Origin of the sequence: Streptomyces sp. NBC_01314 (assembly GCF_041435215.1) — a bacterium.
Lineage (GTDB): Bacteria > Actinomycetota > Actinomycetes > Streptomycetales > Streptomycetaceae > Streptomyces.
Genome location: NZ_CP108394.1, coordinates 9,937,472 through 10,396,578, shown reverse-complemented (window position 1 = coordinate 10,396,578; position 459,107 = coordinate 9,937,472). Strand labels below are relative to the sequence as shown.

The window sequence follows — 459,107 nt, the reverse complement described above, 5'->3', positions numbered from 1 at the left end:
GATCGTCGACCTCGACCCGTTCCGCTACACCGCCGGACCGGAGATGGCCGCCTGGATGGATCATCTGGCCCGCTTGGAAGGGCACTTGCGGCTTCTGAACGACACCAAGGGAATGCTGACCGGAGATGACATGCCCGAGTACTTGTTCGACCGCACCGGCGGCGTGGTCGGCGTACTGGAGAAGCTCATCCAGCACGGCTGCCGACGGGCCATCGAGGACAAGAGCGAGCGGCTGACGAAGGAGCTGTTCAACCAGTTCACCGTCACCCCCGGCGACATGCCCGACTTGGACGCGGAGTCCGGCGAGCAGCCCAAGATCCCGCCGCACAAGCCCACCCCAGGGAAGAAGAAGCCGAAGGGCCGCAACACCGTCTTCGACGATGACGGCCCCGCCGCGGCCGGCGAGACGGGCTGACCGAGATGACACCCCGGCCGCTGACCCGCAGCCTCGCGCCCCTACCAAAAGAGCCATTCCCCGGCTACCTCCTCCACCTCGCCTACCGCCTGAACCGCTCACCGGGCAGGATCGCGGAACCGTGCGGGATCAACGGCGGTGGACAGCAGCGCATCCCGGCCGCCACCGTGCACCGCTCCGCCAGCACGGCGCCTGCCCGGATCACCTGCACCGCTGGACCAATCACCCGCCGCCGGAGAACCTCATATTCGGTACTGTCCCAACGACTGGAGCGCTATGCGGACTTGATGGCACGGGCCTGTGATGAGGGCCGTGATGCTGATATCCCCGTCCCGTGTGAAACTCATGTCGGGCCATGCGACAGGCACCAGTTGACCGCGGCTCGATGACCGTCCGCCCGCTGGCCCGCGCCCTCAGTCCGCTCCCCGAGGAATCACTGCCGGGCCTGCTCCTGCGGCTGGCCTACCGCATGGAGCGCTCGCCCGCCAGGGCTGCACGCCTGTGCGGACTGATCCATCGTCAAAATCGGCTCCCAGGCGAGTACCTGATCTCCCTGCCCGCCGAGCGGATCGGGCCCTTCGCCGCGGCCGCCCGCTTGAACGTGGAGGAGGCCAACGCACTGACGCTGTCGTCCTTTGCTGCCGTCTACCCGCCCCTGGCATCCGTTCGGATCGACGGCAGCCGCAACACCACGGCCGCGCGGAAGTCGTGGGCTGCCAGCATTTCCAGTCGATACTGCGCCACCTGTCTCTCAGGGAACGGAAGTCCCGTCCAGTCGCTTTATGGCGGTCCCTGGAAACTGCGCTGGCATCTTCCCGTCTCGTACGCCTGCGTCATGCACCGCACCTTGCTCTCCCATACGTGCCCGCGCTGTGGGGGTACGCCGAATCGGCCGACGAATACAGAGCGCCAAGGGCTGATCACGCACCGCACCACGAGCGGGCTGCACCCGGCCCATTGTCGGCGCCTTGTGCCTGATGTGCACGGCACTCCGGCCGCTCCCTGCGCTGCCCGCCTGGACCACGACCACCAGGCCGCGCGCGTGCCCGATGCCGATCTGTCCATTCTGCTTGCTCTGCAGCACCGCATTGATCAGCGTCTGATGTGTGGTCAATCCACCGCCGATGAAAGCCAGTCGGCCTCGGATCGCTATTTCTTTGCCGATCTCATCGTCGCTGCACATCTGATCCGGCTCAGCTGGCCAGACGGTGCGCGATACGCTTCCTCGACGTCGCTCGCTGACCTGATCGACCGCCACGTTTCCTCCGCTGCCGCTCGCCGCCACACCCCTAAACCCGACGGACGCATGCCCATCGCCTGGGATGCCCCCGAGGACCCAGCCGAGTGCGCGGCGGTGCTCGTTGCCGCCGACAGCCTCCTCGGTCACGTGGAACGCGATGACGCCGGGATGACCGATCGCGTCCGGCCGCTCGCTGCGTCGGCGTTCAGCCGTAATCCGCCCAACGTCGGCGCCTCTTTGCGACGCATGGACGTCTCCCCTGCGATGGCACGTGCCCTGCTATGCCATACCCAGGGGTTCTACCGTGCCGGTGGCCACCGGCACGCGCGGCAGCGCCTTCCCTCACGCCAGAGCCGCTTCCGAATCGAGCATGTGCCTGCTCTCCTGCCGCTAGAGTGGCTCTCCGCCCACTTCGACGACCTGTTGTCCCACTGGGCGCACCACACCGACTGGAAGGTGCGGCACCTGCGGCGCGTTTCAGCGCTCAAGCTCGCGGAGATGAGTGGCGGTGGCACCTGGCCCGATTGCGCGAAGACTCTCCGCATCCCGTGGAACACCGCGCAGCAGTCCCTCAAAGTCATCCGGCAGGAGTTGAATTCACGGGAACTGTGGTCGGACTTTGAGAGGTCCGTCGAAAGTGTGGCCAGCCAATTGGACTGGGACACGGATCGTGTTCACTACGGGCGACGCCGGGAGCTTCTTTCGTCCTGGCAGGTTCCAGTTGGCGACTGGGCCGGACTGTGCCGCGATCTCGAGCAGTTCGGCCAAGGGGCCACCTCCCCCACCCGTGACACCGCGACCGTGCTGATCTGGACTCATGTCACCCAAGGCGATCACCTTCACAGCCCCGTGCTCGGCGCCCTGAGGGAGTCGGGCTGCAGCACCCAGCGCCTGGTCGCGTCGATCAGCCAACTCCGCACCCCAGCCAACCGCAAGGGCAGCAAACGCGAGCTCCTGCGCCGTCTCGAAACCTACTCCGACCTCCTCGCCACTGCCTGCGACCGGGCCGTTGCCTGGTTACAGACTGCCAGCCTCGAAATCAAGGTAACCGCTGCACACCTGCGCGAGGTCAAGTCCCCTTAGGGGCGGGGCACGTACGCCGCCGGCGCCCCGGGGCGAACGGCGATTACGTCCTCGCACGGTCTCGTGTCCCGCTTGTCACGCAGGCAGCAGCGTCCGATCCGCCGTCCAGCTTCTCTCCTGGCTGCACGAGCACGACACCGAACTCGGGCTCTGCAGCCAGGTTCACCTGGACGAGTGGGCGTGGTCAAGTCCGCCCGCCCCACCGCCGCCCTGCGCCTGGGGCCGGAGAACTTTGCCGACATCTTGGCCGAACGGCCCGGCGGTGCATGCGAACAGATCAAGACGACCGACAAACTTATCGCCGAAAAGCACCCCGACTCTGCGGACATCCCGCACGACCTGCCCCAGCGCGGCATGGTCATCACCAGAGCCGTTCCACCTGATCAACACTGTGGAACTCCGGGCCAAGTTTCCCGAGGGTCGGAATCCCCGTCACGGTGGCCTCGATCCACGAGCTGGAGCAAGCTGTCACCATCACCGACGTTACCTTGGCCGACCTGCTCCTCAGCGACTCCCAACAGCAGAAGACATTGTCCCTTCAACAACTACTCACCGGGCATAAGTGCCTGGAGCACAACCCAATCCTGGAGCAGGCATGGGAGGCCATGCCCCTACCTCGGAACCACCACACCGGTAGCTGGAGCCTCAGTGCCGTTCAGACCACGAGATTGAGGCAGCCTTGGTGAGGTCAACCCAGTCCGGTGCCCCCTGGTGGCCAGGGGGCCGAGGAGTAATCGTCAAGACCTGTGGATCAGTTGATTGATTCAGGCTGCGTGGACTTCGGGACGTTCGACGAGGTGGCCGCGTTCGAAGCGGGCGCCTGCTCGAACGAGGGCGACGAGGTGGGGCGCGTTCACGGCTCGCCAGCGGGCCTGGGCGGACTCGACGAGCTTGAAGACCATCGCCAGGGCGGCGGCTCGGGAGCCGGCGCCCTTGGTGACCTTGGTTCGCAGGCGGACGGTCGCGAAGGTCGACTCGATCGGGTTCGTGGTGCGCAAGTGGATCCAGTGCTCGGCGGGGAAGTCGTAGAACGCCAGCAGCTCGTCCTCGTCATCGACGATCTTCTTGACGGCCTTGGGGAACTTCGCGCTGTACTGTTTGGCGAACGCGGCGACAGCCTTGGCCGCATGCTCCTTGTCTTCGGCGTTGTAGATGTCCTGGATGGCCTTCTTCGCCGCGGGCTGGGCCGACTTCGGGAGACTGTCGAGGCAGTTGGCCGTTTTGTGAACCCAGCACCTTTGGTGGCGGGTTTCGGGGAAGACCTCGTTGACCGCGTTCCAGAAGCCGAGGGCGCCGTCGCCGACGGCGAGGACGGGAGCGCGCATGCCGCGGCGCTGGCAGTCCCGCAGCAGACTCGCCCAGGACTCCGACGACTCGCGGTAGCCGTCCGCCATCGCGATCAGCTCCTTGGTGCCATCCGCCCGAACGCCCATGACGACCAGGACCGCGGCTTTCGCCTCCTCCAGACGTATCCGCAGGTGAATGCCGTCGGCCCAGACATAGACGTAGTCCGTGGCGGACAGATTACGCTCGCCGAACGCCTTGTGGTCGCCCTGCCACTGCTGCGTGAGCCGGGTCACCGTGGCCGCAGACAGGCCGGCCGAGGAACCGAGGAACTGCTCCAGCGCGGGCACGAAGTCCCCCGACGACAGGCCGTGGAGGTAGAGCAGTGGCAGCACCTCGCCGATCTTTGGAGACTTGCGGGCCCAGTACTCCAGTCGCACTTCGTGATCTGACGGACTGTCGGGATTGTCAGCCTCGGGATGCGCCCTTACTAGGTCCACGGTCGTAGGACTCCGGCCGAAGGACACGGGCCCCGCGACCGATGCTGCAAGAACGCCTCGTGCCTACGCTGACCGAAACGGTCCACCGCTGAAGGTGTCGTGACCATTCGCCGCCGAGCGCGCCACTACGAAGGGGAAGCCCATGCCCGCCAACGGTCAGAGCCACATCCGCGTCGCCCGCCCGTCGCGCGACCTCGTGGCGGCGGAGGACTTCTGGATCGGGGGCCTCGGGCTGAGCGTGCTGTACCGAACCGAGGGCGGCGATGCGCCCGGAGAGCACGACCTGCTGATGGTCGGCTGGCCCGACGCCTCCTGGCACCTCGAACTCGTCCACGAGGCGGTTGGGCCCGTCGAGCCGCGACCCACCACTGAGGACCTGCTCGTGATCTACCTCGACGAGCAGGTACCCGGGGAGCTGGTGACGCGCCTCGAGGCACACGGTGGCAAGCGCGTGCCGTCACATAACCCGTACTGGGACAAGTGGGGCATCACCGTCGAGGACCCGGACGGCTACCGGCTCGTGCTCTGCACGCGCGCATGGTCCAACTCCTGAGCCCGTGCTGTCGGGTTGCGAGGTTCAGTCGAGGTCGGTGAGGCGTCGCTTGTAGTGATGCCAGCGGGCGCGTGCTCGGTGGCGTCGTCGCCAGGTGGACCACTGCAGGTGGAAGGTCATGCGGCTGGTGGCGAGGCCGGTGGGTAGGTCCCGCAGGAGGTTGGCGAACAGCTGGAACAGACGGCGGGCCTCGGTGACAGTCAGGGCGATCTGCCCGAAGTCCGCGGGTGGTTCGGCGGTGGGGCTGGTCGGCAGGATGGGGGCGGGATGATCTCGCCGGTCCAGGCTGGCGATCACGGAGAGCAGGGCGAGGGCGGCCATCGCGAGAACGATATGGCGTCGCCAGGAGCGGTAGCGGCGGGCCTGGGTGTGATCCAGTCCGACGGCGTCCTTGCCGTTGGCGAAGTCCTCCTCAACTGTCCATCTGATCCCGGCGATCGCCACGAGGTCGGCCAGCGCCATCGAACGGCCTGGGGGTGCGTAGGCGTAGAAGTAGGACCGATCGGTGGGGTCGGCAATGCTGCGGCGGACCAGCAGGTGGTGGCGAGGGTTGGCGGTGGCGACCAGGGCCCAGTCGTAGACACGCGGCCCCTTGGCGCCTTGTCCGCACGAGAGCCGGTTCCAGGCCCGCTTGGGGACCTTCTTCGCCGCCAGGACATCGGCGCGGATCGGTCCGACGCCGGAGGGCACGGCGAAGTTGACGCCGACGGCGAAGACGTAGCCGATGCCGTGCTCCTCGAAGAAGCTGCGCAGCTTCGCGCTGCGGCCGTAGACCTCATCGCCCGCCGCCCAGTCCACCGCGACGCCGGCCGCGACGGCCCGTCGGGCCTGGTCCAGGGCAATGGCGGTCTTGGTGCGGAAAGTGAAGTCCCGGCCCAGTCCGGCCCGCTCGCACCGCTCGGGGTCCTTGGTCCAGTGTTCCTGGACGTAGAGGTCGCCGTCGATCAGGCAGTGTCCGAGCGGGCTGGCGTAGGTGCAGTACACCGCGACGACGGCGTTGCTGACCTGCCCGGTGGTGCCGGTGTACTGCCGTCCGACACCGGCGGTGGCCTCGCCCTTCTTCTCCTGGCCGGTCTCGTCGAAGACCAGCACCGCACCGGGCGCGGCCAGGTGGCGTACGGCGAAGCCGCACACCGCATCCAGCGCGGCGTCCTGGTTCCAGACCGCCTGGCAGAGCAGGCGCTGCAGCCCGAAGGCCCGCGTCTTCCCAGCGTGCTCGGCCATCGTCCAGCAGTTCTTCCGCGGCAGGTCGGCGAGCAGGCCGCGCAGGTAGTCCAGGGCATGCGCCCGGGGCTCACGGCGAACGAAGAGTGGGGCGAGACCGGCCGCGAGCTCGTCGAACTTCTCCTGGAACAGCAAGGGATCTATGCCGACGGTCGAGGCCACCTGATCTTCATGATGCGTCACAACACCATGATCAACAGGTGGCCTCACCCCTGCCCCGGCGCCCCCCACGGCACCTGCCGCTCCGTCAGATCACGAAGTGCGACTGGAGTACTGGGCCCGCCGACCCCCTCGGCGCCAGCTTTCCATCATCATGAAGGAGCGTGCTCAGCGACAGGTACTCAGCACCGCCGCCGCCCTCCCCACCCCGGTCCATTGGGGTTGGAAATTCGGACCCTTCTGTCAGCAGCAGGGCTGCCGGAAGCGGACACCGACGACCGCTACCGCGCACACGGTGTCGTCGTGACTGATCACGGTGAATGGGTTGGCGTGGAATGGTTCGTCTCGCGAAGTCTGCGTCGCGTTGCCGCTGACGAGCAGCTGCGAGGCTTGCCCATGGCCACTGCGGACCGTGCGCACGAGGCCGCGCGACGTCACGTGCACGCGGCCTTGTTCGGCATCCTGTCGGAAGTCGGATACCTGGTGGAGGCCGGTCCGGCCGACGCTCTGGGCGCTCTGACCGTCCGAGCCGGACGGATTTCCACGCCCACAACGTTGACGGCGGACATCAAGCGGATCCTTGCCGACCTCCACGACAACCCGGAGGGTCCGAGAGTCCCTGGCCTGTCGCCATGACTCCGACCAAGCCCTCACAACCCCACCCCGGTACGCCCGGTCCGACCGTACGTTGAAGCGTCCGCGCACCAGAGGTTCCGTGCGACGGATTCGACGCGCCCGAGAGTTGAATTGCGCGACACAGCGTGTCCCCACACCCTAAGGTGGTGTGTACTTGCACCAGCATGGCCGTGTGCGGCGACTCGCGCGGCGCGGAGGGACGGGCCCCATGGGGACGTGGGATCATCTCGGCATGCCCCGGAGCAACAACGATCAACTGCCTGCGACCTATGTCGCGTCCGGCAGTTGGCCGTACGCCCGGCTCGTCGAGGATGCCCCTGTCAGCGCCTACTACGGCCAGGCGTTCGCGAGGAACCTGGCCCAGGCGATGGCGACCGCCGAGATCGGACTGAGGGCCCTGGGCGACAGAGCGGGGGTCTCGCACGCCACGATCAGCCGACTGCTGCGGGGGATGGTCCTGCCCGACATGGGAACCCTTGCCCGCCTCGAAGCGGCAATGGGTACGAGCTTGTGGCCCGATCTGACGGTCTGGACGGACCGCGACTGCGGCTGAGACCGGACAAGTTCAGCGTGTGGATGGGCCAATTGCGCTCCGCCGCACACGCCCTCGCCAAAACCGACATGCAGCCGCGCCAGCTCATGCAGGCCCTCGACGCGGTCGTCGCCGACCTCGACGTACCCGACCAACTCGTCACCTGCCGCCACCTGGTCATCGCGCCGGACGCCGGGTCCGTGACGGTCTGCTCCGCCGGCCATCTGCCGGTTCTCGTCGTCGGCCCCGGCAACGGCGTCCACGGCCTGCCCACGCCCGGCAACGCACCGGTCCGCATCTCGGCATCCTCTACGAGCAGTCCTGCGAGGTCGTCCCGCCCGGCGCGACCCTGATCCGCGCCGTCCGGGCCAGGCTGCGAACAGCAGTCAGTCGCTTCGCGCGTGCAGGCGGAACACCAGTCGGGCGTCGGCGGTCGACTCGGGCCGCCTGTGGGACGGCGCCCCCGTCATCACGGGCTCCGGCATCCGCGGCGCCATCGCCCACCGCACTGCGGCCGCGAGGGCGTCGCGCTGATCCGGCAGCGACGCGCCCCTACCCCTCACCCTCCGCTACCGGTACTCGCCACACCAAGGCAGTGCCTCCGCTCGCCGGAATGCTCAACTCCATCTCGCCGCCCAGCTGTTGTGCCCGCTCTGCCATGTTGCGAAGCCCGCTGCGGCGACCGTCGGGCGGGATGCCCACGCCGTTGTCGGTCACCGTCAGCCGTACCTCGCGGCCGTCGGTCTCCAGAGCGACCCCGACCCGTTCGGCACGGGCGTGACGGGCGACGTTGGTCAGCGCCTCGGAGAGGACCGCCACCACGTGCTCGGCGGTCTCCTTGGGCACGTGGGTGTCGAGCAGGCCGTCCATGCGCAGGCCGGGTGCGAAGCCCAGGACGGGTGCGGCCTCGCCGACCGCGCGCACCACCCGGGCGCGCAGGCCCGGTCCGGGAGCTCCGTCGCGGGCCTGAAGTCCGAAGATCGTCGACCTGATGATCTTGATGGTCTCGTCCAGGTCGTCCACCGCCCGCAGCACCCGCTCGGAGGCCTCCGCGTGGTCGATGAAGCGGCCCGCGCTCTGCAGCGTCATGCCGGTGGCGAACAGCCGCTGGATCGCGAGGTCGTGGAGGTCGCGGGCGATCCGGTCGCGGTCCTGGAGCACGGCGATCTGCGCCGCGTCGGCGCGGTGTTCCGCCAGTTCCATCGCGATCGCGGCCTGTGCGGCGAAGCCCTGGAGCGGTTCGGTCTCCTTCTCGGTGAAGATGGTGCGGCCCGCCTCGCGGACCAGCAGGACGATGCCTCGTACCCCGCCGGTGGTGCCGATGGGCACGGCGACGGCCGGGCCGAGCCCGGTGAAACGCGCGGGACCACCGGCCGGGACACCCCCCGGGCCCTCGGTGCCCGCCGCGCTCTCGGCGTCTTCGCTCGGTGGGGCGCCCTGCTCGCCGCGCTCGTCACGGGAAACGTCCGGGCTGGTGACGGGGGCTGCGCCGGAGAAGGCCTGGCCGATCAGGCTGTCGTCCACAGGCAGGACCAGCCCGCGGTGCGCCTCCGCCTCCTCGCCGATGGCCAGTTCCACGGTGAGGGAGTCGGTGCCCTCCATCGGTACCGCGACCACCGCGAGGGCGGCGCCGGTGATCTCCCTGGCCCGTTCGGCGATGAGGGCGAGGACCTCGCCGCGGTCACTGCCCGACATCAGGGTGTGGGTGATCTCGGCGTTCGCCCGCAGCCAGCGCTCACGCAGCCTCGACTCCTCGTACAGGCGAGCGTTGTCGATAGCCACGCCGGCCGCGACGGCCAGCGTCGACAGGACCGACTCGTCCTCCTCGTCGAACTGTGCGCCGTCGCGTTTCTCGGTCAGGTAGAGGTTGCCGAAGACCTGGTCCCGCACCCGGATCGGCACGCCCACGAAGGAGTTCATCGGCGGATGGTGGGGCGGGAAGCCGTAGGAGTTGGCGTGTTCGGAGATCTTCGTCAGGCGCAGGGGCTCGGGATGGCGGATCACCTCGCCCAGGATGCCGTGGCCCTCCGGGTAGGGACCGATCTCCGCGATCTGCTGCTCGGTGAAGCCGACGGTCAGGAACTCCGACAGCCGTCTGCCGTCCGGTCCGATCACGCCCAGGGCCGCGTACTGGGCCTCGACCAGCACCGCCGCGGCCTCCGCGATGGAGCGCAGCGCCTGTTCGAGGTCCAGTTCGCGGCCGACCGAGAGCACCGCCTCCAGCAGGCTGTGCACCCGGTCGCGGGTACCACGGGCCGCGTCCAGCCGGGCCTGGAGTTCCTCCAGCAGTTCGTCCAGCCTCAACTGGGGGAGCTTGACGCGGGCTTCCCTGGGGTGCTTGGGGCTTGCCACCGACGTTCCTCCAGGTCCCCTACGACGCACCGGCAAGCAGCCGTAGCGCTCTGGGTGCCACGCTATCGGTCCGTCGGAGGGGGCGGTACTGGATCACGCACGGCAGTTAGGGCCAAGGCTGCCGTCGGCGTCACCGCTGGGGAAGCCGGGCCACCACGTACTCGGTGAGGTCGAGGAGCCGGTTGGTGTAGCCCCACTCGTTGTCGTACCAGCCGAACACCTTCACGAGGTTCCCGTGCGCCTGGGTGAGCGGGGCGTCGAAGACACAGGAGGCGGGGTCGCCGACGACGTCGCGGGAGACGATCGGGGCGTCGGACACCCGCAGGATGCCCTTGAGCGGCCCGTCGGCGGCCGTCCGGAAGGCGTCGTTGATCTCGTCGGCGGTCACCTCCCGGCCCAGTACGAGGGTCAGGTCGGTCAGCGAGCCGTCCTCGACAGGGACACGGACCGCGAGGCCGTCGAGGGTGCCGGCCAGCTCCGGCAGGACCAGGCCCACGGCGCGGGCCGCTCCGGTGCTGGTCGGGATGATGTTCACGGCGGCGGTGCGGCCTCGCCGGAGGTCCTTGTGCGGGCCGTCCAGGACGACCTGGTCGTTGGTGTAGCCGTGGATGGTGGTCATCAGGCCCTTATCGATGCCGAAGGCGTCGTCGAGGACCTTCACCATCGGCGCCACGCAGTTGGTGGTGCACGAGGCGTTCGAGACGACGTGGTCTGTCTCCGGGTTGTACGTGCCCTCGTTGACGCCCATCACGATCGTGGCGTCAACTCCCTTGCCCGGTACGGACAGCAGCACCTTTCGGGCCCCGCCCTTCAGGTGCAGCCCGGCGTCCTCGCGGCCGCGGAAGCGCCCGGTGGACTCGATGACGACGTCCACGCCGAGGCCGGCCCAGTCCAGGGCGGCGGGGTCACGTTCGGCGGTCACGGCGATGCGGTGGCCGTCGACCGTGATCGAGGTGTCGTCGTGGCCGACCGTGCGGTGCAGCCTGCCGTACGTCGAGTCGTACTCCAGCAGATGGGCGAGTGCGGCCGGGGAGGTGAGGTCGTTGACCGCCACCACCTCGACCGGGGTGCCAGCCGCTGTCTCCGCGCGCTCCAGCACACAGCGCAGGTAGTTGCGCCCGATGCGCCCGAAGCCGTTGATTCCCACGCGCACGGTCGTGTCAGCCATGTCCGTCGTCCTCCCGATCGGTGCCCGGTGAAGTCCGGGGTGCGCTGCCAGCCTGTCGGCCGGGGACGCGATCGGGCTTGGGCCCTACGGGGGCGAGCCGAGGGACGTTCGGCCCCACAGCTCGTACGCCGGTCCCGGCGGCCTCAGTGGCCTTCGTGCCTGAGCCGGTCCTGGGCCTGGGTGGCGATGACGGCGGCCTGGATGCGCCGCTCCACTCCGAGCTTCGCCAGCAGGCGGGAGATGTGGTTCTTCACCGTCTTCTCGGCGAGGAACAGCCGCTGGCCGATCTGACGGTTGGTCAGCCCCTCGCCGATCAGGGCCAGGATCTCCCGCTCCCGGTCGGTCAGACCCGGCAGCGCCTCCGACTCCTCCGCCGGCTGCTGACCCGCGCGGAGACGGGCCATCAGCTTGGTGGTGGCGCTCGCGTCGAGCAGGGACTGGCCCCGGGCCACCGTGCGCACGGCCGACACCAGGTCGGAGCCCTGGATCTGCTTCAGTACGTACCCGGACGCCCCCGCCATGATCGAGTCGAGCAGGGCCTCCTCGTCGTCGAACGAGGTCAGCATCAGGCAGGCCAGGTCCGGCATGCGCGAGCGCAGCTCCCGGCAGACGGTCACCCCGTCGCCGTCGGGCAGTCGGACGTCCAGGACGGCCACCTGCGGGCGCAGCGCGGGGACCCGCACCAGGGCCTGCTCGACATTTCCCGCCTCGCCGACCACGGTGATGTCCGGCTCGTCGTTCAGCAGGTCACGCACTCCGCGACGTACCACCTCGTGGTCGTCCAGCAGGAAGACCCGGATCTCGCCGTCAGTACCGGGCTGCTCGCTGTCCGCCATCAGTCGCTCCTCGTCGCGCGTCCGTACCGATGTCCGCCCGTGCGCGAAATCGGCCTCCACACCGAGATCCTTCTCGCCCCGGGGCCGAAAGACCAGGGCCGGTCGGCCCTGATTCCCGCCCGGGTCGGGACTGCCGGCACCTGTCGTCCGGTCGGCGCCCGGCCGACGCTGGAACGGGCGGGAAGCCCACGCAGCCATCGTACGAAGCTGAGGAGCACGGCGTCATGGTCCGATACGTGTACGACTTCCACGAGGGCGGCCGTGACCTGGCCGGCCTGCTCGGCGGCAAGGGCGCGAACCTGGCCGAGATGACCCGGATGGGCCTGCCCGTTCCGCCGGGTTTCGTCATCTCCACCGAGGCCTGCCGTACCTTCCTGACCACCGGTACGGAGCCGGACGGCCTGGCCCAGGAGGTCTCCCGGCATCTCACCGGCCTGGAGACCGCCGCCGGGCGGCTGCTGGGGCAGCCCGACAACCCGCTGCTGCTCTCCGTCCGCTCCGGCGCCCGGTTCTCCATGCCCGGGATGATGGAGACGATCCTCGACATAGGACTGAACGACGAATCCGTCCTGGGCCTGGCCAAGGTCTCCGGGAACGAACGCTTCGCCTGGGACTCCTACCGTCGCCTCGTGCAAATGTTCGGCAGCACGGTAATGGGCGTCGACTCCGCTCTGTTCGAGCGGGCCATGGGCCTGCTGAAGGAGATCCGTGGCGTCACGGACGACCTGCGCCTGGACGCGGGCGACCTCGCCGAACTCGTCGAGGTCTACAAGAACCTCATCCTCGACGAGACGGGCGAGACCTTCCCGCAGTCCCCCGCCGAACAGCTGCGCCGCGCCGTCCTCGCCGTCTTCGACTCCTGGAACGGCGAACGGGCCCGCCTCTACCGCCGCCGCGAGCACATCCCCGACGATCTGGGCACCGCGGTCACCGTGCAGCGCATGGTCTTCGGCAACCTCGGCCACGAATCCGGCAGCGGCGTCGCCTTCACCCGGGACCCGGCCACCGGACGGCCCGGCCTGTACGGCGACTACCTGGCCGACGCGCAGGGTGAGGACGTCGTCGCCGGCATCCGCAACACCGTGCCCCTGGCCGAACTGGAGCGGCTGGACCCGACGTCGTACGGGCGGCTGCGCGAGCACATGGAGACCCTGGAACGGCACTACCGGGACCTGTGCGACATCGAGTTCACCATCGAGCGCGGCACCCTGTGGATGCTCCAGACCCGGGTCGGCAAGCGCACCGCCGAGGCCGCGTTCGCCATCGCCGCCGAGCTGACCGACGAAGGGATCCTCACCCCGGACGAGGCCCTGGCGCGGGTGAGCGGGGAGCAGCTGGCCCGGCTGATGTTCCCCCGCTTCGACGCCTCCGCGACCGGCGACGCGCTCGCCCATGGCCTGCCGGCCTCGCCCGGTGCCGCGGTCGGCGCGGCCGTCTTCGACTCCGCCGAGGCCGTACGGCGTGCCGCGTCCGGCGAGAAGGTGGTCCTGGTCCGCCAGGAGACCACCCCCGACGATCTGCCCGGCATGGTCGCCGCCCAGGCCGTGCTGACCAGCCGCGGCGGCAAGACCAGCCACGCGGCCGTCGTCGCCCGCGGCATGGGCAAGGTCTGCGTCTGCGGCGTCGAGGAACTCACCGTCGACACCGACACCCGCCGCTTCACCACCCGCGACGGCACCGTCGTCGAGGAGGGCACGGTCATCTCGGTGGACGGCTCCGCCGGTGCCGTGTACGCCGGTGCGGCACCGCTGGTCGACTCCGCGGTCATCCGCCACCTGGAGACCGGCGGGCGCGGGGAGCACTCCGCCCGCGTGGTCGACGTGGTGGCCCGCGCTCTCCAACAGGCCGACGGTGTACGGCGGTTGGATGTGCGCGCCAACGCGGACACTCCCGAGGACGCCGCGCGGGCCCGGCGGTTCGGCGCGCAGGGCATCGGCCTGTGCCGGACCGAGCACATGTTCCTCGGCGAGCGCCGCAAGCTGGTCGAGGAGATGATCCTGGCCGACACGGACGCCGCCCGGGAGCGTGCGCTGGATGCCCTGCTCCCGCTCCAGCGCCAGGACTTCACCGGGATCCTGGAGGCGATGGACGGCCTGCCCGTCACCATCCGGCTCATCGACCCACCCCTGCACGAGTTCCTGCCCGACCGCACCGACCTCGCGGTCCGCGTCGCCACCGCCGGGGCCCGGGGTGCCGCGCCCGACCCGCACGACACCGAACTCCTCGCAGCCGTCAGCCGTATGCACGAGGAGAACCCGATGCTCGGCCTGCGCGGCGTACGCCTCGGCCTCGTGATCCCCGGCCTGGTGGCCATGCAGGTACGGGCCATCGCCGAAGCGGTCGTCGAACGCACCCGGGCCGGCGGCCACCCCCAGGCCGAGATCATGGTGCCGCTGGTCGGCGCCGTCGAGGAACTGCGCATCGAACGCGCGGAAGTAGAACGGGTCCTGGCCGAGGTGAGCGAGGAGACCGGCGTCCCCGTGCGCTGCCCGGTCGGCACCATGATCGAGCTGCCCCGGGCCGCCCTCACCGCCGGCCGGATCGCCGAGGAGGCGGAGTTCTTCTCCTTCGGCACCAACGACCTCACCCAGACCACCTGGGGCTTCTCCCGCGACGACGTCGAGGCCGCGTTCTTCTCCGCCTACCTCGACAAGGGCATCTTCGCCACCTCCCCCTTCGAGACGATCGACCGCGCGGGCGTCGGCCGCCTCGTCGGGATCGCCGTCGCCGAGGGCCGCGCCGCACGCCCCGGCCTGAAGATCGGCGTCTGCGGCGAACACGGCGGGGATCCGGACTCCGTCCACTTCTTCCACGCGGCCGGACTGGACTATGTCTCCTGCTCGCCGTTCCGCGTCCCGGTCGCCCGTCTGGAAGCGGGACGGGCCGCGCTCCCCGAGTTGGGGACGAGCGACAGCCGGTGAGGCCGGCCCACCCGGCCCCGCTCCGGGGGCCGGCCGGCCCTGGGCCGGGGCGGGCGCACACAGCAGTCTGGAGCCGCACCCAACGATCAGCTGTTCAGAAGGAGTTGAGCACATTGACTGCCAGGGACACCGGAACCCACGTCACCACCGACACGGTGCGTGTACGGGCCGAGGGCGACGTGGACGAGGAAGCCCTCGCCTACGTCCGAGCCAAGGTCGACGCGGCTCTGGGCCGGCCGGGCCTGCCGGCCGTCAGCGGCGAGGTGCGGATCACCAGGGCCCCGGCGCACCACGCCGAGCAGCCGTGGTCCGCCGGGGCCGAGATCACCGTGGGGAGCACCCTCGTGGTGGTGCACGCCCGGGAGGCGAGCGCGCACGAGCTCGCAGACCGGCTGCACGAGCGGCTGCGCGGCCAGGCCTACCAGGTCGCGCACCGCGCAGACGCGGCCCGCAGGTCGGCCACACCGCCGCCGTGGCGGGGCGGGCCGCCCGTCGGGCCAGCACAGAACGAAGCGACGGACGGCTGAAGAGGCCGGGGCGGAATCGAGCCCGGATGCGCCGGACGTGTACGGGCGAAGCCCCGTCACCCGGCGGCACCCCGGAATGGCTCCGCCCCTTCTCTCGCCGGTGAAGGAGGAAGACACCGTGAAGATCCACACTGTGGGCGACGTGATGACCGACGAGGTCGTCCAGGCGCACCGGGAGACTCCGTTCAAGGACGTGGTCCGGCTGCTGGACGCCCATGGGATCAGCGGGGTGCCGGTCGTCGACCACGACGACAAGGTGGTCGGGGTGGTCTCCGGGACCGATCTGGTGCGCGGTCAGGCGGCCCGGGCCGGTGGGCGCCGGGACCGCAGGTACCGGCTGCCGCGCCTGCGGCGTCCGGGGCACCGAGCGGCTGCCGGGGTGCCTGCCACCACCGCCGGCGAACTGATGTCCACGCCCGCGATCACGGTGCATCCGGAGCAACCCGTGCCGGACGCCGCGCGGGTGATGGAGCGTCACGGAATCGAGCGGCTTCCCGTGGTGGACGAGGAGGACCGGCTCATCGGTATCGCCACTCGCCGGGACCTGCTGCGGGTCTTCCTGCGCACGGACGAGGACATCCGCCGGGAGGTGACCGACGAGATCCTGGTCGCCGCTCCCGGCCTGCCGCCCGACGCCGTCGTCGTCTCGGTCCACGACGGTCTGGTGACACTCGAAGGGCGCCTGGAACACCGTACCGACATCGCTCACGCCGTCCGGTCGACCTGGCAGGTGGACGGAGTCGTCGGGGTGTTCAGCAACCTGACCTTCCGCCTTGACGACCGCCCGGCCGAGAAGGGCCCCTCCCGGGGGATCACCGGGCAGTGACGCGCACCGGCCCGCCGTACAACCAGTGGTCCGGGCGGACCGCTCGGCCCGCCCGGACCGGGGCCGGTCAGGCCCCGACGGGGGACCTTCGGCACAAGAGGCGGACTGCCGCGCGGACAAGAGTGGGGACAGGAGCGGCCGCGGTCCCCGCGGTGCCGCTCCCACCAGAAGCCGCCGGTCAGCCTCGGCGGCCCTCGACAACGGAGGCGCACTCATGACCCGTCACGACGTCGGAACCGAGGCCGCGGCAGGCGCCGGTGCGCCGTCCGACATCGCAGTCGCGGTGGACCGGCTGGTGACGGCCGGCCTGAAGTCGCTCGCCGACTACGAGTCGCTGACCCAGGAACAGGTCGACCACATCGTCAAGAAGGCGTCGGTCGCCGCCCTGGACCAGCACACCGCGCTGGCACGGCTCGCGGTGGAGGAGACGGGGCGCGGTGTCTTCGAGGACAAGGCCGCGAAGAACATGTTCGCGTGCGAGCACGTCACGCACAGCATGGGCGCGATGAAGACGGTCGGTGTCATCGCCCGCGACGACATCGAGGACATCGTCGAGATCGCGGAGCCGGTGGGTGTGGTGTGCGCGGTCACGCCGGTCACCAACCCGACCTCCACCACGATCTTCAAAGCGCTCATGGCACTGAAGACCCGCAACCCGGTCGTGTTCGCCTTCCACCCCTCCGCCCAGCGGTGCAGCGCGGAAGCTGCCCGCATCGTGCGCAACGCGGCCGTCGCCGCGGGTGCGCCGGAGCACTGTGTGCAGTGGATCGAGACCCCGTCCGTCGAGGCGACCCGTACGCTCATGCACCACCCCGGCGTCTCACTGATCCTCGCCACCGGCGGCAACGCCATGGTCAAGGCCGCGTACTCGGCCGGCAAGCCCGCGCTCGGCGTCGGCGCCGGCAACGTCCCCGCCTACGTGCACAAGAGCGCCAAGCTGCGCCGGGCCGTCAACGACCTGGTGCTGTCCAAGACGTTCGACAACGGCATGATCTGCGCCTCCGAACAGGCCGTCGTCCTCGACGACGAGATCTACGACGCCGCCCTCGCCGAATTCCGCACCCTGCACGCCCATCTGGCCACCGCCGAGGAGAAGGCGAAGCTGGAGACGTTCCTCTTCCCGACCGGCAAGGCCGCGGGCGCCGGCTGCGAGCCAAAGGTCAACTCCGCGGCCGTCGGGCAGAGTTCGGCGTGGATCGCCGAGCAGGCCGGTTTCACTGTGCCCGCCGACACCTCGCTCATCCTGGTCGAGGCCGAGCGGGTGGGCCCGGACGAGCCGCTGACCCGCGAGAAGCTGTGCCCGGTGCTCACCGTGCTCCGCGCGGGGTCTTCGGCCCAGGGCTTCGACCTCGCCGCCGACATGGTCGCCTTCCACGGGCAGGGGCACAGCGCCGTCATCCACACCGAGGACCGGGAACTCGCCGAGGCATACGGGCGACGCATGAAGACCGTACGGATCATCGTCAACGCACCGTCCTCGCAGGGCGCGATCGGCGGCATCTACAACAACCTGCTGCCCTCGCTCACCCTGGGCTGCGGCTCCTGGGGCAGTACCTCGGTGTCCAACAACGTCTCCGCCGCCCAGTTGCTGAACGTCAAGCGGGTCACTTCGCGCCGCAACAACCTGCAGTGGTTCAAGGTCCCGCCGAAGATCTACTTCGAGCCGCAGGCCATCCGCTATCTGGCGTCCATGCCGGACGTGCACCGCGTCACGATCGTCACCGACGCGACCATGACCCGCCTCGGCTTCGTCGACCGGGTGAGCCGGGTCCTCCAGCGCCGTCACGAACCGGTGACCCTCCAGATCATCGACAACGTCGAACCTGAGCCGAGCATCGACTCCGTGCGGCGCGGCGCCCGCCTCATGGGCGATTTCCGCCCCGACACGATCATCGCGCTGGGCGGCGGCTCCCCCATGGACGCGGCCAAGGTGATGTGGCTGCTGTACGAGCAGCAGGCCGAGGGCAAGGACATCGACTTCGCCGACATGCGGCACAAGTTCTCCGACATCCGCAAGCGCGCCTTCCGCTTCCCCGTCCTCGGCAGGCTCGCCCGCCTGGTGTGCGTCCCCACCACCTCCGGCACCGGCGCCGAGGTCACACCCTTCGCGGTCATCTCCGACCCCGCCAGCGGCAAGAAGTACCCGCTCGCGGACTACGCCCTCACCCCCAGCGTGGCCATCGTCGACCCGCTCCTCACCACCGAACTGCCCCCGGCCCTGGCCGCCGACAGCGGCTTCGACGCCCTCACCCACGCCATAGAGGCGTACGTCTCCGTCTACGCCAACGACTTCACCGACGGGCCCGCCCTGCACGCGATCCGCCTGGTCTTCGACCACCTCGAAGCGGCGGTGAACGACCGTGCGAACAGCCCGGAGGCCCGGGAGAAGATGCACAACGCGGGCACCATCGCGGGCATGGCCTTCGGCAACGCCTTCCTCGGCATCGTGCACGCCATGTCCCACACGCTCGGTGCCACCTTCCACATCGCGCACGGCCGCACCAACGCGGTCCTGCTGCCGCACGTCATCCGCTACAACGGCACCGTCCCCACAAAGCTCACGGGCTGGCCCAAGTACGAGAACTACCGTGCCCCGGAACGCTTCCAGGACATCGCCCGCACCCTCGGCCTGCCCGCCGCGACCCCGCAGGAGGGCGTGGAGTCGCTCGCCGCCGCGGTGGAACGTCTGCGCGACGCCGTGGGCATCGAACCGACCTTCCGGTCCCTCGGCGTCGACGAGCGCGCCTTCCTCGACGCCCTGCCCCAGCAGGCCATGAACGCCTACGAGGACCAGTGCGCACCCGCGAACCCCCGTATGCCCATGCTCGACGACATGCGGGAACTCATGCGCACCGCCTACTACGGCCGTGAGCGCCGTGAACAGGGCCACCGTCCGGACGCCCAGGGGGCGGATCAGCCGTAGTCCGCACACCCACGTGGCCGGCGTCCGCCGGATCCGATGAAGCCGAGCGGCACCGAACTCCCCGACAGCGTCGCCGTGTTTCAGCGCGGTCCGTGCCCCTCGATGGCAGAGGGGCACGGACAACGGCTCAGCGCCCAGGGTTCCCACTCGACACCTCTGCCACAAGGCCTTGGGACCCGCAACAAGTCCGCGGTGAGAACACGCCCTGCCGATGGCTGTCCACCGACCGGGCCACCGTCGAGTCCCGATCCGAGGGCCGTCCGGACCTACGAGGTGACCAACGGCCCACATACAGGGCCCCGGTCCACAGGAAACCGTGGGATACGCAGTTCCGATCGACAGGCGAGAGCAAGGAGTTGTGTGATGGCGAAGGCATATCTGGTGGGCAGCGGCATCGCGGCACTGGCCGCGGCGACGTTCCTGATCCGCGACGGCGGCTTCGAGGGAAGCGACATCCACCTCTTCGAGGAGCAGCGGACCCTCGGCGGCAGCCTGGACGCGGGCGGCACGGCCGACGCCGGCTACACCATGCGCGGCGGGCGGATGTTCGAGGCCGAGTTCCGCTGCACGTACGACCTGCTGTCCGGTATCCCCACCCTCGACGACCCCGCCGTCTCCGTGACCGAGGAGATCCTGGCCGGGCACGAGGACTTCGCCTGGGACGACATCGCGCGTCTCGTCGACGGGGACGGCAAGATCGTCGACACCGCCTCGATGGGGTTCTCCGAACGCGACCGGCTGGAACTGGTCCGCTGTCTGGCCACCCCCGAGGGCCATCTGGACGGCAAACGGATCACCGACTGCTTCGGCGAACACTTCTTCACCACCAACTTCTGGTTCATGTGGTGCACCACGTTCGCTTTCCAGCCCTGGCACAGCGCGATCGAGTTCCGCCGCTATCTGAGGCGCTTCATCCACCTGTTCTCCGAGTTCGCCTCCATGTCAGGCATCCACCGGACCCGCTACAACCAGTACGACTCCATCGTCCGGCCCCTGACAGCCTGGCTGCGCGAGCGCGGCGTCACGGTCCACACCGCCTGTCACGTCACCGACCTCGGGTTCGCCCCGGGCGCCGGGCGCGGCAGGGTCCAGATCATCTACATGAACCGGGGCGGCGTCGACGAGGAGGTCACCGTCGCGCCCGAGGACCTGGTCCTCGTCACCAACGGTTCCATGACGGACGCCTCCAGCCTCGGCTCGCACACCTCCGCGCCTCCGCCGGCCCCCCACCGCTCGGACGCCTGGCTGCTGTGGCACCGACTGGCCCGCGGACGTGACGACTTCGGCGACCCCGGCGTCTTCGACAAGCACGTCAAGGAGTCCCGCTGGGAGTCGTTCACGGTCACCACGAAGGACCCCGCCTTCCTGGAGGCGCTCAAGGAGTTCAGTGGTCGCGAGACCGGCAAGGGCGGGCTGATGACCTTCACCGAATCCAACTGGCTGCTCACCATCGTCGCCAACCGGCAGCCCGTCTACCGCGACCAGCCTGAGGACGTGTCCGTCTGGTGGGGCTACGGCCTGTTCCCTGGCCGGGCCGGCAACCACACGCCCAAGCCGATGACGATGTGCTCCGGCCGCGAGATCCTCGAAGAGGTCCTGCACCACCTCCCGTTCGACGAGCGGACCAAGGCCCGGATCCTGGAGACCTCCATCGTCGTGCCCTGCGTGATGCCGTACATCACCAGCCAGTTCCTGGCCCGCCGACGCGACGACCGGCCACGGGTGGTGCCCGAGGGATCGGTGAACCTCGCCTTCATCGGCCAGTTCGCGGAGGTGCCCGACGATGTCGTCTTCACCGTCGAGTACTCCGTGCGCACGGCCTTCACGGCGGTGGCGCAGCTCCTGAAGCTGCGCAGGCACCCGCCGGAGGTCTACAAAGGCCACCACGACCCCCACGTGCTTGCCTCCGCACTGGAGACCATGCACCGCCGGTAGACCACCCGGTTCGAGGGACGACCGGCCCCCGGGTCGGGGACCATCGGTCTCCGGCCGAGGCCGAACGGCCCTGGCGCGACATACTCCCGCGCGGTTCGAATGGCCTGATCAGGCCCACGCGTGGCTCCGGGAGACAGTGAACTGTGAGTGACCCAACGATACGGAAACCTGCCATGGCCGGCGACGACACATCGGACTCCTCAGGAGCGCACACGAGTGTCGAGCTGGACAGGGCCGAAGCGCTGCGACTGCTGGGCAGTGTGTCCTTGGGGCGGGTCGTCTTCACCCGGCACGCGCTGCCGACCGTCCGCCCGGTCAACCACATGCTGGTCGACGGCGACATCGTCATCCGTACCCACGGTGACGCCGCGCTGACCCGGTACACCCGGCAGGCCGGAGGCGCGGGGGCCGTCGTCGCCTATGAGGCCGACGACATCGACCCCGACACGCACACTGGGTGGAGTGTGGTCGTCACGGGCTATGCGTGGCTGGTCACCGATCCGCGGGAACTGGCCCGCTACCGGGCCTTGTTGCGCCCCTGGGTGATGCAGCGGATGGATCACGCCATCCGCATCCACCCTGATCTGATCACCGGACTCCGTCTCACGGACCACGCCCCGCCCCCGTTCGCCTGAGCGCCGTCAGTCGTGCGGCACCACCGCGACCGGTGCGACCGCGTGCTGGAGGACCGTGTGGGCCACCGGGCCGATGTGCGAGCCGAGCGAGCCAGCGCGGTTGCGGCGCCCGACGACGATCAGCGAGGCATCACGCGCGGCGTCCACCAGGTGCGCACCGGCGTCTCCGACCACCGCTTCCTCCGTCACCTCGACGCCCGGGAACTTGTCCTGCCAGGGGCGGAGCACGCCGTCCGGCGTCTGCCCGTCCTGGGCCAGGCCAGCGTCACCCGCAGGAGCGGAGGGGGAGGTCTCGGCGCCCCAGCCGTGGATCACACGCAGCCTGGTGGCGCGCCTGGACGCGGCGTCGAAGGCGAATTCCAGGACGTGGCTGTCAGGAGCGCGCAGGTCCAATCCCAGCACCACATCGCGGTACGGGGTGGTGGTGCCGTCGGACTCCTCGAAACCCTCCGGTCGGTGCTCCTGCCCGGTGTCCTCCACGGCGCGGACCAGGACGACAGGCCGCTCGGCCCGGGCGACCACGGCCAGGGCCACGGAGCCGAGCAGGGCTCCCGTCACCTTGCCGAGGCCCCGCGATCCGAGGACCAGGACTTCGGCCTCCCGCGCGGCGGCGATCAGCGCAGGCACCGGTCGGCCGGCGATCTGCTCGGCGCTCACTCGTACACCGGAGTGGCGGTGGGCCAGCCGGGCCTGCGCCTCGGCCAGCAGGCGGGCGGACCGGTCGGCTCCCGGCGGGGGAATCTGCTCGCCCGCGAACGGCACATACTCGTGGGGCTGTTGCTCCCCCGCGTGCACGACACGGAGGGGAATCTCGTACAGCGCGGCCTCACGCGCGGCCCATTCGGCCGCGGCGAGGCTTTCGTTCGAGCCGTCCAGACCAACGGTGACGGTACGGGACATGAATGGGCCTCCTTCGGGAATGTGCTCCCACTCTCGTGGCCCCCGCGCCTGGGGCACGAGGGACCGTAGGTCCCTGAGTGCGGACCAGCCGGTCCCTGGGGCGGAAGAGTTCCGTGCCTCGGATCACTCATGTCCTGCGGTTCGCGTGTTTGTCGTTCCTGTTCGTCGCCGGGGGCGCCGGACGGCCCGGTCGCTCCCCCCTTCCTGGCCTTCAGCCGCCCGTGAGTTCCGGGCGGATCAGCGTGCCCGACCGGCCGTGCACGATCTCGTACGCCGCGTCCAGGGCGCCGATGGCGGCGAGCCCTCCGGTCCGTTCGACGAACCGGGCGGCAGCCTCGGCCTTCGGCCCCATGGAGCCCTCCGGGAAGCCTTTGCGGCGCAGCTCGGCGGGGGTGGCGTCGAGGACGGGCCGCTGAGCGGCGGTCCCGTAGTCCTCGTACACGCACGGGACGTCGGTGAGGATGAGCAGGAAGTCGGCCTTCAGGTCTTCGGCCAGCAGGGCGGCCGTGAGGTCCTTGTCGATGACGGCCTCCATGCCCGTCAGCGCGCTGGTGTCGTTGTCCGTGGTGACGGGGACGCCCCCGCCGCCCGCGCAGATCACCAACGTGCCGCTGTTCAGCAGCTCATGGACGGTGTCGGTCTCCACGATGCGTTCCGGTACCGGTGCGGGGACGACTCGGCGCCAGCCGGTGGTGTCCTGCGCGATGTGCCAGCCGCGTTTGTGGGCGAGAGAGCGGGCGGCCTCGCGGGAGTAGACCTGGCCGACGAACTTGGTGGGCCGGGCGAACGCGGGATCGTCGGCCCTGACGAGGGTGTGGGTGACGAGGGTGGCGATGCGGCGGCCCGGCAGGGCGTCGTGCAGGGTGCAGGCCAGCAGCGACCCGATCATGCCCTGGGTCTGGGCACCGAGCAGGTACAGCGGGTAGGGGACGCTGAGGGCGGGATCGGCCGCGCTCTCCACGGCGAGCAGGCCGATCTGGGGGCCGTTGCCGTGGGTGATGACGACCTCGTGCTCATGGGCCAGGGCGGCCAGTGCGGTGGCGACACGGTCGATGTTGGCCTGCTGGACGGCGGCGTCGGGACGTTCACCCCTGTGGAGCAGGGCGTTGCCGCCGAGCGCGACGACTATGCGCATGGCTTCAGTCCTCCAGGGTGGCGACGAGTACGGCCTTGATGGTGTGCAGCCGGTTCTCCGCCTGGTCGAAGACCACCGAGGCGGGTGAGGCGAACACGTCGTCGGTGACTTCGAGTCCGTCCAGGCCGTAGGTGTCGAAGAGGTCCTGGCCCAGGCGGGTACGGCGGTCGTGCAGAGCCGGCAGGCAGTGCATGAACCGGACGTCCGGGTTGCCGGTGGCTGCCAGCGTCTTGTCGTTGACCTGGTACGGCAGCAGCAGCTCGATCCGCTCCCGCCAGGTGTCGGCGGGCTCGCCCATCGACACCCAGACGTCGGTGTGCAGGAAATCGGCACCGCGTACGGCGGTCTCGACGTCCTCGGTGACCGTGATCCGGGCTCCGCTGCGCTCGGCCAGTTCCCGGCAGGTGGTGACCAGTTCGGGGTCGGGCCACAGCCGGGCGGGGGCCGCGATGCGCACGTCCATGCCGAGCAGGGCGCCCATGGACAGCAGGGAGTTGCCCATGTTGTTGCGGGCGTCTCCGAGGTAGCAGTAGGCGATGTCGGGCAGCGGCTTGCGGATGTGTTCGCGCATGGTGAGGACGTCGCACAGGCTCTGGGTGGGGTGCGCGGTGTCGGTCAGGCCGTTGTAGACGGGTATGCCGGAGTAGGCGGCGAGATCGGTGACCAGCGACTGGGCCGAGCCTCGGTACTCGATGGCGTCGAACATGCGGCCGAGCACGCGGGCGGTGTCGGCGATGGACTCCTTGGCGCCGATGTGGGTGTCGCCGGGGCCCAGGTAGGTGGTGGCGGCGCCCTGGTCGGCGGCGGCGACCTCGAAGGCGCAGCGGGTGCGGGTGGAGGTCTTCTCGAAGATCAGCGCGAGGTTGCGGCCGGTCAGCCGGGGCCGCTCGGTGCCTGCGCGCTTGGCTGCCTTGAGGGCGGCCGCCAGGTCGAGGAGGTGATGGATCTCGGCTGCGGTGAAGTCGAGTTCGCTCAGGTAGGAGCGGCCTCGCAGGTCGACGGTCATGATGGTTCCCCTTGCCGGGTCGGGCGGTCAGGTGGCCGGGTCGCGCTCGATGGGGCAGCTCATGCAGCGTGGGCCGCCGCGTCCACGGCCGAGTTCGGCGCCGGCGATGGTGACGATCTCGATGCCCTGCTTGCGGAGGTAGGTGTTGGTGGTGACGTTGCGCTCGTAGCCGACGACGACACCCGGGGCGACGGCGAGGAAGTTGCTTCCGTCGTCCCACTGTTCGCGCTCGGCGCCCCGGATGTCCTGCGGTGCGGACAGCATCCGCACCTTGTCCAGGTCCAGGGCCTCGGCCAGGGCCGTCGCCAGGTCTGAGTCGGGAGTGACGTCGAAGCCGGTCTCGCGGGCCGTGCTGGGCAGCAGCGTCCACGAGCGCAGGGAGTCGGCGAGGCCGGGATAGATGGTGAAGGCGTCCCGGTCGACCATGGTCAGCACCGTGTCGAGGTGCATGTAGGCACGGGTGGCGGGCAGTTGGACGGCGATGAGCCGCTGTGCCGTGCCCGTGGCGAACAGCCGGGAGGCCAGGTTCTCCACCGCCTGCGCGGTGGTGCGCTCGCCCATGCCGACCATGACGGCGCCGTTGCCCAGAACGTGCACGTCACCGCCTTCGAGGGTGCCCACCGCACCGTCGAGGAGGGGTTCCACGGCGGCATCGGCGAACATCGGGTGGAAGCGGTAGATGGCCTCGGCGTGCAGGCTCTCGCGTCGGCGTGCGGGTTTGGCCATCGGGTTGACCGACAGACGGTCGTACACCCAGCAGGAGTTGTCGCGCGGGAAGAGGTGGTTGGGCAGCGGGGCGAGGGCGAAGTCGTCGGCGTCCAGCGCGTTCCAGACCAGGCTGTGCGGGGTGGCGAGCGGCAGGTCGCTCTTGAGGAGTCCGCCGATGAGGTGGCCGGCGAGGGTCTCCCCGTCCAGTTGGGCGCAGAGTGCGCGCACCGGGTCGATCAGGGCCGGTCCGACGGTGGCCGGGGTGATCACCCGGTCGAGCAGCCAGTCGCGGGCTTCGTCGCCGTCGAGGGTCTGGGCGAGCAGGTCGGCGAAGTAGTGGACACGGGTGCCGTGGTCGCGCAGCACCTGGGCGAAGGCGTCGTGTTCCTCACGGGCGCGCTTGGCCCACAGGATGTCGTCGAAGAGGAGGGCGTCGACGTTGCGCGGGGTGAGGCGGGAGAGTTCGATGCCGGGGCGGTGCAGGATCACCTGGCGCAGGCGGCCCACTTCGGAGTCCACGTGGAACGTGTTCATGGCGTTGCTTCCTCTGCGTGAGGTCGACGGTGTCAGTCCTGGTGGCGGTGGGCGTCGCGCTTGTGCGGGCCGTCGGCGCGCTTGGTGCCCGGTCCGCGCGTCAGCCGCTTGGGCGGCACCGGCGTCTCGGGGGCGCGCTCCTCAAGCGGGGCACCCGCGGCGTGGACCACCGTGCTCGCGTCGCCGTACTCGCCCTGGCCCCGCTTCAGCCAGACGTAGACCGGCACGCCGAGCAGCAGCACGAACAGCCCGTAGTAGACGGTCTGGTAGCCGCTGCCCTGGATCGACCAGTAGGAGAAGGCCAGCGCCAGAGCGGCGACGGTGACATCGCGGGCCAGGCGCCGTCGGCTGAGGCTCTCCCGGCCGCGCACCAGCAGCCAGTACAGCTGGGCGGCGGCGGAGAACAGGTAGGGGATCACCGCGGTGAACACGCTCAGCAGCACGATCTTCGTGAAGACGTCCTCGAAGCGCGTGTAGCTGAACACGGTGATCAGAGAAGCCAGCACGGTGGAGGCGATGATGCCGAAGGACGGGACTCCGCTCTTCCCCCGCAGTTTGGCGAAGGCGTCGGGGAAGAGCCCGTCGCGAGCGGCGGCGTACGGCATCTCGGCGCACAGCATGGTCCAGCCGTTGAGGGCGCCGATGCCCGAGATGATCGCGGCAACGGCCACGACGTCTCCTGCCCAGCTGCCGCCGACGATGTTGTTCGCGGCGTCGGTGAACGGCGCGACGGTGTCGCCCAGCGCCCCGTGCGAGACGGTCCCGAACACCGCGAGGGTGCCCAGGATGTAGATGACGGCGCACAGGAGCGTGCCGTAGACGGTGGCACGCGGCACGTTGCGCTCCGGATCGCGCACCCGGCCGGCGACCACCGAGGCGGCCTCCAGGCCGAGGTAGCTGAACAGCGCGATGGCGGCCGCGGCCGAGATGGCGCCCAGCGCCGACTGGCCACTGGAGTTGAAGGCGCCGAAGTTGTCCGGGTCGATGAACAGCAGCCCGATGGTGGCCATGAAGACGAGCGGCACGAACTTCAGCACCGTGGTGATCACCTGGAACGCGCCCATGTTGCGGACGCCGGTGAGGTTGATCGCGGCGGCTGTCCAGAGCCCGCCGAGGGCGATGGTCATGGAGATCCACGTCTTGTGGCCCGTGTTGACGAACACCTCGACGTAGCCGACCCAGGCCACGGCGATCGCCGCGTTGCCGGCCCACGCGGTGATCCAGTACGACCACGCGTTGAGGAATCCGGCGAACTCGCCGAACGCCTCCCGGGCGTAGACGTACGGCCCGCCGCTCGTCGGCACCCGCTTCGACAGCGCCCCGAAGGTCAACGCGAGCGCCAGCGCGCCGAATGTCACGACGACGAAGGCGACCAGGGAGACGGGCCCGTACGGGGCGAGGGCCGACGGAAGGGCGAAGATTCCTGTCCCGATGATGGTGCCGATCACGAGCGAGGACGCGGCGGGCAGACCGAGAGTGGCCTTGGGCGCCGCTCGCTCCCCACTCGTTGTGGTCCTGGGCATGGTTGTGCTCCTTGTGCGGTTCGGTACGGAGGGTGCGATCCGCCAGCAATGCTTCTGCGCCACGCCGGGTCAGGGGCAGCGGCCACACGGCCCGTAGAGATGCCGAAGGTCCCGGTCCGGGAGGTCCGAGCAGCCTGGCCGCTAAGGAATGATCTTGGACAGCAGAGGACCCCGGCCACGTGGCCGGGGTCCTCTGCGTGCGCAGGTGCCGGTTCAGCCGTCGCAGTCGCAGCCGGGGCGGCAGCCGCACGCGTCCGTCTCGGTGCCGGCGGAGGGGACCGCCGCGGCAACAGGTGTCGCGCAGCAGCCCTTGCCCTGCCAGGCTTCGCGGCCTTCCTTGACGGCGATGGCGGCGATGACCAGGGCGGCGACAGGGTCGGCCCAGGACCAGCCGAGGGTGGCGTTGAGGACCAGGCCGACCAGGAGGACGGCGGAGAGGTACGTGCACAGCAGGGTCTGCTTGGAGTCGGCGACCGCGCTGGCGGAGCCGAGTTCGCGGCCGGCCTCACGCTGCGCGGCGGACAGGAACGGCATCACCGCGAGCGAGAGAGCGGCGATGACGATGCCGGGGATGGACCGTTCAGCCTCGCCGGCGCCGGTCAGCGCGCGGACGGCGTCGAAGGTGACGTACGCGGCGAGCGCGAGGAACGACACCGCGATGATCCTCAGCGTAGCCTTCTCCCGCGCCTCGCGTACCGCGTGGTCGCGGGCCGAGAATTGCCAGGCGACCGCGGTGGCGGAGGAGACCTCGATGACCGAGTCCAGGCCGAAGCCGATCAGCGCGGTGGAGGAGGCGATCGTCCCGGCGGTGATCGCGACGATGGCCTCGATGACGTTGTAGGTGATGGTGGCGGCGACCAGTAGTCGTATCCGTTTGGCGAGGACGTCACGGCGGGCCGGGGCCGGGGCCATGCCGATGGGTATCTCGGCGGTCATCAGCAGCAGCCCTTCTCGTCCGCGTCCACACAGGTCTTGTCGGCCTCGACCGCGACCACGGCGGTGCGCAGGTCGTCCAGTGCGTGTCCGAGGCGTTCGTCGGCCAACTCGTAGCGGGTGCGACGGCCGACCGGTACCGCAACGACCAGGCCGCAGTCGCGCAGGCACGCCAGGTGGTTCGACAGCCGCGTGCGGGAGATCTCCAGGGTGTCGGCGAGGTCGGCGGGGTGGGCCGGGGCCTCGCGCAGGGCGAGGAGGATCCGGCAGCGGATCGGATCGGCGAGGGCGCGACCGAACCGCGCCAGCACCTCGATGTCAGCAGCGAGAGTCAGCACCACACCGACAGTACACGGAATCCTGAATTCACAGAACCCTGCATCCATGATGGTTGTCCTCTTCTCCGGTACGGAGCATGGGCCGCAGGTCCCCCACCGGGGCCGGGTGGCCCTCGCCGGCCGCAGGCGGGGGCCACCCGGCCCGGGGGTCGTGGCGTCAGTCGTGCGGAACCAGGACGACCGGGCGGTCGACGTGGTGGATCAGCGCGTGGGCGACCGGGCCGGTGTGCGAACCGACCGCGGCACGACGCCTGCGGCGGCCCACCACCAGCAGGCCCGCCCCGTTCGCGGCCCGCACGAGGACATGGGCCGGGCGTCCCTCGTAGAGCGCTTCCCGGACGAGGACGGAGGGGTACTTGTCCCGCCACGGCTGTAGGAGCGCCGTGAGTTCCTGTTCCGCCGCACCCCTCAGGCGGGCATGTTCCTCGTCCCCAGGAATGCCGTGGCCGAGCGGTACGTGCCAGGCGTGCACGGCCCGCAGCGGTGCGTCGCGCAGATCGGCGGCGCGGAACGCGAACTCCAGTACCTCGTCGCACGATCCGCCGGTGTCGACGGCGACCGCGACATCGCGGTGCGGCTCACGGACGGACGGCTTTCCGGAGGAGTCCGGCAGGTGCTCGTCCGCGGCGGTGAAGCCGGCCCGTACGAGGACGACGGGTTGCTGGACATGGGCCACCGTGGCCAGCGCGACGGAGCCCGAGAAGAATCCGCCGACGCCGCTGGGCCCCTGGCTCCCGATGACCAGGAGTTCGGCGTTCTCCGCCTCGGCGAGCAGTGCGGGGCCGGGCTGCCTGCGCACCTGTTCGGCGGCGATGTACAGCTGCGGGTACCGCTCGTTCAGTTGTTCAAGCGCGGTGCGCAGCACACGGCGTGCGTGGTACTGCGGTGCCCGCAGTTCGGGCAGGGCCGCCTCGGTCCCCTCGTCCGGCAGGCCCTCCCAGGCGTGCACCAGACGGAGCGGGAGTCCTCGGCGCAGGGCTTCCCTGGCCGCCCAGTCGGCCGCGGCGATGCTCTCGCGCGAACCGTCCAGGCCGGCCACAACCGGCCTCGTCATGACCGTCACCTCTCTCGTTGCCGTGTGCTCTCGCTGGTCTCGGCGATGTCCGTGCGGCACGTACCGCACGGCTCGGTGTCATGTGTGGGGTACGACGGCCACCGGGCAGCCGACGTGGTGGATCACCTCGTGGGTGACGGGTCCGGTGCGCGGGCCCACCAGCCGCTCGGTCAGCCGGTGCCCGACGACGAGGAGGCTCGCTCCGGACGCGGCCCCGACAAGCGCGTCCGTCGCCCTGCCCTCGACGACCTGCTCCAGGACCTCCACGTCGGGATACTTGTCGCGCCACGGCTGAAGCAGGGCGGACAGGAAGCCCAGCCACTCGTCGGCCTGTTGGGGATCTCCGACGAGTCCGACCTCTCCGGGTCCGAGGCCGAGCGCGGAGGGGGCGTGCCAGGCGTGGACGGCCCTCAGCCGGGCGTGGCGCAGTTGTGCCGCCCGGAAGGCGAACTCGATGACGTCGTCGCACGAGTCCCCGACATCGACGCCGAGCACCACGTCCCGGTGGGCGGTACGCGTGGACGCGGCCCCGTCGTGCGCGGAAAGGTGTTCGTCCGTAGATTCCTCGCCGGCCCCTACGAGGACGACGGGACGCGTGGCCCTGGCGACCACGCCGAGGGAGACCGATCCGACGAGGAGGCCGGTGAGGGCGCTGAGTCCGCGTGATCCCAGCACCAGCAGGTCTGCTCCTTCCCCGGCCGCCAGCATGGCCGCAGTCGCGGGGCCCTCGACCTGCTCGTCGTAGAGGCGGACATCGGGGCACGTGGCGCGGACATGCTTCTCCGCCTGCCGCAGAACGCGGCGCGCCAGATGCCTCTGCGCGGCGTTCGCCGACTCGCCTTCCCCCTGGCGGGGGTGCCAGTTCGAGGCGTGCACCAGGCGCAGCGGTCGCTCGCGGCGCGCGGCCTCGTGGGCGGCCCACACGGCGGCGGCCAGGCTCTCGGCCGATCCGTCGACCCCCACGACAACAGGCGACAACATGACGCGCACCTCCAGTGCTCGATCCGCTCCGCAGTACCAGCGTCGCGCCGTGGCACCCGCGCGGGGAGAGGCCGCCAGGTCCCCACCGAGGTCCGTTCGGCCCATGCCCAGGGGCGGCAACGCCGCGCCACGGTGAGAAGGGGAGAGAGACCCTCCCGCGCGCTCGGGGCCACCGTGCTCACGACGCGTCGACGGTCCACGCCCCCGGGAGGTGATCCGTCATGGAGCGAGTGGTCGTGGCCGGTGTCGACCGGTCGGCGCACAGTCGTCTCGCGGCCGACTGGGCGGCGCACGAGGCACTGTGGCGCGGTCTGCCGCTGAGGGTGGTCCACGTGACGCCCTTGGACAGTCTGGACGCCCCGGAGCTGTGGCCGTACCGCCCGGAGGCCGTGGCCCCGCGCGTGGCGGCCGAACTCGCGGCCTGTCACCCGGCGTTGCGCGTCAAGAGCTTACGGCTCGCGGGGGCGGCGGTGCGGGCGCTGCTCTTCCAGGGCGGGGACGCGGAGATGATCGTCCTGGGTGTGCGGGGCGAAGGGGGCTGGGCCGGCCTGTCGCTGGGTTCAGCGGCGCTGGCCGTCGCCGGGGCCGCGGCCTGCCCGGTCGTGCTCGTACCGAGCGGACTCGCCGGTACTGGTCTGGGACACCGGCCCGACAAGGTGACGCTGGCCGTCGACGCCCGCGACCCGGCCGACGGCGCCATCGGCTTCGCCTTCGACACAGCACGCCGACGCGGACTGCGGCTGCACGTACTGCACGCCGGGCCGCCTCCCGCCGCCGAGACCGGACCGTCACCGTATTCGCCCTCGGCACCGGCGGCCCACGCCGCCCGCGCGGAGCAGGAAATGGCGCTGCTGGCCGAGGCGTTGCGGCCCTGGCGCGACAAGTACCCGCATGTGCGCGTTCTGGAGGACGTCGTCCTCTTCGACCCCGCCCGAGCCCTCGTCCGGACGTCGGGCAACGCCGCGCTGTTGGTGGTGGGGCGTGGGATCGGCGGCGGGATCGGCCGCGTCGCGTACACCGTCGCGCGGCACACCAGGTGCCCGCTCGCCGTTGTCCCGGCGTGAGGGTGAGGGTCAGTCCGGAAGCACCAGTCGGCACGTCTCCCCCGGCTGGACGGACACCGCGCGGTCCGGCAGCCGGACGTCGATCGGGTCACGGTCGGACGACGGCACCGCGATCTCCAGCCGCTCCCGTTCCAGCCGCAGCCGCACTCCCCAGTGGCCGTGGTAGCGGATGGCGAACCCGTACGAGGACAGTTCCGGCAGCGGCACAGGGGCGAGCCACAGGGCCCCGCCGCGGGTCTCCAGTCCGGTCAGTCCGCGTTGGACCAGATCGAGGGTGCCCGCCATGGCGCCCAGATGGATGCCCTCACCCGTGGTGCCGCCTTGCAGGTCGGCGATGTCGCCGCGCAGGGCCTCCTGGCAGAACGTCCATGCCTCGGCGCGCCGGGCCCGGGCCAGGACCCAGCCGTGGACCAGACCGCTCAGCGTCGAGCCGTGGCTGGTCCGGTCCAGGTAGTGGTCGACGGTGCGCCGCCAGGTGTCCTCGTCGAGCCGGTACCCCAAGCGGCCGAAAAGCGCCCGGAGTTCGGCCGGCGCGAAGAGGTAACCGAGCATCAGCACGTCGGCCTGCTTGGACGCCCGGTAGCGGTTAACGGTGTCGCCCTCCGCCTCCAGGATCCGATCCAGGCGCCGGATGTCGTCGTACTGCTTCCGGTAACCCTCCCAGTCGAGTTCGGCGAGGTCGCCGTAGCCCTCGAACTGGCTGATCACCCCGTCGTGGAAGGGCACGTGGAGGGTGCGGGAGATGTCCTCCCACTGTTCGAGTTCGCCGCCGTCCAGGCCGGTGCGCTCCAGGAGTTCGCGGCGGCGGGGTTCGGGCAGGCCCCGCAGTACCTCCAGTGTGCGGGTGAGCACCCAGGCGGCGGTGACGTTGGTGTAGGCGTTGTCGTCGAGGCCGGGTTCGGACGCGTCGGGGTAGGCGTCGTGGTACTCGTCGGGGCCGACCACGCCGCGGATGCGGTGCCGTCCGAGGCCTTCGTCGTACACGGCCGAGTCCGCCCAGAAGCGGGCGATCTGCAGCAGCATCTCGGCGCCCTTGGTGTGCAGGAACTCGGTGTCGCCGCTCGCCTCGCAGTACTGCCACACGTTGTAGGCGATCGCCGAGCCGACGTGGTGCTGGAGCCGCGAGCGGTCCGGCAGCCAGCGCCCCGAGCGCGGGTTGAGGTGCAGTTCCTGTGTCTCCTCCCGGCCGTCGCTGCCGCTCTGCCACGGATACATGGCGCCGCGCCGGCCGGCCGCCCGCGCCGCGGCGAGGGCCGCGTCCAGGCGCCGGTGGCGGTAGGTGAGCAGCGCGCGGGACACCTCGGGGAAGTGCAGGTTGAGGTACGGCAGCACGAACAGCTCGTCCCAGAAGACGTGTCCCCGGTACGCCTCGCCGTGCAGTCCCCTGGCCGGCACGCCCACGTCCAGGTCGGCGGTGTGCGGGGAGAGGGTCTGCAGGACGTGGAAGAGGTGCAGCCGCAGGATGCGGCCCGGCTCCCCGGGGACTTCGAGGTCGGCTCGGCGCCACAGTTGGTCCCAGGCCGTGAGGTGGCCTTCCAGGAGTTCTTCGAAGCCGGGGGCCGCGCCCACCCGGGAGACGGCTGCCGCCAGCGGGTCGCTGATCGCGGGGTCGCGTGAGGTGTGCAGGGCAACGGTCTTGTCGACGGCGATTGTGCGGCCCGGGGTGAGGTGCAGGAGCACCCGCTGGACGGCACGTGTCGCGTCGGGCGGGTCCGAGACCGGCGAGACGGTGGTCAGGCGGGCCGCCATGCCGATCCGGATGTCCGAGGTACGGGTCCGGCAGCGCAGCCACACCGTGTCGGGCCCGGCGCTGCCGGTGTGCACGTGGGTCAGGTGACGGCCGTCCAGGTCGCGGTAGCGCGCGACCCCGGCGTTGGTGACGCCGCCGTCGAGCGCGGCCTCGACCTCCAGCTCGCCGGCGAAGCCCTCGGCGGTGAACTCGGTGCGCAGGGCCGCCAGATGAGGGTCCCCCATGTGCACGAGCCGCTGCTGCCGCACGAACAGCGCCTGCCCTTCCCCGAGCGCGTACCGCGTCCGGCGCTCCAGCAGCCCGGAGGACAGGTGCAGCACCTGACGGTGGTCGAGCACCGTCGCGGTGTCCGGCGTGATCCACTCCCCGCCGGCCGGGCGGAAGCGCAGCGGCAGCCAGTTCGGCAGGTTGACCATGTCCTCGTTCTCGACCCGGTGCCCCGCGACGTCCGAGGTGAGCCGGTTGTAGCAGCCGGCCGCGTAGGTACCCGGGTAGTGCACGTCGTCGGCGACGCATTCGGGCAGCGCGCCGCGAGTCGCGAAGTAGCCGTTGCCGAGCGCGCACAGCGATTCCCTGAGGCGCTCGTCCGCGGGTGCGTAACCGTCGTACTCCCAGCTCCAGCCCGTTGCCGCCGTCTCCGCGTCCTCTGCCGTCACTGCGGTACCCCTCCCACGAGCAGCTCTCCCAGGTCTCGTACGACGATGTCGGCGCCGTGCCGCAGCAGCCTCGCCGCGGTGTCCGCACCGGCGGCCCGGTCCACACCGACGACGACGGCGAACGCACCGCGCCGGCCCGCCTCGACACCGGCCAGCGCGTCCTCCACGACGGCGGCGTGCCCGGCGGGGACGCCGAGCCGGCGCACCGCCTCCAGGAAGAGGTCCGGCTCCGGCTTGCCCGCCAGCCCCAGCCTGGCCGCCTCGCCACCGTCGACCAGAGCGTCGAAGAGGTCCAACACCCCGGCCCGGGTGAGGAGTTCACCCGCGTGCCGGGACGCCGACGCCGCGGCCACGGGCACCCCCGCCCGGCGCAGGGAACGCACCAGCCGTACCGTCCCCGGATACGCGTCCACGCCGTGCTGTCGCAGCCGCTCGGTGAACAGCCGCTCCTTGTCGGCGGCCACGGCACGCACCGTGTCCGCCGAGTCGTCGAGGCCGCGCGAGGCGAGGAAGGCGGCGGCGCCGTCGAGGCGGGACTTCCCGTCCACGTACCGCAGATAGTCGTCGCGTACGTCGAACGGGCGCCGCGCGCGGGGATCTTCGGGCGGGTGTGCGCGCAGGAAGGCGTCGAATGCGGTCCGCCACGCGGCGGCGTGCACCCGGGCCGAGTCGGTGATCACCCCGTCGGTGTCGAGGACGACGGCCCGGACGTCCCGCAGCGCGGGGACGAGCTCGGTGCGGGACTGCACGGTCACGAGCAACTCCTTTCCCATTTCCCAGGTGAACGAGTAGAGCTCGACCTGTCCTCACGCCGGCTGCGGGACGACCGCCACCGGGCAGTCCGCGTGATGCAGCAGCGCATGGCTCACCAGGCCGAGCTGGAGGCCGAAGTGGCCCTGCCTGCGCCGCGCCCCGATGATCACGAGGTCGGCGGCGGCCGAGCGGCTCAGGAGCACCTTGCGGGCCGGTCCCTCGACCGTCGCGCGGCGCACCCGGACACCCGGGTGGTCGGCCATCGCGTCGTGGAGCACCGCGTCGAGCAGGGCGGAGGCCCGCTCCTCGTGGTGGCGCTCCAGGTCCTCGACCACGGTCTGAGGACTCTCGGAGATGTCGTACGCGGGGCAGCGCCAGGCGCGTACGACATCGAGGGTGCACGCGCGTGCCTCGGCCTCGCGGAAGGCGAACCGTACGGCCTCGCCGCTCGTGGCCGGGTCCCCGGCGGCGAGCAGGATCCGCTCGTGGGTGCCGGCCAGGGCCGCCTTGTCACCGCGGACCACGATCACCGGGCAGTGCGCGCGGGCCGCCACGGCCAGGCCGACCGAGCCCAGGAGCAGCCCCTTCAGCTCACCGTGGCCACGCGATCCCGTGACCAGGGCGGAGGCGTTGTTGCCTTCGCGCAGGAGGGCGTCGGTTGCTTCCTCGGCGACGATCGAGGTGAAGACCTTCACCTCCGGGTTGCGTTGTGCGGCACGCTCGGCCGCGGAGGCGACGATGTGTTCCGCCAGCGCCCGCTCGAACGGCTGCTCGACGCCGGTCCAGGGCGTGGCACCCTCGTAGCGCTCCCAGAGGGAGGCGTGCACCAGCCGCAGCGGAACACCGCGCCGGGCTGCCTCGTCCACCGCCCAGTCGACCGCCGGAAGGCTCGCATCCGATCCGTCGACACCTACGACCAGAGGAAGCTCCATCTCGCCCACCCACCCTTCGTCGGAGTGCCCAGTGGTGCGGCACGAGGTTCTTCCTCACCGTCCCACCGGCTGCCGGGCGGCACGAGGGGCGGTTCGGCCTCTGTCCGGGACCTTCGGCCCATGCCGTTGCGCGTCGGCCGGAGTCCGGATGATCACGTAGCCCGAAGCGAGGGAGACAAAGTGACCGGCCCGCGTCGCCGCTCAGAGCGGTGGTGCCGACGGGGCCGCTGCCGAGGAGGGGAGTCGCGTAGACGGGCGCGCGTGTCCGGGCACGCCGCCGCCGGACCGACGCAGTGGTGCTCGACGCCGGTCCGGCGGAACCTGTGCACGGTGCACCCGGCGGTTCCCTCTGGCCGGGTCCCTTCAACTGTGGACGGAAGGCCGGTGCCCGGCGTGCTCGGGCCGGTACGACGTGGGCGTCGGCGGCTTGTGCGCGCGACGGCTCAGCAGGCGGACGGCCAGCTCGTCCAACGCTGCGGTCAGGACGACGGTCACGCCGATGGCCGCGACGAGCAGGACGGCGAACAGCTGCCAGAACTCCGGTGTCAGACTCGTACCCACTGTTCTCGCTCCCCTTCGAGTCGGAGTCGCTCTCCTTGCTTCCAGCCAACTCCGGTGCCGGCCGTTGCGCATGAGCCGACCGGTCCGGGCGAGGGTGCTGAACGGCCCTTGAGCAGGTGGTGCGGAAGTGCCCCTGGGCCGACCGGCCCAGGGCGCCGGTCGGCATGGCCCACGACGAGGGCCGGTCGCCTCATGGCCGCACCGCCGATCGCGGACAAGGCTGTGGTGCACGGGGAGCCGGAGCGACCGGCAGACTCGCGGAGCACCGTCCAGAAGGTGACGACCATGAAGCGGATACAGGTGGCCAGGCGTCCCCGGACACCGCGCGAACCGGAGCCCCCCGCCCTCCGGACGCCCTCCGGACGGCCCCTTCCCTACTGAGGGCGTGGCCCTTGTCACGCCCTTACCGGACGAGCACATGTTCGCCCGAGCGCGGTACGACGGCAGTCCAGCCCAGCGTCCGGTCGACGCGGTCGCGCAGGGCGGCCGCCGCATCGGGCTCGCCGTGCACCAGGTAGGTGGTGGTCGGGGCGGGGGCACCGCGCAGCCATTCGATGATCTGGGCGGCGTCGGCGTGGGCCGAGAAGTGCGGTACGTCGGCGACCATGGCGCGCACGGGGACGTACTCGCCGAACATCTTGAGCACCTTGGCACCGTCGACGAGATCGCGGGCCCGGGTCCCCCGCGCCGCGAAGCCCACGACGACGACGGCGTTGCGCGGGTCGGGCAGCAAACGCCGCAGGTGGTGCAGGACGCGGCCCCCGGTGGCCATGCCGGACGCCGAGACGATGACGGCGGGTCCGCCCGTGCGGCTGATGTCGACGGACTCCTCGACGGACCGTACGGCGAGGAACGGTTCGGGGTTCAGCGCGGCCGTGCCCGCCGCCGTGACCTCGGGGCGCAGTTCGGGTGCCCGGCCGAGAACGGCGTCCCGGTAGACGTCGAGGGCGGCCAGCGCCATCGGGCTGTCGACGTACACCGGCACCGCGGCCGGGAGGCGGCCCTCACGGCGGAGTTCGGCGAGCTCGTGCAGAACGACCTCGGTGCGGTCGAGCGCGAAGGCCGGGATGACGACACTGCCACCGCGCGCGAGCGTACGGGTCAGCACGTCCGCGAAATGGGTCCGCCCGGCCTGTTCCTCGTGGCGCCGGTCGCCGTACGTCGACTCCAACAGCAGCACGTCCGCCCCGGAGAACGGCTCGGGCGGGCGCAGGAGCGGGTGCCCGGGGCGGCCGAGGTCACCGCTGACGGCCAGCGTGTGCCCGTCCTCCAGGGTGAGCCGTGCCCAGGCCGACCCGAGGATGTGGCCGGCCGGGTGCAGGGTGAGCGTGGTGCCGGTGGCCAGGTCGGTCGTGGTGCCGGTCGGCACGGCGTCCACCAGCTTCATGGTGCGGTCGACGTCGGAGTCGTCGTACAGCGGCCGCGCGGGCCGGTGCTTGGACCAGCCGTGGTCGTTGGCGTGCCGGGCGGCCTCGGTCTGCAGCTTGGCACTGTCCCGCAGCACGATCTCCATGAGCCGGGCGGTGTTCTCGGTGGTCACGATCCTGCCCCGGAACCCGTGACGGATCAGCCGGGGCAGGTATCCGCAGTGGTCGAGGTGGGCGTGGGTGACCACCACCGCCTCGATGTCCGAGGCGTCGCAGGGCAGCCGCCGCCAGTTTGCGCCTTCGCAGGTCGGCGAGGCCCTGGAAGAGGCCGCAGTCGACGAGTACGCGGGCGTGGTCGCTCTCGACGAGGAACTTGCTGCCGGTGACCGTGCCCACGCCGCCCAGGAAGGTGAGCAGCGCGGGCCGGGGACGCGCCCGCGGGCGCTCCAAGCGGGCGTGCTTCCGCTGTTGTCATGACGTCGGTCTCCTCGGGAATCGGGGCCGGTCGGCCCTGTTGGCCTCGCGGCCCCTGTGGTGTGCTGGAGGTGGTGGGAAGGACCCGTAGGAGGCGCGGAGAAGCGGCCGGCGGCCGTGCACCGCGCAATCAGGATCCGCGAGAAGCGGGTGGCGTCCTTCCCGCCCTGTCGTACCCCGGCCCCGCCGAGAGAGCGCGAACCCACTGGGTACCTCCAGCCTGCGAGGGCACGAGCGGGACGGCATGGGCCGAAAGACCCTCGATCGGGTCCGGGCGGCCCGTGGTGCCGCACGCCGCCGGGGCACAGGCTGGGATCAGCAGCCCCACGGCATTCCGGAGGGGAGCGATGGCAGGCATCCGCACGAGCACCGTCCTCCACAGGGACGGGACCGACGCTCCGGTCAAGGAACGTCCGGTGCGGCCGTCGTACGCCTTCCTCTGCGATCTGCGCGCCCAGCTGCGGCCCCGGGAACACGAGGCGCGGCAGGAACAAAGGGAGACGAAACAATGAACTCTGCCCCGACCATGGCCGCGGCCCTTCCCACCGAGTACCGGGAGCGGCTCATGCGGATCGCTTCTGAGGCCTCCTTCGAAACGGGCACCCGTCTCTTCGAGGAGGGCAGGCGCGCCGACCGGTTCTGGATCGTTCGGACCGGTGTCGTCGCCCTGGACCTGCACGTGCCGGGCCGCCGGGCGGCCGTCATCGAGTCGCTGGGACACGGCGAACTGGTCGGCTGCTCCTGGCACTTCGCGCCCTATGCGTGGCAGCTGGGCGCTGAGGCCCTGCATCCGGTACGGGCCTGGGAATACGACGCGGTGGCGGTCCGTGCGATGTGCGCGGAGGACCCCGAGTTCGGCCGGGCGATCGCGGTCTGGGTCGGCCGCGTGATCGCCCACCGGCTGCACGCGGCCCGCACCCGGCTCCTCGACGTGTACGCCCCCTACGGCAGCGGCAGCCCGTCATGACCGACATCCCCCTGCAGAAGGAAGGTACGGACACCATGAGCAGCAGCCCGCGCAGCGTGAGCGACGTGATGACGCACACCGTCGTCGCCGTCGGACGCGACGCCTCGTTCAAGGACATCGTCAAGCTCATGGAGGAGTGGAAGGTCAGCGCCCTCCCCGTCCTGGAGGGCGAGGGTCGGGTGATCGGCGTCGTCTCCGAGGCCGATCTGCTGCCCAAGGAGGAGTTCCGCGACAGCGACCCCGACCGGTTCACCCAACTGAGCCGCCTCTCCGACCTGGCCAAGGCGGGCGGGCTGACCGCGGCGGACCTGATGAACGCCCCGGCCATCACCGTCCACGCCGATGCCACCCTCGCCCAAGCCGCCCGCATCATGGCGCAGCGCAAGGTCAAGCGGCTGCCCGTCGTCAACGCCGAGGGCCTGCTCGAAGGCGTCGTCAGCCGGGCCGATCTCCTGAAGGTCTTCCTGCGGGACGACGACGACATCGCCGAGGAGGTCCGCCGAGAGATCGTCACATCCCTGTTCCCGGCCCCCGTCGAGCCCATCCGGGTCGAGGTCGCCGAGGGAGTCGTCACGCTCACCGGGCGGATCAGGGACACCTCGCTCGTACCGGTGGCCGCCCGCCTCGTACGCACCGTCGAGGGCGTGGTCGACGTCCAGTGCGACCTGTCCGCCGGCCTGCCACGGAGTGAGCCGCGGTGAGTACCTCGACGAGTACCGCGACCCTGCGCTCGGCCGCCGCCTGATGATCCACGGCCCCGGCTGTCCGGTGTGCTTCACCCCGTTGGAGACACTGGACCGGGCGAGGGCGATCGCCGAACGGCCCGAAGTGGCCTGCACCGGCTTCGGCGAGATGCTGCGGGGGTCCGGCTCGCCGACCGGTCTGCTGTCACTGCGGGCGCCGGGCGCCGAGGTACGACTCCCTCTGTCCGAACTCCGGCTGCTGCGCCGTTCCCCGGGAAAGGCCGCCCGCGCCGCCGAGACTCCGGTCGCGACCGGTGACACCCCGGCGACGCCGGCCCGCTCTCGGGCCTGACCGGGCTGCACGGTACGTGGTGGACCTGCCGCTGGGCGAGCAACTGCCGTACATCTGCTGACCGTTGGACCATGCGGCGGACGGACACGAAGGTGCGCGGCCGGCTGGGGTGTGCCGGCCGCGCACGGGGGTGCGGCTGTTCAGCCGTGCCGCACCGGGATGGTCCTGGTCCCCGCCTTCTCCTCCGGGACCGGGACCGTGATGGTCAGGACACCGTCCTTGTACTCCGCGGTCGCCTCGTCGCCCTTCGCTCCGGCGGGCAGCCGGACGGAGCGGGCGAAGGTGCCAAGCACTTTTTCTTCCTCACTTCCAGCGTGCCGCGCGGCGGCCGGACATGCGTGGGCCGACCGGCCCTGTACGGGATCCGGTCGGCCACTGTCAGCCGAGCATCCGCTTCCTCCAGCCGGGGCCGACCCGCTCCCACTCCACCTCCCACTCGGCCAGGCGCCGCCGCTCCAGGAGCGCCCGCGGGAGGCGGCCCGCGACCAGTACCCCGGCTCCCGCGCCGAGCGCGACCAGTACGCCGCCCACGGCCGCCTGAAGCCTCGCCTCGCTCGGGGCGACCGGCTCGGACACCAGCTCGTCCTCGCGGTTCACCCACACCGTGACCGTGGTGCCCTCCGTGGCTTCGGCGTCGGCCTTCGTCCGGTCGGTGTGCGAGCCGCCGTTCGCATCGGTCCAGCGCACCTTCACCCACACCGTGCCGAGGGCGGACTCTGTGCCGGACTCCGTCGCGTCCTGCGTGAGCACGGCCGGCACGGCGCGCGTCCGGGCGCGGTTCTCGGCCATGCCCCGCTCCATCGCGTCGGCCGTGGCGACGCCCGCGAGGACGGCGCCCAGCAGCGCGAGGAGCCACGTGCCGAGCATGATCCAGGCTTCGGCACGGTCGCTGCGGCGCCGGAGCGGGGAGCGGCGCCAGCGCCACAGCCACACCCTGGTGACCTTCGCACGAGACGTCCCCGCCATCGGTCAGCACCTCCTCCTGCCTCAGGACGTGCTTCCGGTTCCGGAAGTCCGTCGGGTCGCGTCGCCGTCCGGGAGATCAGGGTCGAGATCCGGATGCCTGGGCGGTCCGGCCAGTGCGAAGTCGACGTCCACCACGCCCTCGACAGCCCGCACCAGGCGGGCGGCGACAGGCACGAGTGTGGTGTCGCGGATACGGCCCGTGAGCGTGACGACTCCGTCGCGGACCTCCACCCGGATCGGCTCGACGGGGGCGGGGAACAGCTGGTCGACGACCTCACGGCGTACCTCGCCGGCGATGTTCTCGTCGTCCCGCAGGAACACTTTGAGCAGGTCGGAGCGGCTGACGACGCCCTTCAGCACGCCTCGGTCGTCAACGACCGGCAGACGCTTGACCCTGCTCCGGGCCATGACGCGCGCGGCCTGGGCGAGGGTGGCGTCGGGATGGACGGTGATGGCCGGTGCGGTCATCAGCTCCTGTGCCGTCACGGCGCCCGCCTTGACGAGGTCGGACAGCCGGTGAAGCTGCGTGTACCGGCCGGGGTCACTGTCGCGGAACCCCTCCTTGGGCAGCAGATCGGCCTCGGAGACGACCCCGATGACGCGTTCCTCACCGTCCAGGACGGGAAGGGCGCTGACCTTCCACTGCTGCATGGTCTTCACGATGTCCTTGAACAGCGCACCGCCGCCGAGGGCGACGACGGTGCTGGTCATGACATCGCTCACGATGTGCGGTGTGCCGTGCATGACGTCCTCCAGGCCTGCCGGAGCGTTGGACCCATGCATTCAGCGTGAATCACGGCGCCGCCGTGCGCATGGGCCAGGTGGCCCTGTCCGAGGTCCCGATGGTCTCCGAAACGGAATGAGCCCCCGCACCGGACGCTGGTGCGGAGGCTCACCGCGCGGGTCAGACGACGAACTCGCCGACCGCGGCCTTGAGCTGGGTCAGTCCCTTCTTCGCGTCGGTGAAGAACATCCCGGTCTTCGGGTCGGTGTAGAGCTCGTTGTCGATGCCCGCGTAGCCGTGGCCCATCGACCGCTTGATCACGACGACGCTCTTCGCCTTGTCGACGTCCAGGATCGGCATCCCGGAGATCGCGTTGCCGGGGCGGCGGGCGATCGGGTTGGTCACGTCGTTGGCGCCGATGACGAGGGCCACGTCGGCCTGCGGGAACTCGGCGTTGACGTCGTCCATCTCCTTCAGCTGGGTGTACGGCACGTTGGCCTCGGCCAGGAGCACGTTCATGTGGCCCGGCATACGGCCCGCGACCGGGTGGACGGCGTAGCTGACGTCCACGCCGTGGTCGGTCAGCAGCTTGGCCAGGTCGCCGAGTTCGTGCTGCGCCTGGGCTGCGGCCAGACCGTATCCCGGTACGAAGACGACCTTGCGGGCGTACGCCAGCTGGATCGCCACGTCGTCCACGGACACCGCCCGCACCTGGGTGGGCGCCCCGTCCGCGCCGGCCTCGGGCGGAGCGCTGTCGCCGGTGCCGAAGCCGCCGACGACGATGTTGGTGATGGACCGGTTCATGGCGTCGGCCATCAGCTTGGTGAGGATGCCGCCCGATGCGCTGACGAGCATGCCCGCGATGATGAGTGCCGTCTGGTCGAGCACGAAGCCCGCCATCGCGACCGCCGACCCGGTGAAGGCGTTCAGCAGGGCGATGACGACGGGCATGTCGGCGCCGCCGATGGGTAGCACCATCGTCACGCCGAAGATCAGCGCCACGACCACGAGCCCGTACAGGGCGACCGGGTTGTCGGGCGCCAGCACCAGCCAGACCGTGCCGACGGCGAACGAGGCCGGCAGCAGCACGTTGAGCAGCCGCGCCCCCGGGAACACCACGGGCGACCCGGAGACGATGCCCTGCAGCTTGCCCGCCGCGACCAGCGATCCGGAGAAGGTGACCGCGCCGATGACGATGTCCAGCCCGGCCGGGAGGGATACGCGGGCTCCCAGTCCGGCCGCGTTCTCCGTCTGGACGAGTTCGCCCACGGCGATGAGCGCCGCCGCGCCGCCGCCGACCGCGTTGAAGAGACTGACCAGTTGCGGCATCGCGGTCATCTTGACCTCGCGTGCGGCCCACAGGCCGAGCACGGCGCCGACTGCCCCGCCGGAGACGAGCACGAGCCAGCCGGTCCGGCTGATGACGCCCTCGTCCCCCACGAGCCACACGGTGGCGCCGATGGCGACGGTCATCGCCCCGGCGGAGAGGGTGTTGCCACGACGGGCCGTGCGCGGGTGGTTCATCAGGTGCAGGCCCAGGACGAAGCAGGCCGCGGCGGCCAGGAGGACGTACTGGACGGTGTTGGAGACGGTGTCCATGACGGTCACACCTCCGCCTTCTCGCTCGGTTCCGCGGCGGGCTTGTCGGCTGATGGCTTCTCGGCCACCGGCTTCTCCGCGGCCGGCCTGGCCTTGAACATCTCCAGCATCCGGTCGGTGACGACGTATCCGCCGACGACGTTCATCGCGCCGAACACCATGGCGGCGAAGGCGAGGACGTATCCGAGCCAGGTGTGGGACTCGGCCGCGATCAGCATCGCGCCGATGACGACGATGCCGTGCACGGAGTTGGAGCCGGACATCAGCGGTGTGTGCAGGGTCGCGGGGACCTTGCTGATCACCTCGATGCCGACCAGGACGCTCAGTACGAACACGGTGATCGCGGTGAGGAGATCGAGGTTGTTCATGAGGACGCGCCTCCCTTCAGTGCGGCTCCCTCGGTCAGCGCGGCCGTGATCTCGTCGGCCGGGTCGAGGACGATGTGCCCGTCGCGCAGGAGATGGCGCAGCAGCGCGACGAGATTGCGGGCGTACGCCGTGGACGCGGCGGTCGCCATCGCGGACGGCAGGTGTCCGGCGCCGATGACGGTGACGCCGTTGTCCAGGACGTCGGTCTTGTCGGGCTCGGATCCCTCGACGTTGCCGCCGAGTTCGCTCGCCGCCAGGTCGACGACGACCGACCCTGACGCCATCCGCTCGACGGCCGCCGCGGTCACGAGCAACGGCGGCCTGCGCCCGGGCACCTGGGCCGTGGTGATCACGACGTCGGTCCGGGCGATGTGCATGTTGAGCGCCTCCCGCTGGGCCCGCTGTTCCTGCTCGCTCAACTCCCTTGCGTAGCCGCCCCGTCCGGCGCCCGGTTCCGTTTCCGGCGGGTGCGGGATATCGAGGAACCGGGCGCCGAGCGACTCCACCTCCCCTCGGGACTCGGGGCGTACGTCGTACGCCGTGACGACGGCGCCGAGGCGGCGGGCGGTGGCGATCGCCTGGAGCCCGGCCACTCCGGCACCGAGGACGAGGACCTGCGCCGGGCGCATGGTGCCCGCCGCGGTGGTCAGCATCGGGAAGAACCGGTCGTAGGCGTCGGCGGCCACGAGCACCGCCTTGTAGCCGGCGACGTTGGCCTGGGAGGTCAGCGCGTCCATGGACTGGGCGCGGCTGAGGGTACGGGGCAGCAGGTCGAGGCTCACCGTGCGCACGGCGCGCTCGGACAGCTCCTGTGCCAGGGCGGGGTGTCGGCCCAGTTCGAGCAGGCCGATCAGGGTCTGCCCGGATCGCAGTGTCCGCGCGGTCTCCTCGTCGGGCGGGCCGACGCACAGGACGGCGTCCGCCCGTGCGCGCAGTTCGTCCGGTGCTACGACGGTCGCGCCGACGGCGGTGTAGTCGGCGTCCGTGAACCAGGCGCCGGAGCCGGCTCCGGTCTCGACGAGGACGTCGGCTCCGGCCTTGCGCAGGTGGGTCACGGTCTCGGGGACGAGGGCGACACGGCGTTCGCCGGGCGCCCGCTCCCGTACGACTCCCACGGTGACGGTTCCCATGATCTGCTGCCTCTCCCTGTGGCCCGGTGTGTGCCGGGCCACAGCACTCTCAGAACTCGAAGACGAGGCGCGCTTCGGCCCGTCCGCCGAGGACCTCGTCGAAGGAGTCGTTGACGTCCGCCAGGCGCCGCGGTTCGGCGATCACCTGGGTGCGTCCGGCCGCGTGCAGGGCGAACACCTCGGCAAGGTCCTGCCGGGTGCCGACGATGGAACCGATGACGGAGATCCCGCCGAGGACGGTCTCGAAGATCGGTACGTCGATCGACGCGTTGTCGGCGGGCAGGCCGACCATCACCAGGCGCCCGCCGCGGTTCAGCGACCGGTAGGCCTGCTCGAACGCCTTGGGCGAGGCGGCCAGGACGACGGCCACGTCCGCGCCGCCGGCCTTCTTGATTTCCTCGACCGGGTCGTGCGTACGGGCGTTGACGGTCTGGTCGGCGCCGAGGCGGTGGGCGAGGCCCAGCTTGTCGGGTTCGAGGTCGACGGCGGTGACGAACGCGCCCACGAGACGGGCGTACTGGACGGCCAGGTGGCCGAGTCCGCCGACGCCGAAGACGGCGACCCGTTCGGCCGGGACGACGTGGGCGACCTTGATCGCCTTGTACGTGGTGACGCCCGCGCAGGTCAGCGGTGCCGCGTCGAAGGACGACACGCCCTCGGGCACCTCGACGACCGAGCCCGCGTGGGCGACGGCGTACTCGGCGTAGCAACCGTCCACGGAGTAACCGGAGTTGACCTGGGCCGGGCACAGTGTCTCCCAGCCGGAGACGCAGTAGCGGCAGGTGCCGCAGGACGAGCCGAGCCACGGGATCGCAACCCGCTTGCCGAGCAGGTCCTCCGAGACACCCGCGCCGACGGCCTGGACCGGGCCGACGCCCTCGTGGCCGGGGACGAACGGCGGCTGCGGCTTGACCGGCCAGTCACCGTGGGCCGCGTGGATGTCGGTGTGGCACACGCCGGAGGCCTCCATACGGACGAGGACCTGGCCCGGGCCTGGCTCGGGGACGGGAAGGTCCTGGATCTCCAGGGGCTTCCCGAAGTCGGTGACGACCGCTGCCTTCATGATCTGCTCCTCAGCTCGACCGGCCGTGTGCCGGGATGCGTTGATCAACTGGCCCTGTGCTGGGGTTCCCTGACCCGGGTGACGAACCGCAGCCCGTCCCCCGCCGCCAGCGAGAAGCCGCCCGGTGTACCGGTCTCGACGTCCAGGACGAAGCGCGGGCGGCCGAGCGCCTCGTACAGGTCGGCGTCGATGTGGAAGGTGCAGCCGTCCAGGACGCCGAGCAGCATGTCGCCCTCGCCGAGGGCGAATTCGCCGCCTGGGAAGCACATCGGATCGCTGCCGTCGCAGCAGCCGCCCGACTGGACGAACATCACCGGCCCCCCGTGGGCGGCGCGCAGGGCCGCGATGGCCCGGTGCGCCGCCCCGGTGGCGGTGACGCGCCCGGCGTTGCCGTTCTCCACGTGCGCAGGCATGTCACTGCCCTCCTTGGGCAGGCTCGTCCCTAGAACAGTCCGAGCGGCTTGGTGCCGTAGCTGACCAGGAGGTTCTTGGTCTGGCTGTAATGGTCGAGCATCATCTTGTGGTTCTCGCGGCCGATGCCGGAAACCTTGTAGCCACCGAACGCGGCACCCGCGGGGTACTGGTGGTAGCAGTTCGTCCAGACGCGGCCGGCCTTGATGGCGCGGCCCATCCGGTAGGTGCGGTTGGTGTCGCGGCTCCACACGCCGGCCCCGAGGCCGTAGAGCGTGTCGTTGGCGATCTCCAGTGCCTCGGCCTCGTCCTTGAAGGTGGTGACGGCGAGGACGGGTCCGAAGATCTCCTCCTGGAAGACCCGCATCTTGTTGTGGCCCTTGAGGACGGTCGGCTCGTAGAAGTAGCCGTCCGCGAACTCCCCACCGATCGTGGGCCGGTGGCCGCCGACGAGCAGTTCCGCGCCCTCCTTCAGCCCGATCTCGACGTACGAGGCGATCTTCTCGACCTGCTGCCTGGAGACCTGCGGGCCGACCATGGTCTCGGTGTCCAGCGGGTTGCCCTGCTTGATGGCGCGGATGCGCTCCAGGCAGCGGCCCATGAACTCCTCGTAGATGTCCTCCTGGATCAGTGCGCGCGAGGGGCAGGTGCAGACCTCGCCCTTGTTGAACGCGTACAGGACGAGTCCTTCGACGGCCTTGTCCAGGAAGTCGTCGTCGTGGGCGGCCACGTCGTTGAAGAAGATGTTCGGCGACTTGCCGCCCAGCTCCAGCGTGACCGGGATGATGTTCTGGGCCGCGTACTGCATGATCAGGCGGCCGGTGGTGGTCTCGCCGGTGAAGGCGACCTTGGCGATGCGCTTGTTGGTGGCGAGCGCCTTGCCGATCTCGGCGCCGGGGCCGTTGACGACGTTGAGGACGCCCGGGGGCAGCCGGTCGCCGATGACCTCCATCAGCTTCAGGATCGACCACGGGGTGGGCGACGCGGGCTTGAGGACCGTGGCGTTGCCGGCGGCAAGCGCGGGAGCGAGCTTCCACGCCGCCATCAGGATCGGGAAGTTGAACGGGATGATCTGCCCGACGACACCCAACGGCTCGCGGAAGTGGTAGGCGATCGTCTCCTTGTCGATCTCGGTGATCGAGCTGTCCTCGGCGCGGATGGCGGCCGCGAAGTAGCGGAAGTGGTCGGCGGCGAGCGGGATGTCGGCGGCCAGGGTCTCGCGGACCGGCTTGCCGTTCTCCCAGCTCTCGGCGACGGCGAGTTCCTCGCGGTGGGCGTCGATGGCGTCGGCGACCGCATTCAGCGCCGCCGCCCGCTGGGTGGTGGACGCCTCGCCCCACTTGGCCTGCGCCGAGTGCGCGGCGTCCAGGGCGAGTTCGATGTCCTCGGCGCCGGACCTGGGGATCTCGCAGATCGGCTTGGCGGTGGCGGGACACAGGTTGGTCGCGTACTGGCCGGTCGTGGGTGCCTGCCACTTGCCGCCGATGAAGTTCTCGTACCGGGGTGCCACATCCACTGGACTTCCGGGCTTGCCCGGAGGCTCGTACCTCATGATCGTCCCCTTTCCGGACACGATGTTCGGGGTGATGCTCAACACGTTAGGAACGGGCACGCTGCAACACCGCTGCATGCCGTGCGACCTGCGGCGGGACGGTCCCCGCCGGGGCCAGTGCGTGGGCGCGTGCCGCCGCGGCAGCGCGTTGGGCCGAGCCGCCGGGCAGGCGGTGCGCGAGCGCCAGCCAGGCGGCGGAGTCGTCGGCTCCCCAGGGCGCGGTCACCCAGCGGCGCAGCAGCCCGGCGTCACCGACGGCCAGGACGGCACCGCGCAACTGCTGTTCCAGGGACCGCCGGTGCTCAACCAAGAACGGCGCCTCGGAACGCGGCAGCAGCGGGCCCCGGTAGCGCTCCAGCGCCTCGCCGACCCGCCCCTCTGCAAGCAGCGCCGCGATGTTGGCGAAGTCGGCGTGGACCGGGCACAGCAGTGCGTAGGGACGTGATCCGAGGACACTGGGCCCGAGCACAGCGCGCAGCCTGGTCAGCTCGGCCCGCAGCGTCGAAGGAGGCACCTCCCGCTCCGACAGGTCCACGGCGAGCCGGTCGCCGGGAACACCTCGTCCCTCCAGGGCGAGAGCCACCACGATCTCGCTGTGGCGCGGACTCAGCCGGTGGACACGTCCCGCGTATTCCAACAGGGCGCTGTCGCGGCCCAGCGCGGACAGCCGTGCGCCACCGGTCTGTCCGCGGGCACCCGGGCACAGCCCCTGTCCGTCGGGGCCGAGCAGGGGCCCCGACGGGGCCACTGCCCTGGCGAGCACCGCCTCGGCCACCAGCGCCGCCGCCCGTACGGCGGCCAGGGCGGGTGGTGTGGCGATGGTGGCGCCGCCGGAGAGGTCGACCACGCCGAGCACACGGCCGGACCGGGGGTCGCGTACGGGGGCCGCGGCGCACGACCAGCCGTGCGCGGCGGAGCTGTAGTGCTCCCCGGTCACGACCTGGACGGGGCGTCCCACCTCCAGCGCGGTTCCGGGCGCGTTCGTCCCGGCCTGTGCCTCGGACCACACGGCGCCCTCGACGAAGTGCATCCGCTCGGCCCGGCGCACGGCAGCGGCGTCGCCCTCGATCCACAGCAGGGTCCCGTCGGCGTCGCCGACCGCGAAGACATGCCCGTCGTCGGCGGCGCCGGCGCCGAGCAGGTCCCGGAACAGGGGCAGCACCTCGGCCAGCGGATGCGTACGCCGGTACGGGGACAGCTCCTCGGGGGCCTTGCGCAGGGGTGGCAGCCGACTGCCGTCCGGGGATACGCCGGACGCGGCGCACCTGCGCCACGAGTCGGTCACCAGACTCCGCAGCCCCGGCGGCACGCCCGGCCCGGTCACGAACCGCTCGTGCGCGGCCCGCAGCGCGTCCGCCGAAACGGCGGTGGAAGCGTCCATGGCACGTCCCTCGTCTCTTTCTCCCGGCCGATCCGGTCGCATCAGCCTCAGCCGTGCACGGGTTCCGGCCACAGAGGCCGAACGGCCCCGGTACCAGGGCCCCTCGGACCCCACCGAGGGTCGTGAGCGGACGGTGGGACCGCGCCGGAAATCCTCTTCCCGGCGGCCCTCGCCCTGCCTCCTCCCTCCCGGAGGCACTGCTCCTCGGCGTGGCCCGGCAGCACCCGCACAGGGCTGAGCGGGCCGGGCCGGCCCGATGACGGGCGGCAGCTGCTGCCGGGAGGCGCACGGCCGATCCCGGAACGGGCACGAGGCCTGACCCGACCGCACCGGCGTCGCCGTCCGCATCGCGGGCGCCCGGGTCGCCGCCGCCCGGTCATCCGGGCACGACGACCACGGGGCAGTGGGACCGGTGCAACAGGGTGTGCGCGACCGGTCCCAAACGCGTTCCCGATCCGCTGTGCCGGTGCGCGCCGATGACGACGACCGCGGTCTCCCGCGTGGCCTCCAGCAGCGAATGCGCCGCGCCGGTGCGAACCGTACGGGTCTCGACGTCGACGGCCGGGTGCTGCTCCCGCAACCGGGTCAGGGAGAAGCGCGGTACGGCCTCCTCGGCACGGCCGTGCCGGGCGAGCCGCTCCTGTCCCGGGCTCGTCGCGGGCACGAGCGACGGCAGTTCGGGGGCGACCTGCTGGTGGGTCCAGGAGTGCAGGACACGCAGCCGGGCACCGCGCCGCTCGGCCTCCTGGAAGGCGTAGGCGGCCGCATCCGCGTCCGCGTCGCTCTCCAGGCCGAGCAGCACATCCCTGCCGTCGTCGCACGGATGATCCCCGCGTACGACCAGCAGCGGGCCCCGCACCTGCGCGGCCAGCCGCAGGCTCACCGAGCCGAACAACAGGCCGGTGAGCCCGCCCAAGCCGCGTGTGCCCACAACGGTCAGGACCGCGTGTTCGCTCTCACCTACCAGCGCCCGCATGGTGCCGCCCTCCGCGGCCGCTGTCACGACCGGCAGACCCGGGTGCCGCTCGCTCACCCGTGACGCCGCGGCCCTCAGAACGGGTCCGGCCTCGTCCCGGTCCTGCACGGCGTACACGACGCGCAGGCCGACTCCGCGGCGAACCGCCTCGTCCGCGGCCCAGTCCAACGCCCGTACGGCGACCAGCGAACCGTCCGTTCCTACGACCACATGTTGGAGAGTCATGACTCCTGCTTCCCTTCGGGTGTCGCGGCGGCTTCGCAGTCCACACTCGCCCTCCACGGACGCTCGGAGCAGGGCCCGCCAGGACCCGACGCAACGCCGAACGGCCCCTCGTCGAGGGGCCGTTCGACTCCATCCCGGTGACGGTCCGTCAAGACGCTGGAAGAACCACGCCGTACAGGGTGATCCCGCCGACCAACTCCCGCCCGGTCACCAGTTCGGGCTCGATGCGGACGAAGACCTCCTCGGGCGAGGGCACCCAGGAGCGCGGACCGGTCCGGGCCAGCCGCTCCTGCTCGGCGGGGTCGGTCACCACGGCGGCCGAGCCGGTGACGACGACGCTCCAGCCGGAGTGGGTGGCCGCGTCGACCTCGTCGGCCTCGAAGGCGACCACCGTCCCGTCGATCGCCCGCACCAGCTCCGAGACCGCCGAGGTACGCAACAACACCGAACCGTCTTCGTCCAGACCGAAGTTGACCGGCAGAACCGCGGGCAGGGCCTGGCGCGTGTGGACGACACGGCCGACGGGTACCTTCGCCAGCAGCCGCAGGCACTCCTGCCGTTCGAGTTCCCTGAATCCGTCGTTGGCGTACATGAGGAACAACCCCCGTCACGCCGTGATCCGGCGCCCGGTGAGGGCGAGCGGGTCGATGCGCACCCACACGTCACGTTCGCCGCCGGCCCAGGGCAGGCTGTACGCGCGCTCCGTCAGACGCCGTACGTCGTCGGGATCCGTCACGGTCCGCGCGTGGCCGCGCACCAGAACGCTCCATCCCTGGCTGAACGCCTCGTCGATGCGGTCGACCTCGAAAGCGACGTGGCAGCCGGCCGCCTGCGCGGGCGTGGTGCCGTCCGCGGTACGGAAGACGACCGCGCCCTCGACCACGCTGTAGTTGACGGGGACGATGACCGGCCCCGACACGGTGGGCACCGCGACCCGGCCCACGCCGTGCGTGGCGAGCAGGGTCCGGCACTCCTGTGTGCTCAGCTCGGTGAACTCGGGGTGCGGGCTCGCCCGTCCGGGGCCCGGCGGCAGATCGACGGCGCCGCCGGTCAGATCCCGCACGGTGGTGTGCAGGGCCCCGGCCAGCCTGAGGAGGGCGCTCATGCCCGGTGCCGTGGCGGGCTGTTCCTCCAGGTACTGGAGATAGCCGGGTGCCATGCCCGCTCGTTCGGCCGTTTCCCCTCGGGACAGCCCGAGTTCCTCACGTCGCCGGGTGAGGCGACGTCCGAGGTCACTCTTCGGGTGTCCCTCCACCCCGCTCGGTTCCACCTGCTCGACCATGGCCCATCGCTTCCTCTCGTCAGGCCGCACGGACGGCGACCTCGTGCTGCGGCCCGCCGAGCACCACCTTGAGCGCGCCGGTGTCGGCGGCCCGGGAGAAGACGTCGTACGCCTCCTCCATGCGCTCCAGCGGGAAGGTGTGGGTGACCATCTCCGCAGTGGGCAGCCGGCCGGCCGCCGCCATCCGCAACAGCGTGGGCGTCGAGTACGTGTCGACAAGCCCGGTCGTGATGGTCACGTTCTTGATCCACAGGTCTTCGAGGTGCAGGGTCGCGGGCTTGCCGTGCACGCCCACGTTGGCCACATGTCCTCCGGGGCGCACCATGCGTGTGCACAGTTCGAAGCTCTCCGGCACGCCCACCGCCTCGATGACGACATCCGCGCCGAGTCCGTCCGTGAGGTCGGCGATCAGCTGCTCCGGGGCTTCACGGGCGTCGGCCACGGCATCGGCGCCGAGCCGCTTGGCCGCCTCCAGCCGGGTGGCGGCCAGGTCGACGGCGACGATCCGCTCGGGCGAGAACAGCCGGGCCGTGGCGATCGCCGCCAGTCCGATGGGGCCGGCGCCGACGACGGCGACGGTGTCTCCGGGCCGTACCCGCCCGTTGAGCACACCCACCTCGTAGGAGGTCGGGAAGATGTCGGCAAGCAGTACGGCGTCCTTGCTGTCCACCGCGCTGGGCAGTGCGTGCACGGACAGATCGGCGTAGGGGACCCGGACGTACTCGGCCTGGGTGCCGTCGATCAGGTGGCCGAGGATCCAGCCTCCGCCGCCCCGGCACTGCCCGTACATGCTCTCCCGGCAGTAGCGGCACCGCCCACAGGCGCTGATGCAGGAGACCAGGACCCGGTCTCCCGGCCGCACGGTGCGCACGTCGCTGCCGGCCTCGACGATCTCGCCGACCGCCTCGTGCCCGAGGACCGTGCCCGGGCGTACCTCGGGTACGTCGCCCTTGAGGATGTGGAGGTCCGTCCCGCAGATGGTGACGGTGTCGACCCGCACGATCACGTCGGTGGGTTCCTTGATGCCGGGATCCGGAACCTCCTCCCAGGCGGACTGTCCGGGGCCGTGGAAGACGAAGCCCTTCATGACGCACCTCTCCCTCGTGTTCTCCTGCGGGTCTCGGGTCCCGGCGGTTCGGCGACAGTCGGTAGGGCCGAGCGTCGCGCGACGGACGCCGGGATTGCCCCGCAGGTCCAGCTTGTTCCACACCCGTGTGCCTCGCTTGGGCCGGTCGGTACCCATCACCCGGCCGTTCGGGGTCGTCGCCCGGCCAGGAACGGGCCTCGAAACGCCGTTCGGGCCGGGGCCACAGGGGCCGATCGGCCCTTCCGTTCGTGTCGCCGAACGCGCTTTTCTCTCACCATGTCCAAGTCCCGCATGGAGTCCGTACCGCACCTCGCGGAACTACCCGCCCTCGGGGCGACCGTCCTGGAACTGCGTGGCGAGGTCGACCTCGCCACGGTGCCGTCTCTTTCGGCACGCCTCGACACACTGACCGCACACGGCCAACCCGATCTGATACTCGATCTCCGCCACGTGTCCTTCATCGACTGTGCCGGCCTGGGCGTGCTGTGCCGGGCGCGGAACCGGATCCTGGCACGCCAGGGCCGGCTGCGGCTGATCACCGACAGCAGCAGTTTCCTGCGGGTGCTCCACCATGCCGGCCTGTCCAGCTTCTTCGAAGTGCACCCTCACCTGCCCGAGGGGCGGACGCTCACGACAGCGACGGGCTGACCGGGCCTACCCCTTCGGCCGCTCCTCCCCGAACACCGGACCCGGGGCGCTCCGAGGGGTGACGGCGCCCTGCGGACCGTGTCCGAAACGCATGAGCAGCTGCGCGTGACCGGTCCGGTCGGGCACAGGGCTCAGCGATTCGCGCAGGTCGGGCCACTCCAGCGCCTGATGCAGCAGAGACACGCGCAGGCCGTGGGCCGTCGCGAGGAGCCAGACGTGCTGGAGCGCCTGCCCGGCGCGCAGCCAGTCGGCACGGCGGTCGTGCTCGGTGGCCAGCACGGCGATGACCGGGTCCTTCTCGAAGGGCTGGGCGATGAGCCGCTCGGGATGGCGTTGGGCGGTGAAGTCACGCACGGGGAGGTGTTCGCGGGCGTCCTGCGGGCCGAGTGCCTTCCGCGGCACGCCCACATCGCGGGCCGGGTCCAGCTCGTGGTTCACCCAGCGGCGGCCTTCCGTCGCACGGTCGGCGTCGAGACGGTTGCGCTGCTCGGCCTCCGCGGTCAGCCGAAGGAGACGGTCCGCCTCAGTGGCCTCGGCGAAGGTGAGCCGTGCGCCCTCCGCACGGGCCGCCGCGCCGAGTTCCGCGCGCAGGTCGGGGAGAACCGGCATGCCGCAGAAGGGGAACCGGCTGCTGTGCCTGCGCCAGATGGCCGCGTAGAGGTCGAGGCTCCGCCGCCCCTGATGCGGGTCACCGGGCTCCGTCGGACGAACGGTGGCGAACAGACCGGGGTTCTCCGGGCAGGGCAGCAGCCGCGTCACGGGCGCCCAGCCGAAATGGGTCAGCGCGACCCGCAGGTTGAAGACACATGCCCCCGCCGACAGGTACAGCGCCCGGCCTGTCGGATCGGTGTGCCTCAGGCCTCGCTCGGGAGCGGCGAACACCTGGAAGGTGACCGTGGCGGGATCCAGCCGAAACCGCCACGGCTGCGTGTTGTGGATCGAAGGCGCGGCGACCGCCGCCGAGACGCAGGTCTCCAGGATCGCGGCGTCCAGGAATGTGCTCGTCATGACGCCCTCCTCGCGCACCGGATCCGAACGGCCGATGCTGTCCTCCGAGCGTGGACCCACCCACCCGGGCAGGGTCAGGGCCGATGGTCCCGCGCCCGGGGCCAGGAAGCCTCCGGAACCCCGACCCGACCGGGTCCGTGACAGCCTCCCGGCCTTGAGGCACCCACCCGCCCTCTCGGTTCAGGGCTGAACGTCCCTTCTTCGACGGCGAGTTGACCCCGACCGGCCCACCGGCTCCGCCCGATGGGCCCATGTCCCGTCCCTCCTCCGGCTGTCACCTTCGGGAATGTCACGAACTTCAGGAGGAGGTGCGGACCGATGCACGGCAGCAGGTGTACGAGGAAGCGGTTCTGGCGGTGGCGGAGCAACCCGTTGCGACGGCACGACGACATCGTCGAAGCCTGGATCGTGCTGGCCGTGTGGGCGGTCATCGCGATAGGGGGCGCGGTCGCCGGCCTGGTGACGGCCCACGCCGCCGACGAGGTGTTCGCCGGACAGCGCGCCGAGCGCCGTTCCGTCCGAGCCGTGCTGCTCGCCGACGTCCCCCCAGCCGTTTCGGCGGTCAGGGGAGCGAGCGGACAGTCGGTGGCGAAGGTCAGCTGGACGGCCCCCGACGGCGCCACCCGCACCGGCGAGACACTGGTGCGCGCGGGGCTGACGGCCGGATCCGGGGTCGTCGTCTGGCAGGACGACCGCGGCGAACTCGCCACCGAGCCGATACCTCCCACGGACGCGGCCGTCGAGCCGGGCATCCTGGGTGCGGCGGCGGCACTGGCCCTCTCCGGGATCGCCTTCGGCGCCGGGGCCGCCGCACGATGGCGGCTCGACCGGCGGCGTATCGACCGGTGGGGCAGGGAGTGGGACCACGTCGGCCCGCGCTGGAGCCACAAGACCGGCTGACGCCCGGAATTCCGTTCACCCACGGTCGCGTTCAGGGAATCGCTCGACGACCCCGCTCATGAGGCGGGGCGCCGGCCGTTCCGCGGTCCCTGCCCTGCCCGCAGTCTTGCTCAGAGGCCGAACGGACCGGACGGACAAGCCACTTGGCCCTCGTGCCCGCCCCCTCACCACGCTGTACTCGAAAGTGAGCACCCAACCGTCGTGCTCCAGACAGGGCAGGAGAGTTCCATGACCACGACCCGCGCGCTCCGCCGCCTCGCACCGGGCGCCACGGTACCGGCTCCCAGGCAACCCGCCTCGGCCATACCGCCCGGCACCCCTTCCGAGGCTGCCGTGCCGACCCGCGAGGGCAGCCCACAGTCCGTCGTCGGCCACGTCGCCGACTTCTACGGCGCGTACACGGACGCCCTACACGACCTCGGTCGCGGACAGTTGGCCCACGCGCTCCGCCACCACTACCTCACCACCGAGCTGTGCGCCGGCCTGATCCGCTGGGAGGCCGCTCACCGAGGGGACGGCGTGCTGCGCGCCAAGGGTGTTCCCATCAGGTGGAGCGTCGCCTACAACGACAGCGGCATGGGCCATTGCTGGAGCCGTGTCACCCTCACCTGGGACGACCCCGGGCACGAGATCCACCACACGCGCCTGCTGGTCCGCTCCGACCTCGCCTCACGGCGTATCTCGGATATCTGGACCGACGAGTGACCGACGCGCTGTTCCCGCCGGGCACCCTGCGTGCGGGTCACACCGAATGCCCGAACGCCCCTGCACCAGGGCCGGTCGTCACCCATGGGGGACGACCGGCCCATCTCCGTCAGCGGGATGTCGCCGGACGATGAGAGTACGAAGATGCGGGCTCCTTGAGCCGAGCAGTCCGCGACAACCGCAGGAGGTGCGGTGATGAACAAAACCTCGCCCGCCCACGACTCACAGGTCCCGCGCCGCGGCCGAGCCGTCGCGCGGCCACCCGGACGCGTGGAGGTCACCCAGCTCAGGAACCAGGCGTTCGCGGTCTTCGTACGCGACCACGAACTCACCGTCGACCAGCCGGCCGAGGCCGGCGGCGACAACGAAGGGCCCACCCCGGTAGAGCTCTTCGTCGCCTCCCTGGCGTCCTGCGTGGCCTACTACGCGGGGCGCTTCCTCCAGCGCCACCACCTGCCGTACGAACGTCTTCGGGTCAAGGCCGACTTCACCATGGCCGACGACCGGCCCGCCCGGGTCGCGTCCGTACGCATGCGCGTCCTGCTGCCGGTGGAGCTGAATCCGGACCAACAGCAGGCGCTGCGCGCGGTGGTCGGCCACTGCACCGTGCACAACACGCTGCGGCAGCCTCCCGAAGTCACGGTCGAGCTCGGCTGACCTGCGAGACGGCATCTCTCCTGATGCCGGAGAGGCGGACGTCATGGACCGGACGATCGTTGCCCGTATCGACCGATCGGATCACGAGGGTGTGGTGGCCGGCTGGGCCGCCCATGAGGCACGACTGCGTGGACTGCCGCTTCTGACTGTCGACCATCTGCGAGCCAGCATCCTGGGCCAGGCGAAGATGGTCGTCCTCGGCATGCCCGGAGAGGGCCGTGCCGCCGGTCCCACACGGGAATCGGCCGCTCTCGCCGTCGTCGGAGCGTCCTCCTGTCCCGTCGTGCTGGTGCCGGACGATCCCGGCCTCGGAGCCCTGCCGCACCGCCGACACGAGGTCGTGCTCGGCGTGGACGCTCGTGAACCGGCGGCGGCAGCCATCGACTTCGCCTTCGAAACCGCTCTGACGACGCACGTACGTCTGCGCGCCGTGCATGCCTGGAGCCTCCCCTCCTGTGCCGCCGAACTGCCCTTCGGCATACCGGAGGAGGACCGGGGCGCCTGGGAGGATCACGAGGTGCAGCTGCTCGCCGACGTGCTGCGGCCGTGGCGCGCGACGTACCCCGGGGTGCGGGTGCTCGAAGACGTCGTCCTGTTCGCCCCGGCGCATGCCCTGATCCGCAACTCGGCGAGTGCCGCGCTCATGGTGGTCGGACGACGTGCCGGCAGCGGGTCGGCAGGCATCACACGGGCCCTGCTACGGGATGCCGAGTGCCCTGTCGCCGTGGTGCCCTGGTAAGCCTCATGCCCGAATGCGAACCCGAATGCGAACAAAGGCCGGGACCGCGCCGACCGATCGGCGCGGGCCCGGCAGCACCGTCCCTTCTACGCTCGTGCCAACTCACCCGCGATGCGCTTCGCCCACGCCTCGATCTCGGTGAAGTCCCGGAAGTCGCCGCCCTTGCCGGAGGAAATGATCTTCCGGGCGATGAATCCCTTCGCGCCCTCTTCGAGGCAGCCCCCGAAGGTGACGTGTTCCCTGGCGTCGAGCCGGACCATGGCCCTCTTCACGCCGGGCACCGGCGGGATGTCCCGTTCCGAGGCCGAGGCGTCGAGCGGGCCGCTGCTGAACATCCACAGCGGGCGTCCGGCCAGTGCGCGACGGTGACGGCGGAGGAAGCGGCGGGCGTCCTTCTGCCAGCGCCCGGCGTACACACCTCCTCCGACCACCACGGCCTCGTACGACGCCACACTCGCCACGGACTCGGCGGGCAGCACGTCGACCGTCAGCCCGTCCTCGCGCAGAACCTTGGCCACGGCCTCGGCGATCTCCGCGGTGGATCCGTTCGTCGTTCCGTAGGCGACCAACACGCTGCTGGGCATGGCGATCCCTCCTCTCACATCAGAGCTTGCGAAGCCAGTCGTCGGCCACGCCGTGCACGGCCGGCTCGTCGGGGCGCAGATGCGCGTCGTCCAGCCGGTAGGTGAGCTGGTCGACCACGCCGACCACTCCGTCGATCTGCCGGGTCATGGAGACAGCGATCTCGGTCTCGGTCCTGCGCTCCATGTGGCCGGCCAGCGTGACGACGCCTTCCGTGACGGAGACGTCGACGCCGCTCGGCGCCAGCCACAGCGTGCGAACCAGCACTTCGTCGATCACCTCGGTGCGGATCTCCGCGTCGGGCCGCAGGAAGACCTGAAGCAGGTCGCGCCGGGTGACGATGCCGACCAGCCGGTTCTCCTCGTCCAGCACCGGCAGCCGTTCCACGCGCCGCTGTGCCATGGTCCGGGCGGCCTGGACGATGGTGTCCTCGGCGTGCGCGACGACAGGCGGCTCGGTCATCAGGTGTCCTGCGGTACGGGCCTTCGCCTTCACGGCCTGCCGCCTGGCACCGCGCGTCAGACCGGCGAGCCCGAAGCGGTGCCTCGGCGGTTCGTACGGGTCCGGGGTCGCCGCCTGCCGGACCATCAGATCCGTTTCGGAGATGACTCCGATGACGTGGTCGTCCTCGTCGACGACGGGCAGTCCGCTGATGCGGTGGTCGGCGAGAAGCCGCGCCACCTCCTTGAACGGGGTGCCGTACTCGGCCCGGACGACCTCCGTCGTCATCACGGAGCCGACCTTGTTGTGCTTCATGTCCGTTCCTTCCTCACCGAAGTCGGCGCAGATAGGGGTCCTGGGGCCTGCGGGGCAACAGGCGCAGCCGTGCGTCGAGCACGCTGACTCCGCCCGGTGTCGCGAGCACGGGGTTGAAGTCGGCCTCGGCCAGCTGCGGCAGGTCGCTCGCCATGCGGGACAGCCGCAGCAGCAGCTGTTCGAGGCCGTCGAGATCGACCGGTCCGCTGCCGCGCGCGCCGAACAGCAGAGGGGCACAGCGCGGGGCGGTGATCAGGTCGCGTACGTCATGGTCCGTAAGGGGGGCGAGCCGGGCGGCATGGTCGGCCAGTACCTCGGTGGCGGTCCCGCCGAGCCCGAACAGGACGAGCGGGCCGAAGACCTCGTCCTGGACGACGCCCGCGAACAGCTCGGTGCCGCGCGCGGCCAGCGGCTGGACGACCACTCCGGTCATCAGCCCCGCGAACCGTGTCTCGAAGTCCCGGAAGGCGGCGCGTACTTGGGAGTCGCCCTGGAGGTCGAGGTGGACGGCGTGCTGCTCGCTCTTGTGCACCAGTCCCGGCCAGTGGGCCTTCATGACGACCCGTCCGTCGGTGCCGCGCAGCCGGTCGGCGGCGGTGACGGCATCGTCCTCGGTCTCGGCCCAGGCCCAGGGCAGTTGGGGGATGCCGTAGCAGGACAGGAGGTCGGCGCAAGTGCGCGGGTCGAGCCAGCCGCCGTCGGTGTTCGCGGCGAGGTAGTCGTCGACGACCGTGTGGGCTCGCTCGGTGTCGACGCCTTGGAGGTCCGGGATCGTTCCGGCGGGGCGGCTCAGCCAGGCCGCGCGCTGTGCGGCATGGGCCAATGCCCGTGCTGCCGCCTGCGGTTCGGCGTACGAGGGAATCGTGCCGCCGTCGGGGGTGGGCAGCAACCGGACCGGCTCACCCTGTTCCAGACGTATCGCGGCGACCGGTCGCGCCCGGCGTGCCGGGGCACGGGTCAGGGCCCGAATCAGGTCGTCGCCGGTCGCCTCTGCGACCGCGGTGGGAACGAGGGCCAGCAGGACGGCGTCGATGCCCGGGTACCCCAGGATCCGGTCCACGCACTCGCTGAGCTGCTCTTCCGTCACCGCCGCGGTGGCGTCCACGGGGTTGCCGACGGCGGCCCCGTCGGGCAGTACGGCGAGCAGGTCGTCGACGGCCTCCGGGGTGAACGGAGGGAGCGCGAGCCCGGCCTCCGCGCAGGCGTCGGCCGCGAGGACACCGGCGCCGCCCGCGTTGGTGACGATGGCGACGCGGGTGCCCGTCGGGAGCGGCTGGGAGTGCAACAGGGCAGCGGTTTCGAGGAGTTCGCCGACCGAGCGGGTCGCGGTGATGCCGGCCTGGGTGAACAGTGCCTGCCGGGTCATGGTCCGGGTGGCGGCGGCAGCGGTGTGCGAGGCCGCCGCGCGCCGCCCCGCGCCGGTGCGGCCCGCGTCGACCGTCAGCACGGGGAAACGGCGGGTCGCCCGGCGGGCGGTACGGGAGAAGGCCCGCGGATTGCCGAACGACTCCAGGTGCAGCAACGCGATCTCGGTGCGGCCGTCGCTCTCCCACCACTGGAGCATGTCGTTGCCGCTGACGTCGTACTTGTCGCCGAGGGAGGCGAAGGTCGAGACGCCGATGCCGAGACGGGAGAGCCCGTCGAGCAGCGCGATGCCGACGCCACCGGACTGCACGGCGACACCCGCCGTGCCCGGGCGCGGATGCTCGGCGGCAAAGGTCGCGTCGAGCCGCAGTCCGGGTTCGGTGTTGGAGATGCCCAGGCAGTTGGGGCCGACGAGACGCATGCCGTACATCCGGCAGGCCGCCAGCAACGCCCCGGCCTGGACGCTGTCCAGTCCCGCGGAGACGACGAGCAGCGCCCGCACTCCGGCCTTGCCGCACTCCTCTGCGGTGACCGCGACGGCCGCAGCGGGCACCGCCACGATCACGAGATCGGGGGTTTTGGGCAGCGCGCCGACGGAGGGATGGGACGGCACACCGAGGATCGAGGTGACACGCGGATTCACCGCGAACAGACGCCCGGTGAATCCGCCCGCGTGCAGATGGTGCAGAACCGCCCGGCCCACCGACCCCGGCCTGCGTCCCGCTCCGACGACGGCGACCGTGTGCGGGCGCAGCAACGGCTCCAGGCTGGCCACGTCGGCGGTCCGGCCGCGCGCCTCGACGGCCGAGAGGTAGGTCTCGTCCTCGTCGAGCGCGATGGCACAGCTCGTCTCCGGGCCGTCGAAGCGCCGGTCGATGTGCAGGCCGAGGTCGGTGAAGAGCCGGAGCACCTCGTGGTTCTCGCGCAGCGCGTCGGCCGTGAAAGTGCGGATACCCTCCGCCCGGGCCGCCGAGACCAGGTGCTCGACAAGCAGTGTGCCGACCCCGCGGTGGTGCAGTCCGTCGGCGACGGCGATGGAGATCTCGGCCGAGTCGTCCGCGCCGACGGCGTCGTACTCGGCGAGACCGACCACCTGCCCCGTCACCTCGGCCAGCAGGGCCCGGTATCCGGTTCGTGCCGGTGCGCAGGCCCGGTCGGCGGCCATGACGGCCGACCGCCGGCTCGCCGCGAAGAACCGCAGACGCAGGTTCTCCGGGGACATCTCCTCGTAGAGCCCCTGCAGCTGATCGTGGTCTCCCGGTGTCACGGGACGTATGCACACGGTGGTGCCGTCCGACAGCAGGGCGTGGACAGGGGGGCGGCTGAGTACGTCGTGCGTCATCGCGGGTCTCCTCCAGGCCTCTCGACACCTTGAGCATCCAGCGGATCGGCGGGTGATCCCATGGGCTGTCCGGGGCTCGACCGGGGGCCGGTCGGCCCTAAATCCTGCTGGTCCCCGGTCACGGCGATCGACGGTTCGGAGCGCAAGGATTCGGAGCGCAAAGAGCGGTACGGCCGTCCCCACGAGCCGCGGGGCACAGCCGTACCGCTGTTTGTGCGTCTCAGGCGTTCCAGGTCCAGTCGGCGACCTCGGGCAGGTCGGTGCCGTGTTCGCGGCTCCAGGCGTGGTGGCGGGTGCGGGCGTCGGCCATCGTCTGGCGTACGGCGGCGGCGCGCACGGCGAGGCCGGGGACGCGGTCGATGACGTCCATGACGAGGCGGTAGCGGTCGAGGTCGTTGCGGACCACCATGTCGAAGGGTGTGGTCGTGGTGCCGGACTCCTTGTAGCCGCGTACGTGCAGGTTGTGGTGGCCGGTGCGGCGGTAGGCGAGGCGGTGGATCAGCCAGGGGTAGCCGTGGTAGGCGAAGATCACCGGTTTGTCGGTCGTGAACAGGCCGTCTTACTCGAAGTCGCTCATCCCGTGCGGGTTCCTCGCGCGGTAGCAGCCGGGCCAGGTCGACGACGTTCACGACCCGGACGGCCAGTTCAGGCAGGTGACGGCACAACAGCTGTGCGGCGGCGAGGACTTCCTGTGTCGGGACGTCACCGGCGCAGCCCAGCACGACATCCGGTTCGCCGCCGTTCTCGGTGCCCGCCCAGTCCCAGATCCCGGCGCCGCGGGCGCAGTGGGCGCGGGCCTGGTCCAGGGACAGCCAGTCGAAGCAGGGCTGTTTGCCCGCGACGATCACGTTGACGTAGTCGCGGCTGCGCAGGGCGTGATCGGCCACCGACAGCAGGGTGTTGGCGTCCGGCGGCAGGTACACCCGGACGACCTCGGGGCTCTTGTTGAGGACGTGGTCAACGAAGCCGGGGTCCTGGTGCGAGAAGCCGTTGTGGTCCTGGCGCCAGACATGGGACGTCAGCAGGTAGTTGAGGGAGGCGATCGGGGCCCGCCACGCCAACTCCCTTGATGTGCGCAGCCACTTGATGTGCTGGTTGACCATCGAGTCGACGATGTGGACGAAGGCTTCGTAGCAGGAGAAACAGTCCGTGCCGGCCGGTGAGGAGATAGCCCTCCAGCCAGCCCTGGCAGGTGTGTTCGGAGAGGATCTCCATCACCCGGCCGTGCCGGTCCAGGTGCTCGTCGACCGGCAGGTGTTCGGCCTGCCAGGCCTTGCCGCTCGCGTTGAAGACGGCCTGCAGCCGGTTGGAGGCCGTCTCGTCGGGGCCCACGACACGGAAGTCGCGCCGTTCCGCCGTGTCGTGCATGACCTGTTCGAGGAAGTCGCCGAGGATCCGGGTGGGCTCGTGCAGGGTGACGCCCGGTTTGTCGACGGGGACGGCGAAGCGGTCGAGGGACGGGATCGGCAGCTCGCGGACGAGCAGCCCGCCGTTGGCGTAGGACGTGGAGCCCAGGCGCTTGGCGCCCTCCGGGACGCACGCGAGGACGTCGGCGGTGGGCCGCCCGTCGGCGTCGAAGAGTTCCTCGGGGCGGTACGAGCGCAGCCAGGCCTCCAACTGCCGCAGGTGGCCGGGGTTTTCGCGCACTCCGGACAGCGGCACCTGGTGCGCCCGCCAGGTGCCTTCGACCGGGACCCCGTCGACCTCGGCGGGCCCGGTCCAGCCCTTGGGTGTACGCAGCAAGATCACCGGCCAGTGCACGCGCTCGGTCACGCCATCCTCGCGGGCCGACGCCTGGAGCAGTGCGATGTGCTCCAGCGCCTGGTCGAAGGCGGCGGCCATCGCACGGTGGACCTGCATCGGGTCGTCGCCGGTGACATGGATGGGAACGTGTCCGTACCCGCGCAGCAGCTGGTCGAGTTCGCTCTCCGGGAGGCGGGACAGCACGGTCGGGTTGGCGATCTTGTAGCCGTTCAGGTGCAGGATCGGCAGGACCGCACCGTCGTGGAGGGGATCGAGGAACTTGTTGGAATGCCAGGCGGCGGCCAGCGGCCCGGTCTCCGCCTCCCCGTCACCGATCACGCAGGCGACCAGCAGATCCGGGTTGTCGAACGCGGCACCGTACGCGTGCGCGAGCGAGTAGCCGAGCTCGCCGCCCTCGTGGATCGAGCCGGGTGTCTCCGGTGCGACATGGCTGGGCACGCCGCCGGGGAACGAGAACTGCCTGAAGAGCCGGTCCATGCCCGTCGCGTCGCGCGAGACGTCCGGGTAAGTCTCGCTGTAGCTGCCCTCCAGCCAGGAACCCGCGAGCACCGCCGGCCCGCCGTGACCCGGCCCCCATACGCACAGCGCGTCGAGACCGCGCGCCTTGATCACCCGGTTGAGATGCGTGTACACGAGGTTGAGGCCGGGCGAGGTGCCCCAATGGCCCAGCAGCCGCGGCTTGATGTGCTCGGGCCTGAGGGGCTCGGTCAGCAGGGGGTTGGACATGAGGTAGATCTGGCCGGCGGCGAGATAGTTGGCGGCCCGCCAGTGGGCGTGCAGGGTGCGCAGTTCGTCGTCGGTCAGTACGGTGCTGCTGTCCTGGTGTTCGACGCTGGGCATCGTGGCTCCCTGAGTCATCGACGTGGGTCTCGGACGGTGTAGGCGGCATGGCCGGCAAGAAGGCGGCGACCCTGCCGCGCAAGGTGTACGAGCCGGAGCTGCTGCGGCTGCAGACGGAGCTGGTGAAGCTTCAGGAGTGAGTCCGGGCGGAGGGCGCCCGGCTGGTGGTCGTGTTCGAGGGCCGGGACGCGGCGGGCAAGGGCGGCACCATCAAGCGTGTCGCGGAACATCTCAATCCGCGAGTGGCCCGGATCGCCGCACTGCCGAAGCCGACCGAGCGCCAGCGCACGCAGTGGTACTTCCAGCGGTACGTCGAGCAGCTGCTGGCGGCCGGGGAGATCGTGCTGTTCGACCGCTCCTGGTACAACCGGGCCGGTGTCGAGCACGTGATGGGCTTCTGTACGAAGGAGGAGTACCAGCTCTTCCTCCGCCAGTGCCCGATCTTCGAGCGGATGCTGATCGAGGCGGGCATCGTACTGCGCAAGTACTGGTTCTCGGTGAGCGACGAGGTCCAGCAGGAGCGGTTCCGCCAGCGTCTCAAGGACCCGACCCGGCGCTGGAAGCTCTCCCCGATGGACCTGGAGTCGATCACCCGCTGGGAGGCGTACTCCCGCGCCAAGGACGAGATGCTGGTCCACACGGACATCTCCGAGGCGCCCTGGTACGTCGTCGAGAGCGACGACAAGCGCCGGGCGCGCCTCAGCATGATCGCCCACCTGCTGAGCACGGTCCCCTACCACGAGGTCCCGCCGCCGGTGCTTGAGCTGCCGGACCGGCCGCCGTCGACCGGGTACATGCGCCCGCCGCGTGATCTGCAGACGTACGTCCCCGATCACGCGGCGGGCCTCTGACCCGGCCACAGTCCTCACGCCCGCTGGGGCACGACGGCGACGGGGCAGGCGGAGTGGTGCAGGGCCGCGTGGGCGGCCCTGCCGAGCTGGAGCCCGTGATGCCCGTGCCGTCGGCGGGCGCCGACGACCAGGAGATCGGCGGTGGCCGAGGCCTCCACCAGCACTCTACGGGCGGGTCCTTCGACGGTCTGCCGGCGTACCCGCACCGACGGATGCGCCGCGGCGGCGGCGCGCAGCGCCTCCTCCAGGACCTCCGCGGCCTGCTGCTCGTGCAGGTGGGCGGGCTCTCCGGCGAGCAGGGGATGGTCGACGGTCTCGTGTGCCGGGCACCGCCAGGCCCGTACGGCGCGCAGCGTCGCGTCCCGGTCGGCCGCCGCCCGGAAGGCGAAGTCCACGGCGGCCGGGTTCGGCTCGGCGCCGACGCCGAGCACGACGCGCTGCTCGGTCCGGATCCTGGGCCGACGCTCGGGGCCGCAGCCGACCACGATCACCGGGCACTCGGCGCGGCCGGCGACCGCGAGGCTCACCGAGCCGAGCAGCAGCTCGGTGACACCGCTGCGACCACGCGTGCCCAGCACGAGCGCCGAGGCGTCGCGTCCCTCGCGCAGCAGCACGGTCACGGGCCCCTCGGGCAGCACCTCGGTGGTGACCTTCACGTCCGGCTGACGGCGGTGAGCGCGCTCGGCCGCGGCCTCGACGATCGTGTCGGCCAGTATCTGCTCGGTGGTCCTGCCGAGGCCGTGGGCCAGGGCGCCGCCCTCGTACCGCTCCCACAGCGAGGCGTACACCAGCCGCAGCGGCACTCCGCGCAGGGCGGCCTCGTCCGCCGCCCAGTCCACGGCCCCGTAGCTCTGCTCGGAGCCGTCGACGCCCACGACCAGGGGCAGCTCCGTCACGGTCATCCTCGTCACTTCCCAGAGCCGAGGTCGAAGACGATGCGGGCCTTGACCGTGCCGCGCAGGACGTCCTCCATGGACTCGTTGACGGTCGCGAGGGGGCGCGTCTCGTAGATGACCTTCGTGCGGCCGGCCGCGTGCAGCTGAAAGACCTCCGCGAGGTCCTGCCGGGTGCCGACGATCGACCCGATGACCGAGGTGCCGCGCAGAACGGTGTCGAAGATCGGGACCTGGATCGTGCCGTGCGCCGGAAGAGCCACCATGACGAGCTTTCCGCCGCGCCGCAGCCCGGAATTGGCCGCCGCGAACGCCGCCTCGTTCACCGCGAGCGCGATGGCCGCGTGCGCCCCGCCGTGCCGCTGGAGCACCTCGCCGACGTCCTCCTTGCGGGCGTCGATGACGATGTCGGCGCCGAGTTCCGTCGCGAGCCGGAGCTTCTCGTCGCTGACGTCGATGGCCGCCACGGTCGCCCCGGCGATCTTCGCGTACTGCACGGCGAGGTGTCCGAGCCCGCCGATGCCGGAGACTGCGACGAGCTGCGAGGGCTTGACCTCGGCGACCTTGAGCGCCTTGTAGGTGGTGACGCCGGCGCAGGTCAGCGGGGCGGCTTCGAGGGCGCTGATGCCGTCGGACACCGGCTGGGCGTAGTCGGCCCACGCGAGCATCTTCTCGGCGTATCCGCCGTCGCAGCCGTACCCGGTGTTGATCTGCTGCTCGCACAGCGTCTCCCAGCCGGACAGACAGTGCTCGCACCGCCCGCACGCCCTGCCCAGCCAGGGCACGGCGACCCGCTGCCCCACGGCGAGGTGGGTGACGCCGTCACCGAGCTTCTCGACGAGGCCGACGCCCTCGTGGCCGGGCACGAACGGCGGGTTCGGCTTGACCGGCCAGTCGCCGTGGGCCGCGTGGATGTCGGTGTGGCACAGCCCGGAGGCCTCCACCCGGACCCGGACCTGGCCGGGGCCGGGCTCGGGGTCGGGGCGTTCCTCGATGACCAGGGGCTCACCGAACGCCCGTACGACCGCTGCCTTCATGATGTCTGCTCCTCGGGGTGGGTCAGCCGTGCGCGACGACGGCGACGGGGGCGGTGGAATGGTGCAGGACGGAGTGGGTGACGGGGCCGATGTGGACGCCGAAGGGATTGCGGCGGACACGGCGGCCCACGACGACGAGGGATGCCTCGTGGGAGGCGTCGACCAGGTGGTTGGCGGCCTGGCCGAAGCGGGACTCCTCGGTGACGATGACGGCGGGGAACTTCTGCCGCCACGGGAGCAGTACCTCGGCCAGGGTCTCGGCCTGCTGCCTGCCGAGTTCGGCACGGAGGCCGGGGTCGGCGGAGAGGCCGTAGACGTAGTAGGGCGGCGGGTTCCAGCCGTGAACGACCCGCAGGGAGGTGTATCGGCGGGCGGCCTCGGCGAAGGCGAACTCGATGACGGAATCATCGGGGCCGTCGGTGTCCAGGCCGAGGACGACGGGCCGGAAGGGAGCGGCGGCGGACGGGATGCCCGCCGGGTCCAACTCGTGCTCGTCGGCGGCCTGTTCACCGGCCCGGACGAGGACCACGGGCTGAGTGGCGTGTGCCACGACGATCATGGCGACGGAGCCGACCATGAAGCCCCCGATCCCGCTCATGCCGCGTGAGCCCAGGACGAGCAGTTCGGTGTCCTCCGGCAGCCGCGAGAGAACCTCACTGGCGCCGCCGGGAATCTGCTCGGCGGTGATCTCGACCCCGGGGTGGCGCAGACGCAGCCCCTCGGCGGACTCACGCGGAACGCGTTCACTCCAGTGCTGCTGTGTCTCAGGGCCGAGGAGTGGGGCCTGCGCCATGGGCGCCGGGACCGGCTCCCAGACGTGGACGATCTTCAGCGGCAGTCCGCGCAGCGCGGCTTCACGGGCCGCCCATTCGGCGGCGGCACGGCTTTCGGGCGAGCCGTCGAGGCCGACGGTGATGGTGCGGGGCATGGTCTCCAACTCCCGGATCGAGGAGGCCGCCCGAATCGGGGGCCTGATTCCAGCGTCGTGGCGAGAGGGTGCGAGGGGCAGGGGCCGCAGGTCCCCTGCCGGGGCCGACCGGCCCTACGGGCCTGCGGGGCGGCAGAGGACGGCGGGGCCCGTGAGGACCCCGCCGCCCCTCCCGCGGTCAGTGCAGCCAGTGGTTGCGGCTGACGAACGGGAGCTTGGCCCACTGCTTGCCGAGGCCCCAGGTGACACCGGCACCGGCCGCCGCGAGGGCGATGAGGACGACGGCGTAGATGAGGTGGTAGTCGGCGAACGGGTTGGTCGACATGCTCAGCGACCCGTCGGACAGGTGCTTGGCCGGCGGCCACTCGGCGATCCACAGCAACGCCATCATCACGGTGCCCGCGACGGCGGCGAGCCGCAGCGCGATGCCGCTGACCAGGGCGATGCCGATGCCCAGCAGACCGAGCATGAACAGCCAGTTCGCCCAGGCGTCCCCGGCCCAGGAGTGGAACGTGGACTCCATCGGCCCGACGGCCACGTTGCCCAGGAAGCCCATGGTGGGCGAGCCTCCGTCGATCCAGCCCTTGCCGGACGGGGTCGCGTAGCCGAAGCCGAAGGTCTTGTCGAGGAACGCCCACAGGAAGACGAACCCGGTGAGCAGGCGCAGGGAGGCGAGGACGTACGCCTGCACGGTGTGCGTGTCGGTGCGTGCCGACACGGCGGACTCGGAGGCGGAGGCGGTCCGGTTCCTGCGCGGGGACGGCAGGTGGAAGCCCGGGCGCCGGTGAGGGTGCTCGTGCACGGCCATGATGGTGATCCCTTCGGGGACGGTCGGGGCGGTGCCTGACACCACTTACTCTCGCGGCGTGGAGCGTGCGTCGCCTGATGCCGAAGGTCCGGGACCGGAGGGCTGAACGGCCCGGTTCCGAGGGCCTGTTGGGCGGCGGGACGCGGGCCCGGATGTCCCTCGGAACGGCCCGGCTCCTCGCGGTCGGCCGTCCATGCGTGGATCATGAGGTCCTTCGGCAGAAGGAGGCCCATGTCCAACAGCTCGGGCAGACCTGTTCCGGTGTGGCGCCGGCTGACGCCGGGGCTCGGCGTGCTTCTCGGCTACCGGCGCGCCTGGCTGCGCGGCGACCTGCTGGCCGGGGTGACGGTGGCTGCGTCTCGTGCCGCAGGTGATGGCGTACGCGGGTGTGGCCGGTCTGCCGCCGGTCGCCGGGCTGTGGGCGATCCTGCCCGCGCTCGTCCTGTACGCGGTGCTCGGTTCCTCGCGGTTGCTGTCGGTGGGGCCCGAGTCCACGACGGCGCTGATGACGGCGACAGTGATCGCCCCACTCGCAGCCGGTGACCCGAGCCGGTACGCCGTACTGGCCGCCACGCTCGCGGTCACGGTCGGGCTGCTGTGCGTCGCGGCCCGGGCGGTGCGGCTCGGCTTCGTCGCGGACCTGCTCTCGCGCTCGGTCCTGGTCGGCTACCTGGCGGGCGTGGCACTGATCATGATCGTGGACCAGCTGCCCAAGCTCACCGGGGTACGGACGACCGGCCCGGCGTTCTTCCCCCAACTGTGATCCTTCGTACGGAACTTGTCGCAGACCGACCTGCCCACGCTGCTCTTCGCCGCAGCTGTGCTCGCCTTCGTCTTCACAGTGGCCCGCCTCTTCCCCGCCGTCCCCGGCCCCCTGCTGGCGGTGATCCTCGCCACGGCAGCCGTGGCTGGCCTGCCCGGCTTCTCCGCGCACGGATCCTCACCGCACGGGCCTTCACCGACCGCCCCGGGCTCGACGCCAACCAGGAACTGCTCGCCCTGGGCGCGGCCAACCTCGGCGCCGGCGCGATGCACGGCTTCCCGGTGAGCAACAGTGCCAGCCGCACCGCGCTCACCTCCTCGGCGGGCGCCCGCTCCCAGGCGTACTCCCGACGACTACCCCGAGGCCGTACGATCCCCGGGCTGCTGGTCTACCGCTACAACTCCCCACTCTTCTTCGCCAACGCGGACAACTTCCACCGCCGGGCCCTGGCCGCCGTCGACGCCCTGCGCCTCGAACTGACCGGCCGCGGCATCGTCTTCGCCCTCGCCCGCGTGAAGCAGGATCTGCGGGAGGATCTGGACGCGTACGGCCTGACGGAGTCCGTCGGAGCCGACGTGATCTTCCCCACGGGAATTCTGTTCATGAAAGCCGGCCTGGACGCCTGTAGGAATCTGAGGTACTTGAGCACTCCGACCTGGAGCGTTGCGGTAGTCGAGCACAACCCGTCCGCCCGGCGGCGCCGGTACTCGAACAGAGGCTCAGACTGAGGGCGCCCGGATTCCAAGCCCTCGGATTCCATCCCTGCTGGTCATGACAGCGGCCATCGGATGTTCCCTGTGGACGGCCAGTCCCAAAGTGACGTTCTGTAGCGGGTAGGGCTCTCGGGCGATCGGGTGTCGCCTTGATGCCCGCCTGGTGGACGCGCTGCGCTGCCAGGGTTCCTCCCCCGGCGGTGTCGTATTGGCCTCAGGTCTGATGGCCAGGCGGGATGCGTGATCGCGTCGGCCTGGTGGGGTGTCTGGCAGCGTGCCGGCTCGTTCTTGCTGGGGTGGCGGTCGCACGGATCGCCGATCACGGAAAGACCGGTCGTTGAAGACGCAGCCTGTTCGTGTCGTGTTCCGCTCCGCGCTGCGGACTCCGCCTGCTCCTGGCGAGGGGCTGAGGGTGGCCCTGTACCAGGGCCAGGGGCCGGTCGGAAGCCCTGAGGCGGTACGACAGAACCTGGAGCGGCTGGCCGAGGTCACCGCACTCGCTGCGGACTACGGCTGCCAGGTGGTGGTGTTCCCGGAGAAGTACACCACCGGCTACGCCATCGGCCCCGATCAGTGCCGGGAACTGGCAGAACACCGCGAGGGTCCTTCGGTCGAGCGGGCCCGGCTGGCGGCCAAGGAGAACGGTCTCGCAGTACTCCTGCCCTACCCCGAGCGCGACGGCACCAGTTTCTACGACTCCATCAGCGTCATCGCTTCCGACGGTCAAGTAGTGGCGAACTATCGCAAGACCCACCTGTAGGGGGCAGCTGAGCGGCGCAACTACTCCTTCGGTCAGGAACTGCCGCCCGTCGTCTCGTTGAACGATGTCAAGGTGGGCGTCCTCAACTGCTACGAGTGCGAGTTCCCGCCGCTCTACCAGTACCTTGCCGAGCGGGGAGCGAAGATCGTACTCGGCCCCACAGCGGCCGATGGCCACTTCCGCCTGAGCGACGGGACGATGAGCCAGGTGCCCTACCAGGACGCCACCCGCCACATCATCCCCGCCATGGCCAGCATCTGGCGGCTGTTCGTCGCCTACGCCAACCGCCGCGGCTGGGAACAGGTTCCGGCAGGCTGCTGGCAGTACCAGGGGAACTCCGGTATCTGGGGCCCCGACGGCGAGCCCCTGGTCGCCGCCGACCCCGAAGACCGCCAACACGACTGCCTCCTGATCGCCGACTGCCTCTCCGCCTCCGTCCCGCCTTTCAGCCCCGAAGGCCACCACCCCACCGACAACCGCCTCGCCCTCGCCCCGGCCCTGCGCCCCGCACACTGAGAACGGGCTCGATTACTGAAGTGGATCGGTCCCCTACAACGCCTTCTCGCCGACCGAGCCATCCGGCAAGGCCGAACTGGTCCTCCGCACTCTGCAGTCCGCGCACCGTCAGGTAGCCGATGCGGACTTTGACGCCCGTAAGGCACTGCATGCGTTTGTCCGCCTGGTCACGTTGAAGGCGGCCCCGCACGATCAGGACGAATCACGTGGAACCCCGTATTGGCAGCTTCGCGAGGCCCTTCGAGCTGACGGCTTCGATCTGTCCCGGAGCATGAGACGACCAAGGGCGCGTGGGGCGAACCCGTGGAATGCCTCGTAGATGTCAGGCTGCTGCCGCTGGACGAACCTCGTGTCCCACTGAGCAAGGAGATCACGGCACTGGAGAACGACTTCGACCGCCTCAGCCTGACCGTCGCCAAGAACTGCTACCGCCAGGCTGTGGACAACCTCGTCGAGCAGCGTTTCGAAGCGGTGAACGGCCAGTTGCGTGCCATGTTCGAGGCCGTCGTCGTCCACATAGGCCGCCATGAAAGGCTTCTCCACCAGCCGCCAGGGCGCGAGAGGAGCCGCGATCAGCTACCTCGTCAACCAGGGGCTGCTGCCGCCCGACGACGGCGGGGACTTCGTGCGCGGGCTCTGGCAGATCACCCACACCAACGGACCGCACCCGGGCACGTCCGACGCCGGAGAGGCACGTTTTCGTCTGCAGGCCGTGACCAGTGCTGTCCGCTATCTGCTCGACCGTTTCCCGTAGGACGACCGAGCCGCTCAGCAGGCGCGCAGTCCCCGTGCACGGAACTGTTGTCGTACCCGCTGGACCAGTTCGGGCTCAGGGCTCGGGCTGTCACGCAGCGGGAAGGGGATGCCTAGGGCCTCGTACTTCGCGGCGCCCAGCTTGTGGAACGGCAGGACGTCCACCCGGTCGACGTGCCCGAGACCGGCGGCGAACCGGGCGAGCCCGTCGACGGCTGCCGGGTCGTCGGTCCAGCCGGGGACCAGGACGTAACGGACCCACATCGGGATGCCCAGCCGGTCTAGGCGGGTGGCGAAGGACAGGGTGGGGGCGAGCCGGCCGCCGGTGAGTTTCCGGTAGGTGGTGACGTCGAAGGACTTGATGTCGATCAGGACCAGGTCGGTGTCGGCGAGGAGTTCGTCGGTGGCGCGGGAGCCCAGGAACCCCGAGGTGTCCAGGGCGGTGTGCAGCCCCGCCTCCTTGCAGCGGCGCAGGATCTCGCCGGTGAAGGCGGACTGGAGCAGCGGCTCTCCGCCGGTGAGCGTCACCCCGCCGCCGGCCGTGGTGATGAAGGCGCGGTACTTCTCGATCTCCGTCATCACCTCGTCGACCGTGGCCTCCCGGCCGTCGCGCATGTGCCAGGTGTCGGGGTTGGCGCAGTACAGGCAGCGCAGTGGGCAGCCGCTGACGAACAGGACGAACCGGGTACCGGGGCCGTCCACGCCGGTGGACAGGTCCCAGGAGTGGATCCGGCCCGTCACCGGCCTGGTCACGGTGTTCACAACGCTCCGTGGAAGGTGCGGCTGATCACGTCGAGCTGCTGCTCACGGGTCAGGCGGACGAAGTTGACGGCGTATCCGGAGACCCGGATGGTCAACTCCGGGTATTTCTCCGGCTGTTCCATCGCGTCCTCAAGTGTGGCGCGGTCGAGGACGTTGACATTCATGTGGAAGCCGCCCGAGGCCGTGTAGGCGTCGAGGATGCCGACCAGGTGGCCGGCGCGCTCGGCTGGCACGTGTCCCAGGCCCTCCGGTGTGATCGTCGTGGTCAGCGAGATGCCGTCGCGGGCCTGCTCGTACGGCAGTTTGGCGACCGAGAGCGCGGACGCGGCGACCCCGTGGCGGTCGCGGCCGTTCATGGGGTTGGCGCCGGGGGCGAAGGGCTGTCCGGCGCGGCGGCCGTCGGGGGTGTTGCCGGTGTGCTTGCCGTAGACGACGTTGGAAGTGATGGTCAGCACAGACTGGGTGTGCTCGGCATCCCGGTAGGCGGGGTGCTCACGCACCTTCGCCATGAATGCCTCGACCAGACCGACGGCGATGCTGTCGGCACGGTCGTCGTTGTTGCCGTAGGCCGGGAAGTAGCCCTCGGTGCGGAAGTCGACGGCGAGGCCGCCCGCGTCGCGGAACACCTTCACCCGCGCGTACTTGACGGCGGACAGGCTGTCGGCGGCGACCGAGAGTCCGGCGATCCCACACGCCATGAAACGGTGCACCGGATGGTCGTGCAGGGCCATCTCGATACGCTCGTAGGCGTACTTGTCGTGCATGTAGTGGATGACGTTGAGGGTGTTGACGTACGTCGCCGCCAGCCAGTCCAGGACACGGTCGTAGGCCGCCGACAACTCCTCGTAGTCCAGGTACTCGCCGCTCAGCGCGGGCGCCTCGGGAGCGATCTGCTCGCCGGTCATCTCGTCCCGGCCACCGTTGACCGCGTACAAGAGCGCCTTGGCGAGATTGACCCGGGCGCCGAAGAACTGCATCTGCTTGCCGACAGCCATCGCGGAGACACAGCAGGCGATCGCGGTGTCGTCCCCGGTGCACGGCCGCAGCAGTTCGTCGGACTCGTACTGGACCGCGCTGGTGTCGATGGACACCTGGGCGCAGAACTCCTTGAAGCCAAATGGCAGTTGGGGCGACCAGAGCACGGTGAGGTTCGGTTCCGGGGCGGGTCCCAAGTTGTACAGGGTCTGCAGGAAACGGAAGGAGGTACGGGTGACCAGCGGGCGCCCGTCGCTTCCGATGCCGCCGATAGACTCCGTCACCCAGGTCGGGTCGCCGGAGAACAGGGCGTCGTACTCGGGGGTGCGCAGGAACCGTACGATCCGCAGCTTGATCACGAAGTCGTCGATCAGCTCCTGAGCTCGGGACTCGTCGAGGATCCCCTCGTCCAGGTCCCGTTGGAGGTAGACGTCCAGGAAGGTGGAGGTGCGGCCCAGCGACATCGCGGCGCCGTTCTGCTCCTTCACCGCGGCGAGATAGCCGAGGTAGAGCCACTGCACGGCCTCGTGGGCGGTGGTGGCGGGGCGGGCGACGTCACAGCCGTAGGTGGCCGCCATCCGCGTCAGCTCGCCCAACGCCCGGATCTGCTCGGCGAGTTCCTCTCGGTCACGGATGACGTCCTGGTGCGACGGCTCGGTGTCCAGCCGGGCACGCTCCGCGCGCTTGTCCTCCACCAGGCGGTCGGTGCCGTACAGCGCGACGCGCCGGTAGTCACCGATGATCCGGCCCCGGCCGTAGGCGTCCGGCAGACCGGTGATGATCCCGGCCTTGCGGGCGGCCTTCATCTCGGCGGTGTAAGCGTCGAACACACCGTCGTTGTGGGTCTTGCGGTAGGTCCCGAACACCCGTGTCACGAACGGGTCGGGCTCGTACCCGTACGCCTTCAGCCCGTTCTCCACCATCCGCAGGCCGCCGTTGGGCATGATCGCGCGCTTGAGAGGGGCGTCGGTCTGCAGACCGACGATCAGCTCACGCTCACGGTCGATGTATCCGGGCGCGTGCGAGGTGATCGTCGACGGAGTAGCGGCGTCGACGTCGAGGATGCCCCGGCTCCGCTCCACCGGGAACAGCGCACTTACCGTCTCCCACACGGTGCGCGTACGGTCGGTGGGACCGGCGAGGAAGGCCGAACCACCCTCGTACGGCGTGTAGTTGGCCTGGATGAAGTCGCGTACGTCGATCCGCTTGCGCCAGGCCGCGCCGGCGAAGCCACGCCATGCCTCGGTTGCCCGGGTTCCGGCCGTCGTCGTTGCTGTCATCGCCGGTTCTCTCCCTCGCTTCGCACGGGAATGCCTTGCTTTCGATACTCGTGAGGAGCGACGGCCGCCGGGAGGGCCGGGCAGCGCACCGGACCTCGCCGTCCGTCCCTGCCCGTGGGGCCATTCGGCCCATGTCAGCGCGCATCTGCCCACGTGGGGGAGGGCGTGGTGCTCTCCTGCCCGGCGGTAACCACCAGCACCGGGCAGTGGGCCCGATTCAGCAACGTGCGGGCCAAGGAACCGAGGTGGCGCCCTTGGCCGCCCGGACCAGGTCGGCAGCCGATGACGACGAGGTCGACCGTACGGGTGGCCTCCAGCAGGGCCTGTGCCGAAGCGGGTGCGGAGTCCTGGATCTCCCTGTGGACGTGCGGGTGCCACTCGCCCTGTCCCACCAGCACATCGCCGGCCGGGACGACATGTGAGGCGGCGGCTTCGTTTCGGCGGCGCGGTACCGGCGCCGAAGCCGGGTGGCGATACGCCGGGGACCGGAGGATGCGCAGCCCGGCGCTGCGGAGTCCCGCTTCGTGGATGGCGTACGCGGCCGTATCGATGTCGGCGTCGAGGACGAGCAGTACCTCGTTGTGCAGGTGCGGCGGGGAATCGCCCCGTACGACCAGCAGCGGGCCGTGAGCGTGCACGGCCAGGCGCCGGCTCACCGAGCCCAGCACCGTGCCCGCGAGCCCGCCTGGGCTCCGGCGGCCGACGACGGTCAGCGCGGCCTCACGTCCGCGTTCCGCCAGTACGGCCGCCGGGTGCCCCTCGGCGGGGAGGGTGACGACCGGCAGGCCCGGATGGCGGTAGGCCACCCGAGCGACGGCAGACGCCAGCACCGGCCAGGCCTCGTCGAGGTCGGGCACGGCGTACACGATCTCCAGAGTGGTGGCGCGCAGGGCCGCCTCGTCGGCGGCCAGGTCCAGTGCTCGTACGGCGGCGACCGAGCCGTCCACACCGACGATGACGTGACGCGTGGTCATGACTTCCCTCCCTGGGGCCGCCGGTGCCCGGAGCACCGTCGCGGCGTGCGTTCAGTCGTGTGGGACGACGGCCACCGGGCAGCCGACGTGGTGCAGCACCGCGTGGGTGACGGCGCCGACGTGCGGGCCGAGGCGGCTGTCCCGTGGCCTGCGCCCCACCACGACGAGGGACGCTCCGGCCGACGCCCGCACCAGCGCGGTCGCGGCCCGTCCCTCGGAGACGGTCTCGGTCACCCGGACCTCGGGATACTTCTCGCACCACGGGCGCAGCACCGCGACCACGGAGTGTTCCTGGGCGGCGAGCAGTTCGGGGCCGGTGGGCGGGACCGGGCCGCCGTCGGCGACGTGGAAGGGCGGGGCGCTGAAGGCGTGGATCACGTGCAGCGCGGCGTTGCGGCGCCGGGCGGACGTGAAGGCGAAGTCGATCAGTTCGTCGCAGGGGTGTTGGGTATCCAGTCCCAGGACGACATCGCGGTACGGGGTCTCAGGTATCTCGTCCGGCGCGACTCCGTCCGAAACCGACAGGTGTTCATCGGCGGAGGAATCGCCCGCCCGTACGAGCACGACCGGGCGGGTGGACCTGGCGATGACCCGCTGGGACACCGAGCCGGTCATGAATCCCGCGACGCCGCCGAGACCTCGGGACCCGAGGACCAGCAGTTCCGTCTCCTCGGCCTCCGTGAGAAGGGCGTCCACCGCGGAGTCGCGCACCAGCCGCTCGACGATCCGCAGCCCGGGGTGCGCGGCACGGATGCTGCCCGCCGCCCGGTGCAGGGTCTCCTCTGCCCAGCCGCGCTCGCTCCGGTCCGCGGGGACGAAGGGTGCGGGGCGCGGGTGCAGCGTCCAGGCGTGCACGAGGTTCAGCGCGACGCCGCGACGCACCGCCTCACGGGCCGCCCAGTGCGCGGCGGCGAGGCTCTCGGCGGATCCGTCGATTCCCGTGGTGATGTGCCGAAGCATGGTGGGCTCCTCCTGTGGCTGCCGGGCCTACTCGGTCTGACCGGTCTCCTGCCGAGCCTCGTGCAGGGACACCCGTGCGACCAGGGGCCGCCCAGCCCCTTCGAGGGACCCTTCGGCCCAACGCCTGCCGGTCATGCGCCGAAGCCCACCCGCCGACCGCGGCTCATCGGCCGCGAAAACGTGAAGCACTGTTCCCGGCCCTGCCGCTGTCGTGCCGACATGTCGTACTACCGCCGCCTGGCAACACTGCTCGGCGCAGACCCCGCCCAGGCCACGGCCGACGACGTGCGGAAGTTGCTGAACAACCCCCTCGCCGCCGAGGGCCAGGACCTCGACCACAAGCTCGAACCGCACGCCAATGGCACGGAGGGTGGAGGCGAACTGGCCAAGGACATCGCCGCGTTCGCGAACTCCACCGGCGGGGTCCTCGTCCTCGGGCTCCAGGACGACCGGAAGACCTCGATCCCCGTCCACGCGTCCCCGATCCAGCTCACCGACGGACTGCGCCGCCGCTACAGCGAGACCCTGGCCTCACGGACGGCGCCGATCCTCGAGGTCGACATCCACTTCGCCAAAGAGACACACACGCCCAACGGCCAAGTACCGCTGGGCTTCGCCCTGGTGATGGTGCCGCCCAGCCCACGCTCCCCGCACGCCGTACTGGGCCTCACCGATCTCCGGGACGGCTGCCTGCGATTCCCCGTACGGTCCGGTTCGCGCACCCGGTTCATGAATCCGACCGAGGTGGAGACGGCCTTCCTCGACAAACAGAACCGCCACGCACAGCGTGAACTGCGCCACGACCAGCTGCTGGACGCCATCGAGGAGCAGAAGGTCTTCAGCCCCGTCCGTACGTCGGCACCGGTGCCGGCCAAACCGGATCTCACCGTGACCCTGGTGCCGCACGCTCCCGGAGCGGTGCCCTGGGACAGGTCGGCCTTCGAGCGCTACCAGCGTCAACTCCGCACGGAGATCACCCTGCTGGAGGAGCCGCACACCACGTTCAACGAGGTGGAGCCTGTGGCGGACGGTTTCGTCGCACGCCAGGACCCGGGCTCCCCTCGACAGGTGATCGCCGTCTTCGCGGACGACGGCAGTGCCGGTGTGGCGTATCCGTTGTCGCCCCGAGCCGACCACGGCTGGTACGGGGACGACAACGAAGTGCCGGGCAGTCCGCGGCTGTTGACGCTCAGCACGGGTGAGCTGACCGAGGTGGTGGTGTCGGCGCTCGGTCTGCTGGGGCGGCACGCGGTGGACCGCGCGGGTGCCCTTGGCGGGTGCGCGATCCGTATCACCCTGAGCGGCCCCCTGCCCGAGGGCCTCGAAGGTGTCGTCTCCCGGGCGCCTGTGCCGGTCCGGCTGACGTCCGGCAGCAGGCCGGCCGGGTACGCCTCGGCCGAGATCGGCGCCTTCGTTGAGGACTTTCCCCAGCCGGGACCGGCTCTGTTCCGGGCCACCGACCTGCTGCTGACCCGGCTGGGACGCCGTTTCGGCCAGGTCGAGTCGGTGTACACCACCCGCGAGGGTGACCTGGTCAGAGACCAGAGGACGCCGTACTTCCCGGGCGCCCTGTACCGGTGGGCTGAGCGCCTGGGCATCGCTGTGCAGGATCACGACAATCGTCGGCCCTGAAGTATGGGGCAGGTGATTCCCGCTACGGCGGCGTCGCCTTGTTCTCCGGCTCAGTGACGCACCGGAGTCCGGCCGGACCGGTGGGCAACGTCGGTCGCCCGCGTGCCCGGCGACCGGCCGTGCGCGGCACGGCGGCGCAGCATCCGCAACGCCAGCGCGTCGAGCACGGCACTGACCACGAAGGTCACCGCCATGGCGATCACCAGGAGGACGGCGAACAGCCTCCAGAAGTCCGGCGTCAGTGTCGTACCCACGGTGCTCACTCCCTTCGACCGGGCTGCCTCACGTGTGTCACGTCTTCATCGAACATCGGGGCAGGCGGCGGCACAGGGTGCCGAAGGGTTCTCGTGCGGTGCCGGATGGCCCGGCCGTGGGACCGGGTGGCCCATGGTTCGCGCCGGAGTACGGGCGCACGCTGGACATGGCAGGTGCGTACGCCCGTCCTGGAGGCCGTCATGAACGCTTCGCCCACTCCCAGCATGCTGCGGGCGCTGCCCGCCGAGCACCGGCACCGGCTGATGCGTATCGCCCGTGAGGTGTCGTTCCCGCAGGGATTCCGGCTCTTCGAGGAGGGCGGACGCGCCGACCGGTTCTGGATCATCCGCACCGGCACGATCGACCTCGACATGCGAGTGCCCGGCCGCCGGGCCGCCGTCATCGAGAGCCTCGGACACAACGAACTCGTCGGCTGGTCCTGGCTGTTCGCACCGCACGCCTGGCACCTGGGCGCCGAGACCACGACGCCTGTACGGGCGTACGAGTTCGACGCCGTGGCCGTACGCGCGATGTGCCAGGACGACCCCGCTCTGGGACACGCGGTCACCCAGTGGGTGGGCGACATCCTCGCCCACCGGCTGCGCCCCGCCCGCACCCGGCTGCTGGACCTGTACGCCCCGTACGGCAGCGGCAGCACCCTGTGACCACGGCTGGGAATCGGCACGAACAGTCCGACGCGGCCAGGGAACCACGGGCCCTGGCGGACGGTGAAGCGGCTCATGGTCAGCGGTAGCCGGCGATCAGGTCGTCCACAGCTCGCCGAAGGCGTACCGGCCACCTGCGTGCGGCCTGACGGCGAGCGTCACGCGCCTGTTCAGCAGCGTGATGCCGGCGCGTGACGGACACGGGGGTGTGATCGCCGAGAGCGCGGAGCCGACCATGGTAGGGGCATTCCGGCGCGCAGCCTTCGAGGCGGCGGTCGATGCTGCCGGTGGTCAGGTGGTACAGGTGTGCGCCGGTGTCGGCGATGCCGCCCGGTGCGGTGGTCATGGTGAGGAACTGGTTGAGCTGCGCGGCTGCGGCGTTCGCGGAGAAGATGAAGACGTTCTCCTTGCGGCGCAGCGGATGGTCGGCCGCCAGGCCCTTGATGTAGGTGGGGTCGTCAAGCAGTCCGTCGCGTTCCACGGCGACGTGGGCGGGGTCGTACTGGCCGAGGCATTCCATGCAGGCGCGGCCGGGTGCGGCGACGTGGGCGCGCCATTCGGCGCCGTTCATGCGTCCGCCGCGGGCATCGACGGCGATGCCGCCGTCGACGACGGGGATGAGGTGGGCGTAGGCGAGAAGGTTGAGGGCGGCGCGGGGCCAGGGCCGGTCGACGCAGGAGAAGAGCACGTCGCAGTCGGTGGCGGCGGCGTAGCCGTCCGGCTCCACCACGCTCGTCTCGTACGTCGTGACGCGGACGTCGGTGGCGGTGGCGGCTCGGTGGGCGGCGCGCTCGGCCAGGTCCACCTTGGCCCGGTGCAGCCGTACGTCCTGGGGAGTGGCGTGCAGGAGCCGGTCGAGGTTGACGTCCTCGACGGTGTCGAAGTCGAAGAGGCTCAGGTTCTGGATGCCGGTACGGGCCAGCGCCTCGACGACGATCATGCCGACCGAGCCGGTGCCGACGACGCCGACATGGAGCCTTGCCAGGTCGTTCTGGGCGTCCCGCCCCCAGGCGGAGACGGTGCGCAACTGCCGGTTCGTGGCCTTGGGTACGGGGACGAGGCGGTCGTTGAAGGTGACCGCGAAACGTCCACCGACGACACGGACGTTCTCCGCTTCGGTGGGAACGTAGGTGCGGGGTGCGTGCTGCTGCCAGATGCGGGCACCGTATCCGGCGTCCGCGCCGGCGAAGGTCAGGCCGACCAGGGGGAGGCCGGTGATGGCCAGGGGCTGGGCGGCAAAGGATTCCTCGGCCGCGTGGTCGATGGCGTTCAGGCGCTGCCATCGGCGGCCTCGTGGGTGGGAGTGGATGAACCCGAGGCCGCAGCCGCGCTCGGTGGCGATGCCGGCGGCGCGCAGGAAGTAGGCGCTGGTGAAGTCCACGGTGCCGTGCACGATCCGCTCGCCGTCCTCGGGCAGGACGAGGTCGACGATCAGTGCGGTGGTACGGCGGGAGCCGGTGCTCGGCCGCCACAGGACGAAACAGCAGTCCTCCTGGCCGTCCGCGCGGCGCAGATGTTCCGTGAGGCGCAGGGCGACATCGGTGGTCGTGGCGACCGAGAAACGGGTGATCATGCCGGAGGCTCCAGTTGCGAGAACAGGGTGCGCAGGTGCCGGAGGTAGCCCCGCACCGTGCGGTCGGCCGGCCAGTCGGCGGCCGGTCGGCTCCAGTACTCCCATCCCTCTCCCTCTCTTTCGAGCGGGGAAGGATGTACGGCGCCGTGCGGGTGACCGAAGCACGGGCTGACGTGCGGGCCGGGCGGCGGGGACAACGGCCAGTCCTGCACCAGGGCCAGGCCGATCCGTACGGTCTCGCCGGTGCGCGGGCCGACCTCGATCGTGTAGTCGAAGACGGCGAACCCGTCCCGCTGGCGGACCGTGTAGCCGACTGCGGCCAGGCCCGCGAGCATGCCCGCGGGCCCGGCTTCCGACAGGGGCGTGGTCACGAGGTCGGGGTCGGCCCGGTCGACACCGACACGAACGTCTCCCGCTCGTGCACGGTGATCTGCCTGTCGCCCTGGCCGTTGAACGGCTCCTGGTGCCGCCCGTTGACACGGACCAGGTAGTGCGTGGCCGGGTCGATCCCGGCCAGGCGCAGGATCTCGTTCGGGGTCGTGTGCCGGGGCACACCCTCGACCGGCTCACCGTCCACGGTGACCGTCACCGTCTTGTGTGCGGGGTCCTTGTGCTGTGCGTCCGTCGTCATGACGGCCACCTCCTTCCCGGCCCGCAGGACGGGCCGGTATCGATCACGGCGGGCTGTTCTCCCGTACGGGACTACTCTTCTTGGCCTTCGCGGAGACCTGTTCGTTCACGGTCGTGGCCGGGCTGCGGCGCACCGCGGACTGCTTCACGAAGCGGCCCGTGATCGCACTGCGCCCACGCTTGCCGTCGCTGGAACCGCTGGAGGTGCTGCGCTTTGCCGTCATGTGATGCCTCCTTCTCGGGATACAGATCCCATTGACCTGCGGGAACACATCAGTAGATCCAAAAATGAATGCACCCGTCAGGTTAAGTAAACTTCTCTTGATCGAGAGAGTAGCATGGAGCCAGCAGGTATACGCAAGTGGATTCTGGGGCTGCTGGTGGACATCGCCTTCGACGACGCGGAGCTGGCCCGCGTCTGCAACAGCGACGCGGCCCGCCGGGCCCGCTTCGGGCCGGAGGCCGCCGCGACGCTCCACAGACGCCTCGGCCAGATGGCCGCCGCCGCCCATCTGGCCGACCTGCGCCATCTCGCCGCCGCGTGCCTGCGTCCGGGCCCACCCGGGGACCGCCTCGCCCGGCTGATCTCGCTCGGGGTGCACGGCGACCTCCTCGTGCACCCCCGCGACGCCCCGCACGCCTTGGGCCGCGACGGAACACTGGACGAACACGCCGTACGAGCCCTGATAATCACGGCGATCACCCTCAGCCGCTGACCGCCCGCCTCCGCCCCTCCGCCTCGCCGACCTCAGAGAGGCTCTCGTGACCCCGCCGCCCATCCCGTTCGCCTACGACCCCGACTCCGTCAGGCCACCCGGCGAGACCCTCAAGGAACAGCTCGACGCGCTGGGCATCCCGCAGGCCGACCTGGCCCGGCGTACCGGTCTGTCGACCAAGCACATCAACCAGATCGTCCAGGGCACCGCGGTCCTTACCCCCGAAACCGCGCTCCTGCTCGAACGCACCACGAAGATCCCGGCCTCCATGTGGAACCAGCTGGAAGCCGCCTGGCGTACCCACATCACCCGCGACCAGGAACTCCAGCAGCTGGGCAAGCTCGTCGACTGGCTGGACAAGTTCTCGCTGTCCGAGCTCGTCAAGCGCAAGATCCTGCCGAACAAGGAGAAAAGCGCAGAGAATCTCCAGCGCCTGCTGGCGTTCTTCGGCGTCGCCGATCCCGAGGTCGCCGAAGACCTGTGGCGCGGCTACCGCACCGCGTTCCGCCGCTCGACCGTCCTGGAGACGAACGACTACGCCACCGCGATCTGGCTGCGCCAGGCAGAACTACGGGCCCGCGACGTACCCTGCGAACCGTTCGATCGCGCGGTACTCACCGCCCTCCTGCCGCGCCTGCGCGCTCTCACCCTGGAAAAGCCTGAGACGTGGCCCGGTCAGATCTCCGACCTGTGCGCCCAGGCCGGCGTGGCCGTCGTCTTCATCCCCGCCCCACCTCACTCGCACGTGTCAGGGGCCACCCGCTGGCTCACACCCGACAAGGTCGGCATCGCCCTCAGCGACAGGTTCAAGAAGGACGACCACTTCTGGTTCACCGTGTTCCACGAGATCGGACACGTCCTCCTGCACGGGAAGCGGCTGACCTTCCTCGACAACACGGACCGCAAGGACGAACGGACGCCTGAAGGAGACCGCAGCGAGGAAGAAGCCAACGCCTTCGCCGCCGAGACGCTGATCCCGCCCGAACACAGCGCGGCCTACCGCCGCCTCGCCATCAGGCCCATGCCCTTCACCAACATCGAGGCCTTCGCCCGGCAAGCCGGCCTCGCTCCCGGCATCGTCGTCGGGCGTCTCCAGCACGATGACGCCCTCGACTGGACCCACGGCAACAAGTACAAGCGCACCGTCCACCTCGGCCTCACCGACAGCGGAATCTCGTGAGACGGCCTCAACCGCCTCGGCCCCAGCACGGTCCCTGGCCGTCCGATCTCTGGCGGGACTCCCGGCGCGGCAGTCTCGTCGGAACGCAACCGGTGAATTGAAGCAGGCTGACCCGATCCCTTCCGTGCACATCCGTCACGGCCGCAATGGGGGAACACTCCTCGTGCCTCCGAGACTCAACTGGCCCTGCGCCCCCGCTCCTCACCCCGCCGCGCGGTCGCCCGACGCTCGACACTCAGACGCACCGAGAGTCCACCCCCAAGAATCAGGAAGCATCCGGCCATGGCGACCTCCGCACCGGCCAGCGCCACACGTGCCGTCGCCTCTGCCTGGCTGACGGGCGCGGACACCCCACGTCCCTGCCCGTCGGTCCACACCGTCACCCCGGTGCCTGCCCTGGCGCCGGGCATCACTCCGGCCTTGGCCGCGTGGGCGGCCCCGTCACCGTCCACCCAGCGCACCTTCGCCTTCACACGGTCGTAGTTGATGCCGGTGGCCACATCCCGCACCACGGTCGGCGGGACCTCCGGCAATACGGCGACGAACCAGGACGCCGCGCTGGATGCGGTGTGCGGCTTCGCCGTACGCCACCTGGCCGCGCCCGGTGCGGTGCTGGTCTTCGACGAGACCGGCCAGGAGAAGAAGGGCGAGGCCACCGCCGGTGTCGGACGGCAGTACACCGGCACCACCGGGCAGGTCAGCAACGCCGTCGTCGCGGTGTACTGCACCTACGCCAGCCCGCTCGGACACTGCCTGATCGACGGCGACCTCTACGTCCAGGAACACTGGACCAAGGACCCCGAGCGGTGCGAGCGGGCCGGACTGGGCCGGGACTTCACTTTCCGCACCAAGACCGCCATTGCCCTGGACCAGGCCCGACGGGCCGTCGCGGCCGGCGTCGCGGTGGACTGGGCGGCGGGCGATGAGGTCTACGGCCGCAGCGCGAAGCTGCGCAGCTTCTTCGAGGAGCACGGCATCGGCTACGTCTTCGCCGTCGGCGTCAACTTCGCCGTGCCCTCCGGCGTCGGACCGATCCGCGCCGATGTCCTGGCGGCGAAGAAGGTCCCCAAGCGGGCCTGGAACCGGCTCTCGTGCGGACAAGGCGCCAAGGGGCCGCGTGTCTACGACTGGGCCCTGGTCGCCACCGCCAACCCTCGCCACCACCTGCTGGTCCGCCGCAGCATTGCCGACCCCACCGATCGGTCCTACTTCTACGCCTACGCACCCCCAGGCCGTTCGATGGCGCTGGCCGACCTCGTGGCGATCGCCGGGATCAGATGGACAGTTGAGGAGGACTTCGCCAACGGCAAGGACGCCGTCGGACTGGATCACACCCAGGCCCGCCGCTACCGCTCCTGGCGACGCCATATCGTTCTCGCGATGGCCGCCCTCGCCCTGCTCTCCGTGATCGCCAGCCTGGACCGGCGAGATCATCCCGCCCCCATCCTGCCGACCAGCCCCACCGCCGAACCACCCGCGGACTTCGGGCAGATCGCCCTGACTGTCACCGAGGCCCGCCGTCTGTTCCAGCTGTTCGCCAACCTCCTGCGGGACCTACCCACCGGCCTCGCCACCAGCCGCATGACCTTCCACCTGCAGTGGTCCACCTGGCGACGACGCCACCGAGCACGCGCCCGCTGGCATCACTACAAGCGACGCCTCACCGACCTCGACTGAACCTCGCAACCCGACAGCACGGGCTCAGGAGTTGGACCATGCGCGCGTGCAGAGCACGAGCCGGTAGCCGTCCGGGTCCTCGACGGTGATGCCCCACTTGTCCCAGTACGGGTTATGTGACGGCACGCGCTTGCCACCGTGTGCCTCGAGGCGCGTCACCAGCTCCCCGGGTACCTGCTCGTCGAGGTAGATCACGAGCAGGTCCTCAGTGGTGGGTCGCGGCTCGACGGGCCCAACCGCCTCGTGGACGAGTTCGAGGTGCCAGGAGGCGTCGGGCCAGCCGACCATCAGCAGGTCGTGCTCTCCGGGCGCATCGCCGCCCTCGGTTCGGTACAGCACGCTCAGCCCGAGGCCCCCGATCCAGAAGTCCTCCGCCGCCACGAGGTCGCGCGACGGGCGGGCGACGCGGATGTGGCTCTGACCGTTGGCGGGCATGGGCTTCCCCTTCGTAGTGGCGCGCTCGGCGGCGAATGGTCACGACACCTTCAGCGGTGGACCGTTTCGGTCAGCGTAGGCACGAGGCGTTCTTGCAGCATCGGTCGCGGGGCCCGTGTCCTTCGGCCGGAGTCCTACGACCGTGGACCTAGTAAGGGCGCATCCCGAGGCTGACAATCCCGACAGTCCGTCAGATCACGAAGTGCGACTGGAGTACTGGGCCCGGATATCCGGAGTCATCCTGTGAATTGCGTGATCACTCGACAAGGGTGATGACCCCATCGGGAATCCAGCCCTCCAGATATCCACGTAGAAAGAGGCCGAGCTCGCGTGGATACACGTCGAATTCCTCGCCCTCCACATCGGAGAGCGGATGCCAGGCGTAGTCGGCATCCGGAAACGGGTGGGTGCGGCAGCGAAGACTGATCGGGCGCATCCTGTCGCGACGGACAACGAAGATACGTGTCAGCCCAGCCTGTCCCCCTCGCTCTGGCAGGGGGCGAAACCTGCCGATTACCGGAGTAGCGGAAAGGAACCAGTGAGAAAAGAGCGGGTCAAGCACACGAATGACCGAATGTCGAGATGGCCAGACAGGGATCACTCTCGCCTTGACCGGCCGCCAGGGGGACTCGCCGTGAATTCGGCATAGAAGTACCCGTTCTTGGTGGTCAATCACGGTCAGCACAGTATTGATCCGAAACTCAATCGGTTTTATTCGAGGGTGTAGCGGACGTGTGGGCCGCCGAAGTAGCCGCGGACGATGTGTGGCTGCCGTTGGCGGCGGTGGAAGAACCGGCGGGTCTCGGCGGCGGGTTGGGCCTGGTCGCGGGCCCGGCTGTGCATGGGCAGGCTTCGTTTGAGGTCGGCGTTGACCAGTTCGTCGGGGTTCAGCTCCGGCGAGTACGACGGCAGGAAGTGCAGTTCGATGCGGTCCGGGTGATTGGCGAGCCATGCGCGGACCTTGCGGGAGCGGTGCGCGGAGTGACCATCCACCACGAGGTGGATCTTGCGGTCGAAGTGGTCTGCGAGCCGGTCCGGGAAGCGGCACATGGCGTCGGCGTCGAAGGTCTCGGTGAAGACCATGAAGTGCATGCGGCCCTTGGTGCTGATCGCGGACATCGCGTTGACCGGGAACCGGTTGCCCGAGCGGCGGACGACCGGGGTGCTTCCTTTGGCGCCCCGGGTGCGCCGGTGACCTGGTCGGAACGGATGCCGACCTGGTCGGCGAAGAGCACCTCGCCGCCCTCGGCCTTCGCCCTGGCCCGGATCGCCGGCCAGGTCTCCTCCCGCCAGACGCGGACCGCTTCCGGGTTCTGCTCGACGGCCCGCTTGTCCGGGCGCTGGAAGGACAGCCCCCAGCGGCGCAGGTACTTGCCCACCCCTTGCTCGGTCAGCCGCACCCGGTACAGCTTCGCGATCGGATCCCCGACCCCGGCCCGCGTCCACAGCTGCCCCGCCGGCCCCAGGTCACAGGGGCGGTGATCCAGAACCGCCTGCCGGACCGCCTGCTGCTCGACCGCACCGAGAACCTGATGCTCGCCGACCCGGCGTCCACGCGGCTGGGCCACCAGCGCTTCGCGCCCGCCGGCCGGCCACTTCGCCCACCAGTTGTCCACGGCCTTGAGCGAGACCTGGAAGACCGCCGCGACATCCTCGCGAGTCCGGCCCGCCACCAGTGCGGCCACCGCCCGCAGCCGAAGGGCCTCCTGCGCCGACGGCGACAACTGCCGTGCATCCCCCACGAGTTCGCTCACGCAGGGGCCAACGACCCAGAACACCTACCGTTTCGGATCAATAGACCTCATTCCGCAGGTTCGAATAGCCGCGTCACCGATACCGGACATCGACCTCGCCCCCGCTCTTGCGGAACTGCGGCGCCGCCTGGCCGTGTTCACCCGGCGACGGATCGACGCGGGGCTCTTCACCCCGCTGCCCCCTCTCGCATGCCTGACCGCGGTGCAGCCGGACAAGCGCCCGGTGCTCCCGATCGTGAAGCTCCTCCAAATCCGTTATCTCGCTGATCGGCCTCTCGATGCGCTGCGATGCATGTCCCAGACCCGCCGGGGTATCCGCTGCCCCCACCCGGTCCTGGACCCGGCTGCCCCGAGCGGCGTCTGGACCTTGACCACCGTCTCGTCGGACAAGGGTCAACTCACCCTGTCCGCAGAGCACTTGGTCCTGTACAACCTGAACCGTGCACCGTACGCGGAGCAGCTGCGGTGGCGAGCGCAGCGCTGCCCACCCACATTCTCGTCCCGTTCGCCCGCAAGGCGTGGCGGGATCTTCGGTACGTCGACGAAGGCGTAGTCCGCTTCGACCACGACCACTACCTCAAGATCTGGGCCCTCACCCAGCCACGAATCGAGGCCGACTTCCTCCTCCGCACGACCTGCAGGAATACGCCGCGTACGACCCCAACGGCCGCGATCTGCATCCCTTCGTCGACCTCGTGGACACCCACGGCCCCGACGCCATCCTGGCAGCCGTCGCCCGCCTCGTGCCCGAGGACGCCGCCCAGGTGACGGTGTCGACCGCAAGGCCAAGGGGAGGGGAATGGGCCTCAGTGAGGATCGGCAACGACTTCGAACCCCCGTCTGCCGACGAAGCCAAACCCGGCAATACCCAGTCGACCACGCCCACGATCAACGAGAGCGAGGCCCGCCTGGCATACGTTGCCGTGACCCGAACCCGCCAACGCCTCGACCTCGGCGGGCTGTCGTGGGTCAGCGACCAGGCGGGCAAGAACAATCGGCAGCAGGACTGAATGGCGTCCGATGCCGGGGCCTCTCGGGCCTTCACCAGGTCAAGGCCCCTCCGGCGGTCGGGCACTCCAACGCCCTGGAGAACTCCAGAACGAGTGAATTCAGGGCATTGAGATCACGCTCGACCCATCCCCACACTACGCTCCGCAAAGACCCGCACCCACAGCGCCGAGGTTGCCACCGTGACCGACGTACGCGACCGGCATCGCCGACTCGCCCGAAGCCTCGCCCCGTTACCGGAGGAGTCCCTGCCGGGCTTCCTCCTGCGCCTTTCCCACCGGTTGGGTTGCTCTCCCACCCGCGTCGCAGAGTTGGGCGGATTGAGCGGTCATAGGCGGCATGTTCCTGCTCGCCACCTCTTGGGCCTGCCAGAAGATCTGGCACTGCAATTCGCCAGGGTGGCTCGGCTCAGCACCCATGAGATCAAGTCACTCACGCTGCAGCACTTCGCAGCGGCTGTTCCCGTATTGCGCTCGCATCCGCATTCGGCGACTCGCACCAACACGCTGATCTCCGTGGACTGGGGCATGAACGCGGCGAGCCGGTATTGCCCCGCATGTCTGCGCGGCGACGGCAGCCCCATTCAGCAGGAATTCGGTGGAGCTTGGAAACTGAGATGGCACCTGCCGCTCTCCTTCGCCTGTACCAGGCACGATCGCTTGCTCTCCGACGTATGCCCCAGCTGCCATCAACCGCTCAACGGTCTGGCTGACCGGCGTTTGAGCTTGCTCCAACGACCTCGAGTCCCTGGCGCACATCCAGCCGCGTGCCGCAATGCGGCCGTCACCAGGGACAGCTCCTACCGCGGCCGCTTTCCCGCCCTTTGCGGAACTCGTCTGGACGCCAGGACCGAACCCGCTCCACCAAGCCTCACCTCGACCGAACGAGCGCTCTTAATCGATCTACAGCGACGGCTGGACGCCGACCTCGACTCCGACGGCAGCACAGCCATCGCGGACCTGCTGCTCGTCACCCACCTCATCAAGTTGAGCTGGCCGCTCGGCACCTCGCTGCTTCCGACCGCCCGTCTCACCGAACTGCTGGACAGGCACCTCTCGCCCATCACTCAACTGCTTCACGAACAACCCGGCCCCGCCCCTGCCGGCTCCAAGAGGCTCACGGGAGTACGAACACCACCCACAGATCCCGGCGAATGCGCCGCATTCCTGCTGGCGGCCGACACAGCCCTTGCCGACCGCGATCTGTCCTCGCTACGCGAGCGCCTCCGCCCACTGGCGCAGGAGGCGCACCAGCGCGCTCCGAGCTACATCGGCAATATCGTCCGCGCCAGCGAGCACGTCTCGCCTGACCTGCTGCGGGCCATCGCGTGGCGAGCACACGGATATCAACGACACTCAAGGCTGCGGCAGCAGAAAGCGAGCCACCGCTACACGATCGAAGAGATCCCCTCGTTTTTGCCCAAGGAATGGTTCGACCCCAACTTCGCGGAGTTAATGCATCGAATGAACGGCCCCGATACCCGGCTCGCCTATTCCTTGAGACGGGCTTCATCTCTGCAGCTCACCCAGTTCATCACCGGAGAAACGTGGCCTTCTTGTGCACCGCAGATCGGAATCCCACCCGGCTACGCCGCAAAACTCCTCGCTTCCATTGGAAAACGACTCAACAGGGCAGGCCTCTGGCTGGAGTTCGAAAACCGCATCAGAGCAGTCGCCTGTCAACTGGATTCCAGTAGAACCCGAATCAACTATGCCCGCAGGCGGCAGAGGATGGCCGACTGGCATCTCCCCGAGCAACACTGGGATGCCATCTGCCGTGACATTCCACGCTTCCGATCCGCGCACTACGGACATAACCCACACATTGGAGAAATCCTCGTGTGGTGCAACGTCACCCAGGGAGAACGCGCCCTCAGCCCTTTGGTACGGATGCTCCGCGAGGACAACAAATCCATGGCCGAGTACGTCGTCGCCCAGGCAGGGGTCTTCCACGGTCCGCTACACACACCTCGTCGACTCTTGCGCCTCCGTCTCGATCGTTACGCCTCCTTGCTGTCCCAGGCTTGCGACCTGCAGAGACCTTTGAACATCGACATCGACGAGATCACCGCCACTCCAGCCACATCGATGTCTCAGGTGCTTCAGGGTCCGACGCCGCTCCCCTGAACGCGACCCCTCACCTCCCGTACAAGCGCGCAACACGAAGCTCACCTCCGCCATAACCGCCCGTTCTGCCGCTGTCGACGTCTGAACCCCTACGCGACGCATGTGATGAAAACCTGCGACCAAGACACGGAGCTTCCGCTCGACATAGCCGTCGCAGCCCCGGAGGAAACGGCCATCCGTTCCTCAAACACTGCAGCCTCGCCCCGACATAACAGCAGTTCAAAGCCCTGTCAGCATCTTCACTGAGGGATCTATACCGCCACCGCCGAACGTTGAGCTCAGTGCCAACTATCCCGCTTTTGTGCCAACTAAAAAGCTTCGTCACACACAGCTAACGCCGCACCCGGGGCATTCCGAGGCCGATCCACGAGATGATCTCGCGCTGGATCTCGTTGTTGCCGCCGCCGAAGGTGAAGATGACGGCCGAGCGGTAGCCGCGTTCGAGTTCGCCGTGGAGGACCGTGCCCGCGGAGCCCTCCTTGAGAGCGCCGGCGGTGGCGACGATCTCCATGAGCCAGGCGTAGGCGTCGCGGCGGGCCTCGGAGCCGTAGACCTTGACGGCGGAGGCGTCCTGCGGGGTGAGGGTGCCCTCCTGGAGGGCGCTGACCATGCGCCAGTTGAGGAGTTTGAGGGCGTCGAGTCTGGTGTGGGTCTGGGCGAGGCGGCGGCGGACCCAGGGCAGGTCGATGACGCGGCGGCCGTCGGCGAGCTTGGTCTCCATGGCCCAGCGCTGCACGTTGTGCAGCGAGCGGATGGCCATGGTGCCGTGGGCGGCGAGGGTGACGCGCTCGTGGTTGAGCTGGTTGGTGATCAGCCGCCAGCCCTTGTTCTCCTCGCCGACACGGCGGGAGACCGGGACACGGATGTTCTCGTAGTAGCTGGCGGTGGTGTCGTGCGAGGCGAGGGTGTTGATGAGGGTGCAGGAGTAGCCGGGTTCCGTGGTCGGGACGAGGAGCATCGTGATGCCCTTGTGGGGCGGGGCGTCGGGGTCCGTGCGGACCGCGAGCCACACCCAGTCGGCCGTGTCTCCGTTGGTCGTCCAGATCTTCTGCCCGTTGACGACGTATTCGTCGCCGTCCCTGACCGCGCGGGTCTTCAGCGAGGCCAGGTCCGTGCCGGCGTCGGGTTCGCTGTAGCCGATCGCGAAGTCGAGTTCGCCGGAGAGGACGCGGGGCAGGAAGTACGACTTCTGCTCCTCGGTGCCGAACTGCATGATCGTCGGACCGACGGTGTTGAGCGCCATCAGCGGCAGCGGGACGCCGGCCTGGGCGGCCTCGTCGAAGAAGATGAACTGTTCGATGGCGGTCAGGCCGCGCCCACCGTACTCCTTGGGCCAGCCCACGCCGAGCCAGCCGTCCTCGCCGAGGCGGCGGATGGTCTCGCGGTAGAACCGCTTCTGCGCCGCCGGGTCGGCATGGCGGGTGTAGGCGCCCTCCGGGACCAACTCGGCGAAGTAGGCGCGCAGTTCGGTGCGCAACCGCTGCTGCTCGGGCGTGTGTTCGAGGTGCACGGCGCCTCCAGGCTCCCCAAGGCCGACCTGACGGCGCACACGCTAGAACGTGTTCCAGTAATTGGGAACAGCCGGGAGCCGCGACCTTTCCCGGCATCCCGGGATCAGCGAAGGGTGGCGAGGAAGTCCGTGCAGGCCTGGGCGCACTCACGGCAGGCCTCGGCGCCGCTCTCGGCGCCGGGGGAATCATCGAAGACGCGCGCGCATTCCAGGGCGACGGTGCGGCACCACTCCACCTGGAGGCGAATGCCGGCCTCGTCCAGGTTGACCTCCTCGGAGAGCGCCCTGCAGGTGGCGTCGCACACCTCCGCGCACAGGATGCCCTTGCGACGCGTCTTCTCCTGGCCCTCGGGCCCGTCCGGATCGGCGAGGCTCGCCCGCAGCGCGCACGCCCGCGCACATTCGCTGCATGCCTGCGCACAGGCGAAGCGGTCCTCAAGGAATTGGATGAGTTCCTGCTGGGATGTCGTCGTCGAGGTCACCACGGACGGGTAGCCGGAGCCGATCCGGCCAAACACAGCGGACGGAATCCACGCCGTACATGGTCCAACGAGCCGCCCCACACGGCTCGACGGGTTCCGTTTTCGAGACGCGGCGCAGGGCACCCGCGCCCGAGCCGTTCGAAGAGGGCCGATTCACTCGACATATTGGGGGTATTCATCCCTTATGAACATGGAATGGACTGATATAGCCGCAGAACGAAGCGTACTGGGCGGTATCGCACCGTTCCTGGCAGGCGTCGTGGTGGTGGCCATGCTGATCGGCGCCCTCTGGCTGGGCGCCCGCGTACGGGCCCGTGAGCCGCGCCGGCCGCGCCCCGACGAGCATCCCCGGATCCCCGAGGGCGGTCCTGTCCGTGAAGAACAGTTGAACCGCGAACCGGACGAGATCCCCAAGAGCGACCTCCGGCTGACACCGTACGAGGTGCACGGCAACCAGGGGACCCGACCGAGCCCGGAGAAGAAGCGACCGCGCTGGAGCGGGAAGAGCAGCGGCGGCTTCGGCAGCGGCGGCCTGGGCGCGCACTGACATCCCGCACCGCACGTATGACCCGCACCGCACGTACGAGGGGCGCGCGTCGAACTGATCCGTTCGACGCGCGGCTCTCTGCGTTCTGCGACCGTGCGGCCCGGCGACGCCCACTGCCGGGCACTCGTGGCACTCGTCCCCGTCCCGGTCAGGAATCCGTCTCCAGCGGCAGCCCCGTGTAGTTCTCCGCGAGTTCGGCCGCCGCGTGACGCGAGGTGGCGACACGGTCGAGCTGGGAGAGCTGGAGCCGGGTCTCGAACGGGGACTGGTCCGGGTCCGCGTGGAGGGTCGTGGTCATGAAGTAGGAGAAGTGCTCGGCCCGCCAGACCCGGCGCAGGCAGGTGTCGGAGTAGGTGTCGAGCAGCTCGGTCGAGCCGGTCTCCTTGAGCCGGGTGAAGGCGCGGGCCAGCACGATGACGTCGGTGGCGGCCAGGTTGAGCCCCTTCGCGCCGGTGGGCGGCACGATGTGGGCCGCGTCGCCGGCCAGGAAGACCCGGCCGTAGCGCATCGGCTCGGTGACATGGCTGCGCATCGGCAGGACGGCCTTGGAGGTGACGGGCCCACGCTTGAGCCGCCAGCCGGGGTTCGCGGTGAGCGCGAAGCGGGCGTCCAGCTCGTCCCAGATCCGCTCGTCGGACCAGTCGCCCGGGTCGGTGCCGTTCGGGACCTGGAGGTAGAGGCGGCTCACGGACGGCGACCGCATGCTCGCCAGCGCGAAGCCGCGCTCGGAGTGTGCGTAGATCAGCTCGTCGTAGACCGGCGGGGCGTCGGCGAGGATGCCCAGCCAGGAGTAGGGGTACGTCCGCTCGTACGTCGTCCGCACACCGTCCGGGACTGCGTCGCGGGCCACGCCGTGGAAGCCGTCACAGCCGACCACGTAGTCACAGGTCAGGGTCTGCTCGCGGCCCTCGTGGCTGTACCGGATCAGCGGGCGGTCGCTGTCGGCGCCCTCCACCGCGTGCACCTCGGCCTCGAACAGCAGGGGTCCGCCGTCGGCGAGCTGGAGGGCGATGAGGTCCTTGACGACCTCGGTCTGGGCGTAGACCCACACCCGGCGTCCGCCGGTCAGCCCGGGGAAGTCGACGCGGTGGGCGCGGCCGTCGAAGCGCAGCTCGATGCCGTCGTGGGGGATGCCCTCGGCGTCCAGCCGGGTGCCCGCGCCGGCGGAGCGCAGGACGTCGACGGTGGCCTGCTCCAGGATTCCGGCGCGCTGGCGCTGCTCGACGTAGACGCGGTCCTTGCGTTCCAGAACCACACTGTCGATTCCCGCGTTGTGCAGCAGACGGGCCAGCAGCAGCCCCGCCGGACCGCCGCCGATGATGCCGACAGTGGTGTGCATTGAGTACTCCTCGTCGTTGAGGACGCGCCGCGTCCCGTCCCCGGGTGCCGACTCTGTTCGTCAGGTGAAAATCACTTCACTATCTTGTACGCAGGAGTCTGCTCCCGGCCTGCCCGCCCTGTCAACGGTCACACTCCCCCAGAGGGGTCGGGCGGGCGGTCGGTTCCGTCGGGGAGCGAAGCAGACGGTCGGTCGAGGAAACGGACGGGTGTCAGTCGAGGAAGTGGAAACCGGGGCGGGGGTGCATCAGGAAGTCGTGGTGCGAGATGTTCCAGGCGTACGCGCCCGCGAGGGCGAAGACCACCCGGTCCCCCGCCCGCAGCCCCGGCGCGTGGGAGTCGCGCGCCAGCAGGTCCTTCGGCGTGCACAGCTGTCCGGTGAGGGTGACGTACTCGCCCTCGGCCGCCGGGCGCGGCCACGGGTGCGGCCACTCCTGCACCGCCAGCACCGAGCACGGCTGGTCGTGGCCCTTGGTCGCCGGGGTGCGCAGATGGTGGGTGCCGCCCCGGACCACGGCGAACTCCTCGCCGTGGCTGCGCTTCACGTCCAGCACCTCGGTGGCGTACCAGCCGCAGTACGCGGTGAGCGCCCGTCCGGGTTCGATGCGCAGCGTCAGTCGCGGGTGGGCGTCGGCGAGCCGGGCGAGGCCGTCGCCGTACGCCTTCCAGTCGAAGCGGCTCTCGGGGTGGGCGTAGTCGACGGCCATGCCGCCGCCGACGTTCACCTCGGCGAGCGGTACGCCGAGCCCCGTCGCCCACTCCACGATCGAGCGGGCGACGGAGATCTGTTCGGGTGCGTCGAGTCCGCTCGCCAGATGGGCGTGGACGCCGAGCAGTTCGAGGTGTGGGTACGTGCCGTCCGTGAGGGGGCGGAGCACGTCCGGCGCCTGCCCGGGGTCCAGGCCGAACGGGGTGGGCCGTCCGCCCATCGCGAGCGAGCTGCCCGCCAGAGCACCGTCGGCCACCGCGAGGTTGAAGCGGAGCAGTACCCCGACCGGCGTGGCCGGTGCCACCAGGCGTGCCAGCTCGGCGAGCATCCGCAGGTCGTGCTCGCTCTCGACGTGGAAGCGCTCGACTCCCTGCTCCAGGGCGGCCCGGATCTCGTCCGGGGTCTTGCCGGGGCCGCCGAAGGCCAGCGGTCTGCCCGGAACGGCCCGGGCCACGTGGGCGAGTTCGCCGCCGGAGGACACCTCGTAGCCGTCGACGTACGGGCCGAGCGCGGCCAGGATCTCCGGCTCGGGGTTGGCCTTGGCCGCGTAGTACAGCTCGACCTGTTCGGGGAGAGCCGCGCGTACGTGTGCGGCGTGTGCGCGCAGAGCCGTCATGTCGTACACGTATGCGGGGAGTCGGGTGGGAGGCAGGGACAGGACGCGGTCGCGTACGGCGGGGGTGGGGAGGGTCATCGACTGCTCCTGGTTCGTCAAATGCGCCTGGTTCATGAAGTGCTCGCGGCTCATCGAGGGCTCGCGGCTCATCGAGGGCTCCAGCGGAGGACGTCCTCGGCGAGGGGTGAGGGCAGGCGGACGTAGCCGGCCTCGCGGTCGGCCTTGCGTTCCCAGCGGGTGAGCAGATTGGTCTTGGCGGGCAGCGGCACCCCGGCGAGCAGGGCGGAGAGGCGGGGCGGGCAGCCCTCCTCCCCGGCGTACGTCCTGATGGTCGCGCGGACCGCCGCCCACAGGTCGGCCTCGGTCTCCGGGTACAGGTCGGCGAGGGCGGCGAGCAGCTCGGCGACGTGGTTGACGAGGAGGCAGTACACGACACGGTCCCAGCCGCGCCGGGCGTCGTACGACATCGGGCCGGCGACCTCCGGCGGGAGGGAGGCGAGGATGCCGGCGTGGTGGTCGGGGAGGAGCTTGGTGCCCTCCAGGTCGCGGAAGAGGACCTGGGCGGGCAGGCCGTCGGCGTCGACGCAGATGAGGACGTTCTGGAGATGGGGTTCCAGGACGAGGCCGTGGTCGAAGTAGGCGGAGAGGACGGGCGGGACCAGGAGACGGAGGTAGGCCTTCCACCAGTTCAGGGCCGTCTCGGGGCCCGCGCCGTCGAGGAGGCGGGAGATGTGGGCGGCGCTGGTCGGGTACTCGTCGGCGACGGCGGCCGCGAGCAGCGGGGTCGTGCCGGGCAGCAGCCGACGGGAGAGGCCCTCGCGGACGATCACGCCGAAGCCTTCGAGGAGTGTCCGGTCGGGGGTGCCGTCGGGGCCGGGGAGGGCAAGGCTGCGGTAGGCGGGTTCGCGGAGCATCGCGCTGCCGGGGAAGCGGGCCTCCAGGTCGGTGAGGACCGGGGCGAGGACGCGGGTGAGGGCGACGGCGCCGGACAGTTCGTAACTGGCGTTCTTGCGCAGGCAGTTGGTGATGCGGACGTTGAGGCTGAACTTCAGGAAGGCGTCGCCGTCGAAGAGGGTGCGGACGGAGGCGGTGGCCGCGTACTCCCGGCCGCCGGGACCGAGGTCGAGGATGTCATTGCGGCCGAGCGCCTCGCGCAACAGCCGGTGTTCGCGCAGCATCTCGTACTGCCAGGGGTGGGCGGGCAGCAGCCGGTAGCCGTCGGGGACGTCGCCGCGTGCCCGGTCGAGCACGGCGGTGGCTCCGGCCTCCGCGCTCTCCTCGGCGATCAGGTGGTCGCGGACGGCGAGGTGCCGCAGTGGAAAGGAGGCGCCGGTCTCGGGGGCGTACGACCGCCAGGCGTCCGCGTCGCCCGTACGGGCCTTGGGGGTGGGGTGGAAGCGGTGGCCGAAGAGGAGGGACTGCTCGGAGGCGAGGTAGTCCGGGAGCCCGTGCGGGGCGGGCGCGCCGGTCTCGCGAGCGGTCAGCGCGGAGGCGAGGGTGCGGTGGCTGGAGTCGATCTGGTGCAGGAACTCGTCGTTGCGGACGCCGGTGCGCAGCGACAGTTCGTCGTGGGTGTACTCGGCGAGGCGGCGCCAGTCGAGTTCGCTCCAGCCCGTGTCGGACTGCTCGTGGACGGGACCGGTGAAGCGGTGGGCGCCCAGCATGGACCTACGGCGCAGCGCCACACGGAGGAGGAGGCCGCGGCGGGGCAGGCGGAGCAGGAGGTGTCCGTCTGTGACGGCGATCTGGTGTTCGGGGCCGGACACCTCGCGCAGCAGGCAGTTGAGGAGGGTGTGGGCGACGGCGTCGTCGGCGGTGGGGAGGTGGGTGGTACCGAGCGAGTCGGTGAGCGGGGGCATTCAGTGGCTCCAGCGGGTACGCGGATGTGGGGGCAGGAGGGTGAGGTACGGCGGCAGCCCCAGTGCGGCGAACGACGCCACGAAGTAGCAGGCGGCCACGGCACGCACCTGTCGGCGGCCGATCGTGGAACGTGCCGGAAGCGTCTCGGCGGTCATGCCGAACCACCCTCCGGGAGAAGGTAGTTGGGCCCGGTGGTGTAGTGCTTGTTGATGTCGGCGGCGCCCGTCCGCTCCTTGCTCATCAGGGTTCCGGCGCTCACCATGGCCTTCACCGGCAGCTCGGGCGCGTTCAGCACCCGCTCGCGCAGGACGGCCGCCGCGTCACCGCCGAGACGGTCGACGGCCTCGCTGAGCCGGTCCCGTACGAGGTTCAGCAGCTCCGGCAGCGGGGCGCGGCCGTGCCGGGCGAGGCCGAACGCGTAGGCGCCGGCGCACAGATGGACGGTGATGGTGGTGAAGACGTCGGCCACCGCGCGGTCGTCGGTGGTGAAGGTGCGGGTGTCGTCGAAGCCCCAGGTGCCGCCGACTTCCCCTTCATTTACCCCTCCGCTTCCGCTTCCGCTTCCGCTGTCGCCGAGCTTGGCGGCCAGGCGGGCGCCGTTGATGCGTGGCCCGTCGTTGTCCTTCAGCAGCAGACGCAGGTCGCCGGGGTCGGGGCCGAACACCAGGGAGACGTTCTGCTGGTGCGACTCCAGCGCGATGCCGTACCCGAAGAGCGTGGTCTGCCAGTCGAACAGCAAGGTGAGCACGGCGTCGAGCAGAGCGGTCGGGTCACCGCCGTGGAAGCGGTCCGCGAGGTGGTCGACGACCAGTCCTCCGCCGGGTGCCTGGGCGAGGAGGGCGGCCATGGGGACGACGACCGAGTCGTCGAGGCCGGTCGGGTAGCGGCGGCACAGTACGGCGAGCAGTTCGTGACCGGCGTGCGCGTACACCGTCTCGTCGGCGTGCAGCACACGGCCCTGGAAGCGGGGCTCGCGGTCGATCACCGCCGTCAGCAGTCGCTGTCCGGCGGCGCCGTCGACGAGGGTGCCGGGCTTGATCGACCGCTTGTTGCGCAGACCCAGCGTGGCGGTCGCCAGGGGCAGTTTGAGATGAAGCGAGGGGGCCGCGGCCGGCGCGACCGTACGCATCGACAGCGTGGGTAGGACGGAGAGGTACGCCCGGTCGGCGAGCACGGCCCCGTCCGCGAGCCCTGCCTCACGCAGCGCCGTGCCGAGGGACGCGCCGGCGGTCAACGGGTGGACGGGCAGCACGACATGCGTGCGGTCGAGATCCGCGAGGCCGAGCCCGGACGGGGTGGGCCAGCCGTCCGGGAGGTCCCCGGTCACGGTGACGGACTCCCGGGGGAGGGCGAGCCACCGAAGGGCGAACTCCGGGTGGAACTCCGGTGCGTAGGCCCGCAGTTGGATCTCATCGAGGCCCGAGCGGCCGCGTGCGGTCGGGTAGACCGGGTGATCGAGGCGTGCGGCGAGTGTCTCGTACGCGAGGCCGCCGCGCAGGCCGGTCCAGTCGGCGAGGTCGGCGCCATACAGGTCGGTGAGCCCGTCGGTGATCTCCTCCCCCGTCGCCTCGTGCAGCCGCATCGTCGCGAGGGTCTGGCGGCATTCCTCGGCGAAGGCGTCGAAGCCGTCATGGTCGACGGGCTCGGCGAGGGCACGCAGCTCGGCGAGGACGGTGTCACAGGTGGTGAGGTGCGCGCTGTCCGACTCCCTTACGAGCAAGGGAAGTCGGGCGGCGTACGGGTGCTGGAAGCCGTCCTCGGCGACGGGGAGGAGGAGGGCGTCGTCACCGTCGGCGGCGGGAAGGCGGAGCCAGGGGCCGTCGGAGCCGTCGAGGTCGTCGGAGCCGTGGACGAGGGTGCTGCGGGTGCGCAGGCCGGCGACGTCCTCGCGGAGCAGGGCGCCGAGCACGCGGGTGAGGAGTTCGGCTTCGGCAGTGTCGGGGGGCGCGGGTGCGCCGGTGGTGGCGGGTGCGCCGGTGGTGGCGACGGCGGACACGGCGGCCTCTTCGGAAGCGGCGTAAGCGGCGGAAGCAGCGCAAGCGCAGTCAGCGGAAGCGCAGGCGGTCATGGCTGGATCTCCCAGCGCTGCGCGGCGAGGAAGTCGGCCACCACCCGGTCGACGGTCTCCAGTGCGGTGCCGGTGGCGCGGAGCACGCCGAGGTAGTCGCGGTTCGTCCGGTACAGCTCGTGGCGTTCTCCCGGCTTCCGCAGCGGACGGTACGTCAGATGCACGCCGTCGACGACGAGTTCGGTCGCGTCGGGGGCGGCGACGAGAGTGCCCGCCCGGTCGGCGCAGGGGTACTCCAGGCGGGCCGCGCCGTCGCGCCGGGTGTCCAGGTCGGCGGGCAGCGGCTCGCCGAGGTGGGTGCGGAGGATGTGCTCGAAGAGGGGGAGGTCGAGGAGCTGGGCGAGCAGCAGGTCGCACTGGTCGCCGATGGCCCGGTAGTTGACCTCGATGATGCGGGCCCGGCCCTCGTGCACGACGAACTCGGCGTGGCAGGCCCCGAACCCGACGCCCAGCGCGTCGAGTTGGGCGAGGATCTGGGCGACGACCGGCTCGGGGTGGGCCGGTACGAACGTCATGCGCTTCTCGACGAAGTACGGCGGCGGGGACAGCTCGGTGTGGAAGCCGCCGAGGACGTGCCGGACGTGGCCGTCGCCGAGGGTCTCCAGGGTGTACAGCTCGCCGGGCAGATACTCCTCGACGACCAGGGTGAGGCCCGGGCGCCGGGTCAGGATCTCCTTGCCGCGGGCCGCGAGGTCCTCGGCGGTGTCGACGAGTACGACGTCCTCGCTGGCTACGCCTTCGCGGGGCTTGACCACGCAGGGGTACGGAGCGTCGGCGACGAGGGGGCCGGTGAGGTCGGCCGGGTCTGCGATCTCGACGGACCAGACGGTGTCCACCGCGGCGGCGGCCAGATGGCGGCGCATCTCGCCCTTGTCCTTGCCGCGCAGGGCGGCCCTCCAGTCCTTTCCGGGGAGCTCGAAGTAGTGGGCGGCGAGGGCGGCCTGGGTCTGGAGGTGGTCGCTGTTGGTGAAGACCGCGTCCGGGCGGTGGTGGGTGGAGATCCGGGTGACCACGGCACGGAAGTCACGTACGTCGCAGTCGAGGATCTCGATCGCCTGGTGATGTGAATATGCGTCGCGGTGGCCGTCGGGCTGGTCGGTGAGGATCGTGACGTCCAGGCCGAGCCGGACGGCGGCGGGCAGGAAGCCCTCGGTGACGGAGTCGGTGGGGTTGAGCGCGAGCAGGTACAGACGCATGGGGTGGTGCACAACTTCCGCTAGCGGGTGGGAGGTCGGCAGAGCGGGCCCTTCTCGTGGTGGGGCCCGCCCCGGGGAACCGCGGGAGTTACCGCTTGGGGAGCACCTCGCCGACGCCCTTCGCGATGTCGGCGAGCGACGCCACGACTGCTTCACACCCCGCCTGGTCATCAGCACGCGATCTTGCAGTTAAGGTAAGGCTTACCTCCCCTGACTGCCAAAACCTCTTCACGCTCTGGAGTTACCGATGACCGCGGCCCACCTGGAAAACGCCCAGGCCGACACCGCCACACAGGTCCCGGAACTCCTCGCCGCCGTCTACCGCCGCCTGGACGCGGTGTGCGAGGCGCTGTCCGTACGCGTGGCGGAACCCGGCCGCCCGACCGACCGGCAGCCGCCGTCCCACGGCGCGCGGCCACCGCAAGTGGCCACGCGTACCATCGGCTTGCTCGACGGTCAGGAGAGTGTGCGGGCCTTCGTCGAGGCGGAGGCCGTCCGCATCCAGGACCGCTACGACCACTCCGCGCCCCGGCATGTCGCCGCCTCCCGCGCCCTGCACGACTACGCCTGGTCGGTCGGCCTGCTGATGAGCGGCGCCTGGTACCTGGAGCGGCGCGTGCCCCGCATCGCCCCCGACGACATACGGGTCGATCTCGCGACGGGCGTGTTCGAGATCCGGCCCGGCTCCGACCTCGCCTGTCTGCCGGACGACCCCGCGACGGCCCTGCCCGGCACCCGGGCCGTCGCCCATCAGGAGTCCCTGCGGGCCGAGTTGAGGGCCGCCGTCGCGGACCACATGGGCCCGGTGCTGGACGCGATCGGCCCGTACGTCCGCCGGGGTTCGCGCGCGCTGTGGGGTCTGGTCTCCGACGACCTGGTCTCCGGTCTCTGGTACCTGGGCCGTATGCGGGGCGACGAGGCCGCCGGTGTCCGGGCCGCCTCCGCGGTACTCCCGACCGCCCACGCGCCCTTCCCCGGCGGCGCCGACTTCCGTTCCCTCCGCACGAGCGACGGCCGCGAACACCCGACCCGCACCCGCAAGGGCTGCTGCCTCTACTACACGATCCGCCCGGCCGAGGCCTGCGCCACCTGCCCCCGCACCTGCGACGCGGAACGGCTGCGCCGGCTGGAGGGCTGACCGTGCGGTCGGCCGGTGGCCTCTGCTCCCCTACTCCCGCTACTCCCGCTACTCCCGCTACTCCACGGAGTTGATCGCGTCGACAGCGTCCGTCTGCCGGGAGTTGACGGTGTGGGTGGCGCCCAGCCGCTTCGCGGTGTCGAGCTTCCGCCCGTCGATGTCCACCGCGATGATCCGTGCCGCCCCGGCGACCCGGGCGCCCATGACGGCGGCGCCGCCGACCCCGCCGACACCGATCAAGTCCACGGTGTCGCCGCGCCCCACCTGGCCGGTGTTGATGGCTGCGCCGATGCCGGCCATCACCCCGCATCCCAGCAGTCCGGCCGCCGCCGGTGAGGCCTCGGGATCCACCTTGGTGCACTGCCCGGCCGCCACCAGCGTCTACTCGGCGAAAACGCCGATGCCCAGGGCGGGCGAGAGTTCGGTGCATCCGTCGTCATGCCGGAGTCCTCCGTTCCGAATCGGTGGCCCGTGCCAGATGGCCGCGCAGGCTGAAGCCGGGTTCGGCGACATCGTCGAAGGTGACCTCGATGTCCGCGGCCAGGAGGCGTCGGGCCGCCATGTGGTCGGCGGGGCGGTTGACGGACTCGACCGCGATCAGGGCGGAGTCGCGGAAGCAGAGCACCGAGAAGCCCTTGCCCTTGTCGTCGCCCAGCACGGCCGTCCGGTCGTGGCCGGTCGACAGGCCGGCGATCTGGAGCCTCAGGTCGCCCTGGTAGCTCCAGAACCAGGGCAGCGCGTCGTACGGACGCGGCGCGCCGGTCAGCCGGGCGGCCAGGCAGCGGGCCTGGTCGGCGGCGTTCTGTACGGACTCCAACCGGATCCGCCGTCCCCCGGCATCGGGGGCGCCGTGCGGGGCTCCTTGCGGGGCGTTTCGCAGGTCGCCGTGCGGGGCGGGGAAGGCCGCGCAGTCACCGATCGCCGAGATGTGCGGGTCCGCGGTGGCGAGGCGGTCGTCGACGACGATGCCGTTTTCGCTCTCCAGGCCCGCCAGGGTGGCGAGTTCGACGTTGGGGAGGACGCCGATGCCGGTGACGACCAGGTCGGCGGGGATCGTCACCCCGTCCGCCGTGCGGACGCCGGTCACCCGGCGGTCCAGGCCGATCAGTTCGACGGGCGCGGTGCCCATCAGGAGCCGGGTGCCCAGTTCCTGGTGCCGCTGCGCGAAGTGGGCGGCGGTGGGCGCGGAGACCGCACGGCCCATCACCTGCTCGGCGATGTCGAGAACGACCGGGCTCAGCCCCACGGCTCGGCAGGCGGCGGCGAACTCCAGGCCGATGAACCCGGCGCCGATCACCACCACGTTCCGCGCCTCGCCCAGCCGCCGCCGCAGCTCGTCGGCCTCGGCACGGGTCCGCAGGCTGATCACCCCGGCGAGACCGCACCCCGGCAGCGGCAGCGAACGGGGCCGCGTGCCGGTGGCCAACACCAGGTGTGAATAAGGGAGTTCGCTGTCGTCGTCGAGTGTCACCCGGCGCCGCGCCCTGTCCAGTCCCACCACCCGGCGCCCGACGATCAGGTCGATGTCACGGTCGGCGTAGAACCGGTCGGCGCGGAGGGCGAGTTCGCCGTAGGGCAGTTTTCCGGCGAGGTACTCCTTCGACAACGGAGGTCGCTGGTACGGGAGTTCGGGTTCGTCTCCGATGATCGTGAGGGGCCCGGTGAAGCCCGCGTCGCGCAGTGACTCGGCGGCCTGGACGCCCGCCTGGCCCGCGCCGACGATCACGATTCCGGGTTCCCTGGTCGTCATGTCTGGGCTCCCGGCACGTGTATCGACAGGTCGCGCGTCAGGTCGGTGAGGGTCAGTCGGCAGCTGAGTCGGCTGTCGTCCCGCCGGGGCTCGGCCGTGCAGTCGAGGAGTTCGTCCTCGTCGGCGGTCGGCTCCGGGAAGAGGGCGGCTTCGGCGGCGTAGACGTGGCAGGTCGCGCACATCAGGTTGCCGCCGCACTCGGCGACGATGCCCCGGACGCCGGCCGCGACCGCACCGCGCATGACGGTGGTGCCGGGCGGCAGGTCGAGCACGGTCTCCGTGCCGTCCTGTTGCACGTAGGTCACCTTGGGCATGGTGAGGTCTTCCTCTCGTTCCTGTCGGGGTGGTGCGTTCCGCCTCGGTGGGACGACAGCCGTACTGGTCAGGCCGTCGCCACCGGACTGACGACGAAGTTGCTGAAACCGCCGTTGCGCTCGGCCGTGCCGCTGATCGCGTCGTTGACCCGCTCCAGCGGGAACACCTGGTGTTCGAGCGGACTGAGGTCGAGCAGCCCGGCGGCGACCAGGTCGGCCATCGCCTGCCCCTCTCCCGAGGTGAACCAGGCCGAGCCGATCAGCCGGAGCTGCTGGTCCATCATGCGGTGGACGTCGACCGGGACATCACCGGCGATGGCGCCGATGTTGACCGCGACACCGCCGCGCGCCAGGGCCCGCATACCCGCGCGGAACGTCTCGTGCGGGGCGCCCGGTCCGAGCGCGTCGATGTAGATGTCCGCGCCGTAGCCCCCGGTCTCCGCGCGGACCCAGTCGTCTAGCGGGCCGTCGTCGAGGGAGTGCAGGTGGAAGCGGCCGGGAGCGAGCTTGTCGACCTGCTCCAGGAGGTTTCGGTCGCGGCCGGTGCCGTAGACGTGGGTCAGTCCGAGGGCGGGCGCGAGCAGGGCGGCAGCGATGCCGAGGGTGCCGCTGATGCCGTTGATCAGGATGGTCTTGCCGGGGCCGGCGCCGGCCTTGCGCAGCGCCGAGTACATGGTGCCGATGTAGCCGAAGCGGGCGGCGGCGTCGAAGGAGAGCTGTTCGGGCAGTTTCACCAGGGCGTAGGCGGGGGCGACCATGTACTCGGCGAGGCCGCCCTGGTAGCGGTCGAGGAGTCCGAGGGCCGACTCGGAGAAGCCGAAGTAGCCGGCGAAGGCGTAACTGGCGCAGTTGATCGAGTCGTTGTTGCGGCAGGACCGGCAGGAGCCGCAGCTGCGGCCCGGGTTGACGTACACCCGGTCGCCGACCTCGAAGCCCTCCACGCCCTCGCCGACCGCGTCGATGACTCCGGCCGGGTCCAGGCCGAAGATCGCCGGGAGGGTCGGGAGCGGGCTGTGCGGGAACCAGGTCGTCCACATCGTCAGGATGTTGGCGAGGTTGGGCACGATGTTGACGGCGTGCACGGCCACCCGTACGTCACCGGGTCCCGGCACGGGGACGGGGACCCGCTCGATCCGCATGGCCTCGCCGACATCGTGCATACGTGCTGCCCGCATGGTCTCCGTCACGGTCTCTCCTGGGTGTGCGGCTCTGATGTGGTGGTGTCGCCGGTCGTCGTGGGGTCGCTGGTGGGGGTGCCACCACCGGCCGGGAGCCGGTCGGCGGACAGTGCGGTGAGGTCGCCCAGCGCTTTGCGCCGGAGTTTTCCGGTGGCCCCTCGGGGCAGTGCCGGGACGACGCAGAGCCGTCGCGGCCACTTGTGCCGGGCGAGCCGGCCTTCGAGGTGGCCGCGGACGTCGTCGAGCGTCGGCTCGGGCGCGCTCGCCACGACGTACGCGGTGACGAGCTCGCCCCACACGGGGTCCGGGGTGCCGCCGACGGCGACTTCGAGGACGCGCGGGAGGTCGGCGAGGGCGTTCTCGACCTCCGCCGGGTCGACGTTCTCGCCGCCGGTGATGATCAGCTCCTTGGCGCGTCCGACGACTTCGAGCCGCCCCCGCTCGTCGTACCGGCCGCGATCCCCGGTGTGGAACCAGCCGTCGGCGTCGGTCACGGGCAGCGGTCCCGTGCTCGTCCGGTACGAGGACGCCACGGACGGTCCGCGCAGCCAGATCTCGCCGACACCGTCGACGGGTGCGGCCGCGCCCTTGTCGTCCACGACGATCAGTTCGACGTGCGGCACGGGAGGCCCGGCGGAGGTCGGCCGGTCGGCCACCTCGTCGAGTACGGCGTAGGTGACGCCGGCGCTGGACTCCGTCAGGCCGTACGAGTTGACGACCCGGACGCCGCGTTCGAGGAGCCGGGTGGTCGTCGACGACATCGCGGGCGAGCCGCCCGCCAGGACCCAGCGCAGCGAGTCGAGGTCGGGGCCGTCGAAGCGGGCGTGCCGGGTGAGGAGGGACAGCATGGCCGGTACGGCGAAGGCGGCGGTCACCCTGTGGTCCCGCACCAGGTCGACGAAGAGGCCGCCGTCGAACTTCGGTGCCAGGACGACGGTCCCGCGCTCGGCCCAGGTGTACTGCGGCAGCCCGCCGAGGACGGCCACATGGGCCAGCGGTGTGGCCACCAGGACGACGTCGTCCTCGGTCACGGGCAGCCGGGCCATCCCGTTGACCATGCTCCAGTGGAGGTTGTCATGGGTGAGCTGGGCGCCCTTGGGCCGTCCCGAGGTCCCGGAGGTGAACGCGATGATCGCGATGTCGGAACCCGCGGGCGGCGCGTCGGCCTCCACCGGGGGCGTGTCGGGGGCGCTGATCTCCTCCCACGTCAGGCGGAGTTCCGTCCCCGGCGCCAGCGTCTCCAGGAAGGCTCCGTCGGCGACGATCGCGCGCGGCTCGGTCTCCTCGCGGACGACGTCCAGCTCCCGCCCCGTCATCTGGGGGTGGACGGGGACGAGGACCGCGCCCATCCGCGTCACGGCGAACATCGTGGCGATGGCCTCGGGCCGGGCCTCGCCCCGCATCACCACGCGGTCGCCCCTGCGTACGCCCCGCTCGGCGAGGCGGCCGAGGGCGCGGCGGACCGAGAGGTCCAGTTCCGCGTAGGTCCAGGTCCGGTCCTCGAAGACGAGGGCGACGCGGGAGCCGGCCGCGGCCGCGTTGGCGGGGAGCCGGGCGCCGAACCAGGTGCCCGGCGGGGTGCCGGCGTCCGCGGCGCTGATGTTCTCGGACAACGTCGCTCCTAGTGGTTCTGGCCTAGTGGTTCTGGCGTTTCCAGCGGACGGGCAGGTTCAGCAGTCCTCGGAAGACCCATCCTCCGAGCTCCACGATGCGGTCCGGGTCGAGTTCGAGGCCGGGCAACCGCCGGAACAGGGTGGGCCAGGCGATCTCGCCGACCTCGTGGCGGGCGACCCAGGTGCCCATGCAGAAGTGGGGGCCGCCACCGAAGGCGAGGTGGCCCCGCTGCTCACGGTCGATGTCGAAGCGGTCGGGGGCGGGGAAGACGGCCTCGTCCCGGTTGGCCGCGCCTATCACCAGGGCGACCCGTGAGCCGGCCGGGATGCGGACCCCGGACAGCTCGATGTCGTCGGTGGTCTGGCGGGGGTACATGCCGATCGGGGAGATCCAGCGGACGGTCTCCTCGAAGACGTGCCGCCACCTGGCCGGGTCGGCCTCGACGGTTGCGCGCTGCTCGGGGTGGGTGAGCAGCGCCCAGACTCCGGCGGTCAGCACATCGCGGGGTTCGTTGATGCCGCCGCCGATGATGACCTTGATGTTGTTCTTGATCTGCTGGAGGGTGGGCGGGTCCTCGGCGTGCAGCATCGAGGAGATCACCGAGCCGTCGGGCTCGTCCCGCAGCCCTCGTACGGCTTCGTCGACGGCCTCCTCGACGGCGCCGGCCGCCGCGAGGGCGCGGTCCCAGACCTCGGGGACGTCGGCGTAGTTGCTGTTGCCGTCCATCATGTCCTGCGACCAGCGGATCATGTCCGCGGCCGGGACCCGCGCAATCCCCAGCAGGTGCGCCAGGTTGGTGGCGGCGAAGGGGCCGGCGAAGTCGGCGAACAGGTCGGCCTCGCCCTGGTCGGCGAAGGAGTCGATCAGCTCGTCGGCGGTGCGCTGGAAGATCGGGCTCCAGTCCGTCTTCACCCGGCGGGGGCGGGCCGGCGGCTCGGCGGCGGCCCGCAGCCTGCGGTGCTCGGGGTCGTCCTCGCGGAGCATGTTGGCGCCCATGACCTTCAGGACGAGGGAGTCCTTCTCGCGGGAGCTGAACAGTTCCGGGTGCTGTTCGGCGAAGACGACGTCCTCGTGCCGGGTGATCAGATAGCGGCCGGCGGCGGGGACCCAGGCCACGGGGGCCTCGTCGTGGAGCCTGCGGTAGATGGGGTAGGGGTCGTCCCAGAGGTCTTCGAGACGGATTCCCCGGGCGAAGTCGTCGGCAAGGTGGTTCGTCCGGTCCTGCTCCTGGTGCGCGTGTGTCGTCACGACGCTCCTCCCGTGGTGTCGTACGTGGTCCCCCGGACGGGCCGACCCTCGGTTGCGGCCCGCCCGGGGTGCTCAGGGTGCTCTCCGGCGGGTGCTGGTGGTGCTGGGCGGGACGTGCGCGACACGCCGTGGGCCTAGCGGTAGGCCGCGAGGCCCGTGACGGACTCTCCGACGACGAGGGTGTGGATCTCCTCGGTGCCTTCGTAGGTGAGGACCGTCTCCAGGTTGTTGGCGTGGCGGAGCACCGGGTACTCGGTGGTGATGCCGTTGGCGCCGAGGACGGTGCGGGCCGAGCGGGCGATGTCGAGCGCGGCGCGCACATTGGCGAGCTTGCCGAGGCTCACCTGCTCGGGGCGGAGCTTCCCGGCGTCCTTGAGCTTGCTCAGACGCAGGGCGAGGAGCTGGGAGCGGACGAGCTCGACCTGCATGTGGGCGAGCTTGCCCTGGGTGAGCTGGAAGCCGCCGATCCGCCGTCCGAACTGCTCGCGGGTGGTGGAGTACTCCAGGGCGGAGAGGTAGCAGGTGCGGGCGGCGCCGACGACTCCGCAGAGGATGCCGAAGCGGGCCTCGGACAGACAGGACAGCGGTCCGCGCAGCCCGGTGACGCCCGGAAGCACCGCGTCGGCGGGCAGTCGTACGTCCTCCAGGTGCAGTTCGGCGGTGACCGAGGCGCGCAGGGAGAGCTTGCGGTGGATCTCGCTGGTGGTGAAGCCGGGGGTGTCCTTGGGGACGAGGAAGCCGCGGATGCCTTCCTCGGTGCGGGCCCAGACGACCGCGATGTCGGCGATGGAACCGTTGGTGATCCACATCTTGGTGCCGTTGAGGACCCAGTCGTCGCCGTGGCGCCTGGCCTGGGTGCGCATACCGGCGGGGTCGGAGCCCTGGTCGGGTTCGGTGAGCCCGAAGCAGCCGATCGCCTCGCCGGAGGCGAGCCGGGGCAGCCACTCCTGCTTCTGCTCCTCGGAGCCGTAGCGGTGGATGGGGAACATCACCAGGGAGCCCTGGACGGAGACGAAGCTGCGCAGCCCCGAGTCGGCGGCCTCCAGTTCGCGGCAGGCGACCCCGTACGCGGTGGCACTGGCGCCGGCACAGCCGTAGCCCTCCAGGTGCATGCCCAGCAGGCCCAACTTGCCGATCTCCGGGCCGAGTTCGGCGGTCGGGAAGGTACCCGCCTCGAACCAGTCGGCGACGTGGTCGGTGACCTTGTCCTTGACGAAGGCGCTGACGGTGTCCCGGATGAGCCGTTCGACCTCGTCGAGTTCGGCGTCGAGGTCCAGGGCGTCGGTGGGGTCGAGGTGCGGCATCAGGAGTTCCTCCGGGCGCCGATGAGGACGAAGAGCGCGACGGCGGGGGTGTCGGAGCGGTTGCGCCAGGCGTGGCGGGTGCCGTTCTGGATGACGATGTCGCCCGGGGCGAGGGTGGTCTCGTTGCCCGCGTCGAGTTCGAGGACGATCTCGCCCTGGAGGAGGACGCCGTAGTCGACGGTGTCGGTGGTGTGCATGCCGGGCGCGTCCGGCTCGAACAGCTCGGCCAGGCCGGGGCTGGTCTCCAGGCGCTCGGCGGCGGACGCGGCGAAGTCGAAGCCCTCGGTCAGATAGACGGAGTCCGGCGGGATGACGAGGTGGATGAGCCGGGTCTCGCCGGGCGCGGGCAAGTAGGAGGCGACGGCGGGGGTCGGGTCGTTGCCGTCGAAGGGTACGACCGGCTCGGCGGGTGTCGACCACACCAGGGAGTTGGCGAAGCCCGGCGTGTGCTTCAGCTCGTAGGTCCGCGGGGCGGGGCCGTCCTGGACGACGGCGGCCTGTCCGTTCTCGTTCGGACCGGTGACGATTCTGCGGGGCATGGTCGTACTCCTCGTTGGGCGTGCGGGCGGGGCGAAGGGGAGTCGGGTCGCGCGGGATGGGGCGGAGCGAGGGGGACTCGGGCGGCTCGGCCTCGGTTCACGGGCCGAGGGAATCGGGCGGGGTGTGGGCCCGATGGGGCGGGCGAGCTGGGACCGGAAGGATCGGGCCGAGTCGGGATCGGAAGGATCGGGCCGAGCTGGGACCGGAAGGGTCGGGCCGAGTCGGGAGCGGCTGTGCGGTTGTCGGCGCGGCTTCCCACATCCCTCGCAGCGTGGGGCGCGTGCCCGGGAAGCGTCAGGGGCGCGGGGAGCCGCGCGACCAGCCCCCACCAGCCCGCACCCGCCGACGCACCGAACCCCCGAGCTGTGGCGCGGCCGGAACCAGAGACGCGCGGCCGGAACCAAGGACGCGGGGCCGGCTTCAGAGACCCGTGGCCGCCGCGAAGGCGCGCAGCTCGCGGACGATGTCCGGCCCCGCGGGCTGGTACGCGACCGTGGTGGCGCCGGACGCCTCCAACTGCTGGAGACGGTGCCGGATCTCCTCCGGCGTGCCCGTGGCGGTCGCCGCCTCGATGACCTTCGGGGTGATGAAGGGCCGCTCCTCGGGGGTCACGCCGATCAGGTGTTCCCGGTGGGTCTCTATGTGGCGGCGCTCCGCCGGGACCGTGGCGAGCCAGGCCTGGTAGCCGCGCACCTCGTCCGTGCCGGCGAGCGGCCCGAAGTCGCCGAGGTGCAGGGCCAGTGCCGCGCCGGGTCCGGCGGCGTCGACGACGCGCGCGTCGGACAACTCCTCGCCGTCGTCGAGGATCGTGCCGTACGCGGTCACCACGACCCGGCCCTCGAAGGGAATCGGTTCGGAGCTGTGGCTCGGGTTGGTGACGACCCCGTCGGCGACCCGGCCGGCCACGGCGAAGCCCTTGGGTCCGTGTGCGGCGGCGAGGACGGGTACGTCCCTGACCGGGGCGAGTCCCGAGTGGCCGGGGAACGTCAGGGTGATCCTGGCGCCCTCCCAGTCGATCTCCTCGCCGGCCATCAGGGCGCGCAGCGCCACGATGTACTCCTCGACCTCCGCCCAGCGGGCGCCCCGGCGGCCGAGCAGCGCGGCGCTGGTGAAGCCGGCGCCGACCACGACGTCCACCCGGCCCGGAGCGAGAGCCGCGAGGGTCACCGCGGCGGCGGCGTTGTCGACGAGGTGGCGCAGTTCGGGGGTGACCACCGCGACACCGAGGCGGATCCGGGAGGTGCGGTCCGCCGTGCGGCCCAGGGTCATCCAGGCGTCCGCGAACAGGGACGGCGAGTCGTACACGTAGGCGTAGGTGAAGCCGAGTCGCTCGGCCTCCGCGATGTGGTCCGGGGTGGCGGTGGTTGGCGCGAACAGACAGCCGATGTCCATCGTTCCTCGCAGCGGGTGCGGGGCGTCATTGCCCAGGAAGCGGAACAGGGTGGGAAGAACCGGTGGAACGTGTGGAGAACGTAAGCGTCAGAGTTCTAATCGTCAAGGGTCTTACGACTTTGCGGGAGAGGTCTCCCGAGTGTGACCCGAGGGGTGCCCGTGGCCGGCGGCAAACCACCGGCCGGGAGCGTGTGAGCGATCCGGAAGCCGCCGAACGGCGGACTACGCCGGATGTTCCTGGTTCACCATCTTGCCCAGCAGGGTGACCAGCTGGGAGATCTCCTGATCCTCCAGGACCCCCATCCAGGCGTGCTCCCGCTCGGTCTGCCCCTCGATGGCCTTGTGCAGCATCGTGAGGCCGGACTCGGTGAGCGAGACCCGGACGAGCCGCCGGTCGCCCTGCTCACGGCGGCGCTCGACCAGGCCTCGCTCTTCGAGGGTGTTGATGGCGCTGGAGACGCTGGCGCGCGAGGTGCCGGAGATACGGGCGATCTCCCGCTGCTCCATGTCCCCGAAGACCCAGAGGGTGTTCATGATCCGGAAGCCGGCCCAGGTCATCCCGAGCGGCCGGTGCACGGATGCCTCGAAGTCCTGCACGAGGCGCGCGACGAGCCGGGTGAGCTGGGTGACCAGCGCGACCCCGTCCAGCTGACGGTCCGTATGGCCCATCTCCTGGTGGCGGGTCCGCACCTTGTCGAAGAACTCGCGGGAGCGCGGATGGTCGACGGCGTCGACGGATTCACCTACGTGATCGTCCGACACGTGAGGGCTCCCTTCGTCCGGACCGCTCGCATCGTAACAGCGCGTGCCGATCTCACCGGCTGATCGGATTGCGCATCGTACCCACACCCGGAAGCTCGGTGGTCAGCGTCATCCCGGGCTCCAGGTACAGGCGCGGAACGCGCCGGACGCCGCAGCCGGCCGGGGTGCCGGTGAAGACCAGGTCGCCGGGTTCCAGGGTCACATGCCGGGAGAGCCAGGAGACCAACTCGGGGATGGGGAAGATGAGGTCGGAGGTACGGCCGCGCTGGACCTCCAGGTCGTCGACGTGCCCGACGATCTCGATGTCGTCGGGGTCCTCGAACTCGTCGACGGTCGCCATCAGCGGGCCGGTCGGGCTGTAGGTGTCGTAGGACTTGGCGAGGGTGAACTGGTTCAGCGGCTTGCGCCACTGCTCCCGGCGGTCGGTGACGTCCTGCCCGGCGGTCACACCGGCGATGCCGTCCCAGACCACGCCCGGTTCCACCGAGCGCATGGTCCTGCCGATGACGATCACGACCTCGGCCTCGAAATCGCACTTGTCGATGCCCTCGGCCACGATCACCGGGTCGTACGGCCCGGTCAGGGAGCTGCTGAACTTGCCGAAGACCGTAGGCTGTTCGGGGATCGGCAGGTCCGACTCCTCGGCGTGGCCCCGGTAGTTGAGCGCCACGGCGAGGATCTTCGGGGCGCGCGGGGAGACCGGGCCGAGCAGCTTCTCGTCGTACTCGGCGAGGTCGGCGTCGCCCGCCGCCCCGGCGAGCCGGCGCAGCTCCTCGTGGTTCGCGAGGTCGTAGAGCACGGCGGGGTCGGGGCCGAGCGCCCCGTTGCTGGCCTTCTCCACGTCGAGGGCGCGAGCGCCGACGACGATGGTGGCCCGGCCGGCGAGGTTGGCGAGCTTCATGGGGTCTTCTCTCCTACGAGGACAGGGAGGGGCTGGGAGGCGGTGGGCGCGGGCAGCGGGAGTTCGGCGCGGAGCGCGGCGATGTCCGGCTCCGGCCGGATACGGAAGGCGTTGATCGCCATCGCCACTGTCTGGTACTGGCCGACCGTGTAGACGAGGTCGATCAGCTGCTCGGTGGCGAGCCGGTCCCGCAGTCGCTTCCAGGTGGCGTCGTCGAGGTCCGCCACGCCGACGAGCTGATCGGTCGCGAGCAGCAGGATCTGTTCGGTGTCGTCGAAGCCGGCCGGCTCCGTGGTGCCGAGCGCCCGGATCTCGTCGTCGGAGACCCCGGCCCGGCGGGCGATGCGGACATGCTGCAGCCACTCGTACTCGGCCCGGGTGAGCCAGGCGACCCGCAGGATCACCAGCTCGCGGGCCCGGACGGACAGCGTGTTCTTGCCCAGGACGTGATTGCCGAAGACGAGGAAGCGGCGCAGCGCGTCCGGGTGCGCGGCGAGCGTCGTCCAGATCGCGTAGATGTCACCGCCGGCCTCGGCGTTGCGGTACGGCTCCAAAGCCGTCAGCGCCTTCTCCGGGATGTCCTTCTCCGCCACGGGGAACAGGCGCGGCTCAGATACAGGCATGGGGTCGCCCTTCGTGACGGCCGGCGCCGCGATGACGGGCGGCCGACGTCGTCGTGACGGCCGTCGAGCCGTCGTCGGATGCCCCGACCGTAGATAGATAGAACTCTAACAGTCAAGGGTCATGCGAACCTTCCGTCGGAATTCGTCAAGGGCTTGATAATAAGAACTCTGACAACTAGCTTCGAGCGGCGGGCGGCCCATCGCGCTTTCACCGGCGGGGCCCCGACCAGTGGAGGTTTCGATGAGTGTTCGCAGCCTGGGTTATCTCGGCATCGGTACGCCCGACCCGGACGGCTGGGTCGCGTACGCCAGTGACGTGATCGGCACCATGCCCGCCGGCCCGTCCGGCTCCCCGGGGCAACGGCTGCTGCGCCTGGACGAGCACCCCTACCGGTTCAGTGTCGAGGCCGCCGGGACCGGCGGTGTCACGTACATCGGCTGGGAGGTCGGCGACCGGGTGGGGCTCGACCGCGTGGTCGAGCGCCTGCTCGCGCACGGCGTCGAGGTCCACGAGGGTACGGCCGGGGAGTGCGCCGAGCGGCAGGTGGACCGCATGCGATGGTTCGACGGGCCGTGCTCGGTGCGCACCGAGCTCTTCGTCGGGCGCCGGGTCGCCGCGACGCCGTTCGTCTCCCCGCTCGGGGTCACCTTCGTGACCGGCGATCAGGGCATGGGGCATGTGGTCCTCAAGTCCCCGCAGGCGCTGGAGGCGGTGGACTTCTACCGGGACGTCATGGGCTTCCGGCTCAGCGATGTGACCCATCTGCCGCTGGGCGGGACCTTCTACTTCATGGGCTGCAACCCGCGCCACCACAGCATCGCGTTCGTCGCGTCCCGCAAACGCGAGGGCACGCACCACGTGCTGTGCGAGGTGTCGGGCACGGACGAGGTCGGGCGGGCCCACGACCGGGCCCGTGAGCACAAGGTGCCGCTGATGGCGACGCTGGGACGGCACTCCAACGACGGGATGTTCTCCTTCTACATGCGCTCCCCCGCCGGTTTCGGCATCGAGGTGGGAGCCGAGGGCCGCCAGGTCGACGACGAGACCTGGGTGAGCCGCGTCTACACGGCCGACATCTGGGGCCACCACGCCGTCGCGGACGGCGACGACGGATACGCCGGGACGATCGCGGCCGTCCGGACACCTGCGACGGACGGGACGACACGATGAGCGCGCTGCGCAGCTACGTACAGGACCGGTGGCACACCCCCACCGAGGAAGGCACACCCGTCCACGACGCCGTCACCGGCGAGGTGGTCGCCCATGTCTCCTCCGCCGGTGTCGACATGGCCGCCGCACTCCACCACGCCCGCTCGGTCGGCGGCCCGGAACTCCGCGCCCTCTCCTTCCACCGGCGTGCCGCACTCCTGGCCGACATCGCGACGTATCTGCGGGGCCACCGCGAGGAGTTGTACGCGCTGTCCGCCACCACGGGCGCCACCCTCTTCGACTCGAAGTACGACATCGACGGCGGCATCCGGGTCGTGCAGTACTACGCGGCCCTGGGGAAGCGTGAACTGCCCGGCGGTGACGAGGGGCTGGTCCACGTCGAGGGCGAGCGGGAGAGCCTGAGCCGTGACGGCAGCTTCCTCGGCGGTCACATCGCCACCCCGCTGCGCGGCGCGGCCGTCCAGATCAACGCCTACAACTTCCCCGTCTGGGCACCCCTGGAGAAGCTCGCCCCGGCGGTGCTGGCCGGTGTGCCGAGCCTGATCAAGCCCGCCACGCAGACCTGCCCGCTCACCAGCCGGATGATCGAACTCGTCGTGGAGTCCGGCCTGTTGCCGCCGGGCAGCCTGCAGTTCGTGTGCGGCAGCGCGGGCGACCTCCTCGACCATGTCACCGAACAGGACCTGGTGTCGTTCACCGGATCGGCGGCCACGGCGGAACGGCTGCGGACCCATCCGGCGGTCGTCCGGCAGGCCGTGCGGTTCAACGCCGAGGCCGACTCGGTCAACTGCTCGGTCCTCGGCCCGGACGCCACGCCCGGAACCCCCGAATTCGAGCTGTACATCGACCAGTTGGTCACCGAGATGACCGTGAAGGCCGGGCAGAAGTGCACGGCGATCCGCCGCGCCCTCGTCCCGGCCGAACTGCTGGACGCGGTGAGCGAGGCGGCCGCCGCCCGGCTGGCCGAGGTCGTCGTGGGCGACCCGGCCGACCCTGCCGTGAGCATGGGCGCGCTGGCGAGCCTCGGACAGCGCGAGGAGGTGCGGCGCTGTGTGAAGACGCTGCTCGACTCGGCACGGCTCGTGTCGGGCGACCCGGACCGGGTGGACTTCGTCGGTGCCGACGGGGAGCGCGGAGCCTTCCTCGCTCCCCTGCTGCTGCGCTGCGACGACCCGGGCGCCACCGCTCCGCACGAGGTGGAGGCGTTCGGCCCGGTCAGCACGTTGATTCCGTACACCTCGCCCGATCACGCCGTCTTCCTGGCAGCCCGCGGGCGGGGCAGCCTCGCCGCGTCCGTGGTCACCGGTGACGCGGACTTCGCCCGCCGGACGGTCGTCGGCCTCGCCCCGTGGCACGGCAGGGTCCTCGTCCTGGACACCGAGTCCGCCAAGTCCTCCACCGGCCACGGCGCCCCGCTGCCCGCGCTGATCCACGGCGGCCCCGGGCGCGCCGGCGGCGGTGAGGAGATGGGCGGCCTGCGCGGTGTCCTCCACCACATGCGGCGCACGGCCGTGCAGGGAGGTCCCGTGATGCTGACGGCGCTCACCGGGCGCGCGTAGCCGCACCACGCGGAGGCGCACCGCGTGCGAACGGACGGAAACCCGCAACGCCGTACACCGCTTGAGAGACGGAGAGCGTTCCCATGACCTTTTCCCTGGCCACCCTGCGCGTCGACGGGCGCCCCACCCCGGTCCTGTCGATCGAGGACCGCTCCTGGGCGCTGGCGGACGTCGCCCCCGAGGCCCTGCGGCCGGAGCCGGCGCGCGGACTGATGAACGTCTTCGACCACTGGGAGCGGACCGAGCCGGTCCTCGTCGCGGCGGCCGAGCGGCTCGCCGACGGCACCGACACCACGGCACCGCTGCCCGCCCCGGCCACGCTGGAGGACACCCTCACACCGCTCCAGCACCCCCGCAAGGTCGTCATGACCGGCGCCAACTACTACGACCACATGGAGAAGGACGGCGGTCACACCGACTGGGAGAAGGACACGAAGATCCCCCTGTTCTTCTTCAAGCCGCCGACCACCTCGCTCGTCGGGCCGGGCAAGACCGTGCGGTATCCGGAGCAGACGGAGAAGTTCGACTACGAGCTGGAACTCGCCGTCGTCATCGGGAAGCGAGGGCGTCGCCTGACGCCGGAGAACGCGATGGAGCACGTCGCCGGCTACACGATCGCCATCGACCTGTCCGCCCGCGACTGGCAGCGGCACCCCGGGCACCTGGTCGGATTCGACCTGTTCGGCGGCAAGGCCTTCGACGACAGCTGCCCGCTCGGCCCGGCGATCGTCCCGGCCCGATACGTCGACGAGAACGACCTGCGCCTGCGGTTCTGGCTCAACGGTGAGCCCAGGCAGGACGCCAACACCCGCGACATGATCTGGTCCATCCCCGAGCAGCTCGTCAAGATCACCGAGCACCTGACGCTGGAGCCGGGCGACGTGGTGTCCACCGGCACCCCGGCCGGCGTCGGCCTCGGCACCGGGCAGTGGATGAAGCCCGGGGATCTGCTGGAGGGCGAGATCACCGGACTCGGCCGCCTCACCGTCGAGATCGTCGAGGCGAGCGCCTAGTCCGCGCCTCGTCCCGCACCCCACTCCGTCGGCAGCGATCAAGGGGGAACGACGTGCCTCCGCGCTCCCGTCGCCACACTCCACCCACCCGCGCCGGCACCGAAACCGGGGTGCCGAAGCCCACGATGCCGGTGCTCGCCCTGGCCTACGCGGTGGCGCCGCCGGCCACGGACAGGTATCTGTCGGCCTTCCCCCCGATGATCGACGACCTGGACACCGGGGCCAGTGGTGTCACGTCTACGGCCTCTCCACCGGCATGTACGCGAGGTGGCCGGCGGTCGACTCCTCCGGTTCCACCTCCACCGGCGCCGTCGACCGCGGGATCGTCGGCAGGTTCGACCCCCGGGCTCCGCTGCGCACCGGACCGACCTCCATGGCCGTGTGCTGTGCCCTGCTGTGCGCACCGGCGGCGGCCGGCCTCCAGCAGTGCCTCCGCGCTGCTGGGCGCGCCGCAGTTCGGGGCGGCGGCTCTCGTCGCACCACTCGTGGGTCCGGGCGGCGAGGGGACGGCTCTGCCCATTACGGCGTCCATGATCGCCTCGGCCTGTGCGGCGTGTCCGGGCGGTCTGCCGCTCCCCCGAGGCGACCGCGACCTGCGCGAAAGCACTGTCGCCGAAACTTTCGAACCCGCCCCGGAGCCCCGTGCCGATTGACGCCGCTCGCCGCAGATAGCAACACTCATCGACGGGTTTCCAACAGGAAGCGTCAAAAGGTCGCAGCGCTGGAGGTCGGCTTGCAGGACTACGCCGGATACGTCTTCGTCTACTTCACCGGCGAGGGCAGCCCGGACGGCGAGCAGATCAGGTTCGCGCTCAGCCGGGGCGACGACCCGTTGCGCTGGCGCGAGCTCAACGGCGGTGCGCCGGTGCTCACCTCGGAACTCGGGACCCGGGGCCTGCGCGATCCGTTCGTCGTCCGCGCCCCGGAGGGCGACCGCTTCCACCTGATCGCCACCGACCTCAGGATGCACGGCGAGCGGGACGGCGACTGGGAGCAGGTGCAGCGCACCGGCAGCACCTCCCTCATGGTCTGGGACAGCACCGACCTGGTGCACTGGACCGACCCCCGACTGGTGCGCGTCGCCCCCGACACCGCCGGCAACGTCTGGGCGCCCGAGGCCTGCCACGACCCCGACCTCGGCGCGTACGTCGTCTTCTGGGCGTCGAAGGTGTACGCCGACGACGACCCGGACCACACCGCGGACACCCACAACACGATGCTGTACGCGACCACCCGCGACTTCCGCGTCTTCAGTGAGCCCCGGCTCTGGAACGACCCCGGCCACTCGGTCATCGACTCGACGGTCGTCCGTCACGACGGCACCTACTACCGGTTCACCAAGGACGAGCGCGGCAACTCCCCCGCCGCGCCCGGCGGCAAGTTCATCACCGTCGAGAAGTCGGCCGGGCTGCGCGACACCTCGTACGCCTTCGTGGCCGACCGGATCGGTCACGGGGCCGTCGAGCAGGGCGAGGGGCCGATCGTCTTCCGGTCGAACACCGACGACCACAAGTGGTACCTGTTCATCGACGAGTTCAGCGGGCGCGGCTATGTCCCCTTCGAGACCACCGACCTCGGCTCCGGCGAGTGGACACCCTGCGAGGGTTACGCGCTGCCGCCCGGCGCCCGGCACGGTTCGGTGCTGCCGGTGACGCGGGCCGAGTACGAGCACCTCCTCGCCGCGTACGCGCCGAAGGCGTCCGTCGTCGACGCCACCGTCCCGGGCGGTCCGAAGGCGTACGCGCTCGTCGACGACGCCGCCTCGAAGGTCGTCCTGCCCCTGCACCCGGGCACCCGACTCGACGGTCTCGCACCGGAGTTCGACCTGTCGGCGGACGCCCGCATCGACCCGCCCTCCGGCACCCCCCGCGACTTCCGCACCCCGCGGCCGTACACCGTCACGACGGCCGACGGGACCGGTCGCACCTGGACGGTCGAGGCCGTGCACATGCGCAGCCCGCTGCTGCCGGGGCTGCATGCCGACCCCAACATCCAGGAGTTCGGCGGCCGTTACTACATCTATCCGACGACGGACGGCTTCGAGGGCTGGGGCGGGACACGGTTCAAGGTGTACTCCTCGGACGACCTGGTCGCCTGGGAGGACCACGGAGTCGTTCTCGACCTGGAGTCCGACGTGAGCTGGGCGGACCGCTATGCCTGGGCGCCGGCGGCCGGGGAGCGGGACGGGTCGTACTACTTCTACTTCTGTGCGAACCAGCAGATCGGTGTGGCCGTCGCGGACAGCCCGACCGGCCCCTTCCGAGACGCCCTGGACCGTCCGCTCATCGGGGCCGACGACTACGAGGGCCAGATGATCGACCCCGCCGTCTTCAAGGACGACGACGGCACGGCCTATCTCTACTGGGGCAACTGCGAGGCGTACGGCGTGCCGCTCAACGCGGACATGGTGTCCTTCGACCCGGCGCTGGTACGGCGGTTCACCCCGGACGACTTCCGCGAGGGCGCCTTCGTCATCAAGCGGCGGGGCGTCTACTACTTCATGTGGTCGGAGGACGACACCCGCAGCGAGGACTACCGCGTCGCCTACGCGACCGGGCCCTCGCCGCTCGGCCCGTGGACGAAGAAGGGCGTCATCCTGCGGAAGCGTCCGAAGTACGGAATCCTCGCCACGGGCCACCACACGGTCGTGAACGTCCCCGGCACCGACGACTGGTTCATCTGCTACCACCGGTTCGCGATTCCCGGCCCCGGCACTCCGCGCGGCGACGGCATGCGCCGTGAATCCACCCTGGACCGGCTGGTGTTCGCGGCGGACGGCTCGATCGAGGAGGTCGTGCCGACGCTGGAGTCGATCGGGCCGGTGGTCAGTCCAGGGTGACGCGGGCGGCGACCGGCAGATGGTCGCTGCCGGTGGCGGGCAGGGTGCGGATGTCGGCGACGACCGCCGAGCGGGCCATGACCTGGTCGATCCGGGTCAGCGGAAAGGCGGCGGGGTAGCTGAAGGCGAAGCCCCGCTCCGCCACGTTCATCCGTGCGGTCAGGGGCGCCAGCCCACGGTCGTCGACCGTGCCGTTGAGGTCGCCCAGCAGGATCACCGGGTCCCGCTTCTCGGCGGCGACGGCCCCGCCCAGCAGGCCGGCGCTCTCGTCACGCCGTTGGGAGGCGAGTCCACCCGCCCCGACGCGGACCGAGGGCAGGTGCGCGACGTACACCGCGATCTCGCCGCGCGGCGTACGGACCACCGCCCGCAGCCCGCGGTTCCACTCCTCCGCAATCCCCTTGGGTTTGATGTCCAACAGCCGGGCCTCGCCGAGCGGATGCCTCGACCAGAGTCCGACGGTGCCCCGGACCGCGTGGTACGGGTAGTCCGGGGCGAGGGTCCGCTCGTAGACCGGCAGCGCCGTGGGCAGCAGCTCCTCCAGCGCGATGAGATCGGGCTCGGCGTCGGCCAGGGCGCGGGCCGTACCCGCCGGGTCCGCGTTCTCGTCGCTGACGTTGTGCTGCACCACGACCAGATCGCGCACGCCGGGCTCCGCCCCGGGCAGCAGCAGCCCGCCGAAACCGTACGTCCAGGCCGCCACCGGCAGCAGGAGAGCCAGCAGGGCGACCGCCGACCGGTGCAGCAGCCCCAAACCGAGCAGGGCCACGGCCACCAGGCCGAGCCAGGGCAGGAACGCCTCCAGCAGACTGCCCGCGCGGCCCACGGAGTTGGGAACCGCTCGGGGGAAGAGCAACAGCCCGGCCGTCAGTACCGCGACCACTGTGGCCACCCGTCCTGTCGCGGGGCGGTCCGGCCTCACGCGGTCGCCGTGGTCGTCGACAGGGTCTCGCGCGCGTACTGGGCGAAGGCGCGCGCCCGGCGGGTGGGCGAGACGCTCGCGGCATGGGCGATCACGACTCTGACCTCCTCCAACGGGTCACTGATCGGCACCGACGCCAGGGGAAGACCCTCGAAACTGGTGGCGTCCGGCCAGCGCTGGATCAGCATCGAGTAGCCGAGGCCGCGGGCGACCAGGCTGCGTACGGCCTCGATGCTGGAAGTGCGGTAGCGGATGCTCGGTTTGACGCCGACGCTGTGCATCCAGCGGTCGGCGTTGCCCGGGGCCGGTGGCGCCGCGTAGACGATCAGGGGCTCGTCGGCGAGTTCGGTGAGGGAGACCGCGTCACGGCCGGCCAGGGGGTGGCCGGGCGACAGGATCACGTAGGGCCTGCCCGCCCGGACCGTGGTGCACGACAGGCCCGTCTCGGCGCCGGTCTCGTACAGGAGGGCCAGGTCGCAGGCGCCGTCGAGGAGGGACTGGCGGATCTCCTCCTGGGAGCCGTCGACGAAGTGCAGGTCGACGCCCGGGTGAAGGCGGGTGAAGCCGTCGACGAGGGGCGGGATGAGGAACGGGGAGAGAGTCGCGTAGCAGCCGATCGTCAGCCGTCCCGCGAGCTGCCCCTCCTCCGCCCTGGCGTCGGCCTTGAGGTCCTCGGCGCGGGCGAGGACGGCCTGTGCGTGCTCCAGGACCCGGGTGCCTGCCTCGGTGAGGAAGACGCCCTTGGCCCGCCGCCGCACCAGGAGTTGCACTCCGAGCCGGCGCTCCAGGTCGGCGATCGCGGTGGAGATGCCCGCCTGGGAGGCATGGCACTGCACGGCGGCCGCGCTCATGGAGCCCGTGTTCGCCACGGCCACGAAGTACTCCAGCTGTCTGAGCGAGAAATCAGCGGTCATGGGGTGTCCTCAGTCGTGCGGTGCCTGCCCGCTGACCCGGTGGTCCGCGTGGCTGAGCGCTTCCACGACCAGGCGCCGCAGATGCCCGTCGGCGAGGCTGTAGTGGATGTGACGCCCCTCCCGGCGGGTGTCCACGAGCCCGGCGAGCCGCAGCTTCGCCAGATGCTGGCTGACCGCCGTGCGGGACGCCTCGCAGCGGTCGGCCAGTGAGCCGACGTCCGACTCTCCCTGCGCGAGCAGCCACAGCAGATGCAGCCGGGTGGCGTCGGAGAGCATCGCGAACACTCCGGTCGCCTCGGCGAGCCGCGCGCTGTCGGGGGCGCGCAGATGCGCACCGGACACAGGTGACAGGGCGTGGCGTTCAGGCATGAGCCCAGCGTAGGCGCTCCGCTGGGGGCGCGGGGGTCGACTCTTGCCCGCGGCGCCGTCGTGGCCGGTCGCGCCCACGTGGCGGAGCCGCACATGTCACTGCCCCGCGTCCCTTCAGGGCGCCATCATGTGCACAGGTGCGCACATGATGGTTACACTTGGTCTGTATCGACACTCGACGCCGCGCCGAGGGGAGCCGTTCGTATGCTCGCCGTTCTGCGTCATCGCGCCTACCGACGGCTTTTCGGCGCTCAGGTCGTCGCCCTGGTGGGTACGGGGCTCGCGACCGTCGCTCTCGGGCTGCTGGCCTACGATCTGGCGGGCGCCGACGCCGGTTCCGTTCTCGGTACGGCTCTGGCGATCAAGATGGTGGCGTACGTGGTGATCGCTCCGGCCGTCGGCGCGGTCGCCGACCGGCTGCCGCGCCGGGCGCTCATGGTGACGGCGGACCTGGTGCGCGCCGGGATCGCCGTGTCCCTGCCGTTCGTCGGCGAGGTCTGGCAGGTGTACGTCCTGGTCTTCCTCCTCCAGTCGGCCTCGGCCGCGTTCACACCCACGTTCCAGGCCGTCATCCCCGACGTGCTGCCCGAGGAGCGCGACTACACACGGGCGCTGTCGATGTCACGGCTCGCGTACGACCTGGAGAGCCTCTTCTCCCCCGCGCTCGCGGCCGCCCTCCTGTCCGTCATCACCTACGACCGGCTGTTCACCGGCACCGCCCTGGGTTTCCTCGCCTCGGCCGCGTTGGTGGTCTCGACCGCCCTGCCCGAGCGGGCCGGCGCCACCGTCCCGCGAACGGGTGGCGTGTACACCAGGGCCACGGCCGGGACCCGCCTCTTCCTCGCCGTCCCCGGGCTGCGGGCCCTGCTCGCCCTGAACCTCGCGGTCGCGGCGGCCGGGGCGATGGTGACGGTCAACTCCGTCGTCTACGTCCGCGATGTGCTGGACCTGTCGGCGGGCGCCGTACCGCTGGCGCTCGGGGCGTACGGGGCCGGGTCGATGGCCGTGGCCCTGGTGTTGCCGCGTCTGCTGGACCAGGTGCCGGACCGGGCGGTGATGGTGCCGGGCGCGCTGTCGCTGGCCGTCGTCTTCGCCGGGCTCGGGGGTGTCACGGCCGCTCAGGGCGGGAGTTGGCGGCTGCCCGCGCTGCTCGTGCTCTGGGCCGCGTTCGGTGCCGCGTCCTCGGCGGTGCTCACGCCAGCCGGACGGCTCGTCCGCCGCTCGGTGGCGCCCGGGGAGCGTACGGCCGCGTTCGCCGCGCAGTTCTCCCTCTCGCACGGCTGCTGGCTGCTGACGTATCCGCTGGCCGGGTGGCTGGGAGCGGCGGCGGGGCTCAACTGGGCGGTGCTCGCGCTGGGTTCGATCGCCCTGGGTGCGGCGCTGCTGGCCGTACGGCTGTGGCCGGCGCGGTCGACGGCCGACGCGGCCCCCGCGCCGGCGGCCCATGTGCACGCGGACCTCCCCCTCGGCCACCCCCATCTGGTGGGCGCCCTGCGCGTGCCGGCGGGCTGGCGGCACAGCCACGGCCCCATCACAAACGGGCCGCACGCGCGCTAGGCAGCGGGCGTGGCCCGGCCTGTCAGCGGGAAGCGCCCGCCGCGGGCCTGGTGGACGACGACGTCATCGGCGGAGTCGACGGCTTCCCGGCGGACGACGAGTTCGACGACGAGTTCGTGGGGCGCCGGGCCCCCTCGCCGCCGAGGTCCGGCCGCCGGCCGTTTGCCGGGCCGGGCCCGAGGGCGAAGGCCTCGAAAACGCCGGCGAGCGCGTCGTCGGTCAGGCGGCAGTGCTCCACGGCATTCCTCGACGACCTCACTCGTCAGAGCGCCGCCGCCGACAGGCCGTCAGACGCTGAGCGCCTCCCGGACGGTCTGCTCGGCCCCCGTACCCCCCTCTCCGGAGGAGGTGACCCGGCCCGCCTCCAGCACGTAGTACCGCTGCGCCGCCCGCATGGCGAAGCCCACGTGCTGTTCGACGAGGAGGACGGAGAGACCGCCCCGGCGGGTCAGGGCGAGGATCGTCTCCTCGATCTCGGCGACGACGGAGGGCTGGATGCCCTCGGTCGGCTCGTCGAGCAGGAGGAGTCTCGGGCGGGTGATCAGGGCGCGGGCGAAGGCGAGCTGCTGGCGCTGGCCGCCGGAGAGGAGACCGGCCCGGCGGCCGGACAGCTCCCGCAGGACGGGGAACAGGTCCAGGGCCTCGGCGACCGCCTCCCTGCCGTCCGGGCGGCCGTCGGCGACCAGTTGCAGGTTCTCGGCGGTGGTGAGGTGCGGGAAGGACTGCTGGCCCTGCGGGACGTACGCCATGCCCCTGGCCACCCGCTGGTGCGGGGCGAGGTGGGTGATGTCCTCGCCGTCCAGCAGGACGGTCCCGCTCTTCGGCTTGAGCAGGCCCATGGCGGCGCGCAGCAGGGTGCTCTTGCCGGCGCCGTTGTGGCCGAGGACGGCTCCGACGCCGTCTCTCGGGACGGACACGGTCACGCCGTGCAGCACGGTCGTACGGTCGTAGCCGGCGTGGACGGAGTTGATCTCCAGCATGGGTGTCACGCCTCCTCGGCGACGGGGACGGGAGCGGCGACCGGTTCGGCGGCGGTCACCGACGCGGGCTCGGGTCCGGACCCGGGCTCGGGCTCGGGCTCGGACGCGCGGCCGAGGTAGACCTCCTGGACCTTGGCGTCGGCCTGTACCTCGGTGACGGAGCCCTCGCTGAGGATCCGGCCGGCGTGCAGGACGGTGACGCTGCGGGCGAAGGAGCGCATGAAGTCCATGTCGTGCTCGATGACCACCACCGTGTGGTCCTCACCGACCCGCTGCAACAGCGCGCCCGTGGCCTCGCGTTCGTCGTGGCTCATACCGGCGACCGGCTCGTCGAGCAGCAGCAGCTTCACGTCCTGGACGAGCAGCATGCCGATCTCCAGCCACTGCTTCTGGCCGTGCGCGAGCACACCTGCCGGACGGTCACGCAGTTCCGTGAGACCGGTGGTCTCCAGGGCCCTGGTGACCTCCTCCGGTACGCCCTTGCGCCGCCTGAGCATGGTCAGGGGGCCACGTCCGGCGCCCGCCGCGATGTCGAGGTTCTGCAGGACGGTCAGCTCCTCGAAGACCGTGGCCGTCTGGAAGGTACGCCCGATGCCCCTGCGGGCGATCCGGTGCACCGGTTTCCCGATGAGTTCCTCGCCGCCGAAGCGGACCGATCCGGTGGACTTCACCAGTCCGGTGACGGCGTCGACGAGGGTGGTCTTGCCGGCGCCGTTCGGGCCGATGAGGAAGCGCAGGTCGCCGGGGCGGATGTCGAGGTCCACGCCGTCGACGGCCTTGAAGCCGTCGAACGTCACCCGCAGGTCGCGGACCGTCAGTCCCTCGCCGCTCATGCCGTTCCTCCTGTCGGGGCCGAGGTCGGAGCCGAGGCCGGGGCCGTGATGGGGGTGGTCGTCATGGGGGTACGGCGCCGGCGGACCACGCTCGCCAGGGAGGCAAGGCCGCCGGGCAGGAAGCCGACCGCCAGGACGAACAGCAGGCCCTGGAGGTAGGTCCACGCGGCAGGGAAGGCGTCGGAGAGGGTGCTCTGCGCCCAGGCCACCGCGATGGCACCGAGCACGGCACCCACCAGGGAGGCCCGGCCGCCCACCGCCGCGCCGATGACGAAGCCGATGGACGGGACGATGCCGATCAGGGCCGGCGAGATGATGCCGACCGCCGGGACGAACAGGGCACCCGCGAGGCCCGCCATGCCCGCCGCTACGACGTACGCGACGAGCTTGACGTTGGCGGGGTCGTAGCCGAGGAAGCGGACGCGCTCCTCGGAGTCCCGCACGGCGACGAGGAGTTCGCCGTAGCGGCTGACGAACAGCTGACGGGCGGCGGCCATCAGCAGCAGGAGCACGGCGGCGATGACGAAGTACACCATCCGCTGGTTCACCGGGTCGTCGAGGTCGTACCCGAAGAAGCCGCGCATGTCGGTGAGGCCGTTGGTGCCGCCGGTGGTGGCCTGTTGGCCGACGAGCCAGATGGCGAGGGCGGCGGCCAGTGCCTGGCTGAGGATCGCGAAGTACGCGCCCTTCACCCGGCGACGGAAGACGAAGAAGCCGAGCAGCGCGGCGACCGCCATGGGCAGCAGGACGGTCATGGCGAGGGCGAAGGCAGGGTTGGCGAAGGGCTGCCACCACCAGGGCAGGGTGTCGCCGGTGCCGTACAGCTGCATGAAGTCGGGCAGAGTCTGGCCGGTCTCGGCCGCGTCGGCGAGCTTGAGGTGCATGGCCATGGCGTAGCCGCCGAGGCCGAAGAAGACGCCCTGGCCGAGGACGAGCAGGCCGCCACGCCCCCAAGCAAGGCTCACGCCGACCGCCACGATCGCATAACACAAGTACTTGGCGAGGAGGTTGAGCCGGAAGTCGGAGAGGGCGAGCGGGGCGACCCCGATGAGCAGGACGGCGCCGACGAGGAAGGCGCCGGGGACGCGGAAGCGGTCCAGGAGGGAGCGCGACGGCTCCGCCGCGGGTGCCATCCTCTCGAGGGAGGGCGTGGGCGTCGTCATGCCAGGCTCCGGGTGCGCAGGGTGTACAGGCCCTGGGGTCGCCACTGCAGGAAGGCGACGATCGCCACGAGCACGATGACCTTGGCGACGCTGACCGTCGTCGAGTACTCCAGTACGGACTGCAGGACACCGAGTGCGAAGGCGGTGATGACGGCGCCCTTGAGCTGGGCGACGCCGCCGACGACCACGACCAGGAAGGCGTCGACGATGTAGTTGGTGCCCATGGTCGGGCCGATCGGGCCGACCAGGGTGAGCGCGACACCGGCCACGCCCGCGAGGCCCGAGCCGATGAAGAACGTCGTACGGTCCACGCGCTGGGTCGCGATGCCGGACACCTCCGCGAGGTCCCGGTTCTGCACGACGGCCCGGATGCGGCGGCCCAGCGGGGTCGTGCGCATGATCAGGGTGAGTCCGAGGACGCAGAGCAGAGCGAGCCCGAGGATGAACAGCCGGTTGTTGGCGAAGGTGATGCCGCCGACGGAGATGTTGCCGGTGAGCAGGTCCGGGGCGCGGGTCTGGACGTTCGGGGCGCCGAAGACGTCACGGGCCAGCTGCTGGAGCATCAGGGAGACACCCCAGGTGACCAGCAGGGTGTCCAGGGGTCTCGTGTAGAGACGCCGGATGAGCAGCCATTCGAGCAGCGCGCCCATGGCTCCGGCGACCAGGAAGGCCAGCGGCAGGGCGAGAAGCAGGGAGACGCCGGCGCCGCTGATGGACTTCTGCAGCACGTACGTGGTGTAGGCGCCGGCCATGATGAACTCGCCGTGCGCCATGTTGATCACGCCCATCTGACCGAAGGTCAGGGTCAGGCCGAGCGCGATGAGCAGGAGGACGGCGCCGATGCTGATGCCGGTGAAGGATTGATTGAGGATGACCGTCATGGGGCGGCTCCGGGTCCGGGGCGGGGTTGTTCGGCGGGTGCGGGTCCGGTGGGGGCTGGTCGCGCGGTTCCCCGCGCTCCTGATAAGTCAGGGGCTGCGCCCGTGCTTTTTTCAGGGGCGCGGGGGCCCTTTCTTTCAGGGGCGCGGGAAACCGCGCGAGTAACCCCACTCACCGTCGGATTCAGGACAACCCGGCCGCCCAGTCGTAACCCTTCAAATACGGGTCCGGCTTGATCGGCTTGCCGGAGTTCCAGATCTCCTCGATCAGACCGTCCGAGCCGACCCTTCCGATCCGGGCCGTCTTGTAGACGTGTTGCGTCGCGCCGTCGACCGTGACCTTGCCCTCGGGGGCGTCGAGTTCGATGCCGCCGGAGGCCTTCTTGACCTTCGCCACGTCGAAGGAACCGGCCTTCTCGACCATCTCCTTCCATAGGTAGACGGAGATGTAGGCGGCCTCCATGGGGTCGCTGGTCGGCTTGTCCTTGCCGTAGGCCGCCTGGTAGGCCGCGACGAACTTGGTGTTGGCGGCGCCCGGGGTGGTCTCGTAGTAGTTCCAGGCGGTCAACTGGCCTTCCAGGTACTGGGTGCCGATGCTCTTGACCTCCTCCTCGGCGATCGACACCGAGAGGACCGGCAGGCTCTTCGCGGTCAGCCCGGCGGACTTGTACTCCTTGAAGAAGGCCACGTTGCTGTCGCCGTTGAGGGTGTTGAACACGGCGTCCGCGCCGGCGTCCTTGACCTTGTTGACGATGGTGCTGAACTCGGTGGAGCCGAGCGGCGCGTAGTCCTCGCCGACCACCTTCATGCCCTGGGCCTCCGCGTACGCCTTGATTATCTTGTTGGCGGTGCGCGGGAAGACGTAGTCGCTGCCCACCAGGTACAGCCGCGTCAGGCCCTGCTTCTTGAGGTAGTCGAGGGCGGGGACGATCTGCTGGTTGGTGGTGGCGCCGATGTAGAAGATGTACGGGGACTGCTCCAGGCCCTCGTACTGCACGGGGTAGAAGAGGAGCGACTTGTAGCGTTCGAAGACCGGCTTGACGGCCTTGCGGCTGGCGGAGGTCCAGCAGCCGAAGGTGGCGACCACCCTGTCGTCGGTGATCAGGGCTTCCGCCTTCTCGGCGAAGGTCGGCCAGTCGGAGGCACCGTCCTGGCTGATGGGCTTCAGCTTCTTGCCCAGGACGCCTCCGGCGGCGTTGATCTCCTTCACCGCGAGCAGCAGCGCGTTGTGCACGGTGACCTCGCTGATGGCCATGGTGCCCGAGAGCGAGTTCAGCAGGCCCACCTTGACGGTGTCGCCGGAGGTGTCCGCCTCCGCTCCGGCGGCCGACGACGTGCCGCTGCCCGTCTTGGCGCCGCACGCGCTGAGGGCGGCGGTCGTGCCGAGCGCCGACGCGCTCACGAGGAGACCCCGTCTGCTGATACCGATCCCGGACATCAATACCTCCTAGGTCGCTGAAGTGCGACCACAGCCTGCGAGGCAACTGTTTCCCATGCGTTTCGGCGCAATTGAAGAACAGTTTCTGGAGGAAGTATTTTTTTGAGGCTGCGAAATACTTGTTACTTCTCACAGAAAGGATGCGCTTCTGATCCCTCTGTCAGGAGCGGGGGGCGAGGTTAAGCTTTGGCATCACCGTCGCGGGGGCGGCTGAAGGCGAGTTGAGGAGTGCGATGGCGAGGCGGCCCGAGGAACTGCTCCACCTTCTGACCCGGGCCGAGCGCCTCTCCGTACGCCGAGTCCAGTCCGTGCTCGACGAGTTCGACAGTTCCGTCGAGGCCTGGCGGGTACTCGATCTGCTCTCCGACGGGCAGGGTCACAACATGACGGCTCTCGCCGAACACGCCTTCCTGCCGGCGCCGAGCCTGACCAAGCTGATCGACCAACTCGTCGACCAGAACCTGGTCTTCCGCCGCGTCGATCCCGTGGACCGGCGCCGCGTCCTCGCCCACCTCACCCCGCGCGGCCTGGAGCGATGGCAACTGCTCGCCCGCGAAGTGCGCGCCGACTGGGCCGAGTCGGAGCCGCTGACCGACGAGGACACGAAGCTGCTGGGAAGCCTGCTGGGTCGGCTGGCCCGGACCCTGGAGGGCGACGGACCCCCCGACGGCCGGGGAGGGGTCAACGCAGGTCGTGCGGAGCGCGCAGCTGGGCGAGGACGTTGAAGTCGCAGCCTTCCGCCCTCGCGAGGTAGATGCGCTGGCGCACATGCCGCCCGTCCAGGCCCAGCAGGCCACGCGGACCCTCGTAGGAGACGGTGTCGGCGGCCGCCCCGATGGCGGCCACGTCCAGGGCGCGCGCCCGTTCGACGAGCGCGGCGAGCAGCAGGACGCCCTCGTAGCAGGACTCGCCGACGCCGCCCGGCGTGGGCGCCTCCAGACCGAAGCGGCCGGCGTACTGGCCGTGGAAGTCCAGGGTGTTCCGGTCGGCGAGCGAGGCGAAGAAACCGGCCGTGCTGTACAGGTCGAGGGTGGCCTCGGGGCCGCTGCCCATCAGCATGTTCTCGTCCATCAGCGTGCTCAGCCGCAGGCACCGCCGGTCGAGCCCGGAGGCGGCGAAGGCCCGGTTGAAGCGGACCGCGTCGCTGCCGACCAGGAGCATCAGGACCCCGTCGGCGTCGGCCCGCTCGATACGGCGCAGGACGTCCTCGAAGTCCTCGGTGCCGAGCGGCAGATACGCCTCGCCGCTGACCCGGCCCCGGCACGCGCGGGCGTAGCCCCGGGCCGCCCGTGCGGTCCGGCGGGGCCACACGTAGTTGTTGCCGACGACGAACCAGCGGCGCACACCGCGTGACTCGGCGAGCAGCCGCATCGCGGGCAGCAGTTGCCAGGAGGGCGTCTCGCTCGTCATGAAGACGCCCTCGGTGCGCTCCCCGCCCTCGTACAGGGCCGTGTACACGTACGGCACCCGGTGCGCGATGCGTGGGGCCACGGCCTGCCGGACGGAGGAGATGTGCCAGCCGGTGACGCCCTGCACCGCGCCCGAGGCGACCAGTGCCTCGACGTCCTCGGCGACCCGCCGCGGCTCGGCCCCGCCGTCGACCTCGATCAGCCGCAGCTCCCTGCCGAGCACTCCCCCGGCCTTGTTGACCTCCTCGGCGGCCAGCCGCGCGCACGCGCCGCAGGTGGGGCCGAAGATCCCTGCGGGGCCCTGCATCGGGTAGACGAGCGCCACGTTCAGGGTCGAGTCGTCGGCCGTGAGCCGCTCTGGGGTGTGGAGGCGCGGCGGTGGCCGGTTCATGGGTTCATGATGGCGTGATCGTCGTCGGCGCCCCAGGCGGTGCCACGGATCGAGACCGATTCGTAGGCCGGGGCGGAGGGTGGGTCACGGGGGCGCGGGGGCGCGGGGGCGCGGGGGCGCGGGGGCGCGGGGGCGCGGCTGGATGTTCAGCCCGTCGTCCACTTCTCCTCGATCCGCCCGAACCGCCACACCAGCAGCGCGACCGCCCAGGTGACGAAGAACAGGCCGACGACGACGTAGCCGATGATGTTGAGGTCGAGGCCGACGACCCAGTCCCAGAACGTGCCGCGCAGATGGGCCTTCTCGGCGACGAGGCCGAGCAGTTCGACGGTGCCGATGATGAGGGCGACGGCGACCGAGAGGCCCGTGATGGTGAGGTTGTAGTAGACCTTGCGGACCGGCTTGGAGAACGCCCAGCCGTAGGCGAAGTTCATGAACGAGCCGTCGATCGTGTCCAGGAGGGACATACCGGCCGCGAACAGGATCGGCAGGCACAGGATCGCGTACCAGGGCAGTCCTGAGGCCGCGCCCGAACCGGCCAGAACCAGGAGCGCGACCTCGGTCGCCGTGTCGAACCCGAGGCCGAAGAGCAGACCGAGCGGGAACATCTGCCAGGGACGGGTGATCGACTTCATCAGCCGCCCGAGGACGCGGTTCATGAACCCCCGGCTGTTCAGCCGCTCCTCCAGGGCGGCCTCGTCGAAGGAGCCCGAGCGCATCTCCCGGAACACCTTCCAGATGCCCACCATGATCACCATGTTGATGATGGCGATGACATAGAGGAACGTCCCGGAGACGGTGGTGCCGATCCAGCCGGTGAGGTCGTGCAACCCGGAGGCGCCGTTGCGCACAGGGCCGGCGAGCGCCTTGACGCCGAGGGTGAGCAGGAAGGTGAGGACGAAGACGATCGACGAGTGGCCGAGGGAGAACCAGAAGCCGACCGACAGCGGGCGCTGCCCCTCGCCCATCAGTTTGCGGGTGGTGTTGTCGATGGCGGCGATGTGGTCGGCGTCGAAGGCGTGCCGCATTCCCAGGGTGTAGGCGGTGACGCCCATACCGATGCCGAAGGTCCTGCTGCCGACGCTGTAGTGCTCGGGGGCGACGATCACGACCAGCGTGAACCAGCCGATGAGATGCAGCGCCAGGATGAACCCGGCCATACCGCCGAGACTCGCCCACTCCCCGCGCGTCATCGAGTCGCGGATCCGACGCCATGAGAAACCGCCCTTCTCGGTGGTGGCCGAGGGGGCGGTGTCGGTAACAGGAGCCATGGGGGCGTGCGCCTCACTCGTCGTGCCGTGTGCGTGCCGTCGGACCCCTTCAGCCTTGTGCGGCGGGATGGTAACTGCAAGAGGGTCGCAGTAAAGCCCCTGCCACATTTCGGTCAGGTCAGAGTCCTTCGATGGACGGCGCGGTCGCACGAGCTCCCGAGCGTGCGGACCTGTCAGGTGGTCCCCTCCCGACGGGACCGGAACCACCACAGACCGCCGCCGAGTGCGAGGAGGACGGCCGCGCCGATACCGAGCGGCACGGCGAGGGAGACACCGTCGTCGCCGTCGGCGCTGTCCGCAGCGGGCTCCGCCGACGCCGTGGAGGCCTTGGCACTCGGTTCGGGGGACGGGGAGGGGGAGGCCTTCGTGGGCTCCTCCGACGGGGTGGGGCTGACGACTTCGGCGCCGGGTGCGGCGGCCTTCAGGTCCAGACGGGGTGCCGGGTGACCGTGCCCGTGGCCGTCCCCCTCGGATTCCTCCTCCAGTTCGATCCAGCGGTCCACCTTGCCGTCGCTGTACGACTGCAGGGTCTTGAAGGCCAGAGACTTGGCGTCGGGCAGCTGCCGTACGGTGACGGCGTACTCGACGTCCTCCCCCACCGCGAGCTTCGTGCCCGAGACGGTGTAGCCCCGGCCTGTGGGGGCGAACTTCCAGCCGTCGGGGCCCTCCTCGTAGGTGATGTCGGAGGGGACCAGGCCCTTGGGGAGGATCACTTCCAGCTTGGTGATGCCGGCCGAGGCGGACTCCGACTCCGCGGAGAAGGTCAGTTCGACGTTCTGGTCGAGGGCTCGGGCGCCCTCCGCCTCGACCTCCGTGTGGGCCACGGCCGGCCCCGCGATGGCGACGGTGACCGCGAGCGCGGCTGCGGTGAGAACGCCGAGACGGCGCGAACTGCGTACCAAGGTCGGGCGGTGCACTGCGGACTCCCTGTGCCGACGGCGTGAAGGGTGCATTCAAGCGCAGGGCAGGACCTGTGGCCAAGGGCGACCACCTGTACGAACAGTTCCCGCCATCCGCCGCCATCCGTCGCCATCGGGGTTCGCTCGTGTGCGGCGTGGGGGCGGTGGGGCGTGCGCCGGGGTGTGAGCTGTTCCACGGCGCCCGCGCGCCCCTGGTCTCCGCTTGTCAGCGTCCTTATGTGGGCACTACTGTCACCACGCCTTGGTGAACGGGAAATCCGGTGTCATGCCGGTGCGGCCCTCGCCACTGTGATCGGGAAGTCCGGCTCCAGTCCTCACGGACAGCCACTGGGTCTTTGTGACCCGGGAAGGCGGAGCATGGGCGGTGTCACCCGTAAGCCAGGAGACCGGCCAAGGCGCGTCAACCATCCACGAGGTGCTGGAGAGGGTCTGCTGAGCCATGCACATAGCCGAGGGTTTCCTTCCTCCGGCGCACGCGATCGCCTGGAGCGTCGCGTCCGCGCCATTCGTCGTCCACGGAGTCCGGGCACTCACCCGTGAGGTCAAGGAGCATCCCGAGAGCACGCTGCTGCTCGGCGCTTCGGGTGCCTTCACCTTCGTCCTGTCCGCGCTGAAGCTGCCGTCGGTCACCGGGAGTTGCTCCCACCCCACCGGCACCGGCCTTGGCGCCATCCTGTTCCGGCCACCGATCATGGCGGTCCTTGGCACCATCACCCTGCTCTTCCAGGCCCTGCTGCTCGCGCACGGCGGTCTGACCACGCTCGGCGCCAACGTCTTCTCGATGGCGATCGCCGGCCCCTGGGCGGGGTACGGGATCTACCGGCTGCTGCGGCGGTTCGACGTGCCGCTGATGGTCACGGTGTTCTTCGGCGCGTTCGTCGCCGACCTCGTCACCTACTGCGTCACCAGCGTGCAGCTCGCGCTCTCCTTCCCCGACCCGAGCAGCGGCTTCCTGGGCGCGCTCGGCAAGTTCGGCTCCATCTTCGCCGTCACCCAGATCCCCCTCGCGGTCAGCGAAGGTCTCCTCACCGTGCTGGTGATGCGTCTGCTGGTGCAGTCGAGCAAGGGCGAACTGACCCGGCTCGGCGTGCTCCTGGCCGGCAGGCGCGACGGCACCGAGACCGAGGCCGAGACCCAGGCGGTGGCCCGATGAACCGGAACACGAAGATCAACGTCCTGCTGCTGCTCGTCGTGGCCGCGCTCGCCGTCCTGCCACTGGCCCTCGGCCTCGGCGACCACAAGGAGGAGCCCTTCACGGGCTCCGACGGCGAGGCGGAGACGGCGATCACCGAGATCGAGCCGGACTACGAGCCGTGGTTCTCGCCCCTGTACGAGCCGCCCTCCGGTGAGATCGAGTCGGCGCTGTTCTCCCTGCAGGCGGCGCTCGGCGCGGGCGTCCTCGCCTACTACTTCGGTATCCACCGGGGCCGCCGCCAGGGCGAGGCGCGGGCCCGGGCAGAGCTGGACGGGGCCGGGGACACCACCGCGGCCGGGACTGCCGAGGCGGTTCCGGCGGGCGCGACGGTCGCGGCCGGCACGGCAGTTGTGACGGCCACGGCAGCCGCGAAGGCCTCGCCCGGCGACGAAGGCCCGTCCGGTGCTGCCGGGGAGTCCCCCGCCGGGCGGGGCTGAGCCCTCGTGCTGCCGATCGACGCGGCGGCGCACAGCAGTCGCTGGCGCCGCCGCCATCCCGTGGACAAGGCCGTGCTCGGGCTCGGCCTCACCGTGCTCGCGATCTCCCTGCCGCCCTGGCCCGGCGCGGCCCTGGTCCTGCTGACCGCGCTCGTCGTCCTGCTGGGCCCGGCGGGCGTGCCCGGCCGTCGCCTGTGGCGTGCCTACCGGGTGCCGTTGGGCTTCTGCGTGACCGGCGCGCTGCCGCTGCTCGTCCAGGTCGCCGGGCCCGACGGGTTCCTCACCCTGGCCGACGGCGGCCCGGCCCGCGCCGGGGAGCTGCTGCTGCGCACCTCGGCCGCCTCCCTCGGCGTCCTCCTGTTCGCCTTCACCACACCCATGTCGGACCTGCTGCCGCGCCTGGTGAAGGCCGGGGTGCCCGCGCCGGTCGTGGACGTGGCGCTGGTCACGTACCGCATGAGCTTTCTGCTCCTGGACTCCGTGCGCCGGATCCGGGAGGCACAGGCCGCCCGGCTGGGGCACACCACGCGGGCCGCCACCTGGCGTTCGCTCGCCGGTCTCGGCGCCACCGCGTTCGTACGGGCCTTCGACCGCGCGGCCCGGCTGCAGACCGGGCTCGCCGGGCGGGGGTACGACGGCACCCTGCGTGTCCTGGTACCCGAGGCCCGGGTCTCGGCCCGCTTCACCCTGGCCAGCGTGGCGCTCCTCGCGGCCTTGGCCGTCCTCACCTTCGTCCTGGAAAGGCCGCTGCCATGAGCGAGCCCGAGCTGGTCGCCCTGCGGGGCGCGTCCTTCGCGTACGAGGACGGTCCGGCCGTGCTCAGCGATCTCGACTTCGAGGTGCACGAGGGGCGCGCGCTCGCCCTGCTGGGCCGCAACGGCAGCGGCAAGACCACACTGATGCGGCTGCTCAGCGGCGGGCTGCGGCCCCGCACGGGCGAACTCTCGGTCGAGGGGCGGCCGGTGACGCACGACCGGAAGGGTCTGACCCGGCTGCGTACGACGGTCCAGCTGGTCGTCCAGGACCCGGACGACCAGCTGTTCGCGGCGTCCGTCGCGCAGGACGTGTCGTTCGGGCCGCTGAACCTCGGGTTGTCCGACGCGCAGGTGCGGACCCGGGTGGACGAGGCGCTCGGCGCGCTCGGCATCAGTGCCCTCGCCGACCGGCCCACCCATCTGCTCTCCTACGGGCAGCGCAAGCGGACCGCCATCGCCGGCGCGGTCGCGATGCGGCCCAGGGTGCTGATCCTCGACGAGCCGACCGCCGGGCTCGACCCCGACGGACAGGAGCGGCTCCTCGCCACCCTGGACGAGCTGCGCCGGTCCGGCACCACCGTCGTGATGGCCACCCACGACGTCGATCTCGCCCTGCGCTGGGCCGACGACGCGGCGCTGCTCACCCCGTCCGGCGCGCGCACGGGCCCGGTGGCCACGATGCTCGCCCGCACGGACCTCCTCCAGCAGGCGGGGCTGCGGTTGCCCTGGGGGATCGCGGTCACGCAACTGCTCCGCGAGCAAAGGCTGTTGACCGGTGAGGAGTCCGGCCCGCGCACCCCGGAGGAGCTGGCCTCCATGGCGGGGGCGCGCGTCGCTCCCCCGATACCGGCCGACGGCTGAGGAGCCCCCTCGGAGTCTTCGGCGGGGCCGCTCACACGCGCAGGCCGTAGACGCGGACGGCGGTTCCCGCGAAGACGTCCCGGTGTTCCGACGGGCCCAGTCCGGACATCAACGCCCCTGCCGCGTCGAGGACTTCGAGGTAGTCGGAGGCGAGCCGGCAGACGGGCCAGTCGGAGCCGAACATCAGCCGGCCGGGGCCGAAGGCGTCCAGCACGGTGTCGGCGTACGGGACGAGGTCCGCGACGGACCAGGTTTTCCAGTCCGCTTCCGTGACCAGGCCGGAGAGCTTGCAGACAGTGTTCGGAAGGGCGGCCAGTCGCCGTATCCGCCCCGCCCACGGCTCCAGTTCGCCGGAGGTCACGGGCGGCTTCGCCAAGTGGTCGAGGACGAAGGTGAGTCGGGGGAGGCGTGCCGCCGCCTCCACGGCGGCCGGGAGTTGGTGGGGCTTGACCAGGAGGTCGTAGACGAGTCCCGCGTCGGCGACGGCGGCCAGGCCCCGCAGGACGTCCGGGCGTACCAGCCAGCGGGGATCGGGTTCGCCCTGCACCTGGTGGCGGAGGCCCACCAGGTGCTCACCGCCGGGCCCTTCGCGCAGCTCGGCGAGGGCGGCGGCGACATCGGGCGACGTGAGGTCGGTCCAGCCGACTACCCCGGCGACCAGGTCGCTGTCGGCGGCCAGGGCCAGGAACTCGGGGGTCTCCTCGGGCACGGTGACCGTCTGCACCAGCACCGAGGCGGTGACACCGGCGGCGCGCGCCTCCGGTTCCAGGTCGCGGAGGGTGAAGTCGCGGCGCAGCGGGGCGAGTTCGGGGCCGGTGATCCAGTCCTGGTCGCGGACGGAGAGGTCCCAGACATGGTGGTGGGCGTCGACGATCACGGGGCGGGCGCCGGTGCCGGTCGGCGCTTCCGCGGGTGCCGCGCCGCTCACAGTTCCCACACCACGGGCAGGCCCGCGTCGGAGCCCTCCGCCGAGTAGTCGTGGACGATGTCGAGCAGGTCTGCCATGCGGGCCTGCCAGGCGATGTTGACCGGGAGTTTCTCCAGTTCGGCGATCATCGCCGCGTAGTCCTCGACCTCCAGCAGGTGGAACAGGTCGGTGCCGCTGCGCCAGATCGTCCACCGGCTCACCCCGGCGGCACGGATGGCGGTGGTCAGCTCCTCGGGGACCTCGCGGTGGGCCGCCTCGTACTCCTCGACGCGGTCCGCACGGACCCTGGTGTGCAGGGCGATCCTCACGACGGCTCCTTCGGCGACGGGGTTTCTTCGAGAGTCGTGGGCACGGGGGCTTCCGGGGCGAGCAGGCCCTCCGCGCGCAGCTCGTCCCAGAGGGCGGCCGGGACGGGGTGGCGGGCCTGCTCCACGGTGTCGCGGACCTCGGCGGGTGAGCGGGCTCCGGTGAGAACGCTCGCGACGGCCGGATGGCCGAGCGGGAAGCGGAGGGCGGCGGCGCGCAGGGGCACACCGTGGCGTTCGGTGACCGCCTTCAGGCGCAGGGCCCGTTCGAGTACGGGTTCCGGGGCGGGCGCGTAGTCGTAGGTGGCGCCCGGCCCGGGGTCGGTGAGCAGGCCGGAGTTGAAGACGCCGCCGATGAGGACGCTCCGGCCGCGGGCGGCGGCCTCGGGGAGCAGTTCGGCGAGGCCTTCCTGTTCCAGGAGGGTGTAGCGGCCGGCCAGGAGGACGACGTCGATGTCGGTCTCGCGCAGGAAGCGGGCCGGGAGCGCGGACTGGTTCATGCCGACGCCGATGGCGCCGACGACGCCTTCGCCGCGCAGTTCTTCGAGTGCCGGGTAGGCCTCGTCGAGGGCCTGTTCGGCGTGGTCGTCGGGGTCGTGGAGGAGGACGACGTCCACCCGGTCGAGGCCGAGGCGGCCCAGGCTGGCTTCGAGGGAGCGGCGGACACCGTCGGCGCTGAAGTCCCAGACGCGGCGCAGGGTCGCGGGGACGGCGAAGCCGTTGGCCAGGTCGTCGCCCGCGCCACCGCCTTCGCCGTTCCCGTCGGCGGGCACCAGCAGACGTCCGACCTTGGTGGAGACGGTGTACGAGTCCCTGGGGCGGTCGCGCAGGGCGGCGCCCAGGCGGCGTTCGGACAGGCCGAGGCCGTAGTGGGGGGCCGTGTCGAAGGTGCGGATCCCGGCGTCCCAGGCGGCGTCGACCGCGGCGGCGGCCTCCTCGTCGGGCACCGGGCGGAAGAGGTTGCCGATGCCCGCGGCGCCGTACGACAGCTCGGTGACGCGGACATCGGTGCGGCCGAGTGTCCTGGTCCTCATGAGCCCGCCGGGCGGATCCGGAGGCCCTGCATGCCGCCGTCGACGGCGAGGGCGGTGCCGGTGACGGAGGCCGCGGCGGGGCTCGCCAGGTACACGATGGCGGCGGCGACCTCGTCGGCGGTGACCAGACGGCCCAGGGGCTGGCGGGCGTTGAGGGCGGCGCGCTCGGCCTCGGGGTCGTCGGCGGCGTCGAGGAGCCTGCCGACCCAGGGGGTGTCGGCGGTGCCGGGGTTGACGCAGTTGACGCGGATGCCCTCGCGGACGTGGTCGGCGGCCATGGCGAGCGTCAGCGAGAGGACGGCTCCCTTGCTGGCGGAGTACAGGGCGCGCTGGGGCAGGCCCGCGGTCGCGGCGATGGAGCAGGTGTTGACGATGGCCGCGTGGGACGAGTTCCGCAGATGCGGCAGGACGGCCCGGCTGACGCGCACCGAGCCGAGGACGTTGACGTCGAGGACGCGGTGCCACTGTTCGTCGGGGTTGTCCTCGACGGTGCCGATGGCGCCGATGCCCGCGTTGTTCACGAGGATGTCCAGGCCGCCGAGCCGCTCGGCGGCCTCGGCGACGGCGGACCGTACGGAGGCGTCGTCGGTGATGTCGGCCTTGAGACCGAGCAGCGGGGCCGAGGCCCCGGAGGGGTCGATGTCGAGGACGGCCACCGCGGCGCCCCGTGCGGCGAGCAGCCGGGCGGTGGCCAGCCCGATGCCGGAGGCGCCCCCGGTGACGATCGCCCTGAGCCCGGCCAGTTCGCCCCTCGGCTCGGTGGGTTCACCGGTCGTTCCGGTCGGTTCACCTGTCTGCCCGGTCATGCGACTTCCTCTCGTCCGGCGAGGTCGGCGGCCCAGAACGTGCCGTCCGGGTAACGGTATTCGGCGAGCGACTCGGGGTGCATGGTGGCGGAGAAGCCGGGGGTGAGAGGGGCGACGTAGTGGCCCTCGCTCATCACCACGGGGGCGGTGAAGTGCTCGTGGAGGTGGTCGACGTACTCGATGACCCGGTCGTCGGTGGTGCCGGAGAGGGCCAGGTAGTCGAACATCGACAGGTGCTGGACCAGTTCGCACAGGCCCACGCCGCCAGCGTGCGGGCAGACCGGCACCCCGAACTTCGCGGCGAGCAGCAGGATCGCCAGGTTCTCGTTGACGCCGCCGACGCGGGCCGCGTCGATCTGGAGGATGTCGAGGGCCTCGGCCTGGAGGAGCTGTTTGAAGACGATGCGGTTCTGGACGTGTTCGCCGGTGGCGACCTTCACGGGGGTGACGCCCCGGCGGACGGCGGCGTGGCCGAGGATGTCGTCGGGGCTGGTGGGTTCCTCGATCCAGTACGGGTCGAGGTCGGCCAGGGCCCGGGTCCACTCGATCGCCTCGTCGATGTTCCAGCGCTGGTTGGCGTCGATGGCGATGCGTACGCCGTCGCCGACTGCGGCGCGGGCGGTGCGCATACGGCGCAGGTCGTCGGCGAGGTCGGCGCCGACCTTGAGCTTGATCTGCGTGAAGCCGTCGGCGACGGCCTGCTTGGCCAGCCGGGTGAGTTTCTCGTCGGAGTACCCGAGCCAGCCCGGTGAGGTGGTGTAGCCGGGGTATCCGCGCGCCAGCAGGACGGCCTCGCGCTCCGCGAGCCCGGTCCGGCCCTCGCGCAGCAGCCGGAGGGCTTCCTCGGGGGTGAGGGCGTCGGCGATGTAGCGGAAGTCGATCTGGGAGACCAGCCACTCGGGCTCGGCGTGGGCGAGCAGCCGCCACAGGGGCTGTCCGGCATGCTTGGCGGCCAGGTCCCACACGGCGTTGACGACGGCGCCGATGGCCATGTGCATCACGCCCTTCTCGGGACCGAGCCAGCGCAGCTGACTGTCCCCGATCAGGTCGCGGTTGACGGAGCCGGGGTCGGCGCACAGCTCCTCCACCGAGCGGCCCAGGAGATGCGGCCGCAGAGCGCCGATGGCGGCGACCTGGACGTCGTTGCCACGGCCGATGGTGAAGGTGAAGCCATGGCCTTCGAGTCCGTCCCCGGCATCCGTGCGCAGCACGACGTAGGCGGCGGAGTAGTCGGGGTCCGGGTTCATGGCGTCCGACCCGTCCAGCTCCCGCGAGGTGGGGAACCGGATGTCGTAGGTGTCGACCGCGGTGATCCGGGCGGGGGTTGCAGTCACGGGGGTGCCTTTCACGCTTGGCCGAAGGTCTGGCGCTGGCTCCCGAGCCCGTCGATCTCTAGCTCGACGGTGTCACCGGGGCGGAGGTAGGGGGTGCCGGGCAGGCCGAGGGCGACTCCCGCGGGCGTACCGGTGTTGATCACGTCGCCGGGCTCCAGGACCATGTACCGGCTGAGGTACGCCACGATCTCGTGGACCGGGAAGATCATGTCGCGGGTGTGCCCGTCCTGGCGCTTGACGCCGTTGACGCTCAGGCGCAGCCCGAGGTCCTGCGGGTCGCCGGCCTCGTCGGCGGTGACCAGCCACGGGCCCATGGGGTTGAAGGTCTCGCAGGACTTGCCGAGGTCCCACTGCGAGGAGTACTCCAGCTGGAACTCGCGCTCGGAGACGTCGTGGCTGATTACGTATCCCGCGATCACCCCGGCCGCCTCCTCGGGGCCCTCCAGATACCGGGCCCGCCGTCCGACGACGACTCCCAGCTCGACCTCCCAGTCCGTCTTGACCGAGGCGCGCGGGATCAGCACCTCGTCGTACGGGCCCACGACCGTGCCCGGGTCCTTCATGAAGACGACGGGGCGGGGCGGGATCGCCGCGCCGGTCTCGGCGGCGTGGTCGCGGTAGTTCAGGCCGACGCAGATGATCTTGCCCGGGCGGGCGACAGGGGCGCCGATCCGCAGGCCGTCGGTGTCGAGGCCGGGCAGTCCGCCCGTCTCGACCGCCGCGCGGACCCGGTCGACTCCCCCGGAGGCGAGGAAGGCGCCGTCGATGTCGGAGGCCACGGAGGACAGGTCCAGCAGCCGGCCGTCGTCGGTACGGACGGCGGGCCGCTCCTCTCCCGGGGGGCCGACGCGTAGCAGTTTCACTGGGGCAGCTCCCATGCCATTTTGGGGTTCGCTCATTCATCGGAGGAATGGCGCACCGTGACTTTAAGGGCAGTTCGGCGCCCTGACAACGTATTCCTCGGATGTATTTGATCGGCAGGGAGCTGTTGCACAGGTCACAGATACGGCATATACCCATTCATCCCCATGGTGATCGCCACGCGCCCCCTCCGTCGAGCACACAACTCGTTGGGCGAGACCTCTTGTCAACTCCGGCAATGCCGTCGTAACGTCCACGACGTCCGAGATACATCGGAGGAATCGCGCCACTGCAGCGTGGCCGTCCGTACTCCGCTTCTCGTTCACCGGTTGACCTCAACCCCTCCCCTCCGACGGTGCGCGCATGCCTGTACCGGAGGGCGGCCTCCCCGTCCTGGCTAAGGAGAACCCGGCCATGAAGCTCGCTCGCACCCGCTCCACCGTCGCAGCGGCCTGCGCCGTCGCGGCCCTCACCCTCCTCACCGCGTGCAACCGTGAGAGCTCCTCCGGGTCGGCCGGCTCGGGCGGTGACAAGCCCGCCATCGGGATCGACCTGCCGCGCTCCGACTCGGACTTCTGGAACTCCTACGCGGAGTACCTGAAGAAGGACGTCAAGTCCGAGGACATCAACGCGCTGCCGCTCAGCAACTCGCAGAACGACGTCACCAAGCTGGTCGCCAACGTGCAGGTGTTCCAGAACACGGGCGCCAAGGCCGTCGTCATGGCCCCGCAGGACACCGGCGCCATCGCCTCCACCCTCGACACCCTGGCGTCGAAGAAGATCCCCGTGGTCAGCGTCGACACCCGGCCCGACAAGGGCGACGTCTACATGGTCGTCCGCGCCGACAACCGGGCGTACGGCACCAAGGCCTGCGAGTTCCTCGGCGAGCAGCTCGGCGGCAAGGGCAAGGTCGCCGAACTGCAGGGAGCCCTGGACTCGATCAACGGGCGCGACCGCTCCGAGGCCTTCGCGGAGTGCATGAAGACGAAGTTCCCCGACATCAAGGTGTTCGAGCTGCCCACCGACTGGAAGGGCGACGTGGCCTCCGCCAAGCTGCAGAGCCTGCTCGCCCAGCACCCCGACCTCAACGGCATCTACATGCAGGCCGGTGGCGTCTTCCTGCAGCCGACCCTGGCCCTGCTGGAGCAGAAGGGCCTGCTCAAGCCCGCCGGGGAGAAGGGGCACATCTCGATCATCTCCAACGACGGCATCCCGCAGGAGTTCGACGCCATCCGCAAGGGCCAGATCGACGCCACGGTCTCCCAGCCCGCCGACCTGTACGCCAAGTACGCGCTGTACTACGCCGAGGCCGCGGCCGCGGGCAAGACGTTCAAGCCCGGCAAGACCGATCACGGCTCCACGATCATCGAGATCCCCAACGGCCTGGAGGACCAGCTGCCGGCACCGCTGGTGACCAAGGACAACGTGGACGACAAGACCCTGTGGGGCAACAACGTCGGCTAGGTCGGCCAGCCGCACCAGGGCCGACGACAGGGCGGAGGGACGCGGCCCGTCCCTCCGCCCGCACCCCCTCGTATCCACCCCACGAAGGACGGTATCCACCATGGCGGACACCGCGACCACCGCGGCGAACGGCGGTGGGGACCCCGCCGCCGGGAGCCCCGCCCCGGTGGCCGAGGCCACCGGCATCAGCAAGAGGTTCGGCGCCACCGTCGCGCTGCGCGACGCCCGGATCACCATCGCCCCGGGAGAGTCGCACGCGCTCGTCGGCCGCAACGGCGCCGGCAAGTCGACGCTGGTGTCCATCCTGACCGGACTGCAGCACCCCGACACCGGCACCCTGCGCTTCTCCGGCGAGGCGGCGCCCGCCGTCGGGGACATCGACGCCTGGCGCTCCAGGGTCGCCTGTGTCTACCAGAAGTCCACCATCATCCAGGACCTGACCGTCGCCGAGAACCTCTTCCTGAACCGGCAGAGCGACGGCGCGCTGCGGCCCATCCGCTGGAAGCACCTGCGCGCGCGGGCAGAGGAGCTGCTCGCCGGATACGGCGTGGACGTGAAGGCCGACGCGCGGGCGCGGGACCTCACCGTCGAGCAGCGGCAGTTCGTCGAGATCGCGCGGGCCCTGTCGTTCGGCGCGCGCTTCATCATCCTCGACGAGCCCACCGCCAAGCTCGACGCCCGCGGCATCACCCGGCTCTTCGACAAGCTCCGCGACCTGCAGCGGCAGGGCGTCGCCTTCCTCTTCATCTCGCACCACCTGCAAGAGGTGTACGACCTCTGCACCACCGTCACGGTCTACCGCGACGCGGCCCACATCCTGACCGCGCCCGTCGCCGGACTCGGCCATCAGGCGCTGGTGGAGGCCATGACCGGGGAGAGCACCGTCACGGCGGCCGCAGCCGTCGCACACCGCGCCCCGGTACGGGCCGACGCCCGAGAACTCCTGACCGTCGAGGGCCTCACCCTGCCCGGCGCCTGCGAGGGCCTCTCGCTCACGGTGCGGGCGGGCGAGGTCGTCGGCCTCGCGGGCGCGGCGGCCAGCGGCAATGTGCGGGTGGGCGAGACGATCGCCGGGCTGCACCGCCCCGCCGAGGGCACGATCTCGGTCGGCGGGCGGCGGGTACGCGGCGGCAGTGTGCCGTCGGCGCTCGCCGTCGGGGTCGGGCTGGTCCCGGAGGACCGGCATCTGCAGGGCCTGGTCAACAACCGCAGTGTGGCGGAGAACGCGACGCTCACCGTCACCGACCAGCTCGGCCCGTACGGCACGGTGCTGCCCGCCCGAACCAGGATCTTCGCCCAGCGCATGATCCGGGACCTCGACATCAAGACCCCGGGCGGGGCCACGCCCGTGTCGGCCCTCTCGGGCGGCAACCAGCAGAAGGTCGTCGTCGCCCGCGCCCTGGCCACCGACCCCCATGTGCTGGTGGCCATCCGCCCCACCAACGGGGTCGACGTCAAGTCCAAGGAGTTCCTGCTGCGCCGGATCCGGCAGATCGCCGACGGCGGGAAGGCCGCGCTGATCGTCTCCGACGAACTGGACGACCTGAAGGTGTGCGACCGGCTCGTGGTGATGTTCCACGGGCGGGCCGTCGCCGAGTTCGACCGCGGCTGGAAGGACGAGCACGTGGTCGCCGCCATGGAGGGCGTGGCCGGCCGCGCGGAACCGCCCGGCGAGGGCGTGTCCGGCCGGACCGGAACATCCGCCACGGCCTCCGGAGCCGCCTCCGCCGAGGCCGCCTCCGCCACCACATCGGACACCACCTCGGACACCATCGAAGAGCACGGAAGGTAGTCATGTCCGCCACCACTGATGTCACCGACCCCGCCACGAGCGTGGCGCGGGAGACCACCGGGGACACCCGTCGCGGGCTCGGCCTCGGTCGCTTCCGTGAGCTGTCCCTGGTCCCGGCGATCCTCGTCCTGGGCCTGATCGGGTTCATCGTCTCGCCGGCCTTCCTGACCGCCGACAACCTCATCGGTGTGGCCCAGCAGTCCACCGAGCTGAGCCTGCTGGTCCTGGCCACCGCACTGATCCTGGTCTGCGGCCGGATGGACCTGTCCCTGGAGTCCACGATCGGCGTGGCGCCCGTCATCGCCGTCTGGCTGGTCCTGCCGACCAGCGGCTCCCGGTTCACGGGCCTCGGGCTGCTGCCCGAGTGGACGGCCATACCGCTGTGTCTGCTGGTGGGCGTGGTGATCGGGGCCGTCAACGGGTTCCTGATCCTGAAGCTCCGCCTCAACGGGTTCATCGTCACCCTCGGCATGCTGACCATGCTGCGCGGTCTCCAGGTCGCCCTCTCGGAGGGCCAGTCCATCGTGGAGCTGCCGTCCTCCTTCAGCTACCTCGGCAGGGCGTCGTGGCTGGGGGTGCCGGCCGCGATCTGGATCTGTGTGGTGCTGTTCGCCCTGGGCGGGAGCGCGCTGGCCTGGCTGCGGCACGGGCGGGCGCTGTACGCGATCGGCGGCAACGCGGAGGCGGCCCGCACCGCCGGTATCCGGGTGGACCGGATCGTGTGGGCGGTACTGATCCTCGGCAGTGTGCTGGCCGCGTTCGCCGGCATCCTCTACAGCGGTCACTACGGCTCGATCTCCGCCACCCAGGGCAGCGGCTGGATCTTCCAGGTCTTCGCCGCGACCGTCATCGGCGGGGTGAGCCTCAACGGCGGCAAGGGCTCGGTGTTCGGCGCGCTCACCGGTGTGCTGACGCTGCAACTCGTCGTGAACGTCATGACGCTGGCGGGTGTGCCGCCGCTGTGGAACCAGTTCCTCAACGGCGCGATCATCATCGTCGCGCTGATCATCTCCCGCTTCGCCTCGGGCGAGAAGCAGGAGTAGGCCCGGTAGGGCGAGAAGCCGGAGTAGCTCCGGTACGGCGAGAAGCAGGAGTATCCGGCGCAGGGAGGCACCTCGTGGCACTGACGGACGAGGCGATGGACAAGATCAAGGCGATGATCGTGGCCGGTGAGCTGGCACCGGGCTCCCGCCTGCCGAAGGAGGAGGTCCTCGCCGCCCAGCTCGGCCTGTCCCGCAGTTCGCTGCGGGAGGCCGTACGGGCGCTGACCGCGATGCGGATCCTGGTGACCCGGCAGGGCGACGGTACGTACGTGTCCAGTCTGGAGCCGCATCTCCTGCTGGAGTCGCTCTCCTTCGCCTCGGACGTCTCCCAGGGGCAGACGGCCCTGCAACTGCTCCAGGTACGGCGGCTGTTGGAACCCCAGGCGACCGGGGCGGCCGCCGCGCTGCTCACCTCCGACGACCTCCGGGAACTCGGCACCATCCTGGAGCGCTCGCGGGCCGCCGCCACGGTCGAGGAGTTCGTCGGCCACGACATCGCCTTCCACCTGCGGATCGTGGAGGCGGTCGGCAACCCGGTGCTGTCCATGCTGCTGCGGGTGCTCTCCACCCGTACCCAGCGGGCCCGGATCGTGCGGGGCACCCGCACCGAGCGGGCCGTGGAGCACGCCCACCGCGAGCACGACGAGATCCTGCGCGCCCTGCGGGCCCGCGACGCCGCGCTGGCGGTCTCCGCCGCGACGGTCCATGTCGCGGCCGTGGAGCAGTGGATGGCGGCCGGGCTCGACGAGAACCCCCTCTGCGCGATCGAGGACTGACCACGGGGCGGCCCGGCTCCGTCACGGCCACCGAACCTCCGACGGTGGCCGTGACGGGCCCTCACATGTCGGTGGCGTCCACCAGTTCGCCGAGGTCGACGAACTTGAAGCCCGTGGACGTGCGGGTGCCGCCCTCGCCGTCCGGGCCCCCCGGGGTCTCGTGGCCGTCCTGGACGACGAGCACGCCGCGCGGATAGCGGCTGCCCAGCGAGGCGTTGAGGACGGCGGCGCCGTCGCACTCCTCCACACTGTCGAGGGTGTCCGACGCGGCCCCGAGCCGGAAGCCGCCCTCGTACTCGTTGCCCTCGCTCACCTCACGGTCGTACAGGGCGAAGGTGTTGTCGCCCTGGCTGGAGGCGAGCAAGTAGCCGTCCCCGCCTGGCTCCTGATAGATCGTCAGGCCCTCGACGTCGGCCGACAGCCGCTTGCCGCCGTAGCCGGGGTCGGCGCCCGGCGCGCACTCCTCGGTCTCCTCGTCGTACGTGCCGGGGACGCCGTACTCCCTGGTCCTGTCGACCAGGACCGGCTTTCCGGTGAGGTCGGCGCGCAGGCGCCAGATGCCGATGTCCTCCTGGCCGGCGTAGAGGGTGCCGGTGGCGGGGTCGACGGCCATGCCCTCGACCTGCGGGAGTTCACCCGGCTCGCCGCAGGGGCTCCATGTCGTGCCGTCGGGCAGGCGGAAGGAGGCGGGCAGATCGAGGGTGCGGATCTTGCGGTAGCCGACCCTGCCGTTCGCCGCCGGGACGAGTTCGAGCAGGGCGAGACGGGTCCGCTCGCGTTGGCTGACCAGGGCGTACGAACGGCCGGTGGCCTTGTCCGTCCAGGTGGCGAGGCCGTACGCGGTGCGCTGGTCGTTGATCTCACTCTGGCCGGCGGAGAACACGGGGGCGGCGGCCGGGTCGGTGACGTCGGTCAGCGGGCCGTTCGGGCGGGCGGGGTCGATGCGGTAGATCCGCAGCCGGTCGTTGCCCCGGTCGCTGACCACGGCCACGTCGGCCCGGCCCGCGGAGGTGCGCAGGCCGGCGACGAGGTCGACGTTGTTGTAGCGGCCGGGGGCGTCGTCCTCCGTCGGCGGCTTCGGGGCGCGCACCGACTGCACCAGGCGGGCGTCCAGGTCGTAGACGCGCAGCCCACCCTCCTTCGCGGTGGCGACGACGAGGCTGCGGCCCGGGTCTGCGGGGTTCCGCCAGATCGCCGGGTCGTCGGCGTCGGAGTCGCCGCCGGCCTCGTCGTCGTACAGCGCGGCCGACTCGCTCGTCGCGGTCACCGTCGGGAGGGCGGACGCACCCGCTCCCGCGGGGGTGGCCGCCAGGAAGGTGGTCAGCACGGTGCCGGACGCGAGGAGGGCGACTCTTCGAGCGGTGCGGAACGTTCTCACAGGCGTTCGCTTCCTTACCGTCATGATGCCGTCGATTGTCGGGCACACGCAGATGGTGCGCAGAGAAGCTTGCGCGCAGGAGGACGTGACCTGTCCATGGCGACATGGTGAAACGGCCGTGGTTCGACTGAAGTTGGCCCGGACGTCTCCTGATCCGCCTCACTTGAGGTAGCGCGCCGGGCGGGTGCAGACATGGAGCACATGTTCCAGCGGTCCACGGCGGAAGCACCGGGTCCAGACGGATGCCAGGAGCATCGCGACCACGCTGTGGACGAGGAGGTCGACGAGTGCCGGTCCGGTCTCGTCCGCCATGCCGAACTCCCGGATGGCGAGGATGTGCAGCACATACGCGGTCAGGGCCGTCATGCCGACGGCACGGACGGGGGCGACAAGGCGGCCGACGCGCGGAAGCCGGTCCATGGCCGTCACGCACAGCACCACGACCAGCAGCGCGACACCGGTGTTACCGAGGATGGAGAAGGTCGTCTGGCTGTGCGGCGCGCCCACCAGGAGCCAGGCCGCCGGGGTGTCGTCGACGAGGTGGCCGACCGTGTCGGACCACCAGGCCGAGGCGGCCGAATCGCCGTCCGTGGCGGCGGCGACGGTGGCCCGCGCATGCGGGACGAGGCGGAGCGCCAGCCAGGAGCCGCCGTAGCCGAGGACGGTCAACACGCCGCCGGTCAGCACAAGTTGGGTGCGGGCCGCGCTCCGGGTGAGGTCGAGGCGGGCTACCGCCATGCCTGCGAGCATGAACGACGCCCAGGTGAGCACGGGGTATTCGCCGGTGAACAGCAGTTCCATGAAACCGTCCGTGCCACTGACCCGGGCCAGCGGGTCGGAGGCGATGACCGTGTCCGCCCAGCTTCCCTCCTCGATCGACAGGCGTACCACGTACAGGACTTGGGGCATGGCGAGCGCGCCTCCGGCGGCGAGCAGCGCGAGCGTCCGGGCCCGCAGCCGGTACAGCGGGAGCACGGCGAGGAAAGCCAGCCCGTAGAAGGCGAGGATCACGTCGACGTCGGTGTCGAGGGCGGTCAGGGCGAATCCCAGAGCGATCAGGACGACGGAACGGATGGCCATTCGGGCCACCGCCTGCCGTCCGGCGCGCCCGGTGCGCGGGTACGGGCGGCCGGTGATCAGGACGAGGGTGAAGCCGGCCAGCAGCGCGAACAGCGCGGAGGAGCGGCCCCGCGCCAGTTCCATGACGAACCCCAGCGGCCCGCCGACCGCGGGGTCGGGGCCGACGTGGGCGGCGTACATACCGAAGACCGCGAGCCCACGGGCGAGATCGATACCGACGAGCCGCCCGGTCGACGGCCCGCGGGAGACTGCGGCGGATGCGGATGCGGATGCGGATGCGGATGCGGATGCGGCGGGCGCGGCGGGCGCTGTGGCCGGCTTGGACGACAGGTCCGACGACGTGTCTGGTGTCATGGCCTTCAGCGTCGGGGGCGCGCGGGGCGCGAGCCCATCCGGCGGGTGACTGGAAGGTCCCCGCCGATCAGCCGAAGTCACCCCCGCCAGGTGACCGGAGACCGGGAGGAAAGGGAACCCGGCGGCGGAACCGGACGTCGTAGGGGTTTGGAGCCGCTGCCGCCGCAGGGAGTTCGAGAGCGTCCCGGTGAGCAGGGGTGAGTGAGAGGTCCAGGGGTGGCCGACGGCGAGCGGGGCACAGGTGATCCGGGTACTGGTGGTCGACGACGAAGCCCTGATCCGCACGGGTTTCCAGCACATCCTCAACTCTGCGGACGACATCGACGTGGTGGCGGCGGTCCCCGGCGGCCGGGCGGTCCGGGCCGTACGGGAACTGTGCCCCGAGGTCGTCCTGCTGGACATCCGTATGCCGGACGTGGACGGGCTCACCGTCCTCGCCGCACTCCGCAGACTCCCCCGCCCTCCCGTGGTGGCCATGCTCACCACCTTCGGCATGGACGAGTACGTGGCGGCCGCCCTGCGCTCGGGGGCCGCCGGCTTCCTGCTCAAGGACACCGACCCGGAACAACTTCCCTATCTCGTAAGGACGTTGGCGGCCGGCGGTGTCGTCCTGTCGTCGCGGGTGACCCGTACCGTGGTGGACGGCTATCTGGACAACGGCCCTCGCGAGGCCGCCGTCCGGCTCGCCGACCGGCTCACCGAACGGGAACGCGCCGTTCTCGTCCTCATCACCGAGGGGCTGTCCAACACCGATATCGGTGACCGGCTGCATCTGAGCACCGGGACGGTCAAGGACCATGTGAGCGCGCTCCTCACCAAGTTGGAGGTGAGCAGCCGGGTGCAGGCGGCGCTGCTGGCCGAGCGCGGGGGCCTGCTCAGGCCGTCGCGTTCCGTCGGCGGCGAACGGCGGGGCGGATGAGGCCGCCCATCCGCACCCCGCACGGACCGGCGATGGACACCGCGCTCGTGGCGGCCTCGCTGCTGGACGTGTGGATCCACGACGTGGGCACCCATCACCCCCGGGAACTGGCGGCCGCCCTGCTCGCGGCCCTGGCGCTCGTCATGCGCCGCCGGCTGCCGCTGGCGACGTTCCTGCTCACCCTGCCCACCGCCCTGTTCACGGACGCGGTGTTCGCGACGCTGGTGGCGCTGTACACCCTCGCCTCGCGCACCCACCACCGGGTGCCGCTGGCCGTGTGCGCGCTGGGATTCACGGTCTGCGACCTCACCTGGTGGTCATGGCCGTCACCGGAGTTCGCCGACCTGTCCGACCGGCAGGCCCTGATCCCCCTCTCCTACAGCGTGGCGCAGGCGACCGCGCCCCTCTTCCTCGGGCAGCTCGTGCAGGCCCGCCGGGAGCTGTCCCTGCGTCTCGTCGAGGTCTCCGAGGCACGTGAGCACGAGCGGCTGCTGATCGCGCAGAACGTCCTGGCGCGGGAACGCGCCCAGCTCGCCCGGGAGATGCACGACGCCGTCTCCCACCAGGTCAGCCTGATAGCCGTCCGTGCCGGCGCCCTCCAGGTCGGCAGCCGGGACCCCGACGCGAAGGAGGCCGCGGCCACGATACGGCTGCTCAGTGTGCAGACCCTGGACGAGCTGCGGCACATGGTCGGCATACTGCGCGCCTCCGGCAGCCGCCCCACCGAGCTGACCCCGCAGCCCTCCCTGGCCGATCTCGACCGGCTCGTCACCGGCAGCGGTATCGACACCGTCCTGCGGACGGATCTGCCCGCCGACCTCCCGCCGCCCGTCCAGCGCGCCGTCTACCGCACCGTCCAGGAAGCCCTCACCAACATCCGCAAGCACGCCCCCGGCGCCACGGCCACGATCCGCGTCCGCCAGCGGGACGGCACCCTCCACGCGACCGTCACCAACACCGCGCCCAGCCGCCCGGCCCTCTCCCTCCCAGGGGCCCACCACGGTCTGATCGGCCTGCGCCAGCGAGCCGAACTCCTCGGCGGAACGGTCGCGTCCGGACACCTGCGGGACGGGGGCTACGAACTGCGGCTGGAGCTGCCGGTCGACGGCGCACCCTGAGCCGCCACCGGGACGATCCGGGGAACGCCACCGGCGCGCTCACTCCTCCGCCCGGCGGTCGCAGGAGAGGCCGTCGATCGGTGCCGGGTCGGTCGGCGCGTTCATGCCGGTGTCGTTGGGGTGCAGGTGGTCGCCGTTGTCGAAGAACGGCAGGATCCGCTCGTGGTCGTTGGGGCTGCGCAGGACGCAGCGTCGAACTCACCGCCTGTACGGCCGAGTCGACCTCCCGCCGTACGCCCTCTGCCGCCGCGTCCCACTGGCCTACCGGGTGGCGTCGGTGAGGAACGGCCGCTCCCGGCCGGGGCCGTCGCCCAGAGCGCCCCGAAGCGGCCGTCGCCGAGCCACCCTCGCCCTCGCCTTCGCCTTCGCCTTCGCCTTCGCCTTCGCCTTCGGGCAGCATCAGGGAGCCGACGGGTCTCGTGGGTGCGGCGGTGACGGAGGCGGATGCCTCGCCGAGGTTGAACAGGGCGACCGTGAAGCCGCCGTCGAGGTTCTTGGCCGCCCGGACCTGCTGGTCGCCGGAGGGGGCGAGGGGCCTGGCGGGCAGGGTGGCGCCCTGGTTGAACCGCGATGACCTCCTTGTACGCTGCCTGCTACGCGACGCCGACGGGCCGGCCCCGGACCCCGCTCCACCCTGTCAAGCGGAACGTTTCGTCCAGTCGATCAGGTCGGTCGACTCGTTCCGGCCACCCCGGGCGATCCGAACGGTCCGCCCTGTCCGAACGGTCCGCCCTGTCCAGCCAATCCGTCCGCAGCGCGAGGATGCCCGCCCCCAGCGCCGTGACGATGAGATGAGTCCGGTTCTTCGCGCACAACTTCTCCCTGATGCTGCGCATATGGGCGGCCACCGTGCGGGGTGAGATCGACAGTCTCTGGGACATGTCCGCGTCCGACATACCGTGGGCCGCCAGAAGGAGGATCTCCAGTTCCCGGGCGCTGAGTCGGCCGGAGCTGTCCACTGCCATGGGGTGCCTGCCTTGTTCGGAGGGGGTCGAGGACCCGTGGGTCGTCCGCCTGGTGCGCGGTGACTCTTCCGTGACATCCGGCTCCCGGCCATCGACCATTCGACCGATACCCGGCAGTAGTCATCGACCGATCGGCCTCGGCCTTTCCGCCACGGCGCAGCTTTCGCCGGGAAAGGGGCAACCGCCCGATTCGACCCGGCCGTTCGGTCCGCCGGCTTCCGCGGACGGCCGGACCGGTCACGTGTTCCGTGGCATGCTCGGCCCCGTGAGCAGCACCCCCACACGCGTGATGATTGCCGACGATCAGGATCTGGTCCGGGCCGGTTTCCGTCTCATCCTCGACGCCCAGGAAGGCATCGAAGTGGTCGGAGAAGCCGCCGACGGGCTCGAGTGCGTGGAGTTGGCGCGCGTACTGCGGCCGGACGTGTGCCTGGTGGACGTCCGGATGCCGAAGCTGGACGGACTGGAGGTGACCCGGCTGCTGGCCGGACCGGGGGCGACGCACCCCACGCACGTCGTGGTGGTCACCAGCTTCGACCAGGACGACTACCTCAACGTGGCGTTGCGCAACGGAGCGTGCGGCTTCCTGCTGAAGGACGCCGCCCCCGCCCTGCTGATCGAGGCGGTGCGGGCGGCGGCGCGGGGCGACGCGCTGGTCTCGCCGGGGGTGACGGTCCGGCTGCTGAAGCAGTTGGAGGAGCGGATGCCGGCTCCGGTGGACGGCGCCGGGGTGCCCCGGTCGTCGCTCAGCGCACGGGAGCTGGAAGTCGCCCGGCTCGTCGCGGTGGGCCGCACCAATCAGGAGATCAGCGACGAGCTGTGTCTGTCCCTGTCCACGGTGAAGACGCACCTGGGCCACATCCACCACAAGCTGGGCGTGCGCAATCGGGTCGAGGTGGCCGCGTGGGCCTGGGCCAACGGGACCGTGCGAACGGAGCGTTGACAGGGAGGTCGTGAATGTCCTGTGGATGATCTGTGTCCCTCCCCACAGATCGATCCACCCTCTGCCAGGGAGGCATGCACATGCCTAGCCTCCGGTCGTATGACAACCTCGTCACTCGCGGCACTTTCGGCGCAGGCGACCCAGCCGCACCTCGGCCTGCTGCGGTTACCCACGCGGCAGCTGAAACACCGCGCCCTGTATCCGGCTCTGGGTGTGCTGTGGCTGCTCGACGTGGGCATCATCGGCACGCAGCAGCGCGGCCCCGTCGACTGGTTACCGCTCGTGACGGGCCCCGTCGCCCTGGCGCTGGTGCTCGTCCCGGAACCGTGGCTGAGCATCGAATGGCGGGCGGGGATCTGCGCGGCCGCCTCGACGGTGGTGACACTGGGCACCTCCCTGACGGGGTGGGCCCTGCCCGCCTGGGGGCTGCTGGAGACGGCGTGCCTGCTGGTCCTGCTCGCCCACACCTGCCGCAGCGTCACCCGGCCCGGCATCGTCCTCGCCCTGGCCGCCGCGATGGGAGCCAGCATCATCGACGAACCCCTGCGGACCGGGGGGACGGGCATCACCCTGACCTACCCCTTCCTGCTGACGTTCGCCGTCGGTGGAGCCGTCGGAGCGGGTTGTCACCTGCGCACCCTGGACGCCCGGCGTCGCCGTACGATCGCTGCCGTCCGGCTCACCGAGCGGATGCGACTCGCCCGGGATCTGCACGACTTCGTCGCCCACCACGTGACGGGCATCATCGCCCAGGCACACGCCGCCGGTGTGATCCACGAGAGTTCACCCCAGCAGATCGGCCCCATCCTGGACAACATCGCCGAGGCCGGGCAGCTGACGATGGACTCGATGCGCCGCCTGATCAGGGTGCTCCGCGAGGACGGCGAGCCCAGTGCCATCGAGTCCCCCGAGGCGCCGTACGCCGAACTCACCAAACTGGTCTCGGCGTTCAGCGGCCAGGGCGACGGATCGACCGCCCAGCTGGAGATCACCGGAGTCGCCCGCCAAAGCACGCTGCTGCCCGAGGTGGGCTGCGCGGTCCATCGCGTGGTGCAGGAGGCGCTGACCAACGTACGACGCCACGCGCCGGGCACCCGGGCGACGGTGCGCGTCCATCTCACCCGCGACGGCCTGCTCCGGGTGGACGTGTACAACGAGGGGCCCGAGCGGCGGGTCTCCCGCCCCACGGGAGGCCGCGGCGGGTACGGCCTGATCGGGATGCGCGAGCGGGCGGACGCGGTCGGCGGCGCCCTGACGGCGGGCCCCGCCGACGACGGCGGCTGGTGGCTCATCGCCCACTTCCCGGTAGTTCCAAAAGCCCCGCCCGAGCGCGCGGAGAAGTCCGCCGCATCGGCGTCCGGCCGGCCGGCCGGACGCCATGCCAAGCCGAATGCGCACACGGAGCCCGAGCCGGACATGAGCTGGGACGCGGGTTAGCCGGGCCGGGGCGGGAATTAGGCAATTCTGCGAATCGCGCCGGAACGGCCCACCCCTTAATGTCGAAGAGCCAAAGGCGCCGGGACGGGCTTCTCACGTCCCGCAGAGTGGTGAATCGGCCCGGACCGGGCCCCTTCGAGGGGCCCGTTCCACCCTTTTCCCGTCCACCACTTCGCGAACCGGCGGACCGGTGCCCATCGTCGAGGAGACGCACGAGACGCAGGAGACACATGACTACGGCCGTCGTGGTGGGCAGCGGTCCGAACGGTCTCGCTGCCGCCGTGTTCCTCGCCCGGGAGGGCATCGAGGTCACCGTCCTGGAGGCCGCCGACACCATCGGCGGCGGCACCCGCACCAGCGAACTGACCCCGGGCCTCCTGCACGACCACTGCTCCGCCACCCACCCCATGGCCGTCGGCTCGCCCTTCCTACGGAGCCTCGACCTCGGCCGCCACGGCCTCAGCTGGCGCCTGCCGGACATCGACTGCGTGCATCCGCTGGACTCCGGCCAGGCCGGGGTGCTGCACCGGTCGGTGGAGGAGACGGCCGACGGCCTCGATGACGGCGACGGCCGCAGGTGGCGGCGCGTCTTCCGGCCGCTCGCGGACGGCTACGACGCGCTCGCCGAGGACCTCATGCGGCCGCTCCTCCATCTGCCGCGCCATCCGCTGCGCCTGGCCGCGTTCGGTCCGCGGGCCCTGCTGCCCACCGCCGTGGTGGCCCGGCGGTGGCGGTCTCAAAGCGCCCGCGCACTCTTCGCCGGCGTGGCCGCGCACGCCTTCCGCCCGTTCGACCGGCCGGCCAGCGCCGCGGTCGGCCTGACGATCATCGCCGCAGGTCACCGGCATGGCTGGCCGGTGGCCGCAGGTGGTTCCCGGGCGATCGGCGACGCGCTCGCGGCGCAGCTCACGGAGTTCGGCGGGCGGATCGAGACCGGTGTGCGGGTGCGCTCCCCCGCCGATCTGCCCCCGGCCGACGTGGTCCTCTTCGACCTCGCCCCCCGCGCGGTCGCCGACATCCTGGGCGACCGGCTGCCGGGGCGGGTCGCGCGGGCCTACCGCCGTTACCGCCACGGGCCCGGAGCCTTCAAGGCCGACTTCGCGGTCGAGGGCGGCGTCCCGTGGACCAGCGAGGCGGCCCGCCGGGCCGGCACCGTCCACCTCGGCGGGACGTTCGAGGAGGTCGCCGACACCGAACGGATGATCCACGCCGGGCGCATGCCGGAGCGGCCCTTCGTCCTCGTCGGCCAGCAGTACCTGGCCGATCCGCGGCGTTCGAAGGGCGACCTCCACCCCGTCTGGGCCTACGCACACGTTCCGCACGGCTACGACGGCGACGCGACCGAGGCGATCGTCGGGCAGATCGAGCGGTTCGCCCCGGGGTTCCGTGAGCGTGTCCTCGACATGGCCGTCCGTCCGCCGGCCGCCTTCGAGGACTACAACCCGAACTACGTCGGCGGGGACATCGTCACCGGGGCGAACACCGCCCTCCAGCTGGCGATGCGTCCCCGCGCGGCCCTCGACCCGTACCGCACGGGAGTCCCCGGGATGTACATCTGCTCCGCGGCATCGCCACCGGGCGCCGGCGCCCACGGCATGTGCGGCGCGAACGCCGCCGCGTCGGCCCTGCGTCATCTCGGGCAGCGACGCGGGAAGGAATGACCGGGAAACCACCGCGGCCCGCACCAGTCCCGAAAAGGCCTGGACCTATTCGGTCCAGGCCTTTTCCGTGTCCGCAGGATTCCGGTTCCGTCGATGAATACGGAACTCAACAATAGGTAATTTTATCGATGCGGAGACGGTTGGCGAGACCCTAATGTTTTCCCCAGAAGGGCACCGGAAGAAAAGAACTTCCGAAGTCCCGAACGCGAGAGGATGAAATAAATGAGCAGCATCGAGAACGCGCTGAACAGTGTGGAAATCCCCGTCGAGGGTGTCGTCTACGTCGCCGCTCGCCCGACCCTGGGCACCCCGCGGATCGCCCGGGTGGGCAACAGGTTGGGCGGGCTCGCCCAGGCGGCCGAGGGTGTCGGGGCCATCGGGGCGCTGGCCACCGCTGCGGTCGGTGTCGGCCAGGCCGCGGAGGCCAACAACCTGGCGGCGGAGGCCAACGCCCAGAACGCGGCCGCGCTCGCCGCGGTCGGCGGTGCGCCGCCCGCGGCCTGACAACCGGCGGTGAACCCATAGGAACCCGCTGTCGGACCAGAGGGCTGTTCTGGTCCGGCAGCGGGTTCCGCCGCACGCAAAAAAACGTGCTCAAAAGTACCAGGAATAGAGGTTCCATGAAACTCGTCCGAAGGATCACTTCCGCGGTGCCGGGCAGGGTCGCCTCCGCGGTGCCGGGCAGGGTCGCCTCCGCGGTGCCGGGCAGGGTCGCCTCCGCGGTGTTCAGCCCGATGCCGGTCGGCCGGGACCGTGCGCTGGGCCTGTCGGAGCGGCTGGCCGCCGCGACCAGCCTCACCTCGTCCCTCGAATACCTCACCCAGCGCCACGAGATGGGCAAGGGGGGCATGAACGACTGGGAGATCGCCAAGGACAGCATCGCGCACGCCAATCCTCTGCTGCGTCGACTGGTCGACATCGCCAGCGGAACCCGGACCACGACGGCACTGCACGTCACACGGGCCGCGGTCGCCTCCGCCATGCTGCTGCCGGGCAAGTCGAACTGGCGCGGTGCGGGCAGCCTCTTCCTCGGTACGACCTCCGCCCTCCTCGGCCCTCGCCAGCACTACGGCAGCGACGGCGCCGACCAGGTGGCAACCCTGGTGCAACTCGCCACCGGCGGCGCCCGCCTGGTGCCCTCGCCGGCCGCCAAGGACGCCCTGCTCTGGTACGTCGCCCTTCAGTCCAACCTCTCCTACCTGGTCTCCGGCTGGGTCAAACTGCTCGGCCCGGACTGGCGCGACGGCTCCGCCCTTCCGGGGGTGATGCGCACCCACACCTACGGCCACGAGGGCATGCACACGTGGATCCGGAACAACCCCCGGGCCGCCAAACTGCTCGGCCACAGCGTGCTGGCGCTGGAGTGCCTCTTCCCGCTCGCCTATCTCAAAGGCGGCAAGCTGACCCGTCCCGTCCTGGCGAGCGCCGCCGCGTTCCATCTGGCCAACGGCTACTTCATGGGACTCGGCAGGTTCGCCACCGCGTTCCCCGCGATGCACCCCCTGATCGCCTACACCGCGGCTCCCCGCACCCACCCCGCCGTCGCGGGACGCGACGACCGCGCTCTGCCGGCCGCCCTCACCGTGCTCGCCGGGGCGACGGCGGCCGCGGCCGTCACCGCCGTACAACGACGGATGCGCGCCACCGAGGGCTGGCGGACCTCGCGCGTGCTGACGACCCGCCACGGCAACCGGCTGCAGTACGAGGAGATGTCGGTGGGGGACTCCGAGCGGCCGGTCTTCGTACTCGCCGCCGGTCTGCTGTCCACCAGCGAGCACTACGCCTGGATCAGCGAGCGCCTGTCCTACGAGAGCACCTACGGCGTCATCACCTACGCCCGCGCCGGATACGCCGGCAGCCGCCGCAGGGCCACCACCGCCTACCAGCTGACGGAGTCCGTCGACGACCTGGTCGACCTGGTGAACGGGGCCGTGGCACCGCACCGCAAGGTGATCCTGGTCGGCCACTCGATCGGCGGGGAGCTCGCCCGCCGTGCCGTCCATCACCTCGGCGACCGGGTGCACGGCGTCGTGTACCTCGACTCCTCGCACCCGCATCAGTTCAGCCGCTCGGCCCAGCAGAGGGTGACCGGCGCCGGCCTGGGCGGCACCTTCGCGTCCATGAGCCGGGCGCTGCGCCTCGGCACCGGGGCGCTCCTCACCCGCCCGTGGTGGATCAAGGAACTGCCCGCCGCCTACCACGACAAGGTCTTCGCCCAGTACGCGGACACGCGGATGTGGTACGCGGCACGCCGCGAATGGACGGCGCTGCAGGAGGACTTCAAGGCCTTCCCCGGGCACCTCGACCGGATCGAGGGTGTGCCCGGCCTGGTGATCTCCGCCCAGCGGACCGTGGACCGCGACCCCGAGCAACTGCTGATGCACCGCGAACTCGCCGAGGCCCACCGCCGGGCACCCAGCGAGACGGTGGTCATCGAGGGCGCGGGACACGACTCCCTGTTGATCAACAGCCGTTACGCCAACCAGGTCACGGACCGCGTCCTCGCGTTCTTCCAGAGCGTCGACGAGCACTCCCGGGCACCCCGGCCCACCCGATCCGTCACGCTCGAGAAGGAGGCCGCGCGGTGAGCACCCTGCGAAGTCTCCCGCTGAGGAATCCGTTCACCGGCGAAGGCGCGGCCTGGCGGATCGCCGGAGCCGCCATGCTGGTCGTCACCGTCGCGGGCCAGCACCCCTTCGAGCAGTTCTCCCGGTTCCGTTCGAAGGACGTGCTGTCCCTGGTGCCGAACTGGAGGTTCTTCGCCCCCAACCCCTGTATGCACGACAGTCACTTCCTGTACCGCATGGTGGACGCGGACGGCAACGCCTCGCCGTGGCACGACGCGTTCACGACCGAGACGCGCAAGCCCCAGCACATCGTGTGGTTCCCCACCCGCCGCGCGGACAAGGGGGTCGTCGACGCGTGCGCCGACATCCTCCCGACCCTCGAGTTCGGTGGCTTCGAGGCGGCCTCACGCACTGCCGGGTACCGGATGGTCACCGAGCACCTGCGCGTCCTCATCAGGTCCCGGGGCCCCGTGGCCGAGGAGGCCCGGGGCTTCCAGTTCGCCCTGGCCCGCGCCACCGGCTACGACACGCGCCACCGTCCTTCGCTGGTGTTCGTCTCCCCCTTCGTCCCTCTCGACCCGCAGGCCGCCGGCACCCCGCTGACGCGGGCCCCGGCCAAGACTCCAGCAAAGGTGTGATCATGGACATCACCACCCCCTTCATCCTCCTCGGAATCCTGATCTTCGCGGTCGGCCTTCTCAAGGCGGGCCTGCGGTTCGCCAGGGACCGGGCGGAAGCGGAAGAGGACGGCAGGGAGCACGAGTGAACCGGGTGCGGGCGGCCGCCGCGTGGCCGGGGGCGCGGGATGAGTGAGCGGCCGGCCGGCCGGGGGCGGCACACCCGCCCGCAGGACCCGCCGGTGAACCTGGAGAAGGAGGGCACCTCCGGTGGCGGGCGGCGCGCCATGCACCGGGCGGTTCCCCAGCTCAACCTGCACCTGCTGTGGGGCGAGGGAGCGAAACCCTGGCGGGCCATGGGCCGGCACCGCCGCCTGGTCCTGCTCGGCATCGTCCTCGGTCTGCTGGGAGCCGCGACGTCCCTGGCCCAGCCCGCGGTCATCGGCTCACTGGTCGCCGCCGTCGGCGAAGGGCGCTCGCTGACCGGACCGATCATGGTGGGCGCGGCACTGTTCATCGCCGACGCCACCCTGGGCGCGCTCCACTCGTACGTCATCGGGCTGGCCGGGGAGAACATCGTCTACGACATCCGCCGGACCCTGGCCTCCCGGCTGCTGCGCTCCCGGTTCAAGGCGTACAGCGGCCTGCAGCAGGGCGATGTGTTCTCCCGGATGGTCAGTGACACCATGCTCGCCCGCTCCACCATGACGCACGCGATCGACAGCATCCTCAACAACAGCTTCCTGGTCATCGGCGGGATCGCCCTGATGGCGTGGATCGACACCGTGCTGCTCACCGCCACCCTGGTCTGCCTCGGCGCGACCAGCATCGTCTCGCTCTATCTGGCACGCGGGGTGCGGAAGGTGTCGGTGCTCAACCAGACCGACCTGGGCACCTTCGGCTCCGCCCTGCTGCGGGTGCTGGGAGCGATGCCCACCGTGAAGGCCTCCCGGGCCGAGGACCGCGAGGCCGAGGGGATCGCGGCCATCGCCCGGCGGGCCCGGAAGTCGGGGATCAAGGTGACGGTGATGTCGTCGCTGCTCGACCCGACCATGAGCATCGGCACCCAGCTCGCCCTGACGGTCGTCATCGGTCTGGGCGCGGCCCGCACCGCGACCGGGGCGATGCCCACCGCCGATCTGACGGCGTTCATCCTCTACCTGTTCTACCTGGTGGCGCCGTTGCTGACGCTGTTCGAGTCGATCGCGCAGTTCCAGATCGGCAGAGCGTCCGTGGAGCGGCTGGCCGAGCTCGGCAAGATCGAGGTCGAGACGGACCCGGACAGCAGCCGGCCGGAGGAACGGCCGCGTGGCGCCCGCCCGTTCAGGCGCGGGTACGAACCCGGGCTCACCTTCGACGGCGTCCGGTTCTCCTATCCGGGCAGCGACAAGGTCGTCCTCGACGGGATTTCCTTCACCGTCCCGGCCGAGGGGCTGACCGCCGTCGTCGGCCCCTCCGGCGGCGGCAAGTCCACCGTCTTCCAGCTGATCGAGCGGCTCTTCGACCCGGTGTCCGGGGCGATCCGCATCGACGGCACGGACATCACCGACCTGCCGCTCAACCAGCTGCGCTCCATCGTCGGCTACGTCGACCAGGACCACACCCTGCTGCGCGGCACCGTCCGGGCGAACCTCACCTACAGCGCGCCGGACGCCGACGACAAGGACATCGCCGAGGCCCTGCGCATGGCCAACCTGACCGAGGTGATCACCGCGCTGCCCCAGGGTCTCGACACCGAACTCGGTGACCGGGGCGCCGGCCTGTCGGGCGGTCAGCGTCAACGCCTCGCGATCGCCCGTACGTTGCTTCAGGCGCCCCGGTTCCTGCTGCTGGACGAGGCCACCGCCAACCTCGACACCGAATCGGAGAACGCGCTGCGCGACAGCATCACGATGATCTCCGGCTTCTGCGCGGTCATCGCGATCGCGCACCGGCTGTCCACCGTCACCGAGGCCCAGCAGATCGTCGTGCTCGACCGGGGACGGGTGCACGCCGTCGGCACCCACGACGAACTCCACCGGCACAGCGACCTCTACCGCCGACTCGCCCGGCTCCAGGAGCTCAGCGACGTGGCGTGATCCAGGAACGACGAGGCGGCACACCCGGATTCACCCGACAGGACCGGATCACACGACTGGATCGGATCACCCGACAGGAGAAGACATCCCGACAGGAGAAGTTCATGAACGACTTTCTGCTCATCCCGTCCGTGGTAGCCCTCGGCATCGTCGGCTTCCTCATCGCCACCCGGGCCGTCAGCGCTCCCGCCGTCATCGGCGTCGCCCTCGTGGTGCTGTGGGGCGCCTGCTCCCAGGCCAGAAGCAACATCCACGCGAGGAACACCCCGTCCAAGAAGCGGAGGCAACACCCATGAGCACCACCACGACGCCCCGTACACCCGGCGCCACGTCGAACGACACCATCGACGACATCGGCTACGGCCGGCAGTTCGGCGACTGGTACCACCGGTTGTTCCCCGACGACGCCTCCGTCGTCGCCGAGGTCGAGCGCCTGGTCGCCCTGCACCCCGATCCGGCCCTGGGCACCGTCGAGTTCGGCGTCGGCACCGGCCGGATAGCGCTGCCGCTGGCGCGCCAAGTCGGGCCGGTCACGGGGGTCGACTCCTCCCCCGAGATGCTCGACGTGCTGCGCCGCGACCTGACCGACGACACCCCCGTCGAGCCCGTGCACGGCGACATCTGCACCTACACGGCCGACCTCACCGTGGGGCTCGTGTACTGCGTCTGCGCGACCCTGTCCATGTTGCTCACCCCCGAGGAGCAGCAGCTGGCGGTGCGTCGCGCGGCCGACCTGCTGGCCCCCGGCGGCAGGCTGGTGATCGAGACCCACAACAAGCCGGCCATCCTCGCCCTGCACGAGGGCAGCGCCCGCGCCACGTACTTCTCGCCCTACCCGGAGCCGGGCACCGGTCTGCAGAGCCACTCCGTCCTCCTGCCGGAGGGGTCGCTGTGGCACCTCTCCCACGTCTGGTACGAGGCCGACGGCACGACCCGCGTCGGCACCGAGATCTCCCGGCTGACCGCCCCGGAGGAGATGGACTCGTACGCCCGCGCCGCCGGCCTCCTCCCCGAGAACCGCTTCGGCGACTGGCCCGCCGACGCGGACCCGTACTCCCTGGACTCCCCCCTGGCCATCTGCACCTACGTCAAGCCTTGACGGCCCCAGCCCTGGCTACGGGTCACGACCGCACGCTCATGTCCGTCGAGGGGGGCCGGGACATGCCCCGGCCCCCCTCCCCACGGCTCGACTGCCAACGTCACAGAGCGATCAGGCCGGCTGTCGTCTCCTTGAAGCCGCAGGCGTCGAAATAGAACGACCGCAGGTGCTCCTCGAAGTCCACGTGGAGCCATTCGCACTGTGCGGCACGGGCCTCGTGCGCGGCGGTCGCGACCAGCGCGGCGCCCACACCTCTGGTACGGCGATGCCGTGCGACCACCGTGTCCAGGACGAAGGCATGGACTCCGCCGTCCCAGACGACGTTGACGAAGCCGATCAGCGAACCGTCCTCCCACGCGCAGACCCAGCCGAGGCTGTGGCGCTCGAGTCGTCCCCGCCAGTCGGTCGCGGCGACGGGGTGACCGAAGCCGTCCGCGTGCAGCGCGTCGAGCGCCGTGTTGTCGAAGTCGCCCCGCCACTCGTACGTGATCGTCATCCCTGGATCGTAGGGTCCGTGCCAGGTCAGAATTTAATCGGTGGGGTGGCGGACAACGATCTGCCACGATCGCCGAATGGGTGCATTGGACGCGGTGGCAGACAGAGTCGTCGGCGGGGCGACCGTGACGTTCCGGCCCAGCGGCTCCTCGATGGTCCCGCTGATACGCAGTCGGCAGCAGGTGGTCGTCGCTCCGGTCGACCCGTCGAAGGTGGAGGTCGGCGACATCGTCCTCGCCCGTGTCGCCGGGACGGTCTACCTGCACTTGGTGTCTTCCGTGGACTCCGCCAGGAAGCGGGTGCAGATCAGCAACAACCGTGGCCATGTGAACGGCTGGACCGGCCACGATCGTGTCTTCGGAATCTGTGTCGCGGTCGACGGTGCGGCCCGCTCGGGAGCCGCGGACAAAACACGCGCACCCGACGCCGACGGCCCGCCCCGAACCTGACACCTTGCCACCCGCGCGCTGCTCATAGCCTTTGTGAAGTACGGTCGGCATCGCTGAACCGAGGTTTCCGCGAAACCGGCTCACCGAGGGACTCGGTCGCGACGCGCGTAACCTTCGCTGCCGCAAGGTCGATACGTACTCCGGATACTCCGGATGCAATGTCCCCGACCGCGCCCGACAGCTCCACAGACCTGATGCACCGTCATCCACGCGGGGGCGTGCATCTGTCGGCCACCGTCATCGAGGATGGCCGGGGCCTGTCCTCGATGAGCGGCGTCCTGGCCGACACCGTCTACTTGCTGCCGGCCTGACGGCACGGCCTCACTTCAGGTGCCGGCCGAAGAATCGGTTCCCGTCGTCCGCCTCGAACCACGGGGTCCCGGTGTGCCCGCCCAGATTGGCGTGCAGCGTCTTCTCCTTGCTGCCGAAGGCGTCGAACAGGTCCAGGGCCCGCTGCCGGGGGTTCCCTTCGTCGTCCCACTGCAGCAGGAAGAACAGCGGAATGGTGACCTCCCGGGCCTCCTCGCGCTGGGCGCTGGGCACGTAACCCCCGGCGAAGAAACCGGCGGCCGCGATGCGCGGCTCGGCCACCGCCAGCCGAATGCCGACGGCGGTCCACCCCGAGTATCCGACCGGGCCGCCGATCTCGGGCAGCGAAAGCAGGGCGTCCAGGGTGGTCCGCCAGTCCGGGACCGCCTTTTCGACCAGCGGGCCGACGAGGGACTCGAAGATCTCGTCGAGCGGCTCGCCGGCCTGCATCGCCCGGCGGAGGTCGGCGCGGGCCTGCTCGTCGGCGGCGGAACGGGGCCGGTCACCGCACCCGGGGGCGTCGATGGTGGCCACCGCGTAGCCGTACGCCGCGGAGTGCCGGGCCCGTGCCACCAGCCGGGCTTCCCCCTTGGGCAGGCCGTTGTTGTGGGCCATCAGGATGAGCGGGGCCGGTGCGGCGGATCCAGGCGTCCACAGGGTGCCGGGGATCTCGCCGAGGGTGAATTCGCGTTCGAGGACGCCGTTGTCGAGGCGCTGTTCGGAAGTGAATCGCATGGTCGTGCCTTTCGGGAGTGCTCTTGAACGGCGCTCCCGGACGACCTACCGCCCGACCGTGACCCCGGAGGGGAGCACCCATGTCGATACTGTGTTCACGGGTACCACCTCCTCGTTCTCTCGCACGGCCTCCGGAAAAGTAGCAGCGGTCACCGCGGCCCGCCAACAGGTTTCCGCGGAGGCTCCGTGGCCGGATGCCACTGGGCGAAACCTGCCACGACCTGATCACCGCGGCCGGAGACGCCCTCCTTGCGCGCGCCCAAGCGGCAGGCACCGTGCGCGCCGGGATCACCATCACCCAACTGTTGAAGCTCGTCGGCGCCATCGCGCTGGCCACCGAGCAGGAGATCGACGGCCCGGCCGAGGCCGACCTCCTGCTGTCGATCGCCATCGACGGCGTACGCGTGCACTGACCCCGGCTCTCACAAACGGTCCTTTGCGCGAGCAGGATCAGTAAACGGCCACCGAGGCCCGCCCGACCCTCGATCGATTCTCAGAACCCGTTCTCCCTCAAATCGGGACGGAACCCTTCTTGACTTGCATTGTGCGAAAATCCGGTCCCATGACTGGGCTTCAGCAACGGTCCCCGGGTGAATGGTCGGACGCGGACGACGTCGAACAGCACGCCTGTCCGAAGTGTGACGCGCAGCCCGGCTCGCTGTGCCGCTCGCGCGGCGGTGCGGTGGCCTCCGCCTACCACACCCCTCCGCTTCACGATGATGCCCCGGCTGAAGAAGGCGCTGAGGTTGCCGACCGCGGCCCGGTCCGCGCGTGGCGGCCGGGCACCCGCCGCCGACCTCGACCGCCCCTGACCTGCCGAGGGACATCCGCATCGGTTACGCGCGCTGCTCGGCCCTCGGGCAGGAACTCGACTCCCAGCTCGACGCGCTCAGCAAGCACGGCATGCCGAGAAACAAGATCTTCAGCGAGAAGATCAGCACCCGCCTGCGGGTCCACCCCCAGGGCTTCGGCATAGTTGCAGGGCGTCCGGTTCGTGACGATCTGCCAGTTCAACGGTCATCCAGGGACGAGACAGGCACGGGCTCCCACGATCATGGAGTTCTCTACGCCCCATGATCCGAGTGGAAGACCGTGCCTGCCGACGCGTCATCACCGATCCCATCCGCCCTTGACCAACTCCGCGATCATCCACGGGTCGCACCCACAGAAGCGCCGGGCCTGCTGGAGCGGCTGGCCGAGGTGCCCGACCCGCGCGGAGTGCGACACGCCCTCGTCGTCGTGCTCGCGCTCACCGCGTGCGCGGTACTGGCCGGGGCGAGATCGCTGCTGACGGTCGGTGAGTGGATCGCCGACGCCCCGCCACAGGTGCTGGAAGCCGTCGGCGTGCAGTGCGATCCGCTGCTTCCCCAACGGCTCCTGCCTGCGGAATCGACGGTCCGACGCCTGCTGGCCCGGATAGACGGCGATGCCCTGGACCAGGTCGTGGGCCGCTGGCTCACCGACCACCGCTCCGGCTCCGCGGGCGGTTTGCGCGCCCTGGCGGTCGACGGCAAGAGCCTGCGAGGGCGGCCAAGGCCAAAGGCCGGAAGATCCACCTGCTCGCCGCCCTGGACCACACAACGGGCCTGGTCCTGGCCCAGCTGGACGTGCACGAGAAAACAAACGAGATCAGGTGCTTCCAGCCGCTGCTGGAGAGCATTGCCGACCTGGCCGGCACCGTGGTCACCAGCGACGCGATGCACACCCAGCGTGAGCACGCCGACTACCTGCTGGGCCGCGACGCCCACTACATCGTGATCGTCAAGGGCAACCAGAAGAAGCTGCGCCAGTAGCTGAAGTCCCTGCCTTGGAAGCAGATCCCGCTCCAGGGACGCACCCGGAACGCTGGCCACGGACGCGCCGGAATCCGCCGGATCAAGGTGGCCACCGTGAACAACCTGCTCCTTCCCGGCGCCCGTCAAGCCGTCCAGATCAAGCGCCGCCGCACCGTCCGCTAGACCGGCAAGACCACCGTGAAGACCATCTACGCCGTCACCAGCCTCACCAGCGAGCAGCCCACCCCCGCGCAACTGGCCTCACTCGTGCGTAACCACTGGCAGGTGGAAGCCCTGCACCACATCCGGGACACCACCTTACCGAGGACGCCTCCCAGCTGCGAACAGGCAACGCACCCCGTGCGATGGCGACCTGGCGCAACCTCGCCGTCGGGGCACTGCGGCTGACCGGCGCCACGAACATTGCTGCGGCTCTCCGCCACAACGCCCGAGAACCCCGCCGCCCCCTCGCGCTCCTCGGACTCGCGTGATCACGAATCGTCAGGCGACTCTGCCGAAGTCATGGGGCTGAACTTCATCGCTCGGCTTGGGAGGGTGCGCTATAAACGGGCCCGTGACATTGATCGTTGAGCGAACAGACGCACGTACGTGGCCTGATGAGCAGTTGCGCGAGCTCTTCAGTGAGGGTTTCCCGGAGTTCATCACAGCCGATCGGCTGGCTAAGCAGTACATCGGCAGGATCAGGGAGTGGTTCGCCGACCTCGATCTCACGCTGGTGGATGAGCGGGGCTTTCCGGTCGCGTCCGGCTGGGGTATACCGATCCGGTGGGACGGGCGGACCGAAACGCTCCCCACCGGCTACACCCAGGCCATCATCCGTGCCGTCGAGGGCCGGGAGCATGGCGTCGACCCCGACACTCTGGTGATCTGTGGGGCGATCGTTACGCCGTCACTCAAGGGACGCGGCCTGGCCGGGGAGATGCTCAACGCACTGCGTCGGCTCGCCGAGGGCGCCGGATGGCCACGGGTCATCGCACCGGTGCGCCCGACGTTGAAGGCGCGCTACCCGCTGGCGTCGGTCGAGGCGTTCATGGGGTGGACCCGCGAGGACGGCATGGCCCTCGATCCATGGATCCGCACCCACCAGCGTCTGGGCGCCCGAATTCTCGCGGCGGCTCCCCAGTCGCAGACCATGACCGGCACGATCGCCGAGTGGGAGCAGTGGACCGGCATGGTGTTCCCAGAGACGGGTGACTACGTGATCCCAGGAGGACTCAGCCTGCTACGGGTCGACCAGTCCGCTGACCAGGGCACCTATACGGAGCCCAATATCTGGATGCAGCACGTCTGAGCCAAGTGCACAGGACGTGGTGGCGTCGCACGGCGTTCTCGATCCAGGGCAGCATCTGCAGCGTCACAACAGAACTACCGGTAGGCGGGCGTGACGGGCAGGTGAGAGGTGATGTGACGCGGGTGTCACAGCGGGTCTGCCTGGCCCCGGAGTTCTACGACGTCGGCCGAACCGGGCGTCAGCCCGTCTTCTCGAAGTTGCAGTCGAGCCCGGCGTCGGGGTCGATGATGACCCGCAGGCGCAACTCGCTCCCGTCGCGGACGAAATGCAGTGCGTAGATGCGGTGGTACAGATTCAGCCTGAGGGTCTGCGGGGTGACGCCCTCGACGCCCTCGGAGAGGGACCACGGTCCAGTGCCGTCGACCCGCCGTGGCTCGTTTTCTATGCCCTCGACGTTGGCAAGGAACTTCCTGGCACTGAAGGTGCCGTCCGCAACGATGTCGAGCGTCGCCCCCGTCCCCGCGCAGTCCCCCTTCCAACGGCCGGTGACCTGGTCCCTGGTGACGGGCGGGGGGTCTTCGTCCGCCGCCGCGACGCAGGCCGTGGCCAGCGCGAACCAAACCTACCGTCGGGTTACTTGTTCCCTGGTGTCCGGGCTAGGACTCCGGGGCGGCGAGTCCCGCGGGTTCAGCGAAACTGAGGGTTCTTCGTCGGGAACCAACGGGTGTTCAGGCTTTCTGGAGGGTTTCGACCCGTGTGTTCTGGGTGAACTCAAGGTGCTGCCTCATCGGTTAAGGGCCTGAGCCGTGCATCACGCTGAACCTCTTCCCAGTAGTGGGCGGCGGCTGTGACGATCGCTTGAAAGTCGTGCAGCGACATGACTGCGACGTGGGGCGTGCGCGTCCCCACGGGCGGTTCGGCCGGGTGGCCTCCCGCAGGTGGTCGTAGCGGCTGGACCACTTGACGGCGGCCCGGCTGGACGCGCCCCGATCCCCCGGCCGCGCCCCCGCCGCCCATCCCGCCCTCCCGCTCCTCAACAGAGCGTGCCGCCTGCCCTTCGACCCCTTGATGAGGACATGATGGGAGGGGGGTGGTCAGGTGATCGAGACGGTGTTGCGCAGTGAGGACCTGCCGGTGGGCGATCGGTTCGAGTGGTGGCGGGAGTTGACCGCACACACGCTCGCGCCCACGGAGATCACCAGCGACCATGCCGATGACTTCCGGGCCTGTGCCCGGCAGTTGGACCTCGGGGCCGTTCAGGTGGCAGTGCTGTCCTATCCGTCCTTGCGCTCGCGTCGCACGCCCGCGTTGGTTCGTCGGTCCGACCCGGAGCTGTATCACCTGGCCCTGACCCTGCGAGGCAGGCAGAGCATCTCCCGCTGCGGGCGTGACGCCTTGGTGGGGGTCGGCGACCTGCTGCTGTACGACACGACGCACCCATGGGACGCCTCGGCCTTCCCCGACAACGACGGTCCGGTCGAGGGGATCGTCGTGAACGTGCCCCGTGCGGCGATTCCTCTTCCGGCGGCGAAGGTGGACCGCCTCCTCGGAGCGCTGTTACCGGGCAATACCGGCATGGGGGCTCTCCTGGCACAGTTCTTGACCCGACTGGCACCTGAGTCCGACACCTGCCGACCGCAGGACGCCATACGTCTGGGCGGGCTCACCGTGGACCTGATCACCGCGTTCCTCGCGCATCACACGGACACCGAAGACGGCGTTCCACCCGAGAGCCGCCACCAGACGCTGATGGTCGGCATCCACTCCTTCATCGAACGCAACCTGGGCGACCCGCAGTTGTCGCCCGGCGCAGTCGCCGGCTCCCACCACATCTCCGTGCGGTTTTTGCACAAGCTGTTCCAGGCGCAGGGCGTCACCGTGAACGCCTGGATCCGGCAACGACGCCTGGAACGCTGCCGCCGGGACCTCGCCGATCCCCAACTGGCCGACAAAACCATCGGCTTCCTGGCCACACGCTGGGGCTTCGTCCACGCTTCCGAATTCACCCGCGCATTCCGCAGGGCCTACGGAATCCCGCCGAGCACCTACCGGCAAGAGGGACTCCACAGCCACCAGTGCAGCGACCGCCAACTCCGGCTGGGGGGCCAGGCGATCTGATGGCCGGGCAGCAAAGAACTCCGCCGGCCCGCAGGTCAGCATGTATTTGGCTGCCTGGTCCCGCATTTCTCGGTCGGGTGATCTGGGCAAATCGGGGCGCCCGTGGGCGTCCATGAACAGGGCTGCGAGAACTGGGGCCCTCAGGAGAGAGGACTGGCGGGACAGTGATCTGGACGGCGTTCTCGACGGAACATCTGTCGGGGACCGAACGATTCAACCACTGGGAAGCGATGATCTCCCAGGCCCACTTTCGCACCATGATGGCCAGCGATCACCTGGATGACTTCCTCGCCAGCTCCCAGGCACTGCACCTGGGCGACATCCAGACCTTCGCACAGAGCTACCCGCCCATGCATGCGCGCCGGACCCCGGCGCTGATCCGGCAAGGTGATCCGGAGGTGTTCCAGCTGTGGCTCACCGTCCGTGGGGAGGTCGGGCTCAGTCAATCGGGCCGACACGTCGACGTCGGCGAGGGCGATCTCGTGCTCTACGACTCCTCCAGGCCCTGCCAGGCCCAAACCGCCGCCCGTGACCGCCCCGACGTCTCCTCACTGATCGTGCAGATACCCCGGGCCAGACTGCCCCTGCACTCCAACACCCTCGACCAGCTCACCCTGACCCGCATTCAGGGACAGACGGGCATCGGCGCGCTCTTCCGCCACTACCTCACCGATCTGATGAACCACGCGCCGCAGTACGAGGAATGCGACGCGCTCCGCCTGGCCAACGTCACCCTGGACCTGCTGAGCGCCATGCTCGCCGAGGCCGCCCGGGCCGAGGACCTCCTGCCGCCGGAATCGCAGCAAACCGTCCTGCGCACACGGATCAACGCGTTCATCCGGCAACACCTCGGGGATCCCGGCCTCACGCCGGCTGCTGTCGCCGCCGCCCACCAGGTCTCCGTCCGCTACCTCCACCGGCTCTACCAGGGCCAGGGAACGACGATCGCCGACGGCATACGCCGCAGCAGACTGGAACGCATCCACCGCGACCTGGCCGACCCCCGCCTCGACGCCCGGTCCATCAGCGCGATCGCCGCACGCTGGGGCTTCCCGGAGCCGACATCCTTCAGCCGCGCCTTCAAGACGCTGTACGGCATCACACCACGCGCCCACCGCCACCAGACCCAGCACCCCGACATGCCTGCAGTGCGCTGAATGCCAACAGCCGTGCACGGGATGCCAACAAGCCCATGAACATGTCAGGCACCATGTCAACGCATATCGCCCCGTTCACTCACGGCCAGACGGAACCAGACGACCGCCGCCGAAAAGCAGTCCTCTGGAATCCCGCTGCGACCGCACACCCACGTCATCCACAGAGAGGTACCGCCTCATGCTGAGCACCACATCACAGCACCGCCCGGTCCGAGCGGCCGTGAATATCCTGCTCGCAGTCCTCATGGCGTTCGGCGTCAGCACCGCGATCGCGCCGTCCGCGCAAGCCGCTCCGCAGGCGGAGTGCTGGACTCCCACGGCCAACGGGGAAGGGCGCGGGTACACGTTCTGGAACGACGGTTACGGCTACAACCTCAAGAGCGGGCCCTACTCGGACGGATGCTGGAACGTCGGGTGGGTGGGCCAAGAAAAGTTGATCTACCTCCACTGCTGGAAGAAGAACTCCTACGGCAACGTCTGGTGGTACGTCCGGGTCGCGGGCACCAACGACTACGGCTGGACGTCGGACAACAACTTCTGGGGCGACTCGGTGGACGAGAACGGTGACGGGCACATCAGCTTCTACGAATGCTGAGACCCGCCCCGTATGGAAGCCGCCCCTTCTGAGCACTCCGGTGCGGAGGGGCGGCCTTCCCCCGCGTTTCCTCTCCGGCCTGCGGGCCAGGTCGGCAGGCGTCCGGCCCCTGCCCGAAACCGGCCGCCGGGCCGGAGCCCTCGTGAGAAAGCGCCCCTTGTCCGCGGTCTGTTCATCCCGGCCGGGCGGGGCGACCTGGTTGCAGGTGAGCAACGGCCATGGGCCGCCGCGCTTGCCTTGGTCGCGGGCAGCTCGTACCAACACGGCGCCCGGCCCTGCTCGGAGGGCATCCGTCGACCTCCCACCCCGGCGCCCTGTCCCGGCCGGGACAGGGCGGGACAGGGCCGCTCCGCCGTCAGCGAGCGCTCGTGGTCTCGATGTCGGCGATGTGGTTGTACCGCTCCACCAGCACGAAAAGCCTGGTCTTCTGCGTCGTCTTCCCGCTGCCGAAAGTCAGGGTGACGATGACCTCATGGCTGTGACCCATGGAGCCGTTGTCGGTCACCGTCCACCGCGCCGGGACGTTCTGGGCACGCAGGACGCCGTCCGCCCCGTTCTTCTTCTCCCAGGCCGCCAGCCGCTTGGCGAAGCCGGGCGTCAGGTAGTGCTTGCGCAGCGCCGTGGCCAGCGTGACGTCCGGGTCCGTGTAGTCGCCCTTCGCGTCGATGTACGCGCCGTAGAAGTCGGCGACCCGGGTCACCGCCTGGCCGGATGTGCCGCTGACCGACTGCGGTGCGGCGGTGGACGCCTTTGCGGGGCCACGGACAGCCGCCTGCGCCGACACCTGTGTCGACACACCGAGTCCGACAGCCAGGACGAGGCCGGCAGCGACGGCCGCGCGGCGGCTCGGACGACGGTGTGCGGGGGACTTCCTGTTCATGTGCGTCTTCCTTCTCTGATCCGTATGTGTTGCTCTCGGGCGGTTCCGGCCTTCGTGCCGAAGACGCCTGCCGACGTGTCGTCACCTCGTCCGCGTCCTGTGCGAGGACGGCCGGCCCGACTGCCCACCTTGGGTACTCGGACACATGGATGCCCCGGTACGTAGGTGCGGGGTGGGTGTCGTTGCCATGCTGCTGCCGGGGCGGTCGTTCTGCCTCGGCCGGTGCGACACCCAGAGCTTCGAAGACGCCGGGCATCCACGACAACAGCTGCCGCCCCGCCTGCAACAGTGGAACCGTCCCATCCCCGCTGAACTGCGGAAACAGGCAGTGCCTGGGATGCCCTCCTGGGATGCGGAAACCGACTCGTGGTGGTCGGCTGGAACCGGAGCCCGTGGTAGGAGTCGACGCCGCCGGCCGGTGGCGCCACCCCGCCCGGCGGCCCGCCGACGCGCGATCGAAGCGAGCGCGCGCCGACATCCCCGGCTGCGTCCGCGCCGCCCATCCCGCCCTCCCTCACCGACGCCCGCGGCCTGAAGGCGTATGCCGGCTCCTCACCCATCGCCCGGGTCTCCGGCAAGCCCTCTCGTTCCCGACCCCCCACACGGCGCATCCGGCAGAGCGGCCCCACACCCATGACGCGCACGCGCGTCTGCGCGCGTGACCTTCACTGCCGCAAGGTCGATACTTCCAACAGATGTTCAGCATGCGTTGAGTCGGCGTCAGTACCGCCGGAGCCTGCCCGCAACCGCCACGACCGCAAAAAATCAATAGCTGACCCAAACCCATTCCGACCTGCGAAGACGCCGGTCAGCGACTCATCCGATATTCCCACCAGGAGGCACCCATGAAGATGTTGATCAATGTCGCGGAGAGCGTTGTCGCGGACGCGTTGCGGGGCATGGCGGCCGCGCATCCCGAGTTGACCGTGGACGTGGAGAACCGGGTGGTGGTGCGGCGGGACGCGCCGGTGGCCGGGAAGGTGGGGCTGGTTTCCGGAGGCGGCTCGGGGCACGAGCCGTTGCACGGCGGGTTCGTGGGGCCCGGAATGCTGTCGGCGGCCTGCCCCGGTGAGGTGTTCACGTCGCCCGTGCCGGACCAGATGGTCCGGGCCGCCGCGGCCGTGAACAGCGGGGCCGGGGTGCTGTTCATCGTGAAGAACTACACCGGCGACGTGCTGAACTTCGACATGGCGGCCGAACTCGCCGAGGACGAGGGCATCCGCATCGCCAAAGTGCTCGTCAACGACGACGTGGCCGTCACCGACAGTCTCTACACCGCCGGGCGGCGCGGCACGGGCGCGACCCTGTTCGTGGAGAAGATCGCGGGGGCCGCCGCCGAGGAGGGGCAGCCGCTGGAGCAGGTGGAGGCGCTGGCCCGGCAGGTCAACGAAAACTCCCGCAGTTTCGGGGTGGCCCTCAGCGCCTGCTCCACTCCGGCCAAGGGCAGCCCCACCTTCGATCTCCCCGCCGGGGAACTGGAGTTGGGGGTCGGCATCCACGGTGAGCCGGGGCGTGAGCGGCGCGCGATGATGACCTCCCGCGAGATCGCCGACTTCTCGGTGAACGCCATCCTGGACGACATGAGCCCGCGCAACCCGGTGCTGCTGCTCGTCAACGGCATGGGCGCCACCCCCCTGCTGGAGCTGTACGGCTTCAACGCGGAGGTGCAACGCGTCCTCACCGAACGCGGGGTCGCGGTGGCCCGCACCCTCGTCGGCAACTACGTCACCTCGCTCGACATGGCCGGCGCGTCGGTGACGCTGTGTCAGATCGACGAGGAGCTGCTGCGACTGTACGACGCGCCGGTGAGGACGCCGGGACTGCGCTGGGGTGTGTGAGGGAGCATGCGGCCGCGCCCGGGAGGGTCTCGCGGGCTGCCCCAACCCTGATTGTCTGTCAGTTCACGTACCAGGCAAGGAGATTACGTGCTCGACGCCGACTTCTTCCGTCGTTGGATGACGGCCACCGCGGCCTCGGTGGAACGCGAGGCCGAGCGGCTCACGGAGCTCGACTCGCCGATCGGGGACGCCGACCACGGCAGTAACCTGCGCCGCGGGTTCACCTCCGTGGCGGCCGTGCTGGAGAAGGAGGCGACGGACACGCCCGGCGCCGTCCTCGTGCTCGCCGGGCGGCAGCTGATCTCGACCGTCGGCGGCGCGTCCGGCCCGCTGTACGGCACCCTGCTGCGCCGCACCGGAAAGGCGCTCGGTGACGCGGCCGAGGTGAGCGAGGCTCAGCTGACGGACGCGCTGCGCGCCGGGGTCGACGCGGTGATGGCGCTGGGCGGGGCCGCGCCGGGCGACAAGACCATGATCGACGCGCTGGTCCCGGCGGTCGACGCGCTCGCCGATTCGTTCGCCGCCGCGCGGGCCGCCGCCGAGGAAGGCGCCCTGGCGACCACGCCGTTGCAGGCCCGCAAGGGCCGGGCCAGCTACCTCGGCGAGCGGAGCATCGGGCACCAGGACCCCGGTGCCACGTCCGCCGCGCTGCTGATCGCCGCCCTCACCACCGCCGCCGGGAGTGCGGAGGCCACCGATGCCTGACGTAGAGCCGGTCGGCATCGTGCTGGTGTCGCACAGTGCCGCCGTCGCCGCCTCGGTCGCCGAACTGGCGAAGGGGCTCACCGGTGCGGGCGCCGCCGTTCCCGTCGCCCCGGCCGGCGGAACCGAGGACGGCGGCCTGGGCACCAGCGCCGAGTTGATCTCGGCGGCGGCCGCCTCCGTCGACCGGGGCGCCGGCGTCGCGGTCCTCGCCGATCTCGGCAGCGCGGTCCTCACCGTGAAGGCCCTCCTCGCCGAGGGCGACGAACTCCCCGCGGACACCCGCCTGGTCGACGCCCCGTTCGTCGAGGGCGCCGTCGCCGCGGTCGTCACGGCCTCGACGGGCGCGGACCTCGCGGCGGTGGCTGCCGCGGCTTCGGAGGCGTACGCGTACCGGAAGGAGTGACCGTCCGGGGGACCCGGCACACGCGTCGGGGCCTGTCGGCCGGTCGGGCGACAGGCCCCGGAGTGTGCGGTCAGCTCGCCGCCCCGCCACGCATCGTCGCCCCTCTGCGCACCGCCACCCCTCCCACCCACTTCCGCGCCAGCTTCTCCCCCAGTTCCACCGCCGCCTCGTGGTCCTCGATCGGGGTCACCCTGGAGTCCTCGAAGACGATGTAGGTGACGCCGGAGGCGGTGCCGCCTTTGCGCGGGTCGGGGCGGATTCCGAGAGCCTCGGCCGTGGCGTACGAGGCCTCGCCGATGATGTTCCGGGGACCGGTGTCGCCGACGACGGCGTACTGGACCCGGTCCTCGAACACGACGGCGGCGACCGAACCGCCCTTGACGCCGTGGACCCGGTAGTCCCACGTGCGGCTCGCGGCGGGGACGACGATGAACGGCAGGCTCTCGGAGCGGAGGTACCGGCCGTCGGACTGCAGGAACGACGTGGCGGGCTGGAACCACGGGTCGGTGTCGCTGTTGCAGCGCGGGCTCGGCCGGCCGTCGCAGTCGATGTCCATGTCCGCCTTCCAGAACACCGCGCCGTCGACACCACAGACCGGGATGTCGGCGGGGGTGCCCGCGTCGCTGCTGTACAGCCCCTCGGAGACCCGGACGCAGCCACGCGCCCTGGCCAGCAGTTCGGCGGCGGTCACACCGCCCTCCCGGTGCACGGGGCGCTGCGGGTGGGCGAGGGCGGGCAGGGCGACCGGGGCCAGCAGGGCGGCGCCGACGGCGGCCAGCGTCAACGAGCGGACACGCACGATGAGGAACCCTCTCCGGGGGGGACATGACGGACACTCACCCAAAGGTGGTGAGGGTCGGAGAGGACGGCCACCGGGAAGGGGCCGGACGGATCACGGCACCCTTTCGCACGGGTGCGCGGCCGAGGGCCCGGGCCCGACTCGGCCCCGGCCGCTCGGCCGCTCTCGTCGGCGCGGGATCGGCGACGACAGCGGCCCGCGCCGTACGACGTGAACAGACCTGCGCAGCAGGCGAGTTCACGCCGTGTCGGAGCCCCAGCATACGTATCCGCCCGCCATGCCGTGAACCGCGTCGCAGCCAACCCGTCCATCGGGCGAAGCATCTGGGCGGCGGCGGATCGCTCCGCACCCACCCCTTGATGCGACCGCGTCAGTCATGCCATACATGAAGATAGGTACAGACCAATCCCGCCGTGGTTCGACCGACGAGGGGAAGGATCATGCGACGCGTTCCCGTGCCGGCACTCGTCCCGGCGTCGCTGCTCTGCGGCTCGCTGCTCCTCACATCCGCCTGCGCGATGGAGGAGAGCCCCGGTCGCCGCCCGCCGCCGGCCCCGCCCGGGGTCACCGCCGAGGCGGGCAGCGCCACCAGCGTGCACGTCATGTGGAACCGGGCATCCGACGAGCCGGAGATCGCCGCGTACGAGGTGTACCGGGGCCGCACGAAGGTGAAGTCCGTGCCGGGCGGTGAGCACATGGTGGACATCACCCGGCTCCGACCGTCCACCACCTACGTGTTCACGGTCCGGGCCCGCGATGCCACCGGGGACCTCGGGCCGCCCAGTACGGAGGTCCGGGCCACGACGCCCGCCGCCGGGCCGACGGACCGCCGGACCCCGACCCGCCCGGGGCGCCTCGGCGGGAAGGCGGTCGGGAGCAGGGTGGTGCGGCTGTCCTGGGGGCCGTCGACGGACGACGGTGACGTGGTCTCGTACGACATCCTGCAGGGCGGCTCGAAGATCCACAGCGTGGGCGGGGGACAGACGGCGGCCGTGGTCACGGGGCTGCGGCCCGGCACCCGGTACTCCTTCACCGTGCGGGCGAGGGACGCGGCGGACAACGTCTCGCCCGTGAGCCGGGCGGTACGGCTGACGACCGCGCCGGGGGCGGACGACGGGCGGGGCACCGCGCCCACCGGGTTCCGCGCCGGCATCCGCCGGGCCGACGGGGCGTACTCCGTCGAACTGTCCTGGCTGCCGCCGCGGGTCGACGGTGTGATCACGGAGTACGAGATCCAGCTCGACCGGCGGCGGGCGACCTCGCTCGTCTGGGGCGGGACCCCGCCCCGAGGCCGGGCCGCCCACAGCTTCTACGTGGGCCGGGAGTCCGGGGTGTCGTACCGGGTGCGGATCCGCGCGAAGCTCCCGGACGGGACCTGGGGCGGGTTCTCGGCGGAACGGACGGTGACCACCGAGGGGTGAGCGACCGCCGAAGCCGTGCGCCGGGTCCCCCGCTCGGCGGAATCCGTCACCTGCCCGGGGGCCGTCCGCATGCGGACGGGGCGAACGGCACGTTGGCTCACCCTGAGGCAGCACGGGTCTCCCGATCCTCGGCGGCACACGGGACGTGCCGCCACCGTGCCGCTGGAGGGCAGACCATGCGTACGTCCCAGCTACTTCTCCGCTTCGGCCCGACCGCGGCCGCCGCCGTGCTGCCGATCGCCCTGACCGCGCCGTCGGCCGTCGCCGCCCCCACGGGGATCTCGGTGAGCACCACCGGATCCTCGGTCACCGTCACCACCAGGGATTGCCCCACGAGCACCAACGGCACGTTCGGTACCGCCTCGCTGCTCTCCAGCGGACAGGCGAACTTCTCCCAGGGGCGTCAGGCGACCCTCACCGGCACGAGCACCACCCAGGCCGCCTCCTGGGCGAACGTCGGCCCGGGTACGTACACCGTGATCGCGGTGTGCAAGGACGGGACCACGGCGGGCACCCAGTCCGTCATCGTCACCGCCGCCACGCCCGCCATCTCCACGACGGCCTCACCGGCACGCGGCGTCATGGGCGGTGTCGGCGGAGCCACCCGGGAGTACGGCACCGTCACCCTGGTGGGCGGCGGAGCGCTGGTGGCCGTGGGCACGGGGGCGGCCGTCTGGTACCTGCGCCGCCGCGCGAAGCCGCATCGTCTGTGAGCCCGGGTGCGCGGTCGTCCCGTGACGCGGACGGCCGCCTACTCGGTCCGTGTGTTCTCCCCACCGCCACCGGTCTCCCCCGGCAGCGTCTCGAACTCCTCCAGGGCGTTCGTCAGCCACTGGATCCAGAAGGTCAGCAGGTCGATTCCCGCCCGCAGGATCAGATGCTGGAGCCGGTCCTGGGCCGTGTCCCGGCCTGGCCCGAAGTCCCGCTTCTCGATCTCCTCGTATTCCGCCAACTGCCGCTGATACAGCGTGAGATGGCGCCTCATGTCGTCCTCAAGACCGGTCGTGCCCACCACCGCGGCGGCGCGCAGCCGGACGAAGAGCGCGTCGCGCCACGGCTTGGGGTCCTGGGGCGCGGAGGTCCAGCGGGCCAGTTCGTCGCGACCGGCCGGCAGGACCTCGTAACTCTTCTTCTGGCCCCGGGCGGGCCGCTCGGAGGGCAGGGCCCTGATGTAGCCCTCGCCCTCCAGTTTCCCCAGCTCGCGATAGATCTGCTGGTGCGTCGCCGACCAGAAGTATCCGATCGACCTGTCGAACCGCCGGGTCAGCTCAAGGCCCGACGACGGCTTTTCGAGCAGGGCGGTGAGGATCGCGTGCGGGAGTGACATGGGCTCATCCTAGGAAGGCGGGGATCACGACAGCCGCACGCGCCTCGTGGCCGGGCCCCCTACAGCGCCGCCGCCAGCTCCGTCCCCTGCTTGATCGCCCGCTTGGCGTCCAGTTCGGCCGCCACGTCGGCGCCGCCGATGAGGTGCGCGGACCGCCCGGCGGCGACCAGGTCGTCGTACACCCCGCGGCGCGGGTCCTGTCCCGTGCAGAGGACCACCGTGTCGACCTCCAGCACCTGGCGGACGCCGTCGACGGTGACGTGCAGACCCGCGTCGTCGATCAGGTCGTACTGGACGCCGGGGACCATGGTGACGCCGCGGTGCTTGAGCTCGGTGCGGTGGATCCACCCCGTGGTCTTGCCGAGTCCGGCGCCGACCTTGGAGGTCTTGCGCTGCAGGAGGTGGACCGAGCGCGGCGGGGCGGGGCGCTCGGGGGCGGCCAGGCCGCCCGGGGCGCGGTAGTCCATGTCGACGCCCCACTGACGGAAGTACGCGGCAGGGTCCTCGCTGGTCTTCTCCCCGCCGTCGGTCAGGTACTCGGCGACGTCGAAGCCGATACCGCCCGCGCCGAGGATCGCGACGCGGTCGCCCACGGGGGCGCCGTCGCGCAGGACGTCCAGGTAGCTCAGGACCTTGGGGTGGTCGACGCCGGGAAGTTCGGGGGTGCGGGGGGTGACGCCGGTGGCCACGACGACCTCGTCGTAGGCCGTGAGGTCGTCGGCCGTGACGCGCGTGTCCAGGCGTACGTCGACGCCGTGCGCGTCGAGCTGGTGGCGGAAGTAGCGCAGGGTTTCGTCGAACTCCTGCTTGCCGGGGACCTTGCGGGCCACGTTGAGCTGGCCACCGACCTCGCTCGCGGCGTCGAACAGCGTGACCTCGTGGCCGCGTTCGGCCGCGCTCACGGCACAGGCGAGCCCGGCGGGGCCCGCGCCGACGACCGCGACGCGTTTGCGCAGCCGGGTCGGGGCAAGGACGAGTTCCGTCTCGTGGCAGGCGCGCGGGTTGACCAGGCAGGAGGTGATCTCGCCGCCGAAGACGTGGTCGAGGCAGGCCTGGTTGCAGCCGATGCAGGTGTTGATGGCGTCGGAGCGGCCCTCACGGGCCTTGTTGACGAAGTCCGGGTCGGCGAGCATCGGGCGGGCCATGGACACCATGTCGGCGTGGCCGTCGGCGAGCAACTCCTCGGCCACTTCAGGGGTGTTGATGCGGTTGGTCGTCACGAGCGGCACCGAGACCGCGCCCATGAGCTTCTTGGTCACCCAGGTGTACGCGCCGCGCGGCACCGAGGTCGCGATGGTGGGGATGCGGGCCTCGTGCCAGCCGATGCCGGTGTTGATGATGGTCGCCCCGGCCGCCTCGACGGCCTTCGCCAGCGTGACCACCTCGTCGAAGCTGGACCCGCCAGGCACGAGGTCGAGCATCGACAGCCGGTAGACGACGATGAAGTCCTCCCCGACCGCCTCGCGCACCCGTCGGACGATCTCGACGGGGAAGCGCGTCCGGTTCTCGTACGAGCCGCCCCAGCGGTCGTCGCGGTGATTGGTCCCGGCGGCGATGAACTCGTTGATCAGATAGCCCTCGGAGCCCATGATCTCGACGCCGTCGTACCCCGCCTGCCGGGCGAGCCGGGCCGCGTTCGCGTAGTCCTCGATCGTCTGCTCGACCTCGGCGTCGGTGAGGGCGTGCGGGACGAACGGGCTGATCGGGGCCTGGAGTGCGCTGGGCGCGACCAGGTCGCGGTGGTAGGAATACCGCCCGAAGTGCAGGATCTGCATCGCGATCCGGCCGCCCTCGCGGTGTACGGCGTCGGTGATCTGCCGGTGCTGTTCCGCCTCGGCGTCGGTGGTGAGCTTGGCGCCGCCCTCGTACGGGCGTCCGGCCTCGTTGGGCGCGAAGCCGCCGGTGACGATGAGGCCCACTCCCCCGCGCGCTCGGGCCGCGTAGAACTCCGCCATGCGCTCGAAGCCGCGCTCGGCCTCCTCCAGGCCCACGTGCATGGAGCCCATGAGCACGCGGTTGGGGAGTGTGGTGAAGCCCAGGTCGAGAGGGCTCAGCAAGTGCGGGTAACGGCTCATGGGTGTCCTCCGTGCGTGGCGTCGTCATCAAGGTTGTAGACGACGCCACGCCGTTTATGCAACTAGTTGCACAATAGTTGAGGGCAAGGCCACATCAGATCGCGTGGATCCTCGCGCGGGCTTCTCGGTGCCTCAGTGTGACTTCGATCCATAGGTGGCCCCAGCGAGTCCTGTCCTTCTAGCCCCACGCTTTCAGGCAGCGTGTGTCCGACGGGCGGTCAGACAAACGAAAATCGCCTCTGCCGAGTAGCCGAGGGGGATCTCACCCCCCGGCTCTCACAGAACCGTGCGTAACAGTCGCCCGTTACACGGCTCTTGTCGTTCTGGTCGTCAGACCGATACGGCGCCCGTGGTCAGGCGCCAGTGCGCGAACATGCGGGGGTATCGCTGGGCGATCTCCTGCATCTTCACGATGGCCTTCCTCTGGGCCGCGAGCCGTTTGTACTTCTGGCGGATCCAGCGCACCAGGTAGGCGTTGATGCGCATCACGAAGGGGATCAGCTCCCACGGCCTGAAGCGGCTGTAGTAGTTGAGCCAGCCCGCCACCACAGGGTTGATCCTGCGGGCGAGCTCGTGGAAGGACAGTTCGGAGCGGGTGTGCAGGTGCCAGGACCGCAGCTCCCGCCCCATCTTTTTCAGGGCGTCCTTGCTGACCGCCGGGTCGAACGCCAGGAACAGGTTCCCGTGCCGACTCCGGTTCCTCCTGGCGCGGAACGTGTACCCGAGGAAGGTGAACGACGTGTGCTCGTAAGGGCCACGTCGGCGGCCGTCCTTGCAGTAGATGATCCGGGTCTTGTCCGGGTGCAGCCGCAGCCCGACTTCGACCATCCTGTCCGTGAGCGCGGCCAGCACCTGGCGGGCCTGGCGCTCGGTGACGCAGTGCAGCACCGCGTCGTCCGCATACCGTTCGAACCAGACGGACGGGAACTCCCGGTCCATCCAGGTGTCGAACGCGTAGTGCAGGAACAGGTTCGCCATGACGGGAGACACCGGAGCCCCTTGAGGGGTCCCGCGCTCCCGCTCCAGCAGGGAGCCGTCAGGCATGACGAGCGGGGCAGCGAGCCACCGCCGCACGTACAACTTCACCCAGACGGCGTCGGTGTGCGCTTCCACCGCCTTGACCAGCAGGTCCCAGGGCACACTGTCGAAGAACTTGGCGATGTCGAACTCCACCACCCAGTCCCTTTTCCAGCAGAGTTCCCGGCATTTCCCCACCGCATCCAAGGCGGACCGTCCGGGCCGGTATCCGAAGCTGTCCGGGTGGAAAATGGGATCCACCCTGCGCATCAGATGCCGGGCCACCACGGTCTGTGCCACGCGGTCGGCGACAGCGGGAATGCCAAGCATTCTCTCGCCGCCCCCGTGCGGCTTGGGAATGGCCACCGCACGCACTGGAGGCGGAAAGTACGAGCCCGACGACATGCGATTCCAAACCTTGTACAGATTTTTCTCAAGGTCCTTCTCGAAGTCCGCTACGCTCTGTCCGTCCACACCGGGTGCACCCTTGTTAGCCCTGACTTCCTCCCACGCCTCCTTGATTTCCCACTTTGAAATATCAAACGGCTTGGTCGACGATTTCAACTGGCCCATCGAACTCCTCCCGGACGGTGTCCGGTTGATGCGATCAACTCAGCCACGAACGACCCGGCCCCTTCGCTCCACCCCCGTTACAGGGGCTTCATCACTACTACGAGCCGGTCCGCCGGCACGCCCCGCGTCGGTACTCGGCCCCTTGCAGTGACTGCTGCTTGGGGCACTCCCTCTCGCCCGCCGCTTGGCGGGCAGTATCGGGACCTGCCTTCTCCTGTTCCATGCGGAAGCCGCAGACCGGACTCACGTCGCCTACATGCCGGACACCACCTGGCCAATAAGCGGGCACCCGCCAGGCTCATCCCGGAGTTCTGGTCACACCCCGGTTTCGATGCCGTCTATTTTCTTTTCGACACGTCAGCAGCGATTCACTTGCGTTCGTCTTCCCGATCCCCACCTGACGCCTCTTACGACGCCTTTTCCCTCATCGCTCACCACGACAGTCATTAGCTAACGCAGCATGAGGCGGTTTAGAGCCTCCCCCCACAGGGCGGCTCTGAAGGGCCACAAAACCTTCATCTCCCACACAGCATCACTTCCAGAAGTTGCCTACAATCAACTCCCTTTCATGTTCAGGACACAAGACCAGCAAGAATGAGGATTGTCGAGGTCCTTGGTGGCCGTGTTCGGGGCGGGTGGCCTCCGACCCGACCATGGCCGGCTGATTAGCAAGCTGTCGTCGGCGCGGGCAGCGGGTCCTGGCCGCGCTGCACACCGCCCGCGCCGAAGTGCGCGAACGTGTCTGACGGTTGGCCGGTGAAGCGGCGCCGGACGCGGGTGGGCATGTGATCGTGGACCTGGATGGCGTCCACGTCCTGGCGCACTCCGCGAAGCAGGACGCCGCCGCGACCTGGAAGAAGACCTTTGGGCACCACCCGCTGATGGGGTTCGTCGACCACGGCCGCGGTGGTTTCGGCGAACCCGTCGTGGGCCTGTTGCTGTCTGGCAACGCGGATGTCGATCGCGTGGCCGATGCGCGTACTCGGTGCGCTGCGGGCCTGAAGTCGCCACAGGCGCCCGGAGAGTGCCTCGTCCACGGGAACAAGGACATCAACACTCCCTGTTCCCGCCGACAAGAGGCACTTCCTCTACGCCGGGGGCAAGGCCAACGGTCGCCCTACATGAAAGCCCGAGGTCAGTTGTAGACGTTGCATTCTGCGACTGACCACCAGCTGCGCGCAACATTGCCAGTATTGACGATTTTGATGTAGCGAGCCGTCTGCGTCGGGAAGGAGATCAGGTGGACTCGTTGGCCGTCCGCTACGGAAGAGACCTTGGTCCAGTCGGTTCCATCCGTGGACACGTATACGTCTGCGCTCCGCGCATAGTCGCTGACACTGCCGCCGACATCCAACACGATCTTGTCGAAGGTCTGCGTCTGCCCCATGTCCACTTGGATCCAGAGGCCGTCGTACTGCCCTGTTCCGGAGCTGTACCGAGTGTCAGAGTTGCCATCGAGCATGTTTCCGGGCGCATCCCACTGGCTTGCGTCCGAAGCCTTTGCGGTCCAGCCCGCCCGCGGCAGTGCAGGACCTGGATCGATGACGTCGAACGAAGATCCACCTGCATCAACTCCGCTGGTTCCCTTCACGGAAACAGTGACCTTCCCCGCCGGAAGTCCCTTCGGAACGTAGGCGCTGATGCTGGTGTCCGACCAGGTGTCTATTTCGGCATAGCTCGATCCGAAATACACCGTACCCAGCCCCTGTGCATCACCGAAACCAGAACCGCGAATCGTGAACTTGGAGCGCGGCATGCCTCGTTCCGGCTTCAAATCGCTGAAGGTCGGCGATGGAAAGCTCGAAAGCTTCTTGGTGGTGAACATCGCCGAGGTGCCGCTGGGCAGCGTATACGTGTACGAGCCGTCGGTGGATATCTTGAAGCTCTTGCTGCCGGTGGTCCCGTTGAATACTGCGGTGACCTGCTCCCCTTCCTTGCTGGTCCAGTTCTTCAGCTGGAGGCCGTTCGATACCGCTGCCGGAGCTGTGATCGAGCCGGTTCCACGCGCAGACCCGTACACCTCGATGTCGCCGATGCCCCACCAGAAGCCGGAGGCCGCAGTACTGACGATGCGAATGTACTGTGCAGTCCGGGTCGGCAACGTGACGGCTATCTTGCCAATGCCTCCGCTGCCGCTCGCAATCGCGCTGCCCCAATCGACACCGTCGTTCGAAACGTAGATCTGATACTTGGTGACGTAGTCGAACGAGTTGTTCACGCCGGTGTCGATGACGATTTTATTGAAGCTCGTGGGGCTCCCCAGGTCGATCTGGAACCAGTCGCCGCTCGTCGGCCCGTGCCCCAGACTCCACCTGGTGTTGATGTCGCCGTCGATCGCGTTCGCGGCCATACCCCAATCCGGCTGCGCCGAAGCCGTGGCGGTCCACTTGCTGCGGCTCAGTGCCCTTCCTGTCGTCTGGACGGAAGCTCCGATCGGAAGGGAATACGTGACCAGCTTGTTTCCGGTACGGATCGAGTTCTGGTAGGGCAGCAGTACCGGGTCGTACGTGACGGTGACCGGACCGGATGCCGACGTGAACGTGAAGTCGTGTGTCGGGTCCGCGACCTTGGTCGCTGCGGGAGTGTGGCCGCTCCGCGTAGGCCCGGCATACGTGAAGGTGACGGCGTCGCCGGCGTTGAGGGTGTAGTCGAACGAGTGCGTCCCGTCCGCGACGCTGAAGGTTTTCGCGGCGCTGCCCGAGTTGTGCGCGATCAGGACCTTCGATCCGTCCGGGTTCTGGAACGCGACGTTCTCTACGCTGCCTTCCCCGAAGGTGTTCGAGTAGATCCGGTGTGCTCCGGGCTTGACGAACTTGCTGGCGTGGGCGAGGGCGTGGTAATCCACGTTGTAGGTCACCCGCCTGTCGGCAGGGTCGATCGTGAGCAGGCCCCGAAGCATGGGTATACCGGCCGTGTCGCTGTTGAGCGGGCCCCGATCGGGGTCGAGTGCGATGTTCCACAGCATCACCCCGTTCGCCCAGTTGCGTGTGCCGTTGATGATCCACGTACCCAGTGCTTCGCTGAACGCCGTCTGGTCGCTGTCCTGCCAAACGCCTCCGGTGGCTTCCGTGATGAAGGTTTCCTTGCTCGGGTAGTCGTTGTGGACCACTGTCTGGTAGTTCGGGTTGCCGCTGTAGATGTGCCATCCGGTTCCCGCGGTGTACTTGGAGGCTGCGGGGTCGCTGAAGATCGTCTCCGGATACGAGGGCACGTCCCAGTTGTGGTCCCAAGCCAGGATCTTCGTGGAGATTCCGTTGGCTTCGAACGCCTTGCCGATCTCCTGGATCAACTCCGCTTCCTGGTACGCGGACAGGAACATTCCGGGCCAGGTGGGCGTACCCATGGGTTCGTTCTGCGGTGAAATGTAGGAGATGGGCACGCCGGCTTCGCCACAGGCCTGTATGAACTTGACGAAGTAGGTGGCGAACGCTGAGGTGTACTCGCTCTTGAGGGTGCCTCCGATCATGGAGTCGGAGGTCTTCATCCAGCCTGGTGGGCTCCACGGGTTGGCCATGATCTTGATGGACGGGTTGAGTGAGAGGGCCTGCCGCAAGGCCGGAATGATGTACGGCACGTCGTGCTGGATGGAGAAGTTGGACAGCGTCGGGTCCGATTGGCCGGCGGGCATGTCGTTGTAGGAGTAGTTCCCGGACGCGTTGAAATCCGTGGCACCCATGGGGGAGCGGAGCAGGCTGAGGCCGATTCCCTTCGAGGGATCGAACAGCTTGTTCATCAGCTTGGTCCGCTCGGCGGTGGACAGCTTGTCGATGAGCCAGGCGGAGGAGTCGGTCATGGCCGCGCCGAAGCCTTGGACCTTTTGGTACTTGACGCTGTCGTCGATCTTGATCGTGAGCGGGTTGGCCGTTCGCCTCGCCTTGAACAGCACATCGTCCTGGCCGGCGACCCACTTGTCGGCCGATACGTCGGTCAGCCACACACGGACGGAATTGTCACGTGAGGCTTGCTTCAGTTGCGGGGCGGCGATGGCGTTCCCGGAAACCGAGGTCCAGGTGGCGGCGACACCGACGGCGGTGGCCAGGAACTGGCGTCGTCCGAGACCGTATGAGCTCATGGAAGATCCTCCTTCGGACCTGCTTGGTCAGTACTTGGGAGAGGGGGTGGGACGCATTGCCGAGGTGGGGGATCGACCGGTTGGAGTCGGTTCTACGGCGACGGCGACGGCGACGGCGACGGCGCCGTCGCCGTCGCCGTCGGCGCCGCGGTGCCGGTGCTCGGTTCCTTGATCACGAGCGGGTGCAGTTCCCAGGCGTCGATCGCGAAGCCGAGGCGCGTACCCGGTGCGCTGCGGGCCTCAAGTCGCCAGGGGCCTTGCCCTGTGGGGTAGAAGCGCAGGGTGAGGACCTGGCCGGTGGTGGTCAGGAAGATTTCGGCGATGGAGTGGTCGACGACCACGCGCAGCTCGACCGGCTGACCAGAGGGACAGGGCATCCGGTAGGAGCCGCCGCTGGCCCGGGGGTCCAGTGAGGCGTGGTCACGGTCGACGACCAGTTCGCCCGCGTCGGTATCGACGCGGATGTCGAGGTACTCGGAGCCGTCCGGGGTGGTGAGCAGCCGCAGACCGGCGTTTCCGGCGGTCGGCTCCAGACGGGCCGTCAGGTCGAAGGCCCGGCCCACGTTGCCGAGGTCCACCGGCTGCGGGCCGTGTGTCTCGCCTGCGGCGTGGATGGTGTGTTCGCCGCGCAGGGCGAGCAGTTCGTTGGCGGGCTGCTGGCGCAGGGTGCCGTCGTCGTGGACGTGGATCTCGCGGGGCAGGGTGAGGACGCCGGCCCATCCGTCCGCGACGGCCCAGGCTTCGTCGCGGGCTTCCCATGACCAGCCCCACAGCAGCCACCGGTCGCCCGGTGCCCGCAGCAGGGCGGGCGCGTAGCAATCGGGGCCGTGGTCGGCGAGTACCGCTGGGCCGGCCTCGAAGTGGCCGTCATGCTCTTCGCCGATCAGGGCCGCGACCCTCTGCGGACCGGTGGGTTCGGTCCATGTGCTGACGAGGAGGGCGTGGGGTCCGTCGGCTGCCGGGAGGTATTGGGGGCATTCCCAGCCCTCGCCGGTGAGCTGGGCGGTGCCGCTGATCGGCTCCGGACGGCGGGCTGCGAAGGGCCCCCGGTAGGTCCAGTTCTCCAGGTCGGGTGAGTCGTAGAGAAGGGCGGCGGCGCGGCCGTCCGTGAGGGCGGCGCCGACCAGCATCCGCCAGCCGTCGCCGCCCTGCCAGACGTACGGGTCGCGGTACATGGTGCAGCCCTCGGGCAGCTCGGGGATGAGCAGTTCGCCGCGCGGGCGGAAGCTGTTGCCGCCGTCGTGCGAGACGGCGCAGGTGACCGGCTGGTGCTGGAACGAGCGGTCCTCGCGGTGCGCGGAGTAGAAGGCGACCAGCCGGTCGCCGTCGGAGACGGCGTTGCCGGAGAAGCAGCCGTCGGCGTCCACGCCATCGGGGTTCGGGGACAGGGCGATCGGCAGCGGCTCCCAGGTCAGCAGGTCGGGGCTGCGGAAGTGGCCCCAGTGCATGTTCGCGTGGGTCGCTCCGGACGGGTTGTACTGGTAGCACACGTGGTAGTAGCCGTCGTGGAAGACCAGCCCGTTGGGGTCGTTGATCCAGTTGCGGGGCGGGCGCAGGTGCGCGACGGGGTGGTGCGGATCGCGGGGTGTGGTGGACACACGCGTGCCTTTCGGTGTTTCAGATGGAACCCGCCCCGCCGGCCCTCGATTTGGCGGGGCGGCAGGCCGACGGGGCGGGGGTCTTCGAGCCCGTATGCGGGCTACAGGTCCAGATACGGGGTTCAGGTCCCGATGCGGAATCCCGCGCTCAGCTGCTGCTCCCGCCGTGAGCTGGGGCCGACGCGGAGCATGAACTCACCCGGTTCGACCACTCGGCGGTTGTCCGCGGTGACGAGTGAGCAGTGAGCGGCCGGGATGTTGATGGTGGCGTCCACGCTTTCGCCGGGAGGGATCTCGACCTGGGTGAAACCCTTCAGCTCCTGCTCGGCCCAGGTGACGCTGGTGGTCAGGTCGCTGATGTACGCCTGGACCGTTTCCAGGGCCGGACGGCTGCCGCTGTTGGTGAGGCGCACCGTGGCGTCGACGGTGCCGTCGGCGGGGACCTCCGGGTCGTGCACGACAAGGTCGGAGTAGGTGACGGTGGTGTAGGTGAGGCCCTCGCCGAACGCGAACAGGGGGTCTTGGGTGAGGTCCGCGTAGCGGTTGCCGTGCTGGCCTCGCACCTGGTTGTAGAAGACCGGTTGCTGACCGACGTGGCGTGCGAAGGACAGTGGGAGCCGGCCGCTGGGTTCGATGAGTCCGAGGAGGAGTTCGGCGATGGCGCGGCCACCGCGCATGCCCGGGTTGAACGCCTCGATGAGGGCTGCCGCGTTCAGTGCCGACTCTGGGAGCGTGCTCGGCTTGGACTGGGCGAGTACGACGATCATGGGTGTGCCGGTGGCGGCGACCGCGTCCAGCAAGGCGATCTGGCCTCCCTGGAGGTCGAGCGTGGCCGTCGAGCGCACCTCGCCGGTGAGGGCGATGGTGTCTCCCACGACCACGACGGCGTAGTCGGCAGCCTGCGCGACGGCGGTGGCCTCTCGAAGCTGTGCCTGGTCGACCGGGGCGGGGGTGAAAACGTCCGGCTGTGGCTGGCCGTCGGGACCGAGGGACCATCCAGGGTCGGCGGCGGGGCTTGCGATGTCGGCTCCGCGGGCGTGCGTGACGGTCCAGTCGGCGGGTGCGACGGCGCGAAGGCCGTCGAGCACCGTCTCCACCGTCTCGCGGGGATGGCCTTCGGGCATCCATGGGACCTGGCCGGTGGCGCCCGCCCAGTCGCCGAGCATGGCTTCCGGGCTGTCGGCGTTGGGGCCGATGACCGCGATCGTCCGCGGGGTGCCCCGGCTCGCGGCGCGGCCGGTTCCGTCCGAGGTCAGCCTGCCTTCGAGGGGCAGGATGCCCTCGTTGCGCAGCAACACCAGGGAACGACGGGCTGTTTCGAGGTTGAGGTCGGCGTGGGTGCGGCAGCCGATCACCTGCGCCTGCCGTTCGGGGTCGGGGGTGCGGGGGTCCTCGAAGAGTCCGAGCTCGAACTTCAGCCGCAGAACCCGCCGCACCGCGTCATCAATCTGTTTCTCCTCGACCAGGCCGCGGGCGACCGCCTCCTGCGCGCCCTCGAAGAACGCCGGCGTGGCCATGATGAGGTCGTTCCCGGAGTTGACGGCGACCGCCGCCGCCTCGACGTGGTCGGCGCAGGTCCGCTGGTCGTAGACCATCCGGCCGACGTTGTCCCAGTCGGTCACCAGCGTCCCGGTGAAGCCCCACTCGCCCTTGAGCACATCGTTGATCAGCCACTGATTCGCGGTGATGGGCACGCCGTCGATCGACTGGTACCCGAGCATGAAGCCGCGGCAGCCGGCCCGAACGGCCTGCTCGAACGGGGGCAGGAACCACGAGCGCAGCTTGCGCGGGCTGAGATCGGCTTCGCTCGCGTCGCGCCCGCCCATGGTTTCGGAGTAGCCCGCGAAGTGCTTGGCGTACGCCAGCACGGCGGTCGGGTCGCTGAGGCCCTCGCCCTGATAGCCGCGCACCATCGCCGCCCCGAGTTCACCGATCAGGAACGGGTCCTCGCCGAACGTTTCGTTGATCCGGCCCCAGCGCAGGTCCCGGGTGATGCACAGCACTGGGGAGAACGTCCCGTGGATTCCGGTCGCCGCGATCTCGGTCGCGGCCGCGCGTGCCACCCGGTGGAGCAAGGAGGGGTCCCAGGTGCAGGCCATGGCCAGCTGTGTCGGGAAGATGGTCGCGCCCGGCCAGAACGAGTGGCCGTGGATGCCGTCGTCGGCTGTCAGCAACGGAATGCCGAGCCGTGTCCGCCCTGCCAGTTCCATGGCCTGCGGCATCAGCTCGGGAGACACGTGCAGGACCGATCCGGCGAGTTTGGCCGACACGATGTCGGCCAGGTCCCCGTGTTGTGCGTCGAGCATCAGCAGCTGCCCGACCTTCTCTGGCAGGGTCATCCGTGACAGCAGATCCTCGATCCTCGCTTCCACGGATGATTCCGGATCCAGGTACGCCGCAGAGCGGACCGGCTGTCCCACGTTGTTCTCCAAGAGATGAGTCGTCACAGGTCAGAGAGTTGGTTGGCGACTTCGAGCGCTTTGTCGCAAGGACGCTGCCGTCTGCCGTGGTGGAGCTCGGACTGGCGCGGCGGGGCTCGCGCGCTGCCTGCCCGCCGCCCCGGGCTGAACCGGTGCGGCAGGGGGCGACGGGGTGGGAGCAGAGGTGTCACTTCAGGCCGGTGGTGGCGATACCGGCGATGAACTGTCGCTGGAAGAGAAGGAAGACGATCATCACCGGCAGCAGGACGATCACGGCGCCGGCGAGCAGGATGCCGAAGCGGGTGAAGGACTGTCCGCTGCTGGCCAGGGCGAGGCCGACGGGGAGGGTGTACTGGCTCTCGTTCTGCGCCACGACCAGGGGCCACAGGAAGTTGTTCCAGGAGCCGAGGAAGGTGATGATCCCGAGGGTGGCGAGGGCCGGCTTGGTCAGCGGCAGGATGATCTTCGCGAAGATGGCCAGTTCGCGGCAGCCGTCGACGCGGGCGGCGTCGATCAGCTCGTCGGGCAGGGTGGAGATGAACTGCCGCATCAGGAACACCCCGAAGGGGCCGGCCAGGAACGGCAGGATCAGCCCGAGCATGGACCCGGTCAGCTGCATGTTGGACACCAGCACGTACAGGGGAACGAAGGTGACCAGGCCGGGGATCATGAGCGTCCCCATGACCAGCAGGAACACGGCGCGCTGTCCACGGAACTCCAGCTTGGCCAGGGCGTATCCGAGCATCGAGCAGAAGATGAGGTTCCCGGCGGTGACGGCGAGGGCCACGATCACGGAGTTGGCGAACATGCTCGTGAAGTCGAGCGTGCTGAACAGCTCACCGTAGTTGGCGGTCGTGGGCGCCGTGGGGAGCAGGACGGGCGGGACGCTGCGGATGTCGGCCTCGGGTTTGAAGGACCCGGACAGCATCCACAGGAACGGCGCGATCATCAGCAGCAGGGCGCCCGCGAGCGGCAGATACAGCCAGGGCCGGCCCCAGGTCCGGCGGATGCGGCGACGCCTGAGGACGCGGTCCGTGCCCGGTTGTGCCGTGGGGAGAGTGGAGAGGGTGCTCATGGGTCGTCAGTCCTTGTCTCTCAGCACGCGGAACTGCAGCACGGTCAGCGCCACGATGAGGACGAAGATGACGTAGCTGGCGGCCGACGCCATCTCGTAATTGCCGTTGCCGAACTGCTTGTAGGCGTACAACGTGGCCGACAGGGTGGAGTCCAGCGGTCCGCCGTCGGTCATCACGAACGGTTCGTCGAAGAACTGCAGGTAGCCGATGCCCGTGGTCACGGCGGTCAGCAGCAGGGCGGGACGCAGCAGCGGGAAGGTGACGCGCCAGAACCGCTGCCAGGGCCCGGCGCCGTCGAGTTCGGCCGCCTCCATCAGGGACTGGGGCACGGACTGCAGCCCGGCCAGCATGATGATCATGACGGTGCCCAGGTTGCGCCATACGGCCATCAGGATCATGACGGGCAGGGCGAAGCGGGTGTCCGCCAGCCAGGCCGGGCCGTCGATCCCGAACCAGCCCAGGACGAGGTTCACCAGTCCCGCGCGGGGTTCGAGGAGCGTTTTCCACACCACGGCGACGGCCACGATGCTGGTGATCACCGGGAGGTAGAAGCCGACCCGGAAGACGGCCCGGAAGCGGCGGATGCCCCGGTCGAGGGCGACCGCCGCGGCGAGCCCGGCGGCCAGGGTTAGGGGTAGGGCCACCAGGACGAACACGGCAGTGTTGCGCAGGGCCGTGAAGAACTGATCGTCCTGGAAGAGCCGCACGTAGTTGTCGAAGCCGACGAACGACACGTTCAAAGGGGTGCGCAGATCGGCGCTCTGAGTGTCGGTCAAACTCATCAGCAGCGACCACACCACCGGCAGCAGCATGAAGGCCGCGAACAGCGCGAGGAAGGGCCCGGCAAGGAGCCAGGCGGCCCGGGCCTGTCTGCCGCGCGCCGGGCTCCGGAGCGTGAGGCGCCGGCGATCGGCACTCCGCTCCGGCTGCCCGGTGTTCTGCTTGCCGGTGTCGCCCCGCCCGGGGAGCGTATTCGTGGACATGGATGTCATCCGTCCCTACGAGGCGTGCTCATCGCGGCGGCGCTCATCGGCCGGTGCCGATGCTGGTGGCCTTGGACTGCAGCGTCTTCTGCACCTCGGCGACGGTGGCCTTGCCCAGGGCCAGCTTTTCCAGTTCGGAGTCGATGGTGTCGGCGATCTGCTGCCAGGTCGTGATGGCCGGCGGCGCCTTGCTGACCTCGAGCTGCTCGGCGAAGGCCTTCATGTTCTCGTCCTCGGTCAGCTTGCCCTCCGTCCACGCCTGGGGCGCGGGGGGCAGGCTGCCGGTGCCCTTGGAGTAGGCCGCGAGGTTGGCGGGCTCGGTCAGGAACTGGGCGAACTTCCATGCCGCGTCGGGGTTCTTGGCCTCCTTGAACACCGCCAGGTCGCTGCCGCCGGCGAACCCGGCGGGCTGCTCGGAGTACGGCACCGGCATGGTCTTCCACTTGCCGTCCAGCTCCGGGGCGTCCTTGTGGAAGCTGCCGCCGGCCCACCCACCCTCCTGGTAAACGGCGATCAGCCCGTCCCGGAAGCCCTGGACGTTGTCCGACCTGTCGGTCGGCGCCAGGCCCTCCTTCGGGACGCTCGCCCAGTCCTCCAGCGCCTTGGCGACCTCGGGCGAGTCGAAGGTGAACTTCCCGGTCTCGGCGTCGTAGATGTCACCGCCCTGCTGCCACACCATCGGCACCCAGAAGATCCAGGAGTTGAAGCCCATCACCAGCCCGCTGGCATGGCGCAGCTTGGGGTTCTCCTTGCCGGCGGTGGCCTGGATGGCCTCCAGGTCCTTCAGGTATCCGGCCCGGTCGCCGGCCAGGGCGCCCTTGATGCCGGCCTTCGTGGTGATGTCGGTCCGGTAGTAGATCGCTTGGGTGTCGGCGATGAACGGGACGCCGTAGGAGGTGTCCTTGTACTTGGTGGTGTCCCACTGGCCGGGGTAGAAGTCCGACGACTTGATCGACGCCGGGGTGGCCTGGAAGGCGTTCATGGCGGCCATCTCGGCCATCCAGGTGCTCCCGATCATGGACATGTCCGGGGTGTTGCCGCCGGCGACCGCGGTGGTCAGCTTGTCGTGGGCGGAGCCCCACGGGACCGCTGTGATCTTGACGGTCGCGTCCGGGTTCTCCTGCTCGAACTTCTTGGCCAGCTCCTTCAGGTCCTCGTCGGGGTCGCCCATGGACCACATGACCACCGTCCCCTTGGCCTTGCCCGCGGCTATCTCGGCGGGTGCGTCTTTGGCGGGGCCGGAATCCTCGCTCCGGCCGCAGCCGGTGGCCACCAGGGCGGCCGTGACGGTGACACACAGGGTCTGGACGGTTCTGACAGCGTGACGGGTGGTGATACGCATGATGCGGCTCCTTGCCGTTGGGCGAAACAGGCGCGGGGGGCTAAGGGTGAGAACGGGCGGACGCCCGGATGGGTCGGCGCACGGGTGGGGACCGTCTGCGGTGACAGCGGCATCGGCGGTCAGCCGCAGGGCGCGGCTGGAACATCCGACGCGGAGTGGGTAGCGGCCGGGCGGGGTGGGCCAGGCGCGCCGTTCGGTGTCCCGGATCGGGAACGCGCGAGCGGAAGGCTGCATGTGGGCGGTGCCGCATGAACGCGGGCGCAGCCGCCATGGTTGCAAGGAAGGCGAGGCCGAAGTGGGTCGCCGAAGTTTCAAGGAGACGGGGGGCGGTGCGTCACCGGCAACGCACCGCCCGGCTGCGAGGCGCCATCACGTACGCACCGTGATGACGTCGCGTCAGTTCGAGCTCGGCTCTAACGTCGAGCCCCGGATCACGAGGCTGGTGGGAATGATGCGTGAGGGGGCGGCCTCGGGCGATCTGCGCACGTGGTCGAGGAGCAGACGCGCCGCTGCCTCACCCATCTCCCGCATCGGCTGGCGGACGGTGGTCAAGGCCGGATAGGTGTACGACGCCACCTCGACGTCGTCGAACCCCACCACGGCGACATCCCGCGGAATCTTGAGGCCGGCCTCGTGCAAGGCCGCGATCACGCCGGCCGCCGAGGGGTCGTTGTGACCGAAGACCGCGTCGAACTCCACGCCGTCCGCGAGAGCTTGCGCCACCGCGCTCCGGCTGCTGTCGAACAAGAAGTCGCCGCAGATGATGCTGCGCGGTTCGAGCTCGATCCCGGCCTGCGCATAGACGTCGACGAAGCCGCCCAACCGTTCCTGAGTACAGCCGTACTCATCAGGACCGGTCACCACCAGAGGGCGACGGCGGCCGAGGTCCAGCAGGTGGCGCGCCGCCTGCTCACCGCCCTCCCGGTTGGTGGTGGCCACGTAGGGGAATCCCGGCCGCTGGAAGCGGTCGTCGATCAGCACCACCGGCAGTCCGGCCTCGTGCAGTTCCGTGATGGCCGCCAGGGCCCCCTCGGGCTCTATCACCAGCAGACCGTCGAACGACTTGGCAGCGACCTGCAGGCCCAGCCTGCGCAGTGACTCCTCACCGCCGTTCACGGTCAGCATCCGCAGCCCGAAGCCCTCGGCCTCCAGCGTCTCGACGACCGCCTGCACAATGCCGGCCCAGACCCAGGCCAGATCAGGGACCAGCATGCCGATCATCTGCGTCGTGCCACGTGCCAGCCCCACTGCCCCGGCGCTCGGCACATAGCCGAGCTCCGAGATCGCCTTGCGGACCTTCGAGACGGTGTCCTCGCTGATCTCGCCCTTGCCGTTCAGCACCCGCGAGACCGTCGTCTTGCTGACCCCGGCCCGCGAGGCCACGTCGGCGATAGTGACTCCCATGTCACCTCCCCTCCCTTCCTACAGAGGCGGAAGACTTCCCTCCCGCACCGAAGGGACGATCGTACAGAGACCCGTGTAACCGGTACCGGAAGCAGTCCCGGAACCGGTTTCGGTACCGGTTCCGGAAGTGAAGCACCGAGAGGCCCCACCGGTCAACACCCCGGAAACAACTCGTTAACGCAGCCGATCTCGGTCTCGCGCGAGGCCGCGAAAGCCTGCCGGTTGCCACCCAAGCCACCGCTCTGACCTGCACGGTTGCCGACTCCAACCCATCATGGCCGAGCTCGTTGGTGCGGTTCGCGACCGCCGACGACGCCCGACGGACCGCAGACCCGTCCCGGAGCAATCGCGCCCGAACCGTTGACGCACTGGCCGGATTGCCCTTCATAATCGGGCACTCGCTGTCATCGATGACATTCGTCGTCGCTGACACCCCAGTCGGCTGCCTGGACGTCGACGCCGCTGGGATGTCACTTTTCGGTCCGTCCGCGCCGGGGCCGCAGTCAGTGCTGCACCGACGAGCCGCGGGACTAGGAGACACCATGAGCTCTGCACGCGTATCCCGGCATGCCCGCATACGGATGATGGCGGCGGTGGCGACCGTCTGCGCCCTGTCCGCAGCGCCGCTGGCTCCTTCAGCCGTCGCTGCCGACACCCCGCCGTACACCGAGACCTACAGACCCCAGTTCCACTTCACTCCGGAGAAGAACTGGATGAACGACCCCAACGGTCTCGTCTACTACAAGGGCGAGTACCACCTCTTCTACCAGTACAACCCGAACGGCAACTCCTGGGGCGACATGTCCTGGGGGCATGCGGTGAGCCGGGACCTCGTGCACTGGGAGGAGTTGCCGCTCGCCCTGTCGCACGACGACGAGGAGATGGTGTTCTCCGGCAGCGCGGTCGTCGACTGGAACAACACCACCGGCTTCGGCACAAAGAAGAACCCGCCCATGGTGGCGATCTACACCAGCGCCTACAAGAACGGCGGCAAGCAGGCCCAGTCGCTCGCCTACAGCACCGACCGCGGCCGGACCTGGACCAGGTACCAGGGCAACCCCGTCCTCGACATCGGCTCCAACAACTTCCGCGACCCCAAGGTCCAGTGGTACGAGCCGACCAAGAGCTGGCTGATGACGGTGTCGCTGTCCACCGAGCACAAGGTGCGGTTCTACTCGTCAAAGAACCTCAAGGACTGGACGCTGCAGAGCGAGTTCGGGCCGGCCGGCGCGACCGGCGGCGTGTGGGAGTGCCCCGACCTGTTCCCCCTCGCCGTCGACGGGGACAAGAAGAAGATCAAGTGGGTCCTGGTCGTCAACATCAACCCCGGTGGTATCGCGGGCGGTTCGGGCTCGCAGTACTTCGTCGGCGACTTCGACGGCAAGAAGTTCACCGCCGACGACAAGGGCACCTACACCCCGCCCACCGGCACGGTGGTGCAGGACTTCGAGGGCACCAATTTCAGTTTCTGGACGACCACCGGCTCCGCGTTCGGTCAGGGACCGGCAACCGGTGCGGTGGACTGGCAGGGGGCGGTCACCGGCTTCGACGGCAAGGGCCTCGCCAACAGCTTCCACGGCGGAGACGGCGCCACAGGCACCCTCAGCTCGCCCGAATTCACCGTCGACAGCCCCTACCTGAACTTCAAGATCGGCGGCGGGCGGCACCCGTACGAAGCCGGAACCGTGCTGGACACGACTCCGCCCGAGGGCACAGTCCTCGCCGACTTCGAAGGCGGGACCTACGGCGACTGGACGGCGACCGGGGACGCCTTCGGCACCGCACCGGCCACCGGCACCCTCCCCGACCAGGGACAGGTCTCCGGCTTCCTGGGAGACGGGCTGGCCAACACCTTCCTGAACGGCGACGCCAGTACCGGCACCCTCACCTCGCCCGAGTTCACCCTTGACAAGAAGCACATCAACTTCCTCATCGGCGGCGGCAACCACCCGGCCGACTCCGACAACCCCACCGCCGTCGAGCTCCTCGTGGACGGCCAGGTCGTCCGCAGCTCCACCGGAAAGGACGGCGAGGCACTCAACTGGGCTTCGTGGGACGTCGGCGAACTCGCCGGCAAGAAGGCGCAGATCAGGATCGTCGACAACAACAGCGGCGGCTGGGGCCACCTCAACGTCGACCACATCATGTTGTCCGACACCAAGGCCCCGCGCGTCTCCCAGGAGACGTCCGTGAACCTGATCGTCGACGGCGAGGTCGTCCGCAGCGTCACCGGCGCCGACAGCGAGAGCCTGGACTGGGCGTCCTTCGACCTGCGCCCGTACGTCGGCAAGAAGGCGCAGATCCAGGTCGTCGACATGAACTCCGCCGGCTGGGGCCACCTCATGGCCGACCAGTTCACCACCGCTGACAAGCCCGCCAAGTCCGTCGTCCAGCGCGCTGACTGGGCCGACTACGGCAAGGACTACTACGCGGCGGTGTCCTGGGAGAACGCACCGGGCGGCAAGCGCTACATGATCGGCTGGATGAACAACTGGGACTACGGCCAGTCAATCCCCACCTCCCCCTGGCGAAGCGCGCAGAGCGTCCCCAGGGAGATGGCCCTGCGCACCGTCGACGGCCAGATTCGGCTGACCAGCAAGCCAGTGGGCAGCCTGGAGTCCCTCCGACAGAAGCGCCCGGCGACGGCGTCCGGCATCACCGTCAGGAACACCTCCAAGCCCCTGATCGGCCGTGGGGTACAGGGCAAGGCACTCGACATCGAGGCGACCTTCTCCCTCAAGGACGCAGACCGGTTCGGCCTGAAGGTCCGCACCGGAGCAGGCGGCGAGGAGACCGTCATCGGCTACGACACCACAACACAGGAGCTGTACGTCGACCGCTCCCGCTCCGGCGTCGGCGACTTCAACAGCACCTTCCCCGGCGTCCAGACCGCCCCCCTCAAGGCCAAGAACGGCAAGGTCAAGCTGCGCATCCTCGTCGACTGGTCCTCCGTCGAGGTCTTCGGCGGCAACGGCGAAGCCGTGATCACCGACCAGATCTTCCCCGACCCCTCCAGCACCGGCGTCGAGGTCTTCGCCGATGGCGGCACCGCCACCCTCGACCACCTGCAGGCGTGGCAGCTGAAGTCCATCTGGCGGTGAACGAGCCGCGGGTCCGTGCGCCGGTCGGCCATGGGCGGCTTCCGGCGCGCGGCTCTCGGCGAGGCAGGCGGCAAGAAAGGGGCATGGAAGCACTCCCCGCCAAACCTGGCCCGCACCGATGATGCCAGCCTGTGTCTCTTCCTCCCTTCGCAGGACGGCCGAGGGGGAACCAGGCGCCCATGGGCGTTGCCGTGCGGTGCCCAGTTCAGGAAGTGAGGATGGTGAGCGGCACTGAGTACTGGGCGTCACAAGAGCCCGGGCCAGCGTCCGACTACCGTGGCTCCGCATGACCCATACCGAGATCGACATCACCGCAGATCTGGTCCGGGATCTGCTGCTCGACCAGCACCCCGACCTGGCCGGGCGTCCCCTGAAGCTCGGCGCGCGTGGCTGGGACAACCAACTGTGGCGGCTCGGCGACGACCTTGCCGTCCGGTTGCCCTGGGCGACACAGTCCGCGGACGCCCTGCTGCGCAAGGAGCACGCCTGGCTACCCGCTCTCGCCCCGCGCCTGCCCCTGCCCGTTCCCGTCCCGCAGCGCCTCGGCGAGCCCTCCGAGCGGTTTCCGCGACCCTGGATCGTCACCACCTGGGTGCCCGGCTCGCCTGCCGACCGCGCTCCCGCCACACGCGCCGCGGAGGCGGCCGGCACCTTGGCCGCCTTCCTGACGGCCCTTCACCGACCTGCCCCCGAAAAGGCGCCCGTCGGCCGTGGCCGCGGGGGGCCACTGGCCGACCGTGCCGAGCAGTTCGCCGAGCAGTTCGCCTCGGCCATCGAGCTGGGGCTGCTCCCCGAACCGGATGCCATCCGCGCGGTCTGGGAGGACGCCGTTGCCGCGCCTGAGTGGACGGGCCCGGCGCTGTGGATTCACGGTGATCTGCATCCGGCCAACGTCCTCACCGCGGACGGCACCTTCTGCGGCGTGATCGACTTTGGCGACCTCTGCGCGGGCGATCCGGCCTGCGATCTCGCCGCCTGCTGGATACTGCTGCCGGACAGGGCCGCCGACCGCTTCCATGACGCCTACCAGCCGGTGGTGGACGTCGCGACCCTGCGCCGCGCCCGCGGCTGGGCGGTGCTGACAGCCCTCAGCGGCATCCTCATCGGAGAGGCCGGCCTTCATGGCCGCCCCGGCGGCAAGGCCACCTGGGGCCCACCCGCCCACGCCGGACTGCGACGCCTCATCGCAACGATCCGCCGATGAACGCGCTGTCCACCTTCGGTGACAAACGCCCCCAGCGCTCTGTTCGTTGAGACAGACCACACCTGTCCGTCTCACGTGATCTCCGTTGCCCTGGATCGGGGAGCGGCGTCTGTAGGGTGTCGCCATGCCGTATTCGCCGATGCCGCTCCAACTGGAAACCGCTCGACTGAGCTTGCGTCCGTGGACCGAGTCCGACGTCGACGCCCATCGCGTGCTCGTCGCCGAACGTGGTGGTGGCATGCCGACGGTCGAGGACAACCGGCGGATGATCGAGGATCAGCGCGCTGCGTCGGCAGTGACAGGGATTGCTCTGCTGCCCGTCATCCGCCGCGATGTTGGGGACTTCATCGGATATTGCGGGCTCACTGTCGGTCGGGCTTCCGTTGACGAGCCAGAGATCGCCTACGAGCTGTTCCAGCGCGTGCACGGACAGGGCTATGCCACCGAGGCGGCGTCCGTGGTGCTCGACGCGGCGATCGCGACTGGGCGGAAACGGCTCTGGTCAACGGTGCGTCCCTGGAATGCACCATCGTTTCGCGTCCTTGAAAAGCTCGGGTTCAAGCGCGACCACATCTCGACCGAAGACAGCGGCGAACTCGTGTGGCTCACCCGCTTGCTGCCGTAGAAGACGCGTTGCAGTCAGTTCGAACGGACAAGCAGCCCGTCGGGTCGCACAGTTCGCAGCGGACGCCGACAACGCGCGTGCACCGCAGCCACGTGCGAGATCTTCCGCCGCAGGGGTTGGAACTGCTCGCCAAGGAGTGCGCACAAGGCCGAATTAGCTCGATCGTGTGATCGTCCGCTTGCGGGCTTGCGGTGCCCTGGGCTGATCGGGCTAGCGTGATCGTGCGACCTGGGAGACCGGGTACGGCGTCAGCGTGCGGGGCCCCTGCTCCACCAGAGGATGATTCAGGGCCTCCCCGTCGCCTCTGGCCGTACTCAATTGGCCAGGTCGCGCAGGGAACTGGCCTCTGGGCCCGGACTACGCACAGGATGCGTGTCGCCGCCCCGGGGTCGAGTACGCCGGGGACCAGCTCGCCCAAGACCGTTCGGGGCGCGCGGCTGAACGGACTCACCCCCGCTCAGTCCACAGGAACGGCGGTTGCTCGGCCAGCGGAATGTGGATCAGAGCGAATTGCTGATCAATTCAGTGAGATCGGCGTCGGGATCGCTGACGACACATCCCGCCAGGCGCGCAGTCCCTCGGCTCATGGGTCCCCTGTCACAGTTCGGGTGCGGCAGGCAGGATGATTGCCATGATCCACGCCTTGGATGATGCCACCTCGTTCCACGACCGGTTCGCCACGCACTCCCGCCTGACCGACTTGGCCCTGGCGCCCGATGGAACGTGCTTGATCGCGTCCGTGCAGATCATCAACGACGAGGGAACCAGGCACGTTTCGAGGTTGTGGGAGGTGGACCCCTCGGGCGAGCGCGAGAGTCGCCCCGTGGCCCGGTCCGTGCAGGGTGACTTCGCTCCCGCTTTCGCTGCCGACGGCGCACTGCTGTTCCTCTCCGGCCGCGGAAACACAGATTCCGCCGCCGGAAAGAACGAGAGCCAGGGTGTGGGACTGTGGGCACTGCCGAAGGGCGGCGAGGCAAGGCCGATCGCCCACCACCCAGGAGACATATCCGCCTTCGCCGTCGCCAAGGACGCCTCCACGGTCGCCTACACCGCTGATCTGCTGCCCGGCGCGGTGAATGCCGAGGCATACGCCGAACTTCGCCGTGAGCGCGAGAGCGCCATGGTCAACGCGGTTCTGTACGAGGCGACCACGACCTGCGCCTTTGGCGCAGGCCCCGGCCCCGACGAACCCCACACCTTCGCCCTGCACTCCGACGGGGCTCCGGTGAACGCCGGCAGCCAGGGTCTGGCGGGCACAGGAGATATGGCGCTCTCGCCGGACGGATCGCTGGTGGCCTACACGCGGGCCGCGACGGGCCGCGCTCCCGACACGAATGTCGTGGTGGTCGCCGACGCGGCCACCGGCGTCGAGCGCCACACCTTCTCGCGCCCTGGTCATCAGTACTACCGCCTGGCGTTCACAGCCGACGGCTCGGCGCTGGTCTGCCAGCGCCAGCGAGAGGAGACCTACGACACAGAGTGGCGAGTCACGCTTGTCGCATTCGATGTGGCTTCGGATGAAGAGACCGACCTCCTGCCAGAGTTCGACAACTGGCCGTGGCCGGGACGGGCGGTCCTCTCGCCGATCCGTGGGGACTCCACGCTGTGGTTCACCGGTGACGAGCGAGGCCACTGCCCGATCTTCCGCCGCGACGCCGACGGCACGATCACCCGCCTGACCGCCTCCGGCGCCTACGCCTCGCTCTGCGTGTCACCCGATGGGACCACCCTCTACGCACTGCGCAGCACGATCGACAGCCCGCCTCGAGCGGTTCACCTGGACGCCGTCACAGCCGATCAACACCCCGCCTTCCTCCACGCTCCCGGCGACCTCGACTCGCTTCCCGGCACACTGACCGAGGTGCACGTCGAAGCCGACGACGGTTTCCCGTTGCGCGCCTGGCTCGCGCTGCCCGAGGGCGCCTCGGCCGAGCGCCCAGCGCCGCTGATCACCGCCCCGCACGGTGGACCACAGATGTCCTGGAGCGCCTGGACGTGGTTGTGGAACCCATGGCCGCTCGCGGCCCGTGGCTACGCGGTGCTGCTACCGGATCCGGCGCTGTCCACCGGCTACGGGCAACGCATGCAGGAGCGCGGCCGGGGCCAGTACGGCGGTCAGCCCTACCGTGACCTCATCGCGCTGACGGACGCGGCACTGGCACGCGACGACCTCGACGCGACCAGGACTGGCCTCGCCGGCTGGTCCTACGGCGGCTACCTGGCCAACCGGGCCGCGACCCTCACCGACCGCTTCAAGGCGATCGTCACCCACGCCGGGATGTGGAACCTCGAAGCATTCCAGATCGACACGGACATGCACGCATACTTCCAGAAGATCTTCGGCGACCCACGGACGCAGCGCGAACGGTACGAAGCCAACTCGCCCCACTTCCACGCGGCGAAGGTGACCACGCCGATGCTGATCGTGCACGGTGGCAAGGACCACCGCGTCCCGACGGGCCAGGCACTGAGCCTGCACAGCGATCTGCAGGGGCTCGGTGCGCCCGTCAGATTCCTTTACTTCCCGGACGAGGGCCACGCAATCGGGGCACCGAACCACATTCGCATCATGTACGAGACGGCGCTGAACTTCCTCGACCACCATGTCCTCGGACAGGAGTGGCGGCGCCCCGCCATGCTTTAACTGATGACCTTGTGCCTGACACGCGGTCACCCGGGGGCGCGCCGGGCCTGTGCCCGAGGGATTGAACGAAGGGAGCGTTCCGCTGTGACGCATGCTCACGAGGAAGAAGTCCTGGCCCGCATAGCCAAGGCGCTCGTCTACACCGAGTCCGAAGCGGCCTTCCAGGCCCCTCGGCGCCGCACCGAGCAGATCTTCGAGTACAACCACACACCACCAAGCGAAACGGAGAAGCGTCGATCGCTGCTCGTCGCGATCTTCGGCTCGGTCGGTGAACGCACGGTGCTGCTGCCGCCGTTCCACGCCGGGTTCGGCAACAACGTCCACCTCGGCGACGACTTCTTCGGGAACGTGAACCTCACGTTCGTCGACGACGTGGACATCCGCATAGGCAACGGTGTCGTGATCGCGCCCAGCGTGACACTGACCACCACGGGACACCCGGTGCATCCCTCACGACGCACCGACTTCGGACGGTTCTCGGAACCGATCGTGATCGAAGACAAGGTGTGGATCGGCAGCAACGCGGTGGTCCTGCCCGGCGTCCGCATCGGATACGGGTCGGTCATCGGCGCCGGCAGCGTCGTCAGCCGCAGCATTCCCCCGATGGCTGTCGCGGTCGGAACCCCTTGCCAGGTGGTCCGCTCCATCACGAAAAACGACCTCACCACACGTACCGCCCATTAGTGCCGGTGGCGGAGGACCACGACCACCAGCACCGTCACTCGGGACGGGCAGGCACGGTGAGGCTGATCACAGAGAGCTGCTCCTCGTTGAAGGGGGCCACGACCTCCTTCCGCACCTCACGGCCTCGTCACCTCCAGCAATCACGACCGCGCGACCGTCTGACCCGCTCCGCCTGACCGATGCCAGCCACCGCCGGCAAGCAGACGCCGCCTACGGGGACAACAGCAAAGCATGCCACCGAACGGTCGGCAGGGCCTGCCGGTGGAAACGGCACCGACGAGGATCGGGCGCTTCCACATCTCGGGCCCTGGATCAACTTCCGTGAAGCCTGCGCGCTGCGTGCGACCGACGCCATGACGATCCCTCATCGAAGTTGCCTTGCTGAGGGAAGACCGAGGGCCGAACGTCAATGGCGACAGGCGCTGGGAAAGCGATGCTCGTCTCGCTGACCGGATCAAAAATGAGTGGAGATCCCGAAGACTCGGCGGAGTTGGGCCATGTCGTGACGATCACGATCGGTTGGCTCATAACCCTGGTGGAAGTAAACCTGCTGCTCAGCTGAGAGACACGGGACGGTCGTCCCGCTGATGACGCCCGTCACAAAGCATGAGGAGGGATACATGAACGGTCGCTCCGGTTCAAACGATGCCTGCGCTGCTGAGCCGTCCTCGGCGAAAACCAGCGGGTGAAGGTCGATCCCTCGGCCGTCCAGATCCGTTACGACGAACCGGATAGGCCGCCAGTCGAGGCTCTCTGCGAAACCGATGCCAGACAAGACTGCCATGACAGCGGCTTCATGATCCTTCCGATGCATCAAGTCCAGGTCGCGATGCCCCCGGGTCTGCTCGCCAATCAGAGCATCGATCCCCCAGCCTCCGCCGATCCAGACGTCAACCCGTGCCCTTTGCAGCAGGGCCAAGACAGACAACACGTCATCAGCTGTCATCACCCAACGCAGGCTATAAGCGATCATCTGAGACGGCGAACGAATTCCTCCGGCCGCCGGGCGATCCTGGGGCACATGCGGCCGAGCCCGGCTCAGCGACGACTCAGCCAGAGCCGATCACGTGATCTGCGCGTATGGCGCCTCAGTTGCCGAGTCCGAAAGGTGGCGCCTCAGAAAGTGACGCGAGATCAGTTGAGGGGGCAGCGCGTGCCGCGCTGGGTGGCGGGCGGCGGCCGGAGGCGGTCGAGCGGCTCGGGGCGACAGCAGGAAGTGCGTATACCGCCTGACGCAACTCGCCTCTATGGGCCGAGTCGGGCGGTCCGGTAAGCGGTTGATCTTTGTTCCGGAACGGGGTGTGCTTGCTGCCCGGACTTGATGGACTAAGTGGATGAAGATCCTGTCGCCTCGTCTCCTGCGTGCTCTTGAACGGTTCAATGCCGCCTACCCGTGGGATCACAACGCCCACTACCACCCCTGGATCCTGCGGCAGCTGCCGAAACGCTTCAACGACGCCCTGGACATCGGATCCGGCAGCGGAGACCTCGCAAGGCTCCTGGCCAGACGCGCCGCCGCTGTGACGGCAGTCGATTCTGATCCGGTGATCACCTCCCAGGCCCAGGAGTTGACTCCTGCTGCGCTTCCCGTGACCTTCATCGTCGCGGATGCAGTAGCCGAGTTCCCTGTCGGCTCCTACGACGTCATCACTTGCGTCGCCACGATCCACCATCTGCCGTTCGCCCAGGCACTCACCTGTTTCCGCCGCCATCTGGCGCCGGGAGGGACCTTGGTGATCGTGGGCCTGTCCCGCACTCAGACCCCTGTGGACCACCTGCTCGGTGTCGTCGCCATTCCGGCCAACGCCGCCATGGGCTGGCTGAAGAACAAGGGGCGCCCCTCGCCCCGGCCCGTATCCATGACGGCCCCTACTCGCTCAGCGGACATGACCTTCGACGACATTGTCCGTACAGCCAGAGACGTCCTCCCCGGAGCACGGCTGCGACGACGGCTGTTCTGGCGCTATACGCTCGTTTGCAATCACTCCTGAGCAGTCTGGGACTTCTTTGACCAGCTGTCGGTGCTAAGGGCTTTGGCGGGTCAGGCGTCGGGTCATCATCGTGATGAGTGCCCAGTTCGCGTGGGCTTCGAAGTGCTGGGGAAGCCGCTCGTACCAAGGCGGAGCGAGCGCCGGGTGACCCGCTCCCCTCCCATTCCCGACGGCCCGCTGGTCCTGGACAGTGAGGGGCTTGCCAAGGCCGTGCCCCGTGACCGGTCCGTCACGGGATGGCCCGCGCTGGCCCGAACGGGGACCTCCGGGTCATCACGTCTGCGGCCACCCTGGTGGAGGTGGTCCATCCCCGAATCAACCGCCCAACCCTGGAGTGGACCCTGTCCCGCCTCGTCGTCGAACCCATCGCCGCGTCCATCGCCCGCCACGCCGCCGCCCTCCTCACCAACACCGGCCTGCACGGCCACATACGCCATCGACGCCATGCTCAGTGCCACCGCCCTCGCCGCCCCCAGTCCGGTCACCATGCTCACCTCGGATCCCGAGGACCTGACGCACTGAGCGGCGGTGTCCGTTCCCAGTGCTTGTGAGGGTTTCCCGCTGGATCTGCTCGGCGACGTGATCGAGTCCCGATCAATCTGCGCGGCGAATGTCCTGTCTCGCTGAAGCCGAAACAGTCTCGGTCGATGTGAGGCATCGGGCTGTACGTCTCACTCAATCTCGGGCAACTGCCGCTGTTTCTCGCGTGTCAGCCCGGCGCGTCCATCAGGGCGGTGACATAGGCATCCAGCCGCTCCTCCACAGCTCGCGTCGTCAGCTCTGTCCTCCCGGCCTCCCGCCACGGCTGCGACACCGACTGCACTTCTTCCGAGGCGGCCAGCGCGTCCCGCACCCGCCAGTACAGCCGCTCGCTCACGCTCGCAGCCAGCACACCGCCAGCCTCCTCGTACGCCTCGGCGAACCGCAGACCCCAAGCCGGGCCGTGCAGCAGCGCGAGATTGACGGAGCAGTGCGCCACATCGAGATCGGCCGGGCCCCAGGAGGCTGCTGCCCAGTCGATGACGCCGGTGATCCGGGCGCCTTCCGGGTTCGAAGGCGACACGTCGAACAGCACGTTGCCGGGCTGGAAGTCCCGGTGCAGGAAGCGCCCTTCATAGGGTGGCGCGGGCCTGCGGATCACTTCGATCGCTGCGGCCCATACGGCCGCGTCGGCGCCCTTGGGAACCACGACAGTGTCCGCGGTCGTCAACGTCGCATATTCCCGGGGCCGCTCAGCAGGGCACACCGCGTGGATCGCCACAAGTTGACGGGCCAGCAGGCGAACGCGCGCCTCCACTCCTTCATCGTCGAGAACCGTCCGGCCCGCCAGATGGGTCATCAGGAGCGACGGATACTCGCACTGCGCGGCAGTCGGATCAACCGCGACCAGTGAAGGAGCCGGCACGCCGGTCCCCGCGAGCAAGGTCAGAGCGCTGGCCTCCCCAATCAGCCCGTCCTCGGCGTGCTCCATATAGAACGGGTCGACGTAGGTCCGCAGCACCAGGTCACGGGTGCCTCCGTCCCGTGTGCCGATGATCAGCCTCCGCATCTCGGCGGTGATGCCGCCGTGCAGCTCCTCGGCTTTGACGATCCGTTCGCCGGCCTCCAGGTGCCGACCCACCCAAGCCAGCGTCAACGGTCGGACAGTCGCGGCCTCATCGTGGTTCATCACCGTGCCACCTCATCATCCGGACGGCGGCACGGACGAAGGATTTTCCAGGTCTCGATGGCCGTGCGGCTCAGTCCTTCCAGCAAGCCTGGGTCCGGACGCAGGTGCTCGACGAGGCGCCAGTCAGAAGTCAGTTGGGCGAGACAGACGGACACTCGGCATCTCACTCAACCTGAGACACACCAGGTCAGGCGGCCGTCGTGCCTCAGCTCCAGCGAGACGGGACACTTCAGGCCCGATGTTCGGCCGCGGCAACCTGGTTGATGAGTTCGCCAAGGCCGCGGTAGTAGGGGCTGGTTCTGTGCCTGATGCGGTGCCGCACTGCCTCCGCCTGTTTGCCTCCCATGTCGAGGGAGCTGAGGGACGGGAAGTGGATCAGGATGCTGGGCGCGAGTCTCCACTCGCTGCCGGTGAGACGTGCCCAGATACTGCTGGACACGCAGGCGTGAATCAGCAGGTCAGAGGGGCTATGACGGCCTTCTTGTCTTGGGCGTGAGGCGGTCATACTCGCCCACTCTTCGGGACTGAGGGTCCAATCCGAATAGCGCATGCGCCGTGCTCGGTAGCTCACCGGCGATTCGATCTGAGCGAGGTGCCTACCGATGCTTTCCAGGGACACGGAGAGGTCTTCGGTCCGGTGACGGTAGCGGCTGCGGGAGTGCAGCTTGCGCTGTTGGATGGGCGCTTGGTGCCAGGCATCGGGGATTCCAAGGAAGCGTGCGGCTTCCTCCAGCTGGAAGCCGGTGACGATCTGCACCAGCTGGACGGCGACGAAGCGTCGGTAGGTAACGCTGCGGCTCATCGCCTTCGGTGAAGTGTCATGGACCGCGAGACGAAACCAGTCGTCCGGCAGCCACTGAGGGATGTGCTCTGGAAGGTAGCCGCGGTCGCGTGTGCGGAGGGCCGGCCGTCGGGCGATGCGCCAGCTCGCGTCCTCGCGGCTGCCGCCGACTCGGAAGGATCTCGGGAGGGCGGACATCACCTGGGTGCGAAATTCCGGAGAGGCATCGTGCCGCAGTCTGGTCCAGATGTTGCCCCAGCCGCTGGCGGTGGGAGGAGGGAGGCTCCCGAGCAACGCCGTGATGGCCTGAGGCAGGGCAGCCGGGGGCAGGGCCAGCAGACGGGAGGCAATGTCCATGAGTCCGGCCATGGCTGGGGCGGACAACGGTGGAGTCACCCAAAGGTTTCCGCGCTGGACGTGTGTCAGAGCGGTGAGATCACAGTGCTGTTGCGCAGTGATGTGGGCGTCAAAGGCATCCGCCAGTCGGTGCTCAGGAGTGACGCTGGCGGTCGCGGGCCAGGTTGCCTGGACGATCGCGGCAAGGACCTGAAGGTCGCTGAAGACGGCGAAGGCGCTGGTCGGGTCACAGTCGGGCGAGAGCAGGTGTTGCAGCTGGTGCTGGAGCTCAATCACCTCGGGGCTGGGGGTGGACGTGTTGATGACGTGGTCGGGGTTGTCCATCCGATCGCCGCAATGGGTCAGGTCCGTGCGGGTGTTGCGGCATTGGAGGGGATGCAGTCCAGCCACCGTGGGTGAGGGAAGAAGGCTGAGTTTGCGCGAAGCGACGTGGGCGGGGACCTGGCAGGCCGGGCAGGTGTCCTGAAGGAAGATCCGGTGGTGCAGGCAGATGAAGGTCACGGCCAGCCGCCAGGTGGTCTTCCAGGCGCCGCCGTGCCTCAGCTGGATCTGGCTGCCGTCGCCCGCCAGGCAGAGAGGGCAGTAGCGGGTGCTCGTGCCGAAGATCCAGGGAGGGAAGTAGGAGCGCGGGCGCAGGTGGGACTGGCGTCCTCGGCGGGTCAAGGCGTCGGCAACGGCGGGGTAGCGGCTGACGAGCGGACGCAGAGTGAGGCCGTCGGTCAGGTGCTCGGGAACTCTGGTGGCACGGGAGAATCGGGGCCGGAACTGCGGTGCCAGCATGAGCAGGTGGTTCACCGGCGTAGGTATGCCGATGCGGCGGGTCAGGCCGGATCGGAAGGCGATGACCGATGGTGGCTGGTCAAGGCGGTGAGACAGCCGCAGCAGCAGACCGGGGAGGCTCTCGCCGGGTAGCGGAACAAGGCTGCGGGGCAGCGGCGCCTCCTCGGACACCGGTCACCCCGCAGTTCCGGCCGCAGCCGGCCCGCGGTCGTCGAAGACGGTGTTCTTCCTCCGGCTACGGGCGCCCTTGTTCACAATCGCGGTTCTCGAGGATGTACCCCTTCCGGGAATCGGTGGGATCTCCCCGGTCGACGGGTCGCGGCTGGGGTCGTCGAGACTGATGACGATCTCGTCGAGCAAGTTCTCGTCGAGGAGTTCTTTCCCGCTGTCCATGGCCTCCTGAGCACCGTCCTCGATGAGCCGTTCCAGGACACCGACGACGCCGCTGGTGCGGCGCATCAGGTACTCAGGCATCGCGCCGCCGGTGAGCATGCCCGGCTTGGCCTTCAGCAGCCTCAGGTGAGCTTCGATGCCACGGAGGTGGGCCTGGAACGAGGTGGCTTCTTCGGGAGTGGAAGTGCGGAAACGGTCGAGCTCCACCAGGTCGAAGCGTCGCTCGGTCTGGGTGGCCTCCAGGCCGTGGACACGAGCGTGCTCGGAGGGGTCCATCACCCACTGTCGCTGTCTGGCGTCCCACCGGGCATCCCGCAGCAGCCCGCTGCCGGGAATGTCGACGCCGACCAGGATGAGCGTGACGTTCATGCTCATGAAGGCCCGGATCAGGTCGAGGGTGTCCTGGTCGTCGGCGCGGTGCATGCGCAGCCGATTGATGTCGTCCAGGATCAGGGCCTTGACGCCGTGGTCGCTCAGGGACTGGGCGACCTGCTGCATCAGCCGGGGCAGGCTCATGCCGCGCGTGCTGGCGCCGAAGAAGTCCAGCACGGCCTGGCAGGTGCTCTTCGGCTTGGCGGTCACCGGGGTTTGGACATAGACGACCGGGGCGTGCAGGTCGTTCGTCCCGTCCACGGCGTCGGGATTGAGGTAGTGGTGCAGCTCCAGCCAGGCGTCCTCGAAGGCGGCAGCGACCTCGCAGACGGTCTCCGTCTTGCCCTGGTAGCCCCAGCCGGAGACCATCACCCCAGGCCGGGTGGCCACGTTCTGCTTGAGTGCGTTGTTGCGCAGACGTCGGTTGACAAGTCGGCCGACCCGCAGTGACATCGGGGTCTCCTGCAACGGCAGGTTGACGTGGGTGGCCGTGCGGTGCAGGTCGTAGAGCGACCGCTCCGACGAGCTCATCGCCCGCCACTGGGTGAAGGTCAGGATGGGAGCCGCCAGGAACTGGCCGCGGGTCGTCCGGTATCGCTGCCAGCCCTCGTAGGTGTCCCGCCGTGGCTTCGTGCCGCTGGCCAGTTCCGCCAGAACGCTTCGCGGAGTCACCTCGCTCACGCTTGCTCCCTCGCTTCAATGCCGTCGGCGTCGTCGTCAGGCGGCAGCAGGAACAGGCTTCGTCGCCGCAGGGTTTCGCCCAGCCGCGGAGGCGGCATAGGCATGCTGCCTTGATCACGACTTCGGCGCCGGTCGGCGTCGACAGCATCGTGGATTGCGGATGCCTGCTCAGGCCAGGACACGACCAGCAGAGAGTTGAGCGCGCCGAAGACCCGCTCGACAGCGAACTTGTCGGTCGGACGCAGGGTACGGGCCGGAAGGATGTTGCAGCCCAAGGCCCGTTCGGCCTCTACGATCTGGTGGTTCTTGTAGGCGGCGCCGTGATCGGTGGTGACGATCTCCGGCGAGAAGAACGGCAGGGCCGAAACCCGGTGACCGGCGAACTGCGCGACCACCGTGGCCGGAACCCCCGGATAGGGCCACTCCATTTCCTCGCCCCAGCCCTCGCGCAGCGGCATCATCACGTCCCGCAGCAGCATCGCGATGTCCACCGCCGTATCCGCCACCGGCATCAGGCGGAAGGCAACGATGGAATGGGTGTAGAGATCGAGCGCCAGCGTCAGCATGACCGACACCGGCTCGCCGAAGACGGACTCGCGGACCTTCACAGGCAGCGGCGTGGTGTCGAGCGCGACCACCTGGCCCGGCCGGTGCACCACCACCCGGGCCGAGGCGTCCTTGGCCGCTTCGGCGCAACGGACGTAACGCTGCCGGGCGCCACCGGGCCCGAACCACTCCCGCCAGACCGCCCGCAACGTGTCATATCCCGGAACCGCCGCGTCGGAGCCGAAAGACTCCTGCACGTACTGGTGGATCAGCCGCTCGCGGCCGCGCATGCTCAGGCGGGAGCGGTGCAAGGTCTCCTCCCGGACGGCGAAAATCGCCTCGCGCACCTCCTCGGTGATGCTGTGGTGTCCCCCGGAAGCCCGCAGCCACCGGCCATCCGCACAGCCCAGCAGTCCCTCCCGGCGCCACGCGGCAGCCATCCGTTTCAGCGTGCGCTCACTGACCTGAGCCAGGCCGAGCGCCGCCGCCTCCTCGCGGCCCAGGGCCTTCAGCTCAGCCACCTTCGCCCGGCGGCACTGACCGAGCGTAGTGCGGTCCGGATCGTAGGCCGGCCGCGGCTCGTCCGGTTCGCGCCGACGGGGGTCACCCGAGCGGTAGCCCGTTTCGGCCTCCAGCAAGTGTGCGGCGCGCAGCCGGGCCTTGGCCTGCTGGTTCTCAGTCAAGTCCTCCCAGGCTGATGGCTGCCGGCCGTCGCTCTGCACTGTCCGGCCGACGCTCACTGCCCGGCAGTCCGGGTGCTGCATCAACCAGCGGATCGAACGCCGCTCATCGCGGCCGTCCGACCCGTGCAGCAGCACCCGGCCGAGCTGGGCTTCGACGGCTGTCACCTGCCAGTCCAAGCCGTCGAAGCGCAGTCGGCCACCGACCTCCAGGCCCAGCAGCTCCGACCGGGCGGTCACCGCGTTGCTCCCCCGGCCAGCCAGACCATCGAGCCGTCGCTCAGTGGGCTGGCCATGTCGATGCCCTGCTGGCGGTGCCAGAGCAGATGGAGGGTGTGGGCCCGGGCCACGACCGGCAACGAGGTGCGGCGTGCCAAGTCACCGAACGGGGCCGGCCCTCGGGCCACTTCACCAAGAACCTCCGCGCGCAGCTGGAGTGGATCGTCCAGCGGGCGTCGCTGAGCCGACAGGGCGTCCAGCACCGGCCACACATGCCGCCGCCACCCAGTGACCACCGCGTATTTCCAATGGCAGGAGCGTGCCGCCTCGTCCGCCGCGGCGAACTTCACGGCGTCCGCTTCCTTCACCAGATGGCCCGGGCGCACGTCGAACAGCCACCGTGAGCCGTCACCCATCACGGCCAAGAAGTCCGGTACGTGCTCCATCCGGCCATCGCCGTGCACGAACTCCAACCGGAAGGGCTGCGGCAGCACCTCCCGAACCTGCAGGAAGTCGAGTGCCAGCAGCAACCGGGCTTCCTCCAACGATTCGAACCCGTGGTGACGACCGGTGGACACCAGAAACTGAAGTCCCGGCCGGTGCCGTTGACGCGCCCGCCAGGCGAAGCGCCGTACCGGCCGCGACGAGAGCACCGGAACCGATCCCAGATCGCGAACCGGCCAGAAGATCTCGTCGCCGTCCAACCGCCAAGCAGTCGTCCACAAACGTGTCCAACCCTCACCCAGCGACAGGCGAGCGCGTACGGAATCGGCGATCGCGTACGGCTCGATCAAGTCCTCAAGTCCTCAAGCCCGCACCGCTCCGACCGCACCCCGGCTCTCGCACCCACGCATCAAGAAGCGCAGCCTCTGAGCTGCGACACACGGCGATCTCCTCAGATGACCAAAAGATCGCGATCACAGACCGCCTCGGGGCCAACTACCGATCGCCGTCACACTCAGGGTCTTGAGCCGAGCACCACGTGGGCGTACATCTCCTCCGAGACGGCCACGCGTGCGGTGAGGCCGGAGCGGTGGAAGGTGTCGAGGGCGAGCGGTGCCTGGCGTTCGCTCGTCTCGACGAGCAGACAGCCGCCCGGGGCGAGCCATTCGGAGGCCTCTGCGGCGACCCTGCGCAGCACGTCGAGGCCGTCCCTGCCGCCGTCCAGGGCGACGAGGGGTTCGTGGTCGCGGGCCTCGCTCGGCAGGAGCGGGACCTCGCCGGTCGGGACGTACGGGACGTTCGCCGCGAGGATGTCGACGCGGCCCCGCAGGCGGTCGGGCAGCGCCGCGAAGAGGTCACCCTCGTGCGCGTGGCCGTCGTGCGGGGCGATGTTGCGGCGGGCGCAGCGGACCGCCGCCGGGTCGATGTCGGCGGCGTGGAGTTCCGCCCCGTCGAGTGAGGCGGCCAGGGCGACACCCACCGCGCCGGAGCCGCAGCAGAGGTCGACGACGACCGAGGCGCCGGGGACGGTGGCGAGGGCCCGCTCGACGAGGAACTCGGTGCGGCGGCGGGGAACGAACACACCGGTTTCCACGGTGATGCGCAGGCCCGCGAACTCGGCCCAGCCGAGGACGAGTTCGAGGGGGAGGCCGGCGACGCGCCGGTCGACCATGGTGGTGGCCTCGTCCGGGGTGCGTGCGGTGGCGAGGATCAACTCCGCCTCGTCCTCGGCGAAGACGCAACCGGCGGCACGAAGTGCCGTGACGACAGAGGAGGTTGAGACAAGTGGCATGACAGCCGAGAGCCTTTCGGTGGGCCGAAGGGCGCTCCCGCGGTGGCCTATCGGCGATGCACCGCGCCGCGTTGGGGTGAGAGCACCCGACCTGACACAGCGGTAATGGGTCCCACCTCCTCGGTCCACGAGCTGACTGGCCCGGTCACCCTACCCCATGGTCATGACCCTGCTTCAAGGGCGCGAGCAGCTCCGCCGGGGACCGCGTCTCCCCCACGGCTCCGATGCCTCCGGCCCGCTACGGCTTGCCCGGCCGACGCTCCCGGGAAAGCTCCGAAGGGGGAACGGCCGGCCATCCCGGCGCGCCCCCGAACCGCACGGCCAACCACCCCGGCACACCCGCCGACCCACGACCGACAACCCCCGGTCCGCCGTCCCACCGCACAGCGCCGGCTGTCTCGGCGCGGCTCCCACGCGTCCGGCCGACGGTCCCGGCACGCTTCGTGTCGCGAGCCGGTGGCCGGCACGGCTTCATGTCACCGTCACCCCGGCGAGACTCGGTGCGCCCCGGCCCACCGGCCCGCCGGCCCACCGGTTTGAGAACGGGCGCCCCGCTCGGCCCACCCCCGGCCCGATCACCACCCGCACCGCCGCCCGACCCGCTACACCCCCACCCGCTCCTCCCCCGCCTCGACCAACGGCACCCTGGCCGCCATGAAGCGGGTGGTGCGGCGTAGGCGGAAGCCGAGGGATTCGTAGAGGCGGATGGCGGTCGTGTTGGTCGCGGCGGTGTGGAGGAAGGGGGTTTCGCCCCGTTCGCGGATGCCGTGGGCGACGGCGTGGACGAGGCGGGTGGCGAGGCCCGCGCCACGGAAGGCCGGGTCGGTGCAGACCGCGCTGATCTCGGTCCAGCCCGGCGGATGCAGCCGCTCACCGGCCATGGCGACCAGGGCGCCGCCCCGGCGGATACCGAGGTAGGTGCCGAGCTCGACGGTGCGGGGCAGGAAGGGGCCGGGCTGGGTGCGCTCGACGAGGTCGAGCATCTCGGGCACGTCGGCGGAGCCGAGGAGTACGGCCTCGCCGTCCGGGGCCGCGGCTATCCCGTCGTCGACGAGCTGCACGCCCGCCAGGTCGAACGTCACCTCCCAGTCGGCCGGGAACCCCCCGGTGTAGGCCGGGACCGGGACCTCGGCGCCGGGGCCGGCCAGCGCCGCGAGGTCGGCCCAGTCGTCCGCGTCGGGCTCGTCGGGGAGGGCCAGCCACGGGGAGACGTCGAGCGGGTAGCGCAGCACCCGGCCCCGCCGCTCGGCGAAGTGGGCGTGCGGCCCGGTGAGGGAGGCGAGGGCGGGATTGTCGAGGACGTGCGGCACGATGCCCGCACCCTTGCTGCCACTCGCGTACTCGGACATGCGCTCTCCCGCTCTTCTCTCGCCCTACTCTGCTCTGCCCTGCTCTGCCCTGCTCTGCTCTGCTCTGCTACAACCTGGTCGTCCGCCGTCAGGTCCGCCGGCACCGACTGAAGGCGGCAAGGGAGATCGCCGAGCCCCTATTCCCGGGCCGCCGAAGAGTTCACGCGGCCGCAATGATCGCCGCCCGGCCCCGGGGCCGAAGCGCTCACCCCGGACACGTACGGTTGTATGACTCAGCAATCACCATCGTCACGTTGGACCCCCATGAACGTCACACGAGGCTTCACCGGACGCCCCCGCGTCCACAATCCCGGACTGCCGCCCGGCCAGTACGACGCCGGCGAGGACTGGCCCGTCCTGTCGGCCGAGGTCACCCCCGACCTCACGCCCGCCGACTGGACGTTCCGGATCGACGGTCTGGTGGCGCGGCCGCGCTCCTGGGACTGGGACGAGGCGCACGCGCTGCCCGCGTCGCCGTACGAGGGCGACATCCACTGTGTGACGAGCTGGTCGAAGTTCGGGGTGCGGTTCGGAGGCGTCTCGCTGGACGCGTTCCTGGACGTGGTCCGGCCCGACGCGTCCGCCACCCACGCGGTCGCGTACTCCCACAGCGGCTACACCACGAACCTCCCGCTCGCCGACCTCACCGGCGGACGCGCCTGGATCGCGTGGGAGTACGACGGCAAGCCGCTGCCCGCCGAGCACGGCGGCCCGGCGCGGCTGCTGGTGCCGCATCTGTACTTCTGGAAGAGCGCGAAGTGGATCGCGGGCCTGCGACTGCTCGACCACGACGAGCCCGGTTTCTGGGAGCAGAACGGCTATCACGCGCGGGGCAACCCGTGGGAGGAGCAGCGGTACTCCGGTGACTGAGACGACACTGCCCGGGGCGACGCCGTCCGAGGCGGCACCGCCTGCGACGACACCGTCCGGGACGGCAAGGTCTGGGACGGCACTGACCGAGTCGGCCTTCACACCGGCCACGCGGTTCGCCGTGCCGGGTCGTATCGCCGTGAGCAACCGGGCCTCGGCGCTCTGGCGGACGGCGACGCTGACGGAGATCCGTCGGGAGACACCGGCCGTGGCCACGTTCCGGTTCGCGGTGCCCGGGTGGGCGGGGCATCTGCCGGGGCAACATCTGATGCTGCGGCTGACCGCCGGCGACGGCTACACCGCGCAGCGCCACTACTCGCTGGCGTCCCCGCCGGACGACACCGGGCACATCGAACTGACCCTGGACCATGTCGAGGGCGGCGAGGTCTCCGGGTGGTTCCACAGCGAGGCCCGGCCCGGCGACGAGGTCGAGGTGCGCGGCCCCCTCAGCGGCTTCTTCGCCTGGCCCGGGGACCGGCCCGCGCTGCTGATCGGCGCCGGTTCCGGCGTCGTACCGCTGATGTCGATGATCCGCCACCACCGGGCGGGCGACCTCGACGTACCGCTGCGGCTGCTGGTCTCCGCGCGCGGGCCCGAGGAACTGGTCTACGCGGCGGAGTACGGCGCGGAGACCACGGCCGTGTTCACGCGTCGGGCGCCCGATGGGGTGCCGGTGGGACGGCTGTCGCCGGCACATGTGGCGCCGCTCCTGGCCGAGCGGCCACCGGGCGGGTGGGAAGCCTATGTGTGCGGCTCCAACGCGTTCGCCGAGCACGCCTCCCGGCTGCTGGTCGAGGCCGGACAGCCCGTGGACCGCATCCGTATCGAGCGGTTCGGCTGAATCGTCGAGCGGTCCGGCTGACTTTCGAGCGGTCCGGGGGGCTCTTCGAGAAGTCCGGCTCACCCTTTGACCGAGTCGGCTGATCCATTGGGCAGCCCGGCTGACCCATCGGGCGGTCCGGATGACCCATCGAGCGGCTCAGTCGGCCCTCCGACCCGGACGGCGCACGCTCATGCCGGGCCGGGCCGTGCCTCCATGATTTCTGGCGCAAATCATGCCATCGAGGCCTCTTTCGGGTACACCGGAAGTGCGGACCAGTCCTAACCGGGGCTCTCGTACATGAGGGCCGGGCCGGTGAGGGAGGGCGAGATGCGAGGCCAGGTGTTCGGGTGGCGTTGGCGCCCCAACCCGCTGCGCCGACGCTCTGACGTCGTCGAGGCGTGGACGGTGCTGTTCGTCGCGCTTCTGCTCGTCCTCGGCGCCCCGGCCGCCGGGATCGCGGTGGGCCGGTGGGCCCACGCGGACGCGCAGGCGCACGCGGCACACGAGCGGGCCGCGCTCGACCGGGTCAGCGCCGTGATCGTCGAGAAGGCCCCGGCCTCGGTGCCCTCGGCGCACGACGACAAGGAGCCCAGCTTCTGGGTGCGGGCACGCTGGACCGAGCCCGACGGCGGCTCCCGTACCGGTGTGGCCCGGGTGCCGGCGGGCACCGAGCGCGGCGACCGCGCCGACGTCTGGCTGGACGGGGCGGGCCACAGCGTCCAGCCGCCGCCGACCGACACGGCCGTCTGGCAGCACGCGCTGGCGATGGGGACCTGCGCCACCGGCGGCGTGGTAGGCATCGTGGTGCTCGGGCATGTGCTCGTCCGCCGGGTCGCCATTCGGCATCGGCTCGCCGAATGGGAGCGGGAGTGGGCGCGGACCGGACCCGACTGGGGACATCGCTGTGCCTGAGGACAGAACAAGAACATTTCTCAGCTAATAGGGGGCACACCGCGTTTCGGCCAACCGCGAAACGTCCACAAAATTCATCCCGCCAACGCAGTTGATACTTCAATTGCCTTGCTGCCATAATCCGCTTCCTCCCCCACAGGCATAAGGCAGCGAAGAGGGTGCATTGTGTCCAACCACGCGGCACGGCACGGCAGTTCCGTCCCGTTTCCCCCCGCCCAGCCCGGTCGGCAACCCGGCCGACAGCCCAGCCCACAACCCATACACGCACACCCTGAATTTCGTTCAATAAGCGCGGCATATCGCAGATTCGGGGTATGGGCGACCACGTTGTCCGTCGGCGCTTTCCTGTCGTACGTCCTCCTGTCGAGTTTCGTACCAGGAGTAATGAATCAACGATTGATCGGACATCTGACGCTGGGGCTGGCCCTCGGTCTGGCGCAGTTCGCCGTCATGGGTGTGACCGCGTTCCTGTACGTACGGCACATGCGCAGGAACATCGACCCGGTCGTCCGCCGGCTCCGTTCCCACCTGGAGGACCAGGACGCCGAGCAGCGGCGCGTCCCGGCCGGACGGCGGTTCGGCGCATGGTGACCTTCTCCGCGAGCGTGGCGGACGCGTTCAGCCTGCGGCTGACGTTCGTGCTGTTCCTCTCCGTCGTCGTGATCACCCTGTTCACCGCGCTGCTCACGGCACCGCAGCGGGACGAGATCAGCGAGTTCTACCTCGGCAACCGTGACATGTCGCCGCTGCGCAACGGCCTCGCCATGTGCGGTGACTACCTCTCGGCCGCGACCCTGCTCGGCAGCACCGGCCTCGTCGCCCTGACCGGGTACGACGGCCTGCTCTACCTCGGCGGCACGGTCGTCGCCTGGATGATGGTGCTGCTGCTCATCGCCGAACCCCTGCGCAACTCGGGCAGGTTCACGCTCGGCGACGCCCTGGCCCGGCGGTTCCCGCTGCGACAGCGGTCCGTCCGACTGGCGCTCGCCATCTGCACGCTCTCCGTGTGCACCCTCTACCTGGTGGCCCAACTGGTCGGCAGCATCGCGCTGATGACGCAGTTCGTGGGCGAACCCGGCCCGACCACCCGGATGATGGTCGTGATCATCATCGGCACGATCGTGACGATCTACGCGGCGATCGGTGGCATGCCGGGGGCCACCTTCATCCAGGTGTTCAAGGCCGTGATGCTCGTCGCCGGTGTCACGGTGGTCGCCGTGCTGGTGTTGAACCGCTTCGACTGGAACATCGACGGGCTCCTGGCGTCCGCGACCGGGGGCAGCGGGCTGGGCGACGCGTACCTCCAGCCGGGCCTGCGCTACGGGGCGGGCCCCATCAGCAAGATCGACTTCTTCAGTCTGCAACTGGCCATCGTGCTCGGGCTGGCCGCGCTCCCCCACGTGATGATGCGGATGTTCGCGCCTCGCCGGACCCGGGTGCTGCGCGCCTCGGTGGTGTGGGCCGTGGGTCTCGTCGGATTCGTGTGCCTGATGGCCGGTGTGCTCGGGCTCGGCGCCACCGCCGTCGTGGGCCGCGAGACCATCTCGGACATCGACCACAAGGGCGACGCGGCCGTACTGCTGCTCGCCCACGAACTCGGCGGTGAGGTCCTCACGGCGATCGTCTCGGCCCTGGCCTTCGTCACCCTGCTCGCCGTCGCCGCCGGTCTCATGCTCGCCGCCGCCTCGTCCGTCGCCCACGACCTCTTCGGCGAGGTGCTCCGCAAGGGAAAGGCGAAGGAGACGCAGGAGTTGGGCGTCGCCCGGATCGCCGCGATGGCCCTGGGCGTCCTCAGCATGATGTTCGCCCTCCTCGCCTGGGGCACCAACACCGCCACCCTGGCGTTCCTGGCCTTCGCGATCGCCGCGTCCGCCATCCTCCCGACGATCATCTACAGCCTGTTCTGGCGCGGGTTCACCGCCCGAGGCGCCCTGCTCAGCCTGTACGGCGGCCTGGTCACCTCCGTTCTGCTCGTCCTGTTCTCGCCGGTCGTCTCCTCCACCCCCGACTCGGTGTATCCGAACGCCGACTTCGCGTGGTTCCCGCTGCAGAACCCGGGCATCGTGTCGATCCCGGCGGGCTTCCTGCTGGGCTGGCTCGGCTCCCTCCTCGGTCCCCGGCAGGAGGACAGCGTGTACGAGGACTTCGAGGTCCGGGCCCTGGTCGGGGCCGACCAGAGGTGAGCCCCGGGACCGACCGGAGGTGAGACGTGGGGTCGTCGCGGGCCCGGAAAACGCCCTTGGCGGGCCCGCGGCGTCCCACGTACGGTGTGATCATCCGCACCTCAGAACTCAAAAAGGTGGTCCTTCATGGCCCTGTTCGACCTGCCGTTGGACGAGCTCCATGGCTATCGAAGCGCTTCGACGGAGCCCGAGGACTTCGACGCCTTCTGGGCGAAGACGCTCCAGGGATCCCGCGAGCACGACCTCGACGCCCGATTCGAGCCGGTCGAGACCCACCTGAAGACGATCCAGGTGTACGACGTCACCTACGCCGGGTTCGGCGGGCACCCGGTCAAGGGCTGGCTGGTCATCCCGGCCGGGGCGACCGAACCGCTGCCCACCGTCGTGGAGTTCATCGGCTACGGCGGTGGCCGCGGCCTGCCCCACACCCACCTCATGTGGGCCTCGGCGGGCTACGCCCACTTCGTGATGGACACCCGGGGCCAGGGCAGCGCCTGGGGCGGAGGCGGTGACACCCCCGACCCGGTGGCCGGCGCCCCCGCCTTCCCCGGCTTCATGACCCGGGGCATCGACGCCCCCGAGAACTACTACTACCGCCGGGTCTACACCGACGCCGTACGCGCGGTGGAGGCCGCCCGCTCCCACCCGCTGACCGACGCGGCGCGCACGGCCGTCGTCGGCTCCAGCCAGGGCGGCGGCATCGCCATCGCCGTCGGCGGACTCGTCCCCGACCTGGTCGCGGTCGCGCCCGACGTGCCGTTCCTGTGCGACTTCCCTCGCTCCACCACCATCACCGACCGCGACCCCTACCGCGAGATCGGCAAGTACCTCAAGACCCACCGCGGCCGCACCGAGCAGGTCGGACGCACCCTCGCCTACTTCGACGCCGTGCACTTCGCCGCGCGCGGCCGGGCCGCCGCCCTGTTCTCGGCGGCCCTGGAGGACCAGACCTGCCCGCCGTCCACGGTCTTCGCGGCGTTCAACGCCTGGGCCGAGGCCAACAAGCGCATCGAGGTCTACGACTTCAACGACCACGAGGGCGGCGGCCCTTTCCAGGAGGCGGTCAAGTTGCGCTGGCTGGCCTCGCGGCTCTGACGGAACCGAAACGGGCTGCAGGGCGCCCACGGGGCGGGGTGTGGCAGTGTGCGAGAACCGCCCATGACGACGCTCTGGCGGTCGCCGGGGCCGGGTGCTGTCGAGGCCTACAGCAGCGCGAGGACCCTCGCGGACTGTCTCTGCGTACGGTTCGACGCGGCCGGTCCGGCGGTGGAGACCCGGACCGCCGGCACCTGATCGCGGTCCGCACGGAGCCCGCCCGCCCCCTGCTCATCCCCCGAGGCCCCTGCCGGTGGCGACGGTTCCGTCGCACGGCTTCCCTCCTGTCCGACCAGTCGGTATGTTCGGGGAGACCGGGCGGCCCTCGCCCCGGCGAACGGCGGCGGACGACGGACGACGGAGGGTTCATGTCCCAGTCTCAGGTGCGGGGTCACTGCGAGGCACGGTTCGAGGCCGTGCGCAGCGCGTTCGAGGAGAACTTCGGCGAGCGTGACGAGCTGGGGGCGGCGGTCACCGTGACGCTGCGCGGGGAGACCGTGGTGGACCTCTGGGGCGGCTGGGCCGACGCGGCACGGTCCCGCCCCTGGGAGCGGGACACCGTGGTCAACGTGTGGTCGACGACCAAGGGCACGACCGCGCTGTGCGCGCACATCCTCGCCGACCGGGGCCTGCTCGACCTGGACGCCCCGGTGGCCGCGTACTGGCCGGAGTTCGCGGCGGCCGGCAAGGAGGGCGTGCTCGTGCGGCATCTGCTGTCGCACCGGGCGGGGCTCGCGGGGCCGCGTGAACCGCTCTCTTTCGAGCAGCTCTGCGACTGGGAGCTGACGGTCAAGCGGCTCGCGGCGCAGGAGCCCTGGTGGGAGCCGGGCACGCGGTCCGGGTACCACGCGATGACATACGGCTTCCTCGTCGGCGAGGTGGTCCGGCGGGTGTCGGGGCTGCTGCCGAGCGCCTTCCTGGCGCGCGAGGTCACCGGACCGCTCGGTCTCGACTTCACGATCGGCCTGCCCTACGCGGAGGCGTCGCGGGCGGCCGAGCTGGTGCATCCGCCGACCGCGACGACCAGTGAACAGGCCGCGGTCTTCGCCCAGTTGACGCCCACGGCGCTGGCCGCTCTCGCCAACCCGCTGATCGGCGCCGCCGAGGCCAACACCCCCGAGTGGCGGGCCGCCGAGGTCCCGGCCGCCAACGGCCACGGCACCGCCCGGGCGGTCGCCGCGCTGTACGGGATCCTCGCGCTGCGCGGCACCTGGGGCGGGCGGCGGGTGCTGTCGCCGGAGGCGGCCGAGCGGGTCCGCGAGGGCCAGGGCGCCTGCCGTGACCTGGTGCTCGGCGTCGGGTTGGGCCGGGACACGGAGATCGGGCTCGGGCTGTGGCTGAGCGGCCCGCACGGCTCGTACGGGCCGAACCCGAGGGCCTTCGGCCACGACGGCTACGGCGGCTCCAGCGGCCTCGCCGACCCGGAGGCCTGCGTCTCCCTCGGCTATGTCATGAACCGCATGGGCCCGCACATCGCCGACGACCCGCGCAAGATGGCCCTCGTCGAGGCGCTGTACAGCGCGCTCTGACCGCACAGGGAGAGACCGGGAACGGCCGGAGCCCGCTGTGACGACCCGCGGAGACCGGGGGCCACGAAGGACAAGACGACCTCCCCCACGCTGGAGCGCTCCGAGGCGAAGCGGGCGGGCTCGCACACCATCGAGGTGGGCTCCTCGCGCGTGGCGATGATGTCCCACCCGGACAAGGGGGTCCCGCTGATCAAGTCGGCGGCGCAAGCCACCCGTTGACCCGTGCCATCCCTTGACGCGCGCCGCCCGGCCCTGGCCGACTCCTCCGGGCCCGGCGGCCTCATGGCGGGTCACCCCTTGCGCGTGGCCACGACCATCCGGCAGCGCGGGCTGCCGTCGGGCCGCCGCCCGAACTCGGGCAGCGCGAACAGTTCCACGTCGAACCCGGCGCGTTCCAGCTCACGAAGTACGACGCCGAGCCGGAACGGCCGGTAGTACATGACGAACGGCGGCCGCCAGACCGCGTTGCGCACCCGCATCGCCGCGTCGAAGCCCAGGGCCGCCCAGTACCAGGGGGAGTTGGGCGGGGCGGGTGCGGGCAACGGGAAAGCGAAGCGTCCGCCCGTCCGCAGCACGGAGTGCGCCTCGGCGAAGAGGCCCGGCAACTCCTCCGGCAGGAAGTGCCCGAACGCGCCGAAGCTGACGGCCAGGTCGAAGACGGGCGCGAAGGGGAGGGCCAGGGCGTCACCGCGCACCCAGGAGACGCGGGGGACACCGGAGCCGGGGGCGGCCGGACCCGGACCTTCCGAGTCGGCGGAAGCGGCCCCTGGGCCCGCGGAGCCGGGGGTGGCCGAACTCAGGCCGCCCGAGCGGACGGAAGCAACGTGCGGGCCCGCGGAGCGGGTCGTGCCGGAGCCCACCCGCTCCCTCCCCACCGCCAGCATCCCGGCACTGATGTCGACGCCGGTGACGCTCTCCCGGCACACCCCGCGCAGCACCTCCATGCCGGCCCCGGTGCCGCAGCAGAGGTCCAGCCCGTGGTCGAACGGGCCCATCGACGACAGGGCCGACTCCACCGCCTCCAGGACGGAGTCCGGCGTACGGAACGGGGTCTGGTCGAATTTGGGTGCGAGCAGGTCGTAGCCGTGTTCGACGGAGGAGAGTGCCTGAACGGCGAGTTCGCGGAGGCTGGGGCCTTGCGGGGTGAACATCATGTCAGCTTAGGCCTTGGCTCGGGGCAGCGGCCGGCGTGTGCCCTCGCCTATGGTCCAGGACATGACTTCGTTCCGTCCTGCCCCGACCTGGCTGGCCGACGCCGTCTTCTACCAGATCTACCCGCAGTCCTTCGCCGACTCCGACGGGGACGGCATCGGGGACTTCGCGGGGATCACCGACCACCTCGACCATCTGTCCTGGCTGGGTGTCGACACCGTCTGGCTGAACCCCTGCTTCCTCTCGCCGTTCCGCGACGCCGGGTACGACGTCGCCGACTATCTGCGCGTCGCCCCGCGCTACGGCTCGAACGACGACTTGGCCGAGCTCGTCGACGAGGCGGGCCGCCGGGGCATCCGGATTCTGCTGGACCTCGTCGCCGGCCACACGTCCATCGACCACCCGTGGTTCCGGGCCGCCGCGAACGACCCGGACGACCACCGCTACATCTGGACGACCCAGGGCCGCCCGGAAGGCTTCGTCGCCTCCCCCGGCACCCGCCCGGGTGCGTACCTCCCGAACTTCTTCGACTCCCAGCCCGCCCTCAACTTCGGTTACGCGCGCGAGAATCCGGCCGAGCCGTGGCGGCTGCCGGTCGACGCCGACGGCCCGCGCGCCAACCGCGACGCCCTCCGCACGATCATGGACCACTGGCTGGGGCTCGGCCTCTCCGGCTTCCGCGTCGACATGGCCGCCTCGCTCGTCAAGGACGACCCGGACAAGGCCGAGACCGCCCGTGTCTGGACGGAGCTGCGGCACTGGCTGGACGCCGCCCACCCGGACGCCGTGCTGCTCGCCGAGTGGGGCGAGCCGGAGGTGTCGATCCCGGCCGGCTTCCACGCCGACTTCTTCCTCCACTTCGGCGGTCCCTCCGACGGCCTCGCACTGCGCTCGCTGTGGAACAACGGCGGGGGCACGGTCCACGAGAACTGGGACCCTCTCGACTGCTTCTTCGACGCGAGCGGCCACGGCTCGCCGCGTCCCTTCGTCGAAGCCTGGCACCAGGCGTCCACGGCCGTCGACGGCGCGGGCGCCATCTCGCTCCCCACCGCCAACCACGACTTCTCCCGCCTCAACTGCGGCCCCCGCACCGCCGATCAGCTTCCCCCCGCGTTCGCCTTCCAGCTGACCTGGCCGACGCTCCCGGCGATCTACTACGGCGACGAGATCGGCATGCGCTATGTGCCGGGCCTGCCCGACAAGGAAGGCAGCGTCCTCGGCCCTCGCTACAACCGCGCGGGCTCCCGCACCCCCATGCAGTGGGACGCCGGCCCGAACGCGGGCTTCTCCCCCGCCCCCGCCGACCGCCTCTACCTCCCCGTCGACCCCTCCCCGGACCGCCCGACCGTCGCCGCCCAGCGCGCCGACGACACCTCGCTCCTCCACCTCGTACGCCGGCTGATCGCCCTGCGCAGGCGTACACCCGAGCTGGGCCACGGCGGCTCGGTGGAGGTGGTGCACGCGGGGTATCCGTTCGTGTACGTCCGGGGCGGGAGGTATCTGGTGATCGTCAACCCGCAGCGTCACAAGGCCAGTTGCTTGTACACGCCCCCCGTCCACAGCGCTCTGGAGGGGCAGGGCGTGGACATCGTGGGCGGCACGATCACCGCGCGGGGCTTCGGATACGGGATCTTCGAGCTCGGCGGATAGTCGTCGGGGCCGGCTGCCCGGAGTCCCGCTCCGGGCAGCCGCTCACACGGCGCGGACCTCTACGGCGAGGGCGAGCGGGCCACGTTCGGCTCCTCGCCGTACGCGGTGAGGAAGCGGTCGCGGAAGGAGTCCATGCGCCAGACCGGGGCGTCGTCGCCGGGCCGCAGACCGTCGGACCAGCCCCAGTCGTCGATCCGGTCGAGGACCTTCGGGTCGTGGGCGACGATGGTGACGGGTACGTCATGGCCGGCTCCGTTGCCGCTGACGCTCGCCATGGGCTGGTGGTCGCCGAGGAAGACCAGCACGGTGTTCTCGTCGCCGTACCTCTCCACGTACCGCAGGAGGCTGTGCAGGGAGTACTGGACGGACTTGCCGTACTCCTCCTTCACCTTGACGGGGTCGGTGAAGACGTCCGCCGGGTCCTTGCCCGCCTTCTCGATGTCCTTGTAGACCGAGCCGTCGCCGACCTCGTCCCAGCCGACCATCTTCGGCAGCGGCGCCCACGGCTGATGACTGGAGGTCAGGATGATCTCCGACATCAGCGGCTTGTCGCCCTCCTTGGCCGCCTCCAGGCGTTCGAACGCGGTGAGCGCGTACTGGTCGGGCATGGTCGACCAGCTGAACTTCGGCCCCCGGTAGCCGAGATCGCGGGAGTCGTAGACCTTGTCGAGGCCGTAGAAGTCGCCCTCCGGCCAGTTCTTCTGCACCCCGGGCACGATGCCGACCGTCCGCCAGGCCCCGGTCTTGTGGAACGCGCCCGGCAGCGTGAGGCGTTCGCCGGCGGTGACCGTGCGGTAGCGGCTCTGGTTGTCGATCCACAGGCCGGTGAGGAACGTCGAGTGGCCGAGCCAGCTGCTGCCACCGTACGTCGCGGAGGTCAGCCAGCCGCTCTTCGCCGCGAACCCCGCCCTGGTCAGCGCCTCGCCCTCCTCGTCGAGGGCCGCGTCCACGCCGGGCGCGACGGCCGGGTCCTCCAGGGCGGCGCGCCCGTAGCTCTCGATGAAGGTGATCAGCACGTCCTTGCCGCGCAGCCCGGTCAGCAACTGATCGCCGGGCACGTCGGCGAACCTGTCCTTCCTGGCCTCCTTGGCGAACGCGGCCTCGTCCCTGAGGGTCTCCTGGACCCGGCCCCAGCGGTCCTGCACGAAACCGATGGTGCTCCTGGAGGCGACCGCCGTGTTCTCGATGGGCGTCAGGCCCAGAGCCGCGCAGGTGATCCACACGGTGCCGGCGACGATCGTGCCCTTGGTCGCCCGGTCCCGGTCGCGGACCAGGAGGTTCACGAGCCGCACCGCCGCCAGTGCCATGACGACGAACAGCAGCAGCACCCCGGCCACCAGACCGACCACGGCGACCCGCGCGCCCGTGGAGCCGAGGGTGTCCTTGACATACGACTCGGCGTCGTCGAGCAGCCCCCAGTCGAGGACCACGTTGAAGCCGCGGCCGAGGAACTGGTTGAAGCCGATGTCCAGGGCCTTCACGACGACCAGCGCGGCCAGGCCCACCCCGATGGCGACCGCCGCGACCAGCCTCGGCCGGCGTGGCAGCACCATCAACAGGGCGGCGGCGAGGATCGGCTCCACCGGTATCCGCAGGAACTGCCGCGCCTCGAAGAACTCGGCCTTGCCCGGCATGAGCAACGCGAAGAACACCAGGGCGGCAGCCAGCGCGGTGACGCCCCATGACAGACCGCGTGTGGCGAGCGGGTACTTGTCCCGGAACGCCGTCCGGTACCTCCGCCATCGACGGACGGGTTCGCCGGTCCGCGCCGGAGCGCCCGCGGTGGGATCGTCCGACGCCGACACGTCCGCCGTCGGCCGCCTGCTCGTCTCGTCCGTCTCGTACGTGGTGTCCGTGGCGTCCGTGGCGGGTGATGGGCTGGAGCGCGTGAAGAGCGACACGCGACGTTCCTTCCGTGCGAAGACCGCTGGCGGTGCCCCCATCTGTACGACGGGTCCGCGAGATCAGTTCAAAGGCCACGGGTAAGCCATCGGTAAGGAACTCCCCAACAGCCGACCACCCATGGTGGTACACTCGCCTTGGCACGTGTGTATCGCCCACTTTCGGGCGCCGGTGCCACTCTCCAGGAATCTGAGATCTCTTCCGCTGAGCCGCCCGTCGATTCCCGACCGGCCGTCAGCTTCCCCGCATCACCCGCGACACACACGCCGCCTCTCACGCGGCCGTGAACGGCTCGGCCGTACCCCGGGTGTGTGCTTCCCCCTCCCTTCCCCATGCGTTTTCCTCACGTCCTCGAAAGGACCCCCATCCATGACCACCACCACACTCGAACGCACTTCCACAGATCGGCAGCCTCCGGCCCGGGTCACCGGCGTCCTGGAGATCACACAGAGCGGGCAGGGACACCTGCGCGCCGAGTGCGGCCTGACCACCCCTTCCGACCCGCAGGTCCCCGCCGCGCTGATCCGCCGGTACGGACTGCGCAAGGGCGACACCGTCGAGGGCGTACGCGACAGCCGACGCGCCCTCACCGACATCGAGCGGATCAACGGCCGTACGCCCCAAGAGCTGCGCGGCCGCCCGCATTTCCACGACCTCACCCCGCTGCACCCGCGCGAGCGGATGCGGCTCGAACACCCCGCGAGCGGCCTGACGGGCCGTCTGGTCGACCTGCTGGCCCCCGTGGGCAAGGGGCAGCGCGGGCTGATCGTGGCCCCGCCCAAGACCGGCAAGACGGTACTGCTCCAGCAGGTGGCCGCCGCGATCGCCGCCAACCACCCCGAGGCCCGTCTGATGGTGGTGCTGCTCGACGAGCGGCCCGAGGAGGTGACCGACATGCGGCGCTCCGTGCGGGGCGAGGTGTACGCCTCCACGTTCGACCGGTCCCCCAAGCAGCACATCGCGCTCGCCGAACACGTCGTGGAGCGCGCCAAGCGACTCGTCGAACAGGGCGAGGAGGTCGTGATCCTGCTGGACTCCCTGACCCGGCTGTGCCGGGCCCACAACAACGCGGCCGCCTCCGGAGGCCGCACCCTGAGCGGCGGTGTCGACGCCGCCGCGCTGCAAGGCCCCAAGCGGCTCTTCGGCGCCGCCCGGCTGACCGAGGAGGCCGGTTCCCTCACCATCCTGGCCACCGCCCTGGTGGAGACCGGGTCCCGCGCCGACGACTTCTTCTTCGAGGAGCTCAAGGGCACCGGCAACATGGAGCTCCGCCTCGACCGAGCCCTCGCCGACCGGCGCGTCTTCCCCGCCGTCGACATCAACCCGTCCGGCACCCGCCGCGAAGAACTCCTGCTGACACCGGGCGAGTTGATGGCCGTACGCGGGCTGCGGCGGGCTCTGCGGTCGCGCGAGGGGCAGGCGAACCTCGAAACACTGCTCGAACGGATGCGCGCCACACCGGACAACGCGACTTTTTTGCGGCAGGTGCAGCCCACGCTGCCGGCCGCATGACATGAGGCATCCGGGTGCTCGATGCGCGCGACCGGCCCTGGCACCCCGGTCCACGGCGCGACCGTTCCTACGTTTGCGGTATGACCATCGGATTCCCATCCCGCGTTCCCCGTGTTGCCCGCATCGCCATCTGCTGCTCCGCCGTCTGCACGCTCGGGGCCCTGGCCGTCGCGACGAACCCGGAAGGTGCCGGCCTCCCTGCCTGGGCGGGCGCGCAGGACGCCAAGGCCGCGCAGGAGCCGCCGTCGCTGCACCGGCCCGGGACGCGGGTACGGCCACGGGCCGGGGCACCCCGGGTTCCGCAGGACCTCACCGCGGTGTCGTGGCTGGTGGCGGACGCCGACAGCGGCGCGGTGCTCGCCGCGCACGACGCGCACCGCAGACTGCCGCCGGCGAGCACGCTGAAGACCCTGTTCGCGCTCACCGTGCTGCCCGGTCTCCCGGCGGGCCTGAGACACACGGTCGAGGCCAAGGAGTTGGCGGGCATCGGCGCCGGGAGCAGCCTGGTCGGCGTCAAGGAGAACCACACCTACCGGGTGGCCGACCTGTGGCGCGGTGTCTTCCTCGGCTCGGGCAACGACGCCGTGCGCGTCCTTGCCTCCCTCAACGGCGGCTGGAAGGCCACCACCGAGCAGATGCAGGACAAGGCCCGTTCCCTGGGCGCCCGGGACACGCGTGTCGTCTCGCCCGACGGGTACGACGCGCCCGGCCAGGTGTCGTCCGCGTACGACCTGGCGGTGTTCGGGCGGGCCGGGCTGCGCAACGCGGAGTTCGCCGGGTACTGCGCCACGGCCACCGCGAAGTTCCCGGCGGGCGGCTGGTCGTACGGCATCCAGAACACCAACCGGCTGCTCACCGGCGCCGGTGTCGCGCGCTATCCGGGGCTGATCGGCGTCAAGAACGGCTATACCAGCAACGCGGGCAACACCCTGATCGCCGCCGCCAAGAGGGGCGGGCGCACCCTCGTCGTGACGGTGATGCGCCCTCGGTCGGGCGGCGGCTACGCCGTCTACGAGGAGGCGCGCTCCCTTCTCGACTGGGGTTTCCGGGCCGCCGGGCGCGTCGACGCCGTGGGCTCGCTCCTGCCGCGCCCGGCTGCGGCCCCTCAGGCCGGCCCCGGACCGCTGCCCGTCCGCGAGGCGAAGGAAGAGGTCACCGCCTCCGGCTGGCCGGTGGCGGGCGCGATCACGGCTGCGGCCGGGTTCGGCGCGGCGTCCGTGGCGCTGATGCTACGGCTCAGGAACGGCCGGTTCGCCCGTGGCTGACCGACCGGCAGCCACAGCAGCAGGGCAAGTCAGAAAATGGACACTCCCGTCAGGGTCGTGAACCGGTCCAGTGCCGCCACTCCCGCCACCGAGTTGCCCCGCTCGTCCAGCCCCGGACTCCACACGCAGAGCGTGCAGCGCCCCGGTACGACGGCGATGATGCCGCCGCCCACCCCGCTCTTGCCGGGCAGGCCCACGCGGTAGGCGAACTCGCCGGCCGCGTCGTACGTGCCGCAGGTGAGCATGACCGCGTTGACCTGCTTCGCCTGACTCCGCGTCAGCAGGCGGGTGCCGTCGGCGCGGACGCCGTGGCGGGCGAGGAAGGTGGTGGCGAGGGCCAGGTCGGCGCAGGAGGCGGTGAGGGAGCACTGCCGGAAGTACTGGTCGAGAAGGGCCGGTACGGGGTTGTCGATGTTGCCGTACGACGCCATGAAGTGGGCGAGGGCCGCGTTGCGGTCGCCGTGCGCGGACTCGGAGGCGGCGATCTGCGCGTCGAAGTCCAGGTCCGCGTTGCCGCTCTCCGACCGCAGGAAGGAAAGCAGCGTGCCGGCCGCGTCCCCGGTGCGGGTGTGCAGGCGGTCGGTGACGACGAGGGCGCCCGCGTTGATGAACGGGTTGCGCGGGATGCCGCTCTCGTACTCCAGCTGGACCAGGGAGTTGAAGGGGTTGCCGGACGGCTCGCGGCCCACGTGCTCCCAGAGGGCGTCGCCCTCGCGGGCCAGGTCGAGGGCGAGGGTGAACACCTTGGTGATGGACTGCGTGGAGAACGGCTCCCGCCAGTCCCCCACGCCGTACACCGTGCCGTCCAGCTCCGCGACGGCCATGCCGAAGCTGCGCGGGTCGCGGGCCGCGAGCGCCGGGATGTAGTCGGCGGGCCGGCCGCGGCCCGGGGTCCGTTCGATCTCCTCGGCGATGCGTTCCAGGACCGGCTGGAAGGTGAGGGACGACGTCGTTGTCATGATCACCATTGTGCCTTCCGCGCCGGCCCTGGCGCGTCGTCGCAGGTCAGGGGTGGGACGGTGCGGGGATGGGCCGGCCCCTGGGTACGTCAGGCCAGGGGGTCGCCGCTGCCCGCGAGCACCTCGGGCCTCAGCAGTTCCTGGAGCCGTTCGGCGGGCAGCAGGCCCTTCTCCTGGACGAGTTCGGCCACGCCCCGGCCGGTGGCGAGGGCCTCCTTGGCGATGTCGGTGGCCGCGGTGTAGCCGATGTACGGGTTGAGGGCGGTGACCAGGCCGATGGAGTTCTCCACGGCAGCGCGCAGCTCGGCCTCGTTGGCGGTGATGCCGTCGACGCACCGCTCGGCCAACGTCAGGCAGGCGGCCCGCAGATGCGTGATCGACTCCGACAAGGAGTGCAGGATGATCGGTTCGAAGGCGTTGAGCTGGAGCTGTCCGGCCTCGGCGGCCATGGTGATGGTGACGTCGTTGCCGATGACCTCGAAGGCGACCTGGTTGACGACCTCGGGGATCACCGGGTTGACCTTGCCGGGCATGATGGACGAACCGGCCTGCACCGGCGGCAGGTTGATCTCGTTCAGGCCCGCGCGCGGCCCGGAGGACAGCAGCCGCAGGTCGTTGCAGCTCTTGGAGAGCTTCACGGCGACGCGCTTGAGGACACCCGACATCTGCACGAACGCGCCGCAGTCCTGGGTGGCCTCGACCAGGTTGGCGGCGGTGACCAGCGGCAGCCCGGTGATCGCGGAGAGGTGGCGGCGCGCCGACTCGGCGTATCCGGCGGGGGCGTTGAGGCCGGTACCGATCGCGGTGGCGCCCAGGTTGATCTCGTGGACCAGTTCTACGGCCTCCGCCAGGCGGCTGCGGTCCTCGTCCAGCATCACCGCGTACGACGAGAACTCCTGGCCCAGCGTCATGGGCACCGCGTCCTGGAGCTGCGTGCGCCCCATCTTCAGCACGTCACGGAACTCGACGGCCTTGCGGGCGAAGGAGTCCTGGAGCACCGCCATCGCCTTGAGCAGTCCGTGCACGGCGTAGACGGTGGCGATCTTCACGGCGGTCGGGTAGACGTCGTTGGTGGACTGGCCGAGGTTGACGTCCTCGTTGGGGTGCAGGTACTCGTACCGGCCCCTGGCGTGGCCCAGCAGCTCCAGCGCCCGGTTGGCGATCACCTCGTTGGCGTTCATGTTGGTGGAGGTGCCGGCGCCGCCCTGGACGACGTCGACGACGAACTGGTCGTGCAGCTTGCCGTCGCGGATCTCCCGGCAGGCCTCGATGATCGCGGCGGCCTTCGCGGGGGCGAGCAGGCCGAGTTCCTCGTTAGCGCGGGCGGCGGCCTCCTTGACGGCGGCCAGCGCGTCGATCAGATGCGGGTGGGCGGAGATCGGCGTGCCCGTGATGGGGAAGTTCTCCGTGGCACGCAGGGTGTGCACGCCCCAGTACGCGTCGGCGGGGACGTCACGGTCTCCGAGCAGATCGTGTTCGCTGCGGGTCACTGCGGCGGTCATGGCGGTACGGGTCCTCTTCTTTGAGGGGGGTGCGGGCGGGCCGCCCGCGCAAGGCGGTTCGAAGGGAGACGAGATCGCGGGGGTCCGGGGTTCACATGTCCTTGGCTTCCACGAGCGGGTTCAGATGTCCCTGGTGTCCGGGAGCCGATCGAGCGTCCTGGCCGGCCGGATGTGTCCGACCACATGACCGCCGCCGAGCAGCGGGGCGCCCGCGAAGCCGGCGAGGGCGGCCGGATCGACTCCGGCGCGGGCGAGGGCCGCCGCGGTGACGGGGACCCGGGCCCGGTTCGCGCCGTCGGCGATCTTCACGGCGACGGCGCGGCCGTCCGGGAGGGCGGCGGCCTGGACGCCCTCGAAGCCGTCCTTGGTGAGCAGTCCGGGCACGGCCCGCATCAGCTCGGCGACGTCGCGCCCGGCGCCGGACGCCATCTCGGCGTGCGCGCGCATGGCGTCGGCGACCGTGCGCTCGGGTGTGCCCTCGGTGGCGGTGGTGATCCGGGCGAGGGCGCGGGCCAGGCCGTGCAGGGAGACGGAGAAGAGGGGAGCGCCGCAACCGTCGACGGTCACCCGGGCGATGGCCTGCCCGGTGAGGTCCTCGACGATCTCGGCGATGGCCTGCTGCAGCGGGTGGGCCGGGTCGAGGTAGTCGTCCAGGGACCAGCCGTTGAGTCTGCAGGTGTAGAGCATGGCCGCGTGCTTGCCGGAGCAGTTCTGCGCGAGACGGGAGGGCTGCCTCCCCTCGCGTATCCACTCGTCCCGGACGGCCGGGTCGTACGGCAGGTCGGTGACGTTGCGCAGATCGTCCTCGGCGGCCCCGGCCAGCTCCAGGATGCGCCGGGTTCCGGCGAGGTGGCGTTCCTCGCCGGAGTGGCTGGCCGCGGCCAGGGACAGCAGTTCGCCGTCCAGGGGCAGTCCGGCGCGCAGCATGGCCACGGCCTGGACCGGTTTGAGCGCCGACCGGGGGTAGAACGCCGCCTCGATGTCGCCGAGTTGGAGTTCCACCTCCCCGTCGGCACCCAGCACCACGACGGAGCCGTAGTGGATGCCCTCGATGACACCTCCGCGTACGAGGTGGGCGACGGGGGCGTGGAGCGGTTCCCGGATCACGGGGGCCGCGGCCACCGGAGCCGCAGGGATCGCCGCGGCGCCGGTGGTCGTGGGGTCGTACATCACTGCCTGCTTCACTTATTCGCTCCGGCCGACTGCTGGGCGACCCGGCGACGTACGCCGAACCAGCCCAGGATCAGCGCCAACACGATGAGGGGGAGACACAGCACGGTCGTCCGGCCGGCACCGCCGTCCGCGTACATCAGGACGAGCACCGACGCGAGGAAGAACAGCGTCACCAGTTCGGTCCACGGGGAGCCGGGCAGCCGGTAGCTCGGCCGGGTCAGCTCGCCCTTCTCGGTCTTCTGCCAGAACACCAGGTGACAGATCATGATCATGCCCCAGGTGCAGATGATGCCGATCGCGGCGAAGTTGAGCACGATCTCGAACGCGTCGGCCGGGACCACGAAGTTCAGCCCGACACCCAGCACACAGATACCGCTGGTGAGCAGGATGCCGCCGTACGGGACCTGGCTGCGGCTCATCACACCGGTGAACTTCGGGGCGGAGCCCGCCATCGCCATCGAGCGCAGGATGCGGCCGGTGGAGTACAGGCCCGAGTTGAGCGAGGACATGGCCGCGGTCATCACGACCAGGTTCATGATGCCGCCGGCCGCCGGGATGCCGATGTTGGAGAGCACGGTGACGAAGGGGCTCTCGCCGGCCTTGTACGACGACCAGGGCAGCAGCATCGCAAGGAGCAGGACGGAGCCGACGTAGAACAGGCCGACGCGCCACATGATCGAGTTGATCGCCTTCGGCATGATCTTCTCGGGGTTCTCGGTCTCGCCCGCCGCGACGCCGACCAGCTCGACGGAGGCGTAGGCGAAGACGACGCCCTGGATGATCAGCAGCATCGGCAACAGGCCGTTGGGGAAGACACCACCGTTGTCGGTGATCAGGGACAGGCCCGGGGTGTGGCCGTCGACGGGCTGCTGGGTGACGAGCAGCCAGATGCCGATACACATGAAGAGGACGAGCGCGCCGACCTTGATGATCGCGAACCAGAACTCCAGTTCGCCGAACATCTTCACCGAGATCAGGTTGACGGTGAGGACGACGCCGAGCGCGATGAGCGCGATCACCCACTGCGGGATGTCGGAGAACATGCCCCAGTAGTGGGTGTAGAGGGCGACCGCGGTGATGTCGGCGATACCGGTGGTGGCCCAGTTCAGGAAGTACATCCAGCCGGCCGTGTACGCGCCCTTCTCGCCCAGGAACTCCCGGGCGTAGGACACGAAGGCGCCGGACGAGGGCCGGTAGAGGACCAGTTCGCCGAGGGCGCGGACGACGAGGAAGGCGAAGATTCCGCAGACCGCGTACGCGATGAAGAGGGACGGGCCGGCGTCGACGAGGCGGCCGCCTGCGCCGAGGAAGAGGCCGGTGCCGATCGCGCCGCCGATGGCGATCATGTTGACGTGGCGGGACTTCAGGGACTTGCTGTAGCCGGCGTCTCCGGCGTCGACGTGCGCCGGGGTCTGTCCGGCCTGTACGACGTCTTTGTCGAGGGACTGCTCGCTCACGTCTCGCGTCCGCCTTCCGTGGAGCTGTCCGTGCGCGGGGAACGCACGATGTCGGTGAGGGTGGTCTCGACGCGGTCGAGGTGGTGGGACATGGCCTCCACCGCGTCGTGTTCGGAACCGTCGATCAGCGCCTCGACGATGGCCCGGTGCTCGCGGTTGGACTGCTCGCGCCGGCCGCCCAGCTCGTTGAGGAAGGCCGACTGGCGGGCCAGCGCGTCCCGGATCTCCTCGATCACCCGGCGGAACACCGGGTTCTGGGCGGCCTCGGCCACGGTCAGGTGGAAGAGGGTGTCCATCGCGACCCAGGCGGTGGTGTCGGTCTCCCGCTCCATCCGGTCCAGGAGGTGGGCCAGACGGTCCAGGTTCTCCGGGGTGCGGCGCGCCGCCGCGTATCCGGCGACCGGGATCTCCACGTGCCGGCGCACCTCCAGCAGGTCGCTCGCCGCGTAGTCGCCGAAGGTGGGGTCCTCGACGGCGTTCGCGATCACGAAGGTGCCCTTGCCGGTGCGGGACTGGGTCAGGCCCATCACCTGGAGCGCGCGCAGCGCCTCGCGGAGCACCGGACGGCTCACTTCGAGCTGTCGGCAGAGCTCCGCCTCCGAGGGGAGCTTGTCCCCGATGGCGTACTTGCCACGCTCGATGGCGTCGCGAAGGTGGGTGAGCACCGCTTCCATGGCGCTGACGCGCCGGGGTGCCGAGCCACCTGTCTGGCTGTCTGACAGGTTCACGGGGGTGATCCTGCGGGTGACGGCAGGGGGCTGTCAAGGGGTCCCGGATTCGATCTTCCAGGTCACGGGCGGTCGTTGATCAGCCCCGCGGCACCCGGCGGCGGCGCGGGGCGAGCGCCGTCAGCTGAGGCCACCCGCACCGAGCAGCCCGAAGAGGAGGACCCCGACGACGATCCGGTACGCCACGAACACGTTGGAGGAGTGCCTGGTCACGAACTTCAGCAGCCAGGCGACGGAGGCGTACGCGACCGCGAACGAGACGGTGGTGCCGACGATCAGCGGGGCCGCGCCCACCCCCGCGCCGAGGGCGTCCTTCAGTTCGTAGAGCCCGGCGCCGGTGAGGGCCGGGATCCCGAGAAAGAAGGAGAGGCGGGTGGCCGCCACCCGGTCGAGGTCGAGCAGCAGCGCGGTGGACATGGTGGCGCCGGAGCGGGAGAAACCGGGGAAGAGCAAAGCGAGTATCTGCGAACCGCCTACGAGCATCGCGTCCCGGAACCGGGTGTCCTCCTCCGCGCGTCTGCGCCGGCCCACCTGTTCCGCGACCCACATCACCCCGCTGCCGACGATCAGCGAACCGGCCACCACCCACAGCGAGGCGAGCGGCCCCTCGATGAGCGACCGGGCGGCCAGCCCGACGACCACGATCGGGATCGTCGCGGCGATCACCCACCACGCGAACCGGTAGTCACGGTCCTGCCGCTCTCCCGCGTCGAAGATCCCACGGAACCAGGCGGATCCGATCCGCGCGATGTCGCCGCGGAAGTAGACGAGGACCGCGGCGATCGCGCCGACCTGGATGACCGCCGAGAACCCGACGACGGCCTTGTCGTCGACCTGGATCCCCATGAGCCCTTCGGTGATCTTCAGATGCCCGGTCGAGGACACCGGCAGGAACTCCGTCACCCCCTCCACCGCTCCGAGGACGACGGCCTGACCGACGCTGATGGTGCTCATGGGGTCCAGTTCCGCTCGGCGAGGGCATGACTGACGGGGGTGTGGCTGAGGTGTGACCGGCGACGGGGCACGGCGACCGTGATCGCGCCGGGGAGGCAGTCGTACTACAGCCGGGTAAGGGCCGCGCTCAGGACCAGAGAGCCTGCGCCGCCGCCAGCCCCACAAAGACCGCCCCCAGCCCGGCCGTCACGCTCGCGACCACGTTGACGGCGGCGTGGAAGCGGGCGCCGCCCCGGGCCAGCCGCAGGGTCTCGTACGAGAAGGTCGAGTACGTGGTGAGCGCCCCGCACAGGCCGGTGCCGAGAACGAGCCGCAGGTGGGAACCGGCGGCACCGGCCGCTGCGGCGCCGGTGAGGATGCCGAGGATCAGGGATCCGCCGACGTTGACGGCGAACGTCCCCCAGGGGAAGTCCGTGTCGTACCGCGACTGCACGGCGCGGTCGGTGAGGTAGCGCAGGGGCGCGCCGACCATCGCGCCGACGATGACGAGCACCCAGTTCACGACGACCTCTTACCTTTCTCACGCCTTGCGGTGGGTCCGGTCCGTAGCACCCGACGCGCCGTCGCAGCCGCGAGCCAGACCGCCGTGAGGGCGGCGAGGAGGGTCGCGGCGAGGTAGGCGAGCGCGGTGCCGGGGCGGCCCTCCTCCATCAGGCGCTGGATGTCGACGGCGTACGTGGAGAAGGTGGTGAAGCCGCCGAGCACTCCGGTGCCGAGGAAGGGGCGGACCAGGCGGTGAACCGTCCACACCTCGGTGATCGCCACCATGAAGAGGCCGATCACGAAGCAGCCGACGACGTTCACCCAGAACGTGGTCCAGGGGAAACCCGCGGCACTGGTGGGCCAGAGCAGAGCGGCGCCGTAGCGGGCCGCCGCACCGATGCCACCGCCGACCGCCACGACCGCGACCACGGGTGCCTGGCCGTGCCAGGGGGCGGGCCGGGGCGGGTCGGCCACTGGGGCGTCCGGTGAGGGGGAGGCTTCGGGCCCGTCGGGGTGCGGGGCTGGCATGGGCGTGCGTCTCCTACTCGCCGGGGCCCGGGTGTCCGCCGGGCGCGCTCCGTCGCAAGCAGGGACCGTTGTCGGCACCGGTGCCGCGGTTCGGGTACGGCGGGCCCCACCGCCGCGCCGCGAGGGGGGCGCGGCCGGTCAACAGCCTAACGCCGCCGCCGGCCCCGCACGCGCCAGGTACCGATCGCGGCCGGCACTCACTCCGCCTTCCCCGGCAGCTCGCACACCGCGACCCCCCGCTCCACCAGGCTGCCCAGGATCAGCTGCCCCTCGGCGACGCAGGCACTCGTGACCATGCGGAAGCGGGAACGGTGGTCGACGAGGGTGTGGACGGCCTTCCCCTCGTCGTCGAACGCCATGACACCGGCGAACCCGAGGGGCCGGAACGGTGCCCGTACCGCGACCCGGCCCGCGGCGTGGCGTACGGCCGGGCCGGCGCGGTGGAGGCGGTCGAGGGCGCCGATGCGAGGTCCGGCGAGGGCCACCCAGATCAACCCCGCCGGATCGCGCCACATGTTGTCGGGCGTGCCCGGCAGGTCCTCGGCGAAGGGCTCGCTCGTGCCGGCCTTCGCCCCGGTGAGGTGGACGCGGGTGAGCCGCCGGGCGCCGGTCTCCGCGACCACGAGGAACGACTCGTCGGCGGAGGGGGCGAGGCCGTTGGCGAACTGGAGCCCCTCCAGGACGACTTCGGGCGTCCCCTCTCCCGGCGCGAGGCGCGACAGCCGCCCGGTCCCGGTGTGTTCGACGATGTCGCCGATCCTCCCCCACTACCTAGAACGGCGTGGGGGGACCCCCAGCTGGAGGGGGTAACGGCGGCTGGAGACCGTGAAGTAGATCGTCCCGTCGGAGAGCGCCACGGCATTGCTGCAGAACCGGATCGGCTCACCCCCGACCTCGTCGGCGAGCACGCGTACCGTGCCGTCGCCGGCCGTGACCCGCAGCAGCCCCCGCTCGGCGTCGCACACCAACAGGTCGCCGTCCGGGAGGAGTTCGAGGCCGAGGGGTCTGCCGCCGGTGTCGGCGAGGGTCTCGACCCGTGCCCGCCCCGGCTCCGCGAGCCCGTCCACCCGCAGGACTCGTCCGTCCTCGACGCCGGTCAGGACCCGCCCGCGCTCGTCGACGATCACGTCTTCGGGCCCGCGCCCGCCGATCCCGACGAACGCCCGTGGTACGAGTTCGGCGCCCCGTGAGTCCGTCCTGCCCGCCACGCCCGTCATGTCCGCCTCCTGGTCGTCCGTCCGATGCCCGCGCCGGTCCATCCTGGCAGGGGGCCGGGCCGTCTCTCGTCACCTCGGGTTAGGTTGGCCGTCACCGACCAGGGAGACCGCCGTGCCCGCCCGCCCCCGCCTGCTGTACGTCACCGACCTCGCCTACCCGGCCCGTGGACGGCGCTACGGCGACGAGGACATCTTCCTCACCTCCCGACTGCGCGCGGAGTTCGATCTCGCCCTGTGCCATCCGCTGGACGCGGCGGCCCTGATGGACGGCTTCGACGCCGTCGTGGTCCGTAACAGCGGGCCCGTGCTGCACCACCAGGAGGCGTACGACGCCTTCCGCGAGCGGGCGACGGTGCTCGGCACCCGCGTCTACAACCCGCTGACCGGCCGGGCCGACATGGTCGGCAAGCAGTACCTGCTGGACCTCACCGAGGCCGGGTACCCGGTCATCCCCACCGTCGACCGGCCCGAGGAGCGGGGATCGCTGCCCGAGTCCGCCTCGTACGCGGTCAAGCCGAAGGCCGGCGCGGACTCGATCGGCCTGCGCTTCGTGACCGGTACCGAACTGGCGGGGCTGACCTGGGGTGACGTCCTGGTGCAGCCTCGCGTCGACTTCCGCTACGAGGTGTCCTTCTACTACGTCGACGACGCCTTCCAGTACGCCCTGTACGCGCCCGACCCCGACCGGCGCTGGGTGCTGGAGCCCTACGAGGCCTCGGCGGCCGACCTCGCCTTCGCGCGGCGCTTCATCCACTGGAACACCCTCGACCACGGCATCCAGCGGGTGGACGCCTGCCGTACCGAGGACGGTGCCCTCCTGCTCGTGGAACTGGAGGACCTCAACCCGTATCTGTCGCTGGACCGGGTGCCGGAGCCGGTCCGGGACGCCTTCGTGGCCGCGATGGCCGGCTCGCTGCACACCTTCATCGGCCGCTGAACAGCCAGAGGGGCCGCACGCCGAAGCGTACGGCCCCACGACTGCTTTTCAGGGGCGTGGGGAACCGCGCGACCAGCCCTCACCGGCCCGCAGATTCATCACGGCCTGAAGAACCGGCTCACTACCGATGGCTGAACCAAGCCACCGCCGGAAGCGCCCTGTCGTCGTACCCGAACAGCGCCTGGTTCTCCCACCCGTTCCCGGACGCCGCGTCCGTCGGATCCCAGCCGTTGCCGTTGACGGCGGTCCACGTCGACTCCCAGTAGAAGATCCCGAGGCCACGGCCGTTCGGGACGGCCTCGACGATGCTCGCGACATCCTTCATCCACCGCGTCTGACCGGCGGTCGTGGCCGGGTAGCCGGACACCAGTTCACTGCTCAGGTCGATGATGTTCTCGTGGGAGTCCTCGCTGTCGAGGCGGAACGGGTAGGCCGTCTCGGCGAGGAACACCGGCTTGGAGTAGCGGGAGGCCGCGTCGTCCAGCGTGGTCTGGAAGTCGGCGAGGGTGCCGTGCCAGTAGCCGTAGTACGACAGGCCGATGACGTCGAACTTCACTCCGTTGGAGACCGCACTGTCGAACCACCAGCGGGTGCCCGACAGGTCGCCGCCCTTGGCGAGGTGCAGCGCCACCTGGGTGGAGGAGTTGACCGCCTTGACGGCGTCGTAGCCGGAGTTGAGCAGACCGGCGAGCTGCGACCAGTTGGAGGTGGAGCCGGCGGACCACAGCATGCCGCCGTTGATCTCGTTGCCGACCTGGACCATGTCGGCGGTGGTGCCCTGGGACTTGAGGGCGTTGAGGACGTCGTAGGTGTGGTTGTAGACGTCCGTCTTCAGCTGGCTGTAGGAGTGCCCGGTCCACGGGGACGGCACGGTCTGTGCGCCCGGGTCGGCCCAGGTGTCCGAGTAGTGGAAGTCCACCAGCAGCTTCATGCCCTGCGCCTTGATGCGCTTGGCGGCGGCGAGCACGCGTGTCTTGTTGTTGTAGCCGTCGGCGGGGTTCACCCAGACCTTGACGCGCGCGTAGTTCTGTCCGGCGTTCTTGAGGATGGCGAGCGCGTCGCCGGTGGTGCCGGAGCTGTTCTTGTAGACGCCCCCCTTGGCCTCGCTCTTGATGAGCGACGACACGTCGGAGCCCTTGACGGTCAGGCCCGTCGTGCCGGACGTGAAGGTCAGGTCGTCGACGTTGATCCAGTTCCCGGCGTTGGCGTCGGAGTTGACGCTGATCGTGCACTGGTTGTTCGTCACCGCGATCGAGGTGACGATCCGGATCCAGCCGCTGGAGGAGACCGGGATGTCGGTGCGCTGTTCGGCGCTGCCGCAGTTCTTCAGCGCGAGGTACGCGGAGTTCTGGCCACCGCCGGAGCGCACCCACGCGGTGAGCTTGTAGTTCCCGTTGGTCAGGCCGGACAGGTACTGGTAGGTCTCCACCTTGTAGGCCGAGGCCGCGTAGTGGGAGAGGCGGTAACTGCCGCCGTGGCCACCGGACTCGGTGAAGGAGGCGGAGTTCTGTCCGGCGGCCGAGTACGTCGACCAGCCGGCCGGCGTCGCGGTCCCGGTGCCGCCGGACTCGAAGCCCCCGTTGGTGAGCGTGGAGGCGGCGGATGCCGACGTGGCGGGCAGGGTGGTGAGCGCCAGGCCTGCGAACAGCGGTATCAGCAGGGCCCTGAGGGCGCGTCTCGCGTGGAACATCGTCGTCCCTTCGACGAAGGTGGGGATCTGGTTGCGCGATGCTGTGGCGGCGCCGCGCCCGAAGGCCGTGGGCGCGGCGCCGCCGTTACCGGCCGGATGTCCCCAGAGATCAGGCCGGTGTTCGGGGGTGGCCCGGGGCTGGAGACCAACCTCGGGCGGGGGCCCGGGGCGGGGCGGCTCCGGGCGGGGCCCGGAGCCGGAGATCGCCCCGGGGCCGGCCCACGGCCGGTGGTCGGCCCTGGGTCGGGAGCGGCGGCCGTCACCCTCTACGGCTCGGTGACCGGCCGCCGCCCACATCGGGTGGTCAGGCGTCGAGGCGTACGACCCTGACGGCGCCGGCGGGTACGGCGAGGTGGCCCGCCGCGCGTTCGCCGGTGAGGAGTTCGGTGCCGTCGGTGTCGAGCGGCACCTTCGTGTCGAGGGCGGTGTGGTTGATCGCGAAGAGGAAGTCGCCCGACTCCCCCGCGCGGCGGACCACTTCGACGTCGCGCGGCAGGTCGGCGCGGGGCGCGATGCCCGCGTCGTCGGCGGCCCAGCCGAGGAGCACGTCGAGGCCGTGCGCGTCGAGTCGGGTCGACACGTACCAGGCGGAGCCCCCGCCGAGCCGGTGCCGGGTGACGGCGGGCCGGTCGGCGGCGAGCCCGTCCGCGTAGGTCCACACGGGCTCGGCGCCGCGCGGCACCACGAACTCCGTCCACACGTCACCGGTGAGTTCGGAGCCGTCGGGGCCGGTGATACGGACGTTCTCCCCGCCGAGCAGCGGCGAGAACTCCTCGACGGTCAGGCCGAGAACGTCCCGCAGGGCGCCGGGGTACGGGCCCTCGTGGACGGCGTCGTGCTCGTCGACGATCCCGGAGAAGTAGGAGACGACGAGGGTGCCGCCGTTCTCGACGTACTCCTTGAGGTTGTTCCCCGCCGCTTCGGTCATCAGGTACAGCGCCGGAACGACGACAAGGGGATAGGCCGACAAGTCGGCTTCCGGGTGGGCGAAGTCGACCGTGAGGTGGCGGTCGTAGAGGGCCTCGTAGAACGCGTCGGCACGCTCGCGGGCCTCGTGGTCCTCGCTGGGGCGCCAGGCGAGGTTCTGCGCCCACCAGGACTGCCAGTCCCACAGGACGGCCACGTCGGCGACGGTCCGGGTGCCGCGGATCTGACTCAACGAGTCGAGGGAGGCGCCCAGTTCGACGACCTCGCGCCACACCCTCGACTCGGTGCCGGCCTGCGGCAGCATCGCCGAGTGGAACTTCTCGGCGCCGCGCCGGGACTGCCGCCACTGGAAGAACATGGCACCGTCGGAGCCGCGTGCCACATGGGCGAGGGAGTTGCGGGCCATCTGGCCGGGGGCCTTGGCGGGGTTGCGGGCCTGCCAGTTGACGCCCGAGGTGGAGTGCTCCAGGAGCAGCCAGGGGGCGCCGCCGCCGACCGAGCGGGTGAGGTCGGCGGCCATCGCGAGGTTCACGTGGGTGCGGCGGCCGTCGGTGATCAGGTAGTGGTCGTTGGTGACGAGGTCGACCTCGCGGCCCCAGGCCCAGTAGTCGAGGGAGTCGCACTGGCTGAGCGCGGTCATGAAGTTGGTGGTGACCGGGATGCCGGGTGCGAGGCGGTGCAGGATGTCCCGCTCGGCGACGAAGTTCTCGCGGATGGTCTCGTCGGCGAACCGCTTGTAGTCCAGCGCCTGGCCCGGGTTGCCGACCGTGGGGGTCACCCGCGGCGGGTTGATCTGGGCGAAGTCGGTGTAGTGCTGGCCCCAGAAGGCGGTGCCCCAGGCCTCGTTGACCGCCTCGACCGTGCCGTACGTGCGCTCCAGCCAGCGGCGGAAGTGGGCGGCGCAGGAGTCGCAGTAGCAGGCGGAGACGGGGACGCCGTACTCGTTGTGCACGTGCCACAGGGCGAGCGCGGGGTGTTCGGCGTAGCGCTCGGCGAGCTTGGTGGTGATGTCGGCGGCGGCGGCCCGGTAGTCGGCGTTGCTGTGGCAGATGGCGCCGCGCGAGCCGAACTCGTAGCGGGTGCCGTCGGCGGTCACGGGCAGCGCCTCGGGGTGCTCGCGGTAGAACCAGACGGGCGGGACGACGGTGGGGGTGCCGAGGTCGGCACGGATGCCGTTCTCGTGCAGCAGGTCGAGCAGGCGGTCCAGCCAGGCGAAGTCGTACACCCCGCGCCCGGTCTCCAGCAGGGCCCAGGAGAAGATGCCGACACTCACCATCGTGACGCCGGCCTCGCGCATCAGCCGGACGTCCTCGTGCCAGACGGTTTCCGGCCACTGCTCGGGGTTGTAGTCCCCACCGAAGGCGAGCCTGGTGAGGCCCGTGGGGGTGGTCTCCGGCATGGATCTCTCCCGTTTGGTCGGTCATCTGGGAACGTGCACACACAACGGCGGCGGTGCGAGCCCAACATAACCGCACAGCAACAACCATTGACAAGTGTCCGGGATGTTTCTCTACTGTGAACGCTCACAGAAGCATGACACGGTCTTCGCAGCAGGCGAGGACCCAGGTCAGGGGAGAAAGATCCATGCCCAACATCACTAAGCACCGGCGCTTTGTGGCCACTGCCGTCGCCGTCACGCTCGGCGCCACCACACTTGCCGCCTGTGGCGGGTCCGACGACGACAGCGGGGACCGGTCGGGGCCGGCGAAGCTGACGTACTGGACCTGGACGCCGGGCATGGACAAGGTCGTGGACCTGTGGAACAAGGGTCCCGGCAAGGAGCAGCAGATCACCGTCACGGTGAAGAAGCAGGCCTCCGGCGACACCCTCGTCACCAAGATCCTCACCGCGCACAAGGCGGGCAAGGGCCCGGACCTGGTGCAGGCCGAGTACCAGGCGCTGCCGACGCTGGTCAGCAATGACGCGGTCGCCGACATCGCGGGCGACGCGGGCGACGCCAAGGGCAAGTTCGCCGACGGTGTGTGGCAGCAGACCACGCTGGGCTCGGACGCCGTCTACGCGATACCGCAGGACATCGGGCCGATGATGTTCTACTACCGCGAGGACCTCTTCAAGAAGTACGGCCTCACGGTTCCGAAGACCTGGGAGGAGTTCGCCGAGACCGCGCGGAAGCTCAAGAAGGAGGACCCGGACGTCGATCTGACGACCTTCTCCGCGAACGACTCCGGTCTCTTCGCCGGTCTCGCCCAGCAGGCGGGCGCCGAGTGGTGGACCACCCAGGGCCAGAAGTGGAAGGTCGGCATCGACGACGCGGCGACGCAGCGGGTCGCCGACTTCTGGGGCGGCCTGGTCAAGGAGGGCGCCGTCGACAACCAGCCGATGTACACCCCGGCCTGGAACAAGGCGCTCAACACCGGCAAGCAGATCGCCTGGGTCAGCGCCGTGTGGGCGCCGGGCACGCTGACCACCGCCGCGCCCGACACCCAGGGCAAGTGGAAGGTGGCGCCGCTGCCGCAGTGGTCGTCCTCCGAGAACGTGACGGGCAGTTGGGGCGGCTCCTCGACGGCGGTCACCACGGACTCGAAGAACAAGGGCGCCGCCGCGAAGTTCGCCACCTGGCTGAACACGGACCCCAAGGCGCTGACCGCGCTGGCCAAGGAGGGCGGCATCTACCCGGCCGCCACGACCGCGCAGACCAGTGACGCGTTCGCCGAGCCGCCGGCCTTCTTCTCCAACCAGGCCGACTTCTACACCACGGCCTCCGAGATAGCGAAGACCACGGCACCCTCCGCGTGGGGCCCGAACGTCAACGTCGCGTACACCACCTTCAAGGACGCGTTCGGCGCCGCCGCCAAGAACAAGTCGGACTTCGGCGCCGCCCTGAAGACGATGCAGGACGACACGGTCGCAGACATGAAGAAGCAGGGCTTCGAGGTCGCGGAGTGACCAGCGCACGCCGGAGGTCGTACGGGGTCAAGGGGGCCCCGTACGCCTTCCTCCTCCCCGCGACGATCCTGTTCGCCCTCTTCTTCGCGCTGCCCATCGGCTACGCGGTCTGGCTCAGCCTGCACAAGGTGCAGGTCAGGGGCCTGGGCCTCGGGTCGGGTGCGCGGTACGAAGTCTGGGCGGGTCTGGAGAACTACACCGACGCCCTGACCGACTCCGAACTGCTGGACGGCGCGCTGCGCGTGCTCGGTTACGGCGCGATCGTGGTCCCGGTCATGCTCGGTCTGGCGCTGGTTCTCGCCCTGATGCTGGACAGCGACAAGGTGAGGCTGGCCCCCTTCACCCGGCTGGCGATCTTCCTGCCGTACGCCGTCCCGGGCGTCGTGGCGGCTCTCCTCTGGGGCTTCCTCTACCTCCCGGACGTCAGCCCCTTCTACTTCGTGCTGGAGAGGCTGGGGCTCCCCCAGCCGGACCTGCTGGACGGGGGCGGCCTGTACGCGGCGCTGTCGAACATCGCGATCTGGGGCGGCACCGGCTTCAACATGATCGTCATCTACACCTCGCTGCAGGCGATCCCCACCGAGGTGTACGAGGCGGCGAAGCTGGACGGCGCGACACCGCTGCAGACCGCCCTGCGGATCAAGATCCCGATGGTGGCGCCCTCCCTGGTGCTCACCTTCTTCTTCTCGATCATCGCCACGCTCCAGGTGTTCAGCGAACCGACCACCCTCAAGCCGCTCACCAACTCCGTGTCCACGACGTGGAGTCCGCTGATGAAGGTGTACCGGGACGCCTTCGGCGAGGGCGACATCTACTCGGCGGCCGCCGGCGCGGTGATCATCGCCATGGCCACCCTGATCCTCTCCTTCGGCTTCCTGAGGGCCGCGAACTCCCGGAACAAGCAGGAGGCAGCACGATGAGTTCTCTTGCCGTCCACAAGACCGCCCCGGCGGCGGGGACCACTCCCGGCACCGCCCAAGGGCCGCCGCTGCGCCGCCGGATCGCGCTCGTCCCGACGCTCACCCTGCTGCTGGGCGCGGTCTACTGTCTGCTCCCCGTCGCCTGGGTGCTGATCGCGGCCACCAAGTCGGGCAGCGAACTGTTCTCCACGTTCACGTTCCTGCCGGGCAGCGGCTTCGGGGACAACCTGTCCGACCTGAACGCCTACCGCGACGGCATCTACTGGCAGTGGATGGGCAACTCCGCCCTCTACGCCGGCCTCGGCGCCCTCCTGTCGACGGCCGTCTCCGCGGTCAGCGGCTACGCGCTGGCGATCTACCGCTTCAGGGGCCGCGAGACCATCTTCAACGTCCTGATGGCGGGCGTGCTGATGCCACCGGTGATCCTCGCGATCCCGCAGTACCTGCTGATGGCGAAGGCGGACCTGGCGGACAGCTACTGGTCGGTGCTGCTGCCGCTGATCCTCTCCCCGTACGGCGTGTACCTGTCCCGGATCTACGCCGCCGCCGCCGTCCCCTCCGACGTGGTCGAGGCGGGCCGGATGGACGGGGCGAGCGAGTGGCGGATCTTCACGCGGATCGCGCTGCCGATGATGGTGCCGGGTCTGGTGACGGTCTTCCTGTTCCAGTTCGTCGCCGTCTGGAACAACTTCCTGCTGCCGTACATCATGCTCAGCGACGACGAGAAGTTCCCGATCACCCTGGGCCTGTTCACGCTCCTCGAACAGGGCGCGAACACTCCGGCTCTCTACACCCTGGTGATCACGGGTGCGCTGCTCGCGGTGATCCCGCTCATCGCGCTCTTCCTGGTCATCCAGCGGTTCTGGAGCCTCGATCTGCTGTCCGGAGCCGTAAAGTCATGACCATGAGCAGCACGGGGGGCAGGCGCAAACCGCCGACCATTCACGACGTGGCGCGCGAGGCGGGAGTCTCCAGGGGAACCGTCTCACGCGTGCTCAACGGCGGTCACTACGTCAGCCCGACGGCCGCCGAGGCGGTCAACGCCGCGATCCGCAGGACGGGTTATGTCGTGAACCGGCACGCCCGCTCGCTGATCACGGGCCGCTCCGACTCGATCGGCTTCCTGTTGACGGAACCGCAGGAGAAGCTGTTCGAGGACCCCAACTTCAACGTCCTGCTGCGCGGTTGCACCCAGGCGCTGGCCGCGCACGACATCCCGCTGCTGCTGATGGTCGCCGGCACGGAGGACGAGCGGCGCCGGATCACGCGGTACATCACGGCCGGCCACGTCGACGGGGTGCTGCTGGTGTCCAGCCACTCCGGGAACCCGGTCGCCCAGGAACTCCGCGAGGCGGGGATCCCCCTCGTCCAGTGCGGCAAGCCCATGGCGCCCGGCTCCAAGGTGAGTTACGTGGCCGCCGACGACCGGGACGGCGCCCGTGACATGGTGCGCCATCTGCTGTCGCTGGGCCGCCGCCGCATCGGCGTCGTGACCGGCCCGCTGGACACCCCCGGCGGCGTCGACCGTCTCGCCGGCTACAAGGAGGTGCTCGCGGAGGCGGGCGTCGGGATCGACGAGCGTCTCATCGTCTCCGGCGACTACAGCCGGGCCAGCGGCGAGGCGGGCACCGAACACCTGCTGGCGCGGGCTCCCGACCTGGACGCCGTGTTCGTGGCCTCCGACCTGATGGCGCAGGGCGCGCTCGCGGCGCTGCGCCGTGCGGGCCGCCGGGTCCCCGAGGACGTGTCGGTGGGCGGCTTCGACGACTCGGCCGCGGCGACGGAGGCCGTCCCCGCCCTCACCACCATCCGCCAGCCCTACGACCGCATCAGCAACGAGATGGTGCGGGTCCTGCTGGCCCAGATCGGCGGCGAGGACCCGGCGGCGGTGATCCTCCCGACGGAGCTGGTGCGGCGGGAGTCGACGTGAGGGGCTGCCACGCACGAGAGGCGGCGGGAGTCGACGGGCTATGGCCATCCCGTAGAACACCCACTGGTTGGCCTCGGTGAAGTCCATGCGGATGGCGTCCATCGAGTCGCGCGTCGCCGTGGCGACGGTGCCCTCGCCGCTCGGCGACTGGCTGTCCGGGTTGCCGGCGACCGCTTCGGCGATGCCGCGGGCGGCCTCCCGCGCCGCGTCGTCCGGCACCCCCTGGACCGCGGCGTCTCGACGACGTTGTCGGTGGTGACGTGCGTCAGGACCGTGCCGAACACCGCGAGGCCCACGGTCGCCGCGTAGTTGCGCACAGTCCGGGTGATGCCGGTGACCTCGCCGTACGAGGCGTTGAGGAAACGGTTCACCCCGTCCGTCGAGGCGGGCGCGAGCAGCAGACCGATACCGGCGCCGGCGGCGGCGTAGGGCCACTGGTCGAGCCGGTGGCAGCCGGCCCGGGAGCGGAACTCCCCTGTGTCGGCCACAGGCCGAATCCTCCCGTCGTCCGGCGCGTGGCGCATGCGCGAGGGGGCCCACCGTAAGAAGCCAGAACTCCCGGTCATCACCCGAACGGCCGTCCGAAGATCGCGCCCCCACCGGGGTCGGAACGCCGACACGGGGTACTCGACGGGCACCGGCCCCGGATCCGGTTGGAGACTGGAGTGCGGCCGGGGTGTACCGGCGGACGAGACCAGGACACGACTGCCATGAACAGCGACAGCAAATTCGGGGGCGCGGAGAGCGTCGTCTCCAGCCATTCCGTCTTCGGGGCCCCCTGCTGGGTGAGCCTCACCAGCCGGGATGTGCCTGCCACGGAAGCCTTCTACGCCGCCGTGCTGGGCTGGCGATGGCGCACGGCGAAGCTCGGCGACCACTTCCGGATCGCGCTGGCGGGCGGGGTGCCCGTCGCCGGGATCGCCGGAGTGGCGTCCCTGTGGCAGATGGCGGTCGCCTGGACCCCCTACTTCGCCGTGTCGGACGCGGACGCGGCGGCGTCCCGGGCCCGGGAGCGCGGCGGCACGGTCGCGGTCGGCCCTCTCTCCTTCCCGCCCGGACGGGCCGCTCTGCTGGCGGACCGCCACGGGGCCTCCTTCGGGATCTGGGAGGGTGCGCTCTTCACCGACTGGGAGACCTGGCGCAAGGCCGCCCCGGCCTTCATCCGGCTCCACACCCGCGACGCGTTCGACGCCGCGATCTTCTACGGCGAGGTCCTGGAGTGGGCCACCGAGAGGCCGGGCTGCTGCGAGGTCCACTACGAGGGCAACGAGGTCGTCCTGCGCAGCGAGGGCGAGGTCGTGGCCCGGATCACCTCCGGCGCGCTGGAAGCCGCGCCCGACCCCACGATCCGGCCGCACTGGCAGGTCCACTTCTCCGTCTCCGACGTGGCGGCCCGCGTCGAGGCCGCCCAGCACCACGGCGGCACGATCCTTACACACGTCGCGGACGAGGCGGTGCTCCGCGACCCGGACGGCGCCCAGTTCACGATCACTTCACGCACCGAACGCTGACCACCGCCGGCTGAGAACCGGCGGGATCAACGTGTCGGCGGGTCGGCGGGTCCGGAACGCCGCGACGCCGGCGGGGTCAGCCGGCCCGGGAAGGCCGCGACAGCAGCACCAGCCCCCTGGCCTCGACGGTGATCTCCGCGCCCGCCTTGTGCTCGGACTCGTCCGGGCCGCCGTCCGGCTCCGCGGCCGTGTCGACGAGGGTCGCCCAGCGTTCGCCGTACGCGATGCCGGGCAGGCGGAAGTCCATCGGCTCCCAGTGGCTGTTCAGCAGGAGCAGGAAGGAGTCGTCGACGACCCGGCCGCCCTGGGGGTCGGGTTCGGCGATGGCGTCGCCGTTGAGGAAGACGGCCACGGAGTGGGCGTCGGAGCGGTCCCAGTCGGTGTCGGTCATCTCCGTGGCGTCCGGCAGCAGCCACACCATGTCGGGGAGCGGCTGGTCCGCGCGGGTCTCCGTGTCGCCGCGGAAGAAGCGGCGGCGGCGCAGCACGGGGTGGGCGGCGCGCAGGGCGATGAGGTCGCGGGTGAACCCCAGCAGCGCGCGGCGTTCGGCGTCCGGCCGCCAGTCGAGCCAGGAGACCTCGTTGTCCTGGCAGTAGGCGTTGTTGTTGCCGCGCTGGGTGCGGCCCGACTCGTCGCCGTGGCAGAGCATCGGGATGCCCTGGGACAACAGCAGCGTGGCCAGGAGGTTGCGCTGCTGGCGGGCGCGGAGGGCACGGATCCGCGGGTCCTTGGTCGGGCCTTCCGCTCCGCAGTTCCAGGAGCGGTTGACGCTCTCGCCGTCCCGGTTGCCCTCTCCGTTGGCCTCGTTGTGCTTGTCGTTGTACGAGACCAGGTCGCGCAGGGTGAAGCCGTCGTGCGCGGTGACGAAGTTGACGCTGGCGCGCGGGCGGCGCCGACTGTGCTCGTACAGGTCGGAGGAGCCGGTCAGGCGGGAGGCGAACTCGCCGAGGGTGTGCGGGCGGCCGCGCCAGAAGTCCCGTACGGCGTCCCGGTATCTGCCGTTCCACTCCGACCACAGCGGCGGGAAGTTGCCGACCTGGTAGCCGCCCTCGCCGAGGTCCCACGGTTCGGCGATGAGTTTGACGCGGCTGATCACGGGGTCCTGCTGGATCAGGTCGAAGAAGGCGGAGAGACGGTCCACCTCGTGGAACTGCCGGGCCAGGGTGGCCGCGAGGTCGAATCGGAAGCCGTCGACATGCATTTCGGTGACCCAGTACCGCAGCGAGTCCATGATCAGCTGGAGGACGAACGGGTGCCGCATCAGCAGGCTGTTGCCGGTGCCCGTGGTGTCGTAGTAATGCCCCCAGTCGCCGTCCACCAGACGGTAGTACGAGCCGTTGTCGAGCCCCCGGAAGGAGAGGGTGGGGCCCTTCTCGTTGCCCTCGGCGGTGTGGTTGTAGACCACGTCGAGGATCACTTCGAGGCCGGCCGCGTGCAGCGCCCTGACCATCGACTTGAACTCGGTGACCTGTTGACCGCGGGTGCCGTGGGCGGCGTAGGAGTTGTGCGGCGCGAAGAAGCCGATGGTGTTGTAGCCCCAGTAGTTGGCGAGGCCCCGGTCCTGGAGGACGCCGTCCTGTACGAACTGGTGCACGGGCATCAGCTCGATCGCGGTCACGCCCAGCGAGGTGAGGTGCTCGACGACGGCGGGGTGGGCCAACCCGGCGTAGGTGCCGCGCAGTTCGGCGGGGACGTCGGGGTGGGTGCGCGTGAGGCCGCGGACGTGCGCCTCGTAGATGACGGTGTCGGCGTACGCGCGCCGGGGCGGACGGTCGTCCCCCCAGTCGAAGAACGGGTCGGTGACCACGCCGAGCATGGTGTGCCCGGCACTGTCGGCACCCGGTTCGTACAGCGACGGATGGTTGTCCGTCTGCCCGTCGACGGCCCTGGTGTACGGGTCCAGCAGCAGCTTCGCCGGATCGCAGCGGTGGCCGGCGGCGGGGTCCCAGGGACCGTGCACGCGGTAGCCGTAGCGCTGCCCCGGTCCGACGCCGGGGAGGTAGCCGTGCCAGACGAAGCCGTCGACCTCGGTGAGCGGGACGGAGCGGTGGGCGCCGCCGTCGTCCACGAGGACCAGGTCGACGCGTTCGGCGACCTCGCTGAACAGCGCGAAATTGGTGCCGGTGCCGTCGAAGGACGCGCCCAGCGGGTAGGGGTGCCCGCTCCACACGGGCACCCCTTTCCTGTGCGGCCGTAGGGTCACTGTGTGCACTCGCGCGCGTCCGCCGCGTCGCCGCCCGGCGAACCGGCGAGCACGGCGACGAGCATCTCGCGGGGCACCTGGCGCACTTCGCGCAGGGCCGGCTCGGGCACGGTCGGCACCAGGGGCACGCTCTGGTCGACCGGCGCGCGCTGGGTGAACCAGATGACCGTGCTGCCGGTGGCCGTCGAACAACAGCCCCAACCGTCGCTCAGCGCGGCGATACGGGTCAGGCAGGGGCGCAACTCCCGGTCCGGGCGCATCTCCCGGTCGTTCGCGCCCGCCGCCGCGATGAGGTGCTGACCGTTCCACCACATCTCGATCGAGGTGTTCTTGTCCGTCGCGTGTTCATCGATCGCGCGCAGCAGCAGTTCGGCACTGTGGCAGACGGGCCCGACGAGGGTCTCCAGGTCCCAGAACCGGAGGTGGGCGGCCATGACGCGCCCGACCTGTCCGACCCGTTCCGGAGTGACTTCCACGTCGAGGTGGTAGTAGCGAGGCACTGCGGTCTTCATCGTCGTTGGCTCCTCACCGGCGAAGCTCCCGCCCACGAGCACGAAGCGTGAGCAACAATCACTTCTGAGTCAGCTCCAGAGTGGGAGTGCTACGCCATTCGTGCAACACGAGCGACCCCCGAGGTAGTTGAAGAACCAACAAGACGCCTGGTGGTTACCTGTGCACCATGAGTGAAGGCATCGGCTCCGTGAGGTGTCGATGCCCCTCCGTGCACGACCTCCCCCGGGAAGCGTGCTCCGTCGAGAGTGCCGGGAGGGACCAGCACATGCTGCTGCCCGCCAAGAACGAGGTGGCCAGACATCTGCGGCGCTACCGCACCTGGGAACGCGTGATGCTCGCGTCCCCGACCGACCGCGCGGCCCGGGACAGCTTCGAGGACTCGGGCTACACGCTGTGTGTGCTGATGGGAAAGCGCTGCGCCCGCGAGGCCGTGGCGGCCGCCGAGCGCTACCTGCAGACGAGCCTGCCCTCCTACCTCCAGGAGCAGACCGGCCGTCCCAAGCAGGAACAGACCGGCCGTCCCAAGCAGGAGCAGACCGGCCGTCCCAAGCAGGAGCAGACCGGTAAGACCCGTAAAGAACAGAACGGTAAGGCCCGTAAGGACCAGAGCGGACGGACCCGTTCCGTCAGACGTGGTCCGCCGTCCGGGCAGCGTTTCACGGCAGGGCGGTAGGACTCGTTCAGTACCCGTTCGGAACAGCGCCGATTCCCGAGCACGGCGGAGGTGAGACCCCATGAGCCCGATCCCGGCCCCGGCCGTCGGCCGCGTCCCCGTCAGGGACGTCCGCCCGCTCGTCGAGTGCGGCAGGCGTCCCGCGAAGGCAGTCGTCGGCGAGATCTTCGAGGTCACCGCGACGCTCTTCCGGGAAGGGCATGGCGTGATCGCCGCCAACGTCGTGCTCAAGGATCCGGAGGGCCGCCCGGCCCCGTGGACCCCGATGCGTGAACTCGTACCCGGCACCGATCGCTGGGGCGCCTGTGTCACCCCGACCGCCGTGGGCCGGTGGACGTACCGCGTCGAGGCCTGGAGCGACCCGATCGCCACCTGGCGTCACACCGCCCGCATCAAGATCCCGGCCGGCATGGACACCGGGCTGGTCCTGGAGGAGGGCGCCGAGCTGTACGCGCGCGCCGCCGCCGGAGCGCCCGAGGCGGACCTCCACGCGACCCTGCTGACGGCCGTGCGCAAGCTCCGCGACGACACCCTTCCGGCCGCCGACCGGCTGGCGGCGGCGTTGGCGCCGGAGGTGGACGAGGTCCTGACCCGCCACCCTCTGCGTGAACTGGTCACCTCGTCGGAGCCACTGCCGCTGCTGGTGGAACGCGAACGGGCCCTGTTCGGCTCCTGGTACGAGTTCTTCCCACGTTCCGAGGGCACCCCCGAGCAGCCCCACGGCACGTTCCGCACCGCCGCCCGCCGCCTGCCCGCCATCGCCCGGATGGGCTTCGACGTCCTCTACCTCCCGCCCATCCACCCCATCGGCACCACCTTCCGCAAGGGCCGCAACAACACCCTCTCCCCCACCCCCGACGACGTCGGCGTGCCCTGGGCCATCGGCTCCCCCGAAGGCGGCCACGACACCGTCCACCCCGACCTGGGCACCATCGAGGACTTCGACCACTTCGTCGCCGAAGCCCGCACACTCGGCCTGGAAGTCGCCCTGGACTTCGCCCTGCAGTGCTCCCCCGACCACCCCTGGGTGCACAAACACCCCGAGTGGTTCCACCACCGCCCCGACGGCACCATCGCCTACGCGGAGAACCCGCCCAAGAAGTACCAGGACATCTACCCCATCGCCTTCGACGCCGACCTGCCCGGCCTCATCACCGAGACCACCCGCGTCCTGCGGCACTGGATGGACCACGGCGTACGGATCTTCCGCGTCGACAACCCCCACACCAAACCGGTTCTCTTCTGGGAACAGGTCATCGCCGACATCAACGCCACCGACCCCGACGTCATCTTCCTCGCCGAGGCCTTCACCCGCCCCGCGATGATGCACACCCTGGCCGCCACCGGCTTCCAGCAGTCCTACACCTACTTCACCTGGCGCACCACCAAACAGGAACTCACCGACTACGCCACCGAACTCGCCGGGGACTCCGCCGCCTACATGCGGCCCAACTTCTTCGTCAACACCCCCGACATCCTCCACGCCTTCCTCCAGGAAGGCGGCCGCCCCGCCTTCGAACTCCGCGCCGTCCTCGCCGCCACCCTCTCCCCCACCTGGGGCATCTACTCCGGCTACGAACTCTGCGAGAACACACCCCTCAAACCGGGCAGCGAGGAATACCTCGACTCCGAGAAGTACCAACTCCGCCCCCGCGACTGGGACGCAGCCGCACAAGACCGACGTACGATCGCGCCGCTCATCACGGCGCTCAACGACATCAGACGGCGCCATCCCGCACTGCACGGGCTCAGGAACCTGCGCTTCCACCACACCGGCAACGACGCGGTGATCGCCTACAGCAAGCGCGCCGGCTCGGACGCGGTCGTGGTGGTCGTCAATCTCGACCCCCATCGCGCCCAGGAGGCCACGGTCACGCTCGACATGGCGGAACTCGGCCTGGGCATGGACGAGAACGTGCCGGTACACGACGAGTTGACGGGGGAGGCCTACCGCTGGGGAAGGACGAACTACGTGCGTCTGGAACCCGGGCGGGCACCCGCGCACGTCCTCCACGTCCTGCTCCCTGCCGAGAGCACGTCCTCCTCGTCGCAGATCGGAGCGTCAGGCACGCCATGACCATGAACAAACCCATCCCGGACACCTTCGAGGACACTCCGCAGCGGGACCGGGATCCGGACTGGTTCAAACGCGCCGTCTTCTACGAGGTCCTCGTCCGTTCCTTCCAGGACAGTGACGGCGACGGCATCGGCGACCTCAAAGGCCTGACCGCAAAACTCGACTACCTCCAGTGGCTGGGCATCGACTGCATCTGGCTCCCGCCCTTCTTCAAATCGCCCCTGCGCGACGGCGGCTACGACGTCTCCGACTACACCGCCGTCCTCCCCGAATTCGGTGACCTCGCCGACTTCGTGGAATTCGTCGACGCCGCCCACCAACGCGGCATGCGCGTCATCATCGACTTCGTCATGAACCACACCAGCGACCAGCACCCGTGGTTCCAGGAGTCCAGGAACGACCCCGACGGCCCCTACGGCGACTACTACGTCTGGGCGGACGACGACAAACAGTTCCAGGACGCCCGCATCATCTTCGTCGACACCGAAGCCTCCAACTGGACCTTCGACCCCGTCCGCAAGCAGTACTTCTGGCACCGCTTCTTCTCCCACCAACCGGACCTCAACTACGAGAACCCGGCGGTGCGGGAGGAAATGCTGGCCGCCCTGCGGTTCTGGCTGGACCTCGGCATCGACGGCTTCCGCCTCGACGCCGTCCCCTACCTCTACCAGGAAGAAGGCACCAACTGCGAGAACCTCCCCGCCACCCACGCGTTCCTCAAGCACGTCCGCCGGGAGATCGACACGTCGTATCCGGACACGGTCATCCTCGCGGAGGCGAACCAGTGGCCGGAGGACGTCGTCGACTACTTCGGCGACTTCCCCGGCGGCGGCGACGAATGCCACATGGCGTTCCACTTCCCGGTGATGCCGAGGATCTTCATGGCGGTGCGGAGGGAGTCCCGGTACCCGGTCTCGGAAATCCTCGCCAAGACCCCCGCCATTCCCTCCAGCTGCCAGTGGGGCATCTTCCTGCGCAACCACGACGAGCTGACCCTCGAAATGGTCACCGACGAAGAACGCGACTACATGTACGCGGAGTACGCCAAAGACCCGCGCATGCGCGCCAACATCGGCATCCGGCGCCGGCTCGCCCCCCTCCTGGACAACGACCGCAACCAGATCGAACTGTTCACCGCCCTGCTGCTCTCCCTGCCCGGCTCGCCGATCCTCTACTACGGCGACGAGATCGGCATGGGCGACAACATCTGGCTCGGCGACCGCGACGCCGTACGCACCCCCATGCAGTGGACACCCGACCGCAACGCCGGCTTCTCCTCCTGCGACCCCGGACGCCTCTCACTGCCGACGATCATGGACCCGGTCTACGGCTACCAGGTCACCAACGTCGAGGCGTCGATGTCGTCACCGTCATCACTGCTGCACTGGACCCGCCGCATGATCGAGATCCGCAAACAGAACCCCGCGTTCGGCCTCGGCACCTACACCGAACTCCAGTCGTCCAACCCGGCCGTGCTGGCGTATCTCCGGAATGCCCCCTCGATCGAGGAGGACGGCGACGACCTGGTGCTGTGCGTGAACAACTTCTCCCGCTTCCCGCAGCCCACCGAACTCGACCTGCGCGCCTACGAAGAACTCCACCCCGTCGAACTCATCGGCGGTGTCCGCTTCCCCGCCATCGGTGAACTGCCCTATCTCCTCACCCTCGCGGGCCACGGCTTCTACTGGTTCCGGCTCTCCCGAGTCCTCTCCCGCGCTGCCCGAGGGCGTTGAAGCGCGGGCCGGCGAAAGGACGCGTCACCATGCCGAAGACCGCAACCGCATTGCTCCGGCCGAGCAGCGACGGGGTCGCCGCCGACCTCATGACCTCGCTGGCGGGGCTGCTGCGCGAGTGGCTGCCGCGGCAGCGCTGGTTCGCCGGCAAGGACCGGCCGGTCACGGACCTCGCCCTGCTGTCGATGACCGAGCTGTATCCGGGCTGTCTGCACCTGCTCGTGCACACCGGCCAGCCCAGCCATGCCGGCCACAGCGGTGTGCCCGCGCCCGGTAGCACTCCCCCTCCCCCGGCCGGTGACTGCTACCAACTGCTGCTCGGTGTGCGCGAGCAGCTGGTGCCGCGCCTCGGCCGGGCACTCATCGGGCAGGCACACGAGGGACCGCTGGCGGGTCTGACCGTGTACGACGCGCTCTATGACCCGCGCTCGGCCCAGCTGCTGCTCGAACGGCTGCGGCACCCCGGTACGGCGGGCCCGCTGCGCTTCGAGGCGGACCCGGACATACGGGTGCCGGCCGGGCTGGCGCCTCGGCTGCTGGACGCCGAGCAGTCCAACTCCTCGCTGGTGTACGGGGACGCGTTCATCCTGAAGGTCTTCCGGCGGATCCAGCCGGGGGTGAACCCCGATCTGGAGGTGCCGGGCGCACTCTCCGTGCAGGGATGCGGCCGGGTTCCGGCGCCGGTGGCCTGGTTCCGGACGACCGATCCGTTCGCTGCGACGCTCGGTGTGCTGCAGCCGTTCCTGCCCGACGCGTCCGACGGCTGGACGCTGGCGCTCGGCGCGCTCGCCGCCGGGCACGACTTCACGGCGCAGGCCGGTGAGCTGGGCCGGGCCACGGCGGAGGTCCATATGGCGCTGGCCTCGGCCTTCCCCTCCCGGGCCCATGACGAGAACGGGCGGACGGCCGCCGCCATGACCGAGCGGCTGGACGCCGCCGCGCGGTGTGTACCGGCGCTGCGGCCGTTCGTCCCCGGCCTGCGCACCGCCTTCCGCGCCCTGCTCTCCTGCGATGCCGGGCCGCCGTCCCAGCGCGTCCACGGCGATCTGCACCTGGGGCAGGTGCTGCGGGCCGGCCGGGAGTGGTTCGTCATCGACTTCGAGGGCGAGCCGTCCCGTCCGCTGGCCGAGCGGTGCGGTACCCAGTCTCCGGTGCGGGACATCGCCGGGATGCTGCGCTCCTTCGACTACGCCGCCCGGCAGCGCCGCCCCTGGCGCCCGGAGTGGGCACGCCGCTGCCGGGAGGCCTACTGCGCGGGCTACGCCGCCCACGCCGACTGGGACCCGCGCGAGAAGCACGGACTGCTGCGCGCCTACGAGACGGACCGGGCCGTGTACGAGGTCCTCTACGAGGCCCGGCACCGCCCCGACTGGCTTCCTGTACCGATGGCGGCGATCGAGCGTCTCGCCGTGAGAGGAGACTGAGACCGTGGCCCTGCGCGACACCACTACCCCCGAGGCGGCGGGCCCGCCCCCGCGCGGACCCCGGCTGACCGTGGCCGCCCCTCCGCTCGACCCCGGCGACCGAGCGCGGCTGCTCTCCGGCGCCCACCACGACCCGCACGCCCTGTTCGGCGCCCACCCGGTGCCGGGTGGGATCGCCGTACGGGCACTGCGCCCGTACGCCCATGCCGTGAGCGTCGTGATCGACGGCGAGCGTACGTATCTCGCCTCGGAGGGCGACGGCCTCTTCTCCGTCCTGCTGCCGCTCGACGCCGTCCCGGAGTACACGCTGCTCGTCTCCTACGAGGACACCGACCACGAGGTGCACGACCCGTACCGCTTCCTGCCCTCGCTCGGTGAGCTGGATCTGCATCTGATCCGGGAGGGGCGGCACGAGCAGCTGTGGAAGGCGCTCGGGGCCGAGCCGATGACCCACCAGGGCGTGACCGGCACCCGGTTCACCGTGTGGGCGCCGAACGCCCGAGGGGTGTGTGTCGCCGGGGACTTCGCCTGCTGGAACGGGACGGCGTTCCCGATGCGGTCCCTCGGTTCGTCCGGGGTATGGGAGCTGTTCCTGCCGGGGGTGGGTGAGGGCGCCCACTACAAGTTCGAGATCACCTCGCGCCACGGTCACCGTCTCCTCAGGGCCGACCCGATGGCCCGTCAGGCGGAGGTGCCCCCCGCGACGGCGTCCGTCGTGACGGCCTCGCACTACGTGTGGGGCGACTCGGAGTGGATGGCCGCGCGCGGGGACATCCCGGTGCACGAGGCCCCGTTCTCCGTCTACGAGATCCATCTGCCGTCCTGGCGCCCGGGACTGACGTACCGGCAACTCGCCGATGTGCTCCCGCGGTACGTTTCCGACCTCGGCTTCACCCATGTCGAGCTGATGCCGGTCGCGCAGCACCCGTTCAGCGGCTCCTGGGGCTACCAGGTCACCGGCTTCTACGCGCCCACCGCACGGCTCGGCACCCCCGACGACTTCAGGTACCTCGTCGACGCGCTGCACCGGGCCGGGATCGGCGTGATCCTGGACTGGGTGCCCGCCCACTTCCCCAAGGACGACTGGGCCCTCGGGCGCTTCGACGGGGAGCCGTTGTACGAACCCGGGGACAGCCGGCGGGCCGAGCATCCGGACTGGGGGACTTACGAGTTCGACTTCGGGCGTACCGAGGTGCGCAACTTCCTGGTGGCGAACGCCGTCTACTGGTGCGAGGAGTTCCATGTCGACGGGCTGCGGGTGGACGCGGTCGCGTCGATGCTCTACCTCGACTACTCGCGTGACTCCGGCCAGTGGTCGCCCAATGTGTTCGGCGGGCGGGAGGACCTTGACGCGGTCGCCTTCCTGCAGGAGATGAACGCGACCGTGTACCGGCGTGCGCCGGGTGTGGTGACCATCGCGGAGGAGTCCACGGCGTGGGACGGTGTCACCCGTCCGACCGACAGCGGCGGCCTGGGCTTCGGGCTGAAGTGGAACATGGGGTGGATGCACGACTCGCTGGGCTACATCGAACACGAGCCGGTGCACCGCAAGTACCACCACGACGAGATGTCGTTCTCGATGGTGTACGCGTACAGCGAGAACTACGTGCTGCCCATCTCCCACGACGAGGTCGTGCACGGGAAGCAGGCGCTGGTGTCGAAGATGCCGGGCGACTGGTGGCAGCGGCGGGCGAACCATCGCGCGTATCTCGGGTTCATGTGGGCCCATCCCGGTAAGCAACTCCTTTTCATGGGACAGGAGTTCGCGCAGGGGGCGGAGTGGTCGGAGGCGCACGGACCCGAGTGGTGGCTCCTCGATCCCGAGTACGGCGCGGAGGCCGACCACCGGGGGGTGCGGGACCTCGTCCGCGACCTCAACGCGGTGTATCGCCGCACCCCGGCGCTCTGGCAGCGGGACACCGATCCGGCCGGATTCCAGTGGGTGGGCGGGGATGCCGCCGAGGACAACGTCTTCGCGTTCCTGCGGCTCGACGCGGAGGGTGTGCCTCTGTTGGCGGTGTCCAACTTCAGCCCTGTGGTTCGGCACGACTACCGGTTGGGGGTGCCCGATGACGTGTCGGCGTGGGGTGAGGTGCTGAACACCGACGCCGCGGTCTATGGGGGGAGCGGTGTTGCCGACCCGCGGCCCGTCGAACGCGAGCCGTACGCCTGGCACGGGCGAGCGGGCAGTATCCGGGTGACTTTGCCGCCGCTGGCCACGGTTTGGCTCCGGCCGACCTAGGGTTCCTCGCCCCCGCCGCCCCTACCCGTCCCCAGGGGCTGCGCCCCTTCGACCCCCATCCGCGGGTCCGCCGTGGTTGCTCGCGCAGTTCCCCGCGCCCCTGAAAAGCAGGGGCTGCGCCCCTGGATGGGGGCACCTCCCGCTCGAGCGAAGCCGAGAGTGGGGGAGGGACGGGTAGGGGCGGCGGGGGCGAGAAAAGGCCGTCCGGGGCAACCCGTCAGGATCGGAGAAGGCACCGGGCCCTCCCTCGTCCTAGCGTTTACGGCAGATCCCAGCGACCGGAAACAATCACCGAGGAGTACGCCATGACCGCAGGACTCAAGACCATCATCTACCCCGTCAAGGATCTGGCCGCGGCGAAGACCCTGTTCGGCGCCCTGCTGGGGGTCGAGCCGTACGCGGACTCGGCGTACTACGTGGGGTTCAAGGACGCGGGGCAGGATGTGGGCCTGGACCCGAACGGGCACGCGAAGGGGATGACCGGCCCGGTGCCGTACTGGCATGTCACCGACATCCGCTCGACACTCGCGGGGCTGCTCACGGCCGGCGCGGAGACCCTGGAGGACGTCCACGACGTGGGCGGCGGCCGGCTCATCGCCTCGGTGAAGGACACGAACGGGAACCTGGTCGGGCTCCTGCAGGACACGGCGGCCGAGTAGCGCGGGAGCGGTGGTTGCGCCTGCACTAGTTGCACGGACAACGATCGCCTCGCTCTCTGTTACCGTGCACATATGGCAGTGAACACGACCGGTGTCCGGCTCGAGGACCAGTGGCGGGACATCCTGTCCGTGCACGCCCGCACGATGTGCGAGATCGACCGCGTGCTGCATCCGCACGGCCTCGGCGCCAGCGACTTCGAGGTGCTCGACATCCTCGCGTCGGGCATGGCCGCGGCCACGGCGGCCGGGGACCTGTGCCGGGTGCAGAACATCGCGGAGAAGGTCCACCTCAGCCAGAGCGCGCTGTCCCGGCTGATCGGCCGGCTGGAGAAGGACGGCCTGGTGGAACGGTCCGTCTGCGCGGAGGACCGGCGCGGGGTGTGGGTCACCCTCACGGACAAGGGCCGCGACCTGCACGCGGAGGTCCTGCCCCTGCAGCGTGACGTCCTGGCCCGCATGTTGCGGCAGGGCTGACCCACGGCGTCGCGAGGCTGACCCACGGCGTCGCGATGAGCGAACGGCCGGGTCCCGCCCGGTTCTCCGCGCACCGCTCCCTCAGCGCAACAGATCCCGTACAGCCGCGAAGGCGGCCTCCACCGTGGCCGGGTCGGCGCCGGGACGGGCGAGGGCGCTCATGGGGATGGGGGTGACGGGCGGAAGTCCGTCGTACGGAGTGAGCCCGTCGGGGGCGGGGCCGACGGCGGCAAGGAGGGCGACGCCCTGGCCGGTGCGGGCGATGTCGAGGACACCGGCGAGATAGCCCGCGTCGCCGACGACAGTGGCGGCGACACCGTGTGCGGCGAGCGTCGAGATGGCCCGGCGGCGGATCGCGCACGGGTCCTCGACCGCCACCAACGGGACCGGGACGGGGGCGACCGGTGCCTCCCAGCCGGGCGGGGCGTACCAGGTCAGGGGCAGACCCCCGACAGGGGTGCCCTCGGTCGCGGCCGCCTCGGTGACGTACACCGCGACATCGACGCTCCCCCGCTCCACGGCCTCGACGAGCCGTGCCGAGCGGTCGATACGGAACCGCACGCGGCAGCCGGGGCGCATCTCCTGCACGGCCGCCGTCAGCCGGGGAAGAAACTGGTCGGCCGCGTGTTCGGTGGAGCCGATGGTGACGGTGTCGCCGTCGATGTCGAGCAGGACGCGTACGGCCTCGTCGTGGACGGCGAGGATGCGGCGGGCCTGCTCGACGAGGAGCCGTCCGTCGGGGGTGAAACGGGTGCCACGCCCCTCGCGTTCGACGATCGCGCGGCCGAGCGTCTTCTCCAGCCTACGGACGTGCTGGCTCACCGCGGACTGGCTGAGGGCGAGGGAGCGGGCCGCGCGGTGGAAACCTCCGCAGTCGGCTATCGCGGTCAGACTGCGCAGGGCCACGATGTCGAGGACAGGTTGGGGCATGCGGGCGACGGTAGCCGCCGCCCGGCATCGATCGCGATTCCTGATCGGTTTCGATGCGGAATCGTCGTTGGACGTGACGCCGCACCGCCGGTCATGATGAACACATGATTCCCGCGACCGCCTCTGCTGCCTTTCTGACGCAGCGCCGAGTCATCGACTTCGGTGTGGCGTGCAGCGCGCGCTGTCGTTGATCCGCTGATTTCCCCTGCCTCCGCTCCGGCGGTGCTCTCTCCCCGCGCACGTGAGTGGTCTCCGCTGAACTGACACGTGTCCGTCCGGCTCTCTCCACACGCTGTCTCGCTCCTTTCCCCTGCCCTGAAACGGGAGTTGCTTCCCCATGCCCTCCTCCGCACTGTCCTCCTGGGACGAACCCGAAGGTCTCGCCCCGCGCGGCACGCTCGTCGTGCTCGCCGGGCGGGGTGAGCACGGCGGCGTGTACGAGCGGTTCGGCCGCCGTCTCGCCTTCGACGCCTACCGTGTCCGCGCCCTGGGCGATCCGACCGCCGACCCCTCGGTCCTCGAAGCGGCGACCAAGCTCCTGGCCGACGCGTCGCTGCCCGGCCCCAAGGTGCTGGTCGGCTCCGACACGGGCGCCCGGTACGCCGTACGGCTCGCCGCGGAGCGGGCCACGGGACTCGACGCGCTGATCCTCGCCGGGCTGCCCGTCGGGCCCTGGGTGTCCGGGAGTTGGGAGACCGAAGTGAACGAACGGACCGCCTGCCCCACCCATCAGGGGCGGCTGGCGAACGACCCGGACTTCCGGCGGGGCGCGCTCGACGAGAACCCCGACAACCTGCCGGAGCTGCACCTGGACCTCGTGGACGTCCCCGTGCTCGCCCTGCACGGCACGGACGACACCGTCAGCCCGCTCCTCGGGGCGCTCGACGCGTACGCGGGCCACCCCGCCGTACGGACCGTGACCTTCGGCGGCGGCCGGCACGACGTACTGAACGACGCCCACCACCGCACCGCCGCCGCCACGGTGGTCCTCTTCCTCGAACGGCTGCGCCTGTCCGCCGAGCTGCCCGCCATCGCGGAGAGCGCGGTATGAGCGCCGGCACGGACACGGGGACGGACATCGGGACGGGTGCGGGTGGCGGGCGGCCCGCGAACGTGCGGGTCACGACGTCCGTCGCCGAACTCGCCGCACTGCTCCGCTCCGAGCGCCCGCCCGCACTGCTCCGCTCCGAGCGCCCGCCCGTACTGCTCGATGTGCGATGGGCGCTCGGTGACCCGCACGGCCGCGAGCACTACACCGCCGGGCACATCCCGGGCGCGGTGTATGTGGACCTCGACACCGAACTGGCCGCGCCGCCGAGCCCGCAGGGCGGGCGGCATCCACTGCCCGAGCCGGCCGAACTCCAGGCCGCGGCACGGCGTTGGGGTGTCGGGGAGGGGAGTCCGGTCGTCGTGTACGACGATCTGGGCAACACGGCGGCGGCACGGGCGTGGTGGCTCCTGCGGTTCGCCGGGGTGGCCGACGTGACGCTGCTGGACGGGGCGTTGGGGGCGTGGAAAGCCGCCGGGCTCGAGCTGGAACCGGGGGTGCCCGCCGCTCCGGTGCCCGGTGATGTCGTCCTGCGACCCGGTGGGCTGCCGGTGACGGATGCCGACGGAGCCGCCCAACTGGCCTTGTCGGGGCTGCTGTTGGACGCGCGGGCCACCGAGCGGTATCGGGGTGAGGTCGAGCCGGTGGATGCGCGGGCCGGGCACATTCCGGGGGCGTTGTCGGCGCCTACCGGGGAGAACCTGACGGCCGACGGGACGTTCCGCTCCGCCGAGGAACTGCGGGAACGGTTCGTGGCGAAGGGCGCCGACCGGGTGGAGCGCATCGGCGTGTACTGCGGTTCCGGTGTCACCGCCGCCCATCAGATCGCCGCGCTCGCCCTCGCCGGTTTCGAGGCGACGCTCTTCCCCGGCTCCTGGTCCGCCTGGTCCGCCGATCCGGCCCGCCCGGCCGTGGAGGGGAGCCGACCATGATGACGAAACCACTTGTGCTCCCCCAGCGTCCGGCCACCGAGGGCACGGCGCCCGCGCCGGCCCGCGTCACCATCCGGGGCACCGCGCGGACCACGCGTCGTGTCACCCTCCCCCGTGCCGTCCGCCGCGCCTGCGGTCCCGTCGGTCTGGTCCTGCTGTGGTTCCTGGCATCGGCGACCGGACTGCTCCCCGAGTCCGTCCTCGCCTCCCCCGTGGACGTCGGCCGGCAGGCCGTGGAACTGACGAGGAGCGGCGAACTCCCCGATGCCATCGCCGCCTCGGGCAGGCGGGCCGCCACCGGCTTCCTGATCGGGGCGACCGTCGCCCTGAGCCTGTCGCTGCTGGCCGGTCTGTTCCGGCTGGGCGAGGACGTCATCGACTCCTCGATGGGCATGTTCCGGGCGATCCCGTGGGTGGGTCTGATCCCCCTGTTCATCGTGTGGTTCGGCATCGAGGAGACGCCGAAGATCGCGCTCGTCGCGCTGGGTGTGACGTATCCGCTGTACTTCAACATCTACGGCGGCATCCGCTCGACGGACGCCCAACTCGTCGAAGCCGCACGGATGATGGGCCTCGGCCGACTGGGGCTGATCACGTACGTGATCCTGCCGAGCGCGCTGCCCGGGGCTCTCGTGGGGCTCCGGTACGCGCTGTCGACGGCCTGGCTGGCGCTGGTGTTCGCCGAGCAGATCAACGCGGACGCGGGGCTCGGCTATCTGATGAGCAACGCCCAGCAGTACTTCCGCACGGATGTCATCGTGCTCTGCCTCGCCGTGTACGCGCTGCTCGGCCTGGCCTGCGACTTCGCCGTACGTGTCCTGTCGCGCAGGTTGCTCGCCTGGCGGGCCAACTTCGAGGGGGAGGCATGACCACCGTGTCCGAGACCGCCACCGGCGGGTCCAACAGCGTGGAGATACGCGGGCTCTCGCGGGCCTTCGACGGTCACACCGTGCTGCACGAGCTCGATCTCGACATCCGCGAGGGCGAGTTCGTGGCTCTCCTCGGGCACAGCGGCTGCGGCAAGTCGACGCTGCTGCGGATCCTCGCCGGGCTGGACGAGGAGATCGGCGGCGAGGTGACCGTGCCGGCCCGGCGCAGTGCCGCCTTCCAGTCGCCCCGGCTGCTGCCCTGGCTGAAGGTGTGGCGCAACGTGGTCCTCGGCCTGCCGGGCCGGCCCGACAGGGCACGGGCCGCGAAGGCACTGGACGAGGTCGGTATCGCGGACCGCGCGACCGTATGGCCGAAGACGCTGTCCGGTGGTCAGGCCCAGCGGGTCTCACTGGCCCGCGCGCTTGTCCGTGAGCCCGAACTCCTGCTGCTGGACGAGCCGTTCGGCGCTCTCGACGCCCTCACCCGGGGCAGGGTGCAGCAGCTGGTCGCCGAGCTGTGGCAGCGCCACCGCTGCGCGATCCTCCTGGTCACGCACGACGTGGAGGAGGCGCTGCTGCTCGCCGACCGTGTGCTGGTGATGGACGAGGGCCGTATCGCGCACGAGTTGACCGTCGATCTTCCCCGGCCCCGTGATCTGACCGCCCCCGAGTTCGTCTCCCTGCGTGCCCGCCTGCTGACCTGGCTCGGCGTGCACCGCGCCCTGGAAGGAACCCCCTCGTGACACCCCCAGCAGTACACCGACTCGCGGCCGCCGCACTGAGCCTCACCGCCCTGTTGGCGCTGACCGGCTGCGGCCAGGACTCCTCGGCGCGGGCTTCCGCCGAGGACGGCCGGGTCACGCTGACCATCGGCGACCAGGCCAGGACCCTCCAGACCATCGTCGCCGCCTCCGGCGCTCTCAAGGGGGCCGACTACCGGGTGAAATGGGCCGAGTTCGAGGGCGCGGCCCCGCTCTACCAGGCCGTGCAGGCGAACGCCGCCGACACCACCTACTCGGCCGACCTGCCCGCCCTCCAGGCACTCAGCGGCGGGGTGAGGTTCAAGACGGTCGCCGCGCTGAAGAACGACGGGCGGCATGTCGGCATCGTCGTCCGGGACGGGTCCGGCATCGACAGTGTCAGGGACCTCAAGGGCCGGAAAGTCGTGGTGTCCTCGGCCAAGGGCAGCATCTCGGAGTACCTGCTCGCCAACGTCCTGCGGCAGAACGGGCTGACGTACTCCGACGTGAAGGTGCAGTACCTGCTGCCGACGGACGCGCAGGCCGCCTTCGCCTCCGGGAGGATCAAGGCGTGGGCGACCTTCGGCGTCTACCAGGCCGTCGGTCTGGAGCAGGGCGGCAAGCTGCTCGTCGACGGCGCCGACGGCCGCGTCAGCGGGTACGGCTTCATCGGCGCTTCCGACGAGGCCCTCGCCGACGCTGGCAAGAAGGCCGCGCTCGGGGACTTCCTGAAGCGGCTCGGTACGGCCCTGAAGTGGGCCGACACGCACGAGGACGCGTACGCGAAGGCCATCGTGGAACGCAACGGCGCCGACCGGTCCGTGGCGAAGACCCTCGCCTCGGCGGCATACAGCCAGGTGCTGCCGATCGACAACGAGGTGACCGGGACGGTCCAGGGTGTCGCCGACCTGATGAACGGCATCGGTGTGCTCGAACCGAACGTCGATGTGGCCGGGACCGCCGACACCAGCGTCCTCGAGTGACCCCCTCCTCCCTCTCCGTCCTGCTCAAGTGACCGTTTCCCGCAGGGAGTTCATCATGCCCGTCGAATTCATCAGCGCCGTGCACACCGCCCCCGGTGTCAACGGGCCCGCGGCGAGCGCGCGTACCGGCTTCGACCCCGACCATGTGCGCAGGTACGCCCGCGCCCTGGACGACGGCGGTTTCGACCACACCCTGGTCGCCTACCACTCCGCGTCCCCGGACGCGCTCCAGTTGGCCCAGTTCGTGGCCACGCACACCGAGCGGATCCGCCCGATCCTGGCCCACCGGCCGGGCGTCATCTTCCCGACGCACGCCGCCCGGGCCCTCGCGACCCTCGATCGGATCAGCGACGGCAGGCTGTCGCTGCACATCATCTCCGGAGGCAGTGACGAGGAGCAGCGGCGGGAGGGTGACTACCTCGACAAGGCGGAGCGGTACGAGCGTTCGGACGAGTACATCCAGATCCTGAGGAAGGTGTGGACGGCCGACGGGCCCGTCTCGCACGAGGGCAAGTACTTCCGGTTCGAGGGCTACCACAGCGATGTGAGGCCGGTGAACGGGCTGATCCCGGTCTCGGTGGGCGGATCGTCGCAGGACGCCTACCGGGTGGGCGGGCAACAGGGCGACATCTTCGGGCTGTGGGGCGAGCCTCTCAAGGAGACGGCGGAGCAGATCGCCGCCGTGAACGCGGTCGCGGACGCCGCCGGGCGCCCCCATCCGCGGATCTGGGTGTCGTTCCGGCCGATCATCGCACCCACCGAGGAGCTGGCCTGGGAGAAGGCCCACCGCACGCTGGGTGCGCTGAAGGCGGAGTCGGCCTCGTCGGACGCGTTCCGGCACTACCGGACCAGCGGGCGCCCGGCGAACGTCGGCTCGCAGCGACTGCTCGACATCGCCGAGCGCGGCGAGGTGCATGACCGCTGCCTGTGGACCGCGCCGGCGGTCGCCACCAACGCGGCCGGGGCCTCCACCGCCCTCGTCGGCACCCCGGAGACGGTCGCCAAGGCGCTGCTCGACTACGTCGACATCGGCTGCGACCTGCTGTCGGTCCGGGGCTACGACCCGCTGAACGACGCCATCGACTACGCCCGCCATGTCCTGCCGCTGGTCCGGCAGGAGCTCGCCCACCGCGCCGCCGGCGCCCAGGCTGCCTGACCTTCGCCGGTCGGCGACACACCCTCATGGAGATCCCGTGTTCCAGCGCACCATGCGCACGTCCGCCGCCGCTCTGTTCCTGATGCTCACGGCGGCGTGCGGCGCCTCCGCCGAGGCCGAGTCCTCGTCGTCCTCGTCCGACCTGTCGTCCGTGACCTTGAGAGTCGGCGCCACCGGCTGGAAGAGCGAGGAGGCGATCCTGAAGTACGCGGGGCTCGACGACACCGCGTACAAGGTCCGGTGGAACCTCTTCCAGGGAGGTGACCAGCAGCTCCAGGCCATCCGTGCCGGGGCCCTGGATCTGGCGTCCTCCAGTGAGATCCCGCCGATCTTCGCTGCCGCCGACGGCGACCCGAACTTCGAGGTCGTCGCCGTGCAGCGCGCCGCGACCCTCAACCAGGAGGTCGTCGTCCCCAAGGGTTCGAAGGTCACCGACATCGCCGGTCTGAAGGGCAGGAAGGTCGGCTATGTGCAGAACACCACCGCCCACTACTTCCTGTACGAGTTGCTGAGGCAGGCCGGCCTGAAGTGGTCCGACATCGACGCCAAGCCGCTGCTGCCCAACGACGGCCTCGCCGCCCTCAACGGCGGCGGCATCGACGCCTTCGCCTCCTACGGCACCTCGATCATCACCGCGCACCAGCAGAGCGCCACGACGGTCGGGTCCGGGGAGGACATCCTGTCGGGCAACTTCCTCTGGTCGGCCAGGGACAGTGTGCTGAGGAGCCCCGCGCAGAAGGCGGCGGTGGCGGATCTCATCGCCAGGATCACCCGGGCGTACGCGTATGTCCGGGACGGGCAGGAGGACGGCTTCGCGAAGATCACCGCTGAGGCCACCCACCAGCCGCTCGCGCAGGCGAGAAAGGATCTGCTCGACGCGCAGGCGCAGCGTCCCACCGCGGCCCGCACGGTCGGCGACGACACGATCGCCTCGCAGCAGAAGGTCGCCGACGCATTCGCCGAACTGGGCGCGCTGAAGGAGAAACTGGACGTGAAGTCGTTCTGGACGAACGCGCTCGACGCCGAGCTGAGGAAGGCCCTGTGAGCGGCGACCGTCAGGTGATCGACCGTCTCGCCGCGCTGGCGCCCGGGTACGACCGGTCCGGGGACTTCCCCGCCGAGTCCCTCCGGGTCGCGCATGAGGCCGGGCTGCTCACGGCGAGCGTCGGCAAGCGGTACGGCGGCCGGGGAGCCGGTGTGGAGGAGACGGCCCGTATCCTGCACGCGCTCGGGCAGGGCGACCCGTCCGTCGCGCTGATCTCGGCGATGACACTCGTCGCGCATGCCCGCCAGGCCGCGCGGCCGCACTGGCCGGAGGAGTTGTACGCGCGGCTCGTCAAGGAGTCCGGGGAGCGGCCGGTGCTGATCAACCACGCCCGTGTGGAGCCCGAGTTGGGCTCCCCCGCGCGGGGCGGGCTGCCCGCCACCCGTGCCCGGCGATCGGGCGACGGCTGGGCGATCAGCGGCACCAAGCGGTTCGTGACGGGGGCGGAGGGGCTCGGCTGGTTCCTGGTCTGGGCGACCACCGACGAGACCGAACCACGGGTGGGCACGTTCCTGGTGCCCGGCGGCTCGCCCGGCATCGACATCGCCGGTGACTGGGACCCGTTGGGGCTGCGGGCCAGTGGCAGCCACGACGTGACGTTCCAGGAGGTGGAGGTGCCGTACGAACAGGTCATCGGTCTCGCCCCGTACGGGCCCGCCGCCGAGCAGGACAACCGGGCGGGAGCGGCGGTCCATCTCCCGCTGGCCGCACTGTACTTGGGGGTGGCGCGGGCCGCTCAGGCGTTCTTCCGTACGTTCGCCCATGAGCGGGTGCCCGCCAATCTCGGGCACCCGGTGGCCCGCACGGAACGCTTCCGGGCGGCCGCCGGGGAGATCGAGATGCTGCTGACCGCCGCTGAGGAGCTGGTGTTCGGCGGTGCGGCGAGGGTCGACGCGGGCGACTCCTCGTACACGCCCGAACAGGCGCTGGGGGCACGGGTGTTGGCGGACCGGCACGGGGTGCGGGCGGTGGGGCTGGCCGTGCGGCTGCTCGGCAACCCGGGACTGGCGCGGGGCAATCCGCTGGAGCGGCACTTCCGGGACATCCAGTGCGCGCCCGTGCACGCGCCGCAGGCGGACATCGCGCTGCTCGCGATCGGGTCGAAGGCGCTGGGCCTGTGACGGCGGCACCGGAGACGACCGTATCGGCGCGGCTGCTGGGCCTGCTCGCCCGCGATCTGCCGCTCGACCGGCTCACCACCGACCCGGCGGTGCTCACCGCCCACACCACCGACCGCTCCGGCACCCGGCCGGGCGGGGTTCCGCTGGCCGTGGTGCAGGCCCGGCGGACCGAGGACGTGACCGTGAGCCTGCGGCACGCGCACGCCCTGCGGGTGCCGGTGGTGCCGCGCGGCGCGGGCACGGGCCTGTCGGGCGGGGCCGGCGCGGGCGAGGGGTCACTGGTGCTGGACCTCTCCGGGATGAACCGGATCCTGGAGCTGTCGGCGGACGACCAGCTCGCCGTCGTCGAACCCGGGGTGATCACCGCCGAGCTGGACCGGGCAGCGGGTGAGCACGGCCTGCGCTACGCGCCCGACCCGGCGAGCGCGGCGATCTCCACGATCGGCGGGAACATCGCCACCAACGCGGGCGGGCTGCGCTGCGCCAAGTACGGCGTGACCCGCGACAGTGTGCTGGGCCTGGAGGTGGTACTCGCGGACGGCACGGTGGTCCGCACGGGCCGCCGTACGGTGAAGGGTGTCACCGGCTACGACCTGACGGCCCTGCTCACCGGGTCGGAGGGCACCCTCGCCGTGATCACGTCGGCGACGCTGCGGCTGCGGCCCGTGCCGGTGGCGACGGCCACGCTCGCCGCGTACTTCGACACCTTCGAGGCGGCCGCCGAGGCGTCGTACGCGATCCAGCGGGCCGGTGTCGTGCCGGCGCTCGCGGAGCTGGTCGACGGGCCGGTGCTGCACGCGGTCGATCCGGCGCTGCGGGAGCGGGGCGCGGCGCTGCTGGTGGTGCAGTGCGACGGGGCGGGCGCGGCGGCGGAGGCCGAGGCGGTCGCCCGGGTGGTCGCGCCGCGGGCGGCCACGGTGGAGCGGACCTCCGACCCGGTCGAGGCGGAGTCCCTGCTGGCCGCGCGCCGGCTGGCCCTGCCCGCGCTGGAGCGGCTGGGCCGGCCGCTGATCGAGGACATCGCGGTGCCGCGCTCCCGCCTCGCGGAGGCGGTCCGGGAGATCCGCGCGATCTCCGCACGGCACGACGTGCCGGTGTTCACCATCGCGCACGCCGCCGACGGCAACCTTCACCCGATCGTCGTCGTGGACCCGGCCCTGCCGAAGCTGCCCGACGCGGCCTGGGAGGCGGCGGGCGAGATCTTCGCGCTGGCCCTGCGGCTGGGCGGCACGCTGACCGGGGAGCACGGGGTGGGGGTGCTGAAGCGGCAGTGGGTGGCGGAGGAACTGGGTCCGGCCGCCCATGGGCTGCAGCGGCGGATCAAGGAGGTGTTCGACCCGCACGGGATCCTCAACCCCGGCAAGGGGTTGTGAGGGCCGTGAGGGCCGTTCCCTCGGCTGTCGTCGGTGCGTCCGCGTGCGGGGTCAGATCCCGTGGCGTCCCAGGAGGGTGCCCACGTCGTGGGCGTCGAGGGTGAGGCCGTGCGGGGAGCCGGCGTCGATGGTGAGGGACAGGTCGACGTCGGCCGGCCACTGGGAGGCCAGGGCGCCCAGGGGTACCAGGCGGTAGCGCGACACGTAGGGCAGGAGTTCGGCCATCGCTGGTTCCGAGGTGAAGACCGGCACGATCTGTTCGCCGCCCGGCTGCTCCAGGACGGGCAGCGCCACGGCCGTCGGATCGTTCACGGCCGCCTCGTCGGCGTCGTCCGGCACGGGAATCAGTACCTCGCTGTCGGCGAGCGTGTTCAGCGCGGCCATGTCATGGGTGTCGGAGGCGAGAGCGGTCAGCGCGCGCTGGGCCGGTGAGGGGGCCTGGGGCGTGTGGTGGCCGTTGGAGGATATGTCCATGGAAGATCCCAGGTAGTGATGGAAAAGGCCGCCCGGAGCGGCGTCCGTCCCGGGCGCGTCGTCCCTCGCGTACCCGACAGGGGCGCGGGCATTCCTTTACGTCACTTCAGGTACGAACCGTCACCTCAGGTACGGGCCGTCACCGCCGATCATGCCGGGCCCGTGACCACGTACACCCGCGGTGCCCGTTCAACGTTGCTGACGGCCACCTTCAGGTAAGGGGAGGGTGCGGCGGACGGATCTCCGCTGAACACTCGGAGTGAAAACGAACCAGTAGTGGTGACCCGCGCCCACGCGCCCGCCGGGGCTCTCCGCCTAGCGTGGCCGTATGACCATGCAACCCTGGTTTCCCGCTGCCAAGCTGGGCATCTTCATCCACTACGGCATCTACGCCGTGGACGGGGTGCCGGAGTCCTGGTCCTTCTACTGGGGCGAGGTGACGCACGAGCGGTACATGAAACAGCTCGACGGCTTCACCGCGTCCGCGTACGACCCCGCGGCCTGGGCCGAGTTGTTCGCCCGGGTGGGCGCGAAGTACGCCGTGCTCACCGCACGCCACCACGACGGCGTCGCCCTGTGGGACACCGCCCAGGGCGACCTGGACGTCGTCCGGCGCACCCCGGCGGGCCGGGACCTGATCGCCGGATACGTCGACGCGCTGCGCGAGCACGGCCTCAAGGTCGGCCTGTACTACTCGCACTCCGACTGGAACCACCCGGACTACGCGAGCGTCCGTCACCCCGAGATCGACCAGTGGTCGAGCACGCACCCGGGTGGCAACGACGCCAACCCCTACTCGCACGCCGCACACGGCGAGGAGGACCCCGCGGCCTGGGACCGCTACCTCGCCTACCGTGACGGTCAGGTGAGCGAGCTGGTCGAGCGGTTCCGCCCGGATCTGCTGTGGTTCGACGGCGAGTGGGAGCGCACCGAACAGCAGTGGCGGATAGGGGAGTTGGCAGAGCTGATCCTCGCGGAGAACCCGGACACCATCCTGAACGCCCGCATGCTCAGCCGCGGCGACTACGCCACCCCGGAACAGGGGGTGCCGCTCGAAGCACCCGACGGGCCCTGGGAGTTGTGCCTGACCATCAACGACTCATGGGGGTTCCAGCACCAGGACGACAACCACAAGTCGGTGCGGCAGCTGGTGCGTTACTTCGCCGAGACGATCGGCATGGGCGGCAATCTGCTGCTGGACGTCGGACCGAGGGCGGACGGGACGATCCCCGCCGAGCAGGTCGAGCGGCTGGAGGGGCTCGGCGCATGGATCGCCCGGCACTCCGACGCCGTGTACGGGTCGGTCGCCGGGCTGCCCGCCGGGCATCACTACGGCCCCAGCACCCTCTCCGCCGACCGGCGCACCCTGTATCTGACGTGCTTCGACGTGCCGCGCGAGTCCGTGGCGGTACGAGGGCTGCGCAACCCCGTCAGAAAGGTCACCGTCCTCGGCACGGGCACCGAGCTGGGCCACCGGGTGATCGGTGGCCTGGACGCCGTACCCGGCGTGACCTGGATCGACGCCCCCGCAGAGGCCGACCTCGACGCGTACGCGACCGTGCTCGCCCTGGAGCTGGACGGGGAGCTGGACCTCTACCGGGGTTCGGGCCGCGACTGACCCAGGACCTCGTCGACGGTCACGACGCGGACGAGCGGCCGGTACAGGTCCAGTACATGCAGGGCCTTGGCGTGCGACTCGTCGTCCGCTCCCGCGCAGGCATCGGCGACGACCAGCACCTCGACGCCCGCGTCGGCCGCCGCGAGGGCCGTGGACAGCACACAGCAGTCGGTGCTGACTCCGGCCAGAACCAGCCGCCCGTCCGTTCCCAGACGGGCGGCCAGCTCCGGACCCCATTTGCCGAAGGTCGGGGCGTCGATCAAGTCCCTTGCCGTGTGAGCGAGTTCGCCGACCAGGTGCCACAGGGGTGCGTCGGGTGGCTGCAGCGCGAAGGGCGCCTGGTCGTAGTACGCCCGCCAGGCTCCCTCAGGCCGCTCCGGCGCGATGAAGCGGGTGAACACGGCCCGTCCGGCGAACGCCGGCAGCAGACGCCGTACGCCTGCCACCGCCTCGTCGAAGCGCGGGGCCGCCCAGGGGCTGGCGGGCTCGGCGAACACGCGCTGCATGTCGATGACGGCGAGCAGGCCCGGCGGGGCAGGCGGGTTCACTCCCGGCGGGGCAGGCGGGTTCACTCCCGGCGGGGCAGGCGGGTTCATGTCCGGCCCTCCTGCGCCCGTACCCGCCCCCGCGACAGGAGCAGTGTGCCGAGGAAGCCGGCCGCCAGGGCGAGCAGGACGCCCAGGTTGGCGTAGGCCCAGTCGCCGTTCCTGCCGCCGAGGCCGAAGGGGCCGAGGAGATAGCCCTGCCAGTCGAGCCAGCCGGCGGCGGAGTTGGTGACGAGGCCCCAGCCGAGGACCGTGGCGGCGACGGTGAGGAGGAGAGGGCCGGGCGGGATGTCGCCATAGCGGCCGCCCGGGCGGAACAGGTCGGCGTCGGCGTAGTCGCGGCGGCGCAGCAGGAGGTCGGCGAGCATGACGCCGCACCAGGCGGCGATGGGGACGCCGAGGGTGGTGAGGAAACCGATGAAGGGACCGAGGAAGTCGTCGGCGAAAAAGACGATGTAGACGGCGCCCGCGATCATCAGCACACCGTCCACGAGTGCGGCCAGCGGACGCGGCACGCGCAGGCCGGCCGCGAGCAGGGCGAGGCCGGAGGAGTAGATGTCGAGGACGGCGCCGCCGACCAGGCCGAGCACGGCGACGGCGGCGAACGGGACCAGGAACCAGGTGGGCAGAAGCGTGGTCAGCGCGCCGATGGGGTCGGCGGCGACGGCCTCGTCGAGGTCGGCGGAGGAGCCCGCGAGGAGCAGCCCGAAGACCAGCAGGAGCAGCGGGGCGAGCGAGGCGCCGAACGTGGTCCAGGCGACGACGCCCCGGCCGGAGGAGTCACGCGGCAGATAGCGGGAGTAGTCGGCGGCCGCGTTGACCCAGCCGAGGCCGAAGCCCGTCATCAGGAAGACGACGGCGCCGATGAACTCCTGGGCGGATCCGGCCGGTACGGCGCTGACGGCGGACCAGTGGACGTGGTCGGCGACCAGCGCGACGTAGACGACCGTCAGCACGCCGGTGACCACGGTGATGACGGTCTGGAAGCGCATGATCAGGTCGAAACCCATCACGCCGACCACCACGACCAGGGCGGCGACCAGGACCAGGGCCATCACCTTGGTCCCGGTGCCGCCGCCCGTGCCGAGCCGACCGAAGACCGTGGCGGTGGCCATGGTGGCGAGCGCGCAGAGCACGGTCTCCCAGCCGACCGTGAGCAGCCAGGAGACGGCCGCGGGCAGCCGGTTGCCGCGCACCCCGTACGCGGCGCGGCTGAGCACCATCGTCGGGGCCGAGCCGCGTTTGCCGGCGACCGCGACGAAGCCGCAGAGCAGGAACGAGAAGACGATGCCGATGACCCCGGCGGCCAGGGCCTGCCCGAAGGAGATGCCGAAGCCGAGCGCGAACGCGCCGTAACTCATGCCGAGAACGGAGACGTTGGCGCCGAACCAGGGCCAGAAGAGGGTACGTGGGGTGCCCTTGCGGTCGGCGTCGCCGATCACGTCCAGGCCGTGGGTCTCCACCTGGAGCGGTCGGACGGCGGCGCTGTCGTCGGGGGTGCGGGAGTCCGTCATCGTCGACCTGCCTGTCTGATCGCGGACCTGTCCGTCCGATCATGCGGATCGCGTCGAGGGGAACCTAGGTGCGCCGGTCAGGGGCGTCAAGGTGGCATCCGCGCGGGCGCGGAGAGCGGGCCGCCGACATGTCGGGACTACGTACAATCTTCGAGAATCTGCCGGAGGTTCGCGATAAGGAACCTGCGGATCGGCCCGGGACGGCCCGGGGCCGGCTTCAGGGGGAATCGCATTGCCGTGGGACATGGCTCCGCTGGTGAGCCGGGAGACCGAGCTGGCACGCCTCACCGAGGTACTCGACGGACTTACGGGGACGGGCCGCACGCCTACGGCGGCCGGCCACGGACCCACGGGGACCGGCTACGGCCCGACGGTCGTCGACGTCACCGGCGCGGCGGGGATCGGCAAGAGCAGACTGGTGGCGGAGTTCTGCGCGCGGGCGCGGGACCGGGGCATGACGGTGTTGCGCGGCCGGGCGACCGAGTACGAGCAGCATCTGCCCTACCAGCCCCTCGCCGACGCCCTCGCGGACCTCGACATCGAGACCGGGATCCCGTCCCCGTTCGCCGACGTCCACACTGTGGACCGTTTCGCGCTGCAACGCGCGGCGGCCGCCTTTCTGGCCCGAATCGCGCGGACGGGCAACGGCCTCGTGGTGGCCCTGGACGACGTGCACTGGGCGGACCCGGCGTCCCTGGAACTGCTCGACCATCTCGTACGGCATCCGCCGCGCCGCGCCCCCGTGGTGATCGTGGTGGCGCGCCGCGAACGGCAGACGTCACCCCGGCTCGTCGCCTCGCTCACCCGGGGCGTGGAGGCCGGGACGGTGCTGCGTCTCGAACTCGGCCCACTGGACCGGAACGCCTGTCTCGCGGCACTCGCCCCCGACCGGCCGGCCGGTCTCGCCGCCGAGCTGTACGCGGCCAGCGAGGGCAACCCCCTGTACTTCCTCGCCCTGCTCCAGGCGGGCAGGCCCGCCGGGCTCAGCTCGCTGCTCCTGGACGAGCTGACACCGCTCACCGACGGCCAGCGCCGGACGGTCCAGGCCGTGGCCGTGCTCGGCGACCACGCGGCACCCGCGCTGGTGGCGGCCGTCACCGGCCGTCGCGAAGGCGAACTCGACGCGGACCTGCGGGAGTTGACCGCCCGTGATCTCGCGCGGCCGGGGCCCGACGGACGCTGGGCGCTGCGGCATCCGGTACTGCGGTCCCTCGTCCACGACACCACCGACCCCATGCTGCGCACCCGGATGCACCATCTCGCCGCCGCCGAACTGGCCCGGGTCGGGGCACCGGTGACGGAGCGGGCGCACCACGTCGAGCGGTCACTGACCGGCTGGGACCCGCACGCCGTGACCGTGCTGACCGAGGCCGCCCGGCAGGCCGCGGCGACGGCGCCCGCGAGCAGCGCCCACTGGCTGGGCGTCGCCCTCGCGCACCTGCCGGAGCGGCGCGCGCACGGCGCACTGCGCCGCGACCTCATGCTGCGGCGGGCCGAGGCGCTCGGTGCCTGCGGCGGGCTGTGGGAGAGCCGGGACCTGCTGCACGAGGTGATCAGCCTGTCGCCGCCGGGCACCGACGACGGCGTACGGGCCTCGGCCGTCACGCTGTGCGCGGTCATGGAGCGCCATCTCGGCCGGTACGCGGAGGCCGTGGCCCTGCTGCGCCGCGAACTGGCCCGGGGCTCCGACCTCTCCCCCGCCGAGACCGTCCAACTCGGCCTGGAACTGGGCTCGTCCGCCCCGCACGCCAGTTCCTACCCGGATGTGCGCGACGACGTGGCCCGCACCCTGGAGCTGGCCCGGTCGCTGGGCGACGAGGTCGCGGAGGCGGGGGCGCTCGCCGTCGCCGCGCTCGGGGAGGTGTACGAGGGCAACACGGTGGCCGCCGCCGAGGCAGCCGACCGGGCCACCGCGCTCATCGACTCCCTCACCGACCAGGATCTCGCGGGCCTGTGCGAACCGCTGGCCCGGCTCGGCTGGGCGGAGGCGTTCCTCGAACGGTACGCCGACGCCGAACGCCATGCGGAGCGCGGCCTCGCCATAGCCCGCCGGGGCGGCCTGCTCAATGTGGTGCCGCATCTGCTGCTGTGCATGTCCCACATCCAGGTCATGACGTTGCGGCTCGGGCCGGCCGTCGAACTCGCCGAGGAGGCGGAGACGATCGCCCGGGGCATCGGCAGCGACGAGTTGCTCGCCTTCGTGCTGGCGTCCAAGGCCCAGGCGCTGATCCCCGCGCTCCCGCCGGGCGACGGCGGTGCGCTGGCCGTCGCCGAGGAGGCTGTCGCGCGGGCCGGCGCCGGCACCCGCTGGTGGGCGTCCATCGCCTGGTGCGTGCTCGGGTACGCGGCGCTGCACGCCGGTGATCCGGCGCGGGCCCGCGCCGCCGTACTGCGGGCGGGCGGGGAGGACCTCGACGGCCTGCAGCCGAGCATGCGCCCCCTGTTCATGGAGATCCTCGTCACCGCCTCCGCCGTCATCGGGGAGCACGACGAGGCCCGGCAGTGGGCGGACCGCGCCCGCAGGGAGGCGGAGCGGCTCGATCTCGTGGCGCAGCGGGCGTCCGCCCTGCGCAGCTCGGCGTATGTGCCGCTGGCAAACGGCGATGTGGTGGCCGCAGCCGACCTGTTCGAGCAGGCCGCCGAGGAGGCGGCCCGGAGCGGGGGCCGGCTGTGGGAGGCGCAGACCCTGCTCCTGGGCGCGCCCCTGACCGCGTCCGCGGGGCGCACGGTCCGTGCCCGCGCCATGTGGGAGCGCGCCCTGCGGCTGAGCACCGAGGGCGACGCCCACCTGCTGACGGGGCTCGCGGAGGCGATACGCCCGGCGGTCTTCCTCGAACCGGAGGCGGCCCCGGACCCGGCCTCGGCCTCGGTTGCGAACGGGAACGGGAACGGGAAGGCTCGCACAGGAACGCTGGGGCAGGAACCGACGCCGGTGGAACTGACCGCGCTGTCCCCGCGTGAGCGCGAGATCGCCGCGCTCGTCGCGGAGGGCCTGACGAGCCCCGCCATCGCCGAACGGCTCTTCCTCAGCCCCCGCACGGTCGAGACCCATCTCTCCCGCATCTACCGCAAGACGGGCGTGACCTCGCGGGCCGCGCTGGCGGCCCTCCAGGTCCGTGACGAACTGCGGGACGGACTGCGTGACGGACTGCGTGACGGACTGCGGCACGGGGGCAGATGACCTCCGTACGGTGCGTGGTTACGTGATCTCCCTGATACCGCCCCCGACCTCTGTCCGGAACGATCGGTTCTGAGACCACGAGGCGGGGGACGAGCATGCGGGCCGAGCAGGCTGTGCCGGAGGGCCGGGCACCGGGCACCGGGCACCGGGCACCGGGCACCGGGCACCGGGCCGACGCTCCACGCGGAAGGGGGCGCCGTTCACCGCTCTCCTGGTCGGCGGTGTCCTCCTCGCCACCGGATGCTCCGACGGCGACGGGGGCACGGAGGCCGAGAGCACTCCGTCGGCGACGGCCTCGAAGGCCGCGCCCGTACCGTCACGTATGCCTCTGTATCCCACCGGCTCCGCGGGTTGCCACGACAACAGCGGATGGACGGCCGCGGAGAGAAGGACCTGGCTGATCCTGCTCTCCTCCCCGTCCGACGTCGAGGAGACCGGGGTCGTGAAACTGCTGCAGAGCGAGCCAGGGTACGACGGCCCGCTGTGCGAACCGATCGATGTGAGCGTGGAGTTCTGGAAGCTCACCTACGGCTCTCCGGCGGGACGGTGGGGACTCCTCGAAGGACCCGGACCACTACTTCTCGATGGAACGGGCCGGGCAGACCCGGCTCCGCCACGACGGACGCGAGATCCAGGACGTCAGAGCGCCCGCGAAGCTGTACGACGACGACCGCAGCCCCTGCGTCGGCGCGCTGGTGACAACCGAGCGCGTGGCCACCCTGCATGTGTCCCGCCCCGAGGCAGCCCATGTCTGCGGCCCGGACGGCACCCCGACGGCCGATCCCGACGGCCGATCCCGACGACGTGCCCTCCCCCACGGCCGAGCCCGAGCCCGATCCCTACGCCCCCTCCGCCCTGCCCACCGAGGACCTTGAGGACCTGGAGGATCTGCCGGTGCCCAGCCTCAGCATCGGCTGGCGGACCGGCGGCGCGAGCCGTGCGGCCGTTTCCCGCGCTCTCCGGTGCGGCTGTGGCCCCCAGGGCCGGGTACGGCGCCCAGGGCCGGGTACGGCGCCCAGGGCCGGGTCGATGTGCACCCCTCGGTGCGTCTCCTCCGAGCGGGGTGGTTAGCATATGAGCGCCGCCTAGCTCGAAAGATAAATCTGTGACTGTCAACGAGGACTCGTTCACCAACTGGAAGAACCGCGAGGAGATCGCGGAGTCGATGATCCCGATCATCGGGAAGCTGCACCGCGAGCGGGACGTGACGGTCCTGCTGCACAGCCGCTCCTTGGTGAACAAGTCGGTGGTCAGCATCCTGAAGACCCACCGGTTCGCCCGCCAGATCGCCGGTGTGGAGCTCTCGGTCACCGACACCCTGCCGTTCCTGCAGGCCCTCACCACCCTCGACCTCGGCCCCTCCCAGATCGACATCGGCCTGCTCGCCGAGGCCCACCGGGCCGGCGACCGCGGGCTGTCGATCGCGGAGTTCACCGCCGAGGCCGTCGCCGGCGCCACGGGTGCCAACAAGATCGAGGGCGGCGAGGGACGCGACGTCGTCCTCTACGGCTTCGGCCGCATCGGCCGCCTCGTGGCCCGTCTGCTGATCGAGAAGGCCGGCTCGGGCAACGGTCTGCGGCTGCGCGCCATCGTGGTGCGCGGGGGTGGCGAGCAGGACATCGTCAAGCGCGCGTCGCTGCTGCGCCGGGACTCCATCCACGGCCAGTTCCAGGGCACGATCACCGTCGATGAGGCGAACAGCACGATCGTCGCCAACGGCAATACCATCAAGGTGATCTACGCGAGCGACCCGTCCGAGGTCGACTACACCGAGTACGGCATCAAGAACGCCATCCTCATCGACAACACCGGCAAGTGGCGCGACCGCGAAGGCCTGTCGACGCACCTGCGCCCCGGCATCGACAAGGTCGTCCTGACCGCGCCGGGCAAGGGCGACGTCCCGAACATCGTGCACGGCGTCAACCACGACACGATCAAGCCGGACGAGCAGATCCTTTCGTGCGCGTCCTGCACCACCAACGCGATAGTCCCCCCGCTGAAGGCGATGGACGACGAGTTCGGTGTGCTGCGCGGTCACGTGGAGACTGTCCACTCGTTCACCAACGACCAGAACCTGCTGGACAACTACCACAAGTCGGACCGCCGGGGCCGTTCCGCGCCGCTCAACATGGTCATCACCGAGACGGGTGCCGCCTCGGCCGTCGCCAAGGCGCTGCCCGACCTGAAGGCGCCGATCACCGGCAGCTCGATCCGTGTCCCCGTCCCGGACGTCTCGATCGCGATCCTCAGCCTGCGCCTCGGCCGCGAGACCGACCGCGAGGAGGTCCTCGACTACCTCCGCAACGTCTCGCTGACCTCCCCGCTCAAGCGCCAGATCGACTTCACCAACGCGCCCGACTCGGTCTCCAGCGACTTCATCGGCTCCCGCCACGCCTCGATCGTCGACGCGGGCGCCACCAAGGTCGACGGCGACAACGCGATCCTCTACCTCTGGTACGACAACGAGTTCGGCTACTCCTGCCAGGTCATCCGCGTCGTCCAGCACGTCTCCGGCGTGGAGTACCCGACGTACCCGTCACCGGCGCTCTGATCCGTCGGGCCGCAGGCACCCGCGCGACAAACCCGGCTGCCCGCCGGCCGAGAGGCCGGCGGGCAGTCCGCGCTCCGACCGTGTCGCGGAGCCGACCACACCCCGCACGCGGCGGACGCCCTCTCCGAGGCGCCGGCCCGGGGGCGTTGTCAGTGGTGGGAGGCAGGATGGTCCACATGACGACATCAGTAGCAGTGATCGTGGATGCCGCCGCTTACGCGCAGGCCGTCGAGGACGCGGTGCGGGCTTCGGCCGCCTACTACACCGGCGGCACCTCGGTGTTGGACGATGACGCCTACGACCGGCTCGTGCGGGGGATCGCGGAGTGGGAGGCCGGGCATCCCGATCAGGTGCTGCCGGAGTCGCCGACCGGGAAGGTGGCCGGCGGGGCGGTCGAGGGGGACGTGCCGCACACGGTGGCGATGCTGAGCCTGGACAACGTGTTCTCGGGCGAGGAGTTCACGGCGTGGACGGCGTCGCTGGCCCGGCGGATCGGGCACGACGTGGAGCGGTTCGGTGTGGAGCCGAAGCTCGACGGGCTGGCGGTCGCCGCCCGGTACGCGCGAGGACGGCTCACGCGGTTGATCACGCGGGGCGACGGGACGGCCGGGGAGGACGTCTCGCACGCCATCGGCACCATCGAGGGCCTGCCGGAAGAGCTGGCCGAGCCGGTGACGGTGGAGGTGCGCGGCGAAGTCCTCATGACGACCGCCCAGTTCGAACATGCCAACGAGGTGCGCACCGGGCACGGCGGGCAGCCGTTCGCCAATCCGCGCAACGCCGCGGCGGGCACGCTGCGCGCCAGGGAGCGGGCCTACACCGTGCCGATGACGTTCTTCGGTTACGGGTTGCTGCCGTTGCCCGGTACGGACGCCGCCGTCGCCGCGGGACTGGGGGAACTGGCCCACAGCGAACTGATGGCGCGGGCCGCCGAACTGGGGGTGAACACCACCGCCGGTACGGCCGTGCCCGGTGTCACCGCCGGCACGGTCGAGGAGGTCCTGGACCGGGTGAAGGAGATCGCCGCGCTGCGGGCGGAGCTGCCGTTCGGGATCGACGGGATCGTCATCAAGGCCGACCTGGCCGCCGACCATCGGGCCGCCGGGTCCGGTTCACGCGCCCCGCGCTGGGCGATCGCCTACAAGCTGCCCGCCGTCGAGAAGATCACGCGGCTGCTGGAGGTGCAGTGGAACGTCGGCCGCACGGGCATCATCGCCCCGCGCGGAGTGCTGGAGCCCGTCGAGATCGACGGCTCCACCATCACGTACGCCACCCTCCACAACCCGGCCGACATCACCCGCCGCGACCTGCGGCTCGGCGACCATGTCATGGTGCACCGCGCCGGTGACGTCATCCCCCGCGTGGAGGCGCCCGTCGCCCATCTGCGCACGGGCGACGAACAGCCCATCGTCTTCCCCGAGGTGTGCCCGAGGTGCGGCTCCGGCATCGACACCGGGGAGCAGCGCTGGCGCTGCGAGAACGGCCGCAACTGCCATCTGGTGGCGTCGCTCTCGTATGCCGTGGGCCGCGATCAGCTCGACGTCGAAGGGCTCGGCCACACCCGGGTCGTCCAGCTCGTCGAGGCGGGTCTGGTGGCCGATCTCGCCGATCTGTTCACCCTCACCCGGGAGCAGCTGCTCGGTCTGGAGCGCATGGGCGAGACCAGCACCGACAATCTTCTCGCCGCGCTCGACACGGCCCGGGGGCGGCCGCTGTCGCGGGTGCTGTGCGCGCTGGGTGTGCGGGGCACCGGCCGCTCCATGTCCCGCCGTATCGCCCGGTACTTCGCCACCATGGACCACATCCGCGCCGCGGACGCCGAGGCGATCCAGCGGGTCGAGGGCATCGGCACCGAGAAGGCCCCGTCCATCGTCGCCGAACTCGTCGAACTCGCCCCGCTCATCGACAAGCTCGTGGCGGCCGGGGTGAACATGACCGAGCCGGGCGCCACGCCGCCCGCCCCGGCCGACGACGACTCCGCCGGCCCTGAGGACGGTTCGCAGGAGGGCGCCGAACCCGCGGGCGGGCCGCTCGCCGGGATGGCTGTGGTGGTCACGGGCGCGATGACCGGCGTACTGGAGAAGCTCAGCCGCAACCAGATGAACGAACTGATCGAGCGCGCCGGCGGACGCGCCTCCTCCAGCGTCTCCAAGAAGACCTCGCTGGTCGTCGCGGGCGCGAACGCCGGCTCCAAGCGCGCCAAGGCCGAGACGCTCGGCATCCGCCTGGCCGACCCGGACGAGTTCGCCGCACTCCTCGCCGACTTCCTCGACTGAGCGGACGCCGCACAGCCGACAGCCGCCGCGCACCCCCGGGACGGCGACCTGGGCGGGCGTCGTCGGCGCCCGGCTCAGAGCCGGATGATGACGAGGGCCGCGTCGTCGGTGGCCCGTCCGTCGGGGAGGAGGTCGAGGAGGAGGGCGTCGGCGAGGGGTTCGGGGGTGGACCCGCGGTGGCGGGTGAGGGCGTCGGCGAGGCGGGCGAGGCTGTGGTCGATGTCCTCGTCGCGGCGTTCGATCAGGCCGTCCGTGTAGAGGACGAGCATGTCGCCCTCGCTGAAGGCGAGGGTCGCCTCGAGGCGGGGGGTGTGTTCAGGGCGGGCGCCGAGCGGTGGATCGGTGGCCTGGTCGAGGAAGACGACCTCGCCGTCGCGGCACAGCAGTGCGGGCGGCAGATGGCCGGCGCTGCTGTAGGTGATCGTGTGCGCGTCCCAGTCGACGCAGGTCTGCACGGCGGTGGTGTTCTCCGCGCCGTCGACGGAGCGGGCGTACAGGCCGAGCGCGTCCAGCGCCTGGGCGGGACCGTCCGCCACCAGGGACGCGGCGCTCAGCGCGCTGCGCAGCTTGCCCATGACGCAGGCGGCGGCCAGGCCGTGTCCGACCACGTCACCCACGGCGATGCCGATGCGGTCGACGCCGGCCAGGTCGACGAGGTCGTACCAGTCGCCGCACACGTTCAGCGCGTCGGTCGCCGGCTGGTAGCGCACGGCCGCTCGGTGGTGGCCGAGCGGTTTGGGCGCGGGCAGCATCGCCGTCTGCAGGGCGAGCGCGACCTCCCGTTCATGGGCGTGTGCCTCGCGCAGCCGCTCGTTGACCTCCTGAAGCTCACGGGCACGGGTGTACAGCTCGGCCTCCAGCACGCTGGCCCGGTCGCCGGGCGAGCGCTCGCGGGCCCGGATCAGCTCGGTGACCTCCTCCACCTTGTGGATCAGCAGCACCACCTTCCCGTCGGGGCCGAGGACGGGCGCGTTCACCGGGCTCCAGTACCGCTCCTCCCACTCCCCCGGCCGCTGCACCGACTCCACGTCGTAGCGCTGCAGCGCCATCGCGTCCCGCTCGCCGGTCTCCACCACCCGGGTGAGGGAGACCGCCAGGTTCCGCATGCCGTTCGCGGACGGGTCGGTGGGGTTGTCCGGGAACACGTCGAAGAGGTACCGGCCGACCACCTGCTCACGGGTGCGGCCCGACATCCGCAGAAACTCCTCGTTCGCGTCCGCGTACACCAGCTCGGGTGTCAGCAGCGCCACCATGCCCGGCAGCGCCTGGAACACCGCCGCGTAGTCGATCTCCATATCCGCCATGGTCGCCGCCTCAGCGTCCGTCGCCTTCCCGTGATCTCCACCATAGGAGCCGATGGCTGCCTGAGCGCGGTCCTGTTCCAGGAAAACGGGCACGTCACGCACAGTTGTGCGATATAGGACGCAACGTGGCCGGCAGGGGGAGTTTCACGGAGGGCGTCTCCGATCCGGGCCGCGCTCCCTCCTCGGCGGCGTCCCCTCCGCGCGCCGCTGCGGAGGGTGAGCACGCCGACCGTACGACATTCGGGATCGGTGACTGGCCGGTAATACGTACTCCGGTTACGTAGGTCTACGGATGCGGCGGCGCACTCGCTTCGATTGGCTTGCCGGACGCCGGAGGGATCGTCTCGCGCTGCCTGTTCGTCGTCGGGGGTTCCGGCGCGTCGAAGGGGACTTGTCGGGAGGCGCCCCGGACCGATTGTCAGTGGCTGCCGCTAGCGTTCCGCACATGGTCGCACTGGGCCGGGATTCCCCGGCTGAACTGTGCTTTCTTATGGTGGAACTGACGCGGAGGGCTGGGGTTCGTGGGTTGGTTGTCGGCGGGTGACGGGTATGAAGTCGCCCTTGTGGAGGGGCGGGTGGCGGCGCGAGCCACCTCGGGCCGGGCGGCGGGACGGCAGTTGAAGTCACTGCCGAAGGCGCTGAAGGACCACCCGGAGGTGGACCGGCTGCGGCGGTTCGCCGAATGGCTGGATCGGCACGCGGCGGCGTGCGTCACGCAGGTGGACGCCTGGATGGTGTCGTCACTGCCCGTACCCACCGGTCTGCTGGCCCGGGTGTGGCCGGACGAGGCGTGGCAGGCCGCGCTGCGCGACCTCGCCGTGGTAGGCGACGACCCGGACGAGGTCGGCTTCCTGCGGGGCGCCACCGACTCCGGCGAGCTGCGGGTCGTGAACCTGGACGGGGAGACGGTCCGCCTCTCCCCGCGCACGGTGACACTGCCGCACCCGGTGCTGCTGCCGGACCTCGACGACATCCGGGAGTTCGCGGCGGAGCTGGGCATCGTGCAGCGCGTCGAGCAGATACACCGGGCGACCTGGCGGCGGCCGGACGGCCTGGCCGCCAAGGCCACCCAGGTGCGGGACTTCACCGGGGGCCGGTTCCGCTCCCGTTTCGCCCTCGCCGCCCGCGCCACCTCGCTCGGATACCGCGTCTCCGGTGGATACTCCACCGCCCGGGTCCGGGACGGCGAGCGCACCGTCGAGGCCTCCGTGTGGATCGGGGAGCCCTACTGGGACGCCGAGGTGGAGACCGGCAGCCTCACCTGGCAGGACCAGGACGGCCGCGCCCTGCCGCTGAGCGAGGTGGGCCAGGTGGCCTGGTCGGAGGGGATGCGGATGGCCGCGGCGCTGTACGCCGGGCGTGTGATCGAGGAGGGCAAGGACGCATGAGCGGGGGGACGCGGGTGTCGTACGAGGAACTGCTGACGGCGGGCGGGGTGCTGCCGCCGGACACCGAGGGGGCCGGCGAGCGGGCGGTGCCGCTGACGGCTCGGACGTACCGTCATCCGGGCCTGGAGGACCGGGTGGTGGTACGGCTGGTCGCCGGGGAGCTGGGCGCGGCGGAGGATCTGGCCGCCGGGTTCCTGGGACTGGAGCAGGACGCGGAGCCGGAGGTCGTGGGGCTGGGGCTGCGGCAGTCGCTGGGCTTCCCCGAGTGGGTGCTGGTGCACCACCCGGCGGACGGGCACCACGCGCTGGGCATCGTGCCCGATCTGGAGCGGACGGCCCGGCAGGCGAAGACCAAGCCGAAGCTGGCCATGGACGCCTACCAGGAGCTCGGCGAGCGGCTGGCGGCGTCGGTGCCGCACTTCCTGCCGACCTTCTACGAGCAGGCCGGGCGGGTGTTCCTCGCGGAGGAGAACGCCACGTACGCGGCCCAGTTGTTCACCCGCGCCCGCAAGGCCGAGGCGGAGCACGGGCTGACGGTCGAGGAGGAGCGGCTCGACGCCGTGTTCCTGGAGTTCGCGCTGGCCGGCGCGCTCCCGGTGAAGGTGCTGTCGGCGTACGCGAAGGAGTTGGCCGCGCGGGTCCCGGCCGAGGAGGCGCTGCGGCGCTTCACCAAGCTGTGCCTGCGCCGCACGGCGGGCGGTCTGCCGCCGTCGGCGCAGATGGCGGGCGACCTGCGCAGGCTGGCACGAGCCGCCGGCCGGGACGCGGACCGTACCGAGCAGGACTATCTGGCCGAGCTGCTGGTCCTGCCGTCCACGCTGCGCGCCGCGGCCGGCTGGTGGAAGGGCCACCGTACGGCGCTGGTGGCGCTGGCGGCGCGCGAGCCGGACGTGCGGGGCACCCTGCTGGACATGCTCCCCTCGTCCTACGACGACGAGATGCCCGCGATGTGGCTGGACATCCTGGATGCCTCCGGCGCCACGGCCGGGCTGTGGGACGGCGCCCTGCCCGATGAGCAGCGTCCGCACGACGGTACGGCGGGCTGGCTGGAACGGTTCCTGACGTTCCGGGAGCGGGCGCGGTCCTGGCGCGGCTCCACCCGGATGCCTGAGCTGTACCCGCTCGCGGAGCGGACGGCGGACCGGTTGCGGGCCGAACTCACCACCACCGGGCGCGAGTTGAAGGTCACGCACGACATCGACCTGATCGATCTGCTGCTGTCCCTGGACGTGCCGGTGGCCGCCCCGGACAAGGGCGACGCACTGCCGCTGGAGCAGTGGGCCCCGGGTGAGGGACACCGTGAGCTGCTGTCACTGACCGCCGACTCCCGTTTCCACGGGGCCTTCCGGCGAGGTGCGGACCGGTTCAGCGACGACGACTCCGGGCGGCGCGCGATCCGCGTACTGGCCGCCTCCCCGGGCGGGCGCCCCCTGTTGGCGAAGTGGGTCAGCGAGGTCGTCCGGCGGTTCACCGCCGTGGGACTGCCCCAGCTGCCCGACGCGCTCACCCGGCTGAAGTGGCTGCCCGCCGAGGCGCTGGCGCTCGCCGAGGACGAGGTGCGCGCGGCCGTCGCCACCGACCTGGCGCCGGTGCTGTCGCGCACCCTGCGCGCCGGGCTCTTCGACGAACTGGGCTGGCCCGCCTGGGAGGAAGCGACCGCCACCCTCGTCCCGAAGGACGACGTCGAGGACATCATCGTCGCCGACGCCTGGCCGAACCTCATCGTGGCGGGCGCCGCCCAGGCCCGCGTGATCGGCGCGGAGGGCACGCTCCTCACCCATGACCTGCGCATCCCGGCGGGCGACAAGTGGGGCGACCCGGGCTTCCACCACGTGGACGGCGAGCTGCTCGTCTACTGGCGGTCCCGCAACGACGGCCTGCGCGGCTACTGGCACAGCCGCGCCGACCGCCCCCAGACCATGGAGGGCCCCGGCGGCACCCGCGGCACGGAGATGGACTGGTACAAGGGCAACTTGCAGCTCACCCTGCCGCTGCCGGGCGGCGGCCGGACCACCGGCGCGGGCGTCCTGCACGTCGGGGACACCACGATCCCGGAGGAACGGTCGCTGGTCTTCGACGGCGCCTCGTACTGGGTGTGGCACACGGAGGGCGCGGACGCCGACTCGCGAGGCTTCTACGAGTACGACCCGGCCACGAACAAGCGGGGACGCATGAGCCTGCCCGCCTTCCTGGCCGACGCGCTGCGTGACGCCCCCGAGGGCAGCACCTACGACAGCGGCTGGCTCGGCCCCTCACCGACCATCGGCCACGCGCCGGCCTCCGCACCCGTGGACGGAGTGATCGGCCTGCGCACGGTCGCGCTGCCCGACGGTTCCCGGCGCACCCAGGACCTCGCCGGACGCACCGTCACCGTGTCCTCGGACCACGGCAGGCCGGCCGTGCTCGTCGTGTTCCCGGGCGACGACCGGGCCCGTGCCGTCGTCCGCAACGGCTGGCAGCTCGAAGTCGTCGACACGGACGGCGTCGTCACCTCCGTCGCGAAGACGGACCGCACCCCGGGCGTCTTCGGCGAGGGCACACTGTTGCTGCCGCCGGTGCAGTTCTGGGAGTGCATGACCGCCCGCGACCCGGAGGGCTCCGCCGCGCTGCGGCGCATCGACGGGAAAACCTCGGCGGCCCTGCTGACCGCGGCCGCCCAGGACGACAAGAAGGCGCTGCCCGACACGATCCGCGCGCTCCTGCCGGTCACCCACGACGCGCTCGTCGCGGGCATCGCGGGCGTCGTGCGCCACGCCGCCGGACAGCAGGCCGTCCTCGACGCGGCCGCCGCCCGGCTCACCCGGGCGCTCGACGGCGCCTCGGAGGAGGACGAGGGCCCGGCAGGGCCTGCGGACACCGTACTCATCGACGCCACGAGCGGTCTCGGCATGGTCGGCGGCTACTGGTGGCACCGGGACGACGAGACCGACAGCGTCTTCCGTACAGTGCGCGCGATGGATCGGGCCGCCCGCCTCTCTGCCGCCACCGTGCCGGAGAGCCCCGCCACCCGGCTCCACCTCGACGGACGCCAACTGCCGACCGGGTACCTGACCGTGCAGACGCTGCTCGACCGGGCCACTGCTCTCACATTCCGGGCGGCGGCCGGGACCACCGCGGAGGAGCACCGGGAAGCACTGCTCACCCTGCTCGGCCGGTTCGACGCGCTGGAGCTGGGCGGCGGCGCCGGGTCCGAGCGGTGGCGCAAGGTGGTCCTGCACCTGACGGCCGACCGGTTGCGCACCCCGTCGGGCGAGTGGCGCGAGGGCTCGTGGCACGGGCTGCTGCCGCTGGGCGACGGCGCCTTCGTCGCGATCGTGGAGCGCCGCTCGCTGGACGACCACGGCGCTGTCTTCGCCGGGTTCTTCCACGACCCGGCGGGACGGTTCGACACACCGGAGCCCTACACCCTCCGTGAGTCCGCCCCGCTCGGCGCGGAGGGAGAGTCGGCGCCGCTCGGCGTGTTCCTCGCGGAACTGGAGGCGCGCGGACCGGCCCCCTGGTTCCCGGAGGCCGCCGAGAAGTTCGCCCGGCTCACCGGTGTCACCGAGACGATGGCCCGGCTGATCGTGGCCGGCCTGCCGCACATCGATGTCCACGAGCGCGTGTTCCTGACCACGGAGGCGCGCAACACCATCGGGGTGAAGGCCGCCCCGGCGGCCGTCGCCAAGGACGAACTGCGTGGCATCGACGGGGGGATCCGCGCCGCGGTGGTGGCCGCGCTGATGCCCGCCGACCCCGCCCGGCTGTGGACCGAGGGGCCGGACGCGGCCGCCGCGGCCGAGGTCTGGAACAGCGGGGTCGGCAAGCGGACGGCCGTCCCCGAGGAACTGTTCGGCGACGCGATCCGCGCGGTCAAGCACTCCCGCTGGGAGGTCCGGCAGGCCCTGCCCGCGCTGCTGCACCCGGCCGGTGAGCCCCGCCTCACCCGCGACCTGGAGTGGGCGGTCAACGGCGACCGGGTCAAACCCGTCGGCGCCGACACGGTCGGGTTCACGGCGGACACGCTGGTCGGCTCCGTCAGCCTCGCCGCCTGGCTCGCCCACCGGCTGCCCGCCGGCGACCCGCTGCGGGCCACGCTGCCCGCCGCGCTCACCGCCGTACGCGACCGGCTGGCCCACCCCGGGCTGGTGCTGGACCTCGGGCAGTACATCGGTCTTCGCTCGTTCCGGAAGACCGCGGGTACCCCGACCGAGGTCGGTGAGGGCTTCGAGCGGTACGGCGCCGTCATCCTGGCGACGCACGACGACCAGCCGGCGCCCGGTATCCGGGTCGCGCTGCTCGACGAAGCGGGCCAGGACCCGTATCTGCCCGCGCTGCGCGTCGACAACCAGCGGCCCTACGCGGCCGAGGTGGCGCTGCGTCTGGCTCGCGACCCCCGGTACGGGGCTCTCCTCGCCGACCCGGGCGACCCGCTCGCCGGGGAGCGGGGCAAGGACGGCACCTGGTGGCCGCAGGACCCGAGCCGTTCGGTGCCCGAGCTGGTGACGGACGTGGCGAAGGAGTACGGCATGGGCGAGGACGCCGCCACGCTCTATCTGATGCTGCTCGCCATGCCCGACCCGACCGACCGAATGACGGCCCGCTGGACAGGGTGGAAGCCGGCCCGGCTCAAGGCGGCCCGTGCCGAACTGGCCGCGGGTGAGCTGGTGGTGGAGGCCAGCCGGACCAGGGCCGGGCGTTCGCTCTTCCTGCCCGGCGCCTGGGTCGACCCGAAGGCGCCGCGACTGCCGCTGGAGCGGTGGAAGCTGCCGCTGTTCGGCGGCCTGATGAGCGACGAGCACGCGACGTTCGGCGTGATCGTGCCGGCCGAACCGGCCGCCGAGCTGTACCGCAGGGCCTGGCAGCGCGTCCAGGACGGCGACGCGCCCCGGTTCGAGGAGCTGAAGGTGCGGCGGGGCCGCCGCCGCTGAGGAAGCGGGGGCGCCCGGCCGCCGGGCGCCCCCGGTCCCACCCGTCCTCCCCTCCTCTCCCGTTCCCTCCCCGGGAACGACAGACGGACCTACCGACCCACTGAGCAAGGACTTTCATGACCCCGACCGATACGGCGACGGCCCTTCCGGCCCGGCAGACCCTGCCCGCCGAGGAGCGTTACGCCATCGAACTCGACTTTCTCGCCGCCCATGACGAGGGCCCGCGCCCGCCCGGCTGGCACCTGACCCCGCGTTCCGCGGTCACTTTCGTCTGCGGCAGCGGCGGCGAGACCCTGAAGCTGGCCAAGCCTCACGAGACGCTGCCCGACAAGCTGGTGATCGCGCCCAAGTTCGTCGGCGAACGCGCCCTGGTCGAGCGGTGCGTGGTCACCCTCGCCGGTGAGCGCGGCCTGCTGCTCGTCGGCGAGCCCGGTACGGCCAAGTCGATGCTCTCCGAGCTGCTGTCGGCCGCCGTGTGCGGCACCAGCGCGCTCACCGTGCAGGGCACCGCCGGCACCACCGAGGACGCCTTCCGCTACGGCTGGAACTACGCCCTGCTGCTCGCCCAGGGCCCGTCCCCCGAGGCGCTGGTCGACTCGCCGGTGCTCGGCGCCATGCGCTCGGGCCGGGTGGCGCGGGTCGAGGAGATCACCCGCTGTCTGCCCGAGGTGCAGGACGCCCTGGTCTCGATCCTGTCCGACCGCCGGGTGAGCGTGCCCGAGCTGTCCGGCACGGACGACGCCCAGGTCCCGGCCGCGCCCGGGTTCACCGTCATCGCCACGGCCAACCTGCGCGACCGGGGTGTCTCGGAGATGTCCGCCGCGCTCAAGCGGCGCTTCAACTTCGAGACCGTGCACCCGATCGCGGACGTCGACGCCGAGACGGCTCTGGTGCGGCGGCAGGCGGAGGCGGCCGTCCAGCGGGCGGGCGCGGCCTTCGGCGTGGACGACGCGGTGCTCGACGTGCTGGTCACCGTCTTCCGCGACCTGCGCGAGGGGCGCTCCGCCGAGGGCTGGGACGTGGAGCGGCCCGGCACGGTGATGTCCACCGCCGAAGCCGTGCAGGTCGCCGCCTCGCTCGGGGTGGCCGCCGCGTACCTGCCCGGCGGAGACGCCCTCGACCTCGTCCCCGGGCACCTGCTGGGCGTGGTCCGCAAGGACGACCCGGCCGACCACGCCCGGCTGCTCGGCTACTGGGACGGCCCGGTGCGCCGTCGCGCCGAGGACGGCTCGGCGATGTGGCGCCGCCTCTGGGATCTGCGGGAGAACCTTCGGTGACGACCACTCAGGAACCGAGGGCGGCCGTCACGGCCCTCGCCGACTCCGCCGCGCCGTACCTGCTGGGGGTACGGCACCACAGCCCGGCCCTCGCCGCGGCCGTGCCCGCCCTGCTCGACGCCTCCGGTGCCGAGGTCGTCTGCGTGGAACTGCCCGCCGACTTCCAGTCCTGGCTCCCCCACCTCGCCGCCCCGGGCACCCACGCCCCGGTCGCGCTGGCCGGGGCCGGCGAGGGCGGACGGCTCGGCTTCTACCCGTTCGCCGACTTCTCCCCCGAACTGGCCGCGCTCCGCTGGGCACGGGAGCGGGGCGTGGAGGTGGTGTGCTGCGACCTGCCGATGTCTGATCCGGCGTGGAGCACAGACCGAGCGGAGTCAGGCGCGGGCCGGCCGGGGACATACGAGGACGGCGGGCAGACGTCGGGCCCAAGCGGGCCTACGGCGGGCCGGACCGGGCCGGCGTCGGACGCGGGCAGCTTGAGGACGAGCCCGGGAGAGGCGGAGTCGGACGCGAGCCGCTCGCCGTCGGACGCGGATCGCCCGGGAGCGGCCACGGACCGCCCGGAGGCCGGCGGGAACGGCACCGCCGCGGCCGAGGGGACTCGGAGCGTGGTCGCCCAAGGCTCCGCCGTCGCCTCACCCACCGCCTTCGCGGCCGCGCTCATCGCCGCCGGGACGGGACGCGACGGCGACGACCTGTGGGACCGCTGCGTGGAGGTGCTCGCCCCCGGCTGCGCCCCCGAGGCCATCCGTCGTGCCGCTCTCGGCGTGGGGTGGGCGCTGCGTCGTGATGCCGAGTCGGCGGGCGGCGTACCTTCCGTGGACCTGGCTCGCGAGGCCCACATGCGTGACACGATCGCCCGCGCGGCGGCGGGTGGCCGCCGGGTCGCGGCCGTGATCGGCGCGTTCCACGCCCCGGCGCTGACGGAGGATGCCGGAGCCGACGGGTCCGCAGCCGGCCCTGCCGGGACGGAGCGGGCGGTTCCCGCGCCGCGTGCGACCGGCGCCGCGGCCGGGGCCCGGGGAACGGATCTCGTCGGGGAGCACCCCCCTGTCGTCACCTCACTCGTCCCGTACGCCTTCGACCTGCTGGACTCCCGTTCCGGGTACCCGGCGGGCATCCGGGACCCGCGCTGGCAGCAGGCGGTGTTCACGGCCGGGGGCGATCCCGGGCTGCTGCGGGGCGCTGCCGCGCGGGCGGTCACCGATGTGTGCCGGGAAATGCGCGCGGCCGGGCACACCGCGGGCACGGGCGAGGCCACCGAGACCCTGCGGATGGCGTGCGACCTGGCCAGTCTCCGGGGGCTCGCGGCCCCCGGCCGGGGCGAGGTCCTGGAGGCGCTCACGACCGTGATGGGGCAGGGCGAACCCCTCGGCCGTGGCCGGGCCCTCGCGCGGGCCCTCGAAGTGGTCCTGGTCGGCACCGACCGGGGACGGATCGCGCCGGGCACACCGCGTTCCGGTCTCGGCCCGTCCGTGGAGGAGGAGTTGGCCGCATTGCGGCTGCCCGGCCCGGACGATCCCGCCTCGCGCGAACTCCGACTCGACCCGCTCCGCTCCGCCCTCGACGGCCGCCGCGAGACCCTGCTCCAGCGCCTCGCGGTGTGCGGCGCGGGCTACGGCGAGGCCGTGGAGGTGGCCGGCACCGGCGACGGTACGGCGCTCACCACCCGGTGGCGGCTGGCATGGACGCCCGCCGTTCCCGTACGGCTCGACCTGGCCGGGATACGGGGTGTGACCGCGGCCCTTGCCGCCGAGGGCACCCTGCGGGAGACCTTCCGCAGGGAGTCGGCGGACGGTGGGCCCACCTGCGCCCTGGTCCTCGCCGGGCTTCGCGCGGCGGCCCGCTGCGACCTGCCCGCGCTGGTCGCCGACCGCCTGGCCGACGCCGCCGCCGTGCTCCCCGCAGCGGCCACGCTCCCCGAACTCCTCGAAGCACTCGACCTGTTGGAGGCACTGCGCCGGGGGCATCTGCCCGGCACCACAGCCGAGGGCAGGGAGTCGGCCGCCGAACTGGCCGTCGACCTCCTGGACGCAGCCGTCCGCGCGCTGCCCGGCCTCGCGGGCAGCGACCAGCCGGAGGACGCGGCCGCGCTCATCGCGCTCGCCTCGCGGGCCGGCGATCACCGGCTCGGACTGCGCATGGACGACGCCCTGGGCACCCTCGCGCGCACCGGTTCGCCACTGATCCAGGGCGCGGCCCTGGCCGCCCGGGTCCTGCTCGACCTCGACGCCGCCGACACCCTCGGCGCGCGTGCCGCCGGCTGGATCGACACGGCCACCGTCCCCGACGGCCGCCTCGCGCTGGCCCGCCGTCTCACCGGCCTGCTCAGCGGCGCGGCCCCGCTCCTCCAGTCCGCGCCGACCGCGCTGGATCCGCTGCTCGACCGCGTCGACACGCTCACCGACCAGGGTTTCCTCGACCGGCTGCCCGCCCTGCGCGGCGGCTTCGACACGCTCACCCCGGCCGGCCGCGACCGCCTCCTCGACACCGTGACCGAACGCCTCGGCGACCGCCTCGACCTGTCGCTCAGCGCCTCACCGGCACTCCTCGCGCTGTGGACGGCGGCGGACAGGGCGGGCCTGGCGGCGGTCGACTCCCTGCGGCTGCCGACGGGCAGGGACACGGTGGGGTCGCTCAAGGGCGCGGAGGGCACCGCCGTCTCGGAGCCCTCCATCGCCTCGGCCACACGAAATGCCTCCACCGGCCTCGCGGTCACCAAGACAGCAGAGACCGCAGAGACCTCAAAGACGACAGAGGCCGCAGAAGTCCCACTGCCCACCCCCGCACCCCCGGGTCTCCTGCACCTCACCCCCACCGACCGGTGGCGGCTGCTTCTCGGCCGGGAGAGCGAGAAGCTTCCGCAGAATGCCCGCCGCTACGCGCACGCGCTGGACGAGCTGTACGGCACCGGCCGGGGTGAGGGCTCCTCGGATCTCGGCCGGGGTGACGGCCGGGGGCAGGGCGGCGGTCAGGACGCGTCGTTCCCCACGGCCCGGGAGTGGGCCGAGGAGCTGGACGCGCTGTTCGGCGCGGAGGTCCGCGAGGAAGTCCTGGCGCGGGCAGCCGACCAGGGCCGTACGGACGTACTGGCCGAGCTGGACCCCAAAGCCGTGCGCCCGTCGGTCGACCTGCTGACCTCCGTGCTGTCCCTCGCCGGAGGGATGCCCGAGCAGCAACTGGCCAGGCTGCGCCCGCTGGTACGGCGTCTGGTCGACGAACTGTCCAAGGAGCTCGCCACCCGGATGCGCCCCGCGCTCACAGGTCTGGCCACCCCCCGTCCGACCCGCCGCCCCGGCGGCCGGCTCGACCTGCCACGCACCCTGCGGGCCAATCTGGCCCACGCGCGCCGCACGGCGGACGGGCGGACCGTGGTCGTGCCGGAGCGGCCGGTGTTCAGCACCCGGTCCCGTAAGGAGTCGGACTGGCGGCTGATCCTCGTCGTCGACGTGTCCGGGTCGATGGAGGCCTCCGTCATCTGGTCGGCGCTGACCGCGGCGGTCCTGGGCGGGGTGCCCACACTGTCGACGCACTTCCTGGCGTTCTCGACCGACGTGATCGATCTGACCGACCGGGTGGACGACCCGTTGTCCCTGCTCCTCGAAGTGCGGGTAGGCGGTGGCACCCACATCGCGGCGGGGCTGGCCCACGCCCGTTCCCTGGTGACCGTGCCCAGCCGGACCCTCGTGGTGGTGGTGAGCGACTTCGAAGAGGGTTACCCGCTGGGCGGGCTCCTCGGCGAGGTACGGGCCCTCGCGGGTTCCGGGGTGCACCTGATGGGCTGCGCCGCCCTGGACGACACCGGCACCCCGCGCTACTCGGTGCCTGTCGCCCAGCAGCTCGTCGCGGCCGGTATGCCGGTCGCCGCCCTCAGTCCCCTCGCCCTCGCCCGCTGGGTGGGCGACCGCCTCCGCGGAGAGAACCGATGAACGCCGAACTGCCCCCGGCGGCACCCGACGTGGTGGCCGCCGCCGTCGAGAGCCTGACCTCACGGCTGCGCAAGAAGCTGGACGCAGCGGTCGAGACGTACGCGGCCCTGCCCGTCACGGTCGACGGCGATGCCCTGCGCATCCGGTGCGGCGAGGACGCCGAGGTCACCCTCACGCCCGGCCCCTCGGGCACGGTGACCGACGCCGAGCGAGCGGTGTGCAGCTGTCTGCTGGCACCCCGCTGTCTGCACCGCGCCGCCGTCCTGAGCGCCTGCCCGGTGGCCGACGCCGACGCGACGGCCGACGCCGAGCCGGAGGCCGGTCGTTCCGGCGCGTCAACGGGCCTCCCCGAAGGCGATAGCCAGGGTCAGGCTCCGTCGACCGGCGACCCGCAGGCCGCACGCCCGACGGACACACCGGCAACCGGCGAATCCATCGGTGCCGCCGTCCCTGCCGAGGGCACAGGTCGGACCGCTGTCGTCGGAGCCACCACGGCTGCCGGGGCCACCGGCCCGACCGTCACCGGAGATCGCGGCGGCGCCGGAACAGCCCATGGCACCGGCGGCGTCGAGACCACCAGGGGTACGCCGCACACTGCCGACGCCAAGGCGCCGACCCCCGCCCAGGTCGCCGCCGCGGCCGGCCTCTGGGCTGCCACCGCGGCCGTGCTCGCCGCAGGGGTCCCCGCGGCGGGCGCGGTGCCGCAGGCGGAGTTGTTGCGGGCCGCCCACACGGCCCGGCTCGCCGGGCTGCACCGCGCCGAGGCGGCCGCCCTGCGGGTCGTGCGCGGGCTGCGCGGCGCCCGCGCCCGGCACGACGGCCACCGGCTGGCCGACCTGGTCGCCAACGTGCGCGAACTGCTGCTCACCACCGGCCTGTTGTCGGCGGCGGACCCGGATCCCGCCCTCGTCGGCACGGCCCGCCGCGCCTACCGGCCGGGCGGCAGCCTACGGGTGCACGGCGTGTGCCGGGAGCCGGTGATCTCGGCCACGGGCTACGGCGGGGTCGTCACCCATCTCGTCTCCGACGACGGGCGCTGGTTCTCGGTCGCCGACGTCAAACCGGGCGGCCCGGCGCGCGCCCGGGGTGCCGCCACGGCCACCGTCGCCCTCGGCTCCGGCACCCTGAACCACGCCCAGCTCTCCCGTGGCGGACTGCTGATCTCCGGCGCCACGCTCTCCCCGGACGGCCGCCTCGGCTCCGGCAAGGGTGTCAGGGCGACTCCGCTCGCCGGTCTCCCCTGGACGTCGGGTCCGCTCGCCTCCCTCTTCACCCGCCCCCTGGCGGAGGCGGTCGCCGAACGGCTCGCGGTCGGCCCCGGAACCGATCCCGAGGAGGCCGAGCAGGCGGCGCGCAGGCTGATCGGCTGCGAGCTGGTCCTCGTCGGCGCTGCGGGCGACCATCTGCTCGCCCGCGAACTGTCCTCCGACGGGCGATCGGCCGCCGACGGCCTTCTCGTCCGGCTGACACCGGCGCACGGCCACCCGGACCTCGCTCACACCGCCAACTTCCGTCAGCTCGCCGCCCGGCCCGGCCTGCGGCTGCGCGTGCTCGGCCATCTCGAACCCGACCGCGCCGCCACCCTCCGCCCCCTCGCGATCGGCCCGGCCCCGGACACGGACGCGACCCTGCGGCTGCCGGACGACTGGCAGGGCCACGCCGATCTGGGCTACGACCGTCTCCAGGGCACGCACTTCCCACCACCGGACGCCCTGCCCGCGGTGGACGGCCTCGGCGGCGTCCCGACCGACCCGCTCGCCGAGGCCCCGTTGTGGCGGCTGCGCCGACTGGTCGAGGTCGCCGTGTCCGGGGGCCGCCGCGCGGTCGCCGAGCCGGCCCGTGACGGCGACCGGAACGGCGGCGGCGCGGCCCTGCGGCGCAGCGGCTTCCGTGCGGCCGCCGACCTGTCGACCGCGCTCACCGCGGAGGCCGACCGCCGCTCCCGTGATGTGTTCGGCCGCATCACCGACCCCGACCCGGACCGTTACGCCCGCGCCTGGCTCGCCACCGCGGTCTACCTCACCGGCACCGAACGCGCCCTGGTCCAGGCCACCTGGCAGCCACCGGCCTCCGGCACCTGACCATCACCCGGCCTCCGCGCGACGCGTCCGGCCCCGGCCTCCACCGACCGGGCCGGGCGCCTCGCTGCCATCGGTGCCGCGCCCCACGGCGAGATGCCCGGTCTGACGCGGCGCTCCCCCGCCGTCTCAGTAGTCCCTGGCTCTGACCAGCCCCTTCTCATACGCGATCACGACTGCCTGGGCGCGGTCGCGCAGGTTGAGCTTGGCGAAGATGCGGGCCACGTGGGACTTCACGGTGGCTTCGCTCAGGGTGAGCTCGGCGGCGAGTTCCGTGTTGGACAGGCCGCGGCCGAGGAGGGTCAGGACCTCCAGTTCTCGGGGCGTCAGGGCCTGGAGGTCGGCGTGCGCGGTCGAGGGGTGGGCGGCTTCCGTGGCGAAGCGTTCCACCAGCCTCCGGGTGATGGTGGGGGCCAGCAGGGCGTCACCGGTGTCGACCAGCCGTACGGCGGCCGCGAGGTGCTGTGGGGTGACGTCCTTCAGGAGGAAGCCGCTGGCGCCGATCGACAGGGCCGCGTAGACGTAACGGTCCAGGTCGAAGGTGGTGAGCATGAGCACCCGGCAGTCCGGAGCCCGGTCCAGGATGCGGCGGGTGGCCTCCAGGCCGTCCATGTTCGGCATCCGGATGTCCATCAGCACGACGTCCGGTGCCAGTTCACGGGCCATCGCCACCGCTTCCGCACCGTCGGCCGCCTCCCCCACCACCTCGATGCCCCGGGCGGTGAGGATCAGCCGGAACCCGGTCCGGATCAGCGTCTGGTCGTCGACGACGAGCACCCGGGGCGCCGACACCGTGTCCGCCGCCGTCACGGCCGGTCCAGGGGGATGCGTGCCCGGACCCGGTAGCCGCCGCCGAGGCGGCGCCGGGCGTCCAGGTCGCCGCCGTACACCGCGACCCGCTCACGCAGACCCAGCAGCCCGCGCCCGGTGCCGTCCCGGTGGCGCGGAGCAGGCCGTACGGGGTGCGGCTGGGTGAAGGTGCCGCCGGTCAGCACGCTGGGGCCGGTGTTCAGCACCTCGACGCGCAGCGCGTGGTCGGCGTACCGCACGGTGACCTCGGCCTTGCCGCCGTCGCCGTGTCTGAGCGCGTTGGTGAGCGCCTCCTGCACGATCCGGTACGCCGTCACGTCGACGCCCTGCGGCAACGGGCGCGGCTCACCGGAGATCCGTACCTCCACGGGCAGACCGGCGAACGAGATCCGGTCGACGAGCGGACCGAGCCGGTCGAGTCCGGGTTGAGGTGCCAAGTCGGTTGTGTCACCGCCCGGTCGGACCACGCCGGAGTCGATGTCCCTCTCCCCGGCCCTGCCCTCGTCCTCGTCGTCGCCGTTCTGCGAGGGCGCGAGCAGGCCCAGCAGATGCCGTAGGTCGGTCATCGCGCCGCGCCCCGCGTCCTCGACGGCCAGCAGGGCCGCCGCGGCCTCGTCCGGCATGGTGCCCAGCACCTCGCGCGCGGCCCCCGCCTGGACGACCATGAGGCTGACGTTGTGGCTGACGATGTCGTGCAACTCCCTTGCGATACGGTCGCGTTCGGCCGCGATCGCGGTCCGCGCGGCACTCTCCCGTTCCCGTTCGAGCAACCAGCCGCGCTCCCCCACCGCCTTCTGCCAGCGGCGCCGCGTGCGCGCCAGCGCCACCGCCAGCCATGCCGCGGCCACGCACGCCACCCCCGACGCCGCCGCCGGACCGTCAGACCCCCACTCCCACATGGGGTTCACCTTCGCAGACCGGCCCGCCGCCGCGCATCAGCCCCGGGATGCGGGCCTCTGCATCTGCGGGATGAGGTACGCGACCCGATGCCATCCGGGGAGGGATGTCCCGGCCGCGCTCCTCGCCTAGCGTCCGGTACATGGTCACTGAGGACAACAGAGGAGAAGCCGTCGTACGGCTCGACGGTGTGCGCAAGGAGTACGGGGAGACGACGGCGCTGGACGGGGTGTCGCTGGAGATCCGGGCCGGGGAGGCGGTCGCGGTGATGGGCCCCTCGGGGTGCGGAAAGTCCACGCTGCTGAACATGATCGCCGGTCTGGACCGTCCGACGGGCGGCACGGTGGTGGTGCACGGGGAGAGCGTGGGGGAACTGAGCGAGAAGGGGCTCGCCCTGTACCGGCGGCGCCGCATCGGCATGATCTTCCAGTTCTTCAACCTCATCGACGACCTGTCGGCGCTCGACAACGTGGCGCTGGCCGCCCAGTTGACCGGCACCCCGGCCCGGCAGGCCCGCCGCCGCGCACTGGAGCTGTTCGACGAGCTCGGCATAGCCGACCGGCGCAACGCCTACCCGGCGGTGCTCAGCGGCGGCGAACGGCAACGCGTCGCCGTGGCAAGGGCGTTGATGAACCGGCCGGCCCTGCTGCTGGCCGACGAGCCGACCGGAGCGCTGGACCGCCGGTCGGGAGAGCAGGTGATGGACCTGCTGCTCGATCTCAACCAGATCGGCCAGACCCTGATCCTGGTGACCCACGACGAGCAGCTCGCCCGGCGCTGCGCCAGCCGCCTGGTGGAGTTCACCGACGGCCGGGTGACCGGCGAACACACCCTGGAGACGTCCGTATGAGGGCCGTGTGGCGGGCCGCGCGCGCGGCGGTACGGCGGCGCAGGCTCCAGACGCTGGTGATCGGCCTGGTCACGCTGACCTCGACGGCGGCGATCGTGGTGGCGCTCGGCCTGGTCGACGCGGCCTCGTCCCCGTTCGACAGGGTCTTCGGCGAGCAGCGCGGCCCGCACGTGGTCGCCGCGTTCGACTCGGCGAAGGTCTCGGACGGCCGACTGAAGCGTGCGGTACGGCAGTCCGGGGTGGCGGCGAGCGCCGGTCCCTTCGCCCGGGCCACCGTCGAGCTGCCGAGGGAGGCGATGAACTACGGCCTCGGCAGCGAGCTCACGGTCGTGGGGCGGGGCGGCCCCGGGGGCCCGGTGGACCGGTTGGACCTGTGGGCGGGCCGTTGGGCCACCGGGCCCGGCGAGGTCGTCCTCAACCGGCAGTCGGACTGGACGGCGGACGACCTCGGCAAGAAGCTCCAGGTGCCCTCGGGCCCGGCCCTCACCGTGGTCGGCTTCGCCTTCGGCCTGAGCCGCACCGCCGACGCCTGGGTCGCCCCCGGGCAGATCGAGGCCTTGGACCCCACCTCCACCCAGATGCTGTTCCGCTTCGAGGACGCCTCGTCGGACCACCGGCTCAGGGCCCAACTGGCCACGGTGACCGCGGAGTTGCCGAAGGACGCGCTGATCGGCTCACGGTCGTACCTCACCCTCAAGGAGGAGATAGGCAGTTCGGCGCGGGCGTACGCGCCCTATCTGCTGGCCTTCGGCATTCTCGGTATCCTGGTGGCCGTGCTCATCGTCGCCAATGTGGTCAGCGGCGCGGTGGTCTCCGGTTTCCGGCACATCGGCATCCTCAAGGCGCTGGGGTTCACGCCGGGGCAGGTGGTGGCCGTCTACCTCGTGATGGTCTCCGTCCCCGCCGTACTCGGCTGTGTGCTCGGGACCGCCGCGGGCAATCTGGCGGCACGGCCTCTGCTCGAATTCGTGTTCACGGGGCCGGACGCGGGGGTGTTCCACGACAGTGTCTCGCTCGCGCCCTGGGTGAACGTGCTCGCCCTGGCCGGCATGCCCGCCCTGTGCCTCCTCGCCGCGCTCGCGCCCTCGGCGCGCGCCTACCGGTTGTCCGCCGCGCGGGCGATCAGCGCGGGCAGCGCGCCGCGCGCCGGGCGGGCGCTCGGCGTCCAGCGCCGGCTGGCGGGCAGCCGGCTGCCGCGCTCGGTGAGCCTCGGGCTGGGCCTGCCGTTCGCGCGGCCGGGCCGCAGCGCCCTCACGCTCGCCGCCGTGGTCCTCGGTGTGACGACCGTGACCTTCGCGACCGGCCTGGCCACGACGATGGACCGGCTGGGCAACGCGGGTCGCGACGCCTACCAAGTCACGGTCTACGTAGGGAAGTTCGCGAACGGCAAGGAGACCAAGCCGGTGCATGACGACCTCGCACTGCACTCCCTGCTGCGCTCGCTGCCCGACGCGCGCGAGGTCACCTCCAGGGCCAACACCGAAGCCCGCCTGGCGGGTTCGACGGAGAAGCTGTGGCTCGAAGCCCGCCGGGGCGACCGGCCCCGGATGGACAGCCTGCTCACCGAGGGCCGGTGGATCCGGGACACCGGTGAGGTCGTGGCCGGATCGGCCTTCCTGCGCAAGAACGGGCTGAGCATCGGCGACCGCCTCCGTGTGGAGAAGGGCGATCGCGGTGCGAACGTGGTCATCGTCGGGGAGTTCATGGAGACCAACGCCCGTGTCGTCGTCGCCGACTGGTCGACGATGCGGTCCGTGGCCCCGCACGAGAAGCCCATCGCCTACCACGTCAAGCTCCGTGACGGCGCCGACCCGGACACCTACGCCCAGGCCGCCGCTGCCGCCGATCCAGGTCTCAGCCCGTCGCCGACCGGCTCCAACTCCGTCACCCAAACCATCATCGGCTCCGCCACCGCGCTCACCCTCCTCCTCGCCGCCGTCGCGTCCCTCGGCGTCTTCAACACCGCCGTACTCAACACCCGCGACCGCCGCCGCGACCTGGGCATGCTCAAGTCCATCGGCATGACACCACGCCAGGTCACGGTGATGACGGTGGCTTCGATGGCACTGCTCGGCGCCCTCGGCTCCCTCCTCGGCATCCCGCTCGGCATGGCGGGCCACCAGCTGGTCGTACCGCGTATGGCGGACGCGGTGGACATCACCCTGCCGTCGTACATGACGGACGTCTGGAACGCCCCGGCCCTGGCCGGCCTCGCCCTCGCGGGCCTGGCCATCGCCGTCCTGGGCGCGTACATCCCGGCTCGCCGCGCGGCACGGCTGACGGTCGCGGAGGTGCTGCACAACGAGTGAGGGCCACCCTGTTGAGCCGGTCAGTATGCGGCGTCGTAGCGGGCCCGTGCGGTCAGCACATCGGCCTCGTGGGCGACTGCCCATTGCCCGAGCGTGATCAGCAGTTCTCGTAGGGAACGCCCCAGGGGATCGGCGCCGGATTCAATACCGTTCCTGCCAGGAGGCCGTCAGATACCAGCGGTCCCGGCCTGTATCCAGGTGGATGCGGTAGGCGATCGCCCGGTTGGCCGCGACGCGGTCCGCCCACTCGCCGCCCCGGTGCGCGAACGTGACCCGGCACGCCAGCACATAGCGGCCGTGCGGGGCGTTCGCCAAATGCGCGAGCGGCGCGGGGAGTTTGATGCTCGCTTCGCCGTCGGGGCTGATGCGGATGGTCTCGTTGCCGTAGCGCTTGCCGGACTCACCGTCCGCCTGGCAGAACCAGCGCTCCGCCTCCCACCGCCCCCGCCACTGCGACTTGGTGAGCTGGGCCGCCTCCAGGTGGCGCCGGGTACGGGCGAGGCGTTTGCCGCCGCGCACGACGTGCACGATGCCGGCCTCACGGTCGGCCCGCGCGGCAGTCAGCCGGTCCTGAAGCACCCGCAGCCGCCTCGACTTCGCGTGCCACTCCCGCCGGGACCGGTAACCCCCCGGAGCCTTCCTCGTCCCCTTCTGCCCGACCGGCAGGGACAACCGGTCCTCGACGGTACGGACACCGGCTTCCAGGTTCTGGATGTGCGCCGACTGGCAACGCCGGGCCAGCGCCCACTGATCGTGCGAGGCCTTGGTGATGCTGCCCGCCCACCGCGACGACGACAGTGGCGTCAGCTCCCGCTTCCGCACCGCCCACGACTCACCGGAATGCACCAGGCCGTCCCGGCACCGTGTCCTGAGGTCCTTCGAGGCCAGCGACCCCAGATGCGCACCCACCAGACGCAGCACCTTCTCATCGCCCGGCGTCAGATCCTTGAGGCGAGCCCGGACGGCCACACCGCTCGGACCGGACGCGACGAACGACGCCGCCACACTCCTCAACTCACCCACCCCGTCACCCCCACCCGACGCCACCCCACGGATCCTGTCGCCCTGGGAAACGAGCACCACCCAGGAAGGTCACGCATTCGACGAAAGAACGTCAGTTCCCTGCCGAAAAGTGACCCCACGGCCGAGGTGCGCGACACCACACCAACCCCCCGCACTCACCCCCGCTCACCAAAACGCTCTTGAACGCGCTCCAGCGCCAGCAGCTCCGACCCCCGGCGTGATCCGGTGGCCCCTGGAGAACGTCGTACCGCACACTCCCGGGGCGCGCCTGGTCCGGGTGAACCCGGACCACCCGGAGGTCCCCCGCCGACCTCGGGGACCGCGCCCTGTCCGTACCGTTCGGAGCGGACCTTCTACTGGACACGCTCGACGCGTGAGAGCGCGCGGTCGTGCCGCGAGTACATCGACAAGTACATCGACCCACCAGGACGTGATGGCACCATGACCGACCCCTCGAAACAGACCCGCCCGGCCGAGCCCACCGAACCGACGGACCCGACCGAGCCCTTCGAACCGACCGAGTCGACCGACCCGGCGATCGTGGTCACCGGAGCCACGGGACGCCTCGGCGGGCGCGTCGCCCGCCTGCTGGCCGAACGGGGCGAGGCCCAGCGGCTGCTGGTACGCAGCCCCGAGCGCGCGCCGAAGCTGTCCGGCGCGACGGCGGTCCGGGGCGGCTTCGGCGACCGTGACGCCGTCGTGCGCTGCCTCACCGGTGCGCGGACCGTGTTCATGGTGTCCGCCTCCGAGAGCGCCGACCGGGTCGCCCAGCACCAGGCCTTCGTCGACGCCGCCGTGGAGGCAGGCGTCGGGCACCTGGTGTACGTGTCCTTCTTCGGCGCCGCGCCCGATGCCACCTTCACCCTCGCACGCGACCACTTCCACACCGAGGAGCACATCCGGGCGAGCGGCCTCACCCACACCTTCCTGCGCGACAACCTCTACGCGGAGATCGTCCCCCACCTGGCCGGGCAGGACGGTGTCATCCGGGGTCCCGCCGGGCAGGGGCGTGCCGCCTTCGTCTCCCAGGACGACATCGCCGAGGCCGCCGCGACGGTCCTGACCCGGCCCGGCGACCACGCCGGCACGACGTACGACCTGACCGGCCCCGAGTCGCTCACCCTGGACGAGGCAGCCGCCATCGTCTCCGAGCAGTTGGGGCGCCCGGTCCGCTACCGGCCCGAGACGATCGAGGAGGCGTACGCGTCCCGCGCCTCCTACAACGCCCCGCCCTGGCAGCTCGACGCCTGGGTCTCCACCTACACGGCCATCGCGACCGGTGAACTCGACGGCGTCAGCACCGCCGTCCCCGATCTCACCGGCCACCCCGCCCGCTCCCTCGCGGACGTCCTGCGGACCCCGCAGTGACGATCCCGCACACCCCGTACACCCCACCCGTACGACGGCTCGACCCGGCGTGAGGCACAGCCTCCGGCGTCGCCGCCGGCCGCCTACCGCGCCGCGATCTCCCTGGACGATCCCGTCGGCTCCGTCGATCGGCCCACGCCCACGCCCGCCGCCGACACCTCCGCGTCCGCCTCCGCCTCCGCCTCCGCCGAGCGACTGGACGTGTACGTACGCGCGGCACTGAACCTGCTCAGCTCCGACGCGGTGGACGCGCCCGCCGGTACCCGCTTCCCCTGCGACCCGGAGTCCACGTACATCCGTCGTCCGCCACACCCCGGCCCGGTCCTGAAGCGCCGAACCGCCCCGGTGGCCTTACTTCCGGCCGGGCGCTCCCGTGCGCAGGCCGCGCATGACGAGGTCGAAGAGACGGTCCGCACGGGGTTGCCAGTCTCCCTGCGGGTCTATCTGCCAGATACCTGCGATGGCGAGGACGAAGTCGTCGGCGGTCACTCCCGGACGGATGGTGCCGGCTTCGTGGTTGGCTTTGAGGAGGAGTTCGATCGCGGCGCCCAGGAGCGGGTATCCGGGTTTCGCCGGGGCCCCGCCCGTCGCGGCGGTGGCCCGGCGCAGCGCGTCCGCCAGACCCGCCTTGGCCGTGGCGTAGCGGGCGAGGCCGTCCATCCACTCCCGCAGGGCCTCGTCGGGCTCCCGGGTCCGCGCCAACTCGGCCGCACTGTCGACGAGTCGCTGCACCCCTTGACGGTGCACCTCCAGGACGAGCGCCTCGCGGTTGGGGAAGTTGCGGTAGAACGTGCCCTGCCCGACGCCCGCCTTCTTGGCGATCGCGCTGAGCGGCACATCGGCGGAACGGGACAGTTCCGCCAGCGCCACCTCCAGGATGCGCTCACGATTCCGCTGCGCGTCGGACCGCTGGGACACCTCACCCGTCGACACCACTCGCCCTCCGCCCTGACACACCCACGGCACTGGCGGACACATGTCCACTTAGGGCTACCTTACCGCGATATGCAGCCAGTACGATCGTCCTCTCGTCGGCCCGCGCCCGCTGGAACATTGGTCATCGGCGGGGCGGATCCTGGCCGCGCAGGCCGAAGCCTGCGGTGTTCCGAAGCCCGCGCCGACGTGGTGGGTCTTCCGGGGCATCGACGAGGGCGGTTGGGATTCGGGCACCGGAGTCCTGGCGATCCTCCGCCTCATCGCCGGTGGCGTGCTCGCCGAGGAGAAGGCCCCGGCGATCCGTACGGCCGTCGGCGCCTGAGGCCACGGTCGCCGGGTCGGCCGGATGTGAGGCCGCCGCTGCGCCGTCACCCGGCCGGCAGCGCTCGCCGCAGGATTCCGTCCAGGTCGGCGGAGCCCGGGAGGGTGCCGTAGGCGTACCCCCAGTCGCCGTCGAGCCGGGTCGCGCAGAAGGCGTCGGCGACCGCGGGCGGGGCGTGCCGGACCAGCAGGGAGGCTTGCAGGATCAGGGCCATGCGCTCCACCAGACGCCGGGCGCCGGCCTGGTCGGCCACGCGGACCTCGTCCTTCAGCCGGGCGGCGGCCGCGTCGAGCCGGGTGTCCGCACCGTGGGCCAGGGCGAGTTCGGCGAACAATGCCTCCGCGGTGCCGGGGTTGCGGGTCAACGCCCGCAGTACGTCGAGGGCGTTGACGTTGCCCGAGCCCTCCCAGATCGACAGCAGGGGTGCCTCGCGGTAGTGGCGGGGCATGCCCGAGTCCTCGACGTAGCCGTTGCCGCCCAGGCACTCCAGCGCCTCGGCGGTGAAGGCCGGGCCCCGCTTGGTCACCCAGTACTTGCCGACGGCGGTGGCGATGCGGCGGAACATCCGCTCGCCCTCGTCTCCGCGCACCGCCCGGTCGGCAGCGCCGGCCAGCCGCAGGGTGAGGGTCGTGGCCGCCTCGGACTCCAGCGCCAGATCGGCCAGGACGTTGCGCATCAGAGGCTGGTCGAGCAGCCGCGCCCCGAACGCGCTTCGGTGCCGCGCGTGGTGGCCCGCCTCGACGAGCGTCCTGCGCATCAGCGTAGCCGAGCCCATCACACAGTCGAGCCGGGTGCAGTTGACCATCTCGATGATGGTCTTCACCCCCTGCCCCTCGGGCCCGACCCGCCAGGCCACGGTGCCGTCGAACTCCGGCTCCGAGGACGCGTTGGAGCGGTTGCCCAGCTTGTCCTTGAGCCGCTGGATGCGGAAGACGTTGCGGCTGCCGTCGGGCAGGACGCGCGGCACCAGGAAACAGGTCAGCCCGTCCGGCGCCTGGGCCAGCACCAGGAACAGATCGCACATCGGCGCCGACGTGAACCACTTGTGCCCGCGCAGGGTGTACACACCGGGCTCGGCGCTCGGTGTCGCCGCCGTCGTGTTGGCGCGTACGTCGCTGCCGCCCTGCTTCTCGGTCATGCCCATCCCGGCGAGCAGGCCACGCTTCTCGGTGGGCACCCGCAGGTCCGGCTCGTATGCGCGGCCGGTCAGCAGCGGTTCGTACACGGCGGCCAGCTCCGGCTGCCGGCGCAGCGCGGGCACGACGGCGTACGTCATCGAGGTCGGGCAGGTGTGCCCGGCCTCCGTGTGGCCCCACACCAGGGCGCCGGCGATGCGCGCGACATGGGCGCCGGGCCGGCCGTCCGCCCAGGCCGCGCCCGCCAGGCCCTCGCTCACCGCGGTCCGCATCAGGTGATGCCAGCCGGGGTGGAAGTCGACCTCGTCGACGCGGTTGCCGAAGCGGTCGTGGGTGCGCAGCTCCGGCACGTGCCGGTTGGCCTGCTCGGCCCACTCCTGTGCCTCGGCGCCGCCGGCGATGAGCCCCAGCCGCCGGATGTCCTTCTCGGCCCACTCCGCACCCTCCCGGCGCAGCCCCTCCAGCAGCGCCACGTCCTCGGAGGCGTCGTACGTGGCGAGGGGCGGGGGTTGGTTGGTGACGTCGTGGGTGGCGTACTGCGGCTGCGTGTGCGCGAGTATCGAGACCATGCGGCGAGTATTACATTATTCCTGCGATCGCAGCCATGACGTAACAACGATCGCGCGCCCCGTACAGTACGGGGTCATGCAGACGAACGTGCCGGGGCGGCCCACCGAGCTCGAACTGCGGCCGCTGTCCGCACGGTCGGTCGTCCTCAGCCTGCTGCTGGGCATGCATCCGCCCGAGTTGCCCGTGAAGGATCTGGTGGGGCACGTGGAGGCCTTCGGGGTCGCGGGGTCCACGCTGCGGGCCGCGCTCAGCCGAATGGTGTCGGCGGGGGACCTGCGTCGCGCGGACGCCGTCTACCGCCTCAGCGACCGGCTCCTCGACCGCCAACGCCGTCAGGACGCGTCGGTGCACCCCGAGACGCGGCCGTGGAACGGCGACTGGGAGATGGTCGTCGTCACCACGACCGGCCGCCGCCCCGCCGACCGCGCCGACCTCCGCACACGCCTGACGGCCCTACGGCTCGCCGAGCTACGGGAAGGGGTGTGGCTACGCCCGGCCAACCTCCGCCCCACCCGGCCGCCGAACCTGGGCCCGATGGTCCAGCACTTCACTGGCCGCCCCGACCAGGCCACCGGCGGCATGACCGCCGAGGACCTGTCGGCGAGCCTGTGGCCGCTGGAGGCCTGGGCCGCCACCGCCGAGGCACTGCTCGCCCACATCGAGCGGAACCGTCTGCCGGCCGACCGCTTCACCGCCCTCGCTGCCGCCGTACGGCATCTGCTGGCCGACCCCGTCCTCCCCTCCGAACTCCTGCCGGAGCGGTGGCCGGGCCCCGAGCTGCGGGCCGCGTACACGGCGTACCGGCGGGAGTTGATCGAGACGGTGTTGGGGCGCACGGACTGACGGCCACGCGCCGCACCGGACTCGGCGGCGTCGGTCCCGCCGTAGGTGTCGCCCTCAGGACCGGCGTTCGACGGCCCCACAGGGCCAGGAAGGCACGCACCCCGGCAGCGGGCCCGCCTCCAGCACCTGGCACAGGGTGCTGGCGATGGCCGTGTCCACGTACCGCACGGCCTCGGTGGCGAGTCGGCGGGCAACCGCTTCCGGCCGGGCAACCCCGTCCGAAATCCCGGGTCCCGCACCACGTGGCGGACGGCGTCCGCACCCCCTGGCGAGCCTGCGGGGCGGCGACGTGACGAACTCCCCGCGCGAGTGGTGCCGTTCACGCAGGCCGACGCACCCCGGTGAGCCACGTGTGACCAGCGCGTCGTAATCTCCCCTTCGGCCTGGCAATTTCACGGGGTACACGGTCGATCGGGGGACGACACATGACATATCGACGTGCGGCGATACCTGCGGTACTCGGCGGACTGCTGCTCACGGCGCTGTTGTGGTGGGCGGGGGCGAGCGAGAGCGCGTTGCGGCTGCGGGGCGCCACCGACGTGTTGGGCGCGCAGGCAGCCGCCGACCTCGAACGGTGGCTCGCCCCGTGGTCGTACGACCCGCCGGCCTCGTCACAGCTCGGCGCGGCGGTGGACGGCGTCGGGGACACGTTCCGCAGCGACAGCTCCCGTTACCTCGCGCTGTACTCGACCGCACTGCAGATCCGGTTCGCCGCCGTCCTCGCCTTCTTCGTGCCCGGGGCACTGCTCCTGGTCCGCAGGCTGCCGCCGGTACGCGGGCGACTGTCGGCGGCACTGCTCGCGGTGTGGGCCTGGGGTGTGGTGGCGGGCACGCTGGCGGTCACCGTCTCCGCACCATGGCTGATCGCCTCGCAGGGGCGCGGCAGTTACCGCTTCCTCCCCCAACTCGCGGGCGTGATCGCCTCCGGGCGCCAGGTCCTGGTGGCGACGGCGCTGGTCGCCGCCGTGGTGACCGTGCTGGTGGCGCGGGTCACCGCCAAGGGGGCCGGTCCGCTGCCGCAGGAGATCGTCCCGGCCCGCGCCGCCCGTCTGGCCGCCACCGCCGGAACCGCGGTGATCGCCCTGTCCCTCGTGGTCCTCTCCTACCAGTCGGTCGCCGCCACCCTCCAGACGGCCTTCTCGGGCGGCGGGCTGCTCTCCGAACCCGGGGACCTCCTGCGCCAGTGGCTGCTGCTCGGCGCCTGGGCAGGCCCGGCGGGCACACCGCTCGGCGACTGGCTCCTGTACCGGACCATCGACGTCCTGCTGCTCGCCGTGGTCTGGTGGGCCCTGCGCCTGCTGCCCGGCCTGCTCACCCGGGCCACCGTCCCCGTCCTGGCGGTCGGCGCGGTCTGCGCGACCGTCCTCGGCCTGCTGACGAGCCAGTTGCTGCGGATGCTGGTGGACGGGACGCGGCTGCGCTGGGACCTGTATGTGACCGCCGGCCTCGGCGACGGCATCCCGGCCGCCCTGACCTGGGGCCTTTCGGCGGGAGTCGCGACCGCCGTGACCCTCCGGGTGGCCGTGGCCCGTACGCGGACCATGGACCCCTCGGAGGCCACGAAGGGCACCGACACCCCGGCCTCCGCCCGGCCCTAGCCGTGCGCCTCAGACCGTGGGGTCGAACCAGGTGACCGTGTCGGACATCGTCTGCTTGATGCGGAAGAGCGCGAACTCGCTCAGGTCCGGCAGGGCGTCCAGCGAGAACCAGCCGACGTCGAGGGACTCGTCGTCGTTGACGCGCGCCTCGCCGCCGACGGCACGGCAGTGGAACGTGGTGTCCATGTACTGGCAGACGTCCCCGTTGTCGTACCGCACCGGGTCCAACGCCTGGACCAGGACGACCCGTTCGGCGACGCACCGGACCGCCGTCTCCTCGTAGACCTCCCGCACGGCACAGGCCGCCGGCTGCTCCCCCGGGTCGGGGATGCCGCCGATGAGCGACCACCTGCCGTTGTCGGACCGGCGGTTGAGCAGCACTCTGCCCTCGTCGTCGAGGACGAGGGCGGTGACTCCGGGGAGCCAGAGCAACTGGTTGCCGGCGGAGGCACGGAGTGTGCGGATGAAATCAGGGGTAGCCATGGAGCCGACCCTAACGGGCCGGTTCCGTCACCCCCGCCGTTCCGGGACGCGCACGCGAGGCGTACGGCTACACGCCACCGGCGCGCCTCCCGCGCACACCGGCCCCGATCGCCCAGCCGAGCCCACCGGCCGCGACCAGCACCAACAACATCTCGGGCGCGATACCGAACCGGGTGGCGGGCGTCTCGGAGGAGCGCAGCGGCACCTTCTGGACCAGCGAGTCCGGGACGAACATGCCCGTCTTCTGGGTGATCTTCCCGTCCGGCATGATGATCGCGCTGACGCCGCTGGTCACCGGCACGGTGACGGTGCGGCTGTGTTCGACGGCGCGGACCCGGGACATGGCGAGCTGCTGGTAGGTCATCTCGCTGCGGTCGAACGTCGCGTTGTTGCTCGGCACCGAGATCAGCTGCGCGCCGTCGGTGACCTCGGAGCGCACGGCCCAGTCGAAGGCCGCCTCGTAGCAGGTGACGAGGCCGACCTTGGCCCCGTCCATGGTGAACACACCCGGCTGGGAGCCCCGGCTGAAGTCCTGGCGGACCATGGACGTCCACTCGCTGTTGATGGCGCCGATGAGCGACCGCAGGGGAAGGTACTCGCCGAACGGCTGGATCTGCCGCTTGTCGTACGTGTCGACGGGGCCCTTCTCCGGGTCCCAGAGGATCTGCTCGTTGTAGAGCCTGCCGTCCCGCTCGACGACACCGCCGACGGAGATGGGGGCTCCGATGGCGGCGGCCGCCTTGTCGATCACCGCGCGGGCGTCGGGGTTGGCGAAGGGGTCGATGTCGGAGGAGTTCTCCGGCCAGAGCACGAAGTCGGGCTGGTCGGCCTTGCCGGCCCTGACGTCGGCGGCCAGCCGCTCGGTCTCCTTGGCGTGGTAGTCGAGCACGGCCCGCCGCTGGGCGTTGAAGTCGAGCCCCAGGCGCGGGACGTTGCCCTGGATGACCGCCACGGTCGCGGTGCCGTCCTCGGCCTCGTCGCTCACCAGGGCTCGGGACGCGAGGGCCCCGACCAGGGGGACGGCCACGGACAGCGCCGCCATGGCCGCGGTGCCCCGGCGTACGGCCTCGCCGGTGCGCCGGTTCTCGACGACCAGCCGCACCAGTTCGTACAGGCCGAAGCCGCAGAGGACGACCGCGAAGCCGAGCACCGGGGTGCCGCCGAGCGCGGCCAGCGGCAGGAAGACGCCGTCCGCCTGGCCGAAGGCGAGCTTGCCCCAGGGGAAGCCGCTGAACGGGGCACGCGCGCGGGCCGCCTCACCGGCGATCCAGATCGCGGCGGCCCATACCGGCCAGCCGGGCAGCTTCGACACGGCGGCGACACCCGCGCCGACGAGGGCCACGAACACCGCCTCGATCACGACGAGCGCGAGCCACGGTCCGGGGCCCACCTCCACGCCGGTCCACACCAGCAGCGGCAGCAGGAATCCGAGGCCGAAGAGGTAGCCGAGGCCGAGGCCCGCCTTCCAGCCGCGTCCGCGCAGCACCCAGCCGAAGACCGCGAAGGCCGGCAGGGCCAGCCACCACGCGGTCCGGGGCGGGAAGCTGACGTAGAGCAGCACCCCGGAGAGCGCCGCGGCGGCGGCCGGAAGGAGCCGGCCGGCCCATCGGGACACCCGGGAAACGGGCGCGGCCTGGGGTTCGAGCTGTTCCGGCTCGTCTACGGGAGTGGCGGTGACGGTCACTCGGGGAGTGTACGGCGCGCCACCCGGGCGCCGACAGCGCGGCCCGTGCGTCCCGGGTGAGGCTTTTGTCGCACACCAGGCGCAACGTTCCTGCGCAACTCGTCCACAAACCGGCGCATCACCCGTTACGGTGTGCGCGAGCCTCTGACGTGCGGCTGGACGGGGTCCGGGCGGTCGCAGCCCGTCACAGGTGAGAAGCGTCGGGGGGCAACGGCTTGGGGTCCACGAGGACGCGGTCCGCGGCCGGAGCGTCGGCCGCACCGGAGAGACGGAACGTCTCCGATGTCACGGGCGTGCTCATGCTCGGGGCGTGCGCGGCCTGGTCTTTGACCACGGCGGCGGCGCGGGGCGGCCGTCCGGAGGGTGTACTGCTGGCGGTGCTCGCGGTGGCGGCCGGTTATGCGGCGGGCCGGATCTGCGGGTCCCTGCTGCCGGTGCTGGCGCCCTCCGCCGGAGCGCTGGCCGGCCTCGGTCTGGCGATCGCCACCCCGCACGACGTCGCGGGCTCCCCGGTGATCTCGCCGCTCGGGCACTCCGGTGCGACCGCCGCGCTGCTGGCCCTGTCCGCGGGCGCCGCCTGCTGTGCCGCGTGGGCGGCCCGCTCACCCGGACCGCGGCTGCTCCTGCGGCTGCTGACCTGCGGGATCGCGGTGACGGCGCTCGTGCTCGGCTCGACCACCGGCTTCGCCGCGTGCGTCGGGGTGCTGCTGTGCTCGCTCGCGGCGGCCCGGATGCGGCACCGGGGCCTGGGGCTCGCGGGGCTCGCGCTCGGCATGGCCCTGGTGACGGCTACGGTCTGGGCGATAGCCGAGGACGTGCTGCCGGCCGGGCTGACCGACTCGCTGGAGGGGCAGCTCACCCCGCACCGGGTCCTGCTGTGGCACGACGCGCTGGGCCTGGTCCACGACGAGCCGGTGCTGGGCGCGGGGCCGGGCCGCTTCGGGGAACTCGGCCCGGCGATCGACCTGTCACTGCCGTCCGACGACAAACCCCACTCGGCGCCGTTGCAGCTGGCGGCGGAGCAGGGGCTCATCGGTGTCGCCCTGCTCGCCGCGGTGTTCGGCTGGATCCTGTACGTCCTGTGGCGGGCCCCCCGCTCCACCCCGGTCGTCCTCACCGCGGGCGCGGCCCTGACCGCGCTGGCCACGATCGCGGCCGTCGGCAACGCGCTGAGCTTCACGACGGTGACGGCGGGCGCGGGCCTCCTCGCGGGAATGGCGACGGCCCGGCCCCTGACGGACGAGGAGGGCGGCATCGGGGCGCCGGACCTCGACGACCGCTGGACGGCGGGGCCGGCCGGGACCAGCGGCGTCAGCGCGCGGCGCCGGACGCCTTCGGGCTGAGCCGGGCGCGGATGACGCTCACGGCTGTCTCCGCGTTGTCCACGGTGATCGTGAAGGTGTGGCCGTCCCAGAGGCGCAGCACCACGGCCTCGCCTCGTCGTACGACGACGGCGGTGCCCTTCTCGGGCCGCCAGCGGTAGCCCCAGCCGCCCCACTGGTGGGGGGTGACGCACGGGGCGAAGACGGCGTCGGCGACCTGGGACAGGGGGATGCGGCGGCGCGGCACGCCGATGTGGCCGCAGCGCACTTCGAGGCACTCCTCGTCGACCCTCACGGAGACATGCACGAACGCGAGCGTGCCGAAGAGGACGAGCAGCCCGGCCGCGATGCAGCCGACGACCGCCATGACGAGCGGGGCGGCTCCGGACGTCCACGCGGAGTCGACCGCGAGTTCGATGCCCAGTGCCATGCAGGCGGCGCCGCCGAGTGCCAGCAGCCATTGGCCGCGGTTGGTGGCGCGGCCGGTCCAGACCTCGGGGTGCGGGCCCGCGGGGGCACCCTTCTCACCGTGGGGGTGGTCCCTCATGGCTTTGAGACTACTCAGGTTCCGCAGCGCGGGCACCTGGTCGCGGAACGTTACTGCTCCGGGTGGGCGACCAGCGCGGGACTGGCCGTCCCGAGCAGTCTGCCCTCCTCGTAGGCCAGTGCCGAGGCGGGCAGCGAGCCCTCGCGGCCGCTGAGGATGACGGTCAGCGTCGAACCCGTCCAGTCGGCCTCGGGCTTCGGCAGCTCGCCGATGCGGCGCAGCGCCTGGGCGGCCACGGCGCCGGCGGAACCATGCAGGACGAGGGGTGGGTGGCCGGGCTGCTGGACGGCCGTACGAATGCGTTCGGCGACCAGTTCGTAATGGGTGCAGCCCAGGACGACGGTCGTTACATCCTCCGGGGTGAGCGCGGCTGCCGCGGCGATCGCGGCGTCGATGGCGGCGTCGTCGGCGTGCTCCACCGCTTCGGCCAGTCCCCAGCAAGGCACTTCGGTGACCGTCACACCGTCGGCGAACTCCTCGATGAGGCCACGCTGGTAGGGGCTGCCGGTGGTGGCGGGCGTCGCCCAGATGGTGAAGGGGCCGGCGCCGGACGCGGCCGGCTTGATCGCCGGGACGGTGCCGATGACCGGCAGCCCGGGTTCGAGGAGGGCGCGCAGGGCGGGCAGGGCGTGGACGGAAGCGGTGTTGCAGCCGACGATCAGGGCGTCGGGCGAGTGCGCGGCCGCCGCCTCCGCGACGGCGAGTGCGCGCTCCGTGAGGTCCTGTGGGGTGCGTGGGCCCCAGGGCATACCGTCGGGGTCCGAGGAGATCACGAGATCCGCGTCGGGCCGCAGCCGCCGTACCGCGGCGGCGGCGGGGAGCAGACCGATACCGGAGTCCATGAGCGCGATCTTCACCCGGCCACGATAGACGATGGCCTCGGTACGGCCGCTCCGGTGGGGCAGACTGCGGGCGTGAGCGCCATCGCGTGGACCGCCGCCGGATCACTCGCCGCCTGGCTGTGGCTGCTGCTCGGCCAGGGCTTCTTCTGGCGCACGGATGTGCGCCTGCCACCCCGCCGGGATCCCGACGACTGGCCGTACGTCTGCGTCGTCGTCCCCGCCCGTGACGAGGCCACTGTGCTGCCCGAGAGCCTGCCGTCGCTGCTGGCCCAGGACTACCCCGGCCGGGCCGAGGTCTTCCTGGTCGACGACGGCAGCTCGGACGGCACCGGTGACCTGGCCCGGGACCTGTCCCGACGCCACGGCGGGCTGGCCCTGACCGTGTCCTCGCCCGGGGAGCCGCCCGCCGGCTGGACCGGCAAGCTCTGGGCCGTGCGGCACGGAATCGCGCTGGCACGCGCGCGGGGACCCGAGTTCCTGCTGCTGACGGACGCGGACATCGCGCATCGGCCGGACAGCCTTCGCGCGTTGGTGGCGGCCGCGCGCACCGGCGGCTTCGACCTCGTCTCCCAGATGGCCCGGCTGCGCGCCGAGAGCGTGTGGGAGAGGCTCGTCGTTCCCGCGTTCGTGTACTTCTTCGCCCAGCTGTATCCGTTCCGATGGATCGGCGTACGGGGTTCCCGTACGGCGGCGGCCGCGGGTGGCTGTGTGCTGCTGAGCGCCGAGGCAGCCGAGCGGGCGCGGATCCCGGACGCGATCCGGCAGGCGGTCATCGACGACGTGGCCCTGGCCAGGGCGGTCAAGAGGAGCGGCGGCCACATCTGGCTGGGACTGGCGGAGCGGGTGGACAGCGTGCGGCCCTACCCCCGGCTGCACGACCTGTGGGACATGATCTCGCGCAGCGCCTACGCCCAGCTGCTGCACAACCCGCTCCTGCTCGCCGGCACGGTCCTCGGCCTCACCCTGGTCTACCTCGTACCGCCCGCCGCGCTGCTGACGGGTCCGGCCGCGGGAGAACCGGTGACGGCGCTCCTCGGCGGGCTCGCCTGGCTGCTGATGACGGCGACCTACGTGCCGATGCTCCGCTATTACGGTCAGCCGCTGTGGCTCGCCCCGCTGCTGCCGTTCACGGCGTTCCTGTACCTCTTGATGACGGTCGACTCCGCGGTGCGGCACTACCGGGGGCGCGGTGCGGCCTGGAAGGGCCGCACCTACGCCCGCCCGGACTCGGTCCCGGACGAGGGCTGGCCCGACCGGCGCCGGGCCTGAACCCCCTCTTGCGACAGGGGCGGCTATTTCCTGCCCGGGGTCCAGTTCATCCCCCACCCGTAGGCGTAGTCGACCGTACGCTGCGGGCTCACTCCGCGCTCGGGCACGAGGTAGCGGGCCTCGCGCTGGACGATGAGGTCGCCGCCCTGATTGGTGATGAGGGCGAGGGCGCAGACGGTGGAGGGGACGGTGCACTCGTCGAGGGAGAAGTCGATGGGGGCGCCGTGCTGCGGCTGGAGCGTGACCGTCGCGTGCAGGTCGGCGAAGGAGCGGGCGCCCTCGTAGATGGTGACGAAAATGAGGATGCGCCGGAAGTACTGCTTGTGGTCGAGGTTGACGGTGAGGTTCTCGCCACTGCTGACGGCGCCGGTGCGGTCGTCGCCGTCGAGGTGGATGAAGGGCGGCTGGTGCAGCGACCCGAAGGCGTTGCCGAGCGCCTGGACGACGCCCTTGCTGCCGTCGGACAGTTCGAACAGGGCGCACAGGTCGAGGTCGAGGTCCGCGTGCATGGCGACGGCGCGGCCCAGCTTGCTGCCCCACCCCTTGAACTGCTTGCGCACCTCCCAGTTGAGGTTGACGCGCAGGGCGCCGGAAGTGCCGCCCTGTTTGGCCAGGGAGACCGCCGGTGCCTCCTTGGTGAGCGTCACCTTGCTGAGGCGGACCGGGGCCGGTGGCGTCACGGGAGGGGCGGGCGGCGGGGGCGGGGCGGGGGTCACCGGGGGCGGCACGGTGACGGGAGGAGCGACGGGCGTGGGGGCGGCCACGGGGGCGGGCGCTGCCGCCGCCGCTTGCTGCGGTTCGTCCACGGTGATGCCGAAGTCGGTGGCGAGGCCCTCCAGGCCGCTGCTGTAGCCCTGGCCGACGGCGCGGAACTTCCAGGCGCCCTGCCGGCGGTAGAACTCCCCGAGCACGAAAGCGGTCTCGGCGCCGGCGTCCGCGGGGTCGAAGCGCGCGATCTCGGTGCCCGCCCGCTCGTCGACCACCCGAATGTGCAGTCCGGGCACCCGCCCGAAGGTGCCGCCGTCCGCCGAGGCGGCCACCACCACGGTCTCGACGGCGGGCTCCACGCGCGCGAGGTCGACGAGGAGCGACTCGGTCACCTGGCCCCCGGCGTCCCGCTTGCCCTCGTGCCGGACCGCGCCGGAGGAGTGCGCGGGCTGGTTGTAGAAGATGAAGTCGGCGTCCGAACGCACCTTTCCTCCGACGAGCAACAGCGCCGACGCGTCCGTGTCGGGCACGCCCGGACCGGAGTGCCGGCCCAGTTCCACGCGCAGCGCGGTCGTCGGCACCGCGGTGTTCGATCCTTTCGACATTGACATGTCCGCCCCCATCAGCAGGTCATCCAGAAGGTCGTCGCCAGGCCGCGTCCCACGCGGACCGACGGATCCGGCCGGATCCGTCGTGGCGCCAAACCCTATTCCCCCTGGGCCCGGAACCCCCAGCACCCGTACCGAAAGATCCGTGGCCAACCGCCGGTAACCCGTCGGGAACTCGGCTTTTACACGATCAGTACGCGCTTTGCTGCCCTTTTTCGCCGAGTTCGCTCGCATTGGGGATCCAGCGTCACAGCCGACACGGAAAACAACCCTCTTATCGGTCTCCCCAACCAGCACATCGTGGGCTTAACTTATGTGCCATGACCTCCCCCCGCTCCACCTACGGCGGCGGTTACTACTCCGCCTCGTCCTTCGCGGACACTCCGATCTACGACTCTCTCGTCGCCGAGCGGGGAACACCTCAGATCGCCCCGATCCGGGTACCCGCCCAGTACGACACCCCGGGCAGCAACCTGCCCGCGCTCCCGTCGGCGCTCCCCGCGCTGCCGGCCGGTCCCTCCCAGCAGTCCGCCTACGGTTATCCGCAGGCCCAGCAGCCCTCGCCGCTGCAGCAGGCACCCAACGCGTACATCCCGCAGCAGGTCGCGGGTCCGCGTGGCTACCCGGGCGCCCAGCCGCAACAGCAGCAGCAACGTCCCATGGCCGGCTACGAGGCCATGCGGCCGGCGGCTCCGCGCCCGGCCCCGGCGGCCCCGTACCAGCAGGACCCGTACAACGGCCAGCAGTACCGCGGGTACTGACGGACTTGGAATATTTCGCGTGGGGTTGTCACGGTCTGCTGGCAGGATGACCCCATGGGGATTCCGTCGCTGCACTCGATCCACGTCCACCCGCTGAAGGCGGCCCGGGGCTTCGCCCCCGACGAGGCCGTCGTGGAGCCCTGGGGGCTGGCGGGCGACCGACGTTGGGTGCTGGTCGACGGCTCGGGCAAGGTCATCACTCAACGTCCGCATCCGCGTATGGCGTTGGCCGCCGCCGGGCTGCTGCCCGACGGCGGTCTGCTGCTGTCCGCGTCCGGCCGCGCACCGCTCACCGTCCCTGTGCCGGAGCCCACCGGCACGGTCACCGTGGAGATCTGGCGGGACAAGGTGGAGGGGGTCCCCGCCGACGCCGCGGCGCATGCCTGGTTCAGCGAGTACCTGGGCGTCCCCGCGCGGCTCGTGCACCTCGACGACCCGGCGACCCGCCGCCCGCTCGACCCTGAGTACGCCCGCCCCGGCGAGACCGTCAGCTTCGCCGACGGCTACCCGCTGCTGCTCACCGCACGCGCCTCGCTCGACGCGCTCAACGCGCTGGTCGCACGGGGCGACCACCCCGAAGAGGGCCCGCTCCCCATGAGCCGCTTCCGGCCGAACGTGGTCGTCGACGGCACGGACGCCTGGGCCGAGGACGACTGGCGGCGCCTCGCGATCGGCGAGGTCACCTTCCGGGTCGCCAAGATGTGCGGCCGGTGCGTGGTGACCACCACCGACCAGGACACCGCCGCGCGCGGCCGTGAGCCGCTGCGCACTCTCGCCCGCCACCGCCGTTTCGGCGACAGGTTGGCCTTCGGGCAGAACCTCGTACCGGAATCCGGGGGCACGGTACGGATCGGCGATCCGGTGCGGGTGCTCGAATAGAAAGCTCGATCTCGATGGGATCCGCGCGGTCTTGAGGCAGCCCCCCTCTCCGCTTGAAAATTCAATCTCCTACGATTCGGTTCGCATGCAGGGAACACACGCCCCGGATCCGACCGTTGGGTCTTTGTGAGAAGTTCATGAGAAGGGCCGGTGGGAGAGTGATTTCACTCTCTCTTGACCGGGACCGCGCGTGGACGGCTCAGCCCCGGGTTATCACGAACGCGGAAGGGGGGTGGGGCAGTGCGGGCAATCGGTGGACTACGGGCGTTCGGCGGGCTGTGGCGTTGGCGGCACAATCCGCTGCGGCGGACGACCGATCTGGTCGAGGCCTGGCTGGCGTTCGCGGCCCTCCTGCTGATCCTCGTCGCCGCGCCCCTGATCGGCACCCTCACCGGCACCACCGCCCAGGAGGCCCTGCAGCAGTCCGTGCGCGACCAGCAGCAGGCCCGGCACCGGGTGACGGCCACCGTCGTCAAGAAGGTCGACGGCTCCCCGCTGGACCCGGACCCGGAGACGTCCACGACCCGCGACCGGCAGAGCCGCCTGGTCGCCGACTGGACCGGCCCGGACGGCACCGACCGCCACGGCACGGTCATGGCCAACCTCAAGACCCCGCAGCCCGGCGACCACTTCACGCTGTGGACGGACGGCCGGGGCCGCATAGTGGGCCGCCCCCTGGACACCGCCACCGCGACGACCCACGCGGTGCTGGCCGGATTCGGCGCCACCGTGCTCGCCGCGGGGCTCGTCGAGGGCGGCAGACGACTGATCGTCTGGCGCATGGTCCGCCGCCGGTACGCCCATTGGGACCGGGCATGGGACAGGGCGGGGCCGGACTGGGGCAGGACGGGCACGGGCAGCTGACCGCCTTCCCACTCCGGTCAACTCCCCCTGCCCGCGCACGCTACGGTGGACCGACCAGCCGAACTGTTCGGCATCGACCCGCGTTCCACGAGGTGGGGGCACAGCAACGCCATGGCACAGGGCACGGTCCAGGTGACGCACACCGGTACATCGCGGTGGCGGCGCCGCACGGGTGAGTACGCATCGCTCGCCGCAGCCCTGGAGGCCGCGAGCGACGGCGATGTGCTCATCGTCGCTCCCGGCACGTACCGGGAGAACCTCGTCGTGCAGCGGGGGATCACGCTGCGCGGCCCGGAGGGCTCGCCCGGCTCGGTCCGCATCGCGCCCCTGGACGGGGTGCCGCTGACCGTGTCCGCCTCGGCCGTGGTGCAGGACCTGCATGTGGAGGGCCAGGACGCGGCGGCGCCGGCGCTCCTCATCGAGGACGGCACCCCCGAACTCCTGGACCTGCGGATCGTCACCCGTTCCGCGGCCGGCATCGAGGTACGGGGCGGCGCCCGCCCGACGGTCCGTCGCTGCACGGTCGACAACCCGGCCGGCATCGGCATCGCCGTGGTCGACGGCGGCGGTGGCGTGTTCGAGGAGTGCGAGGTCGTCTCGGCCGGCCAGGCCGGCGTCGCGGTGCGCGGCGGCGGCCATCCGCGTCTGGAGCGCTGCCGGGTGCACCACACCTCGGGCTCGGGCCTGACGGCGACCGGGGAGAACTCCTCGCTGGAAGCGGTCGGCTGCGAGGTCTACGAGGTCCGCGGCAGCGGCGTGCAGATCACCGGGCGGGCCACGGCCCATCTCACCGACTGCGATGTGCACCGCACGACGGCCGACGGGGTCACGCTCGACACGGACGCCGTGGTCACCCTCGCGGACTGCCGTATCCACGACATCCCGGAGAACGCGGTGGACCTCCGCTCGCGTTCCGTCCTCACCCTGACCCGCACGTCGGTACGGCAGTTCGGACGCAACGGACTGTCGGTGTGGGACCCGGGCACGCGCGTGGACGCCAACCAGTGCGAGATCTTCGACAGCACCGGCGACTACCCGGCCGTCTGGATCAGTGACGGCGCCACGGCGGTCCTGGAGTCCTGCCGGGTCCACGACGTGCCGGACGCGCTGTTCGTGCTGGACCGGGGCTCACGAGCGGACGTCGTCGACAGCGACCTCTCGCAGGTACGGAACACCGCGGTGTCGGTGAGCGACGGGGCGACCGCGCAGCTCGACGACTGCCGGATCCGGGACGCCGCCACGGGCGCCTGGTTCCGTGACCACGGCAGCGGCGGCACCCTCAACGGCTGCACCGTCGACGGCACCCAGACCGGCGTGATCGTCACCAAGGGCGCCGACCCGACCATCGAGCGCTGCACGGTCACCTCACCCGCCGAGGCGGGCTTCTATGTCTCGGCGGGAGGCCGCGGCAGCTTCCTCAACTGCCGGGTGACGGGCAGCGGTGGCTACGGCTTCCACATCATCGACGGCTGCCGGGCCACACTGCGCAAGTGCCGTACGGAGCGCTGCGCGCGCGGCGGTTACGAGTTCGCGGACGGCGGCCCCGGCCCCGCGGGCGGTGGTCCTGTGGTCGAGGACTGCACCAGCGACGAGAGCGCGGGCATACGGCCCCCGGCCTCGCAGGAGACCGCCACCCAGACCACGGCCCGGTCGCCCGGCCTGCTGGGCTCCATCCCGGGCCAGCGCACCACCGAGCAGCCGCCGGGCACCGTGCCCGCCGTGGAACCCGAGACACCGGCGCGGGCCTCGAAGGCCGTCCTCGGTGAACTCGACGCCCTGGTCGGCCTGGACAGCGTCAAGCGCGAGGTCCGCGCCCTCACCGACATGATCGAGGTCGGCCGCCGCCGCCAGCAGGCCGGGCTCAAGGCGGCCTCCGTCAAACGGCACCTGGTGTTCACGGGCTCCCCCGGCACCGGCAAGACCACGGTCGCCCGCCTCTACGGCGAGATCCTGGCCTCGCTCGGTGTCCTGGAGAAGGGGCATCTCGTCGAGGTGTCCCGCGTGGACCTGGTCGGCGAGCACATCGGCTCCACGGCGATCCGCACCCAGGAAGCCTTCGAACGGGCCCGCGGCGGTGTGCTGTTCATCGACGAGGCGTACGCCCTGTCGCCGGAGGACTCGGGCCGGGACTTCGGCAAGGAGGCCATCGACACGCTGGTGAAGCTGATGGAGGACCACCGGGACGCGGTGGTGGTGATCGTCGCGGGCTACACGGCCGAGATGGAGCGCTTCCTCACCGTCAACCCCGGTGTGGCGTCCCGCTTCTCCCGGACCATCACCTTCGACGACTACGTCCCCGACGAGCTGCTGCGCATCGTGGAGCAGCAGTCCGAGGAGCACGAGTACCGGCTGGCGGCGGGCGCGGGCGAGGCCCTGCTGGACTACTTCACGGCGATCCCCAAGGGCCCGGCCTTCGGTAACGGCCGTACCGCGCGGCAGACGTTCGAGGCGATGGTGGAGCGCCACGCGAGCCGGGTGGCCCAGGTCGTCGAACCGGACAAGGACGACCTGACGTTGCTCTACGCGGAGGATCTGCCGAAGCTGTCGTAGCGGACGTTCCTGGGGTGGCCCCCCGGGGGAGAACCCCACCACAGGGGTGCTGTCTGCCGGATGGGACCGGAGCGATCCGGCGGACAGCATGATCCGCATGACGATTCGCATCCGGCAAGCCCTCGTCCTGGCCCTCTCCGTCTCGGCCACCGCCACCGCGCTGACCGCCGTCACCGGCCCGGCGGCCGCCACGGCGGCACTCTCCTCCCCCACCCTCACCTGGCGCCCATGCCATCACTCCGAGGGCCCCGCGGGTCAGGAGTGTGCGGAGCTGCCCGTTCCGCTCGACTACCGCACCCCGGACGGCCCGCAGCTCACCCTCGCCGTCTCCCGGCTGCGCGGCGAGAACCCCGACGCGCGGCGAGGCACGCTGCTGGTGATCCCGGGCGGGCCGGGCGGCTCCGGCGTCAAGCGGCTGACTCAGCAGGGAAAGGCCCTGCAGCGGGAAGTCGGCGACGCGTACGACATCGTCAGCCTCGACCCTCGCGGCACGGGCGACAGTACGCGGGCGAGCTGCGGACTCCCCGCCGGCGACCGGCACCTGGTGACCCTGCGGCCCTGGCCGGCGCCCGACGGCGACATCACGGAGAACGTGGCACGGTCCCGGCGTATCGCCGAGGCCTGTGCGACGAACGGCGGGGCGGTGCTGCGCAGCCTCACCACCGCCAACGAGGTACGGGACATCGACCGCTTCCGGCAGGCCCTGGGCGAGGAGCGGCTGTCGGCGTACGGGGTGTCGTACGGGACCTATGTGGGAGCCGTCTACGCGCAGAAGTACCCGGAGCGGACCGACCGTTGGGTGCTGGACAGCAATGACGACCCGGATCCCCGGCGGGTCGCGCGGGGCTGGCTGGCGAACATGGCGAGGGGTGCGGAGGACCGGTTCCCGGACTTCGCCGTCTGGGCCGCCGACCCGGCACAGGAGACCGCGGGCCTGCGGCTCGCCGAACGGCCGGAGGACGTACGGCCGTTGTTCCTGTCCCTCGCGGCCGGACTGGACCGTGCGCCGAGGGCGACGACCACCACGGGCGTCTCCCTGACCGGCAACCGGCTGCGGCAGGCCATGCAGACCGCTCTCTACAACGACAACTCGTTCGACGAACTGGCCCGGCTGATACGGCAGGTCATGGACCCGAAGGCGACGCCGGTCCTGACACCGGACGTGGCCGGGCCGATGAGCGACGAGGACGCGGCGGTGACGACGGCGGTGATCTGCAACGACGTGCGCTGGCCCGCGTCGGTGGGTGCGCACGAGCGGGCCGTGGCCGACGGCCGGGCGCGGTATCCGCTCACGGCCGGGATGCCGGTGAACATCACGCCGTGTTCCTTCTGGAAGGACAAGCCGGTGGAACAGCCGACCCGGATCACCGACGACGGGCCGTCCAACATCCTCATGCTCCAGAATCGGCGGGACCCGGCCACTCCTTACGCCGGCGCCCTGAACCTGCGGTCCGCGCTGGGCGACCGGGCCCGGCTCGTCACGGTGGAGAGCGGCGGGCACGGCGCGTATCTCGGGACGGGGAACGCCTGCGGAGACCGTGCGGTGACGGCCTTCCTCCGCACCGGACAGCGGCCGGAGCGGGATGTCTCCTGCCCGGACGAATGACCTGAGAACCGGGTCCGGGCGGGCCGTGGGCTAGGACTGCCGGGGGCCCGGCAGCTCCGGGCCGATGCGCGCCAGCAGTTGTTGTCGCTCATGGGTGAAGGCCGGGTCCGCCTGGTAGTCGGAGTGGCCGAGGATCGGGGCGGGCAGCGGGTGGGCGCCGGTGCGGCCGTAGGCGAGCGGGTCCTGGAAGGGCTCGGCGTCGACCTGCGGCGCGCATCCGCCGGTCAGACGCACAGGGCCGCCGATGGGGTCGGTGAGGCGGTACAGGTTGCGCCAGCAGTCGACCTCGCGGTGCAGGGAGGCGAGCGGCTCGGGGCCGAAGTGGGCGGGGAACCAGCGTCCGTACAGCCGCTCCAGCGGGGAGCCGTAGGTGAGCAGCGCGACCCGCCTGCGGACCGCCGGGGTCAGTTGCCAGGCGGCGGCCGCCGCGAGGACGCTGCCCTGGGAGTGGCCGGAGATGACGAGCCGGCCGCCCGTGGCGCGGGTCCAGGTGGCCATGCGCCAGGTCAGGTCGGGTACGGCCCGCTCGGCGTAGCAGGGCGGTGCGAAGGGGTGGGCGGCGCGGGGCCAGAACGTCCCCACGTCCCAGAGGATGCCGATCGTGCGGCGCGCGGAGGCGTCCTTGTAGGCCCGGCGCCCCCAGGTGACGAACAGCAGGAAGCCCACGCCGATCAGCCAGGACCCCAGCGCCTGCGCGGTCTGGGCGGCGCCCGCGAGGAAGTCGTACGAGCCGTGCGCCGCCTGCGCCGGTGTCTCGCGTGTCGCCAGTGCGCCGGTCAGGGCTCCGGCGCCGAGGAGCAGGGTCGCGGTGGAGGTGATGGCGATGATGCGGGGCGCCCGGTCGGTGAGGGACGCCATGGCCCGGGTGCGGGCGATGCGGCGGGTGCGGCCGGCGTCCCGGGACTCGTGCTCCTCGTCCGGCCGTTCCTCCTTCGGTCGCTCCTCCGTCAGGTCGTACTCCCGTTCCACCGCCGCCGTCTCGGCTCGCCGCAGGACCTGCGTGCGGCGGGCGAGCCAGCCGAGGAGGCCGAGGAAGACCAGGAGGAGGGGCGGGATGACGGAGGCCTGCCAGGTGAGGAGGACGGGTGGGCCGGGCAGTGCGTCATCGGTGCCGCCCAGCCAGTCGGCGACGCGCTGCGCGACGCCGGCGGACATCACGCCGCCGAGAGCGCAGGCGAGCATCGCGACGGCCGGGCCGGCCAGACCGTACATGGCGGTGCGCGGGTCGGGGCGGGAGCGGTACAGGGTGTGGGCGACCACGCCGAGGGCGATGACGAGCAGGCCCTGGACCAGGGTGATCCCGCCGAAGGTCAGGTCGCCCGGCAGCCGCCCCGTCGACCGCCAGCCGGGGCGTGACCACCCGGCGTACACCACGGCGAGGGCGAGCAGGGCGATCGAGCAGGCGGGCAGGCGGCGTACCAGGTGTTCGTCCACCCGCTTGTCGAGGCGCCGCTCGCTGCGGCCCCGGCGGCACACCACCCACACCACGACGACGGCGAACAGGACGAGTGCCGCGTTCAGCAGCCAGCCCAGGAGTTCGAGGACGGCGGGACCGCCCGCCCGGCGGTCGTGGCGGGCCGCGGACGTACCGACGGCCGCCGCGACGGTGAGGAAGCCGGCCGCGGTGTGGGCGGCCCGCAGTCTGGCCACGAGGCGGCGCCCGTACCAGAAGCCCGGCCGGCCGAGGGCGACGCGTGCCGTGTCCTCGACGTCGGGTGCGATGCGGGGCCCCTTCCCGTCGTCGGGGCGGGCGTCGTCGCGGTCCATGGGGCGCTGGGACTCGTACTCGCTCCAGGTGCGGTGGGAGAGGTACCACAGGAGGCCGGTCAGGGCGGTGGGCACCAGGGCCGCCAGGGCGAGGCGGCGGCCGGGCAGGCTCCACCAGCCGTCGTCGGAGGCGTCCGGGGAGAGAAAGCCGAGCCAGGTGTGCGCCCGCGCACACGCGCGTGCGCCCGCGCACTGCCAGGCCGTCAGGTCGAGGGCGACCTCGCAGGCCGCCGCGACGAGCAGCACGGTCAGTGTCAGGCCGGTCAGCCGGACGAGGAGGCCGTAGAGGCGTACCGTGCGACGACGGTCGCGGGTGCTGGGGCGCATCCAGTGGGCGAGGTTGACCACCATGAACGGCAGCAGCAACAGCCACAGGGCGCGGGAGCCGTTGCCGGAGGTGAGGTTGCACCAGACGTAGGCCTCGGGGACGGGTCTGCCCCGGTGGTCGGCGGGCCGGCTCTCCGCGTCGGCGTCGTCGATGCGCCGGAAGACGGCGGCCGTGTCGTCGCCGGTGATCCGCACCGTGCGCGGGTCGTCCAGCATGCGTTCGGGGCTGGTTCCGCCGACTCCGTGGACGAGCAGTTCGAGGGCGGTACCGTCCGTCGTGGACCGGCCGGATTCCGGGTGCGCTTCGGCCTCGGCGGGTTCCTGATGTTCCCTGGGTTCCGTAGGTGTCGTATGTTCCCTCGCACGATCCACTGTTCCGCTTCCCCCGTGATGCGCCGCAAGTCAGGTGTGATGTGCAGGCACTGATGATCGCCGCTGAGCGGGCCTCGTACACCTGTGGTCACCGAATCTCCCCGATCCGTGTGATAGTGGCGGGCGCGAGGAACGGAGCGTGACGTGCACGTGACGGTTCAGGTAGTGGCGTCACCCGTGGTGGGGCGTGCGAATATGAGACGTCCTCGGGACCGGGGACGGGCGAATGTCCTCGTCGGAGGGGGTAGGGAAGGCGTGTCGGGCGTGATGGGGCGAGAGGACCGGAGCGGGCGTGAGTGAGAACCAGAACCTCCTCGCGGAGCAGCGCCGAGCCCTGATCCTCGACGAGGTACGACGGCGGGGCGGGGTCCGGGTCAACGAGCTGACCCGCAGACTCGGCGTGTCGGACATGACGGTGCGTCGCGATCTGGACGCGCTCGCCCGCCAGGGCGCGGTGGAGAAGGTGCACGGCGGCGCGGTGCCGGTGGCCGAGGCGAGCACGCACGAGCCGGGTTTCGAGGCGAAGTCCGGGCTGGAGCTGAGCGCCAAGGAGGACATCGCGCGGGCCGCCGCGGAGCTGGTCGCTCCGGGGTCGGCGATAGCGTTGTCGGGCGGTACGACCACGTACGCGCTGGCGCACCGGCTCGTGGAAGTACCGGATCTGACGGTGGTCACCAACTCGGTGCGGGTCGCCGATGTCTTCCATGCCGCCCAGCGCACGACCGGACCCCGGCAGGGGGCGGCGACCGTGGTGCTCACGGGCGGGGTGCGCACGCCGTCCGACTCTCTGGTGGGGCCGGTGGCCGATCAGGCGATCGCGGCACTCCACTTCGATGTGCTGTTCCTCGGGGTGCACGGGATATCGGTCGAGGCGGGTCTGTCCACGCCGAATCTGGCGGAGGCCGAGACGAACCGTCGGCTCGTGCAGTCGGCGCGACGGGTTGTCGTGGTGGCCGACCACACCAAGTGGGGGACGGTGGGGCTGAGTTCGTTCGCGGCGTTGGAGCAGGTCGACACGTTGGTGACCGATGCGGGGCTGGCCGCGCAGGCTCGCGCCGAGATCGCGGAGCATCTGCGGCGGCTGATTGTCGCCGGGGAGGACTCCGACGACAGCGGCGATGACTGAGCGCCGTCTCGACCGGGACTGAGGACGAGGTGCGGCAGCGGGTCGTCCGTGGCCGGTCGTGCCCACGCGACGGAGCCGCATTTCGACACAGCCCCGCGCCCCTGAAGGGGCGCGGCAGCGCCCGGCGGCGAAAAGAGGGCTCTCAGTCCGTCCACTCGCCCGTGGCCAGCAGCCTCTCGATCACTGCCGTGTACGGCGCGATGTCCAGGCCCTGTTCCCGCAGCCACTCGTCCGAGTAGTACTTGTCGAGGTAGCGGTCGCCCGGGTCGCACAGGAGGGTCACCACGCTGCCGTGGCGGCCCTCCGCGACCATCTCGGCGATGATCTTGAGTGCGCTCCAGAGGCCCGTGCCCGTCGAGCCGCCGGCCTTGCGGCCGATGGCGCCCTCCAGGGCTCGCACGGCGGCGACGCTGGCCGCGTCGGGGACCTTCATCATGCGGTCGACGGCGCCGGGGACGAAGCTGGGCTCCATCCGGGGGCGGCCGATGCCCTCGATGCGGGAGCCGCAGTCGCACGTGACATCGGGGTCGCCGGTGGTCCAGCCCTCGAAGAAGCAGGAGTTCTCGGGGTCGGCGACACAGATGCGGGTGTCGTACTGCATGTAGTGGACGTAGCGGGCGATGGTCGCGGAGGTGCCGCCCGTGCCGGCGGTGGCGACGATCCAGGCGGGCTCGGGGAAGCGCTCCGATCGGAGCTGGCGGAAGACGGATTCTGCGATGTTGTTGTTGCCGCGCCAGTCAGTGGCCCGCTCCGCGTAGGTGAACTGGTCCATGTAGCGGCCACCGGTCTCCACCGCGAGACGGGCCGACTCCTCGTACAGCTTCCGTGAGTCGTCCACGAAGTGGCAGCGGCCGCCGTGGAACTCGATCAGCCGGATCTTCTCGGCGCTGGTCGTGCGGGGCATGACGGCGATGAAGGGGACGCCGATCAGTTTGGCGAAGTACGCCTCGGAGACGGCCGTGGAGCCGCTGGAGGCCTCGATGACGGGGCGGCCCGGCCGGATCCAGCCGTTGCACAGGCCATAGAGGAAGAGGGAGCGGGCGAGGCGGTGCTTGAGGCTGCCGGTGGGGTGGGTCGACTCGTCCTTGAGATACAGGTCGATGCCCCAGCTCTCGGGCAGCGGGAAGAGCAGCAGATGGGTGTCGGCGGAACGGTTGGCGTCGGCCTGGACCTTGCGTACCGCTTCTTTGAGCCAGGTGCGGTACCCGGTGTCGCTGTGATCGACGTCGAGGGTCGCGCCAGGACGGGTGGGGCGGGGGGTGCTCACGGCGTGCTCCTCACGCATTGCGCCGACGGCGGATCGCGGCGTCGGACACCCCGATGATAGGCACCTTCCACACGCTTCTCACCTGCATAAACATGCCTTTGAGCACCTCAAAGGCACTCCTGTGGCGAGGATGCGCCGGGCGCACGGGGGGCGCATGCCGCGCATGCGCCGGAACCCCGCCCCCGGTCCACCGTGCGCACTGGTGCTCGACGCGAGGGACGTGCAGACTTCACCGCACGGGCCGAGTCGACGCCACCGGGGCTGCCCAGGGGGAAGCGACCTCGGGCACACTGGATCACGGTCCGCGACGGATCACACGACAGAGGACAGCCGAGGCGCACTAGGGGGCGGGGCACATGGCCGAGCCGGAGTTCACGGCCACGGGCGTGCGGATCGGAAAGAGGCTGCGGCAGCTCACCCGGGCGGGGCAGGTCCGGATCGAGGACGGCCGCCTGCAACTGCTGACCAGTTACGGCAGCGAGATCGACAGCGCCCCGGTGCAGGCGGTGCGGGCCTCGAAGCCCTGGTTCGCGAACGAGGACCGGGCGTTGGCCGACGTCAACGGCACCCGTTACACGCTCATCCTGAACGAGCACGACCCGGCTCCGGGGAAGCCCGGCCCGCCCTCGGCGCGCCGGTTCATCGAGGCCGTCCGCAGGGCCGCGGGGCGCGGCTGACGGACCGCGAGTTGCGGGACCGGACCCCTTGGGTCACTCTGGTCTCACGTCACTCTGGGTTTACCGGTGATAACGCTGCGAACCAGCCCGCCGGTCCACGTCAGCGGGCGGCGGCCGTGCGCAGCCACCCCACGAGCAGGCGGTAGCCCCGGTTTCCGCCACCAGGCGGCAGTCGTAGGCGGCCGCACCACAGCAGGCGGCGTTTTTCGCCCAGCCACCTCGCTGGATCCGTACTCCGATCTTCTTCCGGACTAATTTCGGGGAGTCGCAGCCGTGATCAGCCAGCAAAGCAGGCACTGCACGGTGGAGCTCCAAGCCCTGCCGTCGCGGATCGGTCAGGTCCGCAGAATCGTATCTGCGCAATTGCGCTACTGGCATCTGGATCCCTTGATCGAGCGGGCCGCACTCGGGGTGACCGAGCTGCTGTCCAACGTCCACCGGCACGCGGAGCCGGACAAGACGTGCACCGTGGAGATGGAGTTGCTCCTCGGCCGGCTCACGGTCTCCGTGCACGACAACGACCCCCGCCTCCCGGTCGTCCAGGACGCGGAGCCCTTGGCCACCTGCGGTCGCGGTCTCGCGATGGTCGCCGCGGTGAGCGAGAGCTGGGGTGTGCGGCCGCACGGCGAGTCGGGGAAGATCGTGTGGTTCACGCTGCCGGCGTCCTCGGCGGCGGTGCCGAAGATCTCGCCGTACGACGCCGGACTGACGGTCGACGCCGGACTGACGGTCGACGCCGTACAGCCCTGCGACACCGGACTCAGGCCCGCCGCGCGTGGGCGCAGGTCCGAACACGCTCCCGCCCGGTCCGCCGTCGCAGGCTGACCGGGCGGTGACACGCTCGCCGGCCCGCCGGCTTCGCGGACCGAACGGCTCGTACTCCGCGCGCCACGGTCCACGGCCGTCCGGGAGGAAGAAGGTCCAGAGGCTGAGGCTGGCGCCGGGGCTGAGGGCCGGGGCCGGGCCGTCGTTCCGGCTCGCGAGAGGGTCGTTCCGGTTCGCGAGAGTCCGCATTCTGTAACTACTAGTATGTACAGTGGCGGCATGAGCACCCCGGAGCGCCTGATCGAGTCCACCCGCGAGTTGCTGTGGGAGCGCGGCTATGTGGGCACGAGCCCCAAGGCCATCCTGGAGCGCTCGGGTGTGGGGCAGGGCAGCATGTACCACCACTTCAAGGGGAAGCCGGATCTCGCCCTGGCCGCGATCCGACGGACGGCCGAGGAGTCGCGGGCCTCCGCCGAGGGAGTACTCGACGGGCCGGGCTCGCCGTACGAGCGCGTCGAGGCATATCTGCGGCGCGAGCGGGACGTGCTGCGCGGCTGTCCCGTCGGACGGCTCACGATGGATCCGGATGTGATCGCGAGCGACGAGCTGCGGGCGCCGGTGGACGAGACGCTCGACTGGCTGCGTGAACGACTCGCCGGGCTCGTCGAGGAGGGCAAGGAGCGAGGGCAGTTCGCGCCGGAGCTGGACGCGGAGGAGATCGCCGCGACGATCGTCGCGACCGTGCAGGGCGGCTATGTCCTGGCCCGTGCCTCGGGCTCACCGGCCGCCTTCGACGCGGGGGTCCGGGGGCTGCTCGCCCTGCTCCGGCCGACTCACGCCGCTCGCTAGGCCCCGCATCGGCTCGACAGCCCCATGGAGGCACGTCATGCATGCCATGCACTACGAGATCACCCTGCCCGCCGACTACGACATGGACATCGTCCGTCGCCGCGTGGCGGGTCGCGGGCACGCGCTCGACGCCTGGGAGGGCCTCGGCCTCAAGGCGTATCTGATGCGTGAGCGGGGTGTGCACGGCTCACCCGTGAACCAGTACGCGCCGTTCTACCTGTGGAACAGCGTGGAGGGCATGAACTCCTTCCTCTGGGGTGGTGGCTTCCAGGGCATCGTCGACGACTTCGGGCGTCCGTCGGCCCGCCAGTGGACGGGGCTGGCGTACGAGGCGGGCGGCGGCGCCGGGTCCCCCGCGCGGGTGGCGGTGCGGGCGCGGCGGCCGGTGCCGGACGGGGTGCCGTTGGCTGAGGTCGTCGAGGACGCGGTGCGCGAGACCGGGCGGCTCGCCTCGCTGGACGGGGCGTTACTCGCGGCGGCGGCCGTGGACACCGATCGCTGGGAGTTCGTCCACTTCTCGGTCTGGGACCACGACGTGCCGAAGGCCGAGGGCGAGACGTTCCAGGTGCTGCACATGAGCACTCCCGAACGCGACCGGCTGCCACGGGGCCGGCAGTGGTGACTCGTCCGTGGCCCGATCGTGTTGATCTCTGACCCGCAGGAGGCTTTCGGCCACGCGTGCGGTGTCGAGGATGGGAAGTGACAGGTCACAGCACCCGATCAGAGGAAGGTCCCGCACATGGCACTGGAAATGCGCGACCGCTGCGAGCGCTGTGGGACGACGACCCTGCCCGCCGACGCCTCCGCCCGCATCTGCTCGTACGAGTGCACGTTCTGTGTGCCCTGCGGCGAGGCCATGCACGAGATCTGTCCCAACTGCGGCGGGGAGTTGGTGGCCAGGCCCCGACGCAGGATTGCCGCGTAACCCCCGGCAGCCAGGCGACGGACGTCACGGGCCACGGGCCACGCGTCACGCGTCACGCGTCAGGTCACAGAGATGTCCACCGACGGCCGGAGCTTCGCCGCCGCGGCCAGGGCCTCATGGACGGGATGTGTGTCGAAGGACGCCACCAGGGCCTCGTCGGCGGGGTGTTCGGCGGCCGGATAGGCGATCTGCTCGTAGGCGGCCTGGAAGCGGGGGCCCCAGCGGCGGGCGCCGAGGCGGGCCGTGCGGGAACAGTTGTCGACCATGTACGCGACGTCGCGGGCGTGCATGTAGGGCAGGAGGGAGTCGACGGCCTCGATGACGGACTCGTTGACGATCTCCGACCAGGGGTGGCCGCGGTCGGCGAACTCGTCGATCTGCGCGGTCATGGTGGCGACGAAGACGCCGGCGGTGAACGGGTCCACGGGCAGGTCGCGTTCGCCCCGGCGGGCGTGCGCCCGGTCGCTGACGGACCACATCGGTGAACCGCCGATCCCGCTCATCGGGCGGGCCCCGAGACGGCGTTCGGCCAGGATGACGCTGCGCAGTTCGGTGCCGTCGGCGACCTCGTCGTAGATCTCCGCGACGATCTCACGGGCCGGTCCGTACGTGGCCGTGCAGGCGCGGTCGAAGACGTCCCGGCCGGCGGTGTCGAGACCCTCGCGCACCGCGCGGAGGCCGGCGTGGGAGATGGTGCGGGCGATCGGGCCGGTGATGTTCTCGCAGGAGCGCTGGTACGCGGTCACCTCGTCGTCCCCGGCGAGCCGGTAGCGGGTGTACAGGCTCTCGACGATGCCGTGGACGGCGCCGAGCAGGATGGCGCGCTCGCCGACGATGTCGGAGAGGTACTCGCTCTCCAGGGTGGTGCGGAAGGTGTACGGGGAGCCGAGGGCGACCGACCAGGCGAGAGCGCGGTCGGTCGCGTTGCCGTCGGGGTCGGCGTGGACGGCGTAACTGCTGTTGATCCCGGCGCCGTTGATCTCGGCGCCCTGCTCGTAGAGGCGGCGGACCGAGTCGCCCATGCCCTTCGGGCAGACGGCGATGACGCCGTGGCCGGGCGGGAAGTCGCCGCCGGTCTCGCGGAGGTGGCCGAGGAGGAAGCCGTGGGAGAGGCCGATGGTGGCGCCGGGCTTCAGGACGGCGAAGATCTCCCGGTGGTGGGCGGCGAGGGCCGCGTCCGCGATCAGGAGGACGACGAGGTCGCTCTCGGCGGTGACGGCGAGCCAGTCGCCGAGGGTGCCGTCCGTCTCGGTGAAGCCGTGGGCGCGGGCGTCGGCGGCCGAGGCGGAGCCGGGGCGCAGTCCGACGGTGACGGCGATGTCGGTGCCGGAGAGCGAGTCGCGCAGATTGCGGGCCTGGGCCCTGCCCTGCGGTCCCCAGCCGATGACTCCGATGCGGCGCACCCCGGCGAAGGCCCGAGGCAGCAGCGGGAAGAGGTGGCGTCCGCCGCGCAGGACGGTCTCGGTGCCGCCGGGCACGTCCATGGTTTCGAGGGCGAAGACAGTGGAGGTGGTCATGGAGGAGTTGTAGGGTCCGGGCGAGTGTTGCGGCAAGCGCAACCTTTGCAGCGGGGTGTTGCGGAAAATGAAAGAGCCAGGTGGGTGTGTATGCGGGACGATCATCGCGAGCTGCGGCTGTTCCTTCATCTGGCCCGGACGCTGAACTTCGGCCGGACCAGCATGGACTGCCATGTCAGCCCGGCGACGCTGACCCGTACCGTGCAGCGGCTGGAGTCCGACCTCGGGCACCGGCTCCTCGACCGGGGGCCGAGGGGCGTCTCCCTGACGGCCGAGGGGCACCGCTTCCGTGAATACGCCGTGGGGGCGCTTGAGTTGTGGCGCGCGTACCGCGAGGAGCACCCGGACCCGGCCGAACTGACCGGGCGGCTGGCCGTGTTCGCGACGGTGACCGCGTGTCAGGCGCTGCTGCCGGATCTGTTGACGCCCTTCCGTACGGCCCATCCGCAGGTCCGCCTCGATCTGCGTACGGGTGACGCCGCGGCGGCGCTGGCGCGACTGGACGAGGGCGAGGCGGACGTGGCGGTCGCGGGCATCCCGGCGCGGCTGCCGGAGTCGCTGGTGAGCCGGACCGTGGCGACGACGGATCTGGTGTTCGTCACCGCGCGCGACCGCCCGGACCCCGGCCTGGACGGCCCCTTCGTCCTCCCCCACCGCGGTCCGGTCCGAGACGCCGCCGACCGCTGGTTCCGCTCGCGCGGCGGCGCACCCGACCTGGCGGCCGAACCGGAGGGCCACGAGGCGCTGTTGACCCTCGTCGCGCTGGGCTGCGGCACCGGTGTGGTCCCCCGGCTGGTGCTCGATCACAGCGCCGTACGCGACCGGCTCACGGCGATTTTCTCCGACACGCCGCCGGAGCCGTTCCCGATCGGGCTGTGCGTGCGCCGGGCGGATCTGCGGCGGCCACAGGTGGCGGCGCTGTGGAGCCTCACGGCGGAGTTCACCTTCTGATCACCCCGGAGACAACTCGCGTATCCGCGAAAGCAATTGCCCATTTCCCGCACCCCACGGTATGCGGAATTATTGTTTTCACTTTTCGTCTGCGGCACAACCATCGTCGAGCGGTGAGCCTCTAATTCGGCGAATCGACGCAGCGCGGGGAATAGCGGGGTACTGAGAAAATGAAGTGGGTCGCTCAACGGCCGCAGGGAAAAGCCGCTCTGTTCGCCGCCGCGTTCACCGTCGTCGTGCTCTGCACCGCCGATGTCGTGGCCGGCAGTCACCCCTTCGGGCCGCGCACCCGGAGCGTCAACGACCTCGGCAACCAGTACGTGCCGTTCCATGCGCATCTGTGGGACCTGCTGCACGGCAGGACCGACGGCGAGCTGTTCGTCAACTGGCGGTCCGGGTTCGGATCCAGCTTCCTGCCCGACCTCGGCACGTACGTCAGCAGCCCGTTCGCCCTGCTCGTGGCGGTGTTCCCGAGGGACGGGATCGATCTCGCGGTGTACGCGGTCACGCTGCTGAAGGTGGCGTCGGCTGCCGCCGCGATGGCCTGGCTGCTGCTCGCGCTGCGTCCCGGCCGCTGGTGGGCGGCGGGGCTGCTCGGCTCGTCGTACGCGCTGTGCGGCTGGACCCTGGCGGACGCGGTCTACAACCCCATGTGGCTCGACGGCCTGGTCTTCCTGCCGCTGTTGTGCCTGGTCGGTGAATGGGCGCGGCGGGGGCGACGCCCGTTCCTGGGTGTGCTGATCGTGGCGCTCGCCTGGATCGCCAACTTCTACACCGCGTACATGGCCACCCTGGCCGCCGCCCTGGTGCTGCTGCTCCGGCTGTGGCTCGGCGACCTCTCCCGTCGTCAGCGGCTCAGGGCGGCGGCCCGCGCGGCCATGATCACGGTCCTCGGCATGGGCCTGGCCGCGCCGCTGGTGACGGTCGTGTACTTCGGCACCCGGCACTCCTATCCGGGCCGGGTCCGGCAGTTCGCGCCGGCCCCCACCGAGGACCTGCTCGCCCGGCTGTTGCCGGGGACGTACGGCTACGGGACGCCGGCCGTGTTCGTGGGCACGACCGCGCTGCTGCTCGCGCTCGCCCTGCCCTTCCACCGGGCCGCCCCCGGGCGGGTGCGCGCCGGGTGGACGCTGCTGGTGACGGCCGTGGCCCTGTCGATGCAGTGGGGGCCGACGCATCTGCTCTGGCACGCCTTCGCCACCCCGCAGGGGAGCTCGTACCGCCAGGCGTTCGTGCTCTGCGCGCTGCTGGTGATCGCTGCCTGGCACACCCTGTCGTACGGCGTTCCCGGCCCGCGCGCGCTGGGCGCGGCGGGTGCGCTGCTGGCGGTGGTGATCGCCCTGGCGAGCGGCAGCGAGCGGACGCTGCATGCCTTCAGTGTCCCGCTCGCCCTGCTCGCCGCCGCCGGCGCGCTGGGCGGCCTGATCCTGCTCGGGGTCAAGGTCGGGGTCGGGGTCGGGCGAGAGAACGGCCGACGGCTCGCGGTTCTCGCCGCGGCGCTGCTCGTGTGCACGCAGTTCGGCGAGGCCGCCGTCACCTCCGCCGCCGACACCCGGCTGCGGCTCGGGCACATGGACGACTACGCGCCGTGGGGCGCGCGGCAGCGGGACCAGGCCGAGGCGATCTCCAAGGCGGACGGCTGGCCCCGCTACCGGACCGACCCGGGCCGGGAGCAGACCGTCGGCAACGACCCGCTGCTGGTGGGCGGGCAGGGCGCCCAGTACTACAGCAGCCTCACCTCCGACGTGCTCAGCCGGACGCTCACCGCCCTCGGGGACGGCTGGACCTCGCGGGGCCGGAGCGTGCAGAGCCTGGACAACGCCGTCACGGACGCGATCTTCTCCGTCGGCGCCCGGGTGCACTCCCCGCCGGACCCCCACCAGAACTGGTTCCCGCAGGACGGCGGCGGGGTGACCGTGACCCGGCAGGACGTGCCGCCGCTGGTGACGGTACGGCCGCACACCGACCGGGCCGAGGGCCGTACGGGCCTCTCCGCCGTCGGGCCGTCCCCGTACCGCAACCAGGAACTGCTGCTGGGCTCGCGGGTGTACACCGTGCCCCGGTTCACCGTGCGCACCGCCGCCGGGAAACCGCCGTCCCCCAGCGACGACGGACGGCCGGGTGTGCGGGTGGGCCCGCTGCCCTACGCGAGCGCGCCGCACAAGCCGACGATCACGGGTGGTTGCCCGGCAGGATCCGAGCTGTACCTGTGGGCTCCGCACCTTTCGGGCACCGCGCGGCTCACCGACGGCGCCGGCTCCGGCTCCGGCTCCGGCTCCGGCTCCGGCTCCGGCGAGGGGCTGACCGGGCGGTTCCGGTCCGATCAGCCGGTCACCAAGATCGCCCCGATGCAGCGGCTGGGCACGGTCGGGGGCTCCGGGCGGTTCCGGATAGTGCTGTCGCCGGACAAGACCGGTCTCGTCCCGGACGGCGCGGTCGGCTGCCTGGACACCGCGCGGCTGCGCACCGCCGTCGAGGGGCTGAAAGCCACCGGCGCCACCGGCGTGAGCGTGTCCGACGGGACCATCCGGGCCGAACTCCCCGCCCACAGCACGGGGACAGCGATCGTCGCGGCGCCCCGGATCTCCGGTTGGCGCTGTGCCACCGACGACGATCCCCCCGTACCCGCCCAGGACTACTACGGGCTGATCGCCATACCGCTGCACGGCTCCGCGAGCAGCGTGACCTGCACGTTCCATCCGCCGGGGCTTCGCCTGGGCACGGCGGTCGGGGCCGTCTCGCTCACCGCCGTGCTCCTGATCGGGGTGACGGGCCCGCTGCGCCGTCGTCGGGCCCGGTCGGCGCTCGGGCCCGCACCTCTGGCCACCACTCGGCCCACGCCCGACGACCGGACCGCACACGAGCGCATGACCACCGCTCTTTGACCGTACTCCTGGGGGAGAACCATGCTCATCTCGATCGTCGCACCCTGCTACAACGAGGAAGCCGTCGTCGCGCGCTTCCACGAAGAGATCCAGAAGGTCGCGGAGGAACTGCTTCCGCTCGGCCACGACATGGAGTTCGTCTACGTCGACGACGGCAGCCGTGACCGGACCCTCGCTGCCCTGAAGCGGCTGGCCGAGTTCGACGCGCGCGTGCGGTACGTCTCGTTCAGCCGCAACTTCGGCAAGGAGGCGGCGCTGCTCGCGGGTCTGCGGCACGCCTCGGGCGACTCCGTGATCGTCATGGACGCCGATCTGCAGCATCCGCCGGAACTGATCCGCCGCATGGTCGGCCTGCGCGAACAGGGCTACGACCAGGTCATCGCCCGCCGCACCCGGACCGGTGACGGCCTTCTGCGCACCGCCACCGCCCGCCTGTACTACCGGCTGGTCAACCGTCTTGTCGACGTGGAACTCGCCGACGGCGTGGGCGACTTCCGGCTGCTGTCCCGCCGGGTGGTGGACGCGGTCCTGGACCTGACCGAGTACAACCGTTTCTCCAAGGGCCTCTTCGCCTGGGTCGGCTTCCCGGGCACGACCTTCGAGTACGAGAACGCCGTGCGCGAACACGGCCGCAGCTCCTGGAGCTTCCGGTCGCTGCTCAACTACGGACTCGACGGGCTCCTCTCCTTCAACAACCGGCCGCTGCGGGCCGCCCTCTACCTCGGTCTGGGCCTGCTGGTGTGCGCGGGGCTCTACACGGCGTGGATCGTGGGCGCCGCGCTCGTCAACGGCGTGGAGACACCGGGCTATGTCACCATCGTCATGGCCGTCACCGCCCTCGCCGGCGTACAGATGATCATGCTCGGGGTGATCGGGGAGTACACCGGCCGGATCTACTACGAGGTGAAGGGGCGCCCGCACTTCCTGGTGAAGGCGACCAATGTGGAGCAGACGGAGGGGCACGCGGCGTGCGGCACGACGAAGAACCTCATTCGCTGATGCGGATCGCGACGCGTACGGAGACCCTCCCCGAGGCCCGCCCGATGCCGGAGCTCCGCATATCGGGACAGATCATGGCCTTCGCCCTGGTCGGGGTGGTCAACACCGCGACCTACTACGGCCTTTATCTGTTGTTCCTCAAAGGGCTTCCCTACCTTGCCGCACATGTTCTCGCGTTCGCGCTGAGCATGACGGGTTCCTTTTTCCTGAACGCGAGATTCACTTACCGCACCCGTCCGACCTGGCGTAAATTCCTGTTGTTTCCGATGACCAATGCCACCAATTTTCTGATAACGACGGCGGGCGTGTATGTGATCGTGGGCATCCTGCACGTGGGCAACCGGTTCGCCCCCCTGCTCGCGTCGGGCGCGGCGATTCCGGTGACGTTCATGGTCTCCCGCACGATCATGCTGCGGGGGCCCCGCCCGCGCTGAACGTCGTCAGACCAGCGCGCCCAGCGGGTCGTCGAGCACCGGCTGCCACGCCAGTTCGGCTGCCCCGACCAGGCTGTTGTGATCCAGCGTGCAGGCCAGGATCGGGGCGACCCCGCTCTGCCGTCCCCACAGGCTGCGGTCGGCGACGACGGCGCGCAGCCGGTCGGGGTCGGCGTCGAGGAGGGCGCGGTGCATGCCGCCGAGGATGATGCGGTCGGGGTTGAGGATGTTGACCAGGCCCGCCAGCCCCAGGCCAAGGCGGTCGATGATGGCCTCGGCCGCCGTACGGACGCCCGGGTCGGCGTACCGGGTGCGGATCAGCTCGTTGGCCTGCTGGAGCAGTGAGCCCTCGTCGGGCCCCGGGTCGCGGCCGACGGCGCTGAGGAAGGCCCGCGGGTCGGCCTCGACGTCGAGACAGCCGCGGCTGCCACAGTGGCAGGGGCGGCCCTCGGGGTTGACGGTGAGGTGGCCGACTTCGAGGGCGAGGCCCGAACTGCCCGTGTGCAGACGGCCGTCGAGGACCAGCGCGCCGCCGACGCCCCGGTGCCCGGTCGCCACGCACAACAGATCGCGGGAGCCCCGCCCTGCGCCGTGCCGGTGTTCGGCGAGGGCGGCGAGGTTGACGTCGTTGGCCGCGAACGCGGGCCCCTCGATGCCGGCCGCGCGGACCCGCTCGGCGAAGATCTCCCGGACGGGTGCCCCGGCCGGCCAGGCCAGGTGCAGCGGGTTCAGCGCCAGCCCCGCCGGTTCGGCGACCGCGGACGGCACGGCGAGTCCCGCGCCGACACACCGCCGGCCGGTCTCGCGCAGCAGGGCGGCGCCCGCGTCGACGACCGAGCCGAGCACCTTCGCCGGGTCGGCGTCCACGATCTCGCAGGCCGGCGCGGTGGCGACGATCCGTCCGCCGAGGCCGACCAGCGCCGCCCGCCAGCCGTCGGCGTGCACCTGGGCGGCGAGCGCGACGGGCCCCTCCTCGGCGACTTCGAGGCGGTGTGAGGGCCGGCCCTGCGAACCGGCGGCGGCGCCCGGGTGCGCGTCGACCCTGATCAGCCCCAACGCCTCCAGCTCGGCGGCTACGGCCCCCGCCGTGGCCCGGGTGACACCCAGTTCGGCGGTGAGCACGGCCCTCGTCGGTGCCCGCCCCGTGTGCACCAGCTCCAGCGCCGGACCGAGCGCGCCCCTCCCCCGGTCCAGCCGAGTGCGAGTCGTCGTCGGTGTCCCTTCGCCCGCCGCCTTGGGGGCCGCCTTCCCGTCCATGAGGGGGAGTCTCCCATGATCCGCTCGGCATCGGGCCCCCGCCCGGCGAGCCTCAGCCGTCGCCGAAGCCGCTGACCCGCAGGGTGACGTTCAGCCGGCCGGTCAGCCCCAGCGCGGCCGGCGCGGTCCCCCCGTACACCCGGGGCACCCCGTGGTACGCCTGCCGTGCCGCCCCGCCGAACACGAAGAGATCACCACTGCGCAGGTCCACGTCCGTATAGGGCCGCGCCCGTGTCCGCGTGTTACCGAAGCGGAAGACACAGGTGTCGCCGAGGCTCAACGACACGACCGGCGCGTCCGACTTCTCGTCGCTGTCACGGTGCATACCCATGCGGGCGTCGGCGTCGTAGAAGTTGATCAGGGCGATGTCGTACGCGGCCGTCGCCTGCGTCGCGCCCAGCGCGTCCGCGACCGCGCGCCGGCCCAGCTCGCCCAGCCAGGCGGGGAAGGGCTTCACGGGCGCGCCGTCGCCGTCGACGACCGTGCAGGCGTAGGCGTACGGATACCAGTGCCGGCCGAGGCAGACCTGCCGGGCGGTCATCGTGCCGCCGCCCGGCGTGCGGACCGTGCGGAGCCCGGCGGGAGGTGCGGCCCACTCGCGGCAGGCCTCCAGGAGTCGCCGCTGCTGGTCCGCGTCCAGCCAGTCCGGGACATGGACGGCGCCGGACGCGATCTCCGTACGGCCGCGGGGGAACAGCTCGGCGTCCATGGAGTCATCATCCCGCACGGTCACCCGGAGAGGGGCGTGAGCCGGCCTCGGTTAGCCTGGGCACACGATGAGCGACCGTATGACCGCGCCCTGGGGCGAGTACACCCTGGCCCGCTTCCCCGCGGACCTCCGTGACCAGCTGCGCGCCTGGGACGCGTCCGACGCGTATCTGCTGCGCCATCTCGCGGAGAGCGGGACACCGTTGCACGGGACGGTCGTGGTCGTCGGTGACCGCTGGGGTGCGCTGACCACCGCGCTGGCCGCGCACGGGCCGACGCAGATCACCGACTCGTTCCTGAGCCGGGAGGCGACGCGGGCGAACCTGGAGCGGGGCGGCGTCGAGGCGGACACGGTACGGCTCCTCACCACCCGGGACACGCCCCCGGACCGTGTCGACGTGCTGCTCGTCCGGGTCCCCAAGAGCCTCGCGCTCCTGGAGGACCAGCTGCACCGGCTCGCGCCCGCCGTGCACGAGGGCACGGTCGTGGTCGGCACCGGGATGGTCAAGGAGATCCACACCTCCACGCTCAAGCTCTTCGAACGGATCCTCGGCCCGACCCGCACTTCCCTCGCCAGGCAGAAGGCTCGGCTGATCCTCTGCACCCCGGATACGAGGATTCTCGCGGCGCGGGGCACCGATCCATGGCCGCACACCTATCGACTGCCGGACGACATCGGTCTGTTGGCCGGACGGGCCGTCGTCAACCACGCGGGCGTGTTCTGTGCCGACCGGCTCGACATCGGCACCCGGTTCTTCCTGCGGCACCTGCCGAAGGACCCGGGCGGCGGGCGGGTCGTCGATCTGGGGTGCGGCAACGGCGTGGTCGGTACGGCGGTCGCGCTGGCCGATCCGGACGCCGAGGTGGTGTTCGTCGACGAGTCGTACCAGGCGGTGGCCTCGGCGGAGGCGACGTACCGGGCGAACCGGCCGGACGCCGACGGGAAGGCCGAGTTCCGGGTCGGCGACGGGCTGGAGGCGTGCGAGCCGGCGAGTGCCGATCTCGTCCTCAACAACCCGCCGTTCCACTCCCACCAGGCGACGACCGACGCCACGGCCAGGCGGATGTTCACCGGGGCGCGGCGGACGCTGCGGCCGGGCGGTGAGCTGTGGGTGGTCGGCAATCGCCATCTGGCCTATCACGTGACGCTGCGGCGGATCTTCGGCAACAGTGAAGTCGTCGCGAGCGACGCCAAGTTCGTGGTGCTGAAGGCGGTCAGGCGGGGTTAGCGGCTCCTGCCGGGAACGTGGCCCCTCGCAGGGCCCGCGGTGAGGCGCCCAGCTCTCGGCGGCAGGCCTTGTTGAAGGCGTGGAGGTCGGGGATGCCGACGGAGGCGGCCACGGCGGGGATGGAGAGGGTCGTGGCGCGGAGCAGATGGTGGGCGCGTTCGAGTCTGCGGCGGCGGATGTAGGCGACGACCGTGCCTCCCGTCTCGGCGTGGAACAGCCGGGTCAGGTGGTTGTGGGAGACGCCGGCCACGCGGGCCACCTCCGGGATGGCGAGCGGGGCGGCCAGATGGGCTTCGATGTGGGCGATGGCGGTGGTGACCGCCGGGTGCGGGCCGGGGCCCGCCGTGGCGGGCGGCGTCAGATGGGCGACGCGCCACAGGGCGGTCCAGATCTCGGCCCGGGTACGGTCGGGCTCGCTCGGGGCGGCGGCCACCGCCTGGACCAACAGACCGGTGAGTGCGGGGAGTTCGGGGCCCGCGTCCTGCACGAGGGGAATTGTGCGGGGCGGTCCGGCCGGGGCGATGCGCAGATGGGCGAAGAGGTGTTCGGAGCGGCCCCGGTAGCGGTAGCGGACCGTGATGCCGGGCGGTACGAGGCTGACCCGGCCGGGGCGGATGGTGTGGGCCGTGCCGTCGATGGTCAGTTCGGCCTCGTACTGGTAGAGGTGCAGCTGCCACAGCTCCGGCAGCCGGAACACGTCCGTGCGGCTCGCGACGCCGTGCACGCCGACACCGATGAGGGCGACGTCCGGCGGCGCACCGAGGTGGATCTCCGTCTCCCGCATGACCGGAAAATACCAGTGACGGGCGTCACACTCAGGTCCCGGGCCTCGCGCTGCGCAAGGCGGTCACATTCCCACGCGGAACGGGCCCGTACGGACTGACACCCGGGCCCGTACGGGCTGTGCCACACGGGCTCGTACGGGCTGCGTGCCACACGGCCCGTGCGCGCGGCTCTGGAGGCTGTCTACACGGACGGAACGGCCTCCTCCGTCCGCAGGACGCGGATGAGGCGGGCCACCGTGTCCGCCATCGCCGCCCGGCCCGCCGCGAGGTACGTGCGCGGGTCCACCACCTCGGGGCGGGCGGTGAGATAGTCCCGGACCGCGCCGGTCAGGGCGATGTTGAGCGCGGTGCCGATATTGACCTTGGCGATGCCGCCCGTGACGGCCGCCCGCAGTTCGCCGTCCGGGACGCCGGAGGAGCCGTGCAGGACGAGGGGGACGTCCAGGGCGCCGGCCAGCCGTTTCAGGAGGGCGTGGTCGAGGGCCGCGGTCCGGGTGGTCATCGCGTGCGCGCTGCCGATGGCGACGGCGAGCGCGTCCACACCCGAATCGGCCACGAAGGCCCGCGCCTCGTCGGGGTCGGTACGCGCTCCGGGCGCGTGCGCGTCGAGCGGGGGCCCTCCGCCCTTGCCGCCGACCTGCCCCAACTCCGCCTCGATCCAAAGCCCTTGGTCGTGCGCCCACTGCACGGCGGCATGCGTCGCGGCGAGGTTGTCCAGGTAGGGCAGGCGTGAGGCGTCGTACATCACGGAGCTGAACCCGGCGTCGGCGGCCCGGCGCAGCAGGTCGTCGCTCTGCACATGGTCGAGGTGGAGCGCGACCGGCACGGCCGCCCGCTCGGCGGCGGCGGACGCGGCGCGGGCCAGCGGGAGCGGGTCCCCGTCGTGGAACCCGACCGCGTTCTCGCTGACCTGGAGGACGACCGGCGCGGCGGCGGTCTCGGCGCCCGCGACGACCGCCTCGACGTGCTCCAGGGTGATGACGTTGAACGCGGCCACCGCGGAGTGCGCGGTGGCTGCCCCGGTGATCAGTTCACCGGTCGTCGTGAGCGGCACAACTCCTCCTGGTTCAAAGGTCGTTCGAGTCGAGGATCACCGAGCGTGTGAGGTGGCGCGGCCGGTCGGGGTCGAGGCCGCGGGCGGCGGCCACGGCGACGGCGAGCCGCTGGGCGCGGACCAGTTCGGCGAGCGGATCGAGCCCGCCGGCCACCCACTCCGCGCCGGTCGCCCGCACCTGTTCGGCCAGCCCCTCGGGGGCCTCGCCGAGCATCCAGGTCGCCGTGGACCGGGTGGTGACGCTGATCGGACCGTGCCGGTACTCCATCGCCGGGTAGGCCTCGCTCCACGCCAGCGCGGCCTCGCGCATCTTCAGCGCGGCCTCGTGGGCGAGGCCCACGGTCCAGCCCCGGCCGAGGAAGGTGAACTGGGTGGCACCGACCAGCCCTTCGGGCAGTGGTGCCTCCAGCGCGGTGCGCGCGTCGGCGGCGGCCGCCTCGGTGTGCCGGCCGACATGGGCACGGAGCAGGGTGAGGGCGGTGGTGGCGAAACGGGTCTGGACGACGGACTTCTCGTCGGCGAAACCCAGGACGACGACGTCTTCCGCCGTGGCCGTCACCGGGGTGTCCGGATCGGCGGTGATCGCCGTCGTACGGGTACGGCCCCGCAGCGCGCCCAGCAGTTCCAGCACCTCGGTGGTGGTGCCGGAGCGGGTGAGGGCGACGACGTGGTCGTAGGCCCGTCCCCGGGGGAACTCCGAGGCCGCGAAGGCGTCCGTCTCTCCCTGACCGGCCCCCTCGCGCAGCGCGGCGGCGGCTTGCGCCATGAAGTACGACGTCCCGCAGCCGACGAGCGCCACCCGCTCCCCCCGCGCGGGCAGAGCCCCGGCGTGTTCCCCCGCCTCGGCGGCGACGCGGGCCCAGCACTCGGGCTGGCTGTTCAGCTCGTCCTCGACGTGCGTCATGCGGTCACCCTCCCCAGGAGCCACAGAACTCATGCTTGTTTCTGCAAGATATAGCCACCTTTCGAGCATATTCAAGCAGGAGGGGTGGAGCGGTCGTGTCCGTCATGGGGGCTCGGGAGGTGTCGCGCCCGTCCTGGCGCCCGGGAGGTGTCGTGTCAGTCCTGTAGCCAGGGGGCCAGCAGGCCGCCCCGCTTCAGGGTGGTGAGGACGAGGGCGACGTCGATCGACGCCACCTCTCGGAGCCAGGAGGAGCGGGTGACGAAGTCGTGGAGAGCGGTCTCGTCGGGGAACGCGGTGAGGATGAGCAGTTGGCGTTCGCCGGTGACGAAGCTGGTGTAGCGGACGTGGGCGGACTCGGCGAGGGCCGTCGTCACGGAGTCCACCTTGGCGGGGGGTGTGCGGGCCCAGAGGACGGCCTCGACCGGCAGTCCGAGCACGGCGGGTTCGATCACGGCACGGATGCGGACCTTGCCCTCACGCCGTAACGCGCCGAGGCGGCGTCTCGCGGTGGCCTCCGACACGCCCGAGACGCGCGCGAGTTCGTCGTAGGTGCGGCGTCCGTCCTCGGCGAGGGCGTGCAGCAACAGCCGGTCGGCGCGGGAGAGTTCGGGGGATGTTCGGCCGTCCGGCAGGGGGTCCGTGATCGGCGGCGACGGGGTGTCGGAGCAGTCCTCGCCCTTCAGTGCGGCGATCTCGGCGTCGGTGAGGAGGCCCGCGTGCCACTCCCGGATCGTGCGGACGTGGCGCAGCACCGGAAGGGTGCGGGTCTCCACCACTCCTGGCAGGCCCGCGAGTTCGTCCAGTACGAGGCCCGCCAGCCGTTCGCGGGGCCAGCGCAGTTCCGCGAGGCAGTCGGGGGTGCCGGTGAGGACATGGGCGAAGACGCAGTCGGGCCGGCGGGCCAGCGCGGTGGCGGTGACCCGGGCCCGGCCGGGGGCGCAGCGGACGCCGACCACCACACTGCGGCCGCGCATCGTCATCGCCCCGATCCGCACCAGGCCGGCCTCCAGCAGCCGGGTGCCCCGGCGGACGACGGTCCGTTCGGGCTCGCCGAGGGCCGCCGCGATGCGGTGCCAGGCGGCCCGGCCGTCGATCTGCAGCGCGCTGATGATGCGCCGGTCCAGCGAATCCGTCACGGGGCCGGTCTGCGGTGCGTCCATCGGCCCCAGCCTATGGCGGATTCCGTCAACTCCGCAGGGGTTCTTGTTCCCTTCCGTCGCCGTGGCCCAGCCTGCCGTGAAGTGGAATCGCATGGTCCCGCACGGTCTCCCCGCCGTGCGGGCGCGCGCCCACCGTCCCCCTCGGCCCCACCGCCCCCCGTTCGGCCCGCATGAACCCATGGCTCCCGTGACTCCCCGATGAACGGAGATGGTCGACGTGACCGTGACTCCCGGCAGTCCCCCACGTTCCCCGGCCGCCGACTCCACCGCGCCGGCGCCGCTCCTGCCCGCCGGCGCCCGGCGCGGCCGGTGGGCACTCCTCGGTCCCGGGCTGGTGCTGGCCGCCGCGAGCGTGGGCGCGGGCGACATGGTGACGTCGCTCGCGGGAGCCGCCGGGTACGGGATGGCGCTGATGTGGGCCATCGTCATCGGTGTCGTCCTGAAGTACGCGCTCACCGAGGCGGTGGGCCGCCTGTACCTGGCCACCGGGCAGACCGTGATCGCGAGCCTGAAGTCGGCCGCCCGCTGGCTTCCGGCGGCGTTCATGCTCTTCGTCCTGGTGATCGGCCTGCTGTACGGGGCGGCACTCAGCTCGGTGGCGTCCCTGGCGCTGTCCACACTGTTCCCCGTACTGCCGGTCAGACCCGTCGGCGTGGTGATCGCGCTGGCGGCGGCCACGCTCGTGTACGTCGGGCGGTACACGGTGTTCGAGCGGGTGATGAGCGTCTTCATGCTCGCCAAGTTCCTCGGCATGGCCGTCCTGGCGGTGGCCACGCTCGTCACCGCCGACGATCTGCCCGGCCTGCTGGGCACCCTGCGCCCGAGGCTGCCGGAAGGTGACGTGGTGACGGTACTGGCACTGGTCGGCGGGGTGGGCGGGACGGCCGGGATCGCCTCGTACAGCTACTGGGTGCGGGAGAAGGGCTGGGCGGACCGGAGCCGGTTGGGGATCGTGCGGGCGGACTCGGCGGTGAGTTACGGCCTGACCCTGCTGTTCGTACTGTGCACGACGGTGGTGGGCACGGGGCTGCTGTACGGCACGGGCGGGAGCATCACCGGGAGCGACGGCCTGGCCGCGCTCGCCGATCCGCTCGGCGCCGATCTGGGGTCGGTGGCGCGGGTGCTGTTCCTGGGGACGTTCTTCCTGGTGACCCTGAGCGCGCTCGTCGGCGGTTTCAACGGCCTGTGCTACCTGCTCGCCGACTCGCTGCGGGCGCTGCGGGGCATCCCGGACGCCGAGGCGGAGCCCCACATCGCGCAGAACGGCCGCCCGTTCCGCCTGTTCGTCCTCTACTGCGCCGTCACCGCGGTCGCCGTCACCTTCCTGGGCCGCCCGGTGTCCCTCGTCCTCACCTACGCCGCCGTCGGCTCGCTGATCCTGCCGTTGCTCGCGGGCGCCCTGCTGGTGCTGCTCAACCGCCGCAGCGTGGAGCCGGCTCTTCGCAACAGGATCACCTCGAACGTACTGCTGGGCGGGTCCTTCGTGCTCTTCGGAATCCTCGCGGCCGTCCAGCTCAATAACTCCCTGGGAGGGGCGTGAACCACCTCGTGAACGATCTCGTCGACCACCCCGCGCGATACCCCGTGAACCCGACGGGCGACGCGGACGAGACCGACGACCTGTGTTTTCGGACCGCGTACGAACTCTCCGTCGCGCTGGCGCGCCGCGAGCTGTCCGCGCGGGAGGTGGTGACGGCCCACCTGAAGCGGATCGAGCGGGTCAATCCGGCGGTGAACGCGATCGTGACGCTCGTGGCCGACCGGGCGCTGGAGCAGGCGGCCGAGGCGGACGACCGGATGGCGGCCGGGGAGCCGGTGGGCCCTCTGCACGGGCTGCCCGTCGCGCACAAGGACCTGCACGACACGGCGGGTATCCGGACGACGTCCGGCTCGCCCATCTTCGCCGACCGGGTGCCCGACCGTGACCATCTGGTCGTCGAACGACTGCGGAAGGCGGGGGCGATCACCCTCGGCAAGACCAACGTCCCCGAACTGGGCCTGGGTTCGCACACCGTCAACCCCGTCTTCGGGGCCACCCGCAACCCGTACGACCTGTCCCGCAGCGCGGGCGGCAGCAGCGGAGGGGCGGGGGCGGCCCTCGCCTGCGGGATGCAGCCCATCGCCGACGGCAGCGACACCGGCGGCTCCCTGCGCAACCCCGCCTCCTTCAACAACGTCGTCGGTCTGCGCCCCTCTCCGGGCCGGGTGCCGTCCTGGCCCGACAAGGCTCCGTGGGGCCAGCTGTCGGTGAAGGGGCCGATGGCCCGGACCGTGGCGGACGTCGCCCTGGCCCTGTCCGTGCTGGCCGGTCCCGATCCCCGCGACCCACGCTCCCTGCAGACGCCCGGTTCCACTTTCGCCTGGCAACTCGACGGCGGGCTACGGGGGTTGCGGGTGGCCTGGTCCCCCGATCTCGGCGGGCGGGTGCCCGTCGATCCGGAGGTACGGGACGCGCTGGGCCCGGCGGTCGAGGCGTTCTCCGCGCTGGGCTGGGACGTCGAGGAGGCCTGCCCGGACCTCTCCGGCGCGGACGAGGTGTTCCTCGCCCAGCGCGCCTGGCAGGTGGAGCTCACGTACGGGCCGCTGCTGGACGAGCACCGCGACCGGCTGGCCCCGGACGTGATCTGGAACATCGAGGAGGGCCGCAGGCTCGGCGGACCCGACCTGGGGCGGGCGCAGGCGCTGCACGGCGCCCTCTTCCACCGGGTCCGCGAGTTCTTCGGGCGGTACGACCTGCTGTTGCTGCCGGTCAGTCAGGTCGTCCCCTTCGCCATCGACCTGGCGTACCCGACGGTCGTCGACGGCACCCCCATGGAGACCTATCTCGACTGGATGCGCTCGGCGTACCTGATCTCCGTCACGGGCTGCCCCGCCCTGTCCGTCCCGGCCGGGTTCACCCCGGAGGGCCTGCCGGTCGGGCTGCAGATCGTGGGCCCGCACCGGCGGGACTGGTCGGTCCTGAGGGCCGGCCACGCCTTCGAACGGGCGACGCGGTTCGGCGAGCGGCGACCGCCGGTGGTGATGGCCGACGGCGTGTAGGTCCCGGCAGGTAGGTGCGGGGGCGTGTCGCCGCTTCTCAGTGGGAGTGGCCGGTCGAGGTCTCGTGCGGCTCCTCCGGTGTGGCCGCCGCGCCCGTCCGGACCGTGAACGCGGCCGTGTGGACCTTGCCCTCGTGCTTGAAGTCGAGGAACAGGCGGTAGGCGCCGGCGCTGGGCGCGGTGGCCGTGAAGGAGACGTCCGGGCCGGGTGCGGTCCTGCCGTCGCCGGGTTCACCGTGGGGATGTACGTGCAGGTAGGCGAGGTCGCCGGAGCGCAGGGCGACCAGGTGGCCGTACGCGCCGAGGTAGGGCTGGAGGTCGGTGACGGGCCTGCCGTCGCGGGAGACCTTCAGCTTGAGTTCGCTCGCGACGCCCGGGCGCAGGCCACCGGTCAGCTCGACCTCGTAGCCGTTGACCTCGGCGGTGTCGCTCTGCGCCGGGAGCTTTTCCGGTTTGTACGTGCCCGAGGCCGCGAGGTCGGCGCCGAGCGTGAGGTTCTCGGCGTCCTTCCCGGCGGGGGTGAAGTCGGCGAAGACGCGGTAGTCGCCCGCCCCGGGCAGGTCGACGGGGGTGCTCCAGGTGCCGTCGGCGGCGCGGGTGGGGTGCAGATGGCGGTAGGTGACCAGGTCGCGTGAGGCGACGATGAGGTGGAGTTCCTTGTCGTGCTCGCGCTGGAACGCGGTGACGGCGCGGCCGTCCTCGTCCCGGATGACGAAGCGCAGGTCGGCGCGGTGTCCGGCGGTGACACCCGAGGTCCGGAGGTCGAGCGTGTAGCCGCCCTCGGAGATCCGCAGTCCGCCGGCCGGGGCCGCCGCCTGCCCGCCCTCGCTCTCTCCGGGATCCGGTGACTCCTCCTCGGTATGGCTGTCGTGGCGGGCGGGCGCGCTCTCCGCGCTCTCCGGGGTGTCCGAGACGACGGGGCCGACGCCCTTGCCCACGCCGTAGGCGGTGCCGAACGTCGCGGCCAGGGCGGCGGCGAACGCGGTGATCCTCAGTCCGGTGTTCATGGCCGTCTCCTTCGGGGGTTCGGGTCCTACACACAGCTCACCATACCCCTAGGGGGTATGCAGTCAAGCGGTGCGGAGCGATTTGCCGCCGATACCCTATGGGGGTATACAGGGACTGTACGCGAGGATACCCCCACCCCGTATCAGTCCGGCAAGCCGCCCGGCAAGCCGCCCACGATGTACGAGGAGCAGCCATGACCATCACCAGGACCGGCCCCGCCGCCGAGGTGGAGCTCTCCATCGGCGGTATGACCTGTGCCTCCTGCGCGGCCCGCGTCGAGAAGAAGCTGAACCGCATGGACGGCGTCACGGCCACGGTCAACTACGCCACCGAGAAGGCGAAGGTCAGCCACACCGATGACGTCTCGGTGCGGGACCTGATCGCCACCGTCGAGGCGACGGGCTACACGGCGCGGGAGCCGGCGCCACCCGCACGGTCCGAGCCCGAGAGCACGGGCGAGGCGGTGGACGACGAGTCGCTGCGGCTCCGGCAGCGGCTGATCACAGCGGTGGTCCTCGCCGTCCCCGTGATCGCGATGGCCATGATCCCCGCGCTGCAGTTCGAGTACTGGCAGTGGCTGTCCCTGACGCTGGCGGCGCCGGTGGTGACGTACGCCGGGTGGCCCTTCCACCGCGCCGCCTGGAAGAACGCCCGGCACGGTGCCGCCACCATGGACACCCTGATCTCCGTCGGCACCCTGGCCGCGTTCGGCTGGTCGCTGTGGGCGCTGTTCCTCGGGACGGCGGGCACAGCGGGCATGACGCACCCCTTCGAGCTGACCGTCGTCCGGGGCGACGGCGCCGGGAGCATCTATCTGGAGGCCGCGGCCGGGGTGACCGCCTTCATCCTCGCCGGGCGCTACTTCGAGGCCCGCTCCAAGCGGAAGGCGGGCGCGGCGCTGCGGGCACTGCTGGAGCTGGGCGCGAAGGACGTCACCGTCCTCACGCGGGACGGCCGCGAACGGACGCTCCCCATCGGTGAGTTGCGGGTCGGCGACCGCTTCCTCGTGCGGCCCGGCGAGAAGATCGCCACCGACGGGACGGTCGTCGAGGGCTCGTCCGCAGTGGACGCGTCCATGCTCACCGGCGAGTCCGTGCCCCTGGAGGTCGTGGCCGGCGATCCGGTCACCGGTGCCACCGTCAACGCCGGCGGCCGTCTCGTCGTCGAGGCCGGCCGGATCGGCGCCGACACCCAACTGGCCCGGATGGCGAAGCTGGTGGAGGACGCACAGAACGGGAAGGCCGCTGCCCAACGGCTCGCCGACCGGATCTCCGCCGTCTTCGTGCCGATCGTGATCGCCCTCGCCCTGGGCACGCTCGGCTTCTGGCTCGGCAACGGCGCCGGGCCCACGGCCGCGTTCACCGCCGCCGTCGCCGTACTGATCATCGCCTGCCCCTGCGCCCTGGGGCTCGCCACACCGACCGCGCTGCTGGTCGGCACCGGGCGCGGCGCCCAACTGGGCATCCTGATCAAGGGCCCGGAGGTACTGGAGTCCACGCGCAAGGTCGACACCGTCGTCCTGGACAAGACCGGCACCATCACCACCGGCCGGATGACCCTGCTGGCCGTACACCCCGCCGCCGGCACCCACGAGGCCGAAGTCCTGCGGCTGGCGGGCGCGTTGGAGCACGCCTCCGAACACCCGGTCGCCCGCGCCGTCGCCGAGGGTGCGCTGACGCGGCTCGGCTCCCTGCCCGCACCGGAGGACTTCGCGAACGTACCCGGCCTCGGGGTGCGGGGGATCGTCGACGGCCACGCGGTCCTCGTCGGCCGCGAACGGCTCCTCGCCGACTGGGCCATGGAACTGCCGGAGCGCCTGGCACGGACGCGGGCCGAGGCCGAGGCGTCCGGCCGTACCGCCATCGTGGTCGCCTGGGACGGCGAGGCCCGCGCGGTGCTCGAAGTCGCCGACGCGGTGAAGGAGACCAGCGCGGAGGCGGTCACCCGGCTGCGCGCGCTCGGCCTCACCCCGATCCTGCTGACCGGGGACAACAGGGCCGTGGCCGAGTCCGTCGCGCGTGAGGTGGGTATCGCGGTCGAGGACGTGATCGCGGAGGTGCTGCCGCAGGACAAGGTCGACGTGGTCAAGCGGCTGCAGGTGGAGGGCCGTTCGGTCGCGATGGTCGGTGACGGCGTCAACGACGCGGCCGCGCTCGCGCAGGCCGACCTGGGGCTGGCGATGGGCACGGGCACGGACGCCGCGATCCAGGCCGGCGACCTGACCCTCGTACGGGGTGATCTGCGCGTGGCAGCCGACGCCATCCGCCTCGCCCGCCGGACCCTCGGCACCATCCGGTCCAACCTGTTCTGGGCCTTCGCCTACAACGTGGCCGCTGTGCCGCTCGCGGCGGCGGGCCTCCTCAACCCGATGATCGCCGGGGCGGCCATGGCCTTCTCCTCGGTCTTCGTCGTCGGCAACTCCCTGCGCCTACGGACGTTCCGCGCGGCCGGCTGAATCAACTCGCCGACACCTCAGGCCGGCCGCGCGTACGGCGCCGGGAATTGACGGGCATTCGACACGATGCCGCCGCGTCTCGGCGAAAACGGTGCGGAATGCCGGGTTCGATTGGACATCACGCAGGTGGTGCCGATGAGCGCCCTTGATGACGGGGCGGCTTTTCACACGTACAGGGCCTGACCCGCGTATTCACACGGGGTTGCCGGATAGCGATATCGACGAATTCTCCATGCCCGACCAGCGAGTTGCCCGGACAGCGAGAATTCCGTCGAGGGCGGTCACGAGAAAATCGACGCGGCCGGTCACGGACCGTGACGCCCCCGAGGTGGACGCGGAGCGGATTCTGGTCCGGCACGGTGAAAAAGGCGGCACCGGTCGCCCGGACCGTCCGGTGTCGCACGGCCACGGAGGTCGGATCCCGGGGCCGTCCTGTGGGGTGAGGACGACTCGGGGACTCCGGCCGGTCCGTCGACCCGGTCCCGGCCCACACGGGCGCGTCGTGCGCCTTGAGAGCGTGCACGTACCTGGGGCTGTCACGGCGAACGGGCGGCGGCCCACCCCGGTCGGGGTGGGCCGTCGCCACGGAAGAAGAACGGCGGTGGGTCAGCCGGCTCGCCGGCCGTCCGTCGTGGAGCGGTGGGTGAGAGGTTCACGCAGGCCCAGGTGCTCGCGCAGCGTCGTGCCCGTGTACTCGGTGCGGTAGACGCCGCGTTCCTGCAGTTCGGGGACGAGCAGGTCGACGATGTCGTCGAGGCCGTCGGGGATCAGGTACGGCGTGACGTTGAAGCCGTCGACCGCGCCGTGGCGCACCCAGTGGGTGAACCTGTCGGCGAGGCCCGCCGGAGTACCGACGTGGCCGCGCTGCGGACCCAGGGCGATGACGGTCTCGCGCAGCGACCAGCCTCCCGCCTCGGCCTTCTCCCGCCATTCGGCGACCACCGTGTACGGGTCGGCGATACGCCGGGCGCCGAAGGAGCCGTCGTTCTCGGCGACGACCGGGTCCTCCTTCGGCAGCGGCCCGTCGGCGTCCCGGTCGGACAGGTCACGGTTCCACAGGAGCCCGGCGATGCCCAACGCCGTGGCGGGGGTGACCTGTTGGAGGCGGATCCAGCGCTTCTTCTCCAGGGCCTCCTCCTCGGTGGCCCCGATGATGATCTCCGTACCGGGGAGGATGCGCAGGTCGTCCTCGGGCCGGCCGGCGGACAGCAGACGGCGCCGGACGTCGTCGGCGAAGGCCAGCGCGTCGTCGAAGTCGCTGCCGTGCGCGGAGAAGATGACGTCGGCGTTGCGGGCGGCGAATTCCCGGCCCTCACCCGAGTCGCCGGCCTGGAAGATCACCGGGTGACCCTGGGCGGAGCGCGGCAGGGTCGGCGCTAGGTCGACGTCGAACTGCGCTCCCCGGTGCCGGACCCGGCGGACGGCTCCGGGTGCCGCCCAGGTGGAGGCGCCCGGGGAGCCGGAGGCGGCGCCGTCCTTCCAGCCGTCCCAGAGGGCGCGGGCCACGGTGAGGAACTCCTCGGCGCGCGTGTACCGGTCGGCGTGGTCGAGGTAGCCGCCGCGGCGGAAGTTCTCCCCGGTCCAGGCGTTGTCGGTGGTCACCACGTTCCAGCCGGCGCGGCCCTCGGAGAGCAGATCGAGGCCGGACAGGCGGCGGGCGAGGTCGGGGGCCTCGTTGAACGTGGTGTTGGAGGTGGAGACCAGGCCGATCCGGTCGGTGACGGCGGCCAGGGCGGCGAGCTGGGTGATGGCGTCGGGCCGTCCGGCGACGTCGAGATCGTGGATCCTGCCGTCGACCTCGCGCAGCCGCAGCCCCTCCCCGAGGAAGAACGCGTCGAACAGGCCCCGTTCGGCGGTCCGGGCCACCTTCCGGAAGCTGGCGGGGTCGATCTGGCTGCCGCTCGCCGGGTCGGACCAGATGGTCCAGTGGTTGACGCCCTGGAAAAAGACCCCGAGGTGCAGCTGTGCGTCGGGCCGGGGGACGTCGAGGGGATCGGTACGGGTCATCGGGTCACCTCCCCGGCCGGGACCGCCGCGGTGGCGTAGCGGTTGGCGGGCCGCTCCAGGCCCAGGTGGGTGCGCAGGGTAGCGCCGGCCGACGGACGGACCGCGTGCCGCCGTTCGAAGAGATGCGGCAGCACGAGCCGGGACAGCTCCGGAAGGTCCTCGTCCAGCACCAGCGGATGCAGCCGTACGCCGTCCACGACTCCCCGCAGCCGCTCCAGCAGCGCGGCGAGTCCGGCGGCGGAGCCGACATGGCGCAACCGTCCGCGATCGGTCCACGGAGCATGCTGTTCGAGGTCGGCGACGCGTTCCTCGGCCGTGGCGTGTGCCGTGTCGAGGGCGACCTCGATCTCGGCGAAGACCCGGGGCGTCCCGGCACCGGCGGCGGCCGTGGCGACGGCGGCGAGGCCGCGGCCCGCGACGAGGGCGACGTCGAGCTGCTCGGCGGGTACGAGGTCGGGGTGGCCGAGCACGACGACCTGCCCCTGCGGGGGACGCGGCACGATCGCGGGGCCCTTCACCGTGAAGGTGTCGCCGGTGAAGTCGACGTAGTGCAGCCGGTCGCGGTCGAGATACCGGCTGGTGGCCACGGAACGGACGACCGCGTCGTCCTCCCACGAGTCCCACAGCGCGCGCACCGCCGCGACGCCGTCACGGGATTCGCTTGCTCGGGCGGCGGCCCCTTCGACGAGGGGGCGTCCCCAGGCACGTGCCGCCTCGGGTTGCGTCTCCTCACCGACCACCCACCCGGCGCGCCCGACGGAGATGTGGTCGAGGGACGCCAACTGGCTGGAGACATGGAACGGTTCGGCGTAGGTGAGGGGGACGACCGGCGCGACACCGGCGACGCTCGTCGACGCGGCGATGAAGGCGGCCCGCTCCACCGCGCCGATCCTGCCGACCGTGTCGGGCACCGAACCGGGCGGGAGTACGCCGTCGTCCAGGGTGAGCAGGGTGAACCCGGCGTTCTCCGCGGCGGCGGCGACACGCGCCACCCGGCGCGGGGTCAGCAGATGGTCGGGGGAGTGGGCGGCGCGGCGCCAGGCCGCGGGATGGGCGCCGTCGCCGTCGAGCTCGACGGCGAGGCGCAGGGCGGGGCCGGACATGGGGTTCCTTCCGAGGGCACGACGAGACGGCCGGCCCGAGGGGCCGACAGGGGTCAGACGCGTGCGGAAGGACAGACGGCGGAGGCGGTACGGCAGTAGTCCACATGCCGCCGGGTGATCAGCCACGTACCCGCGCCGGCACCGTGCGGTGCCGCGTCACGTACGCGCATCAGGGCCTCCACCCGTCCAGTGCTTGTCGCTTCAACCTACGTCGTACGCCCTGGAAGGTGTCAAGCACATTAGTTGTACGCGCATGTGAAACAGGCGCACGCGATGGGCCGCGCGCGACCGTCCGCACGACATCCGCCGTCGCCTCGTCGGCCTTGCCACTGGGACAGCCCTCCAACGGCCGCCGAAAGCCCGGTTCGCCGCACTCGCCGTCCGCGACACCATCACGTGTCGCCACCCCACGACCACCACTCGGTTCGAGGCGGCCCCGCCTCCGCCCGAAGACCCTTGCCCCGGCCACCGACCCCCACCTAGCCTCGCTTTGTGCCGCGAATAAACAAAACCCGAACGCACAACGCCGTGCCGGGCCACGACAACGACCCCGACGACCTCCGAGCCGACCTCCGCACCCTCCGCATCGCGATCACCGCCTTCTTCGCCCTCGACGGCTTCGTCTTCGCCGGCTGGGTGGTCAGGATCCCCGCCGTCAAGGAACAGACCGGTGCGGCGCCCGGCGCACTGGGGCTGGCGCTGCTGGGCGTGTCCGCCGGAGCGGTGATCACGATGGTCCTCACCGGCCGGCTCTGCCGCCGCTTCGGCAGCCACCCGGTGACGGTCGCCTGCGCCGTCCTGCTGTCGCTCAGCGTGGCGCTGCCCCCGCTCACCCACTCGGCGCTCGCACTGGGCGCGGTACTGCTGGTCTTCGGCGCGGCTTTCGGCGGGATGAACGTCGCCTTCAACAGCGCGGCCGTGGACCTGGTGGCCGCGCTGGGCCGGCCCGTCATGCCCAGTTTCCACGCCGCTTTCAGCCTCGGCGGCATGCTCGGTGCGGGGCTCGGCGGCCTGGTCGCGGGCTCCCTGTCCCCCACGCGCCATCTGCTCGGCATCACCGTGATCGGCCTGCTGGTGACCGCCGTAGCCGCACCCGCCCTGCTGCGCCACGAGCCTCCGGTACCACCGGACCTCACCTCCGGGCGGGGCCCCCGGGCGACGGATCCCCGCCGCCTCGACGGCCGTACGCGCGGCCTGGTGGTCGTCCTCGGCCTGATCGCCGGGTGCACGGCGTACGGCGAGGGGGCGCTGGCCGACTGGGGCGCCCTGCACCTGGAGGCGGACCTGGACACCTCGCCCGGTGTCGCGGCGATCGGTTACTCGTGTTTCGCACTCGCCATGACCGTCGGCCGGCTCACGGGGACGACCCTGCTCGAACACCTGGGCAGGACCACGGTGCTCGTGGCCGGTGGCGCGACCGCGACGGCCGGCATGCTGCTCGGCTCCCTCGCCCCCTCCGTGTGGGCGACCCTGCTCGGCTTCGCGGTCACCGGTCTGGGCCTCGCCAACATCTTCCCCGTCGCCATCGAACGCGCCGGCGCGCTGGCCGGGCCCAGCGGGGTGGCCACCGCCTCCACCCTCGGCTATCTCGGCATGCTCCTCGGCCCGCCCGCGATCGGATTCATGGCCGAATGGTTCTCCCTGCCCACCGCGCTCACGAGCGTCGCGGTACTCGCCGCGTTCGCCTCCGCCATCGCGTTCACCACCCGCCACTCGGCCGCCAAATGACCACTCACCGTTGCCCCGTGACACCTCGCGGTGCATGAAGTCAGCCCTTCGAGAACGTGAGGCAACCATTCAGTCGTTCGATTCGTATAACTCCCTGGAGACACCGCGACCCGGCCGAACAGAGGGCGGCCGGAGCGTCACCATCCGCTTTTCCGGATGGTCCCGAACAAGGAGAAACGATGCGACTGTTCGTGCTCAACTATGCTCGCGCCGCTGAGCAGTTGGAGTTCAGCGCTCCGTACACCTACGACTCCGGGCTGCAGTTGAACGTGCTCGCCGACGGGCGGATAGCGGCGCATGACCAGGGTCTTATGAGGGAATTGGGGGCGACGACGTCCACTGCGGGATCGAAGACCCATTTCGACGACTGAACACGGACCGGCGACGATGACGGTGTTGATCCTCACCTGCGAACAGGATGTGACGGCGGACCTGGTGGTGGCGCAGCTCAACAGGACCGGCGTACCGGTGGTCCGGCTCGACCCCGCCGACCTGCCCGGCGCGGTGGCGCTCTCCGGCGAGTACGTGCACGGCTCCTTCCGCGGGCATCTGTCCGCCGGCGGCCGCCTGGTGAGCATGAGCACGCTGCGGTCCATCTGGCTGCGCCGGCCCGGCGTTCCGGCGGCCGGGGTCGCCGAGCCGTCCCCCTGGCTGACCGAGGAGTCCTCGCAGGCCCTGTACGGCATGCTGCGCGGCACGGGGGCCCGCTGGATGAACGACCCGGACGCGGCCCGCCGGGCCCGGCACAAGCCGTGGCAGCTCCGGCACGCCCAGCGCTGCGGGCTCCCGGTACCGGCCACGCTGATCACCACGTTCCCGCAGGCCGCCCGTGACTTCGCCGAGCGCTTCCCGGACCTGGTGGTGAAGCCGGTCTCCGGGACCCATCCACAGGAGCCCGCCCGGACGGTCCCCACCAGCCGCATCGCGCCCGGCACCGACTTCACCGCCGTCGCGTTCGGCCCGACGCTGCTGCAGCGCCGGATCGCCAAGACCGCCGACATCCGGCTCACCGTCGTCGGTGACCGCATGATGGCCGCCCGCAAGGTGGTCCCCCCGGACGCGCACCCCGACGAGGTGGACGTCCGCTTCGCCCCCTCCACCACGCCCTGGCAGCCGGTGGACGTCCCGGCACGCACCGCCACGGCCGTGCGCGCCTACCTCCGCGACGCCGAACTCTCCTACGGGGCCTTCGACTTCGCTGAGGACGGGGACGGGATCTGGTGGTTCCTGGAGTGCAACCAGTCCGGCCAGTTCGGGTTCGTGGAGATGGACACCGGCCAGCCGATCGCCCACAGCGTCGCCGAGTGGCTCGCCCACGAGGAACCGGGGGCGGGAACGCGCCGCGACGGCCGGATCCGGGCGACACCCTGACGCCCCCGACCACCCACCGGTGAACCGAAGCGCCCGCCCCGGCTCGGGGCGGGCGCTTCGAGCACGCTTCATCCGGCAGACTCGTCCCATGGAGACCGCCGAGCACATCAGAGCCCTGGACGAGGAAGGCCGACTGCTTGCCACGGCCGCCCGGAAGGCCGGTACGGACGCCGAGGTGCCGACGTGCCCCGAGTGGCGGGTCCGGGACCTGGTACGGCACACGGGAGCCGTGCACCGCTGGGCCACGGCATTCCTCGCCGAGGGCCGTTCCTCGCCCCACCCCCTCGAAAGTGGCCCGGATCTGGACGGTGACCCCCTGCTGACCTGGTTCGAGACCGGACACCGGCGCCTCGTCGACACCCTGCGCACCACCCCCGCCGACGTCGACTGCTGGAGCTTCCTGCCCGCCCCCTCCCCGCTGGCCTTCTGGGCGCGCCGCCAGGCCCACGAGACGTCCGTGCACCGTGCCGACGCGGAGTCCGCGCTCGGCGGCGAACTCGGCGAGCCCTCCGTGGACTTCGCCGTCGACGGCATCGACGAACTGCTGCTCGGCTTCCACGCCCGCGGCAGGAGCCGGGTGCGCACCGGGACACCAGGTGTCCTGCGGGTACGGGCGACCGACACGGACGCCGCCTGGACCGTACGGCTGTCGTCGGAGCCGCCCGTGGCGGAACGCGCGGAAGCGTCGACGGCGGGTGCCGCCGACTGCGAGATCGCGGGCCCGGCGCCCCGGCTGTACCTGTCCCTGTGGAACCGGCTTCCTCTCCCCGCCGTCACGGGCGACTCCTCACTCGCGGAACTGTGGCGGCAGGCCTCGGGCGTCGGCTGAACCGGGCGCGGCGGGTGCGCCAACCGCCTTGTCGGGCGGGCCCGCCGCCCCCACACTCGGCTCATGGGGAGACGAACGCAGGCCGATCGGGACGCGATGACCACGGAGATCGGTTTCGCTCTCTTCGCGGGGGCGGTCCTGGCGGGCGCGGCCTACTTCGGTGTGACCGAGTTCCTGCCGAACCTGTTCGGCTCCCTGCGCGGCCGGCGGAGCCTGCTCGGCCCCCTCGCGCTCACCGCGACCGTGGTGGTGTTCGTCGCGGTCGTCACGGTCGTGCTGACCCGCTTCCGGCGCGCCACACGGCCTCCCGCACGGGCCCCCGCGGAGCCCGGTGGGCCGGGCCCCGCTCAGCCCAGCCAGCCCGGCCGCACCAACCCCGACTCGTAGGCCAGGACGACGAGTTGGGCGCGGTCGCGGGCGCCCAGCTTCACCATCGTGCGGCTTACATGCGTCTTGGCGGTCAGCGGGCTGACGACGAGACGGCGGGCGATCTCGTCGTTGGTCAGTCCGATACCGACGAGGGCCATCACCTCCCGTTCCCGCTCGGTGAGTCCGGCTAGGGAGGCGACTTCCACCGGTTCCTTGGAGCGGGACGCGAACTCGGCGATCAGCCGCCGGGTCACCCCCGGCGAGAGCAACGCGTCGCCCTCCACCACCGCCCTTACCGCGCGCACGAGTTCCTCCGGCTCGGTGTCCTTGACGAGAAAACCCGACGCGCCTGAGCGGATGGCCTCGAAGACGTACTCGTCCAGCTCGAAGGTGGTCAGCATGACGACCCTGACCTGTGCGAGGCCCCCGTCGTCGGTGATGCGCCGGGTCGCGGCGAGGCCGTCCAGCAGGGGCATACGGATGTCCATCAGGACGACATCGGGGCGGAGTTCGCGCACCCTGCGGAGCGCCTCCTCCCCGTCGGCCGCCTCCCCGGCCACCTCGATGTCGGGCTGCGCGTCGAGCAGCGCCCTGAACCCCGCCCTCACCAGCGCCTGGTCGTCGGCCAGCAGTACGCGGATCACCGGTCCTCCTCGACCTCGCGGGGCGCCCGTACCGGCAGTACGGCGAGCACCCCGAACCCCCCGTCGGCGCGCGGCCCCGCCTCGATCGTGCCACCGAGCGCGGCGGCCCGCTCCCGCATTCCGACGAGCCCGTTGCCGCCGCCCACGTCGGTGCCGGTCGCGGGCCCGTCGTCGTCGATCCGCAGCCGCAGCTCACGGCCGTCGTGATCGAGCTCCACGCGCACATGCCGCGCCCCCGAGTGCCGTACGACGTTGGTGAGTGCCTCCTGGACGATGCGGAACGCGGCGAGATCGGTGCCCGGCGGCAGCTTCGGCGTCTCGCCCTCGACCTCGACGGTCAGGCCCGCGCCCGCCGCCTGCTCCACGAGCTCGGGGAGGCGGTCGAGGCCGGGGGCCGGGGTGCGCGGGGCGTCGCCGGGCGTCCGGAGGGTGTCGAGGACCTGACGGACCTCGCCCAGGGCCTCCTTGCCGGCGGCCTTGATGGTGATGAGCGCGGTGCGCGCCTGTTCCGGGTCGGAGTCGAGGAGCGCCAGGCCCACACCCGCCTGGACGTTGATCACCGAGATGCTGTGCGCGAGGACGTCGTGCAGTTCACGGGCGATCCGCAGCCGTTCCTCGTCGGCCCGCCGCCGGGCGGCCTGCGCGCGCTCGGCCCGCTCCCGGGCCCACTGCTCGCGCCGTGTCCGGGCCAGCTCCGAGAGCGCGACGATCGCCACGCCCCAGGTCACGACGACGGTCTCCTGCCCCCAGCCCGCTGCGTCGTCCCCGCCGGGCGGCAGCCACCGGAACAGCCAGTGCGCCACCAGCACATGCCCCACCCACAGCGCCCCCATCGCCGTCCAGGCGGCCTTGCGGTGCCCGGCGACGATCGCGCTGAAGCAGCCGATGGCGACGGTGAGGAACACCGGCCCGTACGGATATCCGGCGCCCAGATACACCATGGCGGTCGCGACCGTCCCGAAGGCGACGAGCACCGGCCGCCGCCACCGCCACAGCAACAGGGCGGCGCCCACGAGCAGCAGGACGCGCGCGAAGAGGTCGAGCTCGGCGCGGTCGTCCTTCCGCAACTCGGCGGCCGCGTTCGAGCCGACCAGGACGAAGACGGTGAACGCCACGGTGGAACGCCACGGCCAGCGAGGGCGCGTCTCGTCGCCGTCAGGCCGGTTCCACCACGGGGGCCCGCCCCCGTGCCATCGCCGCCACGGCGGCCCGCCCCACGCCGGGGGGCCACCCGCCTCCGCACCCTGCTCTGCCATACCTGTCACGCTAGACGCCGCTCACCGGGCACGACGCCCCCGAGCGAGGTGACCGCCCCTACTCCCGGCGAAGTACACCCCGCCGGGCCCGGGGACGTCAGCGCGCCGCCTCCTCGGACTGCGGGAACACCAGACCGACGTGGTGGGCGAGTTGGCCCGCCGCATGCCGGAAGAACACCGCACGGTCCTCGACCACCCGGTTGAACTGCCCGAACACCTCGAAGCTGACCAGGCCGAACAGCTGCGCCCATGCCCCGACCAGCACCGCGACCATCTCCGGCGGCAGATCGGGCGCGAAGTGCTCGGCCATCCGCCGCGCCTCGGGCCGCACCTCGGCGGGCAGCTTCCACTGGGCCACGCCCTTGTCCTGGTAGGCATCACGCACGATCCGGATCAGCAACCGCCCGGCCCGGGACGCGGCCGGCAGGGTCGTGTCGGGCGCGGCGTACCCGGGCACGGGCGAGCCGTAGATCAACGCGTACTCGTGCGGTCGCGCCAGCGCCCACTCCCGCACCCCTTCGCACACCGCGACCCACTGCCCCGCCGGGCTCTCACCGGCGGACTTCGCGTGCGCGGCCTCGGCGGCCTCGCCCAGGGAGTCGTAGGCGTCGATGATCAGCGCGGTCAGCAGCTCGTCGCGGCTCGGGAAGTAGCGGTACAGCGCGGAGGAGACCATGCCGAGCTCGCGCGCCACAGCTCGCAGCGACAGCTTGGCGGCGCCCTCGGCGGCTAGCTGTCTGCGCGCCTCGTCCTTGATGGCGGCGGTGACCTCGATCCTGGCGCGGGCACGGGCCCCACGTGCTGTGCTCATGCGAGGAGTGTGCCACAAGGGCAGAGCACTGCACACATTCCGGATCGCTGCTCTCTTATCAGAGCGGCCATCACAAACAAGAGCGGCGCTCTTGCTTTGGAGCACCGATCGCGTGCACACTGCTCTCAAGCGAGAGCAGTGCTCTCCAAAGCGCTCGGAGAGCCGCTCCACAACGGGAGGACCCCATGCCGTCGTCGCCCCACTCGTCGCCCCACTACATCAAGTCCAACCCCTTCGACCGCGCACTGAACGGCTTCATCGGCTGGCTCGCCCGACACGGCGTCAGCCTCCTCGGCACGGCCGAGCTCTCCGTGCGCGGCCGCAAGAGCGGTGAGTGGCGTCGGCTGCCGGTCAACCCGTTGCCGTACGAGGGCGGCCCCTACCTCGTCTCGGCACGCGGCCACTCCGAGTGGGTGCGCAACATGCGGGCGGCGGGCGGCGGGCGGCTCCAGGTGGGCCGCCGGGTCCAGGAGTTCACGGCGGTCGAACTGTCCGACGAGGAGAAGCCCGTCGTTCTGCGCACCTACCTCAAGAAGTGGGGCTGGGAGGTGGGCCGGTTCTTCGGCGACGTCAGCGCCGACTCCACCGACGAGGAGCTGCTCGCCGCCGCGCCGAAGCACCCCGTCTTCCGGATCACCGTCGAACGGTGACCGGGCGGGGTGCCGGCGGATGCCCGGGTCGTCCGATCCGGCGGATTCCGGACCGCCTCGTCGGACCGGCCCCCGGGCCTGCTCGTCGGACCGGCCCCGGGCCTGCTCGTCGGACCGGCCCCGGGCCTGCTGGTCGAACCGGCCCCCGGGCCTACTTGTCGAACGCGGTCAGCGCGCGCTGGGCGATCGGGTGGTTACGGACGATCTCGCCCAGGGAGGTCGACCCGCGCGTGATGTCGACGAAGGCCCGCCAGGCGGGCCGGAACCCGGTGAGCGCCGCGTGGAAGAGCCCCGGCCGCCGCTCGAAGGCGACCAGCAGCCGCTTGCCGACGCTCATCTCGACGCCGAGCCCCGCCTTCACGGCGAACGCGTAGTTGAGGGCCTGGCGGCGGGTGTCCACCGCGTCGTGCGCCTCGGCGATCCGTACCGCCCACTCCCCCGCGAGCCGCCCCGACCGCAGCGCGAAGGAGATGCCCTCCCGCGTCCACGGCTCCAGCAGCCCCGCCGCGTCCCCGCACACCAGCACCCGCCCCCGTGAGAGCGGCGAGTCGTCGGCACGGCAACGCGTCAAGTGCCCCGAGGAGACGCTCGGTTCGAAGCCGGCGAGGCCGAGCCGCCCGATGAAGTCCTCCAGGTACCGCTTGGTGGCGGCGCCTTCGCCGCGCGCGGAGATCACGCCGACGGTCAGTGTGTCGCCCTTGGGGAAGACCCACCCGTAACTGCCGGGCATCGGGCCCCAGTCGATGAGCACCCGCCCCTTCCAGTCCTCGGCGACGGTCTCCGGAACGGGGATCTCCGCCTCCAGACCGAGGTCGACCTGTTCGAGCTTCACCCCGACATGCGCCCCGATGCGGCTGGCGCTGCCGTCCGCCCCGACCACGGCCCGCGCGAACAGCGTCTCGCCGCCCTGCAGGACGACGGCGACCGTCCGCCGGTCCGGTACGGCCGAGCCGTGCTGCTCGACCCGGGTGACCGTGACGCCCGTACGCAGTTCGGCGCCCGCCTTCTGCGCGTGCTCGACGAGTTGCTGGTCGAACTCGGGCCGGTTGATCAGGCCGAACAGCATCTGCTTGGACTTGCGCGTCCGGGCGTAACGGCCGTCGAGGGAGAAGGTGATCGCGTGCACCCGGTCCTTGAGGGGCAGTTCGAAACCGGGCGGCAGCGAGTCGCGCGAGGGGCCGATGATGCCGCCGCCGCACGTCTTGTACCGCGGCAGCTCCGCCTTCTCCAGCATCAGGACGCTGCGTCCCGCGACCGCCGCCGCGTAGGCGGCCGAAGCCCCTGCGGGGCCCGCGCCCACCACGACGACGTCCCACACCCGCTGCACGGCGTCCGCCGAAGAGTTCTCGCTGCTCACGATGGTCTACTGCTCCCGATCCAGCCGCCTGCCGCACCTGTCCCACGCATCCTACGGCGGCTGACGCGAAGGACCGCTGTGGGAGGATCGGCAGCACGTGCGCCCTACACCGACACTCCGGGCAAGCGCGTACGCAGCCACTCACCCAGAAGGACAACGTCGCACCCACAAGGAGCGTGCCCATGCCGTCGAAACCGGTCGCCGAGACCGTCGCCTCCCTGATTCCACGGGCGAAGCAGGAGCTCGCCGAACTGGTGGCCTTCAGGTCGGTGGCGGACTTCGACCAGTTCCCGAGGAGCGAGAGCGAGGGCGCCGCGAACTGGGTCGCCGACGCGCTGCGCGCCGAGGGCTTCCAGGACGTGGCCCTGCTCGACACCCCCGACGGCACCCAGTCCGTGTACGGCTGTCTGCCGGGGCCCGAGGGCGCGAAGACCGTCCTGCTCTACGCGCACTACGACGTGCAGCCGCCGCTGGACGAGGCCGCCTGGGTGTCGCCGCCGTTCGAGCTGACCGAGCGCGACGGCCGTTGGTACGGGCGCGGTGCCGCCGACTGCAAGGGCGGCGTGATCATGCACCTGCTCGCGCTGCGGGCGCTGAAGGCCGACGGCGGGGTGCCCGTCACCATCAAGGTGATAGCCGAGGGCTCCGAGGAGATGGGCACCGGCGGCCTCCAGCGGTACGCCGAGGCCCACCCCGAACTGCTCGCCGCCGACACCGTCGTCATCGGCGACGCGGGCAACTTCCGCGTCGGCCTGCCGACGGTCACCACCTCCCTGCGCGGCATGATCCTCATGCGCGTGCGGATCGACACCCTCGAAGGCAACCTGCATTCGGGCCAGTTCGGCGGCGCGGCCCCCGACGCGCTGGCCGCGCTGATCCGCGTCCTCGACTCGCTGCGCGCCGAGGACGGCACGACGACCGTCGACGGCCTCGCGAGCGACGGGGCGTGGGACGGCCTGCGGTACACCGACGCGCAGTTCCGCAAGGACGCCAAGGTGCTCGACGGCGTGGAGCTGGTGGGCGCCGACACGGTCGCCGACCGCATCTGGGCGCGCCCCGCCGCCACCGTGCTCGGCATCGACGCCCCGCCCGTGGTCGGCGCGACCCCGTCGATCCAGGCGAGCGCCCGCGCCCTGATCGGCCTGCGCGTCCCGCCGGGCGTCGACGTCCAGCACGCGATCAAGCTGCTCGAGACGCACCTGGTGGCGCACACCCCGTGGGGCGCCCGGGTGAGCTGCGAACCGATCGGCCACGGTCAGGCGTTCCGCGCCGACACCACCAGCCCGGCGTACGAGGCGATGGCCTCGGCCATGGCCGTCGCCTACCCGGGACAGGAGATGCAGTACGCGGGCCACGGAGGCTCCATCCCCCTCTGCAACGCCCTGGCCTCCCTCTACCCCGACGCCGAGATCCTCCTCATTGGCCTCAGCGAACCCGAGGCGCAGATCCACGCGGTCAACGAGAGCGTGTCCCCGGAGGAGCTGGAGCGCATGTCGGTGACGGAGGCCCTGTTCCTGCGGAACTACGCGGCGAACTGAGCGAACAAGGCAACGCCGGTGCAGTGCCGCGCCCTTCAGGGGCGCGGAGAACTGCGCGAGCGACCACACATCACCCGCGGCCGCCCCACGACCTGTCCGAAACGGCGGCGGCGAACCCTCACACCGGCACCCCGGCCTCCAAGTACAGCGCGGCGCCCCGCTCCCGCGCCCGCAGAGCCCACCGCAGCCGCTCGTACCGGACCGGCGGCAGCAGATCCGCGGCCTCTTCCTCGGTCACGAACCGCCAGCCTCGCAACTCGGGCCCGGGCAGCACGGGCCGCTGCCCACCGCTGACATCGAGTCGGCCTCCGTCGAACAGCAGGCGCAGTCCGCCGTACCCGGGCGGCCGAGGCGCCTCCCAGTCCACCACCAGCAGCCGGGGCACGTCGGCCAGCCGTATCCCAATCTCCTCGTGAACCTCGCGCACCCCCGCCCGGGCCGGCGCCTCCCCGGCCTCCACGACCCCGCCGGGGAACTCCCAGCCGGCCTTGTAGGTCGGATCGACCAGCAGAAGCCGGTCGTCCTCGTCGAACAGGAGAACCCCCGCGGCGACCGTCTCGGCGGTCGGCTCGGGGGTCTGCACGATGTCGCACACGGGTACGTCGTCGATGGCCACGGCGTCGGCGATGCGCCGCGCGGCCTCGTACGGGGTGAGGGCGCCGGTGTCGACGAGGTGGGCATCGGCGGTGAGCCAGCCGCCGAGGGCGGCGCGATAGGGCGTGATGTGGTCGTACGCCCATTGACGCATCCGCATCTCGCCGTCGGGGAGGTCGGGAGGTATCTCCCGCCCGGCTATTCGCTCCCGCAGTATCGTTTCGGCCGGGGCCAGGAGCAGATGCCGTACGGGTATGCGGCGGGAGGCGAGGCCGCCGAAGATCTCGTCGCGGTACTCCTGGCGGAGCAGGGTCATGGGGACCACGAGGGTGCCGCCCAGCTCGGCGAGCAGGGCGGCGGCGGTGTCGACCACGAGCCGTCGCCAGCTCGGCAGGTCCTGGAAGTCGCCGACCTCGGCGAGGCGTTTGGCCGGCAGCAGGTGCGTCAGTGCGCCGCCGATGACCTCGGGGTCGAAGAGCGTGCTGTTCGGGATCAGTTCGATCAGTTCCCGTGCGGTGGTCGTCTTCCCCGCACCGAACGCACCGTTGATCCAGACGATCACGGTTCCCCCTCTTCTGTTGACCCCCTGAGCCTTGCCCTCCACTCCGCCACGGAAACCAGCCGCTGCCGAGGAGCCGAAATACGACGGCGGGTCCCCCACCGAGTGGGGGACCCGCCACCTGCGACGCGAGGGAAGGCGGACGGAGAATCCGCCGCCCTCTACAAGGCCGTCAGCCTTCCTTGCCGCCCTTGCCCTTCCGGCCCCCCAGGGCGTCCTCGTCGACCGCCAGGCTTTCACTGGAGACCGTCTTGCCGACCTTGCCGAGCGTGCCCTCGACGTCCAGTTTGCTGAGGCCGTCCGTCTTCCCGAGCGCGTCCGAGGCGTCGAGACCGTGCGACGGCGTGATGGCCGCGACGACGAAACCGGTGGCGAGGGAGGCGATGGCGAGCATGCTGCGCTTCTTCATGCCCAGCTCAACTGCGGAACGCCCCGAGGGGTCACGGCCGACTTTCGGAGCCCCGGCGTCCGGCACGGTCGTGCCTATCCCACCCCCGCCGTCCGCATGCTCGGCCGGGCCGCCAGCGCCGCCGCGGCGGCGCCCACCAGGCCCGCGTCCGTGCCCATCACGGCGGGGGCGATGGTGAGGTGCTGGACGAAGGACAGGGTGGCGTAGTCCTTGAGGGCGGTGCGGAGGGGGGCGAAGAGGACGTCGCCTGCGTTCGCGACACCGCCGCCGATGACAGCGATGTCGATCTCGACGAGGGTGGCGGTGGCGGCGATCCCCGCGGCCAGGGCCTGCGCGGCGCGCTCGAAGGAGGCCACGGCGATCGGGTCACCGGCCCGCGCGGCGGCGGCGACCGCCGCGGCCGAGGTGTCACCGCCGGGGCCGGGCCGCCAGCCGTTCTCCAGGGCGCGGCGAGCCAGGTTGGGGCCGCTCGCGATGCGCTCGACACAGCCGCGGGCACCGCAGGGGCAGGCGTCGCCGTCGAGGTCCACGCTGATGTGACCGATGTGGCCGGCGTTCCCGGTAGGGCCCGCGTGCAGCCTTCCGCCGAGGACGAGGCCACCGCCGACGCCCGTCGACACGACCATGCACAGCGCGTTGTCATGGCCGCGCGCCGCGCCCTGCCAGTGCTCGGCCGCTGTTATGGCCACACCGTCGCCGATCAGCTCGACGGGCAGCCCGCCGGTCGCCGCCCGGACCCGCTCGACGAGGGGGAAGCCGCGCCAGCCGGGGACGTTCACCGGGCTCACCGTGCCGGCCGAGGCGTCCACCGGGCCCGCGCTGCCGATCCCGACCGCAGTGGCCCCGCCCCACAATGGCGCGGCTGTCAGCTCGCCGAGCACCTCTTCCACGGCCCGCATGACGGTGTCGCCGTCCTCCTGCGCGGGTGTCGGGCGCTGCGCGCGCACCAGGATCCGGCCGTGGCCGTCCACCAGCGCCCCGGCGATCTTGGTGCCGCCGATGTCGAGCGCGGCCACGAGGTCGGTCTGCATCAGTGTCAGTTCTCCCGCTGCGAGTCTCCTACCGGGCGCCCGAACAGAGCGGCGCCCGGATCTCCGGCCGGAAACTGGCAGCACGACGCTCGCCTGGTGGGGGGCGCCGGCCAGAGAATGCGATAGACAGTCTCTCCCGGCCGTGACAACGTTGTCCAGGCTCTATGCTCGACGGCACATCCTCAACAGCCACACAATTCCGACACGGCACCACCGGCCACACCCTTGGACGACAGGACAGGACAGCGCATAGTGCCCGAGACCGCCAACGGCATCGCCCGCCGCCCCGAGAACCGCTACGGCAACCGTCCCACGATGAAGGACGTCGCGGCCCGGGCCGGGGTGGGTCTGAAGACGGTCTCCCGGGTGGTGAACGGCGAACCGGGTGTCACCCCGGACACCGAGCGCCGCGTCCAGGAGGCGATCGAGGCGCTCGGCTTCCGGCGCAATGACAGCGCGCGGGTGCTGCGCAAGGGCAGCACGGCCACCATCGGCCTGGTCCTGGAGGACCTCGCCGACCCGTTCTACGGTCCCCTCAGCCGGGCGGTGGAGGAGGTGTCCCGCGCCCACGGCTCGCTGCTGATCAACGGGTCCAGCGCGGAGGACCCGGACCGCGAGCAGGAGCTGGCGCTGGCGCTGTGCGCCCGCCGCGTCGACGGGCTCGTGATCATTCCGGCCGGTGACGACCACCGGTATCTGGAACCCGAGATCAGGGCGGGCGTCGCCACGGTGTTCGTGGACCGCCCGGCCGGGCGGATCGACGCCGACGTCGTGCTGTCGGACAACTTCGGCGGGGCCCGCGACGGCGTCGCCCACCTCGTCGCCCACGGCCACCGCCGCATCGGCTTCATCGGCGACATGCCCCGCATCCACACCGCCGCCGAGCGGCTGCGCGGTTACCGGGCGGCCATGGAGGACGCCGGCATCCAGGTCGAGGACGCGTGGATGTCCCTGGGCGTCACCGATCCCGAGCGGGTCCGCAGGGCGGCCGAGGAGATGCTGTCCGGCCCGTCGCCCGTCACGGCGGTCTTCGCGGGCAACAACCGGGTCACGGTGACGGCCGTGCGCGTCCTCGCCGAGCACACCCGTCCGGTCGCCGTCGTCGGCTTCGACGACTTCGAGCTGGCCGATCTGCTCCGGCCGGGCATCACGGTCGTCGCCCAGGACCCCGCCCGGCTGGGCCGCACCGCCGCCGAACGTCTCTTCCAGCAGCTGGACGGCTCCCTCGTCGCCCCGGAGCGCATCGAGCTGCCGACCCGGCTGATCGCCCGCGGCTCGGGCGAACTCCCGCCCGCGGACTGACCCTTGACAGCCTCCGATCCCCGTACGCTCGAAGCGCTCGGCCTCGCCGTGGCTCCGCGCGAGGACCCGCTGAGCTATCCGGGCGCGTGGCCCGCCGAGTCCGCGCTCTTGGACGGCAACCGGATGCTGCCGCTGGACACGCTCGTCTTCGAGGACCGGGTGCCCGTCCTCTCGGTCGGCTCCAACGCCTGCCCCGCGCAGCTCGTCCACAAGATGGCCGAGCGCGGTGTCGAGTGCCGGGTCCCCATGGTCAAGGCCAGGGTCACGGGCATCGGGATCGGTGTCTCCGCCCATGTCAGCCTGCTCGGCTATCTGTCCGCGTCGCCGTTCCGCTCCCCCGGCTCCACCAGCGAACTGTTCCTCACCTGGCTCGACGAGGCGCAGCTCGCCGTGGTCGACGCGAGCGAGGGCGTCGACTCACCGACCGGCAACTTCCAGCGGGCTGCCCTGCCCGCCGCAGACTTCCGTGTCGAGCTGGAGTCGGGCGACCTCCTCGACCACGCCTGGATCTACGTCAACCGGTGGGGCGTTCTGCGCGACGGCGGCCCCGGCCCGCGCGCCCACCCGGGCCGGCAGCGCCCGCTCATCGCCGAACTCCTCGCCTCGTCGGCCGAGTTGCGTGAACTGTTCGGCACCACCCCCGACGAGTTCTGCGCCCGGGCGCGCGGTGACCGGGGGCTGTGCCTGAGGGGCAGGGAGCTGTTCGCCGAGCAGAGGTGGACGACGGTGTCGGGTCTGGAGCAGTACGTACGGCCGCACCCCCGGGCGTAGATTCGCCGCGGCACGGCGGGGAGGGCCGCTGCCGGCGCGGCCCGGCCTCAGCAGACCGGGAGGCCGGGCACCGGGGCGTCGTTGTCGCCTCCCTGGATGTAGACGTCGCTGACGAAGACTCCGGTGTTGCCGCTGTCGTCGTCGGTCTTGGCCCACCACACGTTGGTCCACTCGCCGGAGGTCTCGCGGCGGCCCAGGTTCTGCTGGCAGTAGAAGTAGTTGGTGCCCTGGTTGAGGACGCCGACCTCGGTGCCGGCGGCGGTGTAGGACTTGGCGGTGGTCCAGACCGTGCAGTTGTACTTGCCGCCGCCGATCGAATGGCAGACCGGTTCCTCCTCGGTCGACCCTCCGGTCGTCCCGCCGGTCGTGCCCCCGCTCGTGCCCCCGCTCGTGGAGCCGCCGTCCGTGGTGTCCGAACCCCCTGAGCCGCCGCCGGTGGTGCCGCCGCTCGCGTTCTTCGACGGGGAGGCGGACGCCTCGGTCTCGTCCTCCTCGGCCTTCTCGCTCGGGCTCGGGGACTTCTTGCGGTCCTTCCCCTCCTCCTTCGCGTCGGAGTCGTCGGTGAGGTCGACCGTGCCTCTGCTGCGGCCCGGGGAGGGTGTGCCGCCGCTCGATCCGGTGGCCGAGGGACGGGCGCCCGTCTCCGCGTCGTCGTCCCCGGTGAGCAGCGCGACGGTGATGCCCGAGGCGGCGAGCACGACGGCGACGGCCACGGCGGCCAGGAGGGCGCGGCCCTTGCGGGGACGGCCGCTGTCGGTCGAGGACACGGTGGTGACGGGTCCCGAAGCGGGGACCGGTGCCTGCGGCGCGCCCGCGCCGGACCCGCCGACCTCCGAGGACGCCCCCGTGCCGGGTGCCGGGACCGGCTGCGGCGGCCCGAAGCCGGGGGTCGGGCCCGTCGAGCCGAACCCACCTCCCTCACCCGTCCCGCCGAATCCGGCGCCCGTCCCGTCGGCCGCCACGCCCGTCGTCGGCGGTCCGAAGCCCGGTGGCACCGACGGAACGCTCCGTTCGGTCTCCGCCCTCGGCCGAGGTGCCGGACCACCGCCGCCCTGCCCCTCGGTCGGGACGTCGGGCGTTCCCCCGGCGGCCACGGCCTCCAGCAGTTCACGGGCCCGGTCGGCGTCCGGGCGGTGCTCCGGGCGCTTGTCCATCAGCTGTCGCAGGACGGGTCCGAGCGGTCCGGCCCGCCGGGGTTCGGGCAGCGGGTCGGCCACGATCGCGGTGAGCGTCGACCAGGTCGACGTACGCCGGAACGGGGAGGCGCCCTCGACGGCCGCGTACAGGGTGGCGCCGAGTGCCCAGACGTCGGAGGCGGGGCCGGGGTCGTTGCCCTGGGCGCGTTCGGGGGCCAGGTAGTCGAGGGAGCCGACGAGTTCGCCGCTGCGGGTGAGGTGGGTGGCGGAGCCGTCGCCCGGGTCCTCCATCGTGGCGATGCCGAAGTCGGTGAGGACGACGCGGCCCGAGCGGTCCAGGAGGATGTTGCCGGGCTTGACGTCGCGGTGCAGTACGCCGACCCGGTGGGCGGCGGCGAGGGCGTCCATGACCTTGGCGCCGATGCCGGCCGCCTCGCGCGGGTCGAGTAGGCCCCGGTCGCGCAGGACGTCGTCGAGGGACGGTCCGTCGACCAGCTCCATGACGATCAGCGGGCGTCCGTCGATCTCGGCCACGTCGTGCACGGCGACGACTCCGGGGTGCCGGACGCGAGCGGCGGCCCGCGCCTCGCGCTGCATCCGCAGACCGAGGTCGGCCAGCTCGGGCGCGCCCGCGTCCGTGAAGGTGCGCAGCTCCTTGAGGGCGACCTCGCGGTGGAGCACCTCGTCCACGGCCCGCCAGACGACGCCCATGCCGCCGCGTCCGAGCTGCTCCACGACCCGGTACCGCCCGGCGAGAACCCGCCCGGCACCGTCCGTCTGTCCGTTCGCCCCCGAAGACACCCGCGCCTCGTTCCTGTGACACACCGACGAATGGCGTACAGCCTAAGCCGTGGGCGGGGGCGCCCCGGACCGGCGGCAACGGCTGTCACAGGACCGCTACTTGTCCGCCGTCCGGCCCACCCGCCTACTGGCCGGAGGAGATCGCCGGATCCGCCCGGCGGGGCGCCGCGAAGCCCTCCAGATCGGCGCGGGCCAGACCGGTCGCCCCGGACACCTCGTCGATGTCGAGGGCGCCGCAGTCGAGGCCCCGCAGGAGATAGCCACTGAGGGCCTTGGCCGTCGCGGGCTCGTCCATCACGTCGCCGCCGGCCCGGTTGGCGTAGCGGGAGAGACGGGCTGCGGCCTGTGCGTAGCCCTCGCGGTAGAAGGCGAAGACGGCCGCGTAGCGGGTGGGGATGTGGCCGGGGTGCATGTCCCAGCCCTGGTAGTAGGCGCGGGCGAGGGCGCGCCGGGTGAGGCCGTAGTGCAGTCGCCAGGCGTCGTGGACCTTCTGGGTCGGGCCGACCGGCAGGACGTTGGTGGAGCCGTCCGAGACGCGTACGCCGGTGCCGGCCGCGGCGACCTGCATGATCGCCTTGGCGTGGTCGGCGGCGGGGTGGTCGCTGGCCTGGTGGGCGGCGGAGACGCCGAGGCAGGCGCTGTAGTCGAAGGTGCCGTAGTGCAGGCCGGTCGCGCGGCCCTCGGAGGCGCCGATCATGCGGGCGACGGTGGCGGTGCCGTCGGCGGCGAGGATGGACTGGCTGGTCTCGATCTGGATCTCGAAGCCGATCCGGCCGGGCTCCAGACCACGCGCCTTCTCGAAGGCTTCGAGGAGCCGGACCATGGCGGTGACCTGCTCGGCGTACGTCACCTTGGGCAGGGTCAGGACGAGCCCGTCGGGCAGGCCGCCGGCCTCCAGCAGACCGGTGAGGAAGATGTCGAGGGTGCGGATGCCCCGGTCGCGGACCGGCGCCTCCATGCACTTCGTACGGATGCCCATGTACGGGGCCGCCGTGCCCTTGGCGTACGCCTCCGCGATCAGCCGGGCGGCGCGGGCGGCGGCCTCGTCCTCCTCCGCGTCCGGACGCGGCCCGTAGCCGTCCTCGAAGTCGACGCGGAGGTCTTCGATCGGCTCGCGCTCCAGCTTGGCGCGGACGCGGTCGTACACGGGCCCGGCGAGATCGTCGCCGAGGCCGAGGACGGCGGCGAAGGAGGCGGCGTCGGGCGCGTGCTCGTCGAGGGCGGCGAGGGCCCGGTCGCCCCAGGTGCGGAGGGTGTCGGCGGCGAAGACGTCACCGGGCACGTAGACGGTGTGCACGGGCTGGCGGGTGCCCGGGTCACCCGGATAGCGGCGCTCCAGCTCCGCGTCGACGGGGGCGAGGGAGGCGCTGATCTCCTCGCTGACGGCGCCCGCGAGACTCGTCGCCACGTTCTCCTGCCGGCCCTGCCCCATTCAACACCCTCCATTTTCCGCACTGCGGAATCAAAAATCCGTATATCGAAGCTAAGCGCCGATCTTCACCCCGGTCAATACTGTCTCGAAGTGGGATTGCCCATGCTTTCCCCCTGGTCACTGCTGACCCGCCCTCTTCTTCCGTATTCATCGGGCAAGGTTCATCCTGACCCCAAAGGGAGGAGATCGCGTTGCCGAAAGAGGTCGGAGTGACGCGCCGCCAAGGACTCAGGTCCGCGGCGGCCGCCGCCATCGCCGTGCCGCTGCTGACCACGGCGGGCTCGTCGCAGCCGGCGACCGCCGGTGAGTACGCGGGCGCCCTGAACGTCATGACGTTCAACGTGCGCTTCGCGACCGTCGTCGACAGGACACCACGCTGGGCCGTGCGCCGTCCGGTGATGCGGGAGCTGCTGCGCCGCGAGCGACCGCACGTCATCGGCACCCAGGAGGGGCTGTACCAGCAGCTGCGCATGATCGAGAGGGATCTCGGCGGGCACTACGACTGGATCGGCACGGGCCGAGGGGGCGGCAGCAAGGACGAGTTCATGGCGGTCTTCTACGACACCCGCAGACTCGACCCGATCGAGTTCGATCACTTCTGGCTGTCCGACACCCCGTACACGATCGCCTCCAACACCTGGGACGCGGACTGGCTACGCATGGTGACCTGGGTCAAGTTCGCCGATCTCGCCGACGGGGGGCGGGAGTTCTACGTTCTCAACACCCATCTGGACAGCGTCAGCCAGTACGCGCGGGAACGCTCCGCGGCGCTCATCGGCGAGACGATCGCCGGGTGGGACCGGTCTTTGCCGGTCATCGTCACCGGTGACTTCAACGCGGCCGCCCACGACAACCGGGTGTACGACCGGATGCTGGACCACGGGCTCGTGGACGCCTGGGACGCGGCGGCCTCGCGCAGCCCGGCGTACGGGACGTACCACGGTTACCGGGACCTCAAGCCCGACGGCCGGCGCATCGACTGGATCCTGACCTCGCCCGGCGTGACCACGCACTGGGCGGCGATGAACACCTTCTCGGTGGACGGGCTGTACCCGAGCGACCATCTGCCGGTGCAGGCCTCGGTGACCCTAGGATGAGCCGAGGCCCCCGTGACCGTTCGTGCGGTCGCGGGGGCCTCGGACGAGTCAGGAGGCTCAGCCCTTGCGGGTGTTGATCTCCTCGGTGAGCTGGGGGACGACGTCGAAGAGGTCGCCGACGACGCCGTAGTCGACGAGGTCGAAGATCGGAGCCTCGGCGTCCTTGTTGACGGCCACGATCGTCTTCGAGGTCTGCATGCCGGCGCGGTGCTGGATGGCGCCGGAGATGCCGTTGGCGATGTACAGCTGCGGCGAGACGGACTTGCCGGTCTGGCCGACCTGGTTGGTGTGCGGGTACCAGCCGGCGTCCACCGCGGCGCGGGAGGCGCCGACGGCCGCGCCGAGGGAGTCGGCGAGGGCCTCGATGATCGCGAAGTTCTCGGTGCCGTTGACGCCGCGGCCGCCGGAGACGACGATCGCGGCCTCGGTCAGCTCCGGACGCCCGGTGGACTGGCGGGGGGTGCGGCCGGTGACCTTGGTGCCGGTGGCCAGCGCGCCGAACGTCACGGCGAGCGCCTCGACCGTACCGGCGGCCGGGGCGGCCTCGACGGCGGCGGAGTTGGGCTTGACCGTGATGACCGGGGTGCCCTTGGAGACACGGGTCTTGGTGGTGAAGGAGGCGGCGAACACCGACTGGGTGGCCACCGGGCCCTCGTCGGAGGCTTCCAGGTCGATGGCGTCGGTGATGATGCCGGAGCCGATACGCACCGCGAGACGGGCGGCGATCTCCTTGCCCTCGGCGGAGGAGGGGACGAGTACGGCGGCCGGGGAGACGGCCTCGACGGCGGCCTGCAGCGCGTCGACCTTGGGTACGACGAGGTAGTCGGCGTACTCGGCGGCCTCGTGGGTGAGGACCTTCACCGCGCCGTGCTCGGCGAGGGCGGCGGCGGTGTCGGCGGCGCCGGCACCGAGCGCGACGGCGACGGGCTCGCCGATGCGGCGGGCCAGGGTCAGCAGCTCCAGGGTGGGCTTGCGGACGGCACCGTCCACGTGGTCGACGTAGACAAGAACTTCAGCCATGGGAATGCTCCTGCGGATTGCGAAGTCTGAAGGGCGGTAAGGGAGTCGGGCCTCGGCCGGACCCACGGGCCGCGGCGGGCCGCTGGGCCTAGATGAACTTCTGGCCCGCGAGGAACTCGGCGAGCTGCTTGCCGCCCTCGCCCTCGTCCTTGACGATCGTGCCGGCGGTGCGCGCCGGGCGCTCGGTCGCGGAGGCGACAGCCGTCCAGGCACCCTCCAGACCGACCTCGTCCGCCTCGATGTCGAGATCGGACAGGTCCCACGCCTGAACCGGCTTCTTCTTCGCCGCCATGATGCCCTTGAAGGACGGGTAACGCGCCTCGCCCGACTGGTCGGTGACCGACACGACCGCGGGGAGGGAGGCCTCGAGCTGCTCGGAGGCGGCGTCGCCGTCACGGCGGCCCTTGACCGTGCCGTCCTCGACGGAGATCTCGGAGAGCAGCGTGACCTGCGGAACACCCAGACGCTCGGCCAGCAGCGCCGGCACGACACCCATCGTGCCGTCCGTGGACGCCATGCCGGAGATCACCAGGTCGTAGCCGGCCTTCTCGATCGCCTTCGCCAGCACCAGCGAGGTACCGATGGCGTCGGTGCCGTGCAGGTCGTCGTCCTCGACGTGGATTGCCTTGTCCGCGCCCATCGACAGCGCCTTGCGCAGCGCGTCCTTGGCGTCCTCCGGACCAACGGTCAGCACGGTGATCTCGGCGTCGTCGGCCTCGTCGGCGATCTGCAGCGCCTGCTCGACCGCGTACTCGTCCAGCTCGGAGAGCAGGCCGTCCACGTCGTCACGGTCGACGGTCAGGTCATCGGCGAAGTGCCGGTCGCCGGTGGCGTCGGGCACGTACTTCACAGTGACAACGATCCTCAAGCTCACGCCGGCTCTCCTACTGCATCGTCATTTCCGGGCTGCCTTCTTCCAGGCAGCATAGGCGCCTGAAGCGGCCGATCCCGATCGGGGCGACCTGCGCTCCGGTCGAGATATTACTCGTCAGTACGACACCTACGGTCCCGCATTCCGTGCCCGCTAAGCAAGCGCTTTGAACTGTGAGGTAGGCAACCCTGCGTAATCGGGCGGGAATCAGTCTCGCAGACCGTTGAAGCGGCCCTGGTGGTACAGCAGCGGCTGTCCGGCGCCCGAGGGGTCGCCCATGAGCACCTCGGCAAGAACGATCCGGTGGTCACCCGCCGGCACGCGCGCCACCACCCGGCAGACCAGCCAGGCGAGTACGTCGTCGAGGACGGGAACTCCCTCTGGCCCACTACGCCATCCGGTGGGAGCACCGAACCGGTCGGCGCCGCTGCGGGCGAAGGTGGCGGCCAGCTCCCGCTGGTGCTCCCCGAGTATGTGCACGCCCACATGGCGCGCCTCGGAGATCACCGGCCAGCTGGAGGCACCGGTGCCGATTCCGAACGAGAGGAGCGGGGGGTCGGCGGAGACCGAGGAGAGCGATGTGGCGGTGAAGCCGACCGGGCCGGCGGCGTTCTGCGCGGTGATCACGGCGACGCCGGCTGCATGCCGCCGGAAGACGGAGCGCAGGAGATCGGGAGAGGCGAGCTGGGGCGAGCGGAGGCCGGAGGTGGCCGTCATGGAGTTGTCCTTCGCTGGAGTCGGCATGGGGGCACCTCCCGCTCGAGTGAAGTCGAGAGTGGGGGAGGGTCCGTGGCTGCTCAGGAGCCGGGACAGCGCGAACTCGCCGTGCGGACCAGGTCCACGTGCAGGCGCTCGACCAGAAGGAGTTCTCGGGGCATACGGTCAGGCTGACGAGAGGTGAGGCGCACAGTCAAGTGCGTTCCGGTATGCGGCTTCACACGGCCTCACCGAGGGCGGCGATCACATCCGCCTTGCGCGGCAGTCCTGTTGCCCGTCGCACGATTCGGCCGTCGGCGTCGAGCACGAGCACGGTCGGCGTCTTGAGGATGTCGAGCCGCCGCACGAGGTCGAGGTGGTCCTCGGCGTCGATCTCCACATGGGCGACACCGGGAACCATGTGGGCCACCTCGACGAGCACTCTTCGGGTCGCCCGGCAGGGTGCGCAGAAGGCGCTGGAGAACTGGACGAGCGTGGCCCGTTCGCCGAGCCCTTCCCCCAACTCCGCCGCGCCGAGCCGCTTGTCGCCGTCCCGCCCGCGCACCCTGACTCTCCCGCTCCGCCGCTGATGCAGCACTCCGTAGACGCTCGCCATGGCGAGCACCAGTCCACACACCGCAAGTCCGGTCACAGCGTGCCTCAGCGTTCACGAGACCGCAAAGATTCCCGGCTGCCCAAGGAGATTGGCCTACGGAATACTTGACGCATGGACATTGATGTGAGGGGGCCCCGCTTCGGGGCGGCCGTGACGACCGTGGTGCTGGCGGTCGTGCTGGTCACCGGGAGCGGCTGGCTGCTGGGCTGGCAGACGTTCGCGTTCGCGCTGGGCGCGGCGGGCGGGGTCGGGCGTTCGCCGTACGGCTGGGTCTTCCGCACGCTGGTGCGGCCCCGGATCGGGCCGCCCACGGAGTTCGAGGCGCCGGAGCCGCCACGGTTCGCGCAGGTGGTCGGACTCGTCTTCGCCGCGGTGGGCCTGGCCGGTTTCACGGTGGGGCCCGAGTGGTTGGGGCTGACCGCGACCGGCGCGGCGCTCGCGGCGGCCTTCCTGAACGCGGTGTTCGGGTACTGCCTGGGGTGCGAAATGTACCTGCTCGTCCGGCGGGTGACCGTACGCACGCAGTAAAGGACGAGTGAACTTCCGATGGTCGACCACGTGTCCGACGTGATGAGAATCTCGCCGCCGGCCGGCGACAGGACTGGCTACTCGTGCGTTCTTGGGGCACGATCTGCGAGATGCCGTAAACCTACGGCTGCGTAACTTCCCGCCCGGGAGACCCCGTCCAGGCAGAGAGAAGGGTCCACTCCGCCCATGGCAGAGCTTGTCTACCGTCCCGCGATCGGTCTCGCCCGCACTCTGTTCAAGGCATGGGACCTGAAGATCGACTGCAAGGGGTCGGAGAACATCCCGCGCTCGGGCGGCGCCGTGCTGGTGAGCAATCACATCGGCTACCTGGACTTCATCTTCGACGGCCTGGCGGCGCTGCCGCAGAAGCGCCTGGTGCGCTTCATGGCCAAGGAGTCGGTGTTCCGGCACAAGATCTCCGGTCCGCTGATGCGGAACATGCGGCACATCCCGGTGGACCGCAAGCAGGGTGAAGAGGCCTACGCGCGCGCGCTGGACTCGCTGCGCTCCGGCGAGATCATCGGCGTCTTCCCCGAGGCCACCATCTCGCAGTCGTTCGCCCTGAAGAGCTTCAAGTCCGGCGCTGCCCGGCTGGCCCAGGAGGCGGGCGTCCCGCTGATCCCGATGGCCGTCTGGGGCACCCAGCGACTGTGGACCAAGGGGCACCCGCGCAACTTCAAGCGCAGCCACATCCCGATCACCATCCGGGTCGGCGAGACGATAGAGGCCTCCAAGGACAAGTACGCGGGCGCCATCACCCGTCAGCTCCGCGAGCGCGTCCAGGAACTGCTGGAGGCCGCCCAGCGCGCCTACCCCGTCCGCCCCAAGGGGCCGGACGACACCTGGTGGATGCCCGCCCACCTCGGTGGCACGGCTCCGACCCCGGAGCAGGTCCGCGAGGCCGAGACCCGCTGACCCGCTCGACCGGCGCGGGCTTCACGGATCTCCGTACGCCGACACCCCATGGGTTCCGGTAGGTGAGCGGGGAACCGATGAAGCCCGCCCCGTGGTCGCGCGCGACAGGAACGTCCCGGGAAGCGTTCGCCCGCGAGGGCTTCAGAGTTCCGTGGGGAGCGTTCGCCAGAGGTACGACCGGTCGGGGGCGGCCTTGAGCGCGTCGAGTACCGCCGGATGCGGCGCGGCGTGGAGGACGGGATAGTCCAGTTCGTCCGAGCCGGGGTCGGGTACCCAGGCCAGCCGCTCACCGTCCAGGGAGAACCGGGCGTTCACGCCCGGCTTGTTGCCGCGGGGGTCCTGGCGGTGCCAGTGCCCGTGGAAACGCACCGCGACCAGGCCGTGCACGGCGTGTCCGGCGCCGTCGTCGTGCGCCAGCCGCTGGTAGCAGAGCGCGGTGGGGATGTCCTCGGCACGCAGCAGCGCGGCCAGCGCGTGGGCCTTGGCGTAGCAGATACCGGTGCCCTGCTCCAGGACGTCGGAGGCGCGCCAGGTGACGCGCGGATCTCCCGAGTCGGCCGAGTGGGGAATGGTGTCGCGCACGAACTCGTATGCTGCCCGCGCATAGTCATACGAGTCGGTCGCGTCCTTGGCGAGCCGCGCGGCCGTCTCCCGTACGCGGGGGTGGTCATGGTCGATGGCCTCGTCGGCGGCCAGATACGCGGACAGGTCGGGGGTTTGCTGGATGAGCTCCATGCCCGCAGAGCATAGGAATACGATCACCCGAGAGTCAATATAATTTCGGATGACCGCATATCTATGCAGGCTCTAGGAGTCCCGTTCTGGACCGGTCTCGGGGCCGGGCCGGGTCAGCGAGCCATCTCCTCCTTGAGTGCCGCCACGAACCCGTCCACGTCCTCCTCCGTCGTGTCGAAGGAGCACATCCAGCGGACGTCGCCGGCCGTCTCGTCCCAGAAGTAGAAGCGGTAGCGCTTCTGGAGGCGTTCGCTCACGTCGTGCGGGAGACGGGCGAAGACGGCGTTGGCCTGCACGGGATGGAGGATCTCCACCCCGTGCACCGCGCGGACGCCCTCGGCGAGCCGCTGGGCCATCGCGTTGGAGTGGCGGGCGTTGCGCAGCCACAGGTCCTTCGCCAGCAGGGCCTCCAACTGCGCGGACACGAAGCGCATCTTGGAGGCGAGCTGCATGGACAGCTTGCGCAGGTGCTTCATGTGGCGGACGGCGTCCTGGTCGATGACGACCACCGCCTCGCCGAACATCGCCCCGTTCTTGGTGCCGCCCAGGGAGAGCAGGTCGACACCGGCCGCGTTGGTGAACGTACGCATCGGGACGTCCAGGGAGGCGGCGGCGTTGGCTATCCGCGAGCCGTCCAGGTGCACCTTCATACCGTGCGCGTGGGCGTGCTCACAGATCGCGCGGATCTCCTCGGGCGTGTAGAGCGTGCCGAGTTCGGTGCTCTGGGTGATCGAGACGACCTGCGGCATCGCGCGGTGCTCGTCGTCCCAGCCGTACGCCTGCCGGTCGATCAGCTCGGGTGTGAGCTTGCCGTCGGGTGTGGGCACCGTGAGCAGCTTCAGGCCTCCGACGCGCTCGGGCGCTCCGCACTCGTCGACGTGGATGTGCGCGCTCTCGGCGCAGATCACCGCGCCCCAGCGGTCGGTGACGGCCTGGAGCGCGACGACGTTGGCGCCGGTGCCGTTGAAGACCGGGAAGGCCTCGGCGGTGCCGCCGAAGTGGCTGCGGACGATCCGCTGGAGGTTCTCGGTGTACTCGTCCTCGCCGTACGCGACCTGGTGCCCGCCGTTGGCCAGGGCCAGGGCGGCCAGCACCTCGGGGTGGACCCCGGCGTAGTTGTCACTGGCGAAGCCGCGGATCTCCGGGTCGTGATGGCGTCGGGCGTCGGTCTTCGGAGGGTTCACGGCTTGTCGGTCAGCCACAGACGGTTCCCGTTCACTTCGGCGGCGGACTTCTCCCAGACACCGGCGATGGCCTCGGCCAGCTCCTTGACGTCGGTGAAGCCCGCGAACTTCGCGTTGGGTCGGTCGGCGCGCATCGCGTCGTGCACCAACGCCTTCACCACCAGGATGGCAGCCGCGGAGGTCGGCCCGTCCGGCCCGCCCGCCTTGCGGAAGTAGTCGGCCGTGGCCAGCGTCCACGCCTCGGCGGCGGCCTTGGCGGCGGCGTAGGCGGCGTTGCCCGCGGTGGGCCTGCTGGCGCCGGCCGCACTGATCAGGACGTACCGGCCGCGCTCACTGCGCTGCAGGGCCTCGTGGAAGGCGAGGGAGGTGTGCTGCACGGTGCGGATGAGCAGCATCTCCAGGAAGTCCCAGTCGTCGAGGCTGGTCCTGGTGAAGGTCTCGCTGCCGCGCCAGCCGCCGACGAGGTGGACGAGGCCGTCGACCCGCCCGAAGTCCTTCTCGATGCGGGTGGCCCAGTCACGGGTGGACTGGAGGTCGAGGAGGTCGACCGTGTCGCCGACGACCGTGGCGCCGCCGTGCGCGTAGCGGGCCGCGTCGACGGCCTCGGAGAGCCGCTCGGGGTCGTTGTCGGAGCCGACGACGATCGCTCCCGCGTCGGCCAGCCGCAGCAGGGCCGCCCGGCCGGCGGGTCCGCCCGCTCCGGCCACCGCGATCACCGCGCCACCCAGTGCACCGTTGCCGTTCTGCATGGTCCTCGCCTCCTGAGCAGCGTCTGTGACGTCCGCGAATCCGGCGCTCACGCGGCGACCCGCTCGGCGTTCGCCGCGGTGATGCCCTTGGTGGAGGCGATCACGGTCTTCAGCTTCTTGGCGAGCGCCTCATAGAACATGCTGAGCGGAAACTCGTCCGGAAGCACGTCGTCGACGAGTTTCCGCGGCGGCTGCGTCAGATCCAGGGCGTCCGGGCCCTTGGCCCAGCGGGATCCGGGGTGCGGGGCGAGGTAGTCGGCGACCAGCTGGTATCCGGCGAACCAGTGGACCAGTTTCGGGCGGTCGATGCCGTCCCGGTAGAGCTGCTCGATGTCGGCACAGAGCTGGTTGGTGACCTGCGGGGCGCGCTGCCAGTCGATGTGCAGCTTGTTGTCGGTCCAGCGGACGACGTCGTGCCTGTGCAGGTAGGCGAAGAGGAGCTGGCCGCCGAGGCCGTCGTAGTTGCGGACCCGCTCGCCGGTGACCGGGAAACGGAACATGCGGTCGAAGAGGACCGCGTACTGCACGTCACGGGCCTGCGGGACGCCGTCGGCCTCCAGCTTGACGGCCTCCTTGAAGGCGGTGAGGTCGCAGCGCAGCTCTTCCAGGCCGTACATCCAGAACGGCTGGCGCTGCTTGATCATGAAGGGGTCGAAGGGCAGGTCGCCGTGGCTGTGGGTGCGGTCGTGGACCATGTCCCACAGGACGAAGGCCTCCTCGCAGCGCTTCTGGTCGTGGACCATCGCCGCGACGTCCTCGGGCAGTTCGAGGCCGAGGATGTCGACGGCGGCCTCGGTGACACGGCGGAACCGGGCGGCCTCGCGGTCGCAGAAGATGCCACCCCAGGAGAAGCGGGCCGGGGCCTCGCGCACGGCGATGGTCTCCGGGAAGAGAACGGCCGAGTTGGTGTCGTAACCGGCGGTGAAGTCCTCGAAGGTGATGCCGCAGAACAGCGGGTTGTCGTAGCGGGTGCGCTCCAGCTCGGCCAGCCACTCCGGCCAGACCATGCGCAGCACGACCGCTTCGAGGTTGCGGTCGGGGTTGCCGTTCTGCGTGTACATCGGGAACACGACCAGGTGCTGGAGGCCGTCCGCGCGGCTCGCGGCCGGCTGGAAGGCCAGGAGCGAGTCGAGGAAGTCGGGCACCTCGAAACCGTCGTCGGCCCAGCGCCGCAGGTCCTCGACGAGCGCCTCGTGGTAGGCGGCGTCGTGCGGCAGCAGCGGGGACAGCTCCTCCACCGCCCCGACGACGCCCTGTACGGCCAGTTCGGCGTCGGCCGGATCGGGGGCGTGCTCGGCGTCGAAGTCGATCGAGCCGTCCTTGGACTGCCATGGCCGGATCCGCTCCACGGCATCCTTGAGCACGGGCCAGGCCGGGTGCTCCACCACCCTGATGGCCGAAGGAACGACGCCCTCCGCGCCCATCTGCACAAGAATTTCCGTCATGACCCATCCTCCACGGGATAACCTTTCGTAAGGACACCGTACGTAGCGAGAGTTCCCCACCGCAAGACCGATCTTGAGCGATCCAGCCGGAAATCTTCCCGCCACCCCCTCCACCTAACCGCTGAATCTCCTGTCACACGCGGCATGGATCACAGTTCATGCGCCTCGCTCCGCGCGGAGAGGTCTCCGGGGTCAACGCGCGCCCAACTCGCCCACTCACGGATGACCTGATCGCTTCGGGGCAGGTGCGGAAACGGTCCTGTTCTCCGACGTGACACGGCGTGACACGACCCGAAAGGGCGCGTGCACATACGGATGCATCGCACGGCGGGAGGACTACGCTGCGCCCCAGCCGCGTGCCGCCCCTCCCCCGGTCACGCGGGCCCGAGCCGCCGTCGACGGAAGCGAGTCAACCTTGAACTTCCTCACCATCGGTCACCGCGGAGTCATGGGTGTCGAACCCGAGAACACCCTCCGTTCCTTCGTAGCCGCCGATCGCGCGGGCCTCGACGTCATCGAACTCGATCTGCATCTGAGCAAGGACGGCGCGCTCGTCGTCATGCACGACGCGGACGTGGACCGGACGACGGACGGCACGGGCTCGATCGCCGACAAGACCCTCGCCGAACTGCGTGCCCTGGACGCGGGCCGCGGCGAGCGCGTCCCCACCTTCGAGGAGGTCCTGGACGCGGTACGGGCACCGCTCCAGGCCGAGATCAAGAACACGGCGGCGGCCCGCGCCCTCGCCGAGGTCATGCACCGGCGGGACCTGGTGGGGCGGGTCGAGGTGCTGTCCTTCCACGACGAGGCGGTCGCCGAGATCGCCGGGCTCGTGCCCGGCGTACGCACCGCGCTCGTCGCCAGCCGCTACGGCCCCGACGTCGTGGACCGGGCGGTGGCGGTGGGCGCCGCCACCCTCGTGCTGAACATCCGGCGGCTGACGCTGGAGGTCGTCGAGAAGGCCCGCAAGGCGAACCTGCGGATCATCGGCTGGGTGGTCAACACCCAGGACCACCTGCGCCTGGTCCGCGCGCTCCAGCTGGACGGCGCGACGACCGACTACCCGGACATCAAACGCACGGGCCGCTTCACGGCGTAGGCCGCGGGCTCAGGCCCCTGGTTCCGGTCGGGCTCAGGCTCCGGACTGCCGGGCTCAGGCTCCGGTCTGCTCAGGCCTCAGAAGATTTCCTTGACCAGCAGCTCGAACCGCAGGTCGTCGCGCTGCGGAATGCCGAAGCGCTCGTCGCCGTACGGGAACGGGGTCATCCGTCCCGTACGGCAGTAGCCGCGCCGCTCGTACCAGGCGATGAGGTCGTTCCGTACGGAGATCACGGTCATGTGCATCTCCTTGGCGCCCCAGGTCTCGCGCACGATCCGCTCGGCCTCGGCGATGATCACCTTGCCGAGACCGCCGCCCTGGAGGGCCGGGCTCACCGCGAACATCCCGAAGTAAGCGTGGTCACCGCGGTGTTCGAGCTGGCAGCAGGCGACGACCGCGCCGTCCCGCTCGACGGTGAGCAGCCGGCTGTCGGGCGACTTGATGACCTTCAGGACGCCCTCGGGGTCGGTCCGCTGCCCTTCGAGGATGTCCGCCTCCGTGGTCCACCCGGCCCGGCTGGAGTCCCCGCGGTACGCCGACTCGATCAGCGCGACGAGGGCGTCCACATCGCCGTCGGTGGCGTCACGGAAGGTCAGGCCGGTGGCGGTGTCCATGGGTGCACTCCTGGCGAGTCATGCTGCGGCGCGAACACGCAAGAGGGTAGCCGCACCCCCGCCCCGAAAGGGGCGCGGGGAACCGTGCGGGAATTCCCCTCGCCCACACCCGGGAACACGGCCCCGGCGCCCTACGCTCGGCTGATGATCCACGTACTCAGCAGCCGCGTCCTCCTCCGCCCCACCGACCCCGAGCGTTCCCGCGTCTTCTACGGCGAGCGGCTGGGGCTCCCCGTGTACCGGGAGTTCGGTACGGGTGACCACCGGGGCGTCGTGTACTTCCTCGGCGGCGGTTTCCTGGAGGTCGCGGGCCGCTCGGAGACCCCGCCGTCACCCGCGCTGAAGCTGTGGCTGCAGGTGGCGGACGTGACGGCGGCGCACGAGGAGCTGCTGGCGGCCGGGGTGGAGGTGCGACGGCCGCCGGTGAAGGAGCCGTGGGGACTGATCGAGATGGGGATCGCCGACCCGGACGGCACGGAGATCGTGGTGGTGGAGATCCCGGCGGACCATCCGCTGCGGTACCGGCCGGGTATCTGACGCGTCGCATCCCGGTGGCCGGGGCCGGGGCTCGGGCATAGCGTGCTGGAAGGGGGTTTTCGTCCCCGGAGGGAACGTCATGAAGCTCGACGCGCCGGTGACCGGTGGGCCCTGCTGGACCGAGCTGGGGACCAGCGACCTGGAGGCGGCCAAGCGGTTCTACACCGAGCTGTTCGGCTGGCGTACGGAGACCGATCCGCGCCAGGAGGCCGGCGGCTACAGCATCGCGCACCTCGGTGACGCGGCGGTCGCCGCCCTCGCACCGCTCTACCAGGAGTCGCAGCCGGTGGCCTGGAACGTGTCGTTCGCGGTGAGCGACGCGGACGCGTCGGCGGGGGCGGTATGGGCGGCCGGCGGAACCGTCGTGATGGAGCCGGTGGACGTCTTCGACATCGGGCGGTTCGCGGTGGCGTTCGACCCGGGTGGCGCGGCCTTCCAGCTGTGGCAGGCGCGGTCCTTCCCCGGTGCCGGGCTGTTCAACGCGCCCGGCGCGCTCGGCTGGGTCGAGCTGCTGACCCGCGTGCCGGAACAGGCGAAGGCCTTCTACACGGCGGTGTTCGGCTGGAGCGTGAGCGCCGGCGGGCAGTACACGCAGTGGGGCATCGACGGCGCCGACTTCGGCGGCATGATCACGATGGACGACAAGTTCCCGCACGAAGTGCCTTCGCACTGGCTGCCGTACTTCGCCGTCGAGGACGTCGACGACACGGCCCGCGTCGCCGCCGGGGCGGGCGGCACCCTCCTCATGGAGCCCACCACGGTGCCGGAGGGACCCCGCATCGCGGTGCTGCGGGACCCCCAAGGGGCCGTGTTCGGCGTGTACTTGGCGGGCGCGGAGGGCTGACACCGGCCCGGCGGGCACACCTGCGCGTCCCATGTGGACAGCGCGCCGCTACGGCCGCTAGGCGCGCGGCAGGCCGAGGCGGCCCTCCAGCTGGATCAGCAACTCGCCCAGCAGTACGGCGAGGTCGCGGCGGTCGTCGGTGTCGACACCGGAGAGTACGGCCTCCTCGTAGGCCAGTTGCTCCGGCATGACGCTGTCCACGAGGTCGCGGCCGGCGTCGGTGAGGCGGACGTGGGCGACGCGGCGGTCACGGTCGTCTCCGCGTCGCTCGACCAGTTCGCGCTCGGTGAGCAGCTTGAGGCGTTTGGTGACGGCGGCGCCGGAGGCGAAGGTCTCGCGGGCGATCTCACTGGGCGTCAGTTCATGACCGGTGCGGCGCAGGGTGCCGAGGACGTCGAACTCGGGGCGGGTGAGACCGGCGCGCCGCAGTGGCGCGTCCTCGGCCTGTTGGAGGAGGGCGGCGCAGCGGTTGACGCGGCCGATGATCTCCATCGGCGCCGTGTCGAGACCGGGGTGGACCGTCTGCCACTGGCGCACCACCTTGGCGACCGTGTCCCCGAGTACCGCGCCGCTCCCCGCCGCCGTCCGCCCGCTGCCTGCCGTCATGCCCGTGCGCCCTCCGATGCCTGGAACCGGTGCTGTCGTACCGTCGCCGCGAGCGTACGGTGTCCGGCCTGCTCGGCGTGCGTCACCCGCTCCGACGGCCAGGCGCGTTGCCACCATTCGCCACTCGCGGCGTCGGTGACGGCGCGCAGGTCGACGAGGGCGGTGGCGAGGGCGCGGCGGGCGGCGGTCAGTGCGCCGGGCGTGGCGTTGGGGTCGGCGGCCGTGCGGACGGTGTGCGCGCGGGCGCGCTCCACGGTGGTGAGGGCGTGGGCGACGCGGTCTCCGGCACGCCGGTTGGTGACGGCGACCGCCGCGAGGAAGCCGACCAGGGCGCCGACGACGGTGTCCAGCAGACGGTCGGTGATCAGCTCGCCGGGGTTTCCGTAGCGGACGAACTCGGTGACGAGCAGGGCCATCGGGGTCACGCAGATGGTGCCGAGCCAGTAGTTGCGGCTGATCAGGGCCTCGGCACCGAAGCCGAGGGCGAGGCAGCACAGGACGAGTGCCGTCGGGCCGAGGTGGGCGAGCGGGACCAGGGCGGCGAAGGCCAGCACTCCGGCGAGGTTGCCGACGACGCGCTGGACTCCCCGGCTCCAGGTGAGGGTGAGGTTCGCCTGGTAGAGCGAGGCGGCGGTGACGAGGGCCCAGTAGGGGCGGCCGACACCGATCGCGAGGGAGGCGTACCCGGCGAGGGCGCAGCCGACCGCGGTGCGTACGACGATGGGGGTGAGTGGGCCGAGCCTGCTCCACAACGGGGCCCTACCGCCCGCGGGTTCGCCCTCCACACCGGGCATCGCGTCGGCGGCCTCCGCGGGGGCGGCGGCTCGTGGGAGAGGGCGGGCACCGCGCAGTTCCCGTGCCTGGGCGCGCAGTCGGCCGGCGTCGGCGTCCGCGGGCGCGGTGAGGGCGACGTCGGCGCGGACCAGAAGCGCTTCGAGGGCGCGCCGGGGCTCGGTGCGGGCGCCGGCGGCGAGCAGTGTCTGCCAGGCGGTGTGCACGGCGGTCGCGGCGGCCGTGCGGGACCCCGGTCGCTCCGGGCGGGCCGCCTCGATGTGGGCGGCCACCGCGTTCAGGGCCTGGGCCGTGGCGCGGCGCTCCGGCCCGTGCGGGCGCGGCAGGCCGGGGGCCATGCACACGAGCCAGGCCCAGGTGCCCGCGACGGCGGCCGCGGCGAGGTGACCGGGGACCTGGGCGAGGGTCTGGGGCAGGAAGAGGGCCGCCGAGGTGACGAAGGTAAAGATGACGTTGGCGGGCGGCCCGATCCGGCTCACGTCGCAGAGCGCCTTCTGCGCGGCGGCCAGGAGCGCGCCCACGGTGACCAGCGCCACCGCGTTCGTGGTGAGCGAGGCGGCGACCAGAGCGACCGCGAGTCCGGCGACCATGCCGAGCACGACCAGGGCGAGGGTGCGGGCGCGGGCGGTGTACGGGCGGTGGTGGGCGTAGAGCGCGCACAGGGACCCTGCCATCGTGTACATCGCCAGGTCGAGGCGGTCGAGGGCCAGCAGCGTCAGGTTGGGCGGTGCGGCCGCGACGACCACGCTGAACGCGGGCTTGAACCAGATCTCGGAGGGCCGGTGCACACGGAGGACACCGGAGAGCGGAAGCCGGCGGGCACGGGGAGGTCTGACGCTGCGCATGCCATGACTTTAGCTGGTGTTTTACTCGTGAAATACATTATGCGCTGTGGCGCTCGTCTCCGAGCCGCACCCCCGCGCGCTCCCCCGCGTACACCCTTGCGCTCGTATGCGCGCCATCGGGCCGGGGCATGCCCTGACCGACTGTCCGACCTCGCTCTCAGCGCTGACCGACGTCGTCGAACGGGGAGGTGCGCAGTGCACGGACCGGTTTCGCCCGGCTGGCTGCTGGTCGCGTTGTGCGCGATGACCGGGGGCTACTGCCTGCTGCGGATGCGCAGTGCCGTCGAGGAGCAGCGCCTGGCCGCCGGCGGCGAGGCGCTGATGGGGTTCGGCATGGCCGCGATGGCCGTGCCCGCCGCGGCCGTGGCGCCGCCGCGCTGGGCGTGGTTCACCTACGCGGTGGTGTTCGGCGCGGCGGCGGCGCGTGCGCTGTGGTCGGCCCGCACGAGCGCGCACCATCTGCACCATCTGGTCGGTGCGCTGGCGATGGTGTACATGGCCGCGGTGATGGTCGCCTCGCCGGGCGGTGGCCACGGCGGCGCGGGCCTGCCCCTGGTGACCGGGGTGCTGCTGGTGTACTTCGCCGGCTACGTGCTGTGGGCGGGCGCCCGGCTCATGCCCGTACCGGCCTCGGTGGGCGCGCGGGTTCCGCCCGGGCGGGCGCCCGGCTGGGGCGACCGGCCGGAGTTGGCGCGGGCCTGCCGACTGTCCATGGGGATCGGGATGTTCGCCATGCTGCTGACGGTCTGAGCGGTACGCGCGGCAAGTGTCGCCGGGGGCGCGGGCCCGTGCGGCGGCGGGACCGTCGGTCGGGGCTTTCGTCCCGGCTTTGCGGGCACTCGGCAGGTCGTGACATGGCAAAGAGGGAACAAAGGGCAGCCCAAGAACAACGTGCGACGCGACGGCTTTGCTCCGGTCGCCGCGCGTGACAGTGATCTCACGCCCCGGCGTTGGCCTGAGGCCCCGGGAATCGGCCAGGATCGCTGTATGCACACCCCCACCGTCGAGGCGCCGCCCCACCGGCCGTCGGCCCCCCGCACCGTCCGCGCCGTCGCGGCCTTCGCGGCGCCCTCCGTCCTGCTGCTCGTCCTGGTCGCGCTCGCCTGGGGACCGCTCATGTCACTGGACGAGAGCGTCGCGAACACCACCCACAGATGGGCCGTCGACGAACCGGGCATCACCCACGCGTTCCGCATCCTGACGGACTGGGTCTGGGACCCGGTGACGATGCGTCTGCTGGCCGCCGGCGCCGTGGTCTGGCTGGTGTGGCGCCACCGGGAATGGTGGCTCGCCCTGTGGCTGGCGGTCACCTGCGCGGTGGGTACGGCGTTGCAGCAGGCCCTGAAGGCGGCTGTCGGCCGGGAGCGGCCCGCGTGGCCCGACCCTGTCGACTCCGCCCACTACGCGGCGTACCCGTCGGGCCACGCCATGACGGCCACGGTCGTCCTCGGTCTGCTGGTGTGGCTCCTGCACCGGTACGGTGCCGGCCGCGTCGTCCTGCGGACGGCCCTGGCGGTGGCCGCCGTCTCCGTCGTGGGCGTCGGACTGACCCGGATCTGGCTGGGCGTGCACTGGGCGTCGGACGTGCTGGCCGGCTGGCTGCTGGGCGGCCTGACGATCGCGCTGGCGGTGCTGACGTACGACAAGTGGCAGGCGTCGAGGCGTACTTGACCGAATCGGCGGCGGGCACGAAGGATCGACGGCATGACTGTCGAAGGAGTGCTGTTCGACTTCTCCGGAACCCTCTTCCGCGTGGAGTCCACCGAGTCCTGGCTCCGTGCGGCCCTGACGGACACCGGTCTGACCCTGCCCGAGCCGGAGTTGGTCAGGGCGGCCGAGGCACTGGACCGGGCGGGCGCGCTGCCGGGCGGGGCGTTCCCGGCGCAGCCGCCGACAGGCCGGCCGGGTGAGCTGTGGGCGGTGCGGGACCGGAGCGCCGAGCAGCACCGTGCCGCCTACACGGCTCTCTCCCGCCGGGTGGCTCTCCCCGCCCCCGCGCTCCACGACGCGCTGTACGACCGCCATATGAAGCCGTCGGCGTGGTGCCCCTACCCGGACGCCGCCGAGGTCCTCGCCGCCCTGCGGGAACGTGGGGTGGCCGTCGGGGTGGTGAGCAACATCGGCTGGGATCTGCGGCCGGTGTTCCGCGCGCACGGCCTCGACCCGTACGTCGGCGTGTACATGCTGTCCTACGAGCACGGCATCCAGAAGCCGGACCCGCGGCTGTTCGCCCGCGCGTGCGAGGCGCTCGGTGTCGACGCGCGAAAAACCCTGATGGTGGGCGACGACCGGCGGGCCGACGGCGGTGCGGCGGCGCTGGGGTGCGGGGTGCACTTCGTCGACCATCTGCCCGCCGCCGAGCGGCCGGACGGGCTGCGGCCGGTGCTGGATCTGGTGGACTGAGGTGCCGCGGGCCGCTGCCCCGTGAGCCTGGCCGGGTGTCCGGGTCCCGGTCACCGAACGATTGTTCGCCACCGCCGGACGTCCGTCCCGGACCGTCCCCCGTGCGGCCCGGGACGAACGACGGCCGGACGGGAGCACGTAGGGTCGCCGCCCGGAAGCGTTGAGTATAGTTCGCCGACGGCGAGCCGACGCGGGAGTTGCCGGATGTCCTCGCCCTGCGTCCCGGTCGGTGAAGAGTCCGCAGGCCCGGTGTCCCGCCGGGCCCGAGGGGCCCGGCGGGACGGGTGAGCGAGATCCGTCGCTTGCTCTTCTAGCGGTCGATGTCGAAGTAGTCCGGCTGCGACTGCACGTTGAGCTCGCTCAGGTGGACGGCCTGGGCCGGGTTCGTCCGCGCGTCGTCGAGCTTCAACACGTCGAAGCCCTTCACCAGGTCGTTCGAGTAGATGTAACCGTTGTAGTAGTACGCGGACCAGGAACCGCCGCCCACGAGGGTGCTGGTGGAGATCGGACCGCGCTCGAAGTAGGCGATCTCCTCGGGCTTGGCGGAGTCGGTGAAGTCCCAGACGGAGACACCGCCCTGGTACCAGGCCTGGACCATGATGTCCTTGCCCTTGACCGGGATCAGCGAGCCGTTGTGGGCGACGCAGTTCTCGGTGTCCGCCTGGTGGCGGGGGATCTTGAAGTAGCTCTTGAAGACGAGCTTGCGCTTGTCCCCCTTGCCGACGATCTCGTAGATGCCGTCGGCACCGCGGTTCGGCCCGATCGCCGCGTTGCAGGTGGCCGCGCCGCCGCCGCCCAACTCGTCGGTGAAGACGACCTTGTCGGCCTCCTGGTTGAAGGTGGCCGAGTGCCAGAACGCGAAGTTCACGTTGTCCTGGACCCGGTCGATGACCTTCGGCTTCTTCGGGTTCTTGATGGAGAACAGGATGCCGTCACCCATGCACGCGCCGGCGGCCAGATCCTTCGACGGCAGCACCGTGATGTCGTGGCAGCCAGTGGTCTTGGAGACACCGGGGTTCGTCGGCGAACCCGGGTTGCCGCCGCCGTCGGTGCCCTCACCGGGGAAGAGGACCGGGAAGCCCACGACCTTCGCCCTCTCCGGGTGCTTGCGGGACACCTTGATGACCGAGATGCCGTCGTGCGGAGGCTGACAGTCGGGGAACGCGGCGCTCGGCGAGTACGAGGAGACGTAGACGTAGACGTTCTTGCCGTCGGGCACCAGCGTGTGGGTGTGCGAGCCGCAGGACGTCTCGACGGCGGCGACGTACTTCGGGTGCGCCTTGTCGCTGATGTCGAAGATCTTCATGCCCTCCCACGACGACTTCTCGGTCGCGGGCTGCGTGGTGCTGTTGCAGGAGTTGTCGCTGCGCGAGGAGTCGGTGGACAGGAACAGCAGGTCGCCGGAGACGGAGATGTCGTTCTGCGAGCCGGGGCAGAGCACCTGGGCCACGGTTTTCGGCGCCTTCGGATCGCTGAGGTCGAAGACCCGGAATCCGTCGTAGTTGCCGGCGTAGGCGTACTTGCCCTGGAAGGCGAGGTCCGAGTTGGTGCCCGGCAACGCCTCCTTGGGGATGTTGGCCAGGTGCTGGATGTTGGCGGAGTGGACGATCTCGTCCTGGCCGGGTATCTCGCCGGCGGCTATCGCCGCCCGCGCCTCGGCGGCATCGCTCTTGGAGACCTTCTCCCGCACGGCGGGCGAGTCGCCGGGGTCGGGGGTCGCGGCCGCCGGTCCGGCGGTGAGTAACGCGGCCAGCAGGCCGGCCGCAGTCGCGGCGACCCCCAGACGTCTGCGCCGCGTCCGAAGGTTGTTCAACAGGGTCACTGTGTCCTCCCGTGTGGCCGTTCGCGGTCGAACGGTTCAGGCTCCTCCGAAGTATCGTCTTCATCATGCACAGATCAACAGGCGGCAATGTACTTGTAACGAACAAATTTGATCACCGATCAGTGAAAGCGTGTTAGGAAAGTCTGTCAACACTCATGAGGTGTACGCCCGTTGCCGTGTCCCAGGAGGTCCCTGTGCTCGTTCGCCGCACATCCCGCGCGCCGCTGGTCACGGCCACACTGACGGCCGTCGTACTGGTACTCGCGGGCTGCGACTCGGGGTCGGACGCGGACCCCGACGGCGGTTCCGCCAAGTCGGGCGGACCGGCGGTGATCGCCCCCGGAAAACCCGGTGAGGCGGCTCAAACCCTCTCGCCGGAAGAAGTCGAGAAGCGGCGAGCGGAAGACGACTCTCCGAATTCGGCTGACCACGACTACGTGCGCATGATGATCGTGCACCACACCCAGGCCCTGGAGATGACCGAACTCGCCCCCGACCACGCGAAGTCGACCCAGGTGAAGCGGATCGCCGAGCGCATCTCGGCCGCCCAGAAGCCCGAGATCGAGGCCATGGAGGGCTGGCTGAAGGTCAACGACGGTGACGGGCGGGACACTTCGCACGACCACGAGTCGATGCCCGGCATGGCGACCGAGGCGCAGCTGAAGGAACTCGGCTCGCTCGACGGGAAGAAGTTCGACCAGCTCTTCCTGAAGCTGATGATCACCCATCACGAGGGGGCGATCACCATGGCCACGGATGTGAAGGCGCAGGGCAACAACATCCTGGTCGAGGAGATGGCCGACGACGTGATCGCCCAGCAGGCGACGGAGATCAGCCGGATGCGCGACCTGACGCGGTGACCGGGGCGGCCGGCCCGACTCCGGGCTCAGCGCCGGGCGTGGCGGGGGCCGAGCAGGCCCTCGTCGCGCGCTCCGGCGATCATCCGGAGCGACTTGCGGCGGCTGTGCCCGGTCGCGCACATCACGGCGAGGACCGGGTCGTAGCCGGACCGCTGCGCCGCGAGGTACTCCTCGGCCACCAGCCGCCGCCCCTCCACCCCGCGCGGCCACGCGGGCCTGGCCCGGCGCCCGGGTCCGTACGAGGTCTCCGGCAGCTCCTCGTCGGGGAACTCGGGCGTGGTGCCGCACGCCTCGAACAGCGGGCTCTCGATCCAGTCGGCCAGCTCCGCCAGGTCGTCCAGGGACAGCGGCGGCTGGGCGCGCACGTCCTCCAGGGACAGACGGCCCCCGCAGACCACGGCGAGCACCTCGACCGCGGCGCCGTCCGGGAAGGCCAGCCTCGCGTTGAACCAGGCCGTGGCGCCGTCGTGCTCCTGCACCTCCCACGCGGGCCGCACGGTCACCGTGCCGTCCTGCCAGTGGCGATCGGAAAGATTGAGAAAGGATGCTTCCAGCACATACGCAACGTATGCGCATGATCACATTCACTGCGCATTGCCACGCGTACCGGGGGCGCACGGCACCCCGACGGCTCAGCACCCCTTCCCTCGCCCGCGCACCCCTCCCCCGGCGGGCCCCGCGGTGCGATCCTTGAGGCATCAGCGATCTCCTCGCGTAAGGAGTTCCGCCGTGCTGCGTGTCGCCGTCGTCGGTTCGGGGCCGAGCGGGTGCTACACCGCTCAGAGCCTCGTCCAGCAGGACCCGGACGTGCTCGTCGACGTACTGGACCGGCTGCCGTGCCCGTACGGCCTGGTGCGCTACGGGGTGGCGCCGGACCACGAGAAGATCAAGTCGCTGCAGAACAATCTGCGTGCCGTGCTGGAGCACGAGCGGGTGCGGTTCCTCGGCGGTGTGCGGGTGGGCCCGGACGGGGTGCCGGCCGCCCGGCTGCGGGAGCTGTACCACGCGGTCGTGTACTGCGTGGGCGCCGCCGCCGACCGCCGGCTCGACATCCCGGGCGAGGAGCTGCGCGGCAGCTGGTCGGCGACCGAGTTCGTCTCCTGGTACAGCGCGCACCCGGACGCCGCGGGCTGCCTGTTCGACGGGCCCGCCCTCGGGGCTCGGACCGCCGTGGTCATCGGCGTCGGCAACGTCGCGGTGGACGTCACCCGTATGCTCGCGCGCGGCGCGGCCGAGCTGAGCCCCACGGACATGCCCCAGGCCGCGCTCACCTCCCTCGCCGCCAGCGAGGTCACCCGCGTCCACATGGTGGGCCGCCGGGGGCCTTCGCAGGCCCGCTTCACCACGAAGGAGCTGCGCGAGCTGAGCACCCTCCCGGACACCCAGGTGAGCGTCAACCCGGCCGAGCTGGAACTGGACCCGGACTACGTCGACCCGTCGTCCCTCCCCGCCGCCCGGCGCCGCAACGTCGAGGTCCTGCGTGGCTGGGCCACCGCGCCCGCCCCGCCCGGCCGCCACCGCATCCGCCTGCGCTTCTTCCTGCGCCCCGTCGCCCTCCTCGCCGACGGCGACCGGGTCTGCGGTGTCCGCCTGGAGCGCACGGAACCCGACGGCCACGGCGGTCTGACCGGCACCGGCCGGTACGAGGAGATCGAGGCCCAGCTCGTGCTCCGCTCGGTCGGCTACCGGGGCGTCCCCGTCGACGGCCTCCCCTTCGACCCGGCCCACGGCACGGTCCCGCACACCGCGGGCCGCGTACTCCGCGAAGGCGTCCCCTCTCCGGGCGAGTATGTGGCCGGCTGGATCAAGCGCGGCCCGACCGGGGTGATCGGCACCAACCGCCCCTGCGCCAAGGAGACGGCGACGTCACTGCTGGAGGACGCGTCGGCGCTGGCGACCGGAAACGTGCCGGACGACCCGCTGCCGGAGCTGAGCGCGGCGGGCTGCGCACCGGTCGAGTGGCCGGGCTGGCAGGCGATCGAGAGGGCCGAGGCGACATGGGGAGCCTCACTGGGCAGAGGCGTGGTGAAACTTCCGGACTGGGAGTCGCTGATGACCGCCGCACGCGGCAGCGTGCCCCTCCATGGGCACGGGGAACCGCGCGATCAGCCCCCACCGACCCGCACTGCCAACGCACACGGGCGCCACCCCTGAAGTCAACAAACTGTTCATGGATGCCAGGGCCTCGCCCCTGGCATCCACCACCCCACCCACCCGGTGGACGCGGTCCCCCACCGCCCGAGGGCCGGACCTCGCCGTGACGCGGTCCCGCTGGGCCGTGAAGCGCTGCGCGCCCCTTCGTGGGCCCGGTACACGGCCCGGGAACCCGGGGGCGAGGTGCGCGTACCCGAGCAGTACCACCGGTCGGTCCAGGCGGGTTTCCCACCGGCGGCCGGGCCGAGCCGCTCACTTCCGCTGCAACAGGCGGGCCGGAACCGCCTCGGCGAGGACTCGGTAGCCCTCCGGGTTGAGGTGCAGCCAGTCGCCGTCGTGGAGAGCGGGGAGGAGGCGGCTCGGGTCGCCCGGGTCGCGGACCGCTCGGTCGAAGTCGAGGACGGCGTCGAAGCGGCCGCTGGTGCGGATCCAGGTGTTGACGACCTGCCGCGCCGCCTCGCGGTGTCCGGCGGTGTCGTCGTAGGGGGTGTTGCCGCCGAAGGGCAGGAGGGTCGCGCCGTGGACGCGGATGCCCTGGGCGTGGGCGCGCACGATGATCTGCTCGTAGGCGGCGATGAGGTCGGCGGTGACGCGCTGTTGGGCGGCGGGGGTGGCCTCGGCGGTGCCGAGGTCGTTGACGCCCTCGAAGACGATCAGCTGCTCGACTGCGCTGTGCGCGAGGATGTCGCGGTCCAGGCGGGCGAGGGCGTTGGGGCCGAGGCCGTCGTTGAGGACGCGATTGCCGCCGGCCGCCAGGTTCACCACGGCGATGTGCCGGGTGCCGGGCCGCTGCTGGAGGCGGTCGAAGAGCTGGTCGGGCCAGCGGTTGTTGCCGTTGGTGGTGGAGCCCCGGCCGTCGGTGAGCGAGTCACCGAGAACGGCGACCGAGGTCGTGGCGGGCCGCGACAACACCTCGATGTCGCTGAGCAGATACCAGTGGTTGGTCGGGGTCGCGCCGGGCAGTTCCGTGTCCTCGGTGCGGTCGCCGTGGCGGAGGTACGAGGTGGTGCGGGAGCCGGGGTGCGAGGTGAGGGCGAGAGACGCCTGGCCCTCGGCCAGGTACGCCGTCACGGTCAGGTTGGTGCCCGGCCTCAGCGTGAAGTCCAGGGGGTCCGAGACCACTTGGGCGCCGACCGGCACGGTCGTCGACCCCCGGCCGCTGAAGGTCACCGTCCGGGAGGTACCGGGTTCGATCGCCGCGACCCCGGCCTGCCCGCCCAGCGGGAGGGCCACCGTCACGGCGGTCAGCGGCAGCGCGCTGCCGCCGAAGGCGTTGGAGAAGCGCAGCCGGACGCGGTCGCCGCCGGTGGTGACGCGGACGGTCTGCCGCAGGGTGGTGTCGACCAGCACGGCCCGCTCCCCGGTGAACGGCGCCGGGGGCATGTTGCCCGGCTCGGTGAGCTGCGGCATCGCCGACCAGGTGTTCACCCAGTGCCGGGCGGACGACGCCGTGTCCCCGGCACCGGCCCCGTCCGTCCGCCGCGGGCTCCCGACCAGGGCGACAACGGCGGACGACGCCACCACGAGGGCCAGGGCGAGGACGCAGGTGGCGATCACGGTCGCGAACGGCGCCCCGCTCGACGGCTTGACGGGCTGTGGGCTGCTGGGCGGTCGCAAGTGCGGGCCTTTCTGCGGAGGTCGGGCGGGACGAACGAGGGCCGGGCGCGCGCCTCGTCGGCGCGCGCCCGGACGGGCGGTCGGTTCGGTCGGGCGGGCCGGTTGGTCGGCCGGTGGGTCGGTGGGTCGGTGGGTCGGTCGGTCGGTCGGAGCGAGACGAAGGTCAGGGCCCGTCAACCGGTCGTGCACGCCGTCCCGTTGAGCGAGTACGCCGAGGGTGCGGCGCTGTTGCCGGTGTGGTTGGCCTGGTAGCCGATGCTGACGCTCGCGCCGGGGGCGATCGCGGCGTTGTACGTCGCGTTGGTCGCGGTCACGGCACCGCTCGCCGGGCTGTAGGTGGCGCCCCAGCCGTTGGTGACGGTCTGTCCGGAGGGCAGGGTGAAGCCCAGTTGCCAGCCGTTGACCGCCGTCGTACCGGTGTTGGTGACGGTCACGGACGCGGTCAGGCCCGTGCTCCAGGCGTTGGTGGTGACGGTCACCTTGCAGGGGCCGGCCGGAGGCTGGGGCGCGGGGCCGGATCCGTTGAGGCCGAAGAAGGTGAGGACGCGCTCGGCCATGCCCCAGGCGTAGAGGTTGTGGCCGGTGCCCTGAAGGCTGATGGCCTCGACGGGGGCACGGTCACCGGTGCCGCCGTAGCGGGTGCGGGTCCAGCCGGACTGGGGCGAGTCGGTGGCGGCCGGTGTCTGGCCGACACCGTGCACGTCGGTCCACTGCTTTATCTCCTCGCCGAAGTTCGGGTAGCGCAGTACGTCGTCCGTGGTGCCGTGCCACAACTGCATGCGGGGCCGGGGTCCGTTGTAGCCGGGATAGGCCCCGCGGACGAGGTCGCCCCAGGCCTGCGGGGTGCGGGTGATGGTGCCGTTCGCGCAGTCGCTGTTCCACTCGGAGCCGTTGGTGGTGGCGAAGCAGGCGAAGGGGACGCCCGCGAAGGCGGCGCCGGCGGCGAACACGTCGGGGTAGTCACCGAGGAGGACGTTGGTCATCATCGCGCCGGAGGAGATGCCGGTGGCGAAGACACGGTCGGTGTCGGCGTCGTAGGTGCGGACGGTCCAGTCGACCATGGACTTGATGCCCACGGGGTCGCTGCCGCCGCCGCGGGTCAGCGCCTGCGGGGAGGCGACGTCGAAGCACTTGCTGCTACGGGTGACGGACGGGTACACGACGATGAACCCGTACCGGTCCGCCAGCGAGGCGTACTCGGTGCCGCTGTACATCGCCGGCCCCGAGCCGGTGCAGTAGTGCACGGCCACCACGATCGCCGGGTCGGCGGTGACGCTGTCCGGCACGTACAGGTACATCTGCAGATTGCTGGGGTTCGTGCCGAAGCCCGTGATCTCGGTGAGCGCGGCCCGGGGGGCCGCCTCGGCCTTCGCGTCCGCCGCGGCGGCCGCGGGCGCGGTCAGGAGCGTGGCCGCGAGCAACGGCACCAGCGCTCCCAGCAGCGCGACGAGTAACGAACGCAGCGGTCCGCGCGCCCGGTCGTGGGGGGTGAGGGTCACGTCGTTGTGCCTTCCTGTGACGGGTTCGGCGGAAGGAGAGAAGTCGGTTCGGGTCAGCAGGAGGTGATCGTGACATGCACATGGTCGCCATGGAAGCGCTCCCACACGTCGAAAGAATTCGCTGACGCCGGCCTGCCGCGCCCGGCCCGCGCCCGCCTGCGCACCCACCGATCCCGGCCGGCCCTCCCACCAGGCCTGGCCCAATGTCTTTTGCGCAAAGCGTTGACTAGAAAGCGCTTGCCCTCTACGTTCCGTTCAGCAGTGTGAACCGGCTGCCGCTGTCCCGCCCCAGGGGCCACGCACGCCGACGTCAGGCACCCGTTGGGAAACCGCTCCACCTGCACCATCGAGATCCACGACGCACCCGTACCGCTCGCGTGCGTCGGTCAAATAAGTGAACTGTATTCATGTACATGGCCCGTCAGCTCTCCCTGAAGGGACGCACCCGCATGCGTACCGTCCCCCCACGTACACAGACGCAAAGATCAGCCCTGGTGGCCGCGGCGGCCGCCCTGGCGACAGCCGCCGTCCTCGCCCTACCGCACTCCGCGGGAGCGGCGGAGACCTCCCCGATCGGCTACGGCGCCGGGACCACCGGCGGCGGCAGCACCACCCCGGTCACGGTCTCGACGCTCGCCGCCTTCAAGAGCGCCGTGACCGGCAACGCGGCCAAGGTCGTCCGCGTGAGCGGCCTGATCCCGCTGAGCGGCCAGGTGGACCTCGGCTCCAACACGACGGTGCTGGGCGTGGGTTCGTCGTCCGGGTTCACCGGCGGCGGCCTGCGGATCAAGGAAGAGACCAACGTCGTCGTCCGCAACCTGAACATCAGCAAGCCGGTCGCGCCCGCCGACGGGATCACGGTCCAGGAGTCCACGAAGGTGTGGATCGACCACAACTCCTTCTCCGCGGACCGCACGCACGACAAGGACTATTACGACGGTCTGCTGGACATCAACCACGGCTCGGACAACGTGACGGTGTCCTGGAACACCTTCAAGGAGCACTTCAAGGGCTCACTCGTCGGCCACAGCGACAACAACGCCTCCGAGGACACCGGGCACCTGAAGGTGACCTTCCATCACAACCACTTCAGCAACGTCTACTCGCGCATCCCCAGCCTGCGCTTCGGCACCGGGCACTTCTACAACAACTACGTCGACGGCGCCGAGACCGCCTGCCACTCGCGCATGGGCGCCCAGATGCTCGTGGAGAACAACGTCTTCCGCAACACGGGAGTCGCGGTCACCACGAACCGCAGCAGTGACGTGGACGGCTACGCGAATCTGCGCGGCAACGACCTCGGTGGGGCCGCCACCGAGATCTCCCGGGTGGGGAGCTTCACCGCCCCGCCCTACGGCTACACCGCCGAGCCCGCCTCCTCCGTCGTCGCCTCGGTGACGTCGGGCGCGGGCGCCGGAAAGCTGTGACACCCCCTATCCGCTCGGACCACAGAAGGAATCGGGACATGACTTCTGCAGCACGTCCGCGTGTCCGCACGCGCGCGCTGACCGGCACGCTCGCCGCGTTCAGCCTCTCGTTTGGCATGATCATGATCAGCGGGGCCACTCCGGCGAGTGCCGCCACCTGGCCCACGCCCACGAACAGCCAGCCGGTGTCCTCCACCATCTCGGTGTCCGGCACCAGGGACGGCGGCATGGTCCGCTACTACGGCAGCGGCGCCCTGGCCGGCGACGACCAGGAAGAGGGCCAGGACCCGATCTTCAAGCTCGCGAACGGCGCGACGCTGAAGAACGTCATCATCGGCAAGCCCGGCGCCGACGGCATCCACTGCGAGGGCAACTGCACGCTGCAGAACGTGTGGTGGGAGGACGTCGGCGAGGACGCGGCGACCTTCCGCGGCGGCTCCACCTACACGGTGACCGGCGGCGGCGCCAAGAAGGCGGCGGACAAGGTCTTCCAGCACAACGGGCCCGGCACCCTGAACATCTCCAACTTCGCGGTCAGCGAGTTCAAGACGCTGTACCGCTCGTGCGGCGACTGCTCCACGCAGTACACCCGCAAGGTGAACCTCAACAACATCGAGGTGACCGGGACGGGCTCCACCGCGCGGCTCGTCGGCATCAACGTCAACCGGGGCGACGTGGCGACCCTGCGGAAGATCACGATCCTCAACGACAGCGGCCGCAAGGTCGTCCCGTGCCAGAAGTACAACAACAACGACAGCGCCGGCACCGGCCCCGACAGCACCAACTGCCTGTACTCCTCCTCGGACATCACCTACAGGTGAGACCGCTCATCACCCACCGGTGAGTCCCCCCGGCGGCCGGACGAAGCCTTCCCCCACGGGCCTCGTCCGGCCGTTCGGCCGTGCGCGGGACGGTCGCCGTCACGTCCACGCCCCGCCCGTTCACGCCCCGCCCGTTCTCACCAGATCTTGCGTTCCCAGAGCGGGCCGATCCTCTGCCACTCCTCGTCCCACTGCTCCATCCGCCGCCGCTCCATACGGCCGCGTACGAACCGGCCGCCCACGAAGGGCACGGCTGCCACGAACACACCCGCGAGACCACCGACGAGCGCGGCGCGCAACCGGGCCTGGGACTCGCTGGCCGGCTTGGTGACCAGAAGGCCCTCGGAGTCCGTCCAGACGGTGACCGGGGCTCCCATCAGGCTGGCGGGATCGACCCGGGCCTGCCCCTCGTGGGCGGAGCCGCCCGGTGCCGTCCAGCGCACCTTCGCCCACACCTTCTCCGTGCCCGTCCCGTTCGGGCCGGACGGCTCCGGCGCGTCCTCGGTGAGGACCGCGCCGACGGGCCGCCACTCGGCGCGCTGCCGGGCGAGGCCTGACTCGACGGAGTCGGCGGCCATGAGGCCCATGACCACCCCGCCGAACAGCGTCAGGGCCCAGGTGATCAGCACGACCCAGGACTCGAGCCGGTCGCTGCGTCTTCTGAGCGGATTGCGCCGCCATCGCCACAGCAACACCTTCGGACCACGGAATGCCACCATCGGAGGCACCCTCCCTCGCACACGCAGGACTGCCGGACCGCTCTTCCATACGGCGGCGGCCCTCCCGCTGCTCATGCGATGTGGGTCACCCCGCCCGGCCCGGCCGGTCCCAACCCCGTGCACAACCCGCTTCCACGCCCGCTGACCTGCGGCGAGGGCGTCTCAAGGGGTGACTGTCAGTGGTGGGGTGCAGACTGGCCCGTGACTGAGACGACGATGTCCAGGAGGTGGCCGAGATGGCTGACGTACTGCTCACGGTGGGCACGCGCAAGGGACTGTTCATCGGGCGGCGGCGCGGAGGCGCCTGGGAGTTCGACGAGACTCCGTACTTCAACGCGCAGGCCGTCTACGCGGTCGCCATCGACACCCGTACGGACACCCCCCGGCTGCTCGTCGGCGGCGACAGCGCCCACTGGGGCCCCTCGGTCTTCCACTCCGACGACCTCGGCCGCACCTGGACCGAACCCACCCGTCCGGCCGTCAAGTTCCCCAAGGACACCGGGGCCTCGCTGGAGCGCGTGTGGCAGTTGCACCCGTCCGCCGCCGAGCCGGACGTGGTGTACGCGGGCACGGAACCGGCCGCGCTCTACCGCTCCGAGGACCGGGGGGAGACCTTCGAGCTGGTACGGCCGCTGTGGGAGCACCCGACCCGCGACCGGTGGGTGCCGGGTGGCGGTGGCGAGGGGTTGCACACGATCCTCACCGACCGGCGCGACGCGCGCGCTGTGACCGTGGCCGTCTCCACCGCCGGGGTGTTCCGCACCGAGGACGGCGGCGCGAGCTGGTCGCCCTCCAACTCCGGCGTCTCCGCGGTGTTCCTGCCGGACCCGAACCCGGAGTTCGGCCAGTGTGTGCACAAGGTGACCCGGGACGCGGCGACCCCCGACCGGCTGTACCTGCAGAACCACTGGGGGGTGTACCGCAGCGACGACGCGGGCGCGCACTGGGAGGACATCGGCGAGGGACTGCCCTCCACGTTCGGGTTCGCCGCGGTCTCCCATCCGCACCGCGGGGACACCGCCTACGTCTTCCCGATCAGCGCCGACGCGGACCGTGTCCCGGCCGACCACCGCTGCCGGGTCTTCCGCACCGCGGACGCGGGCAGGAGCTGGGAGCCACTGTCGGCGGGACTGCCGACGGAGAACCACTACGGCACGGTCCTGCGCGACGCGATGTGCACGGACGACGCGGACCCGGCGGGCGTGTACTTCGGCAACCGCAACGGCGAGCTGTACGCGTCGGCCGACGACGGCGACAGCTGGCGGCAGTTGCTGTCACACCTGCCCGACGTGTTGTGCGTACGCGCGGCGGTCGTCGGCTGAGTGGACAGGACGAAGAAGCAGACGAAGAATGCCTGGCTTGAGGACCGCACGAAACCCGGTTGAGCTCATTGCGCGGGACCAGGGCGGGCCGGGGTGACGCAATGATCGTCACGGCCGCAGGCGAAGGGTCCGACGTCGCCTGCGGCCGACGTGGCCCCCACTGCATGGGGCCGCAGATGGGCGCGCGAGCCCGCGCAACGGGCGGGACTTATGAGACGGCCAGGCTTCGGAACCTGCTGTTGTGGAACACCAGGGGTTCACGATCGGGTTCGGCCTTCAGTCCCTGGATTTCCAGGAGGACGATCGTGTGGTCGCCGCCGGGGAGCTCGGCGTGCAGTGAGCAGCTCAGCCAGAGGCCGGCGCCATGGATGTACACGCCGCCGTCGTCATCGGCGTCCCAGTCGACTCCCGTGAACCGGTCGCTTTCCTTGCCGGCCAGCGACCGGCAGATCGCGTCCTGGCCCTGGGCGAGCACACTCACGCCCACATGGCTCCGCCGACGCAGTTTCGGCCATGTCGTGGAGGTGTCCTGCATGCAGACCGATATCAGGGCGGGTGAGAGGGAGACCGGGGTGAACGTGCTCGCGGCCATGCCGACCGGGCTGCCGGAGTCGAGTGCGCACACGGCTGTCACCCCAGAGGGGAAGCAGCCGTAAGCCTGGCGCAACAGAGCAGAGCTGGTCGGTGTCGCGTCGAGAGAGCTCATCGAGGTCCACCCTTCCTGTGTCGGCGTGTGCGGTGCGGCCGCGCCGCGGCGCGGATCACGGGGGCTGGCAGGACGGGTACTGAGTGGCGTATGCATCGATTCCTCGGAGGGAGTTGGAGGTCTGGCGGGAACCGTTTCGGTGTCACAGGTGCGGGGCCTGAGCCGTGCGAGGGCGGGGGCGGGTGGTGCTCGCGTGCCACTGGCTCCGCCTCGGCTCGTCGTGTCTGCTGCCGGGCGTCAGTTCTGGCCCGACAGGACCGCGCCGAGCTGCCGCATCGCGCCCGTGTTGCCGACCACGTGCTGGGAGACGCAGCGGACGTCGCGCCAGCGGCGCTGGAGCGGACTCGTGCTGTAGAGGCCCGCGCTGCCCGAGAGGCTCATGATCTCGTTGAGGATCCGGATGCCCTCGTGGTGGATGTGCTGGGTGGTGCCCTTGTAGCTGAACCACTCGGTCGAGGTGGGCGCCTCGCCCTTGAGGGCACGGTCCATGACGATGCGTCCGGTCTGTTCCGACAGGGCAGCCAGAGCACCGGCCCGCAGATGCAGCTCGGCGAACTCCTCCTGGAAAACCGGGTCCTCACCGAGGAGGGCCCTCGGGTTGAACGCCGGCCGCTTGGTGGCGGCGAGTTCGGCGAGATCGTCGAGCGCCCCGTCGAGGGCGCCGAGGATGACGGCGTCGTGCGAGGCGCCGGTGGGTGAGTAGGGCAGGTCGTAAAGGGGAGCGGGGATGTTGTTGCCCCCGAACATCGGCCCCGTGCGGTGCTCGGGTACGAAGACGTCGTCCATCGTGAAGTCCGTGCTCTGGGTGGCACGCAGGCCGACCGCGTCCCAGGTGTCGAGGAAGGTGACCTGCTCGGGCCGCAGCAGTGCGACCCGCATGTCCGGGCGGCCGTCCGGTAGCGGAGGCGCCCCTTCGACCAGAAAACCTCCGAGCATCCAGTCCGGAGTGAACGGACCGCTCGCCAGCGGCCATCGGCCACTGATCCGGTAACCGCCGTTCACCGGCGTAGCCAGCCCCTTCGGAGCCACCGCTCCTCGGAGCATCGGATCCGCTCCGCCTGCGAACACCTCTTCCTCCAGCGTCTCCCGGGGCAGCGACCGTACGAAGAACCACGCCATCGAAGCGGCCTGGACGGTCCAGCCCGTCGATCCGTCGGCCCGGGCGATCTCCCGTACCACCCGGGCGCCTTCCAGCAGCCCGAGCTGTTCGCCGCCCCACACCCGGGGCAGGGCCATCCGGAACACACCGGCCTCGCGCAGCGCGGCGACGATCTCCACCGGAACGGCCCGGGCGTCCTCTCCCTCGGCGGAGCGTGCGGCGATCTCGGGAAGGAGCGCGCGGACGCGGTCGAGCACGCTGCCGCCAATTCCTCGGTCTGTGGATCGGGTGGGGTCAAGAAGCGTGGTCACGGAGGTCTCCTCGTTGAGCGCTCGTTGGGCTTGCCCGTAAAACAAGCTTTTTCCACGGGTGAACTGCGGCTTAGAATGACATCTGCGTCACATCCAGGAAAAGCAGAACTTTCCGATAAGGCTTATTGAGAGTTCCCATAGCAGTAGGAGAGAAATGGCAGTAAATTTTTCCCTCCGCCAGTTGGAATACTTCGTCGCTGTGGCGGACACCGGCTCCATGAGCGCGGCGGCGGTGCGGTGCCATGCCTCCCAGGCCAGCATCTCCACGGCGATCGCCGACCTCGAACGCCGCCTCGGCGTGCAGTTGTTGATACGACGTCGGGCGAAAGGGGTCTCTCTCACCGAGGCGGGCAGCCGGATCCTCGGACGTGCCCAGGCGATGTTGACTCAGGCCGACGAGATAACGGCCGGCGCCCAGGCCGAGGAAGGTCAACTGGCCGGCCGCTTGACAGTTGGCTGCTATGCGGCCTTGACGCCTTTCCTGATCCCGCTCCTGGTGGACGGTTTCACCCGGCGTCACCCGGCGGTAAACCTGGAACTGATCGAGGGTCAGCAGAACGAAATGAGGCAAGCCCTGGTAAAGGGCTCATGCGATGTCGCTTTGTTGTACGCGTTCGGTGACGAGGCCGGCCTGTCCTGTACGACGCTCCGCGCAAGCCGTCCGTACGTCATCGTGGCCGCCGACCACGCCGTGGCGGGGCGCGAGTCCGTCTCACTCGCAGAACTGGCGGACGAGCCACTGATCATCTACGCGGAGCCGCCCGCCCAGCAGAACGCCGACCACTGGTTCTCCCTCGCCGGAGCACGGCCGAACATCCGCTACCGGACCTCGAGCATCGAAGCCGTCCGCAGCATGGTCGCCCGCGGTCTCGGCTTCGCCACGCTGATTCAGACCTGGCCGACCGACACCAGCGTCGAAGGACTCCCCCTGGCATCCGTACCGCTCAGCGACCCGCTGGACGATGTCGAGCTCGTGATCGCCCATGCCTCGCACGTCATCCCCACGCACCGGGCCCGCGCGTTCCTCCAGTACGCCGAGAAGACGCTCGCCGGACCCGGCGGACCGGACACCATCGACTGACACGCGTCCGGCTCCGGCCGACTCCCGCGAACGGTTGTAGCCCCACGGGTCGTCGACACCGTGGGGCTCACATCCGCACGTGCGGTGAGCGCGGACCCACCCCCGCTCGGCGCTCGCCCGCGAGTTCTGGAGCAGCGTGGGCAGCGGTGGCTCGTCGGCCCGGACCTTCGCCCACCCGCCGTCGTGCGCCCTGCGGTCGCCTCACGCGGAGAGGGCGAAGCCGGCTTCGGGCCGGGAACCACTCCGCCCCCTGTCAGCCGTCGCGCTCCGCGCCGACGAGGACGAAGGCCATGGTGACCGGCTGGTCGCTGCGGTTGCGCCAGCTGTGGCGGGTGCCGTTCTGGATCACGATGTCCCCTGCCGAGAGGGGAGTGCGGTGGCCGTTGTCGAGTTCGAGGACGATGTCGCCCTGCAGCACGATGCCGTAGTCCACGGTCGGCGTCGTGTGCATGCCGTCGGGCTCCATGAGGTCCGCGATACCGGGCGAGTCGGCCCGCTGTTCCCGGTCGAAGGCGATGGGGTCGAACGCCGGGTCGGCCATCGCGGTGTCCGGCGGGAAGGTCAGGACGATGAACCGCGTGCCGCCGGGCGCCGGGAGGAGGCTGGTGATCTTCGGTGTGGGGTCCTCGCCGGTCCGGCTGACCTGTGCGCCGGGTTCGGTGGCCCACGGCAGGCGGGAGACCCAGCCCGGGAGGCTGGTGAAGTCCCGGCTGCGCGGGACGGGGCCGTCGCTGACGACGACCGACCTGCCGTTCTCGTCATGGCCGGTGACGACTCTGCGCATGCGTCTCTCCTCGTTCAAGTCCATGGGACCCGCCCGGTCCACCTGGCCCGACGAAGCCCTCAGTTCGGTCGATGTCAGTGGGGCCGACCGCTGCCGGGCCCGGCCGGGGCGTCGAGCGCGGTCGCCCAGGCGTCCAGGGCCTCCGCCACCGTTGGGGCGGGCGCCCGCAGCAGGGCGGATGCCACGGTGCGTACGAACAGCCGGTGCCGGTCGTCCGTCAGGTATTCCGCCGGGGACTTTCCGTCCACGCGTGCGAGCAGCAGCGCCGGAAGCAGTGCCGCGGCCCGCGCCTCAAGGGCCTGCCGGGGCTCCCAGTCGACGCACCGGACGTACTGCTCCGTCAGCGCCCGGGCGGAGTCGAGGAGACCGGCTCGGTGCCCCGGCATCACCAGGCTCTTGAGGAGCAGATGGTTGACGCAGAAGGCCAGGTCGAAGGCAGGGTCGCCGTACCAGGCGCACTCGGCGTCCAGCAGCACGGGCCCGGCCGGGCCGACAAGGATGTTCTTGGGGCTGACGTCGCCGTGCACCAGGGCCAGGCGGGTCGTGACCGTGCGGTGGGCGAGGCCCTGAAGGACGTCGCTCAGGTCGGGGTGCGCCGCCGCGGTGGCCAGCAGGTACGGCTCGATGCGCAACGCGTGGAAGTTGTCGTCGGTGGCGAACTCCGCGGCGAGGGTGGGATCGCCCGCGCTCGCGGCGTGCAGGGTGCCGAGCAGCTCTCCGACGGCCGCGGCGGTCGCCACCTCCACCCGGCCGCCGAACAACCGCGCCTTCCACACCGGGTACTGCTCGGGAGGCAGGAACGCCATCGCGAACAGGCCGGCCTCGACGTCGTGGGCCAGCAGCTCCGGCACACTGTCCGGCCGGTGCCGGGACGCGAACCGCATCCACGCCCATTCGTAGGCGTTGCGCGACACCGGTGCCTCCCAGTCGGCGGCGACCCGCAGCCGGGCCAGGGCCCGCTTGACGCACAGGGAGCGTCCCGGCAGGTCCACCCGCCACAGGTCGGACGAGACGCCACCGGCCAGCGGCGTCCAGCGCGCGGGCTCACCCGGCTCGGCGAGCCTCTGGGCGAACAGGAAGTCGGCCGGCTCGGTGTGCGGGCTCATCGGCGCGGAGGGCTGGTTCATCACCGACCACCGGACCCGGCGGGCAGACCGCGAGGACTGTTGCGGGCGTGGGCCGGTGCCTGGCCCGCCAGAATCCGTACGACCTCCTCGGCGGCGCGGCGGCGCAGCTCCGTGACCGAGGCGTCGGAGGAGAAAGCGACGTGCGGGGTGAACAGCGCACCCGGCTGCGCCAGCAGGCCGTCGGGGACGTGCGGCTCGCTCTCCAGGACATCGAGGGCGGCTCCGTCCAGGTGACCGCTGTCGAGCGCCTTGATCACCGCGTCGGTGTGCACCAGACCGCCCCGGCTGACGTTGACCAGCAGGCCGCCCCGCCGCATCAGCGCCAGTTGTTCGGCTCCGATGAGGTGGTGGGTGTCGGGTGTGAGCGGCACGTGGAGGATCACCACGTCGCTGCGGCGCAGCAGCTCCTCCAGGCCCACCATCTGCACTCCGGGGGTGTCCTTCGGCGGATACGGGTCGTGGGCCAGGATCCGGCAGCCGAACGCGCCGAGTCGACCGGCGGTTGCGCGTCCGATGCGTCCGTATCCGACGACACCGCAGGTCAGTGTCGAAAGCCGGCGCAGCCGCGCACCTGCGGGGTTCCAGCGGCCCGCACGGACGTCCCGGTCGAACAGGGCCAGACCGCGTGTCCAGGCCAGCACCATGCCGACGGCGTGGTCCGCGACCTCCTCGACGCAGTAGTCGGGCACGTTGGTGACCCAGACGCCCCGGTCGGTGGCGGCCTCCACGGCGATGTTGTCGAGGCCGACGCCGAGCCTGGCCACGATCCGCAGGTCCGGCGAGGTGCCGATCGCGGTGGCGGAGACGGGTGCCCAGCAGGTCAGGATCCCCGCGGGTCGGTGCTCGGCCACCAGTTCCTCGACGGCCTCGGCGGAAGCGGGCTCGGCGGGGCCGGTCACCAGGGTGTGACCCGCCTCCTCGATGACGGATCGCTCCACGGAGTCGTCGGGCCAGGCGTAGTCGGTGAGCAGCACGGTGCCTGGGCGGCTCGATTGGTTCATGACAGGTCGTCCTCGCAGATTCGTGCGGCCGCGGCGGACGGGCGGGCGTCGCGCCCGGTCGCGTCCGGTGAGCGGGTTTGATCGCCACCCGGAACGGCGGTCGACGGCACGTCCGATGGGCCGTCGACCGCCTTGGGCGGGTCGGAGGGGTCACTGGGCTCGTCGGCGCTCGCCGACTTGTGGTCGGGGCAGGCACCGCGGTACGTCCCTGGAACGGATCACGGGATACCAGGACACGTCGCATCACTTTGTCACAGCCACGCAGTGCTAACGATAGCATTCAGAACCTTCGGCACGTCAAGAGTGCGCAAGGGTGCGACGTACACCTGGTCGTCGCCATCCCACCGCTGGGCCCATTTCAGAGCGAGGGCGCCCTGCCCGCCAGGGGAAAACATGAGGCGCCCAAGAAAACCGTGTGCACATCTTGACGCGCCCGCTGGTTCCCTTCATGGTTTCAGCCAGCGCCGACCGTGTGACCGACAAGTGTCCACACGAAGTCCGGCTGTCGAAGACGCCATAGCCACGGACGTCCCGACGGGCGATATACGGCTGAATTCCGCATGCGGTGTCCGACCGCGCGGCAGGCCGTCGCCCTCATTCCCCCAGTCGACGACCACATCGCCGTCGTCGGCTCGAGTCCGTGTTCAGCTCACCGCTTCTCTTCATCGCCCGTACGGCCCCGTACGGCGGTGGAACCGCCGCGGTCCGCCGTGGCCCATTCCTCCTCAGGAGCCGCTATGACTCACGCAGCGCAAGTCGACACCAGTGCGGTGCCCGCCGGTGAAACACAGGAAGGCAACCGGCCCTCCCTTTCCCGCCCCATGATCGGCCTGGGCTTCCTGGTGATCGTCCTCTCCTACATGGTCAACGCCATGGACCGTCAGGTCTTCCCTCCCCTGCTGCCCAACATCCGTGAGGAGTACGGGTTCTCCCTGGAGCAGGGCGGGCTGCTGGCGACGAACTTCACCCTCGGCATGGCCCTGGCCGGCCTTCCCGCGGGCTACCTCCTGGACCGCTTCCGCCGCAAGACCGTGCTGGTGGCCAGCATCGTGATCTACTCCCTGGGCACGATGGCCACGCCACTGGCGACCGGTTTCGCCGACATGACCCTGTACCGGGTCGTCTCGGGCTTCGGTGAGGGCATGCAGTCCGCCGCCATCTTCGCGGCGATCGGCGCCTTCTTCGCCCACCGGCGCGGCCTCGCCTTCGGCATCATCGGCGTGGGCTACTCGGTCGGCGTGTTCATGGCCCCGCTGATCGGCGTCCAGCTCATGAGCACGCACGGCACCTGGCACTCGCCCTTCTACCTGTTCGGCGCGGCGGGGCTGCTGATCGCCGTCGCCTCCCTGTTCCTCGTGAAGGCCGGCCTGACCGAGCACACCGCCGAGAAGGTCGCCTCGACCAGGACCTACGAGTACATGCCGGCCTCCGCCTACAACCGCAACACCGTCGCACTCGCCGTGCACTCGGTCGTCAGCGGCGTGGCCCTCTACGGGTTCCTCGGCCTCTACCCGACGTTCCTCATCACCTCGCTGCACTACACCGCCGGGCAGGCCGCACTGGCCATGAGTTTCCTCGGCTTCGGCGGCATGACGGCCGTGTTCGGCGGCTGGCTCGGCGACCGCTTCAACCAGCGCAACCTGCTGATCCTGAGCCTGCTGGCCGTCTCGGCCATCAGCGTGTGCATCTACACGACGCAGGCCGCCATAGGCGTGCAGTGCCTGTTCGCCTTCCTCATGGGCGCCTTCGGGCTGGGCTTCATCTACCCCAACACCAACAGCGCGATACAGCGTGCCGTCCGCCCCGGGCAGATCGGACGCGCCTCCGGCCTCTTCGTCACCAGCTACTACGGACCGGCGGCGTTCTCAGGACTGCTCTTCGCCGCCCTGGTGGACTCCTTCGGCTGGACCCGGGCCGGGCTGGTGCAGGTCACGGTCCTGCCGCTGGTGGGCGTCGCCGCCCTGGCCTTCGTCCGCACCTCACAGTTCAACAACGCGGCCCGCCAAGCACTCCGCTAGGCCTGCTGGCCGGTGGGGGCCGGCCGCGCCCACGCGGCCCGGCCGCACATGTCACAGCCCCGCGCCCCTCACGGGGGCGCGGGGACACCCCCCGGACATTCCACAGGGGCCTGCCCACCGCCGAGCGGTGGGCAGGCCCCTGTACGCGGTCGCCCGATGGGCGCGCGGGGTCAGGGACTCTCGGCCACCACCGGGTTACGCAGAACGCCGATGCCCTCGATCTCCACCTCGACCACGTCTCCCGGACGGATCGGCCCGACACCTGACGGCGTGCCGGTCATGATCGCGTCTCCGGGCAGCAGCGTCAGATGGCGGCTGAGGTAGCTGACGATGTCGGGAACGCCGAGCAGCAGGTCCGCCGTGCTCGCCGACTGCATGACGGCACCGTTCACACGGGTCGTCAGCGACAGCGCCGAGGGGTCGAGTTCGGTCTCGATCACCGGCCCGAGGGGAGCGAAGGTGTCCTGCCCCTTGCCGATGAGAAGCGTGCCGTACGCGCTTTCCCTGCGTTGGATGACGCGGTCGCTGACGTCATTGCCGCACGTATAACCGAGGATGTACTCGTGGGCATCGGCAGGCTTCACATGGCGGGCTTCCTTTCCGATGACGACGACCAACTCGCCTTCGAAATGGACCAGTTCACCATCCGCCGGATAGACGATGGCATCATCCGGACCTACCACCGCGGTGCTCGGCTTCATAAAACACACAGGAACTTCCGGAAGCTCACGGTCGGTCTCGTCCACGTGCGAGGCGTAGTTGTAGGCGAATCCGAAGATCCGGGGCCGTTCGAGCGGCGGGAGAATGACTACGTCGCCGATTTCGTCGACGTGCCCGGCGGGGAACAGCCCGATGAAGGGATCCCCCTCGAATCTCGCGATCCCGGCGTCACCGGATACGAGTTCTCCGTAGTGACACACACCGCCGACGGCATACCTGATGATCCGCACGGAAACCTCCGCAACTAGGCAGCCGAATACGGCCGCATGACCCATCCACCAATGCTAACGTTAGCACGCAAGGAATGATCGATCTCGCGACCCCTTCCCCCTGACTGCGGAGCGCAACACAAGCGCTATCGTTGGCACACGGAAAGTGACGACACGGGATCAGCCAGACCGAGGGGGCTCTTTACGTGATCACGACCAAAGACATCGCCGAACGCCTCGGCGTCTCCGTCTCGACGGTCGGCCGTGCTCTCGCCGACGATCCCCGCATCAGCGAGGAGACCAAGTTCAGGGTCCGCCGGACCGCTTCCGAGATGGGATACGTCGGCAACCGCGCGGCCCGGATGATGCGCGGAGCCTCCAGCAACGTCGTCGCGCTGGTGATCCCGGACATCCGCAACAGCTTCTACTCGACCATCGCGCACGAGCTGTCCAAGAACATGGAGGCCGAGGGCTTCCAGCTGATGCTCGCGGAGACCGACGACGACCGGATGGTGGAGCTGCGCCATCTGCGGGAGCTGTCCGCGACCCGGGTGGCAGGCGTCATCATCGTGCCCACCGCACGCCCGCACAACGACTCCGTCAAGCTCCTGCGCACGGTGCCGCACCTGCAGCTGCTGCGCCGCCACCCCTCGCTCGGCTCCCAGTGGTTCGGCGTGGACGACCACGAGGCGCTGCGCCAGGCCACGGCTCACCTGGTGGCCCAGGCCCACACGCGTATCGCATACCTGGGCGGCCCCGAGGAACTTCCCACAGGCGCGGAACGTCTGCGCGGCTTCCGCAGCGCCCTGCGCGAAGGCGGCCTGCCGGACGACGCCGGCCGCACGGAGCTGGGACCGCCGTCGTCCGTGGACCACGGCCGCCAGGCGATGCGCCGGCTGCTGAAGGACCCGGACGCGCCCACCGCCCTCGTGCTGGGATCGATCCAGCTCACCCGGGGGGTCCTGGAAGAACTGTCCGAGCAGGGCGTGAAGGTGCCCGGGGAACTCTCCGTGATCGGGTTCGGAGACGAGCCGGGGTTTTCCTGGTGGGGTCCCGGACTCACCACGATCGGCCTGCCCATCCAGGAGATGGCCACGGGCTGCGCGCTGTGGCTGATGCGTCGCCTCAAGACCAAGCCGGGCAACGACGGCCCGTACACATCGATCTCCCCCGGATCACTGATCCTGCGCGGCAGCACGGCATCGCCCGGCGGAAAGACTTCGTCCAGGTCCCGCTGAACCAGGGGCACCCGCACCCGCATACGTATACGCGGCAGGCGCCGGAACACACGCTTTCGGGCGCCTGCCGCGTGAGCCCCGCCGAATCCGGCGGTGGTGGTGTCGGTTCAGTACGTTCCGCCGCGCAGTCGGCGCATGACGCGGGCGGTACGCACGAGTTCGTCGAGCACCTGCTCGGCCGCGGCCTCGTGGATCTTGCCGGGCCGGAAAGCGCCGTCCTCGACGAGTTCGTTGACGAACGGGATGCTCACGGTCGGGCCGATCGGCAGCATCCTGAGGTTCGCCACGACCTGCTTGCCCATCTGCACCGCCCGGGTGCCCGCCGAGACGCCTCCGTAGCTGACGAACGCGGCCGGCTTGTGCTGCCACTCCACGACGAGGTAGTCCCACGCGTTCTTCAAAGGGGCGGGGAAGCCGCCGTTGTACTCGGGGGTGACGAAGACGAACGCGTCCGACACCTCGACGATCCGGCTCCACTGGCGGGTGTGGCTCTTCGTGTACTGCCGCAGGGCGGGCGGATGCGGCTCGTCGAAGAAGGGAAGGGCGAGTTCCCGCAGGTCGACGGTGTGCGACTCGAACTGGTCGCACTCCGCGGCCCGGGTGGTGAACCAGTCCGCGACGGACCTTCCCACCCGCCCGGGACGCGTGCTGGCCACCACAGTGGTGAGTGTCATCGGCGCCACAGAGGGCTCGGTTGCCATATCGGGCTCACTTTCCTTTCGGCCGCGATCCGGCCCGGCGGGCCCGCCCCCTCCTGTGCTGTCCGTCCGTCCAGGAAGCGCGCGGGCCCGCCGGAGTCCTTGCCGGAGCAGGATCGTGCGAACGATAGCATTCACTCCAGTGCGAGCCAAAGGGCAGAGTCACCCGGCAGACCGACAAGGACCGAAGGGCAACCTGCCCCTTGACATCGCCATGGACAGTTCGCACGATTGCGCTATCGTTAGCACAGCGATGAAGCGTCAGCACGGCGACGAAGCGAGTGGTACGCCCCTTCGCTCGCTCGCGGCGCTCTCGTATCGATCCTGGTGACGCCCCCTCGGGCTCCGCCCGCGCTCGTTCGTCCGTGACGACCTCCGTACGCCTTCGGCCGTGCGGACGCCCCGCCCCCGATGCCAGGCACGGGCATCCCGGCCATCACCCCGATCGTCCGAACTCCGAAAGGTTGCACCGCCATGACAGACGCGCGGATCGCCAAGCTCCACGGCCGCAGAGTGTGGGATTCACGCGGTCGGCCGACCGTCGAGGTCGAGGTGCACCTCGCGGACGGCGCGGTCGGGCTGGCCATCGCGCCGGCGGGGGCTTCGACGGGCCAGGGCGAGGCGCTCGACCTGCGCGACGGCGGCAGCCGCTTCGGCGGACTCGACGTCCAGCACGCGGTGGGCTCGGTGAACGACGAGATCGCGCCCACCCTCGCCGGCCGTGACGCGAGTGACCAGGAAGCCGTCGACCGGCTTCTGGTGGACCTCGACGGAACCCCGGACCGCGGCCGTCTCGGCGGCAACGCGCTCGTGGCCACCTCCATGGCCGTCCTGCACGCCGCCGCCGCTTCGGCGGGCGTACCACTGTGGAAGCACCTGGCGGGCGAACGCCCTGTCCGTATCCCGCTGCCGGAGATCCAGATCTTCGGCGGCGGCGCCCACGCGGACCGCCGGGTCGACGTGCAGGACTTCATGGTGATGTGCCCGGCGGCAGCGAGCTTCTCCGAGGCCCTGGACTGGACCGCGGAGATCTACCGGGCGGCCGGAAGCCTGATGCGTGCCGCGAGGAAGGCCCAGGGCGTGGCCGACGAGGGCGGCTTCTGGCCCGCCTTCGACTCCAACGAGGAGGCTCTGGAGATGCTGACCCGCGCCATCGTGACCGCGGGCTTCGCTCCCTCGACCGAGGTGGGGATCTCGCTGGACGTCGCGGCGTCGCAGTTCGGCAGCGGCGGACGGTACACGCTCGCCCTGGACGACCGCACGCTCGACACCGAAGCCCTGATCGACATGCTCGGCGACTGGATCGAGCAGTACCCGATCCTGTCCGTCGAGGACCCGGTGGGCGAGGACGACCATGACGGCATGCTGGAGTTCACCCGGCGCTACGGCCGGCGCTGCCAGGTGATCGGCGACGACTACCTGGTCACGAACGCCAAGCGCGTGGAGGCCGCGGCGAGCGGCGGCGCGGTGAACGCCGTCCTCGTCAAACCGAACCAGGCCGGGACTGTCACGGAGGCGTTCCAGGCACTGCGGGCCGGAAAGGAAGCCGGCTTCGGCACGATCGTCTCGGCGCGTTCCGGCGAGACCGAGGACGTCACCATCGCCCATCTGAGCGTCGGCTGGGACGCCGGGCAGCTGAAGGTGGGCTCGTTCACCCGCTCCGAGCGCATGGCCAAGTGGAATGAGGTTCTGCGCATCGAGGAGTCCCTCGGTGAATCCGCGGAATTCAGCGGGTGGTCCGCCTTCACATTCGCCGGAGCCGGAGCCTTCACGGCCAAGCCATAAATCCGAGGCCCTTACAGTCAAGGCGAAAAAGGGCCTGAGTATTAAAGTCAGCGAAATCCAGAGCCGATCCGAGCACGGAGACCAGCATGCTGCCACCCGTCAATCTGCGCCCGAGTTTCAACATCACCCGCTCCAGCCATGTCCGGCTCACCGTGGCCGATCTGGCCGAGAGCCGGAACTTCTACGTGAACGTGCTGGGGCTCGTCGTCAGTGACGAGGACGAGCGCACCTGCTACCTCCGCGGGCTGTCGGAAGCCTGCCACCACAGCCTCGTTCTGGAGCTGGACGAAGAGGGCGCGGGCTCCTGCGGGAGGATCGGTTTCCGGGTCTTCTTCGACGAGGACCTCGACATCGCGTACGACTGGTTCCGTGGGCGGGGGCTGCCCGCCGAGTGGGTCGACGTCCCGTACCAGGGCCGCACCCTGCACGTCAGCGACCCCATCGGCACGCCGCTCGAACTCTGCGCGCACATGGAGACCCGGCCGAGGCTGCACATCGACTTCCAGCTCCACAAGGGCGCGCACGCGCAGCGGCTCGATCACTTCCAGACCTTCGCGCCCGACACCTATGAGCTGTGCGCGTTCTACGGCGAACTCGGCTTCCGCAACTCCGAGTACCTGGCGCACGGCGACAAGCTGCTGGGCGCGTTCATGTACAGGAAGGGCACCTGCCTGGACCTGGCGATCGTCGAGAACACCGGCCCCGCCCTGCACCACTTCGCGTACACCGTCTCCGAGAGCCACGACATCTTCACCGCCTGCGACTTCGCGGGCATCCACGGCTACGGCGAGGGTGTGGAGCGGGGCCCCGGGCGTCACGGGCCGGGCGGGATGCTGTTCGCCTACCTCCGTGACCCCGACGGGCACCGGGTGGAGGTCTTCAACAGCCATTACCAGACGATCGACACCGAGATCGAGCCGGTGCGCTGGGACGCGGGATCGCTGAGCACCAACGCCCGCTGGGGCCTCCCCGCGCTGGAGAAGTGGTACTTCGAGGCGTCGCCCTTCGTGGGGGTCGAGCAGATTCCGCCGGCCGAGCCGCCGAAGCCCATGTCGCTGGAGCGGTTCCTGCTCGAACAGTCCCAGTCCACCCGCTGATCATTCCGTCCCCCGAGGAGACACCATGGCACGAGTGCCCTATCTGCGCCGCGAGGACGCCGACGAGTCGCGGAAGCCCCTGTACGACCGGCTGGAAACCGAACGCAAGGTACCGACGGCGAACATCTTCCTCGCCCTGACCCACGCGCCCACCCAGCTGGACGCCTTCCTGACCTACGCCAACTCGCTGCGGGCCGCCGACCTCAGCCCCAGGCTGCGGGAGCTGGCCATCCTGACCGTGGGATACGCGACCGGGTCGGCGTACGAGGTCGCGCATCACCAGTCGCACGGACTCAAGGCCGGGCTCACCGAGGAACAGCTCGCGACGGTGGCCGACTTCGAGTCGTCCGGTCTGTTCGACGACACGGAGAAGGCGGTGATGCGCCTCGCCAAGGAGTCCACACTCCAGGTCGACGTCTCGGAGGACACCTGGCGTGCCGCCGCCGACCACCTGACGGACAAACAGATGGTCGAACTGTCGCTGTCCATCGCCTGGTACAACTCCGGCGTCCGCATCATGGGACTGCTCGGCATCGACCTTGAGGACAACTACCCGAACCCTTTTCCCCATTCGTAGGGAATTCTTGATGTCTCCGCCCCCGGCCGCCCCGGGACGGAGCAGTTCCAAGGAGTATTTCCATGGCGAAAATGCTCGCTGCACGACTGCACGCGCTCGGTGAGCCGATGTCGGTGGACACGATCGACGTGCCCACGCCGCGCCCGACCGACGTACTGGTACGGGTGAAGGCGTGCGGGATCGTGCCGAACATGGCCAACGTGATCAACAACTGGCCCACCTGGTTCCCGCACCAGCCGTTGCCGAAGTTCCCCGCCATCTTCGGCCTGGACGCCGCAGGCGTGGTCGAAGCGGTCGGTGAGGCCGTGCTGCACACCAGGCCGGGTGACCGGGTGTACGTCAACCCCCTGCGTTCCTGCGGAAGTTGCCAGGTCTGCCGGGGCGGTGAACTGAGCCGGTGCCGCTACTTCACGCTGAACGGCTACTTCAGCACCTCACGTGACGGCCAGCGGATCTTCGACCTCTACCCCTACGGCGGCTTCGCAGAGTACATGACCGCCCCGCAGCACTCGATCGTCAACCTCCCGGACAACATGACGTTCGAGCAGGCCGGCAAGCTGGGCTACATCGGCACGTCCTACGGCGCCCTCAAGAACGCCGCCGCCGGCCCCGGTCAGGTCGCCCTCGTCGACGGGGTCACGGGCACCCTCGGTGTCGCGTCCACCGTGCTCGCTCTGGCGTCCGGTGCCGCCCGGGTCCTCGGGACCGGTCGCAACGAGGAACTCCTCAAGCGTGTCAAGGAACTGGACCCGGAGCGGGTCGAGGTCTTCCGGCTGGGTGACGGCTCCACCGGTGAGTGGGCGAAGTCCCGCACCGGCGGCGAGGGCGCGGACTACGTGATCAGCGCGCTGGGCGCCAAGGCTCCGGTGGAGACGATGCTCGACTCCATGCAGGGTGTCCGCAGGGGCGGCAAGGTGGTCAACGTCGGCGGTGTGGCCGACCGGCTGCCCGTGGACGTGAAGTGGCTCATGGACGAGCAGGTCCAGCTGATCGGCTCCAACTGGTTCAGCACCGCGCAGGGGCAGGAACTCGCCGCCATGGTGGCCACAGGCGCCCTGGACCTGTCCTACCTGCAGGCCAAGCCCTTCCCCCTGGCCAGGGTCAACGAGGCGATCTCGGGTCTGGAGGACCGCGACGGCGGATTCAGCAACTACGTCGTCATCCCCTGAACCACGGCGCACCGTACTCGCCCCGCGGCGGTCCTGTTCTGCCCTGACGCCGCCGCGGGGTGTCCAGCCCCACCGGCAGTACGCTCGGCCGGTGCTCGCCCCGGAACAAGCCCAGCAGGACGGAGGAGCCGGTGGAACTGCGCTGGCTGGAATCGTTCGTCACCGTCGCGGAGGAACTGCATTTCGCGCGGGCGTCGGACCGCTTGCATCTCGCTCCCTCGGCACTCAGCGCCCAGATCAGGGCGCTGGAGACGCACCTGGGCGTCCGCCTGATCGACCGCGGACGACGCACCCGCCCGGCGCTGACCAGCGCCGGGCAGCTGTTCCTCGAAGAGGCGCGGCTGACCCTCGCCCAGGTCGCGCGGGCCGAGGCCGTGGGCCGACGTGCCGGTCGCGGGGAGCTGGGGCACGCCCAGATCGCGTACGTCGCCTCGGCCGCGTTCTCCGGAGTGCTGACCGACGTCCTCACCCGCTGCGCGGCTCCAGGCACGCAACTCACCCTGCAGGTACGTGAGTTGGAGACACCGGCGCAGCTGGAGGCGTTGGCCTGCGGGGACATCGACGTCGGGTTCCTGCGCTGGAGGCCGGAGTATCCGCCCGAGGTCACGGCCACCTGTCTGCTCACCGAGGATGTCGTCCTGGCGCTGCCGGCCGACGCACCGCTGGCGGCGTACGAGGCGGTACCGGCGGCGAAGCTGCGCGACGAACAGTTCGTCGCCCCGCACTTCGACGAGGAGTACGGCTGCCGGGACCAGATCCTGGAGGTGGCGGAACGGGGCGGATTCAGCCCGCGGTGCGCTCCCCCGGTGCGGGACTTCATCGCGGCTCTGACACTGGTGGGAGGCGGTCTCGCGGTGGCCCTGGTCCCCGATTCGCTGCGCCGCGTGCAGATCCCTGGGGTGGCCTACCGCCCGCTGGCGGACGTACCGCTGACCACTCGACTGGTCGGTGCCTACCGCAAGGGCGAGACCTCGCCCGCCGTGCGCGGCGTGATCCGCCGTCTGCGGGAGGCGGCTGCCGCCACGGTCGCCTCCGGCTGAAGCCGCGGTGTCCCGGCCGGCGGTCGGCAAAGGGCGAGGTTCACGATCCGCGGCCTGTGCTGGATGCCTCGGACCACTCTCGCCCACCCCTGATCTTGTCGGCGTGGCTTCCTCGCCGCACCGTGGGCGGCAACGAACCGACGCATCTTTGTACGCGGGAAACGCACCGTCTGAGCAGGTCAGATGGGGTGCGACCGGCCTAGGCTCAACATTGCACCACAGAGCGTGGCAGCGTTTCCGTCGGCTGTCGCCGGACGGAGAAGGACAGACGGAGGAACGCATGACATCGATCAGGCACGTGGGCGTCGTCGGCGCCGGGCAGATGGGCCGGGGCATCACCGAGGCCTGCGCCCGGGCCGGCCTGCGCGTCACCTTGTGCGACGTGACGGAGGACAGGGCACGCGCCGGTCTGGCCGGCGTGGCGGACTCCCTGCTCAAGGCCGAGAAGCGCGGCGCCATCACCTCGGAGGCCCGCGCCCACGCGCTGGCCGGGGTATCAGTCACCGGCGATCTCTCCCGCCTGTCCGGCTCGGACCTGGTGATCGAGGCGGCCGTGGAGGACGAGGAGGCCAAGACGGCTCTGTTCCGGCAGCTGGACGAGGTGGTCACCGATCCGACCGCCGTGCTGGCCAGCAACACCTCCTCGATCCCCATCGCCCGGCTCGCGGCCGCGACCGGCCGACCCGAGTCGGTGGTCGGCCTGCACTTCTTCAACCCAGTCCCTGTCATGCCGCTGGTCGAGGTGATCCCCTCGCTGCACACCTCGAAGGCCACGGAACTGCGCGTGCGTGCCTTCGCCGACGAGACCCTGGGCAAGAAGACCATCGTCACGCAGGACCGCGCCGGCTTCGTGGTGAACTCCCTCCTGGTTCCCTACCTGTTGGCAGCAGTACGGATGGTCAGCTCCGGCACGGCGACGGCCGAGGACATCGACACAGGGATGACCGCCGGCTGCGCCCACCCCATGGGCCCGCTGCGCCTCGCCGACCTCATCGGTCTCGACACCGTGGCGGCGATAGGCGAGGCGCTGTACGAGGAGTACCGCGAACCGCTGTACGCGCCTCCCCCGCTGCTGCGCCGCATGGTCGAGTCGGGCCGGCTGGGCCGTAAGTCGGGACAGGGGTTCTTCAGCTACCAGGCGGCCTGAGCCGCCGAGAGGGCGTTTCTCGCTGAATGCCCGGCAGGGGCGGCCGTCGGCCGCCCCTGCCGGGCATTCAGCATTTGCTCTACAGCACGTTCCGGCTGCGCGGCACCCTCAACCGAGGGCGCGGCGGACGGCGACTTCCTGCGTGAGCCGGGGTGCCACTGCGAACAGGTCGCCCACCACGGCGTAGTCGGCGAGGTCGAGGATCGGTGCCTCCGGGTCCTTGTTGACCGCGACGATCGTCTTGGACGTCTGCATCCCGGCGAGGTGCTGGATCGCCCCGGAGATGCCCAGGGCGATGTACAGCTGAGGGGAGACGGACTTGCCGGTCTGCCCGACCTGGAACTGGTGCGGGTAGTAGCCGGCGTCCACCGCGGCACGCGAGGCGCCCACAGCGCCTCCGAAGGCGTCCGCCAGCTCCTCCACCACCTCGAAGCCGTCCGCTCCTCCGACACCACGGCCTCCGGAGACGACGACGACGGCTTCGGTGAGCCCGGGCCGGTCGCCCGCGGTTGCGGCGCGCCGGTCCGTGACACGGGCGGAGGTCGTGGGATCGACGGTCGGCAGGGTCAGTGTCCGCTCCACGGCCCCGCCGGGATTCTCCTCCGGCTCGAAGGCCCCTGGGCGCACGGTGACCACCGGCATGCCGCGGGTGACCTGGGAGCGCACGGTGTACGAGCCCCCGAAGACGATCTGAGTGACCACACCAGAGGCGTCCAGGTCGACCGCGTCGATGAGCAACCCGGCCTCCAGCCGCGCGGCCAGGCGCGCCGCCACCTCCCCGCCGTCCGTCGTCGCGGAAGCCAGCACGGCGGCGGGAGAGGTTTCACGCACCGCGAGCTCCAGGGCGTCCACGGCGGGCGTGACGAGGAACTCGGCCGCTTCGGTGGACTCCGCCGCGTGGACGCTCACGGCGCCGTAACGGGCGAGGGACTTGCTGAGGCGCGCCGTCGTGCCGGGAGTGCCCACGACGACGGCGGCCGGGTCTCCCAGCCGCCGCGCGGCAGCCAGGAGTTCATATGTTGATTTGTTGACACGTTCCCCGTCGTGGTCGACGAGTACGAGGACATCGGGCATGGGGCCTGTTTTCCTGTTCGGGCGGTTCAGACGAGCTTCTGGGCGATCAGGTACACGGCGAGCTGTCGGCCGGCCGAGCCGTCGTCCGTGACGCGGGTTCCGGCTGACCGTGGGGGACGCGGGACGGCTTCCAGCACACGGGTGCGCGTCACGAGGAATCCGGCATCGTCGGCGTCGGGAAACAGGTCGTCGAGGTCGACCGTGTCCACCGGCTTCTTCTTGGCGGCCATGATCCCCTTGAACGAGGGGTAGCGCGGCTCGTTGATCTTCTCGGTGACGCTGACCAGCGCGGGCAGCGGTGCTTCCAGCGTCGCCTCGCCGTTCTCGGTCTCGCGCTCGGCGCGCACCCGCCCTGCGTCCACATCGAGCTTCCGGACGTGGGTCACCTGCGGCAGGGCGAGCAGGTCCGCGACGACGGCCGGGACCGCGCTCGCCCGACCGTCGGTGGTCGTGTCGCCGGCGAGGACCAGGTCGACGTCCTCCACCGTCCGCACGGCGGCCGCCAGAACCTTCGCGGTGGTCAGTACGTCCGCGCCGCGCAGGCGGTCGTCGCAGATGTGGATGCCCCGGTCGGCGCCCATCGCCAGGACCTTGCGGATGGCTTCGAGCGCGGAGTCGGGTCCCATGGAGACGACGGTGATGTGGGCGTCCGTCGTCTCCTTCATCGTCTCCTTCAGACTCAGGGCCTCTTCGGCGGCGCGCTCGTTGATCTCGTCCAGGACCAGGTCGGCGTCCTCCCGGTCGAGGCGGTGGTCGGTCTGGGACAGGGTGCGTTCGGCCCCGGTGTCCGGGACCTGCTTGACGAGTACCACGATGTTCACGGGCATCTTCCCTCAGCCTTCGGCGGTCAGCGGAACGCCGCCTGGCCGGTGAGCGCCTGCCCGACGACCAGGGTGTGCATCTCACTGGTGCCTTCGTAGGTCAGGACGGACTCCAGGTTGTTGGCGTGGCGCAGCGGCGAGTACTCCAGGGAGATGCCGTTGGCTCCGAGGATGGTGCGGCACTCCCGTGCGATGGCGATCGCTTCGCGGACGTTGTTGAGCTTGCCGACGCTGATCTGCTCGGGCCTGATGCGGTGCTGGTCCTTGAGCCGGCCGAGGTGGATGGCGAGCAGTGCGGCGTTGCCCACGGAGACACTCATGTCGGTGAGCTTCTTCTGGGTGAGTTGGAAGGCGCTGATCGGCTTGTCGAACTGCACGCGGGAGTCGGCGTACTCGATGGCCGCCTGGATGGAGTCGCGGGCCGCGCCGACCGCGCCGAACAGGATGCCGAAGCGGGCCTCGTTCAGGCAGGACAGCGGTCCGCGCAGGCCCTGGGCGAGCGGCAGTCGCGCCGCGTCGGGCAGCCGTACGTTGTCGAAGTACAGCTCCGAGGTGATCGAGGCGCGCAGGGACATCTTCTGCTTGATGTCCTGCGTGGTGAAGCCGGGCGTCCCGCGCGGGACGAGGAAGCCGCGGATGCCGTCCTCGGTCTGCGCCCAGACGGTGGCCACGTCGGCGATGCCGCCGTTGGTGATCCACATCTTGGAGCCGTTGAGGATCCAGTCTCCCCCACCGTCGCGGACGGCCCTGGTGCGCATCCCGGAGGGGTTGCTGCCGAAGTCGGGCTCGGTCAGGCCGAAGCAGCCGATCGCCTCACCGGCGGCGAGCCGGGGCAGCCACTCCTGCTTCTGCTCCTCCGAACCCCACTTCCAGATGGAGAACATCGACAGCGAGCCCTGCACGGACACGAAGCTGCGGAATCCGGAGTCCGCCGCCTCCAGCTCCAGGCAGGCGAGGCCGTAGCTGACCGCGTTCGTCCCGGCGCAGCCATACCCTTCCAGGTGCATGCCGAGCACACCCAATTTGCCTAGTTCCGGGGCGAGTTCGCGCGCGAAGTGCGCGTTCTCGAACCACTCGCCGATGTGCGGGCGCACCCGGTCGGCGAGGAACTTGGCGACGGTGGCCTGGATCTCGCGTTCCTCACTGGTGAGGGTGGAGGAGAGGTCGAGCAGGTCGAGGGGGTCCTTCATCGGCTTGGCGCCGCTCATCGTGAGCTCCTGGGGTTTCTGTCGATCGGTTCGGATGAGCCGATCGAGTCGGTAGTGGCGATCAGTTCGGTCGTGGTGATCGGTACGGTCGTGGTGCCTGCCGCCGGGAGCGGTCAGCCGACCGCTTCGTTCGGCGCGGAGGCGTGGTCGTGGCCGGAAGGGCGGTGCAGAATCTCCGCGGTGTGCTGGCCCAGGCGCGGTGGCGGCAGTCGGTACCGCGCGGGTGTGCCGCTCAGTGCGATGGGACTGGCGACCTGGCGGAAGGGTCTGCCCTCTGCCCGGTCCACTCCGTCGGCGGACGCGGCGGGGATGTCGACGATGCCGGGGAGGCCGAGCCGCTGGGCGAAGGCGAACGCCTCGTCGAGGGTGTTGACCGCTCCGGCGGGCACCCCCGCGGCCAGCAGGACGGCCGACCAGTGGTCGGCGCCGGCGGCGCCCAGCCGCCGCGTCAGGATGTCCCGCAGTTCGGCGCGGTGGGCGACCCGGTCGGCATTCGTGCGGAAGCGGTCGTCGAGCGCGAGACCGGGATCCCCGACGAGGTCGGCGAGCGCCCCGAACTGCCGGTCGTTGCCCACCGCGATGGCGATCGAACGGTCGGCGGTGGGGAAGGTCTCGTACGGGGCGATGCTCGGATGCGCGTTGCCCATACGCCCCGGAACCACACCGGCGACCGCGTACGCCGACGCCTGGTTGACCATGGCCGACAGCAGTGAGGTGAGGAGGTTCACCTCCACGTGCTGTCCCTCCCCGGTGGCGTCCCGGTGCCGGAGGGCCGCGAGGATGCCCAGCGAGGCGTGCAGGCCGGTGATCACATCGACCAGAGCCACACCCGCCTTCACCGGCTCCCCGGCCGCGTCCCCGGTCACGCTCATCAGCCCGCCGACGGCCTGTACGAGCAGGTCGTATCCGGGGATCGCCGCGCCCGCACCGCTACCGAAACCGCTGATCGAGCAGTAGACCAACTCCGGGTGCCGGGCTCGGAGTTCGCGATGTCCGAGCCCGAGCCGTTCCATCGTGCCGGGACGGAAGTTCTCCACCACCACGTCGGATTCGGCGACCAGGGCGCGGGCCCGTTCGAGGCCGGCGTCGGTCGTGAGGTCCAGGACGACGGACCGCTTGTTCCGGTTGACGCTCAGGAAATAGGTGGAGGTGCCGTCGTGGTCCGCCGGAGGGTGCCAGGCCCGGGTGTCGTCCCCGATGCCCGGCCGTTCGACCTTCACCACGTCCGCCCCGAGGTCGGCGAGGAGCATGGTGGCGTAGGGCCCCGCGAGAACCCGGGAGAAGTCGGCGATCCGCAGACCCTCCAGCGCGCCGCGCCCCGCTCCCCCGACAGTGTCGGCCGATCCGTCCGGCGCATGGTGCTGGGTGCTCACGCACCCTCCTCTCCTGTCGTCCAGCCTTCGCTCGCTCGTGGCTTCGTCCCAGCCGTTTCCCGTCACCACCGACGCTCCGAAGTCGGCGGGCGGGTGGGTTCGACGACGGGAAGTCCCTGACCGAGGGGAGCGACAGTCCGTACGACACTCACCCTCGACCCGACCGCGACCAACGCCGTGCCGGTGGCCTGGCAGAGCAGGTTGAAGCCCTCGTTCATCGCGACGAACCACGTGTTGTGCGGGACCTGGCCGTGGCGGCGGACGACAACCCCGGCGCCCTCGCTGCGTTCCCGTTGGAAGGCCATGGCCCCGCAGGCACGGCAGAACGAGCGGCGGTAGGCCGGAGTGCCGCACCAGAGGCAGCGCTGGAAGAACAACTCGCCGCGGTCCGCCGGTGTGTTCGGCTTGGCGGGCGCGGTCGTGGCGGGCGCGGTCGTGGCGGTGACAGCCGCTTCGTGGTCTTCGCTGAGTTCGGTGTCTTCAAGGGTGCCTGTCTGGAACATCACGGCCTCCTGCACGCAGTTCGGTGACCGGAAACGGGAGATCGGAATCCGATCTGGCTCCACCACCCTGGCCCTGCCGTGGACCGCCGGTCAACGACGAGCTGACGCATCTTTGTGCGCGGAACGCGTCCCGTTCCCCGAGGTCAGAACCGTCTTCCAGGCGCTACTCTCACAGCGGGCCCCGACGACCCGACAGCCCGGGAAGGCACCCCCGCGGGGACGAACCCGCGCTCAGAGCAGAGCCCTCCAGCAGCGAGCTCGACGACGAGCGCTCCCGCACATCGGGGTACTTGTCGCGCCACGCCTGCGCGACGAGCGCGCGGAGCACGGCGCCGATCGGCGCCGGCTGCAGGTCCGCGGCGACGTGCCGAACCGAGCCGAAGGCTCAACTCCCCGCGTCCCCGCACAGCGGCCTTCACAGGAGTCGCCGGCTCTCGATGACCAGGCTCGGCACAGCGGCTGAACGCAATGTACGCAAGTACCTCGAATCGTTGCCGCTCGCGACCTTGTCGGCCCGACAGCCACTGCGGCACGGTGGGGGCCGATGAAGCAAGGACGCCGGTAGGGCCCGGGACGGCTCGGTCGGCGAACCGTGTGCATGGTTCCTGGGCGGGCCCGCTCGGTCCGTTTCGGTCCCGTTCCTTGCCGAGTGTCTTCGTCATTGACGTCGGCCCCTCATATGCGGGCCGAGAGAAGCCGTACGGCCACAAGCCTTCGTACGACGTGCTCTCCACATCCGCGCCACTTCGTATCGAGGACGACTTATGGATTCCCGCGATCTTTTTCCTGATCAGGACCCTCCCGAGGCTGCCGCGCTCTATCTCAGCGCTCTCGACCACGAAGACGATTACTCCGCCGTGGAGTTGCGGCAGGCGATCTCCCGCACCCATACGGTCTTCGGCCGACCGGCCGAACTCGCGGAGCTGTACCGGCAGTCCATGCAGGGGGCCGATACGTCCGAGCACGATGTCCGGACGAGACGAAGATCCTGGGCCGTTCGCACGGCCCGGCACCTGGGCCTGGACGACGGCCGGCCCGTCGCCGTCCCGGCTCCGGCGTGGGCGACCTGGGACGAGTCGGTCACGGCCTCGTCCGAGATATCCCCGCGCATGCTCATGCCGACCCCGTCCCAGCAGACGGACCCGGAGTTCCACCCCGACTCCAGGCAGACCACCGCGCTGCGTGAACTGCGTGCCGCGCGCCGCCGCCCGGCCCGGGTGGCCGCCGCCGTCGTCGCGGCCCAGATGGCCGGCGTGATCCTGGCCAACGAGGCACCCGGTGTGATGGCGATCGCCTGGGCCGGCCCACTCAACGTCGGACTCACGCTGGTCCTGGCGCAAGTGGCGTTCACCGGCTGGGCGGTCCTGTGGTACGCACGGTATGCGAAAAGCCATCTTGAGCCCCTGGTCAAGCGTCATCGCACGCTCTTCCCGCACCTGGAGAGCCACCGGTGAACTCCGTCCTCGCACTCTCCGACTCCGGTGGCGCTTTCCCCCTTCTCACCGTTTTCGGCCTCTGTGTCGTCTGTACCCTGCTCCTTTCGATCGGGTCGATCCTCCCCGAGAAGCACGAACTGAGCGGCTTCTACCTCGGTCAGCGGCGACTGCCGTCCTTCGTCAACGGGCTGGCCATCTTCGGCAGTTACATGTCCGCGGCAGGCATGCTGGGCAATCCCGGTCTGATCGCCCTCACCGGCTACGACGGGATCGCCTACGTGCTGGCGCCGATGGTCGCCTGGTCCGTACTGGTGCTGGTGGTCGCCGAGCCCTATCACAGCACCTCACGGTTCACCATCGGCGACTCCCTCGCCCTGCGGCTGCAGGCCCGACCCGCTCACCTGGCGGCAGGCATCACGAGCGTGGTCGTCTGCCTGCTGTACCTGACCGCCCAGCTCGTCGGTGCCGGAGCGCTCGCGGCGACAGTCCTGGGCATCGACGGAGACGGCGCCCAGCGGGTCGTTGTGGCCGGCCTCGGTCTTCTGATGGTCCTTTACGTCGTCATCGGCGGCATGCGTGCCGCGACCCTGGTCCAGAGCATCAAAGCCGTAGTACTGCTCGCCACAGGTCTGTTCGTCGTACTGGCGGTTCTGTCGGAGTTCGACTGGAGCCCGGCACGCCTGCTGGATGCCGCCGTCCTTCACAGCGGCCTGGGTGGCTCCTTCCTGGAACCCGGCATCCGCTTCCACGACCGCACCAACAAGATCGACTCGGTCAGTCTGCAACTGGCGTTCGTGCTGGGAGCGGCCGCACTACCGCACGTCCTGATGCGTATCGGAACGGTCTCCAGCGGACGCAGAGCCCGCAAGTCGGCAGGGTGGGCGGCCTGCCTGGTCATCGTCTTCACTCTGTTCGAGGTGGTGACGGGCCTGGGCTCCGCGGCGCTGATCGGCTCGCAGACCATCAAGGAGAATGCCGCCTCCGGCAACACGGCCGTACTCCTGACAGCCGAGCGCCTGGGCGGGCCCTTCCTGCTCACCGTGATCGCCTGCGTCGCGTTCGTCACGATCGTGGCTGTCGTCGCCGCTCTCACCCTCACCGCGGCTGCGGCCCTGGCCCACGACGTCTACGGTGCGACGATCATGCGGGGCAGAGCGTCCGAGAAGAGCGAACTCGTCGTGGCGCGGCTGGGCGTCGGGCTGATCGGTGTGGCGGCGATCGCCCTTTCCATGCTCGCCCAGCATCTCAACATCGCCTTCCTGGTCAGCCTCGCGTTCGCCATCGCGGCCTCCGCGATCCTGCCCGCGCTGCTGTTCAACCTGTGGTGGAAGGGTTTCACGACCAAGGGAGCGGTCTGGAGCATGTACGGCGGCCTGCTTGTCGCCCTACTGCTCACGGCACTGTCCCCAGCTGTCTCAGGGAACGCGACGGCACTGCTGCCTGACATGGACTTCGCGGTGTTTCCCTTGAGGAACCCCGGTCTCATCTCCATTCCTGTGGGGTTCCTGCTCGCCTGGACCGGCTCGGTACTCGACCGGCGTGAGCGGGGCGGGGCGGACTACACGGAAACCGAAATCCGCGTTCTCACCGGAACAGGCACCGGCCGTCACGACGGCTGACCCGGTAGACGGGCCGGCCCCCGCGTCGCCTCCGGCCGAGCGGGGCCGGCCAACCACCGCTTCCGCTCGGCGAGTTCACGGTCCTCCACCCGTATCTTCTCCGCCCGCGGGACCGTGGTGGACGACGAGTCGAGGGCGGCGCGGGCTGCGAACCCTGAGCTCACGCGGGCGCTGAGCGCAGCGCCCGGACGCGGGAGCGCGCCGTCCCCATGATCACGAGATACCTTCTGCCCGGCGGGCACCGGCGGGCATGCTGATGGGTCCGGCAGACCGTGGAATCGGCGTTCGCCTCCCGCGCGATCAAGCCCGCAGCATCGGCCCTGGCCCGCAGCGCAGTCCAGAGGTCCCAGCCCACACGCCCTCGCGCTGCCGGCGTCGAACCGCCATCCGAAAGATCCCCACGCCCCGCCCCGAGATCATCACGCCACGGAGCGGAGCCAGGAGGTCACTTCCAAAAACGCGGCTAAGGCAGACGCCACTCGACCGGCTGGGCGCCCTGGCGGACCAACAGGTCGTTGGCGCGGCTGAACGGGCGCGAGCCGAAGAAACCACGGTCCGCCGACATGGGGGACGGATGGGCCGACTCGATGGCAGGAAGATCACCCAGCAGCGGACGCAGATTACGCGCGTCACGTCCCCACAGAATGGACACCAGCGGCTTACCACGCGCCGCCAACGCACGGATCGCCTGCTCGGTGACCTCTTCCCAGCCCTTGCCCCGGTGCGCGGCCGGCTTGCGCGGGGCCGTGGTGAGCGCCCTGTTGAGCAGCAGCACCCCCTGCTCGGTCCACGGTGTCAGATCCCCGTTCGACGGCCTGGTCAGCCCCAAGTCGGAGTGCAACTCCCGGAAGATGTTCTCCAGACTGCCCGGCAGCGAACGCACCTCGGGCGCCACCGCGAAACTCAGTCCTACGGCCATCCCCGGCGTCGGGTAGGGGTCCTGACCGACGATCAGGACGCGGACGTCGTCGAAGGGCTGCTGGAAGGCCCGCAGGACATTCGCTCCGGATGGAAGGTAGGTCCGGCCGGCCGCTATCTCGGCCCGGAGGAAGTCGCCCATCGCAGCGATACGTTCGGCCGCAGGTTCAAGAGCCTTCGCCCAGCCCGCTTCAACAAGTTCATACAAGGGTCGTGGTGCCACGGCGCGTCACTCTACTGGCACGCACCGCCCCCCGGCACAAGCACAGACGCCCTCACACGCGGACGCCGCTCTGCCGCTACTCTTCCTCCTCATCAAGATCTTCGAGCCCGTCGAGCAGATCACCCAGCCGGTCACCGGGAAGGAGGGGAGCTTGTTCCGTCCAGGGGTCAAGCCACTCCGTCAAGGCCGTCATGCTCCGTCAGCCCCTCACCCTCGACACCCGGAGCCCGGAACTCCCGCGCACCGGGGCAAGGGCTGGGAGGAGGTCACCGAGCAGGCGATACGAGCGCAGGCCGCGCGTGGCCGCCGCCCGGTGCCCATCCTGAGGGGCCAGGCCGGCGCTCCCGTGGACTGGCGTCTGCCGTGACCGGCGGCGAGCCCCCCGTCGTGCTCGCCGTGGACTCCGGTGGCTCCGGACTGCGGGCGGTGCTGGCCCGGGGCACCGAGGCGCTGGGCGAGCCGGTCGCGTCCGGGGAGCCGGTGCGGACCGGTGCGCGCGGTATCGACGCCGGGCATCTGCTGGAGCGGTTGCTGCCGATGGCGCGGCGGTTGCTCGACGACGCCGGCTGCGGCCGTCCCGTCGCGGTGGCCGTCGGGGGCGCCGGGTTCGCGACGCTCGGCGAGCAGGTGCGCGCCGAGCTGCCGTCGGCACTGACGCGCGAGTTGGGGGTGCGGCGGGTCGCGCTGGTGGCCGACGCTGTCGCCGCGTACACCGGCGCCCTCGGTGTGCGGGCGGGCGCGGTGATCGCCGCCGGTACGGGGCTGATCGCGATCGGCACGGATCTGGAGAGCTGGCGTCGGGCGGACGGCTGGGGCCATCTGCTCGGGGACTGCGGCGGCGGGGCGTGGATCGGGCGGGCGGGGCTGGAGGCGGCGCTGCGGGCGTACGACGGGCGGACCGGTGGTTCGGCCCGGCTGCTGGCGCGCGCCGAGGAGGTGTTCGGCCCGATGGACGGGCTGCCCGGCAGGCTCTACCCGAGGCCGGACCGCCCGGCGGTCCTCGCGTCCTTCGCTCCCGAGGTGGCGGCCCACGCCGAGGGCGACCCGGTGGCGGCGGACATCCTGCGGGAGGCCGCCCGGCACATGGCCGACGCGGCGGTCGCCGTCTGCCCGGCCTCGGGCGAGCCCCGAGTGGCCCTGACCGGCGGCCTGTTCAAACTGGGCGGCCCGCTGCTCGTCCCCTTGGAGACCGAGTTGGCGAAGCGGCTGCCGCACGCGCCGCGGGTGACTGCGGAAGGGGATCCGCTGGTCGGTGCCGTGCGTATCGCGGCCGCGCTGGCGGGTGACGGACTCGCATTGCCGTACGACGAGCGGATGTTGTACGTGGTGGCCGAAAAATAGTACCTGAAACAGGGAGCATTCCAGCCTGTCGGACAAACAGCACCGTGCACCCCCAAGAGCACCCCTCAGCAGATAAATGCGGTGTTGATCGGCTCTGATCGACCCGTAACTCATCAGACAAATCAGGACGGATACCGCTCACCTGCACCCTCCCCGAACAGGGGAGCCCAAGAAGCCAGTAACATGCGGCGCCATGAGCTCCCCCACTGGGCCCGCGTCCGGCCTGCCAGTACGAATGCCGCGACCCCGCCAGCCCGGGCGGCACCGCCGTCCGGAGCCCCTGGCGGCTCCCGAGGGCGCGCCCGCGCTCGTCCTCGCGGTGCCCGGCAAGCCCAGCGCCGCCACGCGCAGCCTCGCCGAGGAGGTCGTGAGCATCGCGCGCTCCGAGCTGCCCGGCCTCGACGCCCGCATCGGCTACGTCGACGGTGGAGCCGACGAGTTCCCCACACTGCAGTCGGTGCTCACGCGCGCCGCCGAGGAGCGCACCGCCCGTTACGAGCAGGCGCGCGCCGCCGGCCTGGACGTCAAGCGGCCCGAAGGCCTCGTCGCCGTCGTCGTGCCCATGCTGGCCGGTCCGGACAGCGCCACGTTGCGCCAGGTCCGCCAGGCCGTCATGGAGAGCCGGATCGCGGCCGAGCTGACCGATGTCCTCGGCCCGCACCCGCTGCTCGCCGAGGCGCTGCACGTGCGCCTGTCCGAGGCCGGTCTGGCGCGTGCCGACCGGGCCCGGCTGTTCACCGTCGCCACCGCCGCGGACGGCATCGTCCTCGCCACCGTGGGCGGCGAGGAGGCCGTGCAGGCGGCCGGGATCACGGGCATGCTGCTGGCCGCGCGGCTCGCCGTGCCGGTGATGGCCGCCGCGCTCGACCAGGAGGGATCGATCACCTCCGTGGCCGAGCAGCTGCGCTCCTCGGGCTCGCAGCAGCTGGCGCTCGCGCCGTACCTGATAGGGCCGGAGATCGACGCCGGTCTGCTCGACGCCGCCGCGAAGGAGGCGGGCTGCTCCGCCGCCGAGGCGCTCGGCCCCTACCCGGCGATCGGCAAGCTGGCGCTCGGCAAGTACACCACCGCGCTCGGCATCGCGCCGCAGCAGCCGCAGGGCCTGCCGGTGCGCTGAGTCCGGTGCACCGATCCCGGACCGCGACCCGTACGGCCGAGGGCCCGCTCCTCTCGCCGGAACGGGCCCTCGGCCGTACGCGCACCGGTGTCCTCGCGGGCTCTCTCAGACGTCCAGGACGACGCAGGAGGCCGCGGGTGCCTCGATCGAGCCGCCGCGTACCGGCACGCCCGTGTCCGGGTCGACGGTGAACCAGGTGACGTCGCCGGAACGTTCGTTGGCCACGTACAGCGTCCCGGCCGCGTACGTGAGGGCGCGCGGCCAGTGGCCGCCGCAGGGCACGGTCGTCACCAGGCGCAGTCCGGCGTCCTCGACGGCGAGCACGGAGAGGACGTCCGTGCCGCGGGTGGCCGTCCACGCGAATCGGCCGTCGGGGGACACGACGACGCCCGAGGGATACGCGTCGCCCTCTGGGGCTCCCGGAAGCACCGAGGTCTCTCCCAGCGCCTCCAGTGGGCCCTCAGGGGCGTTCCAGCGGCACACGGTGACCGTGGGGGCGAGTTCGTTCAGCACATAGACGTACGATCCGTCCGTTTCGCCCGGTTGGAAGGCGAGGTGGCGCGGCCCCGAGCCCGGCCGCAGCGCCGTCTCGCGGCGCACGACGGGGACGCCGTTCTCCAGTGCGCACACCCGCACCGAGTCCGTGCCCAGGTCGACCCCCAGGAAGCGGTGATCACCGGGGGCGGGCAGTACCTGGTGGGCGTGCGGCTGTCCCGGGCGGCTTGGGCCGGACGCCGATCCGGCATGCCGGAGCGTGCCGGACGCGCGGGCCGCGAGGGTGCCGTCGGGGCGCAGGGGGACGGCGGTGACGCTGCCCGAGCCGTAGTCGGCGGTCAGTACATGGCCGGCGTGCAGACAGAGGTGCGTGGGGCCGTCGCCGACCGCGACCGGGGGCCCGGTCAACTCGGGCTTGTCCCCCGTCACCCGATAGGCGGCCACCGCTCCGTCGGGCCGCTCGCTGACCGCGTAGAGAATGTCCCCGTCCGGGGAGAGAGCGAGGCAGGACGGGTCGGGGACGTCGTCCGCGCCGCCGAGGACGGTCAGGGCGCCGCTCTCCTCGTCCACCGCGGCGACGAGGACGCCGAGGCCGCCCGCCGACGTGAACGACCCGATGTAGGCCCGCCGTTGCCGCCGTCCGTCCGCTGCCCGAGCCGCTGTCGTCACTGCCGTCCCCTCCCGCTCGTCTGTCGTGCGGGCGAACAGTAGCAGCAGGTCTAGACCAAAGTCTGTACGAGGGAGGAGCCGCGCAGGGGCTGGGCGAGGTCCGCGAGGGCGCGTTCCAGACCGTGGAGGTGCGCGAGGGCCTGTTCCGCGCCGGGGTGGTGGCCGGGGCGCGGGGTGCCGGCGTGCGCCGGGGCGGGTCGCTCGGGCACGGCGCCGACCAGCGCTTCGACGGCCGACTCGACGCGGCGGCAGGCGGCGGTGAGACGGGCGTCGTGGGAGGCGTCCGGGTCTGCGGCGACGGCGGCGAGCCCGCGGGCCTCCCGGGCGCAGTCGTCGAGCAGGGCGAGGATCCGGCGGGCCCGTTCCTTGCGCGGGCGCAGCGGGTTCAGCGGGTGGACCAGGGGCGCGACAGACAGCCGCACGCGCCCGAGGAGTGCCTCCAGCTCCGCCACACGCGGTGCCGGGTCCGCGGCCTCGTCTCCCGCCAGGCGCCGGGCCGCTGTCGCGGTGCAGCCGTGCACCGCGCGCAGGGCCCGCCGCACCCACCGGTCGGTGACGGCGTGCGTGGTGACCGGCAGGATCAGCGCCACGGCGAGCGCGGCCCCGAGCGCGCCGACCCCGGTCTGTGCCAGGCGGAGGCCGAGCAGCGCCGGATCCAGGACGCCGAGGAGGCCGTAGAGCAGGCCCGCCATGACGGTGACGCAGAGCATCATCCAGGAGTACGACACGGCGGCCGTGTAGAAGATGCCGAACACGCAGACGGCGACCAGTGCGGCGGTGGGGGCCGGGGCGCCGTGCAGGGGGACGGCGACCAGGAGGCCGACGAGGATGCCGGTGACCGTACCGAGGACGCGCCGGAAGCCGCGGACCAGGGTCTCGCCGCGCGAGGTGGTGTTCACGAAGATCCACCATGCGGTGCCGACGGCCCAGTACCAGCGTTCCTGCGAGAGGACCTGGCCCGCGGCCATCGCGAAGGCACAGGCGGCGCTCGCCTGGAAGGCCTGGCGGGTGGTGGACCGGGCCAGTCCGCGACCGTCGGCCGGGGCGGGGGCCGCCGTCGGCGGGAAGCGTCGCTCGATGCGCCAGCCGCCGAAGCGCACGGCCGAGGCGACGGCCAGCGACAGGGTCATCGCCGTGTACAGCTCGGGCAGTTGGCCGGGGACGGCGTGCAGGAACTGGGTGACGAAGAAGGTCATGAACGCGAAGATGCCGAGCGCGTGGCCGCGTGGGCCCCAGCGGCGGGCGTGGACGCCGCAGAAGATCACGGCGAGCCAGACCGCGTCGCGCAGCATCGGCACGTCGTGCAGCAGCGTCGCGAGGGCCAGGACCGGGAAGCCCGCGGCGGGCAGCAGCGCGGTGGTGACCGCCTGGCCGCGCACTGTCGGATCAGCGACCGTGAACAGTGCGAGGAGCGCCGTGAGCCCGCCCGTGATCGAGGCGGTCAGCGACAGCCCCGCCAGCTCCGACACGGTCACCGCGAGGCCGATGCCGAGCACCGCCCGCAGCGCGATCCGCAGCCTCAGCAGCCCCGGGTCCGGAGCCATGAACATCCTCTTCACCGCCGGCCGCCCGCCCCTCTCCAGTCCGGTTCCCGCCGATGCGGGCACGACCACCCGCACGGCATGGGCCGTCACGGCATGGAAAGGCGCCGCGGGCACGGACCGGCCTCATTGCCGTCCTGCGCTGCGCGGCGCCATCGGTGGTCATCAGGAAAGCATCAGAGCGTCGGTGGCTCAACCCGTGTCCGGTTGACTGGGCCATTGGTACAGTTTTTTGTGATCACCGCAGGACAGAGGGAGGCCAACGGACCATGGCCGTGGACGAGCTCGACACCCGCATTCTGCGGCTGCTCCTGGACCAGCCGCGCACCAGCGTGCGGGAGTACGCCCGCATCCTCGGCGTCGCCCGGGGCACCCTCCAGGCCCGCCTCGACCGGCTGGAACGGGACGGTGTGATCACCGGCACGAGCCCTTCGCTCTCCCCCGCCGCGCTCGGCCACCCGGTGCTCGCCTTCGTGCACATCGAGGTGACCCAGGGGCACCTCGACGACGTGGGGGACGCGCTGGCGGCCGTACCGGAGATCATCGAGGCGTTCTCGATCACGGGCGGCGGCGATCTTCTGACCCGGGTCGTGGCCCGGGACAACGCGCATCTGGAGGACGTGATCCAGGTGCTCATCAGCCTGCCGGGCGTCGTGCGCACGCGCACCGAGGTGGCCCTGCGGGAGCGGGTGCCCTACCGGCTGTCGCCGTTGGTGCAGTCGGTCGGCCGCGCGGCGCAGAAGTGATCACTGACCGAGCTGGTCGACGAGTTGAACCGTCGCCGTCCGAGCGGGCTCGCGTCTGCACCCGGTCTTCCCGGAGATGCGGAGGTTCGTGGAGCTGCTCGCGGCCCGTGGACCGTGGTGTCGGCGGAGCGGTCGACCGCGGCGGGCCGGCGCCCGACGATCCGGCCCAACCCTGCGGGCATCGGCCCTCACGTGTCGTAGTCGACCGTCAAGGCTTCCGAGACCGGGAACGACTGGCAGGTCAGAACATATCCCGCGTCGATCTCGGCCGGTTCGAGGGCGAAGTTGCGGCGCATGTCGGCCTTGCCGTCGGTGACCAGGGCCCGGCAGGTGCCGCAGACACCGCCCTTGCAGGCGAAGGGCAGGTCGGGGCGCGTGCGTTGGGCGCCGTCGAGGATGCTGCGCTCGCGGGAGAGCGCGGCGGTGGTGGAGCGGCCGTCAAGGGTGACGGTGACCTCGCTGACGGGTCCCTCGGCCGCCGCCTCCTCGTGCCGGGTCTCGCGTACGGGCTCGTCGTCGGCGTGGAACAGCTCCTGGTGGACGCGGTCGATCGGCACCCCGAGTCCGGCCAGGACCCGCTGGGCGTCGCGGACCATGCCGTGCGGGCCGCACAGCCACCAGTGGTCCGCCGTGTCGACGTCGACCAGGGAGCCGACGAGCGTGGAGAGGCGATCTGCGTCGAGGCGGCCCGACAGCACCTCGGCCTCGCGGGGTTCGCGGGACAGGACGTGGGCGAGCTGGAAGCGGGCCGGGTACAGGTCCTTCAGGTCGGCCAGTTCGTCGGCGAACATCACCGTGCCGCTGCGGCGGTTGCCGTAGAAGAGGGTCACGGTCGAACGCGCGTCGGCGGCCAGTACCGACTCGGCGATGGAGACCATGGGCGTGATGCCGGAGCCCGCCGCGATGAGCACGTGGTGGCCGGGGGCGGCGAGGTCAGGGGTGAAGAACCCGGTGGGGCCCATGACCTCGACGGTGTCGCCGGGCCGTACATCGTTGACGAGCCACGACGAGAACAGCCCGCCCGGCACGACCCGCACACCGATCCGCGGCGTCGAACCGTCCGGCGAGCAGATGGAGTACGACCGCCGCTCGTCGCGTCCGTCGATGTCCCGCCGCAACGTCAACGACTGGCCGGGCGCGAACGCGAACTCCTCCGCCAGCTCCGCCGGAATCTCGAACCCGACGGCGACGGCGTCCTCGCAGAGCGGCTGCACGGAGGCGACCCGCAGGGCGTGGAAGACCGGACGGCGGCGGGTACGGGGGCGTACCACCGGGGTGACGGAACCGGCCGAGGCAGGCGCGCCGGAAGCAGCCGGGGGCGCGGCACCCGCCGGGCCCCCGGGCTCCACCCGCAGGCCTCCCGTCGGTTCTTCCTTGAGGCCTTCCATCAGATCTCCTTGACGTGCTCGAACGGCTCGCGGCAGGCGCGGCAGCGCCACAGGGACTTGCAGGACGTGGCGGCGAAGCGGGAGGTCTCCTCGGTGTCCGCCGAGCCGCAGAGGGGGCAGGCGACCGACCGTCGGATGGGTGACAGCAGGAGGGGGACCGGGCCCCGGGGTGCCGTGCCGGGTGGGGCGATGCCGTGTTCCGTCAGCTTGCGGCGGCCCGTGTCGGTGATCCAGTCGGTGGTCCACGGCGGGTACAGGACCGTGCGGATCTCCACCCGCGCGTAGCCGACGGCGCGCAGCCGGGCCGCCACGTCGGCGCGCATCTCGGCCATGGCGGGGCAGCCGGAGTAGGTCGGGGTCAGACTCGCGACCACCGTGCCGTCCTCGGTCAGCTCGACGTCCCGCAGGACACCGAGGTCGGCGAGGGTCAGCATGGGCAGCTCGGGGTCCGGCACCTGCTCGGCGATGTGCCGGGCGCGCCGCGCGTCGAGCAGAAGGGTGGTCACCATGTCGCCTCCGGATGGGCGCGGGCCACACTCTGCAACTCGGCGAGCAGCGGCGCCAGATGCTCGGTGTGGTCACCGGTGCGGCCCGCGCCCGACAGCGGCCGGTACACCGGCATCGGCAGCCCGGCCGCCTCGGTGACCTGACGGAGCACGGCGGCGACCTCGTCCCGTACGTCGCAGGCGGTGAACAACTCACCGAAGTACGGGGCCGCTTGCTCCATGGCCTTGCGGATCCGCCGGTGCGACTCCTCCGTGCCGTCGCCCAGCCGCACGGCCCATTCGGCGGCGTACTGCCGGTGGTACGTCAGCTCCTTGACCCCCTTGGCCGCGATCGCCGCGAGGACCGGGTCGGGGTGCGTGACCAGCCGCTCGAAGTGCGCGAGACGCCAGCTGGACAGCACGAGCAGCCGGACGATCGAGAACGCGAAGTCGCCGCCGGGGAGTTCGGCGAGGCGGACGTTGCGGAAGTCTTCGGCGTCGCGGAAGTAGGCGTACGCGTCCTCGCCGCGCCCGGTTCCGTCGGCCTGCCCGGCGCGGGAGTACAGCAGGCGGGCCTGCCCCAGGAGGTCGAGGCCGATGTTGGCGAGGGCGACCTCCTCCTCCAGTTCGGGTGCGCGGGTGGTCCACTCGGCGAGCCGCTGGGCGCTGACCAGGGCGTCGTCGCCGAGGGCCACGCAGACCGAGGCCAGTTCACCGGCGTCCACGCCCTCGGGCACCGTGGTGTCCACGCCGTGCAGCGGGTCCTCGAAGCCGGTGCCGTACGCCCAGCGGGCGTCGTCGTCGTGTCCCTCGGCGAGGGACAGGTAGACGTGGTCGTCACTCATGCCCTGCTCCTCAGATGTGCGGGACGTCGTCGGGGATGTCGTAGAAGGTGGGGTGGCGGTACACCTTGTCGGCGCTGGGCTCGAAGAAGGGGTCCTTCTCGTCGCGTGTGGAGGCGGTGATGTGCTCGGAGCGCACCACCCACAGCGAGACGCCCTCGTTGCGGCGGGTGTAGAGGTCGCGGGCGTGGGTGAGGGCCATCCTGTCGTCGGCGGCGTGCAGCGAGCCCACATGGACGTGGTTCAGCCCGCGCTTGCCGCGCACGAAGACCTCGTACAGCGGCCAGTCGCCCTTGTCCGTGCGGGCCGTACCACCGTCGTTCGTACCGGTCGTGCCGCGGTTCATGCCGCCGTCCCCTTCCGGGCTCGCTCGCTCTGCCTGGCCGCGTGGGCGGTGGCCGCCTCCCGCACCCAGGCGCCCTCCTCGTGGGCGGTCCTTCGCCGTTCCATCCGCCGCTCGTTGCACGGCCCGTCGCCGGTGATCACGCGCTTCAGCTCGGCCCAGTCGGGAGTGCCGAAGTCGTGCCGGCCGCGCTCCTCGTTCCAGCGCAGCTCCGGGTCGGGGAGGGTGACGCCGAGCTTCTCGGCCTGCGGGACGGTCATGTCGACGAAGCGCTGCCGCAGCTCGTCGTTGGAGTGCCGCTTGATCTTCCAGGCCATGGACTGCGCGGAGTTGGGCGAGGCGTCGTCGGGCGGGCCGAACATCATCAGCGACGGCCACCACCAGCGGTTCACCGCGTCCTGGACCATCTCCCGCTGCGCCTGGGTGCCGCGCATCATCGTCAGCAGCAGTTCGTAGCCCTGCCGCTGGTGGAACGACTCCTCCTTGCAGATCCGCACCATCGCGCGCGCGTAGGGCCCGTACGAACTGCGGCACAGCGGCACCTGGTTGCAGATCGCCGCGCCGTCCACGAACCAGCCGATCACGCCTACGTCCGCGAAGCTCGCCGTCGGGTAGTTGAAGATCGACGAGTACTTCTGGCGGCCCTCGATCAGCCGCCGGGTCAGGTCGGCGCGGTCCGCGCCGAGGGTCTCCGCCGCCGAGTACAGGTAGAGGCCGTGGCCCGCCTCGTCCTGGACCTTGGCGAAGAGGATCGCCTTGCGGCGCAGCGAGGGCGCCCGGGTGATCCACTCGCCCTCCGGCTGCATGCCGATGATCTCCGAGTGCGCGTGCTGAGCGATCTGCCGGACGAGCGTCTTCCGGTAGCCCTCGGGCATCCAGTCGCGCGGCTCGATCCGCTGGTCCCGCGCGATCGTCGCGTCGAAGTGCTCCCGCAGCGCGTCCTCGGCGCCCGAGGTCTCCCCGGCGTCCGGGGACAACGCCCCGGCGGAGTCTGTCGTCGTCATCGATACCAGCTTCCCAACCGACCATTCGTTCGGTACCAGTGTGACGCGATTCGAGCGGACGGGCAAGACCCGCACGCCCCCCCTCCCGCGACCGGCGCCTTCTTGACAGGCGGCGACACCGCTGGATTACATGACGTGACAGACGGCAACCGAATGGTCGGTCGGCCCACTGGGTCGTGGGCACGAAGGAGTCGTGATGAGCAGCCTGGGCGAACCACTCCCCCACGACCTGCTGGACGACGGCGAGCGCCTTGCCCCGGAGCGGCTGCGGGAACTCCAACTCGCCCGGCTGCGGGCGACCTTGCGCCGCGCGTACGACCATGTGGAGCTGTACCGGAAGAAGTTCGACGCGGCCGGGGTCGGGCCCGAGGACTGCCGTTCCCTCGACGACCTGGCCCGGTTCCCGTTCACCACGAAGGCCGACCTGCGGGACACCTACCCCTTCGGCATGTTCGCCGTGCCCATGGCCGACGTACGACGTGTGCACGCCTCCAGCGGCACCACCGGGCGCCCCACGGTCGTCGGCTACACGGAGAACGACCTCTCCCTGTGGGCGGACGTGGTCGCCCGCTCGATCCGGGCCGCCGGTGGCCGCCGAGGGCACAAGGTGCACATCTCCTACGGCTACGGACTGTTCACCGGCGGCCTCGGCGCGCACTACGGGGCCGAGCGCGCCGGATGCACGGTGATCCCGGCCTCCGGCGGCATGACCGCCCGCCAGGTGCAGCTCATCCAGGACTTCCGCCCCGAGATCATCATGGTGACGCCGTCGTACATGCTCACGCTGCTCGACGAGTTCGAGAGGCAGGGCGTCGACGCGCGCTCGGCCTCCCTGCGGGTGGGCATCTTCGGGGCCGAACCGTGGACGGAGGAGATGCGCCGGGAGATCGAGGAGCGGGCGGGCCTCCACGCGGTCGACATCTACGGGCTTTCGGAGGTGATCGGCCCGGGTGTCGCGCAGGAGTGCGTGGAGACCAAGGACGGCCTGCACATCTGGGAGGACCACTTCTACCCCGAGGTCGTCGACCCGCTCACGGACGTCGTGCTGCCCGAGGGCGAGGAGGGCGAGATCGTCTTCACCTCCCTCACCAAGGAGGCCCTGCCGATCATCCGCTACCGCACCCGCGACCTGACCCGGCTGCTCCCCGGCACCGCCCGCCCCGCCTTCCGCCGGATGCGCAAGGTCACCGGCCGCTGCGACGACATGATCATCCTGCGCGGTGTGAACGTCTTCCCCAGCCAGATCGAGGAGATCGTGCTGCGCACACCCGCGGTGGCCCCGCACTTCCAGATCCAGCTGACCCGGCGGGGCCGCCTGGACCACATGACGGTCCGGGTCGAGTCCCGCCCCGGCACGGCCCCCGACCAGCTGGAGTCGGCCGCCACGACGATCACCCAGGCGGTCAAGGACAGTGTGGGCGTCACGGTCGAGGTCACGATCGTCGCCCCGGAGACCCTGGAACGCTCGGTCGGCAAACTCAAGCGGGTCAAGGACCTCCGCGACTCCCCGAGCTGACGGCTCCGGGCCAGGGGCCACAGCCGACGAGACGGCGCACGCCCCCCGTCTCCCTCAAAGCCCCCGGTGCACCACGTGTCCCCCCGTCACGGCAAGAAGCACCGGCGCATCGGCGACTTCATCCGCGGGGGCCTCCACCGGGTCGAGGCCCAAGGCCGTCAGATCAGCCCGCAGGCCGGGAGCGATACGACCGGAGACACCCGCCTCACCCGCCGCCAGCGCCGCGTGACTCGTGCAGCCCTCCAGCGCTTGCAACCCCGTGAGTCCTGCCCCGGACGACGCCGCCCCCCTCGGCTCCCTGGCCGTGGCCAGCACGCCCCGCGCGTCGTAGTGCGCGATGGGCCAGTCCGACCCGAGGGCGACGACCGCGCCGGCGTCCCGCAGATCGCGCAGCCGCCACGCCCGCGCCGCACGCTCCTCACCGAGCCGCACCGACCACTCGTCGGACAGGTCGGCCCGCGTGTACCGCGTGTGCGGCGGCTGCATGGAGGCGATGACCCCCACCTGCGCGAACCGCCCCACCAGTTCGTCCGGCACGGACTCGATGTGCTCCACGCGATGCGCGAGCCGCCCGCCGGGCCCCAACGAGGCGACCGTGTCGAGAACATGACGCACGGCCGCGTCCCCGATCGCGTGGGTCGCCGTACGCACCCCGGCCCGGTGCAGCTCTCGTACGGCGGAGCTGTACGCCGCCGGGTCGGGCCAGAAGGCGTCCGTGCCCTGGCCGTGGCAGTCGGGGTGGTCCAGCCACGCGGTGCCGCCCTCCACGGTGCCGTCCATGAAGAACTTCGCCCCGCCGACCTGCCAGTGCCGTCCACCCCTGCCCTGGAGCGCGACGAGTTCCGCGAGGTCGTCCGCGTCGGCGCCGGGCATGCACCAGGGCGCGAAGCGCAGCCGCAGCGGCAGTGCCGACTCCTCGGCGACGGCACCCACCAGGTCGAGGTCGCCGAGGTCCATGACATGGGCGCCGGTGAGGCCGGTGGCGGCCATCGCGCCCAGCAACCCGGCCAGCCGGGCGCGTCGATCGGCGTACGACGGCCGGGGCAGGACGGGCTGGAGCAGTTCCATCGCGGCGTGCTCGACGAGGTGGCCGGTCAGCCGTCCGTCGGCGTCGACAGCGATGTGCGAGCGCTGTGCGAAGGCACGCGGTCCGGTGATGCCGGCGGCCTTGAGCGCGGCCCCGCTGGCGAGGGCGGAGTGGCCGTCGTACAGGCGCAGGAAGGCGGGGGAGCCGTCCAGGACGTCCTCGACGAGGGCGCGGTCGACGGGCCGGCCGCCGAAGACGTTGTGGTCCAGGCCGTAGCCGATGACCCAGCCGTCGACGCGTTCTCCCGAGGTGAGCGCGGCGCGCAGTCCGTCCAGGTCGCGTACGCCGGTGAGGTCGGTCCCGGTGGCCAGGTCCAGGCCCCACACGGGGTGGCTGTGGCTGTCCACCAGGCCCGGCACCAGGCTGCCGCCGCCCAGATCCACGACCTCGGTGGCCGGTCCACGCCAGTCCCGTACGTCCGCGGCCTCACCGACGGCGGCGATCAGGCCGTCGCGTACGGCGACCGCCGTGGCGTACGGCCGCTCCGGGTCGAGGGTGCGGACGTGGGCGCCGGTGATGACGAGGTCGGCGGTGGACATGGAGAGGTCTCCTCCGGTGGTGGGGGGCGGCGGCGGTCGGCTGGGGCGGGTCAGTCGCCCGGTTCGGCCGGGGGTTCGGCGGCGAAGTTCGCGTAGACCCCGGGCCGGGCCCGGCGCAGCCACCAGGCGAGGGTGAGGCCGATGACGAGGACCGCCGGGGCGACGGCCGCGAGAAAGGTGTTGACCGCCGTGGATGCACCGGTGAACTGGTCGAGGTGGCTGACGACCAGGGCGATGGCGCCGGTCAGGAGCGCCGCCGCGACGACGGGGGCGACGACCGTGCGCACGGTGCCCTCGCTGTGGGTGACGCGCCGGAAGTAGAAGGGCACGGCGAGCGCGGCGAGCAGTTGCAGCAGCATCAGGGCGAGCATGCCGGGAGTGTTCACCCAGAGCAGCAGCTGCATGTACGGGTCGGCGCCGGCCGCGGCGAAGGCCAGGACGACGATCGCGCCGAGCACGGTCTGGGCGATGCCCGCGACGTACGGGGAGCGGTGGCGCGGGTGGACACGGGCCAGCACCTTGGGGAGGACCCCCTCCTCCGCGAGGGCGAGGCCGTAGCGGTTGATGGCGTTGTGGAAGGCGAGCAGGGAGGCGAGGACGCTGGTGACGATGAGGACGCGCATCAGGTCGGCCGCCCAGGGGCCGACGTAGGTCGTGATGGCGGAGAAGAACAGGTCGGTGGGGTTGGCGCCGGCCGCCGCGATGACCTGGGCGTCGCCGAAGGCCTGGATCACGGTCCACACGATGAAGGCGTAGAACAGGCCGAGGAAGCCGATGGCGAGGTAGGTGGCGCGGGGCACCGTGCGGGCCGGGTCGCGGGCCTCGCGGCGGTAGATGACGGTGGACTCGAAGCCGGTGAACGCGGCGAACGCGAAGGCCAGGACGGCCACCATGCCGGGGACCATGACGTTGTCCGGGGCGAAGGAGGCGAGGGAGAGGCCGTGGGCACCGCCCTTGATCAGCACTCCCCCGGCGAGCAGCACGAGGACGCCGGTCTCGGCGACGAGCAGGACGCCGAGGAGCTTGGCGCCGAAGTCGATGGACCGGAAGCCCGCGTAGCCGATGAGCAGCAGGCCCACGAGGGAGACGGGAAGCCAGGGGATGTCGGCGCCGAGCAGGGCGTGGGCGGTGTCCCGGGTGGCGCTGCCGAGGAGGCCGTAGACGCCGATCTCCATGGCGTTGTAGCCGATGAGCGCGAGGAGCGCGGCGCCGATGCCGGCCGGGCGGCCGAGGCCTCGGGTGATGTACGCGTAGAAGGCGCCGGCGCTGCGGACGTGGCGGCTCATGGTGGTGAAGCCGATGGCGAAGACGGCGAGCGTGAGGCCGGCGACGAGATAGCCGACGGGGGCGCCGATGCCGCCCATCAGGATGGCGAGCGGGGCGACGCCGGCCATGACGGTGAGCGGGGCGGCGGCGGAGACGACGAAGAACGCGATGTCGGTGGTGCCGAGCGAACCGGAGCGCAGGGAGGGCGCGGCGGCGTTGCCGGCAGGGGAGGCGGCGGTCGCGTCGGGGGTGACAGTCATGAGGGAAAGCCCTTCTGGCTGCGGGCAGGGACGAGGGTAGCGGGCCGTGCGGGATGACCTGAGCCCGTAAACCTAAAGGCTTTCGGTTTTCGCAATGTAGCCTTCACCTCGGACTGCTGGGAAGACCCCGGAGGGGACGGACACCATGGGACGGCCGCGCACACCCCTGCTCGACAGGGAGCGCATCACCACCACCGCGCTGGAACTCCTCGACGCGCAGGGCGAGTTCAGCGTGCCGCAGATCGCGCGGCGGCTCGGGGTGCAGACCGGCTCGGTGTACCACCACGTGGACGGCAGGGACGGCATCGTCGAACTGCTGCGCGAGCGGGTCGCGGAGGGCATCGACGTCTCCGCCCTGGACCTGCGCCCCTGGGACGAGGCCCTCGCCGCCTGGGCCCGCTCCTACCGCGCCGCCTTCGCGGCCCACCCCCGGGCCGTCCCGCTGCTGATGACCTCCCCGGTACGGGCGCCGCGCGTCCTCGAACAGTACGAGCGGGCCGTCACCCTGCTCCTCGACGCCGGTTTCCCCCTCCCGGACGTGATGCCGGTGCTGGTCGCCCTGGAGAACGTCGTCCTGGGCTCGGCCCTGGACCTCGCCGCCCCCGTCGCCATGTGGGAGATCACCGACGAGTCGGCCACGCCGCGCCTGGCCCGGGCGCTGGACGCGGCGGGCGACGGTCGCGCGGACGCCGCCTTCGAGTTCGCCCTCGCCGGCTTCCTCGCGCACGCGCGGCGCGGGCTGGAGGCGGCGGCGCAGGTGTAGCGGGACACGTTCGGGGCCGAGCGGCGTGCGGAACCCGGCGGCGTACGGAAAACTCCCGTGCGCCGATTCGTACACCTCTGCGATCATCCCGGAATGGCGCAGAGTCTCGCATCGCTGGTCGTCCGGCACACCCACCACCTTCCCGCCCCCCAGGGGTCCGCCGGCGAAGGATCCGCCGCCGCGCGGCAGTTCGACGCCGCCCTCATGGGCGTGGGCTTCAAGCTCTCGGCGGAGCTGCTGGAGCGGCTGTCGGGACTGTCCGCGGCCGCGGTGCTGCACACCGCCGGGCGGACACTGCGCACGGTGCGCGAGATGGTGGGCGACCACGTCCACCACAACTCCTACTTCATCGACTTCCCGGCGAACGTGCCGGACACCGAGGAGTTCTGGACGCGGTGCGTGGCGCAGGCCCTCGGCGACGAGAAGTCCCGCGAGAACGTGCTGACACAGCTGGCGAACGGGGTGCTCGACCTGCTCAGCCTCCCCACGTACGGCCGCTACCAGCACACCTACGAGGAGATGCTCGCGGCGCAGGACGAGCTGATCGCGTCGGCGGGCGACCGGGTGACCGTCCTGCACCTGGGCCGGGACCTGGACGACGAACTCACCGATCTGTACCTGGCCCTGGCGGGCAGCACGACCCCGCTGGGCGAGGACCACCTGCGTGACCTCAAGCTGCTCGCCGAGCGGTGCGCGCTCGGCCCCCAGCCGGAGCGGATCCCGGTCCGGGAGAACCGGGCGGTGGTCAACGAGGCCCGGCTCGGCGTCGGCGCGGACCTCCTCCTGGACACCGTCACCGATGTGCTGCGGCTGGCCTGCGCGCTGTCGGGCGGCGACGTGACACTGCGGGAGCCGACGCGGTTCCGGGCGCTGTCGCGGCCGGTGCGCCGGGGGCTGCTCGCGGGCCTCGACGCCGTGGTCGCGGCGAACCCCGCGAAGCTCGCCGATGTGCACGCGCACCGGGAACCGTTCAAGCGGCTCGGTGAGCGCCTCCACCCGCACGAGTACCCGCGCTGGCCGCACGCCGCCGACGTGTTCGCCGTGGCGCGGGGCGAGAAGGAGGCGCGCTCCTTCGACAGCCGGGTGGAGAAGCTGCTCGACGAGTTCGACGTGCTCGGCGCGGTGAAGCTGCTGGAGTCCGCGCCCGGCAAGCTGTTCCGCGCCCTCGACCTCCTGCTGCGCATCGCCGCCGACCAGGAGGAGCGGGACGCGGTGGTGGCCGCCGCCGTGGAGGTCGCCCCCAAGGTCTCCGGCCGGGTCGTGCTCTCGGTCCGCGAGCACTTCCACAACCGGGAGCGGGAGAGCGACGAGCCCCGCGTCTTCGTCAACCGCCGGGGCCGCGCCTGGGTGACCCCGGACCACCGTCCGCCCGTACCGGCCGCCGACCGCGACCGGTTGATCGCCGCTCTCGACGCCGAGCTGCGCCGTCGGCTCCCGGCGCCGGGCCGGCTGCTGATCGACCCCGACGTCATCGACGTGGCGCTGCCGCTCAGCGGCAGGGCGACCGCGGCCGGGCTCGGCGTGCTGCCGCGAGGGTCGGTCTCGGCGGTCGAGGGCGACCGGTTGCGCTTCTTCGTGTACTGGAAGGAGACCGGGGTCCGGACCGACTACGACCTGTCGGCACTGCTTCTGCACGCCGACTACAGCACCGACTCCTGGCTCTCCTACACGTCCCTCACGGCGGTCGGGGGCACGCACTCGGGCGATGTCACCGAGGCGCCCGAGGGGGCCTCGGAGTTCATCGACCTGTCCCTGGACCGGGTCCGCAGCACCTTCATCGTTCCGCAGGTCGACATCTACGCGGGCGAGGGCTTCGAGGAGGTCGAGGAGTCGTTCTTCGGCTTCATGGTGCGTGACGGTGAGCAGAAGGGCCGGCCCTTCGAGCCGCGCACGGTGCGGATGAAGTCGGAGCTGCGCGGGGTGGGCAAGGTCGCGCTGCCGCTGGCGTTCCGGCGCGAGGACGACGGCCGGTGGCGAGCGAAGTGGCTGCACCTGTATCTGAGGGGCATCTCGTCGGCCAACCGGGTCGAGGAGAACCAGGTGTCGGTGTCCAAGGTGGTGCGCGCCCTCGTGGAGCGCGAGCAGCTGACGGTCGGGTACCTGATCGACCTGATGGCGCGCGACACCACGGTCATGGACCTGTGGGACGGCGGGCCGGTCCCGGACGAACCCGTGACGTACATCGGTCTCGAACGGCCCGAAGGGCTGCACCCGGACTCCCGGGTCATCACCCTCGGAAATCTGCGCGACCTGATCCCGGGCTGAGTGCTAGCGTTGCCCGTGGCGAGGCCATGAAGGGGCTTCCTTCTCATTTTACTCCAAATGAAATCAAGTCCTTTCGCTCTCCTCGCCACCGACTTCGAACCGGGAGGCGCCACATCGGCGCCTCCCGATTTCGTACCTGCTGTCCCCGCGGCTTCGTGCCGACCGTCACCCCGGCTTCGTACCGGCTGTCACCGCGGCTCGCAGTGAGGCCATGGGGACGCTTCCTTCTCACCGCCGTGAAAGCGGCCAACCGCAAGCCTCTTCGCTCTCCTCATCTCCGTGCCGCTCCGGGCGGCGCCCGCGCTCACCGCGCGAGCGCCGCCCGAGCCGTTTCCAGGGCCTGTTCCGCGTAGCCACGGCCGAAGAGCACGGCGTGCACCAGCAGCGGGAAGAGCTGGTGGAGGCCTACGCGGTCCTGCCAGCCGTCCGCCAGGGGCGCCGCCCGCTGGTAGCCGTCGAGGATGTGGCCCTGGTGGGGGCAGCCGAAGAGGACCAGCATCGCCAGGTCGCTCTCGCGGTGACCGCCGTGCGCGGCGGGGTCGATGAGCCGGGCGTGGCCGTCGGAGCCCCACAGGACGTTGCCGTTCCAGAGGTCGCCGTGCAGCCGGGCGGGCGGCTCGGCGGGGCCCGCGAGGCCGGGCAGCCGCGCGCAGACCTCCTCGACCGCGGCGGCCTCGGCCGGACGGATCGTGCCGTCGTCGACCGCGCGGCGCAGATACGGCAGCACCCGGTGCTCGGCGTACCACGCCGGCCAGTCGGCGCCGGGGACGTTCCGCATGGGGGCGCGCCCGATGTACGCCTCCCTCGGGCCGCCGGGCGGCGGGGTGCCGAAGGCGGGCGCGCCGGCCGCGTGCAGGGCGGCCAGGTCGGCGCCGAGCCGGGCCGCCGCCGCGGCACTCGGTGCCCCCTGCGCCACCAGGTCGATCACCAGGCGGCCCCCGTCGTGGCCGTACACCGTCGGCACGCGGACCGTGTCCGCCTCGGCGAGCCAGCGCAGTCCGGCCGCCTCGGCCCGGGCCGCGCCGGGGCCCTCGCCCAGCTTGACGAGCACCACCCGACCGTCGTCGAGGGTGACCTCGGCGAGCGTCCCGGACAGCCGGCGTTCACCGACGGCCGGGCGGCCAGTGAGCCGGGCCGCCAGGGCACTCGGTGCCGTGCGACGGATCACGGCGCACCACCTCCAGATCTCATGTCCTCGGATGCCTGACAGGGTCCCGCGAGCGCCAGGTGTGACACCGGTGAAATCTCCCACCCATGTCTTGACATGCGAACGAAACGCTCCGTAGCTTGGCCAATCATTTAGATCCATGAAGCGAGTTCATGGATGTGAACAGCCGGGCGGGCAGCCCGGGAGAACAACGGAGTGTGCCCATGGGCGTTCGCCGACGAAGTCGCCGCCTGGCCGCCATGATCACCGTCGCGGGGCTCGCGTTCGGGACCGCGGCCTGCGGATCGGGGTCCGACAGTGCCGGAGGCGGTGACCCGAACACGCTGGAGGTCTGGACCCGGAGCAACCCGGACCCGGCCGCCACGTACGAGCGGGTGTTCGCCGCCTTCACCGAGAAGACCGGCATCCGGATCGACTACCAGCCGGTCATCAACTTCGACCAGCAGCTCCAGAGCCGGGCGTCCACCAAGGACCTCCCGGACGTGATGATCAACGACACCGCACTGATGGGCAGCTACCAGAGCCAGGGCCTGCTCAAGCCGATCGATCCGGCCGCGATCGAGGGCCACGCCCAGATCACCGACCGGACCTGGGCCTCCACCGTGGGCATCGACGGCGAGCACTACGGCATCCCGTACTCCCGTCAGGCCCAGACCCTGATGATCCGCAAGGACTGGCTGAAGAAGCTCGGGCTCCAGACGCCCACGACCTGGGCGGAGATGCTCAGCGTCGCGAAGGCCTTCGCCGACCGCGACCCGGACGGCGACGGCAAGAAGGACACCTACGGCATGGTCGTCCCGGGCAGCGCCCAGAACGGCTACGCCGCCTGGTGGGGCGCCAGCTTCCTCTGGTCCGGTGGCGCGAAGATCATCGAGCCGGACGGCAAGGGCTACCGCCCGGCCATGGACTCGGCCGCCGCCGTGCGCACCGTCACCTGGATGAAGGACAACCTCTTCTGCGGTGACAACGGTGTCATCCAGCCCGGCGCCATCAGCGCCGTCACCGGCACGGCCACCAACTTCCAGGACGGCAACGCCGGGATGTACCTCACCGGCCCGTACAACATCGCCACCTACGACGCCACGCCCGGCAAGGACAAGTACGAGGTGGTCCCGTTCCCCGCGGGCCCGGCCGGGTCCACCGTGCTCGCCGACGGCGAGAACGTCTACTTCGGGGCCAAAACCGGCAAGACCAGGCAGGAACAGGCCCTCGCCGCCTTCCTGATCTCCCCCGAGGGCCAGAAGCTCGCCATGACGGGCAAGAACCAGCCCGTGGTCCGCATCCCCGTCAACTCCACGCTCGACGCGGCCCAGGTGCGCGACGACCCGCGCTGGAGCGTCGTGCAGAAGGCGTACGAGGACGCCTCCGAGCAGTTCCCCAACGCACCCGACTTCGCGCCGATCAAGCAGGACACCGCCGACGCCCTCAACGCCGTCTTCACCTACTGCGGCAGCGACGTCGGCACCGGCCTCAAGGAACTCAACGACACCCTCGCCGGTGACCTCAAGGACCAGGACCTGTACAAATGACCGCGACCACGACAGCGACCACCGTCGCGCCGGACCGGCGCAGAGCGCTCGCCGGGCGGATCCTCGCCAAGAAGGCCGTCCTCCCCTGGCTGTTCCTGGCCCCCGGCCTGCTGCTCGCCCTCGTCTTCAAGTTCGTGCCGATGGGCAAGGGCATCTGGCTCAGCTTCTTCGACGTACGGCCGTTCCTCGGCGACCAGTGGGTCGGCCTGGACAACTACACACGGGTCCTGACCGACCACCGCTTCCAGGACGCGGTCGGCCACACCCTCCTCCTCGGCATAGGCCAGTCGCTCGGCGCGATCGTCGTCGGCTTCATCCTGGCGCTGCTGCTGGAGGGCCAGGCCCGCTCGCTGAAGATCATCCGCACGGCCGTCTTCCTGCCGGTCGTCACCGCGACCGCCGTCGTCGGTGAGCTGTGGCGGCTGATGTACTACCCGACCTCCGACGGCCTCGTGAACAGCGCCCTCGGCGTCCTCGGCCTCGGCCCGACACCGTTCCTCGACAATCCGGACACCGCGCTCTGGGCGACGACGGTCATGGGCATCTGGATGGCCGCCCCCTACAACATGGTGATCATCCTCGCCGGACTCGCGGGCGTGGACCGCACGTTGTACGAGGCCGCCGCGATGGACGGTGTCTCGCTGTGGCAGCGGCTGCGGTACGTGACCCTGCCGGCGATCCGTCCCGCCCTCGGCATCGTCCTCACCCTGGCCGCCATCCGTGGTCTGCGCGTCTTCACCGAGGTGTACGTCCTCACCGGCGGCGGCCCCGCCGGGTCCACCGAGGTGTGGATGACCCGCGCCTACACCCTCGGCTTCACCCGCAACGACATCGGCGGCGCGTCGGCGGCCTCCGTCGTCCTGCTCGCGGTGACGCTGCTCCTGACCGTCTCCGTCAACCACTTCCGCCAGAGGGGAGACAAGCGATGAGCGCACCCGCCCTCGACCCCGTCCGGGCCCCGTCCGACCAGGTCACCGCCACCCCGTCCAAGCGGTCCGGCAGGCCGGCCCGTACGACGCCCGCCCGTTTCGACACCGCGCTCGGCTGGAACGACCGGCCCGGCGTCTCCTGGGCCCTGCGCATCCTGCTCTGCGCGATCGCGCTCGGCATCTTCGCCGCGCCCTTCCTGACGATCGTCTCCGGCGCCCTCAGCACCCACCCCAGCGGCTCGTCGCTGTCCTTCCTCCCGCACGACAGCACGCTGCTCAACTTCCGGGTGGCCGGGGAGCGCGGCATCTGGGACTACTTCACCAACTCACTCGTCATCGCGGGCGGCGGACTGCTCCTCCAGCTCGCGGTGTGCGTGCTCGCCGCGTACGCCCTGGCCCGGCACAGGTTCCGCGGTCAGGCGCTGATCATGACCCTGTTCATGCTGACGATGATGCTCCCCGAGGAGGTCATCGCCATCCCGCTGTCCCTGGTCCTCGGCCATGTCCCGGTGGTCGGCATCGACCTGAAGGGCACCGTGTGGGGCGTCATCCTGCCGCTCGGTGCCTGGGGCTTCTCGGTGATGCTGCTGACCGAGTTCATGAAGGACATTCCGAAGGAGATCGAGGAGGCCGCCCGCCTCGACGGCGTGGGCGAGCTGCGGATGCTGTGGCAGATCGTCCTGCCGCTGTGCAAGCCCGCCCTCGGCGTGGCCGGGGTGCTCGGCTTCATCATGATCTGGGACCAGTACCTGCTGCCGCTGATCGCCGCCAAGGACCCGACCGACTACACGGTCACCGTGGCCCTCTCCATCCTGCGCACCGACCCCGAGGTCGGCTCGGGCGTCGTCCTCGCCGGCGCGGTCATCGCACTCGTGCCCAGCCTTGTCGTCTACCTGCTCCTCCAGCGCTCGCTGGTCACCGGCATCGCCGCCGGGGCCACCAAGGGCTGACCCCCACACCCGTAGTTTCGAGGGAGACATGAAGTTCCAAGGAGTGCTGTTCTTTCCGGTCACACCGTTCGCTCCGGACGGTTCGCTGGACGAGGAACGGCTCGCACAGCACATCGAGGCCGGGGTCGCGGCCGGTGCCGGGGGCGTCTTCGTCGCCTGCGGCACCGGTGAGTTCCACGCGCTGACGCCCGAGGAGATCGAACGGGCCACCCGGATCGCCGTGGCGACGACGGCCGGACGGGTGCCCGTGCTGGCCGCCGCCGGGGGCCCGCCCCCGGTCGCCCGCGACCAGGCCGCCCGGATCGAACGCGCCGGCGCCGACGGCATCCTGCTGCTGCCGCCCTATCTGGTGAGCGCCCCGCAGCAGGGCCTGGTGCGCTACGTCAGGGAGGTCACGGCCGCCACCGGTCTGCCGGTCGTCTTCTACCAGCGCGGCACCGCCCGCCTCACCCCGGACACCGCCGCCGAGATCGCCGCCCTGCCCGGGGTCGTCGGTCTCAAGGACGGCATCGGGGACATCGAGAGGATGCACCGGATCGTCCGGGCTGTCCGGGCCGTACCGGGCACGGAGGGCTTCCAGTTCTTCAACGGGCTGCCCACCGCCGAGATGACCGCACCCGCCTACCAGGGCATCGGCGTCGGCCTGTACTCCTCCGCCGTGTTCGCCTTCGCCCCGGAGATCGCCCTCTCCTTCCACCGGGCCCTGGCCGAGGGCGACGAGGCACTGGTCGCCACGCTCCTCGACGAGTTCTACGGCCCGCTCGTCGAACTGCGCGACGAGGTGCCCGGATACGCCGTGGCGCTGGTCAAGGCCGGGGTGACCCTTCGCGGCCTGGACGTCGGGGGCGTTCGGGCTCCCCTCGTCGACCCGGCTCCGGAGCACCTCGCCCGGCTGGCGAAGCTCATCGACCACGGACTGGAGGTGGTGGGCGCGTGACCCGCACCCGCACCCGCACCCCGGGGACCCGGATCCGGGAACTGATCGTCACCCCGATCGCCTTCCGCGACCCGCCGCTGCTCAACTCGGGCGGCGTCCACGAACCACTCGCACTGCGGACCGTCCTGCAACTCGTCCTGGAGGACGGGACGGTGGGGCTCGGCGAGTCGACGGGCGGCACCGTCCGGCTGGAGCGGCTCGACGCCGCCGCGAAGGCCGTGGTCGGCCTCGACGTCTTCGACACGACCGCCGTCGCGGCCGCGATCGACGCCGCGTTGCTGCCGACCGTGGCCGGCTCCCACGAACGCGGCTGGACCACCTCGGCGGTCGAGGTGGCCTGCCTCGACGCACAGGGCAAGCTGCTCGGCCGCCCGGTCAGCGACCTGCTCGGCGGCCGGGTCCGCGACTCCGTGCCCTTCGCCGCGTACCTCTTCTACAAGTGGGCCGAGCACCCCGCCCTCGACGGCCGCCCGGCGGTCGGGGACGACTGGGGCGAGGCCCTGGACCCGGCCGGGGTCGTCGAGCAGGCACGGCTGATGCAACAGCGGTACGGATTCCGCTCGTTCAAGCTCAAGGGCGGTGTCTTCCCGCCGGACGAGGAGATCGCCGCGATCGAGGCGCTCGCTGAGGCCTTCCCCGGGCAGCCGCTCCGGCTGGATCCCAACACGGCCTGGACGGTGGAGACCTCGACCCGCGTCGCCCGTCGACTGGACGGCGTACTGGAGTACTTGGAGGACCCGACCGCCACCATCGCCGGTATGGCGGAGGTGGCGAGGGAATCGCCGATGCCGCTCGCGACCAACATGTGCGTGGTCGCCTGGGAACATCTGAGGCCGGCGATCGAACAGAACGCGATCCAGGTGCTGCTCACCGACCACCACTACTGGGGCGGGCTGCGCCGTACTCGTGAACTGGCCGCCGTCTGCGAGGCGTTCGGGCTCGCCCTGTCCATGCACTCCAACTCGCACCTGGGCATCAGCCTCGCCGCGATGACCCATGTCGCGGCGGCCATCCCCAACCTCGACCACTCCTGCGACACGCACTACCCGTGGAACTCCGCCGACGACGTGATCGTCCCCGGCGTGCTGGAGATCCGGGACGGGGAGGTCGCGGTGCCCACCGGGCCAGGGCTGGGGGTGGAGCTGGACCACGACGCCCTCGACCGGCTGCACCGGCTGTATGTCGACTCCGGTATGCGTTCCCGGGACGACACCGGGTACATGCGCCGGATCGAGCCGGGGTACGAGCTGCGGTTGCCACGCTGGTGAGCCGCCTGAGACTGCCACGCCGGTGAACCACCGCTGATCAGGGGCCGCCTCCGGGCGGCCCCTGTCGCGTGGGCGACATCGTGCGCTGTACGCCCTGCCGCTTCGTGCGCCCTGCGCGCCGGTCGTGGGAGGCGAGCGGGGGGCGCGGGAGCACGAGGCGGCCGGTGGTCTGCCTCAGTCGGCGGTTTCCGCATCCCCAGGACGCGAAGCCGCCCCTTTCACGCGGTGCCCGACCGGCCGTCCCACCTGTTTGGCTGTATCCGCGACACGTACCGCCCTTCCGCACATGTCGCCCCGCAGCCGCCTTCCGGCGGCCGTCGCCTCGGAATCCGCCCACGACCAAGTCGTCAGCGCGCCACCCGAGTTCCGCGCCGTTCGAGCCCCGCGCCATTCGAGTCCCGCGCCATTCGAGCCCCGCGCCATTCGAGTTCCTGTCTCGACAGCACCCGGCGTCCGCCCGTGTCCAGGCGAGTCCCCGCACGCACCCGCACGTCCACGCACATCCGCTCACCGATCGGGAGGGTATGTGACCGCCCCCGTAAGCTCCTCCGAAAGCGCACCGGAACCCGCCGACGAACCGCAGTTCACCAGCCTCAGCACCCGGGCCGCGCGGCAGCTCGCGACGACCACCAAGTCCGAACCGCAGATGCAGGCCATCACCTCGCGGTGGCTGCT

General features: G+C 71.0%; 400 protein-coding genes, 16 pseudogenes and 1 riboswitch (2 of these 417 running past the window's edge). Of the genes and pseudogenes, 200 read left to right on the top strand and 216 right to left on the bottom strand.

Going from position 1 to position 459,107, the window contains the following annotated elements; all coding sequences use genetic code 11:
* Both OG622_RS45740 and OG622_RS45735 read left to right on the top strand, forming a co-directional pair.
* A protein-coding gene (locus tag OG622_RS45740) for an AAA family ATPase (RefSeq protein ID WP_371583020.1) crosses the window boundary here: on the top strand, positions 1–415 show its end. Its footprint begins 839 nt before the window's first position; the window shows 415 of its 1,254 coding nt (coding positions 840–1,254); the start codon falls outside the window, past its left edge; its stop codon occupies positions 413–415.
* A gap of 385 nt (positions 416–800) precedes the next feature.
* On the top strand, positions 801–2,738 hold the full coding sequence (locus OG622_RS45735; protein WP_371583018.1) for a TniQ family protein: 1,938 nt from the start codon (positions 801–803) through the stop codon (positions 2,736–2,738).
* A 764-nt stretch (positions 2,739–3,502) separates the two neighbouring features.
* On the opposite strand, the pseudogene OG622_RS45730 reads toward OG622_RS45735, so the two are convergent.
* A pseudogene (locus tag OG622_RS45730) lies at positions 3,503–4,456 on the bottom strand (IS256 family transposase); the annotation flags it as partial.
* A gap of 208 nt (positions 4,457–4,664) precedes the next feature.
* On the opposite strand from OG622_RS45730, the gene OG622_RS45725 reads away from it, so the two are divergent.
* A complete protein-coding gene (locus tag OG622_RS45725) occupies positions 4,665–5,075 on the top strand; it encodes a VOC family protein (protein ID WP_086750786.1) in 411 nt (136 codons plus the stop codon).
* A 24-nt stretch (positions 5,076–5,099) separates the two neighbouring features.
* On the opposite strand, the gene OG622_RS45720 is transcribed toward OG622_RS45725, so the two are convergent.
* Together OG622_RS45720 and OG622_RS45715 are read right to left on the bottom strand one after the other, a co-directional pair.
* Entirely contained in the window at positions 5,100–6,482 is a 1,383-nt protein-coding gene (locus OG622_RS45720; RefSeq protein ID WP_371583016.1) for an IS701 family transposase, read from the bottom strand.
* A gap of 219 nt (positions 6,483–6,701) precedes the next feature.
* Positions 6,702–7,052 (bottom strand): hypothetical protein, encoded by a 351-nt coding sequence (locus OG622_RS45715; RefSeq protein ID WP_143677371.1) that lies wholly within the window; start codon positions 7,050–7,052, stop codon positions 6,702–6,704.
* 274 nt (positions 7,053–7,326) lie between these two features.
* Between OG622_RS45715 and OG622_RS45710 the strand changes: the two genes are divergently transcribed.
* Positions 7,327–7,647 (top strand): helix-turn-helix domain-containing protein, encoded by a 321-nt coding sequence (locus OG622_RS45710; protein WP_179201244.1) that lies wholly within the window; start codon positions 7,327–7,329, stop codon positions 7,645–7,647.
* Positions 7,648–7,670: 23 nt separating this feature from the next.
* Complete coding sequence (locus OG622_RS45705; protein ID WP_256960700.1) at positions 7,671–7,979, top strand: serine/threonine-protein phosphatase; 309 nt, start codon at positions 7,671–7,673, stop codon at positions 7,977–7,979.
* Positions 7,980–8,178: 199 nt separating this feature from the next.
* Here the strand turns inward: OG622_RS45705 and OG622_RS45700 are convergent, their stop codons facing one another.
* The 3 genes from OG622_RS45700 to OG622_RS45690 all read right to left on the bottom strand — a co-directional run bounded on the left by OG622_RS45700 (position 8,179) and on the right by OG622_RS45690 (position 11,982).
* Positions 8,179–9,978 (bottom strand): GAF domain-containing protein, encoded by a 1,800-nt coding sequence (locus OG622_RS45700; protein ID WP_086750616.1) that lies wholly within the window; start codon positions 9,976–9,978, stop codon positions 8,179–8,181.
* 130 nt (positions 9,979–10,108) lie between these two features.
* Entirely contained in the window at positions 10,109–11,146 is a 1,038-nt protein-coding gene (gap, locus tag OG622_RS45695; RefSeq protein ID WP_086750617.1) for a type I glyceraldehyde-3-phosphate dehydrogenase, read from the bottom strand.
* A gap of 143 nt (positions 11,147–11,289) precedes the next feature.
* Positions 11,290–11,982: a response regulator transcription factor gene (locus OG622_RS45690; RefSeq protein ID WP_086750618.1), complete on the bottom strand. Its 693-nt coding sequence runs from the start codon at positions 11,980–11,982 to the stop codon at positions 11,290–11,292.
* A gap of 224 nt (positions 11,983–12,206) precedes the next feature.
* Between OG622_RS45690 and ppdK the strand changes: the two genes are divergently transcribed.
* The 6 genes from ppdK to OG622_RS45660 all read left to right on the top strand — a co-directional run bounded on the left by ppdK (position 12,207) and on the right by OG622_RS45660 (position 21,749).
* Positions 12,207–14,903: a pyruvate, phosphate dikinase gene (gene ppdK, locus OG622_RS45685; protein WP_319069375.1), complete on the top strand. Its 2,697-nt coding sequence runs from the start codon at positions 12,207–12,209 to the stop codon at positions 14,901–14,903.
* A 113-nt stretch (positions 14,904–15,016) separates the two neighbouring features.
* Positions 15,017–15,430, top strand: a complete 414-nt coding sequence (locus tag OG622_RS45680) for a hypothetical protein (RefSeq protein ID WP_086747223.1) — start codon at positions 15,017–15,019, stop codon at positions 15,428–15,430.
* A gap of 118 nt (positions 15,431–15,548) precedes the next feature.
* Positions 15,549–16,256 (top strand): CBS domain-containing protein, encoded by a 708-nt coding sequence (locus OG622_RS45675; protein WP_256960260.1) that lies wholly within the window; start codon positions 15,549–15,551, stop codon positions 16,254–16,256.
* Positions 16,257–16,470: 214 nt separating this feature from the next.
* The gene (gene adhE, locus OG622_RS45670; protein WP_086747221.1) at positions 16,471–19,179 is read left to right on the top strand and encodes a bifunctional acetaldehyde-CoA/alcohol dehydrogenase; all 2,709 of its coding nucleotides are present in this window, start codon (positions 16,471–16,473) and stop codon (positions 19,177–19,179) included.
* Positions 19,180–19,215: 36 nt separating this feature from the next.
* The gene (locus tag OG622_RS45665; RefSeq protein WP_306300360.1) at positions 19,216–21,114 is read left to right on the top strand and encodes an oleate hydratase; all 1,899 of its coding nucleotides are present in this window, start codon (positions 19,216–19,218) and stop codon (positions 21,112–21,114) included.
* Positions 21,115–21,287: 173 nt separating this feature from the next.
* Positions 21,288–21,749, top strand: coding sequence for a pyridoxamine 5'-phosphate oxidase family protein (locus OG622_RS45660; RefSeq protein ID WP_086747219.1), 462 nt, complete (start codon positions 21,288–21,290; stop codon positions 21,747–21,749).
* Positions 21,750–21,755: 6 nt separating this feature from the next.
* On the opposite strand, the gene OG622_RS45655 is transcribed toward OG622_RS45660, so the two are convergent.
* From OG622_RS45655 to OG622_RS45615, 9 genes are all read right to left on the bottom strand, one after another.
* Complete coding sequence (locus tag OG622_RS45655; protein WP_086747218.1) at positions 21,756–22,649, bottom strand: universal stress protein; 894 nt, start codon at positions 22,647–22,649, stop codon at positions 21,756–21,758.
* A gap of 211 nt (positions 22,650–22,860) precedes the next feature.
* Complete coding sequence (locus OG622_RS45650) at positions 22,861–23,784, bottom strand: carbamate kinase (RefSeq protein ID WP_371583010.1); 924 nt, start codon at positions 23,782–23,784, stop codon at positions 22,861–22,863.
* 4 nt (positions 23,785–23,788) lie between these two features.
* The gene (gene argF / locus OG622_RS45645; protein ID WP_086747216.1) at positions 23,789–24,790 is read right to left on the bottom strand and encodes an ornithine carbamoyltransferase; all 1,002 of its coding nucleotides are present in this window, start codon (positions 24,788–24,790) and stop codon (positions 23,789–23,791) included.
* Positions 24,791–24,817: 27 nt separating this feature from the next.
* Complete coding sequence (locus OG622_RS45640; protein WP_371583008.1) at positions 24,818–26,032, bottom strand: arginine deiminase; 1,215 nt, start codon at positions 26,030–26,032, stop codon at positions 24,818–24,820.
* 32 nt (positions 26,033–26,064) lie between these two features.
* Positions 26,065–27,480 carry an APC family permease gene (locus tag OG622_RS45635; RefSeq protein ID WP_371584425.1) on the bottom strand — a complete coding sequence of 472 codons (1,416 nt, stop codon included), beginning with the start codon at positions 27,478–27,480 and terminating at the stop codon, positions 26,065–26,067.
* A 288-nt stretch (positions 27,481–27,768) separates the two neighbouring features.
* A complete protein-coding gene (locus tag OG622_RS45630; protein ID WP_086747213.1) occupies positions 27,769–28,491 on the bottom strand; it encodes a cation transporter in 723 nt (240 codons plus the stop codon).
* Positions 28,491–28,826 (bottom strand): helix-turn-helix transcriptional regulator, encoded by a 336-nt coding sequence (locus tag OG622_RS45625; protein ID WP_086747225.1) that lies wholly within the window; start codon positions 28,824–28,826, stop codon positions 28,491–28,493. The genes OG622_RS45630 and OG622_RS45625 overlap by 1 nt, the downstream gene beginning before the upstream one ends.
* A 157-nt stretch (positions 28,827–28,983) precedes the next feature.
* Complete coding sequence (locus OG622_RS45620; protein ID WP_086747224.1) at positions 28,984–29,880, bottom strand: universal stress protein; 897 nt, start codon at positions 29,878–29,880, stop codon at positions 28,984–28,986.
* Positions 29,881–29,958: 78 nt separating this feature from the next.
* The gene (locus OG622_RS45615) at positions 29,959–30,861 is read right to left on the bottom strand and encodes a universal stress protein (protein ID WP_371583007.1); all 903 of its coding nucleotides are present in this window, start codon (positions 30,859–30,861) and stop codon (positions 29,959–29,961) included.
* Between the two features lie 221 nt (positions 30,862–31,082).
* On the opposite strand from OG622_RS45615, the gene OG622_RS45610 reads away from it, so the two are divergent.
* Entirely contained in the window at positions 31,083–31,925 is an 843-nt protein-coding gene (locus tag OG622_RS45610; protein ID WP_371583006.1) for a universal stress protein, read from the top strand.
* Between the two features lie 9 nt (positions 31,926–31,934).
* On the opposite strand, the gene OG622_RS45605 is transcribed toward OG622_RS45610, so the two are convergent.
* From OG622_RS45605 to OG622_RS45585, 5 genes are all read right to left on the bottom strand, one after another.
* Positions 31,935–34,331: a glycoside hydrolase family 65 protein gene (locus tag OG622_RS45605; RefSeq protein WP_371583005.1), complete on the bottom strand. Its 2,397-nt coding sequence runs from the start codon at positions 34,329–34,331 to the stop codon at positions 31,935–31,937.
* Positions 34,328–35,086, bottom strand: coding sequence for an HAD family hydrolase (locus OG622_RS45600; protein ID WP_371583003.1), 759 nt, complete (start codon positions 35,084–35,086; stop codon positions 34,328–34,330). The genes OG622_RS45605 and OG622_RS45600 overlap by 4 nt, the downstream gene beginning before the upstream one ends.
* Before the next feature lie 51 nt (positions 35,087–35,137).
* On the bottom strand, positions 35,138–36,016 hold the full coding sequence (locus OG622_RS45595; protein WP_371583001.1) for a universal stress protein: 879 nt from the start codon (positions 36,014–36,016) through the stop codon (positions 35,138–35,140).
* Positions 36,017–36,379: 363 nt separating this feature from the next.
* Positions 36,380–36,577, bottom strand: a complete 198-nt coding sequence (locus OG622_RS45590; protein ID WP_086752700.1) for a hypothetical protein — start codon at positions 36,575–36,577, stop codon at positions 36,380–36,382.
* A 403-nt stretch (positions 36,578–36,980) separates the two neighbouring features.
* Positions 36,981–38,195, bottom strand: a complete 1,215-nt coding sequence (locus OG622_RS45585; RefSeq protein WP_371582999.1) for an MBL fold metallo-hydrolase RNA specificity domain-containing protein — start codon at positions 38,193–38,195, stop codon at positions 36,981–36,983.
* Here OG622_RS45585 and OG622_RS45580 point away from each other — a divergent pair.
* From OG622_RS45580 to OG622_RS45560, 5 genes are all read left to right on the top strand, one after another.
* Positions 38,185–38,421 (top strand): hypothetical protein, encoded by a 237-nt coding sequence (locus tag OG622_RS45580; RefSeq protein WP_319069382.1) that lies wholly within the window; start codon positions 38,185–38,187, stop codon positions 38,419–38,421. The two genes, OG622_RS45585 and OG622_RS45580, sit on opposite strands and share 11 nt — an antisense overlap.
* A 344-nt stretch (positions 38,422–38,765) precedes the next feature.
* Positions 38,766–38,930 carry a hypothetical protein gene (locus OG622_RS45575; RefSeq protein WP_179201423.1) on the top strand — a complete coding sequence of 55 codons (165 nt, stop codon included), beginning with the start codon at positions 38,766–38,768 and terminating at the stop codon, positions 38,928–38,930.
* Positions 38,927–39,385: a Crp/Fnr family transcriptional regulator gene (locus OG622_RS45570; RefSeq protein ID WP_371582997.1), complete on the top strand. Its 459-nt coding sequence runs from the start codon at positions 38,927–38,929 to the stop codon at positions 39,383–39,385. Before OG622_RS45575 ends, OG622_RS45570 begins: the two co-directional genes overlap by 4 nt.
* Before the next feature lie 35 nt (positions 39,386–39,420).
* Complete coding sequence (locus tag OG622_RS45565) at positions 39,421–40,086, top strand: CBS domain-containing protein (protein WP_086753324.1); 666 nt, start codon at positions 39,421–39,423, stop codon at positions 40,084–40,086.
* The gene (locus OG622_RS45560) at positions 40,073–40,420 is read left to right on the top strand and encodes a hypothetical protein (RefSeq protein ID WP_371582995.1); all 348 of its coding nucleotides are present in this window, start codon (positions 40,073–40,075) and stop codon (positions 40,418–40,420) included. Before OG622_RS45565 ends, OG622_RS45560 begins: the two co-directional genes overlap by 14 nt.
* 140 nt (positions 40,421–40,560) lie before the next feature.
* Here OG622_RS45560 and OG622_RS45555 read toward each other — a convergent pair.
* The 14 genes and pseudogenes from OG622_RS45555 to OG622_RS45490 form a co-directional block, all read right to left on the bottom strand.
* Positions 40,561–40,719 (bottom strand): annotated as a pseudogene (locus OG622_RS45555) (Hsp20/alpha crystallin family protein); the annotation flags it as partial.
* 79 nt (positions 40,720–40,798) lie between these two features.
* Positions 40,799–41,386, bottom strand: coding sequence for a hypothetical protein (locus OG622_RS45550; protein WP_086753314.1), 588 nt, complete (start codon positions 41,384–41,386; stop codon positions 40,799–40,801).
* Positions 41,387–41,407: 21 nt separating this feature from the next.
* The gene (locus tag OG622_RS45545) at positions 41,408–42,130 is read right to left on the bottom strand and encodes a CBS domain-containing protein (RefSeq protein ID WP_086753316.1); all 723 of its coding nucleotides are present in this window, start codon (positions 42,128–42,130) and stop codon (positions 41,408–41,410) included.
* Between the two features lie 160 nt (positions 42,131–42,290).
* Entirely contained in the window at positions 42,291–43,709 is a 1,419-nt protein-coding gene (locus OG622_RS45540; protein ID WP_371582994.1) for an NAD(P)(+) transhydrogenase (Re/Si-specific) subunit beta, read from the bottom strand.
* Between the two features lie 5 nt (positions 43,710–43,714).
* Positions 43,715–44,077, bottom strand: coding sequence for an NAD(P) transhydrogenase subunit alpha (locus OG622_RS45535; RefSeq protein ID WP_218779693.1), 363 nt, complete (start codon positions 44,075–44,077; stop codon positions 43,715–43,717).
* A complete protein-coding gene (locus tag OG622_RS45530) occupies positions 44,074–45,207 on the bottom strand; it encodes an NAD(P) transhydrogenase subunit alpha (RefSeq protein ID WP_371582992.1) in 1,134 nt (377 codons plus the stop codon). Before OG622_RS45530 ends, OG622_RS45535 begins: the two co-directional genes overlap by 4 nt.
* A 49-nt stretch (positions 45,208–45,256) precedes the next feature.
* Positions 45,257–46,270, bottom strand: coding sequence for a zinc-dependent alcohol dehydrogenase (locus tag OG622_RS45525; RefSeq protein ID WP_371582990.1), 1,014 nt, complete (start codon positions 46,268–46,270; stop codon positions 45,257–45,259).
* Between the two features lie 44 nt (positions 46,271–46,314).
* Positions 46,315–46,683, bottom strand: coding sequence for a DUF779 domain-containing protein (locus OG622_RS45520; protein ID WP_086753322.1), 369 nt, complete (start codon positions 46,681–46,683; stop codon positions 46,315–46,317).
* Positions 46,684–46,712: 29 nt separating this feature from the next.
* Complete coding sequence (locus tag OG622_RS45515; protein ID WP_371582988.1) at positions 46,713–48,233, bottom strand: aldehyde dehydrogenase family protein; 1,521 nt, start codon at positions 48,231–48,233, stop codon at positions 46,713–46,715.
* A 46-nt stretch (positions 48,234–48,279) separates the two neighbouring features.
* Positions 48,280–49,614: a transcriptional regulator gene (locus OG622_RS45510; protein WP_371582987.1), complete on the bottom strand. Its 1,335-nt coding sequence runs from the start codon at positions 49,612–49,614 to the stop codon at positions 48,280–48,282.
* Between the two features lie 376 nt (positions 49,615–49,990).
* Complete coding sequence (locus tag OG622_RS45505; RefSeq protein ID WP_371582985.1) at positions 49,991–50,815, bottom strand: universal stress protein; 825 nt, start codon at positions 50,813–50,815, stop codon at positions 49,991–49,993.
* Between the two features lie 148 nt (positions 50,816–50,963).
* Positions 50,964–51,407 (bottom strand): pyridoxamine 5'-phosphate oxidase family protein, encoded by a 444-nt coding sequence (locus tag OG622_RS45500; RefSeq protein WP_371582983.1) that lies wholly within the window; start codon positions 51,405–51,407, stop codon positions 50,964–50,966.
* Positions 51,408–51,422: 15 nt separating this feature from the next.
* Complete coding sequence (locus OG622_RS45495; protein WP_371582981.1) at positions 51,423–52,097, bottom strand: helix-turn-helix domain-containing protein; 675 nt, start codon at positions 52,095–52,097, stop codon at positions 51,423–51,425.
* 19 nt (positions 52,098–52,116) lie between these two features.
* Positions 52,117–53,184: a zinc-dependent alcohol dehydrogenase family protein gene (locus tag OG622_RS45490; RefSeq protein ID WP_371582979.1), complete on the bottom strand. Its 1,068-nt coding sequence runs from the start codon at positions 53,182–53,184 to the stop codon at positions 52,117–52,119.
* A gap of 276 nt (positions 53,185–53,460) precedes the next feature.
* Here OG622_RS45490 and OG622_RS45485 point away from each other — a divergent pair, with 276 nt between their 5' ends.
* Positions 53,461–53,832 (top strand): STAS domain-containing protein, encoded by a 372-nt coding sequence (locus tag OG622_RS45485; RefSeq protein WP_371582977.1) that lies wholly within the window; start codon positions 53,461–53,463, stop codon positions 53,830–53,832.
* A gap of 6 nt (positions 53,833–53,838) precedes the next feature.
* Here OG622_RS45485 and OG622_RS45480 read toward each other — a convergent pair whose 3' ends face one another.
* Complete coding sequence (locus tag OG622_RS45480; protein ID WP_371582975.1) at positions 53,839–54,840, bottom strand: hypothetical protein; 1,002 nt, start codon at positions 54,838–54,840, stop codon at positions 53,839–53,841.
* Between the two features lie 318 nt (positions 54,841–55,158).
* On the opposite strand from OG622_RS45480, the gene OG622_RS45475 reads away from it, so the two are divergent.
* The 4 genes from OG622_RS45475 to OG622_RS45460 all read left to right on the top strand — a co-directional run bounded on the left by OG622_RS45475 (position 55,159) and on the right by OG622_RS45460 (position 57,841).
* Positions 55,159–55,740, top strand: coding sequence for a hypothetical protein (locus OG622_RS45475; RefSeq protein WP_371582974.1), 582 nt, complete (start codon positions 55,159–55,161; stop codon positions 55,738–55,740).
* 228 nt (positions 55,741–55,968) lie between these two features.
* The gene (locus tag OG622_RS45470) at positions 55,969–56,445 is read left to right on the top strand and encodes a hypothetical protein (protein WP_371582972.1); all 477 of its coding nucleotides are present in this window, start codon (positions 55,969–55,971) and stop codon (positions 56,443–56,445) included.
* A 195-nt stretch (positions 56,446–56,640) separates the two neighbouring features.
* On the top strand, positions 56,641–57,102 hold the full coding sequence (locus OG622_RS45465; protein WP_371582970.1) for an OsmC family protein: 462 nt from the start codon (positions 56,641–56,643) through the stop codon (positions 57,100–57,102).
* Between the two features lie 43 nt (positions 57,103–57,145).
* Positions 57,146–57,841, top strand: coding sequence for a universal stress protein (locus OG622_RS45460; RefSeq protein WP_371582968.1), 696 nt, complete (start codon positions 57,146–57,148; stop codon positions 57,839–57,841).
* Between the two features lie 86 nt (positions 57,842–57,927).
* Here OG622_RS45460 and OG622_RS45455 read toward each other — a convergent pair whose 3' ends face one another.
* The 4 genes and pseudogenes from OG622_RS45455 to OG622_RS45440 form a co-directional block, all read right to left on the bottom strand.
* Positions 57,928–58,425, bottom strand: a complete 498-nt coding sequence (locus OG622_RS45455) for a flavodoxin domain-containing protein (RefSeq protein ID WP_371582966.1) — start codon at positions 58,423–58,425, stop codon at positions 57,928–57,930.
* Positions 58,426–58,444: 19 nt separating this feature from the next.
* Positions 58,445–59,179: a CBS domain-containing protein gene (locus OG622_RS45450; RefSeq protein ID WP_371582964.1), complete on the bottom strand. Its 735-nt coding sequence runs from the start codon at positions 59,177–59,179 to the stop codon at positions 58,445–58,447.
* 13 nt (positions 59,180–59,192) lie between these two features.
* On the bottom strand, positions 59,193–61,886 hold the full coding sequence (locus OG622_RS45445) for a GNAT family N-acetyltransferase (RefSeq protein ID WP_371582962.1): 2,694 nt from the start codon (positions 61,884–61,886) through the stop codon (positions 59,193–59,195).
* Positions 61,887–62,106: 220 nt separating this feature from the next.
* A pseudogene (locus tag OG622_RS45440) lies at positions 62,107–64,490 on the bottom strand (phosphoketolase).
* A gap of 47 nt (positions 64,491–64,537) precedes the next feature.
* On the opposite strand from OG622_RS45440, the pseudogene ppk2 reads away from it, so the two are divergent.
* A pseudogene (gene ppk2, locus OG622_RS45435) lies at positions 64,538–65,341 on the top strand (polyphosphate kinase 2).
* A 14-nt stretch (positions 65,342–65,355) separates the two neighbouring features.
* On the opposite strand, the gene OG622_RS45430 reads toward ppk2, so the two are convergent.
* The 4 genes from OG622_RS45430 to OG622_RS45415 all read right to left on the bottom strand — a co-directional run bounded on the left by OG622_RS45430 (position 65,356) and on the right by OG622_RS45415 (position 69,007).
* Positions 65,356–66,243, bottom strand: coding sequence for a universal stress protein (locus OG622_RS45430; protein ID WP_371582961.1), 888 nt, complete (start codon positions 66,241–66,243; stop codon positions 65,356–65,358).
* Positions 66,244–66,248: 5 nt separating this feature from the next.
* The gene (adhP, locus tag OG622_RS45425; protein ID WP_319069384.1) at positions 66,249–67,271 is read right to left on the bottom strand and encodes an alcohol dehydrogenase AdhP; all 1,023 of its coding nucleotides are present in this window, start codon (positions 67,269–67,271) and stop codon (positions 66,249–66,251) included.
* A 22-nt stretch (positions 67,272–67,293) separates the two neighbouring features.
* The gene (locus tag OG622_RS45420; protein WP_086746873.1) at positions 67,294–68,199 is read right to left on the bottom strand and encodes a universal stress protein; all 906 of its coding nucleotides are present in this window, start codon (positions 68,197–68,199) and stop codon (positions 67,294–67,296) included.
* Between the two features lie 178 nt (positions 68,200–68,377).
* The gene (locus OG622_RS45415; RefSeq protein WP_371584424.1) at positions 68,378–69,007 is read right to left on the bottom strand and encodes a hypothetical protein; all 630 of its coding nucleotides are present in this window, start codon (positions 69,005–69,007) and stop codon (positions 68,378–68,380) included.
* Between the two features lie 231 nt (positions 69,008–69,238).
* Between OG622_RS45415 and OG622_RS45410 the strand changes: the two are divergent.
* A pseudogene (locus OG622_RS45410) lies at positions 69,239–70,498 on the top strand (SulP family inorganic anion transporter).
* A 247-nt stretch (positions 70,499–70,745) separates the two neighbouring features.
* Positions 70,746–71,759: pseudogene (locus OG622_RS45405) on the top strand (nitrilase-related carbon-nitrogen hydrolase).
* Between the two features lie 192 nt (positions 71,760–71,951).
* Here OG622_RS45405 and OG622_RS45400 read toward each other — a convergent pair.
* Positions 71,952–72,287 (bottom strand): hypothetical protein, encoded by a 336-nt coding sequence (locus OG622_RS45400; RefSeq protein ID WP_086746877.1) that lies wholly within the window; start codon positions 72,285–72,287, stop codon positions 71,952–71,954.
* Here OG622_RS45400 and OG622_RS45395 point away from each other — a divergent pair.
* Positions 72,286–72,513 (top strand): hypothetical protein, encoded by a 228-nt coding sequence (locus OG622_RS45395; RefSeq protein WP_086746878.1) that lies wholly within the window; start codon positions 72,286–72,288, stop codon positions 72,511–72,513. The two genes, OG622_RS45400 and OG622_RS45395, sit on opposite strands and share 2 nt — an antisense overlap.
* A 14-nt stretch (positions 72,514–72,527) precedes the next feature.
* Here OG622_RS45395 and pflA read toward each other — a convergent pair whose 3' ends face one another.
* The 4 genes from pflA to OG622_RS45375 all read right to left on the bottom strand — a co-directional run bounded on the left by pflA (position 72,528) and on the right by OG622_RS45375 (position 77,463).
* Positions 72,528–73,274, bottom strand: coding sequence for a pyruvate formate-lyase-activating protein (gene pflA, locus OG622_RS45390; RefSeq protein WP_086746879.1), 747 nt, complete (start codon positions 73,272–73,274; stop codon positions 72,528–72,530).
* The gene (pflB, locus tag OG622_RS45385; protein ID WP_086746880.1) at positions 73,271–75,529 is read right to left on the bottom strand and encodes a formate C-acetyltransferase; all 2,259 of its coding nucleotides are present in this window, start codon (positions 75,527–75,529) and stop codon (positions 73,271–73,273) included. The genes pflA and pflB overlap by 4 nt, the downstream gene beginning before the upstream one ends.
* A gap of 134 nt (positions 75,530–75,663) precedes the next feature.
* Positions 75,664–76,503 carry a universal stress protein gene (locus OG622_RS45380; protein ID WP_256960213.1) on the bottom strand — a complete coding sequence of 280 codons (840 nt, stop codon included), beginning with the start codon at positions 76,501–76,503 and terminating at the stop codon, positions 75,664–75,666.
* A gap of 51 nt (positions 76,504–76,554) precedes the next feature.
* Entirely contained in the window at positions 76,555–77,463 is a 909-nt protein-coding gene (locus tag OG622_RS45375) for a universal stress protein (RefSeq protein ID WP_086746881.1), read from the bottom strand.
* A gap of 219 nt (positions 77,464–77,682) precedes the next feature.
* Between OG622_RS45375 and OG622_RS45370 the strand changes: the two genes are divergently transcribed.
* Positions 77,683–79,095: a helix-turn-helix domain-containing protein gene (locus OG622_RS45370; RefSeq protein ID WP_086746882.1), complete on the top strand. Its 1,413-nt coding sequence runs from the start codon at positions 77,683–77,685 to the stop codon at positions 79,093–79,095.
* 50 nt (positions 79,096–79,145) lie between these two features.
* Here OG622_RS45370 and OG622_RS45365 read toward each other — a convergent pair whose 3' ends face one another.
* The gene (locus OG622_RS45365; protein WP_086746890.1) at positions 79,146–79,349 is read right to left on the bottom strand and encodes a hypothetical protein; all 204 of its coding nucleotides are present in this window, start codon (positions 79,347–79,349) and stop codon (positions 79,146–79,148) included.
* A gap of 201 nt (positions 79,350–79,550) precedes the next feature.
* On the opposite strand from OG622_RS45365, the gene OG622_RS45360 reads away from it, so the two are divergent.
* Positions 79,551–80,015, top strand: coding sequence for a cyclic nucleotide-binding domain-containing protein (locus OG622_RS45360; protein ID WP_371582958.1), 465 nt, complete (start codon positions 79,551–79,553; stop codon positions 80,013–80,015).
* Between the two features lie 79 nt (positions 80,016–80,094).
* Here the strand turns inward: OG622_RS45360 and OG622_RS45355 are convergent, their stop codons facing one another.
* Genes OG622_RS45355 through OG622_RS45340 form a run of 4 tightly spaced genes read right to left on the bottom strand, consistent with a single transcriptional unit; the run spans position 80,095 to position 82,442 of the window.
* Positions 80,095–81,588: a ThiF family adenylyltransferase gene (locus OG622_RS45355; RefSeq protein WP_179200813.1), complete on the bottom strand. Its 1,494-nt coding sequence runs from the start codon at positions 81,586–81,588 to the stop codon at positions 80,095–80,097.
* Positions 81,585–81,959 (bottom strand): hypothetical protein, encoded by a 375-nt coding sequence (locus OG622_RS45350; RefSeq protein ID WP_086746884.1) that lies wholly within the window; start codon positions 81,957–81,959, stop codon positions 81,585–81,587. Before OG622_RS45350 ends, OG622_RS45355 begins: the two co-directional genes overlap by 4 nt.
* Positions 81,956–82,219, bottom strand: a complete 264-nt coding sequence (locus OG622_RS45345; protein WP_086746885.1) for a hypothetical protein — start codon at positions 82,217–82,219, stop codon at positions 81,956–81,958. Before OG622_RS45345 ends, OG622_RS45350 begins: the two co-directional genes overlap by 4 nt.
* 43 nt (positions 82,220–82,262) lie before the next feature.
* The gene (locus OG622_RS45340; RefSeq protein WP_086746886.1) at positions 82,263–82,442 is read right to left on the bottom strand and encodes a hypothetical protein; all 180 of its coding nucleotides are present in this window, start codon (positions 82,440–82,442) and stop codon (positions 82,263–82,265) included.
* Positions 82,443–82,556: 114 nt separating this feature from the next.
* Here OG622_RS45340 and OG622_RS45335 point away from each other — a divergent pair, with 114 nt between their 5' ends.
* Together OG622_RS45335 and OG622_RS45330 are read left to right on the top strand one after the other, a co-directional pair.
* Positions 82,557–82,934, top strand: a complete 378-nt coding sequence (locus OG622_RS45335; protein ID WP_256960214.1) for a hypothetical protein — start codon at positions 82,557–82,559, stop codon at positions 82,932–82,934.
* Positions 82,935–82,980: 46 nt separating this feature from the next.
* On the top strand, positions 82,981–84,114 hold the full coding sequence (locus OG622_RS45330) for an ImmA/IrrE family metallo-endopeptidase (RefSeq protein ID WP_086746887.1): 1,134 nt from the start codon (positions 82,981–82,983) through the stop codon (positions 84,112–84,114).
* Between the two features lie 176 nt (positions 84,115–84,290).
* Here the strand turns inward: OG622_RS45330 and OG622_RS45325 are convergent, their stop codons facing one another.
* A complete protein-coding gene (locus OG622_RS45325) occupies positions 84,291–84,614 on the bottom strand; it encodes a hypothetical protein (RefSeq protein WP_371582956.1) in 324 nt (107 codons plus the stop codon).
* On the opposite strand from OG622_RS45325, the gene OG622_RS45320 reads away from it, so the two are divergent.
* Positions 84,601–85,791 (top strand): IS701 family transposase, encoded by a 1,191-nt coding sequence (locus OG622_RS45320; RefSeq protein WP_371582954.1) that lies wholly within the window; start codon positions 84,601–84,603, stop codon positions 85,789–85,791. The two genes, OG622_RS45325 and OG622_RS45320, sit on opposite strands and share 14 nt — an antisense overlap.
* A gap of 24 nt (positions 85,792–85,815) precedes the next feature.
* On the opposite strand, the gene OG622_RS45315 is transcribed toward OG622_RS45320, so the two are convergent.
* The 3 genes and pseudogenes from OG622_RS45315 to OG622_RS45305 form a co-directional block, all read right to left on the bottom strand.
* Positions 85,816–86,226: a VOC family protein gene (locus OG622_RS45315; RefSeq protein ID WP_086750786.1), complete on the bottom strand. Its 411-nt coding sequence runs from the start codon at positions 86,224–86,226 to the stop codon at positions 85,816–85,818.
* A gap of 256 nt (positions 86,227–86,482) precedes the next feature.
* Positions 86,483–86,788, bottom strand: a complete 306-nt coding sequence (locus tag OG622_RS45310) for a hypothetical protein (protein ID WP_371582952.1) — start codon at positions 86,786–86,788, stop codon at positions 86,483–86,485.
* A gap of 149 nt (positions 86,789–86,937) precedes the next feature.
* Positions 86,938–87,920, bottom strand: a pseudogene (locus OG622_RS45305) (IS630 family transposase).
* A gap of 755 nt (positions 87,921–88,675) precedes the next feature.
* On the opposite strand from OG622_RS45305, the gene OG622_RS45300 reads away from it, so the two are divergent.
* Positions 88,676–88,990 (top strand): hypothetical protein, encoded by a 315-nt coding sequence (locus OG622_RS45300; protein ID WP_371582950.1) that lies wholly within the window; start codon positions 88,676–88,678, stop codon positions 88,988–88,990.
* Positions 88,991–89,170: 180 nt separating this feature from the next.
* Positions 89,171–91,114 (top strand): TniQ family protein, encoded by a 1,944-nt coding sequence (locus tag OG622_RS45295; RefSeq protein WP_179201091.1) that lies wholly within the window; start codon positions 89,171–89,173, stop codon positions 91,112–91,114.
* 331 nt (positions 91,115–91,445) lie between these two features.
* Here the strand turns inward: OG622_RS45295 and OG622_RS45290 are convergent, their stop codons facing one another.
* Together OG622_RS45290 and OG622_RS45285 are read right to left on the bottom strand one after the other, a co-directional pair.
* On the bottom strand, positions 91,446–92,624 hold the full coding sequence (locus tag OG622_RS45290) for an acyl-CoA dehydrogenase family protein (RefSeq protein WP_371582949.1): 1,179 nt from the start codon (positions 92,622–92,624) through the stop codon (positions 91,446–91,448).
* A 104-nt stretch (positions 92,625–92,728) separates the two neighbouring features.
* On the bottom strand, positions 92,729–93,106 hold the full coding sequence (locus OG622_RS45285; protein WP_371584423.1) for a ferredoxin: 378 nt from the start codon (positions 93,104–93,106) through the stop codon (positions 92,729–92,731).
* 184 nt (positions 93,107–93,290) lie between these two features.
* On the opposite strand from OG622_RS45285, the gene OG622_RS45280 reads away from it, so the two are divergent.
* Entirely contained in the window at positions 93,291–93,653 is a 363-nt protein-coding gene (locus tag OG622_RS45280; RefSeq protein WP_371582948.1) for a DUF6479 family protein, read from the top strand.
* A gap of 148 nt (positions 93,654–93,801) precedes the next feature.
* Here OG622_RS45280 and OG622_RS45275 read toward each other — a convergent pair whose 3' ends face one another.
* From OG622_RS45275 to OG622_RS45250, 6 genes are all read right to left on the bottom strand, one after another.
* Complete coding sequence (locus OG622_RS45275; RefSeq protein ID WP_371582947.1) at positions 93,802–94,992, bottom strand: 4-hydroxybenzoate 3-monooxygenase; 1,191 nt, start codon at positions 94,990–94,992, stop codon at positions 93,802–93,804.
* 211 nt (positions 94,993–95,203) lie between these two features.
* On the bottom strand, positions 95,204–96,394 hold the full coding sequence (locus tag OG622_RS45270) for a type III PLP-dependent enzyme (protein ID WP_371584422.1): 1,191 nt from the start codon (positions 96,392–96,394) through the stop codon (positions 95,204–95,206).
* A gap of 68 nt (positions 96,395–96,462) precedes the next feature.
* The gene (locus OG622_RS45265) at positions 96,463–98,175 is read right to left on the bottom strand and encodes an IucA/IucC family siderophore biosynthesis protein (protein ID WP_371582945.1); all 1,713 of its coding nucleotides are present in this window, start codon (positions 98,173–98,175) and stop codon (positions 96,463–96,465) included.
* Positions 98,176–98,331 (bottom strand): hypothetical protein, encoded by a 156-nt coding sequence (locus tag OG622_RS45260; RefSeq protein WP_371582943.1) that lies wholly within the window; start codon positions 98,329–98,331, stop codon positions 98,176–98,178.
* Positions 98,328–100,244: an IucA/IucC family protein gene (locus tag OG622_RS45255; protein WP_371582941.1), complete on the bottom strand. Its 1,917-nt coding sequence runs from the start codon at positions 100,242–100,244 to the stop codon at positions 98,328–98,330. The genes OG622_RS45260 and OG622_RS45255 overlap by 4 nt, the downstream gene beginning before the upstream one ends.
* Positions 100,241–101,440, bottom strand: a complete 1,200-nt coding sequence (locus OG622_RS45250) for an acetyl-CoA carboxylase biotin carboxylase subunit family protein (protein WP_371582940.1) — start codon at positions 101,438–101,440, stop codon at positions 100,241–100,243. Before OG622_RS45250 ends, OG622_RS45255 begins: the two co-directional genes overlap by 4 nt.
* 247 nt (positions 101,441–101,687) lie before the next feature.
* Here OG622_RS45250 and OG622_RS45245 point away from each other — a divergent pair, with 247 nt between their 5' ends.
* A complete protein-coding gene (locus tag OG622_RS45245) occupies positions 101,688–102,578 on the top strand; it encodes a (2Fe-2S)-binding protein (protein WP_371582939.1) in 891 nt (296 codons plus the stop codon).
* Between the two features lie 63 nt (positions 102,579–102,641).
* On the opposite strand, the pseudogene OG622_RS45240 reads toward OG622_RS45245, so the two are convergent.
* The 12 genes and pseudogenes from OG622_RS45240 to OG622_RS45185 all read right to left on the bottom strand — a co-directional run.
* A pseudogene (locus OG622_RS45240) lies at positions 102,642–103,004 on the bottom strand (zinc-binding dehydrogenase); the annotation flags it as partial.
* 10 nt (positions 103,005–103,014) lie between these two features.
* Positions 103,015–104,328 (bottom strand): NAD(P)/FAD-dependent oxidoreductase, encoded by a 1,314-nt coding sequence (locus OG622_RS45235; RefSeq protein WP_371582938.1) that lies wholly within the window; start codon positions 104,326–104,328, stop codon positions 103,015–103,017.
* Positions 104,325–104,642 carry a 2Fe-2S iron-sulfur cluster-binding protein gene (locus OG622_RS45230; protein ID WP_371582936.1) on the bottom strand — a complete coding sequence of 106 codons (318 nt, stop codon included), beginning with the start codon at positions 104,640–104,642 and terminating at the stop codon, positions 104,325–104,327. The genes OG622_RS45235 and OG622_RS45230 overlap by 4 nt, the downstream gene beginning before the upstream one ends.
* A 68-nt stretch (positions 104,643–104,710) precedes the next feature.
* Positions 104,711–105,829: an alcohol dehydrogenase catalytic domain-containing protein gene (locus OG622_RS45225; protein WP_371582934.1), complete on the bottom strand. Its 1,119-nt coding sequence runs from the start codon at positions 105,827–105,829 to the stop codon at positions 104,711–104,713.
* Positions 105,826–107,433 carry a class I adenylate-forming enzyme family protein gene (locus tag OG622_RS45220; protein ID WP_371582933.1) on the bottom strand — a complete coding sequence of 536 codons (1,608 nt, stop codon included), beginning with the start codon at positions 107,431–107,433 and terminating at the stop codon, positions 105,826–105,828. Before OG622_RS45220 ends, OG622_RS45225 begins: the two co-directional genes overlap by 4 nt.
* 22 nt (positions 107,434–107,455) lie before the next feature.
* On the bottom strand, positions 107,456–108,682 hold the full coding sequence (locus tag OG622_RS45215; RefSeq protein WP_371582931.1) for a cytochrome P450: 1,227 nt from the start codon (positions 108,680–108,682) through the stop codon (positions 107,456–107,458).
* Positions 108,683–108,816: 134 nt separating this feature from the next.
* Positions 108,817–109,986 carry an acyl-CoA dehydrogenase family protein gene (locus tag OG622_RS45210; protein WP_371582929.1) on the bottom strand — a complete coding sequence of 390 codons (1,170 nt, stop codon included), beginning with the start codon at positions 109,984–109,986 and terminating at the stop codon, positions 108,817–108,819.
* Positions 109,986–110,525, bottom strand: coding sequence for a cupin domain-containing protein (locus tag OG622_RS45205; RefSeq protein ID WP_371582928.1), 540 nt, complete (start codon positions 110,523–110,525; stop codon positions 109,986–109,988). Before OG622_RS45205 ends, OG622_RS45210 begins: the two co-directional genes overlap by 1 nt.
* Positions 110,526–110,946: 421 nt before the next feature.
* Positions 110,947–111,918 carry an LLM class flavin-dependent oxidoreductase gene (locus OG622_RS45200; RefSeq protein ID WP_371582926.1) on the bottom strand — a complete coding sequence of 324 codons (972 nt, stop codon included), beginning with the start codon at positions 111,916–111,918 and terminating at the stop codon, positions 110,947–110,949.
* Between the two features lie 222 nt (positions 111,919–112,140).
* Positions 112,141–112,680, bottom strand: a complete 540-nt coding sequence (locus OG622_RS45195; protein ID WP_371582924.1) for a MarR family winged helix-turn-helix transcriptional regulator — start codon at positions 112,678–112,680, stop codon at positions 112,141–112,143.
* A gap of 52 nt (positions 112,681–112,732) precedes the next feature.
* A complete protein-coding gene (locus OG622_RS45190; protein WP_371582923.1) occupies positions 112,733–113,581 on the bottom strand; it encodes a fumarylacetoacetate hydrolase family protein in 849 nt (282 codons plus the stop codon).
* Entirely contained in the window at positions 113,578–114,204 is a 627-nt protein-coding gene (locus OG622_RS45185) for a carboxymuconolactone decarboxylase family protein (RefSeq protein ID WP_371582921.1), read from the bottom strand. Before OG622_RS45185 ends, OG622_RS45190 begins: the two co-directional genes overlap by 4 nt.
* Before the next feature lie 241 nt (positions 114,205–114,445).
* Between OG622_RS45185 and OG622_RS45180 the strand changes: the two genes are divergently transcribed.
* The 3 genes from OG622_RS45180 to OG622_RS45170 all read left to right on the top strand — a co-directional run bounded on the left by OG622_RS45180 (position 114,446) and on the right by OG622_RS45170 (position 117,947).
* A complete protein-coding gene (locus tag OG622_RS45180; RefSeq protein ID WP_371582919.1) occupies positions 114,446–115,375 on the top strand; it encodes a VOC family protein in 930 nt (309 codons plus the stop codon).
* Complete coding sequence (paaZ, locus tag OG622_RS45175) at positions 115,372–116,934, top strand: phenylacetic acid degradation bifunctional protein PaaZ (RefSeq protein WP_371582918.1); 1,563 nt, start codon at positions 115,372–115,374, stop codon at positions 116,932–116,934. The genes OG622_RS45180 and paaZ overlap by 4 nt, the downstream gene beginning before the upstream one ends.
* Positions 116,935–117,017: 83 nt before the next feature.
* The gene (locus tag OG622_RS45170; RefSeq protein ID WP_371582916.1) at positions 117,018–117,947 is read left to right on the top strand and encodes a fumarylacetoacetate hydrolase family protein; all 930 of its coding nucleotides are present in this window, start codon (positions 117,018–117,020) and stop codon (positions 117,945–117,947) included.
* Between the two features lie 237 nt (positions 117,948–118,184).
* Here the strand turns inward: OG622_RS45170 and OG622_RS45165 are convergent, their stop codons facing one another.
* Positions 118,185–118,307: a hypothetical protein gene (locus OG622_RS45165; RefSeq protein WP_371582914.1), complete on the bottom strand. Its 123-nt coding sequence runs from the start codon at positions 118,305–118,307 to the stop codon at positions 118,185–118,187.
* Positions 118,308–118,680: 373 nt separating this feature from the next.
* Here OG622_RS45165 and OG622_RS45160 point away from each other — a divergent pair, with 373 nt between their 5' ends.
* Positions 118,681–120,786, top strand: a complete 2,106-nt coding sequence (locus OG622_RS45160; protein ID WP_371582912.1) for a family 43 glycosylhydrolase — start codon at positions 118,681–118,683, stop codon at positions 120,784–120,786.
* Here the strand turns inward: OG622_RS45160 and OG622_RS45155 are convergent.
* Genes OG622_RS45155 through OG622_RS45145 form a run of 3 tightly spaced genes read right to left on the bottom strand, consistent with a single transcriptional unit; the run spans position 120,773 to position 122,991 of the window.
* Positions 120,773–121,678, bottom strand: coding sequence for an endonuclease/exonuclease/phosphatase family protein (locus tag OG622_RS45155; protein WP_371582910.1), 906 nt, complete (start codon positions 121,676–121,678; stop codon positions 120,773–120,775). The two genes, OG622_RS45160 and OG622_RS45155, sit on opposite strands and share 14 nt — an antisense overlap.
* Positions 121,679–121,704: 26 nt before the next feature.
* Positions 121,705–122,622, bottom strand: coding sequence for a LysR family transcriptional regulator (locus OG622_RS45150; protein ID WP_371582908.1), 918 nt, complete (start codon positions 122,620–122,622; stop codon positions 121,705–121,707).
* Positions 122,623–122,631: 9 nt separating this feature from the next.
* Positions 122,632–122,991: an ArsR/SmtB family transcription factor gene (locus tag OG622_RS45145; RefSeq protein ID WP_371582906.1), complete on the bottom strand. Its 360-nt coding sequence runs from the start codon at positions 122,989–122,991 to the stop codon at positions 122,632–122,634.
* 204 nt (positions 122,992–123,195) lie between these two features.
* Here OG622_RS45145 and OG622_RS45140 point away from each other — a divergent pair, with 204 nt between their 5' ends.
* Positions 123,196–124,548 (top strand): MFS transporter, encoded by a 1,353-nt coding sequence (locus OG622_RS45140; RefSeq protein WP_371582905.1) that lies wholly within the window; start codon positions 123,196–123,198, stop codon positions 124,546–124,548.
* Between the two features lie 22 nt (positions 124,549–124,570).
* Here the strand turns inward: OG622_RS45140 and OG622_RS45135 are convergent, their stop codons facing one another.
* From OG622_RS45135 to urtA, 6 genes are all read right to left on the bottom strand, one after another.
* Positions 124,571–124,786 (bottom strand): hypothetical protein, encoded by a 216-nt coding sequence (locus tag OG622_RS45135; protein ID WP_371582903.1) that lies wholly within the window; start codon positions 124,784–124,786, stop codon positions 124,571–124,573.
* A gap of 49 nt (positions 124,787–124,835) precedes the next feature.
* Complete coding sequence (urtE, locus tag OG622_RS45130; protein ID WP_371582901.1) at positions 124,836–125,528, bottom strand: urea ABC transporter ATP-binding subunit UrtE; 693 nt, start codon at positions 125,526–125,528, stop codon at positions 124,836–124,838.
* Between the two features lie 5 nt (positions 125,529–125,533).
* On the bottom strand, positions 125,534–126,361 hold the full coding sequence (gene urtD, locus OG622_RS45125) for an urea ABC transporter ATP-binding protein UrtD (RefSeq protein ID WP_371582899.1): 828 nt from the start codon (positions 126,359–126,361) through the stop codon (positions 125,534–125,536).
* On the bottom strand, positions 126,358–127,524 hold the full coding sequence (gene urtC / locus OG622_RS45120; protein ID WP_371582897.1) for an urea ABC transporter permease subunit UrtC: 1,167 nt from the start codon (positions 127,522–127,524) through the stop codon (positions 126,358–126,360). The genes urtD and urtC overlap by 4 nt, the downstream gene beginning before the upstream one ends.
* Positions 127,521–128,405 (bottom strand): urea ABC transporter permease subunit UrtB, encoded by an 885-nt coding sequence (gene urtB, locus OG622_RS45115; protein WP_371582895.1) that lies wholly within the window; start codon positions 128,403–128,405, stop codon positions 127,521–127,523. Before urtB ends, urtC begins: the two co-directional genes overlap by 4 nt.
* A 181-nt stretch (positions 128,406–128,586) precedes the next feature.
* Positions 128,587–129,840, bottom strand: coding sequence for an urea ABC transporter substrate-binding protein (urtA, locus tag OG622_RS45110; protein WP_371582893.1), 1,254 nt, complete (start codon positions 129,838–129,840; stop codon positions 128,587–128,589).
* 233 nt (positions 129,841–130,073) lie between these two features.
* Here urtA and OG622_RS45105 point away from each other — a divergent pair, with 233 nt between their 5' ends.
* Complete coding sequence (locus tag OG622_RS45105; RefSeq protein ID WP_371582891.1) at positions 130,074–130,565, top strand: MarR family winged helix-turn-helix transcriptional regulator; 492 nt, start codon at positions 130,074–130,076, stop codon at positions 130,563–130,565.
* Here OG622_RS45105 and OG622_RS45100 read toward each other — a convergent pair.
* The 3 genes from OG622_RS45100 to OG622_RS45090 form a co-directional block, all read right to left on the bottom strand.
* Positions 130,522–131,640 carry a substrate-binding domain-containing protein gene (locus tag OG622_RS45100; protein WP_371582889.1) on the bottom strand — a complete coding sequence of 373 codons (1,119 nt, stop codon included), beginning with the start codon at positions 131,638–131,640 and terminating at the stop codon, positions 130,522–130,524. The two genes, OG622_RS45105 and OG622_RS45100, sit on opposite strands and share 44 nt — an antisense overlap.
* A 146-nt stretch (positions 131,641–131,786) precedes the next feature.
* On the bottom strand, positions 131,787–132,911 hold the full coding sequence (locus OG622_RS45095; protein WP_371582887.1) for a HoxN/HupN/NixA family nickel/cobalt transporter: 1,125 nt from the start codon (positions 132,909–132,911) through the stop codon (positions 131,787–131,789).
* A 173-nt stretch (positions 132,912–133,084) separates the two neighbouring features.
* Complete coding sequence (locus OG622_RS45090) at positions 133,085–133,828, bottom strand: DUF1775 domain-containing protein (protein WP_371582885.1); 744 nt, start codon at positions 133,826–133,828, stop codon at positions 133,085–133,087.
* Between the two features lie 206 nt (positions 133,829–134,034).
* A riboswitch (cobalamin riboswitch) is annotated at positions 134,035–134,241 on the top strand.
* 29 nt (positions 134,242–134,270) lie between these two features.
* Between OG622_RS45090 and OG622_RS45085 the strand changes: the two genes are divergently transcribed.
* The 4 genes from OG622_RS45085 to OG622_RS45070 are packed head-to-tail and all read left to right on the top strand — an operon-like array spanning position 134,271 to position 137,079.
* Positions 134,271–134,984 (top strand): energy-coupling factor ABC transporter permease, encoded by a 714-nt coding sequence (locus tag OG622_RS45085; protein ID WP_371582883.1) that lies wholly within the window; start codon positions 134,271–134,273, stop codon positions 134,982–134,984.
* Positions 134,981–135,463 carry an energy-coupling factor ABC transporter substrate-binding protein gene (locus OG622_RS45080; protein WP_371582881.1) on the top strand — a complete coding sequence of 161 codons (483 nt, stop codon included), beginning with the start codon at positions 134,981–134,983 and terminating at the stop codon, positions 135,461–135,463. Before OG622_RS45085 ends, OG622_RS45080 begins: the two co-directional genes overlap by 4 nt.
* Before the next feature lie 6 nt (positions 135,464–135,469).
* Positions 135,470–136,219 (top strand): cobalt ECF transporter T component CbiQ, encoded by a 750-nt coding sequence (gene cbiQ, locus OG622_RS45075; RefSeq protein ID WP_371582879.1) that lies wholly within the window; start codon positions 135,470–135,472, stop codon positions 136,217–136,219.
* Positions 136,216–137,079 carry an energy-coupling factor ABC transporter ATP-binding protein gene (locus OG622_RS45070; RefSeq protein ID WP_371582877.1) on the top strand — a complete coding sequence of 288 codons (864 nt, stop codon included), beginning with the start codon at positions 136,216–136,218 and terminating at the stop codon, positions 137,077–137,079. The genes cbiQ and OG622_RS45070 overlap by 4 nt, the downstream gene beginning before the upstream one ends.
* A gap of 31 nt (positions 137,080–137,110) precedes the next feature.
* Here the strand turns inward: OG622_RS45070 and OG622_RS45065 are convergent, their stop codons facing one another.
* The 6 genes from OG622_RS45065 to OG622_RS45040 are packed head-to-tail and all read right to left on the bottom strand — an operon-like array spanning position 137,111 to position 142,349.
* The gene (locus OG622_RS45065) at positions 137,111–138,007 is read right to left on the bottom strand and encodes an amidohydrolase (RefSeq protein ID WP_371582875.1); all 897 of its coding nucleotides are present in this window, start codon (positions 138,005–138,007) and stop codon (positions 137,111–137,113) included.
* Positions 138,004–138,315 (bottom strand): L-rhamnose mutarotase, encoded by a 312-nt coding sequence (locus OG622_RS45060; protein WP_371582873.1) that lies wholly within the window; start codon positions 138,313–138,315, stop codon positions 138,004–138,006. Before OG622_RS45060 ends, OG622_RS45065 begins: the two co-directional genes overlap by 4 nt.
* Positions 138,312–139,346 carry an aldo/keto reductase gene (locus OG622_RS45055; RefSeq protein ID WP_371582871.1) on the bottom strand — a complete coding sequence of 345 codons (1,035 nt, stop codon included), beginning with the start codon at positions 139,344–139,346 and terminating at the stop codon, positions 138,312–138,314. The genes OG622_RS45060 and OG622_RS45055 overlap by 4 nt, the downstream gene beginning before the upstream one ends.
* Complete coding sequence (locus tag OG622_RS45050; RefSeq protein WP_371582869.1) at positions 139,343–140,152, bottom strand: SDR family NAD(P)-dependent oxidoreductase; 810 nt, start codon at positions 140,150–140,152, stop codon at positions 139,343–139,345. The genes OG622_RS45055 and OG622_RS45050 overlap by 4 nt, the downstream gene beginning before the upstream one ends.
* Positions 140,149–141,486, bottom strand: a complete 1,338-nt coding sequence (locus OG622_RS45045) for an L-fuconate dehydratase (RefSeq protein WP_371582868.1) — start codon at positions 141,484–141,486, stop codon at positions 140,149–140,151. The genes OG622_RS45050 and OG622_RS45045 overlap by 4 nt, the downstream gene beginning before the upstream one ends.
* An 11-nt stretch (positions 141,487–141,497) precedes the next feature.
* Positions 141,498–142,349, bottom strand: a complete 852-nt coding sequence (locus OG622_RS45040) for a fumarylacetoacetate hydrolase family protein (protein WP_371582866.1) — start codon at positions 142,347–142,349, stop codon at positions 141,498–141,500.
* A gap of 412 nt (positions 142,350–142,761) precedes the next feature.
* Here OG622_RS45040 and OG622_RS45035 point away from each other — a divergent pair, with 412 nt between their 5' ends.
* The 4 genes from OG622_RS45035 to OG622_RS45020 all read left to right on the top strand — a co-directional run bounded on the left by OG622_RS45035 (position 142,762) and on the right by OG622_RS45020 (position 147,422).
* The gene (locus OG622_RS45035; protein WP_371584421.1) at positions 142,762–143,811 is read left to right on the top strand and encodes a sugar ABC transporter substrate-binding protein; all 1,050 of its coding nucleotides are present in this window, start codon (positions 142,762–142,764) and stop codon (positions 143,809–143,811) included.
* Between the two features lie 100 nt (positions 143,812–143,911).
* Complete coding sequence (locus OG622_RS45030) at positions 143,912–145,603, top strand: sugar ABC transporter ATP-binding protein (RefSeq protein WP_371582865.1); 1,692 nt, start codon at positions 143,912–143,914, stop codon at positions 145,601–145,603.
* Positions 145,604–145,605: 2 nt separating this feature from the next.
* A complete protein-coding gene (locus OG622_RS45025; RefSeq protein ID WP_371582863.1) occupies positions 145,606–146,646 on the top strand; it encodes an ABC transporter permease in 1,041 nt (346 codons plus the stop codon).
* A 74-nt stretch (positions 146,647–146,720) separates the two neighbouring features.
* Positions 146,721–147,422 carry a FadR/GntR family transcriptional regulator gene (locus OG622_RS45020; protein ID WP_371582861.1) on the top strand — a complete coding sequence of 234 codons (702 nt, stop codon included), beginning with the start codon at positions 146,721–146,723 and terminating at the stop codon, positions 147,420–147,422.
* Between the two features lie 61 nt (positions 147,423–147,483).
* Here the strand turns inward: OG622_RS45020 and OG622_RS45015 are convergent, their stop codons facing one another.
* Both OG622_RS45015 and OG622_RS45010 read right to left on the bottom strand, forming a co-directional pair.
* Positions 147,484–148,800: a phytase gene (locus OG622_RS45015; protein ID WP_371582860.1), complete on the bottom strand. Its 1,317-nt coding sequence runs from the start codon at positions 148,798–148,800 to the stop codon at positions 147,484–147,486.
* 159 nt (positions 148,801–148,959) lie between these two features.
* Positions 148,960–150,234, bottom strand: a complete 1,275-nt coding sequence (locus tag OG622_RS45010; RefSeq protein WP_371582859.1) for a DUF418 domain-containing protein — start codon at positions 150,232–150,234, stop codon at positions 148,960–148,962.
* 241 nt (positions 150,235–150,475) lie between these two features.
* Here OG622_RS45010 and OG622_RS45005 point away from each other — a divergent pair, with 241 nt between their 5' ends.
* On the top strand, positions 150,476–151,153 hold the full coding sequence (locus tag OG622_RS45005; RefSeq protein WP_371582858.1) for a response regulator: 678 nt from the start codon (positions 150,476–150,478) through the stop codon (positions 151,151–151,153).
* A complete protein-coding gene (locus OG622_RS45000) occupies positions 151,150–152,271 on the top strand; it encodes a sensor histidine kinase (protein WP_371582856.1) in 1,122 nt (373 codons plus the stop codon). The genes OG622_RS45005 and OG622_RS45000 overlap by 4 nt, the downstream gene beginning before the upstream one ends.
* Before the next feature lie 593 nt (positions 152,272–152,864).
* Here the strand turns inward: OG622_RS45000 and OG622_RS44995 are convergent.
* Positions 152,865–153,236, bottom strand: coding sequence for a response regulator transcription factor (locus tag OG622_RS44995; protein WP_371582854.1), 372 nt, complete (start codon positions 153,234–153,236; stop codon positions 152,865–152,867).
* A gap of 253 nt (positions 153,237–153,489) precedes the next feature.
* On the opposite strand from OG622_RS44995, the gene OG622_RS44990 reads away from it, so the two are divergent.
* The 10 genes from OG622_RS44990 to OG622_RS44945 all read left to right on the top strand — a co-directional run bounded on the left by OG622_RS44990 (position 153,490) and on the right by OG622_RS44945 (position 163,638).
* The gene (locus tag OG622_RS44990; RefSeq protein ID WP_371582852.1) at positions 153,490–154,179 is read left to right on the top strand and encodes a response regulator; all 690 of its coding nucleotides are present in this window, start codon (positions 153,490–153,492) and stop codon (positions 154,177–154,179) included.
* Between the two features lie 99 nt (positions 154,180–154,278).
* Positions 154,279–155,616: a sensor histidine kinase gene (locus OG622_RS44985; protein ID WP_371582850.1), complete on the top strand. Its 1,338-nt coding sequence runs from the start codon at positions 154,279–154,281 to the stop codon at positions 155,614–155,616.
* Between the two features lie 230 nt (positions 155,617–155,846).
* Complete coding sequence (locus OG622_RS44980) at positions 155,847–157,277, top strand: phytoene desaturase family protein (RefSeq protein ID WP_371582848.1); 1,431 nt, start codon at positions 155,847–155,849, stop codon at positions 157,275–157,277.
* A gap of 222 nt (positions 157,278–157,499) precedes the next feature.
* The gene (locus tag OG622_RS44975; protein WP_052769659.1) at positions 157,500–157,781 is read left to right on the top strand and encodes a hypothetical protein; all 282 of its coding nucleotides are present in this window, start codon (positions 157,500–157,502) and stop codon (positions 157,779–157,781) included.
* Positions 157,782–157,897: 116 nt separating this feature from the next.
* Positions 157,898–159,865 (top strand): alpha/beta fold hydrolase, encoded by a 1,968-nt coding sequence (locus tag OG622_RS44970; RefSeq protein ID WP_371582846.1) that lies wholly within the window; start codon positions 157,898–157,900, stop codon positions 159,863–159,865.
* Entirely contained in the window at positions 159,862–160,482 is a 621-nt protein-coding gene (locus tag OG622_RS44965; protein ID WP_060892338.1) for a hypothetical protein, read from the top strand. Before OG622_RS44970 ends, OG622_RS44965 begins: the two co-directional genes overlap by 4 nt.
* 2 nt (positions 160,483–160,484) lie before the next feature.
* Positions 160,485–160,610: a hypothetical protein gene (locus OG622_RS44960; RefSeq protein ID WP_267893588.1), complete on the top strand. Its 126-nt coding sequence runs from the start codon at positions 160,485–160,487 to the stop codon at positions 160,608–160,610.
* A 39-nt stretch (positions 160,611–160,649) separates the two neighbouring features.
* Complete coding sequence (locus OG622_RS44955) at positions 160,650–162,539, top strand: ABC transporter ATP-binding protein (RefSeq protein WP_371582843.1); 1,890 nt, start codon at positions 160,650–160,652, stop codon at positions 162,537–162,539.
* 104 nt (positions 162,540–162,643) lie between these two features.
* A complete protein-coding gene (locus OG622_RS44950) occupies positions 162,644–162,835 on the top strand; it encodes a hypothetical protein (protein ID WP_371582841.1) in 192 nt (63 codons plus the stop codon).
* Entirely contained in the window at positions 162,832–163,638 is an 807-nt protein-coding gene (locus tag OG622_RS44945; RefSeq protein WP_371582839.1) for a class I SAM-dependent methyltransferase, read from the top strand. Before OG622_RS44950 ends, OG622_RS44945 begins: the two co-directional genes overlap by 4 nt.
* Before the next feature lie 100 nt (positions 163,639–163,738).
* Here the strand turns inward: OG622_RS44945 and OG622_RS44940 are convergent, their stop codons facing one another.
* Positions 163,739–164,134 carry a GNAT family N-acetyltransferase gene (locus OG622_RS44940; RefSeq protein WP_371582837.1) on the bottom strand — a complete coding sequence of 132 codons (396 nt, stop codon included), beginning with the start codon at positions 164,132–164,134 and terminating at the stop codon, positions 163,739–163,741.
* Between the two features lie 76 nt (positions 164,135–164,210).
* Here OG622_RS44940 and OG622_RS44935 point away from each other — a divergent pair, with 76 nt between their 5' ends.
* Both OG622_RS44935 and OG622_RS44930 read left to right on the top strand, forming a co-directional pair.
* A complete protein-coding gene (locus OG622_RS44935) occupies positions 164,211–164,582 on the top strand; it encodes a S24/S26 family peptidase (RefSeq protein ID WP_371582835.1) in 372 nt (123 codons plus the stop codon).
* Between the two features lie 158 nt (positions 164,583–164,740).
* Complete coding sequence (locus tag OG622_RS44930; protein WP_371582833.1) at positions 164,741–164,893, top strand: hypothetical protein; 153 nt, start codon at positions 164,741–164,743, stop codon at positions 164,891–164,893.
* A 10-nt stretch (positions 164,894–164,903) separates the two neighbouring features.
* Here OG622_RS44930 and OG622_RS44925 read toward each other — a convergent pair whose 3' ends face one another.
* The gene (locus tag OG622_RS44925; RefSeq protein WP_371582831.1) at positions 164,904–165,626 is read right to left on the bottom strand and encodes a dienelactone hydrolase family protein; all 723 of its coding nucleotides are present in this window, start codon (positions 165,624–165,626) and stop codon (positions 164,904–164,906) included.
* Positions 165,627–165,820: 194 nt separating this feature from the next.
* On the opposite strand from OG622_RS44925, the gene OG622_RS44920 reads away from it, so the two are divergent.
* From OG622_RS44920 to OG622_RS44885, 8 genes and pseudogenes are all read left to right on the top strand, one after another.
* Positions 165,821–166,039, top strand: a complete 219-nt coding sequence (locus tag OG622_RS44920) for a hypothetical protein (RefSeq protein WP_371582829.1) — start codon at positions 165,821–165,823, stop codon at positions 166,037–166,039.
* Between the two features lie 358 nt (positions 166,040–166,397).
* Entirely contained in the window at positions 166,398–166,703 is a 306-nt protein-coding gene (locus tag OG622_RS44915) for a hypothetical protein (RefSeq protein WP_371582827.1), read from the top strand.
* A 15-nt stretch (positions 166,704–166,718) separates the two neighbouring features.
* A pseudogene (locus OG622_RS44910) lies at positions 166,719–167,024 on the top strand (transposase family protein); the annotation flags it as partial.
* Entirely contained in the window at positions 166,928–167,419 is a 492-nt protein-coding gene (locus OG622_RS44905) for an ISAs1 family transposase (RefSeq protein WP_371582826.1), read from the top strand. The pseudogene OG622_RS44910 and the gene OG622_RS44905, both read left to right, overlap by 97 nt.
* Before the next feature lie 556 nt (positions 167,420–167,975).
* Positions 167,976–168,713 carry a hypothetical protein gene (locus OG622_RS44900; RefSeq protein WP_371582824.1) on the top strand — a complete coding sequence of 246 codons (738 nt, stop codon included), beginning with the start codon at positions 167,976–167,978 and terminating at the stop codon, positions 168,711–168,713.
* A 1,038-nt stretch (positions 168,714–169,751) separates the two neighbouring features.
* The gene (locus OG622_RS44895) at positions 169,752–170,771 is read left to right on the top strand and encodes a helix-turn-helix domain-containing protein (RefSeq protein WP_371582822.1); all 1,020 of its coding nucleotides are present in this window, start codon (positions 169,752–169,754) and stop codon (positions 170,769–170,771) included.
* 230 nt (positions 170,772–171,001) lie between these two features.
* A complete protein-coding gene (locus OG622_RS44890) occupies positions 171,002–171,928 on the top strand; it encodes a helix-turn-helix domain-containing protein (RefSeq protein WP_371584420.1) in 927 nt (308 codons plus the stop codon).
* 178 nt (positions 171,929–172,106) lie between these two features.
* A complete protein-coding gene (locus tag OG622_RS44885; protein ID WP_371582820.1) occupies positions 172,107–172,523 on the top strand; it encodes a hypothetical protein in 417 nt (138 codons plus the stop codon).
* Positions 172,524–172,878: 355 nt separating this feature from the next.
* Here OG622_RS44885 and OG622_RS44880 read toward each other — a convergent pair whose 3' ends face one another.
* Entirely contained in the window at positions 172,879–173,403 is a 525-nt protein-coding gene (locus OG622_RS44880) for a hypothetical protein (protein ID WP_371582818.1), read from the bottom strand.
* 845 nt (positions 173,404–174,248) lie between these two features.
* On the opposite strand from OG622_RS44880, the gene dhaK reads away from it, so the two are divergent.
* The 3 genes from dhaK (at position 174,249) to OG622_RS44865 (ending at position 176,349) form a co-directional block, all read left to right on the top strand.
* Positions 174,249–175,241, top strand: coding sequence for a dihydroxyacetone kinase subunit DhaK (gene dhaK / locus OG622_RS44875; protein ID WP_371582816.1), 993 nt, complete (start codon positions 174,249–174,251; stop codon positions 175,239–175,241).
* An 87-nt stretch (positions 175,242–175,328) separates the two neighbouring features.
* On the top strand, positions 175,329–175,946 hold the full coding sequence (gene dhaL / locus OG622_RS44870; RefSeq protein ID WP_371582815.1) for a dihydroxyacetone kinase subunit DhaL: 618 nt from the start codon (positions 175,329–175,331) through the stop codon (positions 175,944–175,946).
* Positions 175,939–176,349 (top strand): PTS-dependent dihydroxyacetone kinase phosphotransferase subunit DhaM, encoded by a 411-nt coding sequence (locus OG622_RS44865; protein WP_371582814.1) that lies wholly within the window; start codon positions 175,939–175,941, stop codon positions 176,347–176,349. The genes dhaL and OG622_RS44865 overlap by 8 nt, the downstream gene beginning before the upstream one ends.
* A 70-nt stretch (positions 176,350–176,419) precedes the next feature.
* On the opposite strand, the gene OG622_RS44860 is transcribed toward OG622_RS44865, so the two are convergent.
* Positions 176,420–177,148 carry a glycoside hydrolase family 75 protein gene (locus tag OG622_RS44860; protein ID WP_371582813.1) on the bottom strand — a complete coding sequence of 243 codons (729 nt, stop codon included), beginning with the start codon at positions 177,146–177,148 and terminating at the stop codon, positions 176,420–176,422.
* A 440-nt stretch (positions 177,149–177,588) separates the two neighbouring features.
* Here OG622_RS44860 and OG622_RS44855 point away from each other — a divergent pair, with 440 nt between their 5' ends.
* Together OG622_RS44855 and OG622_RS44850 are read left to right on the top strand one after the other, a co-directional pair.
* A complete protein-coding gene (locus OG622_RS44855) occupies positions 177,589–178,569 on the top strand; it encodes a fibronectin type III domain-containing protein (protein WP_371582812.1) in 981 nt (326 codons plus the stop codon).
* Positions 178,570–178,745: 176 nt separating this feature from the next.
* Positions 178,746–179,282 (top strand): hypothetical protein, encoded by a 537-nt coding sequence (locus OG622_RS44850; RefSeq protein ID WP_371582810.1) that lies wholly within the window; start codon positions 178,746–178,748, stop codon positions 179,280–179,282.
* Positions 179,283–179,320: 38 nt separating this feature from the next.
* On the opposite strand, the gene OG622_RS44845 is transcribed toward OG622_RS44850, so the two are convergent.
* From OG622_RS44845 to OG622_RS44795, 11 genes are all read right to left on the bottom strand, one after another.
* Positions 179,321–179,896, bottom strand: a complete 576-nt coding sequence (locus tag OG622_RS44845; RefSeq protein WP_371582808.1) for a PadR family transcriptional regulator — start codon at positions 179,894–179,896, stop codon at positions 179,321–179,323.
* Between the two features lie 59 nt (positions 179,897–179,955).
* On the bottom strand, positions 179,956–181,971 hold the full coding sequence (locus OG622_RS44840) for an FAD-dependent oxidoreductase (protein ID WP_371582807.1): 2,016 nt from the start codon (positions 181,969–181,971) through the stop codon (positions 179,956–179,958).
* 330 nt (positions 181,972–182,301) lie between these two features.
* Positions 182,302–183,561: a group II intron reverse transcriptase/maturase gene (gene ltrA, locus OG622_RS44835; protein ID WP_371582806.1), complete on the bottom strand. Its 1,260-nt coding sequence runs from the start codon at positions 183,559–183,561 to the stop codon at positions 182,302–182,304.
* Positions 183,562–184,226: 665 nt separating this feature from the next.
* Positions 184,227–184,598 carry a hypothetical protein gene (locus OG622_RS44830; protein ID WP_371582805.1) on the bottom strand — a complete coding sequence of 124 codons (372 nt, stop codon included), beginning with the start codon at positions 184,596–184,598 and terminating at the stop codon, positions 184,227–184,229.
* A gap of 98 nt (positions 184,599–184,696) precedes the next feature.
* Positions 184,697–187,633: a discoidin domain-containing protein gene (locus OG622_RS44825; protein WP_371582804.1), complete on the bottom strand. Its 2,937-nt coding sequence runs from the start codon at positions 187,631–187,633 to the stop codon at positions 184,697–184,699.
* A gap of 92 nt (positions 187,634–187,725) precedes the next feature.
* Entirely contained in the window at positions 187,726–189,231 is a 1,506-nt protein-coding gene (locus tag OG622_RS44820; protein WP_371582802.1) for a glycoside hydrolase family 32 protein, read from the bottom strand.
* 122 nt (positions 189,232–189,353) lie between these two features.
* The gene (locus OG622_RS44815; RefSeq protein WP_371584419.1) at positions 189,354–191,651 is read right to left on the bottom strand and encodes a glycoside hydrolase family 3 N-terminal domain-containing protein; all 2,298 of its coding nucleotides are present in this window, start codon (positions 191,649–191,651) and stop codon (positions 189,354–189,356) included.
* Between the two features lie 187 nt (positions 191,652–191,838).
* A complete protein-coding gene (locus OG622_RS44810; RefSeq protein ID WP_371582801.1) occupies positions 191,839–192,726 on the bottom strand; it encodes a carbohydrate ABC transporter permease in 888 nt (295 codons plus the stop codon).
* A 6-nt stretch (positions 192,727–192,732) separates the two neighbouring features.
* The gene (locus OG622_RS44805) at positions 192,733–193,710 is read right to left on the bottom strand and encodes a carbohydrate ABC transporter permease (protein WP_371582800.1); all 978 of its coding nucleotides are present in this window, start codon (positions 193,708–193,710) and stop codon (positions 192,733–192,735) included.
* Between the two features lie 43 nt (positions 193,711–193,753).
* Entirely contained in the window at positions 193,754–195,052 is a 1,299-nt protein-coding gene (locus OG622_RS44800) for an extracellular solute-binding protein (protein ID WP_371582799.1), read from the bottom strand.
* Positions 195,053–195,448: 396 nt separating this feature from the next.
* Positions 195,449–196,456, bottom strand: a complete 1,008-nt coding sequence (locus OG622_RS44795) for a LacI family DNA-binding transcriptional regulator (RefSeq protein WP_371582798.1) — start codon at positions 196,454–196,456, stop codon at positions 195,449–195,451.
* Between the two features lie 542 nt (positions 196,457–196,998).
* Here OG622_RS44795 and OG622_RS44790 point away from each other — a divergent pair.
* The 5 genes from OG622_RS44790 to OG622_RS44770 all read left to right on the top strand — a co-directional run bounded on the left by OG622_RS44790 (position 196,999) and on the right by OG622_RS44770 (position 204,714).
* The gene (locus tag OG622_RS44790) at positions 196,999–199,557 is read left to right on the top strand and encodes a GH32 C-terminal domain-containing protein (protein WP_371582796.1); all 2,559 of its coding nucleotides are present in this window, start codon (positions 196,999–197,001) and stop codon (positions 199,555–199,557) included.
* Between the two features lie 286 nt (positions 199,558–199,843).
* Positions 199,844–200,761: an aminoglycoside phosphotransferase family protein gene (locus OG622_RS44785; RefSeq protein ID WP_371582795.1), complete on the top strand. Its 918-nt coding sequence runs from the start codon at positions 199,844–199,846 to the stop codon at positions 200,759–200,761.
* 124 nt (positions 200,762–200,885) lie between these two features.
* On the top strand, positions 200,886–201,386 hold the full coding sequence (locus tag OG622_RS44780; RefSeq protein WP_371582794.1) for a GNAT family N-acetyltransferase: 501 nt from the start codon (positions 200,886–200,888) through the stop codon (positions 201,384–201,386).
* A gap of 631 nt (positions 201,387–202,017) precedes the next feature.
* Complete coding sequence (locus tag OG622_RS44775) at positions 202,018–204,030, top strand: alpha/beta fold hydrolase (protein ID WP_371582793.1); 2,013 nt, start codon at positions 202,018–202,020, stop codon at positions 204,028–204,030.
* Between the two features lie 84 nt (positions 204,031–204,114).
* Entirely contained in the window at positions 204,115–204,714 is a 600-nt protein-coding gene (locus OG622_RS44770; RefSeq protein WP_371582791.1) for a sugar O-acetyltransferase, read from the top strand.
* Between the two features lie 454 nt (positions 204,715–205,168).
* Here OG622_RS44770 and OG622_RS44765 read toward each other — a convergent pair whose 3' ends face one another.
* Positions 205,169–205,660: a nucleotidyltransferase domain-containing protein gene (locus OG622_RS44765; RefSeq protein WP_371584418.1), complete on the bottom strand. Its 492-nt coding sequence runs from the start codon at positions 205,658–205,660 to the stop codon at positions 205,169–205,171.
* 388 nt (positions 205,661–206,048) lie between these two features.
* On the opposite strand from OG622_RS44765, the gene OG622_RS44760 reads away from it, so the two are divergent.
* The gene (locus tag OG622_RS44760) at positions 206,049–206,705 is read left to right on the top strand and encodes a class I SAM-dependent methyltransferase (protein WP_371582789.1); all 657 of its coding nucleotides are present in this window, start codon (positions 206,049–206,051) and stop codon (positions 206,703–206,705) included.
* Between the two features lie 144 nt (positions 206,706–206,849).
* Positions 206,850–207,227: pseudogene (locus tag OG622_RS44755) on the top strand (DNA-binding protein).
* Between the two features lie 187 nt (positions 207,228–207,414).
* Here the strand turns inward: OG622_RS44755 and OG622_RS44750 are convergent.
* From OG622_RS44750 to OG622_RS44720, 7 genes are all read right to left on the bottom strand, one after another.
* Positions 207,415–208,374 carry a phosphotransferase family protein gene (locus OG622_RS44750; RefSeq protein WP_371582788.1) on the bottom strand — a complete coding sequence of 320 codons (960 nt, stop codon included), beginning with the start codon at positions 208,372–208,374 and terminating at the stop codon, positions 207,415–207,417.
* A gap of 229 nt (positions 208,375–208,603) precedes the next feature.
* Positions 208,604–210,463 carry a TniQ family protein gene (locus OG622_RS44745; RefSeq protein ID WP_371582786.1) on the bottom strand — a complete coding sequence of 620 codons (1,860 nt, stop codon included), beginning with the start codon at positions 210,461–210,463 and terminating at the stop codon, positions 208,604–208,606.
* Positions 210,464–210,466: 3 nt separating this feature from the next.
* Positions 210,467–211,738: an AAA family ATPase gene (locus OG622_RS44740; RefSeq protein ID WP_371582785.1), complete on the bottom strand. Its 1,272-nt coding sequence runs from the start codon at positions 211,736–211,738 to the stop codon at positions 210,467–210,469.
* Entirely contained in the window at positions 211,735–213,204 is a 1,470-nt protein-coding gene (locus OG622_RS44735) for a hypothetical protein (RefSeq protein ID WP_371582784.1), read from the bottom strand. The genes OG622_RS44740 and OG622_RS44735 overlap by 4 nt, the downstream gene beginning before the upstream one ends.
* On the bottom strand, positions 213,201–213,887 hold the full coding sequence (locus tag OG622_RS44730; protein ID WP_371582782.1) for a TnsA-like heteromeric transposase endonuclease subunit: 687 nt from the start codon (positions 213,885–213,887) through the stop codon (positions 213,201–213,203). The genes OG622_RS44735 and OG622_RS44730 overlap by 4 nt, the downstream gene beginning before the upstream one ends.
* Before the next feature lie 254 nt (positions 213,888–214,141).
* Positions 214,142–214,918 carry a putative protein N(5)-glutamine methyltransferase gene (locus OG622_RS44725; protein WP_371582780.1) on the bottom strand — a complete coding sequence of 259 codons (777 nt, stop codon included), beginning with the start codon at positions 214,916–214,918 and terminating at the stop codon, positions 214,142–214,144.
* Positions 214,919–215,520: 602 nt separating this feature from the next.
* Positions 215,521–216,267 (bottom strand): GNAT family N-acetyltransferase, encoded by a 747-nt coding sequence (locus OG622_RS44720; RefSeq protein ID WP_371582779.1) that lies wholly within the window; start codon positions 216,265–216,267, stop codon positions 215,521–215,523.
* Between the two features lie 264 nt (positions 216,268–216,531).
* On the opposite strand from OG622_RS44720, the gene OG622_RS44715 reads away from it, so the two are divergent.
* The 8 genes from OG622_RS44715 to OG622_RS44680 all read left to right on the top strand — a co-directional run bounded on the left by OG622_RS44715 (position 216,532) and on the right by OG622_RS44680 (position 223,679).
* Positions 216,532–217,137, top strand: coding sequence for a sulfite oxidase-like oxidoreductase (locus OG622_RS44715; RefSeq protein WP_371582777.1), 606 nt, complete (start codon positions 216,532–216,534; stop codon positions 217,135–217,137).
* Between the two features lie 82 nt (positions 217,138–217,219).
* Positions 217,220–217,978 (top strand): ferredoxin reductase, encoded by a 759-nt coding sequence (locus OG622_RS44710; protein ID WP_371584417.1) that lies wholly within the window; start codon positions 217,220–217,222, stop codon positions 217,976–217,978.
* A gap of 309 nt (positions 217,979–218,287) precedes the next feature.
* Positions 218,288–218,872, top strand: coding sequence for a hypothetical protein (locus OG622_RS44705; protein ID WP_371582776.1), 585 nt, complete (start codon positions 218,288–218,290; stop codon positions 218,870–218,872).
* A 165-nt stretch (positions 218,873–219,037) separates the two neighbouring features.
* Positions 219,038–219,463, top strand: a complete 426-nt coding sequence (locus OG622_RS44700; protein WP_371582774.1) for a DUF485 domain-containing protein — start codon at positions 219,038–219,040, stop codon at positions 219,461–219,463.
* Positions 219,457–221,055, top strand: a complete 1,599-nt coding sequence (locus OG622_RS44695) for a cation acetate symporter (RefSeq protein WP_371582772.1) — start codon at positions 219,457–219,459, stop codon at positions 221,053–221,055. The genes OG622_RS44700 and OG622_RS44695 overlap by 7 nt, the downstream gene beginning before the upstream one ends.
* A gap of 126 nt (positions 221,056–221,181) precedes the next feature.
* The gene (locus OG622_RS44690; protein WP_371582771.1) at positions 221,182–222,150 is read left to right on the top strand and encodes an acetylxylan esterase; all 969 of its coding nucleotides are present in this window, start codon (positions 221,182–221,184) and stop codon (positions 222,148–222,150) included.
* A gap of 63 nt (positions 222,151–222,213) precedes the next feature.
* Positions 222,214–222,348, top strand: coding sequence for a hypothetical protein (locus OG622_RS44685; protein ID WP_371582769.1), 135 nt, complete (start codon positions 222,214–222,216; stop codon positions 222,346–222,348).
* 170 nt (positions 222,349–222,518) lie between these two features.
* A complete protein-coding gene (locus OG622_RS44680; protein ID WP_371582768.1) occupies positions 222,519–223,679 on the top strand; it encodes a serine hydrolase domain-containing protein in 1,161 nt (386 codons plus the stop codon).
* Between the two features lie 290 nt (positions 223,680–223,969).
* Here the strand turns inward: OG622_RS44680 and OG622_RS44675 are convergent, their stop codons facing one another.
* Positions 223,970–224,830, bottom strand: coding sequence for a class I SAM-dependent methyltransferase (locus tag OG622_RS44675; protein ID WP_371582766.1), 861 nt, complete (start codon positions 224,828–224,830; stop codon positions 223,970–223,972).
* 64 nt (positions 224,831–224,894) lie between these two features.
* Here OG622_RS44675 and OG622_RS44670 point away from each other — a divergent pair, with 64 nt between their 5' ends.
* The gene (locus OG622_RS44670) at positions 224,895–226,481 is read left to right on the top strand and encodes an alpha-amylase family glycosyl hydrolase (protein WP_371582765.1); all 1,587 of its coding nucleotides are present in this window, start codon (positions 224,895–224,897) and stop codon (positions 226,479–226,481) included.
* Between the two features lie 59 nt (positions 226,482–226,540).
* On the opposite strand, the gene OG622_RS44665 is transcribed toward OG622_RS44670, so the two are convergent.
* Positions 226,541–228,382: a sulfatase gene (locus OG622_RS44665; RefSeq protein WP_371582764.1), complete on the bottom strand. Its 1,842-nt coding sequence runs from the start codon at positions 228,380–228,382 to the stop codon at positions 226,541–226,543.
* 370 nt (positions 228,383–228,752) lie between these two features.
* Here OG622_RS44665 and rho point away from each other — a divergent pair, with 370 nt between their 5' ends.
* Positions 228,753–229,895: a transcription termination factor Rho gene (gene rho / locus OG622_RS44660; protein WP_371582762.1), complete on the top strand. Its 1,143-nt coding sequence runs from the start codon at positions 228,753–228,755 to the stop codon at positions 229,893–229,895.
* 80 nt (positions 229,896–229,975) lie between these two features.
* Positions 229,976–231,160, top strand: a complete 1,185-nt coding sequence (locus OG622_RS44655; protein ID WP_371582760.1) for a D-alanyl-D-alanine carboxypeptidase family protein — start codon at positions 229,976–229,978, stop codon at positions 231,158–231,160.
* Positions 231,161–231,189: 29 nt separating this feature from the next.
* On the opposite strand, the gene OG622_RS44650 is transcribed toward OG622_RS44655, so the two are convergent.
* From OG622_RS44650 to OG622_RS44610, 9 genes and pseudogenes are all read right to left on the bottom strand, one after another.
* Positions 231,190–232,128 (bottom strand): glutaminase, encoded by a 939-nt coding sequence (locus OG622_RS44650; protein ID WP_371582759.1) that lies wholly within the window; start codon positions 232,126–232,128, stop codon positions 231,190–231,192.
* A gap of 80 nt (positions 232,129–232,208) precedes the next feature.
* Positions 232,209–233,621 carry an aspartate ammonia-lyase gene (aspA, locus tag OG622_RS44645; RefSeq protein ID WP_371582757.1) on the bottom strand — a complete coding sequence of 471 codons (1,413 nt, stop codon included), beginning with the start codon at positions 233,619–233,621 and terminating at the stop codon, positions 232,209–232,211.
* A 120-nt stretch (positions 233,622–233,741) separates the two neighbouring features.
* Positions 233,742–234,791 carry an asparaginase gene (locus OG622_RS44640; RefSeq protein ID WP_371584416.1) on the bottom strand — a complete coding sequence of 350 codons (1,050 nt, stop codon included), beginning with the start codon at positions 234,789–234,791 and terminating at the stop codon, positions 233,742–233,744.
* An 11-nt stretch (positions 234,792–234,802) separates the two neighbouring features.
* Positions 234,803–236,251, bottom strand: a complete 1,449-nt coding sequence (locus OG622_RS44635) for an amino acid permease (RefSeq protein ID WP_371582755.1) — start codon at positions 236,249–236,251, stop codon at positions 234,803–234,805.
* Positions 236,248–236,979: a FadR/GntR family transcriptional regulator gene (locus OG622_RS44630; protein WP_371582753.1), complete on the bottom strand. Its 732-nt coding sequence runs from the start codon at positions 236,977–236,979 to the stop codon at positions 236,248–236,250. Before OG622_RS44630 ends, OG622_RS44635 begins: the two co-directional genes overlap by 4 nt.
* 120 nt (positions 236,980–237,099) lie before the next feature.
* Entirely contained in the window at positions 237,100–237,933 is an 834-nt protein-coding gene (locus OG622_RS44625; protein ID WP_371582752.1) for an undecaprenyl-diphosphate phosphatase, read from the bottom strand.
* Positions 237,934–238,060: 127 nt separating this feature from the next.
* Positions 238,061–238,435 (bottom strand): fluoride efflux transporter CrcB, encoded by a 375-nt coding sequence (gene crcB, locus OG622_RS44620; protein ID WP_371582750.1) that lies wholly within the window; start codon positions 238,433–238,435, stop codon positions 238,061–238,063.
* The gene (gene crcB / locus OG622_RS44615) at positions 238,432–238,944 is read right to left on the bottom strand and encodes a fluoride efflux transporter CrcB (RefSeq protein WP_371582748.1); all 513 of its coding nucleotides are present in this window, start codon (positions 238,942–238,944) and stop codon (positions 238,432–238,434) included. Before crcB (OG622_RS44615) ends, crcB (OG622_RS44620) begins: the two co-directional genes overlap by 4 nt.
* Before the next feature lie 197 nt (positions 238,945–239,141).
* Positions 239,142–240,161: pseudogene (locus OG622_RS44610) on the bottom strand (SMP-30/gluconolactonase/LRE family protein).
* Positions 240,162–240,273: 112 nt separating this feature from the next.
* Between OG622_RS44610 and OG622_RS44605 the strand changes: the two are divergent.
* Complete coding sequence (locus tag OG622_RS44605) at positions 240,274–241,098, top strand: hypothetical protein (protein ID WP_371582747.1); 825 nt, start codon at positions 240,274–240,276, stop codon at positions 241,096–241,098.
* A gap of 121 nt (positions 241,099–241,219) precedes the next feature.
* Here the strand turns inward: OG622_RS44605 and OG622_RS44600 are convergent, their stop codons facing one another.
* Positions 241,220–242,788 (bottom strand): arabinogalactan endo-beta-1,4-galactanase, encoded by a 1,569-nt coding sequence (locus OG622_RS44600; protein WP_371582746.1) that lies wholly within the window; start codon positions 242,786–242,788, stop codon positions 241,220–241,222.
* A 304-nt stretch (positions 242,789–243,092) separates the two neighbouring features.
* Positions 243,093–245,114 carry a beta-galactosidase gene (locus tag OG622_RS44595; protein ID WP_371582745.1) on the bottom strand — a complete coding sequence of 674 codons (2,022 nt, stop codon included), beginning with the start codon at positions 245,112–245,114 and terminating at the stop codon, positions 243,093–243,095.
* A gap of 185 nt (positions 245,115–245,299) precedes the next feature.
* Between OG622_RS44595 and OG622_RS44590 the strand changes: the two genes are divergently transcribed.
* Genes OG622_RS44590 through OG622_RS44575 form a run of 4 tightly spaced genes read left to right on the top strand, consistent with a single transcriptional unit; the run spans position 245,300 to position 249,472 of the window.
* Complete coding sequence (locus OG622_RS44590) at positions 245,300–246,622, top strand: extracellular solute-binding protein (protein WP_371582744.1); 1,323 nt, start codon at positions 245,300–245,302, stop codon at positions 246,620–246,622.
* On the top strand, positions 246,619–247,542 hold the full coding sequence (locus OG622_RS44585; RefSeq protein ID WP_371582743.1) for a carbohydrate ABC transporter permease: 924 nt from the start codon (positions 246,619–246,621) through the stop codon (positions 247,540–247,542). Before OG622_RS44590 ends, OG622_RS44585 begins: the two co-directional genes overlap by 4 nt.
* On the top strand, positions 247,539–248,444 hold the full coding sequence (locus OG622_RS44580) for a carbohydrate ABC transporter permease (protein WP_371582741.1): 906 nt from the start codon (positions 247,539–247,541) through the stop codon (positions 248,442–248,444). Before OG622_RS44585 ends, OG622_RS44580 begins: the two co-directional genes overlap by 4 nt.
* Positions 248,441–249,472 (top strand): LacI family DNA-binding transcriptional regulator, encoded by a 1,032-nt coding sequence (locus tag OG622_RS44575; RefSeq protein ID WP_371582740.1) that lies wholly within the window; start codon positions 248,441–248,443, stop codon positions 249,470–249,472. Before OG622_RS44580 ends, OG622_RS44575 begins: the two co-directional genes overlap by 4 nt.
* A 36-nt stretch (positions 249,473–249,508) precedes the next feature.
* Here OG622_RS44575 and OG622_RS44570 read toward each other — a convergent pair.
* Positions 249,509–249,912 (bottom strand): annotated as a pseudogene (locus tag OG622_RS44570) (MFS transporter); the annotation flags it as partial.
* 270 nt (positions 249,913–250,182) lie between these two features.
* On the opposite strand from OG622_RS44570, the gene OG622_RS44565 reads away from it, so the two are divergent.
* Positions 250,183–250,983, top strand: a complete 801-nt coding sequence (locus OG622_RS44565) for a VOC family protein (RefSeq protein WP_371582738.1) — start codon at positions 250,183–250,185, stop codon at positions 250,981–250,983.
* 76 nt (positions 250,984–251,059) lie between these two features.
* On the opposite strand, the gene glgX is transcribed toward OG622_RS44565, so the two are convergent.
* Positions 251,060–253,186 (bottom strand): glycogen debranching protein GlgX, encoded by a 2,127-nt coding sequence (glgX, locus tag OG622_RS44560; protein WP_371584415.1) that lies wholly within the window; start codon positions 253,184–253,186, stop codon positions 251,060–251,062.
* Positions 253,183–253,698: a pep a2 gene (locus OG622_RS44555; RefSeq protein ID WP_371582736.1), complete on the bottom strand. Its 516-nt coding sequence runs from the start codon at positions 253,696–253,698 to the stop codon at positions 253,183–253,185. Before OG622_RS44555 ends, glgX begins: the two co-directional genes overlap by 4 nt.
* Before the next feature lie 266 nt (positions 253,699–253,964).
* Here OG622_RS44555 and OG622_RS44550 point away from each other — a divergent pair.
* The 7 genes and pseudogenes from OG622_RS44550 to OG622_RS44520 all read left to right on the top strand — a co-directional run.
* Positions 253,965–254,201: pseudogene (locus tag OG622_RS44550) on the top strand (DUF5133 domain-containing protein); the annotation flags it as partial.
* 232 nt (positions 254,202–254,433) lie between these two features.
* Complete coding sequence (locus OG622_RS44545) at positions 254,434–256,449, top strand: maltotransferase domain-containing protein (protein WP_371582734.1); 2,016 nt, start codon at positions 254,434–254,436, stop codon at positions 256,447–256,449.
* Positions 256,446–258,182, top strand: a complete 1,737-nt coding sequence (treS, locus tag OG622_RS44540) for a maltose alpha-D-glucosyltransferase (protein ID WP_371582732.1) — start codon at positions 256,446–256,448, stop codon at positions 258,180–258,182. The genes OG622_RS44545 and treS overlap by 4 nt, the downstream gene beginning before the upstream one ends.
* 29 nt (positions 258,183–258,211) lie before the next feature.
* Positions 258,212–259,606: a maltokinase gene (locus OG622_RS44535; protein ID WP_371582730.1), complete on the top strand. Its 1,395-nt coding sequence runs from the start codon at positions 258,212–258,214 to the stop codon at positions 259,604–259,606.
* 4 nt (positions 259,607–259,610) lie between these two features.
* The gene (gene glgB / locus OG622_RS44530; protein WP_371582729.1) at positions 259,611–261,848 is read left to right on the top strand and encodes a 1,4-alpha-glucan branching enzyme; all 2,238 of its coding nucleotides are present in this window, start codon (positions 259,611–259,613) and stop codon (positions 261,846–261,848) included.
* A 305-nt stretch (positions 261,849–262,153) separates the two neighbouring features.
* Positions 262,154–262,507: a VOC family protein gene (locus OG622_RS44525; RefSeq protein WP_371582727.1), complete on the top strand. Its 354-nt coding sequence runs from the start codon at positions 262,154–262,156 to the stop codon at positions 262,505–262,507.
* A gap of 72 nt (positions 262,508–262,579) precedes the next feature.
* Positions 262,580–262,981, top strand: coding sequence for a MarR family winged helix-turn-helix transcriptional regulator (locus OG622_RS44520; RefSeq protein ID WP_371582725.1), 402 nt, complete (start codon positions 262,580–262,582; stop codon positions 262,979–262,981).
* Positions 262,982–263,062: 81 nt separating this feature from the next.
* Here OG622_RS44520 and OG622_RS44515 read toward each other — a convergent pair whose 3' ends face one another.
* On the bottom strand, positions 263,063–263,911 hold the full coding sequence (locus OG622_RS44515; protein ID WP_371582724.1) for a LysR family transcriptional regulator: 849 nt from the start codon (positions 263,909–263,911) through the stop codon (positions 263,063–263,065).
* 337 nt (positions 263,912–264,248) lie between these two features.
* Here OG622_RS44515 and OG622_RS44510 point away from each other — a divergent pair, with 337 nt between their 5' ends.
* From OG622_RS44510 to OG622_RS44470, 9 genes are read left to right on the top strand one after another with little or no spacing between them, the layout of a single operon-like run.
* Positions 264,249–264,962 (top strand): alpha/beta hydrolase, encoded by a 714-nt coding sequence (locus OG622_RS44510; RefSeq protein ID WP_371582722.1) that lies wholly within the window; start codon positions 264,249–264,251, stop codon positions 264,960–264,962.
* Positions 264,959–265,891 carry a sulfurtransferase gene (locus tag OG622_RS44505; protein ID WP_371582720.1) on the top strand — a complete coding sequence of 311 codons (933 nt, stop codon included), beginning with the start codon at positions 264,959–264,961 and terminating at the stop codon, positions 265,889–265,891. Before OG622_RS44510 ends, OG622_RS44505 begins: the two co-directional genes overlap by 4 nt.
* Positions 265,888–266,760 carry an ABC transporter permease gene (locus OG622_RS44500; protein ID WP_371582719.1) on the top strand — a complete coding sequence of 291 codons (873 nt, stop codon included), beginning with the start codon at positions 265,888–265,890 and terminating at the stop codon, positions 266,758–266,760. Before OG622_RS44505 ends, OG622_RS44500 begins: the two co-directional genes overlap by 4 nt.
* Positions 266,757–267,503, top strand: a complete 747-nt coding sequence (locus OG622_RS44495; RefSeq protein WP_371582717.1) for an ABC transporter ATP-binding protein — start codon at positions 266,757–266,759, stop codon at positions 267,501–267,503. Before OG622_RS44500 ends, OG622_RS44495 begins: the two co-directional genes overlap by 4 nt.
* Positions 267,500–268,483, top strand: a complete 984-nt coding sequence (locus tag OG622_RS44490) for an ABC transporter substrate-binding protein (RefSeq protein ID WP_371582715.1) — start codon at positions 267,500–267,502, stop codon at positions 268,481–268,483. The genes OG622_RS44495 and OG622_RS44490 overlap by 4 nt, the downstream gene beginning before the upstream one ends.
* A gap of 55 nt (positions 268,484–268,538) precedes the next feature.
* Entirely contained in the window at positions 268,539–269,639 is a 1,101-nt protein-coding gene (locus tag OG622_RS44485) for an LLM class flavin-dependent oxidoreductase (protein ID WP_371582714.1), read from the top strand.
* A 37-nt stretch (positions 269,640–269,676) separates the two neighbouring features.
* Positions 269,677–270,684 (top strand): ABC transporter substrate-binding protein, encoded by a 1,008-nt coding sequence (locus OG622_RS44480; RefSeq protein WP_371582713.1) that lies wholly within the window; start codon positions 269,677–269,679, stop codon positions 270,682–270,684.
* Entirely contained in the window at positions 270,681–271,805 is a 1,125-nt protein-coding gene (locus OG622_RS44475; RefSeq protein ID WP_371582711.1) for an acyl-CoA dehydrogenase family protein, read from the top strand. Before OG622_RS44480 ends, OG622_RS44475 begins: the two co-directional genes overlap by 4 nt.
* Positions 271,802–273,178: an FAD-binding oxidoreductase gene (locus OG622_RS44470; RefSeq protein ID WP_371582710.1), complete on the top strand. Its 1,377-nt coding sequence runs from the start codon at positions 271,802–271,804 to the stop codon at positions 273,176–273,178. The genes OG622_RS44475 and OG622_RS44470 overlap by 4 nt, the downstream gene beginning before the upstream one ends.
* A 51-nt stretch (positions 273,179–273,229) precedes the next feature.
* Here OG622_RS44470 and OG622_RS44465 read toward each other — a convergent pair whose 3' ends face one another.
* Entirely contained in the window at positions 273,230–273,652 is a 423-nt protein-coding gene (locus OG622_RS44465) for an SseB family protein (protein ID WP_371582708.1), read from the bottom strand.
* Positions 273,653–273,980: 328 nt separating this feature from the next.
* Here OG622_RS44465 and OG622_RS44460 point away from each other — a divergent pair, with 328 nt between their 5' ends.
* Entirely contained in the window at positions 273,981–275,270 is a 1,290-nt protein-coding gene (locus OG622_RS44460) for an alpha-L-fucosidase (RefSeq protein WP_371582707.1), read from the top strand.
* Here the strand turns inward: OG622_RS44460 and OG622_RS44455 are convergent.
* Together OG622_RS44455 and OG622_RS44450 are read right to left on the bottom strand one after the other, a co-directional pair.
* Positions 275,246–275,866 carry a cysteine hydrolase family protein gene (locus OG622_RS44455; RefSeq protein WP_371582705.1) on the bottom strand — a complete coding sequence of 207 codons (621 nt, stop codon included), beginning with the start codon at positions 275,864–275,866 and terminating at the stop codon, positions 275,246–275,248. The two genes, OG622_RS44460 and OG622_RS44455, sit on opposite strands and share 25 nt — an antisense overlap.
* Positions 275,863–277,329, bottom strand: a complete 1,467-nt coding sequence (locus OG622_RS44450; protein WP_371582704.1) for a cytosine permease — start codon at positions 277,327–277,329, stop codon at positions 275,863–275,865. Before OG622_RS44450 ends, OG622_RS44455 begins: the two co-directional genes overlap by 4 nt.
* A gap of 244 nt (positions 277,330–277,573) precedes the next feature.
* On the opposite strand from OG622_RS44450, the gene OG622_RS44445 reads away from it, so the two are divergent.
* From OG622_RS44445 to ligA, 4 genes are all read left to right on the top strand, one after another.
* On the top strand, positions 277,574–280,510 hold the full coding sequence (locus OG622_RS44445; protein ID WP_371582702.1) for an AAA family ATPase: 2,937 nt from the start codon (positions 277,574–277,576) through the stop codon (positions 280,508–280,510).
* Positions 280,511–281,257: 747 nt separating this feature from the next.
* Entirely contained in the window at positions 281,258–281,581 is a 324-nt protein-coding gene (locus OG622_RS44440) for a hypothetical protein (protein ID WP_371582700.1), read from the top strand.
* Between the two features lie 34 nt (positions 281,582–281,615).
* Positions 281,616–283,061: a glyceraldehyde-3-phosphate dehydrogenase gene (locus OG622_RS44435; RefSeq protein WP_371582699.1), complete on the top strand. Its 1,446-nt coding sequence runs from the start codon at positions 281,616–281,618 to the stop codon at positions 283,059–283,061.
* Positions 283,062–283,228: 167 nt separating this feature from the next.
* A complete protein-coding gene (ligA, locus tag OG622_RS44430) occupies positions 283,229–285,337 on the top strand; it encodes an NAD-dependent DNA ligase LigA (RefSeq protein WP_371582698.1) in 2,109 nt (702 codons plus the stop codon).
* 74 nt (positions 285,338–285,411) lie between these two features.
* Here ligA and OG622_RS44425 read toward each other — a convergent pair whose 3' ends face one another.
* Positions 285,412–286,641, bottom strand: a complete 1,230-nt coding sequence (locus OG622_RS44425) for a PP2C family protein-serine/threonine phosphatase (protein WP_371582696.1) — start codon at positions 286,639–286,641, stop codon at positions 285,412–285,414.
* Positions 286,642–287,162: 521 nt separating this feature from the next.
* Between OG622_RS44425 and OG622_RS44420 the strand changes: the two genes are divergently transcribed.
* The 5 genes from OG622_RS44420 to OG622_RS44400 all read left to right on the top strand — a co-directional run bounded on the left by OG622_RS44420 (position 287,163) and on the right by OG622_RS44400 (position 300,226).
* Complete coding sequence (locus tag OG622_RS44420; protein WP_371582694.1) at positions 287,163–288,029, top strand: DUF4132 domain-containing protein; 867 nt, start codon at positions 287,163–287,165, stop codon at positions 288,027–288,029.
* Positions 288,026–292,939, top strand: coding sequence for a DNA-binding protein (locus OG622_RS44415; protein ID WP_371582692.1), 4,914 nt, complete (start codon positions 288,026–288,028; stop codon positions 292,937–292,939). The genes OG622_RS44420 and OG622_RS44415 overlap by 4 nt, the downstream gene beginning before the upstream one ends.
* Before the next feature lie 116 nt (positions 292,940–293,055).
* Positions 293,056–294,216, top strand: a complete 1,161-nt coding sequence (locus OG622_RS44410) for an AAA family ATPase (protein ID WP_371582690.1) — start codon at positions 293,056–293,058, stop codon at positions 294,214–294,216.
* The gene (locus OG622_RS44405) at positions 294,213–298,145 is read left to right on the top strand and encodes a DUF5682 family protein (RefSeq protein WP_371582688.1); all 3,933 of its coding nucleotides are present in this window, start codon (positions 294,213–294,215) and stop codon (positions 298,143–298,145) included. Before OG622_RS44410 ends, OG622_RS44405 begins: the two co-directional genes overlap by 4 nt.
* Positions 298,142–300,226 carry a hypothetical protein gene (locus OG622_RS44400; protein WP_371582687.1) on the top strand — a complete coding sequence of 695 codons (2,085 nt, stop codon included), beginning with the start codon at positions 298,142–298,144 and terminating at the stop codon, positions 300,224–300,226. Before OG622_RS44405 ends, OG622_RS44400 begins: the two co-directional genes overlap by 4 nt.
* A gap of 126 nt (positions 300,227–300,352) precedes the next feature.
* On the opposite strand, the gene OG622_RS44395 is transcribed toward OG622_RS44400, so the two are convergent.
* Together OG622_RS44395 and OG622_RS44390 are read right to left on the bottom strand one after the other, a co-directional pair.
* A complete protein-coding gene (locus OG622_RS44395) occupies positions 300,353–301,033 on the bottom strand; it encodes a response regulator (protein WP_371582685.1) in 681 nt (226 codons plus the stop codon).
* On the bottom strand, positions 301,030–301,932 hold the full coding sequence (locus OG622_RS44390; protein WP_371582683.1) for a sensor histidine kinase: 903 nt from the start codon (positions 301,930–301,932) through the stop codon (positions 301,030–301,032). The genes OG622_RS44395 and OG622_RS44390 overlap by 4 nt, the downstream gene beginning before the upstream one ends.
* A gap of 140 nt (positions 301,933–302,072) precedes the next feature.
* Here OG622_RS44390 and OG622_RS44385 point away from each other — a divergent pair, with 140 nt between their 5' ends.
* Complete coding sequence (locus OG622_RS44385) at positions 302,073–302,780, top strand: ABC transporter ATP-binding protein (protein WP_371582681.1); 708 nt, start codon at positions 302,073–302,075, stop codon at positions 302,778–302,780.
* Positions 302,777–305,089 (top strand): FtsX-like permease family protein, encoded by a 2,313-nt coding sequence (locus tag OG622_RS44380; RefSeq protein ID WP_371582679.1) that lies wholly within the window; start codon positions 302,777–302,779, stop codon positions 305,087–305,089. Before OG622_RS44385 ends, OG622_RS44380 begins: the two co-directional genes overlap by 4 nt.
* A gap of 153 nt (positions 305,090–305,242) precedes the next feature.
* Here the strand turns inward: OG622_RS44380 and OG622_RS44375 are convergent.
* Positions 305,243–306,112, bottom strand: a pseudogene (locus OG622_RS44375) (IS200/IS605 family accessory protein TnpB-related protein); the annotation flags it as partial.
* Between the two features lie 441 nt (positions 306,113–306,553).
* On the opposite strand from OG622_RS44375, the gene OG622_RS44370 reads away from it, so the two are divergent.
* On the top strand, positions 306,554–307,480 hold the full coding sequence (locus OG622_RS44370; RefSeq protein WP_371582677.1) for an SDR family oxidoreductase: 927 nt from the start codon (positions 306,554–306,556) through the stop codon (positions 307,478–307,480).
* 83 nt (positions 307,481–307,563) lie between these two features.
* On the opposite strand, the gene OG622_RS44365 is transcribed toward OG622_RS44370, so the two are convergent.
* The 3 genes from OG622_RS44365 to OG622_RS44355 all read right to left on the bottom strand — a co-directional run bounded on the left by OG622_RS44365 (position 307,564) and on the right by OG622_RS44355 (position 310,443).
* Complete coding sequence (locus tag OG622_RS44365; protein ID WP_371582675.1) at positions 307,564–307,776, bottom strand: hypothetical protein; 213 nt, start codon at positions 307,774–307,776, stop codon at positions 307,564–307,566.
* 55 nt (positions 307,777–307,831) lie between these two features.
* Positions 307,832–308,458, bottom strand: a complete 627-nt coding sequence (locus tag OG622_RS44360) for a TetR/AcrR family transcriptional regulator (RefSeq protein ID WP_371582674.1) — start codon at positions 308,456–308,458, stop codon at positions 307,832–307,834.
* Between the two features lie 326 nt (positions 308,459–308,784).
* Positions 308,785–310,443 carry an acyl-CoA dehydrogenase family protein gene (locus OG622_RS44355; RefSeq protein WP_371582673.1) on the bottom strand — a complete coding sequence of 553 codons (1,659 nt, stop codon included), beginning with the start codon at positions 310,441–310,443 and terminating at the stop codon, positions 308,785–308,787.
* A 76-nt stretch (positions 310,444–310,519) separates the two neighbouring features.
* Between OG622_RS44355 and OG622_RS44350 the strand changes: the two genes are divergently transcribed.
* Entirely contained in the window at positions 310,520–311,287 is a 768-nt protein-coding gene (locus OG622_RS44350) for a PaaX family transcriptional regulator C-terminal domain-containing protein (RefSeq protein WP_371582672.1), read from the top strand.
* A gap of 425 nt (positions 311,288–311,712) precedes the next feature.
* On the top strand, positions 311,713–312,885 hold the full coding sequence (locus OG622_RS44345; RefSeq protein ID WP_371582671.1) for a hypothetical protein: 1,173 nt from the start codon (positions 311,713–311,715) through the stop codon (positions 312,883–312,885).
* A 9-nt stretch (positions 312,886–312,894) separates the two neighbouring features.
* Here OG622_RS44345 and OG622_RS44340 read toward each other — a convergent pair whose 3' ends face one another.
* Positions 312,895–313,368, bottom strand: coding sequence for an NUDIX domain-containing protein (locus tag OG622_RS44340; protein WP_371582670.1), 474 nt, complete (start codon positions 313,366–313,368; stop codon positions 312,895–312,897).
* Positions 313,369–313,435: 67 nt separating this feature from the next.
* The gene (lnt, locus tag OG622_RS44335; RefSeq protein WP_371582668.1) at positions 313,436–315,052 is read right to left on the bottom strand and encodes an apolipoprotein N-acyltransferase; all 1,617 of its coding nucleotides are present in this window, start codon (positions 315,050–315,052) and stop codon (positions 313,436–313,438) included.
* A 293-nt stretch (positions 315,053–315,345) separates the two neighbouring features.
* On the opposite strand from lnt, the gene OG622_RS44330 reads away from it, so the two are divergent.
* Positions 315,346–316,395: an O-antigen ligase family protein gene (locus OG622_RS44330; RefSeq protein ID WP_371582666.1), complete on the top strand. Its 1,050-nt coding sequence runs from the start codon at positions 315,346–315,348 to the stop codon at positions 316,393–316,395.
* Here the strand turns inward: OG622_RS44330 and OG622_RS44325 are convergent.
* Positions 316,364–316,921: a hypothetical protein gene (locus OG622_RS44325; protein WP_371582665.1), complete on the bottom strand. Its 558-nt coding sequence runs from the start codon at positions 316,919–316,921 to the stop codon at positions 316,364–316,366. The genes OG622_RS44330 and OG622_RS44325 overlap by 32 nt on opposite strands.
* Before the next feature lie 50 nt (positions 316,922–316,971).
* The gene (locus OG622_RS44320; RefSeq protein ID WP_371582663.1) at positions 316,972–317,778 is read right to left on the bottom strand and encodes a glutamate racemase; all 807 of its coding nucleotides are present in this window, start codon (positions 317,776–317,778) and stop codon (positions 316,972–316,974) included.
* A gap of 57 nt (positions 317,779–317,835) precedes the next feature.
* Between OG622_RS44320 and OG622_RS44315 the strand changes: the two genes are divergently transcribed.
* Positions 317,836–319,032, top strand: a complete 1,197-nt coding sequence (locus OG622_RS44315; RefSeq protein ID WP_371582662.1) for a glycosyltransferase — start codon at positions 317,836–317,838, stop codon at positions 319,030–319,032.
* A 23-nt stretch (positions 319,033–319,055) separates the two neighbouring features.
* On the opposite strand, the gene OG622_RS44310 is transcribed toward OG622_RS44315, so the two are convergent.
* Positions 319,056–320,351 (bottom strand): TerD family protein, encoded by a 1,296-nt coding sequence (locus OG622_RS44310; RefSeq protein WP_371582661.1) that lies wholly within the window; start codon positions 320,349–320,351, stop codon positions 319,056–319,058.
* A 317-nt stretch (positions 320,352–320,668) separates the two neighbouring features.
* On the opposite strand from OG622_RS44310, the gene OG622_RS44305 reads away from it, so the two are divergent.
* The 5 genes from OG622_RS44305 to OG622_RS44285 all read left to right on the top strand — a co-directional run bounded on the left by OG622_RS44305 (position 320,669) and on the right by OG622_RS44285 (position 327,008).
* Positions 320,669–321,109 (top strand): DUF6643 family protein, encoded by a 441-nt coding sequence (locus tag OG622_RS44305; protein ID WP_371582660.1) that lies wholly within the window; start codon positions 320,669–320,671, stop codon positions 321,107–321,109.
* 54 nt (positions 321,110–321,163) lie between these two features.
* A complete protein-coding gene (locus OG622_RS44300) occupies positions 321,164–321,988 on the top strand; it encodes an MOSC domain-containing protein (protein WP_371582658.1) in 825 nt (274 codons plus the stop codon).
* A gap of 240 nt (positions 321,989–322,228) precedes the next feature.
* The gene (locus tag OG622_RS44295) at positions 322,229–322,852 is read left to right on the top strand and encodes a hypothetical protein (protein WP_371582656.1); all 624 of its coding nucleotides are present in this window, start codon (positions 322,229–322,231) and stop codon (positions 322,850–322,852) included.
* A gap of 111 nt (positions 322,853–322,963) precedes the next feature.
* A complete protein-coding gene (locus OG622_RS44290) occupies positions 322,964–325,402 on the top strand; it encodes a right-handed parallel beta-helix repeat-containing protein (RefSeq protein WP_371582655.1) in 2,439 nt (812 codons plus the stop codon).
* Positions 325,403–325,490: 88 nt separating this feature from the next.
* On the top strand, positions 325,491–327,008 hold the full coding sequence (locus OG622_RS44285; protein ID WP_371582653.1) for an alpha/beta hydrolase: 1,518 nt from the start codon (positions 325,491–325,493) through the stop codon (positions 327,006–327,008).
* A gap of 30 nt (positions 327,009–327,038) precedes the next feature.
* Here OG622_RS44285 and OG622_RS44280 read toward each other — a convergent pair whose 3' ends face one another.
* Complete coding sequence (locus OG622_RS44280) at positions 327,039–329,474, bottom strand: hypothetical protein (RefSeq protein ID WP_371582652.1); 2,436 nt, start codon at positions 329,472–329,474, stop codon at positions 327,039–327,041.
* Between the two features lie 292 nt (positions 329,475–329,766).
* Here OG622_RS44280 and OG622_RS44275 point away from each other — a divergent pair, with 292 nt between their 5' ends.
* The gene (locus OG622_RS44275) at positions 329,767–330,600 is read left to right on the top strand and encodes a DeoR/GlpR family DNA-binding transcription regulator (RefSeq protein ID WP_371582650.1); all 834 of its coding nucleotides are present in this window, start codon (positions 329,767–329,769) and stop codon (positions 330,598–330,600) included.
* Between the two features lie 142 nt (positions 330,601–330,742).
* On the opposite strand, the gene OG622_RS44270 is transcribed toward OG622_RS44275, so the two are convergent.
* Positions 330,743–331,867, bottom strand: a complete 1,125-nt coding sequence (locus tag OG622_RS44270) for a PLP-dependent cysteine synthase family protein (protein WP_371582649.1) — start codon at positions 331,865–331,867, stop codon at positions 330,743–330,745.
* A gap of 356 nt (positions 331,868–332,223) precedes the next feature.
* Here OG622_RS44270 and OG622_RS44265 point away from each other — a divergent pair, with 356 nt between their 5' ends.
* The 5 genes from OG622_RS44265 (at position 332,224) to OG622_RS44245 (ending at position 335,083) form a co-directional block, all read left to right on the top strand.
* Positions 332,224–332,544, top strand: a complete 321-nt coding sequence (locus OG622_RS44265) for a hypothetical protein (protein WP_371582647.1) — start codon at positions 332,224–332,226, stop codon at positions 332,542–332,544.
* 273 nt (positions 332,545–332,817) lie between these two features.
* Positions 332,818–333,369 (top strand): ATP-binding protein, encoded by a 552-nt coding sequence (locus OG622_RS44260; protein ID WP_371582645.1) that lies wholly within the window; start codon positions 332,818–332,820, stop codon positions 333,367–333,369.
* Between the two features lie 219 nt (positions 333,370–333,588).
* Entirely contained in the window at positions 333,589–334,158 is a 570-nt protein-coding gene (locus OG622_RS44255) for a TetR/AcrR family transcriptional regulator (RefSeq protein ID WP_371582644.1), read from the top strand.
* A 37-nt stretch (positions 334,159–334,195) separates the two neighbouring features.
* Entirely contained in the window at positions 334,196–334,780 is a 585-nt protein-coding gene (locus OG622_RS44250) for a DUF4865 family protein (protein WP_371582642.1), read from the top strand.
* Positions 334,781–334,897: 117 nt separating this feature from the next.
* Positions 334,898–335,083 (top strand): DUF1272 domain-containing protein, encoded by a 186-nt coding sequence (locus OG622_RS44245; RefSeq protein ID WP_371582640.1) that lies wholly within the window; start codon positions 334,898–334,900, stop codon positions 335,081–335,083.
* Positions 335,084–335,142: 59 nt separating this feature from the next.
* On the opposite strand, the gene OG622_RS44240 is transcribed toward OG622_RS44245, so the two are convergent.
* Positions 335,143–336,600 carry a ketol-acid reductoisomerase gene (locus OG622_RS44240; RefSeq protein ID WP_371582638.1) on the bottom strand — a complete coding sequence of 486 codons (1,458 nt, stop codon included), beginning with the start codon at positions 336,598–336,600 and terminating at the stop codon, positions 335,143–335,145.
* A gap of 90 nt (positions 336,601–336,690) precedes the next feature.
* Here OG622_RS44240 and ilvY point away from each other — a divergent pair, with 90 nt between their 5' ends.
* The 4 genes from ilvY to OG622_RS44220 all read left to right on the top strand — a co-directional run bounded on the left by ilvY (position 336,691) and on the right by OG622_RS44220 (position 341,869).
* A complete protein-coding gene (gene ilvY, locus OG622_RS44235) occupies positions 336,691–337,551 on the top strand; it encodes an HTH-type transcriptional activator IlvY (protein ID WP_371582637.1) in 861 nt (286 codons plus the stop codon).
* Between the two features lie 170 nt (positions 337,552–337,721).
* Positions 337,722–340,436: a YfhO family protein gene (locus OG622_RS44230; protein ID WP_371582636.1), complete on the top strand. Its 2,715-nt coding sequence runs from the start codon at positions 337,722–337,724 to the stop codon at positions 340,434–340,436.
* Positions 340,437–340,457: 21 nt separating this feature from the next.
* On the top strand, positions 340,458–341,435 hold the full coding sequence (locus OG622_RS44225) for a glycosyltransferase family 2 protein (RefSeq protein ID WP_371582634.1): 978 nt from the start codon (positions 340,458–340,460) through the stop codon (positions 341,433–341,435).
* 44 nt (positions 341,436–341,479) lie between these two features.
* Entirely contained in the window at positions 341,480–341,869 is a 390-nt protein-coding gene (locus tag OG622_RS44220; protein ID WP_371584414.1) for a GtrA family protein, read from the top strand.
* Positions 341,870–341,875: 6 nt separating this feature from the next.
* On the opposite strand, the gene OG622_RS44215 is transcribed toward OG622_RS44220, so the two are convergent.
* A complete protein-coding gene (locus OG622_RS44215; protein ID WP_371582633.1) occupies positions 341,876–343,126 on the bottom strand; it encodes an ROK family protein in 1,251 nt (416 codons plus the stop codon).
* A 52-nt stretch (positions 343,127–343,178) separates the two neighbouring features.
* Complete coding sequence (locus OG622_RS44210) at positions 343,179–343,835, bottom strand: alpha-ketoglutarate-dependent dioxygenase AlkB (RefSeq protein ID WP_371582631.1); 657 nt, start codon at positions 343,833–343,835, stop codon at positions 343,179–343,181.
* Positions 343,836–343,902: 67 nt separating this feature from the next.
* Here OG622_RS44210 and OG622_RS44205 point away from each other — a divergent pair, with 67 nt between their 5' ends.
* Positions 343,903–345,063, top strand: a complete 1,161-nt coding sequence (locus OG622_RS44205; protein ID WP_371582629.1) for a methyltransferase — start codon at positions 343,903–343,905, stop codon at positions 345,061–345,063.
* Here the strand turns inward: OG622_RS44205 and OG622_RS44200 are convergent.
* From OG622_RS44200 to OG622_RS44185, 4 genes are all read right to left on the bottom strand, one after another.
* Positions 345,050–345,847, bottom strand: a complete 798-nt coding sequence (locus OG622_RS44200) for a helix-turn-helix domain-containing protein (RefSeq protein ID WP_371582627.1) — start codon at positions 345,845–345,847, stop codon at positions 345,050–345,052. The two genes, OG622_RS44205 and OG622_RS44200, sit on opposite strands and share 14 nt — an antisense overlap.
* Positions 345,848–346,029: 182 nt before the next feature.
* Positions 346,030–346,902: a ketose-bisphosphate aldolase gene (locus OG622_RS44195; protein WP_371582625.1), complete on the bottom strand. Its 873-nt coding sequence runs from the start codon at positions 346,900–346,902 to the stop codon at positions 346,030–346,032.
* A 13-nt stretch (positions 346,903–346,915) separates the two neighbouring features.
* Positions 346,916–347,806: an SIS domain-containing protein gene (locus tag OG622_RS44190; protein WP_371582623.1), complete on the bottom strand. Its 891-nt coding sequence runs from the start codon at positions 347,804–347,806 to the stop codon at positions 346,916–346,918.
* 155 nt (positions 347,807–347,961) lie between these two features.
* Positions 347,962–348,966 (bottom strand): Lrp/AsnC family transcriptional regulator, encoded by a 1,005-nt coding sequence (locus OG622_RS44185; RefSeq protein ID WP_371582622.1) that lies wholly within the window; start codon positions 348,964–348,966, stop codon positions 347,962–347,964.
* A 208-nt stretch (positions 348,967–349,174) separates the two neighbouring features.
* Between OG622_RS44185 and OG622_RS44180 the strand changes: the two genes are divergently transcribed.
* Together OG622_RS44180 and OG622_RS44175 are read left to right on the top strand one after the other, a co-directional pair.
* Positions 349,175–350,506: an Nramp family divalent metal transporter gene (locus OG622_RS44180; RefSeq protein WP_371582621.1), complete on the top strand. Its 1,332-nt coding sequence runs from the start codon at positions 349,175–349,177 to the stop codon at positions 350,504–350,506.
* Positions 350,503–352,005, top strand: a complete 1,503-nt coding sequence (locus OG622_RS44175; RefSeq protein WP_371582619.1) for an amidase — start codon at positions 350,503–350,505, stop codon at positions 352,003–352,005. Before OG622_RS44180 ends, OG622_RS44175 begins: the two co-directional genes overlap by 4 nt.
* Positions 352,006–352,042: 37 nt before the next feature.
* Here the strand turns inward: OG622_RS44175 and OG622_RS44170 are convergent, their stop codons facing one another.
* Complete coding sequence (locus OG622_RS44170; protein WP_371582617.1) at positions 352,043–353,011, bottom strand: hypothetical protein; 969 nt, start codon at positions 353,009–353,011, stop codon at positions 352,043–352,045.
* Positions 353,012–353,205: 194 nt separating this feature from the next.
* Here OG622_RS44170 and OG622_RS44165 point away from each other — a divergent pair, with 194 nt between their 5' ends.
* A complete protein-coding gene (locus OG622_RS44165) occupies positions 353,206–355,467 on the top strand; it encodes a heavy metal translocating P-type ATPase (RefSeq protein WP_371582615.1) in 2,262 nt (753 codons plus the stop codon).
* Positions 355,468–356,073: 606 nt separating this feature from the next.
* Here OG622_RS44165 and OG622_RS44160 read toward each other — a convergent pair.
* The 3 genes from OG622_RS44160 to OG622_RS44150 are packed head-to-tail and all read right to left on the bottom strand — an operon-like array spanning position 356,074 to position 358,747.
* Positions 356,074–357,474 (bottom strand): NtaA/DmoA family FMN-dependent monooxygenase, encoded by a 1,401-nt coding sequence (locus tag OG622_RS44160; protein ID WP_371582613.1) that lies wholly within the window; start codon positions 357,472–357,474, stop codon positions 356,074–356,076.
* Positions 357,471–358,577, bottom strand: a complete 1,107-nt coding sequence (locus OG622_RS44155) for an LLM class flavin-dependent oxidoreductase (RefSeq protein WP_371582611.1) — start codon at positions 358,575–358,577, stop codon at positions 357,471–357,473. The genes OG622_RS44160 and OG622_RS44155 overlap by 4 nt, the downstream gene beginning before the upstream one ends.
* A gap of 53 nt (positions 358,578–358,630) precedes the next feature.
* The gene (locus OG622_RS44150; RefSeq protein WP_371582610.1) at positions 358,631–358,747 is read right to left on the bottom strand and encodes a putative leader peptide; all 117 of its coding nucleotides are present in this window, start codon (positions 358,745–358,747) and stop codon (positions 358,631–358,633) included.
* 358 nt (positions 358,748–359,105) lie between these two features.
* Here OG622_RS44150 and OG622_RS44145 point away from each other — a divergent pair, with 358 nt between their 5' ends.
* The 5 genes from OG622_RS44145 to OG622_RS44125 all read left to right on the top strand — a co-directional run bounded on the left by OG622_RS44145 (position 359,106) and on the right by OG622_RS44125 (position 362,892).
* Entirely contained in the window at positions 359,106–360,305 is a 1,200-nt protein-coding gene (locus OG622_RS44145) for an MFS transporter (RefSeq protein WP_371582608.1), read from the top strand.
* A gap of 179 nt (positions 360,306–360,484) precedes the next feature.
* On the top strand, positions 360,485–360,676 hold the full coding sequence (gene tgmA, locus OG622_RS44140; RefSeq protein WP_013005676.1) for a putative ATP-grasp-modified RiPP: 192 nt from the start codon (positions 360,485–360,487) through the stop codon (positions 360,674–360,676).
* 16 nt (positions 360,677–360,692) lie between these two features.
* Positions 360,693–361,676 (top strand): ATP-grasp ribosomal peptide maturase, encoded by a 984-nt coding sequence (gene tgmB, locus OG622_RS44135; RefSeq protein WP_371582607.1) that lies wholly within the window; start codon positions 360,693–360,695, stop codon positions 361,674–361,676.
* 88 nt (positions 361,677–361,764) lie between these two features.
* Positions 361,765–362,505 (top strand): maleylpyruvate isomerase family mycothiol-dependent enzyme, encoded by a 741-nt coding sequence (locus OG622_RS44130; RefSeq protein ID WP_371582605.1) that lies wholly within the window; start codon positions 361,765–361,767, stop codon positions 362,503–362,505.
* A 63-nt stretch (positions 362,506–362,568) separates the two neighbouring features.
* The gene (locus tag OG622_RS44125; protein WP_371582603.1) at positions 362,569–362,892 is read left to right on the top strand and encodes a DUF6332 family protein; all 324 of its coding nucleotides are present in this window, start codon (positions 362,569–362,571) and stop codon (positions 362,890–362,892) included.
* Here the strand turns inward: OG622_RS44125 and OG622_RS44120 are convergent.
* The 3 genes from OG622_RS44120 to OG622_RS44110 all read right to left on the bottom strand — a co-directional run bounded on the left by OG622_RS44120 (position 362,853) and on the right by OG622_RS44110 (position 365,585).
* Positions 362,853–363,518, bottom strand: coding sequence for a response regulator (locus tag OG622_RS44120; protein ID WP_371582601.1), 666 nt, complete (start codon positions 363,516–363,518; stop codon positions 362,853–362,855). The two genes, OG622_RS44125 and OG622_RS44120, sit on opposite strands and share 40 nt — an antisense overlap.
* Complete coding sequence (locus tag OG622_RS44115; RefSeq protein ID WP_371582600.1) at positions 363,515–364,774, bottom strand: sensor histidine kinase; 1,260 nt, start codon at positions 364,772–364,774, stop codon at positions 363,515–363,517. The genes OG622_RS44120 and OG622_RS44115 overlap by 4 nt, the downstream gene beginning before the upstream one ends.
* Positions 364,775–364,871: 97 nt before the next feature.
* A complete protein-coding gene (locus OG622_RS44110; protein ID WP_371582598.1) occupies positions 364,872–365,585 on the bottom strand; it encodes a TetR/AcrR family transcriptional regulator in 714 nt (237 codons plus the stop codon).
* Positions 365,586–365,770: 185 nt separating this feature from the next.
* Here OG622_RS44110 and OG622_RS44105 point away from each other — a divergent pair, with 185 nt between their 5' ends.
* Positions 365,771–366,235: a nitroreductase family deazaflavin-dependent oxidoreductase gene (locus tag OG622_RS44105; protein WP_371582597.1), complete on the top strand. Its 465-nt coding sequence runs from the start codon at positions 365,771–365,773 to the stop codon at positions 366,233–366,235.
* 151 nt (positions 366,236–366,386) lie between these two features.
* On the opposite strand, the gene OG622_RS44100 is transcribed toward OG622_RS44105, so the two are convergent.
* Entirely contained in the window at positions 366,387–367,592 is a 1,206-nt protein-coding gene (locus OG622_RS44100; RefSeq protein WP_371582595.1) for a geranylgeranyl reductase family protein, read from the bottom strand.
* 182 nt (positions 367,593–367,774) lie between these two features.
* Here OG622_RS44100 and OG622_RS44095 point away from each other — a divergent pair, with 182 nt between their 5' ends.
* Positions 367,775–369,130 carry a dipeptidase gene (locus tag OG622_RS44095; RefSeq protein WP_371582593.1) on the top strand — a complete coding sequence of 452 codons (1,356 nt, stop codon included), beginning with the start codon at positions 367,775–367,777 and terminating at the stop codon, positions 369,128–369,130.
* Between the two features lie 118 nt (positions 369,131–369,248).
* Here the strand turns inward: OG622_RS44095 and OG622_RS44090 are convergent, their stop codons facing one another.
* From OG622_RS44090 to OG622_RS44080, 3 genes are all read right to left on the bottom strand, one after another.
* The gene (locus OG622_RS44090; protein WP_371582592.1) at positions 369,249–370,286 is read right to left on the bottom strand and encodes an NUDIX domain-containing protein; all 1,038 of its coding nucleotides are present in this window, start codon (positions 370,284–370,286) and stop codon (positions 369,249–369,251) included.
* A gap of 169 nt (positions 370,287–370,455) precedes the next feature.
* Positions 370,456–370,692, bottom strand: a complete 237-nt coding sequence (locus tag OG622_RS44085) for a hypothetical protein (protein WP_371582590.1) — start codon at positions 370,690–370,692, stop codon at positions 370,456–370,458.
* Positions 370,693–370,766: 74 nt separating this feature from the next.
* Entirely contained in the window at positions 370,767–371,723 is a 957-nt protein-coding gene (locus tag OG622_RS44080; protein WP_371582588.1) for an ROK family protein, read from the bottom strand.
* A gap of 252 nt (positions 371,724–371,975) precedes the next feature.
* Here OG622_RS44080 and OG622_RS44075 point away from each other — a divergent pair, with 252 nt between their 5' ends.
* Together OG622_RS44075 and OG622_RS44070 are read left to right on the top strand one after the other, a co-directional pair.
* On the top strand, positions 371,976–373,025 hold the full coding sequence (locus tag OG622_RS44075) for a LacI family DNA-binding transcriptional regulator (protein WP_371582586.1): 1,050 nt from the start codon (positions 371,976–371,978) through the stop codon (positions 373,023–373,025).
* Between the two features lie 3 nt (positions 373,026–373,028).
* Positions 373,029–373,796 carry a hypothetical protein gene (locus OG622_RS44070; protein WP_371582584.1) on the top strand — a complete coding sequence of 256 codons (768 nt, stop codon included), beginning with the start codon at positions 373,029–373,031 and terminating at the stop codon, positions 373,794–373,796.
* Between the two features lie 47 nt (positions 373,797–373,843).
* Here OG622_RS44070 and OG622_RS44065 read toward each other — a convergent pair whose 3' ends face one another.
* Both OG622_RS44065 and OG622_RS44060 read right to left on the bottom strand, forming a co-directional pair.
* Positions 373,844–375,733 carry a protein kinase gene (locus OG622_RS44065; RefSeq protein ID WP_371582583.1) on the bottom strand — a complete coding sequence of 630 codons (1,890 nt, stop codon included), beginning with the start codon at positions 375,731–375,733 and terminating at the stop codon, positions 373,844–373,846.
* 124 nt (positions 375,734–375,857) lie between these two features.
* Positions 375,858–377,165, bottom strand: coding sequence for an aldolase/citrate lyase family protein (locus OG622_RS44060; protein WP_371582581.1), 1,308 nt, complete (start codon positions 377,163–377,165; stop codon positions 375,858–375,860).
* Positions 377,166–377,356: 191 nt separating this feature from the next.
* Here OG622_RS44060 and OG622_RS44055 point away from each other — a divergent pair, with 191 nt between their 5' ends.
* Positions 377,357–378,262, top strand: coding sequence for an endonuclease/exonuclease/phosphatase family protein (locus tag OG622_RS44055; RefSeq protein ID WP_371582578.1), 906 nt, complete (start codon positions 377,357–377,359; stop codon positions 378,260–378,262).
* A 57-nt stretch (positions 378,263–378,319) separates the two neighbouring features.
* Here the strand turns inward: OG622_RS44055 and OG622_RS44050 are convergent, their stop codons facing one another.
* From OG622_RS44050 to OG622_RS44030, 5 genes are all read right to left on the bottom strand, one after another.
* The gene (locus tag OG622_RS44050) at positions 378,320–379,282 is read right to left on the bottom strand and encodes an electron transfer flavoprotein subunit alpha/FixB family protein (protein WP_371582577.1); all 963 of its coding nucleotides are present in this window, start codon (positions 379,280–379,282) and stop codon (positions 378,320–378,322) included.
* Positions 379,283–379,370: 88 nt separating this feature from the next.
* Positions 379,371–380,156 (bottom strand): electron transfer flavoprotein subunit beta, encoded by a 786-nt coding sequence (locus OG622_RS44045; RefSeq protein WP_371582576.1) that lies wholly within the window; start codon positions 380,154–380,156, stop codon positions 379,371–379,373.
* Positions 380,157–380,360: 204 nt separating this feature from the next.
* The gene (locus OG622_RS44040; protein ID WP_371584413.1) at positions 380,361–380,870 is read right to left on the bottom strand and encodes a flavin reductase family protein; all 510 of its coding nucleotides are present in this window, start codon (positions 380,868–380,870) and stop codon (positions 380,361–380,363) included.
* An 80-nt stretch (positions 380,871–380,950) separates the two neighbouring features.
* Entirely contained in the window at positions 380,951–381,031 is an 81-nt protein-coding gene (locus OG622_RS44035; RefSeq protein ID WP_371584412.1) for a putative leader peptide, read from the bottom strand.
* 56 nt (positions 381,032–381,087) lie between these two features.
* The gene (locus tag OG622_RS44030; RefSeq protein WP_371582574.1) at positions 381,088–381,501 is read right to left on the bottom strand and encodes a thioredoxin family protein; all 414 of its coding nucleotides are present in this window, start codon (positions 381,499–381,501) and stop codon (positions 381,088–381,090) included.
* A gap of 75 nt (positions 381,502–381,576) precedes the next feature.
* On the opposite strand from OG622_RS44030, the gene OG622_RS44025 reads away from it, so the two are divergent.
* Both OG622_RS44025 and OG622_RS44020 read left to right on the top strand, forming a co-directional pair.
* Complete coding sequence (locus OG622_RS44025) at positions 381,577–381,993, top strand: DUF4395 domain-containing protein (protein ID WP_371582573.1); 417 nt, start codon at positions 381,577–381,579, stop codon at positions 381,991–381,993.
* 186 nt (positions 381,994–382,179) lie between these two features.
* On the top strand, positions 382,180–382,908 hold the full coding sequence (locus OG622_RS44020; protein WP_371582571.1) for a lysophospholipid acyltransferase family protein: 729 nt from the start codon (positions 382,180–382,182) through the stop codon (positions 382,906–382,908).
* Positions 382,909–383,049: 141 nt separating this feature from the next.
* On the opposite strand, the gene OG622_RS44015 is transcribed toward OG622_RS44020, so the two are convergent.
* The 4 genes from OG622_RS44015 to OG622_RS44000 all read right to left on the bottom strand — a co-directional run bounded on the left by OG622_RS44015 (position 383,050) and on the right by OG622_RS44000 (position 387,021).
* A complete protein-coding gene (locus OG622_RS44015) occupies positions 383,050–383,643 on the bottom strand; it encodes a transglutaminase domain-containing protein (protein ID WP_371582570.1) in 594 nt (197 codons plus the stop codon).
* A 113-nt stretch (positions 383,644–383,756) separates the two neighbouring features.
* Entirely contained in the window at positions 383,757–384,827 is a 1,071-nt protein-coding gene (locus OG622_RS44010) for a low specificity L-threonine aldolase (protein ID WP_371582569.1), read from the bottom strand.
* On the bottom strand, positions 384,824–385,576 hold the full coding sequence (locus OG622_RS44005) for an SDR family NAD(P)-dependent oxidoreductase (RefSeq protein ID WP_371582567.1): 753 nt from the start codon (positions 385,574–385,576) through the stop codon (positions 384,824–384,826). The genes OG622_RS44010 and OG622_RS44005 overlap by 4 nt, the downstream gene beginning before the upstream one ends.
* A gap of 47 nt (positions 385,577–385,623) precedes the next feature.
* Positions 385,624–387,021 (bottom strand): DUF6421 family protein, encoded by a 1,398-nt coding sequence (locus tag OG622_RS44000; RefSeq protein ID WP_371582565.1) that lies wholly within the window; start codon positions 387,019–387,021, stop codon positions 385,624–385,626.
* Between the two features lie 415 nt (positions 387,022–387,436).
* On the opposite strand from OG622_RS44000, the gene OG622_RS43995 reads away from it, so the two are divergent.
* Positions 387,437–388,120 carry a glycerophosphodiester phosphodiesterase gene (locus OG622_RS43995; RefSeq protein WP_371582563.1) on the top strand — a complete coding sequence of 228 codons (684 nt, stop codon included), beginning with the start codon at positions 387,437–387,439 and terminating at the stop codon, positions 388,118–388,120.
* A gap of 77 nt (positions 388,121–388,197) precedes the next feature.
* On the opposite strand, the gene OG622_RS43990 is transcribed toward OG622_RS43995, so the two are convergent.
* Positions 388,198–388,734 (bottom strand): GNAT family N-acetyltransferase, encoded by a 537-nt coding sequence (locus OG622_RS43990; RefSeq protein ID WP_371582561.1) that lies wholly within the window; start codon positions 388,732–388,734, stop codon positions 388,198–388,200.
* 144 nt (positions 388,735–388,878) lie between these two features.
* Between OG622_RS43990 and OG622_RS43985 the strand changes: the two genes are divergently transcribed.
* Together OG622_RS43985 and OG622_RS43980 are read left to right on the top strand one after the other, a co-directional pair.
* Positions 388,879–389,271 (top strand): VOC family protein, encoded by a 393-nt coding sequence (locus OG622_RS43985; protein ID WP_371582560.1) that lies wholly within the window; start codon positions 388,879–388,881, stop codon positions 389,269–389,271.
* A 79-nt stretch (positions 389,272–389,350) separates the two neighbouring features.
* The gene (locus OG622_RS43980; RefSeq protein ID WP_371582558.1) at positions 389,351–390,115 is read left to right on the top strand and encodes a VOC family protein; all 765 of its coding nucleotides are present in this window, start codon (positions 389,351–389,353) and stop codon (positions 390,113–390,115) included.
* Between the two features lie 57 nt (positions 390,116–390,172).
* On the opposite strand, the gene OG622_RS43975 is transcribed toward OG622_RS43980, so the two are convergent.
* Both OG622_RS43975 and OG622_RS43970 read right to left on the bottom strand, forming a co-directional pair.
* A complete protein-coding gene (locus OG622_RS43975) occupies positions 390,173–390,721 on the bottom strand; it encodes a MarR family winged helix-turn-helix transcriptional regulator (protein WP_371582556.1) in 549 nt (182 codons plus the stop codon).
* A complete protein-coding gene (locus OG622_RS43970) occupies positions 390,718–392,358 on the bottom strand; it encodes an FUSC family protein (protein ID WP_371582555.1) in 1,641 nt (546 codons plus the stop codon). Before OG622_RS43970 ends, OG622_RS43975 begins: the two co-directional genes overlap by 4 nt.
* A 195-nt stretch (positions 392,359–392,553) precedes the next feature.
* On the opposite strand from OG622_RS43970, the gene OG622_RS43965 reads away from it, so the two are divergent.
* From OG622_RS43965 to OG622_RS43955, 3 genes are all read left to right on the top strand, one after another.
* Positions 392,554–393,108, top strand: a complete 555-nt coding sequence (locus OG622_RS43965; RefSeq protein WP_371582554.1) for a DUF5134 domain-containing protein — start codon at positions 392,554–392,556, stop codon at positions 393,106–393,108.
* Between the two features lie 237 nt (positions 393,109–393,345).
* Complete coding sequence (locus OG622_RS43960; protein ID WP_371582552.1) at positions 393,346–394,029, top strand: phosphatase PAP2 family protein; 684 nt, start codon at positions 393,346–393,348, stop codon at positions 394,027–394,029.
* Between the two features lie 33 nt (positions 394,030–394,062).
* Entirely contained in the window at positions 394,063–394,761 is a 699-nt protein-coding gene (locus OG622_RS43955; protein WP_371582551.1) for an HAD family hydrolase, read from the top strand.
* A gap of 310 nt (positions 394,762–395,071) precedes the next feature.
* On the opposite strand, the gene OG622_RS43950 is transcribed toward OG622_RS43955, so the two are convergent.
* Entirely contained in the window at positions 395,072–396,583 is a 1,512-nt protein-coding gene (locus tag OG622_RS43950; RefSeq protein ID WP_371582550.1) for an LVIVD repeat-containing protein, read from the bottom strand.
* Positions 396,584–396,777: 194 nt separating this feature from the next.
* Between OG622_RS43950 and OG622_RS43945 the strand changes: the two genes are divergently transcribed.
* A complete protein-coding gene (locus OG622_RS43945; RefSeq protein ID WP_371582549.1) occupies positions 396,778–397,443 on the top strand; it encodes a DUF305 domain-containing protein in 666 nt (221 codons plus the stop codon).
* 26 nt (positions 397,444–397,469) lie between these two features.
* Here the strand turns inward: OG622_RS43945 and OG622_RS43940 are convergent, their stop codons facing one another.
* Positions 397,470–398,000 carry a DUF6214 family protein gene (locus OG622_RS43940; RefSeq protein ID WP_371582547.1) on the bottom strand — a complete coding sequence of 177 codons (531 nt, stop codon included), beginning with the start codon at positions 397,998–398,000 and terminating at the stop codon, positions 397,470–397,472.
* 172 nt (positions 398,001–398,172) lie between these two features.
* On the opposite strand from OG622_RS43940, the gene OG622_RS43935 reads away from it, so the two are divergent.
* Positions 398,173–399,597, top strand: a complete 1,425-nt coding sequence (locus OG622_RS43935) for an FAD-dependent oxidoreductase (RefSeq protein WP_371582545.1) — start codon at positions 398,173–398,175, stop codon at positions 399,595–399,597.
* A 90-nt stretch (positions 399,598–399,687) separates the two neighbouring features.
* Positions 399,688–399,813: pseudogene (locus OG622_RS43930) on the top strand (NADH:flavin oxidoreductase/NADH oxidase); the annotation flags it as partial.
* A 36-nt stretch (positions 399,814–399,849) separates the two neighbouring features.
* Here the strand turns inward: OG622_RS43930 and OG622_RS43925 are convergent.
* Both OG622_RS43925 and OG622_RS43920 read right to left on the bottom strand, forming a co-directional pair.
* On the bottom strand, positions 399,850–401,154 hold the full coding sequence (locus OG622_RS43925) for an SGNH/GDSL hydrolase family protein (RefSeq protein WP_371584411.1): 1,305 nt from the start codon (positions 401,152–401,154) through the stop codon (positions 399,850–399,852).
* 233 nt (positions 401,155–401,387) lie between these two features.
* Positions 401,388–402,713 (bottom strand): PHB depolymerase family esterase, encoded by a 1,326-nt coding sequence (locus OG622_RS43920; RefSeq protein WP_371582544.1) that lies wholly within the window; start codon positions 402,711–402,713, stop codon positions 401,388–401,390.
* A 449-nt stretch (positions 402,714–403,162) separates the two neighbouring features.
* Between OG622_RS43920 and OG622_RS43915 the strand changes: the two genes are divergently transcribed.
* Positions 403,163–404,140, top strand: a complete 978-nt coding sequence (locus tag OG622_RS43915) for a polysaccharide lyase family 1 protein (protein WP_371582543.1) — start codon at positions 403,163–403,165, stop codon at positions 404,138–404,140.
* A 38-nt stretch (positions 404,141–404,178) separates the two neighbouring features.
* A complete protein-coding gene (locus OG622_RS43910) occupies positions 404,179–404,961 on the top strand; it encodes a pectate lyase (RefSeq protein ID WP_371582541.1) in 783 nt (260 codons plus the stop codon).
* A gap of 137 nt (positions 404,962–405,098) precedes the next feature.
* Here the strand turns inward: OG622_RS43910 and OG622_RS43905 are convergent, their stop codons facing one another.
* On the bottom strand, positions 405,099–405,680 hold the full coding sequence (locus tag OG622_RS43905) for a hypothetical protein (RefSeq protein WP_371582539.1): 582 nt from the start codon (positions 405,678–405,680) through the stop codon (positions 405,099–405,101).
* 236 nt (positions 405,681–405,916) lie between these two features.
* Between OG622_RS43905 and OG622_RS43900 the strand changes: the two genes are divergently transcribed.
* Entirely contained in the window at positions 405,917–407,002 is a 1,086-nt protein-coding gene (locus tag OG622_RS43900; protein WP_371582538.1) for a WD40/YVTN/BNR-like repeat-containing protein, read from the top strand.
* Between the two features lie 208 nt (positions 407,003–407,210).
* Here the strand turns inward: OG622_RS43900 and OG622_RS43895 are convergent, their stop codons facing one another.
* Positions 407,211–407,708 carry a flavin reductase family protein gene (locus OG622_RS43895; protein ID WP_371582536.1) on the bottom strand — a complete coding sequence of 166 codons (498 nt, stop codon included), beginning with the start codon at positions 407,706–407,708 and terminating at the stop codon, positions 407,211–407,213.
* A 237-nt stretch (positions 407,709–407,945) separates the two neighbouring features.
* Positions 407,946–409,118, bottom strand: coding sequence for an acyl-CoA dehydrogenase family protein (locus OG622_RS43890; RefSeq protein WP_371582534.1), 1,173 nt, complete (start codon positions 409,116–409,118; stop codon positions 407,946–407,948).
* A 154-nt stretch (positions 409,119–409,272) separates the two neighbouring features.
* Between OG622_RS43890 and OG622_RS43885 the strand changes: the two genes are divergently transcribed.
* The gene (locus OG622_RS43885) at positions 409,273–410,199 is read left to right on the top strand and encodes a LysR family transcriptional regulator (RefSeq protein ID WP_371582532.1); all 927 of its coding nucleotides are present in this window, start codon (positions 409,273–409,275) and stop codon (positions 410,197–410,199) included.
* 253 nt (positions 410,200–410,452) lie between these two features.
* Here the strand turns inward: OG622_RS43885 and OG622_RS43880 are convergent, their stop codons facing one another.
* The 3 genes from OG622_RS43880 to OG622_RS43870 form a co-directional block, all read right to left on the bottom strand.
* Entirely contained in the window at positions 410,453–410,983 is a 531-nt protein-coding gene (locus tag OG622_RS43880) for a cupin domain-containing protein (protein ID WP_371582531.1), read from the bottom strand.
* A 74-nt stretch (positions 410,984–411,057) separates the two neighbouring features.
* The gene (locus OG622_RS43875) at positions 411,058–412,110 is read right to left on the bottom strand and encodes a phosphotransferase family protein (protein WP_371582530.1); all 1,053 of its coding nucleotides are present in this window, start codon (positions 412,108–412,110) and stop codon (positions 411,058–411,060) included.
* Positions 412,110–413,111, bottom strand: a complete 1,002-nt coding sequence (locus tag OG622_RS43870) for a C-terminal binding protein (protein ID WP_371582528.1) — start codon at positions 413,109–413,111, stop codon at positions 412,110–412,112. The genes OG622_RS43875 and OG622_RS43870 overlap by 1 nt, the downstream gene beginning before the upstream one ends.
* A gap of 737 nt (positions 413,112–413,848) precedes the next feature.
* Here OG622_RS43870 and OG622_RS43865 point away from each other — a divergent pair.
* Positions 413,849–415,129: an MFS transporter gene (locus tag OG622_RS43865; RefSeq protein ID WP_371582526.1), complete on the top strand. Its 1,281-nt coding sequence runs from the start codon at positions 413,849–413,851 to the stop codon at positions 415,127–415,129.
* A gap of 170 nt (positions 415,130–415,299) precedes the next feature.
* Here the strand turns inward: OG622_RS43865 and OG622_RS43860 are convergent, their stop codons facing one another.
* Positions 415,300–416,124 (bottom strand): fumarylacetoacetate hydrolase family protein, encoded by an 825-nt coding sequence (locus tag OG622_RS43860; RefSeq protein ID WP_371582524.1) that lies wholly within the window; start codon positions 416,122–416,124, stop codon positions 415,300–415,302.
* A gap of 140 nt (positions 416,125–416,264) precedes the next feature.
* On the opposite strand from OG622_RS43860, the gene OG622_RS43855 reads away from it, so the two are divergent.
* Entirely contained in the window at positions 416,265–417,296 is a 1,032-nt protein-coding gene (locus tag OG622_RS43855) for a LacI family DNA-binding transcriptional regulator (RefSeq protein WP_371582523.1), read from the top strand.
* Positions 417,297–417,403: 107 nt separating this feature from the next.
* On the opposite strand, the gene OG622_RS43850 is transcribed toward OG622_RS43855, so the two are convergent.
* Positions 417,404–417,970 (bottom strand): NADPH-dependent FMN reductase, encoded by a 567-nt coding sequence (locus tag OG622_RS43850; RefSeq protein WP_371582521.1) that lies wholly within the window; start codon positions 417,968–417,970, stop codon positions 417,404–417,406.
* Positions 417,971–418,468: 498 nt separating this feature from the next.
* On the opposite strand from OG622_RS43850, the gene eno reads away from it, so the two are divergent.
* The 6 genes from eno (at position 418,469) to OG622_RS43820 (ending at position 424,809) form a co-directional block, all read left to right on the top strand.
* Complete coding sequence (gene eno / locus OG622_RS43845; protein ID WP_371582519.1) at positions 418,469–419,779, top strand: phosphopyruvate hydratase; 1,311 nt, start codon at positions 418,469–418,471, stop codon at positions 419,777–419,779.
* Between the two features lie 86 nt (positions 419,780–419,865).
* Positions 419,866–420,876, top strand: a complete 1,011-nt coding sequence (locus OG622_RS43840; RefSeq protein ID WP_371582517.1) for a VOC family protein — start codon at positions 419,866–419,868, stop codon at positions 420,874–420,876.
* A gap of 25 nt (positions 420,877–420,901) precedes the next feature.
* Complete coding sequence (locus OG622_RS43835) at positions 420,902–421,453, top strand: carboxymuconolactone decarboxylase family protein (protein ID WP_371582515.1); 552 nt, start codon at positions 420,902–420,904, stop codon at positions 421,451–421,453.
* Between the two features lie 62 nt (positions 421,454–421,515).
* Positions 421,516–422,622 (top strand): alcohol dehydrogenase catalytic domain-containing protein, encoded by a 1,107-nt coding sequence (locus tag OG622_RS43830; protein ID WP_371582513.1) that lies wholly within the window; start codon positions 421,516–421,518, stop codon positions 422,620–422,622.
* A 131-nt stretch (positions 422,623–422,753) separates the two neighbouring features.
* The gene (locus OG622_RS43825; protein WP_371582511.1) at positions 422,754–423,662 is read left to right on the top strand and encodes a LysR substrate-binding domain-containing protein; all 909 of its coding nucleotides are present in this window, start codon (positions 422,754–422,756) and stop codon (positions 423,660–423,662) included.
* A 280-nt stretch (positions 423,663–423,942) separates the two neighbouring features.
* Positions 423,943–424,809: a 3-hydroxybutyryl-CoA dehydrogenase gene (locus tag OG622_RS43820; protein ID WP_371582509.1), complete on the top strand. Its 867-nt coding sequence runs from the start codon at positions 423,943–423,945 to the stop codon at positions 424,807–424,809.
* A gap of 108 nt (positions 424,810–424,917) precedes the next feature.
* Here OG622_RS43820 and OG622_RS43815 read toward each other — a convergent pair whose 3' ends face one another.
* The 5 genes from OG622_RS43815 to OG622_RS43795 form a co-directional block, all read right to left on the bottom strand.
* On the bottom strand, positions 424,918–425,883 hold the full coding sequence (locus tag OG622_RS43815) for an electron transfer flavoprotein subunit alpha/FixB family protein (protein WP_371582508.1): 966 nt from the start codon (positions 425,881–425,883) through the stop codon (positions 424,918–424,920).
* 26 nt (positions 425,884–425,909) lie between these two features.
* Positions 425,910–426,710 carry an electron transfer flavoprotein subunit beta gene (locus tag OG622_RS43810; protein WP_371582506.1) on the bottom strand — a complete coding sequence of 267 codons (801 nt, stop codon included), beginning with the start codon at positions 426,708–426,710 and terminating at the stop codon, positions 425,910–425,912.
* A gap of 20 nt (positions 426,711–426,730) precedes the next feature.
* Entirely contained in the window at positions 426,731–427,912 is a 1,182-nt protein-coding gene (locus tag OG622_RS43805) for an acyl-CoA dehydrogenase family protein (protein WP_371582504.1), read from the bottom strand.
* A gap of 113 nt (positions 427,913–428,025) precedes the next feature.
* Positions 428,026–429,285 (bottom strand): CaiB/BaiF CoA transferase family protein, encoded by a 1,260-nt coding sequence (locus OG622_RS43800; RefSeq protein WP_371582502.1) that lies wholly within the window; start codon positions 429,283–429,285, stop codon positions 428,026–428,028.
* Between the two features lie 62 nt (positions 429,286–429,347).
* Positions 429,348–429,788, bottom strand: coding sequence for a zinc ribbon domain-containing protein (locus OG622_RS43795; protein ID WP_371582500.1), 441 nt, complete (start codon positions 429,786–429,788; stop codon positions 429,348–429,350).
* 764 nt (positions 429,789–430,552) lie between these two features.
* On the opposite strand from OG622_RS43795, the gene OG622_RS43790 reads away from it, so the two are divergent.
* Together OG622_RS43790 and OG622_RS43785 are read left to right on the top strand one after the other, a co-directional pair.
* Entirely contained in the window at positions 430,553–431,242 is a 690-nt protein-coding gene (locus OG622_RS43790) for a DUF485 domain-containing protein (protein WP_371582498.1), read from the top strand.
* Positions 431,239–432,843, top strand: coding sequence for a cation acetate symporter (locus OG622_RS43785; RefSeq protein ID WP_371582496.1), 1,605 nt, complete (start codon positions 431,239–431,241; stop codon positions 432,841–432,843). Before OG622_RS43790 ends, OG622_RS43785 begins: the two co-directional genes overlap by 4 nt.
* Before the next feature lie 463 nt (positions 432,844–433,306).
* On the opposite strand, the gene OG622_RS43780 is transcribed toward OG622_RS43785, so the two are convergent.
* Positions 433,307–433,984, bottom strand: coding sequence for a uracil-DNA glycosylase (locus OG622_RS43780; protein ID WP_371582495.1), 678 nt, complete (start codon positions 433,982–433,984; stop codon positions 433,307–433,309).
* 226 nt (positions 433,985–434,210) lie between these two features.
* Between OG622_RS43780 and OG622_RS43775 the strand changes: the two are divergent.
* From OG622_RS43775 to OG622_RS43765, 3 genes and pseudogenes are all read left to right on the top strand, one after another.
* Positions 434,211–434,318: pseudogene (locus tag OG622_RS43775) on the top strand (uracil-DNA glycosylase); the annotation flags it as partial.
* Positions 434,319–434,347: 29 nt separating this feature from the next.
* A complete protein-coding gene (locus tag OG622_RS43770) occupies positions 434,348–435,325 on the top strand; it encodes an N-acetylglucosamine kinase (RefSeq protein ID WP_371582493.1) in 978 nt (325 codons plus the stop codon).
* A gap of 193 nt (positions 435,326–435,518) precedes the next feature.
* Positions 435,519–436,442, top strand: a complete 924-nt coding sequence (locus OG622_RS43765; protein WP_371582491.1) for a sirohydrochlorin chelatase — start codon at positions 435,519–435,521, stop codon at positions 436,440–436,442.
* Positions 436,443–436,547: 105 nt separating this feature from the next.
* On the opposite strand, the gene OG622_RS43760 is transcribed toward OG622_RS43765, so the two are convergent.
* Both OG622_RS43760 and OG622_RS43755 read right to left on the bottom strand, forming a co-directional pair.
* A complete protein-coding gene (locus OG622_RS43760; protein WP_371582490.1) occupies positions 436,548–437,606 on the bottom strand; it encodes a lactonase family protein in 1,059 nt (352 codons plus the stop codon).
* A gap of 50 nt (positions 437,607–437,656) precedes the next feature.
* Positions 437,657–439,156, bottom strand: a complete 1,500-nt coding sequence (locus OG622_RS43755; RefSeq protein ID WP_371584410.1) for an FUSC family protein — start codon at positions 439,154–439,156, stop codon at positions 437,657–437,659.
* A gap of 260 nt (positions 439,157–439,416) precedes the next feature.
* Here OG622_RS43755 and OG622_RS43750 point away from each other — a divergent pair, with 260 nt between their 5' ends.
* Complete coding sequence (locus OG622_RS43750) at positions 439,417–439,893, top strand: Lrp/AsnC family transcriptional regulator (RefSeq protein WP_371582489.1); 477 nt, start codon at positions 439,417–439,419, stop codon at positions 439,891–439,893.
* Positions 439,894–440,081: 188 nt separating this feature from the next.
* Here OG622_RS43750 and paaE read toward each other — a convergent pair whose 3' ends face one another.
* Genes paaE through paaA form a run of 5 tightly spaced genes read right to left on the bottom strand, consistent with a single transcriptional unit; the run spans position 440,082 to position 443,955 of the window.
* Positions 440,082–441,281, bottom strand: coding sequence for a 1,2-phenylacetyl-CoA epoxidase subunit PaaE (gene paaE / locus OG622_RS43745; RefSeq protein WP_371582488.1), 1,200 nt, complete (start codon positions 441,279–441,281; stop codon positions 440,082–440,084).
* A complete protein-coding gene (gene paaD / locus OG622_RS43740) occupies positions 441,281–441,790 on the bottom strand; it encodes a 1,2-phenylacetyl-CoA epoxidase subunit PaaD (protein ID WP_371582487.1) in 510 nt (169 codons plus the stop codon). The genes paaE and paaD overlap by 1 nt, the downstream gene beginning before the upstream one ends.
* A complete protein-coding gene (gene paaC / locus OG622_RS43735) occupies positions 441,784–442,611 on the bottom strand; it encodes a 1,2-phenylacetyl-CoA epoxidase subunit PaaC (RefSeq protein ID WP_371582485.1) in 828 nt (275 codons plus the stop codon). The genes paaD and paaC overlap by 7 nt, the downstream gene beginning before the upstream one ends.
* Positions 442,612–442,621: 10 nt before the next feature.
* Entirely contained in the window at positions 442,622–442,954 is a 333-nt protein-coding gene (paaB, locus tag OG622_RS43730; protein ID WP_371582483.1) for a 1,2-phenylacetyl-CoA epoxidase subunit PaaB, read from the bottom strand.
* Positions 442,951–443,955, bottom strand: coding sequence for a 1,2-phenylacetyl-CoA epoxidase subunit PaaA (gene paaA, locus OG622_RS43725; protein WP_371582482.1), 1,005 nt, complete (start codon positions 443,953–443,955; stop codon positions 442,951–442,953). Before paaA ends, paaB begins: the two co-directional genes overlap by 4 nt.
* 196 nt (positions 443,956–444,151) lie before the next feature.
* Between paaA and paaK the strand changes: the two genes are divergently transcribed.
* Complete coding sequence (gene paaK, locus OG622_RS43720; RefSeq protein WP_371582481.1) at positions 444,152–445,471, top strand: phenylacetate--CoA ligase PaaK; 1,320 nt, start codon at positions 444,152–444,154, stop codon at positions 445,469–445,471.
* 54 nt (positions 445,472–445,525) lie between these two features.
* Here paaK and OG622_RS43715 read toward each other — a convergent pair whose 3' ends face one another.
* Together OG622_RS43715 and OG622_RS43710 are read right to left on the bottom strand one after the other, a co-directional pair.
* Positions 445,526–447,097, bottom strand: coding sequence for an amidohydrolase (locus OG622_RS43715; RefSeq protein ID WP_371582480.1), 1,572 nt, complete (start codon positions 447,095–447,097; stop codon positions 445,526–445,528).
* Positions 447,098–447,147: 50 nt separating this feature from the next.
* Entirely contained in the window at positions 447,148–448,623 is a 1,476-nt protein-coding gene (locus OG622_RS43710) for an APC family permease (protein ID WP_371582479.1), read from the bottom strand.
* Positions 448,624–448,768: 145 nt separating this feature from the next.
* Between OG622_RS43710 and OG622_RS43705 the strand changes: the two genes are divergently transcribed.
* Together OG622_RS43705 and OG622_RS43700 are read left to right on the top strand one after the other, a co-directional pair.
* Positions 448,769–449,386, top strand: a complete 618-nt coding sequence (locus OG622_RS43705; protein ID WP_371582477.1) for a TetR/AcrR family transcriptional regulator — start codon at positions 448,769–448,771, stop codon at positions 449,384–449,386.
* A 93-nt stretch (positions 449,387–449,479) separates the two neighbouring features.
* Positions 449,480–451,651: a hypothetical protein gene (locus OG622_RS43700; RefSeq protein ID WP_371582475.1), complete on the top strand. Its 2,172-nt coding sequence runs from the start codon at positions 449,480–449,482 to the stop codon at positions 451,649–451,651.
* A gap of 304 nt (positions 451,652–451,955) precedes the next feature.
* Here OG622_RS43700 and OG622_RS43695 read toward each other — a convergent pair whose 3' ends face one another.
* On the bottom strand, positions 451,956–452,819 hold the full coding sequence (locus OG622_RS43695; RefSeq protein ID WP_371582474.1) for a fructosamine kinase family protein: 864 nt from the start codon (positions 452,817–452,819) through the stop codon (positions 451,956–451,958).
* Between the two features lie 203 nt (positions 452,820–453,022).
* On the opposite strand from OG622_RS43695, the gene OG622_RS43690 reads away from it, so the two are divergent.
* From OG622_RS43690 to OG622_RS43665, 6 genes are all read left to right on the top strand, one after another.
* Positions 453,023–454,348, top strand: coding sequence for a sugar ABC transporter substrate-binding protein (locus tag OG622_RS43690; RefSeq protein WP_371582473.1), 1,326 nt, complete (start codon positions 453,023–453,025; stop codon positions 454,346–454,348).
* Positions 454,345–455,277, top strand: coding sequence for a carbohydrate ABC transporter permease (locus OG622_RS43685; protein WP_371582471.1), 933 nt, complete (start codon positions 454,345–454,347; stop codon positions 455,275–455,277). The genes OG622_RS43690 and OG622_RS43685 overlap by 4 nt, the downstream gene beginning before the upstream one ends.
* Positions 455,274–456,227, top strand: coding sequence for a carbohydrate ABC transporter permease (locus OG622_RS43680; RefSeq protein ID WP_371582470.1), 954 nt, complete (start codon positions 455,274–455,276; stop codon positions 456,225–456,227). The genes OG622_RS43685 and OG622_RS43680 overlap by 4 nt, the downstream gene beginning before the upstream one ends.
* Before the next feature lie 28 nt (positions 456,228–456,255).
* Entirely contained in the window at positions 456,256–457,164 is a 909-nt protein-coding gene (locus OG622_RS43675; RefSeq protein ID WP_371582469.1) for a 5-dehydro-4-deoxyglucarate dehydratase, read from the top strand.
* Positions 457,161–458,432 (top strand): enolase C-terminal domain-like protein, encoded by a 1,272-nt coding sequence (locus OG622_RS43670; RefSeq protein ID WP_371582467.1) that lies wholly within the window; start codon positions 457,161–457,163, stop codon positions 458,430–458,432. Before OG622_RS43675 ends, OG622_RS43670 begins: the two co-directional genes overlap by 4 nt.
* Before the next feature lie 526 nt (positions 458,433–458,958).
* Positions 458,959–459,107: the 5' portion of a family 2B encapsulin nanocompartment shell protein gene (locus tag OG622_RS43665; protein ID WP_371582465.1), read on the top strand. 1,279 nt of this gene lie beyond the right edge of the window; the window shows 149 of its 1,428 coding nt (coding positions 1–149); it begins with the start codon at positions 458,959–458,961; the stop codon falls past the right edge of the window.

What these genes read in the sequence shown, in the direction of transcription:
- OG622_RS44775 (WP_371582793.1), top strand. Translation starts at nt 202,018, where the DNA reads ATGATCCACGCCTTGGATGATGCCACCTCGTTCCACGACCGGTTCGCC.
- OG622_RS44525 (WP_371582727.1), top strand. Translation starts at nt 262,154, where the DNA reads ATGACCGCAGGACTCAAGACCATCATCTACCCCGTCAAGGATCTGGCC.
- OG622_RS43675 (WP_371582469.1), top strand. Translation starts at nt 456,256, where the DNA reads ATGAAGTTCCAAGGAGTGCTGTTCTTTCCGGTCACACCGTTCGCTCCG.
- OG622_RS43985 (WP_371582560.1), top strand. Translation starts at nt 388,879, where the DNA reads ATGATCCACGTACTCAGCAGCCGCGTCCTCCTCCGCCCCACCGACCCC.
- OG622_RS44205 (WP_371582629.1), top strand. Translation starts at nt 343,903, where the DNA reads ATGAGCGACCGTATGACCGCGCCCTGGGGCGAGTACACCCTGGCCCGC.
- ligA (WP_371582698.1), top strand. Translation starts at nt 283,229, where the DNA reads ATGGTCCACATGACGACATCAGTAGCAGTGATCGTGGATGCCGCCGCT.
- OG622_RS45455 (WP_371582966.1), bottom strand. Translation starts at nt 58,425, where the DNA reads ATGCCCAGCAGCGTGTTGGTCGCCTACGGAACGACGAACGGATCCACC.
- OG622_RS43970 (WP_371582555.1), bottom strand. Translation starts at nt 392,358, where the DNA reads ATGCGCAGCGTCAGACCTCCCCGTGCCCGCCGGCTTCCGCTCTCCGGT.
- OG622_RS45535 (WP_218779693.1), bottom strand. Translation starts at nt 44,077, where the DNA reads ATGAACAACCTCGATCTCCTCACCGCGATCACCGTGTTCGTACTGAGC.
- OG622_RS44185 (WP_371582622.1), bottom strand. Translation starts at nt 348,966, where the DNA reads ATGGACGCACCGCAGACCGGCCCCGTGACGGATTCGCTGGACCGGCGC.
- OG622_RS43875 (WP_371582530.1), bottom strand. Translation starts at nt 412,110, where the DNA reads ATGAACCAGCCCTCCGCGCCGATGAGCCCGCACACCGAGCCGGCCGAC.
- OG622_RS44245 (WP_371582640.1), top strand. Translation starts at nt 334,898, where the DNA reads ATGGCACTGGAAATGCGCGACCGCTGCGAGCGCTGTGGGACGACGACC.
- OG622_RS43835 (WP_371582515.1), top strand. Translation starts at nt 420,902, where the DNA reads ATGGCACGAGTGCCCTATCTGCGCCGCGAGGACGCCGACGAGTCGCGG.
- OG622_RS44515 (WP_371582724.1), bottom strand. Translation starts at nt 263,911, where the DNA reads ATGCCCCAACCTGTCCTCGACATCGTGGCCCTGCGCAGTCTGACCGCG.
- OG622_RS44325 (WP_371582665.1), bottom strand. Translation starts at nt 316,921, where the DNA reads ATGAGGGACCACCCCCACGGTGAGAAGGGTGCCCCCGCGGGCCCGCAC.
- OG622_RS45280 (WP_371582948.1), top strand. Translation starts at nt 93,291, where the DNA reads ATGAACATGGAATGGACTGATATAGCCGCAGAACGAAGCGTACTGGGC.
- OG622_RS45640 (WP_371583008.1), bottom strand. Translation starts at nt 26,032, where the DNA reads ATGAACACGTTCCACGTGGACTCCGAAGTGGGCCGCCTGCGCCAGGTG.
- OG622_RS44160 (WP_371582613.1), bottom strand. Translation starts at nt 357,474, where the DNA reads ATGACCCGTACCGATCCCCTCGACGTCCCCCGGCCCGACGCACAGCTG.
- OG622_RS44505 (WP_371582720.1), top strand. Translation starts at nt 264,959, where the DNA reads ATGAGCGCCGGCACGGACACGGGGACGGACATCGGGACGGGTGCGGGT.
- OG622_RS44485 (WP_371582714.1), top strand. Translation starts at nt 268,539, where the DNA reads ATGCCCGTCGAATTCATCAGCGCCGTGCACACCGCCCCCGGTGTCAAC.
- OG622_RS45610 (WP_371583006.1), top strand. Translation starts at nt 31,083, where the DNA reads ATGGAGCGAGTGGTCGTGGCCGGTGTCGACCGGTCGGCGCACAGTCGT.
- dhaK (WP_371582816.1), top strand. Translation starts at nt 174,249, where the DNA reads ATGAAGATGTTGATCAATGTCGCGGAGAGCGTTGTCGCGGACGCGTTG.
- OG622_RS45565 (WP_086753324.1), top strand. Translation starts at nt 39,421, where the DNA reads ATGAGCAGCAGCCCGCGCAGCGTGAGCGACGTGATGACGCACACCGTC.
- OG622_RS45335 (WP_256960214.1), top strand. Translation starts at nt 82,557, where the DNA reads ATGGAGCCAGCAGGTATACGCAAGTGGATTCTGGGGCTGCTGGTGGAC.
- eno (WP_371582519.1), top strand. Translation starts at nt 418,469, where the DNA reads ATGACAGACGCGCGGATCGCCAAGCTCCACGGCCGCAGAGTGTGGGAT.
- OG622_RS45595 (WP_371583001.1), bottom strand. Translation starts at nt 36,016, where the DNA reads ATGGAGCTTCCTCTGGTCGTAGGTGTCGACGGATCGGATGCGAGCCTT.
- OG622_RS44265 (WP_371582647.1), top strand. Translation starts at nt 332,224, where the DNA reads ATGGCCGAGCCGGAGTTCACGGCCACGGGCGTGCGGATCGGAAAGAGG.
- OG622_RS44970 (WP_371582846.1), top strand. Translation starts at nt 157,898, where the DNA reads ATGAAACTCGTCCGAAGGATCACTTCCGCGGTGCCGGGCAGGGTCGCC.
- OG622_RS44975 (WP_052769659.1), top strand. Translation starts at nt 157,500, where the DNA reads ATGAGCAGCATCGAGAACGCGCTGAACAGTGTGGAAATCCCCGTCGAG.
- OG622_RS45345 (WP_086746885.1), bottom strand. Translation starts at nt 82,219, where the DNA reads ATGACGACGGACGCACAGCACAAGGACCCCGCACACAAGACGGTGACG.
- OG622_RS44625 (WP_371582752.1), bottom strand. Translation starts at nt 237,933, where the DNA reads ATGAGCACCATCAGCGTCGGTCAGGCCGTCGTCCTCGGAGCGGTGGAG.
- OG622_RS45200 (WP_371582926.1), bottom strand. Translation starts at nt 111,918, where the DNA reads ATGGACATCGGCTGTCTGTTCGCGCCAACCACCGCCACCCCGGACCAC.
- OG622_RS45395 (WP_086746878.1), top strand. Translation starts at nt 72,286, where the DNA reads ATGAAAGGCTTCTCCACCAGCCGCCAGGGCGCGAGAGGAGCCGCGATC.
- OG622_RS45485 (WP_371582977.1), top strand. Translation starts at nt 53,461, where the DNA reads ATGTCCAAGTCCCGCATGGAGTCCGTACCGCACCTCGCGGAACTACCC.
- OG622_RS43870 (WP_371582528.1), bottom strand. Translation starts at nt 413,111, where the DNA reads ATGAACCAATCGAGCCGCCCAGGCACCGTGCTGCTCACCGACTACGCC.
- OG622_RS44980 (WP_371582848.1), top strand. Translation starts at nt 155,847, where the DNA reads ATGACTACGGCCGTCGTGGTGGGCAGCGGTCCGAACGGTCTCGCTGCC.
- OG622_RS45000 (WP_371582856.1), top strand. Translation starts at nt 151,150, where the DNA reads ATGAGGCCGCCCATCCGCACCCCGCACGGACCGGCGATGGACACCGCG.
- OG622_RS44850 (WP_371582810.1), top strand. Translation starts at nt 178,746, where the DNA reads ATGCGTACGTCCCAGCTACTTCTCCGCTTCGGCCCGACCGCGGCCGCC.
- OG622_RS44455 (WP_371582705.1), bottom strand. Translation starts at nt 275,866, where the DNA reads ATGAACCCGCCTGCCCCGCCGGGAGTGAACCCGCCTGCCCCGCCGGGA.
- OG622_RS44845 (WP_371582808.1), bottom strand. Translation starts at nt 179,896, where the DNA reads ATGTCACTCCCGCACGCGATCCTCACCGCCCTGCTCGAAAAGCCGTCG.
- adhP (WP_319069384.1), bottom strand. Translation starts at nt 67,271, where the DNA reads ATGAAGGCAGCGGTCGTACGGGCGTTCGGTGAGCCCCTGGTCATCGAG.
- OG622_RS44720 (WP_371582779.1), bottom strand. Translation starts at nt 216,267, where the DNA reads ATGTCCGAGTACGCGAGTGGCAGCAAGGGTGCGGGCATCGTGCCGCAC.
- OG622_RS43955 (WP_371582551.1), top strand. Translation starts at nt 394,063, where the DNA reads ATGACTGTCGAAGGAGTGCTGTTCGACTTCTCCGGAACCCTCTTCCGC.
- OG622_RS44050 (WP_371582577.1), bottom strand. Translation starts at nt 379,282, where the DNA reads ATGGCTGAAGTTCTTGTCTACGTCGACCACGTGGACGGTGCCGTCCGC.
- OG622_RS43865 (WP_371582526.1), top strand. Translation starts at nt 413,849, where the DNA reads ATGACTCACGCAGCGCAAGTCGACACCAGTGCGGTGCCCGCCGGTGAA.
- OG622_RS44440 (WP_371582700.1), top strand. Translation starts at nt 281,258, where the DNA reads ATGTCTGCGGCCCGGACGGCACCCCGACGGCCGATCCCGACGGCCGAT.
- OG622_RS44190 (WP_371582623.1), bottom strand. Translation starts at nt 347,806, where the DNA reads ATGACGCACGTCGAGGACGAGCTGAACAGCCAGCCCGAGTGCTGGGCC.
- OG622_RS45095 (WP_371582887.1), bottom strand. Translation starts at nt 132,911, where the DNA reads ATGGCTCCTGTTACCGACACCGCCCCCTCGGCCACCACCGAGAAGGGC.
- OG622_RS44380 (WP_371582679.1), top strand. Translation starts at nt 302,777, where the DNA reads ATGAGGGCCGTGTGGCGGGCCGCGCGCGCGGCGGTACGGCGGCGCAGG.
- OG622_RS43750 (WP_371582489.1), top strand. Translation starts at nt 439,417, where the DNA reads ATGGCCGTGGACGAGCTCGACACCCGCATTCTGCGGCTGCTCCTGGAC.
- OG622_RS44000 (WP_371582565.1), bottom strand. Translation starts at nt 387,021, where the DNA reads ATGACGGAAATTCTTGTGCAGATGGGCGCGGAGGGCGTCGTTCCTTCG.
- OG622_RS45315 (WP_086750786.1), bottom strand. Translation starts at nt 86,226, where the DNA reads ATGCCCGCCAACGGTCAGAGCCACATCCGCGTCGCCCGCCCGTCGCGC.
- OG622_RS44920 (WP_371582829.1), top strand. Translation starts at nt 165,821, where the DNA reads ATGCCACTGGGCGAAACCTGCCACGACCTGATCACCGCGGCCGGAGAC.
- paaA (WP_371582482.1), bottom strand. Translation starts at nt 443,955, where the DNA reads ATGACGACGACAGACTCCGCCGGGGCGTTGTCCCCGGACGCCGGGGAG.
- OG622_RS44360 (WP_371582674.1), bottom strand. Translation starts at nt 308,458, where the DNA reads ATGTGTCCGCCAGTGCCGTGGGTGTGTCAGGGCGGAGGGCGAGTGGTG.
- paaK (WP_371582481.1), top strand. Translation starts at nt 444,152, where the DNA reads ATGAGCAGCCTGGGCGAACCACTCCCCCACGACCTGCTGGACGACGGC.
- OG622_RS43795 (WP_371582500.1), bottom strand. Translation starts at nt 429,788, where the DNA reads ATGTTCCAGACAGGCACCCTTGAAGACACCGAACTCAGCGAAGACCAC.
- OG622_RS44955 (WP_371582843.1), top strand. Translation starts at nt 160,650, where the DNA reads ATGAGTGAGCGGCCGGCCGGCCGGGGGCGGCACACCCGCCCGCAGGAC.
- OG622_RS44950 (WP_371582841.1), top strand. Translation starts at nt 162,644, where the DNA reads ATGAACGACTTTCTGCTCATCCCGTCCGTGGTAGCCCTCGGCATCGTC.
- OG622_RS43805 (WP_371582504.1), bottom strand. Translation starts at nt 427,912, where the DNA reads ATGAGCGGCGCCAAGCCGATGAAGGACCCCCTCGACCTGCTCGACCTC.
- OG622_RS44855 (WP_371582812.1), top strand. Translation starts at nt 177,589, where the DNA reads ATGCGACGCGTTCCCGTGCCGGCACTCGTCCCGGCGTCGCTGCTCTGC.
- paaZ (WP_371582918.1), top strand. Translation starts at nt 115,372, where the DNA reads ATGAGCGCGCTGCGCAGCTACGTACAGGACCGGTGGCACACCCCCACC.
- OG622_RS45050 (WP_371582869.1), bottom strand. Translation starts at nt 140,152, where the DNA reads ATGACCGGGCAGACAGGTGAACCGACCGGAACGACCGGTGAACCCACC.
- OG622_RS43755 (WP_371584410.1), bottom strand. Translation starts at nt 439,156, where the DNA reads ATGTTCATGGCTCCGGACCCGGGGCTGCTGAGGCTGCGGATCGCGCTG.
- tgmA (WP_013005676.1), top strand. Translation starts at nt 360,485, where the DNA reads ATGCGACTGTTCGTGCTCAACTATGCTCGCGCCGCTGAGCAGTTGGAG.
- OG622_RS44290 (WP_371582655.1), top strand. Translation starts at nt 322,964, where the DNA reads ATGGCACAGGGCACGGTCCAGGTGACGCACACCGGTACATCGCGGTGG.
- OG622_RS44690 (WP_371582771.1), top strand. Translation starts at nt 221,182, where the DNA reads ATGGCCCTGTTCGACCTGCCGTTGGACGAGCTCCATGGCTATCGAAGC.
- OG622_RS44940 (WP_371582837.1), bottom strand. Translation starts at nt 164,134, where the DNA reads ATGACGATCACGTACGAGTGGCGGGGCGACTTCGACAACACGGCGCTC.
- OG622_RS45470 (WP_371582972.1), top strand. Translation starts at nt 55,969, where the DNA reads ATGACCACGACCCGCGCGCTCCGCCGCCTCGCACCGGGCGCCACGGTA.
- OG622_RS44535 (WP_371582730.1), top strand. Translation starts at nt 258,212, where the DNA reads ATGCCGAAGACCGCAACCGCATTGCTCCGGCCGAGCAGCGACGGGGTC.
- OG622_RS44240 (WP_371582638.1), bottom strand. Translation starts at nt 336,600, where the DNA reads ATGACCACCTCCACTGTCTTCGCCCTCGAAACCATGGACGTGCCCGGC.
- OG622_RS45735 (WP_371583018.1), top strand. Translation starts at nt 801, where the DNA reads ATGACCGTCCGCCCGCTGGCCCGCGCCCTCAGTCCGCTCCCCGAGGAA.
- paaE (WP_371582488.1), bottom strand. Translation starts at nt 441,281, where the DNA reads ATGGAAGGCCTCAAGGAAGAACCGACGGGAGGCCTGCGGGTGGAGCCC.
- OG622_RS43840 (WP_371582517.1), top strand. Translation starts at nt 419,866, where the DNA reads ATGCTGCCACCCGTCAATCTGCGCCCGAGTTTCAACATCACCCGCTCC.
- OG622_RS45250 (WP_371582940.1), bottom strand. Translation starts at nt 101,440, where the DNA reads ATGCGTCTGTACCTGCTCGCGCTCAACCCCACCGACTCCGTCACCGAG.
- OG622_RS44930 (WP_371582833.1), top strand. Translation starts at nt 164,741, where the DNA reads ATGTCCCCGACCGCGCCCGACAGCTCCACAGACCTGATGCACCGTCAT.
- OG622_RS45010 (WP_371582859.1), bottom strand. Translation starts at nt 150,234, where the DNA reads ATGACACCAGACACGTCGTCGGACCTGTCGTCCAAGCCGGCCACAGCG.
- OG622_RS45725 (WP_086750786.1), top strand. Translation starts at nt 4,665, where the DNA reads ATGCCCGCCAACGGTCAGAGCCACATCCGCGTCGCCCGCCCGTCGCGC.
- OG622_RS44200 (WP_371582627.1), bottom strand. Translation starts at nt 345,847, where the DNA reads ATGCGGGAGACGGAGATCCACCTCGGTGCGCCGCCGGACGTCGCCCTC.
- OG622_RS44670 (WP_371582765.1), top strand. Translation starts at nt 224,895, where the DNA reads ATGACTTCGTTCCGTCCTGCCCCGACCTGGCTGGCCGACGCCGTCTTC.
- OG622_RS43700 (WP_371582475.1), top strand. Translation starts at nt 449,480, where the DNA reads ATGGCGCAGAGTCTCGCATCGCTGGTCGTCCGGCACACCCACCACCTT.
- OG622_RS43880 (WP_371582531.1), bottom strand. Translation starts at nt 410,983, where the DNA reads ATGCGCAGAGTCGTCACCGGCCATGACGAGAACGGCAGGTCGGTCGTC.
- OG622_RS44765 (WP_371584418.1), bottom strand. Translation starts at nt 205,660, where the DNA reads ATGACAGCTGATGACGTGTTGTCTGTCTTGGCCCTGCTGCAAAGGGCA.
- OG622_RS44520 (WP_371582725.1), top strand. Translation starts at nt 262,580, where the DNA reads ATGGCAGTGAACACGACCGGTGTCCGGCTCGAGGACCAGTGGCGGGAC.
- OG622_RS44080 (WP_371582588.1), bottom strand. Translation starts at nt 371,723, where the DNA reads ATGCAGACCGACCTCGTGGCCGCGCTCGACATCGGCGGCACCAAGATC.
- OG622_RS45460 (WP_371582968.1), top strand. Translation starts at nt 57,146, where the DNA reads ATGGACCGGACGATCGTTGCCCGTATCGACCGATCGGATCACGAGGGT.
- OG622_RS45055 (WP_371582871.1), bottom strand. Translation starts at nt 139,346, where the DNA reads ATGAGGACCAGGACACTCGGCCGCACCGATGTCCGCGTCACCGAGCTG.
- OG622_RS44345 (WP_371582671.1), top strand. Translation starts at nt 311,713, where the DNA reads ATGACATATCGACGTGCGGCGATACCTGCGGTACTCGGCGGACTGCTG.
- OG622_RS44225 (WP_371582634.1), top strand. Translation starts at nt 340,458, where the DNA reads ATGCTCATCTCGATCGTCGCACCCTGCTACAACGAGGAAGCCGTCGTC.
- OG622_RS43915 (WP_371582543.1), top strand. Translation starts at nt 403,163, where the DNA reads ATGCGTACCGTCCCCCCACGTACACAGACGCAAAGATCAGCCCTGGTG.
- OG622_RS44800 (WP_371582799.1), bottom strand. Translation starts at nt 195,052, where the DNA reads ATGCGTATCACCACCCGTCACGCTGTCAGAACCGTCCAGACCCTGTGT.
- OG622_RS44925 (WP_371582831.1), bottom strand. Translation starts at nt 165,626, where the DNA reads ATGCGATTCACTTCCGAACAGCGCCTCGACAACGGCGTCCTCGAACGC.
- OG622_RS45480 (WP_371582975.1), bottom strand. Translation starts at nt 54,840, where the DNA reads ATGACGAGCACATTCCTGGACGCCGCGATCCTGGAGACCTGCGTCTCG.
- gap (WP_086750617.1), bottom strand. Translation starts at nt 11,146, where the DNA reads ATGGCTGACACGACCGTGCGCGTGGGAATCAACGGCTTCGGGCGCATC.
- OG622_RS44155 (WP_371582611.1), bottom strand. Translation starts at nt 358,577, where the DNA reads ATGTCCGGCCCCGCCCTGCGCCTCGCCGTCGAGCTCGACGGCGACGGC.
- OG622_RS44015 (WP_371582570.1), bottom strand. Translation starts at nt 383,643, where the DNA reads ATGGAGCTCATCCAGCAAACCCCCGACCTGTCCGCGTATCTGGCCGCC.
- OG622_RS44715 (WP_371582777.1), top strand. Translation starts at nt 216,532, where the DNA reads ATGAACGTCACACGAGGCTTCACCGGACGCCCCCGCGTCCACAATCCC.
- OG622_RS44590 (WP_371582744.1), top strand. Translation starts at nt 245,300, where the DNA reads ATGCCCAACATCACTAAGCACCGGCGCTTTGTGGCCACTGCCGTCGCC.
- OG622_RS44450 (WP_371582704.1), bottom strand. Translation starts at nt 277,329, where the DNA reads ATGACGGACTCCCGCACCCCCGACGACAGCGCCGCCGTCCGACCGCTC.
- OG622_RS45230 (WP_371582936.1), bottom strand. Translation starts at nt 104,642, where the DNA reads ATGCCCAAGGTGACCTACGTGCAACAGGACGGCACGGAGACCGTGCTC.
- OG622_RS44040 (WP_371584413.1), bottom strand. Translation starts at nt 380,870, where the DNA reads ATGACGGCCACCTCCGGCCTCCGCTCGCCCCAGCTCGCCTCTCCCGAT.
- OG622_RS44060 (WP_371582581.1), bottom strand. Translation starts at nt 377,165, where the DNA reads ATGGGGCAGGGCCGGCAGGAGAACGTGGCGACGAGTCTCGCGGGCGCC.
- OG622_RS45320 (WP_371582954.1), top strand. Translation starts at nt 84,601, where the DNA reads ATGCCGGTGGCCACATCCCGCACCACGGTCGGCGGGACCTCCGGCAAT.
- OG622_RS44500 (WP_371582719.1), top strand. Translation starts at nt 265,888, where the DNA reads ATGATGACGAAACCACTTGTGCTCCCCCAGCGTCCGGCCACCGAGGGC.
- urtB (WP_371582895.1), bottom strand. Translation starts at nt 128,405, where the DNA reads ATGACGGTCATCCTCAATCAATCCTTCACCGGCATCAGCATCGGCGCC.
- OG622_RS44640 (WP_371584416.1), bottom strand. Translation starts at nt 234,791, where the DNA reads ATGTACGACCCCACGACCACCGGCGCCGCGGCGATCCCTGCGGCTCCG.
- OG622_RS45445 (WP_371582962.1), bottom strand. Translation starts at nt 61,886, where the DNA reads ATGACGCACGACGTACTCAGCCGCCCCCCTGTCCACGCCCTGCTGTCG.
- OG622_RS44565 (WP_371582738.1), top strand. Translation starts at nt 250,183, where the DNA reads ATGAACAGCGACAGCAAATTCGGGGGCGCGGAGAGCGTCGTCTCCAGC.
- OG622_RS45245 (WP_371582939.1), top strand. Translation starts at nt 101,688, where the DNA reads ATGACCGCGGCCCACCTGGAAAACGCCCAGGCCGACACCGCCACACAG.
- OG622_RS44810 (WP_371582801.1), bottom strand. Translation starts at nt 192,726, where the DNA reads ATGAGCACCCTCTCCACTCTCCCCACGGCACAACCGGGCACGGACCGC.
- OG622_RS44465 (WP_371582708.1), bottom strand. Translation starts at nt 273,652, where the DNA reads ATGGACATATCCTCCAACGGCCACCACACGCCCCAGGCCCCCTCACCG.
- OG622_RS45180 (WP_371582919.1), top strand. Translation starts at nt 114,446, where the DNA reads ATGAGTGTTCGCAGCCTGGGTTATCTCGGCATCGGTACGCCCGACCCG.
- OG622_RS44300 (WP_371582658.1), top strand. Translation starts at nt 321,164, where the DNA reads ATGGGGATTCCGTCGCTGCACTCGATCCACGTCCACCCGCTGAAGGCG.
- OG622_RS45465 (WP_371582970.1), top strand. Translation starts at nt 56,641, where the DNA reads ATGAACAAAACCTCGCCCGCCCACGACTCACAGGTCCCGCGCCGCGGC.
- crcB (WP_371582748.1), bottom strand. Translation starts at nt 238,944, where the DNA reads ATGCCAGCCCCGCACCCCGACGGGCCCGAAGCCTCCCCCTCACCGGAC.
- OG622_RS43815 (WP_371582508.1), bottom strand. Translation starts at nt 425,883, where the DNA reads ATGCCCGATGTCCTCGTACTCGTCGACCACGACGGGGAACGTGTCAAC.
- OG622_RS45650 (WP_371583010.1), bottom strand. Translation starts at nt 23,784, where the DNA reads ATGCGCATAGTCGTCGCGCTCGGCGGCAACGCCCTGCTCCACAGGGGT.
- tgmB (WP_371582607.1), top strand. Translation starts at nt 360,693, where the DNA reads ATGACGGTGTTGATCCTCACCTGCGAACAGGATGTGACGGCGGACCTG.
- OG622_RS44305 (WP_371582660.1), top strand. Translation starts at nt 320,669, where the DNA reads ATGACCTCCCCCCGCTCCACCTACGGCGGCGGTTACTACTCCGCCTCG.
- OG622_RS44095 (WP_371582593.1), top strand. Translation starts at nt 367,775, where the DNA reads ATGCCGTCGAAACCGGTCGCCGAGACCGTCGCCTCCCTGATTCCACGG.
- OG622_RS45140 (WP_371582905.1), top strand. Translation starts at nt 123,196, where the DNA reads ATGCTCGCCGTTCTGCGTCATCGCGCCTACCGACGGCTTTTCGGCGCT.
- OG622_RS44705 (WP_371582776.1), top strand. Translation starts at nt 218,288, where the DNA reads ATGCGAGGCCAGGTGTTCGGGTGGCGTTGGCGCCCCAACCCGCTGCGC.
- OG622_RS44795 (WP_371582798.1), bottom strand. Translation starts at nt 196,456, where the DNA reads ATGGGAGTCACTATCGCCGACGTGGCCTCGCGGGCCGGGGTCAGCAAG.
- OG622_RS45070 (WP_371582877.1), top strand. Translation starts at nt 136,216, where the DNA reads ATGAGCGAGCCCGAGCTGGTCGCCCTGCGGGGCGCGTCCTTCGCGTAC.
- OG622_RS44390 (WP_371582683.1), bottom strand. Translation starts at nt 301,932, where the DNA reads ATGTGGGAGTGGGGGTCTGACGGTCCGGCGGCGGCGTCGGGGGTGGCG.
- OG622_RS44310 (WP_371582661.1), bottom strand. Translation starts at nt 320,351, where the DNA reads ATGTCAATGTCGAAAGGATCGAACACCGCGGTGCCGACGACCGCGCTG.
- OG622_RS44370 (WP_371582677.1), top strand. Translation starts at nt 306,554, where the DNA reads ATGACCGACCCCTCGAAACAGACCCGCCCGGCCGAGCCCACCGAACCG.
- OG622_RS44650 (WP_371582759.1), bottom strand. Translation starts at nt 232,128, where the DNA reads ATGGTGATCATGACAACGACGTCGTCCCTCACCTTCCAGCCGGTCCTG.
- rho (WP_371582762.1), top strand. Translation starts at nt 228,753, where the DNA reads ATGACCACCACCACACTCGAACGCACTTCCACAGATCGGCAGCCTCCG.
- OG622_RS45490 (WP_371582979.1), bottom strand. Translation starts at nt 53,184, where the DNA reads ATGAAGGGCTTCGTCTTCCACGGCCCCGGACAGTCCGCCTGGGAGGAG.
- OG622_RS44725 (WP_371582780.1), bottom strand. Translation starts at nt 214,918, where the DNA reads ATGCCACTTGTCTCAACCTCCTCTGTCGTCACGGCACTTCGTGCCGCC.
- OG622_RS44655 (WP_371582760.1), top strand. Translation starts at nt 229,976, where the DNA reads ATGACCATCGGATTCCCATCCCGCGTTCCCCGTGTTGCCCGCATCGCC.
- urtE (WP_371582901.1), bottom strand. Translation starts at nt 125,528, where the DNA reads ATGCTGGAGATCAACTCCGTCCACGCCGGCTACGACCGTACGACCGTG.
- OG622_RS43900 (WP_371582538.1), top strand. Translation starts at nt 405,917, where the DNA reads ATGGCTGACGTACTGCTCACGGTGGGCACGCGCAAGGGACTGTTCATC.
- OG622_RS45500 (WP_371582983.1), bottom strand. Translation starts at nt 51,407, where the DNA reads ATGTACGCCAACGACGGATTCAGGGAACTCGAACGGCAGGAGTGCCTG.
- OG622_RS43765 (WP_371582491.1), top strand. Translation starts at nt 435,519, where the DNA reads ATGAGCTCCCCCACTGGGCCCGCGTCCGGCCTGCCAGTACGAATGCCG.
- paaC (WP_371582485.1), bottom strand. Translation starts at nt 442,611, where the DNA reads ATGAGTGACGACCACGTCTACCTGTCCCTCGCCGAGGGACACGACGAC.
- OG622_RS44825 (WP_371582804.1), bottom strand. Translation starts at nt 187,633, where the DNA reads ATGAGCTCATACGGTCTCGGACGACGCCAGTTCCTGGCCACCGCCGTC.
- OG622_RS45615 (WP_371583007.1), bottom strand. Translation starts at nt 30,861, where the DNA reads ATGTTGTCGCCTGTTGTCGTGGGGGTCGACGGATCGGCCGAGAGCCTG.
- OG622_RS45145 (WP_371582906.1), bottom strand. Translation starts at nt 122,991, where the DNA reads ATGCCTGAACGCCACGCCCTGTCACCTGTGTCCGGTGCGCATCTGCGC.
- OG622_RS44130 (WP_371582605.1), top strand. Translation starts at nt 361,765, where the DNA reads ATGGAGACCGCCGAGCACATCAGAGCCCTGGACGAGGAAGGCCGACTG.
- OG622_RS43850 (WP_371582521.1), bottom strand. Translation starts at nt 417,970, where the DNA reads ATGACACTCACCACTGTGGTGGCCAGCACGCGTCCCGGGCGGGTGGGA.
- OG622_RS45265 (WP_371582945.1), bottom strand. Translation starts at nt 98,175, where the DNA reads ATGCCCCCGCTCACCGACTCGCTCGGTACCACCCACCTCCCCACCGCC.
- OG622_RS45540 (WP_371582994.1), bottom strand. Translation starts at nt 43,709, where the DNA reads ATGGACACCGTCTCCAACACCGTCCAGTACGTCCTCCTGGCCGCCGCG.
- OG622_RS45255 (WP_371582941.1), bottom strand. Translation starts at nt 100,244, where the DNA reads ATGACCGCCTGCGCTTCCGCTGACTGCGCTTGCGCTGCTTCCGCCGCT.
- OG622_RS44890 (WP_371584420.1), top strand. Translation starts at nt 171,002, where the DNA reads ATGATCTCCCAGGCCCACTTTCGCACCATGATGGCCAGCGATCACCTG.
- OG622_RS45515 (WP_371582988.1), bottom strand. Translation starts at nt 48,233, where the DNA reads ATGAGGTACGAGCCTCCGGGCAAGCCCGGAAGTCCAGTGGATGTGGCA.
- OG622_RS44215 (WP_371582633.1), bottom strand. Translation starts at nt 343,126, where the DNA reads ATGGACGGGAAGGCGGCCCCCAAGGCGGCGGGCGAAGGGACACCGACG.
- OG622_RS44595 (WP_371582745.1), bottom strand. Translation starts at nt 245,114, where the DNA reads ATGCCGGAGACCACCCCCACGGGCCTCACCAGGCTCGCCTTCGGTGGG.
- OG622_RS45620 (WP_086747224.1), bottom strand. Translation starts at nt 29,880, where the DNA reads ATGACGAGGCCGGTTGTGGCCGGCCTGGACGGTTCGCGCGAGAGCATC.
- OG622_RS45660 (WP_086747219.1), top strand. Translation starts at nt 21,288, where the DNA reads ATGGCCGGCGACGACACATCGGACTCCTCAGGAGCGCACACGAGTGTC.
- OG622_RS45375 (WP_086746881.1), bottom strand. Translation starts at nt 77,463, where the DNA reads ATGCTTCGGCACATCACCACGGGAATCGACGGATCCGCCGAGAGCCTC.
- OG622_RS43905 (WP_371582539.1), bottom strand. Translation starts at nt 405,680, where the DNA reads ATGGTGGCATTCCGTGGTCCGAAGGTGTTGCTGTGGCGATGGCGGCGC.
- adhE (WP_086747221.1), top strand. Translation starts at nt 16,471, where the DNA reads ATGACCCGTCACGACGTCGGAACCGAGGCCGCGGCAGGCGCCGGTGCG.
- OG622_RS45355 (WP_179200813.1), bottom strand. Translation starts at nt 81,588, where the DNA reads ATGATCACCCGTTTCTCGGTCGCCACGACCACCGATGTCGCCCTGCGC.
- OG622_RS43810 (WP_371582506.1), bottom strand. Translation starts at nt 426,710, where the DNA reads ATGCCCGTGAACATCGTGGTACTCGTCAAGCAGGTCCCGGACACCGGG.
- OG622_RS45035 (WP_371584421.1), top strand. Translation starts at nt 142,762, where the DNA reads ATGAAGCTCGCTCGCACCCGCTCCACCGTCGCAGCGGCCTGCGCCGTC.
- OG622_RS45415 (WP_371584424.1), bottom strand. Translation starts at nt 69,007, where the DNA reads ATGGCCGTGCACGAGCACCCTCACCGGCGCCCGGGCTTCCACCTGCCG.
- OG622_RS44400 (WP_371582687.1), top strand. Translation starts at nt 298,142, where the DNA reads ATGAACGCCGAACTGCCCCCGGCGGCACCCGACGTGGTGGCCGCCGCC.
- OG622_RS44575 (WP_371582740.1), top strand. Translation starts at nt 248,441, where the DNA reads ATGACCATGAGCAGCACGGGGGGCAGGCGCAAACCGCCGACCATTCAC.
- OG622_RS44750 (WP_371582788.1), bottom strand. Translation starts at nt 208,374, where the DNA reads ATGAACCACGATGAGGCCGCGACTGTCCGACCGTTGACGCTGGCTTGG.
- OG622_RS45450 (WP_371582964.1), bottom strand. Translation starts at nt 59,179, where the DNA reads ATGAAGCACAACAAGGTCGGCTCCGTGATGACGACGGAGGTCGTCCGG.
- OG622_RS44110 (WP_371582598.1), bottom strand. Translation starts at nt 365,585, where the DNA reads ATGAGCACAGCACGTGGGGCCCGTGCCCGCGCCAGGATCGAGGTCACC.
- OG622_RS44150 (WP_371582610.1), bottom strand. Translation starts at nt 358,747, where the DNA reads ATGCGCGTACGTGACGCGGCACCGCACGGTGCCGGCGCGGGTACGTGG.
- OG622_RS44180 (WP_371582621.1), top strand. Translation starts at nt 349,175, where the DNA reads ATGGTCGACGTGACCGTGACTCCCGGCAGTCCCCCACGTTCCCCGGCC.
- OG622_RS43860 (WP_371582524.1), bottom strand. Translation starts at nt 416,124, where the DNA reads ATGGGTCATGCGGCCGTATTCGGCTGCCTAGTTGCGGAGGTTTCCGTG.
- OG622_RS44230 (WP_371582636.1), top strand. Translation starts at nt 337,722, where the DNA reads ATGAAGTGGGTCGCTCAACGGCCGCAGGGAAAAGCCGCTCTGTTCGCC.
- OG622_RS44685 (WP_371582769.1), top strand. Translation starts at nt 222,214, where the DNA reads ATGACGACGCTCTGGCGGTCGCCGGGGCCGGGTGCTGTCGAGGCCTAC.
- OG622_RS45105 (WP_371582891.1), top strand. Translation starts at nt 130,074, where the DNA reads ATGGCGAGGCGGCCCGAGGAACTGCTCCACCTTCTGACCCGGGCCGAG.
- OG622_RS45525 (WP_371582990.1), bottom strand. Translation starts at nt 46,270, where the DNA reads ATGAAGGCAGCGGTCGTCACCGACTTCGGGAAGCCCCTGGAGATCCAG.
- OG622_RS43960 (WP_371582552.1), top strand. Translation starts at nt 393,346, where the DNA reads ATGCACACCCCCACCGTCGAGGCGCCGCCCCACCGGCCGTCGGCCCCC.
- pflB (WP_086746880.1), bottom strand. Translation starts at nt 75,529, where the DNA reads ATGACAGCAACGACGACGGCCGGAACCCGGGCAACCGAGGCATGGCGT.
- OG622_RS43830 (WP_371582513.1), top strand. Translation starts at nt 421,516, where the DNA reads ATGGCGAAAATGCTCGCTGCACGACTGCACGCGCTCGGTGAGCCGATG.
- OG622_RS44105 (WP_371582597.1), top strand. Translation starts at nt 365,771, where the DNA reads ATGCCGTCGTCGCCCCACTCGTCGCCCCACTACATCAAGTCCAACCCC.
- OG622_RS44210 (WP_371582631.1), bottom strand. Translation starts at nt 343,835, where the DNA reads ATGGACGCCGAGCTGTTCCCCCGCGGCCGTACGGAGATCGCGTCCGGC.
- OG622_RS44035 (WP_371584412.1), bottom strand. Translation starts at nt 381,031, where the DNA reads ATGCCCCGAGAACTCCTTCTGGTCGAGCGCCTGCACGTGGACCTGGTC.
- OG622_RS44250 (WP_371582642.1), top strand. Translation starts at nt 334,196, where the DNA reads ATGCATGCCATGCACTACGAGATCACCCTGCCCGCCGACTACGACATG.
- OG622_RS43715 (WP_371582480.1), bottom strand. Translation starts at nt 447,097, where the DNA reads ATGTCCACCGCCGACCTCGTCATCACCGGCGCCCACGTCCGCACCCTC.
- OG622_RS45260 (WP_371582943.1), bottom strand. Translation starts at nt 98,331, where the DNA reads ATGACCGCCGAGACGCTTCCGGCACGTTCCACGATCGGCCGCCGACAG.
- urtC (WP_371582897.1), bottom strand. Translation starts at nt 127,524, where the DNA reads ATGACGACGCCCACGCCCTCCCTCGAGAGGATGGCACCCGCGGCGGAG.
- OG622_RS44410 (WP_371582690.1), top strand. Translation starts at nt 293,056, where the DNA reads ATGACCCCGACCGATACGGCGACGGCCCTTCCGGCCCGGCAGACCCTG.
- OG622_RS44385 (WP_371582681.1), top strand. Translation starts at nt 302,073, where the DNA reads ATGGTCACTGAGGACAACAGAGGAGAAGCCGTCGTACGGCTCGACGGT.
- OG622_RS44510 (WP_371582722.1), top strand. Translation starts at nt 264,249, where the DNA reads ATGCCCTCCTCCGCACTGTCCTCCTGGGACGAACCCGAAGGTCTCGCC.
- OG622_RS43820 (WP_371582509.1), top strand. Translation starts at nt 423,943, where the DNA reads ATGACATCGATCAGGCACGTGGGCGTCGTCGGCGCCGGGCAGATGGGC.
- OG622_RS45400 (WP_086746877.1), bottom strand. Translation starts at nt 72,287, where the DNA reads ATGGCGGCCTATGTGGACGACGACGGCCTCGAACATGGCACGCAACTG.
- OG622_RS45570 (WP_371582997.1), top strand. Translation starts at nt 38,927, where the DNA reads ATGAACTCTGCCCCGACCATGGCCGCGGCCCTTCCCACCGAGTACCGG.
- OG622_RS45380 (WP_256960213.1), bottom strand. Translation starts at nt 76,503, where the DNA reads ATGACCACGCGTCACGTCATCGTCGGTGTGGACGGCTCGGTCGCCGCC.
- OG622_RS44985 (WP_371582850.1), top strand. Translation starts at nt 154,279, where the DNA reads ATGACAACCTCGTCACTCGCGGCACTTTCGGCGCAGGCGACCCAGCCG.
- OG622_RS45710 (WP_179201244.1), top strand. Translation starts at nt 7,327, where the DNA reads ATGCCCCGGAGCAACAACGATCAACTGCCTGCGACCTATGTCGCGTCC.
- OG622_RS44695 (WP_371582772.1), top strand. Translation starts at nt 219,457, where the DNA reads ATGGTGACCTTCTCCGCGAGCGTGGCGGACGCGTTCAGCCTGCGGCTG.
- OG622_RS44115 (WP_371582600.1), bottom strand. Translation starts at nt 364,774, where the DNA reads ATGGCAGAGCAGGGTGCGGAGGCGGGTGGCCCCCCGGCGTGGGGCGGG.
- OG622_RS43790 (WP_371582498.1), top strand. Translation starts at nt 430,553, where the DNA reads ATGGATTCCCGCGATCTTTTTCCTGATCAGGACCCTCCCGAGGCTGCC.
- OG622_RS44495 (WP_371582717.1), top strand. Translation starts at nt 266,757, where the DNA reads ATGACCACCGTGTCCGAGACCGCCACCGGCGGGTCCAACAGCGTGGAG.
- OG622_RS45550 (WP_086753314.1), bottom strand. Translation starts at nt 41,386, where the DNA reads ATGGCGGGGACGTCTCGTGCGAAGGTCACCAGGGTGTGGCTGTGGCGC.
- OG622_RS45100 (WP_371582889.1), bottom strand. Translation starts at nt 131,640, where the DNA reads ATGAACCGGCCACCGCCGCGCCTCCACACCCCAGAGCGGCTCACGGCC.
- OG622_RS44545 (WP_371582734.1), top strand. Translation starts at nt 254,434, where the DNA reads ATGAGCCCGATCCCGGCCCCGGCCGTCGGCCGCGTCCCCGTCAGGGAC.
- OG622_RS43980 (WP_371582558.1), top strand. Translation starts at nt 389,351, where the DNA reads ATGAAGCTCGACGCGCCGGTGACCGGTGGGCCCTGCTGGACCGAGCTG.
- OG622_RS44840 (WP_371582807.1), bottom strand. Translation starts at nt 181,971, where the DNA reads ATGAGCCGTTACCCGCACTTGCTGAGCCCTCTCGACCTGGGCTTCACC.
- OG622_RS43895 (WP_371582536.1), bottom strand. Translation starts at nt 407,708, where the DNA reads ATGAGCTCTCTCGACGCGACACCGACCAGCTCTGCTCTGTTGCGCCAG.
- OG622_RS44600 (WP_371582746.1), bottom strand. Translation starts at nt 242,788, where the DNA reads ATGTTCCACGCGAGACGCGCCCTCAGGGCCCTGCTGATACCGCTGTTC.
- OG622_RS44020 (WP_371582571.1), top strand. Translation starts at nt 382,180, where the DNA reads ATGGCAGAGCTTGTCTACCGTCCCGCGATCGGTCTCGCCCGCACTCTG.
- OG622_RS45270 (WP_371584422.1), bottom strand. Translation starts at nt 96,394, where the DNA reads ATGACCCTCCCCACCCCCGCCGTACGCGACCGCGTCCTGTCCCTGCCT.
- OG622_RS45030 (WP_371582865.1), top strand. Translation starts at nt 143,912, where the DNA reads ATGGCGGACACCGCGACCACCGCGGCGAACGGCGGTGGGGACCCCGCC.
- OG622_RS44125 (WP_371582603.1), top strand. Translation starts at nt 362,569, where the DNA reads ATGGGGAGACGAACGCAGGCCGATCGGGACGCGATGACCACGGAGATC.
- ltrA (WP_371582806.1), bottom strand. Translation starts at nt 183,561, where the DNA reads ATGGGCCAGTTGAAATCGTCGACCAAGCCGTTTGATATTTCAAAGTGG.
- OG622_RS43990 (WP_371582561.1), bottom strand. Translation starts at nt 388,734, where the DNA reads ATGGACACCGCCACCGGCCTGACCTTCCGTGACGCCACCGACGGCGAT.
- urtD (WP_371582899.1), bottom strand. Translation starts at nt 126,361, where the DNA reads ATGAGCGGCGAGGGACTGACGGTCCGCGACCTGCGGGTGACGTTCGAC.
- urtA (WP_371582893.1), bottom strand. Translation starts at nt 129,840, where the DNA reads ATGTCCGGGATCGGTATCAGCAGACGGGGTCTCCTCGTGAGCGCGTCG.
- OG622_RS43690 (WP_371582473.1), top strand. Translation starts at nt 453,023, where the DNA reads ATGGGCGTTCGCCGACGAAGTCGCCGCCTGGCCGCCATGATCACCGTC.
- OG622_RS44935 (WP_371582835.1), top strand. Translation starts at nt 164,211, where the DNA reads ATGGGTGCATTGGACGCGGTGGCAGACAGAGTCGTCGGCGGGGCGACC.
- OG622_RS44805 (WP_371582800.1), bottom strand. Translation starts at nt 193,710, where the DNA reads ATGTCCACGAATACGCTCCCCGGGCGGGGCGACACCGGCAAGCAGAAC.
- paaD (WP_371582487.1), bottom strand. Translation starts at nt 441,790, where the DNA reads ATGGTGACCACCCTTCTGCTCGACGCGCGGCGCGCCCGGCACATCGCC.
- paaB (WP_371582483.1), bottom strand. Translation starts at nt 442,954, where the DNA reads ATGAACCGCGGCACGACCGGTACGAACGACGGTGGTACGGCCCGCACG.
- OG622_RS44005 (WP_371582567.1), bottom strand. Translation starts at nt 385,576, where the DNA reads ATGCAGAACGGCAACGGTGCACTGGGTGGCGCGGTGATCGCGGTGGCC.
- OG622_RS44355 (WP_371582673.1), bottom strand. Translation starts at nt 310,443, where the DNA reads ATGGTCTCGATACTCGCGCACACGCAGCCGCAGTACGCCACCCACGAC.
- OG622_RS43705 (WP_371582477.1), top strand. Translation starts at nt 448,769, where the DNA reads ATGGGACGGCCGCGCACACCCCTGCTCGACAGGGAGCGCATCACCACC.
- OG622_RS43885 (WP_371582532.1), top strand. Translation starts at nt 409,273, where the DNA reads ATGGCAGTAAATTTTTCCCTCCGCCAGTTGGAATACTTCGTCGCTGTG.
- OG622_RS45150 (WP_371582908.1), bottom strand. Translation starts at nt 122,622, where the DNA reads ATGACCGCTGATTTCTCGCTCAGACAGCTGGAGTACTTCGTGGCCGTG.
- treS (WP_371582732.1), top strand. Translation starts at nt 256,446, where the DNA reads ATGACCATGAACAAACCCATCCCGGACACCTTCGAGGACACTCCGCAG.
- OG622_RS44085 (WP_371582590.1), bottom strand. Translation starts at nt 370,692, where the DNA reads ATGAAGAAGCGCAGCATGCTCGCCATCGCCTCCCTCGCCACCGGTTTC.
- OG622_RS44350 (WP_371582672.1), top strand. Translation starts at nt 310,520, where the DNA reads ATGCAGACGAACGTGCCGGGGCGGCCCACCGAGCTCGAACTGCGGCCG.
- OG622_RS43685 (WP_371582471.1), top strand. Translation starts at nt 454,345, where the DNA reads ATGACCGCGACCACGACAGCGACCACCGTCGCGCCGGACCGGCGCAGA.
- OG622_RS45190 (WP_371582923.1), bottom strand. Translation starts at nt 113,581, where the DNA reads ATGAAGCTCGCCAACCTCGCCGGCCGGGCCACCATCGTCGTCGGCGCT.
- OG622_RS44340 (WP_371582670.1), bottom strand. Translation starts at nt 313,368, where the DNA reads ATGGCTACCCCTGATTTCATCCGCACACTCCGTGCCTCCGCCGGCAAC.
- OG622_RS44165 (WP_371582615.1), top strand. Translation starts at nt 353,206, where the DNA reads ATGACCATCACCAGGACCGGCCCCGCCGCCGAGGTGGAGCTCTCCATC.
- OG622_RS45025 (WP_371582863.1), top strand. Translation starts at nt 145,606, where the DNA reads ATGTCCGCCACCACTGATGTCACCGACCCCGCCACGAGCGTGGCGCGG.
- OG622_RS45420 (WP_086746873.1), bottom strand. Translation starts at nt 68,199, where the DNA reads ATGCCCCGCACCATCACCGTCGGCCTCGACGGCTCGCCCGAAAGCCGT.
- OG622_RS43710 (WP_371582479.1), bottom strand. Translation starts at nt 448,623, where the DNA reads ATGACTGTCACCCCCGACGCGACCGCCGCCTCCCCTGCCGGCAACGCC.
- OG622_RS44790 (WP_371582796.1), top strand. Translation starts at nt 196,999, where the DNA reads ATGAGCTCTGCACGCGTATCCCGGCATGCCCGCATACGGATGATGGCG.
- OG622_RS45655 (WP_086747218.1), bottom strand. Translation starts at nt 22,649, where the DNA reads ATGTCCCGTACCGTCACCGTTGGTCTGGACGGCTCGAACGAAAGCCTC.
- OG622_RS44675 (WP_371582766.1), bottom strand. Translation starts at nt 224,830, where the DNA reads ATGTTCACCCCGCAAGGCCCCAGCCTCCGCGAACTCGCCGTTCAGGCA.
- OG622_RS44885 (WP_371582820.1), top strand. Translation starts at nt 172,107, where the DNA reads ATGCTGAGCACCACATCACAGCACCGCCCGGTCCGAGCGGCCGTGAAT.
- OG622_RS44025 (WP_371582573.1), top strand. Translation starts at nt 381,577, where the DNA reads ATGGACATTGATGTGAGGGGGCCCCGCTTCGGGGCGGCCGTGACGACC.
- OG622_RS45205 (WP_371582928.1), bottom strand. Translation starts at nt 110,525, where the DNA reads ATGCCCCGCAGAATCGTCACCGGTCCGAACGAGAACGGACAGGCCGCC.
- OG622_RS44780 (WP_371582794.1), top strand. Translation starts at nt 200,886, where the DNA reads ATGCCGTATTCGCCGATGCCGCTCCAACTGGAAACCGCTCGACTGAGC.
- OG622_RS45690 (WP_086750618.1), bottom strand. Translation starts at nt 11,982, where the DNA reads ATGGCGGACAGCGAGCAGCCCGGTACTGACGGCGAGATCCGGGTCTTC.
- OG622_RS43680 (WP_371582470.1), top strand. Translation starts at nt 455,274, where the DNA reads ATGAGCGCACCCGCCCTCGACCCCGTCCGGGCCCCGTCCGACCAGGTC.
- OG622_RS45665 (WP_306300360.1), top strand. Translation starts at nt 19,216, where the DNA reads ATGAAGCCGAGCGGCACCGAACTCCCCGACAGCGTCGCCGTGTTTCAG.
- OG622_RS45085 (WP_371582883.1), top strand. Translation starts at nt 134,271, where the DNA reads ATGCACATAGCCGAGGGTTTCCTTCCTCCGGCGCACGCGATCGCCTGG.
- OG622_RS44880 (WP_371582818.1), bottom strand. Translation starts at nt 173,403, where the DNA reads ATGAACAGGAAGTCCCCCGCACACCGTCGTCCGAGCCGCCGCGCGGCC.
- OG622_RS45370 (WP_086746882.1), top strand. Translation starts at nt 77,683, where the DNA reads ATGTCGTACTACCGCCGCCTGGCAACACTGCTCGGCGCAGACCCCGCC.
- OG622_RS45275 (WP_371582947.1), bottom strand. Translation starts at nt 94,992, where the DNA reads ATGCACACCACTGTCGGCATCATCGGCGGCGGTCCGGCGGGGCTGCTG.
- argF (WP_086747216.1), bottom strand. Translation starts at nt 24,790, where the DNA reads ATGACCGTCGACCTGCGAGGCCGCTCCTACCTGAGCGAACTCGACTTC.
- OG622_RS45430 (WP_371582961.1), bottom strand. Translation starts at nt 66,243, where the DNA reads ATGACCGTGACGGAGCTGCCCCTGGTCGTGGGCGTCGACGGCTCCGAG.
- OG622_RS44995 (WP_371582854.1), bottom strand. Translation starts at nt 153,236, where the DNA reads ATGGCAGTGGACAGCTCCGGCCGACTCAGCGCCCGGGAACTGGAGATC.
- OG622_RS45510 (WP_371582987.1), bottom strand. Translation starts at nt 49,614, where the DNA reads ATGGACGCTTCCACCGCCGTTTCGGCGGACGCGCTGCGGGCCGCGCAC.
- OG622_RS44425 (WP_371582696.1), bottom strand. Translation starts at nt 286,641, where the DNA reads ATGGCGGATATGGAGATCGACTACGCGGCGGTGTTCCAGGCGCTGCCG.
- aspA (WP_371582757.1), bottom strand. Translation starts at nt 233,621, where the DNA reads ATGACCGCCGCAGTGACCCGCAGCGAACACGATCTGCTCGGAGACCGT.
- OG622_RS45080 (WP_371582881.1), top strand. Translation starts at nt 134,981, where the DNA reads ATGAACCGGAACACGAAGATCAACGTCCTGCTGCTGCTCGTCGTGGCC.
- OG622_RS45235 (WP_371582938.1), bottom strand. Translation starts at nt 104,328, where the DNA reads ATGACGACCAGGGAACCCGGAATCGTGATCGTCGGCGCGGGCCAGGCG.
- OG622_RS45575 (WP_179201423.1), top strand. Translation starts at nt 38,766, where the DNA reads ATGGCAGGCATCCGCACGAGCACCGTCCTCCACAGGGACGGGACCGAC.
- OG622_RS45360 (WP_371582958.1), top strand. Translation starts at nt 79,551, where the DNA reads ATGAACGCTTCGCCCACTCCCAGCATGCTGCGGGCGCTGCCCGCCGAG.
- OG622_RS45210 (WP_371582929.1), bottom strand. Translation starts at nt 109,986, where the DNA reads ATGCCGCACCTCGACCCCACCGACGCCCTGGACCTCGACGCCGAACTC.
- OG622_RS45340 (WP_086746886.1), bottom strand. Translation starts at nt 82,442, where the DNA reads ATGACGGCAAAGCGCAGCACCTCCAGCGGTTCCAGCGACGGCAAGCGT.
- OG622_RS44945 (WP_371582839.1), top strand. Translation starts at nt 162,832, where the DNA reads ATGAGCACCACCACGACGCCCCGTACACCCGGCGCCACGTCGAACGAC.
- OG622_RS44785 (WP_371582795.1), top strand. Translation starts at nt 199,844, where the DNA reads ATGACCCATACCGAGATCGACATCACCGCAGATCTGGTCCGGGATCTG.
- ilvY (WP_371582637.1), top strand. Translation starts at nt 336,691, where the DNA reads ATGCGGGACGATCATCGCGAGCTGCGGCTGTTCCTTCATCTGGCCCGG.
- OG622_RS44220 (WP_371584414.1), top strand. Translation starts at nt 341,480, where the DNA reads ATGCCGGAGCTCCGCATATCGGGACAGATCATGGCCTTCGCCCTGGTC.
- ppdK (WP_319069375.1), top strand. Translation starts at nt 12,207, where the DNA reads ATGGTCCGATACGTGTACGACTTCCACGAGGGCGGCCGTGACCTGGCC.
- OG622_RS44760 (WP_371582789.1), top strand. Translation starts at nt 206,049, where the DNA reads ATGAAGATCCTGTCGCCTCGTCTCCTGCGTGCTCTTGAACGGTTCAAT.
- OG622_RS45520 (WP_086753322.1), bottom strand. Translation starts at nt 46,683, where the DNA reads ATGCCTGCGCACGTGGAGAACGGCAACGCCGGGCGCGTCACCGCCACC.
- OG622_RS45505 (WP_371582985.1), bottom strand. Translation starts at nt 50,815, where the DNA reads ATGACTCTCCAACATGTGGTCGTAGGAACGGACGGTTCGCTGGTCGCC.
- OG622_RS45495 (WP_371582981.1), bottom strand. Translation starts at nt 52,097, where the DNA reads ATGGTCGAGCAGGTGGAACCGAGCGGGGTGGAGGGACACCCGAAGAGT.
- OG622_RS44865 (WP_371582814.1), top strand. Translation starts at nt 175,939, where the DNA reads ATGCCTGACGTAGAGCCGGTCGGCATCGTGCTGGTGTCGCACAGTGCC.
- OG622_RS44170 (WP_371582617.1), bottom strand. Translation starts at nt 353,011, where the DNA reads ATGAACACCGGACTGAGGATCACCGCGTTCGCCGCCGCCCTGGCCGCG.
- OG622_RS45475 (WP_371582974.1), top strand. Translation starts at nt 55,159, where the DNA reads ATGCACGGCAGCAGGTGTACGAGGAAGCGGTTCTGGCGGTGGCGGAGC.
- OG622_RS44460 (WP_371582707.1), top strand. Translation starts at nt 273,981, where the DNA reads ATGACCATGCAACCCTGGTTTCCCGCTGCCAAGCTGGGCATCTTCATC.
- OG622_RS44445 (WP_371582702.1), top strand. Translation starts at nt 277,574, where the DNA reads ATGGCTCCGCTGGTGAGCCGGGAGACCGAGCTGGCACGCCTCACCGAG.
- OG622_RS43975 (WP_371582556.1), bottom strand. Translation starts at nt 390,721, where the DNA reads ATGACGGCAGGCAGCGGGCGGACGGCGGCGGGGAGCGGCGCGGTACTC.
- OG622_RS44680 (WP_371582768.1), top strand. Translation starts at nt 222,519, where the DNA reads ATGTCCCAGTCTCAGGTGCGGGGTCACTGCGAGGCACGGTTCGAGGCC.
- OG622_RS44580 (WP_371582741.1), top strand. Translation starts at nt 247,539, where the DNA reads ATGAGTTCTCTTGCCGTCCACAAGACCGCCCCGGCGGCGGGGACCACT.
- OG622_RS44255 (WP_371582644.1), top strand. Translation starts at nt 333,589, where the DNA reads ATGAGCACCCCGGAGCGCCTGATCGAGTCCACCCGCGAGTTGCTGTGG.
- OG622_RS45530 (WP_371582992.1), bottom strand. Translation starts at nt 45,207, where the DNA reads ATGGGAACCGTCACCGTGGGAGTCGTACGGGAGCGGGCGCCCGGCGAA.
- OG622_RS45170 (WP_371582916.1), top strand. Translation starts at nt 117,018, where the DNA reads ATGACCTTTTCCCTGGCCACCCTGCGCGTCGACGGGCGCCCCACCCCG.
- OG622_RS44555 (WP_371582736.1), bottom strand. Translation starts at nt 253,698, where the DNA reads ATGAAGACCGCAGTGCCTCGCTACTACCACCTCGACGTGGAAGTCACT.
- OG622_RS44365 (WP_371582675.1), bottom strand. Translation starts at nt 307,776, where the DNA reads ATGTACGTGGACTCCGGGTCGCAGGGGAAGCGGGTACCGGCGGGCGCG.
- OG622_RS44960 (WP_267893588.1), top strand. Translation starts at nt 160,485, where the DNA reads ATGGACATCACCACCCCCTTCATCCTCCTCGGAATCCTGATCTTCGCG.
- OG622_RS44990 (WP_371582852.1), top strand. Translation starts at nt 153,490, where the DNA reads ATGCTCGGCCCCGTGAGCAGCACCCCCACACGCGTGATGATTGCCGAC.
- OG622_RS45630 (WP_086747213.1), bottom strand. Translation starts at nt 28,491, where the DNA reads ATGACCGCCGAGATACCCATCGGCATGGCCCCGGCCCCGGCCCGCCGT.
- OG622_RS45185 (WP_371582921.1), bottom strand. Translation starts at nt 114,204, where the DNA reads ATGCCTGTATCTGAGCCGCGCCTGTTCCCCGTGGCGGAGAAGGACATC.
- OG622_RS43910 (WP_371582541.1), top strand. Translation starts at nt 404,179, where the DNA reads ATGACTTCTGCAGCACGTCCGCGTGTCCGCACGCGCGCGCTGACCGGC.
- OG622_RS45545 (WP_086753316.1), bottom strand. Translation starts at nt 42,130, where the DNA reads ATGCACGGCACACCGCACATCGTGAGCGATGTCATGACCAGCACCGTC.
- OG622_RS44285 (WP_371582653.1), top strand. Translation starts at nt 325,491, where the DNA reads ATGATCCGCATGACGATTCGCATCCGGCAAGCCCTCGTCCTGGCCCTC.
- OG622_RS44415 (WP_371582692.1), top strand. Translation starts at nt 288,026, where the DNA reads ATGAGCGGGGGGACGCGGGTGTCGTACGAGGAACTGCTGACGGCGGGC.
- OG622_RS45705 (WP_256960700.1), top strand. Translation starts at nt 7,671, where the DNA reads ATGGGCCAATTGCGCTCCGCCGCACACGCCCTCGCCAAAACCGACATG.